Below are 405,641 nucleotides of genomic sequence, written 5' to 3' on the forward strand. Positions count from 1 at the left end.
CGTGTCGTATCGGGATATTTACATCAAGGAACTTCCTTGAGGTGGGCCCTTATACGGCTTCTTCCAGCAATTGTTTCTCGTACAGTTCGAAGTAACTGCCTTGCAGGGCAAGCAATTCTTCATGGGTTCCCTGTTCGATAATGGCGCCTTCATCCAACACGATGATGCGGTCGGCATTTTTGATGGTAGAGACCCTGTGCGCTATGAAAATGGTGCTCTTGCCTTTCATGTCCGTGCTAAGATTGCGCAGGATTTCTTCTTCCGTTTTGGTATCCACGGCAGACAGGCAATCATCGAAAATCAGCATTTGCGGATGCTTGATGAGTGCCCTTGCGATAGACACCCGTTGCTTTTGCCCACCGGATAAGGTAATTCCCCGTTCGCCGATGGTGGTTTCGAATCCCTTTTCAAAGGCGATAATATTCTCGTATACGGCCGCCCGTCTGGCGGCCCTTTCTACCTCATCCAGATCGGCTTTGTCCAGCCCGAAGGCAATATTATTGGCAATGGTATCGGAAAACAGAAAAACATCTTGCGGCACAAAGCCGATTTTGCTTCGGAACGCTTGCAACGGTAATTGGCGGATATCCTCGCCGTCGATGGTGATGTTGCCGGACTCGACGTCATACATGCGCATCAGCAGGTTGGCCAGCGTGGATTTGCCCGATCCGGTCCGGCCAATGATCGCAAGCAACTCACCGGGCCTTACTTCAAACGATACGTTTTTTGCCGCTTGGATACCGGTATCCGGATACGTAAAATTGACCTGTTCAAAACGGATATGCCCCTGCGTTTCGAAATGACCATGAGCAGCGGAGGTTATCGCCGGCTCGGTACGGAGAAATTCGTTGATGCGCTTTTGAGAAGCCGCCGCCCGCTGGATGAGTGAAGTGACCCAGGCTAATGCCATTGCCGGGAACGTCAGCTGGTTTACATAGATGATGAATTCGGCGATGTTGCCTGAAGTAATGGTGCCCTTGGCTACTTCCAAGCCCCCGATATACACCGTGATGACCGTGCTCAGCCCGATAAGCAATAGGATCAGCGGAAAAAAAATGGCTTCTGTCTTTACAAGTGCCAGCGAGGCTTGGCGATACGTGTTGCTTTCGTCCATAAAACGATCCATTTTGTCCACTTCCCGGTTATACGTCTTTATTACACGTATGCCCGAAAAGGTTTCTTGGACAAAAGTCGAAAGTGTTGAAAGCTGCTGTTGTATGTGCTCGCTGCGACGGTTGATAATCTTGTTGACGAATAATAAAATGGCAGACAGCACGGGTATGGGCATCAGCGCATAGAGCGCCAATGTGGAGTTTACGCTGATCATGGCGGCGATGACCATGATGGATAAGACCACGGTATTAATGGAATACATGACGGCCGGCCCGAGGTACGAACGTACCCTATTTACATCCTCCGTTATCCTGTTCATGAGGTCGCCGGTATTGTTCCTTCGGTAAAAAGCCATATCCAACTGTTGGTAATGATGGTAGATCTCATTTTTTAGATCATATTCGATATGCCGTGAGGTGAGGATGATTGTCTGGCGCATCAAGAAAAGAAACACCCCCCGGATAAGCGAGAGCAGCAATACCAATACGCCAAACAACAGCAAGCTATATCCGAAAATCTCATAGACAAGCTGCTGCCGCTCAAACCCATCAAATAAACGGTACATGCTGATGTTTTCTTTGACCAGGTCAAAGGCAATACGGATAACCTGGGCAGGCAGCACGCCGAAATAGTTTGAGACGATCACAAAAATGACGCCGGGAATCATCCGCCAGCGGTATTTGTAGAAATATTTATTGAGGTGTGCGAGGTGTTTCATTTGTGCATCGTTAGCCGCCGGCCAACGGAACCATTCCTGGAAGCATCAGGATTTAGCCCGGCGGAAGATGCAAAAATACGAAATGTTTGACCGCGTAGGTGACATGCATGAATATTTTTGCTAAGTTTGCCCCAAGATTGCAGTTCATCTCATAGCGTATAATGTTGTATGTCCGTACCTGCCAAAGATAATTCGTCCTTTAAATTGATGGCCCAATTCGGCCATCAGAAGCTTGTGTTCTGTAATGACGGTACTGTGGGGTTACAAGCAATCATAGCTATTCACGATACCACGCTCGGCCCTGCAATCGGGGGGGTAAGGATGCTTCCTTATCAAAATACCGACGAAGCCATTGACGACGTGCTGCGGCTTTCACGGGGCATGACCTATAAGGCTGCGGTGGCCGGAGTGAATCTGGGTGGGGGCAATGCGGCGATCATCGGTGATCACCGCACGCAGAAAAATGAAGTGTTGCTGCGCCGGTTCGGACAGTTTGTGGCCGAATTAAGCGGTACGTTTATTGCCTCATTGGATATTGGTACAACGCCCAAGGACATGGAATACCTGCGGATGGAGACGAAGCACGTAGCCGGCTTGCCCAAATCGCTGGGCGGCAGTGGGGATTCTGCCCCGTTTACCGCAAAAGGGGTATATTATGGCATCAAAGCTTCCTTGAAAGAGCTGTATGGCAACGATAGCCTGGCAGGCCGCACTGTAGCCGTACAAGGTGCCGGCAATGTGGGCGAACAGCTGATCGCCTTGCTGCGGGAGGAAAACGCCAAGGTATATGTCAGTGACATTGTTGAAGAGCGTATGGTGGAAATTGCCAATAAGTATAAGGCGGTAGCCGTTGCCAATACCAATATCTATGAATTGGATGTCGATGTCTATTCGCCCTGTGCATTGGGCGGCACGGTCAATAAAGACACCTTGGCCAAGATGCGGTGCCGGATCATCGCAGGCTCCGCTAATAACCAGTTGCGGAATGAGCAGGAGGATGGCCAATTGTTAATGGAAAAGAAAATTTTGTATGCGCCTGATTACCTCATCAATGCCGGAGGATTGATCAGCTGCTATTCAGAAATCGCAGGCTACAGTGTATCACGTACTGCCGCGCTTACTGAAAATATTTATGAAGCTACCCGTTCCGTATTGCGCAAGTCGATAAATGAAAATGTGGCTTCTTACCAAGCGGCAAACCAAATCGCAGAATCACGGATAGCGGATATGCGTAAAATCAAATACTAAAAGCTGTATGTTGGTATTTTTATCCAATCGTTCTTTATATTATTATGCTAAATAGAAGACACTTACGCGTCAAGGTATTACAGACACTGTATGCATACCAACTATCGGAGGACAAACAGGTCAGTAAGTTTGAAAAAGCGCTGTTAAAAAGCGTGGATCAGGTATACGAGATGTATATCTGGACGTTAAACTTATTGGATGAGGTATCGGATTATGTGCGGATTGATGCCGATGAACGCGCAAACAAGTATTTACCGTCAGCAGCAGATCTATCGCCCAATATCCGGTTATATACGAATACATTTATCGAATTATTGCGGCACAACGAAAAGTATAATGCAGGCGTAAAGCAATACAAAGTGTCGTGGAGTTTTGATCCGGAAATCGTGCGCATGGTCTTTTTCCAATTGAAAGACACAGAGGCCTATGCCACTTATTTGAGCCAGGATGATCGCTCCATTGCCGCGGAAAAAGATATTGTCAAGTTCATTTTCAAAAAGATTATCCTTAAAGCACCGGCCATCGAGCAAGTATTTGAGGAAAAATTTATCAACTGGTCGGTAGACAAAGAAGTGTTGCAGGCAATGATCGCCAAAACCTTCAAGAATTTCACGAGCGAAAACCCCAGCCAGAACCAGTTGGCCGAGCTGACACCCAATTGGCAGGAAGACAGGCAATTCATTACGGATTTATTGGGGCATGCCATCCGTTATGCCGATGAATACCAGCAGTTGATCAGCACAAAAACCAAGAACTGGGAAGCGGATAGGATAGCCTTATTGGACAACCTGTTGATGCGTATGGCAATTTGTGAGCTGCTTAATTTTCCCACGATTCCCGTGAAGGTCACGATCAACGAATACATCGAAATATCCAAGGTATTCAGTACGGCCAAAAGCAATACCTTTATCAATGGCATCCTGGATAAGATTTTGAATGAGCTGCAGACCGCAGGAAGAATACGTAAATATGGACGGGGGCTGGTGCAATGACACAAACAAGTCTAACTATCCCTTGTTTTTAAATAACATATAACACTATATTATCAACGTTAATTGCGAGAACCATGAAATGGATATCCTTATTTTTTTTGGGATTGATGTTAATCACATCCTGCAACAGTGGAAAAAACCAAGAACAGGAAGCAGAAGAGATACCTTTGGAGCAGCAGGGCAAACAACCCGTTGGCCAGACGATCATACCTGGAAGCGATTCCATCAATGCGGTATTGGCCGTGGAGAATGATGCCTATGATTTTGGGAAGGTCAAAGAGGGGGAAAAGGTCGAACACGAGTTTAAATTTACCAATACAGGCACCTCGCCGCTAATTATCTCCAATGTGCAGGCATCATGCGGATGCACGACTCCTGAATATTCAAAAAATCCGATAGCCCCAGGTGAAGAAGGCCTGGTGAAAGTCGTGTTTAACAGTGCGGGGCAAGTGGGCAAGCAGCATAAGGTGGTGACGGTCACATCCAATGCAGTCAGCCGCAATACACTGTTACACCTGCGCGGTGAAGTGGTGAAGTAGCCGTATTAAAACCCAAAACAAGTAACAAAAAGCAAACAACCCAATAATTACAAACAAATGATTACATCAACAATTTTATTGCAGGCTGGGGGTGCCGGGGGAATCATGGGATTCCTGCCCATGATTCTGATTATTGTCGTTTTTTATTTTTTCATGATCCGGCCACAAATGAAGAAGGCCAAAGATCATAAGAAATATATTGAAGAACTGAAAGTAAACGACCGGGTAGTAACAACGGCCGGCATACACGGACGTCTTGTTGAAATTTCCGAAACCACGTTTCTTGTCGACGTCGGTGGCGGAGTTAAGATTCGCTTCGATAAATCCGCGATTGCCCTCGACGCGTCGAAGGCACAGAATGCGGCACCGAAAGCCTAATTTTTTTGACACCCTTAAAACCGCAAAGGCGCACACAAAACCGTTGGCGGCTTTGTGGTTTTCTAAACTTGTTTAGTAATGCCGGTTCTGAAATTAAATAAAACACAGCGGCGCAAACTAAGCATTTTTGCTAAATGCATCATTTTTTCCTTTTTGGCGTGGGCGCTCTTTGCCATATCGAACGACTATGTCTTTACCGTAAAATCGAATGTACAGTACGTCAATGTACCCGATAGCAGGGCCTTCCATCCACTGCAATCGGATACGGTAAGTGTGCGGCTGCAAGCCAAGGGGTGGCAATTGCTGTTTACGACATTGCAGGCAACCACGCAGACCATCCAGGTAGACCTGAGCGGCTTGGAACGCCGCAACTGGATTGTCTTTGCTAATCAGCTCGGGTTTATCAACCGCCAGTTCCCCGCTAATCAGCGTGTGATATCGGTGTCGCCCGATACGCTGTATTTTGATTTTTCAAAACAAACTGAACGGAAAGTGCCCGTGAAGGCGTTGTATAACCTGCAATTCAGTAAACAATACGATGTCATCGACGAATTGCGTATTTCTCCGGAATATGTGACCATCACCGGCCCGCTCGAAGATGTCGTGCAAATCGAACATTGGGAAACCGATACCATCCGGTCTGCGGCTGTCAAAAATGATATCCATACCATCGCTTACTTAAAACAAAATCAGCGGGCCAATATCAATGTATATCCCACATCGGTGGAGGTCGATATTCCGGTAGGTGAAATCACCGAAAAGATCCTTGAAGTACCGCTGAAAGCGGAGAATATGCAGCGGTTTAGCTCGGTGAAATTGCTGCCGGGTAAGGTGAAGCTTACGGTCATGGTGTCCCTGCGGGATTACACGAAGGTGACAAGCAATGCGTTTGAGGCGGTCGTCAATATGGACGATTGGGCGGATAATGACATCAGTAGCTTGCCGGTCATCATCACTCAAATGCCCAAATTTTGCAAGCTGGTGAAGATAGAACCGCAGAATGTTGATTTTTTTGTCAGGAGATAAGCTATGCAATCGTTGAAAATCGGCGTGACCGGAGGGATAGGCAGTGGAAAATCCACGATTTGCAGGATATTCAGCGTTTTGGGTATTCCTGTTTTTGATGCAGACCGCGAGGCGCGAAGGTTAATGACAGCGGATGCGGGGCTGGTACGAGCCATTCAGGCTGAATTTGGCAGGGAAGCTTACCAGAAAGACGGTTCCCTAAACCGCGCTTACCTGGCCGCTCAAGTGTTTAACGACAGAACTAAATTGAAACAATTGAATGCATTGGTACATCCCGTAGTTATCCAGGCGGGGGAAGCGTGGGCAGCCGAGCAGGATGCACCCTATACCATAAAAGAGGCAGCATTGCTTTTTGAAAGCGGTTCCTTCAAATTAAATCATTATAACATCTTGGTGAAAGCTCCCGAGGCCATACGTATCGAACGGGTTATCAAACGCGATGGGGTGACCGCCGAACAGGTGCGGTCTCGTATGGCCCAGCAATGGCCCGAAGCAGAAAAGGAGTCGCTGGCAGATGAGGTCATTTTTAATGACGGTGTACAGGCCGTCATTCCGCAAGTCTTGAAGCTCGACCATTTTTTTCGCACACAACGGTTATAATGGTTGCACAAATCTTAGCTGACTTTCTGGTCAAGCGGCCTGAAGGGTATTATTGTAAATATGGCGACTTTTTTGTCGACCCCTTATCGCCGGTAAGCAGGGCACTGGTGTCACACGCGCACGCCGATCATGCAAGCCCGGGGCACGGCGAGATTTATTGCACTCCCCCAACGGCTGCCTTTATGCGGTATCGGTACAGCCGCCAGCCCTTCGGTAGTTTTCGGGAATTTCATTATCACCAACCCTTTCAGGTAGGGGGCGTGACGATCCATTTCATGCCGGCAGGGCATATACTGGGATCGGCCCAGCTTGTCATGGCGTACAATGGCATCCGATACCTGTATACTGGCGATTACAAGTTGCAGGCGGATGATACGTGTGAGCCTTTGGAAGCCGTGCAAGCTGATGTCCTGATTACGGAAAGTACTTTTGCCCATCCGCAAGTCACACATCCGGATCCGGTGGCCGAAATCTCCAAAATAAATGGCAAGCCTCATCACGTGTTGTTAGGCTCCTATGCGTTGGGCAAAGCCCAGCGTCTTACATCGCTGCTCAATAAACATTGTCCGGAAAGGCGGGTACTTGTCCACCATGGCATATTGCCCATCCACCAGCTGTACGCATCAATGGGAATTAAGCACCTGCGCTACGAGCCTTATAACCGCAAGGAAATGAAAACCCAAACGGCGCACCACATCTACCTGGTGCCACCCATGGCATTCAACAGCTATTTCCGGGCTACCAACGTCATCCGTGTATTCGCGTCAGGGTGGAAGCACCTGCAACACCACAACGATATGGAGCTATACATTTCAGACCATGTAGACTGGAAAGACATCCTCCATTATATTGCACAGGTGAATCCGCGCGAAATATGGACCATCCATGGCGATGGCCGCCATTTGGCAGATCATTATAGCGGCCAAATAATGGTGAAAACCCTCGGATAGGACTTACGTGCCCAGCCAGCGGAACAAGAAAGCAGCCAGCAGGGCACCCAGGATCGGCCCCACCACTGGTATCCAAGCGTACGCTGCATCGAACCGTGCTTTGTCTTTTATGGGCAGCAAGGCATGCATGATGCGGGGTCCCAGGTCGCGGGCTGGGTTGATGGCATATCCGGTAGTGCCCCCCAATGCCAGGCCGATCACCCACACGAGAAATGCCACTGGTATGGCACCGATGGAGCCCAGGCCTACCGGCAGGGCATGGTCGCCACCCAATTCGGCATCCGTGAAGTAAAAAATCGTGGTCAGCAGCACGAAGGTGCCGATGATTTCGCTGGCCAGGTTGACCGGATAATTCCGGATAGCGGGCGATGTGCAAAATACAGCTTGTTTAGCTGCGGCATCCGACGTGGCTTTAAAGTGATCCTGATAAATAAGCCAGACGAAAAAAGCACCCCCCATTGCACCAAGGAACTGGGCAATGACGTAAGACAGGGCATCCGCTGCACCGATATTTCCGGTAATCAGCATGGCCAATGTCACTGCGGGATTGAGGTGTGCGCCGCTATAGGGCCCGGCAATGACCACGCCCACGAACACAGCCAGTGCCCAGGCCGTGGTGATGACCATCCAGCCGCTATGATGGCCCTTCGTGCCAGTGAGCACGACGTTGGCCACCACGCCGCCCCCCAATAAAATAAGAAATCCGGTGCCGATGGTTTCTGCGATGAATGGTGTCATAGTTGGTTGTTTTTAAACGTCTTAGCGGTTTCCACCGCGCGGTGCCAGTTTGCAATGGCCGGATTTGCTTGGTAGGTATGGTCCGGTACAAACGTCGTTTCAATCTGCCATTGGTCTTGGATATCGTCCGTACTCTTCCACAGCCCTACCGCAAGGCCGGCTAAATAAGCTGCCCCGATGGCTGTGGTTTCCGTGATCTGGGGCCTTACGACATTCGCTTGCAGGATATCCGCCTGGAATTGGAGCAAGAGGTTGTTTGCCGTAGCTCCGCCATCCACCCGGAGCTCCTTGAGCTGCGTACCGGCATCCGCCTCCATCGCCCGGAGGATATCCAGCGTCTGGAAAGCGATGCTTTCCAGTGCTGCACGTGCGATATGGGCGGCATTGCTACCCCTGGTGAGCCCCACGATGGTGCCTCTTGCATAGGGATCCCAATAGGGGGCTCCTAATCCGGAGAAAGCGGGCACCATGTACACCCCATCGGTGTCCGCCACTTTTGATGCCAATTCCTCGACGTCCGACGACCTGCGGATAATGCCCAGTCCATCACGTAACCATTGTACGACCGCGCCGCCGATAAAAATGCTCCCTTCAAGTGCATAGCTCACCTGATCACCCAGTTTCCAGGCAATGGTGGTCACCAGGTTGTTGGCGGATAGGATAGGTTTGTCCCCGATGTTCATCAGCATGAAACATCCCGTGCCATAGGTATTTTTTACCATGCCTACCTGCGTGCACAACTGGCCGAAAAGTGCAGCCTGCTGATCACCGGCAATACTGGCAATGGGAATTTTGGCGGCCAGGATGTTGGCGGCTGTTTTTCCATAAATTTCCGAAGAGCTCCTCACCTCGGGCAGCAAGCCCATCGGGATGTCGAAGAGCTCAAGCAATTCATCATCCCATTTCAGGGTATGGATATTGTAAAGCATGGTACGCGATGCATTGGATACGTCGGTAAGGTGTTTTTCACCCCCAGTAAGATTCCATATCAACCAGCTATCGACGGTACCGAACGCCAATTGCCCGCGCTTGGCTTTTTCATAAGCGCCTTCGACATGCGTGAGTATCCACTTGATCTTACTGGCGGAGAAATAAGCATCTATCAACAATCCCGTCTTCCGTCTGATCAGATCCCCGTATCCGTTTTCGATGAGTTCGTCACAGTACTCAGCGGTACGCCTGTCTTGCCAAACAATGGCTGGATAAATGGCCTGCCCGCTATGCCGGTCCCAGATGATGGTGGTTTCGCGTTGGTTGGTGATACCTATCGCTGCGATGGATGCCGCTTTTAGCCCTGCATTGGCCACGGCTTCGGTGGCTACGGCGAGCTGGCTCGACCAAATCTCCTTTGGATCGTGTTCTACCCAGCCCGATTTGGGGTAGTACTGCTTGAATTCTTTTTGTGCAAGCGCGACAATGCTGCCCGCTTTGTCGAAAATGATAGCACGCGAACTGGTCGTACCTTGATCTAAAGCTAAAATATATGGGCTCATCCTAATTGGTTATTTTGATTCTTACCTAATAGTAACGGTTAAGCAATGCCCGTTATTTCTTTTGGCAGGTAACCTTTCGCAAGCAGGTTATACTGCTCGATTTGGCTGGTTATCCATTTTTCATCCTTATGCAGCTCGGTAGCCATAATGCGCGCTACTTTCGGTGCCATTTCCATGGATTTTGCAGCATCCAGAAACAATATTCTAAGCCGTCTTGCCAATACGTCTTCTACGGTTCTTGCCATTTCATGTTTCACCATCCATACGACTTCGGCAGTAATATGGCCGAATCCGCCGGGCAATTTTTCCTGCAGTGCCGGATCCATATCGGCCAATGCTTGGATACTCGATGCATCATCGCCGTAATACGCCCAATGGCCCGCTTGTTTTTGTGTACGATGGCCATGGATTTTTACCGTCTTCGTGCGGCAATCCCGGGGTACTAAACCGCCAGCTGCGATCGCTTTATCTACCGTTTCTTCGGCCATTTTGCGGTAGGTGGTCCACTTGCCACCGGTAATGGTAATCAAGCCGGAAGGATTGACCATCAATTTATGGTCACGGGAAATTTCCTTGGTTGATTCGCTGGCTTTACCTGGAGCAGCGAGGGGTCTCAGCCCTGCAAAAACGCTTAAGATATCTTTCCGCTGGGGAGGATTGGTGAGGTATGTTGCCGCAGTTTTGAGGATGAAATCAATTTCAGCATCCAGCGGCCGTGGCTCCAAACTATGAGTGCTTATCGGGACATCGGTGGTGCCCAGCAACAGCTGGCCATGCCAAGGAATACCAAAAAGAACCCGGCCATCGCTTGTTTTGGGAATCATCAACGCATCGCGGTTGCCAAGGAAAGCACGGTCTACGACGACGTGTGTCCCCTGGCTGGGCCTTATCAGCGGCTGGTGCTTGTCGATATCCAATTGCAGGATGTCATCCACGAAGACACCCGTGGCATTGATGACTACTTGGGCATTGATCTCAAATTCCCTGCCCGTTTCTTCGTCTGTAAAACCAATCCCAATTACCTTGCCATGGTCATCTTTGAGCAGTTTAGTTACCCTGCAATAATTGAGTAACGTGCCACCGTATTGGGCAGCAGTTTGCCCAAGATTAATGGCCAGCCGCGCATCGTCGAATTGCCCGTCGAAATAGCGTATCCCGCCCTTTAAACCGTTGGTATTTATGCCGGGGATATGGCTAACGGTTTCCTTTGTCGATACGAACGTTGATTTACCGATGCGGTAACGTCCGGCCAACCAATCATATAATTTGAGCCCGATTAGGTATTTCCATTTATCAAAAAATGAGTAGCAGGGAATAAGGAAAGATTGGATGTGCGCAAGGTGCGGCGCATTGTTGAAAAGGATACCCCGTTCGTGCAAGGCATGAAGGACTAATTTGATATCGCCCATAGCCAGGTAACGCACGCCGCCGTGCACCAGTTTGGTGCTCCTGCTTGATGTGCCTTTAGCAAAATCATGCTGTTCCACCAAGAGGGTTTTATAGCCCCTGGTAGCGGCGTCTACTGCGATCCCCAGCCCTGTTGCCCCGCCACCGATGATGGCAAAGTCCCATGGGGAATGCTTCGCTGCTTGTTGAAGCGCAGCGTTTCTATCGAATACAGGGGTACTCATGAATTGCGGAGAAATTCCAAACCTAAATTGCCTTTGGTATGCAAGTTACAAAAAATGGTATACCAAAAGGCAATTATTTGTCACGGCCGCCTGGTATATAGCCTGCCGAGGTTGTACTGTAAGGAAAATTGCTGCTGGTTGTCTATAGCTCCGCGTGTAAAATGGAAGCTTAATGTAAATTTGCCCTCCAGCCCTTTGTATTGCAATGGTTTCCATCCCAGCTCCAACCGATCGTAAAAATCGGCCGTATAAAATCGATCGCCGTAAGCAATATCCAGTTTCTCCCCTTTATAAAACGTGTTGGCAATAAAGATCTTGCGGTATTCTGCATAGACATCGGCTATAAAACCCTTGGGGGTACGCCATCCATAGATCCCGCGTAGCCGGTCATAGGCAATGATTCCGCCTGCGCTGATGTCCAATGAATCGAGGAATGACAAGCCCGATAGATCGGTTCCCAGCTTGGCCATGGCTGCCCCATTGTCCCTTACAGGCCTTTCGTTTTCATCGGTATTGTTTTTTCGGCCTGCATCATGCCAAAGCGTGACGTTGTGCGACAGGTAAAGAAAATTCATGTCTACACGGCCCGAAAGCCCAACCATGAACTGCTCCCGCGCGGTCTCCGTCTGCCTGCTGGTCCAGTCAATCCATAGCTGCTGATGGAAGGCGCTGTTTTGATACCTCCAGAGCATCCCTTCAATGTTTGGCCGGTAATAGTTCAGCGTGTCATTCAATAACGCCCGGTGATAGCCGTTGAGCAGATCCTTGCGGGGAAACATGCCGATATAAAAATCGTGTCCCTTTTGTTTATAATTGTAGTAGATAGTCGGTATGATGTCTTTTGCCGTGGTTTCGGCGGAGCCGAATTCGTGCAGGAAGTTTACCCCCCCATGCAAAAAATGAATGCTATCCATGGACAAATTGATTTCGGGGGCAATCCGCACGCCGAGGATCGATTGCGAGTACCGGTTGGATTTCGCATACTCCCGGTTATCTGCGAAGCCGTGGAAGTGGACATTCCATCCGATATCCTGTGCATGGGATTTCCCGGTGACAGCCAGTAGGAAGAAGAAAAGAAACAATGGGCGGTAGTGAGCAAACATACTTAGTTGGTTATGATGGATATCGGTATTTTTTTGCTGTTTCGTGATCCCACGAACGGATCGGTTCGTATGGAAAAAACCAATGCGTAGTCGCCGGGGGAATCAGGCATGCGAATGGGCGTGGAAAGCATGGCCGATTCGCCGGGGGCGATACGTAACTGGCGGTAGTCCGTGCTGATTTCTTCAAAAGCTACCTGTTGGAAAAAGTGCTTCGTAAAGCCATATTCGATGAAACAATCCCATTTTTCGCCTTCGTTGGAAAAGGAGATGGTGTCGCTATACGGATTGTATATTTCGAGCGTTACCTGTTGCAGCGTAGCTGTGGTGGCCTGTCTTTCAATGCCTTTTGCGGTAATGGTTATTTTTTGGTATGTCCTTACCGAATCGATGTAAGCAATGTACAGCCGTCCTTTTTCTGTATCCATGGAATCTTGCTTCCCAACGTCAATGGGAGTGGATGAGGCAAAATAGGCTCCGTGGTTCCGGATACTGTCTTCAATGGGCCAGTAATCGTACTGGGTTTTGCGGTAATGGCGTGTATTGTAAGAAAAGCCCTTGGTGGTGTTGTTCGTAAAATTGTAATAGGAAATGTCCTGAAATCCGTTGTCCATGATGAGTGGTTCATCCGTTGCGATGGCATGCAGTTGGCGGGCAAACTGCTCTTTTCCCCAAAATTGTTTAAGGCCCTTTATCTTGGATAATCCAGGAAGTGGATAAACCAACAAAACCCTGGCCAAGAAAATCAATGCAATATTGGCATACAATAGCCGCGTGAACCACGATGGCACCCTGGGCATCCGTGCGAGGTAAATATAGGCCAATAGAAAGAACGGGATGAACGCCAGCAGCGTCCAGTGGGCTTGGACCCGGCTGTTGAATGCACTGATCAAAAAGAAGAGCAAAAATCCAAAGCAGTTGAATTTCAATACCCGCAGAAAGGTATCGGTCGTCTTTTGCTTATATACGTAGTAGTATAAAAAAATGCCGGTCAGCGGCCCAACGATAAGCAGCTGCCCCAAGATGAAGTCGCTGATGAACGAAAAGCGGTAAACTTGCGACGTGCGGTCAAGGAGATGGTAGACCAGGGAAGGGTAGCCGTTGTTGACCTGCCAGCGGATATGTGGCAGGAAAAAGATCGTGGCCAGCAGGGCAATGAGCCAGAAACTTGGGCGCTTGAGGAGTTTCCAATGGGCCATCAGTGTAAATAGGATGACCAGTATCGCGTGGTATTTGCTGTATAGCATGCCCGCTACGATCAAGGCAAGCATGACCGCATATCGGGGCTTATCTTCGTGGAGGTAGCCACGCAGGACATCATAAAACAGCACCGTAAAAAAGAACAGGGGCGTGTCTGGCGTGGTAATAAAACTATACACATGCAGGATAAGCATACCGCTGTACAGCAAGATGAACAGCTTCGCATTGTCCGCATAGGCCTTTGCGATTTTCCACAGCACCCATACCGCGATGGCGTTGGAAATCACGCTGACCAGCCGGGCCCCCAAAGGAGCCTGTGTCCATAGCGTGCCCATTTTGATAAACAAGGCCACCATCGGTGGATGGTCATAGTATCCCCAATCCAAAAACCGGCTATATACCCAATAGTACGCTTCATCATAGTGCAATTCCGAAAAGGCAGATTGCACAAGATTAATGGCCAACCATACCCCTATAAAGTAGCAAATGACCGCGTTAGTGGATTTGGTAGCCATATATCATGATTAAGATTAAGCTGAAAAGGTATACATGTAATTGCCTAAAAAATTCCATACCGATACGATGGCAATGGCAATGAGCTTGGCAAGGTAAAAATTGAGCTTTGACCTCCCATGCAAGATAAACAATACCAGGTTATTGATGAGCAACCCAACCAGCGCGAACCCCACAAACTTTGAAAACTCCAGGAACAGGCCTTGATTGCCAAAGACTTTAAATGTCCAGTACTTGTTTAGGAGGTAGTTGTTTACCGTTGCCACGCAAAAACCGAGCGAATTGGCGAGGTATTTGGGAAAGCGGAATTTCTCCTTGCAAACCCAGGTGACGCCAAAATCAACCACGACACCGGACAAACCCACAACACCAAACCGCAAAAATTTGGCAAAAAACTCGGAATCAAATACCATACGGGCAAAGTTTTGCCAAACTTAGATAAACTTGCATATAAAAGCAAGTTTATTCGCCATGTCACCCCCCCAAAGAAAACTGCGCTACCGGAAAATGGATTCTGGTAGCGCAGCTATGGTTTTTCTGCTTTTGGATATCCGGCAGCCGTCAGATTTCCAGCAAGAGCCTTGCCGGGTCTTCCAGCAACTGCTTAACGCGTACAAGAAAACTGACCGATTCGCGGCCATCGATAATCCGGTGGTCATACGACAAGGCGATGTACATCATCGGCCGGATCACCACCTGCCCATTTTCTGCAACGGGGCGCTCAATGATATTGTGCATGCCCAAGATGGCAGACTGCGGCGCATTGATGATGGGTGTAGACATCATGGAGCCGAAGACCCCACCATTGGTAATGGTAAAGGTACCCCCGGTCATTTCTTCGATGGTCAGTTTGTTGTCCCGTGCTTTCGTCGCCAGGTCGATCACCGCTTTTTCAATTTCATGGAGCGATAGGGAGTCGGCATTGCGGATGACGGGTACGACAAGGCCCTTCGGCGCCGATACGGCAATGGACACATCCACGAAATCGCTGTATACAATTTCATCGCCATCAATACGGGCATTTACGGCGCGCCATTCTTTCAAGGCAGTACACACGGCCTTGGTAAAAAATGACATGAACCCAAGTCCAACGCCATGTTTTTCCTTGAATATTTCTTTGTATTTAGCCCGCAAATCCATGATAGGCTTCATGTTCACCTCGTTGAACGTGGTGAGCATGGCGGTTTCATTTTTCACGGCTACCAATCGTTTGGCAATCGTTTTGCGAAGTGAAGAAAGTTTTTCGCGGCGTTCGTTTCTCGAACCGCTGGGGGCTTTTGGGGCCTCGGCGGTGGTTGCCGGCTTGGCGGGTTCAGCGGGTTTGGCTTTTGGAGCCTCCGTCTTGTCGGCTTTTTCAGCGTCTTCCTTGGTAATGCGTCCGTCCTTGCCTGTACCCTTCAGGGATGCGGGGTCGATATCTTTTTCCCTAAGGATCTTCGCGGCAGCGGGAGAAGCCGTGCCGGTGGCATAATTGCTGCTGCCATCAGCTTGTGCAGATGCTATGGGGGCACTATCTTGCACGTTTTCCGTTGCTTTCGGAGCCTCGGGTTTTTTTTCACTGGCTGCAGCCGATGCTCCACCTTCCTCGATAGTAGCTACCAAAGCCCCGATTTCGAGGGTGTCGCCTTCCTGTGCTACGATCCGAAGTATGCCGGCCTTTTCTGCTGGCAATTCAAATGTGGCTTTGTCTGATTCCAGCTCAGCAATATTCTCGTCCATTTCTACATAATCCCCATCTTGTTTCAGCCATTGGGACAGGGTTACTTCTGAAATGGATTCGCCTACCGTTGGTACTTTTATTTCTACACTCATATATTTGACTATGTTAAATGCTTGGGTCAGTCTACTTTAGCGGCAACTTTTACGTTAGCTTTTATCTTTTCTTTTACTTCTGGTCCGGCCTTGTCTTCAAAAGCCCGACCCACCACGGCAAGCTGCTGCGTGATATGTTGCTTGGCGTACCCTGTGGCTGTGCTGCTGCTTTCCTTGCGGGATATCACCTCTAACGCAATGTTCCGGTTCCTGAATTTACGGCAGATGTAAGGCCATGCACCCATATTTTCAGGTTCTTCCTGCACCCAGAAAAACTCGGTGGCATTTTTGTATTTGTTCCGTATCGCACGAAGTTTGTCCATCGGGGTGGGATAGAGCTGCTCCACGCGTACGACCGCTACATCCGTGCGGGTATCCGTTTGTTGTTTTTCAAGGAGGTCGTAATAGATCTTGCCCGAGCAGAAGAGTACCCGTTTTACATCTGCCAATTTTACATAGCTGTCGTCAATGACCTCCTGAAATTGGGACTTGGCGGTAAATTCAGAGATGTCGCTTACGACCTTTGGATGCCGTAGCAAGCTTTTCGGGGTGAAGACAATGAGCGGCTTCCGATAGTCACGTTTGATTTGCCTGCGAAGCACATGGAAAAAGTTAGCCGGCGTGGTACAATTCACGATTTGCATGTTGTTTTCCGCACAAAGCTCCAGAAAGCGCTCAATGCGTGCCGAAGAGTGTTCGGGTCCTTGGCCTTCCAAGCCATGCGGTAAAAGCATGACCAAGCCATTGGAGCGCCGCCATTTGGTCTCCGCACTTGAAATGTATTGATCTACGATGATTTGCGCACCGTTGTAAAAATCACCGAACTGCGCTTCCCATATGGTCAACGATTGCGGATTGGCCAATGCATAGCCATACTCGAATCCCAGTACGCCGTATTCCGAGAGGTGCGAGTTGTAGATGTTAAAGCGCTCACCACCGCTTAGTTGCTGTAGTGGTGTGTATTCTTCTTCGGAGTCTTCCAATGTGAGCACTGCGTGGCGATGCGAAAAGGTGCCGCGTTTTACGTCTTGTCCGCTTACCCGTACCCGTGCGCCTTCACTGAGCAACGTAGCATAAGCCATCAGTTCACCCATCGCCCAATCGAATGTCTTTTGCTCGACCATTTTGAGCCGTTCGTCAAAGAGGCGTGATATCTTGCGGAAAAACTTCTTGTCTTTCGGCAGCGTACTGATTTCCTTGGCAAGGTTGAGGAACGTTTTTTCCGCGATACCCGTCTTGGCCGGCACAAAAATGTCTTCATATTTTGCTTTACGAAGCCCCTTCCAGGCACCCGAGTACATCGGATTGTCCTGCGTTAAGTTTTCTTCTTCCTTCGACTCATCCAAGCGTGCTTGCAGGAGCTTGCGGAAATCTTTTTCCATTTCCTTGGCCAGGTTGGCGTCCACGCTTCCTTGTTCCAGCAACTTCTTGTTGTATATTTCACGCGGATTGGCGTGTTGTTCAATGGCTTTATAAAGCAATGGCTGGGTAAACTTGGGTTCGTCAGCCTCATTGTGGCCATACCGCCTGTAACACAAGAGATCGATGAATACATCGGTGTGGTACTTTTGGCGGTATTCAACAGCCATATTAATGGCGTAGACCAACGCTTCCACGTCATCCCCATTGACATGGAAGACCGGTGATAAGGTCACCTTGGCTATATCTGTACAATACGTAGATGACCGACCATCTTTGAAATTGGTGGTAAAACCCACTTGGTTGTTGACTACAATATGAATCGTACCCCCCGTGCGGAACCCTTCCAGTTTGGACATCTGGATGACCTCGTACACGATGCCTTGCCCAGCCACGGCGGCATCGCCGTGGATAAGTATCGGTGCGATTTTGGTCGCATCACCTTCATATTTCATGTCAATTTTGGAACGCACGATACCTTCCACGACCGGATCCACAGTTTCCAGGTGGGAAGGATTGGGCACCAGGCTTAAATGCACATTGGCGCCATTGTCCGTTGTGATGTCGGTGGAATACCCCAAGTGGTACTTGACGTCCCCCCCGAAATCTTGTTCGGCTTCCTCGGCGTATGTCTTGCCCTCAAACTCAGAGAAAACGGTTTCATAAGACTTGCGCAAAATATTGGTAAGCACATTGAGCCGCCCACGATGGGCCATGCCGAGGACAAATTCCTGGATACCCAGGTCGGCACCTTTCTCGATGACGGAATCCAACGCGGGAATCAAGCTTTCCGCGCCCTCCAAGGAGAAGCGTTTTTGGCCCAGGAACTTCGTGCCCAGGAAATTTTCGAATACGACAGCTTCATTAAGTTTCTGCAATATCCGCTTTTTCTTTTCCAGTGGGAAATTGGGTGTATTGCGCTCGCCTTCCATGCGGTCCTGCAACCATTTTATTTTTTCCGGGCTCCGGATGTACTTAAATTCTGCCCCGATGGAGCGGCAGTACGTGTCTTCGATTAATTGGCGGATATCGCGCAATTTGGCGGGACCCAAGCCGATTTCCACGCCGGCATTGAATATGGTGTCCATGTCGGCTTCACTCAAGCCGAATGTTTCCAATTCTTTGCCCGGATAATATTTCCGGCGTTGCCGTACGGGATTGGTCTCGGTGAATAAATGACCACGGTCTCGGTAACCGTTAATCATGTTCAGTACATTGATTTCCTTCAGCACATGATCGGGAGTGGTATTGGCGGCGGTAGCGGTACCATTTTGGCCGAAATCAAAACCTTCGAAAAACTTTTGCCAGCCGAAATCAATAGCATTGGGATCTTCTTTATATGCTCTGTATAACGAGTCGATATAGGCCGAATCTGCGTTACTAAGATAAGAAAGCTTGTCCATTTAGTTGTTTATACAATAATGCGTCAAAGTTATAATTATTAAATTGTTTACCATAGCAATATCCCACAATTTTATAGCCAAATTTTAGTCATAATAGGATTTTTACGATTGGCCGTGGGATTCATTACTCAAAAGCGAAAGCCTCCTTGGGATGGAGTTGCGTCGTCAGCTTTTTGATGTTTATCGGTTTGTTGTCTTTCACGCTGCTTCCCACGCCGGCCAAATGCGCCCAACTGCCGTAGTTATTGGCCGGGCAGTAGTCAAGGAGCTTTTCCTCGAACCAGGCGGCGCCCCTGAGCCAGTTGACCTTCAGCTCCTGGATGAGGTAGGCCGCGATAAGGACACGATGGGTGTAGGGTATGTAGCCGGTTTCATTCAGTTGCTGTATCCCGCTATCGACAACGGGATTGCCCGTATGCCCAGTTTGCCATTGATGGAAAGAAGCTTCATCATTTACAAGAATATCAGGCAAATCACCGGTTAGGCCATCGATATGGAAAAACCGGTTGCCGTGTTTCTTAAACATAAATCGATAATAGTCCCGCCAAAGCAACCGCAATATAATTTGATCACCCCGTTTCTTATCCAGTGTGGCATTTTCTGCGGCTTTCGTCGCATGGTATAGCGTGTTGGGCGATAATGCGCCAATGGCAATGTATGGGGATAGGCTCGAATAATCCGACTGCGCAGGGTGGTCATATAAAAAAGTCTGCATTTGTTCCAATGCGACCGATTCGCCGCCCTTGAAGCTCAGGTGAGCGATTTGCTGGATTTCTTCTTCGCCAAAGCCCAGCGCAGTCATATCGGGCAGTCCGCCGGTGTCCATTCCTTCCGGTACGCTTATTGCCTCGGGGCTCCCCAATTGGGGCCTGATGGCGCTTTCACGTTCGGTTTTTTTCTTGAAAACGGTAAATGCATCGGGAATGTCCTTAATTGGAAAGGGAAGATCCTCTTTATGATATAGTGTATGGCCAATGAAATGCCTTAGGTTGATTTGCTGTTTCCACAACGCTTCCTCCACGAGGCCGGAGATATAGGTTTCTTCATAAGCGACTTCCCGGTGGTGGTACACCTCGTCAACATGATACTGCGCTGCAATTTGGGGTAATAATACCTCGGGATAGCCGTGGACGATGATTAGATCGCCGCCCAATTGCCGGAGTGTGTGCTGTAATGCCAGTACATTTTCCCGGAGAAAAGCGGCACGCAATACGCCCGTTTTTTTGGTGCCGTATTTGGTAACGGTAAAATACCGGGGATCGAAGCAATAAACGGGTACAATCTGATGGCTACGCTCGATTGCGCGAAGTAGAATCTCATTGTCGTGAATACGTAAATCATTTCTAAACCAAACCAAAATTGTCCTGTTGTCCATGCCTTACTTAGGAGATTAAATCTTACAAAGATAGGCTTTATTTTACATCAACGCTATAAACTGTGCGAACCGGAATATGAATATTGACAATAAAATCACAATTCGTTTTGTAACTAATGAGAAATGTTAAATTTGCACAAAAAAATCCATTAAGCGGAAACATAATCTGTTTTCGATTGTAATTGCTAGTAAAATAGCCAATCCGCCTGCTTAAATGGTGTAATTTTGCGTATGAAAGTCCTGATAACCGGCCTTAATAACTATTTAGCGAGAAACATAGCGGTATGCCTTGCCGAAGAGGATCATCAAGTGACTTGCTTGGTTAGGAATAAGGCATTTTTTTATAAGAACGTACCCGAAAAGTATGGAATAAACCTCATCGAAGGTGATTTATTCCGTGGTACACTACCTGCCGGATTAGATAAAGAAACGCAGGTAGCCCTCTATTTCAACCAGTCTCCGGTAAATGAAATCGGCATCCGGCTGGAGATGGAGCTTATCGCCGTGCAGAAATACGTCCGCGCACTGAAATACACAGCTTGCCGACACCTTATTTACGTGACAAAACTTGCCGATGAAAGCGTCAGTAAAATCAAATCCTACATCAGTAAGAGCGGGCTGGACTATACCGTGGTGAGGATTAGCAATATTGTTGGCAAAGGTTCAGCATTGATGAATATCCTGTCAAACCTGGCTAAGCAAAAACTGGTCGTCCTTCCAAAGGAATTTGCCACCAGCCGTTGCCAACCCATCCATCTGTTGGATGTATGTGCCTATTTCAATAAAATGCTGCTCGATGCCAATGCCTATGGACAGACATTTGACGTGGGCGGCCCCGAGGTCATGACTTACAAGGAGGCATTCGAACGTTATTTGGATGTCACCAAGCTGAAAAAGAAGGTATGGGCATTGCCGGGTTTAGGAATGCCCATGTCGGTTTTTTTGGGCCGGTATGTTTATAAGTTGGAGCAGGATGCTGCCGCCGCATTTCTTGTGTATATGCGCAGGGATTTGGTGACGGTAAATAATGGGCTGAGCAAGCTGTATCCCGTGAAGTTGGCACCTTTCGGTATGGCTATCCGCTATGCATTGGGCTTGCCTTAAGCCCTGATTATAAGCAATAATTGACGTGCATATGGAAAAACGAGTGTTGGTTACTGGGGCAACGGGTTTGGTGGGGCAAGCATTAATTGATGCATTAGTAAACCGCAGTTACTCGGTCAATGTATTGAGCAGGCGTACGCAGCACACTGATTTGCCGGGTGTACGGTTTTATGGATGGGATGTTTCGGCCGGCAAGGTGGATGCCGATTGTATGGACGGTGTAGGGGCCATTATCCACTTGGCGGGTGAAAACATTGCCGCGCTACCCTGGAGCAATAAACGGAAGCAAGCTATCCTGGAAAGCCGGACACAAACAATTGCCTTGCTTTATGATTTGATACAGCAAAAAAATATGAGCCAGGTCAAGGCGGTCATATCCGCATCCGCATCAGGATACTATGGCGATAGGGGAGATGAATGGATGAGTGAGGATAAAACGCCCGCTACGGGCTTTCTGGGACAAACCTGTTTGGAGTGGGAACGGGCAGTAGCCAAAGGCAGGGACTTGGGGATACGTACCGTTTCATTAAGGAGCGGGGTGGTCTTGTCGGCAGACGGTGGTATCTATCGCAAATTTGCCAATTTTATAAACAAGGGCATAGGTGCTGTGCCCGGCACGGGCAAGCAATGGCTGCCTTGGATACACATCGACGACGTGGTGGCTATGTACATCTTTGCATTGGAGCACCATGGTGTACAAGGCGCATATAATATGGCAGCACCCGAGCCGGTTACGTTTGCCGCCTTTCTCCATGCAATAGCCAAACATTTGGGAAAACCCATGTGGCTGCCAAATGTCCCTGCGTTTATGCTCCGTGCGATTTTAGGGCAAATGAGTGAAATGCTGCTGGACAGCACACGCGTATCGGCTGAGAAGATCCGCAATTCAGGATTCCAGTTTAATTACCCCGAACTTCAGGGGGCGGTAAGCGCGATACGTGGCAAGCTGTAAGCTGCCCGGCCTACAGTCGCCGCCAATTATTCCTTCGCCTTCACCGTGCTCTTTCCGTCTCTGCCCGGAGAACCTGAATATACCCTTCCCTGCGCCAGGCTGCCCAAGGGTCTTCCTGCCGCCCCCATATTGATCAAGCTATAGATGTTATTAAGGTCGTTCTGCGGATTTACACGGTATCCACCTGCGCGGGTATCTATCTGTACGTAGTGGGGTGCTTTTTTGTCGTCGGTCTGCGGCACGATACCGCCACTATCATAGACGAAGTGTACATTTCCGCCATTACCATTTGGATAGGTACGTGACCCGTTGTTATGGGCATCCTGGCCACCGGCTAAGACGTACAATGCCCCGAGTCTTTCCAGCCGCATGTCGATTTCAAAATCAGTTCCGTTGTTTTTGCCATCCGTGCCGAAAAGGTACCCACGCTTGTCTATCTCGGCATGCGCTACGTGCAGTTTGACATCCTTTTTGCCATAAAACACCAATTGACTCCGGTCTTTCATAATCAGCGTGTCGATATGCAGCACCAAGGACGAGTCCCTGCTTGTAAATACTTCTTTTTTCTTTTTGCCGATTTCCAGTTTTTGGATGTGCATGGTCTCACTTTTGCGCGTGGTGTCAGCAGCCCGCTGTGCGAACGCGGCAGCCGAACTGCTGATTAAAATAAAAGCAAGGATCGTTTTCATGGCTATCTTCCCCTCCATTACATTTGTTTTTATTAGACGTTTTTAAGCCAAGAAAGTTTAATTCATGTTACAATCGGTCACATGGGGTACAACATGTATGCATAATTGTTAATTTCGTCCAAACTTTAAATTTCCATGATACGTGCCATTGTCTTTAGCTTTACCCTACTTTCATTACGATCTTTTGCTCAGCCCGTTCAGGACACGACTACCCATTTGGAGGAAGTAACCGTAAGGGCTTACTTCGTCGAGCAACCTTTGTTGCGCCTCACGACTTCAGCTGGGGTAGTTGGCCGCAGTACATTGGAACACCAAAGCGGCCACACATTGTTGCCGGCTTTCAATACCATGCCGGGCGTACGGATGGAGGAGCGCTCACCGGGCAGCTACCGGTTATCACTCCGGGGAAGCCTGCTGCGCTCGCCGTTTGGTGTGCGGAATGTAAAGGTATACCTGGACGAAATCCCACTTACGGATGCGGGGGGGAATACCTACCTGAACCTGTTGGATGCAGACGGCGTGGATCGCATCGCGGTTTTGAAAGGGCCGGATGGAAGCCTTTTCGGTGCCAATTCAGGCGGTGTGGTGCTTATCCGGCCCGTGGGTATGTCCAACGAGGCGGACAATAGCGCATCACTGCGTATGAACGGCGGATCATTCGGCTTGTTCCAAGAACAGCTCACTACCCAATTAAATCCGTCGCCAACTTACCGGTTCGGCTTTAGCCAAGCTTACCAGCGTGCTGATGGATACCGGCAAAACTCGGAGATGAAACGGGCCGCATTCCAGACCGTGCAACGGTGGAATTATACACCGGCCAATGAGCTGCGGTTGATAGCCCTGTATTCCGACCTGCGGTACCGCACACCGGGTGGATTGACCAAGGCACAGTATGTTGACGATCCGAGGCTCGCCCGCCCGGCCACTCCGGCCACCCCGGGGGCATTGGAACAGCAAGCAGGCATTGTCAACAAAACGTTGATAGGTGGATTGGTACATGACGCGCAATTGAACGGCAAGCTTAAGCATGTGGCCAGCGTCTTCGGTACACACACGGATTTCAGTAATCCATTCATCACCAATTATGAAATCAGGGACGAATATAACGTAGGCTTCCGTACTTATGTCGACTACGCCGACGGTGATCCCAATGCCTTTTCATGGCGGTTTAATGCCGGGCTCGAATGGCAGTATGGTGGTACGGATATTTCCAACTATGACAACCATGGTGGGTCACAGGGCGATGAACAGGCCATCGACGCCTTGAAGAGCCTCCAGCATTTTTATTTCGTGCGCCTTAGTGCTGATGTAGCCAGTCGGCTTACGATGGAAGCCGCCTTGAGCCTCAATTATTACCGATACCGGTACAAATCTATCTTTCCGGGAAACGAGTCCGCATTTACCGATAGGGATTTTGACGCGGAGTGGATGCCCAGGGTGGCGCTATCCTACTTATTCATGCCCCAGCTGTCGGGTCGCCTGTCCCTTTCGCGTGGCTATTCGCCACCTACCATCGCCGAGATACGTCCGTCGGATAATATGGTCAATACCGCCTTGGCTGCGGAAACCGGATGGAACTATGAAGCCGGCTTCCGCTGGCAAACCGCCAATAGGCGTGCCTTTGTGGATGGTTCTGTATTTTACTACCGCATGGAAGACGCGATTATCCGGCAATTGCGCGAATCGGGGGCTGAGTTTTTTGACAATGCCGGCGGGGTCAACCAACGGGGGGTAGAGCTTTCCGCAGTTGTATGGGCGGTGGAGCCACGTATGCATGGCGTTTTGCAGGGCCTCCAAGTGGGTAGCAATCTGACACTGAGTAAGTTCCGATTTGGTGATTACCGCGTGGGGGATGACGACTTCACGGGCAATAAACTCACGGGTGTACCTGCCAGTACGGTGGTCAGCAGCCTGTTGGCACAGTTTCCAGGGGGTATCAGTGGCTATATCCTCCATAATTATACAGCGTCAATTCCGCTGGACGACGCCAATACGGCATTTGCCGATTCGTATCATTTGCTGCAAGCCAAAATAAGCTGGGATACGGCATTGAATAAGCAGTTGAAATTGCAGATCTTTGCTGGAGGCGACAACCTGTTGAACCAAAAATATAGTCTTGGCAACGATATCAATGCCTTCGGTGGCCGCTTTTTCAACGCTGCGGCAACGCGGAATTTTTATGGGGGAATCGCATTGCGGTACTGAAGGCAGGAGGCATAGAAAGATAGCAGGAATTACGTATTTCCAAAAATTATCCCTACTTTCGGAGCCATAAAAAATAAATAATACCATGAGTTTGAAAGATTTTAAAGGAGTTGTCACCGGTGATGCCGTACAAGAACTTTTTGAGGTAGCCAAGGCTCATCAGTTTGCGTTGCCAGCTGTCAACGTAATCGGTACCAATTCTATCAACGCCGTGATGGAAACCGCCAAAGCGGTCAATTCTCCGGTAATAATCCAGCTGTCCAATGGCGGGGCCCAGTTTTACGCAGGCAAGACCTTAAACAACGAAGGGTTGAAGGCCTGCATCCTTGGGGCGGTTTCGGCGGCACAGCACGTGCATTTACTGGCTGAGCATTATGGTGTTGCTGTTATTCTTCATACCGATCACGCGGCGAAAAAGCTGCTTCCCTGGATCGACGGATTGCTTGACCACGGTGAGCTTTTTTTCAAGCAACATGGCAAGCCATTGTTTTCCTCACACATGCTTGATTTGTCCGAAGAGCCCATCGAGGAAAACATTGAGCTATCAAAGAAATACCTGGAGCGGATGAAACCACTCGGCATGACCGTGGAAATCGAACTTGGTGTGACGGGTGGGGAAGAAGATGGTGTGGACAATTCAGATGTGGAGAGTTCGAAATTGTATACCCAGCCGGAAGAGGTAGCCTATGCCTATGAGGAATTAAAGAGCGTGAGTGACAAATTTACCGTGGCCGCCGCTTTTGGGAATGTGCACGGGGTCTACAAACCCGGCAATGTGAAGTTGCAGCCGATTATTCTGCACAACTCACAGGAGTATATCCGCAATAAATTTGGCCTGTCAGCCGAAAAGCCGGTCAACTTTGTTTTCCACGGCGGCTCGGGTTCGGCGCCTGAAGAAATCACCGAGGCCATTTCTTACGGAGCCATCAAGATGAACATCGATACCGACATGCAATGGGCATTTTGGGATGGCATACGGGGCTATTACCAGGCTAAGGAAGGCTACCTGCAAAGCCAGATCGGCAATGCAGAAGGACCTGATTCCCCCAATAAAAAATACTATGACCCCCGCGTATGGTTGCGCAAGGGCGAGGAAAGTTTTGTGAAACGCCTTACGCAAGCGTTCGAAGAATTGAATGCATTGGATATAAACAGCAAACTGTAGTTTTTTGTCTTATCTGCATGACAACCCTTGCCTTGCATCATGTGGGGCAAGGGTTTTTTGTATGCATGGAAGCTTGGAGTCAAAAATCTAAAAGCGAAAACTGAAATCCTAAATGGTTTTCCTTACCTTTGGCCCATGCCAGAAAAAATCATTATCCTTGATTTCGGCTCCCAATACACCCAATTGATTGCACGCCGGGTACGGGAGCTGAATGTATATTGTGAGATTCATCCCTATAACCATTTGCCCGATTTTGACGAAAGCGTAAAGGGCGTCATCCTATCCGGAAGCCCCTATTCGGTACGCCAGGCGGATGCACCAGAAGTTGATTTCCGCGCATTGCAGACACGTTTTCCTTTATTGGGTGTATGCTATGGGGCACAATATATTGCCCAGCATTCGGGGGGCGAAGTGGTTGCTTCCACCATTCGGGAATATGGCCGGGCCAATCTCCACTTCGTGGATCATACCAATGTACTGCTGGCGGATATCCCCGCTGACTCCCAAGTATGGATGTCGCATGGCGATACCATTTCGGCTATTCCATCGGATTTCGAAGTGATTGCCAGCACGGACAAAGTGAACGTAGCGGCCTACCACGTCAGGGGAAGCCAAACGTATGGCATACAATTCCACCCCGAGGTGACCCACAGTACCGATGGCACTACATTGCTGAAAAATTTCGTCATCGATATCTGCGGTTGCACACCTTCATGGACTGCCGATGCGTTTGTCGAAACGACGGTAGCAACCCTAAAAGAAAAATTGGGTAACGACCATGTCATCATGGCGTTATCAGGCGGGGTGGATTCTACCGTGGCTGCGGTATTGCTGCATCAAGCCATTGGCAAACACCTGCACTGTATCTTTGTAGACCATGGGTTGCTGCGCAAGAACGAATATGAACAGGTACTGGAGTCCTACCAGCATATGGGCCTCAACATCAAAGGCGTAAACGCGAAAGATCGGTTTTACCAAAAGCTGGCCGGGGTGAGTGAGCCGGAGCAGAAACGCAAGATCATCGGGGCGGCATTCATCGATGAGTTTGACGAAGCTGCCCATGCCGTACAGGCTGAGCTGCCCGAGGGCGCAGCAGTGAAATGGCTGGGCCAGGGAACCATTTACCCCGATGTCATTGAGTCCATATCGGTCAAAGGACCTTCGGCCACCATCAAATCCCACCACAATGTGGGGGGGCTGCCCGATTTTATGAAGCTGAAGGTCGTGGAGCCGCTGAATACGCTTTTTAAGGATGAAGTGCGGCGGGTAGGCAAGGCGCTCGGTGTTGCCCCCAATATCCTGGGCAGGCACCCCTTTCCCGGCCCCGGATTGGCCATACGCATATTGGGTGAAATCACGGCCGAAAAGGTACGTATTTTGCAGGAAGCTGATGACATCTACATTCGCAACCTGCGCGAATCCGGCTGGTACGATCGGGTATGGCAAGCGGGAACCATTTTTCTGCCCGTGCAGTCTGTCGGTGTAATGGGCGATGAGCGTACATATGAGCATGTGGTAGCGCTTCGTGCAGTTGGTTCGCTGGATGGGATGACTGCCGATTGGATACACCTGCCCTATGAATTGCTGGCGAAAATATCAAATGAAATAATCAATCATGTAAAGGGGATAAACAGAGTTGTATATGATATCAGTTCAAAACCTCCGGCTACAATTGAATGGGAGTAAGTACCTTATCGGCATCGCGATAGCGCTGTTCGTCATGGGATGCACGCCCAAAGTGCGTGTGTTGCGTGGTTCAGGAAGCAGCGAGCCGCCTAAGGCCGAGACCCCCGCGGAGAAAGATAAAGCAGAAGAGACCGCCGCTGAGGCGGAGAAAGTGGATGTAAAAAACATCGCTTTATTATTGCCCTTTGAGCTGGACAAGGCTAATCTGCACGCTCCGAGTGCAGAAGATATCAAACGATCAGCCTTGGCACTGGATTTTTACCAGGGCTTCAAGCTGGGTTTGGATGAATTAGCGGCGCAGGGCGTCAACTTCAAAGTCAACGTACTGGATACCCGCGATGACGCGGGCGAAAACGCCCGCATTGCGAAACTGGAAGAAGTACAAAATGCAGCATTGATCGTAGGCCCCGTATATCCGAAAGAGATTCAGGTATTCGGGTTTAACGCGGCATTGTCAGACGCGTTGCAGATTTCGCCGTTGGCAGCCAGTATGCCCTCGGAGTTTAATCTACCCAATTTGGTGACCATCACCGCACCCATTACGGCACATGTACGCGCATTGGCCGCACATATTGCCAGGCAATACCAGACCGGTGATGTTATCCTGCTGTACAATACCCAGGATGCGGCAAGCAGGCAGTTCCTATCGCCCCTTAAGGTCGAAATACAGCGTGTTAAAAAGAATGCCAAGGTGGTAGAAGTGCAGGACGAGGAAAGCCTGGAAAGCAGCATCCACCTTTCGGGAAAGAATTTGGTGGTTTTAGGCACTGCCAATAAATACCAGATTTCGCCGGTTTTAGCACATTTACATAAGTTACAGGATGAACTTTCCTACCGGATTAATTTATTTGGACATCCCAATTGGTCAAAGCTGGCGTTTGAAGAAAACGATGGATTACAGGCCTTTCAAACCGCTATCACGACCTCCTATTACATCAATGCCCAGGAGCCTGATGTGCGCAAATTCGATCAACTATACCGTCAGGAATTTGGGATAGTGCCCACTGAATTTGCTTATAAGGGATATGATGCCGCCCGTTATTTTGGGGGACTATTGGCCAAATATGGTGCCGGATATAAGGAACATATCGTTCAGGAAGAATATGCCGGGCTGCATAACGCCTTTAAATTTGAGTACAACCCTTCTTGGGGATATGTGAATAATGCGATTGCCATCCTGCAATACCGGGGGGGCAATTTCCAGCCAGTGGATTAATACATCGTGCCGTGATACCAACGGAAAAACGGACATACCAACAAATCCGGACAGTTGAGCGTCTCTTATCGGCATACCAACAGGAAGCCCATGGGATACCGTTGGCCCGGTTTCTGGCGGGATTTTATAAGCAAAATCCTCAAATGGGCGCTAAGGATAGACGTATGGCTTCCCGCTTGGCATACCATTATTTCCGGATGGGAAATGCGGCTGGGCAATCGGAGTTCCCCTTGCAACTGGCCATCGCCGAATTTTTATGCAGCGAAGAAAGTACCGTTGCCGAGCTGTTACTGCCAGCCCTTTATCCGGCTATCCACGCCCCGTTGGATGAGAAGGTCGCATTGCTGGAAAAGCATACCCCATTCCGTTTTCTGGAGGTCTTTCCTTTGCTGGATCAGTTATCAGCAGGTATTGACCCGCGCAGGTTCGTCCTCGGTCTGTTTGAACAGCCGGATCTTTTTCTCCGCTTGCGGCCCCGCTATGCAGCCAACGTCATTGCCACACTTGAACGTGCGGGCATCGACTTTCGGCGAGTAGGCGATTTTACCGTTGCGCTACCCAACGGTACCGCATTGGCACGTATTCCAGGCCTTGCTGGCAACTATGAAGTGCAAGATTATTCATCCCAACAGACCGGCAGGTTTTTCCGTGCTTCCAGCGGCGAAAGCTGGTGGGATGCCTGTGCCGGGGCCGGGGGGAAGTCGCTCCTGTTGTTGGACAGCTACCCCGGCGTACAGCTCCTGGTATCCGATATGCGCGGCAGCATCCTGCGTAACCTCGATGAGCGTTTTCAGGCAGCGGGCATCCAATCATACCGACAGAAAATTATCGATTTTACGAAAAAAGATACGGCAGCTGTACTCGGAAGGGAACAGTTTGACGGTATTATCCTCGATGTGCCCTGTTCGGGGTCGGGCACTTGGGGTCGGACACCCGAAATGATTGCCGCTTTTCAGGCCGGGGCTATCCGGCGGTTCGGAGCACTGCAGCGTCAAATTGCCGGGCAAGTGGTCAAACACCTGAAGCCCGGCAAGCCGCTGATTTACATTACCTGCTCGGTATTTGCGGAAGAAAATGAAGGGGTTGTAAGGTATTTACAAGATCACCACCACCTTCACCTTGAACACATGGAAGTGCTGCAGGGCTATCACCACCGGGCAGATAGTATGTTTGCGGCAAGGCTGATAATGAAGCGCCTATAAGGTTTTACACGTTTTCCTTTAACAGCCGTTCCAGCTCCGGAGCAGGAAACACACCCGATTGCCGCCATTTGACCGATCCATTCTTGAATATCATCAGTGTAGGTACACCCCGTATCTGGTACTTGGCGGCAACCGACGGATTTTTATCCACATCAATCTTGATAATGGATGCATCATCGCCGATACGTTGTTTCACCTCTTCCAAAATAGGCGCTTGCACCTTGCATGGGCCGCACCATGTGGCAAAGAAGTCCACCAATACCGGCTTGTCGCCATTGATTAATTCATTAAATGTGCTCATTTTATTTAACCTCCTCGTAATTAACTTTGGTGCTGCGCACACCTTCCACCACAATTAGGATACCAAGAATAAACTTGGTAAGCCGGACAAGGATGCAAATATGCATAATTATCAGTCATACTCCTTATCTTTGGGTGATGAACAAAGACCTGATTTTACGCGAACGGCTAGCTCTCCAACGGACAATATTAGCCAATCAATCCACTTTCTTGTCTTTTCTGCGGACTTCCATGTATTTTGCTGTTGCAGGGATATGTTTATGAATACATCCTTTTCGTTGTCTCCGCTACGGTTTTCGTGGTAGGCGTGGTCAACTACTTCGCCCACAAGAAGAAAATTGCGCGGAGTGAAAAACACATCGGTGACTACAAACTTGATTATGAAGAACAAGATACGTAATGGTTGCATCAATGCGGTAATTGATCCCTGACTTTGCCGTACACCCATGTACCTGCGATAGCACTAAACAGCACTACGGCCACCACGATGGCTCCGGTGCCAATCTGGACAAACAACGGCCCCGGGCATGCCCCCGTAAGGCCCCAGCCCAACCCAAATAACAGTCCGCCATAGATCTGCCCCTTGTTGAATTTTTTTGGCGTGAACGTGATGGGTTCGCCGTAGATGGTCTTGATGTTGAATTTTTTGATCAACCACACCGAGATGATACCCACTACCACGGCTGATCCGATGATGCCATACATGTGGAAGGATTGTAAGCGAAACATTTCCTGGATGCGGAACCAACTGATGATCTCCGCCTTTACGAATATAATGCCGAATAGGATACCAACAATAAGGTACTTGATGTTGTGGTATCCTTTGTGCTGCAAGTGCGATTCATTGACGCACATGGTATCCTGTGTGCGTACCTCGAAATCCGTGTTTTGTAGTGTTGAATTGTTCATCCTAAAATAAAGGGTAGTAATACATTTGCCATTAAAAATCCGCCAACCATGAAGCACACCGTGGCTACCAGCGACGGCCATTGCAACATACTTAGCCCCATGATCGCGTGCCCGCTGGTACAGCCACCTGCATAGCGGGAGCCGAACCCGACAAGGAAGCCGCCGCCGACCATCAGGATAAGGCCTTTTGCGGAAAACAGGTATTCCCAATTGTACAGTTGCGTAGGCACCATGTTGGAATAATCGTTAATACCATATCCGGCAAGTTCATTGACCAATGCTGGATTGACCACCATGGGATCCGGATTGGTCAGCCATAAGCTGGCGATCACACCGCCACCGAAGGCACCGACCACGAAAAAGAGATTCCAGAGCTCCTTGCGGTAGTCATACTTGAAAAATTTGATGTCGGCCGGAAAACATGCGGCGCAAATATGACGGAAATTCGCCGAAATGCCGAAGTGTTTATTTCCAAGTAGCAACAGGGCAGGAACAATTAATCCCACCAGGGGGCCGGCAATGTACCACGGCCAGGGTTGTTTGATAAAATCGATCATATGCTTTTTAGTTATCGAGCATTGAAAGCGCATCTTCAATGCTCGATTTGCTATTTTTGATTTGAACGTACGGTTATAACATCGTATTTGGACAAATGTAGTCGCTTATCGCGAATTTGCCAGATTTCTTGATAGCTTTGAAACCGCCCTGGACATCGATGAGATTTTCATAGCCCCGCGCACGCAGTATGGAAATGAAAATCATGGAGCGATATCCGCCCGCGCAGTGTACATAATACGTTTTGTCTTTGTCCACCTCGCTCAGGTGTTCATTGAGGTAATCCAGCGGTATGTTCTGCGCACCGATCACGTGTTCCGAGTCGTGTTCGCTTTGTTTCCGTACGTCAAGGACGTGCAGGCCGGGGTCGGATTCTTTCAGGAGCGCCAGTTCATTCACGGTGATGGACATCATGGTGTCGATTTCACGACCTTCGGCTTTCCAGGCAGCGAAACTACCTTTGAGGTAGCCGATGGCATGGTCGTAGCCCACACGGGCGAGGCGCGTGACGATTTCTTCCTCCCGGCCTTCCTCGGCAATGACCAGGATCGGTTGCTGGATGTCAGGGATCAACGTGCCTATCCAGGGGGCGAAGTTGCCATCGATGCCGATGTTGATGGAATTGGGGATAAATCCCTTGGCAAATACCTGCGCATCGCGCGTATCCAGCAGGAGGGCATCGGTTTCGTTGGCGATTGCCTCGAAGGCAGCCGGCTCCAGGGCTTGGAGCCCCCTGTCCAGTACGTCATCGATGCTATCGTAGCCTTGGATATTCATCAGCACATTCTTCGGGAAATAGGCAGGGGGAGGCATCAGCCCAGTCAGCACCTGCTTGACAAACTCTTCCTTACTTATAGCTTGCAGGGCGTAGTTGGTCCTCTTCTGGTTGCCCAGTGTATCGGTGGTTTCCTTGCTCATGTTTTTGCCGCAGGCTGATCCCGCACCGTGGGCCGGATAGACGATGATATCATCGGCCAGGGGCATGATTTTATCGCGCAGCGAATCATAGAGGTGACTAGCGAGCACCGCTTCGGTGAGCTCAGCTTTTACCTTTTGGGCGAGGTCAGGGCGTCCTACGTCGCCAATGAAAAGTGTATCGCCCGTAAATAAGCCAATATCTTTCCCTGTTTCATCAGTAAGCAGGTAGCAAGTGCTTTCCATCGTATGCCCCGGAGTATGGATGGTGGTAATGGTCACCTTGCCCAGTTGGAGCTTTTCGCCATCCACAGCCACATGGGCAGGAAATCCCGGCTGAGCGGTAGGCCCGTACACGATGGTTGCCCCGGTCTTTTCGGCGAGATCGATATGGCCGGATACAAAGTCGGCATGGAAATGCGTTTCCAGCACATACTTGATGGTCGCCCCGTCTTTTGCCGCACGCTTCATGTAGGGATCCACTTCCCGCAATGGGTCAATGATGGCTGCTTCCCCATTGCTTTCGATGTAGTAGGCGCCTTGCGCCAGACATCCGGTGTAAATCTGTTCGATTTGCATGATTATGTTCGTTTTATTGTTTGCCATTTCATATTGTTCCTGTCATGATACAAAGGTACGGGCGACAGGTATATTGATTTGGTGACTTTCATCACGCTTATCCCATATTGTTAAAGAAAAAGTTCATTAACCAGGATATAGATGCTCATGACCAGCACAAACCATCCGAATCCCTTTTGCAGTTTGTGGCCGGATACCCTGACGGACATCGCATTACCGATATAAAACCCAAGGATAGCCAATCCGGTAACCGCCAGTAGGAACCCCCATGCGATAGTCGTATTAGCCACATCGCCTGTAAACCCAAGCAGTGATTTGGCGCCAATGATCAGCAGCGAGGTGCCGACCGCCTTTTTCATGGACAATTTGCTCAGCAGGACCAACGCGGGGATGATGAGGAACCCACCACCAGCCCCTACCAGTCCCGTGAGCGTACCCACTACGATGCCCTCCAACAAAATCAGGAGATAGTTATACCGGACATCCCCATCGTCCGGGCAATCCTTGCAGGGTTTTTTGCGGATCATCGAAATGGAAGCCGCAAACATCATGATGGCAAACAGCAGCATGATGGCCATTGGTTTGTCGAAAGCAAAGCCATCCATCCTAAAAATCGGATCGGGGATCGCTGGAACCAAGTACTTGCGGGTGGCATACACTGCAGCGATGGAGGGCATGCCGAATAGGAGGGCAGTCTTGAAATCCACCAATCCTTTGCGGTATTTTGGCCAGGCGCCCAATAAACTTGTAGCCCCCACGATGAACAAGGAATATGCTGTGGCTGTAATAGGAGGGATGCCAAAGAGGTACACCAGTACCGGTACGGTGAGTATGGACCCGCCGCCGCCAATAAGGCCAAGGGCGATACCAATGGATAACGAAGCGAGATAACCGAAAATTTCCATTTGCGATATGTTAGTAACCACCGCAAAGGTCGGTATACGTGTTGCATGCAAACGGTGACGGATGTCACATAGGTTGGCTTAGCTACTGTGGGATCACACCGCAATATACACTGTCGGACAACTGGTCAAGCCACGTATTTCGAAATGCGGCGTAAACATGAATTGGCCCGGTGAATAAATGCAAAGGTTCAATCTCCCATTCATCCTGTTGCGCTTTCCGTTCGGCCCCAAGTTCCCTGAAGACGCGAATAGGTTCCTCGGGATTGTACAACAATATTACCAGCCGGTCAGTGGGACTTTGTTGTGTGCCTATGTAATCCCAGCGAAACGTCAGCCGGTTGCCGTCGCGTTCGACGGTGCAGTTCAATGGTGGGGCCAGCTTGCCTTTTGAAATGAGCACTTTTTCGGGGTTGATGAACGGATTGCCCTGTTCATCTACCTCGATCGCATTTTTTCGAGTATATGATTGCGCCAGTTGGAATGCACCGACGTGGCTGCCTGAGGGCACCTCATGCTGAAATCCAAATTTTATGTATGGTTTGATCGGACCCAAGAATTCTGATACGACCTTCATCTTCGCTTGGTTCAATAATTCGAGTTTAGAAAAGGGTTTCGTACGCCTGCCTATTGCGCGAATGACATTTTTTCCATTGAGTTCGTACCCGACAATTGAGCCTACTTTTCCAATAAAAGCCCCATTTATTCCGTTTTTTGCAGTAGCCATATTCGTATCTCCGTATTACTTGCTCCGTAATTGATTTACCACAAATATAGGAATAATTAAGAATAAATAAAGTATTAATAGTGTGTTAGTAAAGGTTATACCTTTATTAAACCTTTGTCAACCCTTTATCAAATCTCTATTAAACCTTTATTAATAGTAAATAAAGTATGAAGCAGACCCTAATCAGTCACGAAGCAATAAGAAGGGTGGGCCAATTTATGTGAAGAGTTGTATGGTATTCCGACCGAGAACGACTTTGCCGTGCTGTTCCATCTTTTTGAGCAGCCGCGAGATCACCTCCCTTGAAGAACCCAGATCGTTGGCGATTTGTTGGTGGGTGGTGATTATTAGTTTTGAATCCTGTTGTTTACTCAATTTTTGCAGGTAATAATCGAGCCGCTCGTCCATGCCTCTGAATGCGACGTGATCAATCACTTCCAGTAGTTCCTCGAAGCGCGATCGGTAAGTTTCCAACACGAAATAATACCAGGTTTTGTATTTCCGCATCAGGTCATCCATCATCGCGATGGGAATGAGCAGGGCAGTCGTCTCTTCCACGGCAGTAGCCAGGATTTCGCTTTTTTCTTGCTTCGTGGCGCAAATCATGGACAGGGCGCAGGCACTGCCAGGCTCCAGGTGGTAGACGAAAAACTCCCCACCGTCGCCCCCTTCACGATATACCTTGACGAGCCCCTTGACAATGAGCATGGTGGATTTGAAGTATTGGCCGGTCTGCATCAATTGTTCACCTGCAGCGAAATGTTTAATACTGCACTGCTCGGCAAGTATATCTTTTAATTCCCGTTCGAACGAACTGAAATACGTGGTTAAGTAATCCTGTATGGCGGCTTGCAGCGAGGGTGTGTTCATGCGGTTCTTTGGATTCGACGGTATAAAAATAGTAACAATTCATTGGATAGATTGAAAAAAACATTTTGGTAACTTGGACGTGATTCAGCGATTAGGATATGGTATGCGGTAGCAGAAGGGAGAATTATGAATAGTTTTGCGCTAAAATACGGTGTTTATTCGCCAGTGATCGGGCTGGAAGTTCAAGTGAATTTTGAATAAGATAGATATTTCATCCGTCTCGTTGAAGTAAATTTTAATTGAGCTGGAATGGCGCAGTATTTTGTAGATTAAAAAGTTAAAAATGTTAAAATAGGTGATTTTCAGGTTTTTTGATTCTATTTTCGTTGCTAATTAAAAAATTATCAAACGCTAAAACTTCAATTATGAATCTAAAAAATCTTGTCTTGATCGTCCTGTTCTTTTCCCGGATATGGGTGGCAAATGCGCAGACTGCTTCGGATCCAAGGAAGCATAATTTGAGCTTCGGCCCCATGGCCGGATATAACCTTGACACCAAGGGATTGGCATATGGAGGCGGTTTAATGTATGAATACCGACCCTTTCAAAAATTCGGTTTTACGGCTGCGCTCATGTATGAAAGGACAAGGAAAGACGTTTCCGGCGATTTTTGGGGCGATTTGAATGGTGTTCCTATTTATGGTGATGTCCGGGTTCATCAGGAGTATTCGCTCAATGTCGGAGCACGGTATTACATGGGCGGCTTTTACCTCGCTACGGCACTCGGTGTGGGATACGACGATTATTATACCAACTTGTCAGATGGCAGCACTTCGGACGGAGGGCATGCATACGGTTTATATAAAAGTTTGGGTGCCGGATACCAGATACCGTTGAAGAATCGTGATGTGATTGAAGCCGAGGCGGGCTTTTTTGGCACAAGGGACATGAAGATTGGGGGTACGGTAAGGTATAAAATCAGAAAATAAAAAATTACAGGTTACGTGACAACGACGTATGGTTAAAGAATGAAATTTCGACATGAATTTTGCTTGTGTTTTTCATACTTCAGGATTGTTAAGTATATTTGTATATGGCTTCAGTGTTAGAAACCCCATTAAATGAACAGCAATTGCTGATGTTGCGGTTACTAAAAAAACCGCTTCCGGATTCGGAATTCCAAAAAATCCGCCGGTATGTAGTTAGCCTATTGGCAGAACAACTCGACGAAGTAATGGAGGAGTGGGAGAAGGAAAATAACATCACCGAAGAAGAATACATCAAAATGAGCCACGGCCATTTCCGTACACCAAGGCGCTAAAAACTTTGCTTGTCGTTTTAGATTCCAACGTTCTTTTATTAGCAATTGGGGCCCATAGTCCATTGCGGAAAATTTGGACTTCTTTTCTAATGGGTCAATTCAAGATTGCTGTTAATGAGGACATCCTAAAAGAATATGAAGAAATCCTGCAGATACACAGCGCAATTGGAGCTGCCAAAATTGTGATAGATATCTTTGAAGAGAGTCCGGACGTGATATACCAGCGAGTATCCTATCATTGGGATGCTATAAAGAAAGATCGGGACGACAATAAGTTCTTTGATGTGGCTGTTGTATCATCAGTACATTATCTTGTGACCAATGACAAACATTTCGACGAAGCAAAGCGGCTGAAATTCCCGAAAATCCATATCATCAGATCGGAAGAATTTATGGGGATTTTGAATGACAACAACTTCGACAATCCAACTCTAATTGAGGTATCCTAATTCTTTTGTCTCATGTTTCTGAGGGATGAGATTTTTTATTTAAACAAAAAAAGTGCAATTCTACATGAGAATCGCACTTTTCCTTTTTGTGCCCGGAGAGAGACTCGAACTCTCAAGGGACTGCTCCCAACGGCTTCTGAGACCGCAACGTTTACCAATTTCGCCATCCGGGCGAGCACGCCTCGAATCCTTTAATCGGATAGGGGACGCAAATATAGGGTTTTAATTGATAATTGAAAATGAGAAATTAAAATGCATTATTAATTTTTAATTTCCCATTTTCAACTTCCAAACTATTCTTCATCATCATCCGAGTGCAGCAAATCCTGGTGCTCTTCGGGCCTATAGTTCGCTTGAAGTTCCGCTAATTTCTTTTTGCTGTAAGCCACCTTGGTAATCAATACGAATAGGACGGGCACAATGAATATGGCGAACAGTGTAGCGATCAGCATACCACCGAAAACCGTCCAGCCAATGGTTTGGCGGGCGATAGCGCCTGCTCCTGCGGAATACATCAGCGGGACGATACCGAGGATAAAGGCGAATGAAGTCATGATAATGGGCCGCAGCCGCAGTTTGACCGCTTCCAAGGTAGCGGTAAGTATCCCCATACCGATATCTACCCGTTCTTTGGCAAATTCGACGATCAGGATGGCGTTTTTAGCCGCCAAGCCGATAATGGCTACCAACCCGATTTGCGCATAAATGTTGTTATCCAGGCGTGGTAAAAGGGTTAGCACGAGGATCGCGCCGAATACACCGAGCGGAACGGATAGCAATATGGAAAATGGTACGGACCAACTTTCATACAGCGCCGCCAGCAGCAGGAAGACGAAGACAATACACAGGCCAAAGATCATTAGGGTCATGTTGCCCGCTTCTTTTTCCTGTAAGCTTAATCCCGAAAACTCGTACGTAAATCCGGCACCCAGCGTCTCTGCCGCGGTTTGTTCCAGAGCCAGCAACGCATCGCCGCTACTGTATCCCGGGGCAGCGCTACCCGTCACTTCAATGGATCGGAAGATGTTGTGGTGGTTGATGATAGAGGGGCTCTCAATAATCTCGTGGGATACCAAGGCGCTCAAGGGCACGGGATTTCCCTGCTGATTCTTCACATACAGTTTATTGATGTCTCCGATATCCATACGGAACGTGGTGTCTGCCTGGGTGACCACCCGGAAACTTCGGCCATATCGCGTAAAGTCGTTGACATAACTGCTTCCAAGGAACGAGGAGATGGTACTGTAGACGCTCGAGACCTGTACGCCCATGCGCTTTGCCTGTTCGCGATCCACTTTTACCAAGTAGTTGGGTGTACGTGAATTAAACAAGGTATATGCCATGCCGATTTCCGGTCGTTGATTGACGGCCATGAGGAATTTGCCAACCTGTGCCTCGAAATCTTTGATATCGCCGCTCCGTTGATCGATAAGCTGGATACTGAAGCCACCGCTCATACCCAGCCCGGGTATCGCCGGAGGCGATACCGGCAAGATGGTAGCCTGCTGAAAACCCGCGTACTTCCGCTGGATACCGGCGATCACCTCATCTGCAGTGCGGCTCCGCTCTCCCCATGGATGAAGCTGAACGAAGAAGGTACCCCCGTTGGGCTTGAATGAACGGTTCAACAGGTTGATTCCGGCAATACGCATCACGTTTTTAATTTCGGGATTGTCTTTCCGAAGGGAATCCGACAGGGCATCGAGCACATTGCCGGTCCGTTCGGACGATGCACCTTCCGGCAGTGTAACGCCAACCAACATCACACCGGCATCTTCCGTGGGAATAAACCCGGTAGGCTTGGCAGAGAATAATCCAATCGTACCTATGTAAATACAGACCAGCAGGATCATGACCAGCGGAGCGCGTTTGATGGCCACTCGTACACCACCCGAATATCGCTTGGTGACCCGTTCAAACCACGTATTGAATTTATAAAAAAGCCTGTTGATGCCCTTAGACTTTTCGTCGAATTGAGAAGGCTTCAGTAACAAGGAACAAAGCGCTGGAGTAAGGGATAAGGCGACGAATGCAGAAAGCAGTACGGACACGGCGATGGTAATCGCAAACTGCTGGTAAAGTTGGCCGACCATGCCGGGTATAAAGCCTACGGGTACGAAGACCGCTGCCAAGATAAGCGCAATGGCGATAACGGGGGCGGTGATCTCTTTCATCGCACGTCGCGTCGCTTCGGGCGCGGACAGTTTATCATGATCGATGTAGTGCTGCACGGCCTCCACCACCACGATGGCGTCGTCTACCACGATACCGATGGCAAGTACGAAGGCCAGCATTGTGAGGTTGTTGATGGAGAAGCCAAACAGGTTGAAAAAGATGAAGGTGCCGACAATCGAAACCGGGATAGCGAGCACAGGAATCAAGGTAGCTCTCCAGCTTTGCAGGAAAATGAATACAACCAGGGTCACTAATATCAGTGCTTCAACCAACGTGTGGAGTACGTTATTAATGGACTCTTGAACGACTGTCACGGTTTCGTAGTTGACTACGTAGTCCATATCGTTCGGGAAGTCGGCTTTCAGCTGCTCCAGTGCGGCATAGATGCCTTCGGCAGTTTCCACGGCATTTCCACCGGGCATTTGGTTGACCATCATGCCGGTTGCAGTAAGTCCGTTGAGCTTGTTGGTGATGGAATAGGCAAACTCGCCCAACTCTACACGCGCCACATCTTTGAGGTATACAATTGATCCGTCGGTATTGGTCTTGACAATAATTTGCTCAAACTGTTCTTCCAGGTTGAGGTCGCCGTCGAGGATGACATTGTATTCGAAGACCTGCGTATTGACCTGTGGACGGCTACCCACGGCACCACCCGGCATCCGGATATTCTGCTCTTGGATGGCGGCATTGATTTCGGCGGGAGTGAGTCCCAGGTTAGTGAGTTTGGTCGCGTCGAGCCACACGCGCATACTGAACGGTTGGCCGAAGGCCATGACATCTCCCACGCCTTTGACACGCATCAAGGCGTCACGCACATATAAGTTGGCGTAGTTCGCCAAAAATTTCTGATCCCGTGTACCATTGGGTGAGATCAAAGAGATCATCATCAAGGCGTCTGTATTAGCCTTTCGCGTGATGACCCCGAGTCGCCGTACCGTTTCAGGGAGCGACGGCTCGGCAATACCTACGCGGTTTTGTACATCCAGGGTGGCAATATCGATATCGGTGCCCACGTCGAAGGTGACCGTAATGGCCGATCGCCCATCGGAGGTACTGTTCGACTGCATATACGTCATCCCCGGCGTACCGTTGATTTGGCTTTCGATGAGCGTGGTTACCGTCTGTTCCACGGTCTGCGCATCCGCACCCGTATAAGTCGCCTGTACCTGTACAGTGGGCGGCGTAATATTCGGATATTGGCTGATGGGCAAAGTCGTTATGGAAATGACCCCAATCAGCGTAATCAGGATGGAGATGACGATGGCGGTGACGGGTCTTCTTATGAATACTTCTGAAATCATGTTGGTTCTGTCCTAAATAACTTGATAGTCGTTTTTCGGCCTTACTCTATTTGGATTGTGCAGGTTGGTTTACCTGTACCTTGGCCCCCGGCCGCAAGTTGATGAGGCCGTCGGTCACCACTTGTTCGCCCTTGGACACTCCTTCATTGATGACGACACGATCAGCGACTTTCAACCCCAATCGTACACCGCGTTGTTCAACGGTACTGCTGTCTGTCAGTACGTATACCGACGTCTGACCTAATTGTTCCATGATGGCGCGGTAGGGGATAACCAATTGGTTGGATTCCGATTGGTTGCTGACGTGCAAGGTGGTATTCATGCCCGGCAGTAGAGTATTCGCTTCATTCGGGAAGCTTGCCCGTACGGTAATGGTGCCCGTATTGCGGTCTACCGCCCGATCGATGGCGGTGATTGCGCCAGGATAGGGATAAGTTTGGCCACCTGGCAATGTGATATGAATGCTGGAATCGCGGGCTGTACCTGATTGGCGCATGGCATTGAATCGTGGAATGTCGCGCTCGTTCACGGGAAAGTCCACGGCGATAGGGTTTGTAGAGGAAATGCTATTGAGCAAGGTGGTTCCGGCGGATACCAGTGCGCCCATGCGCACTTGGGAGATGCCCACCGTGCCGCTGAACGGTGCGATGATGATCGACCGGCTGAGGTTGGTCTGTGCCGTGGTAAGTGCAGCCCGCGCGGCAATCGTTTGGGCTTTGGCATTATTAAAGTCGGTTTCTGCGTAGTCCAATGTTTGTTTGGCAATGGCATCCTGTTCGGCCAATTTCTGGTAACGTTCTACGTCCCGTTTCAGCCGGGAAAGATTAGCTTCGGCAATCGCCAGGCTGGATTCCGCTTGTTCGACTTCTGCGGCGTACCGCGTACGGTCGATCTCGTAGAGCTTCTGGCCTTTGGCAACCGATGCACCGTCTGCCACGAAGATGCCGGTGATGTAGCCACTCACTTCAGCACGGAGTTCGGTTTCGTTCAAGGCGACCACGGTACCCGGATAGTCGCTTACGCCAACAACGGATTCCTCGGTGACCTCGGCTACGGTCACGGCGATGGCCTGCTGGCCAGGGGCCTGCTGCGGTTGGTTGTTTCGGCAGGAGGCGACGACGCTTGCTCCGATGATAAGTAAGCCGATGATGATGTTATTGCTATTCATGGTTATGGATTTCGACATGTTTTAATTCAAGACAATTAGTTGGTATTCGGTTCGATTTGGCCCAATGCCTGCTGTACATCCAGCTTTCCTGCCAGTACGGCATATAAGGCATTGAGGTAATTGATTTGCGTTGTACGGAGGTCTGTTTCGGCCGTCATCAAATCCAGGTAGGTCTTGATGCCCTCGTCATATTGCAATTTGATGGTATTGTAGACCTCTTCGGAAAGCGCTACGTTCTGCTGTGCCACTTGCCAGTCATTCAGGTTTGCCTGATAGGTGGCCATGGCCATCTCATACTGTGTGCTGATTTGGTTTTTGAGGTTTACAATATCCCATTCGATGCGGGTCTCCTGCAACTGGGATTTGCGGATTTCGTGGATGCGCTTACCGCCTTGGAAAACCGGGATGTTCAGCGTGAGCCCGAATACCGAACGGGGAAATGACTCGTTGAATAATCCGGAAAGCTGTGTATCCCTAAAATCCCATGCATAATTGTAAAAAGCCGACAAGCTTGGCAGGAATGTCCATTTATTGTATTGGGTATTCAACTGCTGGAGTTGTTTGACCGTCTGGAGCTGCCTGAATTCCACCCGTTGCTCATAATTTACCGTCGTGGTGGTATCCAGCAGGATTTCACTTTCCATGGCGGATACGTTGGCGAGCGACAGGGTGAGGGGTTGGGCTGCGGGAAGCCCGATAAGTTCCTTTAAGAATGTATATTTATAGGTGAGCAATTCGGTGACCCGCTTTTGTTCGGCCAGCGTATTGCTCAATGCAATCTGGGCCCGTTTGAAATCGGTATTATCCACAATGCCCGTTTCATACCTTGCCCTGGCATCACTGAGCTGCCGCTCCAAGCGCAGGATATTTTCTTTGATGATGTTGAGCTGCTCTTCACTGGTCAGGATGTCATAGTATGCTTTGCTGACTTCCACTACCGTATTGATGTAGCTGTTTTCCGTATTCAGGGCATTTTGTTGGCGGATGTAACGGGCCGCCTTAGCTGCCTGGATGAGGCTGGGATTGAGGATTTGCTGATCGGCCTGCAATACGGCGGCACTCACATGCTTCTGTCCCAGTTGGATGACATTGCCACCGATGACGTTGGTCGGTATTTTGACATTCCAATTGTAGGTGCCCGTAGCATTGATTTGTGGAAACCAACCAGATAATGCTGAGGCAATTTCCCGTTCGCCGATTTCCTCATCGATCAGTGCCTGGTGCACTGATGGCCGATTTTCGAGTGCGTAGGCTACCACATCTGCCAATGTGGCCTTCGCCGGCAACGGTGGCTGGGTTTCCTGGCCGAACAGGAGCGTGCTCGCCGAGGTAAGTACTACTGTTAAAACTAAGCTGTTTCGCAATTTTCTGTACATTGTTGTTCTGGTCTGAAAAGATTCTATTTTTTAATACCGTCCCATATAATGGCTACCATTTCGTTCATGGATGTTTCGTCAAACGAATAGTGTCCGTTGATATGCCGCTTTGCAGTAGCAGTCACCGTGCCGATGAATGCAGCGCTTAGTATATTGATATCCAATGGTTTGATATGGCTGTCATCTATGCCTTGCTGAAGAAAATTAAACATTTCGTTCTGCATCTGGACGCTGCATCCTCTTTCATAAACGGCTTCTGCATACGGCGAAGAAAAAAACTGTTCCATAAAACTCAGCACTTCCGGATATTGGATATAAAAGTGTACCAAATTTGTCCAAACAGCCACAAAACGTGCTGGATAGGGTAGGTGTCCTTCTGCTATCTTAAACATCGCATTACCTATTTTATATTTGCAATGCTTAAACAGTTCGATGATCAATTCGTCTTTTGAAGAAAAATAATGATAGATAGTACCTGTGGCAACACCTGCCTCCTGGGCGATTTGGCTCATTGGGCTTCCATGGAAGCCCTGCTTCATAACCAATCGGAGTGTGCTTTCAAATATAGCACTTTTCTTTTCTGCGGTATGTTCCAATTGAACGTTCATTCGGTCGGCAAAGGAAAACAATATTTACGATAAATTGCCCCCTTTACGTATTATTAACGTAAATTTGACAATTGTGGTCAGGAGGTCAATTCTTTACTTTCTTCTAATCAATTGAAATTACGTACTTTTGCGTTCATTATTTTAACGGAGATTACTTTGACGTTTAGCGACTTTAATTTTGACAACAGCCTTTTTGAAGGATTAAATAGTATGGGTTTTAAAACGCCCACACCCATTCAAGCCGAAACCATTCCGATTATTCAAAGCAATCATGATTTAATTGCCTGCGCGCAAACGGGAACCGGGAAGACCGCTTCCTACCTGTTGCCTGTCATGGACGCGATATGCCGGATGGAACAACGACCCGTGATCAGTGCTTTGGTCTTGGCCCCGACGCGTGAATTGGCCATGCAAATCGATCAGCAGGTGGAAGGATTGGCTTATTTTACAGGGATTACATCGATGGCCATCTACGGTGGCGGCGATGGCATTGGCTATGAGCAGCAACGCAAAGCACTGCGTGATGGGGTCGATATTGTCATCGCGACGCCCGGGAGGCTCATTGCACACCTGAACTCCGGGGCTGTGCGCCTGGGTGAGATTAAGTTTTTGGTGCTTGATGAAGCCGACCGCATGCTGGATATGGGCTTTAAGGACGATATCAACCGTATTGTGCGCCAGGTGTCCAGCGAACGTCAAACCATGCTCTTTTCTGCGACAATGCCGCCCAAGATACGGACGTTTGCAAAGACGCTGCTTAAACATCCGAAACAGGTCAATATCGCGATATCGAAACCTGCTGAAGGCATTGTGCAGCAGCATTACCAAGTGGCAGACGGACAGAAAACGGCGCTATTAAAGCAAATCTTGCAGTCTGGTACATACAACAGCGTAATCGTTTTTTCATCTACGAAGGAAAAAGTGAAGAACCTGGGACGTGAATTGGACAGGCTGGGATTGACCGTTGAACCCTTCCATTCTGACCTTGCACAGGAGGAGCGCGAGAAAATTCTTCTTCGTTTCAAAAATAAGCAATTGCCGATATTGATTGGTACCGATGTGCTGTCACGGGGGATTGACGTGGAAGGTATCGATTTGGTGGTCAACTATGACGTGCCGCCTGATCCGGAAGATTATATACACCGGATAGGCCGGACGGCACGTGCCGAGCGGACAGGTACAGCCATTACCTTCGTGAATAACCGTGACGTCAGGCGCTTTATTGCTATTGAGCGATTGATGGATAGAAAGGTAGAAGAGGTGCAGCTTCCCGAAGGGATAACTGCTGACCCGGTATCTTCGGTACCGCCTGAAAAAAGAAGAAACAACCAACGAAAGAAAAAACGTAATTTCAGGCCAAAGGATAGGCAAAAGCCACAAAATCCGGGTGATTTAAATCCAGATAGCCAAGCTTCTTAGCTAATTCCAGTTGATTTCTTGGACGTTTGGATCCGCCTGGAGTTCATTAATCAGTATCGCCAATAGCTGCTTATCTATCTCCTTGAATGAAAATGTGATCAGGTAACTGCCGTCCGTTTTGTCTACGGAACACGACGAAATATTCAGTTTTTCGCCCTGAAAGATTTCGTTTATGATTTGGAGTGATTTGGCCTCACTGACCGTTGATATACGCAAGCTCTTTTGTTTAAAGCGATCAGAAAATTTCCGCTCCAAGGGCTGCAATGCCCAAAGAATAATGATAGCTAAGGCGGTTGCCGTTGAAGCAGCGAAATACATGCCGCCCCCCGCTGCCAGGCCGATAGCGGCCACAGTCCACAGCCCCGCTGCCGTTGTAAGGCCGCGGACAATGCCCTGCCGTAAAAACAGAATCGTTCCGGCCCCGATGAAGCCAATCCCGCTGATCACTTGGGCCGCAACCCGGGAGGGATCAAGGGTGATGTTGTCTTTTCCAAGGATGTCCATGAATCCGTAAGCTGAAACCATCATGGCCAATGCGGCACCAACACATACCAGCATGTGGGTTCTCAGCCCTGCCGCCCAGTTTTTCCGTTCTCGTTCAAGCCCAATTGCAGCGCCGAATAGCGCAGCTAATGTTAGCCGAATCAATACGTGTGTCCATACAATCATATTGGTTTAATTTTTTATTTCAATCGTAGATTAGGTGACGGTATACAAAAATACTGAACGGGAGAGACAATGATGAATAAAAGACGGTATAAATTTAAAAAAATGACATCAAATCAAATAGATTGTTAAAATTCTGTAATTAATGATGAAAATTTAGAAATAATCTGATTTCTGTCATTAATTTTGCGGCAACTGAGACATATGGCTAAAAGAAGAAAAAAAACCGCCGAGGAGGTGGATGTCATTCTTATCGGCGCGGGCATCATGAGTGCCACCCTGGGTACATTAATCAACGAACTACACCCCCGTGCAAGCATCGAGATTTTTGAGCGGCTGGATGAGGTTGCTGCTGAGAGTTCTGACGCATGGAACAATGCGGGCACGGGTCATTCGGCGCTTTGTGAACTGAATTATACTCCGCAGCGCCCGGATGGATCGGTGGATATCAGCAAGGCAATAAAAATTGCCGAAGCTTTTGAAATTTCCAAAGAGTTCTGGTCGTATCTGGTTGCCAACGGATTGGTTGATCGGCCGGAAAGTTTCATTCGAAGTGTGCCCCACATGAGTTTTGTGTTTGGCAAAGCAAACGTTTCGTTCCTGCGTAAACGCTATGAGACCATGCAGGAACACCACTTGTTCCAAGGCATGGAGTATACGGAAGACCACGAAGAACTCAAACAGTGGATACCGTTGGTCATGGATGGCCGGAATGCAGATGAAGAGCTGGCGGCCACAAAAATTGATATCGGTACGGATGTCAATTTCGGGGCATTGACGCGCTCGTTATTTCACCATCTTGGACGGAAAAGCAATGTCAAATTGCGGCTGGCGCATGAGGTGCGGGATATTGAACGCTTGCCCAACGGTCGGTGGCAGGTCAAGGTAAAGAACCTGACCACCGATAAAAAACGCACAGTGTCTGCGAAATTTGTATTCATTGGCGCCGGCGGTGGATCGCTGTTGCTGCTCGAAAAATCCGGCATCCCCGAGGCGAAAGGTTTCGGTGGGTTCCCGGTAAGCGGGCAATGGCTGAAATGTACTAATCCGGAAATTATTGCTAAACACCACGCCAAGGTCTACGGTAAAGCAGCCGTCGGGTCTCCCCCGATGTCCGTGCCCCATTTGGATACGCGGGTTATCGACGGGAAGATGGCCTTGTTGTTTGGCCCTTATGCGGGTTTTTCTACTAAATTCCTCAAAAATGGCTCATGGCTGGATTTGCCTGCTTCTATTAAATTCAATAATATCCGGCCCATGCTGGCAGCAGGCATGGACAATATCCCATTGACCAAGTACCTCATCAACCAGGTACGGCAAAGCCCGGACGATCGGTTGGCGGCATTGAAAGAATATGTGCCTACGGCCCGGAAAGAAGACTGGGAACTTGAGGTGGCCGGGCAGCGGGTGCAGGTGATCAAAAAAGATGAAAAACAAGGCGGCATATTGGAGTTCGGTACGGAAGTGGTAAGCAGCGCCGATGGTTCCATCGCTGCTTTGCTGGGGGCTTCGCCGGGTGCATCGACGTCCGTATCCATCATGATTGATTTGCTCGCGCGCTGTTTCCCTGAGCGTGCCAAGACGGCGCAGTATTTGAGTAAACTGCATGAGATGATTCCTTCCTATGGCCGGTCCCTTGCCGCTGATGAACAGCTATGCAAAGAGACGCGCGAACGTTCGGCTGAGGTATTGAAGTTGGCAGGCACGCTGGAATCGGTTTGATCGTGATAGGCGCAGCAGGAGTGGTTGATTGGATAAGGGAATTAGGTATCCAGCTCACGGAAACTCCACTATTACATTGGATAGGCGTGGCATGCGGTGTCATCCAGGTGCTGCTGGCCAAAACCAACAATGTGTTGCTCTATCCGTTCGGTATTGCCAGTATCTTGGTTACCCTTTACGTGCTGAATGAGGCCGGACTATATGCTGAAATTTTGTTGAACTTATACTACCTGATCATGAGCATCTACGGATGGGCATATTGGGTGAAACGCAGCGGCGAGGAACCTGTAAAGGCGTCATATGCTTCAAAAAGAGAGCGGCTCATTACCCTGTCGATCGTCTTCCTTGGTTTTCCGGCATTGCATTATGCACTAGTCCATTTTACCGATTCCTCGGTGCCGGCATGGGATGCATGGGTAAGCGCCACGGCATGGGCAGGTATGTGGTTGCTGGCCAAGCGCAAGATTGAAAATTGGGTCTTGCTTAATATTAGCAATGCGTTTGCTATTCCTTTATTGGTCTACAAAGGACTTCATCTCTACGCACTGCTGACCTTGTTTTTATTTATCGTGGCGATTTTCGGGTATTTTGAATGGAAGCGGATAATCAATCGGGAGCGAGTGCAAGCATGATGGCTGCTGAGGTAGCAGCGTTACTCGGCGATCTATCGGGCCAGGCCGAGGTGGACGGTCGCCTCACGCCCGAGCAATTAGCCATTATTTATGATCGGCGATGGTTTAAATTATTTGTGCCCAAGTGCTACGGTGGGCTGGAGTTGACCGTACCTGAAGGTGTACGGCTCGAAGAGGAACTGGCGCAGATAGATGGCAGCTTGGGCTGGACGGTCACGCTCTGTGCAGGGGCTAACCTGTTTGTCGGGTATATCGAGCAATCCGTGGCGGCGACCCTGTTTACCGAGCCCATGGTATGCTTGGGTGGAAGCGGACACGCATCGGGTAAGGCCGTGGTTGAAAACGGCGGTTTCCGCGTGTCTGGAACGTGGCGTTATGCCACTGGCGCACCGCATCTCACCCATTTCACGGCAAACTGTATCCTTGAACGACACGGCGAAACGTGGGTGGACGAAGAGGGCAATCCCATCATCAAGTCGTTTTTCTTTGCCAAAGAAGATGTCCGGGTCGTTGAAGATTGGAATACGCTTGGGCTGAAAGCCACAGCCAGCCATTCGTTTGAAGTGGACAATGTCTGGGTAGCTAATACCCATGCCTTTATCATTGCACCCGAACAGGCTACATTGGCCCATCCGATATACCACTATCCATTCTTACAATTTGCGGAGGCTACGCTGGCGGCCAACACCCTGGGTATGGCGCGCCATTTCGTGGCGTGCACCGCTGCACAGGGAAAGGCCGCTTTATATGATTTGGCGGAAACCGCACAGCAGCAAATAATGCAGGTGAAGGAATCATTTTACCGGGCGGTGGATGCTTCATGGGATGAATTGCTGAGTATCGGGAGTATATCGCCGGAGACGCTCCTGGCGGTAAGCAATCAAAGCCGCGTCCTGGCCCATGTGTGCCGGGAGCAGGTAATGGCCTTATACCCACATGCAGGATTGGCGGCCGCGGACACGGCCACCGAAATCAACAGGGTATGGCGCGATATCTTCACGGCGAGCCAGCATAGCCTCCTCCGTTAGTCGGCTACACAATCCACGGGCTCGTAGGCCACCGAAAAACCGCTGGTATCCCGTGTGACTTGCCTGCCGGTCTGTGTATCTACCGTCAATGGTTTTTGCATCAGCCTTCCATCCTGGAGGGTAAATACCACCCGAAGTGTATCCTGCATGCCTTCTTGCGTGAATGTCCATACTAAATCGATCGCGCCATTTTCCAATTTGCCCAGTACTGTACCGCGTCTTGCATCTTTTTCGTATGGGATGGTATTATAAATGCCACTCACCGTCGATCCCCTGATGACTAACTGCACATAGGAGGAATCTTGTTGCTGTGTACCTTCCGTACGCAGGAAACAATATTTTTGCTCTTGGTCTTCGGGTAAATTATCCGCTTGCGATAAGGTGTCATTGGCTGCTGCTGTCTCGCTTCGATTGCCGCTTTGGCACGCAGTGCACAAGGCAAAACAAGCTATACATAGGTAAGTATGTGTATTCATCTCGATCTGAACTAACGATTTGAACGATTAACAATTTGCAGGCTTGATTGTTTATGCCGTTATTTGCAACAAAGGTAATTGGCTAACCCCAATGGATCGGAAATCAATCATATTGCAATACTGGCGGTTTGCCGCTGAAACAGAAAGATGGTACCCGCCTTATGCGGATGCACTTATCCTTATCCGGAAGCTTAAAGGGGCATGGCCGTCGCATCGGAGCTTTTTGTAAACAAGTATAAGGATGGTTACGTTTGCCAATGCCAAAATCAATATCGGGCTGCAGGTGCTCAACCGCCGCGACGATGGATACCATAACCTCGAAACGGTTTTTTATCCATTGAAAATCTATGATATACTGGAAGTGGTGGAAGCCTCAGAAACGCGATTTATTGCTTCCGGTTTGCCCATTCCCGGCGATAGTAATAACAACTTATGTCTGAAGGCCTACCAGCTGCTTCAAGCAGCCTATGATTTGCCGCCCGTGGCTATTTATTTGCATAAAACCATCCCCATCGGGGCAGGGCTTGGCGGTGGATCGGCAGATGCTGCTTTTCTATTGAAGCTGCTGAATTCAACTTTCGGACTTGGCCTCGATGAATTACAGTTAATAGCCTATGCGCGTCAGTTGGGGGCCGACTGTGCGTTTTTTATCCGTAATACACCGGTACTGGCCACCGGAATCGGTGATGTCTTTCAAGAGGTAGCGATCGATTTATCCGCCTACCAGTTGGTACTGGTCAAGCCCGACGTGCATGTGTCCACGGGCGAGGCCTACCGAACGGTGACCCTGCATCCGGAGGGCAGGCAACTGGCAGCGTCCATTGTTCGTCCGGTAGCGACGTGGCGGGACACCATCTTCAATGATTTTGAGCCGGGCATCTTTGCTGCGCATCCGGAAATCGGAGTACTTAAAAATCTTTTGTATGAAAAGGGGGCCATGTATGCCTCCATGAGCGGCAGCGGTTCTTCGGTATATGGACTGTTCAGCGAATCGGTGCGGCTGCCGGAGCTGGATGCGTTGGGCCAGGTATTTTACATGGATTGAAAGGAGGTAGGGCGATGGTCGAATTTCAAGCGGAAATCATCCGATCGGAAACCCAGGGAGCAGCCATGGTCGGCTGGGCTTACATCGATGTGCCGCAAGGGATTGCCGACCGACTGAAACCCGGCTACCGACAGGTCTACCGTGTGCGTGGTGAAATAGACGGACATCCCTTCTCGGGACTTTCCTTGATGCCCAAAGGAGCGGGTGACTATATTTTGGCTATCAATAGCGGTATGCGAAAAGTGTTGGAGAAGGGAGTGGGAGATACGTTGTCCCTCCGGCTGGAGGAAGACCACGAATTTGTCATTGAAATACCGGAAGACCTGGAAATTTGCCTGCTGGATGATGCGGAGGACTTGTTGGGGCGCTTCATGGGCCTGCCTAAATCGCACCGTAACTATTTCATCAACCACATCAACGGGGCCAAGACGGAGCCGACACGTACCAAGCGCATCGCCATGACCGTAGAAGCCATGGCGATGGGACTGGATTTCGGTGCCATGATTAGGCTGGATAAAGCGAGGCGTCGCAACGAATGATCTTAGTGATCATGTTCATCTTCATGGTCGTGGTCGCCTTCCACGACGTGGACTTCCACCTTGAGGTCGAGGTCGTTCTCGCCGCCGAATTGCGTATAGTTAGGATTGTTCCAATCGTCAGCCGTAATGTTGGACTTCACACCTTCATTTAGGTGTCGCAGGATAACGTTAAAGACGAAGCTCTCAGAGGTTTTAAGCACATGTAAATAGCCAGTGACACCTACTTGCACGTTATCCGGATCGGCATACTGGTAGTCCAGCACGCCTTCAGGAGCACCCAAGAAAAATAATTGGTGAATATGGGCTTCTTCTATAAATTCCTGCTGGCTTTCCCTGCCTGCAAAATCATAGGCCTTAAGTTCAAGCCGATAGGTTTTGCCAACATCCAGATGTAGGTGGGCACCCACTGGAGGTAAGCCCGCTTCGTCAAATTCAACTTCCACAATTTCGGGATTTTCGATGTCATCGGCGTGGTCGCCATGCCATTCCACTTCGGTGAATGTAAGCTTTGCTCCGCCAATTTCTTCCTGTGGGATTTCGGGATCGGGATCGTCCTTGCTGCAAGAAGATAAAAATGCCAGAAATCCCAGTGATAGGAGGGCGAAGGAGAAATTTTTGAATTGCTTTTTCATACAATAATTAAATTTAGTTAAACAGTTATTCATAGTTATTCATAGCCGAGCTGTTCCGTCAAAATGAATACGACAATCGGATGCCGATCTCGCGGCCTAAATTGTGGCTGTAATAGCGGAACCTATTCATGTATTCCCGGTATGGGGTATTGAGTGCATTATTGACGGAAACACCTACGTCCAGTTGGTGAGCACCCACGGCAAGTTTGCTACCTGCGTATAATGCGAACAGGTGGTAGGCAGGGGGTGGTGGTGCATAGTCGGTATTGGGTTCGTATCGTTTTTGTTGCAATACCCATCGATGCTCGAATGTGATGTATGTCTCCGTAGTGCGTTTGCTGGTCAATGGCACCTGCCAACGCAGGCGGTGGTTGAATCGATCCGCTGGGATGTAGGGCAGGAATACGTCATTGCTGATATCACGCGCCCGGATAATTGACGCACTGAGCTGGTATTCCAGATCATGGGAAAGCTGGTATTTCGTCGAGAGATCTGCGCCGAAGAATGTGGCATCGGTCTGCTCGTACCGGAATACCGGAAAGGTACCCCGGATGGTCTGTAAGAATTCACCGGGCGACGGCTGTGCGTAGATGTAATCCTGTACATACTGGCCATAGAGGTCGAGGTCGATAGCCACTGAACCCCGTGTGTAGGAAGGACTAACCACCCACTTATAGCCGTGTTCGCTATTCAATTGGGCGTCTCCAATTTCGTAGAGTGCCGCACCATGGTGAAGGCCATTGCTGTATAATTCATTGGCATTCGGTGCGCGCCACGCTAAGCCGATGTTGCTGCGCAGTTGCCAAGTGTTACCGGGACGCCAGACACCGCCAAAGGATCCGCTGACATTGTGGAAATCGCGCTGTCCACCATATAGGTTTTGGTATCGGTCAAATCCGGCGGCATCGAACGTTCTAAAGTCGTAACGAATGCCCAATTCCCACTCGTGGGTGTTTTCAATGAGCCGTTGGATAGCAAAAGCCCCGGCGGTGAAACTGTCATAATTCGGAATAAGGGGGGTGTTCAGCGTGCCGGGGACATTGTTGTTGACCTGCAGTGTGAGGTTGGTGCCCGCCTGCGTCCGCCACTTGCCATACAACGGTGTCTGGTACGTAGCGTCAAGCGTCTGTGTGGTGAGTACCATATCCAGCATGGGCAGTGCATCGCGGCCCGCGCGGCGGATATCATATTCCTGGCGATGATTGCGCTGGATGCCATATTGCACATCCAGGCTACCGCCACTTGCCTGATCCCTGTGCCATTTCAGCTTACCCAAATCATGCGTGACGCGCTGGCGTGGGGCATTGATACCATAGGCAAATGGATACGTCTCAAAGGGTTCTCCGGCTTCTATACGAGCTTGTATGTCTGCAATGGTGCCTACGTGGGCGCCGGTGAAAATGCCGAGTGACGTGTGGAAACGGCTGTAATAAGCGTCAAAAGCCGAATGGGTATGGCTATAGCGCACTGCTGCCGACGCGTTATACTCAGCTACTCCCGTATTGCCCAAATAGTAGTCGGCCGTGCTGACATTGCCGCTTCTTTTGGCCGTACCTTGTACCCGCCAAGCCAGGCCGGTGATGCCTTTGACGCCGGATTGCAGCATGCCGGAGAGCACCCCACCCCGCCCATTGGCTTGGTAGATGGCATTCAGTTCGCCCGACAGGTGGGGATCGATAGGCAACGGGGGTGGGGATGTAATAATCACCCCGCCAATCGCGTCGGCACCGTAGCGTACGCCCTCCGCGCCTTTTATCAGCTTGAAATCCTTGGCAATGAACGGATCGATTTCAGGTGCATGCTCGCTGCCCCACTGCTGCCCCTCTTGCCGGACACCATTATTGAGGATGAGGATACGGTTGCCGTGCATGCCATTGATGACAGGCTTGGCGATGGTCGTACCAGTCTGCAGCATGCTCACGCCGGGTAATGTACTGAAAATGTCTGCCAACGTTTTGCCCTGTACTTGCGCGACTTGCTCGCGGGAAACCGTTCTCACGGGATTTGCTGTGCTGACAGTCTGCTGGTGTCCTACTACGTTGACATCGTGCAATACAATATGGCCGTGGTGGAGTGCGAGGGTAAGCGTTTCATCGGTGTCAAGCAGCAGCGGTATGGACAGGCTATCGAAGCCGACGCTTGTGGCTGTCAGGACGTAGTGTATATCTTGGCAAAGCTGGGAAAACCGAAAATAACCGTGGCCATCCGAAATGATTTGGTGTCCGCCGGGATGGGCTTTGATAGTGACTCCGGCTAAAGGAAGTTGTGTGTCGCTGTCGACGACCCTTCCCCTGATAGTTAGTGTGCAATTTTCCGTCTGGGCATATACCGATGATAGGAATAAAGAAAACAATATCGTAGTAAATATTTTTTGTATTCGCATCCGTGTTGCATTATCAACGGGTCAAAAATACAACATTGTTGCTTTAATAAGCAAATTAAATGCAACTTAATTTCGTCTTTGGTGATCGGTGGTGGGTGATTCAAGCCATTGCTCCTCAACTGGATCCGGCGGGCTTCGCTGCCGTCTCCTAGGTTTCGTCCGCAACGGCTTGAGTCAGTGGGTTGTTGGGGGCGACGATAGGTAGTCTCTGACCAGTGGTAGCGGATTACGATCGGGGATGATATTGCGTAATGACGGAATGCAGGTATTCACGGTCGACATGCGTATAAATTTCGGTGGTGGTGATGCTTTCATGACCCAGCATTTCCTGTACAGCGCGGAGATCGGCACCGCCTTCCACCAAATGGCTGGCGAAGGAATGGCGGAAGGTGTGGGGGCTGATTTTCTTATTCAACCCGATGGCTTTGGCCAATTCCTTAATGATGATGAAGATCATAACACGGGTCAGTGGATCGCCCCTTCGGTTGAGGAACACGAAATCGGCACTGCCCGGTTTGATTTTCTGGTGCACCCGTACTTCCTCCAGGTAGATGCGGAGGTATTTGATGGCCTGGCTGCCAATAGGGACGAGGCGTTCTTTGTTTCCCTTGCCGATGACTTTGATAAATTCAACATCGAGAAACAGGTTAGAAACCTTCAGGCCGACCAGCTCGCTGACCCGCAGGCCGCAGCCATAGAGGACTTCCAGCATCGCTTTGTTCCGCATGCCTTCGGGCGTGGATAAGTCGATAGCGGCAATGAGGTTGTCTATCTCCATGATGTTGAGCACATCGGGAATCTTACGCCCGAGCCGTGGAGCCTGGATCAATGCCGTCGGATTTTCGATGAGCCCATGTTCGAGGCTCATGAACAGGTAGAAGGTCTTAATGCCCGACAGGATGCGTGCCTGACTATAGGCAGATAACCCGAAACCGTTGATCCACACTAAGAAATCTTGCAGGTTTTTTGGCGTGATGGTATCCGGTGGAATGTCCTGTGGCTCGGCAAACTGGCGTAGCTTGGTGACGTCGTCGTGGTAAGCCTCCACGGTATTGGCCGACATGGCCCGCTCCAACTGGAGGTAGTGTTTAAAGTCGTTAATGGCGTGTTTCCAGTCCATGATCGCCTGCCTGGAAAGAAGATGCTATTTGTTTAAATAAAGCAAAATGAACCCGAATGTTGCAGCGACTTGTCCAATCCAGAAAATGAACATCCGTTTGATTAATTCTGCTTTTGTACTGGCTATCGCTGTTCGCAAATCGCCTTTCAACTCGGAGAGATCTTCGCGAGTCGCCAATGTTTTCGTCTTATCTTCGACCTCTTCCTTGATCTTTTCCTCAATATATGTTGTTAGGTTTTCAGCTGACTCCTTTCCCAATTTATTGGAAAGCAATGAATATAGCTTTGTAATGGTAATCGTACTCATTCTATAATCAATTTGAACAAATTTCGGGAAAAATCCAGTGATATGCAAATTCATTCTGAATTGATTGTTAATTTTACACCCCATGGAAAAGATAGAACCCGCATTGGAACGCGTCATTGAAACAACATTGGCAAAAGTACCCGGTTTAGTATTGTCCATCGTATTGCTATTTGTGGGCAGCTGGCTAATCGGATTGATTTTAAAGATGCTCCATCGCCGATTTGAACGGCGTAATGTCGACTTATCACTACGTGATTTCGTGGCCAGCATCGTCAAGATCGCGCTTTATATTATGCTTATTCTGTCGGTCGCTTCGATGGTGGGCATACAGACGACGTCGTTCATCGCGGTGTTGGGCGCAGCCAGTCTTTCCATTGGTCTGGCCTTGCAGGGCAGCCTCTCGAATTTCGCGGGCGGGATGCTGATTCTGCTTTTCCGTCCTTTCCGGGTTGGTGATTACGTAAGCAGCGCAGCCGGAGCCTCCGGCACCGTGGAACGGATAGACATCCTTTACACGACATTGCGCACGGCCGAAGGGGTAACGGTATTTGCTCCTAACGGGCCGCTGGCCAACTCGGTGATCACCAACTATTCCAGCATCAGCCAACGGCGCATCGAATATCAAATAGGTATTTCCTACGAGTCGAATATCAAAGAAGCACGGTCGGTCATCCTGAAGGTGTTGGCAGCAGATGAGCGGCTATTGAAAACGCCGGAACCCGAAGTGCATGTAGGTGAACTGGCCGATAGCGCCGTAAATTTGATCATCAGGGCATGGGCACCGAAGGATGTCTATTGGGATGCATATTATGGCAATTTCGAAAGCATTAAGCTGGCATTTGATGCCAACGGCATTACCATCCCGTATCCACAGCAGGAGATGCGGATCGTAAACATGCCGAATGCGGGGAAAGCTGGATAATCGGGCCTTTGTTTCTTACTGCCTCAGTTCCATGATCCGTGCCACATACTTGCCGATGATGTCAAATTCGAGGTTGACCGTATCGCCCGTGTTTACCTGCTTCAGGTTGGTGTGTTCGTAAGTATAGGGGATGATGGCCACAGAAAATTGGTTTGGTTTGGAATTGATGACGGTGAGGCTGATGCCATTGACCGTGATGGAACCCTTTTCCACCGTGATATTACTCAGGGACCCATCGTATTGGAAGGTATATAGCCAGCTTCCTTGCTGTTCTACTACGGATACACACTGTGCGGTCTGGTCGACATGCCCCTGTACGATGTGCCCATCCAGGCGGTCGCCGACCTTGGTGCACCGCTCCAGGTTGACGATACTGCCGACCTGTAATTCCCCCAGGTTGCTCTTTTGAAGCGTTTCCATGATGGCGGTAACGGTGTGTTCGCCTGGTGATAACGCTACCACGGTAAGGCAAACCCCGTTGTGTGATACACTTTGGTCGATTTTCAGCTCATCTGACAGGGAAGAAGCAACGGTGATGTGCAGGTTGCCTGCCTCCTGCCGGAGATGGGATACGGTGCCGATGGTTTCGATGATACCGGTAAACATGTGTGTTTTTTTGCAAAGATAAGCATTAATTGCTACGTTTCCAGCGCGTGGACAAGGCCAAAAGGGCGAACACCAGGCTACCTACACATCCGGCGTAGGCGAGGTAATCTCCAGCGGTTACGTAGAACGTGATTTCTTCGTTGAGGTTGATATCCTGCTTAAGGGCCGCAGGTACCCACCATGTTGTCTGCTGTACCACATCGCCGCGTTGGTTGATGAACGCCGAGATACCCGTATTCGCTGAGCGGGCTACCCATCGCCGGGTTTCGATGGCGCGAAGTTTTGCATAGGCCAGGTGTTGATCTTTGCCGGACGTATTGCCCCACCAACCATCATTCGTGACCACGGCAATGAATTGGGCACCTTGTTTGACGTATTGCGCTACATAATCCCCCCATATCGATTCATAGCAGATCACGGGCGCAGCGCCTATGCCGCTTTGCGAATAGAAGACCGATGGCTTATCCTGGCGGCCGTAGCCACCTGTAGTGCCACCAAATGCCTTGAAGAGGGGTTTCATGAACGCCAAGGCACCGCCGAATGGAAACTGTTCGACCCCTGCGACCAATTTTGATTTGTGGTAGAATTGGAGTTTTGGCGAATTTTCAATGAGCACGGCTGCATTGAATGCATCATAGTATATCCCGTTGTATTCGCGCGCAGTGGGTGTTTCGGGGCTGCTGTATATCAAATAACTTTCTATCCCCGAGAGAATGTTGCCATTTCTATAGGCAGTAAGAAACGCTTGTATGCGGGGAAAAAAGGGGTGCCGTAGAAAGTCTTCCTCATTGTATCCTCCTTGGGCAGCTATAGCCGTTTCCGGCCACACAAAAAATTCGGTATTGGGCTGTGCTACGGATTCTGAAAGACGAATGAGGTTGTCCAGCTGCGCCTCAGGCGTGATGAAACTGAATTTGCCATAAGGGTCTACATTGGGCTGTGCGACCACCACATTGGAAGGATTTTCATACTCTTCATACGTGGCATAGCGATATAACGACCATGCGGAAGGCACAACAATGAGCGCAGCAAGGGCTGCTGATAACTTGCGCCGATGGGCAGGCGCGAAACCATCTTTGGCAGATAGTACGACCAAAAATGCCAAGATATTGGTTGCCCAAATCCACACGGTACCACCATAGACGCCCGTGTATTCATACCACTGGACAAGTTGGTGGGTATCGGCAAATCCATTGCCCAATGTCATCCACGGGAAGGCCAGATCCCAAGTTTGGTGCAGGTATTCGTAGGCTATCCAAAAGCAGACCAGGCCGGCAAATGACCATCCGATGGCATAGCGTTTTCTTAGCTGGTAATACAGCCGAAAGGCGAAGGCCATCAATACGGCCGATAGACCGAAAGGGATGAGGGCTACGAACATCGCTACATACACCGGCATCACGGCATTCATGGCGTTGAATACCCAATAGATGGAGGCGGTATTCCAGAGTAGTCCGGTAAGTCCACTCAGTAAAAACACCTTGGTGCCCTTTTTCCGGTAATCACTCCGCATGATGGTTTCCAAAGCGAGCAGCAGTGGTACGAAGGCCACCCAAAGCAGGGGAGCAGTATAGGGTATAGGAGGCCAAGCCAGCCATAAAAGGAAGGCACTTAGCAAGGCGAGCAGATAATTTTTTTTCACGGTCAAAGTTGGGATAACAGTTCGTTTTTCTTGTTTTCGTATTCGGCCTGCGTAATCAATTGCCGCTCGAACAGGGATTTTAGCTTTTTAAGTTTAAGCGTAAGTTCGTCTTCCTGTTCGTTCGGCGGCATGATTTTCAATGTCGGTTCTTCTTCGGCCTGTTTTTCCAACCGTCGTTGTTTTGCTAGCGCATCACTTCCCCATTGATAGAGTTTACGCACCTGGTTTTTGGGGATGTATCCCATCACTTGGGGTTCGTCCCTCCCTGTAAGTGCCACGATGATCTTAGCGCCCAAGATGCCTTCTTTGAAGGAGAGATCCTGTACATGATTCCAAGGGAAGATCTCGAAGTCAGTGGCCAGGCCCAACTTGGTGGATTTGCAGAAAAAAATGCGTTTGTCGGTCACGGCAATGCTGTCCGGGAATAACGTCACTGCGGGCATTTTTTGCACAGCAACATAATGGATATGCTCGTCAGCGGTAAGCATGTCCTGCAGTTTGAGTAATAGCTTTTCTGCTACCTTGGGATCCTGCCCATCGTTGATGTATCGGTCAATGTTCATTTTGCGGTGCTAAGATACTAAAGTTCCTAAACCAATCCCTGTACACAAATTACAAATTCGCCTTTTAGCGTGTGCGTTTCAAAATGACCAATTAACTCGGCGAGCGTTCCACGGACGGTTTCTTCATAGACTTTGCTGATTTCGCGCGATATGGAGGCCTGCCTTGCCTGTCCGAAGGTATCGGCAAACTCTTGGAGGGTTTTAAGCAGCCGATGGGGCGATTCGTAAAAGATTAGGGTACGGCTTTCGTCAACCAAAGCCTTCAATCGGGTTTGGCGACCTTTTTTCACGGGCAGAAACCCCTCGAAACAAAAGCGGTCGCACGGCAACCCGGAAGCAACCAATGCCGGCACGAAGGCCGTCGCACCGGGCAGGCACTGTACGCCAATCCCTTGTTTGATGGCCTCCCGAACCAGTAGAAAACCGGGATCCGATATCGCGGGGGTGCCCGCATCGGAAATCAACGCCACGGTCTGGCCTTCTTTCAGGAAACGGATGATCTCATTGATAGCCTTGTGCTCGTTGTGCTGGTGGTGGGCATACGCTTTTTTTTCGATGCCGAAATGCTTGAGCAGGGGGGCACTGGTGCGGGTATCTTCTGCAAGGATGACATCGGCCTCTTTTAAAAGGCGTATGGCCCGAAAGGTCATGTCTTCAAGATTACCGATGGGAGTGGGAACGAGGTAAAGCATTTTTATTATTTTTGCCGACACAAATAACGTGAAAATATATGTTGCAAGTTAATTATATCCGTGAAAACCGTGAACAAGTGATGGAACGCTTGGCAGTGCGGAATTTCAAAGCATTGGAACTGGTAGACGAAATCATTTCACTCGATGAGCGGCGCAGGCAGATCCAAACCGAGTCTGACGCACTTGCAGCTGAATCCAATGCTGCCGCACGGCAAATCGGCGAACTGATGCGCCAGGGGAAACGCGATGAAGCGGAAGCTATCAAAGCCCGTTCGGGAGGATATAAAGAACAGCAGAAGAAACTGGCTGATGAGCAGGCCGCCACTGAAGCCGACCTGTATGAAAAGCTGGTACTACTGCCCAACTTGCCGCATCCATCCGTGCCCAAAGGGACAGGCGCGGAAGACAACGAGATTGTGCTGGAGCATGGCCATCGCCCCGAACTGCCGGAAAGTGCCCTGCCGCATTGGGAGCTTGCCGCAAAATATGATATCATTGACTTCGAATTGGGTACCAAGGTTACGGGGGCGGGCTTCCCGGTATATAAAGGTAAAGGCGCGCGCCTACAACGGGCAATGATAAACTTTTTCCTCGACCAGGCCGAAAAAGCTGGATACAAAGAGGTTCAACCGCCTATCTTAATTAACGAAGCGTCCGGATTCGGCACAGGTCAGCTGCCCGACAAAGAAGGGCAGATGTATCATGTGGGCATCGATAATCTTTACCTCATTCCCACGGCTGAGGTGCCGGTGACCAACCTGTACCGCGATACCATTGTCAAGGAAGCGGATTTCCCCATCAAACTTACGGCTTACACGCCCTGTTTCCGACGCGAAGCCGGATCGTATGGTGCGCACGTACGTGGGCTGAACCGCTTGCATCAATTTGACAAGGTAGAAGTCGTGCAGCTCGTGCATCCCGATAAATCATATGAAGTGCTGGAAACGATGAGCGCTTACGTGCAATCCCTGCTCCAGGCATTGAATCTTCCTTATCGCGTACTGCGTCTTTGCGGCGGGGATATGGGATTCACTTCGGCGCTTACCTACGACATGGAGGTATGGAGCGCGGCCCAAAAACGCTGGCTGGAAGTATCTTCCGTATCCAATTTTGAAACCTACCAAAGCAATCGGCTGAAGGTGCGGTTCAAAGGTGAAAATGGCAAAATGCAACTGGCACATACACTCAATGGCAGCGCGTTGGCGCTGCCCAGGATACTGGCTTCCATTTTGGAAGACAATCAAACAGACAGGGGAGTGAAAATTCCTGAAGCGCTGGTGCCGTATACCGGATTTGAGTGGATTGATTAAATCAGCTCAAATCCGTATCGTTTTCCCAGATCTTCCACTTGTTTGATAAAAGCGGGCAAATTTTCCAGATTTTCCCTATTGGCAGCGATGCTGATGTTGACGGTTATTTTTGGTTGTTGACCGAGGTATTTGACCTTCTGCTCTTCGGGCATTTTATCCATAACATTGTCAAATGCGTGATTCGTGAAATCCAAGCCGGAAGCTTCTTTGAAGCTTTGAAGAAATTCGATATCAAATTTTTTTCGCAGATCGATTTGGTTGATCGTTTGTCTTGACACGTTCATTTTCCTGGCAACAACGGAACCTTTAATTCCCCTTTCTTTCATCGTTTCTTTAATGATTTCCCCTAAAGTCCTGTTGTTTACCTTGGCCATGTTGCGAATTTATCTTGCTTTTTGTTAATTATATATTGACAAAAAGATACTTTTTCATAGAAAAATGTTGCTTTATCTTGCTTTTTGTAAAAAATTGATTTACATTTGACGTCGATTGATTGACATTGCGCATGAATGTAGTCATTCCTGCAAATACGAACCGCAAATGACATTTTATGAGAAAAATTTATCAACTATTATTTCAAATCATAACCGCATCAACATTACAAAACCTATAGACATCCGTTTGGGTACTCAGCAAAATCAATTCCATCTACAGGTATAAAAATAATTGAAAAGCTAAGATAAAAAGAAATCCGGTTTCCGGATATGTGATTTATTTATTTACTAATTAACCAAATTCAAAACACATGAAACACAAGGTACATGGCTTTATTTTATTGTGCTGTATGCTTCTATGTTCAGTAGCGTATACACAAGAGAGGAGAATTTCAGGAAGGGTTTCTGGTCCTGACGGTGGCCCGATGGCAGGGGTGACGGTTGTTGCTACAGGCACATCAAGCGGTGTAACGACGGATGATTATGGTCGTTATACGATCAGTATCCCTGCAGGAACTGAAAGTTTGACTTTTCGCTTTATCGGTTATACGCCGAAAGTGATCGCTGTTGGTACATCAAACGTATTGGATGCAGCATTGTCACCGGATCCTACCCAACTTGCGGAAGTGGTGGTGACTGGAGCTTATGGCATAAAGGCAACTTCGCGATCAGCTTCGCACAACGCCCAGGTTGTCAGCCAGGAGCAAATGAATACGATTCGCCAAACGGACATCAATAACGCACTGGCGGGTAAAGTGACCGGTATTCAAGTGCGGAGCCAGTCGCCCGCGGCGCTTGGCCGGGAAACCGAAGTCCGTCTTCGGGGGATGTCCGGTTTTAGTCAAGGTATGGGTGCGATTTATGTAGTAGATGGTACGATTCTGCCGAACATTAATGACATCAACCTCGATGATATCGACAATGTCTCGGTGTTGCAGGGGCCAGCTGCAGCAGCGCAATTTGGATCGCAAGGTGCAAACGGTGCAATCGTTATTACATTGCGAAAAGGACGGCAAACACCAGGTGTGGGTGTAACCGTAAACCTGGGCGCTCAGTTTGATAATGTGTACGTGCTTCCAGCCTATCAAAACCTATATGCCGGCGGAGCCAATGCTAGTTTGACTCAGTATACCTGGCAAGAGGGACACCCCGAAGCGTGGCGAGCACTTGACGGTAAATATTACCACGATATGCAGGACGATGCCAGCTGGGGCCCACGTATGGAAGGGCAGGAGTATATTCCCTGGTATGCTTGGTATGGTGGGCATTCTCGTTCCTACCAAACAGCTTCATTGATGCCTCAACCGAACAATGCACGGGATTTCTTTGAGACAGGGGTTACCTTAAATAACGGGATCACGTTTTCTTCGAGTACCGAAAAGTTGGACTTTAAGACCACGTTTAATAACCAGACCGTAAACGGGCTGTTGCCGGAAAGCTCCATGTCTAAAAACAACTTAAATGTAGTCACCACATATCGTCTGAACGATAAATTGGCGCTTTCCGCCAACATTAATTATATCAACAGGGAACTTAATGGCCTGATCCAGGATTCGTATGGAAGCACGAGTACGGGTTCGTTCAACCAATGGTTCCACCGGGACTTGGACATTGATATTTTGCGTGAATTGCGAGGTTTGAACCATAATGGTATCTATGGAAGCTGGAATAAACGTAATCCAAATGCCTATGATCCAAGTAGTCCGGACGAATGGTATAGGGCCAACTATTGGTATAATCCATATACCCAATATGATTTTAATCCCATTAGTGAACAAAACGACCGTTTGTTCGGGGACGTGTCGTTTACTTATAAAATCATCGATGGGCTGTCTGTAAAAGGAACTTACCGCAAGCAGCAAAATACGTATGTGCGTGAGGCCAGAACGTATACGGAACTGGAGAACAGTGCATATCAAACAGGTGTGTTCGGTGCATACGCTACACAGACGAGTTATCAAAACCGGGAAAACTTGGAGTTCTTGGCTTCTTATGATAAGACGTTCAACGATTTCAGCGTGAATGCCAATCTCGGGACAGACTTTTTTAATGCGGTTTACCGTTCGAACGGCGCAAATACTAATCAAGGACTTACCGTTCCCAATGGATTTTTCATCTCCAACAGTGTACAGTCTCCAACTATCGAAAACACGCGTTGGAATGAAAAATACAACGCGGTATTCGGAACAGCGGTATTGGGTTATAAAGACATGTTGTTCGCAAACGTTACATTGCGGAATGATTGGTTCTCGACCCTGCCATCGGACAACAACGATGTATTGTCGAAGTCGTTTGGCGGATCGTTCGTGTTCACCGAATTGTTGCCTGGGATCTCTTGGTTGAGCTTCGGTAAAGTGCGCTACTCTTGGGGAGAAATCCCACAAGCTCTGGGAGAATCGCGAGGGCGATTCGGGGCCTATCGTTACCCCGGAATGGCGTACTCCATTGGCAATAACCAGTGGAATGGCAATATCCTGATGCCAACACCGGATCAACTCGTGGATCCCAATATCCACGGTGCGGTAAATATGCAACAGGAAATGGGTATAGACCTACGTTTCCTAAGCAACCGGTTAGGAGCGTCATTTACATACTGGAACGGGAAGGATAGGGATTTCCCTTTTTCGTTGACTGTTAACGGCGCAAGTGGATTCACTTCACTGTTGACCAACATTGGCGAGATTAAGAAAGAAGGTGTTGAGATCCAGTTGACAGCCCAACCCGTTGTCAAGCCAGGCTTCCGTTGGGATGTCAATTTTACTTATTCCCACCTGATCAGGAATGATGTTGTGGAGGTGAGCGAAGAATATTTGGTGACGAGATCGAACTCGGTGGCCAACGTCGCTTTTGGGAATTTGCCTCAAGCTTATCACGAAAAAGGAATGCGGTCTGGCCAGCTTATCGGCCGGGGTATCCTGCGCAATGACGATGGTGTGCCTATTCTGAATAGCAACGGAAGTTATCAAGTCGATCCCGAAGTATTTTACGGGAGTGTCCTCCCCGATTTTACCGGTGGTATTCAAAACAGCTTCAATTTCTTGAATGATTTCTACCTGGCATTCAATATTGATTACCAATTCGGTGGAGTATTTGCGTCCCTTTCGGATGGTTTCGGGGCATACAGTGGCCTTAGTGCACGTACCGCTGTAACAAACGATAAGGGAATGAATGTACGTGACGCTGTGGAAGATGGCGGTGGTATCAAAGTCGTTGGGGTGAATGCCAATAACGAGCCGGTAGAGTATTACGTAGACGTTCGCACCCATTACGTCAACATCTTCAATAACGGAACCGTAGATGAATACATTCACCCGCTGGATTTCATTAAATTGAGGGAAGTGTCTCTTGGCTACGATTTGCCCGTAAATAAGTGGAATTTGAGGCGGCTGGGAGTTCAAAACGCTAACTTTTCGATTGTTGGCCGCAACCTTTGGTTAATTCATTCAAAGGCAAACGGGGACTATGATCCTTCAGAGATCAGCAGTTTCGCGGGCGAGACCGCACAATTGCCTGGCACGAGGGGTTGGGGTTTCAATTTACGCGTCGGATTTTAGTTTAGTAGGGAGTTATTTTAATTTGATTAATGATGAAAAGAATATATAAAATGCTAACTGCAACTTGCTTTGTTTTATCAGTTGCGGGGTGTGATAAGCTCGAAGATTTCGGCGACACGAACGTCAATCCAGGTGCGGCGACGGAGCCGGTTATCGGGGGATTGTTGACGAATGTACAAGCGAATATCGGTTCGTATGCCTATGATACGCGAGGAGGGTTGTACGCTCAGATTTTCTCAGAAACGCAATATACGGACGTTTCTTTGTATGGAAGACCTGAATTGGCATTTACCGATTATTACCGATTGTATCTCAATGATTTGCAAAATATTATCAATACAGGGGAAAGTAATAATATGACACAAATCTCGCGGATTCTGCAGCAGTACATCTTTTTTGTTTTAACAAACCTTTGGGGTGATGTACCTTACGGTGAGGCGTTACAGGGCGACGTGAACCTTCAGCCGCGATATGATCGGCAAGAGGATATCTACCGTGGTATATTTCAGACCCTGGGCGAAGCCGTGGATTCGTTCGATGACAGCGCGATTACCGGGGATATCATCTTTGGGGGTGATGTGGATGCGTGGAGGCGCGCTGCCAACTCGTTGAAATTAGTTGCTGCTATACAGCTTTCGAAAGCGGTTCCGACTGCCGATGGGTTTGCCGCAGAAGCTTTCCGTGAAGCGCTTGCAGCAACGGGCGGCGTGATTACCACCAATGCTCAAAATTTCCAAGTGAATTATCCGGGTGGAAATTTCCAAAGCCCGTATTTCACGCGTTATCTCACACGTCAGGATTATGCCGAAAGTGAACCGCTGGTTAGCCTCTTACTTGAATTGGAGGATACACGGCAAAGCGTTTATGGCAGTTCCAATGTGGGTATGCCGTATGGTTTACCACGGACAGGGGCTGAAGGTTCTGAAGCCTTTACGTCAGCTAATCCCAACTGGTCTCGGATATTTAGTGAGGACGCGAGACCGGAAGATGGCAGTGTTTACATCATTACTGCGGCTCAAGTCGCATTGGCTCGGGCCGAAGCCTCGGATTTAGGCTGGACGACAGAGAACTTATCTGATCTCTATACGACGGGTATTGAACTTTCCCACGCACAATGGGGCGTTGATATGTCTGCTGGATATTTAACCGGAGACGGTGTAGCACTTACGGCAGTAGCGGGATCAGGGGCAAATGTAGCGCAGATTTCTATCCAGCGTTATATCGCCAGCTATCCTGATGGTACACAGGCATGGAGCATTTGGCGTAAGTCGGGTTATCCTGTTCTGACACCCACACCGCATGCAACAAGTGAAACCGGAGAAATTCCAAGAAGGTATATCTATGCCACAGCCGAATTCTCAACCAACAGAGCAAGTGTTGAAGAGGCTATTGCCAACTTACCCGGCGGGAATACCGCTGAAGCGCGGGTTTGGTGGGATCAAGAATAAGTTATCATTATTATCTCCTATACCGGCGGTTTCCCGGAATTGTTCCGCTCGTATTTCATGTGTTTGTGAATCCAAAACAGTTCTATCGCGAAAAAAGGGGCTCCCAGCCCCTTTTTTATTGGATAATATTTGGGATTGTTAGCTATATGGTGTGGTAAAATGCTTATTATTCGTGTTTGTGTGATAATAGCGAATGAAATTCATAATTTTTTCGATGAAAATAATATATTATATTAATTTTAATATATATATTAATATATTTTTTGCTGTTTTATTTGTTATTTATGATTTTTGTGTGATTTTTATCTTTTTTTTACAATATAAAATTAACTTATGTTAATTATTTTTTATATTTTAAGTATTTTTTAAAAAAAATTAAAATTTTCTTTGTTTATTCCTAACAATTAATTTACATTTGGCGTTAATGATGGAACATTTTATTGTTTTGTCTTAAAAAAATCTTTTTTTGGTAAGAATGTTTGTTGTTTAGAATGACAAACACAATTAGAACAAACACAAACACACATCAATTTAGAACAAACACAAATCCCATCAATTAGAACAAACAAACACAAAGCAATACACACTTTTGAGGAAAATTTACTAAATTATTCTGAACCATTGAATCAAACAACCGGGCCCGGTAATTGAGATTTTGTTAACGTAGTTTGATCGACCGCAAGAATTAAATACTAGGAAATATTGTAATTGGATTTCCATCTTGTTGATGGAAGAAACTTGTAGTGCCGTATGCAAATAGTTTGTATACAAGGACCTGCAATATCGGATACTATCGTATCCGCAAAGGAATCCGTTTTTCGGATGTATAGTAATTCATTATTAATTAACCAAATTCAAAAACACATGAAACAAAAATTACTTGGGTTTTTCATGTTGGGCATCTTGCTGATCGGATCAGCGTATGCTCAAGACAAGCGGCTCAGCGGCACTGTCGTCAGTGCCGAAGACAATTCGCCACTAAGTGGCGTCAGCGTTCGGGTGGAAGGTTCTTCGATGTCCACGTCAACGGACAACAGCGGCCGGTACACCATCACGGCAAATACCGGGGATGTGCTGGTTTTTACCTACCTTGGCTATGCCGAACAGCGGATTACGGTCGGCACAACCGCTATTATTGATGTTTCCATGTTGACTGATGCGCAACAGTTGGATGAAGTCATCGTATCCGGTGTGGCTGGAGCTACGGATAAAAGGAAAATGACCGTGTCTGTAACTAAAATCGGAGAAGCTCAACTTAATGCAGTACCCGCTACTTCGCTTTCTTCTGCATTGACAGGGAAAGTAGCAGGCTTGAGGACCTCTTCGGTAGGAGGTGCACCCGGCCAACAGGCAGACATTCTGCTTAGGGGTGATAACGTTTTGGGTGTCAGTGCTTCTCCGCTTATTTTGATCGATGGAATCATCATGCAAGGTAGCCTTGCCGACATTAACGTGGACGACGTTGAATCTATGGAAGTAATCAAAGGTGCAGCTGCCTCTGCGCTTTATGGTTCGCGTGCAGGAAGCGGCGTTATTGCTATTACGACCAAAAGAGGCAAAGGTGCCGCTCTAGGACAGACTCAGGTTACTGTCAGAAATGAAGTAGGGTTTCAGAATCTTCAGCATTATATGGAAACGTCGCAGGCACACTTGTATAAACTTGCTGATGATTGGGAACAATATCGGGGCCAATATACTAAATATGCTGGTGTTACGTTTCCTGAAGGCTATACAGGTGGATATAATGCCGGCATTTCGGGATCCCGGGCAATTGATGATGACGGATATATGGATAACCCGTATGGTGTGTATCGTTTTGATCCGGCTGATGTGTTTAAAACAGGGAATACGTTGACTAACTTCGTTGGTGTGTCTAACAGGACAGAGAAAAATAACATTTATTTATCTTTTGAAAATAATGTTCAACAGGGTGTGGTCCAATACCGTGATGGGTATTCAAGGCAGAATTACCGTTTCAATATGGATCAAGAACTAGCTCCTTGGTTAAAAGTGAGTGCCACTAACTTATTTATTAACAGAAATGTACAACAGCCGTCAGGTATATTCTATAATGTGTCTCGTATGGAAAAAGATATTGATTTGTTTGCTCTTAACTCCGACGGTCAGCCTTATAATATAAGGGTGAATCACTTCAACTCAGAAGTAACCAATCCCTTGTACCCTTTATATAAACAGAGCGATAACAGGAATACCCGTCGCTGGATGGGTAACTATTCGGCCAATGTCAAGTTCGCTGAGTGGGCTAACCTTGATGTCAGCCAAACCCTGGAAATTGAAAATTACAGAAGGGAAGTGATCAATCCCAAGGACACATGGAACGCTGCGGCTACTGCTTATACAAATGGTTCGCTTCAACATGAGAGTGAGGAATACGCTACTTACAACACACAAATTACACTTAACCTCAATAAGCAGTTTGGCGACCTGAGGGTAAATTCCAAGTTGTCGTACTTGTACGAGAACCGTAATTATGAACGAACAAATACACAGGCTTCTGCATTCATCGTTTCCGATATCGAGGCTTTCAACAATTTCACCGTCATCAATAGTGCAGCCTCCAGCAAAGAGAAAGAAAGGGCGCAAAACTATTTTGCCATTGTAGGGCTCGATTATAAAGACCGGTATTTGCTTGACGGGATGTTCCGTTATGACGGATCTTCATTGTTTGGCCCCGATGCACGCTGGAATCCGTACTACAGGTTGTCTGGAGCTTATCGGATATCCCAGGATGTAAATATTCAGGGTATAGACGAATTGAAAGTAAGGGCAGCATATGGTACTGCTGGGATACGTCCTGAATTCGCATGGCAATATGAAGTATATACTCTGTCCTCTGGGGTAGCAACGGCAAGCCAAAAAGGCAACACGGAGTTGAGGCCTTCGCAAACTGCAGAACTCGAATTTGGTTTAAATGTTGATTTTCTTAAGAAATTTGCATTTGAAGGCGTGTATGCGCGCTCCAAGACTACGGATCAGTTTCTTAATGTTCCACTTATTGGCTTCCTAAACGACGGATTTACCAGTCAACGGCAAAATGCTGGTACAGTAGAATCGAATACGTTAGAGCTGATGTTGGGGGCCAATTGGGTAAGGAAGAATGACTTTTCTTGGAGCTCTAATATTGTGTTCTCCAGAATTCGCCAAGAAATCACGGAATTACCAATTCCTGCGTATTGGTTAAGTGCGGTTAACGGCGACGTGAATGCATTCCGTATTGCAGAAGGTGAGACGTACGGTGCTATTTATGGTCGCAGAATGGTAAGAACCTTGGACGAAATGGCAAGACAGCTTCCGGCAGGAGCGAGTATTGCTGATTATACAGTGAATAGTGAAGGTTATGTGATCGCTGCTGGAACGGAAGGTACAACAACTGAACGACCGATTGTCTACACTGAAAACGGTGCGCCCTGGCTGGGCAAAATAGGGGATGGAAATGCTAAGTTTAACATGGGTATCGCCAATACGTTTAACTACAAAGGGGTTACGCTCTACGTGCTGCTCGACTGGAAAAACGGTGGCGATGTATATAACAGTAATGAGCAACGCATGGCGTTCAACAACGTCAGTCAACGACAAGACATGACCAACGTGCCGGAAGGGCAAAAGAAAGCCGCCTCATACTGGACTGTTGGTATGTATGATGCCAATAATGCCAATGCCTATTGGGTGGAAGACGCGTCCTATTTAAAACTGAGGGAAGTGGCTATTGGATATACCATTCCTGCAAAAGCGCTTAGCGGCTTTTTACATGGTACGATTAAGGGGCTTACAATCAAAGCCGTAGGCAGAAATCTGTATACCTTTACAAATTATTCGGGTTATGATCCGGAGGTGGGTACCCTAAGACAGCCTCTTGACGGAATTGGAACGAACCCAATCTATAGAAACTTTGCGTTCTCTTTGGGATTCAATTTGTAAAATAAAAAAAATTAAAAACATGAAAAAATCACATAGATTACTTTTTATTGCTTTTGTTTCTGCGGGCCTGGCCGGTTGTGAAGACAACCTTTTGGATATACCGAATGAAAATAACCCGGATTTTGCACGTGTATATGCTACGGGTGCTGACGTAGAAAATGTGGCTTCGGGCCTCTACAATGCAATTTTCATAGGAGAAAATAGCACGAGCGGTGTGCAACCTATGTTAGCTACTGCGGCCGATAACGTAACCTGCTCATTCGGCAACTTCGGTATGCGAGATATGTCTTGGGAACCCCGTAATTTTGCATGGGACAATTCCCCCACCTATGCCAATAGCGGTCAGACAAACTATTCTTATAATCAATGGTACTCAGCTATAGGCACAGCTTCTAATGTGTTGAGAGCACTTGATGGGGGGGTTCAGATTGGCGCTAATGGATCCGGTAACAACCGTACCCGGGCTTTTGCCAAATTTATCTTAGGTCTTGGCTATGGAAATCTGGCACTCGTATTTGACAGGGCCCATGTCGTAGACGAGACTAAAACAGTTGAGGCAGCGCTTGAGACAGCTGTTCCTTACGAGGAGGTTGCATCGGCAGCTATTGCTTATCTGGAAGAGGCGTTAGCTTTATCCAATGAATCTTTCACCATTCCGGCAAGCTGGTTAGGCGCACCCGCAGATGTAAGCAGTGCTGATTTTAGAAAAATCATTAATACTTCTGCGGCCCGTATCCTTGCTTATCTTCCAAGAAATAACGCAGCCCTTGCCAGCGTGGATTGGGCCCAGGTTAGCGCTTACGCGGATAATGGTATTACTGCTGATTGGCTTGTCCTGCAAGATGGTACATCCAGATGGAGCTTTAATTCAGGAGATTATCTAAGACGCGTTGGTTGGGGTAGGACCGACATGTACGTAGTTAACATGATGGAGCCGTCTTTACCTGATTATTGGGAAGACCGTGGTGATTTCCCAACGCCCCCTGAACCGGCAACCTCTTTGGATAACCGTTTAAAAACAGATTTTGAGTATATGCCATCTAACGACTTTATTGCTGACAGGGGGTACTATCACTTCAGTTGCTACAGGTTTAAACGATACGATGCTGTTTTTCAGCCCAATATCGGATCGAAACCAACGGTGGCGTTAGCCGAGAATGATATGTTGAGAGCGGAGGCGAAGGCCTATTCAGGAGATCTTGCAGGCGCAGCAGCTATTATCAATGCGGGCACCCGTGTTACCAGGGGTAGCTTGGCTCCCGTAGCCGCTAACCTTGATGATATCATTGAAGCGATTCACCATGAAAGGCACGTAGAGCTTCATACTACCGGCTTTGGGGTACAGTTCTTTCAAATGAGAAAATTAGACTTTTTACAAATTGGTACTCCCTTGCAATTACCATTGCCGGGTGCCTTACTTCAAAATTTAGGATTAACGGAGTTCTATACCTTTGGAACAGTTGCTGCCGCTGACGGTATCGGCACATCTAATGGCGGTTGGAGGTAATATCCGCATACCGGCGGTTTCCCGGAATTGTTCCGCTCGTATTTCATGTGTTTGTGAATCCAAAACAGTTCTATCGCGAAAAAAGGGGCTCCCAGCCCCTTTTTTATTGAACTATGTTGATAGGGGCGTCATTCGCGCCAAATACTGGTCGGTTTCGTCTTCATACAGTATTTGTACGACCCAGCCTTCGGCGTGGGCAAGTTGGATCAGGGTCTGCTGGTCAATAAATAGCCAGTTAAATGGTTTGCCCCAAATGCCCTTATATCCGTATTGGTACCTTATCTCGCCATAATACCCTGTGGGTTTGTCCACAGTGCCGTCTGCATAGAGGTAAGCAATATCCGAGGAGTCAAACAGCAACTGGCCACCTTTATTCAGCAAGGATTGGCTGTGCCGGAGCAGCTTTTTCAACCCCTCGATGCTACCGGCAATGCCGATGCCATTCATCATAAACAATAACGTGTCGTACTTATGACCTTGGTGCCGGAAGAAATCATCGTGGATCACATCCCGGACACCCCGTTCGCGCATAAGCGTGCACGCCAGCCGTGAATGTTCCAATGCGGTCACCGTGGCGCCTTGCGCTTGGAGGTGCAAGGCGTGGCTGCCTGCACCGGCTCCTACGTCGAGCACATGGCCGTCGCACAATGCCATGGCAATATCTTCCAATTCGGGGAAATCATCCGGCCCGCGAAAGAATACATCTACGGGCATCTCTTCGCTATCGGTGTAGCTAGTATGAAGTAACAGCTTTTTGCTGCGTTTTCCATGGAAATAATCGATTAGGGCATTACCAAGTACGTCGTTGGCCATGTCAGGGAATATGGAGAATTTGTTTGGCGAGGGCAATGGTTGCAGCATCGCCGGTGTGCTTGCCCGGTTCGTCCGAAAGCTTGATGGCAGGGGTCCATTGGGCCTCTTCTGGAAAGGCATCGATCATTTTAATAACGATATTCATGGGTACCAATCCGACATCATTGGTGAAGTTGGTGCCCACGCCGAACGACATGCCGATCCGGCCGTGGCAATGCTCCACGATTCGGGCTACTTTTTCATAATTCAGCCCATCGGAGAAAATGATGGTTTTCGATAGCGGCTCGATGCCTTTTGATTGATAGTGCCGGATAGTGTTGTCTGCAAAGGCCAACGGATCGCCGCTGTCATGGCGTACACCATCAAATAATTTGCTGAGTTTTTTGTCAAACTGCGAAAAAAAGACGGCTGACGTATAGGTGTCGGAAAGTGCAATGCCCAAATCGCCACGGTATACGTCCGACCAATGTTCCAATCCCAAGAGGTTGGCCATTTTAAATCCATATTTGGCAGCATGGAACATAAACCACTCGTGGGCATGAGTACCAATGGGCTTAGTTTGGTAAAGCATGGCCATGTACACATTGCTTGTTCCGATGAATGTCCCTTCACCATATTGTTTGAGCGCCTGCACCACCAGACGGTGTACACCATAGGAATGTCGTCTGCGGGTGCCGAATTCGGCAATGGTGACACCCAATTGTCGATATAATGCGATTTTTTTGTGTGCGGTGGCGGTGACTTCCTCATCCGATTGCCGCTGCCCGTTGGTCATCCCGTAGTACAATTCACAGATAAGTGACATGATGGGTACTTCCCAAAGAATAGTGCGGTACCAATAGCCTTCAACAACTACTTCGATTTCCTCGCCATGCTGGCGGATGTAGACTTCTTCAGGGTCATATCGATAGCCTTGTAGGAAATCGAAATAGGTAGGATCGATATAGGGACAGGTAGCAGCAAAATACTGTTTTTCCTGCGGGGTCAACTGCAACCTCGCCAATTCATCAATGGCCTTCCGCAGTTCCTCGGCAAATCCAGCAGGAAATTTATGCCCCCCGCGATTGATAAACTCGTACCTCGCTTTGGCTTTGGGAAATAGCTTCACCACGGCGTTTTGCATGGTGAATTTGTAAAAGTCGTTGTCCAGTAGGGAATTGATCATGGCTATTAAGAATCAGTAGTCCGCCGCTGGCTATCAACTATTTTACCACAGATAGCCATGCTTCGGCCATCAGCTGGGCACCCGCCAACGTCGTATGCACGCCATCACCGGTCCAATATTCGGGCGAAACCCGTTTGGAGGCTTCATCAAATACCCGTTGGTAGGGGATGAATGCGGCTTTGTATTCGCTGGCTATTTCCTGCGCGGCTTGGCGGTATTTGTCAAATGCCGGAAACCAGGCATCTGTCACGGCTTTTACGTTATTGACGGCAAAAGGTTCGCCGACGATGAGTTTTACATTGGGGAGAGCCTCCAATGTACGGTCGAGCAGCTTACGGTAATCATCGCGATATACCTGTATCGTGCCATCATACCCGCTCGACAAAGTATGCCAGTAATCGTTGACACCGATGAGGATGCTTAAGACATTCGGCTTGATGTTGAGGCAATCTTCTTCCCAACGTTCGGCCAGTTGGTGCACCTTGTTGCCGCTGATTCCTTTGTTGTATATGGTCAATTGCTGTGAAGCGTGCCCGTGTAGCAGGCGGGCCGTCGCTAAGAACGCGTAACCATTGCCCAGGGCTTGGTTGTTATTGGGTGCCTTGTTGTTCTTGTCGCGCCCTGCATCGGTAATGGAATCCCCTTGAAACAGGATGATGTCGTTTTGTTGAATTTGGACTTTAGGTGCTGCATGCGAAGATGTTGCTGCAGCTTTGACGATTTCAGGGAGGTTGACAGCCAATGCAGCTCCCATTAGTGAAGTTCCGATAAATGTTCTTCTGCTTTTATCCATGGTTAATATAATGGTTTGACGATTTCAAAGGTAGGTATTTAAAAGGAAAAAGGAGGTTATTCCTCCTTTTTCCTTTTGAAAAACCATGGCTATCCTCTGCCGCGTCCCGATGAACTTCCCCGCTCGGACGACCTGCTTTGTGTAGCGCTGCTGCTATTTCGTCCTGTACTTCGTCCTGTGGATACGCTTGGCCTCGACGTCGTGCGGGATGATACAGAACCGCTGCGACTGGGTGCATTGCTTTGCGAACGGGAAACAGCGTTGCTTCCACTACTACGCGAAGGGGCCGCAGTTTGTGACCGGGCTGGTTGTGACCGGGTTGAAGCTTGGCCGTTTGTGCTGGCAGAAGGACGGACAGCTGAACGGGCGCTTGTCGTTGTTCCGCGTTGGCTGGTACCCGTCGCAGCCCGATTGCTCGTGCTGCTTGTGCGTTCAGCTGATCGTGTTGGTGCGGCTACAGCATTGCTGCTTGCGGCACTGCCGGATGGCCTGACGGCATCGGTATTCCTGCTGCTCCTTGTGGTCGATGAAGTGCGCGAAGTGGATGAAACACGCGGCGCTGAAACCTCGCTTCGGCTGCTACCGCTGCGGGTACTGGCACTGGCCGACCGCACGGTTGCTGCATCCGCTATCCGAGATGGTTTTGCCGAGGTACGTGTGCTGCGGTCTACATCCGGACGGTAAATGCTCACCGAACGGCTGCTCACCGTTGTCCTTCCTGGGCGCGAGGCATTGCTAATTTCCCTTACGGCCACCCTGCTGCGGGTTACCCGTTCGATTTCACTGCGTCCAGGGCCGCTCACATATGTACGATTATTGTATACATAGGTATTGTTGATGATCGTCGTGCGATTGTAAATGGTCACACGATTCCGATACGGCACGTAGTAGCTGTAAATTCGTGGGCTGCATATATATCGCTGGGGTACAAACACCCAATGGCTATGTGGAATGCCGATATGGACATTGATGCTCATACGGGGGGCTAATGGTGCCCAGCCATAGTAGCCACCGCCGCTTCGCCAACTCACCCAGGCGGGGCCCCACTCATAGCCAGGCACCCATGCCCAACCGTAATAATCGGTATATTGCCAACGTCCGTAATGAAATGGTGCCCATCCCCAAGCATAATCGGATACCCAAGTGTTCCCATAGGAGGTCATTACCCAATGGCCATTGGTGGCATAGGGCTGAAAACCGGGATCGGCATTTGGTAGCCAGATATAGCCATATTCAGGGTCGTTTATCCACTCTCCATATGGTGCTAATTCGTCATAGAATAATTGGAATGAAACGCTCATACCGGGCTGAGCCTTCACGGTGTTCGATACTGCTATGGCCATGAAGGCGAATGCAGCGAGTAATGATAGTCCGGTTTTCTTTAACGTTTTCATGGCATGCTGAATTAAATGTACAACACTTTTGTTCGTTTCTGGTGGTATGACTGCGCGGAATGGCCAATGGTTTAACGGCTCCATGCCACCCGTGAAATTGTTACGATTGGCTTTTAAACGAACATTTTCCCGAAATACATGTTAATATAAGGAAATTAACGGCATTTTAGCTAAGTTTGCAGCCTTAACTGCGAAAGCTCCCGATGATAAAAAATATACAACGCACACTGATCGAGCTGGCCAATATCCACCGGTTTGTCATGCGTTTTTACCGGGAAGTATTTATGCCTCCCTATGAGTTTAAGGAAATCATCCGGCAATGTTATGTTGTGGGGTGGAAGTCATTGCCGCTGATATCGCTTACGGGCTTCATTACCGGTGTGGTGTTTACCAACCAATCCCGGCCATCATTAGCTGAATTTGGCGCAACATCCTGGTTGCCAGCGTTGATTTCCATTGCGATTATCCGTGCATTGGCACCGTTGGTGACGGCACTTATCGCATCGGGCAAGGTGGGTTCGCAAATCGGGGCCGAGTTGGGTTCGATGAAGGTGACGGAACAGATTGATGCGATGGAAGTATCAGGCACGAATCCCTTTAAGTTCTTGGTGGTCAGTAGGGTGCTGGCTACGACCATTAGCATACCCATTCTTTCCTTTTATACGGCGGCTGTAGGATTGTTTGGTGCTTTTTTGAGCGTCAATCAAAATGAGAACACCAGCTTCCGGGTGTATTTCGATCAAGTATTTGATGCAGTTACTTTTCTGGATATGTTTTCTTTAGTGCTTAAGGCAGTCGTATTCGGATTTACCATCGGTATTGTGGGATGCTATCAAGGCTACCATTCCTCCAAAGGTACAGAAGGGGTAGGGCGGGCTGCCAATTGGGCGGTGGTGATGTCCATGTTTTTGGTATTTGTGGAAGAAATATTGATTGTGCAGATTATTCAAGCAATGCGGGCTTAACGATGTTAAAGACAGGCGGCCATATCGACTATCAGACGGAAGTGATTACCGTTCGCGACGTGAGCAAATCATTTGGTGAAAACCATGTGCTCCGTGGCGTTGATTTGAAACTGTACAATGGCGAAAATTTGGTGGTGCTCGGCCGGTCGGGTACGGGTAAATCCGTTTTAATCAAATTGATATCCGGATTATTGCGGCCGGATATGGGTACTATCGAAGTCCTTGGGGAGCATGTGGACGAGCTGAATGAGAAAGAATTGCAACAGCTTCGGCTGAAGATTGGCTTTTCGTTCCAGAATAGTGCGTTGTATGACAGCATGACTGTCCGGGAAAACCTGGAATTTCCATTGGTACGGAATAAGCGGCATCTTTCGAGGGCCGAGATTGACCATGAGGTGGAAGACGTGCTGGATGCGGTGGGATTGCTGCATACCATCAACCAAATGCCTTCAGAATTGTCTGGTGGGCAGCGGAAGCGTGTCGGCATTGCACGTACGCTGATACTCCGGCCCGAGATCATGCTCTACGACGAACCTACTGCTGGGCTCGACCCGATTACGTGTATCGAAATCAACGGACTGATAAACGAAGTGCAGGAAAAATATAAAACGTCGTCTATCATCATCACGCACGATTTGGCGTGTGCAAAAAGCGTGGGCGATCGCATCGTGATGCTGCTTGACGGTAAATTTGAGCGGCAGGGAAGTTTTGACGAAATTTTTGATACGAACGACGAACGGGTGAAGCCGTTTTATGATTATAATTTTATCACATAATTTATGAGTGCTACAGAGAATAGACGTTCAATCATTGTGGGATTGTTTGTGGCGTTAGGCTTAATTATATTGGTGGCGGGTATATTGGTGCTCGGCGGACAACAAAACCGCTTTTCGAAGACGGTTACCGTGACTACCGTATTCGGTGATGTGAGTGGGCTGAAAGCAGGGAATAATGTGTGGTTTTCGGGCGTGAAAATCGGAACGATCAAGAGCATCCAGTTTAAAAACCTCAACGAAGTGGAAATTGCAATGGTCATTGAGGAAGCTTCGCGCCAATATATTCGCAAAGATGCGTTGGCGGAAATCGGATCCGAGAGTTTCATCGGAAACAAATTGATCGTGATAAAAGGGGGCAGCAGCGATGCGCCGGCTATTGAGGATGGTGATGTGTTGCAGACGGCCCCGGTAGGCGGCCTGGATGCTATGCTGGCCACCTTGCAGGTAAATAACGAAAACTTGGTGGAAATTACCAAGAATTTCGGTGAATTGAGTGCGCGTATTGCGCGTGGCGAAGGTACCGTCGGTACCTTGCTCACGGATTCGCTGATGGCCATCCATGTTAAACAAATGATTGCTAACCTTAATCAGACCACGGCTAACACGGCAAAGGCGTCTCTGGCGCTCAACCAGCTGACGACTAAGCTTAATCAAGAAGGAACATTGATCAACGATTTGCTTACCGATACGGTTGTTTACGGCACGTTGCAATCAGCAGTGGCCCAATTGGAGGGAATCACCCAAACCGCTTCGGCCTTGGTGACCAACTTGAACCAAACCGCTGGTAAGCTGGACGATCAAAACAATGCAGTAGGTGTACTGCTCAACGATCCCGAGGCGGCAGAAACCATCCGGCAGACCTTGCAGAATTTGGAGCAGAGTACCGAGAAATTGGATCAGAACATGGAAGCCTTGCAGCATAACTTTTTGTTCAGGGGATTTTTCCGCAGGCAGGAACGCGAAGCGGCAAAAGAAGCTAAGCAGCGAGGACAATAGACGTTAGACAACAGGCGTTGATACGAATTAATTAGTGGGTAAGCAACGCTGGTATTTCCGTAGCCTCTACATCTCCGTTATCCGTAATTTTCGAAAACTTCACGGGCACCAGTTCATTAACCAATAAGGGGTCATAGGGCGCCCTTACCTTGACGTAATTGCGGCTGAAACCGTGCATATAACCGTCTTTGACATCGCCCTCGAATAAGACTTCACCTTCTTTGTCCAATTGGGTTTGATAAAATGCGCGGCGTTTTTTCTCCGACAGGATATGCAGCATTTTGCTGCGTTCGCCCCGTTGTGCACCCGGCACGGCACCCTGCATCTGTGAAGCGATGGTATTTTCGCGCTCTGAATAAGTGAATACATGCAGGTAAGAAATGGCCAAATCGTTGAGAAAGTTGTACGTGTCCAGAAAATCCTCCCGTGTCTCTCCCGGAAAGCCGACGATGACGTCCACGCCGATGCAGCAATCGGGCATCAATTCCTTGATTTTGGCTACCCTGCTGGCATATAACTCCCTACGGTAGCGTCTGCGCATCAATCCCAATACCTTGTTGGATCCGGATTGCAACGGGATGTGGAAGTGGGGGACGAAACGCTCGGATTGCGCTACATATTCGATAATCTCATCGCTAAGCAGGTTGGGCTCGATGGAAGAGATGCGGAACCGGTCTATTCCTTCCACGGTATCCAATGCTTTGACGAGATCAAAGAAGCGATCTTCGCGGCTGCCATTCCGTATGCCGAAGTCGCCAATGTTGACACCGGTCAATACAATTTCCCTTACACCGGACGCGGCAATTTCTTTTGCTTGTTTTACGATGTCTGCAATCGTGCCACTACGACTGGCGCCCCTGGCCAACGGAATGGTACAGAATGTACAAGAATAATCGCATCCATCCTGTACCTTAAGGAAGGTGCGCGTACGATCGCCAATCGAAAATGCGGGGACAAACTGGTTAGTATCTGCTATCGGGGCATTGTGTATGATTACTTTTGGTTGCTTGGTTAAATCATTGATATGCTCGATGATATTGAACTTTTCTGCGGCACCCAACACCATATCCACTCCCGGTATTTCACTAATCTCGCGCGGCTTCAGCTGTGCATAACAGCCTACCACTACGATGTAAGCATTCGGTGAATGATTGAGCGCTTCCTTGACCACCTTACGGCATTTCCGGTCGGCATTTTCGGTGACCGAACAGGTATTGATGACATAGACATCTGCCGCACTGTTGAATGGGGTGGTTTCATAGCCAGCCTGTTGGAAAATACGACCAATGGAGGAAGTTTCTGAAAAATTCAGCTTGCATCCCAACGTATAGAAAGCGACTCTTCTGCTCATTTCGAGGGGCAAAGGTAGGGATAAATAGGGATATAAAAAAACTCGGCTGGGTACCGAGTAAAGTGGTGGGAAATACAGGGCTCGAACCTGTGACCCCTACCTTGTCGAGGTAGTGCTCTGAACCAACTGAGCTAATTTCCCTGAATGTGCCACAAAAATAGCTTTTTTTATCAAGGATGCAAATCATTTGTATAAAAGCGCATAAATGAGGGGGCCTGTTATTCACTTTCAAGTGCTAACAACATTTGCATCTGTTTGTTGTTGTCTTTTCGGAAGCACCAATAAGAAGATGATATGGCACTGACCGAATATAAACGTAAGCGGGCTTTTGGGGAGACACTTGAGCCAACAGGAGGTAAGGCGGCAACGAAAGGGTTGCTCCGTTTTGTCATTCAAAAGCATGAAGCTTCCCGGCTTCACTATGATTTCAGGCTGGAACTGCGTGGGGTCCTTAAGAGTTGGGCCGTGCCCAAAGGACCATCCCTGAATCCCGCAGACAAACGGCTGGCCATGGAGGTCGAAGACCATCCATATGACTACAAGGATTTTGAAGGCATCATTCCCAAGGGCAACTATGGTGCCGGAACGGTAATGATTTGGGATGAAGGGACTTATGAGCCTATCGGGCAGTTCAAAAATAAAACGGCACAAGAAAACGCCTTATTGAAACAACTCAAAGCGGGTTCCATGAAATTTACCCTTCACGGAAAAAAGCTAAACGGCGAATTTGCATTGGTACGAACGAAAGGAATGGCGGACAATTCGTGGCTGCTTATCAAGCATAAGGATCAGTATGCAGCGATTGGGGATATCACCACAAATGACACGTCGGTGAAGTCTGGGAAAACGTTGGAAAAGATTGCCAAAACGCCTGCGGCGATAGTATCCATGTTGAGGAAAGCGAAAAAAGCCAGCTTCCCGACATCGCTTTCGCCCATGTTGGCCACCCTCGTAGATGTGCCTTTTGATGACGCAGGGTGGGAGTATGAAATCAAATGGGATGGCTATCGTGCTTTGGCGTTTATGAACAAGGGCAAAGTGACATTAAAGTCCCGCAAGGGCAATTCATTTGATGAACGGTTCTACCCGGTTTTGGATGCGGTAAAAGCGTGGGGTATCCAGGCGGTAGTCGATGGGGAAATTGTCGTGGTCAGTGAAGAAGGGCTTTCCAGTTTTAATAGGCTGCAAAACTGGCGAAATGAGGCCGATGGCGATTTATTTTTCTATGTGTTTGACTTGCTTTGGTACCAAGGGAAAGACCTCACCGTGCTCCCGCTCAAGGAACGTAAAGCCATCCTGGCAACCCTCATCCCCAGCCACAACCTCATCCGTAGCGGCTACAGTATTGCGGCCAAAGGCACGGAATTTTTTGATGCCGCCCACAAACTGGGCCTGGAAGGTGTTATCGCCAAACGTTCGGATAGCCTGTATTATCCCGGCGAACGGTCCAAAGATTGGTTGAAAATCAAGATACAAAAACGCCAGGAAGTCATTATCTGCGGATATACCAAAAACGAGGGGACATCCAAACCGTTCAGCGCGCTGTTGCTGGGTGTTTACGAGCATGGAACACTGCGCTATGCCGGCAAGGTGGGAACTGGTTTTAAGCATAGCGATCAAAAAGAAATGCTCCACTTATTTAAACCGTTGATCCGGAAAGAAAGTCCCTTCAGCAGTACACCGAATTACAATAAGCCTATCCGTTTTCGGCCCAATCCGCTGCATGCCGCTGCAACATGGCTCAAGCCTATGCTGGTGTGCGAAATCCACTTTACGGAAGTCACCGAAGATGGTGTATTCCGCCATCCGGCTTTTGTAGCGATGCGTGAGGATAAAGATGCAAAGGAAGTCGTGCGGGAAAAGGAATTGCCAGCCGCTAAGGTCTTGAAACGTGAAGGTAAGGATTTCCTTAGTCCTTCAGGCAAAACACAGGTAAAAAAAGTAGATGGCATCGAACTTCACTTTACGAATCTCGATAAAGTCTTCTGGCCGGAAGAAGGCTACACCAAACGGGATATGCTTAATTACTACCATCAGGTGGCAAAATATATATTGCCATACCTGAAAAATCGGCCACAATCGCTGAATCGCTTTCCAAATGGCATCAAGGGAGGGAGTTTCTACCAGAAAGACGTGACGGGAAAGGTGCCGGAATGGGTCGAAAAATATCCCTATAAAGCCGAGGGTGATGCGCGCAAGAAACACTATATGCTGTGCAATACCAAAGCGGCGCTATTGTATATGGCTAATCTTGGTGCCATCGAGATGAATCCATGGAGCAGTACGGTACGTAAACCTGATTATCCCGATTGGTGCATATTGGATTTGGATCCCGATAAGGGAAATACATTCGACCAGGTTGTCGAGGTCGCCCGTACCATTCATCGGTTGTTGGATGATTTGGGGGTACCCGCCCATTGCAAGACATCAGGTGCCACAGGCATGCATATTTACCTTCCGTTGGGCGCAAAATACACCTATGAGCAATCCCAAACCTTCGCCAAGTGGGTCGCCGCTCGGGCGAATGAGGAATTGGATTTTACTAGCATTGAACGGATGACGGATAAGCGTAAGGGCAGGATATATATCGATTATCTTCAGAATAGGCCATCGGCTACACTGGCGGCACCTTACTCCGTCCGCCCCAAGCCCGGGGCTACCGTATCCATGCCCCTGGATTGGGACGAAGTAAAGCAGGGACTGAGCCCGAAAGACTTTACCATTGAAAATGCAATCGATCGGTTAATGGCAAAAGGTGATATCTTTAAGCCGGTACTTGGCAGAGGCATCGATCTCAAAAAGCTACTTAAACAGCTGTGAATATAATCGGCTATCAAATTGAATAGGCAAAATGGTGCTTGATTTCCTTCAGTACAAAGCCGCTGTTCAGCGTGCCGATATTGTGGATTTGCGATAATTTGTACTTCACGAAATCGTGGTATTCATCCAGGCTGCCCACGTTGATTTTCAGCAGGAAATCAATCGGGCCACCCATGTGGTAGCACTCCTGTACTTCATTCATGCCTTGGATGTCCCGTTCAAACTGCTCAATGAACGTCTCGTCATGATACCGCATGGAAACCTGGCAAATCGCAGTGACACCCCGTCCAAGCAGTTTTTTGTCCAGCACGGCGACATATTGCTTGATATACCCCCGTTCTTCTAAACGCTTGATGCGCTCATAGATCGGGGAGATCGTAAGTCCCAGATCCGCAGCCAGTTCTTTAGTGGTGGCTTTGGCATTTAGTTGCAATTTTCTTAATAATTCCCGGTCGATGTGATCGAGTTCTTCCATGGCTTCCACGATTATATGATACAGCTGGTAAATTTAATGGTTGTATTTGGTTGTGTCAAAAAAAAAGTTTGCCTATTTGTGGTTTGTTGATAAAAATTTCTTTATTCCTCAGCGCTACGTTTGCTTTAACCGTAATCTTTACTGGTGTGTTACGGAGCGGGCAAGAATTGGGTAGATTTGTATGAAACCAACTATAGATGAAAACGTACGGAAATCCGGTGCTGGAACAATTGCCGCTGCATTTGCAGCAATACATCGTGGATCAGCAATACGAACGGTATACGCCGGTGGACCAAGCGGTTTGGCGCTACGTCATGCGGCAAAATCACGCATACCTAAAAGATGTGGCTTACTATCCCTACATCCCCGGCCTGAAGAAGGCGGGGCTTTCCATCGAACGGATACCCGATTTGCAAACCATGAACGATAGCCTGCGACAGTTGGGCTGGGGAGCAGCTACGGTGGATGGGTTTATCCCGCCTGCGGCATTCATGGAGTTTCAGGCACACCGGGTGTTGGTCATCGCTGCCGATATCCGGCAGGCCGAACACATTGCCTATACACCCGCGCCGGACATCATCCACGAATCGGCGGGTCATGCACCTATCATTGCCGAGCCGGCATATGCGGCGTACCTCCGCTATTTTGGTGAAATCGGAACCAAAGCGATGTTTTCTTATCGGGATTTCGAGCTTTACGAAGCCATCAGGCATCTTTCTATCGTGAAAGAACAGCATGGTGCCTCAAAGCGGGATATTGAAGCTGCCGAATGGCGCTTGCAGGAAATACAGGGAGATATGGGCGAACCATCCGAAATGGCACTCCTCAGCCGTCTGCATTGGTGGACGGTGGAATATGGCCTCATCGGGACGATTGACCAACCGAAAATATACGGCGCTGGGTTGCTATCGTCCATAGGCGAAAGTGCGGCCTGCATGCGTGCCGACGTGCCGAAGCTGCCTTACTCGCTGGACGCCGTGCATTACCCCTATGATATCACGAAGCCCCAGCCGCAATTGTTCGTCACACCGGATTTCCAGCGATTGCTTGATGTGCTGGAGGCGTTTGCCGATACGATGGCCTTCCGCATGGGAGGAGTCGAGGGACTGGCTAAAGCGGTGGAATGCCGTAATGTGTGCACTGTGGAATACAGCGCTGGCCTGCAAGTGTCCGGTGTGTTTGTGCCGTATGGCAATGGCCGTGTCCGGTACGTCAAGACAGCGGGGCCTACCGCATTAGCCTACGGTGGCAGACAATTGCAGGGCCACAGCAAGGAATATCACGCCAATGGATTCGGATCACCGATAGGACGGCTGTTGGGCAGCTCCCGACCGCTGGAAGCGTATGACGACGTGACGTTAGCGACGGTGGGGATAACGGTTGGACGGCACGCTGACCTGTTGTTTGAGTCGGGCATCCACGTGGAAGGAACGGTCGTATCGATCTTACGCAAAGATGGCAACCTGCTATTGATTTCGTTCAACGATTGCAGGGTGACCGATGAACGTGATGGAACGGTCTTGTTTAAACCCGATTGGGGTACTTACGATATGGCCGTTGGCACAGGAATAGCCTCGGTTTGGTGCGGTGCTGCTGACAAAGATGCTTTTGAGCAAGCAGCCTTGGTGGCCAAGGAACATGCCGAGCCTCCCGTATTCGGCCCACGTCAGCTCCGGCTACATGAAATCTATGCTTCCATCCGGGAAATCCGTGAATACCGGAGGGGAGATGAAGAGCGACTAACCCGGTTATATGAAGAACTAGCCGAAGCCTATCCCGAAGATTGGCTGGCTTCGTTGGAATTGCTGGAACTCGCCCACCAACGGGGCTATTCATCATTAGCTGGCGGCATTGCGACACGCTTGCTGGCCAAGTCGCGCAACAATCCCGAACTGGAAAAATTGGTTGCCGATGGTTTACGGCTGGTTGCCAATCCCGCTAAAGATTGGCTAATGCCCCAATAGTAGCACCTGCCACGCGCCTGCCATATCGCCGGCATCCAGTAGCGCTGCGGCCTTACGGTGAATGAGGTCCCTGGTGGTGGACGTATCGTCCTCCAATGTCGCCACCCGATCGGGAATCCGTGGCACATTAGCCAATTGGGCCAGGTGATTGCCAGTAAGTACTGTGGACAGCCGGATGTCTTCCGGCAGTTGATCTACGCCGATACCCAGGTTGCGCAACGGCTTGGGGACTTCAAACAGGTTGGCTTCTATCACGCGGCAATACCAATCGCCACCTAAACGGGCTACCAGATCAAGCTTACTCTGATTTAACTTATCGGGGCCGTCCAACAGATCTTCACGTACATGCATACGCAGTACCTCTGCCAATACCAAACTCCCAGCCCCGGGCGTATCACCAAGGGAAACCACGTTTTGCACGCGGCATTCCAGCTGCACGGGCGACTCACCCACGCGGGGCGGAGCGATCAACTCTGATGGGAGGGCGGTCACCCCTGATTTTATAAACTCATCCACACCTTCGGGGTATTCTGTGCTCGCGAGTGATTGCTGTTGCACCATGGCATAATCCACGATATTAATAACCACCTCGGGCACTTCACGGATGTTGTTAAGTGTATGCTTTGTCGATCCATCCCGCATCCGCCTTACGGGAGAAAACACGCAAATGGCCGGGTGGTGGGATATGAGGTTGAAATAGCTGAAGGGACTTAGGTTTACCTGGCCTTGCTTGCTGATGGTGCTTGCAAAACAGATAGGGCGGGGTGCAACGGCATATTTAATGAGATTGTCCAGCATCGGATCGTCTCCATGATAGGTTTTCAAACGGTATTTTATCATGTTTGGTCATCGTTTACGATTGAATTAATGAGTTTGCCCAGTCCGGTCACTTCAAGCTCCACCGTGTCGCCTGGTCGCAACCAACGGTCTTTATATAACGGATGGGTAAGCCGCGCTGTGCTATTCAATTCCAAAAAGCAGCCCGTACCGACGGTGCCCGATCCGATGATATCACCGGGATACAGTGTGGCCCCATAGCTCGCCCGCTCGATGATCTCCGCAAACGTCCAAGCCATGTCGGCTAGCCGACCCTCGGAGACTTTTTCGCCATTGACTACGCAACGCATGGCCAGATCATGGGTATGGCCTATATGTCCTTTGGGTGGCGGTACCCGATAAGGCTCCAGTTCATCGGGGGTGACCAGCCATGGGCCGAAGGCCGTGGCAAAATCTTTCCCCTTAGCAGGGCCGAGGTTGAGTTTCATCTCTTCCATCTGAAGTTTACGGGCACTGAAGTCGTTCATAATCATATAACCTCCAATATAGCTATCCGCCTCGGCGGCGGGAATGTTGCGGCCTTTACGGTTCAATACCACGGCCACTTCCAGTTCGAAATCCAATTGGTCGAGCTGCAACGGCATGCAGGGAATATCGCCGGGCCCGTAAACCGCTTGGTGGTTGGAGAAATAAAACACGGGGAACAGGTCAAATTCGGGAATCATCTCCAAGCCACGGTTTCGTCGTGAAGTTGCTACATGTTGCCTGAAGGCGTAGGCATCGCGGCAGGATGCCGGCCGTGGCACAGGCGCTAAAAGCTGGGCACCCGAAAGCGGCACCACATGGGGGCTGCCATCTGCCAGCTTATTAGATGCCGCTTTTACATCGTCCATAGCCGTGTGCCCCTTTTCCAGCAGTGTGGCCATACGGGTGGGCAAGTGGTTGCCCAATCGCTCCAACGGGAAAATTCCCGTTCCAAGCACGATGCCGCAGCCTTCTTTTCCTTCCGTTAGGTATGAAACCAGTTTCATTTGGGAATATTTCCTTGTTTGGAGTGCTATTTTGTTTTTTAATTACTGCAAATCTAATTTTTTATAGCAATATTTATGGTTTGTTGCGCCGATTTATTATGTTTGTACTGATGTAAAAAAGCATCAGGGACGCGCTAGCGGACTTGGTGTAAAGATAACCGATTATGCCGATTTATCATCAGTTGGGTAATATTCCCCCCAAGCGACATACCGTATTTCGTAAGGCGGATGGCAGTCTTTATGCGGAAGAACTGGTATCCACGCATGGATTTTCGAGCACTTATTCGCTGGTGTACCACTGTCATCCACCCACGTTAGTCAAGCAGGTGGGCGACCCGTATTCAGTGGAACCCCGGATAGGCCGTGAACGGCACCTTCGGCATACCAGCCTTAACGGTTTTCATATTGCTCCTGCCGATGACTACCTCCATAGCCGCATACCGGTATTGGTAAATAGCGATTTGCACATCTCGTTGGCTGCGCCGCGGCAGTCCATGGTTACCTATTTCTATAAAAACAGTCAGGCAGACGAGATCATCTTTGTGCATGAGGGAAGTGGTACCTTGAAGACGGGTTATGGGCAGATCCGCTTCGGATATGGCGATTACTTGGTCATACCACGGGGTGTCATTTACCAGTTGCATTTTGACGGACCGGATAACCGCTTGTTTATCGTGGAATCATTTGCACCTGTCCGCACACCCAAACGGTACCGCAATGAATTTGGTCAATTGATGGAGCATGCCCCGTTTTGTGAGCGGGATATCAAACGCCCGGGTAACCTGGAGACGTTGGATACCAAAGGTAACTTCGATATCCGCATCAAGAAACAAGGGCTCATCTATCCATACGTGTATGGTAGCCATCCTTTTGATTTTGTAGGTTGGGATGGCTACCATTATCCATGGGGCTTTTCCATCCACGATTTTGAACCCATTACGGGGCGACTACATCAACCACCGCCGGTGCATCAGACGTTTGAGACAGATGCATTTGTACTGTGCAGTTTTTGCCCGCGGATGTATGATTATCATCCGCAGGCAATTCCTGCACCGTACAATCACAGCAACGTCGACTCCGACGAAGTGCTCTATTATGTGGATGGCGACTTCATGAGCCGAAAAAGTGTAGCACGGGGCCAGATAACCTTGCATCCCGGCGGCATCCCGCACGGGCCGCATCCGGGTACGGTGGAAAAGAGTATTGGCCAGGCAGGTACCAATGAACTTGCCGTGATGATTGATCCGTTCCGGCCGCTCATGCTTACCGTGGAAGCGCTGGCCATTGAAGATCCGGCATACTACCGCTCGTGGATGGGATAATGGTTTTTTTGATATGAACTTACAAAGCAGGACTATGCAACCGACTTTTGCAGAAAAAATCGCCGGGGCGAAGGACTTCCTTCCCATCAACGGAACCGATCACATCGAGTTCTACGTGGGCAATGCCAAACAAGCTGCCCATTATTATAAAACCGCCTTCGGATTCCAATCGGAGGCTTATGCGGGCCCTGAGACGGGTGTGCGCGACCGGGCATCCTATGTGCTGCGGCAGCATAAGATCCGGCTGGTGCTCACCACCGCACTTCATTCGGACCATCCCATCGCCGAACATGTGCGCAAACATGGGGACGGCGTGAAGGTGTTGGCGTTATGGGTCGATGATGCCACCCGGGCTTTTGCTGAAACGACTAAACGGGGAGCCAAACCTTACCAGGAGCCGCGTGTTATGGCGGATGCCCGCGGCAGGGTGGTTACGTCCGGGATTTACACCTATGGGGAGACGGTACACCTTTTTGTGGAGCGTAAGGATTATCACGGTGCTTTCATGCCGGGGTATGAACCGTGGGAGAGCAATTACCAACCATCGGAGACCGGACTGCTGTACATTGACCACTGTGTGGGCAATGTTGGCTGGAACCGCATGGACGAAACGGTGCAATGGTACCAAGATGTCATGGGTTTTGTGAATATCCTGTCGTTCGATGATAAGCAGATCAATACCGAATACTCGGCATTGATGAGCAAAGTGATGAGCAATGGCAATGGTTATGTGAAATTTCCCATCAATGAGCCTGCTGAAGGCCGTAAGAAATCGCAGATTGAAGAGTACCTCGAATATTACGAGGGCGAGGGGGTGCAACATGCCGCCTTGACGACAACTAACATCTTGGAGACGGTAAAGGCACTGAAGGACAGGGGTGTGGAGTTCCTGGGTGCACCGCCTGATGCCTATTACGACATGCTGCCCGAACGGGTAGGGGATATCGATGAAGAACTTGCAGCCATCCGTCGGCTGGGCATCCTCGTAGATCGTGATGAAGAAGGCTACCTCCTGCAAATCTTCACCAAGCCGGTTGAAGACCGACCGACATTGTTTTTTGAGATTATCCAGCGGAAAGGCGCGCAAAGCTTTGGTGCCGGCAATTTTAAGGCACTTTTCGAGGCTATTGAACGGGAGCAGGAACGACGGGGCAACCTCTAATCGGTGCCATGACGATCTACATGAACACTACACCAGCTGTTTGAGGGCCAGCTCATAGGCCCTCGATGCCATACCGGTATACTCGGCAGAAGTCTCGTAGATATTGCGGATGGCACGGTGGATGACATCAGATACATCCGTAAAAATGGCCAAATCGCTGATTTCCGCGCCAGGCTGCATGAGATAAGCAAATACGCGGGCCATGCCACAGTTAGCGATGAAATCCGGGATGACCGATACCTTTGCATCGGCGAATGCCATGGTGGGGCCATAGAAAATCTCGCGATCGGCAAACGGCACATTTGCTCCTGAGGCGATGACCTCCAGCCCCCCCGATACCAATCGTTCCACATGGTTTTTAGTCAGCAAGCGCGACGCTGCAGCGGGAATGAGTATTTCGGCATTAAGATCCCAAATGCATTTGTCAATCACCTCGAAAGGCAGCAGATGGGGAGCCGTCAGGCTATTTCCTTGACGGCTGACGAACAGCTCGGTGATTTCGTGTGGGGTAAAGCCTTCCGGTTTTATTAATCCGCCGTTTCGGTCGATAATGCCTACGATTTGCACCCCCTGTTGGGCGAGGTAATAGGCAGCGGCCCCGGCCACGTTACCCCATCCTTGGATGATGGCACGCTTACCGTTGCAACCATTGTGATAATGGGCATAATAATGCCTGATGGATTCGGCTACGCCATAGCCGGTAATCAAATCGGCCACGCGATAGCGACGTTTCAAGTCGGGCGTGAAATCCGGATCTTCCATCACCTTAGATACCCCTTGGCGAAGTTGCCCGATTTGGTGAATGCGCTCATGTTCGCGGACATTGAAATGCCCGGCGAGGATGCCTTCCTGCGGGTGCCAGAGCCCATACCGCTCCGTAAGCGGGATGACCTCATGAATTTCATCAACGTTGAGATCGCCGCCGGTACCATAGTAGTTTTTCAACAGCGGTGTCACCACACGATACCAGCGATCCAATACGCCTGCTTTGCGTGGATCGCCGGGATCGAAGTTGATGCCTGATTTGGCACCTCCAATGGCAGGCCCGGATACCGTGAACTTGACCTCCATGGTTTTGGCAAGCGACTCTACTTCGTGGCGGTCGAGCCCCAACCGCATACGGGTGCCGCCGCCGGCAGCGCCACCCCGGAGTGAATTGATAACCACCCAGCCCTCTGCCTCAGTCTCGCTGTCCTTCCATTCGAAGACGATCTCGGGCCGCTTGGCCTCGAAACGGTGTAATAGATCTTTCATTTTGTTTAGAAAAATATGTCACAATATTACGTGTATTTAATAGTATATATTGTTATTTGTTTATTTTGTAGTATATTTTACTTTTAAAATAGTCTTTTGGTTTTATTTTTCTTTTTTAGATCGTGTGAAGATTTTTTAAATATTTTTTCGGAATTTGGGGCCTTTAGGTTCCACGAATGGAGGCAATAAAAAAAAGCCTCGAATATTCGAGGCTTTCTGTGGTGCCAGCTGGAATCGAACCAGCGACGCAAGGATTTTCAGTCCTTTGCTCTACCAACTGAGCTATGGCACCCTTTCCGTAAACAACAGATATCGTTGTTTTGGGACTGCAAATGTAGCGCCTTTTTTCATTTATGAAAACTTTTTTTGAAAATTGTTCGGTGAATATTGGCAAGGGACTGATTGTGTTGAGGATAAAATGACAAGGCCAAAACATATCATAAGGAAAATAGCCCTATCTTTGCATTTTTAATTAACAAAAATGAGCAAAAGAGGAAGAGTATTGGTTGCCATGAGTGGGGGAGTGGATAGCTCGGTAGCCGCTGTGATGCTTCACGAACAAGGATACGAGGTCATCGGATTGACGATGAAAACGTGGGATTACGCTTCTTCCGGCGGCTCATCGAAAGAGACGGGCTGCTGCAGCTTAGACAGCATCAATGATGCCCGGGCATTGGCCGTGTCTTATGGTTTTCCACACTATATATTGGATATCCGGGGAGAGTTTGGCGATTTTGTCATTGATAATTTTGTCGAGGAGTACCTGGCTGGCCGTACCCCAAATCCCTGTGTGCTTTGCAATACCCACATCAAGTGGGAGGCACTGCTCAAGCGTGCTGATAAATTGGATTGCGAATTCATTGCCACGGGCCATTACGCCAACATTCGGCTACAGGACAACGGCCGTTACGTGATTTCTAAAGGAAGGGACACCCACAAAGATCAGTCTTATGTCCTATGGGGTGTATCGCAGGAAAATCTTGCCCGTACCCAGTTCCCATTGGGTAGTTATACGAAGGCAGAAATCAGACAGATGGCTGCCGAAATGGGGCAATTGGAGTTGGCTAACAAGTCTGAGAGCTATGAAATCTGTTTTGTGCCGGACAATGACTACCGCGCTTTCCTGCGCCACAGGGTGGAAGATATCGATGACCGCATCGGTCCCGGAAATTTTGTGCTGACCGATGGTACCATCGTGGGTAAGCACCAAGGGTATCCGTATTATACCGTGGGCCAACGGAAGGGCTTGGGCATTGCATTGGGACGGCCGGTCTTCGTGACGCAAATCCTGCCAGCGAGCAACACGGTGGTATTGGGCGATGAAGTGGATTTGCAACGCGGTGAGGCGTACGTGAAAAATGTCAACCTGGTAAAATATGCATCGATTGAGCAACCGATGGAGGCCGTAACAAAGATACGCTATAAAGATGCTGGAATGACCAGCACCATTGTACAGGAAGACGGAAAAATGAATGTACAATTCCACCACATGGTGAAAGGTATTGCACCCGGCCAATCGGCGGTATTTTATGAGGGGGACGATTTGCTTGGCGGTGGCTTCCTGGTATAAAGATTGATGGTGTGAAAAATGAAAAAGGCTCCTGCTTTACGCATGGAGCCTTTTTATTACGTTGTTGTATCGAAGTCGGGAATTAGATTTTAGCCGCCAACTCAACCAAATCGACTAACTTGTTTGAATAACCCCATTCATTGTCATACCACGATACCACTTTAACGAAGTGTTCGTTAAGTGAAATTCCTGCCTTTGCATCAAAGATGGAGGTACGCGCATCGCCACGGAAATCTTCGGATACCACGTCGTCTTCCGTATATCCGAGGATACCTTTCAGTTCGCCTTCGGCAGCCTCCTTGAATGCTTGTTTGATTTCTTCGTAAGTAGCTGGTTTTTCCAAACGGGCTGTAAGGTCTACCACCGATACATCAGGCACCGGTACGCGGAAGGACATACCGGTAAGCTTGCCTTTCAGCGCTGGCAATACCAATCCAACCGCTTTGGCTGCGCCGGTTGAGGATGGGATGATATTTTGATAAGCACCCCGTCCGCCGCGCCAATCCTTTACGGATGGGCCATCTACGGTTTTTTGGGTAGCTGTGACCGCGTGGATAGTGCTCATCAATCCTTCAACGATGCCGAATTTGTCATGAAGTACTTTAGCAAGCGGAGCCAAACAGTTGGTGGTGCATGATGCGTTGGACACGATGGTCTGATCGGCTTTGAGCTCCTTGTCATTCACGCCCATAACAAATGTAGGGGTATCATCTTTCGCTGGAGCAGACATCACTACTTTCTTGGCGCCGGCATCGATATGCTTTTGTGCAGTCTCCTGCGTAAGGAACAACCCGGTGGATTCGATGATGACTTCGGCACCCACTTCACCCCATTTGAGATTAGCCGGGTCTTTTTCGGCCGTTACGCGGATGGTTTTACCATTCACAATCAAATTACCATCTTTTGCTTCCACGGTGCCGTCAAATTTTCCGTGGGTTGAGTCATATTTCAGCATGTAAGCCATGTAATCGGGATCTACCAGATCATTGATTCCAACAATTTCAACGCCTGGTCGGTTTACTGCTGCTCTGAATGCTAAACGGCCTATCCGGCCGAATCCATTGATTCCAATTTTCATTTTTATATTAGTTTTTATTTAAATAGTATTTCAATAAATTATGTATAGGCTCCTTAATGACCGTGCCAATCGTTATGCCATATTGATTGGCCACATCCCGTAGCCAATCCTCGTATCCGGCAGCCACACTCCCTGTAAAATTAACGGCCATATTGGGGTATTGTTTTGTCAATGGCAGTAAGTACGTTTCAATATATAATTTAAAACCGTGATAGATCATTTTTCTGATAAACCGATGGGTGTTGTTTTCCATCACGAAATCAGCAAATGAAGTCAGAAATAAGGTTGGGTTTGCCTGATTATATACCTTATCCAAAATAATTTTGCGATCGATAGGGTACCGTTCGAGGAATTTCTCCCGCAAATCATCAGGCATTGTTTCGTTTAGGAAACTTTTCAGGAGCATGCGGCCGACCCAATTGGCAGAACCTTCATCCGCCAGGATATACCCTAAACCAAAATTGTTGTCTGCTGTCCGTTTGCCATTAAAATAAGCTGCATTAGAGCCACTTCCTAATATACCTACAAGCCCCTTCTCGTCACCAAATGTGGAAAGGGCGGATGCTTTGACATCATGATCTACGGTTATTTTTGCGTTGACGAAAAATTGTTTGAAAACAGTAGCAATCTTTTCCTTGCGCTCCGGGGAAGACGAACCGGCACCAAAAAAATAAATCCGCTTGATTTGTTCTGCGTAGTTGATGAGGTTGTTGTTTTTGTTCAGCAGTTGGAAGATAAACCGTTCGTCATGAAGGTAGGGATTGATACCCATCATCCGAAACCCGGTGATAATTTTTCGTTTATCTGCCAGCCTCCAATCTGAAAACCTTGAACCGCTGAATACAACCGCTATCATATCGATAACACTTCCATCATTTCGAGCATGTCCTCACTCAGTTTGAACACTTTCTTGTTTAATACTTCCTCAAGGGGGGTGGCTGCTACCTCATTGCCGCGTATACCTACCATTACGCGTGTTTCACCGGCAAGCAAACGCCGTACAGCGGCAAAACCCAGTCGGCTGGCCAATACCCTATCAAAACTGCTTGGCGATCCGCCGCGCTGAAGGTGGCCCAGTATCGTTACTTTGGTGTCGTAAAAATTGAACCGGGCTTTTACCTCTTTCGCCACGTTGTATGCCCCGCCGTTTTCTTCACCCTCCGCCACAATAACAATCGTAGACGACTTTTTGCTTTTGGCCGCACCCTCCAGTTGGGTGCAGAGCTCTTCGATCCCTGTGGTCTTCTCGGGTAGCAATATCGCTTCGGCTCCACCGGCAATGCCTGCATTCAAAGCAATGCAGCCCGAATCGCGTCCCATCACTTCCACAAAAAACAACCGGTCATGGGAAGCCGCCGTATCGCGTATTTTGTCAATGGCTTCAATGACTGTATTGGTGGCTGTATCGTAGCCAAGCGTAAAATCCGAACCGTATAAATCATTGTCGATGGTTCCGGGTATACAGACTACGGGAATATTGTGTTCGCGTGAAAAAATCTCGGCTCCGGTAAATGTGCCATCCCCGCCAATTGCGATGAGGCCATCAATACCTGCGGCCTTAATATTATCATATGCTTGCTGCCTGCCTTCGACCGTACGGAAAGCCTTGCACCTGGCGGTCTTGAGAATAGTGCCGCCCAATTGGATGATGTTGCTTACCGAGCGGCTGCTCATCTCCAGAAAATTGGCGTCAATCATCCCTTGGTAACCTTGGTATATGCCTACTACGGACTTGCCAGCATGCAGGGCCGTGCGAACCGCTGCACGTATACAAGCGTTCATGCCCGGGGCATCACCACCCGATGTAAATATTCCTACTTTCGTTATGCTTTGCACTTTTCTAATAATCTTTATAAATTAGCAGCACGAATATAGTGTGTATTTGTTACACTATTAAATTTTTCAAGAATTATTTTTTTACTTGAATGGTTTAAGTGAGCAAACTTAGGAAATAAAAATCAATTAATAAACAAATAGTCAAAGCTTTGCAATCAAATTTACCACATTTACAATCCATATTTACAACAGACTGCGTGATTTTCGGCTTCCGGGAAGGCGAGCTGAAAGTGCTGCTTATCGAACGTAATGAATATCCCTTTAAAGGGTGGTGGGCGCTTCCGGGCTTCTTCGTAGAACATAATGAAACGATAGATGATGCGGTCAAGCGGATTTTATACGAGCATACGGGTTTGCGTGGAATCTTTATGGAACAATTGTATACGTTTGGTGACTTGAAGCGGCATCCCCAGGGGCGTATTATCACCGTGGCTTATTATGCCCTCTTGCGGTTGGACGATTTGAAAAGCCAACCCGAACCGGTGACGGACTATGCCCGGCAGGCTGTATGGCATCCCCTGAATAATTTGCCGGATTTGGCTTTCGACCACCGACATATCATTGATAAAAGTATTTTAAAGGTAAGGCGGAAAATCAGCTATAGTCCCATCGCTTTTGAATTGTTGCCGGAAAAATTCACCCTCACGCAATTGCAACAGCTGTACGAAGCTATTTGGGGTCGCAAATTGGATAAACGTAATTTTCGGAAGAAAATGCTGAATTATAATATCTTAAAGGAATTACCCGAATTTCAACGAGGTGTTTCATACCGTGCCGCTCGACTATACAAACTCGATAAACGCAAGTATGCGAAAGTGTTTCAGAATGAGCTGACGTTCTCCAAGGATTAGGAAATCCAACTCCCTTTCTTCGGCCTGCCATAGGGTTGTCACTACAACAAATTTCTTTGCTGTCGTAAACGCTTTGTAACCGTTTTGTCATAAGATGATGCGGAGTGGGGCGTATATAATTTTCTTTTTGCGAAATACCATTAAAGTTGTACTTTTGACCATTATTTAAAAATAGTCAAACAGTAAAATGGTAAAATATACATGTTAGATGACAAAAGGAATCAGATTATTGCTGCAGCGCTAAGGCGCTTTTCGCATTTTGGCATTGTAAAGACGTCAATGAGTGAAATAGCGGAGGATATAAAACTTTCGAAAGCCAACTTATACTATTATTTCCAGGATAAGTTTGCCCTGATTGAAGCCATTGCTTACCAGATTATGGACGAAAGCGATGTGGCGATCAAGCAGGCATTGGATGAAATACCTAATACGCTGGATACCCTTGTCCGGATGTTGGACATCAAAAAAGAATACCTTGAAAAGTATTATATGCTGATCATCAACCTTCAGGAAATGAACATGAACGAAGAACGATGGATAGCCTTGTCAAAAAAAATGTTTCAGCGTGAAATGGACACCATTTCGAAAATATTTGAAAGGGGGATAAAACGTAACGAACTTGTAACATTTGATGTTTCATCCACGTCTGAATTGTACGTCGCCCTGATGCGGGGCTTGGCTATGTTTTGTGACCACACGATACCACATGCATTGGTAGATAGAGACGAGCTGGATAAAATTATTGAAAAACAAAAGCAAGCAGCAGCCATCTTCATTAATGGCATAAAAAAATCGACAAATAGCTGAAAAACAATATGAACATAGTTAAAATGAATATACGGTTAATCATCGCAATGGTATTCGTAGGGTTGTGGAGTGCAAACACGGCCTCGGCACAGGAAGTACTCACCCTTAACGATGCGCTGCAATATGCGTTGAAAAACAACGAGTCAGTAAAAAAGGCTTATCTCGATATCGAAGGAGGAAAGCATCAGGTAGCTGAGGTGCGGGCAGGTGCGCTGCCGCAGGTGGAAGGTTCGGCAGGGCTCAACTATAACCCCATCATCGGTAAATTGGTATTTGCCGGCCAGTCCGTCACCATTGGCCAGCCTTGGGATTCGCAATTTGGTGCGCAATTGAACCAACAGGTATTCAATCAGCAGGTTTTCACAGGGCTCAAGGCTGCTCAGGCCACGAGTGATTACTATGTCCTTGCAGCCAATATGACGGAAGAGCAGGTCATTGAAACGGTTGCTTCCAATTATTATCAAGTGTTGGTCAATAAGGAGCAACTCAGCGTGATTGACACTAACCTGAAAAATATCCGTATCATCAATGATGTGGTGGCCAACCAATATCAAAACGGCTTGGCCAAGAAAATAGATGTCGATCGGATTAAAGTAAATATCACCAACCTGGAAACGCAACGGGAAGAATTGGTCAATGGGATCGTTTTGTTGGAAAACCGATTGAAATTCTCCATGGGAATGCCCATTGAGGCGCCAATAACCTTGGCTGAGGAGGAGTTGAAGGAAGTGCCTGCATTGACCGATTTCGACGAGGATGACGGCAGATTGGATCGGTTAGTGGAACTGCAAGTACTGAATAAACAGCTGGAGCTGCTGGATTTACAATACAAAGCAAATAAGGCAGAATATTACCCTTCGCTTTCCTTAATTAGCAATTATAGCTATACGGCAATGGCCAGCAAGTTCAACTATTTGTATCGTAATTCCGAAAATCCGGTTGCTGCAAAATTCGGGTCGATGCTCGTGGGCCTCAGCCTCCGTGTTCCGATATTCAACGGATTTGCGACACGTGCACGTATCGGGAAGGCAAAAGTTGATTATTTAAAAGCCGAACAGGATTTGTACAACATGAGACAGTCGCTCGATTTGGCCAATGAAAATGCCAAGATTCAATTGAAAAACGCGGTGAATACCATCCATTCCCAACGGCAGAATATGCAATTGGCTCAGGAAGTATACGAGAGTACGCAGAATAACTACAATAATGGCCTAGCTGCGCTGACCGATTTACTGGATACAGAAAATGCGCTGACCCAAGCTCAAAACAGTTATACCCAAGCGCTGCTTAATTACAAAATAGCGGAAATCCAACTGAAGAAATCAAACGGACAAATCAAAACATTAGTAAACGAATAAATCATCATCAATTACTGTTAATATATGAAACGAGTCATCATCACCATCATTGTCGTCGTAGGAGTGCTTGCTCTTATCGGATGGGTATTAAGCAATAACAAGAAAGAAAACGAGGCGAAAACGGCCGTGGTGGCCGAAACAGGTGGTGCGATTGTGGTAAAAGCGGCTAAAGTAAGCAGGCAGCCCATCGTGCTTGACTTTTCGGCCAATGGTACTTTTGCGGCAAACCAAGATCTGACACTGCTTTCTGAACTAAGCGGGCGAGTCACCCGTATTTTGGTGAAAGAAGGGTCAAGGGTAAGCAGGGGACAGGTGCTGGCAGTCGTCGATCCAGAAATTCTCAGCTTGGACAAGCAAGCCGCTGAAGACGCACTCCAAAAGCTAAAGACCGACTATGAGCGCTATAAAAGCTCTTTCGAAACAGGCGGTGTCACTAAGGCACAATTGGATGATATCGAATTGCAATTGCGCAATGCCGAGACCAGGCTGCAACAAGCCAACCGTCGCGTACAGGACGCAAACATCAAATCGCCAATCAATGGCATTGTCAATCGCCGCGATATCGAAGTAGGCGCTTATCTATCAGCCGGTACCGAGCTATTTGAAATCGTCGATTTATCCCAATTAAAGTTGAAGGTTACCGCCAATGAAAATCAGGTGGTGAACCTTAAGGTGGGGGATAAAGTCGCCATTATAAGCTCGGTCTTTCCGGATAAGGAATTTAATGGCACGGTAAGCTTCATCGCAGCAAAGGCTGACAATACACTGAATTATCCGGTCGAAATCACGGTTGATAATACTGCCGCCACTCAACTGAAAGCAGGCATGTACGGTACGGCACACTTTAAATTTCCACAACAAGAGCCGACGATTTTAATACCACGGGGCGCTTTTGTCGGCGGAGTCAATAGCAACCGTATTTATGTGCTTGATGCAGATAGCACCGCGAAGACACGTGACGTGGTTGCCGGAAGGATTTTCGGTGAGCAGGTGGAAATATTGAGAGGCCTTGAAGAAGGTGAAACCGTCATTACCAGCGGACAGATTAATTTGGTAGACGGTGCGAAGGTCGAAACGCAAGTCGATTCGACGGCGAATAGCCAGTCTTAAGGTCTCAACTTTCAAATTAAAACGTCTCATATCTTAAATCATGAAGATAGCAGAAATATCGATTAAACGCCCATCTATCGTCATTGTGGTTTATACCGCACTGACCTTGATGGGTATCTTGAGCTATTTCTCGTTGAACTACGAGTTGCTCCCCAAGTTTTCCCCCAATGTGGTGTCTATCACCACCGTTTATCCCGGTGCATCGCCAAGTGAGGTGGAAAACACGGTCACCAAGAAAATAGAAGATGCGGTGGCCTCGCTGGAAAACATCAAGAAGTTGGACGCGACATCATTTGAAAGCTTATCGATGGTGGTCATCGAACTCCATAGCGGAGCGGATGTGGACTACTCCCTGAATGATGCACAACGGAAGGTTAATGCGATCCTTTCGGATTTGCCGGACGACGCCGAAACGCCCTCACTGGCCAAATTCTCATTGGATGACCTGCCTATCCTCACGCTTGCTGCTACGGGTAATCTGGATGACGCCGCTTTTTATGATCTGATAGATAAGCGTGTGCAACCGGTGCTTTCACGCGTACCGGGTGTAGCTCAAGTAAACCTCATTGGCGGACAGGAACGGGAAATTCAGGTGAGCATAGATGCGTCCAAGCTGCAAGGTTATGGCATGTCCATCTTGCAGGTACAGCAAGCTATTCTTACCTCCAACCTCGACTTCCCGACCGGTAGTGTGAAAACGCAAAACCAGGATATTCTTATCCGTTTGGCGGGGAAATACAAAACGGTGGATGAACTCCGTAACCTGGTCATCGCCACAACAGCTACCGGGGCACAAGTACGTATGCGGGATATCGCTGATGTGCAGGACAGCCAGAAGGACGTAGAAAAAATTGCACGTGTGAACGAACGGAGTGCATTGGTGCTCCAGGTGCTGAAGCAGTCGGACGCCAATGCCGTGGAAGTAAGCCGCGGTTCGCAGGAGGCCATTGCTAGTTTAACTCAAACGTATGCGAAAGAAGCATTGAAAATTGATGTCGCAAACGACAGTTCAACATACACATTGGAGTCAGCCGATGCGGTAATCCATGACTTGTTTCTGGCTATTGTGCTGGTAGCGGTCGTGATGCTGTTCTTTTTGCACAGCCTCCGGAATGCAGTGATTGTCATGGTGGCTATCCCGGCATCGTTGATTGCTACATTCATCGGTGTGAATCTCCTGGGCTATACGCTCAACCTCATGTCGCTGCTGGGGCTGTCGCTGGTGGTGGGTATTTTGGTGGACGATGCCATCGTCGTCATCGAAAACATCTACCGGCATATGGAGATGGGCAAGAATAGGGTAAGGGCATCTTACGATGGCGCCAAGGAAATCGGTTTTACAGTCGTATCCATCACGATGGTTATTGTGGTGGTATTCCTCCCCATTGCGCTCAGCACGGGTATGGTATCCGACATATTACGCGAGTTTTGCGTAGTCGTGGTTATTGCCACATTGCTCAGTTTGGTGGCGTCGTTTACGATCGTGCCCTTGCTTACTTCCCGTTTCGGTAAATTGGAAAGGGTCTCCAACAACAACATTTTTGGACGATTCATCCTTTGGTTTGAGAAACAGTTGCATCGTTTTACCCGTTGGATGACGGGTATATTGAAATGGTCGCTTAACCATAAATTCATTACCCTGGCATTGGTTGTCATCCTGTTTTTCGGCTCTTTCGTCCTGCCGGCGGGTGGTTTCATCGGGTTTGAATTTTTTGCTTCGGGTGATAGGGGTGAGTTTTTGGTGCAGATTGAAATGCCCAAGGATGCTTCTATCGAGCAAACCAACCAGATGACCAGAAAGGCAGAGGAATACCTGAACAAAAAACCCGAGATTGTATCGATGATTACGACCGTGGGCCAATCGAGCGATGCGGTGACGGGAGCATTGACGACAATGTACAAATCCGAAATCACCGTCAAGCTTGTGGAAAAGAAAGAACGTGAGGATGAGAGCAGCATCTATGCCGCCAAGGTAAAACGTGAGCTGGAGAAAATATTGGTGGGCGCAAAAGTAAAGACCGTTCCCATCAGTATCGTCGGCTTTGCCGAGCAGGCGCCTGTGGAAATGGTGGTCATGGGCTCGGATTTGGATAGTGTGCTTACCTATGCAAACGACGCGCTGGCCATCCTCAACAAAATCCCCGGCACCGTGGAAAGCAAGTTGTCCGTAGAAAGCGGTACACCGGAAATCACGGTAGAAGTAGATAGGGACAAGATGGCCGCATTGGGCTTGAATTTGCAGACCGTAGGTGGCACCATGCAGACGGCATTCAACGGCAATACGGATGGTAAGTTCCGGGCGGGTGAATACGAATATGACATCAACATCCGCTTTGATGATTATAACCGGAAGAATGTGGACGACGTGAGTAACCTCCTGTTTGCGAATGATAGGGGGCAACTCATCCGCTTATCGCAGTTTGCAACCATTAAAGAAGGATCAGGACCGAGCCAATTGGAGCGTCGAGATAAGAGCACGTCGGTAAAAGTACAATCCCAAGTGGTTGGTCGAACCGCCAGTGCCGTGGTAGCTGATTGGATGGACCAACTGGACCAAGTACGTACGCCCGGTGGCGTGAGCTATGTTTGGGGTGGTGATATGGAGCAGCAGTCGGAAGGTTTCGGTACATTGGGTATCGCGTTGCTTGCATCGGTATTATTGGTGTATTTCATCATGGTCGCTTTGTACGACAGCTTTGTATATCCCTTCGTGGTCATGTTTTCCATACCGCTGGCGGTAATCGGTGCGTTTTTGGCACTGGCATTGACCAACAACACATTGAGTATCTTTACGATTCTCGGGCTTATTATGCTGATTGGCTTGGTGGCCAAAAATGCTATCATTCTTGTGGATTTTACCAACCACCTCAAAGCAGAAGGCAAATCCACAAGAGAAGCCCTAATTCTGGCTAACCAAGCTCGTTTGCGGCCTATCCTGATGACGACCATCGCCATGGTATTCGGGATGATACCCATTGCCATTGCATCGGGTGCCGGTGCGGAATGGAAAAATGGCTTGGCATGGGTAATTATCGGTGGTTTGATCAGTTCACTGTTTCTTACCCTTATTGTAGTACCTGTAGTTTATCAGATTGCAGACAATATCCTGCACCGCCTCGGGCTCGACAAAAAAGGACAGCCCATCGAAGAATTGATGGTGGAAGATTATGTGCATACCGAGGTGAAGGAATATGAAGATGAACCTGTTTAGTTTCTATTGAGATTAGGTTAATATGTTTACAGGCCTGCTGGAGATTTCTTCCAGCAGGTTTTTTGTCATTTAATCTCCTTATCTTTACTCCCGCAAAGCAATACGTTACCATGAAGCAATACCTCGATTTAATGCGCCATGTTTATGAGAATGGCGTGGATAAGCACGACCGTACGGGCACGGGTACGCGCAGCGTTTTTGGCTATCAGATGCGTTTTGATCTCAAAGCAGGATTTCCGTTGGTCACCACAAAAAAGGTACACCTGCGGTCGATCATCCATGAGCTGATTTGGTTTCTACGGGGCGACACCAATACCCATTACTTGAAAGAAAACGGGGTGAGCATCTGGGACGAGTGGGCAGACGAACAGGGCAACCTTGGGCCTGTTTATGGTTCGCAATGGCGCTCATGGCCGACACCTGACGGGGGCCATATTGATCAAATCAAAAAGGTCATCCACCAACTGAAGACCAATCCTGATTCGCGCCGTATTATCGTATCTGCCTGGAACGTAGCTGAAATCGAACACATGGCCCTGCCGCCATGCCATGCCTTTTTCCAATTTTACGTGACATCGGCAAACCCCGGGGAAGGACGGCATAAGCCGCAGCTTTCCTGTCAATTGTATCAGCGCAGTGCGGATATTTTCCTTGGCGTCCCGTTTAACATTGCTTCGTATGCGCTCCTGACCCAGATGGTGGCACAGGTCTGTGATATGGAGGCTGCGGAGTTTGTCCATACCTTTGGCGATGCCCATCTTTATAGCAATCATTTTGAACAAGTGGCCTTGCAATTGAGCCGGGATCCGAGGCCATTGCCTACGATGGAACTTAACCCGGAAGTCACTGATATTTTTGCTTTTAAATACGATGATTTCCAATTGACGAACTACAATCCTTATCCGCATATCAAAGCACCGGTGGCGGTGTAAGCTTAGTCAGTCACTACGGACATGGATAAACCCATTATTTCAGCTATTGTAGCGGCCGCAGAAAACAATGCTATCGGCAAAGGCAACGAATTGCTTTGGCATTTGCCCAATGACCTACGTTTTTTCAAGCAAACGACCTCCGGGCATACCGTGATCATGGGTCGCAAGACCTACGAATCGGTGGGGAAGCCCTTGCCAAACCGCCGCAATATTGTCATCACGCGTCAGCCGGAATATGTCCTCAAGGGAGCAGAAGTAGTCCATTCGCTTGACGAAGCACTGCAGCGGTGTACAGGTGACGGGGAAGTTTTTATTGTGGGCGGTGCTGAAATATACAGACAGGCCTTGCCCGTCACGGACCGTATCTACCTTACCCGTGTACATGCTACGCTGGCAGGGGATGCGTACTTCCCGGAGTTGGATAAGCCCGATTGGGCGTTGGTATCCGCGGAAAGGCATGAGCCTGACGAGCGCCACGCTTATGGTTATACCTTCATGTACTATGAAAGGACATCGTCTGTTTGATAAGAATTCTTTATTTTTATGGCCATGGCTGCGGCAACTGACATCATGAAACAACGGGCCATCAGGGATCGGCTCTTTTTTCTTTTCAAGGTCGTGCTATGGGTCGTGATTGCCTATTCATTTGCCACAGCAGAAGCATGGTACGGCGACCATCCGCGTGTACGCCAATTTGCTTATGGCCTCAATACCTTTCTCACAGGCAGCGTGCTCATTTCCATTGGTCGGTTTATTTTTATCGCGCTGTACAAACGGCGCAACATCAAAAACGATCGGATAAGGGGTAACTATGTGCTGGGAATCAACCAAATTGCGACGTTGCTGAACGTTGCATTTGTCATTATCGGATTGATGCTGGTGTTTGGCATCAACCCAAGGGAGTTTTTGACCAGTATCACGATTGTCGCCATGGCCATTGCGCTGTTGTTCAGGGATTACATCACGAATATGATTAGCGGATTGCTGATTATGTTTTCCGACCAGTTTACCGTTGGGGATAATGTGCGGATAGGGGAGCATAAAGGAAAGATTGTAGACATCACACTGGCCAATATCATGGTGAAAAACGAGGATGATGATGTCGTCTTAATACCCAACAATACGGCTTTTACGGCCAATATCATTAACCAGTCTTTGCAAAACTCCAAAAAGCTGACCGTGGATTTTGAGTTGCCATTGGCGCATTCCTATGATCAGGAAGCATTGAAAAACAGCCTTGAAACGGTAGTGAAACAGTATGGTGGCGCTATTGTAACGGGGAGCTTCCAGTTTAAAGTCGTCGGTGTAGGGAAAGACGTGGTTAAATATAAGCTGCAATTTTTTACGACCAAACGGGACGCTGACGTCAGGAGGAGGGTACGCAATGATGTCTATCAACGCTTGATTGCGTACGATGCCGAACAAGCATCAAAGCCAAAAAATTGAGATTACACTTTCCTGATTTTTACGCTTTTCACAAAGTGGTGGTTGCCTTTTTCCAGGATGAGATCTGCCCGAAGCCGGGTAGGCAGGATGTTTTTCAGGAGGTTTGGCTTATTGATTTCATTCCAAATATTAGCCGCTACGGTGATGCATTGTTCCTCGCTTAAATCCGCATAGCGGTGAAAGTAAGAATCCGGGTTTTGAAATGCAGTTTTGCGTAGCCATTTAAACCGTTGGATATACCATTCCAGCAAATCATCCGAATCGGCATCTACATAAATGGCATAGTCAAAAAAATCCGACACGAAGACCCGTGGACCACGGCGTTTGCCTTTTACATTGACCTGAAGCACATTGATTCCTTCCACAATCAACACATCGGGTTGGGCTATCCATTGCTGTTCATCCGGCAGGATGTCATAGGCTAGGTGGGAATATACAGGAGCCGACACCAATTCTTTGCCGGATTTGATGTCAGATAAGAAACCGAGCAACCGCCTGGTGTCATAGCTTTCGGGGAATCCTTTGCGATTAAGTATGCCTTTGGACTCCAAATAACGATTGGGATGCAGGAATCCATCCGTGGTGACCAGATCGACCTTTGGATTCCCTGAAGAAAGCGACAACACCTTTTGTAATACCCTTGCTGTGGTACTTTTGCCTGCTGCCACACTTCCCGCGATTCCGATAATAAAGGGCAGTCGTTTGCTGTAGTTATTAAAAAACGACGTGGCTTTTTGGTGCAAAAGCCGGTAACTATCGATATGTATCTGCAATAAATGGCTTAACGGGAAATAAACATCTTCGATTTCCTGCATGGTCAATGGCTCATTCAACGCGTTGAGCTTGCGGATATCCGCATCGACAATGGAATAAGCTGGATGGCCATTAAGTTCTTTCCATTCCTCACGCGTAATGTGGCGGAAAGGGGAATATGCAATGCCATTATCCGTTTTTACCATACCAATTGGGTTGATGGAAGCTGCAAACTTAGTTAAAAAGCACGGAATTTTAAAGTATCCCCTTTAGAATCAGTTCACCTGTCGCGGGGTTGGTTGCCAGCGGTACGTTGTATACGTCGCACACCCGCATCAGCATTTGGATGTCTGGTTCGTGGGCATGCTTTCCCAGCGGGTCGCGAAAGAAGATGATGGCATCGACTTTGCCTTCAGCAGCCAGCGCGGCAATTTGCGCATCGCCGCCTTTCGGGCCGCTGAGTTTCAGCTCGACGTCCAATCCGGTCTGCCTGATATAGGATCCCGTGGTGCCCGTAGCCACCAGTTTTGCACTACGCAACAACGCAATATGGTCTTTTACAAATCCGACCATTTCCGGTTTTTTGCCGTCGTGTGCGATGAGTGCTATTGTTTTTTGTTCCATCGGTTGTGATTTTAGATTTTAGACTTCAGCTTTTGACAGACAAAAACCGCCAGGGGCTTTTAGGTTGTGAATGCGCTCTTTCGTTGACCAATTGCGCGGCTAACGTGTTGAGTAAATCGTCATTTTCACTGACCATCCTATCACCCAAAGCGATTAACTTCTGGATATTGCTATGGCTTGCAGCATCCAGTTCCTCGCGTATGCTATGCAGGTTGGCGGGTTCTATCCGGATATATTGATTGGCCTTGCCCGCAGATTTATACAATTGCTGTAAGAAAAAGTCGCTGCTTTCGGCAGCGCCGCTCATCATGATGTCAATCAAGGCCGGTCCGATGGCTATCGCACGGCTTTTTTTGAAGTGTTCATAATCATACGCTTTCCTTGACCGTCCGGTACCCAACGACAAAATCGAGATGTCATTGATTTTGGTTTCGTTGAATGCCTGCGTTACTTCCACCAGCGCACTCATCGAAGGGTTGGGGGCAAACACTCCGCCATCCAGCAACGGGTAGCGCGTGCCACTCATTGAATAGGTCTCAGCTACGCTGAAATAAGTGGGCGCAGCGGAAGTTGCCCTGCAAACATCACGCAAGTAGAAATCGCGTGGATCGCCACGTACAATGGCGGTCTGCTGCCTGAAAAAGTGTGTTTTACGGAGTTCGATGTTGTAAGCCGTGACGATGCAAGGTTTGAGAAGCTCGCTCAGTTTGGTGTCGCCGAAATAGGCTTCCAGGACATGCTCCAATGCCGTGCTTGGATACCGCTCACTCAACAACCCAAATCGGGCCATCAGCCGACGGAAAAACCCGGCCTTGAAAATATCGCTGCCGTGAGTCACATAAATATCTAATGCCTCTTTCGCAGAGAATTTTGGGCGGGAAGGATTTTGATCATCCGGGCATAATAGCAAACAGATAAGGATGCCACCCGTGCTGGTACCCGCAAAAAAATCAAAAAAATCTACGATCGCTGCATCAGGATTATCGCTTATCCGTTTCAATCTCCGTTCTAAAGCGGCCAACAACATACCCGGAATAATTCCGCGGATTCCGCCGCCGTCTATTGAAAGGATTCGCTTCATTGTTTATGCTTTGCGCGTAAAAATAGGACTTTTCTCATAATCTTCCCACTTATGGGCATCATCTGTGACAGGCGGTCTTCCATCTCCTATCCCACATCTCAAATCTTATCCTTATTTTTGTGGAAAATATATAGTGCTTATCATTTAATCATTCATCTTGGAAACACAAGAATTGACCACCGTAGAAACAGCAATCGAATTGGGCCTTTTGCCCGAAGAGTTTGACCGGATAACCGAAATTTTAGGACGGACACCCAATTTCACTGAATTGTCGATTTTTTCGGTGATGTGGAGCGAACACTGCTCGTATAAAAATTCCATCGTTTGGCTGAAAACGTTGCCTAAAGAAGGGCCGCACATGCTGGCGAAGGCCGGTGAAGAAAATGCTGGCTTGGTAGACATTGGTGACGGTCTTGGCTGTGCCTTCAAAATTGAATCGCACAATCACCCTTCCGCTTTGGAACCTTATCAAGGCGCGGCGACCGGTGTCGGCGGTATCAATAGGGATATCTTCACCATGGGAGCCCGCCCGATTGCGCAACTCAATTCCCTGCGTTTTGGGAACATCAACCATCCACGTACACAATGGTTAATAAAAGGAGTCGTCAAGGGTATCGGCGATTACGGCAATGCGTTTGGTATCCCTACAGTTGGGGGTGAAGTTTTTTTTGATGAATGCTACCAGGTAAACCCACTGGTGAATGCCATGTCGGCTGGCATCGTAAAAGCCGGGGAAACGGTATCAGCAACCTCCTATGGTGTGGGCAATCCGGTTTATATCGTCGGATCAGCCACTGGCAAGGACGGTATCCATGGAGCTGCTTTTGCGTCCAAAGATATCACCGAAGATTCCGTGAACGATTTGCCTGCGGTACAGGTAGGCGATCCGTTCCAGGAAAAATTACTATTGGAGGCCACGCTTGAGGTCATCCAGACCGGCGCCGTCATCGGCATGCAAGATATGGGCGCAGCCGGAATCATTTGTTCCAATTCGGAAATGTCTGCCAAAGGTGAGCATGGCATGCGCATCGATTTGGACAAAGTGCCCACCCGGCAGGCCCATATGAAACCCTATGAAATCCTGTTGTCTGAGTCGCAAGAACGCATGCTTATTGTGGTACAAAAAGGGCGGGAAGCGGATGTGGAGGCTGTATTCGATAAGTGGGATTTGAATTGCGCCATTATCGGCGAAGTGACCGATACGCAACGATTGGAATATTACATGCACGGTGAGTTGGTAGCGGATGTGCCCGCCAACGATCTGGTACTGGGTGGTGGCGCTCCCGTCTACCACCGGGAATATAAGGAACCCGCCTATTTTGCCGAGTACCAGCAATTCAAGATGGAAACCATTGCCGAGCCGGAAGATCTCCGGGAGGTAGCACAACACTTACTGTCGCATCCCAATATTGCTTCCAAGCGGTGGGTTACTAAGCAGTACGACTCCATGGTAGGTACAGCAACGATGACAACCAACCGGCCGAGTGACGCAGCTGTGGTATCCATAAAAGGTACCAGTAAAGCGATAGCGCTGACTGTTGATTGCAACTCACGCTATGTCAATGCCGATCCGCAGAAGGGGTGTGCCATTGCCGTTGCCGAGGCTGCGCGCAACATCACCTGTGCCGGGGGCGAACCTTCGGCCATTACCAACTGCCTCAATTTTGGCAATCCATACATTCCCGAAGTATACTGGCAGTTTGTGCACGCAATCAAGGGAATGGGGGAAGCCTGCCTCAAATTCCAAACGCCAGTGACCGGCGGAAATGTAAGCTTCTACAACCAATCGCCCGATGGCGGCTCGGTGTTCCCTACGCCTACTATCGGGATGCTCGGGGTGTTGGCCGATGCAGCCAATCTGATGACGCTGGATTTCAAGGCAGAAGGGGATTATATTTACTTAATTGGTGAATCGAGGAATGATATCGCTTCATCACAGTACTTGGCATCGTTCCATGGTGTGAAAGCTTCACCAGCCCCTTATTTTGATTTGGATGAGGAGTATGCAACACATCAGATCATTAAGCACCTTATCCATGAACAGCTCATTGTATCGGCACATGACGTATCAGACGGCGGATTGTACGTGGCCTTAGCCGAGTCTGCGATGGCTGGCGATGTGGGGTTCGCCATTGACACCGATAGTGAAATACGTAAGGATGCGTTTCTGTTTGGTGAAGCCCAGGGAAGAATCGTGGTCTCTGTGAAGCCGGAAGCCCAGGAAGCCTTTGTGGAATTACTGGCAGCAAGCGGAACGGAATTTTCATTATTGGGCGCAGTAACGAAAAATGGCTTTGTGGTGGATGGGGAATTGTATGACACCGTTGCCCACGCCCAACAGGTTTATGAGGATACAATAGGAGCTATTTTAGGCGAATAATCAATCTGTTTTTAATTATTTTTTGAAGCCCGGTAATTTAATTGCCGGGCTTTTTTTATGTTTAAACAGTGTTTATATTTTAGTTTTTGTGTTAATATCCGATAAACAATGGTTAATTTATGTCTGATTTGGATAAAAAGCATGCTTACTTTCGTTTTTTGCATATAAAAAATAGAAAAACGTCAAAAAAAAATTTATTTTTTGAAAAAAAACTAATTTGAGACTTGTTTTAATGAAAAATTTGTACATATTTGTGATATAAGTTAATTGTTTTGTAATCTTAACCGTATTTTCTGAACTAATTTTAAAACATTATGGAGATTTTTATGACAAATTTATCCTGCTTAAGTGATGTGTTCAGTGCAGGAATGGCATTTCCGTTGTTGTCTGTAATGCAGGAGGCAACTGTGGAAGGGCCATCAGTTACCGATGTATTGTTAACCGCAAACAATATTTGGATGATGTTAGCAGCAGCGTTGGTATTTATCATGCATTTGGGCTTTGCGAGTGTGGAGGCTGGCTTCACTCAGGCAAAGAACACAGTCAATATTTTATTCAAAAATACCTTAACCCCTGTTCTCGGTATTGTCACTTACGCACTTGTCGGTTTTGCATTAATGTATCCGGGAGATTTCAATGGTTTCCTTGGTTTTAGTATGGAGAGTTGGAATATTATCTGGTTTGCACCAGGTTCTGCTGATGTGAGCGCTGGATATGCCGATGGCGGTTATACGTTCTGGACCGATTTTGTTTTTCAGGCCATGTTTGCAGCTACTTGTGCGACGATTGTTTCCGGTGCTGTGGCTGAGCGGATTAAATTAAGTGCGTACCTTACATTCACACTGATTTTTGTGAGTCTTGTATATCCAATCATAGGAAGTTGGAAATGGGGCGGTGGGTTTTTAGATGAATTGGGCTTTGTTGATTTTGCGGGATCCACATTGGTGCATTCCGTTGGTGGCTGGGGCGCGTTGATTGGTATTTGGTTGCTAGGCCCCCGTATCGGAAAATATGAAAATGGCAAAACCAGTGAGATTGCAGGGTCATCCGTTCCGTTGGCAACCATTGGGGTATTTTTACTCTGGTTAGGGTGGTTTGGGTTTAATGGTGGTTCGGTATTGTCTGCGGATCCGGGATTGGTTTCATTGGTGTTGACGACGACGACGCTGGGTGCATGCGGAGGTGCGATAGGTGGGCATTTTACCAGCATGATTGTGATGAAGCGCATCGATTTCGGAATGGTGCTGAATGGTATATTGGCAGGCTTAGTGGGGATTACGGCGAGTGCCGACATCATTACCCCGTTTGAAGCACTGATTATTGGTGGTGTTGCCGGCATTTTAGTGGTGTTTTCTGTGCTTACCCTTGACAAGCTCAAACTTGATGATTGTGTGGGCGCAGTTTCTGTCCACTTGGTGTGCGGTGTATGGGGTACGTTGGCAACAGGCATATTTGGAGAGGGCGCATCCTTTATGCCCCAGCTTTACGGCGTGTTGGCTTGTGGCGCCGCGGCTGCCGTTGGTGCATTTATTATCTTTTCCATCCTCAAAGTTACAATGGGTCTTCGAGTAAGCCCTGAAATGGAAAAACACGGTCTTGACAGTGAAGAACACGGTATCCGTGGCTACACCATTTTGATGGAAGACTAATATTAATAAACCAGTAAATAAACTTCTTCTACAACGCTATCGTAGATTACTTTTTTAACTAACAGGTTCGGGAATAACGTGGTGTGTTACAGCACCACGTTACCCCAAGCCAATTGTTTCACCGCTTTCTTAAGTTGGCCTGGAAAACTATGCTTAAGAACAAGCAAAACCATTACAAAAATGAAAAAATTTTTTATCGTAGGAAGCATGTCTTTGTGTTATTTTATTGCATCAGCACAAGATGAATCGTTGACCATCTCTGGATCTGTGGATGCCTATTACAAATATGACTTTTCGGGATACCGAAATGACGATGGATTGGGCAATATTCCCACCTCGTTTGCCAATGAACAAAACTCTGTTTCTTTGGGTATGGTCAACGTCATATTAGGCAAGACCGTAGGAAAGGCATCGTTTGTCGGTGATGTGTCTTTTGGGCCACGTGGGCAGTATCAATCCATCGTTCCTTCCGGTGACGGCAATTCATTCCACATCCAAAACCTTTACATGAGCTATGCCTTCAGTGAAAAATTTTCCATGACTGCGGGATACATGGGTACTTTTGTTGGCTATGAGATTATTTCGCCCACGGGGAATTTCAACTATTCTACATCCTACCTGTTTTCAGCAGGTCCGTTCCAAAACGCCGGAATCAAGGCCCAATATGCCTTTTCGGATAAAGTGGGGTTGATGGTGGGATTATTCAATGATTGGAATGCTTACCAGGATTTTGACGGCGTATCCGATTTTGGTGCCCAATTATCACTGTCGCCCGTAGATGGCTGGGATGCTTACATCAATTTTCTCACGGGCAGTACCGGGACGATTATCGATCTTACTACGGCCTATCAAGTTACCGATGCCTTCAAGGTAGGGTTGAATGCCGCTGACTTTTCTGATTTTGGCGATTCCGATGGGGGATACTCGGGCGGAGCGCTCTATGTGCAATACGGATTTTCGGATGCATTTGCCCTTGGAGCGAGGGGTGAATATTACAAGGAGAAAGAGACGGGGTGGGCCTTTACGCCGGGAGATGAATCGGTACTTGGATTGACGCTGTCTGCTAACGTGAAGGCAGGCCCATTAACCGTGATCCCGGAGTTCCGGCTTGACAATGGCTCTACGGAAATGTTTTATAAGAGCATGGATTTAGATCTTACAAAAAGTGCGTCGCAATTTTCCCTTGCGTTGGTATACGCATTTTAGCAACTCATTACATTAATACGATAGAATGGCAAGGCCTAACAGGTGTCACATCCCGTTAGGCCTTGTTGTTGGCAAACAGGTGTGTTAGCACGTAGGTTTTGGAACGGCGTTTGTTAAAAAAATTACCAAAAGAAGATTCAATTGCTTATCTTAGAAACGGTAGGGTGTCTTGGGAGGTCATCTTGCCAGTTATTCATTTTATTAGTTTACTTATTTATTAAATTGGAGGAGTTATGGTTAATTTAATTGTAATGTTTATTGCCGGTGCCGCCATAGGCCATGGCAATCCATTGAAAGATGATGTGGGGCGCAGTAATGGCCAATTTGCCGTTGACCAACGCGGGAAGTTTGTCGTTTATCATTCCGAAACATTGCCCGGCGAGGTAAGTTTTTCTGCCGTTCAGGCACATTTATCGGCATTTCTGGAAGCAAAAGGCAATAAGGTAATAGTCCGGAGTGCGACCCGTCTGGAAAGTGAGGGCAGTGCACCCATGAAAAAGCATGCAGGGATTGGCAACTACGTGGCTGGGACGGTCAATTATAAGTTGGTTGTGGAAGACAACGACGGTGAACTGAACTATTGGTTTACTGACCTGACGTACCAACCGTACCGCAATGATCGTTATGGAAAACGCATCAAAGCGACAACAGCACCTATTCCATTAGAAAGCCAGCTGAGCAAACTGAATGAAGAAGTATGGAAAAAACAGCGGAATCATGCTTATGAGGCTATTAGCGAGGTAGCTAATCAAGTAGCCAAGCAGCTGGCCACCGTGGACAAACCGAAAGTAATTACGACCAGCATGTAACGCAGATCAACGGTTTTTGCCACAGTATAGGGGGTGTTTGCAATCAAACACCCTTTTTTGTTGTCATGTTGTCCTGTCATCCTGACTGTATTGTATTATTGGAACACATATTGTTTAAAAGAGGCAAACGAACGAATAGTCAAAATGAACGAAAAGGGCAACATTTCTATCCACACCGAGAATATCTTTCCGGTGATCAAAAAGTTTCTGTATTCAGACAATGAGATTTTCCTTCGGGAACTCGTGTCAAACGCAGTGGACGCCACGCAGAAAATCAAACGATTGGCTTCCCTAGGGCAGTATAACGGGGAGCTTGGCGATACCACCATAGATATCGCGTTTGATGAAAAAGCCAAGACGATTACCATTTCCGACAATGGCATCGGTATGACTGCCGAAGAAGTGAAAAAGTATATTAACCAAATTGCTTTTTCAGGTGCCACGGAGTTTGTGGAAAAATTTAAGGAAGCCAAGGATGCCAACGAAATTATCGGGCGTTTTGGGCTTGGCTTTTATTCGGCCTTCATGGTGGCGGACAAGGTGGAGATTCAGACCTTATCTTATCAGGAAGGGGCTGAGCCTGCACGTTGGGTTTGTGACGGCTCCACCTCTTATGAGATTTCGGAAGGAAGCCGTACGAAACGGGGTACTGATATCGTCCTGTATATCAATAAAGATTCCGAAGAATTTTTAGACAAGGGTAAGCTCCAGGAGATATTGGAGAAATATGGCAAGTTTTTGCCAGTCCCAATTCGTTTCGGCACCCGCACCAGCAGCGAGCCCGATGGCGAAGACGAGGAAGGCAAAACGAAGTATAAATCGGTGGAGGTAGACAACATCATCAACAATCCCCAACCAGCCTGGACGAAATCGCCATCGGAATTAAAGGACGAAGACTATTTGGCGTTTTACCGCGAGCTTTATCCTTACTCCTTCGACGAGCCACTTTTTTGGATTCACCTGAACGTAGATTACCCGTTTAACCTCACCGGCATCCTCTACTTTCCAAAAATCAAAAACGATTTTGAATTCCAGAAAAATAAGATCAAGCTTTATTCCCGCCAGGTGTTCATTACGGATGAAGTAAAAGATATTGTTCCGGAATTTCTGATGCTGCTGCACGGTGTTATCGACTCACCGGATATTCCATTGAACGTATCCAGAAGCTTTTTGCAGGCCGATAGCAACGTCAAAAAGATAAATGCCCACATTACCAAGAAAGTCGCCGATAAGTTGGCTGAGTTGTTCAAAACAGACCGGAAAGGGTTTGAGGAAAAATGGAAGGACATTAGCCTTTTCGTCAAATATGGAATGCTCAGTGATGAAAAATTTGCCGAAAAAGCCAACGATTTCTGTTTACTGAAAAATACCGAAGGCGAAATCTACACCCTCAAGGAATACGCCGAGAAGGTGAAGGATATCCAGCAAGACAAAGATGGCAATGTGGTGTACCTCTATACGCATGATACCGCACAGCAGGACAGCTATATCGCTACGGCTAAGGACAGCGGATATGATGTGTTGGTATTGGATTCGCCAATAGATAGCCATTTCGTGGCATATTTAGAGCAGAAAAACGAAAAGACCCAGCTGAAGCGTGTGGATGCAGACGTCATTGACAAGCTCATCCAAAAAGCGGAATCCAAGACATTACAACTGACTGAAGAAGAAAGCAAGGCGGTAACGGCGCTGTTTGAGCAGGCTATCAGTAAGGACAATATGAACGTACATGTGGAAGCACTCAACGAGCAAGAGCTGCCGGTGACGGTCACCCTTGACGAATTTATGCGCCGGATGAAGGATATGGCACAGACGGGTGGCGGCATGAACTTCTATGGCTCAATGCCCGACAATTACAAAGTGACCGTCAATGGCAATCACCCCTTGATTAAACGCATCCTTTCCAACGAAGATGAAGAGGCACGTCGGCAATTAGCCAAGCAAGCGTTTGATTTGGCATTGCTTTCACGCGGCTTGCTCACTGGAAATGAGCTTACTAACTTCGTGAAACGGAGCGTCAGTCTAATTGGTTAAGGTTTTTTTTAAAATTGTTGTTGGATTGTGAGGCGATTATTATCTTTGCAATCCATTAACACGGTGGGTATAGCTCAGTTGGTTAGAGCACTAGATTGTGGTTCTAGGGGTCGTCGGTTCGAGCCCGATTATCCACCCCGATGGCAAAAGGCACTTACGTTTGTAGGTGCCTTTTTTGTGTCGTTCGGGTGTCTGCGTTTTTTGATGTGCGCTTGTCAATCTACTATATTCAGTTTTATTTTTAGTTTTTTGCTGATTTCAACCCCTTTGTAATGTCCGTTTACCATTCTGGTAAGTATCTCTCGGCTTACACCGATTTTTTCGGCAACCTCTTTGATGGTTCGCCGAGACTTTACGATTTCAAGTTTAAACTGGAGGTTTTCAGGATACTTTGATTCTTTCATTTTATTACGTTTGTGAAATACAGGAAACCAATGGGAGTGGGCAATCTGTTTTTCGGTTCATGTTTATTCATAGATATAAGACCGTTTTTATACTCAAGTTGGAGAAGGTATCTGATTTCGGTCAATCCATGAGGGTTGTAATCCCTTCCCTGGAGACAAAATAGATATCAATCCCTACCTTTTTGATTATCGGAGATATTTTTTAGCGCAATTGCGTACATTTACAAACACAAAGAAAGTGAGGGAAATGATGTTAAAGACAGCTTCATTTTTTAAGGTAGAAAAAGATCTTTTTTATAAGCAAGGCGAGGAAAAGGGAGCCGAACAAAAAAGCTATGAGGTTGTAAGCAATCTTATTTTAGATTTCGGTTTCAATGATGAGCAGGCTGCTCGTGCGTCCCAAACCTCCATCGATTTTGTCAAGAAAGTCCGCGCTGATCTGGACAAGAAAAAGAAATAGCGATAATTGCTGCTATCGTATATTGGTATTGATCATCCGTCAATCGGCGGATGTTTTTTATTTGCAGTCACAGAGTTTTTCAACGGTTTGTTGAAAGCAGATTGCATATTGTCCCATTATAACCCCACTATTTTGCCAGCAATTTCCCTGCAATGCTCAATATCGCCTAACAGGCCCATCCTTCCCGTTTCAATCTTGAAAAGGGTAGAGGCAATGACTTCTGCATCCGCTCCATGTATTTTTAGGCTGAATATCTGAGGAACATAACTATGGTATTCATCTCTTGCTTCTTCGTATACATTCACGCCAATCGGATCCCATTCAGTCCATAGGATCTCGTCAATTTTTTGATAAAGAATCTTCTGTTCAATGGTCATTACCATATTATTTTTTCTTCGAATACAAATTTGTTCTGCCTTTCGAGGGGTGGGGTTGGATGATTCTCTTAGAAGATGGCGGAAGGATGCCGTTTGGTATGAAATACAGATAATACGACAACTTTTACATTCGATTCGTCTATCCAATACACAATCAAATAAGGAAACACTTTCAGCGGTACCGCCCGTATCTCGTCGGGAAAACGGACTTGGAATAGTTTAGGATTTTTACTTATGGTGGTAAGGTATTTATTGACTTCTTTGAGTAGTCTGGCACCTAGTCCAGTTAACTGCTCTTCATACCATTCAAGGCTTCATCCAGTTCCAGCAACGCTTTTGGCGAAAGCTGGATTTCATAAAAGCCCATAGTGCTCTTTGATGGTTTCCCAAGCGACGGGTTTGTCTTTGCCGGACTGATAGTCGATTTTCCGTTGCCTAAACTCCGCAACATCGGAATCCGTTAGCCCGTACGATTTCATGAAATCAGTGGTTGGGATATCGGATGTATCTTCATTTAACAAAACATCAACACTATCCAATGTGACATTTTCGGAAGATAAATCGGTGGTAACCTTAAAATTGAGCGCCTTAGCCATGGACAGCAGCCATTGGTAATCGCGCTTACTTACATTGTCCAAAATCAACCGCATAATTTACGCTATCTTTATAGCAAAGATAAACCTTAACAGGCTTAGTTCCAAATTCACCCTTATTTTTTACCTTTCTCTGCATCCCGCTTGGCTTTGGCTGCGGCTAATTTTGCTTTGTACCTATGACAATAACAATAATTTGGCAAGGGCTGCCGCATCGGCCGTCTTTTGGGTGTACATCGCAATACGGTCGCTGCTTTTATAAAGGATAGCGGATCTATACATTAATAAAGGTCTACATTTATAAAAAAGACAATAAAACTAAATATTTTAGTTTTATTGTCTTTTTTGTTTTATATTTGCACATGACCAAATCAAAACAACCTACCATTGGAAAATTCATCGATCCATTGACGGATTGGGGTTTTCGTCATCTTTTCGGACAGGAACCCAATAAGGAGATACTGATAGAGTTTCTGAATGACCTGTTTCAGGGGGAGAAGCATATTGCTGAACTCGAATATGCTCCTAATGAACATGACGGAGATGATGGTACGGACAAACGCGTCATTTTCGATTTGCATTGTCGTGGGGATAACGGCGAATACTTCATTGTGGAAATGCAGCGCATTCGGCAGGATTTCTTCAAGGACAGGGCGTTGTTCTATGTATCCCGGCTTATTCAGCGGCTATTGCAGAAGGGGCAGGAATCAAACGATTATGAACTGCCGGAGGTTTACCTTATTGGCATTTTGGAATTTAGTATGGATGCAAATGAGCAAGATAGGTGCTTCCATGACATCGCATTGATGGAAAAAAACTCAGGAAAATTATTTTACAATAAGTTGGGTTTTAAGTTCTTGGAATTGCCTAATTTTGTAAGAAGTGGCGGCGATTTGCTTAACGACATGGACAAATGGATGTACCTGTTGAAGCACATGAGTACCCTGAAAAAAATTCCGACATTTTTGGATAAGCGGATTTTTCAGCTTATTTTTAAGATATCAGAAGTAGCAAAACTAAGAAAGGAGGAACGTATGGCATACGAAGCAAGTTTAAAGGCTAAGTGGGATACGCAGAATGCGTTTGAGTCGGTAAGACGAGATGGTATAAATGAAGGTAAGTCTGAAGTAGTGAGGAATTTACTCAATAACACCGATTTTCCCGTAGAGAAAATCGCATCCCTCGCCTCTGTTCCGGTTGAATTTGTTTTAAAGATTAAAGCGAAGCTGAAATATCGTGCGTAACTTTCTCACTGTCAACTGTAATTTCAGGGATGATGATAGGTTCTTGTCTGCGTAGTATTTTTTAGCCTCCAAAGTTTCTGAATGAGACATTGTTTAACTTTATCTGCCTCCTTTCAAGCCCACCCCTTCAAACAATACCTTAAACAACTCACCCGGCTCCTTATCCGCCGCCATTTCAATCAGTGCCAGCTCATAGGTTTCGATTCTATCAATGCCAAGTTTGGTAAGCCTCTGTAGCCGATCGCGCTTGATTCCGGTACGGTGAGCGAGAATATCAAGGTTATAGTCTTCCAGCGAAAAAATCAACTTGCCTGTAGGCGAGGTGTCAGGCTTGATATTTTTTGATATTGGTTTATCCGTATTTTTTAGCGTCAAGTCCGGGTAGACCTCTTTTAAATAAACTTCAATTGGGTCTCCGACAAAAAGCGCTATTTTGAAAGATTCAATAGCAAGAATTGACTTTACAGTGCCATTTCGCATATTTCTGATGCCCGCGATAGCAATGCCAGTAGCATCACTGATATCAGTACTGTCTAGGTCTTTGTTTTTTAATCTTTTAGCGAGATATGGGCCTAAATTATTATCTGGAGCTTCTACTTTCAAGGGTGACTATTTTCCCTTAAAAGTATTGCTAATAATAGTTAGAGCCAATTTCTTAATAAATACATCAATTTATTTAAATAATTTTTGAAATAAATTGATTTTTACCTATGTTTGCTATGTGAATTAGTATTGTATATGTTAAGAGATAAATGGATGGAATAATATATTTGTAGCGTCATTCGAAAAATATTGAGATGATGCTCGCTTAAAGAGCCTCGCAACCGCACGAACGTAGGAAATTCAAAACGGTAAGGTAGAGGGTAAGTGAGCGTCTGGTGATACCCCTATGAGCAATCATAGGGTACCAGGCCACTTGCGATTTACCTTCCCGGTACTTCCTTCGGGATTTTCCCTTAGGATAGTAGCAATATCAATAGGAAACTATTGTGAGCGCCGACCTACGCGGTCCGTCGTGCGGAAATCAAGAGTGGTCTGGCTCCTTCGGGGGCTGAAACCTACCTAAAAAAGTGAGGCTTTGATAAACGTCAAAGCCAATGAAAACAAAAAGAACCATCGCATCTAAACCCATCCAGCCTATCCATGATAGGAGGGATGATGGTCATTTGGTGTCCAAAGCGTGGAAGATTTCCACGTCTAATCTTTTTAAAAGTATCGCGAAAAATCCCGTTTGAATTGGTATCGAGAATGAATTAACACAATTTCTTACACCCAAATCAAACATTAAATGAAGCAAAAATTACGCTTAGGGGATAGCTATGCCCTTATACGATACATCAGCCTCTTGGCTATAACGATTACTATGTGTGCAGAAGCCCGCTCACAGCGCCCCGAGCCCTCGGGGCCTGTGCTGTCGGGCATTGTGGTTGACACGGCTGGCCTGCCGATAGCAGGTGCCACCATTACCACCAAAGGCACGTCAGACAAAACAATCAGTGCCGCCAACGGTCGGTTTACTTTTTATTCAAAGGTGCCATCCGGCACGCTTATGGTGAGCTACCTCGGTCACCGAACCGCCGACGAGAAATTTGGTGAAGGGAATATCGGGCCATTTCACATTGTGCTTATCCCGAATGAAAATATGCTCGATGAGGTGGAGGTATCCACGGGCTACCAAAAGCTATCGCCGGAACGGTCTACGGGAAGCTTTGTACATGTCGATAACGAATTGCTCAATCGAAGTTTTTCTTCGGATCTGTTGAGCAGATTGGAAGGCGTCACCAATGGGTTGCTTTTCAACCGATCGACATCGGGTACTCCGGTAGCATTGAGTGTCCGTGGGCCAAGTACTATCCACGCAGATGGTCAGCCGCTGATTATTCTGGACAATTTTGAATACAACGGCGACTTGCGAAACATCAATCCGAACGACATAGCAAGTGTCACCGTGCTGAAAGATGCCGGTGCTTCCTCCATTTGGGGGGCAAAGGCGGGGAATGGGGTGATCGTAATCACGTCCAAAAACGGCAGGTACAACGCAGCCCCGAGGGTCACGGTCGGTACCAACGTCTCTACCACAGCAAAGCCCGATCTATTTAGCCAAATGCAGGTAAGCAGTGGCGATTTCATCGATTTAGAGTTATTCCTTTTCAATCGGGGTTATTACAACAACACGCTTACCAACAATAGTAAACCCGCTGTGTCACCGCTAGTATGGCTATTGGCCCAAAGACGGGCAGGGCTGCTGTCTTCACAGGATTCGGCGGGTATGATAGATGCACTGCGGGGTTTGGATGTTAGAAACGATATTTCCAACTATTTGGACCGCACAGCTGTGGCACAGCAGTACACCGCTGCTATCAGCGGAGGAAGCCAACACCATAGCTACCATGCATCCGCAGGATGGGATAAGAACCTGACCAATAAGGTCGGCAATGGGTATGACAGGCTTACGCTGAATTTCAACAACACGTTTTTGTTGCTGCGCGATAAACTGGAAATCACCACAGGAGTAATCTATACGCAGGCCAAAGATGAGGAAAACGATCCGTTCGTTCCGATCAGTTACCCATACGCGCAATTGGCGGACGCTGGCGGGCGCAGCTTGCCGATAGCCCGGTATAACCAAGGGTTTCTGGACACGGTGGGCCAGGGCCGATTGCTGGATTGGACATATCGCCCGCTGGATGAATTGCGTCTCATGGACAATACGGTCAAAACAACTGACCTGAAATTCAACGTGGCGACCCAATATCGGCTCACTTCGTTCCTGAAAGCCAGCCTGCGCTATCAGTACGGACGGGGTATATCCAATAGGAGGGACCACCGAAGCCAGGCTTCTTTTTTTACGCGTGATCTGATCAACCAGTTTTCATCCATAGCGTCGAATGGCCAAGTGGCAAGGTCTGTCCCATTGGGCGGGATACTGGATTTGCGTTCAAACGAATACACCGCCCATCACCTACGGGGGCAATTGGATGTAGACAAGGCGTGGGGCATTCATTCCGTGAGCGGCATCATCGGCGGTGAGTTGAGCGACGTGGTCACACAATCGGCTGCCAATCGATTCTACGGCTACAACGAGGAGCGGGAGACGGTGGGTATCGTAGACCCCGTAAATTCATACACTAGCATGGTGACGGGGAGGTCAAACATCCGCATACCTGCTCCGCAGAATCTGGCTTACCTGACCGATAGGTTTGTGTCTTACTACGCGAATGCCAGCTATAGCTATGACAACCGCTATATCCTGTCTGCAAGCTTCCGTAGAGATGCGTCCAATCTTTTCGGGGTAGCTACTAACCAGAAATGGACGCCGCTGTGGTCTGCCGGGCTTGCTTGGAAAATCAGTGATGAGCGCTTCTATGGTGTGGATTGGCTGCCTTCCGTAAAGCTTCGTGCTACCTATGGCAAAAGCGGCAATATAGACCGGAATGTGACGGCATTTCTCACGGCAATGGCTTTTCCCGTAAATGAATATGGCCAGCCAACGATGACCATCACCAACCCACCGAATCCCGACCTCAAATGGGAAACCATCACAATGGTCAATACCGCCCTGGATTTTGCGCTTTTGAAATCCCATCGTGTCACCGGAAGCGTCGAATATTATTGGAAGATAGGCAAAGATTTAATGGGTGATGCCGAAATACCCTCTTCATCGGGCAGGAGCACATACCGTGGCAATACGGCAGCGATGGCTGGGCACGGATTGGATTTGACGCTCAATACGCAAAACCTTATGGGCAAACTCAGGTGGCGTACGGATGCAATGTACAGCTATACGTGGAATAAAGTAACCGAGTACTTGGTAAAGCCAGTAAATTTGAATAGCTATATGGGTGGGGCCTTCTTGGAAGGCAAGCCGATCCGGTCTTTATTCGCTTATAGGTGGGCGGGGCTGGATCCTTCAAATGGCAATCCGCGCGGGTATATCGGGGAGGATGTGTCAGCCGATTATTCTGCATTGGTCAATTCCACCGATTTGGGCGAACTGCTATTCGTGGGATCTGTTGTGCCAACGCATTTTGGCAGTCTGCGCAATACGTTTGACTGGAAATCTTTTTCTTTTTCGTTCAATATTGTTTACAAATTCGGCTACTTCTTCAGGAGAAATTCACTCGACTACGCTTCGCTGTTTTCGGGTTCCTATCAGGGCAATCCGGATTTTGTGACGCGCTGGCAGCAGCCGGGGGATGAAGCCACCACTGATGTGCCGTCGCTGGTTTACCCAGCAAATACGATGCGTGACAATTTTTACCGGAATAGCGAAATACTTGCCATCAGCGGGAGCCATATCCGGTTGCAGGATGTACGGCTGGCATATCACATCGCCAATCGGCAAAATGGAAAATTGCCATTTGAAGGTATTCAGGTATTTGCGATGGCCAGCAATTTAGGCTTGCTATGGCGATCAAACACGTACGGAATCGATCCCGATTCGCAGAATATTAGCCAATCCCACACCATTTCGGGAGGAATAAGGCTTGAATTTTAATGATAGAAAAATGATGAAAACAACATTAGTAATACGATACATCGCGGTCGTTTGTGTGGCTTTCACTGCCTCATGCAGCGACTATCTTGATGCCGTGCCCGACCGCTCACTGTCGGTATTGACCAAAATCAGCGAATACCAACAACTATTGGATAATGCGCAGATTTATATCAATGCGCCGGGCATTGCTGAAATAGGGACGGACGACCTCTACCTGACCAATGATATGTGGCTGGCAACTTGGGTATTGCCGAGGAATGCATACGTATGGGCAGCTGATTTTTACGAGGGTAATACTGCGGTAGGCTATACGTCCGACTGGACGTATCCATACGAAACCATTTACTACACCAATGTCGTGTTGGATGGATTGCGACGGCTGGAAGTAAGCAGCGCCGAATCGGACGAATACAATGAAGTGAAAGGACATGCCCTCTTTCTCAGGGCACTGCACCATTATTTTCTCCAGGAAATATTTGGACAGCCGTACCGTCCTGAATCGGCATCAGCTGATCTGGGAATCCCGCTTAAGCTGTCGTCTGAGCTATCCCAAACTCTTTATAGGGCTACGGTGCAGGAGACCTTTGGCCAAATCGTACGTGATTTGCAAGAAGCACTTGCCTTGCTGCCCGAAAACTACCAAACTGCAAATATGTTCCGTGCGTCGAAGGCGGCAACCCACGCATTATTAAGCCGGGTATACCTGACCCTGCAGGATTACGAAAAGTCGCTCGACCATGCCGACGCTTGCTTAGGCATGTACGATGTATTGCTTGACTTCAATGATTTAGCTCCGTCGTATAATCTGCCGTCACCGCATAATGCCGAGGTGTTGTTTAAGATAAGGCAGGTCGGACATTTGCCCGGATTGAATCCCATTATCGATCCGGGGCTTTATGCATCCTACAGTGATGACGACCTTCGCAAAAACACGTTCTTTCAACTACAAGAATCGTCCGGTACGCCAAGAATCAAGACCTTATATTCTGGAGGTACCACCCCGATGTCCGGACTCGCAACGGACGAGGTGTACCTCAATAGCGCCGAATGCCGTGCGCGGATGGGCGATAGCGATGGCGCGATGCGGGATCTCAACAAGTTGCTTGAACATCGGTATGCCGCCGGGAGTTTCGACCCCGTTGCGGCCGTCTCTCCCGATGAGGTACTTCGCAAGGTACTGCTCGAACGTAGAAAAGAATTGGTCTTCCGAGGAACCCGGTGGACGGACCTGCGCAGGTTGAACCAAGACCCTGCCTACGCCGTGACGTTGACAAGAACGCTGGACGGCACGGAATATCGACTGCCGCCCAATAGTTCCAACTATACCTATCCGATTCCCCTTAATGAGATTGTGATGAATGGTTTTCCTCAAAACGAACGCAATGAGACGTCTAATTAACAATAGGTTACATACTTGGATGCTGCTGTCTTTGGTCATCATCACCTGTCAGGCAATGGCATCAGAAAGCGTGCGTGAGCCGATAACCATTGAATTGAAATTTGCTGATAGTGCTTTTGGCAATGAACGGTTCGTGTTGAAATATTGGCATCAGCTTGTAGGTGTTTCTACTTCTTCTTTTGTGGTGCATGATGAAGTTGTAGGGGTCAGAACGGATGCAGGCAATTTTCGGTTCAGGGTATATCCAAGCAGTGATCAGGGGTATTTTAGCCTGGGTAAAGAAAAGGATGGATATTTCGAGCACTTACTGTATCACTATCTGGTCGAATCAGGAGATAGCGTCCTCGTTGTAATGAATGAAAGCAACGCCTTCGATGAGGTCTACATACAGAAGCAATGGAGTACATATTATGATGGATTTCGGAATTTCAAGTCTTATCGGCCATCTTTTTTTGGCAACGGGTCAGCAAAATACCAATGCAGATACAGTACCGATAGTTTGTCGTTGCGCTTGAGCGACGGCAAAGAAGATAAGAGCCGGGACGAGTCTTTAGCCATTCTCGCTGGATATGCGGATAAGATTGCACCGCATACTTATGAACGATTAAGGGCGGATATCGTGGGGAAAAATTTGCTGGAAAAATACCGGATGTTTAGTTGGGACGTTTTATCGCTGGCTAAAAAAAAGAATGGTTACGCAACCATAAAACAAATCCACGAAATGGGTTTCACCAAAAACAGTCAAGATAGCGCCTGGATAAACGTTGCCGTAAATTCGCCATTTTACTTGGAAAGCATGCTGGTGGGATTGCCCTACGCGATGATTACGGATAGTATGCCGACCCCTGAACGGATGCTTAAACAAATAGACGGCGGGTATAGCGGTTTGATAAAAGATAGATTACTCTGCCTATTGCTACTGACGTACCGGGATAGATTTGAAAGCCAAGCCACGGTCTACCGTCAGATTCAGCGTGTGGTGAGGAATGAAGGGTTGCAGAAGATGTTGCATAGTTATTCACAAAAATTCCTTCAGGGCGCTCCGGCCTTCCCTTTTGAATTGGAAGATGCCGACGGCAAATTAATAAAGCTGGCGGACTTGGAAGGCAAATTGCTTTTGCTGGATTTTTGGTTTACCGGCTGCTCCGGTTGCAGTCATTTTTTTATGGAAACATTGTCAACTATCGAAGAAGAGTTTCGGGGAGACAACCGCTTTGAAGTGATTTCGATTTCCATTGACCAGGACAGAAAACGGTGGCTTAACAGCGTCGATAGTAAACGTTATACATCGGAAGAAGCAATCAACGTGTATACGAATGGCGATGGCTCAGCTCATGAATTGATTAAATTTTACAACATCGAAAGTTATCCTACTATCGTCATCATTGACAATAAGGGAAGGTTGTATGGCATCTATCATCAAGGACAGGTATCAAATGCCACAATTCGGGCGATGTTGGATCCCGTGTAATTGGATATAATAAAAGAGGGGAGTCCAATCAAGTGGAGTCCCCATCTTTTGCAGAAGACCAAAATAAGCAACGTTTGAATAGACTACCTGGCGGGAGGCGTGTAAGGCCCGAGGCCACTCGTGGTTGCGTTTTCTTTGAGCACAAACAACTCGCCTCCTTCTTCAATGATGTCGTCTGAATCAAACGTAGCGGTGCAGGGCGGTGCGGTCGGGTTGCCGCCGCAGCTATGCCCTGTTTCTGCTTCATCATTTGACAACCGCCACCTTCCATTCGCTTGGTCATCCTGCTCAATGGGATAAGTGACCATCACCTTGCTTTTTTGCTTTGGGGTAAAGGCGTAGGTCAGGAAAGCAATCGTTAATACACCAACCAACGCAAATAGGTTCCATTTTTTTAATAACTTAACCATAATCGTGTTTGATTTCTGGAAGCAAGCGCTTCCTGGTTTTCCTCCGTTCGGACCTGGGGGTCATATCCTACTTGGAACGTTTTCTTTTTTTCTAATGGCAGGGGAGACCCTTGGCCCTGCATGATGATGGTATCCTGTTTTCTATTTACTAGTTGTGTTTTGCACAAAAATAGGCCATCATTGGGCTCGTAAATGGAGCATATCCGAACCAACGATGTAATGGAAAACCGAATAGGAGGGGTCATAAAGCCTTGGTCTCGCGCGGATAGCATTTGAAAAACTTTTTGTACTGTTTATTGAAATCGTGCAGCGCGCTGAAACCGACGGCATACGCTACTTGAGTGTACGTGTACCTGCCTGTAAGAATCAAATCCCGGGCGTGCCGCAATCGTATTGCCATGATGAATGCTTGGGGAGAGGTGCCATAATACCGACGGTGTATCCGTAGCAGGTACGACTCCGAGACGCCGCTGCGCTCTACGACTTCGTCCACCCGAGGGATGGAGCCTTTCTTGATTTCATTGATGATATATGCTCGTACGTTATGCAACAAGTTAAGCGTCTTTGTACTGCCTTGCGGCTGCTCGCGTAGCGCATCCATGCAGCAATCGATCAGCGCGGCCACCGCTTCATAAAGCCGGAGATCCATCGTGAGCGGCCGAAGGAGGGGAAGCCGAAGCAATTTTTGCCAAAGGATGCGTGGAACATGGCCAAAGGGCAGGACGCGGGTAGGATAGGGGCTTGGGCCTTGGCTTTTTAGTTGGAGAAGGAGGGGGCGGATAGGGATAAATGCCGCGTCGCTGATATAGCGCAGGAGCATCCGCTTATTGGTGGTCCAAAGGTATATGATGGTGATACCGCGGGGCACAGATACCATGTATACACCGCGGGGTGCGTATATGAGTGTGTACGTTTCGGCGTGCAGCGAAAGTGCAGTGACATCGTCGTCCTGCTCGCGGAGGGTAAATCGACCTTCGCTCACGTAGCATCCATGCAAGTCAGCATGGGTGCATGTGATGGGAAATGACAGGGGGAGATGAGCATGGATTTCATGCACGGCGATGAACATATCCTTGGCATCGTGAAAGCTATATGCAAGATCAAACGCTTCACCTGAAAGGTAATGCCGATCATGCGCACAACGCAGCGTTGCAGAAGGCACAAAAGGGGGCTCGGCAGTAGTGGCGGTGGCCGGGTATGCATGCCGGATATGGTACCTGACCGGTTCATGCATCTGCACTTTGGTTTGTATCCGCGTGATCTGCCGGGGCAGGGGTTTCACGGCCTGAGGCAGATACGCGGAGGGGTTTGACCATAGGAGATGTACTGGTTTGCTGATTGTTCACAGGAAGATAGGGGTAGTGGAAAGCCACCACGTTGAGCAGTATCATCAACGCAGAGAAGAAATGTAAGCCCATCGCCAATGCGATGCCGGTATGGAGCGCCACAGTGGCCCACAGGCACAGCCTGCGGGTACGGGGTAGCCAAATGAGTACGGGGTAGCAGAGTTCCAATAGTACCACCAGCCAACCGGCCGCCACCCACCAGGGAGTAGGAATACCTTTGGCCAGTTCGGTGGCAATGACGGGCAGATAACCCGGCTGCATGATGGCTTTCCACAACGCTTCGCCCGTCCACCAGGTAGTGCCGAAGGCCTTGTTGATGCCGGCAACGGCGTATACTACGCAGAGATGCAGTTGGATTGTCCGCAAGAGCAGGCTATGCCATGGGATTAGGGTTCTCTCCGATGGGGCAATCGCGGCATAAAACAGGGCACTGCAAGCGAGGTAGTCAAACCCGTAGCTGAATAGCGGATTGCTTAGAAATGTCAGTTGATGAAGGAGCAGGAGCAGCACCACCGCGATACGTGGGTAAAAACCGATGATAACCGCAACACAGAGCAGTATATAAGCCAGGGGTGCTACATCTTGCGATCCCGACCCGAGTGGCAATAGCGCCTTGCCTTGTTTCAACGCCAGCAACGGTGCATCCACGAAACGGTCTGCACCGTAAAGTATGGCAAAATCAGGCCATAATAATAGTTGTGCAGCAAGCAGGAGCGCACTTATTCCAATACGCAATATCGGTACCCAATGGTGCGATCCGGAAAAGCCAAATAAGAAACGATCAGGGTGCGTCATGGCAGCGGTGCTTTCCGTATGGTATCGGTGAGCAGCGTGTATAGCGAAAGGAGCGGCTCATTAGATGACGCACCCAACGACCGTATGGCATACGCGCTGACCCGTAGGGTACGCGTATGGCAACAGGTATCTGGAAGGAGTGTGGACGCCATGTTTCGAGCCACGGCCCGGGCAAAACGTTTGTCGGGGTGGTCGTCCGGTGTATTGGGGAGCAGCTCTTGGAAAAGCTCCAAGAAATTTTGGTAACGGAGGTAACCTTCCACACCGGAAATCGGTGGATGATATACCATGCTGCGTTCGCCACCGTCACTATCTGCACAGGCTACTTCATAGCGGTAAAAGCTGCCTACCTGCGGAGCGAAGAAAGTATAGCCGGTGTTCAATCCGGTGAGGCGGGCATATTTATGGATAGTTGGATAAAGGGCTACCTGCCTCGTGGCTTGCAAAAGGGGGGCAGCCCACCGGCTATCGCCATTGGTAGCTACACCCCGATACCACCCCTCAAGCGATGCCCATGCATTATACACACCCATCACGCTAAGATGAAAGGCAATACAAAGGATGTAAATCCGCTGGTACCAACCAAGATGTCTACTCACCATACCGGCTCAGGATTTGTTGGTACTCGATGAACGTCGTTTCCTCGGGCAATGGCCCCCACGCAATACGGCGATCAAAGATGCGCTTAGGTTCTTTGGGTTTGTCTTCATCGGCTACGGATGATCTGGTTGCTACGTAAGGCATTGCGGGTGCCCCGGCCATGACAGCTGCAGACACCAATAAAACAACCAGCACGATGGGCAGAAATAATGCAGTCTTTTTCATTTTACTATGTGTTGATAGTCTGCTAAAATTGGCCAATGCCATCCGGCTGGGCAACAAGCTCGTGACATAGGATATACTTCACTGGAAATTTGGCAGGATTTGCTTGACATGCATTTTACGGTATTAGGAAAATTGGTATCTTTAGCCGTCATTCAACAACCCATTCTGCCCATGATTTACCGTGCTATCGCTATCGATGACGAACGTTTTGCGCTTGACGACCTCAGGCTTGCACTCAACTATGTGCCCAATGTGACGCTCGTCGCCACATTCCTTACCTTCGAAGAAGCTCTGGCGTTTTTATGTGTTGATGGGCCAATGGATATCATTTTCTGCGATCTGGATCTGGATGGCACCGGCAATGTGGATGCCTTGCGTGGCATTGCAGTGGCCCGGGAACTCAAGGCTTGGTGTACCTTATTTTATTTCTTTACCGGCCATCCGGAATACCGCATCCCTGCTATCGATACGTCTGCGGCTGGGCATTTGCTCAAGCCGGTAGATCCGGCAAAAATCATGGATGGGGTGGCCTGGTTGGAGCGCATCCGCTTTCGGCAGCCTGCTTTGCCGAAGCAGTTGCTTGTGCGCGAAAGGGGATCCGGCGTACTGCGATTCGTCGATATGGAAGACATCTGTTGCCTATGTACGCATATCCACGAAAAAAACTACGTGGAGGTAATCTGCCATTCGGGGGCACAAATCGTCACGCTTGCCAGCTTGAAAGCTATGCATGCCCGGGTGGCACCTTCCGGCCTGTTCATCCAGCTCAACCAAGGGGCTGTAGTCGCCAAACAGGCAATCGTATCGGAGTCTGAAGGCATCGTCCTGCTGGCCTCAGGCCATCGGTTTGCTGTCGGAAAGAGTCACGCCAAAGCGTTTGCCCATTACCTCAGGCAGCTTTCATGAGCAGCATGCATAAACGTATACGCATTTGGTGCAAGCGACTCAAGCGACGGCATCCCCTGCCCTGGTGGGGGCATGTATGCTTCGTCGCAGCCTATGTGCCGGGGTACCTGTTTTTTCTTGAGCTGGATGAAATGGCAGCGCCAGACGCAACATCAAAGCTGGTCATCGCCGCGTTGCAATTGTTTTTTTTCTACACGGCTATTCTATTGCTGTTACCTCTGGCTTTCCGGTATCGTCGTGGGCCTATGGCCACGGCGGCATGGATGATGATTTACCTGGTACTGGATTTTCTGGTAGTGGCTGTTTTTCTTTTTGCAATTAGCGTGGGTTCGGGCGCCATTCAGCTTTATTGGGACGAAGGAGGTGACTGGCTGTATGACGTCATCAACTTTCCGGCAGTGGCTGTGGCCACCTGCTACCTCGCTGGACTGGCCAGCGTGATCTATCAACTGATCGCTCAGGGCCTGATCTTCTACCATCATCGGGCTAACCTGACGGTGCTTGTAGACCGCAAGCAGGCGGCCATTCGTGCGTTGGAATTGGAGTGGCGTCGTCTACAGTTGGATCCCCATCTGATGGCGGGGTTGCTGTCTCGCATCCGGCTCATGGCTCATCGAGATCCTATGTACACCTGGAAGGCGCTGAATAAGACCATCGCCATCATGCAATACTATTGTTCCATTTCGCCCGCTACGCCGGTCATCCCGCTGGCAGAGGAAGTGAAGCAAGTGAGGAATTTCCTCGCCATGGAAACGCTGGGGCATCCAGATAGTTACTTCCGGTTGCAGGTGGCCGACGAGGCATTGCCCTGCACCATCATCCCCATGCTGTTGCTTATGCTCGTAAAAAACCAGATCAAACACGGTGTATTACATGATCGCCAAACACCTGCTGTGCTGTGCGTATCCACCTGCCACGGGGGCAATTGCCTACACATCATTACACTTAACGGTATCAATCGCAGCCCACGCACGGAATTTCAAGACACCGGGATAGGACAGAAAAACATCAGATACCGATTGGCGCACTACTATCCCGGTCGCTACATTTTCCGCAGCGGCGAAGATGCTGATGGGCGCTACCGCGTGGAAATCTGCATCGGGGCTGGTGAACAAACGTAATTTTTAATTAAGTTTGAGGTAACGATTGTTTAACATTCGCCATCCACGTGGCATACGGCGGTTGGCGGGTTGCAATATACTGGTCTGATTGGCTCAATTTGGAGATAGCATCCCTCACCGCGTTGCTGGGTTTCTGTCATGCCGATGGCGCTTCAACCCAAAGTGCCATGATTCTACAATTTTTATCTCGTATTATCGAACTATTCAGCGAAGCCGTGGAGCTGCTTCGCGAGATTGCGGGCTTTCTTCGCCAAAACCACCAATCCGAACCCGTGACACCGGAGTTACTCCGTGATGCCAAGTATGCAGCTGAACGCATTGGCGTGGTGGATAGAACGTTGCGCCGCCTCACCAGAAAGGGCATGCTGCCCATACATTCCTATGTCAACCGTAGACGCCGGTTCCGTGAGAACGATATCGAGCGCTGCCGCAGGTTTTACCGTGGGGAATAGGCTCCGCATTGGCTTCGGAGCTTCCACCATCCCTGCGCATGGCTTGCGACTGGAAGCCCTGGCTCTCGTAGCCACTGAGGTGCTGCAAGGGTAGGGCGAGGGTGCAGTAAATCCCGGCGGAGCTCCGAAGCCAACCCCAAGCCGTCTCTGGGCTAACCCCGTTACATACTCTTGTCGTAGACGGACAGCAAACGGACACTTAACGGACAATTTCCGGCTTTGGGCGGACAGTTGCCGGACTATCGCATCCCCGCAGCAGTTTTTTCTTTTTCAGTGGTTTATGTTTGTCTCCGTCGTCGTTAGGCTGTCTCCGGACAGGACGGCGGCGAATGAATAATAAATCATTAAAAAAGAAAACAATATGGCAAAGTTTATAAACGGTGCGATAGGCACCTTTTCAGGAAAAGTAGGGAGTATCATCGGCAGTAGCTGGCGCAGTGTCCCTTATATGCGCGGGCTGAGCAAGAAGCGCACGAAGCCTTTTACCGAGGCGCAATTGGCCCAGCAGCAGCGGTTTGGTTTGATGGGGCAGTTCCTGCTGCCGCTGAAAGGCCTGCTGGAAATCGGACTTGCGAACCTGGACGACTCCACGGCGACGCTCTTCAACCAGGCGATGGCGCTCAATCTTCCGGCCGTCACGGGCACTTATCCCGATTTCGGTATTGACTACGCGGGGATACAGTTCAGCAAAGGCGGTCTGGAACCGCTCCGCGGTGTGACGATCACCCACGAGGGGGAAACAGCCACGGTGTCCTGGAATCCGGTGGCCAACCGCTTCAGCGGCAATGGGGATGACGAGGTATATGTGCTGTTGTATGACCGCGAGTTGAACCTGTTTTATACCTCTGATGAGATAGCCGCACGTTCTGCCGGGCAGGCAGACATTCCGCTGGATGCGGATACTGCTGGCCACATGGCCGATACCTGGCTGTTTGCTGTGGCACGTGATGGCAGTCGTGTATCCAACACCGTATACGGGGGATCGCTCATGCTTGGCTAACGGGTAATGGTTGTATAATCCGGGCCGGGGGTTCGAATCCCCCGGCCCATTTAAAACAGGCACTTATGGCAAAAATGATTGATTTATTTACGTTTTCGGGTAGGCTGGGGGATATGGTGGGCTGCATGGGTCCCTCGGGATTTTATGTGCGGAGCCGGCCACGAAAATCCACAAAACCCCCGACGATCCGCCAGTTGGAAACGCGGGCGCGGATGGCGTTGGTAGCGAAATTTCTGAATCCGATCCGTGAACTTATCTCTCTGGGCTTTGCTTCCCAGCAGGATCGCAGGTCTAAGGCGGGGGCTTTCGGAAGGGCTACGGCACATGCCCTACGGAAGGCAGTGGCGGGCACGTATCCCGACCTATCCATCGATCCGGGGGAGGTGCTGCTGAGCAGGGGCGGTTTGGCGGGATTGGGCAAACCGGCCCTTGCTGTGGCAGAGCCATCGCTGACCGTCACGTGGGTACCGTATACGGATCGGATGCGCGCTTTTGCGGACGATACGGTCTATGCTGTGGCCTACCATGCAGATGCCGGTGCACTGGCTACCGGTATAGCCACCCGCGGTAGCGGTACAGTGAACATCGACATTTCAGGCGAGCGAGCGGGAAGTGAATTGCTGGTGTATGTCTGTGTGGCCGAACGTGACCATCGGGAGTTTTCCAACAGTCAGTTCCTGGGTATAGCCTACACTTGAAACAAAAATTAAAAAGAATAAAAAAACAATAATGAACGAGATAAAGATTATCCGCGTGGCGCAGGGAAAAAACAGTACCCTCAGCCACCTCTATATCGGAGGCCTCTTCGCCTGCTACTTGCTGGAAGACAGCGTACGTAAGGAGAAGATACAGGGACTTACTTGCATCCCTGAGGGGGAATACCTTCTGTCGCTCAATTCCTGGGCGGGGATGAATGCCAAGTACGCTCCGAAGTACCCGAAGCTTCATCAGGGCATGATAGAAATCACTGAAATACCCAATTACCAGTTGGTCTTCATCCACATTGGCAACTACCATACGCAGACAGCGGGTTGTCCGCTCACCGGGTCGTACTGGCAGTTGCTGGATGGCGATTATCAGGTGATGCACTCTACGGCTGCTTATAAGTATGTGTACCCGCTATTAGTGGGGGAGATCGGGAAGGGGAATAATAGGATTGAGGTTTTAAACCAGTGCTCCACGTCTGGATCTCCGTCGCTTCGCTAGGATCTCCTAGGTCGTGGATCGCTGGTTTAAAACCGGAATGGGGAGGGCAGGGGTTTTTAATTCCCACTCAAGCAGGCGTAAAACTAAAGATGAATTTTTAATAAAACAAAAATCATGAAAACAGAAGTAGATAAAATAAATGACAAAGTCATTGGACAGGCCGAAGCGGGCAAGCCGACGGTATATAACCGGATAAGGGAGGGCTTGGCGCTGGCCAGCCAGTTGATCATCGCTTCGCCGCTGGGGCTCCCCGCCAAGGTAGTGGCCGTGGCCAAGTATGTGGCTCTGGCAATGGGCATACTGGACGCCGTGGAAAGCGCAGGCCGGAAAGGAGCGGATACCGATGAGAAACAATCTGAATAAAAGGCGTAAGCGATAGTGTCAGTTAGCCACCGCTGCGGTTATATCTCCGAGCGGTGGTTGGTTTTTTCTGTGGTTATTATCAGTGTTTTAAGCTTCTATTTCTTAGCTGTAAGTTGCTAATTAATCGGATCGCAGAGACGAGAATTTACCGTCCAATAAACACCGGTATTTTGGCCTGCATGACTATTTCTTTGGATAAACTCTTGTCAAGCAATCGATCGAATAGGTTGCGTTCAGCCATGGTAATTGCAAGGATATCACCGCTTAATGTGTCTATGACTTTTTGAACAATGGTGATGTTTTCTTTGCCATGCACTAATTTCCAGTCGATATTTACGATAGGGGTGTTGGCCTGCAATTCCATGGTATACGCGGCCAACTTTTTAAAATCTTCATCCTTTGGTTGCTGCTCTTTTTCATGGATATGCACTACCCAATAATTGATTTGTTCGCTACCAAATAGTGAATACAAGGAGGTGATAGTTTGGTGGTCTTCTGGACGATAGTCTGTAAAGAACGCGATATTAGCGAGATCAATGTGCTCTGCACCGATAGGTACCGCCAGCAGGGGAATAGACAGCGATTCGGCTACATCATACGTATTGGTGCCGATAAACTGGTATTTTAAGCCTGTAGCTCCTCCGGTGCTCATTACGATCAAGTCTACAGAAATTTCCTTGGTCAGTTCGCGTATCAGGCCAACAATGTTTCCTCTTTGGCAAATGGTTTTTATCGTTACATCGAAGAAAAAGCCCGAAACATCTTTCAGGAAAGAAGCCATGCCGTGTTCGGCCTCTTCCAAAGCACGTTGCTCGTCCCGCTCATTGTCATTTTCACTTTGGAAGCCTGACTGAAATGCCGTATAGGCATGAAATAAATAAACAGTAGCGTTTGATTGCTGAGCCAAACGCAGCGCGCTTTCGGCAGATTTTAGCGCATATTCAGAAAAATCAGTGGGTACTAATATGTTGTTCATCCGCTTTTAGGCTCGTGGATTCTTGGTGGACGTTGTTTTTTTGACGCTTGGCAATTACGGTAAGGACTAAAGCGCCGGATATTCCAGACAATAGGGAAGCCGATAGAATAGCAAATTTGGCTTGGGCCAGCAAAGTCTGGTTGCCGAAAAATGACAGTACAGCAATGAAAATGGACATGGTAAATCCGATGCCTGCCAACATTCCCACACCCCATAAGTGCTTCCATTGCGCTTTATGCGGTTTGGAGCATATCCCCAGCTTTACCGATAACCAGGATACAGAAAAGATTCCCAAAGGCTTGCCGAGAAACAATCCCAATACGATCCCCAAGCCTAAGGGTGTGACCAGCCCGCTTACCATGCCTTCTTCGAAAGTAATGTTCGTATTTGCCAATGCGAAAATAGGCATAATGATCAAGTTTACAGGTTTGGAAAGCGCATGGGCCAAGGTTTCCAGTGGAGGATGCTTTGCTTTTCCCGGTTTTGCAGGTATGGCAAAGGCTGTGAGCACACCAGCGATAGTCGCATGTATCCCCGAATGATGGATAAAATACCATATGACCAAACCGGGGATTAGATAAAAAGCCAAGTGCTTGATGCCGATTTTATTGAATACCAGCAACAGCGAGAATACCAATCCGGCATATAACAAGTAATTATAGTGCAACTCGGTAGCATAAAAAAGGGCAATTACCACGATGGCCATTAAATCATCCACAATGGCCAATGCCGCCAAAAATACTTTAAGCGATAAGGGTACACGGTCGCCCAGCAATGTCACGATGGCCAATGCGAATGCGATATCCGTTGCCATGGGAGTGGCCCAGCCCGCTGCGGTTTCCCGGTTGAAATTGAAGATCGTAAAAATGAGGGCAGGAGCAAGAACACCACCTAATGCGCCGATAATCGGGAGTGCGGCTTGTTTTGGAGACGCCAGTTCCCCATCGATCAGTTCTCGCTTGATTTCCAAGCCAACCAACAAAAAGAAAATGGCCATGAGCCCATCGTTTATCCACAGCAACAACGGGTACTTGAGCTGTATCCCAAGGATTTGATAGCCCATTTCGTGATTTAACAACGTCTCAAAGTTGCCGCTCAACGATGAGTTTGCGATGATGAGCGAAAAAACCACACATCCAATTAAGATGATTCCGGGTCCGGTGCTGGAATGAATAAAATTCTTAATCTTGCTTAATACCATATCCATCGACATAACACAAATGTAGTGTTTGTCTGGTTACATAAGTAATGATTTTTTATATTATTTCGTGTTTTGTTGATAAATTGTTGGCGATTTACACGATTTGTTTGTTGAAATGTAATAATTGTGATGCACCTGAACTTCATGTCATCAACTTACTCTTCTTGTTTATGCCAGTGTTCCGTTCCCGTGATGCCCAGATCTTCCGCACGAAACACCGGATCAATCCCCGCTTTCTTTTGCCGCCGATAGTCTTTCAATGCCTTCAATGCCGGTTTGCGCAACAACAGGATTGCGATGAGATTGAGCCAAGCCATCAGACCTACGCCGATGTCTCCCAATGTCCACGCTGTCTCGGCCGTTTTAATCGTGCCATAATAGGTGGCGGCCAAAATAAGTATGCGCAATACCCATACTGCCCATTTATGCCTCCCTTTGTTGTCCAGGTAGCTTAAGTTGGTTTCGGCCATGTAATAATAAGCCATGATGGTGGTGAAGGCAAAAAACAATAGGGCGATGGCAACAGCTGGACCCCCTATCGTGGGGAAATGCTGGGCTATGGCATGTTGCGTATATTCCGGGCCGATTGCCGCTCCGGGAATGTTTTCCACGAGGTACCCTCCATCGGGATTTTGCACGTTATATTTTCCCGTAAACAAGATCATGAATGCCGTGGCGGTGCAGACAAATAATGTATCGACATATACGGAAAAAGCCTGCACTAATCCCTGCTTAGCCGGATGGCTCACCTCGGCGGCCGCTGCTGCATGAGGGGCTGTGCCTTGGCCAGCTTCATTGGAATAGATGCCGCGTTTGACACCCCATGCCACTGCCATGCCAATAACGCCAGCGAAAGCAGGCTCAAAATTGAAGGCAGAACGGAAGATTAGCATAAATACGTCAGGTATCTCGCTGAAATGGAATGCGATAATCACAATAGCCAATAAAATATAACCACCGGCCATGAAGGGTACCACCACCTCGGCTACCTTTGCAATCCGTTTCACGCCGCCGATGATGATCAGACCCAATAATACCACTAATCCAATACCGGTATATTCCACAGGGATGGAAAATGCGCTTTGGCTGCTTAAAGCGATACTGTTGCTCTGTACGCCGGGCAGGAACAATGCCGTGCTTAATATGGTGGCTACAGCAAACACTATCGCATACCATTTGATACCTAATCCCTTTTCGATATAAAAGGCAGGGCCGCCACGGTACTGGCCATCCTTTACCTCCTTATAGATCTGTCCTAATGTGGCTTCGATATAGGCAGATGCGCTGCCGAGAAATGCGATCAGCCACATCCAGAACACGGCACCGGGACCACCCATGGCAATGGCCGTAGCTACCCCGGCAATATTGCCGGTACCTATCCGTCCGGATAGCGCAATGGCAAAAGCCTGGAAGGAAGACACGCCTTTCGCCGACGAAGTGCCACCAAATAACAACCTGACCATATCTTTTAAATACCTTACTTGCAAGAATCCGGTAGCAAAAGAAAAGTAAACGCCGGTTGCGAGGCATAAAATGATTAACGCATTACTCCAAATAATGTTGTCGATGGTATTGATTGCTTGCTCCATGTTGCTAAGATAAAAATTCTCCGTTGCGCACAAAAGATTTTCTCTTTAACACGGGCGTGGCCACAAACAGTTCGCTACAATACCGGTTCGATATATACTTTTACAGAATCTTTGGTCAACCGGGACTTGAACCAATCTTCAATCCGCCTGCGTTGCTCGCTGGTCTTCCCAAGATCGCTGGTACCCACGAAAAGGCTGGGATAACTTGTCATACGTAATGAATCATCAAAGACGACCTGTTCGGCCGTTCCGCAACTCACTACCTCCGGGAATAAGGGTTTGAGTTCATTGAGCAACTGCCGTCCGAGTTCCTGTTGTGTCCGTAGGCTATCCTGCATGCGCAGGCTTTTTTCCAAATCCTGCCGGAGCCGACTGATTTCCGTCTGCTGGCGATCCATCACCAGTACCTGATCGTCTGAATCATCCACGGAAAATCCCTGCTGAATGGTCACGCTAGCACCCGTCAACCTGTAGTAGCGTATTTTGGCGGCTACATCTTCTTTTAGCGATTCGGGAATGAGCCGTCCGCCATAAATCAGCCGGATCGTTTTTTTAGCCGGGTCGACTTCGGATTTCAGCAAGTAATCCCCTTCGATATAGGTGTCGTTCCTGATGTAAGCGTTGGCTTCCTGCGTGAACCGCTCCTGCCGAACCAGCATGTAGCCAAAGTAGATGCTGGGTACCATGGTTACCGTAACGATGACGCTTACCCAACGGTTTGCCACTTTCCGGGTGCCTTCTTCAGCATAATGCCATACCGGATACTTCAGGAAACGGGCCGCGATAAGCGTGGCCACGCCAATGAATACCGTATTGATTGTGAACAGGTAAAACGCACCGAAGAAGTATGTCCATGCGCCGTTTGCCAATCCGTAACCGGCGGTGCACAGCGGCGGCATCAATGCCGTTGCGATGGCCACACCGGGAATCACGTTCCCTTTCTGTTTGCTGGACAGCGCTACGATGCCGGCAAGCCCGCCCACCAAAGCGATGATGACGTCGTATATATTGGGGCTGGTACGTGCCAGCAATTCGGAATGGGCTTCGGATATGGGAGTTACGAGGAAGTATAACGTGGAAGCGGAAAGCCCGGCAAATACGGCAAACCCAAAATTGGTCAATGCCTTACGGAACAACCCGAAATCGTAGGTTGCCAGGCTATATCCCATGCCCAGAATGGGCCCCATCAAAGGTGAAATCAACATAGCCCCGATAATTACGGCGGTGGAATTAACGTTGAGACCGACACACGCGATAAGGATGGCAAAAATCAATATCCACAGATTCGTGCCCTTGAAATAAATCCCTTTTTCTACGGTATCATGGATGACATCGTGCGGCTCCTGTTCGGATTTAATGTTAAATTTTTTGGCAATATCACGGAATTTCATGGGCCATTTATGTGTTTCAACGTAACAAACATCGTGAAACACTTTTGGTTTTGCAACCCGCACGGCACGCCAATAACACTAATTTTCACTTCACCCGTTTCAGTCTTTCTTTTTTTGGTTGCGCGGGAACCATCAATGGAACCCTTTCCACCGTTACGAAGCTGGAATCCAAACCGAATCCTTTTTCTTCCGATAAGCTGAATGTCCGTAACATACCATACACATCCAGTACAATCCGTTCGGGAAAGCTGAACTCCCGAGAGCCGGAGAGCACCCGTTCGAGTACCACGAACCGGAAATCCCCGTCCAGATTGTGGCGCCGCAGCGTCTCAAAATTGCTCTTGATATCCACTTCGCCGTTTGCAACAAGATTCCCCACGACTTCACGGAATAGTATGCTGATGCGCTGTTCGTCGCGGAAACCCAGCCGGAAATCGATCCGAATTACCTTACCCGGAACCAAGTGGGTCACTTCATATTCACCCGTGTAGGGCGAATCCGTCACATCGACATGCACCAGCCAGTACACATCCGCCCGTTTGGGCTTTTTCCTGATGATGGAATAGATGATGCTTTCCTCGATCTCCGACTCGAAATTTGCGCTGGTGAGGTAGACCAGTTGCGAGGCGTACAGCGGGATGGACTTATCCCCGCCGATTTCGGAGATGATTGGGAGGTATTTCCCGATATCCACGAACCGGGTATGCCGGTTCTTGATCCTGCGGGCCCACCACCAGCACAGCATCACGGAGAATACAATGACCGTGATCAACAGCGTAAGCCATCCGCCGTGCGAGAATTTGGAGACATTGCCGACGAAAAACGTAATTTCGATGATCAGGTATATGACGAAAAACGACAGTGCAAGCGCTTTCGGAATACGTTTCTGCAACAGGAATACAGTCATCAACGTCGTGGTGACGATGAAACTGATGTTGATGGCCAATCCGTACGCAGCCTCCATCCGGGCGGATTCGCGGAATACCAGGATGACCAGCACGCAGCCAATCAGCAGAATCCAATTTGCAGACGGTACATAAAGCTGACCCTTCAGCATATTGGGATGTACGATGCGGACCTTTGGCCATAGATTCAGCCGTACGGCTTCGGAAACCAGCGTGAATGCGCCGGAAACCATGGCCTGGCTGGCGATGATGGCGGCAATCGTTGCAACTGAAATTCCGTAGGGCAGGAACCATCCGGGCATCACCGCATAGAACGGATTGCCGCCGTCAAGCGTAGCACCTTCGTGGCCGAGCAACCAGGCACCCTGCCCAAAATAGTTCAATAGCAGGCAGGCTTTCACGAATATCCACGAAATCCGGATGTTTTTTAGGCCGCAATGCCCGAGGTCGGAATACAGCGCCTCCGCGCCGGTGGTGCAAAGGAAAACCGCGCCGATAATCAAAAGCGCGTTGGGATGCGAAACGATGGTCTGGATGGCGTAATGCGGGCTTACGGCTTTTAAGACCGCCGCTTCATCAAAGAGGTGGACGAACCCAAGCACCGCCAGCATCGAGAACCAAAGAAACATAACAGGGCCGAATAGCCTGCCGACAATGGCAGTGCCAAACCGTTGCACGGAAAAAAGGACGACGACGATCACCAATACGATGGGAACGGTCTGTAGACCTGGATAAAAGATGTCCAACCCCTCAATGGCCGAGGAGATGGTGATGGCCGGCGTGATCATCCCATCGGCCAGCAGGGCAGCACCTCCAAGCATGGCAGGAAACACGACCCATAAGCCCCGTTTCCGCACCAGTGAAAACAGCGACAGAATGCCGCCTTCACCCTTGTTATCCGCGCGGAGGGTAATGATGACGTATTTGATAGTGGTCTGCAACGTTAATGTCCAGAAAATACAGGACAAACCTCCATATATCAGATCCGCGCTGATGGCATCCTGCCCGACGATTGCCTTAAAAACGTAAAGCGGGGAGGTGCCGATATCGCCGTAGATGATGCCGAGAGCAATGAGTAGGCCTGCTGCCGTGAGTGGATGGCTGTTTGTGTGAGAATGTTGTTTCATTATTCCTTATAACAATCCTTACATAGTTTATTGAAACCGATAGCCAACACCGCTTTCGGTAATGATGTGGACTGGACGGTTCGGGTCGTCTTCGATCTTTTTCCGGATCTGAGCGATGAATACCCGTAGGTATTGCGTTTCCGACTGGAAACTGATGCCCCATACCTCTTTCAGCAGGAACTGGTGCGTAAGCACCCGTCCCTCGTTGCGGGCAAGCAGCGCCAGCAGGTTGTATTCCGTTGAAGTAAGTTTCTGGATTTCACCCGCCCGCCTGACCACCCTTGCCATGAGGTCGATTTCCAGCTGTCCCGTCTCGACGGTCTGGACAACGGTACTTGCGTCGCTGTGGCGGATGGCGGAACGCAGCCTGGCCAGCAGTTCCCCCACACGGAATGGCTTGGTCAGGTAGTCGTTGGCACCGTTTTCCAGCGCGTTGACAATATCGGCCTCCCCGTTTTGTACCGACAGGATCACAATGGCCCTGCTGTACCATTCGCGGAGCTGCCGGAGCACCTCATGGCCGCTCATGTCCGGCAACCCCAGATCCAACAGGATCGCATCCGGAAAGTGGCTGGAAGCCAGCAGTAACCCTTCTTTCCCGGATTCGGCGTGCCTGACGGCATACCCCTTGCTGGAAAGATTAATCTCCAGCAACTTCCGTATCTGGGGTTCATCATCGATAATCAATACCGTCGGTTTGTTCATTTTTCTTATACGTGCAACCTGGAGATTTCGACCGGAAGGACAATACGGAACAATGCACCGCCTTGGGCCTGATTGGCCACACAAACCGTGCCGCCGTGGGCTTCCACGAAACCTTTGGCGATGGATAGCCCCAATCCGGAGCCACCGGTTCCGGAGTTGGGAAGTCGGTAAAACTTCTCGAATACGTGGCTTATTTCCGTTTCGGGGATGCCCAGCCCGCTATCCAGCACATCGATCAACAGGTTATTTTCCTTATTATAAGTGGTCACTATTTCAATTGGCGTCTGTTTCGGGGTGTATCGGGTAGCATTGTGCACCAATGCATACACGGCCGTTTCGATCAGGCCCCCGTCCAGCTTGACCAACGGCAGGGATTCGTCCGGTTCAAAACGGATACGGATGGTATCTGTGGCCGGGAGCTTCTGGATGACCAAAAAAATCAGCTCGTTGACATCGCACCAGTCTCGCTTCAGTTTCAGCGTGCCCGTCTCCAGCCTGCTCATGTTCATCAGGTTTTCCACCTGTTTATTGAGGCGGTTACCCGCTATTTCCATTTCCGCTAAGAGTTCCATCCGCTGCTGGGAACCGATTTCTGGATCGATTTCCTTCAGGGTATCGATGCTACCGATGATCGTTGCGATCGGAGTTTTCAGTTCATGGGACAGTGAGTTGAGCAGCGTATTGTAGAGTTTGATGGTCTTTTCCTTTTCTTCCCGGTCACGTATCTTTTTTTCCTGTTTCCGCAGACGGTTCGTGAGTACGGCATTGACCAGCGCGATAAACAGGTAGATGAAAAACAACAGCGCGCTTTCTGTATCACGGATTTTATAATCCGGGATCGGATCGATGAAAAAGATGTTGAGCAACAGGGCACTAAGCAACGCGGCTGCCAGTACAGGTATGATATCGAACAATACGGCCAGCACGGATACGGCAGCCAGCAGAATCAGCGCCACCGCCCACTGATCCATGGAGTCACCAAGCGCGTAGCACACCATTGCCAGCAGGGCGATCGATGCTGTTCCGATCAGGAACTGCCAAAAGGGATGAAGTTTCACTGCGGCCAAATCAGGGGTTATTTTTCCGCAAAGTTAGAAACTGAGGTATAAAGATTTTATAAAGAAATTAGTGCGATGCCGCTTTTGCCTATGCGATTTGGTAATTTAGCCCCATGAACCACATCATCAATTTACGGCCGTTCCGTGAATTCCTCAGATCCGGATCTGCCGGTGGGATAATCTTGCTATTTTGTGTCATTATTTCGCTCTTGGTAGCCAATTCCCCATTGGGTGCCCACTTCGAACGTTTTCTGGCGAGTGAATGGGGCGTACATACCGAACAACTCCACCTACGGTATTCTGTGCTGCTATGGATCAACGACGGGCTGATGGCCATCTTTTTCCTGATGGTGGGCCTGGAAATCAAGCGGGAATTGGTAGAGGGCGAACTGTCTTCGCCCAAAAAGGCGGCACTGCCCATCCTGGCGGCAATAGGTGGCGTATTAGTTCCCGCTACGATTTACACGCTGTTCAATTCCGGCATGCCGACAGCGGCCGGTTGGGGCATACCCATGGCGACCGATATCGCCTTTGCCCTGGCAATCATCACCATGCTCGGAAAGAACGTGCCGGCTTCCTTAAAGGTTTTTCTGGCGGCCCTGGCCATCGTGGATGATCTGGTGGCGATACTGGTCATTGCGATTTTCTATACCTCCGAATTACATTTTACCTACCTGATGTATGCCCTGGGCTTATTCGCTTTATTGCTGCTGTTCAATCGGTTCGGTGTGAAACGTATCTATCTATACCTGATACCGGGTCTTTTCATTTGGTATTTCGTCCACCAGTCCGGCATACATGCCACGATAGCGGGCGTACTGGTCGCGATGACGCTCCCTACAACGCCCGATGCAAAAGAATCACCCCTTGAAAAACTCGAACACCTACTGGTTAAGCCCGTGAATTTCATTATCATGCCCATTTTCGCCCTTGCAAACACGAATATCAGGTTTCAGGAAGAAATGTTTTATGGATTGTTTACACCCCTTGGATTGGGCATCATACTGGGACTTGTTATTGGTAAGCCCGTTGGCATAACGGTTATTTCCTGGCTGGCGGTCAAACTGCGGCTGTGCACCATGCCCGACGACGCAACGTGGTTCCATATCATCGGCGTCGGGTTTCTGGCAGGTATCGGCTTTACGATGTCCATCTTCATCGCGCTCCTTTCCTTCACCGGACAGGAATTGTTGATGGCCGAGGCGAAATTTTCGGTGCTGGTTGCCTCGGTGCTGTCCGGGACATTGGGCGCATTGCTGCTGTCACGGATAGCACGAAAAGCGAACGGTAAAAGCAGATGAAAAACTTCGGTAAGCAATACCTCGAAACGGATAAAGGGAGCGTGGAATAAACGCGTTATGGAAGCTGCCAGCCTGTACTGTTTTTCCATGGAGGGCACTCCAACGCACTGGACTGGCATAGCTTATACCACTTGAAAATTCGTGGGGTATGATCTGGTTTGACGATTGTTGCCGTGAGATTAAAAAAAGTTAAAGGAATTCTTTGTTGATTAAAAAGCATGACATGGAAAAAATAATATTGGTACCTACGGATTTCTCGTCTAATGCATTGAAAGCAACAAAATACGCCCTAAAATTGGGCGAAAACATGGATTGCAAGGTTCATCTGTTGCATGCTTATATGGCGTTTCATTCGGCTTTTCAAAGTGAACTGGCCAACCGGACCGATGAACAGCGTGCGGAACTGGGTGCACAGAAAGGCATGAACGGTTTCCTTGAAACGCTCGGATTGAATAATGGCAGTACCGGAATCTCCACCAGCATCGAGAAAGCCGACCTCGCCGATGCCGTTAAACGCTTTATCGCCGGGAATGACACCGCATTGATAGTCATGGGAACACATGGTGCATCCGGCTTAAAAATGGGCTTGCTGGGCAGCAATACCTATGATGTGGCAAAGGTGGCGAGTGTGCCGATGCTGATTATGCCCCTGAATGCGGCTGACGTCAAGCCCGAAAAAGTCATTTTCTTTACGGATTACCGCGAAGCTGATCAATACACCCTTTCGAGCCTGGTCGATCTGTTTGGCCATCTGGTACGGCAATGCTCGCTTGTGCATATCCACGAGGAAAGTGCGCCGCCCACAGCGGAAGACGAACAAAAACTGACAACGTGGAAAGAACGATTGCAAGGGGTGGTGCCACACGCTCGGTTGGACAGTGAACTGGTTTACGGAAAGGAAAGTGTAGCCCTGGTGGATGATATACTGGATAATTACGATGCCTCGCTGACCGTTCTGACACTGGTCGGGGGGCGTAGTTTTTTCGAGAAACTGATACACAAGAGCCTGGCGAAGGCAATCGTCCACCAGCCGAAGACACCGGTACTGCTGTTGGCAGACGAAAGCCTTTAGCGCCGGAAATTACGTTACCTTTGTAAAAATATATGAAACGGCTTTTATTGATCGACGATGAAGAAAAACTACGGAACCTGCTGGCCAGGGTGATCGGTGTGCAGGGCGAAGGTTTTCAGGTCGATCAGGCAGGTACCCTGAAAGCCGCTCGGCAGAAATTAACGAGGGCGCAATTTGATGTGGTATTATGCGATGTCAGATTGCCCGATGGAAGCGGTGTGGAATTCGTCCATGAGGTGAGGCAGATCCAACCGCTTACCGAGATTATCCTGCTTACCGCTTACGGTAATATTCCGGATGGGGTGCAGGCCATCAAAAATGGTGCATTCGACTACATTACCAAAGGAGACGACAATAACCGGATTATTCCGCTGATCAACCGGGCTTACGAAAAGGTGCTGCTCGCCAAACGCGTGCAGCAATTGGAACGGCGGGTTGGGCAACGGTACTCCTTTGACAACATCATCGGGAACTCGAGGCAGATTCAGGAAGCAGTCGGCCTTGGGAAAAAAGTGGCCCAAACGGACACTACCGTGCTGTTGCTCGGAGAGACCGGCACCGGGAAAGAGGTGTTCGCACAGGCAATCCATCACGCCGGAACCCGAAGCAGACAGCCGTTTGTCGCAGTTAATTGTTCTGCATTCAGCCGCGAACTGTTGGAAAGCGAGCTGTTCGGGCACCGTGAAGGCGCTTTTACCGGGGCATCGAAAGATAAGAAAGGATTATTCTCGGAAGCGGACGGGGGGACGATTTTTCTGGATGAAATCGGCGAGATGTCCTATGATTTGCAAGCGAAGCTGCTGCGTGTGCTTGAAATCGGCGAGTTCCTGATGGTGGGAGATACCGTGCCCACGCGGGTAGACGTACGCATAGTTGCAGCGACGAACAGAAACCTTGAAACGGAAATCGATCAGGGCCATTTCAGGAGCGACCTGTATTACCGGTTATCCATTTTCACGATTACCCTGCCCCCTTTGCGGGAACGCCCCCAGGACATCAAAATATTGGCAGCGCATTTTGCTCAGACCTTTGCCTTGAAAATGAACAAGCAAAAGAGCGTTCTATCCGACAACTACGTGGAATTACTCGAATCACATCCCTGGAAAGGAAATATCCGTGAATTGAAAAATGTTATCGAACGAAGCGTTATCCTGAGCGAAGGGAACACATTGAACGCGGATACCTTGCCTTATGAGTTTTTCCAGTCCAATGCATCTCCGTTAAAACCTTCCCTATCTGCGTTCTCGCTGGTCGGGGCAGAAAAACTGCAAATCCAGAAAGTCCTCAATCACACCGGGGGCAACAAAGCAGAAGCCGCCCGGCTACTTGAAATCGGGGTCGCGACACTTTATCGAAAAATAGCCGAATATCAAATCGGCTAATGCGCTTCCTTACAGTTTCTAAGAATAGTTTTTCGGTATTATAGTTGGAATAAAACGTAAATCCTGTTAGTTTTGAAGAAACAATAGATTCTTTAAACGTTAAAAACCATCGTAATTATGCAGGCAAATAACATAAGAGACATTGGGGATCATTGGAATCGGCTTATCGCCTCGGCAGTAGAGTGGGCGCCAAGAATCATAACGGCGGTGATCACGGCCGCCTTGGTTTACGTGATTGGCTTGTGGCTGATTCGAGTGATTAAGCGGGTGCTTCATGGTACTTTTGAACGCAGACAAATGGAACCCTCCCTTCGCCTCTTCGTGAGTAATTTAGTGAGCTGGGTACTCAATATCTTGCTGTTCATTGTTGTGGTGACGCAGTTGGGTGTGCAGACGTCTGCTTTTGTAGCCATCATCGGGGCGGCAGGCCTGGCAATCGGCTTAGCATTGCAAGGCTCTCTGTCCAACTTTGCAGGTGGTGTCCTGATCTTATTGCTGAAACCCTTCCGTGTAGGCGATTATATTTCCTCAAGCAACGGTGAATCTGGAACAGTCAAGGAAATTGATATCTTCAATACGAAGCTGAACACCCCGCAAAATCAAATACTCGTTGTACCCAACGGAACACTTTCCAATAGCAGCATTACAAATTTCAGTCAGTTGCCGGTAAGACGCACCTGGTTTGACATTGGTGTTAGTTACGATGCTGACTTGAAAAAAGCCAAGGAAATCCTTTTGGAGGTTATTAGCAACAACGAATTCGCCCACAAGATCCAGCCCCACAGGTGGTCGTTACCGAATTGGGAGATAGTGCGGTCAACTTATCGATACGTGTAACCGCGGACAACACTAATTTTTGGACGATGCAGGAACAATTGATCATCGATTGCAAGGCCGCACTCGACCGCGAAGGTATTTCGATTCCGTTCCCACAACGGGACGTACACCTATACCAGAAATCATAAAAAGTTTTGCCCAATCAGGGGTTACCTTATCAAAATGAAATAATCCTTTTCATTTTGATAAGGTTTTTTTTGCTGTAACTCATGTCATTATAAATTAATCACTGATAATAAGTCACTTGTGTAGATTTCCGTGAAATTGGTATGTCGTTGGCACTCCCCCTGCCAAACAATACACAATATAATGGAAACGATCAGACAAGAAGAATTTTCCTTGATTATTGTCAGCGAACTTCCGGAAGTGAAGAACGATGTGGTCAGCCTTTGCCGCAAGGGCAATATCGCCGGGGTCATGCAGATAGTTGTCAACTACATGCGTGACATGGTCAGGGGGAAGCAGCTTGACAAGGTACTACGGTGCATGAACCTCGTTGGGTGGATGTATGGCCGGGGCGATAGCGCGGTAAGGGAAATCATCGCCAATGTTTTTGTGCGCTCTTTCAATGGCCTTCACAACCAATGTACCAACTGGGAGTGGGAGCGAATACGTGAAGACATGCCCGCCAACCTGTACTCGGTATACACCGTACAGAACCGGGCGTTAATGGGACGGGTGTAATGGAAAGGAAGAAGACCATTGCGGAACTCAGGAAGACGGTCAGGGCATACCAGAAAATCAGACCATTTGACTGCCTCATGTACTTCTTCCTTGCTTTCATCGCCGTTGGGATAGCCATCAGAATCATGATTCATCATTCAATCAATATTATGCCAGCATTACTAATCACATTGGGGGGGCTTGTATGCTTTCTCCTGTTTTACAAAGCCATCGGCTTTTTCAAAAATAGTTGATACCATGGAAATTGAAACAAAAATTACAAGAACGCTGCGGCAGTGGATACCCGCAGCGCTTACCGGCAGGAGTCCGGCAGACGATTATGAAGCGCTCCGTGAAGCCGCGAATTTGTTCCTGAGGAAAATCAAGGGGACTGATACTGAGCGGGCGGATGCGCTGGAGGTCTTGAAAGTGGTGAACCTGCTGTATATCAACGGTGGCCTCCATGACCGCAACGCCATAGAAAACGAATTCCTGTTCCTGCTCGCGGCAGAGGAGGCACCGGGCAGCCTGAAAGCACATGTGGAACTGTTGCCCAGGGAGCTTCGGCAGGCCTATTTAAAAACCATTCTGGAGTATTGAAATGAATAAAAATCAGGAAACATCACAAATTTGACACCACATATGATACTCTTATTCCTATTGGCAATTGCCGTTTTCGCGTACATGATGTATGTCCTGCTCAGGCCGGAGAAATTCTGATCGAACCCCATCATCCTGTTCGCAATCTCGTTGCTTATCCTGGCCTACTATAAAGTCCGGTATGCACATTAATCATTCAATTAAAAATAGAAAGAAATGAATACAGAAATCCTTGGAGTCATTTTCATGTACCTTGCCGTGGTCGTGCTGGCTATTCCGCTGGGCCGCTATATCGGTAAGGTATTCAATTACGAAAGCACGTGGCTCGATAAACTGTTCAATCCGCTGGACAGGTTGTTCTACAAATTCGGCGGTATAGACCCGTCTGTCGGAATGAACTGGAAAGAACACCTGGTGGCCCTGCTGACCATTAACGCCTTTTGGTTTATTTATTCCATGTTCATCCTGACGAACATGGGTTGGCTGCCGCTTAATCCCGACGGCAACCCCTCCATGGGCTGGGACCTGGCCTTCAATACCGCCGTGAGCTTCGTGACCAACACGAACCTGCAGCACTACTCGGGTGAAACCGGCTTGTCGTACCTCGGCCAGTTAACGCTGATGCTCTGGCAGTTTGTCAGCGCAGGGACGGGTATTGCCATCTGTGCCGTGGTATTCATTGCCATGAAGGAACGGACAATGGAAAAGCTCGGGAACTTCTACGGTTATTTCGTGCGTTCCTGCACCCGCATCCTTTTGCCCATCGCATTTATCGGGGCCGTGGTTCTCGTGTTCAACGGTACGCCCATGACCTTTGAGGGGAAGGATACCGTCACTACGCTCGAAGGGGCCGAGCAGCAGGTCAGCCGGGGACCGGTGGCCGCCTTTGTATCCATCAAACAACTGGGAACCAACGGTGGCGGGTTTTACGGCCCGAACTCCACCAATCCGATGGAAAATCCGAATTACCTGACCAATATCCTGGAAACGGTTTACATTGTTCTTATACCGATGGCCATGGTATTTGCATTGGGGCATGTGCTCCGGCGCAGGAAACTGGCTTGGATGGTATTCGGCGTGATGACCTTTGGTTTTTTATGCCTGCTTCTCCCCACTATCTATTATGAAATGAACGGGAACCCTGCCATCACGGATATGGGGGTTCAGCAGCAGCTTGGAAGCATGGAGGGCAAGGAAGTGCGCTTCGGCCCGGCGGCTTCGGCTTACTGGGCCATCAATACCACGGCCACCAGCAACGGTTCGGTGAATGCCATGCACGACAGCATGACACCCCTTGCCGGCATGTTTACCCTGCTGGGCATGATGGTCAACTGCTTCTACGGTGGTGTTGGCGTTGGTTTCATCAACTTCTATGTGTTCATCATCCTCGCGGTGTTCATCGGTGGGCTGATGGTGGGACGTACGCCGGAGTTCCTGGGCAAAAAAGTGGAGGCACGGGAAGTGAAGATCGCCATGATTATAGCCCTGTTGCATCCTTTCCTGATTCTCGGGGGAACGGCCCTGGCCACTTACCTGTACAACGGCGATCCGGAAAGCTACGCGGGTTGGCTCGCCAATCCGGGGTACCACGGTTTCAGCGAGATGCTGTATGAGTTCACCTCGTCCAGTGCCAACAATGGCAGCGGCTTTGAGGGGCTGGGCGACAATACCCCTTTCTGGAATGTCGCCTGTGGTGTGGTGATGCTGTTTGCGCGTTACCTGCCCATTGTAGGCCCCGTGGCCATCGCCGGTTCACTGGCGGCAAAAAAGTACATCCCCGAAAGCGCCGGGACGCTAAAGGCCGATACGTCCACATTCGGTATGATGGTGTTTGCCGTGATTGCCATCGTGGCCGCGCTGGCATTCTTCCCTTCGTTAACGCTTGGACCCATTGCTGAGTACTTCTCATTGTATTAAATCACTACCATTCAGAAAAAAATGGACACAAATAAATCATTGTTCACGAAAGACATGGTGCAGGAAGCACTCAGGCAGTCTTTCATCAAGCTGGATCCCCGGGTCATGTTTAGGAACCCGGTGATGTTTACGGTAGAGATCGGCACATTGGTGATGCTGATTGTGACCGTGATGACCTTGACCGGCGATCAGTCGCAGGGGAGTTTCGGCTATAATTTCACCATCTTTTTGGTGTTGTTGCTCACTGTGTTGTTTGCCAACTTTGCCGAGGCCATCGCCGAGGCACGTGGCAAGGCACAGGCGGAAAGCCTGCGCAGAACACGGGAAGAAACGGCGGCCACCCTTCAGGATGGACGGATGGTCTCCTCATCGTACCTCCAAAAAGGGGACGTGTTCATCTGCAAAGCGGGCGACGTGATCCCGGCCGACGGCGAAATCATCGAGGGACTTGCAACCATAGACGAAAGCGCCATCACCGGCGAATCCGCACCGGTGATCCGTGAGTCCGGGGGTGACAAGAGTTCGGTGACCGGGGGCACCAAGGTGCTTTCCGACCGCATCAAGGTGCGTGTAACCGCCCAACCCGGGGAAAGTTTCCTCGACAAGATGATCGCCCTGGTGGAAGGTGCCAGCAGGCAAAAAACACCCAACGAGATCGCGCTGACGATTCTGTTGGCCGGTTTTACCCTGGTGTTCATCATCGTATGCGTGACCTTGAAGCCATTCGGGGATTATGCCCATACGCCGATCACCATTGCCGCATTTATTTCCCTGTTTGTGTGCCTGATACCCACCACCATCGGCGGGCTGCTATCCGCCATCGGCATCGCCGGGATGGACCGTGCGCTGCGGGCCAATGTGATCACAAAGTCGGGCAAGGCCGTGGAAACCGCCGGGGACATCGATGTATTGCTGCTTGACAAAACCGGTACGATTACCATCGGCAACCGGAAAGCTACGGCGTTCCACCCGGCACCGGGTGTTGCGAATGAGGTATTGGTCCGGGCGGCCGTGCTGGCATCCATGGCCGACGGTACGCCCGAGGGTAAATCCATCATCGAGCTGGCGGGTGTAAATCCTGATTCCTACGACGTGGCCAGCCCCCGTTTTATTCCGTTTACGGCAGAAACCCGCAGTTCGGGTATCGATGCAGACGGCATCCGGATACGGAAGGGAGCTACGGACGCTATCCGGCAACTGGTTGAAAAGGCCGGCAATGCGTTCCCGCAGCAAACCAAAGAAACCGTGCGTGTGATTGCCAGCAACGGCGGGACACCGCTGGTGGTATCGGAGAACGATAAGGCCATCGGTGTCATCGAGCTTCAGGACATCGTCAAACCGGGCATCCGGGAACGGTTTGAGCGGTTGCGGAAGATGGGCATCAAGACCGTGATGGTGACCGGCGACAATCCGCTGACTGCCAAATATATTGCCGAAAAGGCAGGCGTGGACGATTTCATCGCCGAGGCGAAGCCCGAAGACAAGATGAATTACATCAAAAAGGAACAGGCCGGGGGGCGGCTGGTGGCCATGATGGGCGACGGTACGAACGACGCTCCTGCGCTGGCACAGGCCGACGTGGGCGTGGCCATGAACAGCGGCACGCAGGCAGCCAAGGAAGCGGGCAACATGGTGGATCTGGACAATGATCCCACCAAGCTCATCGAGGTGGTCGAAATCGGCAAACAGCTGCTCATGACCCGCGGAACGCTCACCACGTTCTCCATTGCCAACGACATGGCCAAATACTTTGCCATCATCCCGGCGCTGTTCATTGCGGCCATCCCCGCCCTGCAGGGGCTGAACATCATGGGGCTGCACAGCCCGGAAAGCGCCATCCTCTCGGCGGTCATCTTCAACGCCATTATTATCCCGCTCCTGATTCCGCTGGCGCTGAAAGGCGTAGCCTACAAGCCCATCGGGGCCAGTGCCCTCCTGCGCCGTAACCTGTTTATATATGGCCTGGGAGGTATCCTTGTCCCATTCGCAGGCATCAAGCTCATTGATATGTTGGTTTCTCTATTTAGTTAACTTCAAAAAATTACAATCATGAAGAAGCATATTATTCCTGCTATCCGGCTCACTGTTGTTTGTATCGTTTTCTTCTGCGGTATCTATACGCTCGCAATTTGGACAATAGCGCAGCTTGCACCCGGAAAGGGAGAAGGACTGACCATCTCGGACAGTGGCAAAACATACCACGTCAATGTGGGGCAGGCTTTTACCTCGGATCGGTATTTCTGGTCGCGTCCCTCCGCAGTGGATTACAATGCCGCCGGTTCCGGAGGTAGCAATAAAGGCCCGTCCAATCCGGAATACCTCGCCACTATAGCCGCCCGGATCGATACGTTCCTCGCACATAACCCCGGAATTGAACGTGCTCAAATTCCCTCCGACCTGGTGACCGCCAGCGGCAGCGGACTGGATCCGCACATTTCCGTACAGGCCGCTGAAGTACAAGTGGCCCGGATAGCCAACGAACGCAACTTTACCGAGGATGCCATCTCGCAATTGGTTGCTTCCAATACCGAAAAGCCGCTCTTTGGGCTGTTTGGCACCGAGCGCATCAATGTTTTAAAACTCAATCTGGCCCTGGATAAACTTAGATAAAGCTGTTTTATCATGCAATTATTAAAAGACAGCTTTATCGATCTCTTCGCTGCCATTGAGAAGAAAATTGTACAGAGAAACTTATCAGAATAATCAGCATATCAAACAATGAACAAAACACTATTGGCTACTTGCCTTGGATTTTCAGCAGTTACTTCCGTTTACGCGCAAACCGGCGATGTAAGCAATCCATTGACGATCAGTGGATATATCGAAACCTATTACGTCTATGACTTTGGTAACCCCGGTGATCACAACCGGCCCGGTTTCCTGTATTCGTACAATCGCCACAACGAGGTGAATCTCAATTTCGGCTTTGCCCAGGCCGCTTACGATAACGGCGCGGTGCGGGGCAAACTTGCACTCATGGCAGGTACCTATGCCAATGCCAACCTTGCCGCCGAGCCGGGCGTGCTCAAAAATGTCTACGAAGCCAATGCGGGAGTGAAAATCTCAAAAAGCAAAAACCTGTGGGTCGATGCCGGCATTTTCGCTTCGCACATTGGCTTTGAAAGCGCCATCGGCGCAAACTGCTGGAACATGACCCGCAGCATATTGGCGGAAAATTCACCTTACTACCTGTCGGGAGCCAAGGTTTCCTACACCAGCGACAACGGCGAGTGGTTCCTCAGCGGGTTGGTCACAAACGGCTGGCAACGCATCCATCGGGTGGACGGCAACAATATGCCCGGTTTTGGCCATCAGCTTACTTGGATGCCCAACGAAAAGGTAACCCTGAACAGCAGTTCGTTCGTCGGGAGCGATGATCCGGACAGCACACGCCGGATGCGGTACTTCCACAACTTGCACGGACAGTTCCAATTTAACGATCAATGGGGATTGATCGCCGGATTCGATATGGGCATGCAGCAACAGGCAAAAGGTAGCAGTGATTACCATACCTGGTATTCGCCCGTGCTGATTGCCCGCTATGCCCCCACCGGATCGCTTGCTTTCGCGGCACGTGCCGAATACTACATGGATAAAAGCCAGGTCATCATTGCCACGGACACACCTAACGGCTTCCAGACGTTCGGCTATTCGTTGAACATGGACGTCAAGGTGCTGGACAACGTCCTATGGCGGTTGGAAGGACGCTCCTTCAATAGCCGTGAAGATCGTGTTTTTACGGATTCCGACGGATTACCGATTAAAACTAATTTTTTCTTAGGGACATCCTTAAGCATCAGTTTCTGAATAGTAGCAATCGCTTCGGCATCCAGTCGGAGCGATTTGCTTGTGTTATATTTGTACAGCTAAAAAGGGAAGGAATCAATGCTTATGGAGGAGCGGAAATCAGCGGAACACTTCCTCAACCTCATCAAAAAATCGAGGCTGGGGAAATTCAAGATCTACATCGGCATGAGCGCAGGTGTGGGAAAGACCTACCGCATGCTGCAGGAAGCGCATACCCTAATGCGTAACGGCATTGATGTAAAAATCGCTTACGTTGAGACGCACAACCGCACGGAAACGTCGGCATTGGTGGAAGGGCTGCCGGTTATTCCGCGACGCCAGCTGTTTTATAAAGGCCGCCAATTGGAGGAACTTGATGTCCAGGCAGTCCTTAACCTCCGTCCGGAGGTGGTTATCGTGGACGAACTGGCCCACACCAACATCGTGGGCAGCAAAAACGAAAAGCGCTGGCAGGACGTGGTGGAAATCCTGGAGGCGGGTATCAATGTCATCAGCGCGGTCAATATCCAGCACATCGAAAGCCTGAATGAAGAAGTGAAGGAGATCACCGGCATCGAAGTCAGGGAACGTGTGCCCGACAGGGTCATTGCCATGGCCGACGAGCTGGTGAATATTGACCTTGCGGTGGAGGATTTGATAACCCGGCTGAAGGAAGGGAAAATTTATGGTGCCGACAAGGTAGCGGCGGCGCTGGCTAATTTTTTCAAAAGCGACCATATTCTCCAACTCCGTGAACTGGCCCTCAAGGAAGTGGCTGGCCATGTCGTACGGAAGGTAGACACGCAGGTGCATAAAGGCACCGCATTGAAGCATGAACGATTCATGGCCTGCATCGGCAGCGACGCCGGGCGGGCAAAGGCCGTCATCCGCAAAACAGCGCGGCTGGCTGGATACTACAGCGGGCAATGGTACGTGCTGTATGTGCAGACGCCTCGGGAACGGATGGATAAAATTGCGTTGGATAAGCAGCGGATGCTCATCAACAACTTCAAGCTGGCAACCCAATTGGGCGGCGAGGTGATACAGGTCCGGCATAAAAGTGTGCCGACGGCCATCACGGAACAGGCCCTGAAAATGGATATCACGACGGTGTGTATCGGCAATCCCCGGATGAGCCTGCTGCGGATCATCCGCTCTACGAGCATATTCAACCAGCTGTTGAAAAAAATGGGAGAAACGGACATTGATTTAATCATCCTGTCATGAAGACAAAGACAAAACTCACAATAGGCGTAGGGACGCTTTTCGCACTGATCATCCTGCTGGCTGCTGTCAGTACCTATTCGGTGAACAGCCTGAAAGACGATACCAATAACATCCTCACGGCCAACTACAACACATTGGAATATTCCCGAAATATGCTGATGGCATTGGACGAGGCGCATACAGACAAAACCGCCTTTTCCCGCTTTGAAACCAACCTAAGGCAGCAGCGCGCCAATGTCACGGAAATGGGCGAATGGGAAGTCACGCAGCGCATTGCCGACCATTTTGAACGGCTCAGGGGCAATCCGGGTGATAGTGCCGCATACGCCGATGTGCGTGCGGATATAGCCGAGCTGATGCGGCTCAATATGGACGCCATCGTACGCAAAAGCGAAACAGCTCGTGAAACGGCGGACTCCGCAACGATATGGATATCGGTCACCGGGGCGGGATGTTTCCTCATCGCGTTCATCCTGCTGGTGAACCTTCCGGGAAACATTGCCAATCCGATAAAGGAGCTCACCGAAAGTATCAAACAGATTGCCGCGCAGCGTTATGGCGAGCGGGTACATTTCGAGGGGCACAGCGAATTCGGTGAACTGGCCCGGTCATTCAACACCATGGCGCAGAAACTGGAGGAATATGCCAATAGCAAGCTGGATAAGCTGCTGATGGAAAAGAAACGCATCGATACGTTGATTGAAAACATGCACGACCCCGTGATCGGAATAGACGAGCACGGAAAGGTATTGTTTGCCAACAGCGAGGCGGTGGCCGTAACCGGATTGGATAAACAGGGATTGGTTGGAAACACGATAACGGAACTGGCCATTGAGAATGACCTGCTACGGATACTGGCCAGAAAACCGGCAGGAGTTGATGACCGGGAAGATACCAAGCCCATCAAGGTGTTTGCGGATGGGAAGGAAAGTTATTTTGAACGGGAAACCATCGATATCGACATTACCCCCACCGGAGAACGGGAAATCCGGCGGATCGGTTCGGTCATCCTGCTGCGGAATATCACCCCGTTCAAGGAGCTCGATTCGGCGAAGACGAATTTCATAGCGACGGTATCCCATGAGCTGAAGACACCGATATCGTCGATAAAGATGAGCCTCGACCTGTTGGAACACCAGACAACCGGGGGGCTCAATGAAGATCAACGCCAGTTGATCGAAAGTATACGCGACGACAGCGAACGTCTGCTCCGGATCACCGGCGAACTGGTCGATATGTCGCGTCTCGAAAGCGGCCATATCCAACTGAATAAGCAGCCGAGCGATCCCATGGCAATACTCGATTATACATTGGGCGCTGTGGGTAACCAGGCTGTACAGCGGGGAATTGAGCTCGTCACCGAAGTGGATGCGGACTTACCCGTGATTGACATGGATGCGGAGAAGACCGCATGGGTGCTCACCAATTTCATGACCAATGCCATCCGCTACTCACCGGACAAAGGCCGCGTCATTATCGCTATCCGGAAAAGTGGCCGCGTCGTTCGGTTTTCAGTCCGGGACTTTGGCCAGGGTATCGAACAACGTTATCGCGAACGTATCTTCGACCGTTACTTCCAGGTTCCGGGGAGCAACAAGTCCGGAACCGGGCTTGGCTTGGCCATCAGCAAGGATTTTATCGAAAATCAGGGCGGCAGGATTGGCGTAGAAAGCGAGCCGGGGTTGGGTAGTACGTTCTTTTTTGAGCTGCCGTGTTGATGGAATTGCTTGTCGGATATCTTAAAAACGGCCAGTATGATGCCTTGCAGGGATCAAGCGTGACCTATATTACATCACACAGTTTTTGAATTATACATTGATTGTTCATCTTCTTCCATTTTTATAGTTCATCCACCAGCGGAAAATCGATGGAGACATCCAATACCTTGCCCGTGAAATTGGTGATGAAACTATCCCCGACCACGTGAAGCAAATCAACGAGGTTTTCAAGGGTGTAACCTTCGTTGAAAAAATTTTCAAGCAATATGGGGGTGACCTTTTCCTTTTCTTCCACGATGCCCTTGGCCAATTGAACTAACGCATCCAACCGTCCGTCAAAGGGCGCTCTGCCTCTGCGCAACTGGATAATCTCTCCGTCGCTGAAGCCGTTCAGCTTACCAATCATGGTGTGTGCGCTGAGGCAGTACATCGCCCTGTGGTGTTGGGAGACCGCCAATGTGATGGTCTCGCTTTCCCGTTTTGACAAAGAGCTGCCACGGACATGGAAGGGGTAATATTACTACCGTAAGGTCTGGAAGGGCTGAAGGCAACATGCTATAGTTTTCTGAATGCCGAAACATTGGTGCCTGAATACAGCTTGAAGAACCTGCTGAAGTGGGTAGGACTTTCGAACCCCAATTCATAGGCGATTTCTTTTGCTGACTTATCTGTATAATGGAGGTAGCGCTTGGCCTCTAAGATGATCCTGTTTTGTATCAGCTTGGATGGAGCGGGTTGCTTGAGCAGCGCAAACATGTTGCTCAGTGTTTTGGGCGACTTATTCAATGCTGCCGCATAGAAACCTACACCGTGTTCTTTTTTAAAGTTGATTTCCACCATTAGCGAAAATTTACGCACGATATCCATCCGTTCGTCTGGGAATTGCTGGTAGCTGCTATTTTGCCGTTTAGCGATACGGGTAATCTTGATTATGAGGTGTTTCAGCAGGGTACGCAGCATCTCGCCCTGGAAGCTGTCCCGCGACTGCCACTCATCGGAAAACATCTTTTCCAACTGAAAAAAAACTTCCTTTTCCGCTTCGTCAAGGGTGATGAATATCGGGTGCTGCACCCCGTAGAACAGGAAGCCCACACAACCTACTTCAGCATCGTGGTCTACAATACAATAGAACTCGCGGTTGAACTGCCAGGCAATGAGCTGTTCGGGATGCGCAAAGACGAAATGCTGGTTGGAAACCACAGGCAATATGGAAGCCGCTGGCATGGTGTAGGCAATTTCGTCAATGATGACCTGTTGAGCCGCACCCTTGTTGATGACAAACGTATTGATGGAGTCAGGTACTGCACTGCTGAACCCCTGTCCCTTCAACGTACGATTGTTGACATGCATGGTGAAATGGGCTGCCGTCGATTCCTCGTGGTATTCCCTAATGTTATTTTCGCTTTTGACCATTGTCTGTATCGTTTCTGTCGTATCAAAGATACCGAAAGTTTGATCTATTGCTTTGCCAATGCCTGCTGCCCAATTTCAACCAGTTTCTTGCCGTCTACGTACCCAACCTGCTTCAATACCATCTTTCCCTCGGGGGTAAAGAAAAGCAACGCAGGATAGGCGGTGACATTCCACTTTTCAGCAAGTCCTATCCCTTCACCTTGCTCCATATCGGCTGTATAGTTGATAAAATGACTGTTGAAATACGCTACAGCATCCTTGTCCTTGAATGTGGTAGCTTTCAGTAGCTTGCAGGGGCCACACCAGCTGGTGTAGGCATCCACAAAAATGTACTGGCCACTTTTCTTTGCTTCGGCTGCGACAGCCGCCCACTTCGTGGTCTTAAACACGATCTCCTGCGCGGAGTTGTTCTTAGCTGTTTCCCGTTTTTGGGCAACAACGGTGCCCGCCATGGTGAGGAGGAAAAACAGGACGATTGTTCTCATAATTTTATGTAATTAATGGTCTTTTTTGATGCTTGCGGCCACAGCCGTCAGCAATTCCGGACTGAGCCGTTGTTTGAAGTCGGGATTGATGTACTCGAATTGAATAACGCCCTTTGTGTCCAGAATGAATACCGACGGAACCGGAAGCAATAGATCTACATTCTTCCCGTCGGTGGTCTTGGGCAACATTTCCCAATACCCCTTCGGTGCCTTGAACGCGATGCCGAATTGTTTGGACACGGCGAGGTCAGCATCTGACAACAACGTGTAACTCAGTTTTTCCTTTGTGGCCGACTGCATAAGACCTTCAGGAGCATCCGTGCTCACCGCAACCAGCTGATAACCCTGTTGCTCCAGCTCCGGCGCGATATCCTGCAAGCCGGAAAGCTGCTTGGAGCAGAATGGGCACCAGCCTCCCCGGTAGAAGATGAGGATGGTTGGTTTTGCCGCAACTAACTTGTTTAAATCGATGGCCCTGCCAGCAGCGTCCTGCAAGGTGGCCATAGGGATGTTTTCCCCGATGAGCAACGGGCTGATATCTTCCGGTTTTTGCGGAAATAGCGGCTTTTCTTCCATCATGTTGGCTTGCTGTGCCTTCAATACCGATGGAAGGATCAGCATCGCCAAACAACAAAAAGCAACCAATGATGCGATGTTAACCTTTTTCATTAAACTATTCATCTGACCTATTATTACTATTCTTCTTATGTATTACTTGGTAATGAGCTCCTTGGCAAGCGGAAAGTCCACCGGAACGTTCGTCACGGCATGCAGCAGGTTCGTGATGGTTTTATCGCCGATAAGGACGATGGTATCCACGAGGTTTTCCTTGGTATAGCCGACTTCAAAAAACACATCGAGCGTGGCGGCATTCACCTCGCCACGGTTTGTAGTAATGCTTCTCGTCAATTTTGCCAAGGCATCCAGTTTCTCGTCGAACGTTACGGAAGCTTCACGGATTTCCAAGGTTTCTGCTTCGGAAAACCCCGCAAGTTGGGCAAGGTAGGTATGCGCACTTAGGCAATAGATGCAATTATTGACTTGGCTGACCACCAGGTTGACCACTTCGGTTTCTTTTTTTGAAAGGGACCGCGGATTGCCCTGAAATTGTAGATAAGCACCCAATGCATGGTTTGAATACGCCATTGTGGCATAAAGGTTGGGCACTTTTCCCAATCCGGATTCCAATTGGTCAAACAATTGCTGGTTGTGTGTAGAAACTTCTCCCCGTTGGGGTACACGGAATACTGTTTTCATTTACTGATCGTTTTATTGAAGGGTCACTTTCAGGATACCCGAAATGTCTGGCAAGGTGGTGAATGCATTGGGGTTGGGAACGGCTTGTATCGGCTTGCTTTCCATGAGCGGCGTGCCTGCCAGGTTAAATTGGGTAATGCCCGCACCGGGGAACTGGTCGATGGCTGTACCGTTGTCATATAGTTCGATGGATGAAGAAATGTCGCCCTTTTGCATGGCGTCTACCCCATTGTCTTTGGAAGCAAAAAACCAATCGTTGGAAAAACCGTACATGGTAGCAATGGCCAAGCGGTCTCCTGCAGCTACCTCCAACTGTTGGGAGGCACTGCCACCCGGTTGCCCCTCGATTTTGGGCAATAGGACCGTTGTGTTTGCTTCTGCCAAAACATATACTTCCTTGACACCGGACAGGGTTTTCAAGTGTGCGGCCAATCCGGTGGCATCTCCCTTTTGGGCCAGTTCCTTCAATCCCTCTCCGCGGTCATTTTCTCCCGTTTTGTAAATTGGATTCTCGATGCCGCTATATACGACCACCAATACCGGAGAAAGCGGTGTGAAAATGCCGGTCTGCCCTTCGAGGTATTCCCCCAAGGCAGTATTGTCACCCATTTCGGCAATGGCTGTAAGCCCGTTTGCCGTGGGTTGCTCCGCTTCGTATAGGGGCATCGGATTTAGCAAGTCGCCCCCTGCAATATAGGAAATTGCCCATACACCGGGACTGAAGGGCGTCGGGTTGGCCGTGGCACCCGAGGTATTGGTAATTGTCAATGTAAACATGGAATTGCCGTTGTATTCCAGTGCCAGTTTCATCAGTGATGGGGCAGGGGCATAGGCATTGCCCTGAGCATCCGTGCCGTTTACTTCGGTGATGTTTTTGAGGGTAGCTTCTGCGGTGCCGGGATGCGCAATCGATGCCCCAGGGGGTTGATTGATGCGTGTGCCATTGTCCCACAGCTTGATTTGTGCCGATACATCGCCTGTGATCGGGGTACCGTCTTCTTCATAAAGCAGGATGCCGGGATTGGCGGGCGCAAAAAACAAGTCGTTGGACCAACCATACATGCTGGCGAAGGTGATGGCCTGGCCCTTCGCAGCTGAAAAGCTGAAAGATATGGACTCCCCGGGCAACACAACCGGTGATGACTCCGAATGCTGAAATTTGCCCGACTGCACAAGTGGCCGTGAATCCAATACATTTTCGATGGTAATTGTCGCTGCAGTTGTTGTTGGTTTTTTGTCATTATCTTTATCACAAGCGGTAATGAGCAAGGGCAATACTGCCAACGATAACCAGGATGATTTTTTTTGTCTCATAACAATATGTTTGATGTTACCATTTTATTGTGACACAAAGGTAGGCCCACCCAGTTGTGACTGCGGCATCTGTATTTCCCGATATGTTGACGATATTTCCCGAAGGGTGTATTTAGACACCACGGCACGATGACGTCCGTTGTCTTCCGCTAAAGTATTTTCCTGTTATGATGACTACGATCATTTTTCTCCCTAAAGGGGATCATTGTTAACACATTAACTTTCTTATAAATTGCATACTGTTATGAAACGGCTACGTCTTTTTGCAATTTTTTTGCTTATTTTCAATGGCCTTTCAGCGATAGCTGGAGGTGGGATTTTAATCATCGATCCCCAGGGATATGCCATCCGGATACCCGTAAGCATCCTTCAATATAGCCCGTTTTCCAACTTTCTGATCCCCGGTATACTTTTGTTCATCTTCAACGGACTTTCAAGCCTGCTGATAGCGTGGGCGGTCATAAACCGGATCCAAGGGTATCTGTGGCTGGTCATATTCCAGGGCGTAGCGTCTATTACATGGATAGTGACCCAGGTGGTCATGATCCGTGAGATCGTATTGCTCCACTACATCTACGGGGGGATTGGGCTACTTTTTCTCGTCGCAGGCATTTTACTTGAAAGGTATGCTGACTAAACCGCTTGATGTATTCTGTAAATAAATGCCCATCAGTTTTCAAGACCGCTGCAAGAGCTCCGTTGGTGCATAGCCATACCGTTTTTTAAAGGCGAAGGAAAAATGCGATAGGTTTTCAAAACCGACTTCGTAGCAGACATCGGTTGGCTTTGCTTTCCTTTCTACCAAATGGTAATGCGCCAGTTCTAATCGTTTCTGCGTCAGCCAGCGCTGCGGCGTCATGTTGAATGCTTTTTGAAAGTCCCGCTTGAAGGTCGTCAGGCTGCGGCCGGTGAGGTAACAAAATTTTTCAAGTGGTAGATTGAACATGAAATTCTTCAGCATGTAGCTGGCAAGATCTATCTTTCCCGGTTCCTCAAAATTGGCCAGTACATTGTCTACCGTTTTGTCAATCGTCCTTAGGATACTTATTGCTTCCGTTATTTTAAGGGAAGCGATAGCTTCGGGCAGATCGCTCAGCTCAAAATAGGGTACCAGCGAAGAAAGGCAACTTTCCAGCAATGGGTGATTGCTATAGGAAAGTATTTTTTGGCTCGCAGACGCTTTTAGTGTTACATCCAATTTTGCGTAATATTCCCTTAGCTTTGCCGTTGAAAGGTGCATAACCACGGTTTTATGCGGCTGTCCATCCTTGGGGTAGTTGATGATTGTGGCCAATTGGTTTCTTGGAATCAAAAAAATATCGCCCTTTTTGAAAAAATAGGTTGCATCAGCTTGCACAATCTTCGTTTCCCCGGAGATAAACCAGATCAGCATGTGATGATCGAACATGATGTCCGATTTAAAAAACTTATCCTCATAACAGGACAATTTTATATCACTTGTTATATATTTTGCTTTATACTCCATGGTCTTGCTTTTTGGTGGCTCCCATCACAGAAGCCAACCATACAAAAATAACTAATATCATGCATTTGAACGTATACCGAGTGCTTAACCAATGTTGAATTTTATGCCTGTCATCTCTTCGGTAAGTGCCCACAAGCGCTTTGCACTGGCCTCATCAAGTGCATATTGCTGTACACCACTTTGATGAAGCCTTGCATGGGTCTGCACGGAGGGATCAGCGGATAGCAGTTCGGCGATATCAGCGTCTTCGCAGTATACCCCGCCGATGTCACTGAGCAACGGACTGGTTGCAGCCCATACGGTGGTTGCAGCGCCCTGGGGTATGGTCTTCAGGGATGCCAAAACTTCGGGGCGCAGGTTGCCGTCTCCATCCAGGAATCCCATTTGCTGAAACAACTTGGCAGATGCCTCCCTGGCCAGTTCCGTACCGGCGATTGATCCCGGGTGTACCGAATATGCTCTTACGTTGTAGCTTTTCGCACGGTTGTCCAGCTCCAAGGCAAACAGGTTGCTGGCTGTTTTGGATTGGCCATAAGCCTGCAATGTTTCATACGCGCGATGTTCAAAGTTCGGGTCGTCAAAATTGAAGGACGCCATGTGGTGCCCCAGCGAAGAAACGTTGATCACCCTTGCTCCATTTGCCTGTTTTAACGCAGGCCATAATTTTGCAGCCAAATGGAATTGGCCAATGTAGTTGGTGGCAAGCTGTGATTCGATGCCACGCTGGTCTTTGCGTAGTGGTACCCACATGATACCTGCGTTATTGATCAACAGGTGCAGGGGCCTGTTTGATGCAAGGAATTTTTCAGCGAATGCGTCTATGGAAGCAGGCTCCATGAAGTCCATTGGTGCGATTTCTACGTTGGCGATGCCTTCCAGGTTTTTGCGGGCTTTTTCCACGTCTCTTGCTGGAACGACTACGGCCGCACCGGCGGCCGCCAATGTGCGCACTGTCTCAAGGCCGATGCCTGTATTGCCTCCTGTTACGATTGCGATCTTGCCCGTGAGGTCGATGCCTTTGATCACGTCTGCTGTTGTCGATTGGGCGCTGAAGCCTGTGCCGAGTGGGTGCTGAAGCGCTCCCTGATTGTTGTGCTGTATCATCATGTTTAATTTTGTTGATACAAAAATAGTGCGCTTGCTCTTGGATGTCTTTGTTCAAACGTCCGAATGTGTTTTGTTCAAACGTCCAGGTAATGGCAAGCCCTGCGTCTGTATACCCGCTGGAATAGCCGGGTATGCAGACGCAGGAAGCTCGCTGATGCTCCCTGCTTATTTCTGCGCTTCCAAATAAGCGACCAACGACGCCAGCTCCTGATAACTTAAGGCATTGGCCAGCCCCTCAGGCATCATGGAATATTCGAGTTCTTGCCGGGCAGCGATGTCCGACTTTGCGATGGTTGTTGCCGCTCCCGCAATATTGCGGATGGTTAATTTATCCGCCGATTCCGCCGTTACAAAACCTACATACGCATCTCCGCCCTTGGTCTGGATTTGGGCGGTTGAAAAACCTTGCGATATCGAGGCATTGGGCTTCAGGATGGATTCGGCGATTTGCTGGCGGTTCATGATCGATCCGATCTGACCCATGAATGGTCCCTTCATCACTTCGCTTCGGTCGATGCTGTGGCAGGTCTTGCAGCCCTGGCTTACGAAAAGCGCAGCCCCTTCCTTTGGATCGCCCTTGATTTTGTCCAGCGCAAGCATTACATCTTCGATGGAAGATTCGCCCACCTGTCCTTTCTTGTTTTTGATCTTCTCCAAATCTACCTGCGGTGCATCCTCTTTGGGCGCTTGTATTTCGATGATTCCGAATTGGTCAATCCCCAGCCGATACCGGGTATTGAGCGCTTTAAAGAAATCTTTATCCGGATGTTGGTCTTTTTTCCACTGTTCCAACAAAAATGCCCGGATGGTCGGCGTAGCATCCCATGCTATCGCTTTGTAGTACGGCCCGTGTGTATCCGGCCGGGTACTCCACCACCACGAGGCATCATACGGGGCTTCTTGGTGGTAGATACGTGCAAGTGTATTGATAAGCTTGGCTTTGAAAGCTTCGTCGCTCGTGTTTTCGTATGCCGCCATCAATGCTTGTACCACGCGATCATCGTGCATATAGCGCATTGCCCATAAGGCCAGATCGCTGTTTGCGGAATTCAGCGCTTGAATGCATTCCTCCTTGGCATCCAAGGCCACCAACGCCTTCACTGCCAGGTGGGGGATGACGATCTCGGCGTTGGGTGTAGCATGTGGGCCTTCAGTGCCCAGCGCCGGTGCTTTGAAAGATGATGGCACCTTGAATGCCAACAGCGCATTCACCGCTTCCTTATTCCCCAATCGGCCAAGGCCAATAATCGCCGCGGCCTGTACCCGTGGGGAAGGCGACTGCAGTCCCGTAAGGAACGGTGCTAAAGGAACTGCTTTCACCCAAGCTTTGCGATCTGCCAATGCCCTTAGTGCAAATTCCTGTAGAGTCGTATCCGCTGCGGCTTCAACCAACTGTGGGATGCCATCGCTTCCCGCTAGCTGTGCATAGGTAAACAGTGCTGCCACGCGTGATTCCATATCCAGGGAAGCATCTTTCGCCAATTTCCATACCGATGAAGCAGCTTGCTCATTATCCGTTTTGGCCAGCAGTTCGTATTGGGCGGCCAGCCGGGTTTTTGCATTTTTAGCCTTCAGTAGCGCCACCAGTTTCCGCTCGGACAACCCCTGTACGCCAGCAAATGGCTCGCGATCAAATCCCTTTGGAACGGCGCGTATGACATAGCCGATATCCGGGCTTCCGGAATACCCTGCACCATCCCAGGCCGATAAATATAGGATGCCGGAAGCATCTACGTCCACATCAGTGATTTGTGGCAGCTGGATGAATTTTTCTTCGCGTTGGGTAAATGTTGCTTTATCTGGTGCTACGGGATGCCTGTAAAGGTAGCTCCGGCCCCAATCCGCCATCAGTGGGGTGTTGTTGTATTCTTCCGGCCAACGCTCGTCATTAAGGTACAATGCGCCGGTTCCCGAGCCACCGCCCAGATCTATCAAAGCCGGAATGATTTCTTCCGTAAAATGCTGGAACAAGATGGGATAACCGTATTCTCCCGATTGGATTTGATGGGAGAAGCGGATATTCCAGCCCCCGCCGTCGTTGGTATTGTCCCGTGTAAAGATATTCATGAACGGATCGATGGCCACATCGTAGATATTCCGTAGCCCATGTGAATATATCTCCATCTCCGTGCCGTCTGGCCGCACGCGCACAATACCGCCCCCAAGCATGGTCAGTTTCGTTCCATTGCGGTCCGTGGCATTGTGGAAGCCAAAATCGCCCACGGCGATGTAGATCCAGCCATCGATACCCATCTGGATGCCATTGGTGGCGTGGTCGGTACCACGCTCGGCAAGGTAAGTCGGATTACTGATGTCTGTAATCAATGGGTGCGGTTCGCCATCTGCGACACCGTCGTTATCCCGGTCTTCGTAGACGACGAGGTCCATATTGGCAGCTTTTTTGGTTTCTTCCGAGAAGCGGGTGTGCAATACAAATACGTGGTCGCCCAATGCCAGTATTCCCCTGGGGTTGTCCATATGGGCAAATTCAGTGAGGGTATCCAGCAGGCCATCGCCATTGCAGTCGACCAGTTTGATTACCGCGCCGTGTCCCATTTCTTTTCCGAGCGATCCCATCTTGTCGACACCTACAAAGACAGCGCCGGAAGCGGACACGGCGAGGCAGGATGGACTGGGTACCAAATCAGCACCTGCGAATACCTTGATATCCAGATTTTCCGGCCATTCCAGGTTGGCAGTCAACGAGTCGGTCATCGCGGTATAGCGATCTTCCGTTGCAACCGTGCAATTACAGTCTTCCGAACCGCATGACCACGTCAATGCGATGGCAGCCATTATCATTATTGCTCCAAAAAAACCTTTCATTTGCTTATAACAGTTTTAAGTGCCGTAAAGATAATCATGTTCCGGAAAAGTCAAAATGTGTGATGAATAGGTTACACACGACCGAGCATCGGACAATTTTTTATAATTTTACCGACTGGTCTTTTAAATCCATAAATTCATGATAGTTGGTTATCCAAAATTGCTAAGTGCTTGGTTGGTGTTGTATTGCCTGGTTTTTCACGTGTCTTTGAGTAACGGCCAAGGAAAAGCCACTATTCCGGGCGACTTTCCGGATCCTACGGTGATTGGTGTTGACGGGCGCTATTACGCCATTGGTACGTCCAGCGAGTGGGGTCCGCATTTTCCCATTTATGCCTCTAATGACCTGAAAAGCTGGAAACAACAGGGATTTGTTTTTGACGAGCTACCGGCTTGGACGGCATCTGCATTTTGGGCACCCGAGTATTTTTATCATGATGGGTTGTACTATGTATATTATTCCGCCAAACGAAAAGGAGACGGCGTATCGTGCATCGGTGTCGCCACATCGCGCTATCCGGATAGGGGCTTTGTCGATAAAGGCGTGGTCGTGGCTTACGGGACCGAATCCATTGACGCCTTTGTCGTCAAAGAAGGAACGGATTTATACATCACCTGGAAAGCGTATGGGCTTGATAAACGTCCTATTGAACTGTTGGGGAGTAAATTATCGTCCGATGGCCTGCAATTGGAAGGCGAGCCTTTTTCGCTTTTGATGGATACCGCGCGGGTAGGCATCGAGGGACAAAGTTTCCTTCGTCATGACGGTTATTATTATATGTTCTATTCCGCTGGCAATTGTTGCGGCGTGCGCTGCGACTATCACGTGCAGGCCGCGCGTTCGCGCTCCATCCGAGGACCTTATGAGCGAGTAGGGGCCGCGGTGCTGCTGGGCGAAAATGCCGATTGGAAATGCATGGGGCATGGTACGTTTGTAGCCAATGGCGACAAGATCTATTATTTGTTTCATGGCTACAATAAAGTAGGTACGACCTACACAGGCAGGCAAGGTCTACTGGCGGAATTGGCTTGGTCGCCATCCGGTGAGCCCGTATTTACCTTCATTCCTGCTGGGGATGAACGGCCGGAAGCCTTGGCTGCGGATTTTTTGTCTGATAACAGGGACATGCCGTTCTGGCAATGGGACTATCGCCATTCCAAGCCGGCATTCCAGCAGACGCGTTATGGCCTGGAGCTTGGCGGATCTGTTTTTCCGGAAAATCCTACCGGCATTGCCTTGTCGGTGAGGCCGACCGCTACAGCATATGAGATGGGCACCACGATAGATCTGGCACGAAGTAACGCAGACGCCCAAAAAGGGCTTGTTATCTACGGCGATCAGGACGGCGCTATTGGCGTGGGTATAACGCAGCATACGTTGCAATTCTGGACGGTCAGACAGGGAAAAAAAGAAACGCTCGGTGGGGCGGATCTTCCCGACGACCTATCCACTGTCTCACTCAAGCTTACGGTAGGACCTGATTTTACGTATCGGGCATTTTATAACGTCAATGGACAGTGGACGGAATTGGAGGCCAATGATCGCCAGGGATCCAGCCTACAAGGAATTATCCAATGGGATCGAAGCCCCCGACCCGGCCTTCATTTTTCAGGAGATAAAGAGGCGAAGGCGGTCTTTCAACGTTTTTATATCCAAGATATCCTTTAGCTGGATATTTATGGTTGTAACAAAAGAGATACGTTTTCGGTGATTCCGGCATAACGTTTCGGATTAAGGATTTTTTAAGCGTTTATTAATTGGTTGGTCATTCTTTTGGCCTTTGGTAATCGGGCGTGTCCCAATTGCTGTTTAAACCAATTTTATGAATCTTTTTTATCGGCGCTCAGCTAAATTAGCATTTTCCTTTTTCTTTGCCGTGATGGCTGTTGGTGTGTGGCCGCTTGCTGCCCAGACACCAAAACTCACGTCGTTTGTAGATCCCTTGATCGGCTCTGGCGATCACGGCCATGTTTTCGTGGGTGCTAGTGTTCCCTTCGGCGCCGTCCAGTTGGGGCCTGATAATTTCTATAAAGGTTGGGACTGGTGCTCGGGCTACAACTATCAGGATAGCGTGATCCGGGGATTTGCACATACGCACCTCAGCGGTACCGGCATTGGCGATCTTTCGGACATCCTCTTCATGCCCTATACGGGCGAGGTTAAGCTCGATAAGGGAGAGGAAACATCACCCGGCAGCGGCTATGCATCGCTCTTTTCGCATCAAAACGAGGTGGTGAAACCCGGCTATTACGCCGTCAAGCTGGCCAACGGTGTTGCCGTTGAGCTTGCGGCGACTGAGCGGGTCGGATTTCACCGTTACCAATTTCCTGCCAGTGAAGACGCGCGCGTCATCATCGATCTCAAGGAGGGGATAAATGACCAATCCACCGATACCTACCTGGAGCAGGTAGACGACTATACGCTAAAAGGTTACCGCTCGTCATCCGGCTGGGCAAAAACGCAACTCATTTATTTCGCCGTGAAATCCTCGGTGCCCATCAGTGATTTCACGCTTTATCATGACACAAATCCCGTGGAAGGAAAGCGCGCTAAAGATAAGGCCGTTAAGGGCCTTATTTCACTGGGTAAATCTCCCGGCGTCGTCCAATTCAAAGTCGGCATTTCGCCCGTGAGCGCGGACAATGCCCTGGCGAATATCGCCGCCGAAGCACCCGACTGGAATTTCGAAAAACTGGTGCAGGCAGCCGACGACAAGTGGAACCAAGCGCTTTCCAAACTGACCATTGAGACCAAAAACCCAGTGGATAAACGGATTTTTTATACCGCGATGTACCACACGATGATCAACCCTGCCTTGTTCAACGATCACAACGGCGACTATCGCGGTACTGATCAACAGGTTTATGAAAAAGCACCTTTTGCAAACTACAGTATCTTCTCCACGTGGGATACCTATCGATCGGCCCACCCGCTTTTTGTGCTTACCCAGCCCGACCGTGTAAGCGATATGGTCAATGCGATGCTGGCCATCTATGACCAACAGGGGAGTTTGCCTGTCTGGCACCTCATGGGCTACGAGACCGGTACGATGGTGGGGATAAGCAGCCAGCAGATCATTGCCGAAGCTTACCTGAAAGGCATCGGCGGCTTTGATCCCGAGCGCGCGTTCAGTGCGATGAAAGCTACAGCGATGTCTGATCTTCGCGGGCAAAACTATCTTCGCGAGCTCAAACCGATTCCCTCGGACGTGCGCGTGGCGCGGCCGGTAGCCCAAGCCCTGGAACTGGGCATTGGCGATGGCAGCATTGCGCTGATGGCCAATGCAATGGGCAAAGCCAATGACTATGCGTACTTCGAAAAACGGGCCAGGAACTACCGGCATTATTTCGATGCCAGCGTCGGCTTCCTGCGCGGCAAAATGAGTGACGGGAGCTGGAATCCCAATTTCGATCCGCTTAAGTCCGTACGGCCTTATGGCAATGATTTCGCAGAAGGTAATTCTTGGCAGTACCTGTGGCTAGTCCCACAGGACGTCTATGGCCTCATTGACCTGCTGGGAGGCGAGGCGTCCTTCCGTGCCAAACTCGACACGTTCTTTACCATTCCATTGGCAGGCGATTTGGTGGATCTCACCGGTGGCATCGGTCAATATGCGCATGGCAACGAACCGAGCCACCACATTACGTACCTGTATGCCCACGCGGGTGAGCAATGGAAAACTGCGGAAAAAGTGCGGTATATCATGAACGAATTTTACCACGACAAACCGGCGGGTATTATTGGCAATGAAGACTGCGGGGCCATGTCGGCTTGGTATATCTTTTCGGCAATGGGATTTTATCCGGTATTTCCAGCCTCCGGGACGTATGTGATCGGCAGTCCGGCGGTCGACAAAGCGACCATCAACCTTCCGGCAGGGAAAAAATTTGTGGTGACAGCCATCAACAATAGCCCGGAGAATATTTACGTCCAAAGCATCAGGCTCAATGGGAAAGATTATCCACATTCATACCTGCTGCACAGCGACATCACGAAGGGCGGGACGCTCGAAATGACGATGGGAAACAAACCGAATAGGCAATTTGGCAGCCTGAAAGCAAATAGGCCGCGCTAATCTTTATAACTATCAAACAGATGAACAGCAAGAAATACACCATGGTATTGCTCAGCGCGATGTTGGTGAGCATAGCAGGCTTTGCACAGCGCAAACATAGTAAAACTTCCCGATTCACGAGTTACAAAGGGTTCATTATGGCGGGCTATCAAGGATGGCACAATACACCAGAAGACGCCGCAGGCAAGGGATGGGGGCATTACCTCCAGCGTGGTACCTTCGGACCGGGCAACATGATTATTACCTGTACCTTACGGGCTATGCGGGGGATATCCTGAAGAAGAAACAGCCATTGCCAGCTCGTATCCCGCTGCCGAAGAACAGCGAATCGGCTAATTAGGCGCTACCGTATCCGATTCCAACTTCATTTCAGTATCTTGCGCGAAATTGCCTTCCCACAAAAATGGAGCGACTATGAACATCTTGGTCATCGAGGATGAATTGTCATTGCAGGAAACTATCCGGGAGTCATTGGAGAAAGAAAATTTCCACGTCGAGACAGCCAATGCATTTGACGAAGCCATCAATAAAGTAAGTTTTTTCGACTACGACTGTATTTTGTTGGACATCATGCTGCCCGGTGGCAGCGGGCTGAATATACTGCGGCACCTGCGGAGCATTGAAAAAGGGGATAATGTCATCATTATTTCTGCGAAGGACTCCGTGCACGATAAGATTACGGGTCTTGACCTTGGTGCTGACGACTACCTGACCAAGCCTTTCCACTTGGCCGAGTTGAATGCTCGTGTCAAATCGCTGCTGCGCAGGCGGTCTTTTGGCCGGAAAAACACGGTATCATTCCAGAACATACACGTGGATATGGACAATTTTTCCGCCAGTATCGACGAAACGCCACTCACACTGAACCGCAAGGAGTTCGATATTTTAGTCTATTTCATCCTGAATAAAAATCGGATTGTCAGCAAACCGTCCCTTGCCGAAAAAGTATGGGGAGACTACATGGAAGATGCCGATGACTACGACTTCATCTATTCGCAGATCAAAAACCTCCGGAAGAAGTTGCGTGATGGGGGTGCCAAAATCAGGATCCAGCCTGTATATGGAATGGGATACCGGCTGGAAGCATTATGAAGCTGTTAAATCACACACTGGGGTATTTGGCAGTGGCCCTCCTCTTGGTCGTGGGGCTATGGGGATGGCTTTTCTTTTTGTACCTCCGTGGTCAGATCAACGCCGATCTGGATCACAACCTTAATAATTATAAACTGGATATTATCGAAGAAGCGCAGCGTGATTCTACGGTATTGGCGCGCCATGGGTTTTGGGGCAAATCCTTTGAAATCCGTAAAGCCACCCGGGAAGAGGCATTTGCCGTCAGCGACACCTACGAGGATGGCTACGTCATAATGCCGCAGGGATCCGAGGAAGTTCCCGCGCGCGTACTCCACACCGCATTCGAGCTGAACGGCAATTACTACTTGCTGAGCACCTCGTTGGCGACGGATGAGATAGACCACCTGATGTCCTCACTGGCCCTGTCTGTAGGCGGGCTCTATCTTGCGTTGCTGGTGAGCATCCTGCTGCTGAATAACGTCATCCTTCAACGGGTTTGGACCCCATTTTACCAGTTGGTCGCCCAACTGAGCCATTTTCAAATCGACAAAAACCAACGCTTGGACCTACCCATTACCCAGGTGAAAGAATTTAATGAACTGAACGAAGCCGTCGGTCAACTGGTTCAACGCACGGAAGAAACCTATCGCAGCCAAGAAGAATTTACCGCAAATGTTGCCCACGAATTGCAGACGCCATTGGCCGTGAGCCTGAATAAGCTGGAGCTTTTGCTGGAGAAGGAGGAGATGACGGCTCCCATAGCCAAGGAAATCATCCGGGTGAGCGATATGCTTCGCCGCCTCACGCGGCTGAATAAAACACTGCTCATGCTTGTCAAGATTGAAAACCACCAATTTGCCGATAGTGTTCCCTACGCATTTGACCGCCTTGCTGAAGATCTGGCCGGTGAGCTGGAAGTCCTTGCTACGCGGCGGCATATACAGCTTACATTCCGCAGAAACGGTGTTTGGGAGACTACCATCAACAGGGATTTGGCAGCCCTGCTGATTACCAATTTATTGAAAAATGCCATTTTCCATAATCACACAGGTGGCAGTATTGACCTAACGGTAGGCCCCGGCCGTGTGGAGGTGCGTAATACCGGCTTACCGCAAGCACTCGACCAGCGGCTGGTGTTTGAGCGTTTTCATAAAGGGGATTCAAGCACCCAATCCTCAGGGCTGGGACTGGCGATCGTTAGTGCCATCGGCAAGCTATACCACTTGGAAATCACCTATTCATATGACGGCGGGTACCATGTTTTTGAAGTAAGGGCATGAATCCAACTTCATTTCAACATTCTGGCGTAGCCTTGTGCTATGAAACGAATGCTGTACCTTTTCTTGATTATGAAGCTGCCGGTAGCTGCGCTTTCGCAGACCAGCGAAAAACCGTATAAAATAAAACATGCCGAGCCCCTCTATATTGATCTCATGCGCGATCTGGGCGCACATCGTGGCGAAAAAGAAATCAATGTCGGGATGAGCTATCAGGAGATGGGTGAATATAACACGGTGCAGGGCTTTGCCGAGTACGAGTTTGCTGTGGCCGACCGTTTAGGACTGGAAGTGGAGATGCCCTTCTCGTTATATAACACGCCGGACGTGGCGATGGATGCTTCCGCAATGCCGCACAGCAAGGTGGAAGGATTGAAACTGGCAGGGCAGTATACGTTTCTCGTATCTAAGCGCGCGCAGACTTCAATGGCCATCGCGTTTATCCACGAGTTCCGCTTCCATTCGGCCTATTCGGTGCGGCAGGGCAAAGACTTCTTTTATGCCAACTCGGAAAACCCTATTTTTGTCGCGGCAAAGCGCTGGGGTCGGCATGTCCATACCCTGTTGTATACCGGTCCGGAGTGGGTGTTTTCAGCCGAACCGGGAGCACGGCAATTTGTATACCAATTGAATTACAGCCTCCACTACATGGTGGAGGGTAATCATTTCGTGGGCATGGAAGTCAACCAGGAGTGGACACCGCATGGTTGGGAGACGGTGTTGCATCCGCAGGTTAAGGTTGCATTGAGCCATCGCGTAGCACTTGGGCTTGTGACTGGTCTGGCAACGGGGCACCATGGCGGAAGTCCCCAATTGATGACCAGGCTTATCGTGGAGCCGTGATGGATCATTGAGGAATTGTTTGATTGAGATAATTAAACGCGTTAGATAAAGAAAGATGAGTGAATTGAAAAAATGGGTAATACTGACTACTGGGCTGTTGCTTTGTTCGTATACTTGGGCCAGTGCGCAAGAACTAAGGAGAAACCAGGTGCCTTCGGTGATTTTGAACCGTTTTGAGACGGAATTCCGTAATGCACGTGATGTAGAATGGGAGCGTAAGCTGGGCCTGTACGAGGTCGAATTTGAAATAGGCCCATGGGAGCATGAAGTGCATTATGACCGGGATGGTACAAAAGTATATCACGAACAGGAAATCGGCGAAGACAAGCTCCCACAGCCTGTCAAGGACGCTATCCGGCAAAAATATCCCGACTGCCGCTTAAGTGACATGAAGCGCATCGACCGAAAAGGCCAGATCACGTACGAATTGGAAGTCAAGACTGCTGAGGGACGCGAGCGCGAGCTGATTCTTGATGAAAAAGGCACGATTCGCTCAGACAAGCGAGATTAACGATTGGCATCGGGGGTATCCTCCATTTTTTCGATGCTGACAATCCCTATCTGTTCCCGTTTGCCCTTGAGGCTTATTTGTCCGATGGATTGGGTCTTGAAATGCTTGGCTAAGCCGGTTCTTTCCGCCAGGTATTCCGATACCAACAATTCCTTATGGTATTGATTACAAACGCTCTGTATCCGCGCTGTGGTGTTGATGGTATCGCCGTGGTAGGCGATGTCCCGTTTGATATCGCCTATTTCTACGGCCGTCACCATACCCATGTGGAGGCTTGCTTTAAATTCCGGAAAGAATCCATATTTTTCCTTGTAATAAGCAAGGCGTTTTAAAAACTGGCGTTGGCAAGCGAAAAAAAACAGCACACAACGCTCATACCGCATATCATTGTTCACACGCCATGTAAGCACCATTTCGTCGCCCACATATTGATATATCTCCACATTGTAGCTCGATAGCAATTGGTTGATGTCATAGAAAGCGTCCCTAATGAACGCACTATACCTGAGGTGGCCCAGTAGCTCTGCAATCGTTGTAGAAGATTTTAAATCCATAAACATGAATACCCGTTCTTCCTCTATTGGGTTTTTATACTTGCCAAACCATAAAGGTACCAGTACACCTGGGCCGTACTTCTTGTTTACCAGATTGATAAAACTTATCAGCAGCGTCATCAATAGATAAAAAATAACGAAAAAATATACAATATACCGCCAGGATTGCTGCTTTACCAGAATAAGCGCATGATCGGCAGACACCAGGTAAGGAATGATACGTTCGAAAGAAATAGCCGTCAGGATGGCAAGGATAAGCAACGTCATCGTGAACGAAATCAGCGCTTTTGCGAGCATGACCCTGCCCAGGCTCATTTTCCTGAAAGTATACTTGTCCAGGTAGTAATCCGTCGTGCCAAGCACAGCACCGTACAGTATGCCTAATAGCGTCAACAGCACGAACACCCAAGTCAGTTCATACTGCGCATGCAAGGAGAAAACCGCACTGATAAAGTTTGAATAGAGGTAAATAAGAAGCGCCATCAGGTTATTGACGATCACCCAAAACGTGATTTGTATACCCACGTGGCTTAGCGCGGGAAATCGAGCAGCGAATCGACGTACGGTCGCCGTATAGTTAAAATCGAATAACATCTGATTTAAATGTGGGATTAAATATAGTAACTATTTCCCATAGCTGCTTTCGCTGGCGGATAGCCTGAACGATTTTGAACGGTTTTGAACAGGATTGCATTTCGTTTTTTCAGCCATAAGCCCATCCTTTGTTGCTGCAACAACAAAAGATAGCTCAATTATGATACGTAATCTCTTCAAAACCATTTGGCGTCAATTGTCACAAAGCAAGCCTTTCGGAATTATTAATACCGTTGGCCTTGCGCTGGCTATGACGTGTTGTTTGCTTATTTTCCTTTGGATACAACATGAGCGGCGTGTTGATAACTTCTTTTATCATGGCGATCGGCTTTTTGTGGCCTACCAAACGCTTTCCGATGGGAATCGTGTGGAGGGCAATTACCGTACACCTCTTCAATACATTAGTACGCCCGAGAAAAGCGAACGTATTTTTCTGCTTGAAGATGCAAAAGACGCCGTGCCCGAAATCCAGTCGGTGGTCTTCTATGCCACAGGATACGAGCTGCCTTGGGGGCATCCCGAAACCCTCGAAGCAAACGGCAAGAAAAATAAGCTCAATGGCGCCCGAGCCAGCCGGGACTTTTTCAAGGTACTGGACTATCCACTTTTGGAAGGCGATGCGGAAAACGCTTTGAAGGAGCCTCACCATATGGCCATCTCCCGCGCGGTGGCCACCAGTTATTTCGGCTCGGTGCATCAGGCTATGGGGCAGACGTTGCGTTATGAAAACCGGCTGGATTTTATGGTGTCAGCTGTATTTGAAGATATCCCTTCCAGCAGTTCGCTTGATTTTGATTTCCTGCTCAATTGGGACGCACACAATACCATACTGGAGTGGGCATCGCCCGAGTTTACCACCTATGTATTGTTGGCCGACAATGCCCATGTGCCATCGGTCGAAACGAAAATCAACCAATACATCAAGCCACGTTTGAAGGAAGAAAAAGGCGTTGTCACCCAGATCGGATTACAGCCCTTAAAAGACCGCCATCTATACGGCAATTTCGTAAAGGGCAAGCCAGAGACCGGCCGCATCACCTATGTCCGTATTTTCAGTGGCGCTGCCCTGTTTATCCTGATTATCGCCTGCATTAACTTTGCGCTGATTGCCACGGCGCGCTCCATTAAAAGAAGCAAAGAAATCGGCATCCGAAAAGTGTTGGGTACCTCCCGGTTGATGCTGATCGTCCAGTTTTACCTGGAGGCCTTGTTGTTGTCCGTTTTTGCATTGTTCATCACGCTGTTCCTCATCAGCATAATCTTACCCTTTTTTGCCCTGCTTAGTGGTGCCGAAATCGTACAGCCGTTTGGTCAGGCGCAATTTTGGGGCACCGCAGCTATGCTCATGGTGGTCACCGCCTTGCTGGCGGGCACGTATCCGGCAGTCTTCCTGTCCGGCCTGCAGCCTACAAAAGCTTTAAAGCAGCGGCAGCTATTTTCCATGAAGCGGGGAGGGCTGCGCAGGCTACTGATCGTCTTTCAATTCAGCCTTTCCGTATTATTTCTGATTGCTACTATTGTCGTTTCGAGGCAAACGCGATACACCCAGGCGTTGCAATTGGGGTATGACCGCGAGAACCTATTGTATACGCGTATTGAAGGGGAACTGATGGAACAAAGCAATTATAACCTGTTTAAGACACTGGCACTGGATGTGCCGGGTGTTGTGATGGTAGATAGAGCCAGTGAGACTCCCCATGCTATGCGTTTCGTGGTTGACGTGGCAGACGGTGTTTCCAACACGTCGGATGGTGCCGATGCCATCAATTGGGAAGGTAAGCAGAAAAGTACCACGGTAGGTTTCAAGCCGGTGTCCGTAGGATATGATTTTGTAACGCTGATGGGACTGGATATTGTCGAAGGTCGCGACTTTTCGAGGATGAATGCCACAGATTCCGCAAGCGCTTTTCTGGTGAATGAAGAGGCCGTCCGGCAGATGGGCATGGAAGAACCCCTTGGCAAATGGGTTTCCGCGTGGCAAAAGAAAGGATACATCATTGGCGTATTGAAGGACTATCACACCTACTCGTTGCACGAGCCGATTAAACCCCTCGTTGTTGATGTAAAAGAATACGAATACTTCGGCGTGATACTGATACGCATTGACGGTGGTAAAACCCAACAGGCGCTGGAAGGACTCGGGCATATCTACAGCACGATAAACCCTGATTTTCCGTTCGATTATCAATTTGTCGACGCGGAATACCAAAACTTCTATACCAATGAACAGGTGATGGCCCGGCTTGTCACTGCATTTACTTCGTTGGCCATCGTAATTTCCTGTTTGGGATTACTGGGTTTAGTTGTCTTTTCCGTGGAGCAGCGTACGAAAGAAATCGGCATCCGCAAAGTTTTGGGGGCTTCAGTGGCCAGCATTGTCGGTATGTTGTCTAAAGATTTTGTCAAGCTTGTCCTGATTGCCGCATGCATTGCTTCGCCCATCGCCTGGTGGGCGATGGATCACTGGTTAGCAAATTTTGCCTACCACATTGCTGTCGAATGGTGGATGTTTGCCGTAGCAGGGCTGACGGTGGTCATCATTGCACTGGTTACATTGAGCTGGCAGGCCATTCGCGTGGCAGTGGCCAATCCGGTCCGTTCACTACAGGAGGAGTAACGTCTCATTTGGCATGGAGGTAGATTGCTCGGACGCGTTCATGCACTGCGCGGCCATCGCGAACCAACTGACCCAAGTACTGCGGGTCGTGGACACGCCGGTTCTGAAGGCGATTTCTGATGATATTCAGGTACGCGATTTTACCCATCGAGGTTTTATCAAGACCCAATAGTCGGCAGGAATGTCTTCCTAATAGAAAATGGTTGTAATACAAGTGGATTTCGCGCATTAGGCGGCGGCCAAGCCACGATGGTGGATAGTGAGATTTTAAGGGTTCTTCCTGGAGGGCTTTGGCCATCGCCTTTGAATCGTTATCGCCATCCGGCTGCGTCATTGTCCAATAAAAAAGCGCTTCAATTGCTGTTTTTTCGTCTTCTGGTAACAAATCGATAGGTATGCCTAACAAGTATCCCACGTATTTCCATAGGTGAAACAAGCCTTTTACTTCCCGTTCCAATGCAACGATACCCATTTGCCGGAGTCCGGTAAGGTATACCAGGGAAAAACCCAGGTTGGTCGCCAGCATATCCCAGGCATTTAATGGGAGTCCCCATTTTGTACTATCCCAATCTGTCGATGCGAGGATGCTGATTCGGGCAAATGAATGGATTATCCGGGTTTTCATTACTCCCGCGAAGCCTACGTTTCCATAGCCGAGCGCATTGTTTCCAGTGATATCCACCCAAAATTCCACCGTTTCAGCCAGCCGTTTTACGGCGCCCTTCTTGAGGGCTCCGGTATACACCAGGGGCTTGTTTATCGCAGCCGATTCATAACCACCCATTAAGCAGTAATCGCGCAATACCACCAATCCGGATAGGCCGCTGCGCTGGCTGAAGGTGACTCCGGCGGACAGCAGTTCGTTGTCTAGCCACGCAGGTGAGGTATCCACTTGCGAAAAAAAGCGATCCAGCACGTTGCGTTTGTCCAGCGGCACATTTCCTAGCTCGCGTAGGTAGGTTTCTAGTACCCGGAGGGTATTGGGAAAGCTTGAATTTACTAAAAGGTCTTTTACCAATGCATCTCCCCTGTCGTCAGCCTGGAAAAGGTACGGTACAAATGCGTCAGCATTTTTCATGTCAGGCGTGTTTGCCAGTTTTTTCAGTAGGTCGATGCCCACGTCATTTGCCCAATAGTGCGCAAAAGACGATGTGTTGGGCCGGTATCTTGAAGGGGCTTTCATTAGGCGACTTTAGCTCCTGTGGTCGCTCTTTCCATGGCGCCGCTATTCCTCACGTCGCGTATGCTCTTGCGGTTGCCAACGAACCAAACAATGTCACCAGCTTCAAAAACCAGGGATGCCTCGGGGTTGAGCATACGGACGCCGTCGCGTTCCACACCCACCACCTGTACTTGGCCACTCGTATCTTCGCGCAGTCCGGAGTGGGCAATACTTTTGCCTACCAGCGGGTGTTGCATTTGTAGCAACACCTGTTCGAGGGCGATGTCCTCGATTTCCATATCGTTATATTGGACATCCTCTTCCGATTCGAATGAGGTTTTCAAAAGCTGCATTTGTTCGTCCGTGCCTAATATTCCCACTTGATCATGCGGAAGTAGGCGGTGATCCCCACCAGGAAGATGTATCATATTTTCTCCACGCCTAATATAAACTACTTGGATTCCATAAGTATCTTTCCATCTCAAATCTTTCAAACAGGTTCCCGCATAGGTAGCCAGCGGGGGCACTTCCATTTCCACGATATGCGCATTCCACGCCTGCAAACCACTTTGTACTTCTTCATTCTTTTGATCGAGCCGTCCCCTGTTGGTCGCACGGGCGAGGCTGTTTTCCCGCTCATTCAAATTGCTAATAAAGCGCTCTTCGATGCGTTGGTACAGCCGTTGTATACGTCTTGAAAATAATAAGATAACGGGTAAAATGACCGGTAGTGTTATCCAGAGCGCTATGCTCGTAGACGTGAGCTGGTCGACGAATAGCCCGATCAATAAGACTCCGATGATCACACGGACGATTTCGATGGCTATAAGCGGGCTCTTGTTTGTCGTGGTGTCCATCCACATTTCTTGGTAAGCGTAGCACCGGGGTTTCTGAAAGACGATCGCCCATAAGAAAGGGGCGGCAACCAGTGTGGCGGTTCCTACGATGACAGCGTATTGTACATAAGTATTGGCAATTCTTCCATCAATGAGGGGTAATACCGCATACCTGAATAGCAACAGTATGGCAACCAACACAATGCTATTAATGACGATAATCCGAATATATTCCTTAAACAACACTTTCCAAGCCGGATTGGCCCGAAGTTTTTCCGTGCCGGTAGCATATTGTTCAATCCTGTCTTTCCAACGAGCCAGCGGCACACGGGCCAGCCACTTGTAAAACGGCTCGGAATATTTGATCATGTAGGGGGTGGTAAATGTAGTGATTGCCGACACGCCCACGGCAATGGGAAATAGAAACTCCGAGATTACACCGAGTGACATACCCAATGCAGCGACGATAAAAGCAAACTCCCCGATTTGTGCCATGCTCATGCCCACCTGTACAGCCTGCTTCAAAGGCTGGCCGGAAAGCAGGGCGCCCAAGCCGCTGAATAGGAACTTACCGCCGATGGTCAGCATCGTCACAATAGCTATCGGAAAACCGTATTGGAGCATGGCTCCCGGATCTATCATCATACCCACTGAAACGAAAAATACCGTCCCGAATAATTCTTTGACCGGTTTGGTCAAGTGCTCTACCTTTTCCGCCAGGGTAGTCTCGGCCAGAATAGATCCCATCACGAAAGCCCCCAATTCGGCAGAAAAACCAACCTGTGTCGCCAGAATCACCATACCCAGGCACAAGCCAATGGAAAAAATAAGCAGCGTCTCCTCATCCATCCATTTCCGCGCCTTTTTCAGAAAGGAGGGAAGCAAATAAATACCCAGCAAAAACCAAAGAGCCAGGAAAAAGGCGAGTTTAAACACGGTAAACAAGATCTCGCCCCCTTCAAACTGCTCGGTGACGGCTACAGTAGAGAGCAAGACCATCAGTAGGATGACAATGATATCTTCCACGACCAATACGCCGAATACTACCCGTGCAAACTGCATGGTTTTGACGCCCAGTTCATCAAATGCCCTGAGGATAATGGTCGTCGAAGAGCTGGCCAGCATACCCGCAAGAAACAGGCTATCCATCTGGCTCCACCCCAGCAGGTGCCCCGTAAAGTAACCCAGCAAGCTTATAAATACGATTTCGACCACTGCCGTGATGGATGCATAGCCACCTACACGCAGTAGTTTTTTAAAACTGAATTCCAGTCCCAAGCTGAATAACAGAAAGATGACGCCCAGCTCGGCAAAAGTCTCAATATTCTCTGTATCTACGATGGTGGGTACCAAGTGGAAATGCGGGCCGACAAAAAAGCCGGCGATGATATAACCAAGTACCAGCGGTTGCTTGATGCGCTTGAAAATGATGGTCACAAAGGCCCCGACCAGTAGGATCAGCGCCAAGTCCTGTATGAGTTCCGGAAGGTGGGCCATGTGATTATTCAATTTACGTGTTGCAAGTTACTAAATTATTGTCGCATATACCCCTCCATATTGGCGTGTTACACCAGTACGATTTTAGGTATGTGACGCTAACTTTGTTTGGTAATAAATGTTATAATCCTATAAAATGAATGATAATGGAAAAGATGCAATTCAAAAAGGCCATCAATGCGTCTGCAATGAAGGTATATGAGACGATGATTGGCAAAGAGACATTCAAGCAATGGACCGCTGTATTCAATCCCTCCTCTGACGTCGAAGGAGGTGGCATCGAAGGAAATTGGGAGAAAGATTCAAAGATTCTATTTATCGGGATAAGCAAAGAAGGCAAACGCGAAGGGATGGTGGGCTACATCCGGGAAAATATCCCGAATGAGTATGTCTCCATCGAATACATTGGTATCTTGGACGGGGATGACGAACTAACTAAGGGGCCGATTGCGGAAGCATGGCAAGGCTTTGAAAACTATACGTTTGAAAGCCATGACGGGGTGACTACAGTAATCGTAGACATCGATGTGAATGACGAGATGGTTGACTACTTTCGTGAAACCTATCCGAAAGCGCTGGACAAGCTGAAAGAGATTTGCGAAGATGTAGAGCGAGTAACTACTCCTCTGTAGTCACTCGCTCGACTTTGTCACAGTTGGGTTTGTCCTCCGTCTGCCACAAGGTCTATCCCGGTACTGAATGAACTTTCATCCGAAGCCAAGAATAGTGCTGCTGCTGCCAGTTCTTCCGGATTACCGATGCGTCCCATAGGAATCCATTGTGCGTATGCGTCTTTGAGTGCCTGTACTTCTTCTCTAGTTGTCGCTTGGCCGTCAAAAATAGGTGTATCCACTGGACCTGGGCTAAGATTATTGACCCGGATTTTTAGGTCTTTCAATTCAGCGGCCAATGTCCTGCTGAATGAGCGCAATGCAGCTTTAGAAGCACTGTAGACACTATGCTCCGGTACACCGATGAGGTGGGCGGTTGAGGAAACCAATACAATGGACGAACCTTCCCGCAACAGCGGCAATATTTTTTGGATAAGAAAATAGGGAGCCTTTACATTCACATCGAATATCCTGTCGAAATGTTCTGGTGTGGCATGCTCCATCAATACCCTTTCTATTATGCCAGCACTGGCAACGAGCACATCTAACGAATTCTTTTCTTTTTTAATAGTTTGGAAAATCGTGTTCAGGTCTTCCGCTTTTGTTACGTCCGCCTGAATAGTTGTTACGCTATGACCGATATAATTTCTGGCCTTCTCCAATTCATCCTGACGTCGACCCGCAATGAATACATAAGCTCCTTCATCGACAAACCGTTTTGCTGTCGATAAGCCGATACCGCTATGGCCACCGGTAATCAGTGCAATTTTGTTTTCTAATTTTTTTGACATCGCTTTATCGTTTAGTTATATATCCACCAATGCATTAAGCATAGCACCACCATCGATTATGTAATCGCCTCCAGTAATGTTAGCCGCGCCTTCACTAGCCAAAAACATGGCAAGCTTCGCTACTTCCGCCGCTTGGCCCACTCGTCTCAGGGGCATTTGCGCGGCAATCTTTTCATAAGTTTCAGCCACCTGTTCCCCAGTCATTCCGAACTTGCCGAAAATGGGCGTAGCAATGGCTCCGCAAGAAATGGAGTTAACTCGGATGCCCTTTGGCCCCAGTTCAGTGGCCGCCACCCTTACGAGCGCGTTCAGCGCTGCTTTGCTGCTACTATATACAGCAGCCCCTGGTGCGGCAGCCGTAGCATGAATCGACGCAAGGAAGGCAATTGAGCTACCCCTCCTCATAAGTGGCAAAAGCTGTTGCAGCGTAAAGAGCGCTCCCTTATGATTGATGTTCATCACGCTGTCGTAATGTGCTTCCGTTATTTGGCCCAGTGGAAGCATCTCTGCGATGCCAGCATTAATGAATAGGAAGTCTATCGTATCCGTATGAGCCTTTATTTGTGTTGACAAAGCGACTACATCGGCAATTTTACCTTGGTCGACAACGATGCCAATAGCCCCCAATCGCAGTGCCGCTTCTTCTACCCGTTGTTGGTTCCTGCCTGTGATGATTACATTGCTGCCTTGCGCAATGAATTCTTCAGCTGCGGCATATCCTATGCCGCTGTTTCCTCCGGTGATGACAATTGTTTTGTTTCTGAATTCTCCCATTTTTTTAAATTACTTATAATATTTATCCATCAGATCGACTCACTGGCTTTACTTTATTCGTATATCGCTGTCGACCATGCAAAAATGGTTCAGGTAGCTCTGAATAAAAATCTACTGGATTAAGAAAGGAAGTGAAACTGGATTAACTTCTTGCTTTAAGCTTTCGAATTCTTGAAAGGAATTGCGTCGTCATTCCCAAATAAGAGGCGATAACATATTGCGGAAACCGTTGTAGGAATTGAGGGTTACGGTTTATTAATTCATCGTAGCGTTCTTCGGCCGTTTTACTAAGGCTTGATAACATTCTTTTCTGGATGCTTACACCCGAACGTTCCACCTGAAGACGGAAAAACCGTTCAAATTTCGGTATCAATTTATAAAGCTCCTGCTCATCTTTATGGCTTAGCTGTATGAGTGTAGCGTCTTCAGTGGCTTCAACAAATAAGGTAGCTGGTTCCTGCGTGATATAACTTGCAAAATCCGATGTCCACCAATCTTCTATGGAAAGTGCTATCGTATGCTCCTGGCCATCATTCGCCAGCAAGTAGGTTCGCAATGCACCCTTCAGCACATAACTGCGGTATTGGCATACGAATCCGGGCTGCACAATAAACTGTTTCTTTTTGGCTATGACAATACGCAGATGCGAAATAAAAATCTGTGTCTCTTCGGCGGTCAAGTCGATAAACCGGGAAACATTGCTGATTATCGGTGCGAATTCATTCATTGTACAAAGATAGCACACGACAGACAATCTCATTCAATCGTCTTCAAATACATTTCCGTAAGTGTTCACGCTTTACCAGCTATGTGCTGAGTTCAATAATATTCGTACGTTTGGAAAGAAATCAAACGCTATGGAAATTAAATGGGGTATTATTGGAGTAGGCGATGTCACTGAGGTGAAAAGCGGTCCTGCTTTTCAGCTTATCGAACATTCGCATCTGGTGGCCGTTATGCGTAGGGATGCTGCAAAAGCGAAAAGCTATGCCGAAAGGCATGGAGTACCCAAATGGTATTCTGATGCTCAGCAACTCATTGATGACCCTGAGGTAAATGCTGTTTATGTAGCTACGCCGCCGGATTCACATGCATTTTACGCCACCGCTGCCATGCGGGCAGGAAAGCCTGTATATCTTGAAAAACCAATGGTGATCAACGAATTACAGGCAAAAGAACTTCTTGAAACGCAACAAGCCCTGGGTGGTAAAATCAGCATCGCCCATTACCGGAGGGAGCAACCTTATTTCAAAAAGGTAAAGGAATTGATTGCTGCCCATATCGGCACACCAAGGATTGCCAACCTCAGGTACTACCAACGGCCGCTTGCTGCCGAAATCCTGCAGTCCTCCGGTATGCAATGGCGGCTGGATCCGAAGCAATCCGGTGGAGGTTTATTTCACGATCTGGCTCCGCACCAAATCGATCTGATGTGTCATTTTTTTGGCAACATGACTTACAGTAAAGGTATTGCCCATAATCAAGCGAAGTTTTACGATGCAACTGATGCCGTATCCGGGCAGATCTTATTTGATAATGACGTACTTTTCACGGGGCAATGGGCATTTAATGTAAGCCAGGATTTAGATGTATGCGAGGTAGTGGGATCCGAGGGGCGGGTTGCTTTCTCCGTATTCAGCTATCAACCGATTGAGCTGGTCAATAAGCAAGGCAGTCAGCAGTTCCGGTTCGAACCGCTTCCACATGTGCAGCAACCTATGATTTCGGCAGTCGTTTCCTACTTTAGGAACATCGGATCTAATCCTTGCAGTGCCCAGGAGGGTTATAAAGTGATGAGTGTGCTGGATAGTTTTGCCAGCAACTATAGTTAGAGAAACCGTAACCACCGTATATTTCCTTGATTATGAGCCTTATATCTCCCGTACCACTTACATATTGGATAAAGCACCAGAACCACCCCGATCCACACCAAGTAGATCACCCAAAGCTTAAGTCCGTTGTCGCCTTGGGGCCTGCCAAACCGGGATCCGAATTCAAATTCGGAAGGGGAGTATCCTTGTAAAAATAATACGATGAATAATATCGTGTGAATGATGTAAAAGTGTAACAAAAAGTAAAAAAGAGGTACCCTGCCGTATGTGGTGAACACCGAAGATACACGCCCTTCCAAGCGTTCAGCGGCAAATAAAAATAAGAACATCAGCCCGAGAAACAACAAATCAAAAAGCAACGATGGGGGGTATTTCGTCACATTGATGAAGGATAGGAAGGTGAATAAACCCGTTGCTTGTGGTGTCCAGGGTTGCGGATCACCGTATAAGTTAATCCAACGTAGCAAGGTGAAAACAGCCAAGCAGGCCACCCCGATGAAAAGAAACCATCGTTTCCGATCGGACAGGCTTTGCATGAAAAACCCGCCGCAGCAATATCCCGTGAGTAAGAGCGCTATCCAGGGTATGGGCGGGTAGCCAATCACCAATGTCGTGCCTTGCCCGATGGGAATCACTCCCGGAGCGGACAGCGGGAAAAACGGATAAAGATTATGCAGGCAGATGACCGCGATGCCGATGATGCCCAGTGTGGCCGGCCGTACGGAAAGTAATAATCCCAGAACGATGAAGCCGAGGCCAATGGCGGCGATCACCTCGAAGAGCAGGATACTGAAACGCATATCGAACCAGATTCCGAAATTGACAACCGTAAATTCCAAAACCAACAGCCAGATGCCTCTACTGATGAGGAACCTGCGGCCTGCCCGAATATCCTGATTTCGCTGCAAGGAAAGGTATGCCGAAGCACCGGATAGAAACACAAATGTAGGGGCGCATATATGCGTAACCCATCGGGTCAGAAATAGTGCGGCAGTGGTGGTATCCAGATTGGTTGGGTCATCGGTAAGTGACCCGACGTGCAGGAGATCGCGCACGTGGTCCAGCGCCATAATCACCATCACCATGCCCCGTACGGCATCCAATGAATTGATTCTGGGAAAAGCCGGTTTTTGTGTTTCCATAAACGTAGTCGGTTAGTTGTCATAAAGATATACAATTTACCAACGATAACCGGTTTACAAACAACCTTTATTATGGGGCTGCCGGCAATACGCTTAATCATTTAACAAAATTTTAACATTTTCCTTGTAATTATTGAAGGAGTTTATGCGTTTAATATTCGACAAGGATCAGTAATAAAATTTGTCTTTTCATAATTTAGGTTTATAATTGGTTAGTTAGAAAGTCCCGATTCTCCCCGTTTCGGGGCTTTTCGTTGTATTTCTTTAATGTTTCATGAAGAACCTTCACAGCCTGGTGAGTAAGGGTTTGAATATCTTTTGCTGAAAGCTGGTAACCCGCAGTATCATTTCGCTGCGGTTTGGGATCCTGAGGCAGGAGATCGGCAATATGCATGTCAAGAAGTGCTGCAGGAACTTTTCCCATTCGTTTTGCCAGTTCGTTGCCGAGCTTTGCGTTGGGCCCGGCAGCGCCGCCGCTGATGGATATGAATGCGTAGGGTCCAGTCCGCTTCTTGAGCAGCTTGAAACATTTCCGCAGTGGCGTAGCTACGCCACCTACCCATACAGGCGATAGGAAAATAAGGAAGTCATCGGGATGTATGCCCGCAGGCGTGAAAACGACTTGTGGCGTTCGGTGGAACAGGATGTCCATGAAGATAGCTGCCGTTGTCCGGCGCTTGGACTCGGTGATACGGATACGCTTAGCATCCAATGCGACGGCAATACTGCTCGCAAGCGCATCATTGTTGCCTGTAAAGGAGTATGAGATGATGATGGTTTTCATGGGTGGAAATTACCATTTTGCGTAATGGTAGGGTATGACACGAATCATACTTTGCGGTGATAGTAACTATAATCCGTGCTGGACGATGAAACCTAAGCTTTCAAAAACAAATTAAAAAGATTTTAGCCCGTAACATTTGCTTGTATGGGCGGCATTGGTTATGTTTGGGTGTAAAAAGCCTTTGAATCAATGCCTAGCTAGTTATGAGATTTATTAAATGTTTCTGGCCGCTATTCGTCTTGTTGGCGTTTGTTTATGTATTTGACCGTTCGTGGGGCGTGATACCACCACTGGGCAAGATGTTTAGCCCATTCAGTGGGTTTTTGCAAAATGGAGCGGCTGAATCCAGTACAAAAGATCAGGAATTTCTGTTGCGTGGCCTTAAAGATGAAGTGACCGTATGCTATGACGGTAATGCCGTGCCGCACATCTTTGCGCAAAACGACGAAGATCTATACTTCGCGCAAGGCTACGTGATCGCCCGTGACCGCTTGTGGCAGATGCAGTTTTATACGCTTGCGGCGTCGGGAAGGCTCACGGAAGTAGTGGGCGAAGCGGCCCTTGCGTATGACCGCTTTAACCGCCGCATTGGCATGGCCCGGTCAGCTGCAGCCGTTGCAACGAAGTTGAAGACCGATACCATGGTAAATCGGATGTTGGAGGCCTATGCGGCGGGTGTAAATGCTTATATCGAACAGCTCGATTACCGTGATCTGCCAGTGGAATATAAATTGCTGAATTACCATCCTGAACGGTGGTCGGTTTATAAATCCATCTTGATGTTGATGAATATGCGCAATACCTTGAATGGGGGTAGCAATGACTACCGCTTGACCAAGGTGTTGGCGAAATATGGCAAAGACGTGGTGGCCGACCTTTTCCCGGGTTATCCGGCGATGGAATCGCCCGTGATACCGGAAGGTACGGAATGGGGATTTTTGCCACTGACGGTACCCGCTGTGCCCAATCAAGTGGCGGCGCTACCGGATAGCAACTTAATGGATCTGTACATGCCGGAGCCACGCCCAGAAATTGGGAGCAACAATTGGGCGCTGGGCAGCGCTAAATCGGCCACAGGTCTGCCCTTGCTGGCCAATGATCCGCATTTGCACTTGACTCTGCCTTCCATCTGGTACCAGATGCAACTGGCCGCGCCGGGTGTAAACGTCTATGGCGTGGCCTTGCCGGGTACGCCGGCTATTATCATCGGATTCAATAAAAACATTGCTTGGGGCGTCACGAATGTAGGATCGGATGTGATGGATTTTTACCGTATTGCGTTCAAGGATACAACCCGTAGCGAGTACTGGCATGATGGACAATGGAAGTCGACAACGATGCATATCGAAACCTTCAAGCTGAAAGGGGGCAAAATGGTTTACGACACGTTGTACTACACACATCATGGACCGATTGTATACCATAAGGCTGAGTCGGTTAATGAGCGGAGGGGTGTACCGGTGGGATATGCCATGCGATGGGTAACAAATGAGACGGATGATTCGGACATGCGTGCTTTTTATGATCTCAACCGAGCGGCAAATTATGGCGATTACCGGAAGGCGCTTACGTATTTTACGGCACCTGCCCTGCATTTTGTCTTTTCAAGCAATGAGGGCGACATCGCCATCACTTCAGGTGGGAAATTGCCCCTGAAATGGGAAGGGCAGGGTAAGTATTTGCTCGATGGCACGTTAGCGGCGCACGATTGGCAGGGCTGGATACCGAAGGAGCAGAACCCCACGGTGAAAAACTCGCCACGCGGCTTCGTAAGTTCGGCCAACCAATCACCCACAGATACGACCTATCCGTATTATCTCGACTGGAGTTTTACCCATCCGGCCAGGGCCATCCGAATCAATGAACGCCTGGAGGTGATGACCGGTGCGACGGCCGATAGTTTGCGCCAGTTGCAGAACGATACGTATAACGTGAATGCGCGGCGGGTGCTGCCACGTTTGCTGGCACTATTGGCTAAGGATGATTCCATCCGCCAGTCGGCCGAGTTTGATGCCCTCGAACGCTGGAACTATCGCAATGACGCGGATGCCGTAGGGGCGGCGATTTTTGAAAATTGGTTGGACAACTTGATGGTGGGCATATGGGGCGATGAGTTCCCAAGGGAAGACCAGTTCTTGTATCCCAGCCTCGATCGTACGTTTGAGCTTATCAATAAGGAGCCAGATGCACGCTGGTTTGATAAGGTGAGTACGCCGGATACGGTGGAAACCATCGACGACGTGATACGCGAAAGCTTTGAGAAGACGATAGGGGAAATGCGCAGGCGCCTGGGCGATATTTCGGCACGCACATGGGCGCTTGGTAAAGTCAAAGATACACGCATCATGCACCTCGTGCCTAATTTTGCATCTTTCGGCCGTGTAAACATTAACAATGGCGGTGGCAACAGCGTCATCAATGCGACGTCAAGTACGGACGGCCCTTCATGGCGAATGGTGGTGCAACTGGATAAGGAATGGCCCGTAGCTTATGGACTGTATCCGGGCGGTCAGTCAGGCAATCCCGGCAGCCCCTATTATGACAACATGATAGATCGCTGGGCGCGGGGAGATCTGGATACGCTACTGTTTATGAAACGTGCGGATGAGGCATCGGAAAGGCTGCAACGTCACATGGTATTACAACCCAAAAAATGAAACAGATATGTTGTATGCATTAATTATACTTATTGGCGGGTTGTTGTCCTATTTCGGCCCGTGGTGGATAATCGCTCCGGTTTGCTTCGCTCTCTGCTGGTGGAAAGCGACGAGCGGTCGGCAGGCTTTCTGGACATCTGCTCTGGCGAGCACGACATTATGGGTGGGATATGGTGGATATTTGTATGCCATTTCCGGCGTGAACCTAGCGGATAAGGTGATGGGTATCTTCACGACAGGCGCCCCTGCATTGGCTGCCGTGCCTGGCATTGTGCTGGCACTCACTGTCGCTACGTTGATAGTAGTCCTCGTGGGTGGCGTTGCCGGGCTGGCGGGGCTGTCTATTCGGCGGTTTTTTGATACGGTGGCTTACTGATTTTCCGGTAAACATTACCCGGGAAGTCTTGTTTTAACCTAATAAAAGACAAAACACGATGAGCACATCCAGATCCATGACCCCGATAACTGTCGTAATGGAACGCCTCCAAGAGAAAGGCTATGGCAGGGAACTTACTATTGCAAAAGACGGAGCTTATTTTGAGGGCGAACCAAAAATGTATACACCATCCCAACTAACCATCGTCAAGGTGTATCGGTTTGAAGGGGAATCTGACCCCGCTGATATGGCTGTCATTTATGCAATACAGGCTGATGATGGACAGGTAGGTTACCTCTTGAATGCTTACGGTACCTATTCAGATCAGGATAATCCTTACTATGATGGTTTTATTCGCAATGTTCCAATGGAGGAACGGGAAGATTTGTAAGCAACTATTATTAATAATAAAAATTTTATAAAAAAATTAGGAGATTGTTCTAAATCTATTAATTTTGTAGTCATTCATGTGTGCAGCCATTTGCGTAGTGCCCTGCGTCCCCTGCGGGGCCTCGCATTTGGTAATGAGTAATTAAACAATTCCCTTCTTGTTAGCATCAAATTTGAGCATAATAAAGAGCAAGATCGTAAAACTCCAGAGCGACGAGCCGCCATAGCTGATAAATGGCAAAGGAATGCCGATGATTGGAACGATGCCGATCGTCATGCCGATGTTGATTGCAAAGTGGAAAAACAGGATAGACGCGACGCCATAGGCGTAGATGCGGGCAAATGCTGTACGCTGACGCTCGGCGATATTGACGATGCGCAGCAATAATGTCACATATAAGCTGATCACCACCATCGAGCCGACGAACCCCCATTCTTCGCCAATGGTGCAGAAAATGAAGTCCGTACTCTGTTCGGGGACAAAATTGTACTTGGTCTGCGTACCCTGCAGGTAGCCCTTGCCCCAAAACTGTCCGGATCCGATGGCAATCATTGATTGATTGAGGTTGTACCCCTGGCCACGCGGATCATCTATCTTGCCGAGTATCACATCAATACGGTTGCGTTGATGGGGTTGAAGCACATTTTCGTATACGAAGTCTACGCAAAAGACGTAAGCAGAAGAAATGACGAACAGGGCAATCAGGCTGGTAATGGCTTTTCGACGTCGCCGGAAATAGTAGATACCCAGCCCGCAGATGGCGGCAATCACGGCAATAACCAGCCACTGATGAAAGGCCAACGTGAGTACAAATAACAAGATACAGAGGGCTCCAAAAAGCATCCATGGGCCAGATATATAGCCCTCCCTGTAAAAAACAAATACCAGCGCGAAAAAGGCTAAAGCGGATCCGGTGTCGGGCTGGAGCAAGACTAGAATGACGGGTAGCAAAACGATAGCGGAACCGGCAAACAAGGTCTTGAGATTGGGGGTTCTGTTGCTTTGCGTGCTAAGGTACCTGCCCAGCAACAGACAGGTCGCGAGCTTAGCAAACTCTGATGGTTGCAGCCTGAAGCTACCAATGGGTATCCAAGCTTGGTTGCCCCCTACGTTGCGTCCAATAATGAGTACGACAATAAGCAATAGGATAGTAATGGCGTACAAAATTGGGGATATGGAACTGTAAAACTTGGCATCCACAATGAGTATCGCGATAGCTAACAGCATGGCGGAAAAGATGTAGATGGACTGCTTGCCGTAGTTGGTGGCCATGCTGAATAGCCCAGGATTCTCCGGATCGAATACCGCTGCGTGGATGTTAAACCAGCCAATGATGCACAGCAATAGCCAAAGGATGATGGTAAACCAATCTACTTCACCACCGAATAGTCGATGCCGGTGGGGGTTATTCATATCTTCTTGCTAAAGCGCTGTGATGGACAAATAGCACTTCCTCGTCGGGTTCTTTGTGCGGTGATGATGGTTTGTTAGGGCCCGTCTTAACTATTTTTTCCTGCGGCTTTGCCGTCTTTGGCTTCGGCAACAGATCGGCATTGTAAATGCGGTCTTGTATATATTGGGGGAGGGTAACGGTATCTTTCAGGTATTTTTCGACCAACATGCTGACGATGGGGCCTGCCCAGGTACCACCAAACCCCGCATTTTCTACGACTACGGCAATGGCAATTTTGGGATTTTCACGGGGAGCGAAAGCAAAAAATACGGCATGGTCCTGTCCGTGTGGGTTTTGGGCAGTACCTGTCTTTCCACACATCTCAATGTCTGCAATCCTCACGGAATATCCAGTGCCGCCCGGTATGTTTACTACCCGGCTCATGCCCTCAATCACGGGCTCATAATATTGTTCGTCTACTCCGGCAAATATTTTTTCGGTGAACTCGGGCTTTACGATTTTCTGCTCACCAATGGCTTTGATAAGGTGCGGGCGATAGTAGAATCCCCTATTGGCTACGATAGCCATGACGTTGGCCATCTGCAAGGGGGTGATACCCATTTCGCCCTGGCCGATAGATAGCGATATGTTGTAGCTGGATCCCCATTTCGCATTGCCATACCGCTTGGTATAGAACTCAGAAGTGGGCAATAAGCCGCTTTTTTCGCCGGGCAAATCGATACCCAATGAATGCCCGATGCCAAATTTCATCACGGCCTCCCGCCAAAGGTCATAAGATTCCGCAGATGGCATGCCCCGTTGGTCAATCATCCGGGCATAAGTATAACCATAGTAAGTATTGCAGGAATGCTGGATGGATTTAATGAGTTGTGTAGGTCCGTCTACGTGCATGCAACGCATGATGCGCCCGCCGCCGTAGCGGTATCCTCCGGGGCAGTTGAATACTGTGTGCTCATCAATCATGCCCGCCTGCTGGGCAGTAAGTGCGCTCACCACTTTGAATACCGAGCCCGGTGGGTATTGGGCCTGAATGGGCCGGATAAACATGGGCTTATAAGGATCCTGCAGCAGCGTTGCATAATTATTGCCCCGTTCCCGGCCTACCATCATATTCGGATCATAGCCGGGGCTACTTACAAACGTGAGTATTTCACCAGTAGCGGGCTCGATGGCTACCACGCTGCCGATCTTGTTGCGCATCAGCTTTTCAGCGAGGAGTTGCAGATCCTTGTCTAGTGATGAAATAAGCCCGTCACCAGCGACAGCCAACGTATCGTACCGACCTTCCGCGAATGCACCTTGCGGCCTATTGAAGGCATCGACCATTACATTTTTGACGCCTCGCTGGCCCCGTAACAAATCTTCATAAGCGCTTTCGACTCCACTGGCTCCAATGTAATCGCCTGGCCGGTAGAAACCGTTCGACCGCTCGATATCGCGGTCGTTGACCTCCTGGATATAACCGAGAAACTGGGCTGCGACACTGTCGGGATAGCTACGTACTGTCCGGTTTTGGATATAAAAACCCCTGAACTTGTACAGGTGCTCCTGCAGCTTGGCATATGCGGTGGCCGGGAGCTGCTTTTCAAACTGCGAAGCCTTGTAAGGCGAATAGCTTCTTGCAGTCGCCATCCGCCGCTGGAAGCCCTCTTTATCAATGCCGACCAGCTCACAGAGCAATGCAGTATCCAGATCTTTTACTTCCCGAGGGGTCACGAGAAGGTCGTAAACCGGCTCATTTTGAACCAACACCTCGCCATTTCGATCGAGGATGACACCCCGTGCAGGATAGATAACCATCTTACGCAACACATTATTGTTGGCCGATAGCAGGTATGATTTATCGATCAGTTGAAGATAAGATAACCGAGCAGCGATGATAGCTGCCACGGCTATAAATATGCCCTGAATGATGTATTTTCTTTCAAAAAGACCGTTCATTGACGTATTTTGGATGTATTACAGGCAGCTTAACGCTGCTTTTTTCGATAAAACAGTAGACTGAACAACAAAATGATAATGACGGTAAAGATACAACTTAATAAGATACGGATAAAGGTGTAATGGAATTGATGGAAAGTAAAAGCTTCCAAGGAAAACAACACCGTGTGATGGAACAAGGCGAGTACCAGTACATAAAGGAAATACCACCTAAAGGGCACGGTACCCCAGATGGGGGTCATGTAATTTTCGTAATGGTCGGTCTGGATGGTAATGCGGACAAACATAATACGGCTCCAAGCAAGCGCTACACATGCTGCGGCATTGACACCAAGAGTGTCGTAAAAAGCGTCTACGGAAACGCCCATGATAAAGGCTAAGCAATACAGAATAAAATTGGGGATCCCCACGGGAAGCAATAGGATAAACAGGATGTAGGGAAATGGCGTGGCCAGGTTGTAGTAACCAATGTTTTTGAACAAAAATACCTGCATCAACAGCAGCACAACAAAACGGGCAATATTGTATAACAATACTTTAGCCATTGTCGTCGTTTTGAGATTCCAATGCCGCTTTTTCCGCTGCTAACACATTTTTTACCACATACACTTGCTGTAGGTTATGGAATTGGGTGCTGAGCTCAATTTTGATATCCAAGAAGCTATCCCCACCTGAAATTCCGGTTTGGACGACTTTGCCGGCCAATATGCCGGGGGGAAAGAGCGAAAAACCCGACGTGTATATCAATTCACCCTCTCGAACCTTCACATGGTTGGGAATATCTTTGAGCGTGCCAATGCGTGGGTCATAATTGTCTCCCCAGACCAATGAACCGAATGCCTGGCTATCCTCCAATGCTGCGCTGATACGGGTTTCGCTATGTAATAGCGATTGCACTGTGCAAAAATGCTCAGAGACATGGAGGACGATACCGACAATGCCGCTGCTGGAGATGACGCCCATACCTCTTTCGATACCGTGTTTGCGGCCTTTGTCCAGTGTAATGTAGTTGTTTTGTTGGTGGATACTATTGTTGGTGACCTTGGCTACAATATATTGATATTGTACATGGTGTACCGTATCGTTGACAACTCCCTGTATCATAGTATCGGGCATGGTAAAGCGCTGCAACTGTTCCCGTAGGGCCGCGTTTTCTTCGGCCAGCGACGCATTTTCTTCGCTCAGGTAAAGGTAACTTTTCCAGGCATTGATTTTCTCGTAAGCCGAACCAACGAGATGGTTTGACGAATTGACGACCAATGCCCGCTGAAAGGTGTTGTTTCGTACAACCAAATAAAAAGCCAATCCAAAAAATACAATGAACAAAAAAAATGCATTATACTTCGTGAAAATTAGCCAAAGGTTCTTCATGCCTCGGATATTTATGCTTTGTATCGTAGGCCATCAGCTTAATGCCTATGGCTTACAGCCGATCTATTGCATCAAAAACTTGAACGTGCCGATGTTTTTCAAGGCGATGCCTGTGCCACGCACCACGGCACGCAACGGATCTTCAGCTACGTGTACGGGCAGCTTGGTCTTGGCTTGAATACGTTTATCCAGGCCACGCAACAATGCGCCCCCGCCTGTCAAATAGATGCCTGTCTGATAGATGTCTGCTGAAAGTTCAGGTGGTGTGATTTCTAATGCTTTTAAAATTGCTTCTTCTATTTTTGAAATGGATTTGTCCAAGCAATGGGCAATTTCAGTATAGGATACCGTGATCTGCTTGGGCACGCCAGTCATCAAATCCCGGCCTTGCACCGCAAAATCATCGGGTGGATCCTGTAGTTCCGGCAATGCCGATCCGACTTCAATTTTGATTTTTTCTGCCGTGCGATCGCCTATCATGATGTTGTGCTGCCTGCGGATATATTGCACAATGTCGGAATCAAAATTATCTCCGGCTACGCGGATAGACTGGTCACATACAATACCCGACAGGGCGATAACGGCGATCTCTGTGGTACCGCCGCCGATATCGATAACCATATTGCCCATGGGCTCTTCTACATCTATGCCAATTCCAACGGCAGCTGCCATGGGCTCATGTACTAAATATACTTCCTTGGCTCCGGCTATCTCAGCCGAGTCACGTACAGCACGTTTTTCTACTTCGGTGATGCCGGACGGAATGCAGATGACCATGCGAAGCGATGGAAAAAACCAGCCTTTGCCGTTGTTGACCATCTTTATCATGCCGCGAATCATATGCTCAGCGGCGTTGAAGTCGGCGATGACACCGTCTTTCAAGGGCCGTACTGTACGGATATTGTCATGCGTCTTGCCTTCCATCTGCATGGCTTGCCGGCCAATTGCAATGACTTTATTGGTAGTACGATCAAAGGCAACGATGGAGGGTTCATCTACGACTACCTTGTCATTGTGGATAATGAGCGTATTGGCAGTTCCTAAATCTATCGCAACTTCTTGTGTAAACCAGTTAAACAAACCCATTCGGTGAATTTTATGAGTATTTTAAATAATGTGCAAACCTACCAAAAAAACTGATAACTTTAATCAGCAATAATTTTTTATATTGCCGCCTAAATTTATTTGTTTCAACGAAGATGAAAACCTACTTGACCTTGGCCTATCTTGCCTTTTTTCCCTACTACTTGGTTGCGCAAGACTTTGCTTTTGGCTCCCTTAGCCCGGAAGATATTAAACTCGCCAAAAACGACTTGGACAGCTTCTCCAATGCAGCCGTACTTAACGAGTACGGTAAAGCTTTCATGCTGTATAACGATACGAAAGGTATCACTGAGTTGTACGTGGACTACCACGTTCGCATTAAAATCTTTAATAGAGACGGCTATAAGCATGCAGATATTGTGTTGCCTGCTTATAAAGATGACACAGGTGAGCGGGTTGATGTCCTGTCTGATATTACGGCAGCCACCATTAATATTGTCGATGGGCGCGTGGTGTCTACACCGTTGGATAAAGGTCAGCTATTTAAGGAAGAAGTAAGCAAATATTTGACCCATACCAAATTTACCTTCCCGGATTTGCAGGATGGCAGTATCGTGGAATATAGCTATCGGTTGGTTTCTCCACATATCTTTAATTTCAGGACTTGGTACCTGCAGGAAGACATCCCCAAAATCAACAGCACTTTTGAAGCGGTCATTCCCGGGCTTTATACCTATAACGTCGTTTTACGGGGGCCATATCCGCTCACTACGCAAGATGCCAAGTTGCATAAGGGCGGTTTCCGGATTGCTGGCCGCGACATTGATTGCTCACGGATGATCTACGGGATGCGTAATATCCCAGCTTTTGTATCGGAAGATTATATGACAGCTGCAAGCAATTTTAAGTCAGCTATTTATTTTGAACTGTCCGACATCTATCAGTTGAGTGGGGCGAATTTGAAAATCACTAAAGAATGGCGAGACGTCGATCGCGAATTGGTGAGCAGTCCGGACTTCGGTGGCCAAATGAAACGGGATAATGTGTTTAAACCCTTGCTGGCGAATATATTGAAAGACGCGTCGGATGATATGGATAAGGCCAAAGCTGTGTATCGGTACGTCCAGCAAAACATCAAGTGGAACCGCTACCTCGGGAAATATGCCGAAAGCAATGTCAAGGCTGCGCTGGAAAGTCGATCGGGTAATATTGGCGATATCAATCTCGCCTTGATAGCCGGATTGACTGCCGCTGGATTGGATGCCGAAGCGGTGCTGGTCTCGACCCGGGATAACGGCGTGGTCAATGAAGTGCATCCGGTGTTGAGTGATTTCAATTATGTGGTGGCCAAGGTGAATATTGATGGCGCATACCACCTGCTTGATGCCTCGGATCCACTGCTCCCGTTCGGGTTACTCCCCTTACATTGTGTCAATGGTAAGGGACGCGTCATCAATTTGAAAAAACCTTCCTATTGGGTCACATTGCAATCGTCTCAAAAATCCACAACCCAATATACATTCAATGCAATGCTGCATACCGATGGAATGTTAAAAGGAAAACTGGTGACACAAAGCAAAGGCTATGCGGCGTACCGTAAGCGGCAAGAGCTGGCCAACTACAACACGGTGGAGGAGTACATCGAACACGTAGACGAGACGCTGGCCAGCGTGGATATCCTCAATGGCGAAATCAGCGGATTGGAAAATCTGGAAGCACCTTTGGTAGAAAGTTATGAGGTGGAATTAAAATTGCATGCGGATAGCCTTGGCCAGGAAATGTCCTTTAATCCTTTCTTCATTAATCGGTTAAACAAAAATCCATTTAACCTGGATGAACGGACGTATCCCGTGGACATGGGGGCTGCCAGCGAAGAGCGCGTGCTGCTCACCATTAAATTACCGGGGAATTATGAAGTAACGGCCAAGCCCGATGATTATAACCTGGCGCTGGCAGATCAGGGTGGCAGGTACCTGACACAAACGGAGCTGCTGGAGGATACGTTTTCTTTTTCGCAACTGCTGGCGCTCAACCACGCCACTTACCCGCCCGAAAGTTATTTTGCGCTGAAGGAACTTTTCAGCCGTATCATCCAACAGGAAAAAATCGATGTGGTGCTACGTAAATTGACGGAAGAATGAGGGTAGCGATAATGTTGATGATGCTGTGGATGGTGATACGTGATGGCTATGCACAACAGGGGTATGCTGTATCGGCAATACCTGCGATGCTGAAGAGCCGGGCTGATGCAGTAGTACGCCAGGAGACCATCGTTGCAGACATGCTGGCGGCTACCAAGGTTCGCTACCAAGTGAAACAGGCTGTCACGGTATTCAACCGATCGGGGGAAAATAAGGCCCGGCTGGTGATCTATTACGATAAAAATGTCGCGATTAAGCGCATCGCCGGAAAGGTATTTGACGCAGACGGTCTTCAGGTGGGTAAATTTACACAGCGGGATTTTACGGATGAAAGCGCAGTAAGCAGCTTTTCGTTATATGAAGACACCCGCGTGAAGCATTTCCTGCCTGCGATGACGTCCTATCCATATACCGTGGAATATGAATATGAGTTGGAACTTAAACAAAACTTGATCATCCCAGCTTGGCGACCCGATGCCTACCGGGATGTGGCTGTGGTGCACAGCCAATATACATTTATCTGTGATCCGGCGGATGACGTGCGCGTGAAAGCGACTAATTATAAGGGGGATCCGGAGGTAAGTAATGCGGATGGCCGAAAAGCCCTGACATGGACGGCAATCCATATTCCGGCGCAGCGGTACGAGCCTTTCAGCCCTGATCCGGAAACCTACCAAACCATGGTGAAAGTAGCGCCGGTCAACTTCAGCTACTATAAACACAATGGACATTATTCGGACTGGGGAGAGCTGGGCAAATGGACGTATGATGCACTGTTGGCTGATGGTTTGGAACTACCCGAACGGACGGTACAGGAGGTGAAACAACTCGTAACGGGTTTGGCATCTGATAAGGAAAAAGCGAAGGTATTGTACACGTATATGCAACGTAAAACACGATATATCAGCGTGCAAATCGGTATTGGAGGGTTTAAACCCATGGCAGCCAGCGATGTGGATAGGCTGGGGTATGGCGATTGTAAAGGTTTGGTCAATTACATGCAGGCATTGCTGAATGTAGCAGGTATTCCTTCTTATTATTGTGTGGTAGAGGCTGGAGCTACCAAACGTGATCTCCAGCCTGATTTTGCCGGCATGGAGCAAGGCAATCATGTCATTTTGTGTTTGCCATTTGAGCGGGATACGACGTGGTTGGAGTGTACCGACCAACGTATCCCGTTTGGCTTTTTGGGATCTTTTACGGACGACCGCACAGTATGGGCCTGTACGCCGGAAGGCGGACTGCTGCTGCGCACGCCACACTATGCGGTGACGGCAAGCACACAACGTAGAACTGCGGAGTTGGCGCTTGATGTTAAGGGGACAGTTTCCGGCCGCGTGGAAACGGTATTTACTGCCGGGCAATATGACAACCACTTGGAAATTGCTGAAAGCAATGGGTCGGAGCAGGTGAAGCTGTTGAAGGATGCATATGATATCGACCAGATTTCTTTTAGCCAACTTAAGTATCAAAAACGTGATGAAGCGGTGCCTACGCTGGTTGAGGCTTTCCAAGTGGCATTGGCAGCTTATGTGCCGGAGAACAATGGGCAGGTATTCCTTATTCCGAATGCTTTTAATCGGCGGAGTACAATTCCTGCCGTGAAAAACCGAGTATTGCCACTTTATATCAACCGGGGTTATACCGATGAGGATAGCATCAGCTATGCATTGCCTGAGGGTTATCACCTGTCGCAACCGGTGGAGGAAGAAATTGATAGTGCATTCGGCTATTATTATAGCGTAATCAAACAAGAAGGGAACAAAATTTCATATTATCGCAAGTTCACACTTAACGAGGGCACGTTTCCGGCCGAACAATATGCTGATTTTTGCAGTTTCATCAACCGGGTGAGTTCTCTTGATAACTATAAGGCGGTATTAGCTAAGCGCTAAGTTTTACTCATTGATCAATATGCCGATGTAGAAATTGAAGGTGTCTACCTGAAGATTACCGGGTGCAAGCCCTGCAATGTCAATGGGGGTGAGGCGCCGTGTAGGTTGGATAAAGCGGTATTCATCCCCCTTAATGCGTATCCGCACAGGCATGTTGAAATCCGGTTCGTCCGCAATCCAGCGGCAGAAAGCCTTGCCATCGGGATTGAAGAAAAATTCCAGCGTTGGAATGGTTGCATGACGCACATATTGTGCATAGACGCTGGATAGATCCTTGCCGGATTGCTTGCTGATGTAATCCACAATATCCGCATAATCAACCGTGCGGTGGTAAAACTGCTTATTAAGCCCGCGTAGGATTTGCCGCCATTTTTCATCGTCATTGATGAGGATGCGTACCATGTTGTGCAACACCCCCCCCTTGTTATACATGTCGCCGGACCCTTCGTTATTAACGTGGTAGGCACCGATTATGGGGGAAAGGTTCTGGATACCCCGGCGATTGCCATGGACATATTCCTGGCTGGCCCGCTTGCCGTAATGGTAGTCAATATAAAGCGATTCGGAATAGTTGGTGAAGCTCTCGTGTATCCACATATCAGCGAGATCCTTGGAGGTGATGTTGTTGCCAAACCATTCATGTCCTGACTCGTGGATGATGATGAAATCCCACTTGTTGCCCCAGCCGGTACCGGATCCGTCGCGGCCTAGGTAACCGTTTTGGTATTTATTGCCATAGGCCACGGCGCTTTGGTGTTCCATGCCGAGGTGGGCGGTTTCAACCAGTTTATAGCCGTCTTCATAAAATGGATAAGGGCCAAACCAGTATTCAAAGGCACGGAGCATCGGTTTGACGTTGGCATCAAAATGCGGCTTGGCCTTTACTTCGTTTTCACGGAGCACCCAATAATCGAGATCGAGCACCCCCTGCTCACCGTGGAAGGTATCTGCGAAGTGGACATAATCCCCGATGTTGGCGGCTACATTATAATTGTTGATGGGATTGCTGACAAACCAATTGAAACGAGTATAACCATCGCCGAGATCCTGACGGCCACGGAATCGGCCGTTTGACACATTGGTGAGTCCCTGTGGGACGCTGATGCTGATGAGCATGCTGTCTACCTCGTCAGATTGGTGGTCTTTATTAGGCCACCATACACTCGCTCCCAACCCCTGGCAGGCCGTGGCTATCCAATGCTTGCCATTGCTGTCTTTCTTGAAATCAAAGCCCCCGTCCCAAGGCGCGCGCTTGGCCTGTATAGGATTGCCGGAATAGTATACGGCGAACGAGTCTAACTGCCCTTTGGCCACCTGCGCGGGAAAGTCGATAAATACGGCGTTGTATTCCCGCTGGAAGGGTAGTTCCCGTCCATGGTATACCACGCGGTCAATGCGTAGGTTGTCAAACAAATCGAATTGCAAACGGGAGAAATCTTCGACGGCTGTGAAGCGGAATAGGTTGGATCCGCTGATATAGCGCGCATCCGGATCGACCTTGACATCAAGATGGTAGTAATTAATGTCATAGCAGGTGCGCAACGGCGTGAGCTGCCCACGTAGGGAGTCGGCCCGGCTAAATAATTGGCTTGCCGGAACAAACAGTTGGGCATTGGCCTGTGCGGATACCGCTAATAAACAAATGAGGATGAATGAATAGTTCATGTTTTGTTGTCTTACCGTCCACCTGGCGGGCAATGTTGTCTGAGGAAATTAGTGTACAGGGTGGAGAGGTGGTGGGATGTTCCTTCTCCTTCGCTGATGCTGTGGCTCCTGTTGGGGTAGGCCATGAGCGAGAATTGCTTATTATAGCTGATCAGTTCGTTGATGAGCAATTCGGCATTCTGGTAGTGCACATTGTCATCCCCGGTACCATGGATATACAACAGGTGGCCCCGGAGATGCCGCGCGTGGGTCACCGGTGAACCCTCGACAAACGGCTTGCGGTCTTCTTGGGGAATACCCATGTAGCGTTCTTGATAGATGTTGTCATACATCAGTTGGTTGCCTACGGCGGCTATGGCAATGCCGGTTTGGTAAATTTCGGGATATTGAAAGAGGAGGTTGAGTGTGGATGAGCCACCGCCGCTCCATCCCCACACAGCAACCCTGGTGGAATCCACAAAGGGCCAGTTCAGGATTTCCCTGGCGGCCATGGCCTGGTCACGGACATTCAGGATGCCAATATTTTTATAGATGGCCTTGCGCCACGCTCGACCCTTTGGCGCAGGAGTACCACGGTTTTCTACGGAGATGTAGAGGTAGCCATCGCCTGCCATATCCCCTTGATAGAGTCGGTTGGCGCTGGTGCCATAGCTGTCTACAACCGTCTGCCCTGCGGGCTCACCATAGACATAAAAAACTACGGGATATTTTTTGCTGGGATCAAAGGCTGTGGGTTTTACCATCCAGCCATCCATCTCGATACCATCTGTGGTAGTCACCTTGAAAAACTCCACGCGGCGCTCCTCCGCAGGCACTTCATGGTACTGTCCGTCAACATACGTCTTGTGATCCGGCAGGCTTACCACGTGCCCACGGCTGATGGCCGTATGGCTGCTGTATTGGTGCAAGGCAATCATACCATTGGGGGAGATGGTGTAGTCGTGGGTGCCTTCTTGCCCTTCGGGAGTGATTCGTTCGGCTGTGCCGCCCGCCAGCGCTACGCGATATAAGTACCGCTGCGTGGCGTTTTCGGGTGAGGCTGAAAAGTAGACATAGCCCTTTGCTTCATCAATGCGGGCAATATTAATAACATCGTAATCGCCGGGGGTGAGGAGCTTTTCATTGCCTTGGCGGTCGATGCGGTACAGGTGCCGCCAACCGTCCTTTTCACTTACCCAGATAAATGCCTTTCCGCCATCTATCCATTCCCATCCAGCGGGATCGTCATCGTTCCACCGCCCTTTGACGTCAATCCAAGCTTCATCCGTTTCTTGGTAAATCCGCGTACATTGGCCATCCACCACATTGGCAAGGTACACGTTGCTCTCCTGTTGCTTGCGATCGAGCTGCTGAATAATCAGTTGGTCGCCGTTGGCCGCCCATTCCATCCGGGGTAGGTAATGTTGCACGGGGTCACCGGGTATACTCATCTTGACTATCCGTTCATTGGCGATATCTACAACGGAAATAAAAGCGCCGCTGGGTGTTTCGCCCACTTTAGGGTATTCTACAGGGATGGTGTAGGAATATGCTGAATCGGTATTGTTGATCAATAGAAAATTACGGATGGTACGTGCATCAATGGTCCAAAAAGCAATTTTTCGGCCGTCGGGCGACCAACGGAATCCATCGCGGCAACCGAATTCTTCCTCATAAGCCCAGTCAAACGTGCCATGGATAATGCGATCGGTGCCATCCTGTGTCAGGGCTGTAACGGTTCCGCTGTCGAGATCTTCCACATACAAGTTGTGATCGCTCACATAGGCTACTTTGCTACCATCGGGTGAGAGCTTGGCATACATCAGGGATGATGATGGAAAACGTGTGCCTACTTGTTTGAGTGTATTGGCCCGGCGGTTGTATACCCAGTAGTCGCCCCGGGTGTCATACCGCCATACACGCATGGTATTGGTACTGATGAGGATGTTATTTCGGTCTTGCGACAGGGAAAAGCGCCTCACGGCTAATGGGGCTGTGCCGTCAGCAGGAGTAAGCGCAGCTTTTGAAGCCAATACGGTATGCTGTTGGGGATTGATCACGGATGCTTCGATAATCTCATCCTGTTCCAGTGTAATGATCGCCCGGCCGTCAACCGACCACTGTGTCTGCTGGCCGAATTGGGCATTCACTACGTGGTTTATCCCCAAAGTGCATACCGTGAATACAAAAAGTACATACCATGTACTAAAAATGGCTCTACGGATATTATTCATATACATCGTTCAAATCCATGTTTGTTGAGTTTCATCAAAACGCTTCGCTCCGTATGGACTCAATCGCGGAGACAGTTTTGGCGAGCGGTTTTCCCAATATGAGGTGTCCTGTCTCGGTAATGACAACATTATCCTCAATGCGGATACCGCCAAAGTTTTTGAATGCTTCTACTTTATCATAGTGAATAAACTGGGGGAGTTTGTTTGCTGCCTTCCATTGTTCAATCAATTCGGGAATGAAATACAGTCCCGGCTCTACGGTAAGCACATAACCAGGTTGCAGCGCCTTGCCCAGCCGTAGGGATTTCAATCCGAATGTGGTGGTATCTTTTGGAAGTGTATCGGTATAACCCACATATTGCTCACCCAGGTCTTCCATATCGTGTACGTCGAGCCCTATCATATGGCCCGTACCACATTGGAAAAACAATGTGTGGGCACCTGCCGCCACAGCTTCGTCTGTGTCGCCATGCATCAACCCCAGCATTTTCAACCCTTCAACAAGCATCCGGCATGATAGGAAATGGATATCCAGGTAGCGCGTGCCGGGCTTGAGCGCCTCGGTAGCCGCCTGAAGTGCATGGAGGACGACTTCGTAAGCCTCTTTTTGTACCATAGTGAACCGTTTGCCAACGGGGAATGTGCGTGTGAGGTCACCGGCATACCCCATGGCAGTCTCTGCACCGGAATCGTTGAGCAGCAGCTGTCCCTCAGCCATTACGTTGCCATGGTAATGGTTGTGCAATATTTCGCCACGAACAGTAAGGATGGTAGGGTAGGCGAGGGTACCGCCAGTCTGCTGGGCAATATGGTTTACTGCCGCAGCGAGTTGATATTCAGCCATACCAGGACGAGCGAGCCGCATGGCCTCCAAGTGCATGGCAACGCTGGTATCTACGGCCTTTTCGATTTCGGCGATTTCGTCCACGGACTTGATGGATCGCTGTGCGACAACGGCCTTGATGAGTTGCACGGAGGCCGCATGTGCGACATCAAGAAGTGGTATTGTTAATAGTTGAGCAAGCGTGATGCGGTTGGAAGCTCGGTAAGGCGGAAGGAAATGGATAGGCCTGCGTTGTTGCTGGACGGCTTGTATGGCCTGTGCCAGTGCGTTGGATGGCAGGGTATCGACGACGCCCGATTTGGCAGCTTTTTCTTTCAACGTTTCCTGCCTGCCCATCCAAACGATGGCATCCATGCTCAATTCATCGCCGAAAATCGTGGTATGGCCCTTGTCAATATCAATGATGGCTGCCAGATCGGACGATTGGATGCCAAAGTAATAGAGAAAGGTACTGTCTTGCCGGAATGGATAGGCATTGTCCCTAAAATTGATGGGACTTTCACTATTGCCCAACAGCAGGATGATGCCAGCGGAAACCTGTTTTGACAGTGTTTCCCTGCGCGTGGTGTATGTTTGTTCAGTAAACATGGGACTTTCAAAGCTAATAAAAGATAGTGGATAAAAAGTAACGGATGTTAACCGAAATTTGGTTTCCGTTGTTCAAAATACCGGGTGATTTGGGTTAATGAAAACGTGTTCAGGCAGTTCGAGGCAGCCACGCCGCCTTTGCGGGCTACATACACACCATACTGCATGTCATGGAAGCCGCCGTTGCGATGGGCATCGGGATTGACGGAGAGTAGTGCACCCCTTTCGACAGCATACCGATGCCAACGCCAATCGAGGTCGAGCCGTAGGGGATTGGCGTTGATTTCGATGACAACCCGATTGGCGGCACAAGCATCAATAATGCGTGCATAATCGATAGGATATCCGGAACGGCTCAGTAGTAGGCGGCCCGTGGGATGTCCCAGGATGGTTGTGAAAGGATTTTCAATGGCCCGAAGGAGCCGATTGGTGGCTTTTTCAACATCCATATTAAGATTGGAATGGACGGAAGCCACCACAAAATCAAAACCCGCGAGGACTTCATCGGGGTAATCCAGCGAACCGTCCCCGAGGATATCGGATTCGATGCCCTTGAAGACACGGAATGGTGCAAGGCGTGCGTTCAGGGCATCGATTTCAGCCCATTGTTCCTGCACCCGTTCGATGGTCAGCCCCTTGGCGTAGACTGCTGTTCTGGAATGGTCACAGATGCCCAAGTATTCCAGGCGAAGCTTATCGCGGCAATACAGGGCCATCTCTTCCAGTGTATGGACGCCATCGCTGTAGGTACTGTGATTGTGCAGGGCACCACGAAGGTCTGTATAAGTAATGAGCACCGGAAGCGTGTCCGTACGAGACAATGCAATTTCGTTGGTGCCTTCACGGAGCTCGGGCTCGATGTATTGCAGGCCGAGGGATTGGTAGATGGTTTCTTCCGACTCAAATTCGGGAAGCTGCCCCTCGACCAGCAGCTCGTCCAATTGCCGAAGGTGTTCGTCAGATCCCGTTGTAATGAGCAACTGGCGGGAGAATGAAACTGAATCTACAGGGATAAAACGGAACGTCATGCCAATATTGTTTCGGGCTTCAAGCAGGGTAGGGGGTTCAAACGCTTTGATAGCCAATGTATCTACTTTGGCGACAGCTTCTGTTAGCTCACTCATGGGTGCCTCAACAAGGATATCTATGGTTTTCAAAACTTCGCATTTCCTGCGAAAATCGCCGGTATAGGCGATTTTACGGTCATTGGGCAACCAAGCACGCAGCGCTGCGAGGACATCATCGGCAAGCTTCTCGACGTTGGCATACAAAAACCATCCCTGGTTGGCGATGGAAAACTCGATGGCCCGCTTGATTTCCTCTTGCGTTTTCAAACCGAAGCCTTTGGCTGTTATCAAGCGATTTTCGTTGCACGCGTAATATAATTCGCCAACGGTCTCAATACCCAACGTCTGCCAAATGATCTGAATCTTCTTGGGGCCAAGGCCTTTGATGGTAAGTAGCTCCAGGATACCCGCTGGTGTAGCTGCCAGCAAGCTATCCAACTCGGGAAACGTACCGGTATCTAGCAATGATGCGATTTTCTGGGCCGTACTTTTACCAATACCAGGCACTTCACTAAGGCGGTCAATGGATTGTGGGGTGATGAGAAAAGGTAGCTTATCCAGTTTGAAGGCCGCAGCGGCAATGGTTTTGATACGGAAAGCATTTTCTTCATGCAGCTCCATGAGCTGTGCATACCGTTTGATGGTCTTTGCAATTTGCTTATTGTCCATTGCCGCAAATTAGCGATTTCGTACGAAGGCGGCAACGTTTTCCTGGAAAAACTACCGATGTGATTCGCTCATTTCGCTCGGCTCCTCCGTGCGCTTTGGTGGACGCCTGTATTTATGGATAATGAGTCGGATGCCCGCATTGAATGTAAGGTAGTTTATCGCCCAGTTGATGAAGGTAACCACCCTGTTGCGGAAGCCTACAAGCGACATGAGGTGTACAAACATCCATATCCACCATGCGAAGAAACCCTGAAAGCGGACTTTACCTATGTCGACCACGGCTTTATTGCGTCCGATGGTGGCCATGGAGCCTTTGTCAAAGTATTTGAATTTTTCGGTGGGCTGATTGTTCAACAACCGTACGATGTTTTTGGCAACGAACCGTCCTTGCTGCTGGGCGACGGGTGCTACGCCGGGATGCCCACGGGGCAGTTCTTCGGTGATCATTGCAGCGACATCACCAATGGCAAATACGTCATTCATACCGACAACCCGGCATTCCTCATCGATGCGTATGCGGTTGCCCCGTACGACGATGTCCGGATTGATGCCTACCGGAAATTGGCCCATGACGCCTGCAGACCAAAGTACCGTCTTGGTAGGGATGCTTTTGCCGTCGGCAAATGTAATGATCTCGCCATTGTACCCGGTCACTTGCACATTCAGCAACACTTTTACCCCGAGCTCTTTGAGGTATAACTCAGCTTTTGCAGAGGCTTGTGGGGATAAGTTGGCCAGTATTTTGGGAAGTCCTTCCACTAAGTAGACATTCATATCTTCCCTTTTAAGCTCGGGATAATCTTTTGAAAGGATGTGATTGCGGATTTCGGCAATGGCTCCGGAGAGTTCCACGCCGGTGGGGCCACCGCCTACAACCACAAAGTTGAGGAAAGGAGTCCGCGCTGTTTCGGTAAACGCTAATAGTGACTCTTCGATGTTTTGAAGCAGGAAACTGCGGATGTTTACCGCTTCCCGCACATTTTTCATTGGCATGGCATAGTATTCCAAATCTTTGTTGCCAAAGAAATTGGTGGTAGCTCCCGTGGCAATGACAAGATAATCATAAGCAATGTCGCCAATATCGGTATGGAGTGTTTTTTGGATCCCATCGATGCCGTGTACGTCGGCGATGCGGAAGGTGAAATTTTCCTGTTTCCTGAACATCTTGCGTAGCGGAAAGGCAATAGACGGTGCATCCAACGTGCCGGTAGCCACCTGATACAGTAAAGGCTGGAAGGTATGGTGGTTGTTGCGATCCAGCAACAGGACCTCAACTTCCTTGTTTTTGAGTTTCTTAGCCACCTCTATTCCACCAAAGCCGCCGCCTACGACCACGACCCTTGGAAATTTATTGTCGGTATATTGCGTCTTCATTTTTATGTGTTTTTAATCAACCCATCTATTGATGATGAACGGATGGTAACCTTAATTGTTTCCAGACACACGGATTTTTAGTCCATCTATTGATGGAGTGAGCCGGATCTGGCAAGCCAAGCGGCTGTACTCGTCGGCATCGGGAAGGGTATCCAGCATGTCCAGTTCGGCATCTGTGTGCGGTTCGAGGTTTTCCAAGCCCTCAAGCACATGAATATGGCAGGTGGCACATAATGCCATACCGCCACAGGTGGCGAGGATAGGATAATCGGAAGCCTTAAGCACCTCCATCAAACTGAGGTTGATACCCTCAGGTATCTCCAGTTGCCGGATTTCGCCATTTTGGCCTTCTACGGTAATGTGAATGTTCGCTTCCATGTCGGGATGAATTAAAAAGCATTTACACCGTTGACGGTGGTATATTTGAAACTCAACTTTTCTGCGGGATGTACATATTTGAATGCGCTTTGGGCCATCAATGCAGCCTCGTGAAAACCGCAGAGGATGAGCTTCAGTTTGCCGGGATACGTGTTGATATCCCCTATGGCATAAATGCGTTCCACACGGGTGGAGTAATCGACCGTATCCACAGCAATGGCCGATTTATCAATGGTAAGGCCCCAATGGGCTATTGGCCCCAGTTTGGGGCTTAAACCAAAAAGCGGGATTAACGCATCGGCCTCCAGTATAATTTCCTTTTTCGCTTTATCCAAGATCGCTACATGGCTCAATGCACCATTGCCTTCGACGCGATGGAGGTTGCTTTGTAATAAAAGCTTTATTTTTCCGTGCTTGGCGAGGCTGAAAACTTTTTCCGCGGAGTCGGGAGCTCCCCGGAAACTATCGCTGCGATGTACTAATGTCACTTCTTTGGCAATGCCGCTTAGAAAGACTGTCCAATCCAATGCTGAGTCTCCACCCCCCGCTATAATCACCCGCTTGTCACGGTAATGCTCGGGATTTTTGACCATATAGGCTACCCCCCTGCCCTCAAACTCGACCAAGCGGGGAACCTCGGGCCTGCGGGGCTCAAAGGAGCCGAGCCCTCCCGCGATGACCACGACCTGTGTATGGATCTCCGTGTGTGCATTGCCAATGATATGGTAAGAACCATCGGCTTGCCGCTCCAGCGCTTCCACACGTTCGCCAAAGGTGAATGTAGGATTGAACGGCTTTATCTGCTCCAGTAGGTTGTCAATGAGCACCTGAGCATTGATAGAAGGGTAGCCAGGGATGTCATATATGGGTTTATGGGGATAAATCTCGGACAATTGACCGCCAATTTGTGGTAATGCATCGATGAGGTGGCACCGCATTTTGAGCAGCCCCGCTTCAAATACGGCAAACAGTCCTACTGGCCCGGCACCGATGATGCATAGATCTGTCGTTATAAGCTTATTGGCGTTTGGCTTTTGGTGTTTAGCCATCGATGCTTGTGTTTCCATTATCAAGTTCCAAGTTGGTGTATATGGTATTTAATATGCGTTTCAAATGTTCGAAATCCGCTTCATTCAGGTTTTGCCAGGCCTGCATACGAATTTCATTGACACTGTTGGAGAGTGCCTCAATTTTTTGATCGCCTGCTGCAGTGAGGTGCACAATGAAACTTCGCCTGTCCGTTGGGTGTATCCTGCGTTCGACCAGCTTCTTGCCGACCAATAGATCGACAATACGGGTAAGGGTGGGCTGATCCTTGCCACAGTACTCGGCAAGCTCCTTTTGAGATAGATCTGCATATTGTTTGAGGTTTTTCAGTATCGCCCATTGATCTACGGTGATGCCAAATTCCCTGCAATTAAATTGGTACTGTGCATATTGTTTCACGCGGCGGGCTGTGCGATCCAATAAGAACGAATAGGCATTATATTGCTCCATTAGTATAATAATAATTAGTATGACAAATATATGGAATAACTACAAAAAAAGCAAGTCAACGGATGGTCAACTTGCTTGATGATGAAGCACGGATTGAGAACTGTAGCGATAGATGCTTACTCTTCTTTATACAGTCTGCCCGCCTTTTCTTCTACGTGTTGGATATAGGCTGCTGCGGTGATGTCGCCATTGACATTAAGCGTGGTGCGCGACATATCCAGGATGCGGTCAACGCCATAGATGAGTGCTATGGCCTCGCCAGGTACGCCGATAGACACCAGGATGGTAACAATAACGGGCAAGGAGCCGCCGGGCACACCAGCTGTACCGACACCCGCCAATATGCAGAGCAATACCACTGTAATCTGAGAACCCAACGTCAACTCTACATTGAAAACCTGAGCAAGGAATAATACGGTAATACCTTCAAATAAGGCAGTGCCGTTTTGGTTGCCCGTACTACCGATAGTGAGCACAAAATGAGCGATGGATTTGGGGATTTTAAGCTTTTCTACACTTACCCGTATCGCCGTGGGCAAGGTGGCGTTGCTTGAGCTGGTGGAAAAAGCGGTGAGCGTCACTTCGCCCATGTCCTTCATAAACTGTACGGGATTGCGGTTGGCGAAATATTTCAGGATAATGGAGTATACCACAAACTGGTGTATGGCCAATGCCCCTAATACGATAAGTACATACCACAGCAAGGACAATAGAAAATCTGCACCAACGTTCAGTACCATATTGAAGAGGAGTGCCGCTACGCCATACGGTGCAAGGGCCATGGCATAGCCGATCACTTTAATGACGACTTCATAAAGCCCTTCGAGGAAATGTTTTAATGTGGCAGTCTTCTCTTCACCTACGGCTGCCATGGCTACCCCGAAAATCAAGGCAAAGAACATCACGGACAGTAAGCCGCCTCCTGTATGGTTTGAATTGAAGGCGTTTACCATTTCATCAAATGGATTGCGCGGTACAATTTGGGCCAGGATATCGCCCACCGTACGTTCGTCTGCTTCGATGGCCGCTGCCTGCGCTTTTGCTTTGGCCGCTTCGGCACCAAATTCACCGATGAGGTATTCCCGGGTATCTGCTGATATCGTTTGGCCCGGATTGAATACATTGACCATCGTCACGCCAATGAGCACGGCAATGAAACTGACCACTATCGTATAAATCAAGAGTTTTATTCCCATGCGGCCAAGCTTCTTCACATCGCCAATTTCGGCTATGCCTAAAATCAGGGCGGATAGAATGAGCGGGATGACCATCATGAAAATAAGATTCATAAATATTTTCCCTACGGGTTCAACCCATTTGATAATGGTGTTTAGCGTATCCTGAGGCAACCCCAAGCTTTTAACAATTAATCCGGCTACAATGCCGAATATCATACCAATAAAAATCTTAGTGTGTAACTTCATTAATTGTTTGTTGAAAATATATGTAATTTAAAGCGAATGCAGCGACAAATGGCTTTATATCATTGTTTTTGCCTGGCGTGTTTACCATCGTATGGGTCCAAGTATTCCAAAATGGCACATGTGTAACCGCAATTCCTATTTTTTGGTTAGTGATTTGCCGGGTCAAAGTTAAAAAAATGTGTCAAATGGTCTTGTTATTTAGCCAAGTAATTCGCCATGATGATGAAAATTCGTTAAAAGCGTTACATTGGCCGTAAAATAATTGATATCGCTGATCCAACCGGAAGGGCGTTAAATCAAAACAGGCTGCCGGGATTTCCGGCAGCCTGTTTTGGTATCGTTATGTGTATCACGCTGCTATACTTTTGCGGTCTTTACTGCAGCTTTCTGCGTAGGTTGCGCGTCAGCAGCATCGGAAGTGTCCGTTTTTTTCTGTAGGTCTACAATCAACGGTGCAGCCAGGCAGATGGAAGAATAAGTAGCGACGATAATACCTACCAAGATGGCGAATGAAAAGCCTCTGATGACTTCACCACCAAAGATAAACAAGATGGCCATTACAAAAATAACGGTCAGCGATGTAACAATCGTACGGCTGAGCGTTCTGTTGATTGCCAAGTTTACGGTCTCGCCGATATCCTCGTTTTTCCGCTTTGACATACCAAGGTATTCCCGTAATCGGTCGAATACGACGACCGTATCGTTGACCGAGTAAGCAATAACAGTCAGTATCGCTGCCACAAAATGCTGGTCGATATCCAACGAAAATGGAACGATGCCATCCAATATGGAGAACAAGATGAGGATGACCAATGCGTCATGTATCGTCGGAATCGCAGCGGCCAAGCTGTATTGCCACTTGTGGAATCGGATAAGAATGTATAATGCAACGACTATGACCGAGAAGATGCCCGCATAGATAGCTCTGGATTTGATATCATTGGCAATCGTTGGCCCCACTTTTTGTGAGCTCAGGATTTCATAGTTGTTTCCATCAATTTTCGAAAGCCCTTCGTTCAATTTGGCCAATACTTCTTGATCGGCCTCATCATTGGTCTCTTCGATATGGTACGTCGTTGTGACACGTACCTGATTATCCGCCCCGTAGATTTTTACCTCTGTAGTCAGCCCGAAGGTTTCGTTCAAATTGTCCCGTACTTCTTCCAGGTTAACCGGGCTTTCATAGCGCACCGTATAGGTTCTTCCGCCTTGAAAGTCTACCCCCAGACTAAATCCTTTTGTGAAGATAAAGATAAAACCGATAACGATGAATAATCCAGAAACGAGGTATATTTTCTTGCGGTTTTGGACGAATGCAAAGTTTGCGTTCTTTAAAGTATTGGCACTCCACGGATAAGACACCTTGATTTCCCAGCCCTTATTCAACATCCAGTCAAAAATGATGCGGGTGATGAATATTGCGGTAAAGAGGGAGGTGATGATACCTATCATTAAGGTCGTGGCAAAGCCAAGAATTGGCCCACTGCCGAAAAAGAAGAGGATCACACCCACGAGGAATGTCGTGATCTGCGAGTCAAGTATCGATGGCATTGCGTGCTTGTAGCCGTCCGCGATGGCCTGCCGGATAGATTTTCCGATAGCCAGTTCTTCACGAATCCGCTCATATATCAGTACGTTGGCATCTACGGCCGTGCCCAATGTCAAAACGATACCTGCAATGCCAGGAAGCGTCAATACCGCATTTAGGGAAGCCATGACCCCCATGAGGAAAAATACGTTGAATATTACGGCAATATTGGCAACCCATCCACCACGGTTGTAGTACAGGATCATGAATACTAATACGATCAGCAGCCCGATGATAGCCGAGTTGATACCGGCATCAATTGCTGCCTGGCCTAATGTAGGGCCAACGACGGCTTCTTCTACGATTTTCGCTGTCGTTGGAAGCCGACCAGCTTTCAACACGTTGGCCAAGTCTTTGGTATCTTCGATGGTGAAATTACCGGTGATCTGCGACACACCATTAGGAATTTCGCCCTGAACAGTAGGGGCGGAATATACTACGCCATCCAGTACGATGGCAATAGCTTGCTTATTGTTCGGATCGGCAGAAGCAGCAGCGGTTACCCGTCGCCATTCGCGTGCACCTTCACTGTTCATATACATCGTGACCATCGGACTATTGGACTGCGGGTCGAAATCGTCCTTAGCATCGGTAATGACATTACCACTCAATATCGGGCCAGCATCTGCCCCGCTTGGTTTGATGGCATAAAGTTCCAACTGTTCGGGAGTACGCGGACTGGGTTTTACACCCCATAACAATTTGACATTGCCGGGTATAATCTGTTTTACCACCTGATTTTCCAGGTAACGGTTTACTTTCGCTGTATCCCGGAGTTGGGCGTAGCCTACAATGGGGCCAGGAGCCAAGACAACTTGATTGTCGGGAGCCATGGCTGTGGCGGGCCTCAACAGGTTGAATAATGGGTTTTGCGCAGCCAATTGGCTGGTGGACGAGTCAGTAGCCAACGAATCCTGGTTGGCCCCAAGGGCGGCCAGCAGTCCTGCGTCTGTGCTATCTGCTTTGGCGGTGTCAACAGCACCACTTTGAGTTGCTTTTTCGGCATCTTTAAGTGTAGTTGCCAGTGCGCTATTTACATTTTCCAACATGGGGTAAATCTCCATGTTGTCATAGGTTTGCCAGAATTCCAATCGGGCAGAGCCTTGCAAAAGCTTGCGCACACGATCTTCATCGGTAACGCCAGGCAGTTCAATAAGGATGCGATTGGTTCCTTGCTGCAACTGGATGTTGGGAGAAGTAACACCAAATTTATCGATACGCGTACGTAATACTTTAAATGAGTTGTCAATAGCGTTGGTTGCTTCACGTTCGAGGAAACTTTCTACCTGTGCATCGGTGCTATTGGGCTTTACATAAGCCGTATTGTCCTTCGTGGCAAAGAAACTGGCTAACGATGTATTGGGGCTGAGTTTTTTAAATTCTTCTACAAATAGACTGACATATCCATTTTGGCTGTTTTTGCTCCGAACGTTGGCATTTTCCAATGCCTTGTTAAAATTGTCGTCCTTCGGACTATTGGCCAGGTTACGCACCAACTCCTGCAACGACACTTCCATGGTCACATTCATACCGCCCTTCAAGTCCAGTCCCAACGCAATTTCATTTCCTTTGGCTTCGCGGTAGGTATAGTTGGCAATGCCCAAATTGTATACCACTTCTCCAGCCATGGAATCTAAATACGCCTTCTCTTTTGCCATGTCACCTTTGGCGTACGCCACGGCATCCCGTTCCACCTTGCGGGTTACAAATGTGAACGATAGGGAATAGAGACACGCAATGGTGACCACTACTACCAAAAATTTAATCAGCCCTTTACCTTGCATTTTCTTTCGTTAACTTGTGTCAATCTGTTCTTTATATACAAAATTTTGTTAAGAACGGCAAAGGTATAAAATTTTTGTATAAAGAAAGGGTAATTTTATAGTTTATTGTGCGCGTATCCTGTTTTTGCTAACTGGTTATGTGCTTGATTTTTGTCGTCAGCATGACGATGATGATACCCATGGAGGCGATGACCCCATAGGCGGCTTGAAGTCCGGTAAATTCGGCTATAAAACCGATAAGCGGTGGCCCTACCAGAAAGCCACAAAAACCAATTGTGCTCACCGCAGCAAGGGCTGATCCAGCAGACAGCTTTCCTGACCGTCCAGCAAGGCTGTATACTAGGGGGATGATGGCTGAAGATCCGATACCGACCATCAAAAAGGCAAAGATGACAACCCCGAAATTGGGAAAAGCAACGGCAAGGAGTAATCCGGTGGAACTCAAGACACCGCTCAGTACCAATGTCGTTTTTGCTCCGAAACGCCTTACGGTCCAATCGGATAGAAACCTGCCGCCGGCCATACTGAAGAGAAACGCGCTTAAGCCATAGCCTACCAACTGCTTTTCCGCATGCACGACTTGTTCCATGTAAATGCCACTCCAGTCATATAAGGTTCCTTCTCCAATCATGGCACAGAAGGCGATGGCACCCAATACGGCCAAGGGTTTGTCCGGTACGGCAAACAACGGTTCTTTTTTTTGCTGATGCGCCCGATCGTGAGAAATTAGGTAGGCTGTGATGCCGATGACCGCCAGCACGGCGGCTGATGTGATCACGGCAAAATGGTGAAGCGGTACGATATGGCGATCAATCATCAATGCACCAATACCGGCACCGACGAACCCGGCGATGCTCCACATGCCATGAAACGCACCCATGATGGGTTTTTCATAATGCTTGCTAAGTGTCACCGCCTGTGTATTGACTGCAATGTTGAGCAAATTGCCGGATGCTCCAAAAAGGATAAGGTTAGCCATCAGGCCATACATATGGGGCCAATAACCAATACCTGTCAGGAATAACGCATATAATGTAGCTGCCGTAAAGACTACGCGTTTGCTTCCCAGGCGGCCAATAATCCAACCTGAAATGGGCAACGACACCAACGTGCCGATAGGCAACGCAAATAACACTACACCTAATTGCCCTTCTGATAACCCCAGCATGTTTTTGATGTCTGGAATCCGGGAGGCCCATGATGCAAAGCATAGTCCATAAATAAAAAAGGCGATGCCAATGGCAATACGGTGGAGGCGAGGGGGACGGTTCAGTGCAGGGAGTTCCATGGTGCTGTCTGAAGAAAACGGTACAAAAATACAACAAAAAAACCGCAAATGCGGGGTTTGTAAAAATGTAAAGGCCAATCCAAGTTTGGCAAACTATTTGTTTACTTTCTGCAAAAGTATTTTAACTATGAAAACAGTTGCACTATCATTATTAGTCGCTTCAATCCTCGTATTGGGCGTACAGGAAGTCAACGCACAGACTCGTTACAGAACGGCGTTAGGTGTGGGAATCGACGTGGGTGACGGGCCGACGTTGGGGGGGCCACAGATCAAGCATTTTTTTGATGGCACCAATGCCGGAAATGCGCAAGTGTTATTTGGTAATGACGTTACGGTATTGGGTGTGGATTATTCATACAACCAGACTATCCGCGGAACAAACGGATTGAACTGGTACATCGGTGTAGGCCCGCAATTAGCCTTTGTCGACAACGGCCGGTGGTGGGGTGGCGACGACGAAACCTATATTGCCATTCGCCCTGCGGTAGGTTTAGAGTTCAAGATTCCATCCGCGCCTTTGGCTTTCCATTTCGATTGGAAACCTTGGTGGAACCTGTCCAACAATACCTTTTTTGAACCCGCGAGGTTCACTTTGGGATTTAAGTTTACACTTTAAGTAAAAAAGCAAAAATCCAAGCGGCCCCGGTGATTCGCATGAAGCGGAATCACCGGGGCCACTGGAATTGTCAAACAAATGACACGATTATAGCACGGGTTGGTCATGATGGTCATTTTCTTTGCATAAGACACAAAAAAGTAGTAATTTTGCCCGGCAAATAGTAATTCCAATACATATTTGCCATGCATTTAGATCCTGAAAAATTCGTAGCAGAAGGCCTTACCTACGATGACGTGCTTTTAATTCCCGCTTATTCTGAGGTATTGCCCCGTGACGTGGATACTGCCACGTACCTTACCCGAAATACCCGACTAAACATCCCCTTGGTATCCGCCGCCATGGATACGGTAACGGGGGCAGATCTAGCCATTGCACTTGCGCAGGCAGGTGGGTTGGGCATGTTGCATAAAAACATGACGATAGCCGCCCAAGCGGCAGAGGTACGCAAGGTCAAACGTTCGGAGAGCGGGATGATACAAGATCCCGTGACGCTCGGTGAAAAAGCAACCGTTGGGGATGCATTCCAAATCATGAAGGAGCATAAGATCGGCGGAATCCCGATCATTGACAGCAACGATAAATTGGTGGGCATTGTAACGAACCGCGACCTTCGTTTTCAGAAGGATATGAGGCGTCCTATTACGGAGATGATGACCAAAGAGGGGTTGGTAGTGGCACCGATAGGTACGGATTTGCTCAAAGCGGAGGCTATCCTGCAAAACCATAAAATAGAAAAACTGCCGGTAGTGGACGACAATCATGTGCTGGTAGGCCTCATCACCTTTAAAGACATCCAAAAGTACAGGCATTTTCCCAACGCGGCTAAAGACAGCCATGGCAGGCTGCTTGTGGGAGCGGCTGTAGGTGTGACTGGGGACACCATGGAGCGTGTGGAGGCTTTGGTGAAGGCGGGTGTCGATGTAGTGACGATTGATACGGCACATGGGCATTCCAAGGGGGTCATTGACAAGCTGAAAGAAGTCAAAGCAGCATTTCCGAACCTTGAAGTCATCGTTGGCAATATCGCTACGGCTGAAGCGGCGATTGCGTTGGCGGATGCCGGCGCGGACGCCGTAAAGGTGGGCATCGGACCGGGTTCTATCTGTACGACGCGTATCATTGCCGGCGTGGGTGTGCCCCAGTTATATGCCGTTTACGAAGTAGCTAAGGCCCTCCGTGGGCGCAATATTCCGGTAATCGCCGATGGGGGTATCAAGCAGACGGGCGATATCGCCAAAGCCATAGCCGCTGGGGCAGATACCGTCATGGCGGGATCGTTGTTTGCCGGTGTGGAAGAGGCTCCAGGTGAAACCATCATTTACGAAGGGCGGAAATTCAAATCCTACCGTGGCATGGGGTCTGTGGAGGCGATGGAGCAAGGTTCGAAGGATCGCTATTTCCAAGACGTGGAAGACGATATCAAAAAACTCGTGCCGGAAGGCATCGTAGGACGCGTGGCATACAAAGGTACATTGGCAGAAGTGGTATACCAATATGTAGGCGGGTTGCGGGCAAGTATGGGGTATTGCGGTGCGCCGACCATCAGGGCATTGCAGGGTGCGCGGTTTGTAAAAATCACGGGGGCTGGACTGCGTGAGAGCCATCCGCACAACATTACCATCACAAAGGAAGCCCCCAATTACCACAGCAGACCTTAGTGCCAGGTTATTTTTGAGATCTAGAAAAAGGCCATAAAAAGGGTAATGCAACTGTATTGCCCTTTTTATGGCTAGCTGATATGGATGCCCAGGAGCTTATAAAATTCACTCAGGATGGCAGGATGACCGGGCCAGGCCGGGGAGGTTACCAGATTCCCGTCTACAATGGCCTCGGTCGCCGCAATGTTTTTCCATGTGCCTCCGGCCAGCTCGATATCGGGACCGACGGCAACATAAGCGGTGAGCGTACGTCCGGAAAGCACCCGTGCTGCTGTAAGGATTTGAATGGCATGGCATATCGCTGCCACAGGTTTGTTTGTGTCAAAAAAATGTCGCGTAATGTCCAACACCCGCTGATTTAAGCGGATATATTCCGGTGCCCGCCCACCCGCGATGTACAACCCATCATAGGTGCTTGCATCCACCGTGTCAAAATCGGCTGTAATGGCGAAACGGTGCCCCTGTGTTTCTTTATACGTTTGATCACCTACAAAGTCATGGATCGCTGTTGGGACGGTATCACCTTTTTTGCGTTCGGGCGCGATGGTGTCTACCGATAATCCTACCGATAGCATGGCTTGATAAGGCACCATTGCTTCGTAATCTTCTACATAATCACCTACTAATAACAAAATTCGCTTTGCCATAATAATTGTTTTTGAGGATGTGTACAATTCGATTTGTGCGTTCAAATTACTAAATACTTGACAAAACATCGGCAGCAATTGCCATTCCTTTGTCAATATCTGACGTTTGCATAATCAATGCCGGCCTGAACCGGATAGAACGCTGGCCACAGCCGAGAAATAACGCACCTTGCTCCATACTTGCTTTCAAAAAAGCGTCACGAGACCATTTTTCTGGAAAGTCAAAGGCACACAGCAGCCCTTGGCCACGTACGTTAGATAGCAAGGGGTATGCTGCAGCTAGTTCGTGCAGCTGTTGTTGCAGATAGCCGCCTGTATTCTCCACATGTGCCAGCAGTAGGTCTTCTTCGATAATTTCAAGTATTTTCGTTGCTCGTACCATATCCGCCAAATTACCACCCCATGTAGAGTTGATACGGGAGGGTACACGGAATACATTGTTCTCAATCTGGTCTATGCGGGTACTGGCAAGGATTCCACATACCTGCATTTTCTTACCAAAGGCAATAATATCCGGGCGGGCCCGCTCGCCAAAATGCTCGTGGCACCAGAATTTGCCGGTCAGCCCAACACCGGTCTGTATCTCGTCATAGATCAGTAATGCGTCGTTCTCGTCAGCCAATACACGGAGTTGTTCCATGAAGGCACGCCGGAAATGGTTGTCGCCTCCCTCAGCTTGTATCGGTTCAATGATGATTGCGCAGATATCGTCCTTATGTAGGGTAAATGCCTGTTTTATCTGATCGATTGCTTGTTGTTCCCGTTTTTGGGCGTCCTCTAGGTTTTCGGCTGTCAACGGGAAGGCCAATTTGGGATTGCTTACTCTCGGCCAATCAAATTTGGCAAACCACTTGGTCTTATCGGGCTGCGTGTTGGTAAGGCTTAGGGTATAACCTGAGCGACCGTGAAACGCTTGTTCGAAATGGAGTACTTTGGTGCCCTTTTCGATCGTATACCCTTTTTCGAAGTTTTTCTGTACTTTCCAATCCATGGCCGCTTTCAGCGCATTTTCAATGGCTAAAGCCCCGCCGGAAACAAAGAATGCATGGGGTAGGTAAGATGGAATGGCCACCCGTGCGAATGTGGCAACAAACTGGGCATATTCTACAGTATAGATATCCGAGTTTGACGGATTGGTCAGCGCAGCACGGAGGAGGCTTCTGCAAAACGCTTCGTCACCCGTCATCTTGGTATGGTTATACCCCAAGGGAACAGAAGCGAAACATGTAAAGAAATCAATTAGTTCGCGTTGATGCATGGAGTCGTAAATGGTGACCCCATGGCTGCGCTCCATGTCAAAGGTGAGATCATACCCATCCGCCAAGATATGCTTGGCCAGTATATCGCGCACTTCACCCGGTGTTAAGGTTATTTTATACATGGCTATAACGGATTGGTTATGTCCAAATATACCGTTTTGGGAGACGGTTCACAAACTTTTTTGGAGCAAAATGCATCTTTTGATTTAGGTTTCCGGCGTGTCAAACTGCTCATGCATGCCTAATATGCCGGTGAGACCTCCAGTATGGATAAGGAGGATGGATTGGCCGGGCTGGAAATAGTTGCAGGCTGCTAAATCAAAAACAGCATAACACAGCTTGCCTGTATAAACGGGCTCAATCAGGATGCCGGTTTGTCTAGCAAACATTTTTATAAACGTGTTTAGCACAGGTGTGGTTTTGGCATATCCTCCAAAATGGTAAGCTGTGTGAAGGATGATGGCGTTTGCTTGCTGGGCATTATAGAGCTTAGCAACGGCCTCCTTGATGAATGTACCACCAGCCAATACCGGCACGCCATGGAGCTGGGTATGTGAACCGTGCAGGGTCTTTGCCATGGAAAGCCCCGCCAAGGTGGTACCTGTGCCGCAAGCGCAGAAAATATGGTCATAAGTTTGGCTCAGTCCATCGAGAATTTCGGCGCATCCTTGTGCGCCTTCTAGACTATACCCGCCTTCGTCTATGAAATAAGCTTGGTCATCCTGCCCGTAATATTGCCTGAAGAGCTCGTGCTTGTCTTTATAGGCTGCACGGGTGACAAACTGCAATTCCATGCCGAAGATGTTGCACAAGGACAGGTTGGGATTCGATACCGGCTCTCCGCGGACAAAAGCGGTAGTTTTGAAGCCGAATTTGGCACCTGCACAGGCCGCTGCCAATAAGTGGTTGGACCACGGTCCACCGAACGTGACCAAGTGCTTTTTGCCTTGGTCATATGCGGTCTGCAACACGTACTTCAGCTTACGCCATTTATTGCCGGAGATAAACGGATGAATCCTATCATCACGTTTCATATGAACGGTGATCCCCTTTTCTTTAAACAGTGGGAAATCGAGCGGTTCAACCGGGCTATGAAAGTCAAAGGGCAACATGTTGTTTTGCAAAATTAGCCAAAATGCGCGGCATTTTAGCTAATTTTGCGCCATGTCGGACGATTTGGAATTGCAGGAATCAGATGAGCAGGATTTATTTGAGCACCTGCGTATTGTCGTAGATAAGGGGCAGGCGTTGCTGCGCATTGATAAGTTCTTGATGAATAGGGTAGAAAACGCATCCCGCAACCGTATCCAAAATGCCATTATCGCTGGAACGGTACTTGTCAATGGGCAGCAGATAAAGGCCAGCTATAAAGTAAAACCGTCGGACATTATTTCGGTAGTACTGCCGCACCCACCACGTGATACGGAAGTCTATCCCGAAAACATTCCGTTGGACATCTTATATGAAGACGATGACCTGCTCGTTGTCAATAAACCCGCAGGTATGGTGGTGCATCCGGGTTATAATAATTATACAGGTACGTTGGTCAATGCGTTGGTGTACCATTTTTCCAGTTTCCCGCAATTGCCGGGCAATGATGGCCGTCCGGGGCTGGTGCACCGGATTGACAAGGATACCAGCGGCCTGCTCGTCGTTGGTAAAAACGAATGGGCGCTGACTTACTTGGCGAAACAGTTTTTTGACCATAGCATATCCCGTAAATACCTCGCATTGGCTTGGGGAGATATCACAGAAGACGGCACTGTGACAGGATATATTGGACGCAGTGTAAAAGATCGAAAGGTCATGGCTGTATATGACGATCCAGATAAAGGGAAATGGTCGGTAACCCACTACCATGTGTTGGAGCGGCTTGGCTATGTGACATTGATTGAGTGCCAATTGGAAACAGGGCGAACACATCAGATACGTGCGCATATGCAATCCATCGGTCATCCGTTGTTTAACGATGTAATATATGGGGGCGACCGTATCTTGAAAGGTACTGTATTTACTAAATATAAACAGTTTGTCGAGAATTGCTTTGCGTTGCTGCCCCGGCAGGCTCTTCATGCCCAAAGTCTCGGATTCATACACCCCACATCCCGGAAATCAATGGCATTCAGCACACCATTGCCCGATGATTTTCGTTTATGCCTGGAAAAGTGGCGTGGATATGTGAGTTCCGATCTTAATTTTTCAATTTGATAATAATGCCAGTACACTATATTGATTTTAATAATAAGCATGTACCTGAAAAGGAGAATGTCCTGACAGCAGACAACCGGGCATTTCGATATGGCGATGGACTGTTTGAGACGATGCGATGGATGGATGGGGACATCCGTTTTTTGCATCACCATGTCGATCGGCTACAGGAAGGTATGCGCATGCTCCAACTGGAGCATGCGCATACTTTTGATGCGCATTTTATCCGATCCCGAGCTACCGCATTGGTTAACAAGAATGGGCTGAGCAGCAAGCACGTGCGCGTGAGGCTTCAGGTATATCGGGATGGCGAAGGTCTTTATAGCCCACAGCAAAACAAAGCAGCTTATGTCATGAGCGTGGCTCCACTTGATGCCGATGATGTGAAGCACCGCAAACTCGGGTTGATTGTGGATGTTTACTCCGAATATCGGAAACCCTACAGCGAATTGTCGAAACTTAAATCTGCAAATGCGCTGATATATGTCATGGCCGGATTATACCGTAAAAAGAAAGGATTGGATGACGTGCTGATATTGAACCAAGAAGGGTTTCTCTGTGAGTCGCTGAGCGCTAATATTTTCGTATGGTATGGTAAAAAGCTTTACACACCGGCGATTAGTGAAGGTTGTGTAGACGGTGTAATGCGAAAAGCAATCATAGACATTGCCTTGGACAGTGGACTGGAAGTGATTGAAGCCCAAATAAGCCCCGACATTATGAATGAGGCAGAGGAAATTTTTCATACAAATGCTATCCATGGTGTACAATGGGTAATGGGATACAAGCAAAAACGTTATTTCAACCGGATATCGCGCATGCTGCAGGAACGGCTTGCCATGGTCAATTGCTGACTTCTTCGGCATACCCGACAAGCTCATCCCATGTGGTGCCTGGTCGTCGATTGTATACGAGAATCTGATAGGTATTGCCGGTTTCAAAGTGATTCCCATTGGAAAAAGAGGGATCCACTTTGCCCTCGGGATTTACGTATACATATTCATAGTCATACAAACCCTGCTTAAGTAGGATCGTGCATTGCCATTTCTGCTGCTGCGCATGGTAGACCATCTCATTGGAACCGTCGCGGACATAACCATTGAACCCACCCACAACGTATACGGAGCCATCCGTTACGGCATCGTCTTCAAGGGTAAAAGTGACCTTCACGTAATCGGATTCGGTATCAGCATCAGCTTTGTCCTGGTTACGGATAAAAAAAGATCCATTTTCATCGAACACATTGGCATATGATGCCTCGCCATAATTTTTGTCAGGAGTGAGTTCTACACTGACGGCGCTGTCTAACTGGATATTGGCCACCCGTTCTGACGCTAAGCGCAGGCTGCGCAAATCAATGTACCTAAATTCATTGCCGCCACCAAAATCCAAGGTCTTATTGTCATTATAGGTGAGTTCGTTATTACCGACAAAAAGGGGGCTGGTCAACCACTGTTGTACATCAGGGCGTTGGTTTTGCATCACCAAGATCTTGATATCCTGGTAGGGATTATTGACGGTGAGTCCACCTGTGTTGACCTTCAAGTTCAACTTTTGGTTGGTGCTACGCTTGGTGACATCAACGGAGGGTGCCAATTGTGGAACGATGGCCATTAACGGTGCCAGTACATAGAAGCGCCTGCTGATGATGAGGCGGCTTTTATCAGCATCCTCGTATACTTTCAACAGGTAGTTACCTGCTAATTTGGGCCTTATATTGCTGGTTGGGAAATCAACGCGGTAATGCGTGTAGGGCAGGATCGTATTTACCGATGGTTGGTATTCCCGGATGCGTTCCTCATTAAATCCTTCGGCATATTCCAGGGGAGAAAGTTTGCTCGGGTTCCAATGGGCATCGCAATGCTCGATGCTGAAATAGTAGTTGCGAACATCAGCCCTCAGGTCGTCAAAGGCCAGCATGAGTTGACCATCGCCATGCAGCTCGATTACGGGCAGGGCATTTTCCTGTTCTACAGGAAAAAATTGGACGCTTTTGATGGCAGCTAAGTAATTCGTATTGTCGTATAACAATTCCTGTTGTGGGCTGCGCTCACGAGATACCCGTTTTTTCTTCGGTTTTTGTGCCATTAAACCGAGGCCAACATGGATGAGAATTAAGACTATGCCGAAATTTCTTATCATAAATAGCTATCCCTCCAACATCATGATTTCCTCAGCCAGTTTTTCCCACTGGCCTTGTAGCAAAACCAACTCTTTCTTCAAACTGTCGTAGTGTAGGGACGTTTCACTTAATTTTGCTTGGTTTGTATAGATACTTTCGTCAGCTATCAAAGCTTCAGCGGCCTTGGAAGCTTTTTCGAGTTCGTTAATGCGCTGTTCGATGCCTTCCAGTTCCTTATTCAGCTTTTTAGCTTGTCGATCCTTGTCTTCATTTTTTGGCGCAGGCGCAGGCTTAGGCGTTGTTTTGGCTGGCTTTGCACCACCTTTTTCTACGCTGGCTTTCGGAATCCGTTTAGCCTGCCATTCCTCATATTCCTGATATGTGCCGGGATACTCCTTGATTTTTCGGTCTTCGATGTACCAGATCTTATTAGCAACATTATCCAGTAAATAGCGGTCGTGGGACACCACGATAAACGTGCCTTCAAACTGCGTGAGTGCTTGGATGAGGATATTGACCGATTGGATGTCTAAGTGATTGGTCGGTTCGTCCAGCACAAGGAAATTGGCATCGGCCGTGAGCGCTTTAGCCAACGCCACCCTGGATTTTTCGCCACCCGAAAGCACCCGTATTTTTTTGAATGCATCGTCACCTGTAAACAGGAAACACCCAAGGATGGAGCGAAGTTCCGTCTCTGTATGCTTGGGAGCAAATGCCTGCAGCTCTTGCAGGATCTCATGGTCAAGGTGCAGAGCCTCCAGTTGGTGCTGTGCAAAAAACGTCTGCGTGACATTGTGCCCAGTTTCACATGTTCCGGAAAAATTGTTGTCAGCGTTGGCTACGATGCGCAGCAACGTTGATTTGCCCTTTCCATTGGCTCCGATAAGTGCAATTTTATCGCCTTTTTCAATGATAGCATCCGCGTGTTCGAGGATAGGCACTCCGGGGTATGACTTGCTTACATCTTCCAGTCGTACGACATGCCTGCCAGATTGCCTGCTAAACTTAAATCGGAAATTGACAGAAGGGTTGTAGTCTTCCACATCTTCCACTTTTTCCATGCGTTCGAGTGCCTTGATACGTGATTGCACCATTTTTGCCTTGCTGGCCTTGGCACGAAACCGCTCGATGAGCCGTTCTTCTTGTTTGATTTTGGCTTGTTGATTTTTATATTGATTACCCTGTATCTCTTCGCGCAATGCCTTTTCTTCCAGATAGAAACTGTAATTTCCGGCATATTGGATCAACTTTCCCCGTTTGGACTCCACGATGGAGTCTACCACTCGGTCAAGAAAATACCGATCGTGTGAGACAATAACAATTGCCCCTTCGAATGCTTGCAAATAGCTTTCGAGCCACTTGATAGAAGGAAGATCCAGGTGGTTCGTCGGCTCGTCGAGCAGCAAGATATCGGGTGTCTGGAGCAGTATCCTCGCCAGCATCACCCGCATGCGCCAGCCACCAGAAAATTCAGCGAGCTGCCTTTGTTGGTCACTTTCGCTGAAGCCTAGGCCAGCAAGGATCTCATGTGCGCGGTATTCAATGTTATACCCATCCAAGGCTTCGAACTCCATTTGCTTATCACTTAATTTCTGAATGAGGTCGTCCGAATAGTCCGTCTCTAATCTTTTGAGCAACCGCTCGATTTCCGTATGCAGCTGGTTTTGGCGTTCAAAAGCTTCCATGGCCACATGCAAGATGCTCTTATCGGATTGATAGGAGAGCAAATCTTGATTGAGGTAACCGATTTTGATGTCTTTAGCCATGGAGATAGTTCCCGAAGTGGGGGCATAATCACCAACAATGAGCTTCAGTAAAGTGGTTTTTCCCGTTCCGTTGGCTCCGATGAGCCCGGTTTTATCCCCGGGCTTGATGTGCCAGTTGGCCTCGTCATATAACGCACGCGCGCCTATTTCAAATGTAAGGTTATTTATCGCAATCATTTCGTGTGCAAAGGTACGAAAAAGTGGGAAGTTGGAAGACCGACGTTGGGAGCCCGATGTCTCAAATCTCAAATCCCAAATCTCAAATCTAAAGCCTACCTTTGCAACCATGTATAAACTCGTAAAACCATTCCTTTTTTCACTTGACCCTGAATCTGCGCACCGGCTTGTTTCCGGTGGTCTAAGGTCAGTTAGCAAGCTATGGGGCAGCAAACGATTGCTGAAATCGATTTACGGTTATCACCATCCCGCGCTTGAGCGCGAGGTGTTTGGCCTGAAATTCAAAAATCCTGTAGGACTTGCGGCGGGCTTTGACAAAAACGCCGAATATGTGGAAGAAATGGCCGCTTTGGGGTTTGGATTTATTGAAATCGGTACAGTGACACCCCGCCCGCAGCCTGGAAACGATAAACCCCGCTTGTTCCGGTTGGTTGAAGACCAGGCGTTGATCAATCGCATGGGCTTCAACAACCAAGGCGTAGATGTGGCAGCTACTCGGTTGAGGCATCTGAAAAACCGCCAGCATATTATTATCGGGGGGAATATCGGAAAAAATAAAACAACACCGAATGAAGAAGCGGTAAGTGATTACATCAAGTGCTTTGACGCATTATTCGATGTGGTAGACTATTTTGTGGTCAATGTGAGCTCTCCGAATACACCGGGCCTCCGCGCATTGCAAGATAAGGAGCCCTTGACCCACATTTTGAATACATTGCAACAACGTAACCTTAAAGGAGGTGTTGCTAAGCCGTTGTTGCTTAAAATAGCGCCAGATCTCACAGACCTGCAATTGGATGACATCATAACCATTGTACAGGATACAGGCATTGCTGGCGTCATCGCGACCAATACCACTATTGACCGCCATGGGCTGAGGGACGAACAGCGCTGGCGGGCTGAGATGGGGGGGCTGAGCGGTCTACCATTAGCCAGGCGCGCTACAGAAGTCATCCGGTATTTGGCCACAAAATCCAACCACGCATTTCCAATAGTCGGCGTAGGCGGAATACATTCGCCGCAAGATGCCCTTGAAAAATTGGAAGCCGGGGCCTCGTTGGTGCAATTATACACGGGGTTTATTTACGAAGGGCCGGGTTTGATAAAGCGTATATGCAAAAAAATAGCCCATGGATAAGTGTCCATGGGCTTGTAAATAAAAACTTAAATCCGATAGCCTATTGTAGCGCGTCGATACGAGCCTGTAATTCATCAATCTTGGCCTGATCTTCTTTAATCTCGTAGTATTTCTTCAGGTTGGTCAGTGCCAGGTAAGACTTGCCATCCACTTCAACTGCCTTTTGTAAAAAAGGCAATGCAGAATCAAAGATCTCATAAGCATTTTTAATCTCGGTGTCGTATTCCGATTGGGCAAGATTTGCATTGTTTGTTTTATTGAAATGGTCGATACCCTTGTTCAGGATCAACCCGCCAAGATTGATGTTTGCATCCAGGTAGCTTGGATCAATTTCCAATGCTTTCCGATAGGCAGCTTCTGCTTTTTCCAAATCACCGGTTTCGCTGTATGCTATTCCCAGGTAATAGTGCAGGTTCTTGTTGCCCGGTTCTTTAGCCACTTGCTCGTTAATGGTGTTGATGATCTTTTCCTGGTTGCCGGCCATGAGGTTCAATTCGATGTTTTGCGTAGCCAGCTCACTATCCCCAGGGTATTTGCTGGATCCAATTTCAGCATATTTGATCGCATTGGTGGTATCGCCTTGCATCAGGTACAGTCTGGAAACGTCCAATATGATTTGCCGGTTATTTGAAAAACTGTCAATAGGCACCAGTTCGACATATTTAGCCAATGCTTTGTCGTAATTTTGGGAGTTTACAGCAGCCAGTCCCGAATAATACAATAAAGTGGTATCACCAGGAAGGTAGTTCAGCCCTTTATCAAAGGCTGTGTATGCAGTCTCGAAATCTTGGCTATCCCACGCTTTTACGCCTTTATTCAGTTCATGCTGCGCTAGAATAGAATTAAGGATGCTCAAATTTTGCTCATTTTGCTTTTCCGAATCTAAGCCAACAGCTTTTTCTCGTGCTTCCACAGCTTTTTGGATGTAACCTTCCGATGCCTCGGTCGAATCCAACAAAGCCAAATCAGCATTTACCAACGCGTAATATGTCCACGTTTCAGCGAGCTCTTTTGTTTTTTCATTTTCTAAGGCTTTTTCCAATGCCTCGTTGGCGGCGTTCAAGTCACTTACGCCCAATGTGGCATTTCCAATAGATTTTACTTCATTGAACTTATCATAGCTGGCTTTCGCCTTTCTCAGGTTACTGGTTTGCGAAAAAGCCACTGATGTGGAAAAAACCAGTGCACCTAACAAAATGGATTTCACTTTCATGATCTTAGTTTATTGTGAGTTGATTTAATATATTGTTTACTCGTTCCAATTGAATGATATCCCCCGACTGGTCGTATAGTACCGCAAGGGATTTTAGCGTATTTACTTCAGAAGGCTTGATTTGGTTTGCCCTCAACAGGTATTCCTGTGCTTTGCTTTGTTTTTCTTCGTCGGCAGGGTTGGCAACGTACTCTTTTAAATATAACAGCCCCAGCTCAAGATTGCCGTCAAAATTATTGTTGTCCAGGCTTATGACCTTCTCATAATGTTTTTTGGCGTTGGCATAGTTGCCTTCCATCTCATTCGCGTAGCCTGCGATATAGTTTAAATTTACATTCTCTGGTTCGTGTGCAATAGCTTCGTCTACAATGGGTACGATAGCCGAATAGGCTTCATTGGCCACATACGTATTGATAAGCGCAAATAATATTTCCTTGTCTTCAGGAAATTGCTCCCTACCAGTGAGTAAAGTGTTCAACACATCTTTGTTGCTTCCTTTCTTTTTGTAAAGGGCGGTCAACTCAAGGATGTAGGCGGGGGAGGAGGTCTCCCGTTGGCTGATAAATGTTTGATAGCGCTGGATGGCGTCATCCACTCCGCCGATTTTGGTGCCCAATACGGCAAGGTTGTGTTTCACGTCAATAGCAGAACCGCTGATCGAATCTACTTTGCGGTATTGGAGGAAAGCTTCTTCGTAATTAGCAGCGGTCACCGCCCGATTAGCTTTGATCAAGTATGCATTGGCCACTGAACGCCTAATGTAGTTGATTTCAGGGCCATGATCATATCCTTGCTGCTTATTGTTTGTCAATCGCCTGAGTGCGGCGGCCGCCACATCGATGGGATCGGCCGTGTATTTTTGGGTGCGATTGGAATCAACTACCGCCAATGTGCTATACACCAAGCCCCGCAGCAAAATATTACGGAAGCTTACCGAATCACGTTTTGTCTTAAAGGCATCATCCGCAAATTTTCGGGCTGCCTCCAAGTATTTGAAATCTTTGGATTTGGTATATAATGCAAAATTGTTGTTACCCTCTTTTAAGTTGGATTGTGCAACTGCCGGTAGGGTGATCACTGCAGACAAGGCAGCGACAAAAACTGCTTTAGTCATCCAATTCCGTTTGCGGCGACTCGTTGTTGTTTTCATCGGTATTTTCACTGCTTGCTTGATTTTCTCCATTAATTTCTTCGTCCTCATGTTCCACCTTGGCCACAGAGGCGATTTCATCATCGCCTTTAAGGCTAATCAGGCGTACTCCCTGCGTAGCTCTTCCCATCACCCGCAATTCGCTGACAGCTATGCGGATAACAATGCCCGACTTATTGATAATCATCAGGTCATCATTATCTGTCACATCTTTGATGGCCACCAATTTACCAGTTTTTTCAGTTACATTGATGGTTTTGACGCCTTTGCCACCGCGATTGGTCACCCGGTAGTCCTCGATATCCGTCCGTTTTCCATAACCTTTTTCGGATACGACCAACACGGTAGTTTCGAAATTATTCACACTAATCATGCCAACTACTTCGTCGTTTGACCCCGCCAACGTCACGCCGCGTACGCCGGTAGCCGTACGTCCCATAGGGCGTACCGTGGATTCATTGAAGCGGATAGCCCTGCCAGACCGCAGGGCCATAACGATTTCGCTATTGCCGTCAGTAAGGCAGGCTTCCAACAGTTGGTCCCCATCGGCGATATTGATGGCGTTGATGCCATTGGCACGTGGTCGCGAATAAGCCTCCAGGGATGTTTTCTTGATGGTGCCGCGTTTCGTACACATGATGATGAAATTGTTCTCAAGGTATTCCTGATCCTTGAGGTTTTTCACCTTGATATAGGCCTTGATCTTTTCTTCCTTGGGGATATTGATGATATTTTGGATAGCACGGCCTCGCGAGGTGCGGCTACCTTCGGGAATTTCAAACGCCCGCAACCAAAAACAACGTCCCGTTTCCGTGAAAAACAGCATGTAATTGTGTGCCGAAGCTGTAATGATGTGCTCCGTGAAGTCCTCTTCACGGGTGTTGGTACCCAAAGAGCCCTTGCCACCACGGCTTTGCCTGCGGTATTCGCTCAATGGTGTACGTTTAACGTAGCTTTCATGTGAGATGGTAATAACGACGTCTTCATCTTCGATGAAATCTTCCATCCGCATATCCTCGGCTGAGTGCACAATGATCGAGCGGCGTTCATCACCGTATTTATCTTTTACTTCCAGCAATTCATCCTTGATGATGCTCATCCGGAGTCCCTCGTCTTCCAAGATGGATTTCAAGTATTCGATGGTTTTCATCAATTCGGCGTACTCCTCTTTGATTTTGTCGCGTTCTAGTCCAGTAAGACGACGCAGCGTCATATCCAGTATAGCACGCGCCTGGATATCGGAAAGGCCGAATTTTTCCATCAAGCCTACCCGTGCATCATCCGGAGTCTCCGACGAACGGATAAGCTGGATGACTTCATCAAGGTGGTCGAGCGCAATGAGCAACCCTTCCAAAATATGCGCCCTTTTTTCGGCCTCTGCAAGTTCGAACTTTGTACGACGTACCACCACTTCATGGCGATGCTCTACAAAATGGACGATCATGTCCTTCAGGTTGAGCAGCATAGGCCGCCCATGCACTAAAGCAATGTTATTGACACTGAATGAGGTCTGTAGCGCCGTATATTTATATAGATTGTTTAATACGATGGATGCATTTGCATCGCGTTTGATGTCGTATACGACACGCAGGCCATGCCTATCAGACTCGTCGCGGATTTCGGAAATTCCCTCCAGCTTTTTTTCGTTGACCAAATCGGCTGTGCGCTTGATCATGTCCGATTTGTTTACTTGGTAAGGGATCTCCGTTACGATGATCTGTTCACGGCCACTTTTTGTACTTTCAATTTCCGCTTTGGCCCGCATTACAATGCGACCCCGGCCGGTATGGAAAGCTTCTTGCACACCTACATGGCCGTAAATAATGGCACCTGTTGGGAAATCAGGCCCCTTGATATGCTGCATCAGTTCGGATATCTCGATATCCCGATTGTCAATGAAGGCGATAATGCCATCGACGACCTCGGAGAGGTTGTGGGGAGCCATGTTAGTAGCCATACCCACGGCGATACCCGATGCGCCATTAACCAATAAATTGGGGATACGGGTGGGAAGCACTGTAGGCTCTTCAAGCGAATCATCAAAATTGAGCTGGTAATCAATGGTATCTTTATTGATGTCGGAGAGCAATTCCTCAGCTATTTTCTTCAGCCGTGCTTCTGTATAACGCATGGCCGCTGGCGGATCACCGTCAACTGATCCATAATTTCCTTGTCCGTCAATCAGCGGGTACCGCAAACTCCAGTCCTGCGCCATACGAACCATGGTGTCATATACCGACGAATCGCCATGAGGGTGGTATTTACCCAACACATCACCTACGATACGTGCTGATTTTTTATAAGGTTTGCCGCTGGTTACGCCCAAGTCGAGCATGCCGTACAGTACGCGGCGGTGTACAGGCTTTAATCCATCCCGCACATCGGGTAGTGCGCGGGAAACGATGACGGACATTGAATAGTCAATGTAAGCCGACTTCATTTGATCTTCAATATTGATGGGGATGATCCGGTCATCTGCCGGAAGGAGGTTGTTGTCGTTTTCTGTTTCTTCAGCCATTATTCGTTTTCAATCTTGAATCACTAAGCACAACAAAATATAAGCTGGTTAGCTTATTGCGCATGCGAAATTAAGAATTTTTTGGTGAAACTATAATTGTTTTTTGTGGTGTACAGCAGGTCGGGTCGGTAACCTACCGAGCAGTAAAAGGACGTGGATTTTTGAAATCTATGAAAGATCTGTAACTTTGCCCCATATTATTCTTCTTTATTTGCAATTCCGCAGATTTATTGCCTTGTCATGCTGATTATGGAAATGGATACAGTAGCCAATTCGTCAAATTTTATTTATCAATGGAGCTATAATAAGCTCATTGCATGGGGGATTCCCGAAACAGAAGCCAACCTTATTAATCTATTTGTATTATTAGGGTTATTGCTTGTTTTTTTGCTTATTGTTGATTTCGTTGTTCGCAAGGTATTAGTAAATGCCCTAACCGCGGCAGCACGTAAATCCCCCATAAAATTTGATGACTATCTGGTACGCAATAAGGCGTTAGTACACTTTGCGCGGCTCATACCCCTCATTGTCTCCATCAACTTCATCCCAGTGGTTTTTTTCGGCTTTCCTGCTTGGATTGAACCCGTAAGGAAGTTTATTGATGTCTTGCTTGTGTTTGGCTGGGTGATGCTTTTGCGTGCATTGTTCCGTTCGGTACGCGACCACCTCCGGACAAAAAAGGGTTTTCAGGACAAGCCATTGGATAGTTATCTGCAAGTTGTCAACATTTTTATGTTTTTCATTGCCGGTGTAATCGTCTTTTCTATGATCACAGGTAAGTCTCCTTGGGCCTTTCTCGGTGCCTTGGGTGCAGCCTCGGCGATTCTAATGTTGGTTTTCAAAGATACGATTCTTGGCTTCGTGGCCAGTATACAAGTATCTACCAATGACATGGTGCGCGTGGGCGATTGGATTGAAATGCCTAAATACGGCGCTGATGGCGACGTCATCGAAATCAACCTGAATACGGTAAAGATACAGAATTGGGATAAAACCATCACCACCGTACCAACTTATTACCTAATCACTGATTCATTCAAAAACTGGCGGGGAATGCAAAATGCAGGAGGAAGACGTATCAAACGGGCTATTCATGTCAAGATGTCGTCTGTCCGGTACTTGACCACAGAAGAAATTGAACGGTTGAAGAAAATCCAACTATTAAAATCCTATATTGAGGATCGACAAGCTGAAATCAATCAATACAACGAACAAACCCATGCCGATCGTTCAATGCCAGTAAACGGGCGGAATATGACCAACGTAGGATTATTTCGGCAATACATCAATCGCTATGCGCAAAATCATCCACAGATACGTCAAGACATGACCTTATTAGTACGTCAATTACAGCCTACAGCGCATGGTTTACCCATTGAATTGTATATGTTTACGGCAGATACCCGTTGGGCGATTTATGAAGGCATTATGTCCGACATCTTTGACCACCTATTGGCAGCTATTAAGTATTTTGAACTGGAAATATTTGAAGCGCCGGCATCGGATGATATCCGAAGTTTGCGGCTATCCGCATTGGCCCCGGATAAAAACCGTCATCCTGCTTAGCGGTCGCGGGCATCGTTGATTACACGTATCACCTCGTCGACTACCGATTTGGCTGCTTCCAGCATTTTTGGATTGCCACCAAAATCAGCGTCAAGGGTTACTGTTTTACGCTTTTCCTTATAGTTAAATTGGAGGTAAAAACGTGGGGTAGCCCTTACCGTGCCGCTTGCCGGGGATTGTGTAGTGTCTGCTGAAGTCATGTCATCAGGGAGGTTCCAAAATCCCAGCTGGGCCGCTTTGCCATGAAGATGGCGAAGATCGTCTTCCCGCAGCAGTATAGTATCCGTTACCAAGGAATCATTTCTGTTGAGGTATTGATAAATTCCTGTTTTGGAGTTGAAGTGGTTGACCAAGCTGTCGCCTTCGCCATATTTCAATACAATGGATTCAAAATCGGAAAACCGGTAAGGAGCATTCCGGATCAATTGGCTATAATAGACATAGCAGTATAATGCGAAAGGAACGATGATGCATATGGCAAGAAAGATCTTTTTATTTTGTTCGCTCATGACGGAATTGAAATGTGGCAGCAAAAGTACATAAAAATCCGAAGCTGGTCAGACCTTATTCAAGCTACCAATCCTGCCCGCTTGAGCAACGCCTGCGGCTCCGGCCTGCGGCCTCTAAACCGAATGAAAAGTTCCATCGGATCTATGGTACCGCCACTGCTGAGCAGCGCCTTGAATTTGGCGGCTGTCTCAGGATTGAAGATGCCGGTTTCTTTGAAATATGAGAAAGCATCGGCATCAAGCACCTCCGCCCATTTGTAGGAATAATACCCCGCGGAATAACCACCCGCAAAGATGTGGGAGAAGGAGGTGCTCTGTGCCGTACCGGACACATCGGGGTATAGCTGCGTGTCGCGCACCGTATCTTTTTCAAACTGTTCGACGGATATGTCAGGGGATAGCTTGCCGGTATGGTAAGCCATGTCAAGCAAGCCGAAACCGAGTTGGCGTACGGTTTGGTAGCCCTCCATGAAGTTGGCCGCAGCTACGATTTTATCAATTTCTTCTTCGGGCAATGGTTCGCCAGTTTGGTGGTGCCGAGCGAAGGAGCGCAGGAAATCTTTTTCGTAGCAATAGTTTTCCATAAACTGGGAGGGGAGCTCTACGAAATCCCAATAGACATTAGTGCCAGACAGGCTTTCGAACGTGGTGTCGGCCAGCATGCCATGCAGGGCGTGCCCAAATTCATGGAATAGGGTGGTCACCTCATTGAACGTGAGCAGCGAGGGCACCTCGCCCACGGGGCGAGCAAAGTTACATACGATGGAGATGTGGGGGCGCACTTGCTGGTCGTTTTCTTTCCATTGTCCGCGATAGGCCGTCATCCAAGCCCCGGCCCGCTTACCTTCACGCGGATGCCAATCGGTATACAACAGGGCTTTATGCTGGCCATTTTCCAACACTTCGTATACAACCACCTCGGGGTGATAGGTAGGAATGTCCGTACGGAGTTCAAAGATCAGTCCGTACAGCCTGCTTGCGGCATCAAAGGCCGCTTCGAGCACCTGGGGAAGGGGGAAATATGGCTTTAGTGCTTCTTCCGACAAGTTAAACGTGGTCTCCCGCAATTTTTCTGCATAATAGGCATGGTCGTAAGGCATGGTGGTCGAGATGCCATCGGCTTCAGCCAATGCCTGCAACTTAGTTACCTCCTGTATAGCATGAGGTTTGGCCTTTTGCAGCAGATCGTGCAGGAAGTCCAGCACGATGGCAGGAGAAGAAGCCATGCGCTCTTGAAGCACAAAATCAGCGTGGGTGCCGAATCCAAGCAATTTGGCCCTGCGGTCACGTAGCGCCACGATATCACGCACGATACCCTCATTGTTGTATTCATTGGCCTTCAGCGCACGGGTGGCCGACGCCAGGTAAAGCTCCTTGCGCAGATCGCGGTTGGCCGCATATTTCATGAATGGCACGAAGCTGGGGAAATGCAGGGTGAACACCCAGCCTTCGAGCTGACGCTTTTCTGCTTCGGCTTTTGCAGCCGCCAGGATGGAGTCCGGTAAACCCGCCAATTGTTTTTTATCCAGTATATGCAGGTGGTATGCATTGGTTTCTTGCAATACGTTTTGGGAAAACTTCATCGTCAATGTTGCCAATTGTTTGTCGATTTCACGTAGTTTTTCCTTGTCTTCAGCTGATAACAATGCACCATTACGGGCAAAGCCCTTATACGTTTTATCCAGCAGCCGAGCTTCTTCACCTGTCAGTGCAGACTCATTTACCGCATCATGTACTTGCTTTATCCGCTGGAACAGCCCTTCGTTGAGCATAATGTCATTGCTGTATTCAGCGAGGACGGGTGATAATTCCTGTGCAAGCTGCTGGATTTCGTCATTGGTTTCCGCAGCATCAAGGTTGAAGAAAGCAGCAGAGACGATGTTAAGTTGCTTCCCTGCATAGTCCATCGCAGCTATGGTGTTGGCGAAGTCCGGCGTGCTTGGATTGCTGACAATGGCGTTGATTTCCTGCTTGGCCTCTTCGATGAGTTGGAGGATAGCCGGTTTGAAATGTGCTGGTTTGAGGGCTTGAAAAGGGATACTATCGAAGGGTGTGCCAAAAGGCTTCAACAAAGGATTGTCCATGGATAAAAAATTGAGCCATCCGTTTTACTGGCGGCAGTTAACTGGTCAAACTTAGATAAACTTGCTTTTATATGCAAGTTGGCGCGCAGTTTTCTAATCTGCTGCGTCTTTTGGAACCCATGGTTTTTTGGATATGCCCCGTATGGCCTGTGCCTTTAGGGGGTCTTCAGGCCATGCGTGCTTCGGATACCGCCTTTTAAGTTCCTTGCGTATTTCGAAATAGGCAGTCTGCCAGAAGCTACGCAAATCGGCGGTCACTTGTACGGGTTTGAAGCCCGGGGACAGGAGGTGTAGCACGATAGGCATTTGGCCATCGTTTACGCGAGGCGTATCTATGAGCCCGAATACCTCTTGCAGGCGCACGGCCAATACCGGTGATTCGCCTTGGGGCGAGTAATGTAGCTTGATGGTGGAGCCACTTGGAACATCGAGGGTCGCAGGAGCTAAGTGGTCTAATGCCCGTTGCTGGTTGTAATCCAAGCTGTGGTGAAGCATGTTATGTAAATCCAATTTTTTCAATTCCTCTGCCTTGCGGATGCCCCGGAGGTAGGGTATGAGCCATTGTTCGGGATGCTGGAGTAAGGTAGCTGTCGTTACGTCGGGCCATCCTTCCTTAGTGCGCCACTGCCGGAGGCTAAGCACACGGTTTTGCCACTGCGCTATTGCACCGTTGAAAGGGAGTAATTGTGCCCCTTCCCTGCGGATGGCTTCACAGATCACTTCGATGGCCACGTCTTCATCCAGCGAGGGTAGCGGAGACGATGAGAGAACGATGTTGCCAATGCGGCGATCTTGCGTGGCTACAATGCCTCCTTTTTGAGTGTCCCAGATGATACGCTGGGTTTCTTGGACAAAGGGAGATAGGTCGTTAGGGTTGACTACGGACGTCAAAAACGCCTTGCCCAATCCGTCACGGGCATCTAAAAGCGCGATGACCAGCCACGGTTCATGGGCGAGATCGTCTTCGGGCGGGACGACCGCCCGTTTGCCATTAGCCAGTTGGTAGGTGCCGTTGGCATTTCCCCTGGCTTTTGCGATACGCTCCGGATAAGCATGTGCCAGCAGTAAGCCAGCATGATACGGATCGATTGCCTCGTTTTCCGCTTGTGTATGGAGTAATTTACGATAAGAACGGGCAATTTTCTCTATATTGTCAAAGCGTTTGCCTTGGTTCCCGAAAACCCTATGCTTGCGCAACGCTTCGATGCGGAGGTTGATATCCGTGCCGGCCTCGCGGCCAAGCGGATCACGCTCTTCAAGCAGCGCGGCGATGTCCGTAGCGAGGCTAGCCATACCGAGGCGTTTGCCCTCCAGCAACATCTGGGCGATGCGGGGGTGGCATGGCAGGGCATGAATGGCTTTACCCAGTGGTGTAATTTTTCCTTCTTCGAGTGCTCCCAGCCCATGGAGCAAGTCGCGGGCCTGCGCCGCCGTAGTGGATGGTGGGTTAGTAAGCCAGTTCAGTTGCTTAATATCTTGTATGCCCCATTGGGCGGCATCGAGTAAGAGCGAGGTCAAATCGGCTTCCAGAACCTCCGGTGTCCGGTAGGCAGCCATCCGCTGCTCGGTGGCTGCCGACCACATGCGGTAGCAGGTGCCTGGCCCGAGCCTGCCAGCACGTCCGGTACGTTGGTCTGCTGCATCTCGTGAAATGCGCGAAGTTTTTAGGCGAGATAAGCCCGAAGGAGGGTCGAATACCAGCGTTCGGGTGTAGCCACAGTCGATCACTACGGCAATGCCTGTTATGGTGAGGCTGGTCTCCGCGATGGACGTAGCCAACACGATTTTCCGCTGTCCATTGCGGTTAGGCTGGATGGCCGCATGTTGTTCGGCCAATGACAACTGCCCGTAAAGCGGATGGATAGCTGCACCTGCTGGATTGGCACGGAGCAACTGCTCACAGGCGCGGATTTCTGCCTCGCCCGGTAGAAAGGCAAGGATATCACCTTGTTTTTCGCGGCAGGCGCGGATGATGATACGGGCGCACGCTTCAGGCAATTGGCGTGGATCTGGTTCGTCCGTATAGATGACCTCCACGGGATACATTCGTCCTTGGCTTTCTACGGTTGGTGCACCAAGCAGGGCAGCGAGCTGGCGGGTATCCAATGTGGCCGACATGACCAGCAGCCGGAGATCGGGACGCAACACTTGTTGGCTCTCACGGCATAGTACCATGGACAGATCGGTGTGCAGTCGCCGTTCATGGAATTCATCGAAAATAACAATGCCTACGTCTTCCAGCGCGTTGTCCTGATGGAGCATGCGGGTGAGGATGCCTTCTGTGACTACCTCAATGCGCGTGCGTGCGGAAGTCTGGTTTTCGAAGCGTACACGATACCCCACGGTCTCGCCAGCTTTTTCGCCCAGCAAGGATGCCATACGATGGGCAATGCTGCTTGCAGCCAGCCGACGCGGTTCGAGCATGATGATTTTCCTGCCGTGCAGCCAGGGCTCGTCCAGCAGTGCCAGCGGCACGATGGTACTTTTTCCAGCCCCTGGTGGAGTACTGAGGATAAGGGTGTTAGATTCAGTAAGATATTGCCTTACTTGAGGTATAGCCTCAATGATAGGAAGATCGGTATGAGCTGGATCAAAACGTGTAGCCATGGGTTGACAAAGATAGGAAAAGGATATATTTGCAGCATGCTTGAATTCCAGGGATCCCATAGCTTTATTTTCCGCAATGCGGTAGTAGACCAGCTTTCCGAGCAAACTTTCGACATGGCGGGCGAAGGCGGGTTATTGGAAGATATCCCAGTTGTGCTTTCCACACAACCGGTAACGCTGGACGTGGATGCTGGGGTGTTTACCTGCCGCTTGAAAGACGGCAGGCAGGCAGCAGTAGGGATCGTGCAGGAAAATGGACAGGTCACGTTGTCCAGTGATCTGCCCGGCTTGCCAGGTATATTGAACCCGGTGGAAGCGACGGTGCTTACCGCCATTTTGCGGCGGGAGGAGCTGGGCGTATTTTTCCGTCCTTCGCTGCGTAGCCGAAGGCTTCGGCAGGCGGCCATAGCCTACGGATTAGAACACGAGCCGGATCTTGATCGTTACCTGATGCCGGTATTTGCAGAAGGGCGGCTGACCATCCAGCCTCGCTTGGCAGGTTTGCTGCCAATCAACTCGCCCAAGCTACGCGAACTGGGTGAACAGGCGGGCCGCCAACAACACCGAGGGCTTGCAGGCACACCGCTGACCGAGCGAACCATTGCCGTCATCAGCCGACATAAATATTATCGGAATCCGGTAGTGGAACTCATTGATTCCGATCGAACCAAGTCGAACAGTCTGAAGGCGCCTTTTACGCGCGTCGATCCACTTAAACTGCTTACATCGGCCGCGAGCGTTGATGAAGCCAAGTTTTATGCTGCTATTGCCAGACTCCAGCAAGTACGCGAAGGTGATCGCACAGCATCCGATTTGGAGGCGTTGGAAACTATTCTTAAAAATGACCGTGGTTATCCATTTTACTACCATGACGACCAATGGGGCGAGAACTTTTCTTCCAAATCGCTCGTGCCGGTGAAAGCCACCCTGCTACCGGATAAGGTACGTTTGTCGGTCAGGGCGGAGGGAGCATTCTATGCTATAATGGGCGAGATTACCCTAGCGGGGAAATTGCACGCCCTGCATGAACTATCCCTCAAATTCAATTATTTTTTTCTGCTGAAGGACACGTTATACCTTGTGGATAACGTCTTGATACTTTCCGTGGCGGCGCTGTTGAAAGAAAGCGGCGGTAAATTGCTCATCCATGCCAGCAAGTACCGGGATTTTCAACGGCAGCTATTGGATAAACTGGCTGACAGCATTCGCGTGGAATACCCCGACGTCAAATCAGGGACGGTACAGCAACTCATCGAAATGGGCTTTACGGCCCCTCTTGAGCGGCTGATTTACCTGTCGGACTTTGGCAACCACGTGATGATTATTCCCGTCGTACGTTATGGAGAGGCAGAGGTGGCCATCCGTACCGAAAAACAGGTCAAGGCAGTGGATGGGAAAGGGAATGATTTTCTGGTGCCGAGGGATGACGATTTTGAGCAGGCGTTTATGGCGTTATTAATCAAGCAACACCCTCATTTGCCTGAGCAACTGGATAATCAGCTGTACTACTTCTACTTGCATAAGAAGTATTTCCTCGACGAAGAATGGTTTTTATCTGCATTTGATGTATGGCATGAAGCTAAAATTGAAGTGTTTGGTTTCAACGAACTGACAAGTAATAAACTAAATCCAAATAGGGTAACTGTTGATATCAAAGTCATCAGTGGATTGAACTGGTTCAATGCCACACATGAGGTGCGTTTCGGGAAGAAAAAAGCATCGTTAAAAAAAATCCAGGCAGCCCTGCGCAATAAGCGCAGGTATGTAGCTTTGGATGACGGTACGATGGGTATTCTCCCACAAGAGTGGCTCGAAAAGTTTGCACAGTATTTCGAGGCGGGGGAAGTGGTAGACGATGAAACCATCCGCTTTGCCAAAGTTAATTTCGATACAGTAACTACACTTTACGATGCAGCGATGCTGGATGAAACCGCAACTGCTGAGATAGGGGTGCTACGTGAACGGATTGCTAATTTCGAATCCATACAGCCGGTGGCCGAGCCCCGTGAATTGACCGTACGGCTCCGTCCGTACCAACGGCAGGGGCTGGATTGGCTCGGTTTTCTGGATAGCTTTAATTTCGGTGGAATATTAGCGGATGAAATGGGCTTGGGAAAAACCGTGCAAATCATTGCCTTCATGCTGTCGCAACGGGAGAACGGGCGCACAGGTACTGATCTGGTGGTTGTGCCTGCTACGTTGATTTTCAATTGGCAGCGGGAGTTGGCTACATTGGCTCCTTCGCTGACATTGCTCACCTTGTATGGAGTTGGCCGCACGAAGTCTGTCGAAACCATCAGCCGGCATGACGTGGTGCTGACTTCTTACGCTACATTGCTGGCTGATATCCGCTTTTTGAAAAACGTCGCTTTTAACTATGTATACCTCGATGAATCCCAGAATATTAAGAATCCCGATTCGCAGCGGTATAAGTCGGCCAAGCTCTTGCAGGCACGCAACCGGATAGCCATCAGCGGGACACCTTTTGAAAACAGCTCGTTTGATTTATATGGACAGCTATCGTTTGCGTGTCCCGGCCTGTTGGGCGACAAGCGGTATTTTCGTGACGTATATGCCAAACCCATCGACCAGTTCAAGAACCAGAAGCGACGTAAGGAGCTTCAGCAAAAAATACAGCCGTTCATCTTGCGGCGCACCAAGCAAGACGTGGCTGCGGACCTGCCTGAAAAGGTTTCGATGGTATTGTACAGCGAGATGGGCGACCGGCAACGCAAGATATATGATGCCTACGAAAAGGAATTCCGTGATTTCATCTCCGCCCTGTCGGGTGAAGAACTGGACAATAGCCCAATGCATATGCTCCGTGGCCTGACCCGCCTCCGGCAAATCTGCAATTCGCCCGCCCTGCTGCCCGATGGAATGCTAAACACCCCTGTGTCTGCCAAAATCGAGCTGCTGAAAGAGCAAATTCAGGACAAATCCCCATACCACAAAGTGGTGATCTTTTCGCAGTTTGTATCGATGCTTCACTTAGTTGGTCATATGCTGGATGGCATCGGTGTCCGATACGTAAGCCTCACCGGTAGCACGCGTGCACGGGAACAGGTGGTCAACACCTTTCAGGAAGATCCCGAGGTTCGTGTCTTCCTCGTAAGCCTTAAGGCGGGTGGCACAGGACTGAACCTCACTGCAGCAGAGATCGTGTATTTGGTGGATCCGTGGTGGAATCCCGCTGTGGAAAACCAAGCAATAGACCGTGTGCACCGCATCGGCCAGGAAAAGAAGGTAATGGCGTACCGCTTGGTGACCCCCAACACGGTGGAAGAAAAAGTATTGCAATTGCAAGCTGCCAAAGACGCATTGGCGGATGGGCTGGTGCGTAATGATAGTTCGTTTTTCCGGACGCTGGACAAGGAGCGGTTATTGGGATTATTGTAGGTGGCTTTACCGTACCGCTATCCGTTTGTCCCTGAACACCAAGAGAAATAACACAGCTAATGCCAGCGCATAACCTGAAAAGGTAAACCAGATGCTGGGCCAATCCCGTATACCTTCTGTGCTGGTAAAATGGTCGACAACCCAGCCACTGCCATAACCGCCGATGATGGCACCAAAACCGTTGGTCATGACCATAAACAGCCCCTGTGCGCTGGATCGGATTTTACGATCGGCAACTTTTTCGACATATAATGAGCCGGAAATATTAAAGAAATCAAATGCCATCCCGTAAATAATCATCGATAATACCAGCAAGTAGAGTTTATCATCTGGATTGCCCATCCCGAAAAGTCCAAACCGGAGCACCCATGCGAGGATACTGAATAGGATAACATTGCGAATACCGAATCGGGTAAGGAAAAATGGAATCAGCAAAATAAAAAACGTTTCAGAAATCTGGGAAATAGACAGCAAGAGGTTGGGGTGCTGTACGCCGAAGGAATCGGGATAGATGGCCTTGAAATCATCCAAAAACGGCCCACCGAAGGCGTTGGTGATTTGCAGTGCGGCACCAAGCATCAACGAAAAAATAAAAAACAGGGCTGTATCCTTGTGCTTGAATAGGATAAACGCATCGAGCCCCAGTGAAGATGCCAGCGACTTTTGGCGGGTCTCATCGAGGAAAGGGGGAGAGGGCGGTACCGTAAAGGCGTAGCATCCGAGAAAAATCCCGGCACCGGCGGCCTGGTATAGCTGGTGGGTGCTTTTGGTCCATCCCATGAAATCGACAGCCCACATTGCAACGATGAATCCGACAGTGCCCCAGACACGGATGGGAGGGAAAGCTTTGACCACATCGTATCCCTTACGTGTCAATACATTGTAGCATACGGAGTTGGACAGTGCTAATGTAGGCATGTAAAACAACGAATTGATGAGCATGAGGATATAGAAGGTCTGAAAATCGGTCACGCGCGTAGCTGCAATCAGTGCGCTGGCGCCGATGAAGTGTGATACCGCAAATACGCGCTCGGCATTGATCCACCGATCGGCCACGATGCCCAATAGGCCGGGCATGAATACCGAGGCAATGCCCATGGTAGAATAAACGGAGCCAATTTGCAATCCTGAAAAGCCCAGCTGAGCTCCCATATATCCGCCCAGGGAAATGAGCCATGAACCCCAGACGAAGAATTGCAAGAAATTCATGACCGTGAGTCGGATTTTTATTGACATCGTTGGTGAGGTCTCTTCAGTTATGATGATTTTCTGCGGGTGATTTCATCACGGATTCGGGCTGCCTTCTCATACATTTCTTCCGCTAATGCTTTGGACAACGTTTCCTGCAATTGTTCATCGGTCATGGACGAGAAGGAGGAAGTTTCTTTTGGAACGATAGCCTCTGGATCGTTAGCACCCGATGACTCTATATTTTCAAGAAATACAAAATCATTGCCCTCGATGACAATACCCGCGGAGGCTAATATAAACTCATACGTGTATACCGGAGCTTTAAAGCGCACGGCCAAGGCGATGGCGTCCGAAGTACGTGCATCTATTTCGGTTTGTTTATGGCCATCATTAAAGATGATTTTGGCATAGAAAATACCATCTACCAAATTATAGATAACCACTTCGTCGATCCGGATGTGATAAGTTTCAGCAAATGTCTTGAATAAATCGTGGGTCAATGGCCGACTGGGTGTCATCTTTTCAATTTCAATGGCAATGGCTTGTGCTTCAAATCCACCGATGATGATGGGGAGACGACGACGTCCGGACACTTCTCCTAAGACTAGTGCATAAGCCCCGGATTGGGTTTGGCTATAGGATAAACCGACGATATCTAATTTAATCTTTTTCATGCCTGATTGGGTGCACGATCACAAAGATGCGAATTGTTATTGAAAAAAGCCGCTACATTTATTCATTTATGCCATAAAAATAGCGGTATTCCGAGGGGAAACAAACAATTAATCGCCTTTATACGCTTTAATAGCAGCTGTCAGCTTAGGTACCACTTCAAATGCATCTCCTACAATGCCATAATCAGCCACTTTGAAAAATGGTGCCTCGGGATCTTTGTTGATAACGACGATGGTTTTTGACGAACTGACTCCTGCTAAATGTTGGATAGCGCCTGATATACCTATGGCAATGTACAATTTAGGGCTTACCGTAATGCCTGTTTGGCCGACATGTTCTGAATGTGGGCGCCATCCGGCATCGGATACCGGTTTTGAGCAAGCTGTGGCTGCACCCAGTACCTCGGCTAATTCTTCAATCATTCCCCAATGTTCAGGCCCTTTGAGACCCCGGCCACCGGAAACTACGATTTCAGCATCCGGCAGTGATACGCTGTCCGTGGTACGTACAATATCTTGGATGACAGTCGTGAGATCGTTAGCCGCTACTTGCGGATTGAACGCTTCTACCCGTGCATTTCCGCCGATTTCCCGCACTTCAAAGGTATTTACATTAAGTGAGATGACTTTCCTGTCAGAAACCAGTTCGGCCATTGCAAAAGCTTTGCCCGAGAAGGCTGTTTTCTTCACGGTAAGTTTGCCGGATTCGAACACGGGCAGTTCTACGGCACCGTCGGCCAATCCGCCTTTGAGTTTCGCGGCCACGCGGGGAGCCAAACCCTTTCCGCTGAATGAATTGGAGATAATCACCAAGGGAGCATCGACATGGTCGGCCGCTGCCGCAATGACTGATGCGTATGCCTGATTAATAAATTGTTTAAGCTCATTGGCAGCCACATGTAATACGGTAGTCGCCCCATACTTGCCAAGGGAGATGAGCTCGGATTCGTCCACGGGGCCGATGGATATCGCTGTGACGGAAGTATCCAAGGTATCGGCAATGGCCTTTGCGTAAGAGACTGCTTCGTATGCGGGCTTTCTGAATGAGCCGGCTGTATGTTCGGCATATACTAAGACTGACATGTTCGTTATATTCGTTTTTCCTTAATTTTTTGGACCTGACGGCATGCGGATTAAATTACTTTTGCTTTGTTGTGGAGCAAATCGACCAATTTGCCGACGTCATTGGCATTTACCAAGGCAACGGTACCCCGTGGCTCTGGAGTTTCGTATCGGACGATACGCGACAGCACGGGCACATCTATGGGATCGATGACCACCAGTGGTTTTGTGCGGGCACTCATGATGCCACGCATATTGGGAATGCGGGGTTCGGCGACTCCTTCGGCCGTACCGGCAACCAACGGTAAGGGAATCGACAATACTTCTTCTCCTCCTTCGATTTCACGTGCTATCGTGGCCATGTTGCTGTCTATTTCGATTTTCTTGGCTGTAGATACCGATGGGATGCTTAGCAGTTCGCCTACCAAGGCCGCCATTTGGGCACCGTTATAATCAATGGATTCCCGGCCGGTGAGGATGACGTCGAAATGTTTGCTTTTTGCATAATTGGCTATTTGATGGGCTACGAACCACGCGTCACGCGGTGTCGCATTGACGCGCACGGCGTCGTCTGCACCTGTGGCCAGAGCTTTTCTGATGGTTGATTCGGTAGTGGACTCGCCGACGTTGATGACGGTAACGGTGCCTTTCCCTCCTTCGGCTAAACCAATAGCTTTTGATAACGCGATTTCGTCATACGGATTGACAATATATTGAAGCCCAGCTGTGTTGAGCGAAGTGTTGTCATTGGAAAATGTGATCTTTGAAGTAGTATCCGGGACATTACTGATGCAGACTAATATGTTCATATCAACTGGTTTTGCACAAAAATCGACAAACTTTTGTTTTTATACAAATCGGAAGTCCAAAGCCCACCACGAGAAGTACCGGAAAAGTAGTATGTTTGCGATTCTTAATTGACATGACTATGGGCGATAGGCTACAGCAGTTAATTGGTTTTCTCGCAGAAAGTCCCCAAGATCCTTTCCTAACGTATGCATTGGCGACCGAATATTTAAAATTAGGCCAATCCGACAAAGCAGTTCAGTATTTCGAGGAGTTGCTGGTTCGCCATCCGGATTACGTAGGGACCTACTATCATTTAGGAAAACTATACGAGGCACTGGACAGGAGAGAAGAAGCCATAGCCATTTACGAAAAAGGCATGCGTGCCGCGACCAAGAAGCGCGACATGCATGCTTTATCCGAATTGCAAGCCGTCTATCGCATTGCAACCGGCATGGATGAAGATGATAATGAATAACTATACCGTGCCGGGGTTGCTGATGTCGGCAGGGGAATCATGTCTCCTTTTATGATTGCGATCGGCAAAGCTTTCCTTGTCTATGTCCGTGACATGCTCCGCTTCGGCTACGATGTCATTTTCATCTTTCCGCTCTTTGGTTAGCGGTTTACTGTTCCTACTATCCTTGGGGACAGTTGTTAATTGATTTTTCCTTTCCATGACTGCTCTCCTTTCTGTTTTTGCTTATAGAGAAAACAGCCAGCAACATCCATTGTTTGGATAAATTGGGATTTGTATGCCGAAGGGGATTGGTGCTATGCTTTTTCTAAGCAAAGTTCCCGTAATTTGCCAACCACGAAATCAATCTCCTCGCGTGTGTTGTTTTTGCAAAACGAAAAACGGACACAAGGCCGCTTGGTGTCTGCTCCGATTGCGCTTAATACGTGCGACCCGATGTCCGATCCCGAACTACAGGCGCTTCCACCGGAGGCTGAGATGCCAGCAATATCCAGGTTGAATAACATCATATCCGCAATATCGGTGCACGGAAACGAAACATTAAGCACCGTATATAAACTGTTTTCAGGCGCAATATCGCCATTGAATCGAATGTCTTGGATCTGCCCCTTCAATTGCGCCGTCATGTACTCCTTCAATCCTTGGATATACTGGCGGTGCTCGTCCATATGGGTATAAGCAAGTTCAAGCGCCTTGGCTAATCCTACGATGCCATATACATTCTCGGTGCCACCCCGCATGTTGCGTTCCTGTGCACCGCCGTAAATAAAAGGTTTGATTTTCGTGTTATGATTCACGTAAAGGAACCCGATGCCTTTCGGGCCATGGAATTTATGTGCTGCGCCGGTTACAAAATCGATCTGCAATTTAGCCAAATCATGTGCGTAATGCCCCATGGTCTGCACGGTATCCGAGTGGAAGAGCGCATTGTATTGCTTACTTAATGCCGATACATATTCAATGTCGGTCAACGTGCCGATTTCATTATTAGCATGCATCAGCGATACAAACGAACGGGGATGGTCGTTCAATAACTTTTCCAGTTGAAGGAGATCGATATGCCCTTGGGCATCCACATCGAGTAAGCTGAGTTGGATGGTGCCGTTTTTTTGCAATTCTTCAAGTGTATGCAGTACCGCGTGATGTTCCAAAGGTGAAGTAATGGCATGCGTGATGCCGTTATCGATAATCCCCCGGACGATTGCGGTGTTATCCGCTTCGGTACCACCCGATGTAAAGAAAATCTCGGCGGGTGCCGCATTCAACAGGCCCGCTATGGTTTTGCGAGCTTTTTCTACGATGGTCTTTACCTGCCTTCCATGTGCATGGATGGATGACGGGTTGCCATAGTGCGTTTCCATGGTTTCTACCATGGCCTTGAGTACTTGGGGATCAAGTGCCGTGGTGGCTGCATTATCTAAATAAACTTGCATGGTGCAAAGGTAAGCAACAAAAGTAAAATTTTTTGAAATGTTTTCATGGGCTATTCGTCTATAAGAGGGAGGGATGATATAACGGGTTAACGACGTTGAAAAAATGACGCACGAAAAGCAAAGCAACATCACGGTGACGATAACGTCCTATGGAAAGGGATTGCTTGGCTTCATTCGCAAACACGTAAATAACGATGCTGATGCTGAGGATATCTTGCAAGATGTATGGTACCAGTTGAGCACGGTAATCAATACACGGCCTGTGGAGCAAGTTGGTGCTTGGCTTTATCGGGTAGCGCGGAATCGGATCATAGACAAACGGCGGAAGAAAACAGAAGAACTGTTGCCGTATAAAGTCAATGACGATGGCGATACCGTGCTGGCGGTGGCCTCCATGATTACCAATGATAATCCGGAAACCGCTTATCGGGAGCGTGTCGTTTGGCAGCGGTTTTATGCGGCCTTGGATAAACTGCCCCAAGCACAGCGCGATGTATTTGTCTGGCATGAACTGGAGCGCATACCTTTTGCGGAAATTGCCGCTTTTACGGGAGAACCCATCAGCAAATTGGTATCCAGGAAGCACCACGCCGTGTTGTTTTTAAGAAAGCAATTGAAAGTTTTTTATGATGAATTGATGGATTGATAATTTGTAATAGGCATGAAAAAGTTATTTAAAAGTAAAATTAGGTTTGTAGTTATTCCCATTGTCGCACTGGCGTTTGTTTTTTTGGTGGGCTATGTGGTGATGACTCTTTGGAACTACACATTGCCCGCATTGCTTGGTGTAAAAACCATCACACTTTGGCAGGCTATGGCGTTGTTTTTCCTGTGTAAAATTTTGTTTGGCTTTGGCGGTAGCGGCCCCAAAAAGGGGCGATCTCATTGGAAAGGAGGCAGGGCGATGCATGGCGCATTCGACCAAATGGACGAAGCAGATAAAAGCCGATTCGGGGCCTACATGCGCTGGAAGTCCTGTGGCTGGAATGACACGGCCGATACCTCGGAAGAAAAAGAAGATCGTTAGAAAAACGCAAACGAAAAAAAATGAGTGAAATTTTAATATTTAAAACCAGTGTAGCTACTGTGACACACGTACAGCAGGTGGCGTCGTTATTCAAATCGATTGAATCCATTAAGCACTGGAGCTTTGATTTGGAAGATTGCGATCGGATTCTGCGGGTAGTCGCATCGGATCTCCAGCCTGAAATCATTGTGCGGTCGCTAATCGTTGCAGGCATAAGCTGTGAACACCTGGATTACGAATTGTAAACGAGTAAAGATAAGTACGTCAATAGCCAGCCGAATAGCTATTTATCAAAATGAATGCTTACCTTTGCACGGCAATGGAAGCTAAACAACCAGATAAAGAAGATTATAGTTTTTGGACACGTTATAAGCGTTTTGCCGGAAATGAAATTCTGCTATATGTGATTATGGTGGTTGGTATTCTATTGGGAATTATTATATTTAGTTGATTTTCAATTAGTAGTTTATCTATACCTAAAGCACTCCGCAAAACAAATGTAGCATGAATCTCAAATTAAACCGTCCCTTGGCGTTTTTTGACTTGGAGACAACAGGCGTGAATGTTTCTGTCGATCGCATTGTGGAAATTTCCATCCTCAAGGTTTCTCCGGATGGCCGTGAAGCGGTGAAAACGTTGCGAATAAATCCCGGAATCCCCATACCGGTGGAATCATCGCTATTTCATGGCATTTATGACGAAGATATCAAGGAAGCACCAGTCTTCAAAGATGTAGCGCGTGAACTGGCGGATTTCATTGGTAATGCAGATTTGGCGGGATACAACTCCAATAAATTTGACATTCCCATGTTGATGGAGGAATTTATCCGTGCAGGTGTAGATTTTTCATTGGATGGCCGGCACTTCGTCGATGTACAAAATATCTTCCACCAGATGGAACAACGTACATTGAAAGCTGCCTATCGCTTCTATTGCGACAGTAATCTGGACAATGCCCACAGCGCGGAAAGCGATGTAAGAGCAACATATGAAGTGTTGAAATCGCAATTGGATCGTTATCAAGGCACAGAATGGGAAGACAAACTCGGCAATAGAAGCGTACCGGTAGTCAATGATGTGGAAGCTTTACACCGCTTTACCAACTTAAGCCGTCCGGTGGATTTTGCGGGAAGAATGGTGTTCAACGAACAAGGTGACGAAGTATTCAATTTCGGAAAACACAAAGGCCGGTCCGTAGAAGAAGTTTTTACCATTGAACCCAGTTACTATTCATGGATGATGCAAGGCGATTTCCCATTGTATACAAAAAAATGCTTGGACAAAATATGGCAACGGTTTCGAGCAAAACAGAAGGAGCAGCGCGTCATCGCCAATAAGTCGGATACAGCGGTGAAGTCGGCACCTATGGTTGCTTCACCCAATCAGGAAAAACGTGATTACAAGCAACAGCACCAACGCCCTAAACCAAAAACGGGACCGATAACTGCGGACATGCTGAAGAGCTTACAGGAGAAGTTTGGGAAATGACAAACGCATGTTGAATTAGCCAAAGGAAAGCCGTATTTTTGCATGTTAAATAAATAACTTATGTCACAAGAGAACGAACATGTAAAATGTTTAATCATAGGCTCCGGCCCGGCAGGTTATACAGCAGCCATTTATGCCGCCCGGGCTGATCTTAGGCCTGTCCTCTATACAGGTATTGTGCCAGGTGGCCAGCTTACCCAAACGACAGATGTGGAGAATTTTCCCGGTTATCCTGACGGTGTGCAAGGCCAGCAGATGATGGAGGATTTCAGAAAGCAGGCAGAGCGATTTGGCACCGATATACGTTTTGGCTACATCACTTCCGTAGATTTTTCAGGTGACGTCCACAAAGTAGTGGTAGATGGCGAAAAAACAGTGACGGCCGAAACTGTCATCATTGCCACCGGGGCCACAGCGAAATGGCTGGGGCTTGAAAGCGAGCAAAAATACAATGGTTTTGGTGTATCTGCTTGCGCGGTTTGCGATGGTTTCTTTTTCAGGAAGCAAGATGTAGCTATCGTGGGAGCAGGGGATACCGCCGCAGAAGAGGCAACATATTTGGCCAAGCTCGCCAATAAAGTGCATATGCTTGTACGCAGGGATGACTTTCGTGCTTCCAAGGCCATGCAGCACCGTGTGTTGAATACGCCGAACATTGAAATACATTACAGTACGGAAGCGAAAGAAATCGTCGGCGACGGGCAGAATGTCACCGGTGTATTGGTGTATAATAATCAGACCCTTGAAGAAAAATTAATTCCGGTGACAGGGTTTTTCGTTGCCATCGGACATAAGCCCAATACCGAGCTTTTCCAGGACATCTTGGATATGGATACCAACGGTTACCTGATCACCAAATCAGGCAGTACGCGGACGAATATCGATGGTGTATTTGCGTGTGGTGATGTACAAGATCATATTTACCGCCAAGCGGTGACCGCAGCTGGCTCAGGTTGCATGGCTGCACTGGAAGCTGAGCGATACCTTGCAGCCAAGGAACACGCGATCGCATAGCATTGGCATTTTACCACTTTAATTGTCGTACCTCCGCGATCCGTTTTGAAGCCATCGCGCCCAGCTGACGTCATAGACATGGATTTCAGTGGTCTGTATGTTGCTGGCGTTGTACACAGGATTGTATTGGTTTATCCATTCATAAATGCCGCCAAATAGGTTGTACACGTGCTGATAACCCGCTTTTTGCAATTTTTCGCCAATACGTTCGCTGCGGTTGCCAATAGCGCAATAGACAACGATGGTATCAGTCTTGGGAATATCGTAGACTTTGCGCATATCAAACCACACATAGCCGACATGCCGGGCATGCTTCATGTGGCTTATATCAAATTCCGTTTGTTCCCGTGTATCGAGTATAACGACACCCTGTTTCATCATTGTTTTCAGATCGGTTGTAGTAATTGTTGGCACAGTGTGCCGATAGGCACGATTTAGCCAAGTGGCAAATTCGGGGTTAAGGGTCGTGTCTTGCTGTCCATTCCCCAAGGCCAGCCCCATCAATGTAACGAACAGCCGCATCATGTCGTAGGGACAAAATCCAGAATGGCCGTACTCATGTCCTGTACCTCGGCATCGGCTAGTGCAGCCGCGACGATACTCGAACCGATAGCCGATCGGTATCCGCCTGCACAATGCACGGCAATCGGCCGAACGGTGGAAATTAAGTGCGCTTGTCCACGAAGTTCAGGCAAGGGGATGTTGATGGACGATTTAAAAATCGGATTGGTTTCCGCTTCATCACGGTTCCGGATATCCACGATGGTATAATCTTCCTGATGGTTTTTAAAATACTCAGCATCAAACGGAACCGTCTGTATCGGCCCTCCAGCGATTACAAATTGGCCTTTCACTTGCTGCTCGTAGCCAATTTTGGCTGCCTTTTCAAGGAGTGTCCGTAGTTGCCTGATATCCTCAGCAAATAGATAGAACGATTCACCGGGATGAACGACCGTCCCCAGCCACGTTTCAAACCGCAGCCCGTCAGGTATATTGATGCTGCCGGGTAAATGCCCTGCTCTGAATTGTATCTGTGGCCTGCCATCAATGATAAGGGTACCTATGCTTATTTCAGCTAAATCATGGAGTAGGGGAATTGCATCGATACTTGCTTGGAATGCGCTTGCACCCTTCTTATTGAGCAATACATCAAATTCAAAATAACTGGGAATAAACGGCTGTCTTTCGATGGCTAACGCTACAAACTCGTCCTCACTCATCGGCTGCAAAGCGTAATTGTCATGAAGTTCTTTTCCAATGGTACTATAACGGTCACTTCCCATGTTTTTTCCGCAAAGTGATCCCGGACCATGGGCAGGATAGACCAAGACATGTGCGGGAAGTGTCACCAGTTTCTCGCGTAAGGAATGATACAGTTGCTTAGCTAATGCGATGGCTTTAGTGGTAATGTTTCCTACATTCTCCCTTAAATCGGGTCGGCCCACATCCCCGACGAAAAGTGTGTCGCCGGTAAATACCGCATAAGGATTGCCATGAACATCCAACAATAAAATGCAGATGCTATCGGGTGAATGCCCGGGTGTATTGATGGCGCTTAGCGTATATTCACCCAAGGCAATCTCGTCGCCATCGTCGAATGGCACGTGGGGGTATTCGGCACCCACTAACTTACTGGCATAGATGGTTGCTCCAGTAAGCCGATGCAATTCCAAGTGCGAGCTGGCAAAATCGGCATGGGGGTGCGTTTCAATGACAACAGTAATTGCCACATGGTGTTGTGCTGCATAATCCAAATAAGGCTGTGGATCACGTGCCGGATCTATTACAGCCATCTGGCCATCGCTGACGATGGCGTAAGAGGCATGGGACAACCCGTTGTCGTAAAACTGATGTACATGCATAGGGCATAAATTTGGACACAAAGATAGGGAAAATGTTTTGGCCGGAAATTAATTCGTACTTTGGCCTTCATGCGGACAGACTATTTGATTTGTGCATTGGTATTGGCCAGTATGCTGGTTAATTGCGCATTTGGGCAAAGTGAAACGGCATTTGGCGAACGGCAAGCTGTTGGTAAAATCACAAATGGCAGCATCAATGAGGCATCTGGGTTAGTTGCTTCCGGAGAAAACCCAAGGTATTTTTGGACACATAATGACAGCGGCGATAAAGCACGAATATTTCTCATCGATGATTCGGCTAACCATAAAAAGACCTACTACCTACAAGGGATTGTAGCCCATGATTGGGAAGATATCGGGATGATGGAGCGACAGGGGACACATTATTTGATAGTTGGAGATATTGGCGACAACGGGGCGAAACGTCGTTCCATAACCATACATGTTTTTGAGGAACCCAAGCTAGTTGATCATTCGCCAACGGTGGATACAATTCCCAAGAATAAGATAGCCTCTTTTACATTGAAATACGAAGATGGTCCGCGAGATGCCGAATCGCTGTTTTTCGATCCCCTGGATGGACGGCTTTATCTTATTAGCAAGCGGGAACCAGCCGTGGGGGTGTATTGGACAGATCTGCCGGATGTTCCCAGAGACACCTTAATCCTTCGGAAAACGGCGAGCTTGCCACTTACGTTCATTACCGCAGCGGATATCAGTGTGGATGGTAGGGAATTGTTGATGAAAAATTTGCTGGGTGTGTTTTATTGGACGCGAAGACCTGGCGAATCCGTGCCGCAGATGCTGAGCAGGCCCGGAATAAGGTTGCCTTACCTCCCGGAGCCGCAGGGGGAGGCGATTGCCTTTTCCCGTGATGGGAAAAGTTATTACACATTGAGTGAAAAAGCCTTCGGCATGGACGTAATTTTATATTTTTACAAACGATTATAACACACGGGTTATACCAACATTATTCGATATGCAAACAAAAGTTTCCTTGTTCATTGCAATGCTCATGTTGGGCATCACAAACGCCCATGCCGCTAAAGTAGATACCGTATCCGTACCCAGTAAGGTCATGGATAAAACGATTAAGGCTGTGATTATTACACCGGATGGGTATACCATTAAAGACACATTGCCGGTGGTGTATGTATTGCATGGTTATGGCGGCAACTATTCCGATTGGGTAAACAATGTCCCGGAATTAAAAAATACCGTCGACCTTCATCGCTTTATCATCGTATGCCCGGATGGTGGCTTCAGCAGTTGGTATTGGGATAGCCCGGTAGATCAATCGTTTCGATATGAAACCTTCGTGTCCAACGAATTGGTTGCATGGGTGGATGCCCAATATCATACCATCAGAAGTCCGAAAGGCCGTGCCATCACCGGCTTAAGCATGGGGGGACACGGCGCGCTTTATTTAGCTATGAGGCATTTGGACGTTTACGGTGCCGCCGGCAGTACGGCCGGTGGGGTAGATATCCGGCCTTTTCCGCTCAATTGGGATATGGCCAAACGATTGGGAAGCTATGCCCAATACCCAGACCGCTGGGAAGAATATACGGTCATTAATATGACACATCGCCTTACCCCGAATGCTTTGGCATTAATAATTGATTGTGGAACAGAGGATTTCTTCTATGGTGTAAACGAACGCTTGCATCGGAAATTGTTGGACAGGAACATTCCGCATATGTATATCACGGGACCGGGGGCGCATAACTGGGCCTATTGGAAACAGTCGATAGGGTATCAATTGTTGTATTTCACTCGATTTTTTACGACCACTAAATAAGTATTGTATTTATTTGATTTTCAATTAATTGTGTTGTTTTTGTAAAAAAATATGACTTTTTTGAATAAATTAGTTGGAAATGTCACCTAATTTTCCATATTTTTATTGCGCAAACCGACTAATTATAAACTTAAAAGGTCCTGATTGTTGAGCAATCGGGACTTTTATTTTTTATACACGACCCTAACGGGTGAGTGGCCCGTTAGGCAATAATGGCGATCAGGTGTTTCGGTTACCGGATAATTCTTGTTGCAACCTTAGTTGGTCGACATTATGTTTTGCGGCAAAGGTCTCGGCTTTCTCCGCGAAACCACTCAACAGTTCGGTAATGGCATCCGAATTTTCGGCTGTGCGCTGATAGATATCAGGCAATACATTTTCCAGCCGACTGTCTCCCAGTTCAATATTGTCTACTTCCACCTTGCCTATTTTTTCCAATACCGCCTGTTGGCTCCGCTTTAAATCTTCCAGCTCTCGGACGATTTTCTCCATCAATTCGAATTTTTTCAATGTGTCCATAATATGCCTTTTATTTTAATGAAAACAGGAAAAAGCAAAAAAGGTTTTGTTTTAACTAACACATTAGTTATATTGCGAATACTTTAGTTATTAATGCGTCGTTTGACAGGATTTGCTTAACAACAAACGTATTCGATTATGAAAGACATCACTTATGTTACCATTGGACTTTGCACTTGGCTGTCGGCCGTAGTAGGGATAGCCCAAAGTCAGGAGTTGGATAATGGCCGATTAGTTGAGCTTTATCAGAACCAGCAGTATCATGAGGCCGCCGAGTACCTCCGGAGTTTTTATCCAGACACCATAGCCGAACCTACAATACTGAGCCGCCTGGGCTACAGTTACCGCATGGCGGGTGACTACGGCAAGGCCACATTATATTATATGCGCCTGTATGACCAGGACAGCTCGAACGTTTCCACACTGTTGAATTTGGCTGCTATCAACATCCAACGGGGTCAATATCCGGCTGCAATAAACTATTACCAGCGTATCGTTGCGATAGATAGCAACCGCGCGGATGTATACGATGCCCTTTCTGGACTGATGCGAAGGCGTGGGGATTTGGAAATAGCGTATGGGTATCTGAAAAGGGCAAACCACATACAACCAACAAATAGCGATATTGCTTATGACTTTGCCCGACTGTGTATGGATCTGGAGCGCTACACCGAGGCGGACACCGTTTTGCAACTAGCATTGGCTGCTGATCCCCAGCATGGCATGCTGTTGCTCGGAAAATTGCAAGTAGCTGATAAACTGAAACAATATCCGGAGATGGTGGCGTTGGGGGAGCGCCTGGTGGAATTGGCCGATGAAAGCCAGCAGGTACTGGCCTTGCTGGCCAAGGGGTATTTCCATACGGACGATTTTATTAAATGCGAGCAAACTTACGAACGGCTGCTGGAACTTCATGGTCGGATGGGCGAGATTGATTATTACTACCTTGCCATGGCTTATAAGGCAACGAAGCAATATGAGGAAGCGCTGGAATCTATGGACAAGGTGCTGGAATTAGCGATTTCGCCCAACACTGCCTTTTATTATGGGCGCAAGGCCGATTTGCATGACTTGGCCAACCAACCGTCGGCCTCGGCTTCAAATTACCTGCGCAGTTTCCAATTTGAAGTGATACCCATGCACTATTACAGCCTTGCCGTGTTGTATGATCGCAAGCTCAGCGATACACGCAATGCCCTGCGGTATTACCGTCTATACCTCAAACAGAATCCTCCCCGGGAAGAAAGTCGGTATGTAGACTATGTAACGCAACGGATTGAAGAATTAGTACAGAAAAATACACGATAGCCCTATGTTAAAAGCAATTAAACAACTTACCGCCAATCAAGGCAATGCAGGTTGAGGCGCAATCCCAAGCGTAACAATAAAGTCACCGGTTTGCATAAATTCTCCGTTACTGTTATATTTGATACCATGTATCAATAGGGAAAAGGTCTCACGTTTAAACTCCTGATTATGAAACTTCACATAAATGGCCATGTTTATGACATTGATGTGCCGGAGACTACCAGTTTATTGGACACACTGCGGATTTACCTGAAACTCACGGGCAGCAAATATGGTTGTGGGGAAGGTGTCTGCGGTGCCTGCCGGGTGCTCGTTGATGGGCATGCCACACCATCGTGTATCACACCGGTCGCCAGTGTGCAGCATAAGGAAGTGGTTACCATTGAAGGGTTGGCGAAAGACGGTCGGCTTCATCCCATACAACAGGCGTTTTTGGACGAAGACGCCTTTCAATGTGCTTATTGTACATCGGGCATGGTCATTTCTGCGGTTGCACTGAAAAATAGAAACCCAAGACCAAGTCGGCAAGAAATTATTGACGCCATGCAAGTCAATATCTGCCGATGCTGTGCCTACCCGCGTATCATGAAAGCGATAAGTAACGCACAATCTTAATAAAATAAGGCCATGGACAAATCGACCACAGCAACATTGGAAAATACGGCTACCATCACCAGACGGAATTTTTTCAGGTTGCTTGGCGGTGGCGTCGCCGTTGTGGTGTCCCAGTCATGCATATACGGTTGGGCAGATTCGCCTGCTGTTGGAAAGGATTTGACGGTTGACGACGATTCGATCGCAGCTTGGATTCACATCCATGAAGACGGAAAAGTATCGGTATTTACCGGTAAAGTAGAGGTCGGACAGAATATCCGGACGTCGTTGGCGCAGGTGGTAGCCGAGGAGCTTTTCGTGTCCATACAGCGCATCACCATGATAATGGGAGATACATTGATGACCCCGTACGATGCGGGCACGTTTGGGAGCCGTAGCATACCTTATATGGGGCCGCAGTTGCGGAAGGCAGCGGCTTCTCTCCGAAAAGCATTGTTGGAGAAAGCTGCGAAGGCGTTAAAGGTGCCTGTGGAATCCCTTCGGACCGAAGCAGGGGAGATTGTCCACGATGCGTCAAACAGCACGTTGCCATACGGTTCTCTTACCCGTGGTGAGAAGCTATTGCTTCCCATAGACGAAGAGGTGGCCCTAATCGCTGCCGATAGCTGGACGGTGGCCGGTACGTCGGTGCCTAAAGTAAACGGGCATGATTTCGTCACGGGCAAACACCAGTATACGTCGGACATGGCATTGCCCGATATGGTCTACGGAAAAATACTCCGTGCCCCGGCCTACGGAATGACGTTGGTTGCTGCCGATATCGAAAAAGCAAGGACTATTCCTGGTGTGACCGTTGTGGAAGCGGGCGATTTCATTGGCGTAGTCGCGCCCGATCCACAAATGGCAACCAATGCGCTGGCCGCGATATCGGTACAGTGGGATGCATCCCCGCAACCGTCGAAGGCGGATATTTTTTCCTACTTGAAGGAAAATGCCCAGCAGGGCAGGGAAGATGACGGTACACAGCGGGAGACCCGCCGCGTGTTTGATGCATCGGAAAACCGTTTGGAACACCGAGTGGAAGTCCAATATATCGCGCATGTCCCCTTGGAGCCGCGAGCGGCGGTTGCCCAATGGGATGGCAGCCAGCTGACCGTATGGACGGGCACTCAACGGCCTTTCGGTGTGCAAGAGGAACTCGCCGGGGCATTTTCCGTGGCTAAAGAACAGGTGCGGGTGATCATGCCCGATACAGGGTCGGCCTATGGGGGCAAGCACAGCGGTGAAGCAGCTGTAGAGGCTGCGCGGCTGGCTAAAGCGGTAGGCAAAGCGGTGAAAGTCGTATGGACGCGCGAAGAAGAATTTAAGTGGGCGTACTTCCGGCCTGCAGGGCTTATTGAAGTCGCCGCAGCGTTGGATAGCGACGGTTCGATCGCCTCTTGGGAGTTTCATAATTACAATTCGGGCAATGCAGGTATCGACTTCCCTTACCGGGCGAGGACGAAGCACATCCAATATCATCCTTCCCGGACACCGCTGAAGCAGGGGTCGTACCGGGGGCTTGCTGCTACGGCTAACGTATTTGCCATCGAATGCATGATGGACGACTTAGCGAGGCAACTGCGGGTTGATCCCTTGGATTTCCGATTGCGCCAATTGACAGACGAACGTATGCAGGCCGTATTGGAAACTGCGGCAGAGCGGTTTGGCTGGAAAGAAGCGAAGGCGGCCGGGCATGGATTCGGCATTGCCTGTGGTTTCGTAAAGAATTCCTATATCGCCACTTGCGCAGAAGTGGCCTATGACCGCTCGGATGAACAACTGCATGTAATCCGGTTGGTGGCTGCCTATGATTGCGGGGCAATTGTCAACCCCAAACATTTAGAGAATCAGGTGCTTGGCGCCATTTTGCAAGGGCTTGGTGGCGCATTATTCGAAGAAATCGACTTCCGGGATGGCCGTATCTTGAATCCCACGTTATCCAGCTACCGGGTACCCCGCTTTTCTGATATTCCGCCACTGGACATTGTATTAATAGGTAGAAAAGATGTCCCTTCGGCTGGAGCCGGTGAAACGCCGATTGTAGGTACTGCTCCCGCTATACGTAATGCGATTGCTGATGCGACGGGTATCAAGTTGCATAAACTGCCCATGATTCCTCAAGGATTAAAAAACAACTAACTAACTAAATAATTATGGCAACATTAAAGCTAACCGTCAACAGAAAGGAATACGAGGTAGATGCTGACCCACAGATGCCGTTGCTGTGGGTACTTCGTGATTTCATTGGCCTCACGGGCACAAAGTTTGGATGCGGCATTGCCCAGTGCGGCGCATGTACTGTACATGTAGGAGACGCTGCGGTGCGGTCGTGCTCCATTCCGGTGGAAAGTGTCGTCAACCAGCCCATCACCACGATCGAAGGGCTTTCCGACGATGGCAGCCACCCCGTACAGCAGGCATGGGAGACGATCGATGTACCTCAATGCGGCTATTGCCAGGCGGGACAAATCATGACAGCTGTGGCACTCCTAAAACAAAATCCGAATCCAACGGATGAAGATATCAATGCGTCCATGACCAACATTTGCCGTTGCGGTACATACAACCGCATCAAAAAAGCCATTAGGCTGGCTGCCGAAGAGGTTTAGCGAGTAGGCTGATTGCCGTGCAATTAGTGGATTGACAATTTTAAAAAAGCAAAATAATGAACACGCAACAACATACCGTAAGCAGAAGGGATTTTATCCGCATCAGCGCTTTCGCCGGGGGAGGTCTCGTATTGGGCTTCAACCTTTTTTCTTCGTGCAGCCCGCAACAAGGAGAAGGCGTGATATATGATCTGAATGCATTTGTTAAAATAGATACCAATGGAGCAATCACCCTGATGAATCCCAATCCGGAAATCGGGCAGGGAGTAAAGACTGCCTTGCCCATGCTGGTAGCCGAAGAGCTCGACGTGGATTGGAAGGCTGTGAAGGTGGAACAGGCTGGATTGGATACTGAAAAATATAGACGCCAAATTGCTGGAGGCAGTGGCTCCATCCGCGACAGTTGGGAGTCTTTCCGCAAAGCGGGCGCTACCGCGCGGCAGATGCTCATCAATGCGGCGGCAGCCACGTGGGGTGTGGCACCGGAAAGCTGCACGACGGAAAAGGGACAAGTAGTGCATGCTGATTCGGGCAAGAAACTTGGCTATGGCAAACTGGTTGAACAGGCCGCGACTATGGAAGTTCCGGCTGACGCAGCCGTGAAATCCATTACGTCTTTTGCCATTATTGGCCAATGGATCCCGAATGTAGACAACCGGGCCATTGTGACGGGGCAATACAAATACGGTATAGATACCAAGCGTGAGGGAATGAAGTATGCTGCCCTCGTGCGCCCTCCTGCCTTTGGCCAGACATTAAAATCTTATGACGACACCGAAGCGATGCAACAGCAGGGCGTTGAAAAAGTACTCCGTATCGATAACAAAATTGCCGTATTGGGCCGATCGACCTGGGAAGTGATGCAGGGAGCAAAAAAAATTAAGGCCGAATGGGAAGATGGCCCTACTATGGAAAGCACAGCCGATTACCTACGCAATTTCCGTGAAACCGTGGCGAAGCGTCCCGCAGGTAATCCGCAACGCAAGGATGGCGACGTACAACGGGCATATCAAAGTGGCGGGACCAAGGTTTTCGAGGCAGTATATGAAGCTCCTTTCTTGGCACACAATACCATGGAGCCGATGAACTTTTTTGCCGACGTACGTGCCGATGGAGTGGAGCTCTATGGCCCGATACAGACACCGGAACGCACACGGACCACGGTAGCAAAGCTCGTGGATATGCCGGAAGAAAAGGTAACAGTGATGATGACCCGCATGGGCGGCGGCTTCGGGCGGCGCCTCATGTCTGATTTTGTTGAAGAAGCGACATTGGTTTCCAAGGCGGCGGGAGTGCCTGTAAACTTAATCTGGTCTCGCGAAGATGATATGGGCGGCGGCTATTACCGGCCAATGTGTACTTACCGGTATAAGGCAGCGGTGGATGCCGACGGACGGCTTACGGCATGGCAACATCAATCCGTTGGCACGACGGGCAGTCCCGCACGGGCGGGCAGTTTCCCCGCAGGCGCCGTACCCAATTTGCAGGTAGATGCGCAGGAATACAAAACACCGGTGACCACCGCTCCGTGGCGCGGGCCTATCCACAATTTTATTGCCTTTTCCGAACAATCATTTTTTGATGAAGTTGCCCACGCCGTCGGAAAAGATCCGGTAGCTTTCCGGTTGGAAGTACTCGATCAAGCGAAGCAGCAACCCACAGGCGAATTGGAATACGATCCCGATCGCTTTGCTGGCGTTATTAAGAAAGCTGCGGAGATGGCCGGATGGGGTGCATCCAAAGGTCCGAACATTTTCCAGGGCATCGCGGCCCAATATTCGTTCAACTCCTACGTCGCGCAGGTAGCCGAGGTGGAGAAGCGCGACGATGGGAAACTGAAAATCAAGAAAATTTATTGTGCGGTCGACTGTGGGATTGTGGTCAATAAAAGTGGTGCCGAAAATGTCGTGGAAGGCGGTATCATCGATGGCATCGGCCATGCGATGTACCCCGAATTGACCCTCACGCGAGGTAAGCCGGATCAGGTGAATTTCAATACCTACCGCATGATTCGTATGGCGGAAGTGCCCGAGATTGACATCCAATTTATCGAAAATGATATTGCCCCCACCGGATTGGGTGAGCCAGGGCTACCGCCTGCGGGTCCTGCGGTGGCCAACGCGGCATTTGCCGCTACGGGCGTACGGTTGCGGACACAGCCCTTTATCAAGAGTGGACTATTTGCCTAAAATGAAGCGACAGCCCATCTATTTAGATTATAACGCGACAACCCCATGCGATCCTCGGGTGGTGAATGCTATGCTGCCCTATTTTACTCAGCAATACGGCAATGCTGCGAGCGCCGATCATGGCTATGGCTGGTACGCCCGGGAAGCGGTGGAAGACGCACGCGAGCAGGTGGCCCGGCTGGTGGGTGCCCGTGCCAATCAGGTGGTCTTTACCTCGGGCGCTACCGAATCCATCAACTTGGCACTGAAGGGGATTGCCGAAGCAAGGGCAGGACAAGGCAAGCATATCATTACCTGCAAGACGGAGCATAAAGCGGTGCTGGATACTTGTGCTTATTTAGAAAGACGGGGCTACCGGGTAACTTATCTCGATGTTGATAGACAAGGCAGACTTTTATTGGAAGCTTTGGAGCCCTCAATTGGTGAGGACACCATCTGCATTGCGCTGATGTATGCCAACAATGAAACCGGGGTCATTCATCCGGTCAGGGCTATTGGTGCCATCGCCCGGAATCATGGAATACCTTTTCTTTGTGATGCTACGCAAGCTGTCGGCAAGATACCTGTGCATGTAGCAGCTGATGCCATTGATCTCTTAGCTTGCTCAGCACATAAGCTGTATGGTCCAAAAGGTGTTGGAGCGCTTGTGATCCATGACCCGAAGTTGCGAGCCACCTTATCGCCTCAGCAGCACGGAGGCAACCATGAAGGAGGACTGCGGAGCGGTACATTAAATACAGCCGGTATCGTTGGATTTGGGAAAGCTGCGGAACTGTGTTATAGCCAGATGGCGACAGATGCGGAACGGATGGAACAATTCCGGGACAGACTGGAGCATGATGTGCTGAAGAATATCCCGGACGTCATCATCAATGGGAAGATTGAGCGGTTGCCCCACGTGAGCAATTTGCTCTTGCCCCACGGCAATGCCGAACACGTGTTGCTGGCCTTGTCGCCGTATCTCGCGCTAAGCCGTGGTAGTGCCTGTTCTGGACTCGTGCAACGACCGTCGCACGTGTTGAAAGCGATGGGGTTGGACGATGCGGAGGCCGATCGCACCATCCGTATCAGCTTAGGGCGGTTTACGCATTCGGAAGAAATAGACGAAGTGGTGGATCGGCTCACGCAGGTTGTTTTAGCGACAGTGTTGGCCAATTAAGTTGGAATACCGGTAGTTAGATGAAGGAAATCAAGCAAATTATTGCGGCATATGAAAGTGCCCATTTGCAACGGCAGCGATCGGCACTGGCCACCGTTGTGCACATCGATGGCTCTTCTTATCGAAGTCCAGGCGCGCGTATGTTGATTACGGAAGACGGCAGGCTCACCGGAGCGATTAGTGGCGGTTGCCTCGAAGGGGATGCCCTGCGTAAAGCCCTACTGGTCATGATGGAGGGTACCCCCATGCTGGTCACTTATGACACGTCGGAAGAAGGCGGTTCGGTGCTGGGCATTGGGCTTGGCTGCAACGGTATCATCCGTGTATTGATAGAACCTATAGCTGACGACATGGAAGAAACACCTATTTCGTTGTTGAAACGTATCGTGGGAAAGCGTGATCCATCGATATTGGTGACGTTTTTCACCCCTGGCAATAAAAAGAGCAGTGCTCAGGGTACTTATATTGCTGTGGTTGCAGGACACGCTCATACAACGGACGCTGCACTTCCCATCCCTTATGAGCATATAAATCAGGATATTCAGCGCGTAATGGTGGGGCAGCATACCGCTTTCATCGCCTATGAATCGGTACATGAGGAAGGGGGTATAATCGCCTGCATAGCCTATGTAGCCCCTGCGCCTGCTTTAATTGTGGCCGGAGCAGGCAACGATGTGTTGCCATTGGCACAACTGGCAGCATTGCTGGGGTGGGACATTACCTTGATTGACGGTCGGCCAGCCTATGCCACTGCCGGACGTTTTCCCGACTGCCAGGTGATCATATCGGAACCCGATGCCGCCTTGAAACAAGTGGTCATTGATGACCGGACGGCCATCGTCTTGATGTCGCACAACTATGCTTACGACAAAGCCATGTTGAAAGCCGTGCTCGGCAGCCGTGCACGTTATATTGGCATATTGGGCCCCATAGCAAAACGCCAGCGGATGCTGCAGGAGTTAACAGAAGAAAGCACCGCTATTCCGCATACGGGCTACGCATCGATCTACGGCCCTGTCGGTCTGGATATCGGTGCGGAGACGTCCGAAGAAATTGCGTTGGCTATCATGGCGGAGATACAGGCCGTCTTCGCCGGGCGACACGGCGGCCACCTGCGGGGTTTAACCGGCAAGATACACCAGCGGCAGACGCTCATTACGCCTTCCTTACACGCATATGGCATCCTGCTACTGGCCGCCGGCGAGTCAAAACGAATGGGTACACCCAAGCAGCAGTTGCCCTATCAAGGGCGTACATTATTGCAACATGCTGTCCAAGCAGCATTGGGTGTGGGGACTGAACATACGGTGGTGGTGTTGGGGGCAGCAGCAGCAACAATGGCACAGCAGCTGGAAGGCGCTGACGTAACTATCGTTGCGAATGGTGATTATGCATCGGGTATGGCGACCTCCATTGTAAGTGGCTTAACGCATATTATGATGCATCACCCAAATGTATCCTACCTGCTTGTCATGTTATGCGACCAACCGCATGTCAATACCGCGCACCTACAGGCGCTGATTCATAAGCAGCAGTTGACGGGAGCATCGGTTACTGCCAGCTACTATGCTGGAAGAAAGGGGGTGCCTGCACTTTTTCATCGGTCGGTCTTTTCCAAATTACTGACCTTGACAGGCGATACCGGGGCAAAACATGTGATAGAAAGCTTTGGGGATGAAGTCGCTACTGTGGCATTCCCCCAAGGGGCGGTAGACGTGGATACCCGTGAGGCCTATCAACAAACTGTTAGCGGAAATATTGTTAACTTGCGCTGATCATGATGCTGGATACTTACCATAGAAAACATACTTACCTGCGCATTTCGCTTACCGATGTGTGTAATCTCCGATGTTTCTATTGTATGCCGGATGAAAGCTACGATTTCATGCCCATGAAGCATCTGATGCAACCACCTGAGATCGAAATGATTGCCAAGGTATTTGTTGAGCTTGGTGTGACCAAAATCCGTCTTACAGGAGGCGAGCCCTTGGCCCGGCGGGATTTTGATGATATCGTGTTGCGGCTTTCCGCATTGCCCGTGGAGCTGACGCTGACCACCAATGCTACCTTGCTGCATCAGCACGTTGGCGCATTGCAACTGGCCGGTATACGCAACCTCAATATCAGTCTGGATACACTTTCTCCAGAACGATTTCAGCAGCTTACCCGTAGGGATAAATTTAGTCTTACCATGCGCAATATCCGGATGGCTATCGATCGCGGATTTCAGGTAAAAATCAACATGGTGGTGATGAAGGGGGTTAATGTCGATGAAGTGCTTGACTTCGTGGCATGGACGAAGGACGAGCCTATCGATGTGCGGTTCATCGAATTTATGCCATTTGCGGGCAATCGGTGGACAGGCGAGCAAGTGTTTGCCAAGCAGGATATCATGGATCTGATCACCGCGCGATATGCCGCTATTCCGTTACACCAAGATCCACATGCGACGAGCCAACCTTATGCAATACCGGGCCATCGGGGTACGTTCGCGGTCATTAGTACGATGAGTGCTCCCTTCTGTGCCGGTTGTAACCGCATGCGGCTCACGGCCGATGGCAAGATGAAAAACTGCCTGTTTTCGAAGACCGAAAGCGACTTACTTTCGGCAGTGCGTGGCGGTAAGCCACTTGAGCACCTTATCAGGGAAAATATTTTAGGAAAAGCGGAGAAGCTCGGCGGACAGTTCGGGGATGTGCCTTTTGAGAATATCATTGGCGATCAGCTTGTGAATCGGAGTATGATCAGTATTGGGGGATAATAGTTTAATCGACATGCGATTGATATCAAAATTTCTAATGGCCACAGCGGTTGTCATCACCGGGATGTCGGTCGCTTCAGCCCAAGATGCTAAACCCGCCATGGAAATCAGCGGGAATGTAGCGGCTCCTTTGCAACTTACGGCGACGGATCTGCAAGGAATGGTTCGCAGTTCGGTCAGCATCCCCAATAGAAGCGGCGATGGTATACGGCGTTATGAGGGTGTAGCCCTATGGCGACTCCTCGACAGTGTAGGTGTTTCTACTGAAAAACTGAATGCCAAAGACATTGCCAAACGCTATTTAACGGTACGGGGGGCTGATGGGTTCGAGGTGGTTTTTTCGTTGGCTGAATTAGGCCGTGCATATGCAGAAGACGAAGTGATACTGGCAGACCGGATGGATGGGCAACCGTTGCCAGCGAGCCGCGGGTCTTTCCAAATCATTGTGCCGGGGGATTTGCGACCGACCCGCAACTGCTATCAGGTAATTGCGCTGACGGTACACGAAACAAACAAGGGCCAATAATGTCAAACGGGAAATATCAAAGCAGTCAAATCATTTCAGTTGCCGAAGCTAAGGCTATTTTGAATGCGCAAGCTTTCGAGCGGAAGACCGTTCGCAAAAGCTTGCCGGAGGCGGTGGGTCAGGTGTTGGCAGAAGATGTCTGTGCTCAAGTGGATGTTCCGGCCTTTGATCAATCATCGATGGACGGCTATGCATTCACGTTTGCCGATTGGAAGCCCGGCGTTACACTGGCTGTTGTCGGCAAGATCCCCGCCGGAGCAAGTGGCCAACTGGCCGTAGGAATGGGGGAGGCCGCGCGTATTTTCACGGGGGCGCCACTGCCGGAAGGCACGGACACGGTGGTCATGCAAGAACGGACTGAGGAGATTAGCGGTCAACTGCGTATCGATCAGGTAGATTTGAAGCAAGGCGATCACACACGGACACGTGGCGCTGAAATTAATAGGGGGGAAGTCGCGTTGGTGCAGGGTATGCCCCTTACCGCTGCGGCAATCGGTTTCCTTGCCGGCGTGGGGTGTGATCAGGTGGTTGTCTATGCACTACCGACGGTGGCATTGGTCATCACCGGTGACGAACTACAGCAACCCGGGAAACCACTATTGCACGGTGAGGTGTATGAAGCTTCTTCATCCATGCTACGGGCAGCGCTGGCTCAGATGGGCATTGCTGACGTACAGGTCTATTATGCGGAAGATACGTTGGAAGGAACCATCAAAGTGCTGGACACAGCATTGCAAGTTTCGGATGTGGTGCTGCTTACCGGAGGTGTCAGCGTAGGTGAATATGATTTTGTAGTGCAGGCTGCAAGCCGCTGTGGCGTGCAACAACTGTTCCACCGCGTGAGACAACGGCCCGGAAAGCCGCTTTATGCAGGGCGAAAAGCTAATCAGCCGATATTCGGATTGCCTGGCAACCCATCTTCCGTATTGACCTGTTTCTACCAGTATGTATGGCCCCAGCTGCGTAAGCTTACTGGACATAATGACACACTCACTGCTTTGCGGGTGCCTTTGGCGGCGGCATATGATAAACACAACCAGCTCACTCATTTTTTGAAGGGGGTATACCGGGATGGTTATGCCACGATTCTCCCTGCTCAGGAGTCCTATCGTATGCGTACCTTTGCCGTTGCCAATTGCCTCGTGGTACTCGATGAAGCTATGCGCCATTATGATGCGAACGAATTAGTTGATATTCATTTATTGCCCAGCTATGGATAGTGTACTTTGGTTTTATGTATTGCTGTTTGCCGTAGCGTTCTTGTATTCATCGGTTGGCCATGGCGGGGCCAGCGGTTATTTGGCGCTGATGGCACTGTTTGGCGTCACACCGGATGTCATGAAGCCCACGGCGCTGCTGCTCAACCTGTTTGTTTCGCTGACGTCGTTTACTTTTTATTACCGTGGGCATTACTTCAATCGTAAACTGTTCGTTCCGCTGGCGGTAGCCTCGGTACCCATGGCGTTTGTAGGAGGGATGATGGCTATCCAATCAGATATTTATAAAAGGATGCTGGGGATTTTCTTGCTAATACCCGTTATTCGCTTTCTGTTTTTCAGTGATATTCAGGTCAATCGGACGATAAATCCTAAGACCGGGTGGTTGTTGTTCATCGGTGCTGCGATTGGTCTGCTCTCAGGAATGCTGGGTATCGGTGGTGGCGTCATCCTATCGCCTGTGTTGCTATTGCTGGCATGGACAGACCAGAAACAAGCAGCGGCCATCAGCGCACTGTTCATTTTTGTCAATTCCCTATCTGGCTTGGTGGGCCAACTTACCCAAGGTATCCAATTCAGCACGGATATGGTCGCCTATGTGGTCGTTGCCTTTTCCGGAGGACTATTAGGATCTTATTTTGGTGCTATGCGTTTTCCGCAGCGGACCATCAAATTTTTGCTGGCCGGGGTGCTGGCTGTGGCTTCATTTAAATTATTTTTGCCGAACATATGGTGAATGGCACATTATCGCTGCAATTTTTTGGACGGCTGATGGATCTCACAGGCTGTTCAACGGTTTCCGTGCCTATGGTAGGCGACACGGACGAGCTCCGCCAGAGGCTCTTTGAGCAGTATCCTGCACTTCGGGAGGCCACGTATGTGGTAGCGGTCGACCGGAAAATTGTCCGCCAAAATACGCCGCTTACCGAGGCGGCTGAAATTGCTTTATTGCCACCCTTTTCGGGGGGATAAGTTAACATCACATGGAAACAACAATGCAGACGATTTTCATTCAGGGCGCTATTTCGACGACCATGGTCGCCCAAAGCATCCAACGATATGCTACGGATATGGCCATCGGTGCACATTCTTGTTTTATTGGTCAGGTACGGGCGGACCTTGTTGAAGGGAAGGAAGTGGTTGCCATAGAATATACGGCATATCAGGCCATGGCTGATGAGCAACTGCAAATCCTGGCTGCCGACATTTATAAGCGTTATACACTGAATGGAATCATCGTGAAGCATAGCTTGGGCATGGTAGCAGCGGGCGAAATTTGCCTCCTAGTGCTTGCGGTTGCCGGACATCGCCGGGCCGCCATGGACGCTTGTGGTGAACTTGTAGATCGGATAAAAAACGAACTGCCTATTTGGGGCAAGGAATATTTTGCTGGAGACGGATACCAATGGAAGATCAATCAATGACATGGTAGACATTACACATAAAACGGTGACCCTCCGCCAGGCCGTTGCATTGGCATCGGTAGAAGCTTCAAGTGAGGAAACGATACAGGCGATAGTAGCGCGAAGGGTACCAAAGGGTGACGTATTTGAATTTTCGCGGGCGGCGGGTCTATTAGCCATCAAGAAGACCAGTGATGTGGTTCCCGATTGCCATCCATTGCCCATTGAATATGCAGCCATCACCTATGGCGTGGAAGGCCTGCGTATCAATATCCGTGTCGAAGTGCAGACGATTTACAAGACAGGAGTGGAAGTGGAAGCCATGCATGGTGCAATGATTGCAGCACTTACCCTCTATGATATGCTCAAGCCTATTGATAAGCATTTGGAAATCAATTCAGTGAAGCTTGAAAGCAAAAAAGGAGGCAAGTCGGATAATAAGCCTACGGTGGTACCCGGTTTTAAATGTGCGGTGGTGGTCTGTTCGGATCGTGTTTCGGCGGGTATTCAGGCAGATGTATCAGGGAGGTTATTGGTCGATATGCTGGAGCAGCGGGGGATAAACCCCAACGAATTTACCATTGTGCCGGACGAGGTCGCTAAAATTCAGGAAAAGGCAAAAGCCCTGCATGGGCAGGGATATGATTTGGTGCTTTTCAGTGGGGGGACAGGGCTATCCATTCGTGATGTCACTCCTGAAGCTATTAAGCCTTTGCTTGATCAAGAGATACTCGGCGTGATGGAGGCGGCGCGGGCGTACGGCCAGCAGCGTACACCAATGGCCATGCTATCCCGGGGAGTGGCCGGATTCATGGGAAACACCTTGATCATAACATTACCCGGTTCTCCGAACGGCGTGCGAGAAACGATGGATGTCCTATTTCCGGCAATCCTGCATGTGTTCAACATACGGGGTGGAGCGGGGCACTAAAATATCTCACCATTCCTTGTTGCGATATAAGGAAAAACTTTTATTTTTGCAGCCCCAATAGCATAGCACGGAGAGGTGTCAGAGTGGTCGAACGAGCACGCCTGGAAAGTGTGTATACGTGTTGAGCGTATCGAGGGTTCGAATCCCTCCCTCTCCGCCACCCAAAATGAAGCCCGACGGAAGTCGGGTTTTGTTGTTTTTAAGGCATGCCAACGAGACCAGAGTTAATCATCAGCCTGCTCATTGTTGGCGCCCGGAGGGGTTGTAAACGGCATATACAGCACCTCCCGGTTTCCACAATGGCCTGCAGGCGATCATTAACTTCCGCATTATGCTTTTAGCACTTTTTGTTTGCTTATTTTGACCAAACAGCAAGTTCATAGCCGTCCAAATCTGTGAATTGAAAGCGTTTCCCTCCGGGAAAATTGAAGGTATCTTTTACAATAGTACCTCCAGCGCTTATCACTTTATCTTTGCTCGCTTCAATATCTTCTGAATAGAGAATGACTAAGATACTTCCATTAATCGGTTCCCCATAGGTAAAGCCTCCATCAACATAGTCGCCTTCAAATGCAGTGTATTCTTGTCCATAATCTGTAAACTTCCAACTAAAACATTTCGCATAAAAATCCTTGGCTCGGACAATGTCCTTTGAAAGAAATTCAATGTATTGCACTTGTTCATGTTTTAGCTTTTTTTGCTGGTCAATTGTAGCCATGATATCATTTATTTTTTTACAAATTTACAGGTCTACCATCAATCCGACTTTGGAAAAATGCGACAAAATCAAAAAAGGGAAGGAGAGGTTCCCGTATATCGTTTTATAGCATTGGTCAGGTGGGCGTGATCGTAATAACCGCAGTCAACAGCGATGTCCAGTAGGCTTTGCTGTTGTTTATTGCGTTTAATTTTTGAAAGAGCTGTTTTGAAACGCACGATGTTAACAAACTCTTTTGGACTCACGCCAATATATTGTTTGAAACTTCTTTCCAGTTGCCTTACGGTGGTATGATTTCTTTTTGCCAATGAATCAATACTGATTTGGCCGCCAGCTGTTTGAACGTCCCTTATCACGTTGGATAGGTTATGTCTGGTGTCACTCAGCCTGTTCAGAAAATAAGCGTTGAGATAGGGAATGGGGTGCCGTTTTATTTTATGAATGTCAGGCGAAATGGATTGCGTAAATTCGATGGTCTTGTCGGTGATTTCATCCATGGAGACATAATTGCCATAAAATGACGAAAAGGCCGCAGGTTTGAAGCGGATTCCCAAAAGTCTATTCGATGTGCTCACAAAGGTTTCTTTAAAGGTGGTCATTGTCCCGACCAAATAAGCTTTTTCTGGATGCATGGTTACGATTCCATCATCCGCCTTGTATTCTTCCCCTAAGTTAACAATCAAATCAACGCAACCGTCTGGCAATATGATTTCTTTATCACATTGCTTCCCGACACCTTCTACCGTCCAAAAAGCATCGATGAAGTCTAGCAAATCGGGATGAGGTTTTACTTGGTTATAAATCATTGCTTTTCTTTAGTCAGTTGTTTTCTGCAAGAAACGATACTGGTCGCTTGCAGAACAAAAATACGTATTTAATTCAGTGCTGCCTAAACGTTTTCCGCCGATTTAGGAGCGCTGTTGGGCAGATAAAATAATGAAGTAACGGTATTAACAAAAAATCGGCTAAAAGGAATGGCAGTAAAAGAGTAAATTTAACCACGAATAGCCATAAAAATAGATCGTATGAAAAATTCGCAAACCCCGGCAAATAGGCAGCGGAAAAGCTCGCGGCTGAAGAAAATTTTTATCCGAACAGGTATAGCGGCAATTGGTATATTTCTTTTGGTTTTTCTGGCATTTAAGTTCTCGCCTTGGCCATCAAGCCTATTGATTCGGTATGCCTTTACAAAAGGGGCGGTCAAAGCAAGTGACGCCCTGGCAAAACATGTCCCTGACGGAATTTCGCAAATCCTTGAGCAGCAATATGACGCAAAAGACAAGGATGCTTTTCTGGACGTATATTATCCATCGGCAATAGCAAATACCGAGCGGCAATTGCCAGTTATTGTATGGATACATGGCGGAGGCTGGGTGTCAGGGCGTAAAGAAGATATAGCGAATTACTGCAAAATATTAGCCGGCAAAGGCTACACCACTGTATCTGTAGATTATTCCATTGCTCCCGAAAAACAATACCCAACACCGCTTAAACAAATCAATATCGCACTGGCTTATATGGTAGCGAATGCAAAACGCCTGCATATTGATACAACACATTTTTTCCTTGCTGGCGATTCGGGAGGTGCGCATATTGCCGCGCAGACAGGCAGTATAATAAGCAACAGCGATTATGCGCGATTACTGAATATCATGCCCGGCATTAAGCTTTCCCAGCTTTCGGGACTCATTTTGTACTGCGGGCCCTATGATGCGGAGCATATCAATTTGAATGGCGGTTTTGGGTCGTTCCTTAGGAGTATATTGTGGGCTTATATGGGTAAGAAAGATTTTACCAAAACTCCGCTCTTTAAAACTTTTTCCGTGATCAATTATATTGACAGTAATTTTCCGCCCTCTTTTATTTCAGCAGGCAACGGTGATCCGCTGCACACGCAATCGGAAACATTGGCGAGAAAGCTGGCCTTATTAAATGTTCAGGTAGATACGCTCTTTTTTGCTCCGGATTACGTACCTTCTTTACCGCATGAGTATCAGTTTAATATGGATATAGATGCTGGTAAGGAGGCATTGTCTCAATCACTTGTGTTTCTTGACAAGGTATTGTATAACCAATAAGGGAACGGGAAACAAACGGACAATAAGGGGAAAGTGTTGCGTTTTCGTAAAGATTCTCAACAAGCCGCCAAACAAGCAAATTTAAACTCCCTTTTGATGAATTCGTTGCTTATCTAAATAATATTCAAAAACTTTGTATCATGGCTTTATTAACCATCAAGGTTCCGCAAAATGCTAAATCCCGCATCACTGAGTTCGTGAAGGAACTTGGTGGTGAGGTTCTTTCCGTAAAAAGGGAGTCATCAGACGCCAAGAAGGAAGTGCTGTTGAAGGGAATTGAACAAGGCCTTAGCGAGGTAAGGCAGATACGTGCGGGAAAAACCAAATTCTAAACCATGGCTGACCTACTACGTGAAGAGCAATAAAATACACCTAACGCCCTACTTTTACAAAAAAGCAAAACGGCTGCTGAAAAAATACAAGACGCAAGAGGAATTTGCATTTTTGATAGGGCGGGATGTAGCAGAACCTGGCTTGCCTGGCGCGGGAGAAAGGTGGACCTGCCAGTCCGCTTGAGGATTGACCTGCCCAATAAGGAAATAAATGTGTGCCGCATTTAACAAATCGACCTGCAAATTTGGATTTTTCCATACCTTTACGTTCCTAAAACGGCTGAAAATCATGGAAACGCTGAAAAACCTAACGGATCAGGAGTTGGTTGGTTTGCTAAACCAGAACAGCGAGCCTGCGTATACCGAACTGTACCACCGGTATTGGTCCAGCTTGTATAGCAGTGTTTACAACCGCATCCGTGACCGCGAAATCTGCCAAGATATCGTACAGGAAGTGTTTTTGGATGTCTGGCGGCGTCGGGATGAACTCCGTGCGGATAGCCTGTCAGCTTACCTGCATACCTCGGCCCGTTTTCTGGCTTACAGGCGCTTGGCGAGGCAGTCGCATCGGGCACCCTATTACGAAACGTTCGAGCAGACGCTCCTATCCAGCCTGTTTGCGGACAACACCTTACTTGAGGGCGAACTTCGGCAATTATTGGATCGGTGGATTGCCGCCCTTCCCGATAAACGCCGCCGTATCTTTTTGCTTCACTTTGCCGATAACCTACCTACCGACAAGATCGCCGAGCAGCTCGGATTATCGCGCAAGACCGTGCAAAACCAGCTGACTACAGCCTATGCTGAACTCCGCGCTAAGTATGCCCATTACCTTGCCCTGCTTTGCACGCTGACGCTGTGGAAAGGATGGTGAAATTTTTTTTTGGTTTCTTTTGGGATTTTTTTCGGGTTGTGTCACATACACCATAGCGGCGCGGTATAAGCCCCATTAATGGATGGAAAGACTCAACATTGGTAAACAACTAAGGCGAATGGTCAGACGGTATGTCAAGGGCCGGGCTACGCCGCAGGAAAGTGACTTCCTGGATGCCTGGGACCATTACCTCGATACCCACCACGATGCGTTCGCGCGTCTGCCCCAACAAGAGCGTGATGCTATCCAAGATACCATATTGGATGAACTGAAATCAGTGATCCACACTTCCAAGCCCCGTCAAACCACTATTTATCGCTGGGCTCCGTATGCCGCCGCCATGCTCATCGCCGTGACTGCCGCTACATGGATTTTCTTCGGTGACGCTATTGTCCACTATAAAGCGACCATCGTCAACGCGGAAGATATCGTGCCAGGCACGAACCGTGCTACGCTCACACTGGCCGATGGCCGGACGATTGATTTGAGCGAAACGCAAACAGGAATTATCATCGACGAAGGGATTACTTATGCGGATGGCACGGATTTGACTTCTGGGGATGGAAAATCTGCAGAAATCGCAAAGCTATCGGCTGAAATCGTAAATGAGCTCGTACTTACTACCCCAAAGGGAGGTACGTATCAAGTCACCCTTCCCGATGGCAGTCGCGTCTGGCTCAACGCCAGTAGTGCGCTCAAATACCCATCCCGATTCTCGGGAAAGGAAAGGGTGGTGTTTTTGGAGGGCGAAGCTTACTTCGATATTAAGTCTATGCCGCTCCCGGCAGGATTGCCCGCGCCGATTGGTCGGGAGGGCATAGGGAGGTTGCCATTTAAAGTAATTACGAATAACCAAACAATCGAAGTCCTTGGCACCGAGTTCAACATTTCCGCTTACGCTGAAGACGCTGATACGAAGACAACCCTTGTAGAAGGATCGGTGCAGCTATCCCCACTTGGCGGGGGCAGGGTAGTGACCCTCTCTCCAGGCCAACAAGCCATTACTCGCGGATCGGCTATCGAAACCAAACGAGTGGATACCGAACCCTACACCGCCTGGAAAGACGGATTTTTCTATTTCGATCGGTTGCCCACGCAGGCTGCTATTGCACAATTGGCGCGATGGTATGATCTTGATGTCATATATGAGGGAAAACTGGCAGACGTGAATATGTTTGCCTATATCGAACGGAACAAGCCGTTAAGTGCCGTGCTCAAAGCGCTGGAAAAAAGCGGGTTGAAATTTAGGGTGAGCCAGTCCGGCAAACGGAACCAATTAATTGTTTTGGGAGAACAATAAGCTATTGAACCAAATTTTGATAACCAATATTGTAAACACTAAAGAGGAACAAGAATGATGAAAACGTAACGACTTACCAAACACAGTTAATGCTATCCACGCAAAAAAACGGATGATGCTGATCACATCACCCGCTTAGTTTGTCTGGATCTGATATCCGGCAGTTGTTTGAAAGCGAGCCGAAAACCAATTAGTTAACCATCCAAACAGGACAAATATATGATATTTACACGATGTGTAAAGGCCCGTTATTGGCCTTCTGACCAATTATTACTGATTATGAAGTTAGCGATTTTCTTAACTTTTGCATTTGCATTCCATGCCATAGCGGAAAGCAAAGCGCAAAAGATTACGCTTAGCGCAAGAAACATCAGCCTTCGCGAGGCGATGAAAGAAATTCAGAAACAACAAGGGTATTCTTTTTTATTTCGGGGCGATGATATTGCGGACACACGCGTTGATGTCCAATTGATCGAGGTGGATTTTGCCGATGCAATGCGCCAGATCTTGGATAAACGGGGTCTTGACTGGTCATTGGAGGACGGGATTGTCACCATCATGGCAAAGTCTTTACCTCGATCTGATCAGTTTGCCTCGCCCCATTCATTGCCGCAATTACAACGTACCATTACTGGCCAGGTTACAGACGAACAGGGTAGTTTGCTGGCTGGGGTGACTGTGACAGTGAAGGGGACACCAGTGGCTGTTACGACAGACGATTCCGGTCATTACCAAGTAGCTATTCCAACCAACGGAAATACGCTGGTATTTACCATGGTAGGCTTCGAGACTTTGGAGCGGTCAATAGTGGATCAAACCGTGATTGATGTTTCAATGAGCGCATCAATAAGTGACTTGGATGAAGTGGTGGTGGTGGGCTATGGTACGCAACGTAAAGGTGATCTTACAGGTTCGATTTCCTCCGTAACCGCCAAGGAACTGGGCGATAGGGTAGCGACCGATTTGGGTTCGCTGCTGCAAGGGAAAGTGCCGGGGCTGGATGTGTCGCAGGGTGCCATCCGGGTCCGTGGCGTTACCACGCTCAACAATAGTAATCCGCTTATTATTGTAGACGGCATTTGGGGTGGGGCCTATAATCCGAATAATGTTGAACGCATAGAAGTATTGAAAGATGCATCATCAACTGCTATATATGGCGCCAGGGGTGCCAATGGTGTTATCCTTATCACAACTAAAAGTGGCCATCCGGGTCAGTTAAACGTGACAGCAAATGTATTTAACGGACTTAACTTTTTCCCCAAGAAATGGGATTTGTTAAATGCAAGCCAATACGTCGATTTTGCCTCCGATGCTGTGCTGAATTCAGGGGGAACATTACCGGAGAACCTAACGAATCCTGAATCGCGGATTGACGTGACAGACTGGCAAGATGAAATGTATAAAACCGGTCATCAGGTCGAAGTCAATCTGGGATTCTCCGGAGGGACAGAGAAAGGCATATATGCGTTATTTGCCGGCTATCGGCACAACGATGGAATCATGCTTGGAAGCGAAGCTTCCAACAATTTTTTCCTGCAAGGCAAAAACGAGTTCAGATTGACCAAGTGGTTTAAAGGCGGACTGAATTTGTCCATTGATTATGGAAGGTTTAAGTCCGGTTGGGTCTTTGGTAGCGAGATATATCAAGGGTTACCTTATATTCCGGTGTATGATCCCGACAATTCGAACGGGTTGGGATACGGTGATTCCAACACACAGCTTGATGGGACGAACAGCTCCAATGCTGTTGCCTTCGCCAATTTTCATCAAAACGACCGCAACTACATCAATGTACAGCCCGCATTATGGGCCGAAGTTTCGCCTATTAAAGGATTGGTTTATCGGTTTCAAGCCTCGGCAGGTATCAACTATGGTGAAGGCTCGCAGTGGAACCCCGATTATGTAATGGGTGGTGGGGTGCAGTCATTTACCAGTAAACTAATCAAAGGTAGCTCATACGCACTTTCCCCACTGATCGAAAATACCTTAACGTACGCTACGGTATTGCAAAACCACGAGTTTTCCATTATGGCTGGCAATACTTGGCAGAATTTGGGATCAAACGGTGGTTTGGAAGCAGTTGGGTCATTATACGACAATTACAATGTCAAAAATCTATTGTATGCCACGACTGCCCAAATTACACAGCATACCTACAACAAATGGGCTTACCTGTCTTACTTTGGCCGTCTTAACTATCAATTGAACAACAAATACCTATTTACGGTCAATATGCGTGCGGACGGCTCCCCGAAATTTGCCCCTGTAAACCGCTGGGGCTATTTCCCTTCCGTAGCTGTTGGCTGGAAAATGCACGAGGAGGAATGGTTTAAACAGCTTGCCATATTTGATCAGTTTAAACTTCGGGCCAGCTGGGGCCGTTCGGGTAATGATGCAATCGGTGATTTCATGTACCTTTCCAAGGTGTGGAATAACAATGTCGTCTACCCGCTTGGGGTCAATGGCGACCGGGCTACGGGTGCAACCGTTATTACCAATTCAGCAGGGGACATCAAATGGGAAACTACAGAATCAGTTTCGGCAGGTCTGGATGTTGTACTACTGAAGGGAAAGCTGAGTGCTACTGCCGAATATTTTGACAAGGATACGCGTGATATCCTGTTCAGTGTACCACGTCCCCCGTCAATGGGTTACGGTGGCAATAACGATTCCGGAGACCCGGTTGTTAATGCAGCCAGTGTCAATAATACCGGTCTTGAGTTTAATGTCGGCTATCAGGACCAAGTCAATGCCTTTAGGTATGACATTAGCGCCAATTATACCTACGTACATAATAAAGTAGTTTCATTGGGTGCTGGCCAACCCTATATGTATAGTTCAGATTATGCCGGTGGGGGAAGCCAAGCTTATGCGCGAACCGATATCGGCTATTCCATCGGTTATTTTTATGGTTTTCAGGCCGATGGCATCTTTATGAATCAAGAAGAATTGGACGTGGCTAACCAGCTCGCACAATCAAAAGGCCAGGCTTATTTCCAGGGGTCAGAGACAAGGCCCGGAGATGTACGGTATAAAGACCTGGACGGGGACGGCGTGATCTCATGAGACAATGACCGCACGCATTTGGGAAATTCCATCCCGGCGCATTACTTTGGCCTTAATCTCCAGGTTAGTTACGGTGCTTTTGACTTCAGCGCCAATCTGCAGGGAATAGCCGGAGCTTACCTATTTAATGGCTTTTACCGCTTACGCACCGGCTCGGGGCTGGGCAACAAAGATGCGTATATACTGAATCGTTGGCGAAGCGAGGCCGAACCGGGTAATGGAATACAGCCAAGGGCTGTGATCGGAGATCCTGCACAAAATAACCGGCCTTCCACACTGATGCTGGAAAAAAGCGACTACCTCAAAGTGCGACAGCTGTCTGTGGGCTATTTATTCCCCGAAAAACTCACGGCTAAATGGGGCATTCCAACGTTGCGGATATATTGTAGTACAAACAACTTGTTTACGTTTACCAAATACAGCCAGGGGTTCGATCCCGATATTGCCGGTTATAACAACAACAACTTAGCCAGGGGCATAGACGACCTGGCCACCACGCCCAACCCCCGATCAGTGGTGCTTGGACTTAAATTGAATCTATAACGCTATACATTAAGAAGATGAAACGCTTTGCAAACAGCATTATCATAGGGGTACTTATCACCATTGTCGTTCAATCGTGTTCCAACAGTATATTGGACTACAACGATCCGAATAATTACGATACGAATTCCTATTTCAACACGCCGTCACAGATCAGGGAGGCATCTACGGCTATCTATTCTGGGTTGTTCTTCGATCGGATGATGGGGTGGCGGTGGCCGGAAATGTTTGACGTATTGGCCAACGAGGCCAATGCCCAACCGCCGGCACGTACGAACGAGGCCAATATCATCGCTTTCCTGCAATACCAGTTCAATGGCAACAACGATTGTATATCTGGATACTGGAAGATGCTATACCGCATAATTTTACGGGCTAACCTTACCATCTATAAGGGCAATGAGTACCTTGAAAAACATCAGGATGACAATGCCATGGTAAAAGAGTCGATTGGCGAGGCCTATTTTCTGCGGGGATGGGCCTATACACAGTTGGCATTCTATTGGGGAAGGGTTCCCTTGCGGACAAGCTATGATCAGACAGGTAATGAAGATGCCAAACGGACAGACACGGAGGAAGAAGTCTGGGCCGTGGCTGAAGCCGATTTTAAACAAGCTCAAAACCTGTTGCCTCCTTCATGGGATGATAATAACCGCGGACGGGCTACTTCCGGAGCTGCTACGGGATTTTTAGGCAAACTTTATCTGTACACAAAAAAATATGAGGAGGCAGAAGCTGAATTTAGTAAGATGAACAACTACGCCCTTGTTCCGGCAGACAAATGGTCGGGAATGTTCGGTGAAACCGAAGAAAATGGTCCCGAAAGCATTTTCGAAATACAGTTCCAGTTTTGGAAAGGCGTTTCCAATACGACGGGAACATTTAACAACCCCGAAGGCAACCCACTGTACGGCAGGGAAAATTGCCATCAACAGCTGTACGGATGGAATGATTGGAACAACTGGTATTTTCCCGAAAGGCGGGTTATTGACTTCAGGTACAACGATGAATCAGATGCTGCTTACGTAGACCCAAGGGCAAAACTCACCTTTTACGGTGGAGGTATAGGCGACGATGTTTGGTGCGAAAACTGCACATCGGGGCCCAAGCCATTCACCCTGGCTGACGCATATTACAGAAAGTACCTTAATAAGGAATTTAAAGAGACGGAAAATACGGCGGAGAGTTCCAATAACCTTATCCTAATGCGCTATGCCGATGTGCTGCTAATGCGTGCGGAATGCGCGTTGAAAGGTGCCGCGCCAAACGTACAAAAAGCAATCGCCTTTATCAATGAGGTAAGAATCAGGATTGGGGCATTCCCCTATGAAAAAAACTATACTGTCGATCAGGCATTCGAGTTGTTGAAAAGAGAGCGCCAGCTTGAATTCATGGGGGAAGCTCAACGTTTTAACGATTTAAAACGATGGGGGATACTCAAAGAAACGATGGATCCGGAAATGGCGGCACTCGGAGTTTCTCCAATCGATCCCAAGTATTATTACTTTCCGATTCCCCAGGTGGAGATTGATAATAATTTCAAATTGGGAACAGTTGATAATGATTGGAATTAGACTCGAAATATGAAGAATATCGCTAATTTTTTAGTTGCTTTATTCCTCTTGTCTATAACGTGGAATAAAGCTCAATCGCAAGAAATACCACGGAGGGTGACTCCTGCGGTTGGAACAAAGCCGCCTTCGGATGCCATAGTTTTGTTCGATGGACGTGATTTTTCACAGTGGGAAAGCGAAAATTCAGGCAACATCACCTGGGATCTGCGCAGGAGAACGATGGTCGTCAAAGAAGGGGCGGGCAACATTCAAACCAAGGCTGCCTTCGGCGATTGTCAATTGCACATTGAATGGCGCACTCCAACCAAGGTGGAAGGCGAGGGGCAGGGCCGGGGAAACAGCGGTATTTTTTTTCAATCGCGCTATGAGCTTCAGGTCTTAGATAGCTATGACAACCCTACGTACTCAGACGGACAGGCCGGAAGTATCTATACCCAATCTCCTCCATGGGTCAATGCCTCGCGTAAGCCCGGGGAATGGCAATGTTATGATGTCGTATTTATCGCACCAAGATTTAATGATGAAGGTCTGTTGGAGTCGCCGGCGCGTATAACCGTTTTCCATAATGGCATCGTGGTGCAGCATGATTTTGAAATAAAAGGCAGCACATACGATAGAGACGCCCATTATGAAGTGCATGGTAAAGCGCCATTAACCCTTCAGGATCATGGAAACCCAGTAAGTTATCGAAACATATGGATAAGAACATTAGAGTAATACGTGTGATAGTAAGTTTGCTTTTGGTTGGAATGGGCGTTTCCCAAGTCACATATGCTCAAAATCAGATTAAGAAAGAGCGATTGAAGGTTTCTCCAAATGGACGGTTTTTAGTGTATCAGGACGGTTCTCCCTTTTTCTGGTTGGGCGATACTGCTTGGGAATTGATCCACCGGCTGGATAGTGCCGAAGTAATCCAATATTTGGATAACCGGAAGGCTAAAGGCTTCAACGTCATCCAGGCGGTGATCCTTGCAGAGCTGGACGGGCTGCATACCCCGAATGCAAACGGAGACCTGCCGCTTGTGGAAGATGATCCGTCGCAGCCCAATGAGGCTTATTTTGGGTATGTAGACTGGATTGTCGATCAAGCAGGCAGCAGGGGCATTTACATGGCCTTGCTGCCCACCTGGGGGGATAAACTCATGAAATTGGGGTGGGGTATCGGGCCGGAGATTTTTAATGAGCAGCTTGCCGAAGTATATGGGGAATATCTTGGCAGGCGTTATCGGAAAAAATGGAATGTCATTTGGATCAACGGTGGCGACCGCAATCCTTCCAGTGCGGCGCACGAAAATGTATGGCGATCACTGGCTATGGGTATCGTGAAGGGGGCAGGTGGGTATGACGATGCATTGATAAGTTTTCATCCACAACCGGCAGATCCGGGAGGCTCTTCCAATTGGTTCCATAATGACGATTGGCTTGACTTCAACATGCACCAAACCGGCCATTGCAACGACGGGACACCATACCTTAAAATAGCCTATGACTATGGGTTGACACCCATCAAACCCACGCTTGATGGAGAACCGCTTTATGAAGAACACCCGCTATGCGGCGATCCCGAGAAATATGGTTTTTCAGGCGCCTATCAAATCCGGAAGAAGGCCTATTGGGATGTTTTTTATGGCGCATTTGGTCATACATACGGCTGCCATGCCATTTGGCAGATGTATGACCAGGGACGCCAGCCGATTAATTCACCCCAGCACAATTGGAAGGAGTCGCTGGATTTAGAAGGGGCGGGGCAGATGATTCACTTAAAAAAGCTGATGCTTTCCAGGCCTTTTTTGGAACGTATCCCCGACCAAACACTGGTGATAACGCCCAATGCTTTTGATGGCCTGCACGTAAGCGCAACCCGTAGCAAGGATGGAAGTTATGCCATGCTCTATTTCCCGGGCAAAAGGACTGTTGCTGTCAATACCCGATTGCTAAGCGGTACAACGCTTAAGGTATGGTGGTACAATCCACGGACAGGGCAGTGTTTGGCAACCGAGACCATTCCAAGGCACGAGGAATTTATAGCCACGCCGCCAAGTCAACAACCGGACGAAGATTGGGTGCTCATATTGGACGACAGCGATATGAAGTTTAAAGAACCGGGAACTTAGCAATGGCGTGAATACCAAGAACCGTTCTATTCCGCTGACGAAGGAAGAACCCAGGGCAGCACCGGAGAAGTAAGCTGCCTGGTTCTTGGCACAATCGCCCTTTTTCCGTGGTTTCCGTCACGGTACGCGTGTTTCCTGTTGCTGTACGGTATGCGCGCTAAAATAACCCAGCGCCCCGCCTTGAAGGTTGCTCACCGGATTAGCTGGTGCGGCTCCGTTTGGATTGCCCGTGGCGCTGCTCGATAAGCTATAGAAATATTTATATACGGCAGCATCGGTACAAAGCATTTGCACGCGCACGAGATCACCGGATTTAATCTTGTCGTTGCGCGGATCGTCATCCTCTTCGCCATCTCCAAGGTAAAACAAACTGATGGATTGCGAGTTGCCGTCAATCATGTCGTCATCATAGGCAAAGATGTCGCGTTTTTTGATGTCGTTCACGTACAGTACAAAACGGTAGTAATTGCGTTCTCCGGCTGGATCAGAGAAATCAATAGTGGGCAGGTTTTCCATTTCGTCAAATAAAAACTCCTGACGGGTATAGAGGCTATCCATGGAGACTTTTTGCGGCATGTTGGAGCTGGCGCTGAATTGCTCCGTGCCGATTCGCACGGATAGGTGATAGGTGGTGCCGGAGGTGCCTATCAATGCCGGGGCTGTGTAATGTCCGTTTTCGTCCTCCTGTAGGGTATAAGACGTATTGCCATCGCTTATTTCGACGATGGCTCCGCTTACACCAGTCCGGCTATTATCCTCGGCAAAATCCTTGGTGCGGCTCACCCATACCTGGCTGCCACCTTCCTGATCAGTGACCGTGCCTTCGATGACGTATTTTTTCTCGACACCGTCCAACTGGATGTCGATCTCCTTTTCACAGGATACAACCAGCAGGACCAGGCATAGTAAACTTGAACTTCTTTTTAAAAATGGGTAGGTATTCATCAGGTGTTGCTTTTTAGTTAAACTTGAAATTGTAGGATATGGAAGGCACAAAACGGAATAAGGAGATTTGATTGGCGATGGTACGGTTGCCGTCGGCACTGTCTTCAAAGGAGATGACATAGGCATTTTCCCTTCCATAGGCATTATACAGGCTAAAGCTAAGCTCCGAACTCCAGCGTTTTTTCTGCCTGAGCTGCATGGTGGCACCCAAGTCCAGCCGGTGGTAGTCGGGCATGCGATATCCATTGCGTTCGGTATAATAGTAGGCTGTCTCGCCGTCAATGAGGTATTTGCCCGCAGGGAAGGTGACGGCATCGCCGGTATAAAATACCCAGTTTGCCGAAAATGACCATTTTTTGTTGAGCTGGTACATCGCAACTACTGCTACGTCATGCGTACGATCTTGCCGGGCATTGTACCACTGATCATTGTTGATGCCATTGATTTGCCGCTCCGTTTTGGATAGTGTATAGCTGATCCAGCCGGTCAGTTTACCGCTATTTTTCCTCAACAGCCATTCCAGTCCGTATGCCCTGCCTTTGCCAAATAGCAGCTCGCTTTCAACGGCGTTGTTTGACGTAAAGACGTTGGCACCGTCGCGATAGTCGATTTGGTGCTGCAGATCTTTATAATAGGTTTCGACATTGAGTTCATAGCGGCCACCGAATAGATTGCGGTAATAGCCCAGTGCATACTGATCGGCTATTTCGGGCTTGATTACATTCGTGCTTGCCAGCCATTTGTCGGTAGGACTTGCTGTGCTGCTGTTGCTGAGCATATGCAGGTTTTGCACATTGCGTACATAGGATGCTTTGACCGATGACAGTGGGGTAAGCTGGTAGCTGACAGCAAGACGCGGTTCAACATTGAGATAGGTTTTTACAAACTCGTTTTTTTCGTAGGATAAGGTATCCGTCACGTTTCCATTGGCGTCCAGTTGATAGAAATCCCCTTCGCCCAAGATACCGAATGCGCTGAGCCGGACGCCATAAGTCAGCTGCAACCGATCAGTGGCTTTCCAGGTGTTGCTTGCATAAAGCGCGTTGTCCCACGAATAGCGTTGCTGGAGTCTCGTATCATTGAAGCTTGACCCGCCAATGGCGGTTACCTCTCCCGGACGGATACGGTGATAGGCGGATTGGAGGCCAAAGCGCACATTGTTCCGGTTATTCGCAAACCACTGAAACTCCTGCTTGACCTGGTAATCCGTGATGTTGGAGAAAATCTCAAACTCGTCGGCTCCGGTTTTAATGCCGATTTTGTAATCATAGTTGCTGTAAATGAGGGAGGTGTTGGAAAACAGGCGACTGCTAAAAATATGGTTCCAACGCAAGGTCCCGGTTTTATTACCCCAGTCCAGGTTGAATAAATCGCCGGCACCCATGCGATCTTGCCCCAGGTATCCGGATAGGTAAAGCCGATCGTTATTGCCCAGTTGAAAATTAAGCTTGGCATTCAGATCGTAAAAATATAGGGTGTTGTTGTTTATCGAGGAGTCGTTTGACAACTTCAGAAACATATCGGCATAGGTTCTGCGGCCTGATACCAAAAAAGACGATTTACCTTCCTGTATGGGCCCTTCTACATTCAATTTAGCTGATATCAACCCGACGCCACCGCTGATATTGACGTCCTGGTTGTTGCCATCGTTCATCTTGATGTCCAGCACAGACGATAGGCGACCGCCATACTGGGCGGGCATTCCTCCTTTATACACGGTGAGATCCTTAATGGCATCGGCGTTAAACGTAGAAAAGAAACCCAGCAAATGGGACGCGTTATAGACGGTGGCTTCGTCCAGTAAAATCATGTTCTGGTCGGCGCTGCCGCCACGGACAAATAAGCCACTGCCACCATCACCGGCAGATTTGATGCCGGGAAGCAACTGGATGACCTTCAGGGCATCGCGTTCGCCAAGCAGAACGGGCACTTGTTTGACGGTCTGCATGCTCACGCGTTCCGCACCCATTTGAGGGCTCGCTAAATCTTGTTTGCCGGGGTTGGCTGTAATGACCACTTCGTCCAACGATTGAGCGCTTTGTTCGAGGCTGATGTTGATCGTACTGTCCTTGAAAACGGAGATCTTGGCAGTATATGGGCTGAAAGACATGAAATTGACCTGAAAGCGGTGGGAGCCCGCTGGAATACGTAGGGCATAAAACCCATATTCATTGGTACTGGTAGTATAGGTACCATCCACGGAAACGGTTGCACCGATGACGGTTTCGCCATTAACCTTAGATTTTACCGTTCCACTGATGACGACTTGCTGCTGCGCATGGGCACCCGCTGTTTGCAGCAGCAGTAAAGAAAGGAAGAAAGCAATGAATTTCATATTATCTACTGTTTTTTAAGCAGACAACTCAAAGCGGGGTTCCCCTTATTTTGGTGTTTTTTTTATTTTTACACCATGGAACCACTTAAAGAAATGTTCAACCGCGAGTTTTATGTGAATTTTGCACATACGTTTGGTCATGTCGATAAAAACTTTCATGTGGATGCCTTTATCGATGATGTCACCCGCGATATGGATACACTTTCGTTGAATGGCCGGCTGCGCAACACATCGCTGGTACTTAAGCGGCATCTTCCGGAGGATTATAAGCGGGCCATCGCCATCCTTTATGCTGCTGCGCCGTCTTTGCCCACGGGCTACACTGCGCTGGTATTGCCCGATTATGTGGCTTTATATGGAAAACAACATTTCGATTTGTCCATGGAAGCCCTTCAGTATTTTACGACATTGGGGTCGGCAGAATTCGCTATTCGCGAATTTCTCAAAACGGATTTGATTAAAACACTGGATGTCATGCACAAATGGGCCGACGATAGCAACGTCCATGTAAGACGATTAGCCTCCGAAGGGAGTCGACCAAGGCTCCCTTGGTCCTTTAAGTTGGCAGAAATTATTAAACAACCCACGCTTACCCAGGGTATCCTTGAAAAGTTGAACGCCGACGAAGCGCTTTATGTACGGAAATCCGTTGCCAATCACCTGAATGACCATGCGAAGGACAATGCTTCCTATATGCTCAACCTCGTTAATAGTTGGGACAAAACAAACAAACACACGTCATGGATCATCAAACATGCCATTCGGTCGCTTATCAAACGGGGCGACAAAGATGCACTAAAGATCTTCGGTTTTGAACATGAAACATCGGTGAAGCTGCATAGCCTAACAACGGATAAGACCTCCCTGCAATTGGGCGATTCGCTGCATTTCAACTTCGGATTAGGGAGCGAAAGCAAGCAAGCGCAGAAATTAGTCGTTGATTATGCGATTCACTATGTCAAAGCATCCGGCTCCCGTACAAAAAAAGTATATAAGTTGAAGGAAGTAACGCTTGCACCCGGACAAACGCTTCAATTCAACAAAAAACAACAGTTCCAAGACCTGACCACCCGTAAGCATTACGCGGGAGCGCATCTGCTGGAAATCCTTGTCAACGGAAAAGTGATGGGCTGTATAGAATTCGAGTTGAGGGCCTGATCAAGTTTTCACGCTTTTTCGTATGCAGCCTTAAGTGGTGCAATATTGAATGGCTTATTCCGCCAATTTTGGAATCCCTGAAAATTGACGTATCGTTCCTTTGGTGCTTTGCAAAAAAAATAGCATATTTAGTTCCGTTTTCGGATCACGTGTAATTCGGCAATAGGCTGTATCGCGTATTGATCATTTTTTGACCATTATAGATTACAACACATTGTTTTGAAATTAGCTATTGTTAAAGAAACCAAAACCGCCGAAAGCCGGGTGGCCATTACGCCGGACGTGGTGAAATCACTGGTTAAGGCAGGATTCACCTGTCTGATAGAAAGCAGCGCAGGTATGGCCTCAGGCTTTGGCGACCATGCGTATGAACAAGCGGGTGGCGCCATCGTTGCAGATAAGGCCACATTGCTCCAGCAGGCAGACGCATTGCTCAAAGTCAACGCCCCTACATTCGAAGAGCTGGAAGCGCTACGCGAAGAAAGCGTGACCATCTCTTTCCTGTATGCTTATACCGTGCCTGATCTGGTGAATCACTGTCTCCGCAGACGGATATCGGCTTTTGCCATGGATGCAGTACCCCGTATATCGAGGGCGCAAAAAATGGATGCGCTGAGTTCACAGGCCAATCTTGCAGGTTATAAGACGGTCATCCTCGGGGCCAATGCTTTGGGAAAGATTTTTCCACTGATGATGACCGCCGCGGGAACGATTACTCCCGCAAAAGTACTGATTTTTGGGGCGGGGGTGGCCGGATTGCAGGCTGTTGCCACAGCCAAGCGGCTTGGTGCCGTTGTGGAAGTGACTGATGTGCGTCCCGAAACCAAGGAACAGGTCGAGTCTTTGGGCGGTAGGTTTATCCAAGTGGAAGATGGTGGTGTACAGACCGAAGGCGGCTATGCCAAAGCGGTTTCCGACGAGTATCTCCAGAAACAAAAAGACTTGGTGGCCAAACATGTGGCCGAAGCCGATCTGGTCATTGCCACGGCGCTCGTCATCGGCAAAAAAGCACCCATATTGGTCACCGAAGAAATGGTCAAAACCATGAAAGCCGGATCGGTGATCGTGGACATGGCTGTTGAGTCAGGGGGCAACTGTGCATTGAGCGAATATGGTAGCACGGTGGTTAAACACGGTGTCACCATCATCGGGGAAGCAAATCTACCGGCCCTGCTGCCCGTCAATGCCAGTGAATTGTATGCCAGGAATATCAGCACACTTTTACTCCATTTGGCCGATAAAGAGGGATTCAAGTGGGAACTGGATGAGGAAATCACGAAAGGTGCGCTGATCATCCACCGGGGAACATTGGTGCATGCATTTACCAAGGAATTACTAAACAAATCGTCATGACAGCAGACACCCTTATCATTTTGCTTTACATCGTTGTATTGTCCGGCTTCATCGGCTTCGAGCTGATTTCTAAAATCCCACCCACATTGCATACCCCGCTGCTTTCTGCCACCAATGCCATTGCGGGAGTTACCATCGTAGGTGCATTACTGGCTTCCGGAGCCATGGGGTGGTCCGTCAGCAAAATGCTGGGCATCGCGGCCTTATTCTTGGCTACGATCAATGTCGTCAGTGGCTATGTTGTCACGGATAGGATGTTGCAAATGTTCAAAAAGAAAAAATAACCGTCATGGAAGCCACCTTGATTATATTCATACATATCGCATATTTGGTGGCCGCCATCTTATTTATTGTGGGGATCAAATTGCTCGGTAAGGCACCCACGGCGCGCAAAGGTAACGGATTGTCCATGCTCGCCATGCTCATTGCCATAGTGGCTACCTTAGCGTATCAGCAGGTCCTGAGTTACACGGAAATCGCCATCACCGTCCTTTTGGCCTCATCCATCGGCGTGTTTGCCGGCCGTAAGGTGGCGATGACAGCCATGCCCGAAATGATCGCCCTGCTCAATGGTTTTGGTGGTCTTGCTTCGGCTTTCGTATCCATGTCCCAATATTGGCGTTTGACACAGGAAACCAATCAGGGAATCCCGGCAGTGATGGGTATTACCGTAGCACTAAGCGTGCTCATAGGAGCGGTCACCTTTTCCGGGTCGATGGTTGCATTCGGGAAGCTTAGAGGAATTATCAACGGCCGCGCAGTGGTCTTCGCCGGACAGCATTTAATGAATGGCTTGTTACTTATCGGTGCAGTTGTCCTTTCGGTGTTCATGATTGTTGATGCAGCTTCCAGTGTATGGGTTATCAGTATGCTCGCACTCGCACTGCTGTTGGGCATTTTGGCTGTCATCCCCATCGGTGGCGCAGACATGCCCGTGGTCATCGCGCTGCTCAACTCCTACACCGGTGTTGCGGCAGCAGCGACGGGCTTCGTACTGGAAAATCAGGTGCTGATCATCACGGGTGCACTGGTAGGGACCGCAGGGCTTATACTTACGCAGATCATGTGCAAAGCGATGAACCGGTCGTTGAAAAACGTGGTGCTGGGAGGATTTGGTCAAACGGCTTCCACTGCGGAGGATGAATCAGGTGATATCGTGATTAAAGAAGTAGGCGTTGAAGAAAGTGCCATGCTGTTTGACGCGGTATCATCCGTGATCATTGTACCGGGATACGGTATGGCCGTAGCACAGGCGCAGCACATCGTCAGGGAATTGAGTGAGCAGCTTGAGAAGCGCGGCATATCCGTCAAATTTGCCATACATCCAGTGGCGGGGCGGATGCCCGGCCACATGAACGTATTACTGGCTGAAGCCAATATTCCGTATGACAAACTCGTGGAAATGGAGCGGATCAATGACGAGTTTGCGCAGACCGATATCGCACTGATCATCGGTGCGAATGACGTCGTCAATCCAGCCGCTAAAACCAATCCCAGCAGCCCAATATTTGGGATGCCCGTGCTCGATGTGGAAAAAGCACAGACTGTCATCGTTTGCAAACGCAGTATGAATGCAGGCTATGCCGGTATCGAAAATGAGCTCTTTGGCTATCCCAATTGTTTGATGCTCTTTGGCGATGCCAAGGCGACCATTACCGAGGTGGTAGGTGAACTCAAAGGAATGGATTAGGCTTTTTTGAAATAAGAAATACCATGTCATACGCACTCTATTTGCCAAAAAAACGGAACATGGACATCCAAGGACAGCAGATCCTCGCCGCCGATATCGGTGGTACTAAGACCAGCTTGGGGCTGTTTGAGGTACAGGGGGAGGCGCTTTTGCTGCTACGCGAGGCCACCTTTCCGTCCAAGGCGCATGCCACATTTGAAGAAATTGTCAAAACGTTCAGCAAGGACCTGCCTGTTCCCCCTATACTGTCTATCGGAGTTGCCGGGCCCGTTTTGGACAATGCTGTGAAGTTGACCAATTTATCCTGGGCACTTGACGGCAAGCTTTTGGAACGCGATCTTGGCATCAACCGTGTTGTCCTCATCAATGATTTGGAGGCAACAGCCTATGGCTTGGCAGGCTTGGCGCAGGAGGATGTAGCCACGGTGTTTGACAATGGCGGGACCCGGCGGGGCAATATGGCCATCTTAGCTCCCGGTACGGGGTTGGGTGAAGCTGGCATTTTCTGGGACGGCGAGGCTTATCGGCCATTTGCTACCGAAGGCGGGCATAGTGATTTTGCACCCCGGACAGCACTTGATCTGGAATTATGGGACTACTTAAGGAGGATGAGCGATATGGTGAGCTGGGAACACGTGGTATCCGGTCCAGGCATTTACAGCATTTACTGTTTCCTACGTGATGCGAAGGGGCATAAAGAGCCCGCTTGGCTAACGGAAAATTTTAAGAATGACAGCAATCCGGCTGCAGTGATCAGCCATGCTGCGATGCGCGAGCTGGATGCTACGTGCATCATGTCGATGGAATTGTTCGTGAGCTACATGGCCCGCGAGGCTACGAGCTTAGTACTGAAACATAAGGCCACGGGTGGTTTGTTGTTAGGAGGTGGTATACCGCCCAGGATTTTTCCGCTATTGCGCAAAGACTTGTTTCGCCAACAGTTTATCCAAAATTCCCGCATGACCGGACTGTTGCAGCGCGTACCGATAGAAGTGATATTGAACAGCAAAGCCGCACTCATTGGAGCTGCCTATTACGGGGCCTATGGGCAGTATTAATTTTTGTCCGGCCAGGTTTGACTAGATCACCGCAGGCGTTATCTCCTCTTTGCGTTCGCCAATCTGTTGCCTCCACATGGCATAGTATAACCCTTTTGTCTCGAGCAATTCGTCGTGGCTACCCGATTCCGCGATTTTCCCTTTTTCCAATACAACGATGCGGTCGGCATGCATGATGGTCGATAGGCGATGGGCAATCATGATGGTGATGTGTTGCCGCTCAGCCGTGATATGGCGGATCGTATTGGCGATCTCTTCCTCCGTGATAGAGTCTAATGCCGAGGTGGCTTCATCAAAAATCATCAGGTGAGGTTGCCGTAGTAAGGCCCGAGCGATGGAAAGCCGCTGCCTTTCACCCCCCGATAGCTTCAGTCCACCCTCGCCAATCACCGTGTCCAGCCCCTTGTCCGCCCGAACAAGGATGTTTTGTCCGGCTGCTTTGCGTATTACGTCCATTATCTGTTCATCCGTCGCATCCGGATTTACAAAGAGTAGGTTTTCACGGATTGTGCCCGAAAATAACTGTGTATCCTGTGTCACAAAGCCAATCTGGTGACGGAACCCATCAAAGTCTATGCGGTCGCCCCGAAAATCGTTATAGAAAATATGTCCTTCACTGGGGTGATATAGACCTACGAGCAACTTCACCAGTGTCGTCTTACCCGCACCGGAGGGGCCTACAAAAGCGACTGTTTCCCCGCGCTTTACCTCGAAAGAAATCCCTTCCAGTGCCGGTCTGGTGGCCGATTGGTGCTGAAAGCGTACGTCTTCAAACCGTAAGCTGGTCACCGCATTTATCTTTTCGGGATTGGCTGGCTGAAACTCGGGCTTCCGGTTGAATAGATCCTGCAGGTTATTTAAGGAAGCTTCTGCTTCGCGATATGATAGGATGATGTTGCCCAGTTCCTGTAAGGGGCCAAAGATGAAAAACGAATAGAACTGCATCATCATCATTTGCCCTACAGTGATCTGATTCCTGAACACGAAAAACAACAATGCAAACATGATGCATTGTTGCAGGAAGTTGACGAATGTACCCTGCACAAAGCTTACTGCCCGTATGCTTTTCACCTTGCGCAGCTCCAAATTCAGGATTTTCATGGTCGTGGTATTCAGCCGCTGTACCTCCTGTTGGGTAAGCCCCAGGCTCTTTACCAATTCGATATTGCGGAGCGATTCGGTGGTGGAACCGGCCAATGCATTCGTTTCTTTGAGGATATTTTTCTGGATAAACTTGATTTTCCTGCTCAGGTAGCTGGTCAAAAAAGCCAGTGTCACCGCGCCAATCAAGTAGATCAACGGCAGCGAAGGGCTTAGTCGAAACGATACAACTACTACGAAAACGATACCCACAATCGTGGCAAACAGCACATTGACAAAATTGGTGATGAATTTTTCGCAATCTGCCCGTACCTTCTGCAGCACGGACAGGGTTTCACCGCTGCGCTGATCTTCAAAATCCTGAAAGGGTAGCCGCAGCGCATGCCGTAGACCGTCCGTATACAGGCGGGCGCCGAATTTCTGAATGACGACATTTACGACATAATCCTGAAAGGCCTTGGCAATGCGGGATACCATGGCTACGCCAATGATCAGCAGCAGACCGATTATTATGCCCTTAAAGAAAACGGTGTCAGCACCCTGCGCTCGGAAATCGGCAGCCCTGTTGGCATAGGGGTCAATGATCAGGTTGCCCAGAATGTATGGGTTCAGTAGGGAGAAAATCTGGTTAATGGCGGCCAGCAACAGGGCTACGAAGATGAGGCCCTTATGCCTGCTCAAGTACGATAATAGTAATTTCATTGTTTAATGTAGTCTGCGTATAACAAGAAGCAATCGACGATAAAAAAAGGAGGCAATTTTGCGGCCATTTTCCAGTATGTCAGCTAAAATAGAAATGAACGGCCGTTTTGTCATCCCATCCTATTCCGTTTTGTTCCAATAGATCTTCAGGTTGTTGGTTGAGCGGCCAAATGCGATGATATCAGGTTTTCCGTCGCCGTCCATGTCTGCAATTTGGAGGCCCTCACAAGCGATACCTCCACGATCTATCCAATAGACATCCATCGCTTCCCAGTATGGGTTAAACGGCACATACAACTTGATGCCGAAGTGACCATCCTTATTTGGTTTTCGCCACCCAGCCACAATCTGGTCGCGTCCTAAATCCAACAGATCGGCCATTCCCAACCCATGCCCTTCACTCATCTTCCGTTCGAGCACTACCCGCCCGATTTTGTCGTACACCAGCAGACTGTCGGTAAGTCCCGGTGTATAGACCGTCACCATATTACCATGGAACGGTTCAATAGCAGCAAAAACATGAGCATTTCGGCTTGCTACGCGGCCCATGCGAGCTTCACTGATCTGCCTTCCCCGCGCCAGCCAGTCAGCAGTGTTACGCACCCAATGCCCGTCTTTAAAGAAGAAACCCATCACGCCGCCATCGCCATTGACATAAAAGACCTCCCTATCGCCATAGTCGTACACATCCAGATGATATACTTTTGGCATGGGCTGCGAGATAACCCGATGTTGCCATGGCATAGCTGGATCTGTCGGTTTTTCGTACGCCAATATGTTTGCGGCCTGTCTTTGACCTTCCCCGTTTCTCCCGGGATCCAGTGGCACTACAATCAACTGGCAGCTGCTGTGATTTACTTTCACCCAATGCATCCGGTACACCGCCGGGCTGTGGCGAAGTACTAGCGGTGTCCACAATTGGGTCGGATCATTCGGACGGATGAGGTAATATACGGATTCCGATCCCACAGCGATTTCTACCTTCCCATCGCCGTCTATGTCACGGGCGGCTATACAGAAATGGTCGTATTCGGTCAGATTATCTACCATGATGAAGCGCTTCCAATCTCCATTGCGATACCAGACAAGCTGGGATTTATCAGCGAGCAAGATGTCCGGTTTGCCGTCACCATCCACATCGCCGATCGCCAGATCATGCCCAATGCTGACTTGATCATCAATGATTTCAGCAGCGAAACGAGGTTCTTTGCCAAGCAGGGAAGTGACGCCAAAAAAAGCAATCAAAGACTGGTAAAACATAATCGAGTAAATACAAAGATAAAACTTAATGGCATCGATTTGTTGACGAAGTTTTGCTGGATACAGGAACATCCTTTAATCGCTGATTACGTGTAGCGTTTGCATGGTTTTCGACGTTTTAGAAGAAATACTTGTCTATTCACTAATCCATTTAAACTCAATCCATCATTATGAGCACTAAAGCGCTGGTTTCTCTTTTTGTTTTCATATTTATTTCCGTCAGTTGTTTTGCCCAAGTAAAATGGGATGTCAAAGCTGGGCTGAATTATTCCAACATAACAGCCAAAGACCGGGATGGAAATAAAGCAAACACATCATCACAGCCGGGGATTTATCTCGGGCTGGGAGCAGGTGTTCGCTTATCAAGCCAGTTTTCTATTCAACCTTCATTCATCTATGCAAGGCGCGGATTTAAGCAGGAGGGATCATCCCATATTGGTTGGGGAGAAGATTTCCAGGCCAACGTATCTTACCTGGAATTGCCCGTGGATCTGCTATATAGCCCAAAAATTGGTCCCGGCAACTTGTTGTTGGCCGTGGGGCCTTACTTGGGATATGGAACTGGGGGTAAATGGAAGACGAAAGGGACGGTATTGATCGGCGATATCGTGATAGACGGAAATGGAGAAGTAGCTTTTCAAAATGATAATTCTTATGGAGGCATGAATACCTATGTTTATGCCAGACCTTGGGATTATGGAGCACATTTCAGAATTGGGTATTCGATTTTTAACCAATACACCCTGTCGTTTGACATACAACAAGGTATAGCCGATCTGCAACCAAGATGGGCAGATTACCAGCCCAGTAGCACAGTAAGGAATCGGTCTATGGGCGTATCCGTCGGCTATAGCTTTTAGCAGATTTTGCTACTCCTTATTTTCTCACTATTTTAGCCGTTAAGAATAGTCGAAGATTGAATTTTGTAATTAAAAAAATAAGGATATGCGAAGTGGTTTGTTAGCCATTGTATGTACGGTTTTGTTCGTTTGGGACGCCTCTGGGCAAGATGAGGCGGATCAGGCCAAGTATGAGTTAATTCGGGAAACAATTAATTTTCTGGCAACAGATAAAGCGGTTTCGCAGGACACCGCATTTAGGATATCCTGTGAAACGCTGGATTATGACTGCTTCAAACAACAGTTGTCCAGTAAACCCATAGCGGGAATCGATCGGTGGTACGACAGCTGGCGTTCCATGGCAGCCACAGACGAGGCAGCGTTGGTTGCTCTGCGGAACCAAGTATTTGCGGATATCTTCGAACGGCCGGGAAAAGGCTATCGAAAGCAACTGGCTGGTTACGAAGGGTACATCTCCCGCATCGAAGGCTTGCTGCATCCGCCTGTGGATGAACCAATGGAACAAATCGCTACAGATACAGTTCCGGATTCACTCCTTAACTTGGCGGAATCTCAGTCAACCTATCCTGAACAACTTACCGATCAAAACGACAACCCTGAAAAAGAAGATACCATGATTGCTTATCTCGCCCTCGCCATTGGCATCATTGCATTAATCATTGCTGCCCGGCCCATCTTGAAGAAAAAAGAGCAGCAGACGCCTGTTCATTTTGGATTACCTGAGCAGCTGGACGAATTAGCTGTTCGAATGAAACGCTTGGAACAGAAAATAGCGGATAGCCAAATAAAAGATGAAGCTATCGCCAGTTTGACGGAGATCATGGAGTCGGTGGAAAAACGGGTGGTGGAATTGGAAAATAGTTCCAAGGTTTGAGCGCATGCGTTAAGTATCCGATATGCAGCAATAAAGCACTGTCGTAAAGAGTCGTCAGGAACGGCCCAGAATGGGAAACACGCATCGAAGTGGATGTGGTTTGTGAGTTCCAATACCAGGGAAATACCTATCGCATATTGGCAAAATCACAACAGATACATGAAACTTCCTAAGGTAGCTGTATCTCGTCACTAAGTAGCCTGTGGTGCTTCAACCAACTCCAGCAAGGCAATTTCGGGCGGTATGCCCAGTCGGCCCTGGTAGCCGAGGAAACCAAAGCCCCGATTGACGTACAACGACTGGCGACCCCGGCGATACAGGCCTGCCCATTGCCTATATAGGTATTGTGCAGGGCTCCACCGGAACCACCGGGATTCGATACCAAACTGCATGCCATGCGTGTGCCCACTTAAGGTAAGTGCGACCTGCGGATGGGCGTCTACCACTTCGGCTTCCCAATGGGAGGGATCGTGACTGAGTAGGATGATTGGCCGGTCGGCCACCGTGTCAGATAGGGCTTTGGTCAGGTTGCCATAGCGCGAAAACCCGGCCCGCCCGCTCCAGTTTTCTACTCCGGCGAGGGTAATGGCCTCGCCACCTTTCTGCAACGTCACCGCTTCATTGATGAGCAGGCGCCATCCCATCTGCTGCTGATAGGCCTTCAGGCGGTGCAGGTTTTCCCGTTTGGCCTCCGGCGTTGGCCACGATAGGTAGTCGCCATAGTCATGATTGCCCAGGATAGAGTAGACACCCAGTGGTGCACTAAGTTTGGCAAAGGTATCCAGGTAGGGCAGGACTTCGTCTGCCCGGTTGTTGACGAGGTCACCGGAGAATACGATAAGGTCGGGCTGTTGGGCCATGGCCAAATCTACCCCTTTAGCTACCGCCGCCGAATCATCAAAACTCCCTGCATGAATGTCCGTAAGGTGAAGAATCCGTAATCCGTGGAACGCTTTGGGAAGCCCTGCTATCGGTATGGTCACGTTCAAAACTTGATACCGGTAACGGCGTGTGACGCCATATAGCAAACCGCCGGTGATAGTGCCACCGAGTAACATTGCCAACTGCCCCACGAAGGCACTTCGCGATACCGTGTTGCCGGATCCAGCAGGAGGTGGTGGAAACCAGGCATCGTGTGCCCACAACAGCACGGCCTTGCCGCCAACGAATAGGTCGCCTAGAAACATGACCGATGCCATTACTATTTGCCCAAGGAAGAGCCCGACGAACACGTGTACGGTGTGCATCGCCACGTTACTGGGCCAACCACTGGACGCCCACCGGACAAACAGCACAGGGCTGACTAAAGCAGCCACGCTGGCCAGTATGTATAGCAGCAGTACCGTTCGCCTTACCGAAGGGGCCAAGCCCTGGATGCCGTAGCGCACTGCAACAAAGCTATAGTACGACAACCAGGCGACGAAAAATAGAGTTAAAAAAAGTGTTCTCATCCGCAATGCTGATAGGAAACGGCAAATATCGGATGTTGTCCTTACACGATGCTAATTTTTAGCAAAAAATGGCATTTAGAACAGATTCTTGGTAAACTCGGTCTGTAGCGGCAATACTTGACGTTCTTCCTCATTTTTCCTGCCATTCTTCTGCCGTAATGTGGGGTTTATCCGTATGGGATGCGGTGCGGATCTTACTTTTTCCTGGATACGCCCCGGATCGGCCCCGCATCCTGCACGGAAGAAGGCAAAAGAAAGACAAAAGTTTATAGGACGCCGGGGGGGCTAGATCGCGGAAACTATGCGATCGAAAACAGCCCGCTGCGCCCGCATGGATCCGACTTTATCTGTGGGGTCGGTATGGCATTCCAGTAAAATCCAACCGCCATAATCCATTGCGGCTAGGTTTTCAAGTAGTGCGGTGTAAGGGTAATCGGTACGATCGAGCTCACGTACGTGGATGGTATCGCCGAAACGGTGTTTAACCAGGTCGAAATTATATTGGAACCCCTTCCCATGGAGATCCTGCGGATTGCAATTCCAGCAAAGTGTCGCATTGGGATGGTCGGCGTAATCCATGATGGCCTTGATGTTGGGCAATTCTTGGGTCTCTTCACCATGAACCTCCAGGCGGAGCTGCTGCCCGAAATCAGCCGCATAAGCGGCAAGTTCGTTTAATGAGGCACCGATTTGCGCCATGGTCTTTTCCCGGGGTACGTCGCGGTGGAAGGCATTGGGCTTGACCTTCACACCACTGCCGCCGATATCCGCGCTGAGTTTGATGAATTCCTTTGTACGTACGATGGATGCCTTGAGGGCATTTTGGTCTGGAAAATCATATTGCTGGTTGGTGCCCATACCAACGATCGCTACGGGGCTGTCGGCGAATTGCTTCCTAATGGCTAGCCTCGCTTGTTTGCTCATTTCTGGTGTGACGTTATGAGCGTGGTCTACACGTAATTCCACACCCTGCAAGTCGGTATCCGTGCAGTGCTTGATAAGTGTGGGCACATTCCAGTCTTTGCCCCACAGGTAGGTGACAAATCCCAACTTCATCTTTTTGGCGTCCTTTCTGGGGATATTCGCCATTGCCGAACCGGCGAACAAAGGAATACTGGCCAACAGGGAAGCGGTCTTCAGGAATGTTTTTCTACTGATGCTGCGCATGACGAGTTATAATTGGATGGATTACCAAATGTACTAAAAATTCGGGAATTGCATTCGCTGTATACGAACCGCATTGCCAATGGCCAATAAGGCTACGCCTACGTCGGCAAAGACGGCCTCCCACATATTGGCCAGCCCCCCGGCACCGAGGATGAGTACGATGGCTTTCACGGCAAAAGCCAGGACGATGTTTTGCCAGACGATGCGCCGGGTGGCTTTGCCAACGTTGATGGCTACGGGAATCTTGCTGGGTTGGTCGTCCTGAATGACCACGTCGGCAGTCTCGATGGTGGCATCACTACCGAGCCCGCCCATGGCAATGCCTACATCGCTCAATGCAATGACGGGCGCATCATTTACGCCATCACCAACAAAAGCGATAATGGATCCGGAAGCTTTCATTTCTTTGATTTTGTTGGCTTTATCTTCGGGTAATAAATCGCCATAGGCATCCGTGATCCCTAACGTATCGGCTACGGCCCGGACTACAATAGCCCGATCGCCGCTGAGCATCGTGGGTGTAATGCCAAGTGCTTTCATTTGGTTGATGGCAGCCGCTGCGTCGGGTTTTACCTCGTCGGCAATGGTGAGATGGCCTGCATACCGGCCGTCATAACCTATCGCAATGACAGTATATGGAATGTCGCCCGTATCTACATTATTATGCATTATCTCGAATTGGTCGAGCAATTTAAAGTTGCCCACCAGCAGTACTTTGCCTGCCACCAACGCTTTCAATCCGTGGCCGGGTATTTCTTCGACTTGATCCAACCGGATAGCCTGATCTACCTGCCCTACATAGTCATGGATGGCTGTTGCCACGGGATGGGTGCTATTGCTTTCCAACGCATTGACCATGGCGAGGATTTCCGCAGGATCCAATCCATCGCGGATGATGACGTCCTGCACGCGGAATACCCCTTTGGTAAGCGTACCAGTCTTGTCCATCACAACGTGCTTCACGTTGGCCAATGCATCAAGGAAATTGCCACCTTTGAATAAGATGCCTCGCCTGCTTGCTGCGCCGATGCCGCCAAAGTAGCCGAGGGGTATCGAAACGACTAATGCGCAGGGACAAGAAATAACCAGAAACACCAATGCACGATATAGCCAGTCGTTGAACACGTAATTGGCCACGAAGAAATAAGGCACTACGGTGATCAATAGCGATAGGATGACAACAATTGGCGTGTACACCTTGGCAAACTTGCGGATGAATAGTTCCGTAGGAGCCTTCTGAGCGGTTGCATCTTGCACCAGGGAGATAATCTTGCTGAGTTTGCTATCTGTGTAGGCAGTGGTGATGCGTACCTGGGCTGGCGTATTCAGGTTGATCATGCCAGCCAATACGGTGTCGCCTTTTGCTTTTGTATCGGGCTTGCTTTCGCCGGTAAGTGCGGCGGTATTGAACGAGGCACTTGCTGACAGGAGCTCACCATCCAGCGCCAGCTTCTCGCCCGGTTTGAGCTGCACCGTCTGCCCAATGGTGGCTTGCTCGGCCCTGATGGTGCGCGGACGGCCATTATCCATGATGGTCACCTCATCCGGTCGTTGATCGAGCAGGGCCTTGATGTTTCCTTTGGCCCGCCGTACGGCCAGACTTTGGAGGTTTTCACCAACGGTATAAAACAGCATGACGGCTACGCCTTCTGGGTATTCCCCAATGAAAAAGGCCCCGACCGTAGCCAAGGTCATCAGGGTAAATTCGGAAAAAAACTCCTTTTTGGCAAAGGCACGGAACATTTCACCGATGACTGGGAGACCGACAGGCAGGTAGGCGACAATGTACCAGCCCAACCGTGCCCACCCCTCAAAGAAGGTAGGTGCCGGGATCCAGCTATTGTCAAAGGCAAGCCCAAACAGCAACAATACCAAACTGACGATGGCGGGAAGAAATAGCTTTAACACATCAGCGTCGTGAGCGTGGACCTCGTGTGTGGCTTCCGGGCCTTGTTTCAACAGATCTGAAGCACCGGCTTTTTCATACACCTTGTCCTCCAATGTGCAGCAGGTCATATGGCCATGCTCATCATAGGTATGTACGTGGTTCGGATCGGTATTAATCATTGTTTACTTTTTCAAATGGACGCACGGTACCACCCAAAGATACGGAAAAACCCGACATCATGCCAGTAATTGTACGATGGTTTCATATCCCATCCAGGTCATCAGGACAACGACGGCTACCCCGGCAATGCTGAGCCATAGCGGCTGCCTGTACGTGCCTACAATTCCGGGATGGTAAGCCGCAATGAGCATGATGGCCAATGAAAGGGGTAAAATCAGTCCGTTGAATGCACCGGCCACGATGAGGGTTTTCACGGGTTGGCCGACGATGAGGTATATCATGCAACAAGTCAGGATAAAACCAACAATAATGGAATTATTCCATTGTGCGATGCGCGCGTGGAAACTGCGGATAAACGACACCGAAGTATAGGCGGCTCCTACCACGGAAGTAATAGCGGCGGACCACATGACCAACCCGAACAATTTATACCCGATTTCGCCGCTGGCCAACTTAAACACGGATGCAGGTGGGTTGGCCGCATCCAGCACGTGGCCAGCGCTAACGACTCCCAATGCGGCCAGAAATAAGAGGATACGCATCAACGACGCAATACCAATGGCGCTTAGTGCTCCCCGGTTTACGGCCGGTAGATGACGCTGCCCTGCGACTCCAGCGTCCAGCAGCCGATGTGCGCCAGCAAATGTAATATAACCACCCACGGTGCCACCAACGATGGTCAGTAAGGCGGTAAAACTAAATGTTTTGGGGGCTATTGTTTGAATCAACGCTTCACCAACAGGCGGCTTGCTTTGATAAGCGATATAAAGGGTAAGGGCGATCATCAGCACCCCAAGTACTTTGGCAAACCAGTCCATCGCTTTCCCGGCTTCTTTATAGATAAATATCGCGATGGCAATGCCTGCACTGATGATAGCGCCATGCGCTACATCCAATCCGAGGAGCACATTCAATCCCAGGCCTGCCCCAGCGATATTGCCGATGTTGAAGGCCATGCCGCCAAGAAATACCAATGCAGCAATTGCATAGCCCAAACCGGGCAATACCCGGTTGGCGACCTGCTGGGCAGGTTGATTGGATACGGTGACGATCCGCCAGATATTTAGCTGGGCAACGGCGTCAATCAAGATGGACAGCAGGATGACAAAGGCGAAACTTGCACCGAGCTGCGCAGTGAAAACGGCGGTCTGCGTAAGGAATCCGGGACCGATAGCTGATGTGGCCATCAGGAAGGCCGCTCCTAATAACACGTTCCAATTGTGTTTATTCATCATGAAAATGGGGCTTTAATAGCGATACCGGCCTGCAGGAATGCGTCATGTACGGCTTTGGCAAATGCCGTGGCATGGGGAGAATCGCCATGGATACAGAGGGTATCTACTTTTTCAAGTAATATAAATGATTGGTTAATAGCTTGCTGCATATCGGTAATTAATGCATTGGGACGGGATCGGGGAGTGAGCGATCCGTCTGCTTCATACCGCCTATCGATAAAGCCTTCGGCAGCTACGCGTATGCCCTTTGCTTGTGCAGCTTTCACCAGGGCACTGCCAGCAAGGGCATAAAGTACTAAGTTGCTATCAAAGTCGTGCACGGCCGCCACCAAAGCCTCGGCTAAGTGTATATCCCGCGCTGCCATGTTGTACAGTGCACCATGTGGCTTTACGTGGTGAAGGATGCCTCCGGCGGCCTTTGCAAAAGCGGCTAAAGCACCGATTTGGTACAGGGTGATTTGATACGCTTCACTCGGCGAAATGGGGCGTTCCTGCCTGCCAAACCCTTCCAAATCCGGCAGCCCGGGATGGGCACCGATGGCTACACCTTGTTGGAGTGCCTGCTGTACGGTTAGCTCCATCCGCAATGGATCCCCGGCATGGAAGCCACAGGCAATATTGGCTGATGATGCATAGGCAAACAATACGTCGTCCATGGATCCGGGTTGATTGCCCGGTGTTTCACCCATATCGCAATTCAAATCGATAGTAATCATCAACGTGCGGTTAGTAGGTTGGTTGCTAAAGCAATTGCCAACTTGCTCAACTGATTTTCGTGGTGAATATATAATTTTTCAGCTTCGATTCGGCTGATTTCCTTGAAATAAATTATATCGCCCGGTTTAAACTGGGCGCATAATGGCATATCCACCGCTGCGACCTGCGCAATACGGGGATAGCCACCGGTGGTCTGGCAATCTGCCATCAGCAAGACCAAGCTACCGTTGCCCGTCACCTGGATGGTTCCGGGAGCCACTGCGGTGGAAAGCAGTTCGCGGCTGACAAACCGATGCGTTGGTGGCCCATCCAGCTGATAGCCCATGCGGTTGCTGGTAGTACTCACCGTAAAAGGGGACGACAGGAAGTTGACAACGGATTCGCCCCTGAACCAGGTGAACTCATGGGCAGGAACTATGCGCACGGTGTTGCGCTTTTTGGATAAGAACAGCCAACGGGCGATACCCCAAGGGGGGTAATTGATCGTTTGCCGTTGCAGACGGCGGAACAATTCCACAGTGATGTCGGTGAGGCTGCTGCATGCCTGCAACATATCGCCCCCTTGCAGTGCTCTTCCTTGCAGTCCACCAATGGCCGCCGTGGTATAGGTGCTTCTGCTGCCCAGTGCCTCAGGGACATCCCACCCGCCAGCCACGGCAAGGTAGCTGCGGCATCCGGATGGGTTGGTGGCCAAATGGATGTAGGTGCCAGTAGGGATGAACAGTGGCCTGTCTGGTGGCAAGGGCGTTGAATTGGCTTCCAGGATAGCACCATCGCCCGAATAAGCCAGCAGGATGTCGGTCTCCGCCTGAAACGCGGCATTGCCATAGGTAAACTCGATAACAGCCTGTTCCCCGGTATTGCCTACCGCGAGGTTGGCAATGCGGGCAGCCAGCCGATCCATCGCACCGGAAATGGGAACTCCCTGCGATAGGTATCCCCAACGGCCCATATCCTGTATGGTGCTCATCATGCCTGCTTTATGAATACGGATACGCATCATGTTTGTAATCAGATTCGAATTGATGGGGAGTGATAGCTTGGAAAACAACGGTATCACCGGCTTTCAACAACGTGGGCTGCGCACGGTGGGGATCAAAAAGTCGAAGTGGGGTACGGCCAATAATTTGCCATCCGCCCGGTGTTTCCAGTGAGTAAATACCGGTCTGTTTTCCGGCAATGCCCACGGACCCGGCAGGCACAGCGCTACGGGGACTGGCTCTGCGCGGCGTTGCCAAACGATCAGGCAATCCACCTAAATAGGCAAATCCCGGTGTAAAGCCGATGAGATGTACTCGATAAATGGCTGTACGGTGCAACTGGATAAGCTCATCGGGGGTCATGCCGTGTTCCTGCGCTACTTCTTCCAAATCGGGGCCAAATCGATCGCCATAGCAGACAGGGATCATAATGGGCATTGCTTCGGCCGCGACAATACCTGTCTCCTTGTACTTAAGCGTATTCAGGTAATTGAAAATCCGCTCAAAACAATGGATACCTGTGAGGGTGCTGGCTTGGATGACCACCATGGGGTCAAAAAACAGGGTCAATGTGGTGTAGGCGGGTACGGATGCGCGAAATCCGTCGAACGGGTTGTCGTGCAGCAAGGTGTTGAAGCGGCTAATCTGCTGCAAGTGATCGGCACGCAATTCTTCGCCGAAATCAAGCGTAACCGCATATTCGCTCAACGCATAGATGACGAATGTATCGGCTTTTTTTCGATATGAATCCATCCTTCCCGTATAAATTAATCAATGATAGGAAAAATTCATAAGCGGTCAAAGCGCTGTGGCGGCTAAATCAATAAAACAAGCGTGGCGACCACCGTCAAGGCAATCATAAGTGTTCTGAATCGTTGTTCTGGTAGAATCTTGACCAGTTGGATACCGATGGTGCCGCCAAGGATGATGAAAGGCAGTGCGGTCAAATCAAGCAGAAAGCCTGAGACCGTGAGGTTATCCCATACGAAGGCTTGCAGCGGAATTTTTAAGTAATTTAACGTCATGATAAACCAGGCTCCAGTGGCGACGAAGGCAAATTTTGGCAAGCGCATGGCGAGTAGGTATACGGTCAGGATGGGGCCGGCGGCATTGCCAATCATGGTGGAGAACCCCAGCGCTAACCCAATAAATGGAGCGAACCAGCGCGATGCGGTGATATCTTCGAGTTTGTCGGTCCGGCTGGTGACATACATGGCTCCTATCCCTAATAAAATGCATCCAGCCATCATCACCCGGAAACCGGACTCGGGAACCTGATGTCCCAGTACCAGCGCGATCACCAAACCCAACAGCGCCCAGGGCATGGGCTTAAAGACGAGTGCGCGATGGAATTTCTTGCGGTAGTAGATAACGGCCAACAGATCGGCCATGCACAGCATCGGGAGCACAATGCCCGTGGAGTTCTTGGCACCAAACAGCAGTGCGAAAACAGGCACCGTGAGTGTGCCAATATTGGGGATGCCCGTCTTGGACATGCCGATAAGCGTCGCACAAAAGAAAAATAACGCCCAATCCGAAGTACTGTGAAGCAAATGGGACAGATCAGGCATGGCGCAGCGTTAGGAGCTGTTTTACCCGTTGGATGTCCACATCATAGTAATCGTTGATATAGTGCTGGCAAGGTGGAAGCTGCTCCCTGGTATGTGAGGTGAGCACCCCAACTACTTTGGCACCGGCGTTGATGGCGGCCGATACGCCCGAAAATGAATCTTCAAAAATAACGCAGTTTTCCGGCCGCACGCCGAGGTTGCTGGCTGACTTGAGGTATATCTGCGGATCGGGCTTATGCGCCGTCACGTCTTCGCTGGCCAAGATCGACTCCATTTGCGATTCAAAGCCCAATCCACCCATGATCAAATCAAGGTTGGCGCGCGGTGCCGATGTAGCCACCCCGGTATGGAACCCTTCAGCCTTAAGTGCGGCAAGAAATTCCAGAAATCCATTTATCGGTTTGACCTGCGTTTTGTAGATTTCGCGGAAAAGCCCTTCTTTCTCATTCTCCAGGCGGGTGAATTCATCGTCGGTAATGATACGTTTGAAGAAGTAGTTCATGATGTAGCTGTTGTGCTTGCCATACATGTGGTCTTCAAATTCCTGCTCGGTATAGGAAACGTTGTACTTATCGAAAAACTGTTTAAATGCTTCTGTGTGATAAGGGTTGGTATGGGCGATGACTCCATCCATGTCAAAAATGACTGCGTATTTTTCCATGGTGCAAAGATAGCGCTTTTATCGTGGTTCAATACATAAATGTAAGCCCGCCACCCCAGCCCATATCGCTGTCATAATGGCTGGAAAGCGCAAGGTATTTAGTGAGGATGTATTTGGCTCCAACTGTGTATTCCCGGTCGCTGTTATACATGCCGCGCAGCCTCAACCGTGCGGTGACGGGGATATCGTCGCGCTGGATTTGCAGGCGTACATAGCCATTGTGGTTTACGCGTAGGTCGGCCACGATAAACCACGGAAGGGTGTATTGCACACCGATGTGGAATGCGTCGCGGTCATCCTTCGTGTTGACTTGTCCAAACCAGTTATGGTCTGCATGCCCACCTTCGCGATACCGCCATTCCCATCCGGCAAAGGCTATCAGGAATTGGTTGCGATCGATATACCTGCCGAAGCGGGTATCTACCTCATAACCTCGGCGGTTGTTAGGGCCCAGGTGCCAATCAGTCTGCCAAGCCCACCGGGTGTTTTCCAACGCAACGTCGCCGTCGCTGGCATTACTTTCGATACTGATCTCCGCACCCAGGTAAAAGCGCCGATCATCGGCGTACACGATACGCAGTGCCCGCTCGGGATTGGGGATTTGCGGATTCGGGGGCGAATCTTCATAGCTGAAAATCCGCCCCATGCCACTCATCATATGATAAAGGATATGACAGTGGAAAAACCAGTCGCCATACGCCTCATCGGCATGTAATTCGAGCGTATCGGTCTCCATGGGCATGATGTCCAGTACGTTTTTCAGCGGGGCATGGTCGCCCTGACCATTGACGACACGGAAGAAATGGCCATGTAGGTGCATTGGATGGCGCATCATGGAATTGTTGGTCAGGACGATGCGGATATTTTCCCCTTTTCGGATAAGGATTTTGTCACTTTCGGAGACGGTCTTGTTGTCCATGGTCCACACGTACCGATTCATGTTGCCGGTAAGTTCAAAGTGGAGCGTACGAAATGGCTTGTTGGGCAATGTGGTCGGAGAAGGGGATCGCAGCATGGCATAGTTTAGCGTCAGTGGTTGCGTACCTTCGGGGTACATCACGGCATTCATGTCCATTTGCTGCAGGCTCATGTTCATGCCCATGTCCTTCATGTTGCCGCCCACGGTCATCATGCCGTTCATCATCTTCATTCCTTCGAAATAGTCTAACCGGCCAAGGGGCTGCTTGAGTTGCTTCACGCCGTCGCCCAACCATAGGGAAGCTTGGCCCATACGGTCTTCGGACGTGGCCACCAATTCGTAGGCGGTACCATCTGCGGGAACGGAAACCTCCACGTCATAGGTTTCAGACACACCGATGATAAGTCGGTCTACGGTGACGGGTTCGACATCCGCACCATCCGAAGCCACCACCGTTATCGGCCCGCCCGCATAGGTAAGCCAGAAATAGGTGGACGAACTGCCATTGATGATTCTTACCCGTACCTTGTCGCCTTTGCGGTACTTGGCCTGCTGTGCAGTCCGGCCGTTCACGAGGAAACGTTCGTAGTAGACATCGCTCACGTCCATGGCATGCATCCGTTTCCATTCGTTAGCCAGTTTGGTGCCGAAATGCCCGGATAGCAATCCTTCGCCGTAGTTTTGAGTGGCTCGTTTCTGGATACCATACCAATCCGTGGCGCGGTGCAGTGATCGCTCAATCTGGTGTGGATTTTCATCGCTCCAGTCACTCAGCAGCATCACTTCCTCGTTTGCCGTTTGCTCTCCCCGTTTATGAATGATGAAAGCACCATACATACCCACTTGTTCCTGTAGCATCGTGTGTGAATGGTACCAGTAAGTGCCGCTCTGGCGGATGGGAAACCGATAGATGTGTGTGCTCATTGGCAGAATAGGGGCGGTGGTGAGATACGGCACACCATCCTGTTCGTTGGGGAGAAGCAACCCATGCCAGTGGATGGATGTCTCGTGGTGCATGTGGTTGTGCACATGGATTTCGGCAGTGTCCCCTTCGGTAAAATGGAGGGCAGGGGCAGGCAGTTGCCCATTGATGGCAATCGCCTTTCGGGGTTTGCCGGTATAGTTGACCACCGTATCCGTAATACTCAAGTCATACCGCACCGTGCGTTGCGCAAATGCGGTAGAAGCGCTTGCCAGCAGTAGCGTTAGGTAACCGATATGGCGGAGTACCTTCATTCGTGCTGGTGACTTTCCGAAGCGCCTGCGCCGATGGTTTCCACGACGCTACCGCAGGTAAGCATCATGTCGCCATAATACGGGTTGCGGATGGCTTTTTCAGGGCTCAACCAGTTGGCGCCTTTCCCTTGGTTGTACATGGGGCAGTGCTGATAATATACGCTATCGGATGGGAGATTGGCTTTGGTCAGCGTATACATGCTCTCGGAGAGCGTAGCGAACTTCGCCCGCTGGTCCGCAATGGATTTTGCCTTGCCGACCTCCGCCGTCAAGGACGATGTCTTCTTTGCTTCAGGGGTGGAAATACCTTCCAATTGCTTTGCCAACGCCTTGGTAAGCGCAGGCACCTCGCTAGGTTTGTTTGCCACCAGCGCATCCTTCAAGGCAAAATAGGCTTGAAGCACCCCATCTATGGGCTTTGCCATGCCGGTAGACCCGTGTGCATGTGATTCAGTCGAAGGTTGGTTGCCTGCGAGCGCTGCGGCCTGTGGCGCGCGTGCATACTGGCAGCAGGTTTCCAGCTCTGCGTAGGCTTCCGCTGGAGCAAGGTAGCGTTCATTGTCATAACCGGCATAGGCCACCCGCTTCAGTACGTCATCAGGCGTGGTAACGGCCGGATCGTAGGTGATAGTGGCCATCTGGGTATCGCCATCCCAGGATACGGCCGCTTCGCCTTTTTTGGAACCGCTGTTTTCGATGGTTTTTTTGCACAGACCACAGTTGCCGGCGATGCGGACACTCACGGTCTGTGTAGGAGATACCTGCGCTGCCTGTACCAGTACGCTTGCAAAAAGCAATACCGTTGATAATCCAATTTTATTCATGATAGCCAACGATTTATACAGTTAACGATTCCGCTTTGAATCCGGCTTTGCCGACCGCCGCGATGATGGTTTCTTTGGTAGCGGCATTAGCGTCTACGGTCAGTATCTTATTGGGGTTGTCGATGTCTACCTGCCATTTCCCTTCGCCGACGGCTTGATTGAGTGATGGCGTCACAGCTGCCAGGCAGCCTCCACAATGGATGGTCGTTTTGAATTTGAGTTGCTCGTTCATTTTGTTATGTATTTTGTGTTTTTATTTCCATTTGAGCCGCAGGCTGTTGCCCACCACGCTTACGCTGCTGAGTGCCATGGCAGCCCCGGCAATCATCGGATCCAGTAGAAAGCCATTGATTGGATAAAGCAATCCCGCAGCTATGGGGATGCCGATGATATTATAGATAAACGCCCAGAAAAGATTTTGTTTGATAGCAGCCACCGTTTTCCGCGAAAGCTGGATCGCTTGCGATACCTTGGTCAGATCGCTGGAAATAATGGTCATCTTGGCCACATCCATGGCAATGTCGCTTCCCTTGCCCATGGCAATGCTTACATCGGACTGGGCAAGGGCATTGCTGTCGTTGATGCCATCGCCTACCATGCCAACTACCTTGCCCTGGGTTTGCAAATCCTTGATGAAATCTGCTTTTTGTGCGGGTAAGACATTTGCCCGATAATGCAAAATGCCGGTTTGTTTGGCCACGGCCTGTGCGGTTTGTTCATTATCACCGGTCAGCATATATACGTCCACGCCTGCGGATTGCAGGCGACTGATGGCTTCCACAGACGTGGGTTTTATTTTGTCGGCGATGGCAATGGCGGCTAATAACGCCGTTTCGTCCGCGAAATGGATAACGGTATGGGCCAGTTCCAACTGTTTCCCTATCCATAGCTTGGCTTCTTCGCCAATGGCTATTCCTCGGTCTTGCAGCAGTACCGCATTGCCAATGAGGTAATTTTTTCCGGCATAGGTACCCTGTATCCCTTGTCCGGAGATGTTTGTTATCTCCAAGCCTTGGAGGAATATGGAGTCACCATGCAGTGCATTCACCACAGCGTCAGCCAGGGGATGTTCAGATGATTTTTCGATACTGTATAGGATATTGCGCAGTTCGTCAGTTTCCAAGGTAAACCAATGCTGTGCCACTACTTCCGGTTTGCCCTCGGTAATGGTGCCGGTCTTATCAAGGATGATGGTATTAAGTTTTTTTGCCCGTTCGAGGCTTTCGGCATCCTTGATGAGGATGCCCTGCTCGGCGCCTTTGCCAATACCGACCATGATCGCCGTAGGCGTGGCCAGTCCCAATGCGCAGGGGCAGGCGATGACCAGCACGGTAACCAGGGCCAACAGGCCATGCGTGAAACCTTCCTGACCATCAAATACCAGCCACAGTACCAGACTTAGGATGGCAATGCCGATAACGATGGGTACGAATATACCAGCAATCTTGTCGACCAACTTCTGCACGGGTGCCTTGCTGCCTTGTGCATCCTGCACCAACTTGATGATTTGCCCAAGGAGCGTTTCGCTACCTATTTTCTCGGCCTTGAACTGAAAGCTGCCTTTTTGGTTGATGGTGCCAGCAAAAACAGGAGAACCCGTTTGCTTCGCTACAGGGACAGGCTCACCACTGATCATGCTTTCATCTACGTAGGAACTGCCGGAGACCAACATACCGTCTACGGCTACTTTTTCACCGGGCTTCACCAACAAGATGTCGCCCACCTTTACCTTGGCAACAGGCATTTCCACCTGATGACCGCCGTGGTGCACCACCGTCACGGTTTTGGGCTGCAGTCCCATCAGCTTCTTGATGGCCGATGAGGTGTTGCCCTTTGCCCGTTCTTCCAATAGCTTGCCCAAGAGGATAAAAGCGATGACGACACCCGCCGTTTCAAAATACGTGTGGGCATGCAAACCACGGCTGTGCCAGAAATCGGGAAACAGGGTGTTGAACACACTAAAGAGGTAAGCCACCCCTGTACTCAGTGCAACCAAGGTATCCATGTTTGCCGAGCGGTGTCTGGCCTGTTTGTAAGCTCCGATGAAAAACTGGCGGCCAAAGACGAAGATAATGGGTGCAGCAAGCAAACCCATGGCGTAATTGGCCCATCCTTGGCTCATCAAACCGGGTATCATACCTATGATGACCAAAGGAATAGCCAGCGCGATGGCGCTGACGGTGCGCCGCTTAAGGGATTTAAAATGTGACTGTCGCATCGCATCCAATGAGTCTGCTGCTTCCTCGGTTTCTTCTACCATTAGATCGTAGCCGATGGACTGCACGGCTGCCTTTAGCTGCTGGGCGTCGGTAATGCCGGGTATGTACTCCACTTGCGCGGTGGCATTGGCGTAGTTTACCGCGGCGGCAATCACGCCGGGCTGGGCTACAAGGATAGTTTCGGTGCTGTTGGCACAGGAAGCGCATGACAAATTGAGTACGGGAAACGATTTTTTCACCGTGGGCACGCCGTATCCAAGATCGCGGATCTTCTTTACCGCCTGCGGTACGGTGGTGGTTGCATCGGCGGCAGTGATGGCCGCGCGTTTATTGTTGAGCTCCACATGGTGGTGACCAATCCCCGGCAGTTCGGCCAAGCCCTTGTCTACGATTAGCGCACAATGCTCGCTATCTACGTTTTCAAGCGGTAAATATATGATATCGTCTGAGCGTTCCATGATGCTATGCTTTACAAGGACAAATATCGGTATAACGGGAAAGGGAATGTTTACACAATGGTGGGAAATGTTTATACTTTATGGGTATCATTGCCAATCATTGAAACCCTTACGGCAAACGATTAACACTATTTAACAAACAACGCAGCAAAAAATAATGTTACATTTGACCGCTGGCCCTGTTGTATCAAGCAGGTACAGCATCCGTTACACTAAATATTAACTTATGTTATTCAACCAACGATTTACCTATGCAATGGTTGCTTCATTGCTTTTTTTATCATTATCTCAAGCATCAGCCAGGTATCGGGATTTGCTCCCGGATAGCTTACGACTGACCGATACGCTGCCCATGGACAGCGGCGTAGTCCGCGGAAAGCTTCCCAATGGCCTGGTATATTATATACGGCATAATGAGGAACCGAAAGACCGTGTGGTCATGTATTTGGCCACCAAGGTGGGATCAATACTGGAAAATGAAAACGAAAAGGGCTTGGCCCACTTTCTGGAGCATATGCAATTCAACGGAACCAAGCATTTTCCCAAGAACGAATTGGTGGACTACCTACAGCGGGCGGGGGTGCGGTTCGGATCGGACCTGAATGCGTACACCTCATTTGACGAAACGGTATACCAGCTGCCCATTCCTTCGGATGACCCCGAATTGCTTAAAAATGGCTTACAGGTAATGCGTGATTGGGCGCAGGATGCCCTGCTCGACGGGGAAGAAATAGACAAGGAACGGGGCGTGGTGCTCAATGAAATGCTAGGGGGGAGGGGTGCGCAGCAACGCATGCGCGACCAGTATTTCCCCATGATTCTCAACCACTCGCGCTATGCCGAGCGCCTGCCCATCGGTACGAAGGAAATCATCGAGGGTTTTGACCATGAGACGTTGCGGGCGTTTCACCGTAAATGGTACCGGCCAAACCTACAGGCACTCATCGTTGTAGGAGACATTGATGTATCGGCCATGGAAGCTCAGCTTAAACCACTGTTTGGCGACCTTAAGAATCCCGTTGATGAGCCTGTGCGTGATGAATATAGCGTCCCGCTCCAAGGCGGTAATCAATTCATGGCAGTGACAGATCCGGAAATGCCCCAGACCGTGGTGCAGGTCATCGTCAAACATCCCGAGGCCGAGGTGAAAACGGTGGGTGACTACCGGATGCAACTCGTCAAATCGCTTTTCAACCAGATGGCGGGTGCGCGCTTTGCGGAGCTCACGAGACAGGCCGACCCGCCGTTTATCCAGGGTGGTGGAAGTATCGGCGGATTCCTGCGGGGGTTGGATGCGTTTACGATGTATTTTGCTTCCAAACCGGGTGAGATCAAGCGGGGTTTTGAGGCGGTGGTGACCGAGTTTGAGCGCATCAAGCGGCATGGTTTTACATCTACTGAACTGGAACGGGCCAAAAGCAATTTCCTGACCAGTGTGGAATCGGCTTATGCCGAACGCGATAAACGTAAATCAGAGAGCTATGTGGATAGCTACCTCAATCATTTCCTGGAAGGAGAAAACGTACTAAGCAACGACGATCGGTATCGCCTGGGCAAGCAACTTATCGGCACCATCACCCTGGAAGAAGTGAATGCCTTGGGGACACAATATTACGTAGATAGCAACCGGGATGTGCTTATCATGGCTCCGGATAAAGATAAGGCTGGCCTGCCGGATGAAAATACGGTAAATGGATGGTTTGATGAGCTAAAAGCATTGGATATTACGGCTTACGATGACAATATACAGGATGAGCCACTGTTGGAGCAGCAACCCCAAGCCGGAACCGTGATAAATCGGACAGAACGGCCTGAACTGGGCACCACCGAACTCACACTGAGCAACGGTGTGAAAGTTGTGCTGAAACCGACAGATTTCAAAAATGATGAAATCAATATCGCGGCATTCAGCCCCGGGGGGACAGCTTTGTACAACGATACCGACTTCCTCTCTGCAACCTATGCAGCTACCGTAGTGGGTGGAAGTGGCCTCGGGCCATATGATGCTACGCAACTGACGAAATACCTCAGCGGCAAGAAAGTGTCGGTAAGACCTTATATTTCCGAACGCAACGAAGGCTTCAATGCCTCAAGTGGCAAAAAAGACTTGCAAACCACTTTTGAACTAATCTATGCTTACTTCGTTGCGCCCCGGTTGGATATGGAGGTGTTTCAGGGCTATATGCAACGCATAAAAGCTTCGCTGGCCAACAGGCTGGATGATCCGGATGCCGTATTTGCCGACACGATCAACGCGGTGTTGTACAACAACAATATCCGGCGCACCAGCCTGACCGTGGAGCAGGTTGATCTGATTAATCCTCAGCGGGCCTATGATATTTATAAAGCGCGTTTTGCGGATGCTTCCGACTTCACGGTGACCATCGTAGGTAGCTTTACGGAGCCTGAAATCACCCCTTTGATACTGCAATACCTCGGAGGTTTACCCGCTGCGGGCCGGAAAGAGCAAGCACCTGACTTGGGCATATACCCTCCGGAGAAGGGCCTGCAACGTACGGTTTACCGGGGTAAAGAACAGAAATCGAGCGTAAGGTTGTACTATTTCGGAAATTACGACTACTCCGAGGATGAAAACATGCAAATGGATGCCTTGGAGAGTATCCTCAACATCAAATTGATCGAACGGCTCCGGGAAGCGGAGAGCGGTGTGTACGGTGTTTCTGCCAGTGCTTCTTATGCCAAGTCACCCCGCTATCGGTATTCCTTCGGAATAGCTTATGGTACCAGTCCGGACATGGTGGAACCCCTGATGGTTTCGGCATTCGAAGAAATCAACAAAATCAAGCAACAAGGGCCCGAGCAAACGGATATCGATAAGTTTATTAATGAACAGAAACGTGTATTGGAAGTACAGTTGCGGGAGAATAGTTTTTGGCTGGGACACTTGTCCGGTTCCTATCAGAACAACGAAGACCCGGCTTATATTTTAAATTACCTGGATAAGCTACGCAATGTGACGGTGGAAAGCGTAAAAACCGTGGCCAACAAGTATCTCGCGGAGGATCGCCTGTTTAAGTTTGTGCTGATGCCGGAAGTACAATGATCCGGAGGTATCAAAAAAAAGCGCCTTGTGTTTTCAGGGCGCTTTTCTATGACAATTGATAAAAAATTCAATTAGCCTAAATAGGATTTCAGTATCCGGCTACGGGATGTATGACGGAGACGTTGTAACGCTTTGTCTTTAATTTGACGTACACGTTCGCGTGTGAGGTTAAATTTCTCGCCTATTTCTTCCAATGACAATTGGTGGTTGGAACCGAGGCCGAAGAATAAGACAATGATCTCACGCTCCCGTTCGGTAAGGGTGGCCAATGACCGCTTAATCTCCTCAGAAAGTGATTCGTCAATCAAGGTGCTATCCGTATCCGGATCGGCATTTTCCAAAACATCAAGCAACGTGTTTTCTTCACCCTGGACAAACGGTGCATCCATGGATACATGGCGACCTGAATTACTCAGTGTATCAGAAACCTTATCTACCGTAGTCTCTAAAATATCTGCCAATTCCTCTGGTGATGGCTCCCGTTCATACTCCTGCTCCAGTTTGGAGAAGGCTTTGCTTATTTTGCTTAATGAACCCACCTGATTCAGCGGCAGACGCACGATACGTGATTGCTCTGCGATAGCCTGCAGGATGGATTGCCGAATCCACCAAACAGCATAAGAAATGAATTTAAATCCCTTGGTCTCGTCAAAACGTTTGGCCGCTTTGATCAGGCCGAGATTCCCTTCATTAATTAAATCACCAAGTGTAAGCCCTTGGTTTTGATATTGCTTGGCCACAGAGACCACAAAACGCAAATTCGTTTTCGTCAGTCGCTCCAAAGCCGCTTGATCACCTTCCCTGATTTTCTGAGCGAGAATGACCTCCTCTTCGGCTGTAATTAAGTCTACTTTACCAATTTCGTGCAAGTACTTGTCTAACGACTGCGACTCGCGGTTGGTAATGGATTGTGTAATTTTGAGCTGTCTCATTAACTTATTAAGTACCTTCCTTTCTAAAAAGTTTGCAAAAATACGATTTTTCTAATCATATAAACTGATTTTTTTGGAAAAAGTTGTCTGATTTAGAGGAAATTATCGGATTTTTTTTCACATAGTTAATGCACAAAAAGCGTTCCAATTAAATCATATAAGCGTGCTATGGATAAATACTTGTTTTCAGATAATATATTGAATACTAATTGTTTGTGGTGGGTGCAGTGTGTTTTTTAGACTTGTGTGTGGGTCAATTATGAGACAATTGTGACAGAGGAAGGGCGATATCCACGTAAAAAAGCGACAATATCCATTCTTTTTTTTCCGGCTATTTGAAGCTCCTGAATTGCAATATAGCCGTCAGGACATGCGAATTTCAAGAAGGAAACCCCGTCAGTAAGGTACGTTCCTGGCGTATGGGTGGTTGGTATGTTTTCCTTCATGGCCTTAAAAATCTTCAGCACTTTCCCGTCTAAGCTTGTGTAAGCGGTAGGATAGGGGCTCAGCCCCCGAATCAAGTTGTACACATCGTCAACAGGGCGGCTCCAATCAATCGCGCCATCTTCCTTAAAAATCTTGGGAGCATGTCTGAGCTCGGCATTTACGGGAATGGTATCCTGGGAAATGGGATGAACCTTGCCGCTGGCGATGGCTTTGACCGTCTTGACCAGCAGGTTGGCACCGATGACCATCAGCTTGTCATGGAGATCCCCGGCGGTGTCTTCCGGTGCAATGGATACCTTTTCCTGAAACAGCAGATGACCCGTATCGATTTCATGTTGTAAGCGGAACGTGCTGACTCCGCTTTCTACTTCGCCATTGATGATGGCGTGATTAATCGGGGCTGCCCCCCGGTATTGGGGCAGGAGGGAAGCATGGAGGTTAATGGTACCAAGCGGCGGCATAGCCCACACCGCCTCTGGCAACATCCGGAAGGCTACCACCACCTGTAAATCAGCCTTGAATGCGCTGAGTTCTGCCAGAAAGTCAGCGTCACGGAGCTTCACTGGCTGTAATACCGGTATCCCCCGGGCTACCGCATATTGTTTTACCACTGATTGCTGCAACTGTTGCCCCCTGCCCGCCGGTTTGTCCGGCGCTGTCACAACCGCCACAATGTCTTCTCCGGCTCCAAGCAGTGCTTCCAACGACGCTACGGCAAATTCGGGGGTACCCATAAATATGATGCGCATGGGATTATATTTTTGTAATTGTTTATCTTTGCAAAAGTACAAATTATATCGAGAGCGGTTTGAATTTCCCATATTTTTTAGCAAGGAGGGTTGCGGTCAGTGGCAAGCAGACGTTCTCGAAACTCATTGTACGCGTAGCTATCGGGGCAATCGCCTTGGGGGTCGCTGCCATGATGTTGGCAATAGCCGTGTTGAAAGGTTTTAAGGGCGAAGTGACGGCCAAGCAACGTGGTTTCTTTGGGGATATCTCTTTGAATAAATATGATCTGAATATTTCTTACGAACCGTCGCCATTCCGGCTTACTCATTCCGAGACCGAAGATTTGAAGGCGATACCCGGCGTATCATCTCTTCGATACTATGCCACCAAAGCTGGCATCATCAATGTCAATGATGAAGTGGAAGGCGTGTTGTTCAAAGGCATTGACGGCGCTTATGACCAGCGCTTTTTGATGGGTGTATTGGTGGATGGCTTACCTATTGATTTTGCAGATACCACCAAGGCTACAGGCCAAATCCTGATATCGCAATATACCGCAAATAGACTGCAATTGGCCGTGGGTGATGACTTTATCATGTATTTCATCCAAGAACCCGTCAGGCGGCGTAAATTCCAGATAGCGGGCATCTTTCACACCGGTGTTGAAGAACTGGATAAAACGTATGTGGTGGGTGCACTTTCTTTGATCCGAAGACTGAATGATTGGCAAGCAGATGAAGTAGGCGGCTATGAAGTGTCCATCGATGATTTTGGTAAATTACATGAGCTCACCGATGAAATCCAGGATCACCTGCCCATCCAAGTAGACGCGATTAGCGTGCGGGATCAGTTGCCGGAAATCTTTCAATGGCTGGATTTATTGGATGTCAATACCGTGATTATTTTGATCCTGATGATTGTGGTGGCTGTGGTAAACATGATATCGGCCTTGTTAATCATCATTCTGGAGCGCACGCCAATGATTGGCATTTTAAAGGCCCTGGGGTATACGGATGGTGGCATACGCAAAGTTTTTCTCTACCAAGCCGCTTACTTGGTAGGATTGGGGTTATTGATCGGAAATGTATTGGGTGGAGGTTTATATTTCTTTCAGTTGCAAACCCATTATTTCAAATTGGATGAGGCATCTTATTATGTGTCGTATATCCCCGTAAGCATCAGTTTCCTTGAAGCGCTTTTGCTGAATATTGGCATCATCATCGTTGCACTTGCAATCTTGTTGGTTCCTTCTTACCTCATTGGTAGAATCAGTCCGATAAAGGCCATCCAATTCCAGTAAACACGGATGGAAAGCGTATGCCGACGATGCGATAACGACATTTTTTTGCAACAAAAGCTATTAAATCCCAGAGATTATTCCGTTATTGCCTCGATAACTGAACGAGCCGCGTTTGATGATTTGCGACAGCAATCATCGATAAAATAAAATCGGGCTTTGACCGTTCGATATACGAAGACAAGACATTCAACTTTTTAATCATTTGCTCCATGGCCAATATTTTGTTGGTAGAAGACGATACCACGTTTGCCGCAATACTTGAAAATTTCTTGAAGAAAAAAGGTTTTGACGTAGTGGTAAAATATAGTGTGAAAGGTGGCATCGAAGCGCTTAAGAACAGCACATTTCATTTGATTTTACTGGATTACCGATTGGGGGACGGTATTGGCTTGGACGTGGTGGAGGCGCTCCAAGAACAAGGGAAGGTCATTCCTTCTATTATCATGACCAGTTTTAACGATGTACGGACTGCCGTAAAAGCAATTCGCCAAGGCGTTTTTGATTACATTACCAAACCTGTAAATCCCGATGAATTGCTGATGGTGGTGAATGAAGCACTTGAAGGCAAGTCAAACGAAAAAGAACATGCTTCGGCCCGTAAGCACAACCCCGGAATTGACGACAATACGAAAATGGATTTTGTGGAAGGTACCAGCGCAGCGGCACGAAAACTCCATGAATATATTGCCTTAGTGGCGCCAACGGATATGTCCGTACTCATCCGTGGTGAGAGCGGCACCGGAAAAGAATATGTAGCCCGCTCCGTCCATCGGCTGAGTACAAGGGCCGATAAACCATTTATTTCCATTGATTGTGGCACGCTTTCAAAAGAATTGGCTTCCAGTGAGCTTTTTGGCCATATTAAAGGATCGTTCACCGGAGCGTTGAACGATAAAACCGGCCAATTCGTGGAGGCTTCGGGAGGCACGCTCTTTTTGGATGAAATCGGCAATCTTTCTTATGACGTGCAGGTAAAGTTGCTTCGGGCGTTACAGGAAAAAGTAATACAACCCGTAGGAGCTAACAAAACCATCAATGTAGATGTCCGCGTCATCGCTGCGACAAATGAAGATCTCTTGGGATCAGGTAAGTTCAGGGAAGACTTGTATCACCGTATCAATGAATTTGAAATCATCGTTCCGTCGCTTCGCGATCGACGGGGCGATTTCCAGCAATTTGTCGATTTCTTTATTAAAAAAGCGAATGAAGAGCTCGGCAGGAACGTAGAAGAGCTATCCAGCGAGGTGACGGAAATCTTCCGTAATTATGACTGGCCGGGAAATCTTAGGGAATTGAAAAATGTGATAAAACGCATGGTATTGCTTTCACCGGGTGCTAAAGCTGAAGTAACGGCATTGCCCGAGGAAATGGTATTTGCCATCAAAAACCCTCCTGCCACGATTGAGCAAGCACCCTCTGCGGAAAACCCCGACCTTCGTTTGCACAGCGAAGCACATGAGCGCAAATTGATTCTGGATGTGCTCCAAAAGGCTAAATACAACAAAAGCAAAGCTGCCCAAATGCTTAATATAGACCGCAAAACATTATACAATAAGATGGAAAAATACGGAATCGAATAACCATCCGCTTATTGAATTATTCGCAATTATTCATTGAAATTATTGAATGAATTTCAATGAATAATTATTATTTTTGCAGCCAATTAAATAAGAAACCTTTCAATTTTAATTAAAAATGAAACATAATTTCGGAGCGGGACCGTGCATATTGCCTCAAGAGGTTTTTCAAGAAGCTTCCCAAGCGGTATTAAATTTCAATGGTATCGGATTATCTATTTTGGAAATATCGCACCGCAGTAAAGAATTTGAGGCAGTAATAGCCGAGACGGAACGTTTAGTGCGGGAACTGCTTGCTGTACCTCAGGGTCATTCGATACTTTTCCTGCAAGGGGGGGCAAGCACTCAATTTGCCATGGTGCCTTTAAATCTGCTGCCTGAGGGTGGTAAGGCTGCGTATTTGGATACGGGAACCTGGGCAAATAAAGCCATCAAGGAAGCAAAAAAGGTCGGCGAAACCGTCGTAGTGGCGTCGTCGGCAGATGCCAACTATAGCTACATTCCCAGTGCATATGAAATTCCTGCCGATGCAGCGTATTTTCATTACACTTCCAATAACACCATTTTCGGAACGGAGATTTTCGATACGCCCAAAAGTACAATCCCACTTGTCTCCGATATGTCATCCGATATCCTGAGCCGGAAGATCAATGTGTCCGATTATGGGCTCATTTATGCCGGGGCACAGAAAAACATGGGACCAGCAGGGGTGACCTTAGTCATCGTGAAAGACGAGTTGCTGGGGAAGACTGGTCGTACATTGCCCACTATTTTTGATTACCAATCTCATATCGCAGCAGGGTCGATGTACAATACGCCTCCGGTATTCTCCATCTATGTATCAATGCTCAACCTCCGTTGGTTGAAAAGCAAAGGCGGGGTGGAAGTGATCGAGCAAGAAAACATCATTAAAGCCCGTACGCTTTATGAGGAAATCGATCGCAATCCGTTGTTCAAAGGGACGGCGGCACCAGCAGACCGTTCGCGGATGAATGTTACATTTGTGACGGAAGACAAAGCCCATGAAGCTGCATTCCTGGAACTGGCTAAAGAGCGTGGTTTGATAGGGCTCAAAGGCCATCGGAGTGTAGGCGGTTTCCGCGCATCCATCTACAACGCATTGAGCATTACGGGTGTCAATGCATTGGTAGATGCTATGCAAGAATTTGAAGAAAAAAATAAATAGCGGTTGCAAGCTTCATTGCCGCTAAAAAACAGGTTATTCTAATGAAAATATTAGCAAACGACGGAATAGATCCTTTAGGGAAACAGTTACTTGAAAAGGCTGGGTTTACAGTAGATACAACGCATATACCGCAGGATGATCTTGCTGAAAAACTACAGGCTTATGACGCGATTACGGTGCGCAGTGCCACCAAAGTACGCCAAGCACTGATTGATGCGTGCCCAAACTTGAAATTAATCGGCAGGGGCGGGGTAGGCATGGATAATATTGATGTTGAATATGCGCGCGCTAAGGGGATTGCTGTAGTGAATACGCCGGCGGCTTCTTCATTGTCTGTAGCCGAACTGGTATTTGCGCATTTGCTGGGCGGTGTCCGGTTTCTTTATGATGCACAACGCAAAATGCCTCAAGAGGGAGACACCAATTTCGGTGGGCTCAAGAAAGCATATGCTGCGGGAGTTGAATTGCGCGGGAAAACATTGGGCGTCATTGGTTTCGGGCGAATTGGCAAGGAAACGGCCAAAGTAGGATTGGGATTGGGAATGGACGTAATTATAAGCGACTTGTTTGAAGCTCCCGAGAAGCTTCCTTTGACATTGTCGGGAGGAACCGTTGTAGAGGTGCCAATCCAGCAAGTAGCACTCACCGAACTGCTGCAAAGAGCAGATTTTATTTCATTGCACGTGCCCTTCACGGACAAACCGATTATTGGCAAAGATGAATTTGAATTATTGAAGCCCGGAGTAGGCCTGGTAAACGCTTCGCGCGGCGGTGTCATTGATGAATTGGCACTTATCGATGCGCTTGACAGTGGAAAGGTAGCTTTTGCTGGCTTGGACGTATTCGAGAATGAGCCCACGCCACGCAAAGCATTGCTGACGCACCCGAAGGTATCGCTCACTCCCCATATTGGCGCAGCCACCAATGAAGCACAGGAACGTATCGGAGAGGAGCTGGCCAATTTGATCATCGAATCACTTACAAAATAATTTCAATGCAAAAATGATGGCATGAAGAGCCGTTTGGCTATCTTTGTGCCTTTATTTTTATGGGTGTGTCTTCGGGGCACCACTTATGATAAATACGACTTATCGATATGAAAGTACTAAAATTCGGAGGAACATCCGTAGGGAGTGCTGGACGCATTAAAGCCCTCCTTGACATCATCGATACCAGGGAACGCCAAATTGTTGTGCTATCAGCTGTGGCGGGTACGACCAATGCCTTGGTCGAAATAGCCCAGGCTTTCACGACGGGGGATAAAGACCGAGCCGCTGCATGTATTGACACGCTACGTGACAACTATAACACATTGATTTCCGAGCTTTTTGCTACGGTAGAGGGTCATCAGAACGGCAAAGAACTAATCGATTACCACTTCGGTTTAATCGCTTCGTTTTCCAGTGATCTGTTTACTCCGATTGAGGAAAAAATTATCTTGGCGCAGGGAGAGTTGATCTCCACGACGCTGTTCCATTTTTACCTGACCGAACTCGGTATCCGTTCTAAATTGTTGCCCGCACTGGACTTCATGAAAATCGATGAGGACAACGAACCAAAAATAGATTCCATCCGGGAACAGCTAAATGAATTGTTGCTGCAATCAAATGACCATAACTTCTTTATTACACAGGGTTATATCTGTAGAAATTCGTTTGGTGAGATCGATAATCTCCGTAGGGGAGGGAGCGACTATACGGCATCGCTTATCGGTGCAGCTATTGGTGCCGATGAAATACAAATCTGGACAGATATCGACGGCATGCACAACAATGATCCGCGCATCGTGAAAGGTACAACGCCAATTGCTAACCTGAGTTTTGACGAAGCTGCGGAATTGGCTTACTTTGGGGCGAAGATATTGCACCCACAGAGCGTTTTCCCCGCCCAGCGCTACAATGTGCCGGTACGGCTGCTGAACACCATGGAACCACAAGCGCCCGGAACCCTGATCAATAAAGAAGGAGCGGCAAAAGGAGTGGTTCGTTCGGTGGCGGCCAAAGACGGGATCACGGCCATTCGCATACACTCATCGCGCATGTTGCTTGCTTATGGTTTTTTGCGCAGGGTCTTTGAAGTATTCGAACGTTATAAAACGCCAATCGATATGATCACCACATCGGAAGTGGCGATATCATTGACCATAGACGATACCAGATATTTGCCTGAAATTGAAAGTGAGCTCAAGGATTTCGGATCGGTAGCGATTGACAAAGACCAAACGATTGTATGCGTGGTGGGTGATTTTGCGTTGGATACGCATGGTTATGCATCACGGGTGCTGGACGCTGTAAAGCATATTCCGATACGCATGATTTCATACGGGGGAAGTGATTATAACATTTCGTTATTGCTACAAACGGCACATAAAGTAGAAGCCTTGCGGTCATTACACAACAGACTCTTTTAACTCACCAAACCCATTGATTGATTATGTTTGACGCAGGACGTATAGCCGCATTTTCCCACCAAGAAACCCCGTTTTATTTCTACGATATCACATTATTACAGGAAACCCTGGATACGGCCAAACGGGCCGCAGACGAGTATAATTTCCGCGTGCATTATGCGCTTAAGGCAAACTTTAACGATAGGGTGCTTCATGCGGTTTGCCGTACCGGATTTGGTGCTGACTGCGTGAGTGGAAACGAGGTGAAAAAGGCGGTGGAAATCGGGTTCAAACCCAGCGAGATTGTCTTCGCCGGGGTGGGCAAATCGGATAAAGAAATTACGTACGCCCTGGATCAAAACATCTTTGCCTTCAATGTCGAATCCGTGCAGGAATTGCGGATTATTGATGCCATCGCAGGTGATCGCGGCAAAAAGGCCAACGTAGCCCTCCGCATCAATCCGAATGTGGATGCACAAACGCACCACTACATCACCACGGGATTAGATGAAAATAAATTTGGCATTGCACAGTGGGAATTGGGGGAGGCTATAGAAACGTTAAGGCAATGTCGGCATATCGAACTGATAGGTATACATTTCCATGTCGGCTCGCAAATAACGGATCTCAATGTGTTCAAAAGCCTTTGCATAAAGGTCAATGAGCTGAACAATTGGTTTGACGAACGCGGTTTCCGTTTGCATGTGCTTAATGTGGGCGGTGGATTGGGCGTGGATTACCATCAGCCGGACGCTACACCGATTCCGGATTTCCGGGCTTATTTTGCGATTTTTGCCAATTTTCTTGAACGTAAACCGGGACAGGAAGTTCATTTTGAGTTGGGCAGGGCACTGGTTTCGCAAAGCGGTAGCCTAATCAGCCGGGTATTGTATGTGAAAAATGGCATCAAGAAAAATTTCCTGATTCTCGACGCCGGCATGACCGAGTTGATGCGGCCGGCATTGTATCAGGCTTACCACCAAATTGAACGGCTTGGTCAAATCGAGACAGCTTCAGAGCCCATACATTATGATGTGGTTGGGCCGATTTGCGAAAGCAGCGATTGTTTTGGCAAAGAAGTGCTGCTCCCCAAGTCGGAACGTGGTGATCTCATCGCTATCCGCACAACAGGCGCATACGGAGAAGTGATGGCTTCACGTTACAACCTCCGGAATGAAATACGTTATGTATACAGCGACGAAATATAGAGGCATCGTTGCGGTAGTGGCTACCCGTTAATCAACGCCAACATTTCGGCCGTGTTGCGCACATCCAGTTTATGCAGGATGTTTTTGCGGTGTGTCATCACCGTATGGATAGACAGGAACAAAATATTCGCTATTTCTTGGTTGGTATGGCCGTTGCGTACCAAATCGATGATTTCCAGCTCCCGTTTGGAAAGCCTAAACTTATTCAGGAATTTGTCCCCGAACAGGACGTTCATTTCGTCCGGATTGGGCGTCTGGTCATAGTCATATTTGTTTTCGCCGTGGTAGATGGTTTTTATAGTGTCAATTAAATGCTGGGCATCAGAGTCTTTACGCAGATACCCATTGATGTCCAATTCCCGGCACTTCGCATAAATATGCTCATCTGCATACATGCTTAACACGACAATTTTACTTGGTACTTGGTTTTTTTTCAAGGCACTGATTGTATCCGGCCCGTTTAAAACAGGCATGTTTAAATCAACCAACACCACGTCGACCGTATTGTTTACTAGGTATTCAACAAGTTCTTTGCCATTGGTGCAGATCTTAGTTACCGTTAAAGCGGGATCGGATTGCAAAATAGATGCGATACCTTCTGACATCAGCTTGTGATCATCAGCTATGGCAATTGTTATCATTGCTAAATTACTATGGAATGCAGTTACCCTTGTGGAATACGGAGCGTAATATTGGTTCCATTGCCCAACGATGAAACTACTTGGATATCTCCGCCAATAAGCTTCATCCTGTCATGCATATTCACAAGCCCTGAACCGTTTTGTACGGTGTTGGTTTCAAAGCCTATCCCATCATCAGCAATGGACAATATACAACTACCTTTTTCCGCTGCTAACTTAACAAATATATGTTTAGCTTCAGCATGTTTTATGATATTATTAATGCATTCCTGAAAAATCCGGCTTATCATCACGCGGCTTTGGACATTAACGGGTTCGCAGTGCCCTTCGTTGTCAAAAGCGGTTTTTACGATGCCGGTTTTATGCACCTTATTGAGTTCCTGTGCAATAAAGTCACTGAGGGAATATTGCTCTACGCGGTTGATGTTAAGGTCATGGGATAAGGAGCGAATATCTGTGATGGCTTGGTCGATCAATTGTTTGACATCGGTCTTTTGCTTGGTATCAGGGCGGGAGAGGTAAAGTTTGATTAGCGACAAAAGCTGGCCTACATTATCATGGAGTTCCTGGCCGACATATTTGAGCGTTTCTTCACGTATTTCCACCTTGGCTTTTAATACAGCCTGCTCATATTGGGCAATCAGGCGTTGGCGATCTTCAATGGATTTGATTTTTCTTTTCTGGTAGAATATGACCATCACAAACATGAAGGCACCCACCAACGCAAGCATCAAACTTCCAAAGAGAAAGGCGATGATAATTTCATTACTGGACGTTTCCATGTTTTAGTGGCGAATGCCTTTTACTAAATTATGACACGATTGATTGCTTGTCTTCAGTTTTGTGCACAATAATACCAATGATATACATGGCATACAACAAAAAACCGAATATTCTTGTCATTAAGGGGCCAATAAACTGGTTGCTTATGGCCAAATAGTTCCAGATGATGATGGTCAGTGTTCCGCAAAGGTAAAAGAAAAATATTGCGGTGACAATCCAAAACGTAGCATTGCGAGTAGGATTTATTTCATTTTCAATCGTAGATGAAGTGAGCATTTCATGGAAATAGAGCAAGGAATAAATGACCAATGAAACAGCCATGGCAGTTCGGGAGTAGGTCATCAATACAAAAAAACCTTGTATAAAAGCGAGGTTTATGAAGTAGAATAACAAGTTTATTGCCGTAGTAATGGCAATAAATTTCCGTTTAGCCGGATGATTGATGATGTCGTAAAACAACGCGCTGAAATAGGCGATGTTGACCGGCATGGTAAGGTTAAATATGAAATAGTTGGGTTCATGTTGCGTGAATACAAACGAGTACAACATAGCCGCTAATTGGTAGATAAATTGGAAGAACAGGAAAAAAGAGAAAAACCTTAGAACGGTAGACCCTAAAATTTTTCTCTTATAGAAACTAAGAACTGCTCCCAACAATACTAAAGACAATAAGATAAGTGTAAAGGTATTCATAGGTATTCGGGGACACGCCTTTAAAGCAGCGTGCCTTCTTCGGGGAAAGGAGGTGGGCACATATTCAAATCGTCAGCGGGCAATCCGGCATTCGATGAACTGATGGGCATTATTATTGGCCCGATTTTTCCGTCGGACTTATCGGTAGCTTCGCCTTTTTTCGGGATATTCAAGCAATCCACGCTGTTTTCCATCGTCGGGTCTTCCGGGTTTTTGGACTTGGTAGCAACCATGACGAGCGTATGTGCCAGCTTAAGGTCTGGATTTTTCAGCCGCGAATCGGGGTAATCGTCGGCAATCGCGTAATAAAAACGGACACCGTCTGCTTTATTGATTTCGAGAAGTTCCAGGATGGCTTCCTTGCTTACCCAAACACTGCGGGGTTCCTCCACCTTTTTCCCGAGTATTTTACTTCTTTCCTTGGCAGCAGGCAATCGCCTTTGCACATTATAGGCATCAACCATTTCTTTCGCCAGCTTGATGGGAATAAGTGTAAGTTTGCTTTTTTTCCGGTTGTTTGAATCTTCCATAACAAGGGTTTTTATGTTCTGCTTTAGACTGTTACAAACATCGAAAAAATGACCATCAATGGCAATACACCAAAATGGGTATTTTATTAGCTGTTGCCGGATTCGAATACGCTGTCTATTTTCCAATGTGCGGAATCAAGCGAGGCCTGAACGGCAAGCTGGTCACAGCGTTCATTTTCAACATGGCCGGCATGTCCCTTTACCCATACGAAGCGTACCTTATGCAATTTGTAAACATTGAGGAAGCGCATCCATAAGTCTTTATTTTTTTTGCCCGCAAACCCCTTTTTTACCCAACCATGTACCCATCCTTTTTCTACGGCATCAATGACGTATTTTGAATCGGAAAAGACAACGACCTCTTGGCCGGGCTTTTTAAGGGCCTCCAACCCTGTGATGACCGCCAATAGCTCCATACGGTTGTTGGTGGTCTTCCGGAAGCCCTCAGCCAGTTCTTTGTAGTGGGGGGGCGACCGGAGGATGACCCCGTAGCCGCCAGGTCCCGGATTGCCGCTTGAAGCGCCGTCGGTATATAGCTCAATCATGGGCAGCAAAGGTAAGGGATTCAGGTGGAACACTTGTGAAAAAATAGCAGGTTCGCTAAGTTTGCAAAGATGAAACACGTCGTTGTATTTACGGGAGCTGGCATCTCCGCGGAAAGTGGGCTCAAAACATTTAGGGGCGAAGATGGATTATGGGAAGGCTATCGGATAGAAGATGTCGCTACACCGGCTGCTTGGGTAAAGGATCCTGAAATGGTGCAGCATTTTTATAACATCCGCCGTAAGTCTGTATTGGAGGCACACCCCAACGCAGCACATCGGGCGCTGGTAGCGCTGGAAAAAAAATATCGGGTAAGCATCATTACGCAGAATATCGATGATTTGCACGAGCGCGCTGGGTCAAATACCGTACTGCACCTACATGGGCTCATCACCCGTTCGCAGTCGAGCGTCAATCCCAAGCTGACTTATCCGATTAACGGGAGTGAAATCAGTATGGGCGAACGCTGTGAATTAGGTAGCCAGTTGCGGCCGCATGTGGTCTGGTTCGGCGAGCCGGTTCCGGCAATGGGGGAGGCCATTGGCATGTGCCGAACAGCCGACATTTTCATTATCATCGGCACATCGTTGCAGGTATATCCAGCAGCAGGTTTGCTGGACGAAGCACCGGAAAATGCCGTAAAATATTTTGTCGACCGGCAGGCATCGGCGTTGTCAAGAGACCGGGGCCTCATCTGTATCGATGAAAAGGCTACCGTAGGCGTGCCATGGATTGTGGAACAATTGACAGACAGTCAAATGGATTGAGTTAATATTCATGCCGTTTGTAGGTTTCGATAAACGACTTGCGCATGTCACTAAAACGCTGCGCAACCGTTCGACTGAATTCTTCATCGATGATTTGAAATATGCCGTCGACACCATCGGTCACATCGGCTTCCGCAATTTTATAGATCTGTTCAAGCGTACCTTGTTCAAACTTTATGATGAACTTTTGATTCATAGCAAAAATTGTAATTTTAAAATCAGGATGCGGCAGTTCAGCTATTGTTCTCATGATGGAATCAACAAGGATATGTGAATCCACAAATTTAAACATTTAGGCTAAATAAATTTCCAAGCTTTTTAGGATACGGCCAAATGAATAAATTATTATTTTATAATTGACGTTATGTTAAATATAAATCAACAAAGACCCCTCAAAGTTTATTTTATGACAACTACAAATTCAACTTCATCTTCTGGCAGACAGCTTTCAGCATTACAGGCAGAGAACGAAACTACACCCCTTATTTTCACTTCCTTCTGCTTATCCAATTTTATTTTTTGCTGGAACACAACTTCATTGTCAAAATAAGGCACATCCAAATCGAAAACTTTCTCATATTTCGTCTTGGGCCTGGGTTCCACAGCTTTTCCGATTAACGTATAACCACCATCGGACTCAAAATCAAAAGAGGTTTTTATGGGCCCTCCTTCTGGAACATTAAGGGAATAAATGTGCCAGCCTTTATCCATCGTTGCCTTTAAAAAAACTACGGCTTCTTTGTCATTTACTTTCTTCGAACCAAATTGCCACTTAACCGGCGTTAAGATTTGACATAGGCTTGCAGATGAAATAAATGTCAAAATAAAAAATGTTAATGTTAATCTTTTCATCATACTCCTCAATTTAAAGTCTTTGCCTCTGGCTTAGTCAACTAATTCGGTAATCATCAGTGCTGCCACGGTAAGATTATTTCGCATATCGATGAGAATTGCACCACCGTTGGCCTTGTTAGCGATATAGCTGTCAAACGCTAATGGATCTGCGGATTTAAACTGAATTTTGCCAATGTCATTCAATCCCAAATTCTCAGCCGTCGATTTCTGAAGTGTCTCGACATTGACCCGGTAAACAACGTCCTGTATCTTGACCTTGGTCGTTTTACCATGCTGCTGAAGCAGGTAAAATTGATTGAGATCAAGTGGTTTGGTGTCCATCCAGCAAATCTCTGCTTCATAGCGCTGTGAGACCATGGGTTGCTCGGCCTGCTTAACCAACATGTCTCCCCTGCTGATGTCTATATTATCCGCCAAATGGATAATTACTGATGCTCCATTCTCAGCAGTCTGTAAATCCGCCGCAGCAAATTCGATCCGGCTGATGGTGCTGCTGAACCCGGAAGGTAGGGCCACTATACGGTCGCCGACTTCGAATGTACCACCGACTACCCGCCCCGCATAGCCCCGGTAGTCATGTAGTTCGTCGGTCTGCGGACGGACCACCCATTGCACCGGGAAACGAGCTTGTTGGTTGTCTGTCATATGGCTAATGTTTACGGTTTCAAGAAAACTCAATAGGGACTTGCCGTTATACCAAGGAATATTTGGCGATTCCGTCGCGATATTATCGCCTTTCAAGGCACTGACCGGGATGTAATCGACCTGTTTTATGCGGAGACTATCCGTAAGCCGTTCATAATCTGCCATTATCTTGTCGAATACGGCTTTATCATAGTCTACCATATCCATTTTATTCACACAGACAAGCACATTGGGAATGGCTAAAAGGGATACCAAGAAAGAATGCCGCCGCGTTTGCTCCACCACGCCTTTGCGGGCGTCGATCAGGATAATGGCCAAATCTGCATTCGAAGCACCTGTCACCATGTTGCGGGTATACTGGACGTGACCCGGCGCATCGGCAATGATGAATTTACGTTTCGTTGTCTGGAAATATTTATAGGCAACATCGATGGTAATGCCCTGTTCACGTTCAGCTTTCAATCCGTCAGTCAGGATCGCTAAATCCAAGGTACCATCGTTATTTTTACGGCTGGCCCGTTGTATAGCTTCCAACTGGTCGTCCAATATCGCATTGGTATCGTATAGTAACCGTCCGATAAGGGTACTTTTCCCATCGTCTACGCTACCCGCCGTGATGAATTTAAGTATATCCATGTTTGCTTCTGTTTAAAAATACCCGCTCTTTTTGCGGTCTTCCATGGCCGCCTCAGACACTTTATCGTCCATCCGTGCGCCGCGCTCGCTGATTTTGGATTGACGGATTTCCTCAATAATATCATCGATGTGGTACGCTTCGGATGGCACTGCCGCGGTGCAGGTCATATCGCCCACGGTGCGGAAGCGGACTTTACGGTATTCCACCACATCTTCGTGGTCAATATTCAAAAATTCTGCAGCTGCCATGAGCTGGCCATTGCGCGTAATGACATTGCGCTCATGCGAAAAATAAATGGACGGCAACTGGATATTTTCCCTTCTGATGTAATTCCATACATCCAACTCTGTCCAGTTGCTGATGGGAAATACCCGGACATTTTCGCCTTGCTGGATGCGCCCGTTGTAAATATCCCATAGCTCGGGGCGTTGCCGTTTGGGATCCCATTGGCCAAATTCATCCCGTACAGAGAAAATCCGCTCCTTGGCTCTGGCCTTTTCTTCGTCGCGCCGCGCTCCCCCAATACAGGCGTCAAAGCTGTGTTGTGAGATGGTATCCAGCAGCGTAACGGTTTGGAGCGCATTCCGGCTTGCATGCTTACCTCGCTGCTCGACTACTTTGCCGGCATTAATGCTATCCTGCACGTAACCTACAATCAATTTTTCACCCAACCTAGCTATCAATTCATCACGGAATGCAATGGTTTCCGGAAAATTGTGCCCGGTGTCAATATGCACCAGTGGAAACGGGAATTTACCTGGCCTGAAGGCCTTTTCGGCTAAATGAACCAATGTAATCGAATCCTTTCCACCTGAAAACAATAACGCGGGCTTTTCAAACTGTCCCGCCACTTCCCGAAGGATGTATATGGCTTCTGCTTCTAATTGATCTAAGTAATCCATGTTTGTTGTTTTCTTGTTATTACCAGCCTCCTTCGGCTGTCAATACGCTGCTAATGCCCATCATGTGGCATGCAACCCGCATTCTTTTTTGCTTTTGTCTTCCCACCACCAACGGCCGGCCCTGAAATCCTCCCCTTCCCTTACTGATCGGGTGCATGGTGCGCATCCAATACTCGGGAATCCTTTGTCATGCAACGGGTTGTAAGGAATATGATGTTCTTTTGCGAACTTCCATACCTCGTCAAGCGACCAATTGTAGATGGGATGAACTTTGATCAGTTGGTTAGTTGTGTCCCATTCCACTTGGGACATCCCCTGTCTATTATCAGATTGTTCAGACCGAATCCCCGTAATCCAACATGACGCACCTTCCAACGCCCGTTGCAGCGGTTCGATCTTCCGGATACGGCAACATTCCTTTCGGTTTTCAACAGACTCATAGAAACTCGATGGCCCCTTTTGGCTGATTAATTGTTGCACGGCGTGCGTATCCGGAAAATAGGCTTCGATATCGCCTTTGTAGATTTCTAACGTACGGTTCCATACGTAATAAGTCTCTGGAAACAAACGCCCGGTCTCCAACGTAAAAACCCGGATAGGTAAATTATTGCTGAAAATAAAATGAGTAATCACTTGGTCTTCAATACCGAAGCTAGTTGAAAACACAGCCTTCCCAGGAAACCGCTCAGCCAGCGAAGCCAGGGCTTCAACGACTGGTTTGTCATCCACCAATACCTTTATGTCATTTACTAATGCGTCCATGTTTTCGTTTTGATGTCAGCAACGATGCAGTGTGGGCATTCAATTCCCGCACCTTATCGGTAAAATCTCCTTTCAATAAATCCCGCAATTGGCTCATGTAATGGAGGGTTTCGTCGATTTCCTCCGGTAAAGCTTCATTTAGTAATTCTTTGATTCGTTTTGCGATGGTTGGCGATTTGCCATTCGTAGATATCCCAAGCTTAAGGTTTCCTTTCTTGACAACCGAGCCGAGGTAAAAATCACATAAATCCGGTTTGTCTGCGACATTGATCAGCAAATGCCGCTTACGGCTTTCTTGGCGGATATGAGCGTTCAGGGATGGATTATTTGCTGCCACTACCACCAAATCCACGCCGTCCAAATCGGTATCGTCAAAAGCCCGTTCGTATAGATGCACAGCGGGGTAATCTACAGTGTACGCCCGCACTTCGGGATTTATTTCCTTAGCCACGACCATAATAGTTGCTTGCGGGCTGTTTCCCAGCAATGCATAGAGTTTTTCCAACGCTACATTGCCCCCTCCTACAAGGAGGGTACGCAACTGGTTTAGTTGCAGGAAAACGGGAAATAATTGATTATCCATTCCCTGTGGTATTAGTTATATGGCCACTGCGCGGTGATGATGCAAGGCAAATTGCTCGTGTTTAGCCACGACTTCACCGATTACAATCACCGCAGGGGCTCCGACTTGTTGTTCCTTTGCACGGGCTACGATGGTATCCATGATGCCCAACACTACCTTTTCATTGGGCAATGAGCCATTTTGGATAATCGCGATTGGAAGGTGCCCCCTTCCCTCCTGCTGGTAGATTTGTGCAATTTCCGCCAATTTGTTCAATCCCATCAATACGACTACTGTGGCGTCCGTTTTGGCGGCGGTATAAATATCCTTCGCGATAACACCCATGGTAGTTGAGCCGGTGATCACCCAAAAGCTTTCGCTTACGCCCCGGTAGGTCAGCGGTATACCCTGTAGCCCAGCTAACGCAATGGAACTGGATATACCGGGTACCACGGCCGTGGGTATGGTGTATTTTGCGGCATATTCCAATTCTTCTCCCCCCCTGCCAAAGACAAAAGGGTCACCTCCTTTGAGCCGTACCACATGGCCATGGGCACGGGCATAGGCAACCATCATTTCATTGATTTCCTGTTGGCTGTATGCATGCTGGTTTGCGCGTTTGCCCACAAATACCCGAAGTGCATTTTCGGGTGCGTAAGCTAATAATTCATCGTTGACTAATGCATCGTAAAGTATCACGTTGGCCGTCGCCAGCGCCTTTAAGCCTTTGAGGCTAATCAGATCAGTATCTCCCGGTCCAGCCCCTACCAACGTTATTTTGGGATAAAGTTTCATTGTCGTTGTTTGTTTGTGTATAATACCCGCTTGGTTATCACTAAACATTTACGGTATCTTTGACTTCCCTTTTAGCCTTTGTAGCCTCATAAAAATCAATCGCCGCAGCTAAATATTGCCTGGCAAAAACTTCCGAAGGATCATGCTTGTTGATTTGAAGTACCCGCTCGCCAAACCCACCGGCAATGGCCAGCTCCCCGGTTTCAACGAAGTGGGCATCGAAGTCCTTGAGGATACCATGATGCGAACTGCTGTTGATGCCTTTGTCGAGCAGCAATGCTTTTGCAGCACTGATAAATACGCTATAGGCGTGGTATATGGCATCGGCATACGCCCCCGCTTGATAGCTCGCATTTGCCCAGTCCAATTTCTCTTTAGCCTCCAAAAGCAACGTTGCCACCAAATCGATGACCACCCCCGCACATTCGCCAACGCCAATTGCGGTGTGGAACGTTTCCTCGTGCCCCCAGTCTACAAATTCGTCATCCGTCAACGTCGTCAAATCAGCCAGTGGCTTAAGTAAGCGGTAGAAATAATCTTTTGTCTGGCGATCGTAATAGTCATGGAATAACTCACCTTCCATGCCATGGGCGGCATAATCATCCAAGATGTACCGTAGCACGTCGGTCACCCGTTTGGAAGGCACTTTGACCACACGATCTGCTGCCCTGCCGAGCCCATCACCGAGTGTACCACCACCCAGCATCACTTGTGCGGCCGGTACCACTTTACCGGATGCCTTCAACGAACTGCCATGAAACCCAATATGCGCCAACCCGTGCTGTCCACAAGAGTTCATGCACCCGCTGATTTTTATCTTCAATTCACGGTTGAATACGAGGTCAGCATATTCGTCGTAGATGAGCTGTTCGAGCACCCGAGCCATCTCCGTGCTATTGGAAATGCCCAGGTTGCAGGTATCCGTACCCGGGCAAGTCGTCACATCGGCTACGCTGTCAAAACCCGGCGCAGCAAGCCCAAGCCTATCCAGCACGTTGAAGACATGAGGCAATGACTGTTCCCGCACGAATTTAAGCAGCAACCCCTGATTTTGGGTGATGCGTATTTCATCGGCAATGTGTTGCTGTATACCATCGATAAGTTTACGGGCATTTACTGTAGGAAGATCGCCAGTCGGCACCTTTACATATACGGAATGAAAACCCACCTGCTTCTGAGAATATACGTTGGTTTTTTTCCATATTTCATAGCGAAATTGATCAATCGGTTCTTCGGCAACCTGGAGCACTACGGGGGGCGCCGGCTGTGGTACCGCATCCCAGTCTATGGCAAATGATTTGGTTTTGTTTGCTATTCGCTCTTCGTCGATCAGTCGCAATACCTCTTCGAGTCCCATTTTTTGGATAAGGAACTTGAAGCGGGCTTTATTTCGGTTATTGCGTTCTCCATAGCGATCAAATACGCGGATCACACTTTCAGCATAAGGGATAAGCTGGTTTTCGGGTAAAAAATCATGTACGACATAAGCAATCATTGGTTGCGCGCCTAACCCACCGCCCAGCATCACCTTGAAGCCCCGCTCCTCCTGGCCCTCCACAACACGGATTTTGGGAATGAGGCCCAAATCATGCACATAGCTAAACGCGGTATCCCGTTCGCTGGACGAAAAAGCTACCTTGAATTTGCGTCCCATCTCCTGGCAAATCGGGTTACGGAGAAAATACGAAAATAGCGCATGTGCATAGGGAGACACATCAAAAGGCTCTTCCGGATCAATGCCCGCATTGGGTGATGCGGTCACATTTCGTACCGTATTACCACAAGCCTCCCGTAAGGTAATGTCGTCTTGGGCAAGCTTAGCCCATAACTCAGGCGTTCTATCAAGGCTGACATAATGGATTTGGATGTCCTGCCGTGTGGTCAGGTGCAGGTTATGGCTCGCATATTCATCGGATATGTCGGCTATCCGGAGCAATTGCTTGAAGGTCACTTTGCCAAAAGGCAACTTAATGCGGACCATCTGTACCCCCGGTTGCCGTTGGCCATATACGCCCCTCGCTAATCGCAAGCTACGGAACTTTTCTTCTGCGATCTTCCCTTCTTGGTATTCCCTGATTTTGCGTTCGAGTTCGATAATCTCCTTTTCTACTATCGGATTTTCCAACTCCGTCCTAAAACTTTGCATGGATGTTGTTTAGCTATAATATATCACAAAAAAACCTCCCTAATTAGTGGAGGCTGTTGTTTATTGTTGTGTCAGACACGTTGTTATTAAACAGCCACCATTACCTGTGGGCCATATAACAAGGTGCCATCAACTTATTTGTTTGTTTCATTTGTCCGATTTCTCTCGTCCTTTGCATGCAAATATACGCAAAGTATATAGAAGTAGTAGTGTTAAAGTGAAATAAATTACTGGGATTGGAGGGAAATTTACTTAAATGGCTACTGTTTGCTAAAATTCCTTTGGGATCAGAATGTCTACCTATTTTGTATATATTTGTGCCCTCGACTTTGATGGGCTTAATATGAGGGTTAATAGTGTACGGTATATATCTATAAATTTAATTATAGCACTCTTTTTTATCGATATCCAAACGGGATGCGCCCCTAAAAATTCGTCCAGTTGGGATTCCGAAAAGGGGTTACAAGGGACCATCAGCATCTCGGGTGCTTTTGCGCTTTATCCCCTTGTCGTCATGTGGAGCGAACAGTTCAAAGAAATCCATCCCAATGTCCGCTTCAATATTTCCGCTGGTGGCGCCGGTAAAGGGATTGCTGATGCATTGAGTGGTATGGTAGATATAGGCTTAGTATCCCGGGATATCCATCAGCAGGAATACGATCGCGGTGCTTATGTCATTAGTGTGGCCAAAGATGCTGTGGTCGGAACGCTTAGCACACAAAATCCAAATCTAGCAACCATCTTGGGGCGAGGGATGAAGCAAAAGGAATTGCGGCAGGTGTTTGTAGCGGGCAGCTACTCAAAATGGAACCAACTGGATCCATCATTTTCTGCCGACGACTTGCACGTGTATGTCCGTTCGGACGCAGCTGGAGCTGCAGAGACTTGGGCAGCCTTCCTTGGAAAATCACAGGAAGATCTCAAAGGCGTGGGTATTTTCGGGGATCCTGGCATTGCGCAGGCTATCCAGAAAAATCCATTGGCCGTTGGGTTTAATAACATTAGCTATGTCTATGATCTTAAAACCCGAAAGCAAACCGCCGGCATCCGCGTCATTCCGATAGATTTGAATAATGATGGAACCATTTCCCCAGCGGAAGATTTCTACGGTACCATCGATAGCCTTACACAAGCCGTGGCAAAGGGCGACTATCCATCGCCACCGGCGCGAAATCTTTCCTTTTTGCTAAAGGGTAAACCGGACGATTTCGTATTGGTCGAATTTATAAAATTTGTATTGACCAAAGAGGCCCAGTCCATCTTATTGGAGAATGGATACATCCCACTTAATGAAGAATTGTTGAAGGAAGAACTTACTAAACTGGATTGACATTGAATTGGCGGGTTATTAAAGATAGATTGATTGCAAATGCGATGCTTATCCTATCGATAACATCGGTTTCTTTTGTGTTTTTAATAGGTATCGGTTTATACTGGCGGGCAGCGCCTTTATTTGAAGAGCAGACCCTGCTTTCGCTATTCAGCGGGGACGAATGGGCGCCATCTAAAGGCAAATTTGGATTTTATCCATTTATCATGGGCACGCTGTGGGTGACACTGATTGCCATCGTGGTGGCGCTGCCCCTCTGCCTGCTCACCGCCATCTACCTTGCTGAATATACAAAATCGAGCATCAGAAACATCATCTTGCCATTGGTCAATATCTTAGCAGGTATCCCCCCCGTAATTTACGGGGTATGGGGGATTTTCTTTATCGTACCCATTGTACGAACGTATGTAGCACCCGTATTCGCCGCCCACTCAAGTGGCTACACGGTACTTACAGGCGGTGTGGTCCTTGCGGTTATGATATTCCCCATTTTGGTAAGCATCGTGTCCGAGGTGCTACGCACCATCCCTAAGGAACTTAAGGATGCTTCTTTGTCGCTGGGGGCCACGAAATGGGAAACCATTAAGAAAGTCGTGCTTAAGCAGGCATTGCCCGGCATCGTTGCCGCAACGGTATTGGCGGTATCAAGGGCGTTCGGCGAAACCATTGCCGTGCTGATGGTCTGTGGTAATGTACCGGTTGCACCTGCTTCCATGTTTGATGGCGGGTACCCCCTACCGGCACTTATTGCCAACAATTTTGGCGAAATGATGTCCATACCGCTGTACGACTCGGCATTGATGTTTGCTGCATTGCTATTATTCATTATCATTTTCCTGTTCAATCTCATTTCGCGTATTATCCTCAATCGCATTGAATCCAAATACAGTTCCTAATGAATATCAAAAAGAGAAAAGCTGAAGAGGTTGTTTTTAAGGCATTGATGGTGAGTGCCTGCGTGGTGGTCAGCTCAAGTTTGTTTTTGATTGTCGGTACCATTGTAGCCAAAGGGCTACCCTACCTTTCGTGGGACATGGTTTCCAAAGTACCTCAGGGTGGTTTCTACATTGGTAAGGAGGGCGGTGTGCTCAATGCCATCATCGGGTCGCTTTATTTAGCTGGCGGTGCTACGGTACTCGGACTGCTGCTTAGCATTCCCATTTCCATCTACCTCAATATTTACCTGAAAAGCGGGAGTCCGCTAAGTAAGTCAGCCAAGCTGGCTTATGATGTCCTGTTTGGCATCCCATCAATTGTATATGGCGCTTTTGCATTTAGTATCATGATCTGGTTAGGTGTCCGTGCATCATTGTTCGGGGGTATTATAGCCGTGACGTTATTGATTATCCCGATATTGGTGCGTACCTTGGACGAGGTGATTACGACGGTGCCCAAGGAGCTCAAGCATGCTGCCTTGTCTTTGGGGGCTACCCGTTGGGAAGCGGCAAAAGTTATCCTCCGGCAGATCAAGCCCGGAATTTATACAGCCATACTCTTGGCCTTTGGCCGTGGCATCGGCGATGTGGCTTCCGTACTGTTCACTGCAGGCTTTAGCGACAACATACCGAAATATATTGATGAGCCCGCGGCGACATTGCCGTTAGCGATATTTTTTCAATTGGGCAGCCCCATCCCTGAAGTACAAGGACGGGCATATGCATCTGCGCTTATTCTCACCATCATCATCCTGGCGATTGTAATCGTATCGCACGTCCTTGCTGCTAAACAGACTAAACATAAAATCTAATGACACCACATCCACTCATACGTGTGCGGGATTTGAATGTGCATATTGACGACCATCATATCCTCAAACACATCAACATCAATATTCCCGATAAAAGCGTGACCTCCATTATCGGCCCTTCGGGCTGTGGCAAAACGACTTTACTAAAGACGTTCAATCGGTTGCTGGACGATACGGCTAATGTCAAGGTGACCGGCAGTGTGCTGGTACATGACGAAGATATCTATGCCCCGCATGCTGAAGTGACGCATATCCGCAAAAAAATGGGACTCCTCTCGCAACGACCCTTTCCATTGCCCATGTCCATCTATGACAATGTCGCCTACGGCCCAAGGATACACGGTATACGGAAAAAATCGGAACTGGATAGTATTGTGGAACAACAGCTAAAAGATACCGGTCTTTGGGAAGAAGTGAAGGATCGCTTGCATAGCCCTGCAGCGAAACTTTCTATAGGGCAGCAGCAACGGCTATGCTTGGCGCGGGGGCTGGCCGTTGAGCCTGAAATCATCCTTGGCGATGAATCCACATCGGCGCTCGACCCCCTATCAACGCACAAAATAGAAGACTTGTTTGTACGGCTAAAAGAAAAATATACCATTGTGCTGGTGACACATATCCTGCGGCAGGCCCGGCGGATATCGGATTACATCGTTTTTGTATATATGGGGGAAATCATCGAATTTGGGCCGACAGAAGAAGTACTGCTCGATCCCAAAGAAGAATTAACCAAGCAGTACGTAAAAGGTTTCATTAGCTAAGTGCCGGTGGTCCGCCACGCCACATCACATAAAAACTCATCTTATCGCGGCCCTTAACCGCACCAATTTTTGGAGTAATCCTTCCAGCAAATCCAAATGCAGCATATTTGCGCCATCCGATTTCGCATTGGCCGGGTCGGGGTGCGTTTCGATGAATAATCCGTCTGCTCCTACCGCGACAGCCGCTTTGGCTATGGTCTCGATAAGCGCTGGCTTGCCTCCGGTCACCCCTGATGCTTGGTTAGGTTGCTGCAAGGAATGTGTACAGTCCATGACTACAGGTACACCAAAGTCCCTCATCTCGGGAATGCCTCTGAAATCTACAATAAGGTCTTGGTAGCCAAATGTATTGCCCCTGTCGGTGAGAATTACCTTGTCATTACCCGAATCTTTCACTTTATCCACCGCAAAGCGCATGGCTCCCGCAGACAGGAATTGGCCTTTTTTAATATTAACCGTTTTGCCCGTTTTTGCCGCCGCTATCAGCAATTCGGTTTGCCTGCAAAGAAATGCCGGTATTTGCAAGACATCCACATACTCGGCAGTCATGCTGGCTTCGCCGCTTTCATGGATATCAGTGACCGTTGGTACGCCAAAGGTTTCTCCCACCTTACGTAATATCTTCAGGGCCTTTTCATCGCCAATCCCGGTGAAAGAATCCACACGCGAACGATTAGCCTTGCGGTACGAACCTTTGAAAATATAGGGAATATTCAGTTTGTCGGTGATGGTCACAATGCGTTCTGCAATCCGCAAAGCGATATCCTCCCCCTCAATGGCGCATGGGCCGGCCATTAAGAAAAAATTAGTAGAATCAGCTTGTTTAATGCTGGGTATAATATGGTGTATCATTTTTAGTTAACTAAGATTTGAGACAAGAGACATTAGACAAAAGACCAGCCGCTTTTAATTATTAGCTTCCAACGTCTATTGTCTCATGTCTAAAATCAATTCCCCAATTCGGACATAAACTTAATGCGCATCAGTTGGATTTCTTCATACGTATAGTCATCCGTGCCCAGGTCGCGAAGCGCTTGGTCAATGGAGTCTACCTCTGCGCCACGGAAATAATCAAATACCTCGTCCTGGCGATCTTCATCGATGATTTCGTCCACAAAATATCCCAAATTGAGCTTCGTGCCCGAATTGACGATAGATTCTACCTCTTTTAGCAGGTCCTCATAACTGATGCCCTTCGAATGTGCGATATCCTCCAGCCCTATCTTACGGTCGATATTCTGGATGATGGATACCTTTAATGCCGATTTATTTGCCGTACCCTTAATTACTAAATCCTGCGGGCGGTCTATTTCGTTTTCTTCTACATAGTGCTTGATAAGCTCAACGAATTGGCTGCCAAATTTCATTGCTTTCCCTGCCCCCACGCCATGTATCTGCTTTAGCTCGTCAATGGTAACAGGATAATGGGTACACATTTCATCCAACGATGGATCCTGGAAAACTACAAACGGAGGTAAGCCCTTTTGTTTGGCTATCTTTTTCCGCAGATCCTTCAGCATTTTTAGCAACTGCGTATCCACGGCACCTCCGCCTTGTTGTACAGTCTCATCATTACCATCGTCAGATGCGGCCTCCATGGGTTTGTTCAGGATAAATTTGATGCCATAAGGATTTTCAATATACCGTTTACCCGACTCCGTCAACATTAATAGACCGTAATGGTCAATATCTTTTGCTAAAAAGTTGTTTAACACTGCTTGCCGTATCAACGATTTCCAGTAGATCACGCCGTGTTCCTTTCCGGTGCCAAACATGGGGTGCGCGTCGTGCTTATAGGAAGATATCGGCTGGTTGTTTTGCCCCATGAAAACGTTGGTGATATGGTGGTCATCAAACTTCTCCCCTTGTTCCCGGATAAATTTCAGCACATTCAATAGTGAATCTTCAGCCTCGAAATGGGTTTGATGTGAACTGCAATTATCGCACATGCTATTACAACCCGTTTCGTCAAAATTTTCCCCGAAATAGTGAAGTATTTGTTTGCGGCGGCATACGGAAGACTCGGAATAATCGATAACCTCTTTCAGAATTTGCGTGCCTATCTCGCGTTCGGAGACTGGCTTGTCCTTCATGAATTTGGTCAATTTTTCAATATCCTTTTCAGAATAAAATGCCAGGCAATGCCCTTCACCGCCATCACGGCCGGCACGGCCGGTTTCCTGGTAATAGCCTTCCATGCTTTTGGGAATATCGTGGTGGATGACATAGCGCACATCAGGCTTATCGATACCCATGCCAAAGGCTATAGTCGCTACGATGACCTCTACATCTTCCATCAGGAACTTGTCTTGTGTATCTGCCCGCGTCTTGGCGTCCAATCCTGCATGGTATGGCAGTGCCTTGATACCGTTGATATTCAATACCTCAGCAATCTCCTCAACTTTCTTGCGGCTCAAGCAATATATAATGCCTGATTTCCCTGAATTGTTCTTTATAAACCGGACAATTTCCTTGACCACATTCCGCTTAGGCCGTACCTCATAATAGAGGTTTGGCCTGTTAAATGACGATTTAAATAACGTGGCGTCATTCATTTGAAGGTTTTTGCGGATATCGGATTGCACTTTGGGCGTCGCGGTAGCGGTAAGCGCTATCACCGGGATATTGCTTCCAATGGAGTTGATAACCGAACGGATTTTGCGGTATTCCGGCCTGAAGTCGTGCCCCCATTCCGAAATGCAGTGCGCTTCATCTACGGCCACGAAAGATACCGTAATCAGCTTCAGGAATTCTACGTTCTCGGTCTTGGCAAGCGACTCTGGAGCTACATAAAGCAATTTTGTCTTACCCGCGATGACATCTTGCCTTACACGGGTCACGTCGCTTTTGTTCAGTGACGAGTTCAAAAAATGGGCAATGCTGTCATCACCCCCAAAGGAGCGTAGTTGGTCTACCTGATTTTTCATTAAGGCGATGAGCGGAGAGATGACGATAGCTGTGCCTTCGCTCATTAGTGCCGGTAGTTGATAGCAAATGGATTTCCCCCCTCCGGTAGGCATGATCACGAAGGTGTCCTTTTTTTGCAAAATGTTAGTGATTATTGCTTCCTGATCGCCCTTGAATGTATCAAAACCAAAAAATTCCTGTAAATTGTCAAATAATCTTTTCTCTATTTCCATTGCGCCTCTCGCAAAAATTTAGATAGACTGATAACCAAAGAATGCCCAAAATAACGTATTTTTGCGCATATCAGTATCTAAAATTAGAAAATATATTTGTGAAAAGCAATTCCGAAATCAAAAATATTGCAATAAACGTTTTGACACAAGAGGCAAATGCTTTAAACAAACTGACGGAACGAATTGATAGTGATTTTCTTGCTGTGGTGGCCACTATCCTCAAACTACGGGGAAGGGTGGTACTGACCGGCGTTGGCAAGAGTGCTATCATTGCCCAAAAAATTGTAGCTACCCTAAACTCTACGGGCACACCAGCTATCTTCATGCACGCCGCAGATGCCATACACGGTGATTTGGGCATCATCCAGGAAGACGATCTGATCATTGCCGTTTCAAAAAGTGGCAATACAGCGGAGATAAAAGTGCTTGTCCCCTTATTACGGCAAACACAAAACCAATTGGTGGCTATCGTGGGCAATACCCAATCCTATTTGGCACAGCAAGCGGATTATATCTTGGATACCACTGTAGAAAAGGAGGCCTGCCCGCATAACCTTGCCCCTACGACCAGCACCACGGCTCAATTAGCCATGGGCGATGCACTGGCCATCTGCCTTTTGGAATGCCGCCAATTTAGTGACCGTGATTTTGCACGCTATCATCCCGGCGGTATGTTGGGCAAACGCTTGTACCTCAAAGTGTCTGACTTGTCCGCACACAATACCAAGCCCTGGGTTCAACCGGATGCGCCGGTGCGTGAAGTCATCGTCGCCATCACCAAGCACCGCTTGGGCGCCGTAGCTGTGGTCAAAGAAAGCGATCTTATTGGTATTATCACCGATGGAGACATCAGGCGCATGCTTGAGAACCATGCGCAAATTGATGGGCTGACCGCTAAGGATATTATGGGACGGTCGCCCAAGACCGTCGACCGCAGCGAACTGGCTATTCATGCATTCGATGTGATGCGTGAAAACAACATTACGCAACTTTTGGTGCTGAACGGTAAATCGTATGACGGGATAGTGCATTTGCATGATTTGTTGAAAGAAGGGATTATTTAGCAAGTTGAATTTTAAATGCTAAATTTAATTTTTAGCTTTAGTCGCAAAATGAACACAACGCTGGCAGTCGGCTGCTGACCGCTGATAGCCGAAACAAAACAAGAACCAATGAAGAATTACTATGCCGTAATCATGGCAGGAGGTATCGGAAGCCGATTTTGGCCCGTAAGCCGTACAAAGATGCCTAAGCAATTCATCGATATGCTTGGCACCGGGAAAACGCTTATCCAATCGACATACGACCGCTTTCGGAAAATCGTGCCCCCTGAAAACATTTTTGTAGCTACAAACGAAGCCTACGCGGATGTAGTGCGCGAACAATTGCCGCAGTTGTCCGGCCAGCAATTAATTCTGGAACCCATCATGCGCAATACTGCACCATGTATTGCCTATGCGAGTCACAAAATACAGCAACTAAACCCCAATGCGACCATGGTCATTGCACCGGCAGACCATCTGATTCTCGAAACGGATGTTTTTGTGAGTGACATCACGAAAGGACTCAAATGTGCCGAAAAGAACGATTGGTTGATTACATTGGGTATCAAGCCTTCCCGTGCCGATACGGGATATGGATATATCCAATATGGCAAGGGCGCAACCATACCGGGCTTTAAAAAAGTTAAAACCTTTACGGAAAAACCCAACCTCGATTTGGCCAAGACGTTCTTGCAAAGCGGTGATTTCTTATGGAATGCCGGTATATTCATCTGGTCTGCCAAATCCATCATCAGTGCATTCCAAAAATACCAGACGGAGATGAATGAAGTGTTCAAAGAAGGAACTGATGTCTACAATTCCGACCACGAGGCCAAATTTATTTCCGGAGCCTTTGTGCGCTGCGTCAATATTTCCATTGATTTTGCTATTATGGAAAAAGCCGACAACGTTTTTGTGCTTCCCGCTGATTTCGGCTGGTCTGATTTGGGTACCTGGGCATCTATTTACGAGTTGGCCGAAAAAGACTACTTAGGCAACGTAGCCTCTTCTTCTGAAAATGTCATCGTATACGATTCTTCCAACTGCATGATCCACGCGCCAAAGGACAAACTTGTCATTGTCAAAGGATTGCATAATTTTATCGTGGTGCAATCTGACGATACCTTGATGATTTGCCCGAAAGATCAAGAGCAGGGCGTAAAACAAGTCGTCGTCGATGTAAAAGAAAAATTCGGCAATAAATTCATTTAACGGTGATGGGTACTGTTATGGGCGCTGGATTCGTGAAAACGGAGATGTATACCCCGGGGTTAGCCGCGATTACGTTTGACCATCCCGTCCATAATTCGCTGCCATCGGCATTGCTTACCCAACTCTGCGATCAAATTCAGGCTGCAAGTGCCAATGAGGCTACTCGATTAATCTTGTTGCAAAGCGGCGGCAATGGGACGTTCTGTGCAGGCGCGAGTTTTGACGAGTTGTTGGCTTTAGCGGATCAGCAGGCTGGGATTGCATTTTTCGCCCGGGTGGCCGATGTCATAAACGCCATCCGGAAGTCGGCCAAGCTGATCATTGGAAGGGTACAGGGCAAAGCCGTAGGCGGCGGCGTGGGCATTATCGCGGCGTGTGACTATTGTTTTGCGGTGGAAAAGGCTGCCGTTAAGCTCAGTGAAATCAGCATCAATATTGGCCCGTTTGTCATCGCTCCGGCTTTGATACGCAAAATCGGTACCTCGGCGTTTACCGTACTTTCGCTTAATCCTACGTTGTTTTTCGATGCGCAGTGGGCGCAGCAATGCGGGCTTTTCCATGCCGTACAACCTACTGTTTCCAAACTCGATGAAGCCATTCACCAATTTTGTTCCGCACTGCTCGATAAAAACCAGGAAGCGCTAATGGCGCTTAAACAGACGCTTTGGTACGACACAGACCACTGGGACAAATTCCTTTACGAACAAGCAGCTATCAGCGGCCGCCTTGCACTTAGTCCGGAAACCAAGCAGCTGCTAAGTGCAATTAAAAAAGGCAATCAGCACGAAAAATAAACAGGAAAAACACGTATCTTAGCATAGGAAATATATTCCGTCTGATGCGAAAACCATTATACGCCTTATCATTGTGCACTATGTTGTTTTTCCTCCATGGATATGCACAGGAGCGATCGGGCAACAAGAAAGCCCAGCAGGCGTTTGATAAAGCAGGGAATCAACTAAAAAATAGGCAGTACGGATTGGCCATTGCGTCGTTGGAGTCTGCCGTCGAGCTGGATCCGGCATTTGCCATTGCGCACCAGCAATTGGGCGATATTTATCGCAGGCAGCATGATTATGACGAAGCGGCACAGCATTATTCCCGTGTCATCCAACTGGATTCTACCTTGACTTCGCTTACTTGGTTCGGGCTTGGCGAAAGTTTGCTACATACAGGCAACTACCGGGAAGCATTGGTTGCACTACAGAAATATGCAGCCACACCGGGGTTGGATGAAGCAGGCAAGCGCCTCACCGATAAATATATCACCGATTGCGAGTTTAGCTTATCCGCTGTGATGCATCCTGTAGCCTTTCATCCGCAAAACCCAGGGCCGGCAATAAACAGCGAACACGACGAATATTTTCCCAAGCTCACAGCGGATCATCGAACCATCATTTTTACACGTAAGGTAAATGGTCAGGAGAATTTTTATGAAAGTTCAAAGGACGGTACTGGAGCATGGCAAACCGCACAGTTTCTACAGGGGGATATCAATTCGGAATTATACAATGAAGGAGCTCATTGCATCTCGCCCGATGGCAAATACCTGTTTTTCACAGGATGCAATCGTCCAAATGGATTGGGCAGTTGTGATATTTACGTATCTCGGCGTGAGGGCGACCGTTGGAGCGAGCCCCACAACCTTGGCACTCCCGTCAATAGCCAAGGCTGGGAGGCCCAGCCCGCATTGGGGGCGGATGGTCGGACGCTTTATTTTGTGAGCAACCGAAGCGGCGGCCAAGGCGGCTACGATATCTGGGTGTCTACGCTTCAGGACGATGACCAGTGGGGTGAGCCGCAGAATCTTGGCCCTACCATTAACACACCCTTCAATGAAAGTTCGCCATATATTCACGCAGATAACCATACGCTTTATTTCGTGTCCAACGGATGGCCGGGATTTGGCGACAAGGATATCTTTAAAAGCCAAAGGGATAGTGACGGCAACTGGCAACAGCCTGCCAACCTCGGCTTCCCCATCAATGACCACCACGAGCAAAGCGCACTGACCGTAAGCATGAATGGCAAGCATGCCTTTTTCTCGGCCCGAAGGCCCGATGCACTGGGCGGGCTGGATATTTATACGTTTGAATTGCCCGAGGTAAACCAGCCAGACCCCGTTGCTTATCTCAAGGGTATCATCGTAGACGCTGAAAGTAAGACACCTATACAGGCAGAGGTAACCGTGACAGACATCCTAGCCAATCAAATCCTCTACCATGAATCGGCAGACTATGAAGACGGCACATTCCTTGCCCCCCTGCCATTTGGCAAGACATATGCATTGCACATCAAGCAACCCGGTTACCTCTTTTTCTCAGAAAATTATCCGCTGGATGACAGTACCAAAATCAATGATGCCTACGAAATACAGATCAGTTTATCCCCCATAAAAATAGGCAGCACGGAAACACTTAATAACATTTTTTTCGACACCGATAAATACGAATTGCTTCCCCAATCAAAAAGTGACCTAGACAATCTGGTGGAGTTCCTTCAGCTAAACAAAACCATACGGATAGAAATTAGTGGGCATACAGACAATACGGGAAACGAAACTTACAACCAGACACTTTCGGAAAACCGGGCAAGAGCCGTGCATGACTACTTGGTAAGCGCTGGTATCGCTGATGTCCGCTTGACGTATAAAGGATATGGGCAATCGCAACCCATCGCTGGCAATGAGACCGAAGAAGGACGCCAACTCAATCGCCGCACTGCTTTTAAAATCATTAAATAAATCCGCTAATCAATGAATCGAAAAATTTATCTCCTTGTTTTGTTATTATGGGCATACGGATCCGGATGTATTGCCCAGGTGGTGGCACCCAATGCCCAGTTGCAGCTCGTAGCCGACGGCTTCGGCTTCACCGAAGGTCCTGCTGCTGACGCGGAAGGAAACGTGTTTTTTACCGATCAGCCCAACGACCGGATATGGAAATACAGCACCGATGGGAAGTTGTCCATTTTCATGGAGCCCGCTGGCCGCGCTAATGGCATGTATTTCGATAAGGAGGGCAACCTCATTGCCTGTGCCGACCAACACTACGAATTGTGGCGTATCAGCATGGATAAACAGGTTGAAAAGCTCGTTGTAAGTTATAGTGATTCGCTGTTCAACGGCCCCAATGATGTGTGGGTATCCCCATCGGGTTCTATCTATTTTACTGACCCCTATTATCAACGGGATTATTGGGATCGCACTGAGCCAGATATGCCGACACAGGCCCTCTACCGATACCAGAACGGGCAGGTCGATCGCTTGGACGACCAGTTTAAAAAGCCCAATGGCATTGTTGGTACACCCGACGGCAAAATGTTGTATGTAGCGGATATTGGCGACAGTAAGATATATCGGTATCGCATCCATAGCGATGGTTCGCTCACCGACAAGGAATTCTTTGCACCGCAGGGCTCCGATGGTATGACCATCGACGAACGTGGAAATATCTACCTTACGGGCAAAGGCGTAGATGTCTACAATCCCAATGGCGAAAAAATCGAACACATCGATGTCCCGGCCAATTGGACGGCTAACGTGTGTTTCGGTGGCCACAACCGTGATGTGCTTTTCATCACCGCCAGCGACAAGGTGTTCATATTGAACATGCAAGTAAAAGGGGTCGACTAAACGACCCCTTGTCTACCCCTTATGCATGCTGTCCGGCATGCTTGCCTTCGGCAAACTCTTCGATGACCTTTTCATTGAAATCTGGTAGGTCGTCTGGCGTGCGGCTGGTCACCAGGCCTTGATCAACCACCACGGCGCTGTCTTCCCATAGCGCCCCGGCGTTAATCAAGTCCTTGCTGATGTTTTTCACCGACGTCATCCGGCGCCCTTCCACCACTTCCGCGTCAATCAACACCTGCGGGCCATGGCATATTGCCGCCACGGGCTTCCCGGCATCAAAAAACGCTTTCACGAAGTCCAAGGCCTTTTCGTTTACCCGGAGTTTGTCTGGATTTATCACGCCGCCGGGTATCAACAATGCATCATAATCATCCGCATTGGCCTGATCCAGCGGTACATCCACATCAAAATCAAGGCTCCAGTCGTTGCCTTTTTTAGCGCGTACCACGTCCTTTTTGGGCGATACGATATGAGTGGTTGCACCTTCCAGTTGCAGCGCGTCCCTCGGGCTGGTCAGCTCAACTTCTTCAAATCCGTCAGCGGTCAGGATAGCCACTTTTCGATCTTTCAATTCTTCAGCCATAATGTCATCCTCCTTTTTTTGTCATTACTATTTATAATAAGTTACAGGAGAATAGCTGTCTTTGTTTTTGAAAAATTGGATTGACTGGCCTATCAGCTTTCCAGCGGTTTCCATTCCAAGACTTCATTGCCGGCTACGGGGTAGATATGTGCGCCGCGGATCGGCTGGAGCAGGTATAATCCTGTGAGCGCGCCAAAAGCCGGTAGCAACAGCGTCCGCTGATGGCGGTAGAAACAAGGCAATCGGTAAGATTGTCGCCCTTTCGCCGGGATGAGACATCCCGGATGCACATGGCCCGCAATGTTGAATTGGCTGGCCATTACCTGTTCCATCGGATGGTGGGTACAAACGATATAGGGTGTTACCGGATAAGACGCACGTACTTCCACGCTGTTTTTCTCTAATAAATCATCCGGCAAAACATCGTGATTGCCACGGGTAAGGACAAAGTGGGTGGTCGGGTTTGCCCTGCGGAATCGTTCAAACGCCAGCCATTCGCTGTTCAGATCGCTATGGAATAGGTCGCCCAGCAACACAACGGTACGAATAGGATGGTTGTCCAGCAACGATTGCAAGCGCATCGTGTCCTTATCCGTAGGCAAAGCAGGCATGAAAATTCCGGCCTTACGGAAGTGGGCAGCTTTACCCAAATGCCAGTCGGCAATGATCAGGGTATCCTGATCGGGCAGCAGCAGCGCCCTTTCGGGAAGCATGACGAGGGAAGTGCCCAGAATCTGAATGGTTTTCCCCATACGGCTAAGCCTCCAATTGTGTTTTCAACTTTTCCAAACGTGCCTGCCAATCTTCGTTGCTATACCGCTCGCGGAATGACTCGGCAAATACAGGAAACGCAAAGGGCGTAAGCCGATCCGGCCGCCGCAGCACGATGCGATGCGTGCTGATCCGTTCGAACGCTTTATACATGCGCGATGCTTCCAGTTGGAAATCATAGACTTCATCATATGCCTGCCGCAGGAGCAGGTTGTCCGGATCGTATTCTTCAAATACAGAAAAGAATAGGCCTGAATTGGCTTGCAGGTACTTGGTTTTCATGGGTTTACCCGGGTAGCCTTGGAATACCAGGCCAGCTATGCCGGCGATATCCCTGAATTTGCGCCGCGCCATTTCGCGGATGTTGATGCCGTTCCGGATATCGTCAAACAGCCGCTCGGTTGAAAATAACCCGTTTTGCAAGGCTTCTTCCAAAGGCAGCGGATCGTCGCAAAGCAGTTCAAAGCCGTATTCATTACTGGCAATGCTGAACGAAGCCTTCCGGATGCTGCTGATCCGATAGGCGACCACCGCGGCCATGCCTTCATGCACCAGCTTTCCCTCAAACGGAAAGACAAACAGATGATGGCCGTACTGCGTATGGATATACTCTACCAGCAACTCGTCCTCCGCAGGCAGTTCGGATACCCTGCGCTGCTCATCGAACAGGGGCTGGAGGAAACGCAATTCCACCGGATAGGTGGGCAATTTACGGTGGAGCTCCGTAAAGGTATGCCGCAAGGCCGCTCCAAAATTGTCCGAGATGGGAAACCGGCCGCCCATCCAGGATGGCACTGCCCCTTTCTTTCCCGTTGCGGGGCGTACAATGGCCTGGATATCTTTCACGCGTACGAGCTCCAGTAGCCGGCCTGAAAACCAGAAGGTGTCGCCAGGTTGCAGGCGGGAGATAAACCACTCCTCGATGGTGCCGAGGTATTTGCCACTCAGGAATTTCACGCGCATCATCGTATCGGACACGATGGCACCGATGCTCAGGCGGTGGCGCATCGCCACCCGCTTGCTGGTGACGCGGTAGGTGCCGTTTTCCAGCACCACTTTATGGAATTCCTCATACGTATCCAGCGTGCGGCCGCCTTTCGTGACCATGAGCAGGCATTCGTCAAACTCCGCGCGGCTGATGGAAGCAAAACAATGCGTGCGCCTCACCTCTGCGTACAGCTCATCGGCATGGAATCCATCAGACACCGCCAGGGTAACCATGTACTGTACCAGTACGTCAAAAGACCGCACATAAGGCAGACGTTGCTCCAGCAATCCGTTGTGCACAGCATAGCGGATGGCGGCCCCTTCCATGATTTCGAGCGAATGGGTGGGCAGGAAATAGATTTTGCTGGTCTCACCGGGACGATGACCGCTCCGTCCGGCACGCTGGATAAACCGGGCTACCCCTTTGGGCGATCCGATTTGCACCACACAATCCACGGGTCGGAAGTCTACGCCCAGATCGAGGCTACTGGTGCACACTACGGCTTTCAGGATGCCACGGTGCAATGCATCCTCCACCCACAGGCGGAGCTCTTCGCTCAGCGATCCGTGGTGGATGGCTATCGCACCTGCCAGTTCCGGTGCTGCCGCCAGCAGCTGATGGTACCAGATCTCGGCTTGCGACCGTGTATTCGTAAAGAGCAATGTAGACCGATGCATATTGATAATGGGCAGTACCTTGTAAATCATTTTGGTGCCCAAATGGCCCGCCCAGGGAAACCGATCCAGCTCATCGGGAAACAAGGTCTCCATGTAAATGTCTTTTTTCAGTTCGGCTTTTACCAGGCGCCCCCTTTCATTGGTGCCCAGCAGGATATCCATCGCTTCGCCAAGGTTGCCGATGGTTGCCGAGATGCCCCACACCCGAAGGCCGGGGCAAATTGTACGCAGGCGGCTGAGCGCTAGCTCCACAAGCACGCCCCTTTTGCTGCCCACCAGCTCATGCCATTCATCCACCACCACAAATTCCAGTTGATCGAAATAATCCTGGTAACCTTTTGAAGCCAGTAATAGATGGATGCTTTCCGGGGTGGTGATGAGTGCTTGTGGTGGCATTGTCCGCTGTCGCTGGCGTTCGTTGGTGTCTGTATCACCCGTCCGCAGCCCGATACGGTAGTCCAGATCCAGTTCCTCACTGACTGAGCGGGTCGCTAGGAGTATTTCTGCCGAAAGTGCCCGTAAGGGCGTAATCCAAAGGCAATGGAGGTTTTTTTTCTTTCGTTCCTTGCGGTAGTACTGCTGCAATACACCAAACCACACCGCAAAAGTCTTTCCGTACCCCGTGGGGGCATTCAATAATCCCGATTGGCCGTCAGCGATGGCTTTCCAGGTGTCCTGCTGGAAATGGTGGGGCTGCCAACCCTTATTGAAAAACCAAGCATCGGCAAATGCGTTCATCTCTTCACGCTCCATTTGCTATTCGATTTCCTCATTTGCCCTCAAAACTGATGTATGCCTCCTGTTTTCAAAGTTACAATTTTGCGCGAAATCAATACATACCTTATTGGGATGCCGCAATCAATTGCAGCAAATCCGTCTTAGTGTTCGCTTCACCAGCTTTCTTGTCGCGACGCCAACGCAGGATACGCGGAAAACGCAACGCCACGCCCGATTTGTGCCTGCTACTTGCCTGAATGCCTTCGAAAGCAATCTCAAACACATGGTATGGCTCCACACTGCGCACGGGTCCAAAGCGTTCCAGGGTATGACGTTTTATCCACCCGTCCAGTTCGGTGATTTCCTTGTCGGTAAGTCCCGAATACGCTTTTGCAAAAGGTACGAGCGTGTCGCCATCCCATATGGCAAACGTATAGTCGGTATAAAGGTTAGCCCGGCGCCCATGCCCGCTCTGGGCATAAATCAGTACCCCGTCTACCGTCAGCGGGTCGGTCTTCCATTTCCACCAGTTGCCCCTTCTGCGTCCGCTGCCATATATGCTGTCTTTGCGCTTGACCATCACACCCTCGCAATGGAAATCCCTTGCATGCTGGCGGAAAACTGCCACTTCCCCCCAATTGTTGAAAGGCATCAAGTCCGACAGCAGCAGTACACCTTGCAAGCTGGGTGACGACAGCAATGTTTCCAATAGGTTTCTACGGTACAGCATGTGCATATTCCGGATATCCTTCCCTTCCCATTCCAATAGGTCGAAACATACCATCACCAGCGGTGCTTCCCGAAGCACTTTCGGCGAAAGTGTTTTCCGTCCGATACGTGTTTGCATCACCTGGAAAGGTAGCGGCCGTCCATCTTGCCAGGGGATGATTTCACCATCAACGACCGTGCCGTCCGGCAATAAATCGTCCAGCGACCCAAATTCAGGAAATTTGTCGGTCAGGAGATCTTCCCCTCTACTCCACACGAAAAGTTGGCCATTGCGCACCACTACCTGACCGCGTATACCGTCCAGTTTTTTTTCGATATACCAGTCGCCAATGTCGCCAAGTGATTCCGGCGTGCTGTCCAGTTGGTAAGCGAGGTAAAACGGATAAGGCTGGAAGTCCCGCGTGCCCTGTCCGGGTTCGGCAAACAGTGATGCCATGGTCTCTTTCGCAGGCGACCATTTACCCATCAGGCGGTGGGCTACCGCTGCCTCATCAATGCCTAGGTAAACGGCAAGTGCCTTGATGACCAACTGGCGGGATACGCCCACCCGGAAATTGCCGGTAATCAATTTAGTAAATACAAACCGCTGATCTTTGTCTAAATCCCGCCAGTAGCTGGTGATGAGGTCCTTTTTTCGTTCATCGGCCAGATCAGGAAGCGTAGCGAGTTGTGTGATGACTTCCGGCAACTGATAATCCCTTGTAGGGGCATGTGGGGGCAGCATCAAAGCAATCGCTTCGGCGAGGTCACCCACGATGTGATACGATTCTTCAAATAGCCAGTATGGGATTTCGCTCATATCAGCAGCCCAAAGTTTAAGATCCGCCGTCTTCACTGGTCGCTTGGGCCGGTTGCCTATCAGCAGTGCGATGGCATACAGGCTGCTTCGATCATCGCTGTGCCGCAGATAGTCGACGATGGCCGCCACCTTATCATTTGTCTTTGTTGTCTGGTCAATGGTTACAAATAGTTGGGTAAATAGCTTCATGGTTCGTCCTCCTCAATCGCGGCACCCTGCAAGTGTACCTCAGATGCCCGGAGCCCATATCGTTCACGAAGCCACTGCGCAAATTGCCCTTCGTAGCCATGAGTGACATACACGTGCTCCGCACCTGTGGCGATCACAGCACGGTTGAGCTGCTGCCAGTCGCTATGATCGGACAATACAAACCCGCGGTCTACCCCTTTGCGACGCCGGGTGCCACGCAATTGCATCCATCCGCTGCACAACGCAATACGGTAAGGGGCCAGTTTTTTCAGCCATGGCGAGCCGAAGGCTGACGGCGGAGCAACGATTGCAGCTCCCTTCAAAGTATGCCTATCCATGTCTGCGGCGAGGTATGCTCCAGGGAAATCGTATCCGATGGTGGCCAGTGCCGCGTTTACATTGGCGACCGCACCGTGCAGGAATATTGGGCCGACGGATGTATCCAAGTGATGGAGGATGGTTTGCGATTTTCCGAGGGCATAGCCCAGCAATACCGTATTCATTCCCGTTGTTGCGTTTTGCGACCACCAAGTGTTGATGTCGGAGAAGACAGCTGCCGGATCCGGAAATCGGTAAATCGGGAGCCCGAATGTGGATTCCGTAACAAAATGATGGCACGGTACAGGCTCATAGGGCGTACTTACGCCGTCATCCGTCCACTTATAATCACCGGATACCACCCAGACTTCCCCCCGATATTCCAGACGTACCTGCGCTGACCCAATGATGTGCCCTGCCGGATGCAAGCTTATCCGCAAGCCATTGATGGCGATGACTTCTTCGTAATCCAACGTCTGGATAGTAATGTCCGGCCCCAGCCGAAGCCGTAGGATGGGTGCTGTATGCCGGTGGCACAGGTAATACTGCATTCCCCACCGGGCATGATCGCTATGCCCATGCGTGATGATGGCCCGTTCCACGGGCTCCCAAGGGTCGATGTATACATCGGCTTGCGGACAGTAAATGCCCTGTTTGGTGAATTTCAGCATCGTTGGAAATTAAACAAAAATAGCGCGCCATGGTTTATGCGAATTATTGCTATGTTTGGATTATGGAGAACGTATGCTATGAAGGGCAGGTTATATGGGCCCAGATTGATGCCAACAGGCATTTACGGCATTCGGCCTATGCCGATTTTTGCGCACAGGCCCGGAGCAATATGTTGGAAAAAATAGGACTTTCGCTTGACAAGATTGCGGAAACGAACATCGGCCCGGTTTTATTCCGGGAGGAACTGGTATATTTACGAGAAATCCATTTGAATGATTGGGTACAAGTAACTGTGGTCATGACAAAATACAACACCGCGAATTCGCGGTTTTCATTTCGTCACGAGATTTACCGTTCGGATGGCACCAAATGCGCGGTAGTGACGGTGGACGGTGCATGGATGGATTTGGTAAAACGGAAGCTTACCGTTTTGTCGCCCGAATGGCAAGCCATCGTGGAGCAGTTGCCGAAAAGCGAAGATTACCAGGAATTATCAGCATGACGCGCCAAAAGAGAAAACCCGCGGGACACCTTGATCCTGCGGGCTTTCCATTTGTTACCCACTGATTATCCTACGCACAAATTCTTCTACTTCACTTCAATCAACCGTGAAGCTAATTTTGCTTCTTCCTTTTTGGCAATAGCTACTTTCAGCACGCCATCCTTGTAATTTGCATCGATACTGTTATGGTCGATGCTATCGGGCAAAGTAAAGGACCTGGCAAATGATGTATAGCTGTATTCGCGTTTGCTGTACTTCTTGCTTTCGGCTGTAGTTTCGGCCTTCTTTTCAGCGGAGATAGTCAATACATCACCGTCCACATTGATTTTGAAATCACCTTTTTCCAACCCGGGAGCAGCCAGTTCAATGTGATAGGCATCACTTGTCTCAGCCACATTTACCGCAGGTACGCGCGAGATAAAGCGGTCAGACAAAAATGAATCGTTGAATATTGGGTTGAAGAAATCATTTACCCAATTGTCTACTCCCCTGTTTTTGTTTCCTTGAAATTTTACCAATGTCATTGTTCAATCCTCCTATAAATTTTGTTTGTTTTCTAACTTTGGTAAGGTGCGTCCAAAATATATACCAAGGAAGAAATGAAATTGTTTTAATGACTTTTTGACATCATATTGGGAAAAAATCAAGACATTTTGTCTTGTTCCCACGTTAAAGACACTGCAGCTTTTGCATGGTCCCCGCCAAAGGGCGGATGGTTTTTGCAAATACTTACTTCAATTTCAGACACCACAGGAAAGTCCTTCCGGATGCGGCCCAACATCGCTTCGGCTACGGTTTCCAGCAGTTTCCGTGATTGCTGCATTTCCGTTTTGGCGATGGTATAGAGTGTTTCGTAGTTGACTGTATTTTGCAGGTCCTCTTGACCATCATGCTGCTTGTCAAATTTTACCCGGATAGCTACCGTAAATTCATTGCCGAGCACCTGTTCTTCCGGATAGTAGCCGTGATAGGCATAAAACCTCAAGGCCGTAAGTGCGACTGTTTGCTGGATATTTCCCATGTATGCAAACCTACGATATTTACTGTTAATGTATAAAAGGGATATACGAATCCATAAACGCACAGCAGTGTGTTTGCCGTTGGCATAAATCAACTTTTATCACTATACTTGTACGCCAATACACAGATATGAGCCAATACAACGCGCCAGATTATTACTTATTGGATGAACTCATCGGTGAGGAGCATTTGCTCATCCGCGATAGCGTGCGGCAATGGGTCAACCAACAGTTGCTGCCTGTCATTGAGGATTATGCCCAACGGGCAGAATTTCCAAGCCAATTGTTGCCCGGCATGGCGCAGCTTGGGTTGTTCGGTCCTACTATTCCAGAAGAATATGGTGGCGCTGGGTTGGATTACCTTGCCTATGGCATCATGATGCAGGAACTCGAACGTGGTGATTCCGGTATCCGATCCACGGCATCCGTCCAAGGCTCATTGGTGATGTATCCGATATATGCCTATGGAAGTGAAGAGCAAAAGCGGCATTACCTGCCCAAGTTGGCCAATGGTGAGCTGATGGGGTGCTTTGGCCTCACGGAACCCAACCATGGATCCAATCCGGCAGGCATGCTCACCCGTTTTGAAGACGACGGTGATCAGGTGGTGCTCAATGGATCCAAGATGTGGATATCCAACGCACCCTTTGCAGATATTGCCATCGTGTGGGCAAAAAACCCGGAAGGAAAAGTACAGGGGCTTATTGTGGAACGCGGCATGGAAGGGTTTAGCACGCCCGAGACGCACAACAAGTGGAGCCTTAGGGCCTCGGCTACCGGCGAACTGGTGTTTGATCACATGCGTGTACCCAAAAACCATATCTTGCCCGGCGTCACCGGTATGCGCGGCCCGCTTAGCTGCCTCAATCAGGCCCGCTACGGCATTGCGTGGGGTGCCTTGGGAGCTGCGATGGATTGTTACGACACGGCCGTACGCTACGCGATAGAACGCGAGCAGTTTGGCAAACCGATCGGCGGGTTTCAGTTGCAGCAAAAGAAACTGGCGGAAATGCTCACCGAAATCACCAAAGGACAACTGTTGGTATGGCGCCTGGCCACATTAAAAAATGAAGATCGCGCCACGCCCGCACAGATATCCATGGCCAAGCGCAACAGTGTGGCTACGGCATTGCAGGTGGCCCGCGAGGCGCGTCAGGTGCTTGGGGCCATGGGCATTACGGGCGAGTATCCCATCATGCGGCACATGATGAACCTGGAATCGGTAGTGACCTATGAAGGTACGCACGATATCCACCTGCTGATTACCGGCATGGATATCACCGGAATAAATGCATTTGGTTAGGCTTTAAGCCGGGAAGTCTGGGGTCAGGAGAAGTTACAAGTGAAAAATCGAAAGTCGTAAGTTAACATAAACAACATGAAAATGAAGTCGTTTATTTCTGCTGGAATGGCCGCATTGCTGGCGATTCCGGCCTTAGCACAACAGCAAACAATGAAACCAGAAGAAACCGAAGTATGGGAACCGGAACCCCGCGTGGTGACGACTTACCCGAATCGTGCACCGTCGGATGCTATCACCCTGTTTGATGGCACATCGCTTGATCAATGGGTGAGCAAGAAAGACGGCTCTTCGCCCGCTGAATGGGAAGTATCCGATGGTTTTTTTACCGTCGCACGTGGCAAGGGCGATATTCAAACGAAACAAGAATTTTCGGATTATCAACTGCATGTGGAATGGCGCAGTCCTACAGAAATCGTCGGGGAAAGTCAGGGCCGCGGCAATAGCGGGATTTTCATGCAGGGCCTTTATGAAGTACAGGTGCTGGACAGCTACAACAACCGTACATATTCCAACGGACAAGCAGCAAGCCTCTATAAACAACGCATTCCACTGGTGAACGCTACCAAGGCGCCCGGCGAATGGCAGACTTATGACATCATCTGGACCGCTCCGCGCTTCAATGCAGACGGCATCCTTATCAGTAAGGCCCGGGTGACCATCCTCCATAACGGGGTGTTGGTGCAGAATAATGTTGAGTTGGATGGCGCTACTGAATATATTGGTATACCCAAATACAAGGCCCATGGCGCAGGCCCCATTGTTTTACAAGACCACGGGAATCCGGTAAGTTTCCGGAATATCTGGATAAGGCCCCTTTAGCTGGTAATTAGCTTAATAGATTAGATGAAAAATAAAAGGTCGGATATCGAAAGACATCCGACCTTTGCTTTTTTTATAAAATTCCTTAACCAGGTAATATACCTGGCGCTAAAAACTTCTAATCCTACAGCGCTTCAGCAGCTACCTTGGTCTTTTCCTTCTCGTAGCTTTCATTGTGAACGCTGGCGACTGCTCGGCCAGAGGGATCGTTCAGGTTCTGGAATGAAGCATCCCAGGCCAACGCTTCAGGGGTACTGCATGCCACGGATTTGACAGATGGCACGGTAAGTGCTGCTGTATCTGAGGGAAAGTGTTCCGCAAAGATAGACCGATACAAGTATTCTTCTTTATTTTGGGGTGGGTTGATAGGAAAACGCCCAGCTGCCCCAGCAAGCTCTTCGTCACTGACACGTTCGGCCGCCTGTGCCTTCAATGTATCAATCCAGCTATAGCCCACGCCATCTGAAAACTGTTCCTTTTGCCGCCAAGCGATGCTTTCAGGCAAATAATCTTCAAATGCTTTGCGTACCACCCACTTCTCCATGCGGCCTTCCCTGATCATTTTATCTTCGGGGTTCAACCGCATAGCGACGTCCATAAACTCTTTATCCAAAAAAGGCACGCGGCCTTCTACACCCCAAGCCGCTAATGACTTGTTGGCCCTTAGGCAATCATAAAGGTGAAGCTTACTGAGTTTGCGTACGGTTTCTTCGTGAAATTCCTTTGCATTGGGTGCCTTGTGGAAATACAGGTACCCGCCGAACAACTCATCCGAACCTTCACCCGAAAGCACCATCTTGATGCCCATTGATTTGATTACACGTGCCAGTAAATACATTGGTGTGGATGCACGGATGGTCGTCACGTCATACGTTTCCAAATGATAGATGACATCCCGGATCGCATCCAGTCCTTCCTGAATGGTAAAATTGATCTCGTGGTGGATGGTACCGATATGGTCAGCAGCTTTCTTGGCCGCTATCAGATCCGGCGATCCTTTCAGCCCCACGGCAAACGAATGCAAACGGGGATACCACGCCTTCTCCTGATCGTTGGACTCGACACGGCGAGACGCAAACTTTTTCGTGACAGCTGCAATAACCGAAGAATCCAGCCCGCCTGAAAGCAATACTCCGTAAGGCACGTCCGACATCAACTGGCGATGTACCGCATCCTCCAACGCCTTACGCAACGTATCTATATCAGTGACATTGTCTTTTACATTATCATATTGCTCCCAATCACGGGTGTACCATTTGCGGGGTTCATTGCCTTCCTTACTGTATAAGTAGTGTCCCGGAGGAAAAGTCTCGATACGGCTGCAATAACCTTCCAACGCCTTCAATTCAGAGGATACGAAAAAAGTCCCTTGTGTATCCCACCCGATATACAACGGAATAACACCAATGTGATCCCTCGCGATCAAATAAGCGTCTTTTTCTACGTCGTAAAGCGCGAATGCAAAAATGCCATTCAAGTCCTCAATGAAATCCGGCCCTTTTTCTTGATATAACGCCAAGATGACTTCACAATCAGATTGTGTGGAAAATGCGTAATCGGGCAGCTGATTTCGCAATTGCTGATGATTGTAAATCTCTCCATTCACCGCCAACACAATATTACCATTCGCACTAAACAACGGTTGTTGGCCAGATTTTGGATCAACAATTGCTAAACGCTCATGCGCTAAAATAGCCCGCTCCGAGCTATATATCCCCGACCAATCCGGCCCACGATGGCGAATCTTTTTCGACATCTTCAACACTTGGGGGCGCAATTCTTCCGACTTTATTTTCAGGTCAAAAGCACCAATGATTCCACACATAAATTAATCAATTAAAATTTGATAGCTATATAGGACTACAAAGTAACGAATAAAAACATTAACATTTGCAACAAATTATATATTTTTTAATGATTTTTTCAATGAAACGACATTTTTTACAAAATAATATCAATGAATACAAGATTACACTGTCACAATATTAATATAAAGAAGCCTTAAATATTGCCATGAAGATGAGTCCTGCTTTGGTCAACTGCTACATAAAGGTTACTTTTGTATCCACAAGATGGTGCTGTCGCCGGCATGCTTCCCCGGCAGCACAGCGTATGAAGTTTGTTTTAATTGACAAACTTTTTTAAGTTTGAATGCAATCGACAAGGAAACACACCACCAATCGTTCAAAACGTGAAGAAACGAATCGCTATTTTTGCTTCTGGCTCCGGATCCAATGCCCAAAAGATTATGGAGAATTTCAAATACCACGATCAAGTCGAGGTAGCACTTGTATTGAGCAATAATCCAGATGCTTATGTGTTGCAGCGCGCGGACAACTTTGAAGTCCCTACGCATATTTTTGACCGTCATGCATTTTATGAAACCGATGAAATTGTCAACCTGTTGGACAAGCTTAAAATAGATTTGATTGTACTGGCTGGATTCCTGTGGTTGGTGCCACAAAACTTGTTGCGCCATTACCCCAATAAAATCATCAACATCCATCCCGCGCTGCTCCCGGCATATGGTGGCAAGGGCATGTATGGCGATCGCGTGCACAAAGCCATTCTGGAGGCCGGAGACGAAGAATCCGGCATTACCATCCATTTCGTCAATGAAAACTTTGATGAAGGTGAAATCATATACCAGGGCCGGTTCCGTATTGAACCCGGAGACAGTTTGGATATCATTAAGTTCAAAGGGCAGCAATTGGAGCACCTCCATTATCCAAAAATTATCGAAAATCTCTTGAAGAAGATGTGACGATCACCGGTAAAATAGGATGTTTCCGTAGCGGCTTATATTTTCGGCAAAAATAGCTAAGTTTGCCGCTCGAAAACTAAATAGCGATATAAGCATGAGCCATCCGGTCAAAATAAAAAACGCACTCATATCCGTATACTACAAAGACGGCCTTGATCCTTTAATCCATCTCCTGCAACACCACGGTGTTACCTTTTATTCCACCGGGGGCACGGAAACGTTTATTCGCGATTTGGGCTATGACGTCGTGCCTGTGGAAGATCTCACCGGATACCCTTCTATATTGGGCGGACGGGTGAAAACGCTTCATCCTAAGGTATTCGGAGGTATCCTATCCCGTCGCCCGCTGGAATCCGATAAGCAGCAATTGCAGGAATATGAGATACCCGAAATCGATCTGGTTATTGTAGACCTCTACCCCTTTGAGGAAACGGTGGCGTCCGGTGCTCCGGAACAGGCCATTATCGAAAAAATCGATATTGGTGGCATATCGCTCATCCGGGCTGCTGCCAAAAACCACAACGATGTGGTCATCGTTGCATCCAAGGATGATTATCAATTTTTGGCGGATATCCTCACGGAAAACGAAGGGTATACCTTTTTGCAGCACCGCAGGGAATTTGCCAAGCGGGCATTCAACGTGTCATCCCACTACGATTCGGCTATTTTCAATTATTTCAACCAGGAACAGCCTTTGCAGGTCTTCAAACGGAGCGAACAGCGTGCACAGGTGCTACGGTATGGCGAAAATCCCCATCAACAGGGTGTGTTTTACGGCAACTTGGACGATTTGTTTGACAAATTGAACGGAAAAGAACTGTCCTATAACAACCTCGTGGATGTCGATGCCGCCTTGTCGCTGATCGATGAATTTGACACGCCTACATTTGCCATCCTGAAACATACCAATGCTTGCGGAGTGGCCTCACGGGCCAATTTGCTGGCTGCTTGGCAGGATGCATTGGCCTGCGACCCGGTTTCTGCCTTCGGCGGCGTCATTATCTGCAATGGCGAAATCGATGAGGTTACCGCGATGGAAATCAATAAACTTTTCTTCGAGGTACTTATCGCCCCGGCATACACCGATAGTGCGTTGCGCGTGCTCAGCAGCAAAAAAAATCGGATCGTCCTAAAAAGGAAGGATGTGCCGCTGCCTGCCAAACAAGTTAAGACCTTGCTAAACGGCATCATCGAGCAAGATAAAGATGCCATCATCGAAGGGGCGTCGCAAATGCAGGTGGTGACCACCAGCACACCTTCCGACGAAGCGCTTGAAGACCTCCTATTTGCCAATAAGGTGGTGAAACATACCAAGTCGAATGCCATTGTTTTGGCAAAAAACGGGCAGTTGTCTGCCAGTGGTGTCGGGCAAACCTCGCGGGTAGACGCATTGCGGCAAGCTATCCAAAAGGCAACATCTTTCGGTTTTGATCTCCATGGTGCTGTACTGGCGTCCGATGCATTCTTCCCGTTCTCGGATTGTGTGGAGATAGCTGCAGAAGCGGGTATCACCGCCATTACCCAGCCCGGGGGATCCATCCGCGATCAGGAATCCATCGATATGGCCAACAAGAAAGGGGTGGCGATGGTCTTCACCGGAGTAAGGCATTTTAAACATTAGCAGCAGGCTGATAGCCCAAAGCGTAAAGCAAAAAAAATGAAATTCGGAAGCGTAGACAACCCAGCGACGGTAGATTTTACCCTACCTCCTACACATTCAGACACCTTTGCTCTGCTGGCTCAGCATAAAGCCGGTGCCGATTTGGAAGTGTATGTGGGCTGTGCCAAGTGGAATAAGCAGGATCTGAAGGGATTTTATCCACGCGGCACCAAAGATGAGCTTACCTATTATGCCACCCAATTCAATAGCATTGAACTGAACGGTACATTTTACAATGCTCCGGATAAGGGACAGGTGGAAACATGGAAAGCCAAAACGCCTGCCGACTTCAAGTTTTTCCCTAAAGTACCGCAAACCATAAGCCATTATGGCCGCTTACTGAATGTGGATGAAAAAATGGCTGCATTCTGCGATGCTATCGTGCTGTTTGAAGAAAAATTGGGTGTCAGCTTTCTCCAATTGCACGACAATTTCAAGCCAAAGGATTTTGATCGGCTGGCGGCATTTGTCAAGAAGTTTGCCAAATCGGTTCCGCTGGCGGTAGAAGTTCGCAATGCGGAATGGTTTGCTGATGCCACGGTCAGCCAAAAACTATACCACCTGCTGGAGACGGAAAACGCAGCAAATGTCATTGTCGATACCGCTGGTCGGCGGGATATGCTGCATATGCGCCTCACTACACCCACAGCTTTTGTGCGCTACGTGGGTGCCAACCACCCCACAGACAAAAAACGGTTGGATGATTGGGTGGCTCGCATTCAGGAATGGCGAGACGCGGGGTTGCGATCCCTCTACTTTTTTGTACACCAGAATGTGGAAGTCGAATCTCCGCTGCTATCTACTTATTTTATTGCCGAGTTGAATAAAACGCTGGGCCTTGAGGTAAGGGGGCCGCATGGTCAACTATTTTAGTGTGCTTCCGCATAAGCCGAATGCAGCAATACATCTTTAAATACATGTACATGCAGGGCCGCCACGCGGCTCCACACCGTCGGTGCCATCAATTTTAGGGAGTTGTCCCGCATTTGCTGCATCAGCGATGGCGATTTTAGCAGTGTTATCGTTGCATCCGCAAGTTGCTTAGGTTGCTCGAAATCCACCATCCGCCCTACATTGGCGGCCAACAGTTCCTTCGCATGGGGTATGGGAGTGGATACCACGGGGCAACCGCAGCTCAATGCATAGACAAACGTGCCGCTCACCGCCTGATTGGGATCTTTGGAAGTAAACAAGTACAGATCCGTCAGCGTGAGGTATTCCAGCAGCTCGGCAAGCGAGACATATTCGTCGATGAACTGCACATAGTCAGCGATGTGCAAAGCCGCTATCCGTGCTTTCAGGAAATCACGGTAAGCTTCACCTTCGTGCTTCAAAACCTCGGGGTGGGTCTTTCCGATAATAAGGTACAGCGTGTCGGGAAATTCTCGCACAATATCGGGCAGGGCATCTAGGGCCGTTTCGATGTTCTTGCCTCTACCCAATAACCCAAAGGTGGCGAGTATACGGCTTGTTGGCGGTACCTTATACCATGTCCTGAGCTTTTCTTTGGGTACAAGCGGGGCCGGATGCGTACCATGTGGAATAATGGTGAGCAGCTCCGCGGGCAGTTGGTAATCCGTTAGCAGGATGTTGAAAGCATGCCTCGTCATCACGATAATCCGTGCCGAAACGCTGGCAATTGCCCTTACGGTTTCCCGTATTTCGGCATTAGGGCTGGGTAGCACGGTGTGAAAAGTAACCACTACGGGTTTTTGGATGTTGTATAGCAAAAGCAGCAAATAGTTGCCATAGCTGCCACCAAACAATCCAAACTCATGCTGGACAAATACAGCCTTCACATGAGAAGCGTGACTGATTTCCCGGGCTACCCGGATGTAATCTTCCGGTTCAGCCGTGCAAAGCGTATAGTGCACAGGGGATCCGTACGTATGGTGCGTATTCGATTCCAGTGCGCAGACCACCGGATCGAACGAATTGCCGCAGGCACCCTTCAATGCGTGTATCAAATCCTTGCTATAGGTAGCAATTCCACATTCACGTGGTGGATATGAGGTAATGAAAACAAGCTTACTGGACATAACCTATTTTTTTAAGCGCTGGCATGCGGTGCTGAAAGTGCAGCCAACAGTTGCTGTATGTTTACCGAGGCCACGGCTACCCGGCAATCGGCCGCGCCATAATAGATGTAGAGCCTGTCACCAAAAAGTGCCGTACCTGTCGGAAAAACGACGTTATTGACCACCCCTACCCTTTCCCATTCAAATTCAGGCGAAAAAAGGGGGCGGCTAAGCCGCGCCAACTCCTTTTTTGGGTTTTCTTTATCCAATAGCGCCGCGCATGCATGATAGCGGTACCCATCGGGGCTATCTTCTACGCCGTGGTAAATGAGTAGCCACCCCCTATCGGTAGCAATAGGCGGACAACCCGCACCGATGTAGCTGGACTCATGGGCATATCGTGGTTCCATGACAATATGGTCGGAAAAACACAAAAGATAATCCACCCAAAATTCATGGGTGAGCGTTGCTGGCACCTCATCGGCAAATACAATTTGTATACCTGGCCGGATGCGGTGCAAGAAGGCAAGCTTACCGTTGATGCGATCCGGAAAAAAAACGATGTTTTTGTCCCACATCCGGAGATTCGGCCGCATCAAACCGCGTATGGCATAATCTTGGTGTTCCCTGAAATATTTCGGGTTGACGACGCAACCACATTCCACCAAATCCCTGAACCGTTTAAAGTCGATTTCCGGGACGATGATACCCATTTTATGGAATTTCACCAAATCCGTGGACGTAGCCAGCGCCCCCAGTGCATTGGCACCATCGTATGCCGTGTAGGTAAGGTAGTACGTTCCGTCGATGTTTACTATCCGTGGGTCTTCCATACCCTGCGATTCATAGGGATGTTGTGGGATGAGGATCGGCATCGTGTTGCGCTGGGCAATTTGAAGCGGCCCGTCCAAACGGCAATAACCAATGGTAGAGAAATTTCCCTCCCTTACCGCTCTATAAAATAAATGTACATCCGATCCAACCCGGATAGCTGCTGGGTTGAATACGCCTAAACTTTCAAAACCCAAGATGGTGCTTTCTAATAGAATGCCTTCTTTTTTTACATCCACCAGCCTGGAAGTGTCCTCAAAAAGCGTCTTTATGGCAGCGAAGTTGTCCATCAGCTGTTTACGTGCGAGGTAGGCAGACCGTTATCCGGTTGAAAACACCTTTCACCTTTTTGATACCGTTCACGGCGTTGAATGCTGCCACTTTATGGCATTGTTCCTTGACCTCACCTTCCAAGGTCACCCACGCATTGTCTACAATCGCCCGGATAGGTTCAGCACACAAGGTGGGATGCCAAGCAAATTGGTCGGCTATTTCAACGGCTATTTCCGTATCGCTGTCATACAATGGGCATAGTACATGGAGATTAAGGGCAATGGCCTTGACTCCGCTTACATCCTTTGCCACACGCTCTACCGTCTTCTTTTGAGCAAGACTATGCACATAGCCACTAAGCGTCACCACGCCCTGTGCCACATCCACGATAATGTCCTTGGCATCCAAATCCGGTTCGGATTGAAGCCTTTCGACTACCTCGTCACGAATTTTATTGATAGTGTTCATCACTGAATCCCATTTGGTTATTCCCAAAGATGGGACAGATAATGGGCAACCGAAACGACCAAAGTCTTGTGCGGCGATGATTTTTGTCATGCATACGCTATTGGGATAGCCATACCTTAGCTGAAAATAAAAATTCAAATCGCCATGAGTATGACATTAAGAAAACGGGATCGTTTGCCATCACGGATGGCAGACTGGTTGAATCCGATTTCATCGATTTGGGATCGTGATTTCTTTGATACCAATCTAGACTTTTTCACCAGGCGGGTCGTAAGCGTTCCTTCCGTAAACATTACCGAAACACCCAATGACTATGTACTTGAAGTGGCTGCACCCGGATTGAAACGGGAAGATTTCAAGTTGGCGGTAGAAGACCATGCGCTTTCCATCAGCGCGGAGAACACGGATGAAAAGAAGGAAGAAAAGGATGGGTATTGCAGGCAAGAATATACATTTAATTCTTTCCAGCGATCCTTTGCCTTGCCAGATCAGGTAAAAGAAGGTGAAATCAGTGCCACGTATACGGATGGCATCCTGAAAATAACTGTCCCGAAAACCACCGAATCCGTTGCGCAACCGGCACATACGATACCGGTTTCCTGACGTGCCCAAGAGGCAGGCGGGTAGCCTGGGAGCTACCCGCCTCGTTACACGGCCGGATCAAGGAGTCAATGGCTTATCCGTTCCAGTTTTTCCGGGGCGATGATTCTGATGCCACCATCCGTGATCGCAATCAGCTGTTCGTCCCTGAAATCAGCGAGTGTGCGGTTCAGGGATTCAAGAGCCGTCCCTACAAAGCTAGCCATATCTTTGCGAGACACTTTCATCAGGGAAGTGTCTTCTTTGTCGCGTTGGTATTCGAAGAAGTAAATCAATGCCGAAGCCACACGTTGGCGAACCGATTGGTAAGCCACGCCAAGCAGCCGCTTTTCGGTTTCGAAGAGATTGTGAGACAAGATGTCGATAATGCCGGAGGCAATTTTTCGATTGGTCTGGGTCAGCCGTTGGAAATCCGACTTCGGAATGATCCCTACTTCGGTATCCGTAAGGGCCACGGCACTTTCCGTATAAACGGTGTCATTGAGTAAGGGTAAATATCCAATAAATTGCCCCTCACGATGCATGCCGGTGAGGAGTTCTTTGCCGTCAAAATTTAGGCGCATGGTCTTTACCCGACCCCGGAGAATATGGTAGAGTTCCTGGGGTGATTGCCCTTCCCTGAAGATATGGTCGTTTTTGCGATACCATTTACGGGATTTGTTGTCGGAAATGCGCTGAAATTCATTGGTCTCTGCCATGCTATCGCTGAACATGGTTTTTAGGTGCTCATTCTTCTTCAATCTTACCTCTACGGCCTCTAGAAGTTCCATGCCATCAAAAGGCTTCATGAGGTAATCATCGGCCCCCATGCTCATTCCTTTCCGGAAATCCGTCCTTTCGGATTTCGCTGTGAGAAAAATAAAAGGTGTATTGGCCGTATCCGGATGTTTCCGCAACACAAGGAGTACGCCATATCCGTCAAGTTCGGGCATCATGATGTCGCACAGTACCAAGTCCGGTTTATGCTTCAGGGCTAGCGCTATCCCGGCTTTCCCATGGGGAGCCGTAAGCACTCGATAGCCGTCTATACGTAATATATCGGCAATGTCCTCCCTTATTTCATCATTGTCCTCAATAACTAATAGGATTGCATTCATAGCCATACCCGTTGAAGTACCAATTTTGAAGGCTGCTTTTTCCAGTGGAAATTTATGCAAGAAGCACAGAATAGCCAATGACACCACGCACGCGATAAAGTAACAACGATCACCTTTTTAATGGGAGTGCCCTGCGGTACCTGTTAGCACGGCATTGATGAAAAATGCACCCGTTGTCACGATCTTCGCTTCTTTGGGAATTTGGTTGACCAACGTAATGGCCGTATACCCCATTTCCGAAGGTCCCCTTACCACCTCTATTTTTTCGAAATTTAAGACATCCTCCGCATGTGCATGAGATGCTGTTTCATGTTCATGGTCGTGTTCATGTTCAGCATGATCGTGGGATTCTTCTTCGTGGTTATGCTCATCTTCATGTGCCTCGGGTTGTTTGTCCGTCACCACAAAGATGTAGCTCTTGCCCTCGGCATCCACGATGGCCCCGTTGGGTACGGCCGTAGACGACACTTCACCCAGGCTGATTGCCGCGGTAATATTCATGCCGTCTATCAGTCCGGTTTTATCTCCGCTCACGGCACAATGCACCGGTATGGTTTTACTTTCGTCTTCAAATGATGCACCGATACCAAATATATTGGCATCATAGGTTTTATTCGGATTGTTGGTCAGCATAAAATGGATACGCTGCCCGATGCTCAGGAGCGGGAGGTCCTTTTCAAAGACATTTAAATCCAGATGGAGCTGATTGTTTTGTACAACTTCCGCCACTGGAGACGATGCATCTACATAGCTGCCCAGCTGCGCATACACATGGCTGACAATGCCTCCCACCGGGCTAGTGACTGCCAACTCCGTTTGAAGGTTGTCATGGCTCACCTTATCCGGCTCGATTCCCATCAGCCGAAGCTGCTGGAAGAGCGACGCCTTGCGTGTGCGTTGCACATTAAGCTCCGTCTCGGCATTTTGGAGGTTCTTCAAGGCCCCCACATTGCCTGCATTTAATGCTTGCTGCCGTTCCTGCTCCTGTTCCGCGAGAGCGATCTTGCTGCTGATGGCAAGGTATTCTTCTTGAAGCTGGATGAATTGCGGGTGCACAATGGTTGCGATGATCGCACCCTGCCGCACGGAAGTGCCCACATCTACCCTTAATGTTTTGATTACCCCCCCATATAAGGCGGTGATATTCGCCTTGTTGCTGTTTGGTACTTTCAGGCGGCCGCTGGCTTTGATGACAGCCGTCAATTCTTTCTGTTCAAGCTGTCCCAGCGTCAGATTGATGGACTGTATCTGCGCTTTGGTGAGTGTTGTGATGCTACCCCCCTGCCCTTCACCATGCTCATGGCCGTGTTCGTCGCCATGAGCATGCCCGTCATCGGTTCCACGACCGCTACAAGCCCCGATCAGGAAGGCCAAAAGCAGGAAGAACAAGGCCCTTGTGTATGGATGATTACCAACTATAAAATTAATGGTGTTCATTTCTTTATTAATTATTGATTAAAAAGTGAATGGTTATTACGGACTGGTTGAGCGCTTGGACGGCGGCAAGGTAGGCCAGTTCCACGTCTGTGGACGTCTGTAGCGCATACAGGTATTCCACATAGCTGATTTCGCCGGTGCGGTAACCTAATTGTGCCGCTTGGATAATATGCTCAGCGTTGGGCAATGCTTGCTGCACGAAATATTCATGCCGTCTTACGCGGAGTTCATATTGTTCCTGAGCATTCAGGAGTTGCGCCCCCATGGCACGTGTGGCCTGCTGCGCCGTTGCCTCAGCGGCTTGCCGCTGGTATTCCAACGCCCGTATGCGTCCTTTTGTGGCACCGAATGTGAGTGGGATGGCGATACCTGCATTCATGAAACTGAACCGCCTGTCACGACCGACGAATTGTTCGCGGCCATCTATCAGGTAGGTACCCACCAACGATTGGTTGGTATATCCAACCGTTAAGTCGGGCAGCGCTTGGGCCACTTCTACTTTTCTGTTTTGTTCGGCGATAAGGGCATCCTGCTGCAATCCCCGGATGAGCGGGTGTTTTTTGATAGCAGCGCTGTCAACAAGGTCGGTCAGCTTAAGTGGCTCGTAGGTAACCCCATGGGCCACGGCGAGGGCGCTATCCGTATTCAATAGTGCCTTAAAATCGTTATAAGCATTTTGTAATTGACCTTCGTTTTCCTCCCACAGTAGCTTGATTTCCCCTCTTTTGGTAATAGCCGTGTTCACCTCCAGCAGGCTACCCTCTCCGGTTTGATGGCGCAAGGAAGCCGCTCTGGTGGCATCGGCATACAAGCTGTCCAAATAGGCAAGTTTACCTTGCCTGTGCAGTAGGTATTGGATTTGATAAAATGATGTCTGCACCTGACTTTTAAGCGCATTGACGGTGATCTCCCGTTTTATCTGGCTCGCTTCCGCTTCCGCATGGTATAGCTTGCGGCGGGCACCGAAAACGGTCGGGAAGGGAATCGTTTGGGACAGTTGAAAAGCGTTGTCACGTTCTAAGCTGTTGAAGCTTCCAAACTGCCCGCTCACCTCCGTCTTGGGCAGTTCCATCGCGGCCGCAAGCTTACTCGCCGAAGCCTTGGCATACAATTCGTCTGCCAGGACATCCTTGTTGTTGGTAAGGGCGATGGAGATGGCCTGCTCAATGGTTATCCCGTCGGTACTATCAGCGACTTGCGCTTGGGAAACCTGCGGTATCCCGGTGAGTAACGCTATGAAGATAAGGAGCGGCGCTCCAGTAACGATACCTGCTGCATGGGACCGTGGGCGAGCTTTGCCATTGAACACCACGTAAAGTAGCGGCAAGATGAACAAGGTCAGGAACGTAGCCGTCACCAACCCACCAATGACCACTGTTGCAAGCGGGCGTTGCACTTCTGCCCCAGCCGTGTTGCTCAACGCCATGGGCAAGAATCCCAGGCTGGCCACGGCGGCAGTCATCAGTACAGGCCGTAGCCGGATTTTTGTACCTTCCATCACACGTGCGACTACATCCGTCCATCCATCTTTTTCAAGTTGGTTAAACGTGCCGATCAGGACAATGCCATTCAATACCGCGACGCCAAATAGCGCAATGAAACCGATGCCTGCCGAGATGCTGAATGGCATCCCGCGCAATAACAAGGCAAAGACGCCGCCAATGGCGCTCATGGGGATGGCGGTGAAGATCAATGTCGCATGTTTGAATGTATGGAAGGTGAAAAAGAGCAGCATGAAGATAAGCGCCAGGGATACCGGTACAGCTATCAGAAGGCGTTTTGAGGCCTCCTGAAGATTCTCGAACATTCCCCCGTACGTATAATAATACCCGGCAGGCAATTTGACCTGTTGTTGGAGTTTTGTCTGTATTTCAGCTACCGCACTGGCTACATCGCGGCCATCCAGGTTAAACCCGATGACAATGCGCCTTTTCCCGTCTTCGCGGCTGATTTGTGCGGGGCCCATTTTGAAGGATACCTGTGCAAGCTGCGATAGTGGTACCTGCTCGCCTGTAGGCAAAGGCACCCATAGGTTTCCGACATCTTCAATGGAGCTCCGGTGCGCACTGTCCAGCCGGACAACGAGTTCAAACCTCCGTTCATTCTCAAACACCAGGCCAGCAGCTTTCCCGGCAAATGCGGTGCTTAATATATCGTTCAGCGCGGAAACCGACAGTCCGTAGTTGGCAATCCGTGCACGATCATATTCCACGTTGATCTGTGGCAACCCCGCTATCCGTTCAACCTGTGGTGCAGTAATGCCATCCACACCTTGTATGATCTCGCTCACTTGGTTGGCATACCCCAGCAGGGAATCGAGGTTTTCGCCGAAGATTTTCACCGCTACATCCTGCCGGATACCGGTCATGAGCTCATTGAATCGCATTTGGATAGGCTGGTTTGACTCGAAGAAAACCCCGGGCATTACAGCAAGTTTTTCCATGATTTCATCAGCGAGTTGTTTGTACGTTTTGGTTTCTGCCCATTCATCCCTTGGTTTCAAGATGATCATCATGTCGGTAGCCTCCGGGGGCATGGGATCAGTAGGTACCTCGGCGGCGCCGGTTTTGCCCACGACCATCTTCACTTCATCGAACTGCTTGATGATACGTGACGCTTGCATGGAGGTTTCAATGCTCTGGCTCAAGGAAGTGCCCTGCGGCAGGATACAATGGAAAGCAAAGTCACCTTCCTCCAACTGTGGAATAAACTCGCCTCCCATCCGAGAGAAAATGATGAGGGATAATGCAAATACCGCCACCGTGGTGCCGATAAGCACATACTTTATCCGCAACGCACCCTCCAGCAATGGCCGGTAGATCCGTTGCAGGCGGGCCATCATCCGATCGGAAAAAGAAGCTTTTGCGGCCTTTGTTTTTGGGAGAAACAACGCACACATCATAGGGATATAGGTGAGTGACAGTATCAATGCCCCCAATATGGCAAAACCCACGGTCATGGCCATGGGACGGAACATTTTGCCTTCTATGCCTACCAGTGTAAGGATAGGGATATAGACTATGAGGATGATGATTTCTCCGAATGCCGCGCTCGTGCGTATTTTTGAAGCGGAATGATATACTTCTTCGTCCATTTCCCGTTGAGTAAGCCGCCCGGTCGACTGGCGTAGCCCCAAATGGTGGAGCGTTGCCTCCACGACGATGACGGCGCCATCCACAATAAGCCCGAAGTCAATAGCACCCAAACTCATTAGGTTTGCGCTCACGCCAAAGACATTCATCATGCCCAGCGCGAAGAGCATGGCTAAAGGTATGGAAGAAGCCACGATGAGCCCGGCGCGCAGGTTGCCAAGGAAAACCACCAATACAAAAATCACGATTAACGCTCCCTCGATGAGGTTCCTCTCGACAGTGCTCATGGCTCGTCCCACCAACTCGGTACGATCCAGGTAGGGCTCTATGACCACATCGTCTGGCAAGGATTGCTGTATTGTGGGGATTTTATCTTTTATACGCTGGACGACTTCGTTGCTGTTGTGTCCCTTGAGCATCATTACCACGCCCCCCACGGCATCCACCTCACCGTTGTACGTGAGTGCACCGTACCGTATGGCACCTCCAAACCGTACTTCGGCAACATCCTTGATGAATATCGGTACGCTATTCGGGCGGCTCTTGACGACGATATTGCCCACGTCTTCCAGCGAATTGACCAGCCCAATCCCACGGATGAAATACGCGTTAGGTTTCTTATCGATATAAGCACCTCCCGTGTTTTGGTTGTTTGCCTCCAAGGCGTCGAAAATCTCGGGAATACCGACATCCAATGACTTGAGCCTATCCGGGTTGACGGACACTTCATATTGTTTGAGCTGCCCTCCGAAGCTGTTAATTTCAGCAACACCGGGTGTCCCACGTAGCTGTCGGGCGACGATCCAATCCTGCATCGTGCGTAGGTCCATCGCCGAATAGTTGGCTTCGCTTCCAGCTTTGGGGTGCAAAATGTATTGGTACACCTCCCCTAACCCAGTACTCACCGGGGCCAGTTCGGGTGTGCCGATACCCGCCGGTATCTGTTCGGCGGCTTCTTGCAACCGTTCATGGATAAGCTGCCGGGCAAAATAAACATCGACGTCCTCTTGGAAAACGGCAGTGATGACCGATAAGCCAAATCGTGAAATACTCCTTATTTCGTCGATGTCGGGTACATTGGCTATGCTTTGTTCAATGGGAAAGGTGACCAACTGTTCGACTTCCTGTCCTGCCAAAGTGGGACAGATCGTGATGATTTGAACTTGGTTGTTGGTGATGTCGGGTACAGCATCTATAGGTAGTTTGCTGGCACTCCACACCCCCCATACGATAAGCGTGAAGGTCATCAAACCGATGATGATCTTGTTCTTTATGCTAAAATTTATAATGGAATCTAACATTGTTTGACCGATTAATTCATTGGCAATCAACTCTGATCGCAAGAGCCAACAACGGACAGCTAAGGGCATGCCGATGCAGGCAGCAGCGATTACTTCGTAAAGCTAAAAGGAGATTAAACGGTCGCTTGCGGGGGTTGCCAGATTTTACTTAGAAACAGGTTAGGGATCAGGTTGGTGCCATAAATGGCCGTATCCTTGCTTATCAAGGGAAAATAGCCCGGAGCGTCTACCGGGCCGATGCCGACATGGAGCCCCAATGCCGCACCACAGCAACTACACACGCAGAATGGGCTACATAAATCATGGAAATGATCATCCAAATGATCAGCGGCTGCATACGTCGATGGCTTTTCAAATCCTAACGCAGCGATATCATCATGGCAGGGTACCAATGACAATAGACTGATGTATACGAGCAATATGATGCTGGGCAACTTCACGCACCAAACATAGCCAAAATTGAATGGATATCCAATACCAGCTATTGGTATTATGCAACATATTGGTGATTATTCGTCATATTTTTCCAACTGGCGGAGCAATGTGGCAAAATCTTTCGGGTATGGAGCTTCAAAATGATATGATTTGTCCGAAATGGCCAATCGCAATTCCCGCGCATGGAGGGCAAATCGCTTCATAATGGGTTGTTCTTCCTGATCCTTGCCCAGCGTAAATCCCCGCTTTTTGATTTGTGATAGATAGACCGGCTTGCCCCGGTAGAGCGAATCGCCTACAATAGCTGCATGTTGGGTAGCCAAGTGGACGCGGATTTGGTGCATACGGCCCGTGATGGGACGGCATTCAACCAACGTATAATGCTTGAAATAACGCAGCGACTTGAAATAGGTTTCTGCCCGCTTGCCATTAGCCCGGTCAATGGTGACATTTTTATTGCCCAGGTTAAGAATAGGCAAATCGACCAGTAGGTCTTCAAACACGTGCGTACCTTCGATAATGGCATGGTAGATCTTGGATACTCGACGGCGTTCAAATTCAATGGAAACCAGACGGTAAGTTTCCGGGTTTTTGGCAATCAGTAACAACCCCGAGGTCTCTTTGTCCAGCCGATGGCATATCTGCGCATCAGCATGATATTTTTTTGCCAAACGGATCACACTGAGCTCCCCCCCTTCCCGTTCATCCAAGGACGCCAGAAAAGGCGGTTTGTTGATGACAATGAGGTTGTCATCCTCATGAATGATCAGATCAGCAAATTGCAAGAATTTGGGCGCCCGGCCCTCCAGGGTCTTCATGGATACAAAGGTACGCATTCCCCATGAGAAGCAAAAACGTGGGAGTATGCTTATCCGTATGTGTAAAACCCCTGCCCGCTTTTCCTGCCCAGCTTGCCTGCGGTCACCATATTGACCAACAACGGGCATGGCGCATATTTGGGGTTTCCGAATCCGTCATGCAATACCCGAAGGATAGAAAGGCACACATCCAGCCCGATGAAGTCGGCCAATTGCAGTGGTCCCATGGGATGGGACATACCTAGTTTCATGACCGTATCTATCGCCGCTTCATCGGCGACGCCTTCATAAAGCGCGTAGATGGCTTCGTTGATCATTGGCATCAGGATACGGTTGGCCACAAAACCAGGATAGTCATTTGACTCAATAGGAACTTTATCCAATTTCTTTGAAATAGCTGTAATGGAGTTTGTTGTGATTTCAGATGTGGCATAGCCCTTTATCACTTCGACCAGTTTCATCACCGGTACCGGATTCATGAAATGCATACCAATGACTTTATCGGCCCGTGAAGTCGCTGAAGCGATCTTGGTAATGGATATCGACGAGGTATTGCTGGCCAGGATGGTATGTCTGGGACATAAGCGATCCAATTCAGCAAACAAGCCAAGTTTTATTTCCAGGTTTTCTGTAGTAGCCTCCACTACCAGATCCGCCGTTTGAACCCCATCGATTACACGGGTAAAGGTGGCAATACGCCCAAGGATGGACAACTTGTCTGCCTCGGCAACGATTCCCTTTTTGATTTGGCGATCCAGGTTGTCGGCTATGATGGCCATGGCTTTTTCCAACGCGCCCGGATTGATGTCGACAAGGGCAACATCAAAACCGAATTGGGCGAATGTATGGGCGATTCCATTCCCCATGGTGCCCGACCCGATGACGCTAATACGCTGCATATGGAATACTATTGGTGTGGCACAAACATACTAAAAAACGCCCATCCGCCGAAAGGCGGGATGGACGTTCATCATCAAACTTAACCAAAAAAATATAGAACAATTAAACTACTTCACATTCGGGATTACTTCCGTAGGGGTCGTTTGCGTAGTATCCGCTTTAGCACCCCCTCTTTTATGGAAATTCCGGTGTCCTTTTCTAAACCGTTCGCCTCGAGACTTGCCATCTTTACGTGCTTTCATCGCCGTTTTCATTTTTTCGGCGCGTTCCGCCTGTTGTTGCTTCAAGGTTTCGCGTTGCTCTTCCGTCAGGATATTATCCAACCGCTCCCGGTCGGCTTTCATCTCATCGCGCAGTTCAGCCATCTTGGCTGACCGCTCCTCGCGGGATACCTTCATCTTCTCCGCCTTTTCTAAGTTCAGCGCGTATACTTCTTTTTGTTGTTCGTCACTGAGTCCCAGTCTTTCGGTCAACTGGTCGGTGCGCATTTTGGCAATATCCTCGGCGCTCTGTGGTTGCACCGGACGATGTTGCTGTGCAACCGCGGAGAAAGCCATTCCTGAAATTAAAAGTGTAATCAATGTTGCATTTTTCATGATAATTCCCTTTCGTTATTTTAGCAATTTACTATTTGTCGCTTTTAATCATAAGAGAAAATTCAGACGGAAAAGTTTAATGTTGGGCTTTGTTAAAAAATGTTAAAACCAATAATGTAACAATGGGGGCAGTTGCGTGTCTCACTACATATGAACCAAACACACACATATGCTTGAAGTCAAGAACATCGTAAAACAATATGCCAACCACCGGGCGTTGGATGATGTTTCCACACGGGTAGAAAAGGGAAGCATTTTCGGACTGCTGGGACCCAATGGCGCAGGGAAGACATCGCTGATTCGTATCATCAACCAGATTACGGCGCCGGACAGCGGCGAAGTGTATTTCGATGGAGAGCGGCTCAATCCCAACCATATCGGCCGCATCGGTTACTTGCCGGAAGAACGTGGTCTTTACAAAAAAATGGAAATCGGCGAACAAATGCTTTACCTCGCCCAATTGAAAGGGCTTTCGCGGAAAGACGCCGAGGCCCGTATTAAGCATTGGTTTGAGAAGATGGAAATGCAGAGTTGGTGGAACAAAAAAGTGGAGGATCTCAGCAAAGGGATGCAGCAAAAAGTACAGTTTGTAGCCACCGTGGTCCATCAGCCCGACTTAATCATATTGGATGAACCTTTTTCGGGATTCGATCCGGTCAATGTAAGCATCATTAAAGAAGAAATATTGGCGCTGAATCGTGCCGGTGCCACTATCATCTTTTCTACCCACCGCATGGAGTCTGTGGAAGAACTTTGCGATAGCATCGTATTGATCAATAAATCCAGGAAAATATTGGACGGTAAGGTCAAGGCGATCAGAAATACGTACCGGACCAACACCTACCGTGTAGAATACCTTGCCTATGAGGAGTCCGTGCTTGCGGTGGAAGGCTTATTTTCCATTGAAAATGCTGCACATACGGACGGCAACACCACCCTTACCATCAGAATAGCTGAAGGCAAGACCATCAATGACGTACTGGCCTACCTGATTCCACTGGTACAAATCCACGAACTTAAGGAAGTGATTCCAAGTATTCATGATATTTTCGTTCAACAGGTAACTGCCCAAGCTTCAAACCCATTAATCGCAACACAGGAATGAACAAGATACTACTCATTATTAAACGCGAATACCTTAGCCGCGTAAAGAAAAAGTCTTTTTTGCTGGTGACTTTTCTGGTGCCGCTATTCCTGATTGGGATTTATGCCCTCACGATATACCTTACCGCCAAAAGTTTTGAAAGCAACCAGGCGACGGTGTATGTCATTGATCAAAGCGGCCTCTTTGAAGGCAAATTGGCTAATACGAACAATATTACATTCCGGGATGCATCGGGTGATATCCCGGCAGAAAAAGAACACATCTTAGATGAGGAAGAAAAAACCTTTCTTCTGATTGTCCCTTCCGATATTGCGGCTTCATCTCACGCAGAGCTGTATGCAAAGGAGACCGCCAGCCTGGCTATCCAGAACGAGGTAAGCCGCCAGTTGGAGCAGGTACTACGCGACATTGCCTTTGCCAATGCTGGGATTGACCGGGCTACGGTAGAAAGCATCAGCCCTGAAGTAAACCTTTCTGCGAAGGAAATCACGGCCGATGGTGAAAAAGACAGCAGCGCGGGTGCCGCAATGGGCATAGCGATGTCGCTCTCTGTCCTGGTTTACATCTGTCTGTTTCTTTATGGTGCTCAGGTCATGCGCGGCATTATCGAAGAGAAAAACAGCCGCATTGTGGAGGTCATCATCTCTTCGGTCAAACCATTCCAACTGATGATGGGCAAAATTATCGGTATCGGCTTGGTCGGGCTTACCCAATTTATCCTTTGGATCGTGCTTTCTTCGGCGTTGATGGGTGTGGCAAGCGCCGGAATCACGGACGGTCAGGGCGTTAAAGCACAAATCGAAAACCAGCAGATTGCATCAGGTGATGAAGTGCAGCCAGTGGCCACATCACAAGGGGGCATATTCAGCAAAGCCAAGCAGGAACTGGGCAAGGTCGATTTCCCGACCATCATCATCACCTTCCTGCTCTATTTCTTCGGGGGCTATTTGTTGTATAGCGCATTATTTGCCGCGGTAGGCTCTGCGGTAGACAGCGAGACCGAGACGCAGCAGTTCATGTTTCCGATAACGATTCCATTGTTATTCACCTACATTTTATCCTTCGGGGTATTGGTCAATGATCCGCATGGGCCACTGGCTTTCTGGCTGAGCATGATTCCATTTACCTCACCCATTGCGATGCTGGTTCGTATACCCTTTGGCGTGCCCATGTGGCAGCTTGCATTGTCACTGGCATTGTTGGTCGGCGGCTTCGTTTTCACCACGTGGGTGGCTGGCCGTATTTATCGTGTGGGCATTTTGATGTACGGCAAAAAGGCCAGTTATAAAGAGCTGGTAAAATGGTTTCGCTATAAAGGTTAATTTTTAGATTTAAGTAAGTTGAGTATGATGGAAAAATCCGGCTCTGTTCTTTCAAGGCCGGATTTTCTAATTTCAGGGAAGCGGATCTACTCTTCCAAGCTCGCCCACCGCGCCGAGTAGCTGGATGACTGCCCTGGCGGTAGGTCCTGATGAGAGTGGATTTTGTCCAGTGATGAGCAATCCATCGGTTTCCACATGCGTAGTAAATGGTACGGTCGCCGAATGAAAATCAGCACCAAGTTCTTTCAGGGCAGACTCCAGCTGATAGGGGATATGATCCATACGGCCGGTCAACATTTCCTCGGCATTGGTAAATGCGGTTATCCGTTTGCCCCGCAGCAATCCGGGTTGCAGCGCTGCGGCCTTGAGAAGCGCGGCAGGTCCATGGCACACAGTACCCACAGGTTTGCCAGCCGACAGGAAATCCAAAATCAGCTTTCCGCTGATGGCATTCCTCGCCAAATCCCATAACGGGCCATGTCCACCGGGATAAAATAACGCGTCAAAACTATCCGCCTCCAAGGTATCCAGCATCAATGTATTGCTGAATAGCCGCTGGGCGTCCGGGTCTTCATGAAATCGGCGGTTGGAAGCGGTGATGTGTTCCACCAACTTACTCATCGGATCCACGGGTGGTTCGCCACCCGCAGGGCTCGCTAATACCACGATAAACCCATTGTCCAAAAACGTATAATAAGGTTCGGTAAATTCACCAAGCCACACGCCTGTTTTACTATCCGTATTTTCCAGATGTTGATGCGAAGTGAGCACCATCAATACTTTTTTCATAGCCCTTACTTTTAGCTGTCCTATGTTTCATCCATCATTGGACTAACAGGCAAGTTGCTTGATTGTTCGTTACCTGATGATGTGTCGACGTCAACGAGTCGCTGATGTGCCTTCCTGCTAAATAACTCCATGCAGTGGCCCGCCCATCGCACCCATCGCATCCACCTTTCGCTCCACTGTGGGATCCTTAATTAATTCGGGGGCGTGGTGAGGTTTCTTACGAGCATCGATAATGATCGGTCCACGGCATCCCCAATGCTTGTGCTTGGTAAAGCCCTGTACACCGTGTATGTCATGCGATGGATTGCTACGGGTGAACGCAACCCATACCAAGTTATTGGCGTTGGCTGCGGTAAACGCCGCATCATCGCAGAGCACGAGCAGCATAATACCTGAAAAATCCACTTCGGCCGCGTCTTGGCCCCACCGTTCGATACGGTCGGCTTCGGTCTCATCGTTTGTAAAGGGGGGGGCTTCCACGGCTACCACGCCGGGCAGGGCCAGCTTGCAGGCCTGGAACGGCTGGGGTAACCCGAAACCTCCGGGCAGTTCGATGGCCAGTTCACGCTTTTTGCCCCCCGCAGCGGCAAAGACCACTTTGGATCCGGCATTCAGCCCGTCTCCCGAGTAGTCAAGGGTATCGATGGTCGTCTGGGTGTGGAAATGGAGGTCACGCTCAAGGTCGATCCGCTCAAATATATGTTTCAGGAAGGCCGGCACATCATGAATATCCAACGAAGGGTCATCTTGATAAGCCGATATGAAAAGGTACTTGGCCAAACTCAATTGGTTTTTTCCCAGTATTTGGTTGGCGATGGTCAGGATTTCCTGCGGCCTATCCATATTCAGGTAAGGCGTATACCGTTCGCTGCCAATGGCAAACAGCAATGGGTGCACACCAGCGGCATCCACCGCATGGACGGCATGGAGTCCGTTGATTTCCTGGGGGATGGCCGATCCAGTGATTTCGTGTATCAGCGCGCCGAAGCTGGTGTCTTCCTGCGGGGGGCGACCGACCACGGTAAATGACCAGATGGGATTTTTCCGATGGTATACCTTGTGCACATGCATCAGCGGAAACGGATGCACCAGACTGTAATAGCCCAGGTGGTCGCCGAAAGGCCCCTCGGGCTTGTTTTCTCCCGGATAGACTGTGCCGGTGATGACAAAGTCGGCGTCGGCCGAGATGCAGAAACCTTCATCATCGTAGAAATACCGGAAACGCCTGTTGCCCAGTGCGCCGGCAAATGTCAACTCCGACAAGCCTTCTGGTAATGGCATCACGGCTGATAGCGGATGCGATGGCGGACCGCCCACGAAAATGCTCACCTTCAGCGGGCGTCCCAAGGCATTAGCCTTGGTTTGATGCACGCCGATGCCACGGTGAAGCTGGTAGTGAAGGCCCACCTCGGCATCCTGTATGTAGTCGTTGCCCGCCAGCTGGATACGGTACATACCCAGGTTGGCCTGCATCGGCCCTGGCTTGCCCACATCTTCCGTATACACCTGCGGCATAGTGACAAAAGGACCGCCGTCCATCGACCAGTTGACAATCTGCGGCAGTTGGCTGATGCGGGTGGTGCCGTACAGGATGGGGGCATTGCTCTTTTTTTTCCAAGGCAATGCTGATAGCGCTGTAGACACTACATGCAGGTAGCTGAACGGCCGTTTAATTGCTCGCATGGGATCGGACTTGACATCCACCAGCACCTTAATTTTATCGAGCGTATCCCTGAACATGAAACGCGAACGCTCCAGCGTGCCAAACAGGTTGGAAACCGCGGGAAATGGACTGCCCTTAATGTTTTCGAACAACAAGGCAGGTCCTTGAGCATCGTACACACGCATGTGGATAGCCGCCATTTCCAAATACGGGTCTACTTCTTGCTTGATGCGAATCAAGTGTCCGTTACGTTCCAAATCGTTGATGCATTCGGCGAGGCTACTGTATCCCATACTGATCGTTTTGGGCAAAGATAACGGAATTTCACATTAATTATACCGTTTCAATAAGCCTTCAAATCTTCTTCCTATTGTCGTCGGAATCCCGGTCAATCAATTTGTTATAGGGGTCTATCCCCACTTCAATGGGTTTTTCATCGACAATGATGGATACCTTATTTACGATCCCATCGATGCGGTGTTTGCGTAGGTAAAGCGGATTATCCTTGGCCGCATCCGATGCACCAAAAATACCGATTTCGATGTAATCGCGCAAAGGAAGGGACTGCACTTCACTCCTTCCTATTTTAGCAGCGAGCGTGCTACCTTCCACATCTTCATAGCTGCGTTTTCCTTTTTCGTCGGTACGGTATTTGGATACCCTGAACTCCATGTCCACTTGATAGCGGCCATCGGGTAGCGCCTTAGCGGTGACTTTATCTGCCGCATTATTATAAAGGGTGATCGTCTCAAACAGGTCTTTAATCAGGTATTGCAGGGAATCCGGCGTTGCCCTCCTGATATGGTCAACAAATTCAATCGACGTCGTGTAGGGCGGCTCCTGAAAAGCATATTCAGCCACATAGTCGCGAAGGACGGTATTGAACGAATCCGTACCCAGGTAATCACTCATGGCATAGGCCACCAATGAACCCTTGTTATAGTGAATATACTGTTGGTTCTCGTTCAGCATCAAAGGATTTTCTTTCAATTTTTCGGCGGCCCTGCCGGACAGGTACTTGTCCAGCGCATCCTTCAGAAACTTGCGCATCTGGTTTTGCCCGTACCGTTGCTCCAGCACCTTCAGCGAACTGTATTCGGACAAAGATTCAGACAAGAGCGTAGCCCCCTTTACATTGGCGCCGATAACCTGGTGCGCCCACCATTGATGGGCCACCTCATGCGAGATGACCGCATAGGGATAATCCACGGCATCGGGGTCGGATTCGTCCACATCGGCGATGAAGCCAATACCCTCCGAAAAAGGCACCGTGTTTGCAAACGACTGTGCAAACGTGCCCTGCGTAATGGGAAACTCGATAATCCGCATCTGCTTGAATTGATAAGGGCTGAATGTCTCGGAATAATAACGCAGCGACGCTTTCATGGAAGCCATCATCCGGTCGAGGTTATACTCATGACCCTTGTGATAGTATATTTCCAAGTTGATATCGCCCAGCTTATCACGCATTACTTCGTATCTTGCCGAGTTATATGCATAGAAATTGAGCATGGGCCGGTCCATCTTATAGTGGAAATAGCGCCGTCCGTCTTTGCTCCATTGCCGCTGCAGGTATCCCGGAGCGATGGCGATCTGGTCGTCTGACGTGCTTACCGTTGTCTCAAATGAAACCCAGTCTGCATCTTCGGAAATGTAGGTGTTCTGCAGGGCTGCGCTGTCTGTCGGGTCGGCCATACGGTCGCGCTCGGGCAATCCGTATTTTTTCCGGGCCTCCTGATCGGCCAGCTCCATATTGGCGTGATAACCCAGCGAAGGAAATAACGAGCTTGATAAAAAGGTGCCATTTTCCAATACGGGAGAACGATCGCTTAGAAAGCTATTGGGTTTGTTTTGAATGACGGCCGTGATCAGCAACGTATCGTTTGGTGCCAAGGGTTTGTTCAAGGTGTAAATATCAAAATTGAGCACGGAATCGGTCGATAAGAGGTCGGCACCGCCACCGATAGTGATGGATTGCACGTTGCCGCCGTGATCGAAATAAAGCGTATCGATTGGTACGTCGTGTTTGTTCACCGCTCGGTAATGCACCGTTGCATGGTAGTTCCGTTCTTTGGGAAAAATGTCCATATCCACGCGTACATCCACAATACGCGGATGCGGAGAATCCTTATATTGTTTGTATTTCTTTTCATAATCGACCTGTTGCATCTCACGTTCTTTGGCCGAATAGTATGGCTGCGCCACGTTGTTTTGATAATAAATGGCATATCCGAGTGCAGCAAAAGCCAACAGGCAGAGTGCCGATGGAATGACGATGACCGGTTTTGCGCGCTTCATCGCGGTAGACAGGCGTTCCCGTACGCCCGATAGGATTCCCCGCCGCCAAAACAACAGCGTTGCGCCGAACAATGCCCCGCACAGCAACAGCCAGTACAGCTTGTAGTACACATAATGCCTAATACCACCATACCCATTCATGTCCGAATAGTTGTACCCCGGATCGGTATTGAACTTATACATATCTTGCTCCACTCCGATTTTAGAAAGCAGCGGCATGCCGATGGTTAAGAGCAATAACACAAAAAAACCGACGAAATAATTCTTAAAAAACGAATGGATGAATAATGCAAACAGGATAAGCACTAAGTAATTGAGCATATCCAACACAAAAAGCTCAACGAGGTAATGGCCGATTTCGAAGTTGTAATATTCGGAATAGATCTGCACACCGATCGCCGTAAGCATGCTGATAAGTAGCACCAGGCAAGTCATCTGGAGCAGTGCAAAAAATTTGGATAGCAACAGTGTCCAATTGGTTACTGCAGTGGTGTTAATGAGGTGGTCCATCCGTGCAGTAGCCGCCCGCTGCATAAGCATTCCCGAAAACAAAAAAATCATGATCTGCAGGAAAAAGCTGTAAATGCCGCCCAAAAGCTGTAGCATCATCCATGTGACCGGATAGGTATTCGTGCCATATAGTTGCCCGAATGCCGATATCATCAATAGCACAATCAGCACGGTAAGGATCAGAATGACGACGAATGTCCAGTTTCTGACAATAAACCGGGTATCGTGCCGGGAAAGAAACCAAGCAGTTTTAATGCCCCTGAAAAACGAATAGTCAAACGAAATCTTGGGCAAATCAATCCGGACGATGCTTCCAAAATTGTTTTTGGTCGTCCTTTCGGCTTTTTCCCGTTTCCATTTCACTGCGTAGGCATTGTGCGAAAACGAAAAAGTAATGTACATGCTGAACAGAATTAAAAAACCGACACCCAGCCAAATCAGCCGGTTGTACAGCACCACGCCAAAGAATGGCAGCAAATTGCTGTTCTGTTCTTCCACCGTCCAGTACTTTGTATAATACGAAATCGCTTCCTGTCCAAACGGATCGATCAAGGCGGCAAGGTAACGGTTGTCCATATCCCGCGTAAGGTTTTCCAGTAAGGTCTGCACCAAAAAGAGGAGCAACACAAAGATAAACCCGATGTATACATTGCGGGAAATCGTGACTACGGCAAACACCATGGCTCCAAAAAGGATGATATTGGGGATAACAAACAGCACATAGGCTTCAAAATAAGACCAGATGTGTACCGGCCCAAGGAGGTCTTGATTGACATTGGGCAAATACGCAGCCGTAATAAACCCGAGCCCGATGGACAGCGTAATCAATACCGTCACCACCAGCGCACTCAGGAACTTGGCCGAGAGATAAGAAGCCTTGGTAAGCGGGTACGAAAACAGCACCGTATGCACGTTGTAGCGGAAATCCCGGTATACCGAGCCACCGATGATGGTGGGTAATAGGAAATAGACAAAGGCAGCAAGCCCGTTGATCAGTTCATTGATGGCGATGGGTGAATTGACATACACCGGTGACGAGGTCGTTACGGTGACGCCGTCAAACACGCCAAGGGCGGAAGCCATCATGAGCAGTGCAAGCCCAAAGAATAGGACAAAATAGATGAAAAATGGCCAGTTTTTCACCCATCGTTTTACTTCAAAGTTGAATATGGTACTAAACATCAGGCTTGGTCGTTCTTAAGCGTTACAAAATAAACATCTTCCAGCTGAGGTGTTGCCGGCACAAAAGTTTCATGTGGCTGCGTGTCACTCAGCACACGGATATTCAACGTATTGTCCGGGTTGTAGTTTGAAGAGATCACCTGATAACTGGCATTGAATTCCTCGAAATCAGCCCGTTCAACAATGCGCATCCAGATTCTTCCGAACAGCTGTTGTTCGCCCTGTGCAGCGGTACCTCGATACAATACTTTGCCACCGTTCATGATCGCCAGTTCGTGGCACAGCTCGCGCACGTCGTCCACGATATGTGTGGAAAAGATGACCGTATGGCTGGTTCCGATCTCCCGGAGCACGTTTAAGAACCGCTGGCGCTCTGCTGGATCAAGCCCTGCCGTTGGTTCATCGACAATGATGAGTTTCGGATTGTTCAGCAGCAACTGTGCAATGCCAAACCGCTGTTTCATACCGCCGGAATAGCCGCTTACGCTTTTTTTGCGCACATTCCACAGGTTGGTGATCTCCAGCACTTCATTGACAATCTTTCGGCAATCGGTGGCTGTGGCGATACCTTTGAGCCGTGCAAAATAGTGCAGCAGTTCCTCCGCCGACATATTCGGATATACACCGAACTCTTGCGGGAGATAGCCCAATAATCTGCGTAAAGCCATTTTATCGTTGAGCACGTTGATATCACCGAAGGTGATACTGCCTTCGTCAGGCTGCTGTAAGGTAGCAATGGTACGCATGAGCGATGATTTGCCTGCGCCATTGGGACCAAGAAGGCCAAACATCCCAGATCCAATATGTAAATTCACATCATCCAGCGCTTTCACGCCATTGTTATACGTTTTGGATAGGCCGGTTATTGTCAATTCCATCGTTTTCGTTTGATTATGGTGTAAGTTAATGACTATGGTATAAGCTAATGCCTACAATAGTAGGTCTTTTCCAAGAAAAAAGCAAATATTTGGAACGTAGAAAAGTCAAACCGATTTCTTATTTTCGCCACGGAAACAGGAAAGAGCGACAGGCATAGATGCAACTGACCAAGCTTGACATAAAAGGGTTTAAAAGTTTTGGCGACAAAATTACCATTCATTTCAATGAAGGGGTGACGGCCATTGTAGGCCCCAACGGCTGTGGCAAATCCAATGTTGTGGATGCCATCCGCTGGGTACTTGGCGAGCAGAGCACGCGCATGCTCCGCTCCGAAAAGATGGAAAACATCATCTTCAACGGCACCAAGAATCGCAAGCCGGCAAACCTTGCCGAAGTATCGCTCTCATTTGACAATACCAAGAACATTCTGCCCACCGAATTTTCGCAGGTGACCATCACGCGCAAGCTCTACCGCAACGGGGAAAGCGAATACCGCCTTAATGATGTGAAATGCCGTCTAAAAGATATCACCGACCTGTTTCTGGATACGGGTATCGGAGCCGACTCCTACTCCATCATTGAGCTGAAGATGATCGATGAAATCATCAACAATAAAGAAAACTCGCGCCGCAACCTTTTTGAAGAGGCCTCCGGCATTTCTAAATATAAAGTCCGCAAAAAACAGACACTTAGCAAACTGAAAGATACCGAAGGCGACCTTGACCGCGTGGAAGACCTGCTGTTTGAAATTGAGAAAAACCTCAAAACCTTGGAAAACCAGGCGAAGAAAGCCGAACGTTATTACCGCCTCAAAGAGCAGTATAAAACACTCAGCGTGGCATTGGCTACGTACCGCATCACGCATTTCAGCGAATCACTGGCACGTTTGGACGAGCAGGAATTGACCCAGCGCACCGAACAGGCGCGTATCAGCACGGAAATCGCCAAGTTAGAGTCGCAGCTCCAGCAGCTAAAACAGGAAAGCCTGGCAAAAGAAAAAAACCTGGCTACGCAACAACGGGCAACGAATGAATACGTGGCCAAAATACGGGCTTATGAAAGCGAGAAGAAGGTAAAAAATGAACAGCTCCGCAACCTGCAGGACAAGGAAAAGCGGCTTAGTGAGGAGCTTTCGCAAGATAAACAACAGCTCAACCATGCGCTGTACAACATCAAACGGCTGAATGAAGAACACGCTGTCGAGCAGCAGAAACTTGATGTCATCGTTGCCACACTTGAACGGCAAAAGGTGGAAGTAGACGAATTGCGCGGACAGCAGCAGACATCCAAAAACAAGCTGGACGCGACCGTACGCCAGCACAACGAGCTACAAAACGAAAGCTATAAGATCGAGAAAGAAATCGCCGTGCTGCGCATCCAGCATGATGCACTCGAACAGGAAAGCTTGCGCAATGTAACCGATACGGAGTCAAAGACGGCTGAACTTGACCAGTTCAACGCACTGGTCGCCGAACTTGAGGACAAAACCGACACTTTGCAGCAAGAATACGAATTTGCCGTCCAGTCGGAGGAGGAGTTGCAGCAGCAAATTACCGATACAGAGGCCACTATCCAGTCACTAAAGGACGCACTCATCAAGGATAATAGGCAATTAGATGCCAAACAGAACGAGTATAACCTGACCAAATCCTTGGTAGACAACCTCGAAGGGTTTCCGGAGTCTATCCGCTTCCTGCGCAAAAGCGCCACCTGGAAAAAACAATACCCATTGTTTTCCGACATCCTCTTTTGTAAAGAAGATTATCGTATTGCCATTGAAAACTACCTGGAGCCGTACATGAACCACTATGTGGTACAACACCACGATGAGGCGGTGCACGCCGTACGGCTACTGAGTGATGCCGTGCGCGGACGGGCCAATTTTTTTGTGCTCGACGCTATCAATGGGTTGCCCATATCCGATTCGGTGCCCACGCCGGATCACCGGCTTGTTCCGGCGCTGGATGTGGTCAGCACGGAAGAACAATACCTCCCCTTGTGCAGGATATTGCTGCGCAACGTCTTCCTGATTCAGGCCGACGATGAAGGGGCTTTGGAAGACCGGCTTCCCGACGGAGAAATCACCGTTCTCCATAAAAGCGGTAAGTTCAGCAAAAACAGGCTCGGCTTATCGGGCGGATCGGTAGGTCTCTTTGAAGGGAAACGCATCGGGCGGGCGAAAAACCTTGAAAACCTGTCCAAAGAGATTAAATCTTTGGGCCAGCATATCGCCGCTCAGCAAGATCGCCTCGATGAGGCATCCCGTAACATCACCACGCTGAAAAACAGTTCGCAGAAAGCACGGATGGAAGAACTCCACCAGCAGCTCAACCGGCTCAACAACGAGCTGGTATCCGTAAAAACCAAGCAGGAACAATACCAAGCGTTCATCACCAGCAGCCAGAACCGCAAGCACGACATCGAACAGAAGATGGCAGGCATCACCCGGGAACTCCAGGAAGCCGAGCCACGACTGGAAAAGCTAAAAGCCGAAAAGACACAACGGGATTTAGCCTTGCGGGAGATGCAGGAGGCCTTCCAGGAGCTATCCGAAGTGCTCACGGAAAAGTCATCGGCCTACAACCAGGATAATATCCGTTTCCACCAGCAGCAAAATAAGGTTTCCGGCATCAGCAAAGACCTTGAATACCGCGAAAGCCTGCGGGACACTTACGAAACCCGCATGGCTAAAAACGCAGCTGAATACGAACAGGTACAGGCAGGCATCAAAGATACATTACAGCACGTAGATGAGTCGGATGAAGACCTCATTGCGATGTACGCACAAAAGGAGGCTTTCGAAAAGGGGCTGCAGGAAGTGGAAGAAGAATACTATGCCTCGCGCGGCAAGATCAATGAAACCGAAGAGCAAATCACTCACCTGCGCAGGCAGAAGGAGCAGGTCGATTTCCTATTCGATGAGCTGCGCGATAAGAAGACCAACCTCAAGCTTGATCTCAATGCCCTGAAGGAGCGGCTATCCGTTGAGTTTTCTATTGATATCAATGAACTAATGGCCGCCGTCTCGGAAGGTTCCGTGGATGCCGCAGCCGAGCCGCAGGAAGATGAGGAATCCCTGCGGCAGAAAACCGAAAAACTGCGCAGGCAACTGGATGATTTCGGCAGCATCAATCCGATGGCTATGGAGGCTTACCAAGAGATGAACGAACGCTATACCTTCATCATTAAGGAAAAACAGGACTTGCTGGACGCCAAAAATTCGTTGTTGGAAACCATCCAGGAAATCGACGACACGGCACGAGAGAAATTCATGGAAGCCTTTACCCGCGTCCGTGAAAACTTCATCCATGTGTTCCGCTCGTTATTTAACGAGGAAGATACGTGCGACCTCATCCTGAGCGATCCTAACAATCCACTGGAATCGGACATCGATATCACGGCACGTCCGAAGGGCAAGCGGCCACTATCCATCAATCAGCTCTCCGGTGGGGAAAAAACGCTGACTTCCACGGCCCTGCTGTTTTCCTTGTACCTGCTCAAGCCGGCACCTTTCTGTATCTTTGATGAGGTGGATGCCCCACTGGACGATACCAATATCGATAAGTTCAACAACATCATCCGCAAGTTTTCAGACCAGTCGCAATTTATCATCGTATCACACAACAAGCGCACCATTGCCAGCACGGATATCATCTACGGGGTGACCATGGTGGAGCAGGGCGTATCGCGCGTCGTGGCTGTGGATATGCGTGAAGTGGCGTAGTTCGGTAGCTTGTCGTTTTCACAACTTACGCGGTCGTCGGCCATGCGTCAATTTTGGACAACCATCGGGCTATCCTGTTCCCGTAAGGGGCCAATTTATCCCAAAACCACCGATTGGGGTCTTTCCCTGCCTCGCCGCAATCAATCACTTCACAGGATTGGCGTAAGCGTTTATATAAACCAAAAAATAAGGCAGTCTGCAATAATCTTCTGTATTTCAGCAGTAAATATTCAATATAGAGATGTCCCAAAATCTCTGTAATAAACGAATTATCGCCAATAACAAGCGGCTTTCCATAGCGGGAAACATAATCCTGTTTAATCTGTGTGATCAGCAATACTGTCGACTGACCGGGTTTGGCGATCAAGGCATTCCTGAGTGGTTCACCGTTGATGATATGCACCATGCCTTCTTCAATGTCCACGTTTATTACCCTATCACCTATGAGGTATTCTTTTTCCATTGACACAGTATATAACGACTATATATAATTGGATAATAGTAATTTAAAAATACAAATTAACTTATAGTTAATGCTGGAAATCACCATTTAAACATACTGAAAAAATGGCAGTTCGCCATTGTATTGTTGATTTTCAAAAACCCAATTTCACTATAATTGTATTACTATCGAACAAACTAATCAATTCAATATGGGAAAAGGAGATAAGAAAAGCAAGCGCGGAAAGATTGTCAACGGCTCTTACGGCAAAAAAAGGCCGGGCAAAAAAAAGAAGAAAGCAGCCAATACGGCTTCTGAGGAAAAGAGCAAGTGATCCCGTTAGCTGCTACGCCGCTGCCTGATTACCTCATACAGCGCCACCCCTGCTGATACAGATACATTCAGCGAAGCGATCGTGCCCGCCATGGGTATTTTGGCCAACTGATCTGCGATACGAAGGAGATCATCGGAGATGCCATGCTCTTCAGAACCCAGCACAAGCGCTGTCGGTACGCTGTAGTCAAATTGATATAAATCATTGCCTGTCTTTTCTGTACAAGCCACCAGTTGAATTCCTGATTCCTGTAGTAAGCGGCCCGTTTTAGCTAAGCTATCTTCCCGGCATACGTTGATTTTATACAACGCACCAGCTGAAGTTTTAATGGCATCGGGGTTGATCTCCGCCGAACCTCGCTTTGGTACAATGAGTGCATGCACCCCTGCACATTCCGCTGTGCGTGCAATGGCACCGAGGTTGCGCACGTCGGTGATGCCGTCCAGGATAAGCAGCAGGGGAACCTCCCCTTTTTCGTAAATCATCGGCACAATATCCTCCACCCGCTGATATGTGATAGGTGAAATGACAGCGATGACTCCCTGGTGGTTTTTGCGCGTCATCCGGTTGAGTTTTTCCACAGGCACTTGCTGGTAGCTGATATCGTGCTGCTTCAGTACCTGCTTCAATTCGAGGAACAACGCGCCCCCCAATCCCCGCTGTACAAAAAGCGATTCGATTTCCTTGCCGCTGTCGATGGCTTCGATGACTGCCCGGATCCCGTACACATGTTGGTTGGTTTCGCGTTTCTCCTGGCCGCCGCGCCATTGCTGTTGTTGCATACTCATTGGATTTGAGGGCGAAGTTACGGATATTATACCACAAAAGCGCCTACGATAGCCGCGGGATGCAGTTCCTTATTGTTCAACAGGTGAAACCGGCTTCCCATGTTATACATAAATTCGAGGGACAGTCCCACGAGGATCACAGTTCCAGCCGGTTCGGCAACATCGAAATGCCAATGCTGCTTAAGCACGTCTTTTTCCCGTGTACGCAGCGGGATGATGTACTCCCTACGACCGATCCCGCGTTTTGCCTTGCCCTCGAAATCAAAAGCAACCGCCAAAAGCTGAATGCTACAATGCGTCATATCGCCCGACCATAATAAGTCCCTTTCCGAATGAAAAGCCGGGATAATGACATCCAGATTGCCCGAAGACGTGTATTCGACCACAATATCCACAAACAGGTAGTCCTGCAAATGACACTTTGCATTAAATTGAAAGTCGACCAATCGGTGCAATTTCCCTGCACTAAGTTGCATCGTCCCTGTCTGTTGGCGGCGATTTGCCCGCATAGCCCGCAATACTTGTGCATTCAGCCGGTTGATCATCCCACCATCCTGATAGTCCAAGATCAGTGACCAAAATGCATACCTGATCATCCGCGCGCAGCGGCTCGCCGTGCCGAAATCCGTTCCTGCCGCTTTTGTGGCTTCGGTTTGCTTCACCCGGAATCGGGGAGATCCTTGCAACACATTCAAATTGCCTACCCTGCGGCTAATGGTGGATCCCACCAAGCCCCGGACATAACCATCTTCTATCTTTCCCATTATTTTATTTTTTTAATGAAACATGGGGCTAAGATAAACAACCAATATATTGATTATCAAATATTTGTTTATTTTTATAAAACTAAAAAACAGGCTCCGCTGCTCCCTATGAATTTTGAAATGCATTATCGAAGCATCGTTATGAAAATGGCAATATGTGGTATCCCTCTGAGGCGGTGCGGCCACGAAGTTGGGATTGTTTCGACACTTGTTTGTCCCCGGCTCGCCCCTTCTTCGCTGTGTGTGCGCCCTGCGTGCACGGTAAGTCCACGTTGAGTCCACGTTTTATGTAGCAACAGGTGCTTTCACCATGGAAGTACCGTAGCCGCACCGTGCCGGCATGGCGAAGCAATCACGGACGAGTGGCGAACCCGTGTCACAGCAGCCCTGTAACCTGCCCGAAGCGGTAGCTTAGCCCTATCTCGTGGGTAGTATTGCTGATGTTCCGGTTCAGGACCTCATTCCGTGTGCCGAACTGGTAGCTGTAGCCGAGGCCGAACCGGCCCGCATTCACTTGCGCCATCCCCGCCACGCTCCCGTAGCTACGCACGTTCACCCCCAGCCCCAGCGCACGCTTCACGAAAAACATCGCCGTCACCTCCGCCTGCGAACGCAGGCTCTCCGAATATGTCACCAGCACCGATGGACGGAAACCGAAGTCCACGCCCAGCGGGAACAGTGCCCCCGCCGATAGATGGTACACGTTCCGGAAATTGTACCGGCTGTTTCCCCCCACACCCAGGTTCCCCAGCATCAACCGCGGGAGCGACACCCCCACATAATACCGGTCCGGGCGGTACAGCATCACACCGAAGCCCACCAGCGCATCCGTCTCCCGCACGTCCTCCCGGAAGGCCGGATCCTGCGGATCCAGCTGCGAGAACCGCCCGTCCATGTAGCTCATCCCCGCATTCAGCGAAACACCCACGTACTCCGTCTCCGAGATACGCACCCCCTTGGCGAAGAACACCGAGGCCTCCGTGAGCTTCTCCACCGCTAGGCTCTCGTGCCGGATGTTCACACCCGCCGTGGCACCCAGGCTTTCAAACCCCACATGCCCGCTCCCCCAGAACACCGTGGGCGCACCGTCCAGCCCCACCCACTGCCTCCGGCCGAGGAAGGATACCTCCCCCTGTCCGTGCATCAGGCTCGCCGCCGGGTTGACCGCCGCGCGCAGCTCCCCGTGCTGCGTGTAGGTGAGGGGTTGCTGGCCATGAGCCGTGATCACCGCCACCACCGCGGCTATAACTGTGAATACTGCTTTCTTTTTCATTTTTATTTCATTCTTTTTCAACCAATTAACCATTATTAATACCGCAGCACAAACCATCCCGTCCGGTATTCCCACCTCCCGTTCACCCTTACCTCGGCCGTGTAGAAATACGTCCCTTCAGGCACTCGCTGTTGCCCGGTTCCGACACCTCTGAAAGCTACTGAACCATTGTTGTATCCCAATGCTTCGTAGACCACTGTCCCGTTGCGGTTGAAGATACACACCCGGTTCTCGGGGTAGTCTTTCACTGCCTCAATAATCAGGTATTCGTTGATGCCGTCCCCGTTGGGCGACACTGCCTTGCTCACGCGGATGGGAAAGTCTGACGCCGGGTCGATGACCCGCACCGTCACCGTCACCGGCTCGGCAGGTTCATGATTACCATCGCCCGCCTGCGTGGCCGTGATCCGTGCTGTGCCCAGCCGGTGGATGAGCAGCCTCGTGCCTTCCAGAGAAGCTACCTCCGGATTGTCCACCGCCAGTGTCACCGGCAGGCCGCTGCTGGTTGTCGCCGTAATGGGGATGGTCCCTGCATCACGGCTCACTTCCGATGGAACAGACAGCGTGATGGTTTGCGGAGCTTTGTGTACTACCAGTGTGCGACTTACGTTCGGTTGTTCCGCATAGTTTCCATTTTCCGGAACCGTGGCTGTGATAGTGACTTCCCCGGCACCCACGATGCGGATACGTCCCTCAACAATGACAGCCACCGCAGAATTGTTACTTGTATAGATTACTTGTTCACGCGTGCTGGCTATTGCACCACCATCGAAATCGTCATCGCCATAGGTTTTCTCCCGCAAGGGGGGAAACTCCAGCGTACGCGGAGATGACACAATCCGAAGCGTAAATACTTTGCTCACCGAACGGTAATTGCGTGTCTGCGGCGCACTCGCAGTGATGGTATATGTACCTGTGTCTGTATAACCACGCTTTGGACTGTACGAAAGCGATGCTTCCCCGTGGTTCAGCGTGGCATCCAGTACTTTCTCCGTGCCATCGTACGCGTATTCCTGTGGTTCTGCTCCCGCGATGGAAGCTGCCGCACGCTCAATAGTCAATGCAGCAGTCAATGTTAATGGTTCGTAGTTTGGCCGAATCACTGTCGCCGACACCTCATAGGTTCCCGCGTCTGTGTGATTATTGTTGCTGTAAGTCACCGATGCATCGGTCGCTAAACCTTGCACGGAGAGGCTGTGCCTGCTGCCATCATAGATCACCGCCTGTCCCAAAAGAGTCACAGCCTGTTGCTGCGCTGGCGTGATCGTCAGGTTTGCACCCGTGTGGTCAATCGTGTAATTGCTGCCTGCTGACAGGGTGCCCAGCGTAATGGCGTAGGTGCCCGCGTTTTCGCCCGGTTCGCGGGACAGCGTCCCCGTGATCACCGATTCCGTGTCACCGTTTGCCAGTCCGCTATACGTATAGGTCAGTTCGGGATCTTCCTCCCCGTATGCCTTCGTTTTTGCCTCGGCCGTGACCGTCAACATGGCCGGATCAATCACCAGTTCCCACTTCACATCCACGGCAGGCTCAAATGCCGTACCACCCGCTTGGCTTGCTGTAATTTTTACCGTACCTGCACGGTGAATCGTCACGGTGACACCGTCGTCTCCGATAGACGCTATTTCCCCGTTGTTGCTCACAAATTGTACCGGCAGTTCCGAAGTCGCTTCCGCAGATAGCACAAACGGATTGTCGCCGTACACCTTCCCTCCCAGCCCCTCAAATGCGATGGTTTGCTGAGCTTTCGGTATTTCGCTTACGTCACTGCCCGGCGCACTTTCATTGCCCGCGGCATCCACTGCGCTGATCCGGTAGTAATACATGGTCCCGTTGGTCAGTCCGGTATGGGTGTAGGTGTTGTCCGCCACGGCATCGGCGAGCAGCGTAGTTGGATCGGCCTCGGTGCCCCCGTACACCCTGTAGGAAGCTATATCCATCTCACTGTTCACCTCCCAGTCCAACCGGTTCTGTGTATCGCCGGGGGTCGCCTCCAGCCCTGTGGGCGCAGACGGGGCTATGTTATCCACCTGAGCACCGGTGTCATCGGCCGTCATCGTCTCGTTGCCCGCATCGTCCGTGGCCGTGACGCTGACGTTCAGGTCCGATGCGTCGATGTTTCCTGCTTCAATCGTATACGTGGCCGTCCAGGCATCTCCACCGTTGGTAGCCTCCACCACTGCTTTGCCGCCGAATTCACTGAAATCCACTGTTACCGATTCAATGTCTACATTTCCGTCTCCGGCAGCCGTGTTGTCCCAGGTGACCGTCACTACATCGCCAATTTTATAGGCTCCATCCGTACCCGTAGCCCCGCTGACACCAATATTTACGTCCATTACCACCGGCCTCACGCCATCAACCAGCACACCGGCCAATACCCGTGCGGTGCCATGGGTCAGCACCACGCCATCCGGGACGTCCACATAAGCGATGCTGCCACCATTCAGGTCTATGCTTGCGGCAATCGACACACCATCACTGTCGTCATCGCCTTCGGGAACGGTATAGGTGAACGCGGCAACCTGCCTGTTCCCGGACAATCCGGCATATACCGCTGTCCGCTCCGTCTCACCCACCATTATCGGCAACACAGGTTCCCCTGTCACCGCTACCGGTGCATGGAAATCCAGCGTAAACCGCAGTTCATCCCCTATTTTATAGGTGCCGTCCGCCGGGGGCGTCAGCATAGGGGCATATCCGGGCGACGGACTCTGCGGATTATTCTTCAGGTAAGGATAGGAGAGGCTTGATGTAATCATCCAGGTATCGACAAAATCAAATCCATCAAAAGACGCTGCTTGCCTGAAATCGGCGTCATTCAGCCCGGTTGTCCCGTCTGATGGACCATCGCCTACGCCGCGCTCCTGTCCCGAGGCATCAAGGTTCCAATAACCGGACGTAATCTCACCGCTATTAGATCCCACCAAGCCGCCAGTTTGATTGCTACCCGAAACTTCCCCCGTGGCGTAGCTGGCCGTAATCTTGCCATAAGTCAGTCCCACCAAGCCGCCGGTTTGATTGCTACCCAAAACGTTGGCCGTGGCGTAACTGGCCGTAATCTTGCCGGAACCACTAAATCCCACCAAGCCACCAACGCAATCGCCGCTACCCGAAACCTCGCCCGTGACGTAGCTGGTCGTAATCTCTTGGGAATAATTAACTCCCACCAAGCCGCCGACATAAAACGCCCCTGTAATGTCAGCATCCTCCAGGGCAACGCCGGTGAGCTGGCCTGACGGGGAAATCCAGCCAAACAGGCCGGCATAATTCTGGTCAGGACGGTTTACCACCAAACCCCTTATCTTTTTACCGTTCCCGCTTAGTGAGCCCGTGAATGGATTACTGTCCGTCCCCACCGGTTCAAACCCCGCTCCATCGTTCCACTCGGCAGTCGCCGAAGCATCAATATCCGCCATGAGAATGAAATGACTCGATGGGGACTTCTTCATCGCCTGGAGCTGATCCACATGCTCGATTCGGTAAGGATCCCCTTCTGTGCCATCACCCCCCGCAAAAAGTTGATACTGCAGGTAAGGGTAGGAAGTGCCTTCGTCAATCGTCCAGGTTTTGTCAAAATCAAATCCACCAAAAGACGCTTTTTGCTTGAATTCGTCGTCATTGAGCCCGCTCGCCCCTGTTTGTAAACCCCTGCCTACACCGTTTCCCTGCTTCGAGGTCTCCGTGTTCCAAAAGCTGGCCGTGATGAAGGTAGTGAGATGTTCTCCCACCAAACCGCCGACGAACATGGTACCAGAAACCTCGCCCGTGTTGTAGCTGGACATAATCCTGCCTTCATTACCTCCCACCAAGCCGCCGATGAACATGGTACCCGAAACCCTGGCCGTGGCGTAGCTGGACGTAATCCAGCCATGATTCTTTCCCACCAAGCCGCCGACGATATAGCTACCCGAAACCTCGCCCGTGGCGTAGCTGGACGTAATCTCACCGTAATTAGCTCCCATCAAGCCGCCGACACTAGTCCCCCCTGTAATATCAGCTTCCTCCAGGGCGACGCCGATAAGCCGGCCTGTGTAAACCAAGCCAAACAGGCCGACATAATCCTGACCAGGACGGTTTATCACCAAACCCGTTATCTTTTTGCCGTTCCCGTTTAGCGAGCCGGTAAAATAATTATCGTAATTCCCTACCGGCTCAAACCCACCGTCCCACTCTTCAGTCACCCGAGCATCGATATCCGCGATGAGGATGAAATGAGCCCATAGGTAATCCTTCATCGCCTGGAGCTGATCCACATCTTCGATTCGGTAAGGAACCCCCTCCGTACCGTCACCGCCGGCAAAAGGTGCGGTTGGAACTGTTTCAAAACCGGTGGATTTACTAACGGACGCCGCATGTGCCAACGGGATGGAAGCGGCAAACGCCAACAGCAGGGTCACACACGAGATGCGCTTAAAGGGTATTATGGAGAACATAGGCATTGTTTATTTTTTAATTCGGCACAATATTACCGCATCCGCTGCGAGGGAAGGTAGCCCGATAAGGTAGAAAATGGGATAAAAAACAGCCCGATAAGTTAGTTGGTTATCGTATATTTGCTCCAGCAATAACATTTACCCATGCCTGCCTTAAAATTCAAAAGCTGGTTAAGTCAGTTCAAGCAATATTTCTTCACCTACAGCAAAGGTTTTTATCATTTACCCTATAACGGGAAGTCTCCTCAATCGTTGGTGGACAGTTTTGACCGGCTTCCGTTTGTAAAGCACCGCAGGGAAAGGCAGCAGGTATATGCCAACATCCCGTTTTGTGAGGGCGGGTTTCATTACCATAAACTGGAAGAGGGCTGCTGGATCGTTTATTCCAAAATGAAATATAAGACAAATGTTGCCTACGATTTGGTGTATGACGAGCCGAATACCGATCCGCTGACAGACGACGATTATTACATGCTCAGCCTGAACAACATCAACAACCAGGTAGACGTCGATAAGTCGATCTGTGAAAAGCAGATCTGTTTTCCGAATTATAGCTGGACGTTTTTCAAACCTAAGGTGCGCAACTGCGACCTGAATTTCAAAGGGGCAGACAACAAATACATCACGTTGTATTTCAATCAGCGCTGGTTGCAGCAAAATCTGGCCCAGAATAGCTTGTTTGCGGAAGGTGGCCTGAAAGCGTTTGTCGACTCCGACCAAGAGTTTATTGTTTGGCGCGTGACGGGCGATAAAGAGGTATTGGCAAATTTTGAGCGTTTTGACGAGGCCATGAATGTAAATGGCAGCCGCTTACAGATGGATTTTCTGGGCCTGAAACACTATACCTTAAATCTCATTTTTGACTTCTTTAACCTGTGCAAGGAACAGCAGGTGGTCGCGAACCACGCACCGATCGACTATCAGGACAACTTCAATATCCGCCGGGTTGAACACTACCTGAACCAGCACCTGCTCGGCAAATTTCCGGGCATTGAATTTCTGGCCTCCAAATTCCTTATCTCAGAGAGTAAGCTCAAAACGGAATTCAAGCAGCTCTTCGGCAAGCCGGTATACCAGTATTTCCAGGAGCAGCAGATGCAGTTGGCCAAAGAACTGCTCGTCGAAAACCACTTACTGATCAAAGAAGTGTCATACCGCCTTGGCTATGAAAATACCAGTAAGTTTACCGCCGCCTTTAAGAAATACCACCACGTGCTACCTTCGGATCTGCAAAGATGATCCAAATGCTCGGATGGTAAGCCTTTCTTCCATCACAGGGGGCTGGTGTTCCTCCCAAACCGATAAACTGCAAATATTCGACCTTGTTCGGGAATGCGATAACAGTTGTGTTTTTCAATAGACTATCCAGCGAAGCGTACCATCGGAACGCCTGCTCGTACCGCCGGTTGTCCCAATGCGTCCTAGCGACGACATACGTGGCCCGGGTTTATTCAACAAACCATCGAACAGTCAGTACGCAGACACGTATAAACACATCCATATCGTTGTAATCGTTGCACGCATAGGTTGATCACATGGCTAAAAATAGCTGTTATTCCAATGTTGTCAAGCTGGTTCCGATGATCTGAATGCACTCGTCCAATTGCTCCTCAGTAATAACCAGCGGTGGCGCAAAGCGGATCTTGTCGCCATGCGTCGGCTTAGCCAGCAAGCCGTTATCTTTCAGCACGAGGCAAAGTTCCCACGCTGCGTCCGGATTGTCATGGCTGATAACGATCGCATTCAGCAATCCCTTTCCCCGCACTTGCTTGATATTGGGGTGATTCAGTTCGCTGATCCGCTTGCGGAAATAGTCGCCCAATTCGGCGGACCTTTCGACCAACCGCTCTTCGCGAATGACTTCCAGGGCTGCTATTGCCACCTTGCAGGCCAAAGGATTGCCTCCATAAGTCGAACCATGCTCTCCCGGTTTGATGCAGAGCATCACCTCGTCATCGGCCAACACCGCCGAAACAGGCAGCATGCCACCGCTAAGGGCTTTGCCCAATATGAGGACATCCGGCCGCACGTTTTCATGATCGCACGCCAGCATCTTGCCGGTACGCGCTAAGCCTGTCTGGATTTCATCGCCGATGAAAAGTACATTGGCCTCCCGGCATAGGTCGTAAGCTGCTGCGAGATAGCCGTCATCCGGCACGTATACGCCGGCTTCGCCCTGGATGGGTTCTACCAAAAAGCCGGCCACATGCGGGTCTTTCAGCGCCGCAGCCAACGCTTCCAAATCATTATAGGGAATGACCTCATAGCCCGGCATAAAGGGCCCGAAACCGTCGCGTGAGGAAGGATCGGTACTGAACGATACAACATTGAGTGTGCGGCCATGGAAATTTCCTGCCACGGTGACGATTTTGGCTTGATTGGCCGGTATGCCTTTTTTGTCGTATCCCCAACGCCGGGCAAGTTTCAACGCGGTCTCCACGGCCTCTACGCCGCTATTCATGGGCAGCACTTTGTCATACCCGAAATATGCCGTAATGTATTCGGCATATTCTCCCAGTAAATCACTGTGAAAAGCCCGTGAAGTGAGCGTAAGTTTTTGTGCTTGCTCGATTAATGCACGGATGATTTTCGGATGGCAATGGCCTTGGTTGACCGCCGAATAGCCCGACAGGAAATCATAATACCGCTTGCCGTCTACATCCCAGAGAAAAACGCCTTCCCCTTTTTCCAAAACGACGGGCAAGGGGTGGTAATTATGGGCGCTGTATTGCAACTCTTTTTCAATAAATTGCTGGGTAAGGAAAGATGTATTGGTAATAACTGACATGTGCCAAAGTTAACACACTTTCCCAAAATTGTTGCATTACCTGTCAAACAAATGCACGTATATTTCCTCTATAAATTAAAAACACAAAACAAACCACTCTCTGTACTAAAGAGAGATATAAAAGAATTTCCTCTACGAGCTTAAAGACTCAA

General features: G+C 48.8%; 350 protein-coding genes, 5 tRNA genes and 2 pseudogenes (1 of these 357 only partly in view). 172 read left to right on the plus strand and 185 right to left on the minus strand.

Annotation, left to right across the window (positions count from 1 at the left end; all coding sequences use genetic code 11):
* Positions 1-40 carry the 3' end of a DUF1080 domain-containing protein gene (locus BMW65_RS09490; RefSeq protein ID WP_090604875.1) on the plus strand. 2,738 nt of this gene lie to the left of the window's left edge, so the window shows 40 of its 2,778 coding nt (coding positions 2,739-2,778); its start codon lies off the left edge, out of view; the stop codon is at positions 38-40.
* Between the two features lie 9 nt (positions 41-49).
* Here BMW65_RS09490 and BMW65_RS09495 read toward each other — a convergent pair whose 3' ends face one another.
* Positions 50-1,831 (minus strand): ABC transporter ATP-binding protein, encoded by a 1,782-nt coding sequence (locus tag BMW65_RS09495; RefSeq protein WP_090604877.1) that lies wholly within the window; start codon positions 1,829-1,831, stop codon positions 50-52.
* Positions 1,832-2,038: 207 nt separating this feature from the next.
* On the opposite strand from BMW65_RS09495, the gene BMW65_RS09500 reads away from it, so the two are divergent.
* The 7 genes from BMW65_RS09500 (at position 2,039) to BMW65_RS09530 (ending at position 7,564) form a co-directional block, all read left to right on the plus strand.
* Entirely contained in the window at positions 2,039-3,079 is a 1,041-nt protein-coding gene (locus BMW65_RS09500; RefSeq protein WP_245747584.1) for a Glu/Leu/Phe/Val family dehydrogenase, read from the plus strand.
* A gap of 44 nt (positions 3,080-3,123) precedes the next feature.
* Entirely contained in the window at positions 3,124-4,071 is a 948-nt protein-coding gene (gene nusB / locus BMW65_RS09505; RefSeq protein ID WP_090604880.1) for a transcription antitermination factor NusB, read from the plus strand.
* Between the two features lie 74 nt (positions 4,072-4,145).
* Positions 4,146-4,610 (plus strand): DUF1573 domain-containing protein, encoded by a 465-nt coding sequence (locus BMW65_RS09510; RefSeq protein WP_090604881.1) that lies wholly within the window; start codon positions 4,146-4,148, stop codon positions 4,608-4,610.
* 60 nt (positions 4,611-4,670) lie between these two features.
* Complete coding sequence (gene yajC, locus BMW65_RS09515; protein ID WP_090605413.1) at positions 4,671-4,988, plus strand: preprotein translocase subunit YajC; 318 nt, start codon at positions 4,671-4,673, stop codon at positions 4,986-4,988.
* A 78-nt stretch (positions 4,989-5,066) separates the two neighbouring features.
* The gene (locus BMW65_RS09520; RefSeq protein ID WP_090604883.1) at positions 5,067-6,014 is read left to right on the plus strand and encodes a CdaR family protein; all 948 of its coding nucleotides are present in this window, start codon (positions 5,067-5,069) and stop codon (positions 6,012-6,014) included.
* A gap of 3 nt (positions 6,015-6,017) precedes the next feature.
* Entirely contained in the window at positions 6,018-6,614 is a 597-nt protein-coding gene (gene coaE / locus BMW65_RS09525) for a dephospho-CoA kinase (protein WP_090604884.1), read from the plus strand.
* On the plus strand, positions 6,614-7,564 hold the full coding sequence (locus BMW65_RS09530; RefSeq protein ID WP_090604886.1) for an MBL fold metallo-hydrolase: 951 nt from the start codon (positions 6,614-6,616) through the stop codon (positions 7,562-7,564). The genes coaE and BMW65_RS09530 overlap by 1 nt, the downstream gene beginning before the upstream one ends.
* Positions 7,565-7,567: 3 nt before the next feature.
* Here the strand turns inward: BMW65_RS09530 and BMW65_RS09535 are convergent, their stop codons facing one another.
* From BMW65_RS09535 to BMW65_RS09575, 9 genes are all read right to left on the minus strand, one after another.
* Entirely contained in the window at positions 7,568-8,302 is a 735-nt protein-coding gene (locus tag BMW65_RS09535; RefSeq protein ID WP_090604888.1) for an MIP/aquaporin family protein, read from the minus strand.
* Positions 8,299-9,795, minus strand: coding sequence for a glycerol kinase GlpK (glpK, locus tag BMW65_RS09540; RefSeq protein ID WP_090604889.1), 1,497 nt, complete (start codon positions 9,793-9,795; stop codon positions 8,299-8,301). Before glpK ends, BMW65_RS09535 begins: the two co-directional genes overlap by 4 nt.
* A 38-nt stretch (positions 9,796-9,833) precedes the next feature.
* Positions 9,834-11,426: a glycerol-3-phosphate dehydrogenase/oxidase gene (locus BMW65_RS09545; protein WP_090604891.1), complete on the minus strand. Its 1,593-nt coding sequence runs from the start codon at positions 11,424-11,426 to the stop codon at positions 9,834-9,836.
* Positions 11,427-11,506: 80 nt separating this feature from the next.
* Positions 11,507-12,529: a hypothetical protein gene (locus BMW65_RS09550; protein WP_090604893.1), complete on the minus strand. Its 1,023-nt coding sequence runs from the start codon at positions 12,527-12,529 to the stop codon at positions 11,507-11,509.
* 2 nt (positions 12,530-12,531) lie between these two features.
* Positions 12,532-14,241 carry an ArnT family glycosyltransferase gene (locus BMW65_RS09555; protein WP_090604894.1) on the minus strand — a complete coding sequence of 570 codons (1,710 nt, stop codon included), beginning with the start codon at positions 14,239-14,241 and terminating at the stop codon, positions 12,532-12,534.
* Between the two features lie 15 nt (positions 14,242-14,256).
* The gene (locus BMW65_RS09560; RefSeq protein WP_090604896.1) at positions 14,257-14,652 is read right to left on the minus strand and encodes a GtrA family protein; all 396 of its coding nucleotides are present in this window, start codon (positions 14,650-14,652) and stop codon (positions 14,257-14,259) included.
* Positions 14,653-14,800: 148 nt separating this feature from the next.
* Positions 14,801-16,051, minus strand: a complete 1,251-nt coding sequence (gene odhB / locus BMW65_RS09565; RefSeq protein ID WP_090604897.1) for a 2-oxoglutarate dehydrogenase complex dihydrolipoyllysine-residue succinyltransferase — start codon at positions 16,049-16,051, stop codon at positions 14,801-14,803.
* A 26-nt stretch (positions 16,052-16,077) separates the two neighbouring features.
* A complete protein-coding gene (locus BMW65_RS09570; protein WP_090604899.1) occupies positions 16,078-18,873 on the minus strand; it encodes a 2-oxoglutarate dehydrogenase E1 component in 2,796 nt (931 codons plus the stop codon).
* Positions 18,874-18,997: 124 nt separating this feature from the next.
* Positions 18,998-20,248, minus strand: coding sequence for a DASH family cryptochrome (locus tag BMW65_RS09575; RefSeq protein ID WP_090604900.1), 1,251 nt, complete (start codon positions 20,246-20,248; stop codon positions 18,998-19,000).
* 231 nt (positions 20,249-20,479) lie between these two features.
* Here BMW65_RS09575 and BMW65_RS09580 point away from each other — a divergent pair, with 231 nt between their 5' ends.
* On the plus strand, positions 20,480-21,352 hold the full coding sequence (locus BMW65_RS09580; RefSeq protein WP_090604902.1) for a Rossmann-fold NAD(P)-binding domain-containing protein: 873 nt from the start codon (positions 20,480-20,482) through the stop codon (positions 21,350-21,352).
* A 31-nt stretch (positions 21,353-21,383) separates the two neighbouring features.
* Positions 21,384-22,304, plus strand: coding sequence for a TIGR01777 family oxidoreductase (locus BMW65_RS09585; protein WP_090604903.1), 921 nt, complete (start codon positions 21,384-21,386; stop codon positions 22,302-22,304).
* A 26-nt stretch (positions 22,305-22,330) separates the two neighbouring features.
* Here BMW65_RS09585 and BMW65_RS09590 read toward each other — a convergent pair whose 3' ends face one another.
* Positions 22,331-22,993 carry a hypothetical protein gene (locus BMW65_RS09590; RefSeq protein ID WP_245747585.1) on the minus strand — a complete coding sequence of 221 codons (663 nt, stop codon included), beginning with the start codon at positions 22,991-22,993 and terminating at the stop codon, positions 22,331-22,333.
* Between the two features lie 135 nt (positions 22,994-23,128).
* Between BMW65_RS09590 and BMW65_RS09595 the strand changes: the two genes are divergently transcribed.
* The 5 genes from BMW65_RS09595 (at position 23,129) to BMW65_RS09615 (ending at position 30,467) form a co-directional block, all read left to right on the plus strand.
* On the plus strand, positions 23,129-25,198 hold the full coding sequence (locus BMW65_RS09595; protein WP_218145377.1) for a TonB-dependent receptor: 2,070 nt from the start codon (positions 23,129-23,131) through the stop codon (positions 25,196-25,198).
* 85 nt (positions 25,199-25,283) lie between these two features.
* Positions 25,284-26,363: a class II fructose-bisphosphate aldolase gene (fbaA, locus tag BMW65_RS09600; protein ID WP_090604908.1), complete on the plus strand. Its 1,080-nt coding sequence runs from the start codon at positions 25,284-25,286 to the stop codon at positions 26,361-26,363.
* 135 nt (positions 26,364-26,498) lie between these two features.
* Entirely contained in the window at positions 26,499-28,049 is a 1,551-nt protein-coding gene (guaA, locus tag BMW65_RS09605; RefSeq protein ID WP_090605416.1) for a glutamine-hydrolyzing GMP synthase, read from the plus strand.
* Positions 28,006-29,265, plus strand: a complete 1,260-nt coding sequence (locus BMW65_RS09610) for an ABC transporter substrate-binding protein (RefSeq protein ID WP_143053850.1) — start codon at positions 28,006-28,008, stop codon at positions 29,263-29,265. The genes guaA and BMW65_RS09610 overlap by 44 nt, the downstream gene beginning before the upstream one ends.
* 11 nt (positions 29,266-29,276) lie before the next feature.
* Complete coding sequence (locus BMW65_RS09615; protein ID WP_090604911.1) at positions 29,277-30,467, plus strand: RsmB/NOP family class I SAM-dependent RNA methyltransferase; 1,191 nt, start codon at positions 29,277-29,279, stop codon at positions 30,465-30,467.
* A 4-nt stretch (positions 30,468-30,471) separates the two neighbouring features.
* Here BMW65_RS09615 and trxA read toward each other — a convergent pair whose 3' ends face one another.
* Positions 30,472-30,768, minus strand: coding sequence for a thioredoxin (gene trxA / locus BMW65_RS09620; protein ID WP_090604913.1), 297 nt, complete (start codon positions 30,766-30,768; stop codon positions 30,472-30,474).
* Positions 30,769-31,011: 243 nt separating this feature from the next.
* On the opposite strand from trxA, the gene BMW65_RS24435 reads away from it, so the two are divergent.
* Positions 31,012-31,167, plus strand: coding sequence for a hypothetical protein (locus tag BMW65_RS24435; protein ID WP_218145378.1), 156 nt, complete (start codon positions 31,012-31,014; stop codon positions 31,165-31,167).
* Between the two features lie 8 nt (positions 31,168-31,175).
* Here BMW65_RS24435 and BMW65_RS09630 read toward each other — a convergent pair whose 3' ends face one another.
* The 6 genes from BMW65_RS09630 to BMW65_RS09655 form a co-directional block, all read right to left on the minus strand.
* Complete coding sequence (locus BMW65_RS09630; protein ID WP_090604914.1) at positions 31,176-31,676, minus strand: DUF6691 family protein; 501 nt, start codon at positions 31,674-31,676, stop codon at positions 31,176-31,178.
* Entirely contained in the window at positions 31,673-32,233 is a 561-nt protein-coding gene (locus tag BMW65_RS09635) for a YeeE/YedE family protein (RefSeq protein ID WP_090604916.1), read from the minus strand. The genes BMW65_RS09630 and BMW65_RS09635 overlap by 4 nt, the downstream gene beginning before the upstream one ends.
* A gap of 73 nt (positions 32,234-32,306) precedes the next feature.
* Positions 32,307-33,725: an MBL fold metallo-hydrolase gene (locus tag BMW65_RS09640; protein WP_090605417.1), complete on the minus strand. Its 1,419-nt coding sequence runs from the start codon at positions 33,723-33,725 to the stop codon at positions 32,307-32,309.
* 110 nt (positions 33,726-33,835) lie between these two features.
* A complete protein-coding gene (locus tag BMW65_RS09645) occupies positions 33,836-34,630 on the minus strand; it encodes a sulfite exporter TauE/SafE family protein (protein ID WP_218145379.1) in 795 nt (264 codons plus the stop codon).
* Between the two features lie 82 nt (positions 34,631-34,712).
* Entirely contained in the window at positions 34,713-35,354 is a 642-nt protein-coding gene (locus BMW65_RS09650; RefSeq protein WP_090604917.1) for a DUF6266 family protein, read from the minus strand.
* Positions 35,355-35,570: 216 nt separating this feature from the next.
* Positions 35,571-36,224, minus strand: coding sequence for a Crp/Fnr family transcriptional regulator (locus BMW65_RS09655; RefSeq protein WP_090604918.1), 654 nt, complete (start codon positions 36,222-36,224; stop codon positions 35,571-35,573).
* Positions 36,225-36,589: 365 nt separating this feature from the next.
* Between BMW65_RS09655 and BMW65_RS09660 the strand changes: the two genes are divergently transcribed.
* From BMW65_RS09660 to BMW65_RS09670, 3 genes are all read left to right on the plus strand, one after another.
* Entirely contained in the window at positions 36,590-37,153 is a 564-nt protein-coding gene (locus BMW65_RS09660) for a hypothetical protein (RefSeq protein WP_090604919.1), read from the plus strand.
* Between the two features lie 104 nt (positions 37,154-37,257).
* Entirely contained in the window at positions 37,258-37,485 is a 228-nt protein-coding gene (locus tag BMW65_RS09665) for a hypothetical protein (protein ID WP_090604921.1), read from the plus strand.
* Positions 37,486-37,490: 5 nt separating this feature from the next.
* A complete protein-coding gene (locus tag BMW65_RS09670) occupies positions 37,491-37,934 on the plus strand; it encodes a PIN domain-containing protein (protein WP_177181069.1) in 444 nt (147 codons plus the stop codon).
* Between the two features lie 89 nt (positions 37,935-38,023).
* Here BMW65_RS09670 and BMW65_RS09675 read toward each other — a convergent pair.
* The 5 genes from BMW65_RS09675 to BMW65_RS09695 form a co-directional block, all read right to left on the minus strand.
* Positions 38,024-38,107 (minus strand) — tRNA-Leu (locus BMW65_RS09675).
* 120 nt (positions 38,108-38,227) lie between these two features.
* A complete protein-coding gene (locus BMW65_RS09680) occupies positions 38,228-41,413 on the minus strand; it encodes an efflux RND transporter permease subunit (RefSeq protein WP_090604925.1) in 3,186 nt (1,061 codons plus the stop codon).
* A gap of 46 nt (positions 41,414-41,459) precedes the next feature.
* On the minus strand, positions 41,460-42,581 hold the full coding sequence (locus BMW65_RS09685; RefSeq protein ID WP_090604926.1) for an efflux RND transporter periplasmic adaptor subunit: 1,122 nt from the start codon (positions 42,579-42,581) through the stop codon (positions 41,460-41,462).
* A 35-nt stretch (positions 42,582-42,616) separates the two neighbouring features.
* Positions 42,617-43,957: a TolC family protein gene (locus BMW65_RS09690; RefSeq protein WP_090604928.1), complete on the minus strand. Its 1,341-nt coding sequence runs from the start codon at positions 43,955-43,957 to the stop codon at positions 42,617-42,619.
* A gap of 23 nt (positions 43,958-43,980) precedes the next feature.
* Positions 43,981-44,565: a TetR/AcrR family transcriptional regulator gene (locus tag BMW65_RS09695; RefSeq protein ID WP_090604929.1), complete on the minus strand. Its 585-nt coding sequence runs from the start codon at positions 44,563-44,565 to the stop codon at positions 43,981-43,983.
* 156 nt (positions 44,566-44,721) lie between these two features.
* On the opposite strand from BMW65_RS09695, the gene BMW65_RS09700 reads away from it, so the two are divergent.
* Complete coding sequence (locus BMW65_RS09700) at positions 44,722-45,984, plus strand: DEAD/DEAH box helicase (RefSeq protein WP_177181070.1); 1,263 nt, start codon at positions 44,722-44,724, stop codon at positions 45,982-45,984.
* Here BMW65_RS09700 and BMW65_RS09705 read toward each other — a convergent pair whose 3' ends face one another.
* Positions 45,985-46,653: an MgtC/SapB family protein gene (locus tag BMW65_RS09705; protein ID WP_090604931.1), complete on the minus strand. Its 669-nt coding sequence runs from the start codon at positions 46,651-46,653 to the stop codon at positions 45,985-45,987.
* Positions 46,654-46,836: 183 nt separating this feature from the next.
* Between BMW65_RS09705 and BMW65_RS09710 the strand changes: the two genes are divergently transcribed.
* The 3 genes from BMW65_RS09710 to BMW65_RS09720 are packed head-to-tail and all read left to right on the plus strand — an operon-like array spanning position 46,837 to position 50,032.
* On the plus strand, positions 46,837-48,372 hold the full coding sequence (locus tag BMW65_RS09710) for a malate:quinone oxidoreductase (RefSeq protein ID WP_262497320.1): 1,536 nt from the start codon (positions 46,837-46,839) through the stop codon (positions 48,370-48,372).
* Between the two features lie 2 nt (positions 48,373-48,374).
* Entirely contained in the window at positions 48,375-49,004 is a 630-nt protein-coding gene (gene pnuC, locus BMW65_RS09715; RefSeq protein WP_245747587.1) for a nicotinamide riboside transporter PnuC, read from the plus strand.
* On the plus strand, positions 48,965-50,032 hold the full coding sequence (locus tag BMW65_RS09720; protein WP_090604934.1) for an acyl-CoA dehydrogenase family protein: 1,068 nt from the start codon (positions 48,965-48,967) through the stop codon (positions 50,030-50,032). The genes pnuC and BMW65_RS09720 overlap by 40 nt, the downstream gene beginning before the upstream one ends.
* Here BMW65_RS09720 and BMW65_RS09725 read toward each other — a convergent pair.
* A complete protein-coding gene (locus BMW65_RS09725; RefSeq protein ID WP_143053851.1) occupies positions 50,029-50,508 on the minus strand; it encodes a hypothetical protein in 480 nt (159 codons plus the stop codon). The two genes, BMW65_RS09720 and BMW65_RS09725, sit on opposite strands and share 4 nt — an antisense overlap.
* A 241-nt stretch (positions 50,509-50,749) precedes the next feature.
* On the opposite strand from BMW65_RS09725, the gene ispE reads away from it, so the two are divergent.
* Both ispE and BMW65_RS09735 read left to right on the plus strand, forming a co-directional pair.
* Positions 50,750-51,553, plus strand: coding sequence for a 4-(cytidine 5'-diphospho)-2-C-methyl-D-erythritol kinase (ispE, locus tag BMW65_RS09730; RefSeq protein ID WP_090604937.1), 804 nt, complete (start codon positions 50,750-50,752; stop codon positions 51,551-51,553).
* A 14-nt stretch (positions 51,554-51,567) separates the two neighbouring features.
* Positions 51,568-52,092, plus strand: a complete 525-nt coding sequence (locus tag BMW65_RS09735) for a YdeI/OmpD-associated family protein (RefSeq protein ID WP_090604939.1) — start codon at positions 51,568-51,570, stop codon at positions 52,090-52,092.
* A 2-nt stretch (positions 52,093-52,094) separates the two neighbouring features.
* On the opposite strand, the gene BMW65_RS09740 is transcribed toward BMW65_RS09735, so the two are convergent.
* The 4 genes from BMW65_RS09740 to BMW65_RS09755 all read right to left on the minus strand — a co-directional run bounded on the left by BMW65_RS09740 (position 52,095) and on the right by BMW65_RS09755 (position 56,587).
* Complete coding sequence (locus BMW65_RS09740; protein ID WP_090604940.1) at positions 52,095-52,724, minus strand: hypothetical protein; 630 nt, start codon at positions 52,722-52,724, stop codon at positions 52,095-52,097.
* A 58-nt stretch (positions 52,725-52,782) separates the two neighbouring features.
* On the minus strand, positions 52,783-55,107 hold the full coding sequence (locus BMW65_RS09745) for a TonB-dependent receptor (protein WP_090604942.1): 2,325 nt from the start codon (positions 55,105-55,107) through the stop codon (positions 52,783-52,785).
* Positions 55,108-55,333: 226 nt separating this feature from the next.
* A complete protein-coding gene (gene xerD / locus BMW65_RS09750; RefSeq protein WP_090604943.1) occupies positions 55,334-56,227 on the minus strand; it encodes a site-specific tyrosine recombinase XerD in 894 nt (297 codons plus the stop codon).
* Positions 56,228-56,251: 24 nt separating this feature from the next.
* Positions 56,252-56,587 carry a hypothetical protein gene (locus tag BMW65_RS09755; protein WP_143053852.1) on the minus strand — a complete coding sequence of 112 codons (336 nt, stop codon included), beginning with the start codon at positions 56,585-56,587 and terminating at the stop codon, positions 56,252-56,254.
* Positions 56,588-56,615: 28 nt separating this feature from the next.
* Between BMW65_RS09755 and BMW65_RS09760 the strand changes: the two genes are divergently transcribed.
* Entirely contained in the window at positions 56,616-57,455 is an 840-nt protein-coding gene (locus BMW65_RS09760) for a mechanosensitive ion channel family protein (RefSeq protein ID WP_090604947.1), read from the plus strand.
* A gap of 15 nt (positions 57,456-57,470) precedes the next feature.
* Here BMW65_RS09760 and BMW65_RS09765 read toward each other — a convergent pair whose 3' ends face one another.
* The 4 genes from BMW65_RS09765 to rsmI are packed head-to-tail and all read right to left on the minus strand — an operon-like array spanning position 57,471 to position 60,958.
* Positions 57,471-58,061, minus strand: coding sequence for a riboflavin synthase (locus BMW65_RS09765; protein ID WP_090604948.1), 591 nt, complete (start codon positions 58,059-58,061; stop codon positions 57,471-57,473).
* A 25-nt stretch (positions 58,062-58,086) separates the two neighbouring features.
* Entirely contained in the window at positions 58,087-59,703 is a 1,617-nt protein-coding gene (lnt, locus tag BMW65_RS09770; protein ID WP_090605423.1) for an apolipoprotein N-acyltransferase, read from the minus strand.
* A 2-nt stretch (positions 59,704-59,705) separates the two neighbouring features.
* The gene (locus tag BMW65_RS09775) at positions 59,706-60,266 is read right to left on the minus strand and encodes a PH domain-containing protein (protein WP_090604950.1); all 561 of its coding nucleotides are present in this window, start codon (positions 60,264-60,266) and stop codon (positions 59,706-59,708) included.
* A 26-nt stretch (positions 60,267-60,292) separates the two neighbouring features.
* Positions 60,293-60,958 carry a 16S rRNA (cytidine(1402)-2'-O)-methyltransferase gene (gene rsmI / locus BMW65_RS09780; RefSeq protein ID WP_090604951.1) on the minus strand — a complete coding sequence of 222 codons (666 nt, stop codon included), beginning with the start codon at positions 60,956-60,958 and terminating at the stop codon, positions 60,293-60,295.
* A gap of 38 nt (positions 60,959-60,996) precedes the next feature.
* Between rsmI and serS the strand changes: the two genes are divergently transcribed.
* Positions 60,997-62,268, plus strand: a complete 1,272-nt coding sequence (gene serS, locus BMW65_RS09785) for a serine--tRNA ligase (RefSeq protein ID WP_090604953.1) — start codon at positions 60,997-60,999, stop codon at positions 62,266-62,268.
* On the opposite strand, the gene BMW65_RS09790 is transcribed toward serS, so the two are convergent.
* The gene (locus BMW65_RS09790; protein ID WP_090604954.1) at positions 62,265-62,642 is read right to left on the minus strand and encodes a helix-turn-helix transcriptional regulator; all 378 of its coding nucleotides are present in this window, start codon (positions 62,640-62,642) and stop codon (positions 62,265-62,267) included. The two genes, serS and BMW65_RS09790, sit on opposite strands and share 4 nt — an antisense overlap.
* 371 nt (positions 62,643-63,013) lie before the next feature.
* On the opposite strand from BMW65_RS09790, the gene BMW65_RS09795 reads away from it, so the two are divergent.
* The 4 genes from BMW65_RS09795 (at position 63,014) to BMW65_RS09810 (ending at position 73,150) form a co-directional block, all read left to right on the plus strand.
* Complete coding sequence (locus tag BMW65_RS09795) at positions 63,014-66,256, plus strand: SusC/RagA family TonB-linked outer membrane protein (RefSeq protein ID WP_090604956.1); 3,243 nt, start codon at positions 63,014-63,016, stop codon at positions 66,254-66,256.
* Between the two features lie 50 nt (positions 66,257-66,306).
* On the plus strand, positions 66,307-67,704 hold the full coding sequence (locus BMW65_RS09800; RefSeq protein ID WP_177181071.1) for a SusD/RagB family nutrient-binding outer membrane lipoprotein: 1,398 nt from the start codon (positions 66,307-66,309) through the stop codon (positions 67,702-67,704).
* Positions 67,705-68,568: 864 nt separating this feature from the next.
* Positions 68,569-71,643 carry a SusC/RagA family TonB-linked outer membrane protein gene (locus tag BMW65_RS09805; RefSeq protein WP_177181072.1) on the plus strand — a complete coding sequence of 1,025 codons (3,075 nt, stop codon included), beginning with the start codon at positions 68,569-68,571 and terminating at the stop codon, positions 71,641-71,643.
* Positions 71,644-71,662: 19 nt separating this feature from the next.
* A complete protein-coding gene (locus BMW65_RS09810; RefSeq protein ID WP_090604961.1) occupies positions 71,663-73,150 on the plus strand; it encodes a RagB/SusD family nutrient uptake outer membrane protein in 1,488 nt (495 codons plus the stop codon).
* Between the two features lie 111 nt (positions 73,151-73,261).
* Here the strand turns inward: BMW65_RS09810 and BMW65_RS09815 are convergent, their stop codons facing one another.
* From BMW65_RS09815 to BMW65_RS23890, 4 genes are all read right to left on the minus strand, one after another.
* Positions 73,262-74,011 carry a class I SAM-dependent methyltransferase gene (locus BMW65_RS09815; RefSeq protein ID WP_245747589.1) on the minus strand — a complete coding sequence of 250 codons (750 nt, stop codon included), beginning with the start codon at positions 74,009-74,011 and terminating at the stop codon, positions 73,262-73,264.
* Entirely contained in the window at positions 73,965-75,128 is a 1,164-nt protein-coding gene (gene pncB, locus BMW65_RS09820; protein WP_090604964.1) for a nicotinate phosphoribosyltransferase, read from the minus strand. Before pncB ends, BMW65_RS09815 begins: the two co-directional genes overlap by 47 nt.
* 37 nt (positions 75,129-75,165) lie before the next feature.
* Complete coding sequence (locus BMW65_RS09825; RefSeq protein ID WP_090604965.1) at positions 75,166-75,921, minus strand: SGNH/GDSL hydrolase family protein; 756 nt, start codon at positions 75,919-75,921, stop codon at positions 75,166-75,168.
* Between the two features lie 89 nt (positions 75,922-76,010).
* Entirely contained in the window at positions 76,011-77,315 is a 1,305-nt protein-coding gene (locus BMW65_RS23890; RefSeq protein WP_143053853.1) for a DUF6600 domain-containing protein, read from the minus strand.
* A gap of 203 nt (positions 77,316-77,518) precedes the next feature.
* On the opposite strand from BMW65_RS23890, the gene BMW65_RS09835 reads away from it, so the two are divergent.
* Genes BMW65_RS09835 through BMW65_RS09845 form a run of 3 tightly spaced genes read left to right on the plus strand, consistent with a single transcriptional unit; the run spans position 77,519 to position 80,052 of the window.
* The gene (locus tag BMW65_RS09835; protein ID WP_090604968.1) at positions 77,519-78,280 is read left to right on the plus strand and encodes an MlaE family ABC transporter permease; all 762 of its coding nucleotides are present in this window, start codon (positions 77,519-77,521) and stop codon (positions 78,278-78,280) included.
* Positions 78,281-78,282: 2 nt separating this feature from the next.
* Positions 78,283-79,056: an ABC transporter ATP-binding protein gene (locus BMW65_RS09840; protein WP_090604970.1), complete on the plus strand. Its 774-nt coding sequence runs from the start codon at positions 78,283-78,285 to the stop codon at positions 79,054-79,056.
* Between the two features lie 3 nt (positions 79,057-79,059).
* Entirely contained in the window at positions 79,060-80,052 is a 993-nt protein-coding gene (locus BMW65_RS09845; RefSeq protein WP_090604972.1) for an MlaD family protein, read from the plus strand.
* A 31-nt stretch (positions 80,053-80,083) separates the two neighbouring features.
* Here the strand turns inward: BMW65_RS09845 and mtaB are convergent, their stop codons facing one another.
* Together mtaB and BMW65_RS09855 are read right to left on the minus strand one after the other, a co-directional pair.
* Positions 80,084-81,403: a tRNA (N(6)-L-threonylcarbamoyladenosine(37)-C(2))-methylthiotransferase MtaB gene (mtaB, locus tag BMW65_RS09850; RefSeq protein ID WP_090604973.1), complete on the minus strand. Its 1,320-nt coding sequence runs from the start codon at positions 81,401-81,403 to the stop codon at positions 80,084-80,086.
* Positions 81,404-81,466: 63 nt separating this feature from the next.
* Positions 81,467-81,544, minus strand: a tRNA-Val gene (locus BMW65_RS09855).
* A gap of 153 nt (positions 81,545-81,697) precedes the next feature.
* Between BMW65_RS09855 and ligD the strand changes: the two genes are divergently transcribed.
* On the plus strand, positions 81,698-84,223 hold the full coding sequence (gene ligD / locus BMW65_RS09860) for a DNA ligase D (protein ID WP_090604975.1): 2,526 nt from the start codon (positions 81,698-81,700) through the stop codon (positions 84,221-84,223).
* A gap of 13 nt (positions 84,224-84,236) precedes the next feature.
* On the opposite strand, the gene BMW65_RS09865 is transcribed toward ligD, so the two are convergent.
* Positions 84,237-84,698, minus strand: a complete 462-nt coding sequence (locus tag BMW65_RS09865) for an Lrp/AsnC family transcriptional regulator (protein ID WP_090604976.1) — start codon at positions 84,696-84,698, stop codon at positions 84,237-84,239.
* A 197-nt stretch (positions 84,699-84,895) separates the two neighbouring features.
* Between BMW65_RS09865 and BMW65_RS09870 the strand changes: the two genes are divergently transcribed.
* The gene (locus BMW65_RS09870) at positions 84,896-86,662 is read left to right on the plus strand and encodes an aromatic amino acid hydroxylase (RefSeq protein WP_090604978.1); all 1,767 of its coding nucleotides are present in this window, start codon (positions 84,896-84,898) and stop codon (positions 86,660-86,662) included.
* Here the strand turns inward: BMW65_RS09870 and BMW65_RS09875 are convergent.
* Both BMW65_RS09875 and BMW65_RS09880 read right to left on the minus strand, forming a co-directional pair.
* Positions 86,648-87,502, minus strand: a complete 855-nt coding sequence (locus BMW65_RS09875) for a flavin reductase family protein (protein WP_090604979.1) — start codon at positions 87,500-87,502, stop codon at positions 86,648-86,650. The genes BMW65_RS09870 and BMW65_RS09875 overlap by 15 nt on opposite strands.
* Positions 87,499-88,470 (minus strand): fumarylacetoacetate hydrolase family protein, encoded by a 972-nt coding sequence (locus tag BMW65_RS09880; RefSeq protein ID WP_090604981.1) that lies wholly within the window; start codon positions 88,468-88,470, stop codon positions 87,499-87,501. Before BMW65_RS09880 ends, BMW65_RS09875 begins: the two co-directional genes overlap by 4 nt.
* A gap of 164 nt (positions 88,471-88,634) precedes the next feature.
* On the opposite strand from BMW65_RS09880, the gene BMW65_RS09885 reads away from it, so the two are divergent.
* Together BMW65_RS09885 and hppD are read left to right on the plus strand one after the other, a co-directional pair.
* Positions 88,635-89,792 carry a homogentisate 1,2-dioxygenase gene (locus BMW65_RS09885; protein WP_090604983.1) on the plus strand — a complete coding sequence of 386 codons (1,158 nt, stop codon included), beginning with the start codon at positions 88,635-88,637 and terminating at the stop codon, positions 89,790-89,792.
* A 34-nt stretch (positions 89,793-89,826) separates the two neighbouring features.
* Entirely contained in the window at positions 89,827-90,954 is a 1,128-nt protein-coding gene (gene hppD, locus BMW65_RS09890) for a 4-hydroxyphenylpyruvate dioxygenase (RefSeq protein ID WP_090604984.1), read from the plus strand.
* Positions 90,955-90,981: 27 nt separating this feature from the next.
* On the opposite strand, the gene BMW65_RS09895 is transcribed toward hppD, so the two are convergent.
* Both BMW65_RS09895 and BMW65_RS09900 read right to left on the minus strand, forming a co-directional pair.
* Entirely contained in the window at positions 90,982-92,208 is a 1,227-nt protein-coding gene (locus BMW65_RS09895; protein ID WP_090604985.1) for a Glu/Leu/Phe/Val dehydrogenase dimerization domain-containing protein, read from the minus strand.
* A 219-nt stretch (positions 92,209-92,427) separates the two neighbouring features.
* A tRNA-Phe gene (locus BMW65_RS09900) sits at positions 92,428-92,500 on the minus strand.
* Positions 92,501-92,689: 189 nt separating this feature from the next.
* Here BMW65_RS09900 and mnmA point away from each other — a divergent pair.
* Positions 92,690-93,778: a tRNA 2-thiouridine(34) synthase MnmA gene (mnmA, locus tag BMW65_RS09905; RefSeq protein WP_090604986.1), complete on the plus strand. Its 1,089-nt coding sequence runs from the start codon at positions 92,690-92,692 to the stop codon at positions 93,776-93,778.
* Positions 93,779-93,860: 82 nt separating this feature from the next.
* Here the strand turns inward: mnmA and gap are convergent, their stop codons facing one another.
* The 3 genes from gap to pfkA are packed head-to-tail and all read right to left on the minus strand — an operon-like array spanning position 93,861 to position 96,692.
* A complete protein-coding gene (gap, locus tag BMW65_RS09910) occupies positions 93,861-94,856 on the minus strand; it encodes a type I glyceraldehyde-3-phosphate dehydrogenase (protein WP_090604987.1) in 996 nt (331 codons plus the stop codon).
* Positions 94,857-94,863: 7 nt separating this feature from the next.
* Positions 94,864-95,712, minus strand: coding sequence for a hypothetical protein (locus tag BMW65_RS09915; RefSeq protein ID WP_090604988.1), 849 nt, complete (start codon positions 95,710-95,712; stop codon positions 94,864-94,866).
* Positions 95,709-96,692, minus strand: coding sequence for a 6-phosphofructokinase (gene pfkA, locus BMW65_RS09920; protein WP_090604989.1), 984 nt, complete (start codon positions 96,690-96,692; stop codon positions 95,709-95,711). Before pfkA ends, BMW65_RS09915 begins: the two co-directional genes overlap by 4 nt.
* A 149-nt stretch (positions 96,693-96,841) precedes the next feature.
* Between pfkA and BMW65_RS09925 the strand changes: the two genes are divergently transcribed.
* The 8 genes from BMW65_RS09925 (at position 96,842) to BMW65_RS09960 (ending at position 106,407) form a co-directional block, all read left to right on the plus strand.
* Positions 96,842-97,543 carry an NUDIX hydrolase gene (locus BMW65_RS09925; RefSeq protein ID WP_090604990.1) on the plus strand — a complete coding sequence of 234 codons (702 nt, stop codon included), beginning with the start codon at positions 96,842-96,844 and terminating at the stop codon, positions 97,541-97,543.
* Positions 97,544-97,744: 201 nt separating this feature from the next.
* Positions 97,745-98,350 carry a TetR/AcrR family transcriptional regulator gene (locus tag BMW65_RS09930; RefSeq protein ID WP_090604991.1) on the plus strand — a complete coding sequence of 202 codons (606 nt, stop codon included), beginning with the start codon at positions 97,745-97,747 and terminating at the stop codon, positions 98,348-98,350.
* Between the two features lie 8 nt (positions 98,351-98,358).
* Positions 98,359-99,708 carry a TolC family protein gene (locus BMW65_RS09935; protein WP_090604992.1) on the plus strand — a complete coding sequence of 450 codons (1,350 nt, stop codon included), beginning with the start codon at positions 98,359-98,361 and terminating at the stop codon, positions 99,706-99,708.
* A 24-nt stretch (positions 99,709-99,732) separates the two neighbouring features.
* The gene (locus tag BMW65_RS09940; RefSeq protein WP_090604993.1) at positions 99,733-100,818 is read left to right on the plus strand and encodes an efflux RND transporter periplasmic adaptor subunit; all 1,086 of its coding nucleotides are present in this window, start codon (positions 99,733-99,735) and stop codon (positions 100,816-100,818) included.
* Positions 100,819-100,858: 40 nt separating this feature from the next.
* Positions 100,859-104,029: an efflux RND transporter permease subunit gene (locus BMW65_RS09945; RefSeq protein WP_090604994.1), complete on the plus strand. Its 3,171-nt coding sequence runs from the start codon at positions 100,859-100,861 to the stop codon at positions 104,027-104,029.
* A gap of 110 nt (positions 104,030-104,139) precedes the next feature.
* Positions 104,140-104,961 (plus strand): thymidylate synthase, encoded by an 822-nt coding sequence (locus BMW65_RS09950; protein ID WP_090604996.1) that lies wholly within the window; start codon positions 104,140-104,142, stop codon positions 104,959-104,961.
* Positions 104,962-104,982: 21 nt separating this feature from the next.
* Entirely contained in the window at positions 104,983-105,486 is a 504-nt protein-coding gene (locus BMW65_RS09955; RefSeq protein ID WP_090604997.1) for a dihydrofolate reductase, read from the plus strand.
* Positions 105,487-105,510: 24 nt separating this feature from the next.
* Positions 105,511-106,407: a mechanosensitive ion channel family protein gene (locus BMW65_RS09960; RefSeq protein WP_177181073.1), complete on the plus strand. Its 897-nt coding sequence runs from the start codon at positions 105,511-105,513 to the stop codon at positions 106,405-106,407.
* Positions 106,408-106,409: 2 nt separating this feature from the next.
* On the opposite strand, the gene coaA is transcribed toward BMW65_RS09960, so the two are convergent.
* From coaA to BMW65_RS09975, 3 genes are read right to left on the minus strand one after another with little or no spacing between them, the layout of a single operon-like run.
* Positions 106,410-107,366 (minus strand): type I pantothenate kinase, encoded by a 957-nt coding sequence (coaA, locus tag BMW65_RS09965; RefSeq protein ID WP_090605001.1) that lies wholly within the window; start codon positions 107,364-107,366, stop codon positions 106,410-106,412.
* A gap of 49 nt (positions 107,367-107,415) precedes the next feature.
* Positions 107,416-107,784, minus strand: coding sequence for a methylglyoxal synthase (locus BMW65_RS09970; protein WP_090605002.1), 369 nt, complete (start codon positions 107,782-107,784; stop codon positions 107,416-107,418).
* A 25-nt stretch (positions 107,785-107,809) separates the two neighbouring features.
* Positions 107,810-108,865: a patatin-like phospholipase family protein gene (locus BMW65_RS09975; protein ID WP_090605003.1), complete on the minus strand. Its 1,056-nt coding sequence runs from the start codon at positions 108,863-108,865 to the stop codon at positions 107,810-107,812.
* A 157-nt stretch (positions 108,866-109,022) separates the two neighbouring features.
* Here BMW65_RS09975 and purL point away from each other — a divergent pair, with 157 nt between their 5' ends.
* The 6 genes from purL (at position 109,023) to BMW65_RS10005 (ending at position 117,080) form a co-directional block, all read left to right on the plus strand.
* Complete coding sequence (purL, locus tag BMW65_RS09980) at positions 109,023-111,245, plus strand: phosphoribosylformylglycinamidine synthase subunit PurL (protein ID WP_090605004.1); 2,223 nt, start codon at positions 109,023-109,025, stop codon at positions 111,243-111,245.
* Positions 111,246-111,559: 314 nt separating this feature from the next.
* Positions 111,560-112,894 carry an ammonium transporter gene (locus tag BMW65_RS09985; RefSeq protein ID WP_245747592.1) on the plus strand — a complete coding sequence of 445 codons (1,335 nt, stop codon included), beginning with the start codon at positions 111,560-111,562 and terminating at the stop codon, positions 112,892-112,894.
* 180 nt (positions 112,895-113,074) lie between these two features.
* Complete coding sequence (locus BMW65_RS09990; protein ID WP_090605005.1) at positions 113,075-114,100, plus strand: outer membrane beta-barrel protein; 1,026 nt, start codon at positions 113,075-113,077, stop codon at positions 114,098-114,100.
* A gap of 233 nt (positions 114,101-114,333) precedes the next feature.
* Entirely contained in the window at positions 114,334-114,909 is a 576-nt protein-coding gene (locus BMW65_RS09995; protein WP_143053854.1) for a hypothetical protein, read from the plus strand.
* Between the two features lie 144 nt (positions 114,910-115,053).
* Entirely contained in the window at positions 115,054-116,943 is a 1,890-nt protein-coding gene (htpG, locus tag BMW65_RS10000) for a molecular chaperone HtpG (RefSeq protein ID WP_090605007.1), read from the plus strand.
* Positions 116,944-117,006: 63 nt separating this feature from the next.
* Positions 117,007-117,080: transfer RNA gene (locus BMW65_RS10005), tRNA-His, on the plus strand.
* 78 nt (positions 117,081-117,158) lie between these two features.
* Here BMW65_RS10005 and BMW65_RS10010 read toward each other — a convergent pair.
* The gene (locus tag BMW65_RS10010; RefSeq protein WP_090605008.1) at positions 117,159-117,347 is read right to left on the minus strand and encodes a hypothetical protein; all 189 of its coding nucleotides are present in this window, start codon (positions 117,345-117,347) and stop codon (positions 117,159-117,161) included.
* A 247-nt stretch (positions 117,348-117,594) separates the two neighbouring features.
* On the opposite strand from BMW65_RS10010, the gene BMW65_RS10015 reads away from it, so the two are divergent.
* The gene (locus BMW65_RS10015; protein ID WP_143053855.1) at positions 117,595-117,807 is read left to right on the plus strand and encodes a hypothetical protein; all 213 of its coding nucleotides are present in this window, start codon (positions 117,595-117,597) and stop codon (positions 117,805-117,807) included.
* Positions 117,808-117,923: 116 nt separating this feature from the next.
* Here BMW65_RS10015 and BMW65_RS10020 read toward each other — a convergent pair whose 3' ends face one another.
* The 3 genes and pseudogenes from BMW65_RS10020 to BMW65_RS10030 form a co-directional block, all read right to left on the minus strand.
* Positions 117,924-118,184, minus strand: a complete 261-nt coding sequence (locus BMW65_RS10020; RefSeq protein WP_218145380.1) for a hypothetical protein — start codon at positions 118,182-118,184, stop codon at positions 117,924-117,926.
* A gap of 68 nt (positions 118,185-118,252) precedes the next feature.
* Positions 118,253-118,450, minus strand: a pseudogene (locus BMW65_RS24845) (type II toxin-antitoxin system RelE/ParE family toxin); the annotation flags it as partial.
* Between the two features lie 87 nt (positions 118,451-118,537).
* The gene (locus tag BMW65_RS10030) at positions 118,538-118,834 is read right to left on the minus strand and encodes a hypothetical protein (protein WP_090605012.1); all 297 of its coding nucleotides are present in this window, start codon (positions 118,832-118,834) and stop codon (positions 118,538-118,540) included.
* Positions 118,835-119,139: 305 nt separating this feature from the next.
* Between BMW65_RS10030 and BMW65_RS10035 the strand changes: the two genes are divergently transcribed.
* Positions 119,140-120,021, plus strand: coding sequence for an Rpn family recombination-promoting nuclease/putative transposase (locus tag BMW65_RS10035; protein ID WP_090605013.1), 882 nt, complete (start codon positions 119,140-119,142; stop codon positions 120,019-120,021).
* Positions 120,022-120,120: 99 nt separating this feature from the next.
* On the opposite strand, the gene BMW65_RS10040 is transcribed toward BMW65_RS10035, so the two are convergent.
* Entirely contained in the window at positions 120,121-120,624 is a 504-nt protein-coding gene (locus BMW65_RS10040) for a hypothetical protein (protein WP_090605014.1), read from the minus strand.
* A gap of 494 nt (positions 120,625-121,118) precedes the next feature.
* Between BMW65_RS10040 and BMW65_RS24145 the strand changes: the two genes are divergently transcribed.
* Genes BMW65_RS24145 through BMW65_RS10055 form a run of 4 tightly spaced genes read left to right on the plus strand, consistent with a single transcriptional unit; the run spans position 121,119 to position 127,389 of the window.
* A complete protein-coding gene (locus BMW65_RS24145; protein WP_177181074.1) occupies positions 121,119-121,256 on the plus strand; it encodes a hypothetical protein in 138 nt (45 codons plus the stop codon).
* A gap of 53 nt (positions 121,257-121,309) precedes the next feature.
* Entirely contained in the window at positions 121,310-124,519 is a 3,210-nt protein-coding gene (locus BMW65_RS10045; protein ID WP_090605016.1) for a SusC/RagA family TonB-linked outer membrane protein, read from the plus strand.
* Between the two features lie 10 nt (positions 124,520-124,529).
* On the plus strand, positions 124,530-125,918 hold the full coding sequence (locus BMW65_RS10050; protein WP_090605017.1) for a RagB/SusD family nutrient uptake outer membrane protein: 1,389 nt from the start codon (positions 124,530-124,532) through the stop codon (positions 125,916-125,918).
* Positions 125,902-127,389 (plus strand): TlpA family protein disulfide reductase, encoded by a 1,488-nt coding sequence (locus tag BMW65_RS10055; protein WP_177181075.1) that lies wholly within the window; start codon positions 125,902-125,904, stop codon positions 127,387-127,389. Before BMW65_RS10050 ends, BMW65_RS10055 begins: the two co-directional genes overlap by 17 nt.
* Positions 127,390-127,472: 83 nt before the next feature.
* Here BMW65_RS10055 and BMW65_RS10060 read toward each other — a convergent pair whose 3' ends face one another.
* The 5 genes from BMW65_RS10060 to BMW65_RS10085 all read right to left on the minus strand — a co-directional run bounded on the left by BMW65_RS10060 (position 127,473) and on the right by BMW65_RS10085 (position 130,765).
* Entirely contained in the window at positions 127,473-127,799 is a 327-nt protein-coding gene (locus BMW65_RS10060; RefSeq protein WP_090605020.1) for a hypothetical protein, read from the minus strand.
* Positions 127,800-128,040: 241 nt separating this feature from the next.
* On the minus strand, positions 128,041-129,081 hold the full coding sequence (locus BMW65_RS10070; protein ID WP_177181076.1) for a helix-turn-helix transcriptional regulator: 1,041 nt from the start codon (positions 129,079-129,081) through the stop codon (positions 128,041-128,043).
* Entirely contained in the window at positions 129,026-129,940 is a 915-nt protein-coding gene (locus BMW65_RS10075) for a hypothetical protein (protein ID WP_143053856.1), read from the minus strand. Before BMW65_RS10075 ends, BMW65_RS10070 begins: the two co-directional genes overlap by 56 nt.
* Positions 129,937-130,542, minus strand: coding sequence for a hypothetical protein (locus tag BMW65_RS10080; protein WP_143053857.1), 606 nt, complete (start codon positions 130,540-130,542; stop codon positions 129,937-129,939). The genes BMW65_RS10075 and BMW65_RS10080 overlap by 4 nt, the downstream gene beginning before the upstream one ends.
* Positions 130,532-130,765: a hypothetical protein gene (locus tag BMW65_RS10085; RefSeq protein WP_090605027.1), complete on the minus strand. Its 234-nt coding sequence runs from the start codon at positions 130,763-130,765 to the stop codon at positions 130,532-130,534. The genes BMW65_RS10080 and BMW65_RS10085 overlap by 11 nt, the downstream gene beginning before the upstream one ends.
* Before the next feature lie 108 nt (positions 130,766-130,873).
* On the opposite strand from BMW65_RS10085, the gene BMW65_RS10090 reads away from it, so the two are divergent.
* From BMW65_RS10090 to BMW65_RS10120, 7 genes are all read left to right on the plus strand, one after another.
* Positions 130,874-131,671: a LytR/AlgR family response regulator transcription factor gene (locus BMW65_RS10090; RefSeq protein ID WP_090605029.1), complete on the plus strand. Its 798-nt coding sequence runs from the start codon at positions 130,874-130,876 to the stop codon at positions 131,669-131,671.
* 5 nt (positions 131,672-131,676) lie between these two features.
* Positions 131,677-132,792, plus strand: coding sequence for a histidine kinase (locus BMW65_RS10095; protein ID WP_177181077.1), 1,116 nt, complete (start codon positions 131,677-131,679; stop codon positions 132,790-132,792).
* Positions 132,793-132,890: 98 nt separating this feature from the next.
* Positions 132,891-133,244, plus strand: coding sequence for a helix-turn-helix domain-containing protein (locus BMW65_RS10100; RefSeq protein WP_177181078.1), 354 nt, complete (start codon positions 132,891-132,893; stop codon positions 133,242-133,244).
* Positions 133,245-133,605: 361 nt separating this feature from the next.
* The gene (locus BMW65_RS10105; protein WP_090605033.1) at positions 133,606-134,244 is read left to right on the plus strand and encodes a DUF6266 family protein; all 639 of its coding nucleotides are present in this window, start codon (positions 133,606-133,608) and stop codon (positions 134,242-134,244) included.
* Between the two features lie 65 nt (positions 134,245-134,309).
* A complete protein-coding gene (locus BMW65_RS10110; RefSeq protein ID WP_090605035.1) occupies positions 134,310-134,942 on the plus strand; it encodes a DUF6266 family protein in 633 nt (210 codons plus the stop codon).
* A gap of 31 nt (positions 134,943-134,973) precedes the next feature.
* Positions 134,974-135,450 carry a DUF5675 family protein gene (locus tag BMW65_RS10115; protein WP_090605036.1) on the plus strand — a complete coding sequence of 159 codons (477 nt, stop codon included), beginning with the start codon at positions 134,974-134,976 and terminating at the stop codon, positions 135,448-135,450.
* A 114-nt stretch (positions 135,451-135,564) separates the two neighbouring features.
* Positions 135,565-135,813 carry a hypothetical protein gene (locus BMW65_RS10120; protein ID WP_090605038.1) on the plus strand — a complete coding sequence of 83 codons (249 nt, stop codon included), beginning with the start codon at positions 135,565-135,567 and terminating at the stop codon, positions 135,811-135,813.
* A gap of 145 nt (positions 135,814-135,958) precedes the next feature.
* Here BMW65_RS10120 and BMW65_RS10125 read toward each other — a convergent pair whose 3' ends face one another.
* From BMW65_RS10125 to BMW65_RS10155, 7 genes are all read right to left on the minus strand, one after another.
* Positions 135,959-136,789 carry a universal stress protein gene (locus BMW65_RS10125; RefSeq protein ID WP_090605039.1) on the minus strand — a complete coding sequence of 277 codons (831 nt, stop codon included), beginning with the start codon at positions 136,787-136,789 and terminating at the stop codon, positions 135,959-135,961.
* Positions 136,764-137,996, minus strand: coding sequence for a Na+/H+ antiporter NhaA (gene nhaA, locus BMW65_RS10130; protein ID WP_090605427.1), 1,233 nt, complete (start codon positions 137,994-137,996; stop codon positions 136,764-136,766). The genes BMW65_RS10125 and nhaA (BMW65_RS10130) overlap by 26 nt, the downstream gene beginning before the upstream one ends.
* A gap of 149 nt (positions 137,997-138,145) precedes the next feature.
* Positions 138,146-139,579 carry an alanine/glycine:cation symporter family protein gene (locus BMW65_RS10135; RefSeq protein WP_090605041.1) on the minus strand — a complete coding sequence of 478 codons (1,434 nt, stop codon included), beginning with the start codon at positions 139,577-139,579 and terminating at the stop codon, positions 138,146-138,148.
* Positions 139,580-139,653: 74 nt separating this feature from the next.
* Entirely contained in the window at positions 139,654-140,970 is a 1,317-nt protein-coding gene (locus tag BMW65_RS10140) for a DUF389 domain-containing protein (RefSeq protein ID WP_090605042.1), read from the minus strand.
* 85 nt (positions 140,971-141,055) lie between these two features.
* Positions 141,056-143,002, minus strand: coding sequence for a KUP/HAK/KT family potassium transporter (locus BMW65_RS10145; RefSeq protein ID WP_090605044.1), 1,947 nt, complete (start codon positions 143,000-143,002; stop codon positions 141,056-141,058).
* A gap of 27 nt (positions 143,003-143,029) precedes the next feature.
* Positions 143,030-143,707, minus strand: coding sequence for a response regulator (locus BMW65_RS10150; RefSeq protein ID WP_090605045.1), 678 nt, complete (start codon positions 143,705-143,707; stop codon positions 143,030-143,032).
* Between the two features lie 5 nt (positions 143,708-143,712).
* Positions 143,713-144,765, minus strand: a complete 1,053-nt coding sequence (locus BMW65_RS10155) for a sensor histidine kinase (RefSeq protein WP_218145381.1) — start codon at positions 144,763-144,765, stop codon at positions 143,713-143,715.
* Positions 144,766-144,878: 113 nt separating this feature from the next.
* Here BMW65_RS10155 and nhaA (BMW65_RS10160) point away from each other — a divergent pair, with 113 nt between their 5' ends.
* The 14 genes from nhaA (BMW65_RS10160) (at position 144,879) to BMW65_RS10225 (ending at position 159,268) form a co-directional block, all read left to right on the plus strand.
* Positions 144,879-146,066, plus strand: coding sequence for a Na+/H+ antiporter NhaA (gene nhaA / locus BMW65_RS10160; protein ID WP_090605047.1), 1,188 nt, complete (start codon positions 144,879-144,881; stop codon positions 146,064-146,066).
* Between the two features lie 223 nt (positions 146,067-146,289).
* A complete protein-coding gene (locus BMW65_RS10165; protein ID WP_090605049.1) occupies positions 146,290-147,138 on the plus strand; it encodes a universal stress protein in 849 nt (282 codons plus the stop codon).
* A 32-nt stretch (positions 147,139-147,170) separates the two neighbouring features.
* Positions 147,171-148,520, plus strand: a complete 1,350-nt coding sequence (locus tag BMW65_RS10170) for a sigma-54-dependent transcriptional regulator (RefSeq protein WP_090605050.1) — start codon at positions 147,171-147,173, stop codon at positions 148,518-148,520.
* A gap of 117 nt (positions 148,521-148,637) precedes the next feature.
* Complete coding sequence (locus tag BMW65_RS10175; protein ID WP_218145382.1) at positions 148,638-149,357, plus strand: mechanosensitive ion channel family protein; 720 nt, start codon at positions 148,638-148,640, stop codon at positions 149,355-149,357.
* Positions 149,358-149,666: 309 nt separating this feature from the next.
* Entirely contained in the window at positions 149,667-150,041 is a 375-nt protein-coding gene (locus BMW65_RS10180; protein WP_090605052.1) for a DUF7674 family protein, read from the plus strand.
* A complete protein-coding gene (locus tag BMW65_RS10185; protein WP_090605054.1) occupies positions 150,041-150,274 on the plus strand; it encodes a hypothetical protein in 234 nt (77 codons plus the stop codon). Before BMW65_RS10180 ends, BMW65_RS10185 begins: the two co-directional genes overlap by 1 nt.
* A gap of 4 nt (positions 150,275-150,278) precedes the next feature.
* Positions 150,279-150,620, plus strand: a complete 342-nt coding sequence (locus BMW65_RS10190) for a DUF7674 family protein (protein WP_245747593.1) — start codon at positions 150,279-150,281, stop codon at positions 150,618-150,620.
* 42 nt (positions 150,621-150,662) lie between these two features.
* Positions 150,663-150,740, plus strand: coding sequence for a potassium-transporting ATPase subunit F (locus BMW65_RS24850; RefSeq protein WP_143053865.1), 78 nt, complete (start codon positions 150,663-150,665; stop codon positions 150,738-150,740).
* Between the two features lie 96 nt (positions 150,741-150,836).
* On the plus strand, positions 150,837-152,537 hold the full coding sequence (gene kdpA / locus BMW65_RS10200; protein ID WP_090605057.1) for a potassium-transporting ATPase subunit KdpA: 1,701 nt from the start codon (positions 150,837-150,839) through the stop codon (positions 152,535-152,537).
* Between the two features lie 21 nt (positions 152,538-152,558).
* A complete protein-coding gene (gene kdpB, locus BMW65_RS10205; RefSeq protein ID WP_090605059.1) occupies positions 152,559-154,568 on the plus strand; it encodes a potassium-transporting ATPase subunit KdpB in 2,010 nt (669 codons plus the stop codon).
* A gap of 18 nt (positions 154,569-154,586) precedes the next feature.
* Positions 154,587-155,147: a K(+)-transporting ATPase subunit C gene (locus BMW65_RS10210; RefSeq protein WP_090605060.1), complete on the plus strand. Its 561-nt coding sequence runs from the start codon at positions 154,587-154,589 to the stop codon at positions 155,145-155,147.
* Positions 155,148-155,255: 108 nt separating this feature from the next.
* Positions 155,256-156,344, plus strand: coding sequence for a porin (locus BMW65_RS10215; RefSeq protein ID WP_090605062.1), 1,089 nt, complete (start codon positions 155,256-155,258; stop codon positions 156,342-156,344).
* 84 nt (positions 156,345-156,428) lie between these two features.
* Positions 156,429-157,550 (plus strand): sensor protein KdpD, encoded by a 1,122-nt coding sequence (locus BMW65_RS10220; protein WP_177181079.1) that lies wholly within the window; start codon positions 156,429-156,431, stop codon positions 157,548-157,550.
* Positions 157,547-159,268 (plus strand): sensor histidine kinase, encoded by a 1,722-nt coding sequence (locus BMW65_RS10225; RefSeq protein WP_090605065.1) that lies wholly within the window; start codon positions 157,547-157,549, stop codon positions 159,266-159,268. The genes BMW65_RS10220 and BMW65_RS10225 overlap by 4 nt, the downstream gene beginning before the upstream one ends.
* 121 nt (positions 159,269-159,389) lie before the next feature.
* Here BMW65_RS10225 and BMW65_RS10230 read toward each other — a convergent pair whose 3' ends face one another.
* The 6 genes from BMW65_RS10230 to BMW65_RS10255 form a co-directional block, all read right to left on the minus strand.
* On the minus strand, positions 159,390-159,755 hold the full coding sequence (locus BMW65_RS10230) for a carboxymuconolactone decarboxylase family protein (protein WP_090605066.1): 366 nt from the start codon (positions 159,753-159,755) through the stop codon (positions 159,390-159,392).
* 68 nt (positions 159,756-159,823) lie between these two features.
* Complete coding sequence (locus BMW65_RS10235) at positions 159,824-160,681, minus strand: AraC family transcriptional regulator (RefSeq protein WP_090605067.1); 858 nt, start codon at positions 160,679-160,681, stop codon at positions 159,824-159,826.
* Positions 160,682-160,725: 44 nt separating this feature from the next.
* The gene (locus BMW65_RS10240; protein WP_090605069.1) at positions 160,726-161,166 is read right to left on the minus strand and encodes a thioredoxin family protein; all 441 of its coding nucleotides are present in this window, start codon (positions 161,164-161,166) and stop codon (positions 160,726-160,728) included.
* A 12-nt stretch (positions 161,167-161,178) separates the two neighbouring features.
* On the minus strand, positions 161,179-161,835 hold the full coding sequence (locus BMW65_RS10245) for a peroxiredoxin-like family protein (RefSeq protein WP_245747595.1): 657 nt from the start codon (positions 161,833-161,835) through the stop codon (positions 161,179-161,181).
* A 42-nt stretch (positions 161,836-161,877) separates the two neighbouring features.
* Entirely contained in the window at positions 161,878-162,423 is a 546-nt protein-coding gene (locus BMW65_RS10250) for a carboxymuconolactone decarboxylase family protein (protein ID WP_090605072.1), read from the minus strand.
* Positions 162,424-162,435: 12 nt separating this feature from the next.
* Complete coding sequence (locus BMW65_RS10255) at positions 162,436-163,737, minus strand: spondin domain-containing protein (RefSeq protein ID WP_090605074.1); 1,302 nt, start codon at positions 163,735-163,737, stop codon at positions 162,436-162,438.
* 244 nt (positions 163,738-163,981) lie between these two features.
* On the opposite strand from BMW65_RS10255, the gene BMW65_RS10260 reads away from it, so the two are divergent.
* A complete protein-coding gene (locus BMW65_RS10260) occupies positions 163,982-164,374 on the plus strand; it encodes a hypothetical protein (RefSeq protein ID WP_090605075.1) in 393 nt (130 codons plus the stop codon).
* Positions 164,375-164,413: 39 nt separating this feature from the next.
* On the opposite strand, the gene BMW65_RS10265 is transcribed toward BMW65_RS10260, so the two are convergent.
* The 3 genes from BMW65_RS10265 to BMW65_RS10275 form a co-directional block, all read right to left on the minus strand.
* Positions 164,414-165,145: an AraC family transcriptional regulator gene (locus tag BMW65_RS10265; protein ID WP_245747597.1), complete on the minus strand. Its 732-nt coding sequence runs from the start codon at positions 165,143-165,145 to the stop codon at positions 164,414-164,416.
* 162 nt (positions 165,146-165,307) lie between these two features.
* Positions 165,308-166,330 (minus strand): SDR family NAD(P)-dependent oxidoreductase, encoded by a 1,023-nt coding sequence (locus tag BMW65_RS10270; RefSeq protein ID WP_245747603.1) that lies wholly within the window; start codon positions 166,328-166,330, stop codon positions 165,308-165,310.
* Between the two features lie 165 nt (positions 166,331-166,495).
* Entirely contained in the window at positions 166,496-169,156 is a 2,661-nt protein-coding gene (locus BMW65_RS10275) for a PQQ-dependent sugar dehydrogenase (protein WP_218145384.1), read from the minus strand.
* Between the two features lie 139 nt (positions 169,157-169,295).
* Here BMW65_RS10275 and BMW65_RS10280 point away from each other — a divergent pair, with 139 nt between their 5' ends.
* The 7 genes from BMW65_RS10280 to BMW65_RS10310 all read left to right on the plus strand — a co-directional run bounded on the left by BMW65_RS10280 (position 169,296) and on the right by BMW65_RS10310 (position 176,937).
* Complete coding sequence (locus BMW65_RS10280; protein ID WP_090605078.1) at positions 169,296-170,825, plus strand: glycoside hydrolase family 43 protein; 1,530 nt, start codon at positions 169,296-169,298, stop codon at positions 170,823-170,825.
* A gap of 154 nt (positions 170,826-170,979) precedes the next feature.
* A complete protein-coding gene (locus tag BMW65_RS10285; RefSeq protein WP_090605080.1) occupies positions 170,980-173,232 on the plus strand; it encodes a GH92 family glycosyl hydrolase in 2,253 nt (750 codons plus the stop codon).
* A 20-nt stretch (positions 173,233-173,252) separates the two neighbouring features.
* Positions 173,253-173,510 carry a hypothetical protein gene (locus BMW65_RS10290; protein ID WP_090605081.1) on the plus strand — a complete coding sequence of 86 codons (258 nt, stop codon included), beginning with the start codon at positions 173,253-173,255 and terminating at the stop codon, positions 173,508-173,510.
* 136 nt (positions 173,511-173,646) lie between these two features.
* Positions 173,647-174,324, plus strand: a complete 678-nt coding sequence (locus BMW65_RS10295) for a response regulator transcription factor (protein WP_090605083.1) — start codon at positions 173,647-173,649, stop codon at positions 174,322-174,324.
* Positions 174,321-175,586: a sensor histidine kinase gene (locus tag BMW65_RS10300; protein ID WP_090605085.1), complete on the plus strand. Its 1,266-nt coding sequence runs from the start codon at positions 174,321-174,323 to the stop codon at positions 175,584-175,586. The genes BMW65_RS10295 and BMW65_RS10300 overlap by 4 nt, the downstream gene beginning before the upstream one ends.
* A 39-nt stretch (positions 175,587-175,625) precedes the next feature.
* Entirely contained in the window at positions 175,626-176,426 is an 801-nt protein-coding gene (locus tag BMW65_RS10305) for an HAEPLYID family protein (RefSeq protein WP_143053858.1), read from the plus strand.
* Positions 176,427-176,481: 55 nt separating this feature from the next.
* Complete coding sequence (locus BMW65_RS10310) at positions 176,482-176,937, plus strand: PepSY-like domain-containing protein (protein ID WP_090605088.1); 456 nt, start codon at positions 176,482-176,484, stop codon at positions 176,935-176,937.
* On the opposite strand, the gene BMW65_RS10315 is transcribed toward BMW65_RS10310, so the two are convergent.
* Positions 176,934-178,085: an adenylate/guanylate cyclase domain-containing protein gene (locus tag BMW65_RS10315; protein WP_090605089.1), complete on the minus strand. Its 1,152-nt coding sequence runs from the start codon at positions 178,083-178,085 to the stop codon at positions 176,934-176,936. The two genes, BMW65_RS10310 and BMW65_RS10315, sit on opposite strands and share 4 nt — an antisense overlap.
* A gap of 160 nt (positions 178,086-178,245) precedes the next feature.
* Between BMW65_RS10315 and BMW65_RS10320 the strand changes: the two genes are divergently transcribed.
* The gene (locus tag BMW65_RS10320) at positions 178,246-180,702 is read left to right on the plus strand and encodes an ABC transporter permease (RefSeq protein ID WP_090605091.1); all 2,457 of its coding nucleotides are present in this window, start codon (positions 178,246-178,248) and stop codon (positions 180,700-180,702) included.
* Positions 180,703-180,706: 4 nt separating this feature from the next.
* On the opposite strand, the gene BMW65_RS10325 is transcribed toward BMW65_RS10320, so the two are convergent.
* Together BMW65_RS10325 and BMW65_RS10330 are read right to left on the minus strand one after the other, a co-directional pair.
* Positions 180,707-181,885, minus strand: a complete 1,179-nt coding sequence (locus BMW65_RS10325; RefSeq protein WP_090605092.1) for an oxygenase MpaB family protein — start codon at positions 181,883-181,885, stop codon at positions 180,707-180,709.
* Positions 181,885-184,197, minus strand: a complete 2,313-nt coding sequence (locus BMW65_RS10330; protein WP_090605094.1) for a cation:proton antiporter domain-containing protein — start codon at positions 184,195-184,197, stop codon at positions 181,885-181,887. The genes BMW65_RS10325 and BMW65_RS10330 overlap by 1 nt, the downstream gene beginning before the upstream one ends.
* Before the next feature lie 146 nt (positions 184,198-184,343).
* Between BMW65_RS10330 and BMW65_RS10335 the strand changes: the two genes are divergently transcribed.
* A complete protein-coding gene (locus BMW65_RS10335) occupies positions 184,344-184,829 on the plus strand; it encodes an SRPBCC family protein (protein WP_090605435.1) in 486 nt (161 codons plus the stop codon).
* 17 nt (positions 184,830-184,846) lie between these two features.
* Here the strand turns inward: BMW65_RS10335 and BMW65_RS10340 are convergent, their stop codons facing one another.
* The 3 genes from BMW65_RS10340 to BMW65_RS10350 form a co-directional block, all read right to left on the minus strand.
* Positions 184,847-185,599, minus strand: a complete 753-nt coding sequence (locus BMW65_RS10340; protein WP_090605095.1) for a glucose 1-dehydrogenase — start codon at positions 185,597-185,599, stop codon at positions 184,847-184,849.
* Between the two features lie 15 nt (positions 185,600-185,614).
* A complete protein-coding gene (locus BMW65_RS10345) occupies positions 185,615-186,373 on the minus strand; it encodes an SDR family oxidoreductase (protein ID WP_090605097.1) in 759 nt (252 codons plus the stop codon).
* Positions 186,374-186,515: 142 nt separating this feature from the next.
* Positions 186,516-187,100 carry a Crp/Fnr family transcriptional regulator gene (locus BMW65_RS10350; protein WP_090605098.1) on the minus strand — a complete coding sequence of 195 codons (585 nt, stop codon included), beginning with the start codon at positions 187,098-187,100 and terminating at the stop codon, positions 186,516-186,518.
* 130 nt (positions 187,101-187,230) lie between these two features.
* On the opposite strand from BMW65_RS10350, the gene BMW65_RS10355 reads away from it, so the two are divergent.
* Positions 187,231-188,205, plus strand: a complete 975-nt coding sequence (locus BMW65_RS10355; protein ID WP_090605100.1) for a Gfo/Idh/MocA family protein — start codon at positions 187,231-187,233, stop codon at positions 188,203-188,205.
* On the opposite strand, the gene BMW65_RS10360 is transcribed toward BMW65_RS10355, so the two are convergent.
* Positions 188,202-189,347, minus strand: coding sequence for an acetyltransferase domain-containing protein (locus BMW65_RS10360; RefSeq protein ID WP_090605101.1), 1,146 nt, complete (start codon positions 189,345-189,347; stop codon positions 188,202-188,204). The genes BMW65_RS10355 and BMW65_RS10360 overlap by 4 nt on opposite strands.
* A 202-nt stretch (positions 189,348-189,549) precedes the next feature.
* The gene (locus tag BMW65_RS10365) at positions 189,550-190,131 is read right to left on the minus strand and encodes a hypothetical protein (RefSeq protein WP_090605103.1); all 582 of its coding nucleotides are present in this window, start codon (positions 190,129-190,131) and stop codon (positions 189,550-189,552) included.
* A gap of 203 nt (positions 190,132-190,334) precedes the next feature.
* On the opposite strand from BMW65_RS10365, the gene BMW65_RS10370 reads away from it, so the two are divergent.
* From BMW65_RS10370 to BMW65_RS10380, 3 genes are read left to right on the plus strand one after another with little or no spacing between them, the layout of a single operon-like run.
* Positions 190,335-192,788: a penicillin acylase family protein gene (locus BMW65_RS10370; protein WP_090605105.1), complete on the plus strand. Its 2,454-nt coding sequence runs from the start codon at positions 190,335-190,337 to the stop codon at positions 192,786-192,788.
* A gap of 7 nt (positions 192,789-192,795) precedes the next feature.
* On the plus strand, positions 192,796-193,164 hold the full coding sequence (locus BMW65_RS23895) for a hypothetical protein (RefSeq protein ID WP_143053859.1): 369 nt from the start codon (positions 192,796-192,798) through the stop codon (positions 193,162-193,164).
* 58 nt (positions 193,165-193,222) lie between these two features.
* Entirely contained in the window at positions 193,223-193,555 is a 333-nt protein-coding gene (locus tag BMW65_RS10380; protein WP_143053860.1) for a hypothetical protein, read from the plus strand.
* Between the two features lie 141 nt (positions 193,556-193,696).
* Here BMW65_RS10380 and rodA read toward each other — a convergent pair whose 3' ends face one another.
* The 5 genes from rodA to BMW65_RS10405 all read right to left on the minus strand — a co-directional run bounded on the left by rodA (position 193,697) and on the right by BMW65_RS10405 (position 199,367).
* Positions 193,697-194,968, minus strand: a complete 1,272-nt coding sequence (gene rodA, locus BMW65_RS10385) for a rod shape-determining protein RodA (protein WP_090605109.1) — start codon at positions 194,966-194,968, stop codon at positions 193,697-193,699.
* Positions 194,961-196,910 carry a penicillin-binding protein 2 gene (mrdA, locus tag BMW65_RS10390; protein WP_090605111.1) on the minus strand — a complete coding sequence of 650 codons (1,950 nt, stop codon included), beginning with the start codon at positions 196,908-196,910 and terminating at the stop codon, positions 194,961-194,963. The genes rodA and mrdA overlap by 8 nt, the downstream gene beginning before the upstream one ends.
* A gap of 29 nt (positions 196,911-196,939) precedes the next feature.
* A complete protein-coding gene (locus tag BMW65_RS10395) occupies positions 196,940-197,455 on the minus strand; it encodes a rod shape-determining protein MreD (RefSeq protein WP_090605113.1) in 516 nt (171 codons plus the stop codon).
* The gene (gene mreC, locus BMW65_RS10400) at positions 197,448-198,281 is read right to left on the minus strand and encodes a rod shape-determining protein MreC (RefSeq protein WP_090605114.1); all 834 of its coding nucleotides are present in this window, start codon (positions 198,279-198,281) and stop codon (positions 197,448-197,450) included. Before mreC ends, BMW65_RS10395 begins: the two co-directional genes overlap by 8 nt.
* A 63-nt stretch (positions 198,282-198,344) precedes the next feature.
* The gene (locus tag BMW65_RS10405; RefSeq protein ID WP_079715972.1) at positions 198,345-199,367 is read right to left on the minus strand and encodes a rod shape-determining protein; all 1,023 of its coding nucleotides are present in this window, start codon (positions 199,365-199,367) and stop codon (positions 198,345-198,347) included.
* A gap of 113 nt (positions 199,368-199,480) precedes the next feature.
* Between BMW65_RS10405 and BMW65_RS10410 the strand changes: the two genes are divergently transcribed.
* On the plus strand, positions 199,481-201,466 hold the full coding sequence (locus BMW65_RS10410) for a transglutaminase family protein (RefSeq protein WP_090605116.1): 1,986 nt from the start codon (positions 199,481-199,483) through the stop codon (positions 201,464-201,466).
* Positions 201,463-203,361, plus strand: coding sequence for a DUF3857 domain-containing protein (locus tag BMW65_RS10415; protein ID WP_090605118.1), 1,899 nt, complete (start codon positions 201,463-201,465; stop codon positions 203,359-203,361). Before BMW65_RS10410 ends, BMW65_RS10415 begins: the two co-directional genes overlap by 4 nt.
* Before the next feature lie 3 nt (positions 203,362-203,364).
* Here the strand turns inward: BMW65_RS10415 and BMW65_RS10420 are convergent, their stop codons facing one another.
* The 11 genes from BMW65_RS10420 to BMW65_RS10470 form a co-directional block, all read right to left on the minus strand.
* On the minus strand, positions 203,365-205,026 hold the full coding sequence (locus BMW65_RS10420; protein WP_090605119.1) for a M1 family metallopeptidase: 1,662 nt from the start codon (positions 205,024-205,026) through the stop codon (positions 203,365-203,367).
* 11 nt (positions 205,027-205,037) lie between these two features.
* Complete coding sequence (locus tag BMW65_RS10425; protein ID WP_090605437.1) at positions 205,038-207,239, minus strand: S9 family peptidase; 2,202 nt, start codon at positions 207,237-207,239, stop codon at positions 205,038-205,040.
* 34 nt (positions 207,240-207,273) lie between these two features.
* On the minus strand, positions 207,274-208,671 hold the full coding sequence (locus BMW65_RS10430; RefSeq protein WP_090605121.1) for an aminopeptidase P family protein: 1,398 nt from the start codon (positions 208,669-208,671) through the stop codon (positions 207,274-207,276).
* 47 nt (positions 208,672-208,718) lie between these two features.
* A complete protein-coding gene (locus BMW65_RS10435; RefSeq protein ID WP_090605123.1) occupies positions 208,719-210,407 on the minus strand; it encodes a DNA polymerase/3'-5' exonuclease PolX in 1,689 nt (562 codons plus the stop codon).
* Positions 210,408-210,458: 51 nt separating this feature from the next.
* On the minus strand, positions 210,459-211,781 hold the full coding sequence (locus BMW65_RS10440; RefSeq protein ID WP_090605124.1) for an NAD(P)/FAD-dependent oxidoreductase: 1,323 nt from the start codon (positions 211,779-211,781) through the stop codon (positions 210,459-210,461).
* Between the two features lie 51 nt (positions 211,782-211,832).
* Entirely contained in the window at positions 211,833-212,159 is a 327-nt protein-coding gene (locus tag BMW65_RS10445) for a 2Fe-2S iron-sulfur cluster-binding protein (RefSeq protein ID WP_090605125.1), read from the minus strand.
* Between the two features lie 11 nt (positions 212,160-212,170).
* Positions 212,171-213,226, minus strand: coding sequence for an NAD(P)/FAD-dependent oxidoreductase (locus BMW65_RS10450; protein WP_245747604.1), 1,056 nt, complete (start codon positions 213,224-213,226; stop codon positions 212,171-212,173).
* Positions 213,201-213,656 (minus strand): MarR family winged helix-turn-helix transcriptional regulator, encoded by a 456-nt coding sequence (locus tag BMW65_RS10455; RefSeq protein ID WP_245747605.1) that lies wholly within the window; start codon positions 213,654-213,656, stop codon positions 213,201-213,203. Before BMW65_RS10455 ends, BMW65_RS10450 begins: the two co-directional genes overlap by 26 nt.
* Before the next feature lie 116 nt (positions 213,657-213,772).
* Positions 213,773-215,080 carry a dicarboxylate/amino acid:cation symporter gene (locus tag BMW65_RS10460; protein ID WP_090605130.1) on the minus strand — a complete coding sequence of 436 codons (1,308 nt, stop codon included), beginning with the start codon at positions 215,078-215,080 and terminating at the stop codon, positions 213,773-213,775.
* 357 nt (positions 215,081-215,437) lie between these two features.
* A complete protein-coding gene (gene secDF / locus BMW65_RS10465) occupies positions 215,438-218,452 on the minus strand; it encodes a protein translocase subunit SecDF (protein ID WP_090605131.1) in 3,015 nt (1,004 codons plus the stop codon).
* Between the two features lie 127 nt (positions 218,453-218,579).
* Positions 218,580-219,740 (minus strand): MFS transporter, encoded by a 1,161-nt coding sequence (locus BMW65_RS10470; RefSeq protein ID WP_090605133.1) that lies wholly within the window; start codon positions 219,738-219,740, stop codon positions 218,580-218,582.
* Between the two features lie 127 nt (positions 219,741-219,867).
* Between BMW65_RS10470 and BMW65_RS10475 the strand changes: the two genes are divergently transcribed.
* A complete protein-coding gene (locus tag BMW65_RS10475) occupies positions 219,868-220,356 on the plus strand; it encodes a hypothetical protein (protein ID WP_090605134.1) in 489 nt (162 codons plus the stop codon).
* 185 nt (positions 220,357-220,541) lie between these two features.
* Positions 220,542-222,017: an IMP dehydrogenase gene (guaB, locus tag BMW65_RS10485; protein ID WP_090605138.1), complete on the plus strand. Its 1,476-nt coding sequence runs from the start codon at positions 220,542-220,544 to the stop codon at positions 222,015-222,017.
* A 71-nt stretch (positions 222,018-222,088) separates the two neighbouring features.
* Here the strand turns inward: guaB and BMW65_RS10490 are convergent, their stop codons facing one another.
* From BMW65_RS10490 to BMW65_RS10500, 3 genes are all read right to left on the minus strand, one after another.
* Positions 222,089-222,664: a DJ-1/PfpI family protein gene (locus BMW65_RS10490; protein WP_090605139.1), complete on the minus strand. Its 576-nt coding sequence runs from the start codon at positions 222,662-222,664 to the stop codon at positions 222,089-222,091.
* Positions 222,665-222,713: 49 nt separating this feature from the next.
* Entirely contained in the window at positions 222,714-224,045 is a 1,332-nt protein-coding gene (lat, locus tag BMW65_RS10495) for an L-lysine 6-transaminase (protein WP_090605141.1), read from the minus strand.
* Positions 224,046-224,129: 84 nt separating this feature from the next.
* On the minus strand, positions 224,130-225,035 hold the full coding sequence (locus BMW65_RS10500; RefSeq protein ID WP_090605142.1) for a 1-aminocyclopropane-1-carboxylate deaminase/D-cysteine desulfhydrase: 906 nt from the start codon (positions 225,033-225,035) through the stop codon (positions 224,130-224,132).
* A 52-nt stretch (positions 225,036-225,087) separates the two neighbouring features.
* Here BMW65_RS10500 and BMW65_RS10505 point away from each other — a divergent pair, with 52 nt between their 5' ends.
* Together BMW65_RS10505 and BMW65_RS10510 are read left to right on the plus strand one after the other, a co-directional pair.
* On the plus strand, positions 225,088-226,131 hold the full coding sequence (locus BMW65_RS10505) for an RluA family pseudouridine synthase (RefSeq protein WP_090605144.1): 1,044 nt from the start codon (positions 225,088-225,090) through the stop codon (positions 226,129-226,131).
* 5 nt (positions 226,132-226,136) lie between these two features.
* Positions 226,137-226,985 (plus strand): aminotransferase class IV, encoded by an 849-nt coding sequence (locus tag BMW65_RS10510; RefSeq protein WP_090605145.1) that lies wholly within the window; start codon positions 226,137-226,139, stop codon positions 226,983-226,985.
* On the opposite strand, the gene BMW65_RS10515 is transcribed toward BMW65_RS10510, so the two are convergent.
* Positions 226,975-228,273 carry a type IX secretion system plug protein gene (locus tag BMW65_RS10515; protein ID WP_090605147.1) on the minus strand — a complete coding sequence of 433 codons (1,299 nt, stop codon included), beginning with the start codon at positions 228,271-228,273 and terminating at the stop codon, positions 226,975-226,977. The genes BMW65_RS10510 and BMW65_RS10515 overlap by 11 nt on opposite strands.
* A gap of 6 nt (positions 228,274-228,279) precedes the next feature.
* Complete coding sequence (locus tag BMW65_RS10520) at positions 228,280-230,196, minus strand: ABC-F family ATP-binding cassette domain-containing protein (protein ID WP_090605148.1); 1,917 nt, start codon at positions 230,194-230,196, stop codon at positions 228,280-228,282.
* 109 nt (positions 230,197-230,305) lie between these two features.
* Between BMW65_RS10520 and BMW65_RS10525 the strand changes: the two genes are divergently transcribed.
* Positions 230,306-231,334, plus strand: coding sequence for a quinone-dependent dihydroorotate dehydrogenase (locus BMW65_RS10525; protein ID WP_090605150.1), 1,029 nt, complete (start codon positions 230,306-230,308; stop codon positions 231,332-231,334).
* Between the two features lie 40 nt (positions 231,335-231,374).
* Here BMW65_RS10525 and BMW65_RS10530 read toward each other — a convergent pair whose 3' ends face one another.
* The 3 genes from BMW65_RS10530 to gyrA are packed head-to-tail and all read right to left on the minus strand — an operon-like array spanning position 231,375 to position 236,215.
* Positions 231,375-232,547, minus strand: coding sequence for a tetratricopeptide repeat protein (locus BMW65_RS10530; RefSeq protein ID WP_090605151.1), 1,173 nt, complete (start codon positions 232,545-232,547; stop codon positions 231,375-231,377).
* 4 nt (positions 232,548-232,551) lie between these two features.
* Positions 232,552-233,661: a tetratricopeptide repeat protein gene (locus tag BMW65_RS10535; protein ID WP_143053861.1), complete on the minus strand. Its 1,110-nt coding sequence runs from the start codon at positions 233,659-233,661 to the stop codon at positions 232,552-232,554.
* The gene (gyrA, locus tag BMW65_RS10540; RefSeq protein WP_090605154.1) at positions 233,654-236,215 is read right to left on the minus strand and encodes a DNA gyrase subunit A; all 2,562 of its coding nucleotides are present in this window, start codon (positions 236,213-236,215) and stop codon (positions 233,654-233,656) included. Before gyrA ends, BMW65_RS10535 begins: the two co-directional genes overlap by 8 nt.
* Positions 236,216-236,464: 249 nt before the next feature.
* On the opposite strand from gyrA, the gene BMW65_RS10545 reads away from it, so the two are divergent.
* Positions 236,465-237,781 carry a mechanosensitive ion channel family protein gene (locus tag BMW65_RS10545; RefSeq protein WP_245747606.1) on the plus strand — a complete coding sequence of 439 codons (1,317 nt, stop codon included), beginning with the start codon at positions 236,465-236,467 and terminating at the stop codon, positions 237,779-237,781.
* Here BMW65_RS10545 and BMW65_RS10550 read toward each other — a convergent pair.
* The 3 genes from BMW65_RS10550 to hrpB form a co-directional block, all read right to left on the minus strand.
* Positions 237,778-238,290: a hypothetical protein gene (locus tag BMW65_RS10550; protein WP_245747607.1), complete on the minus strand. Its 513-nt coding sequence runs from the start codon at positions 238,288-238,290 to the stop codon at positions 237,778-237,780. The genes BMW65_RS10545 and BMW65_RS10550 overlap by 4 nt on opposite strands.
* 59 nt (positions 238,291-238,349) lie before the next feature.
* The gene (locus BMW65_RS10555) at positions 238,350-240,374 is read right to left on the minus strand and encodes a M3 family metallopeptidase (protein ID WP_090605156.1); all 2,025 of its coding nucleotides are present in this window, start codon (positions 240,372-240,374) and stop codon (positions 238,350-238,352) included.
* 93 nt (positions 240,375-240,467) lie between these two features.
* The gene (gene hrpB, locus BMW65_RS10560) at positions 240,468-242,981 is read right to left on the minus strand and encodes an ATP-dependent helicase HrpB (protein ID WP_090605157.1); all 2,514 of its coding nucleotides are present in this window, start codon (positions 242,979-242,981) and stop codon (positions 240,468-240,470) included.
* A 36-nt stretch (positions 242,982-243,017) separates the two neighbouring features.
* Here hrpB and BMW65_RS10565 point away from each other — a divergent pair, with 36 nt between their 5' ends.
* Positions 243,018-246,380, plus strand: coding sequence for a DEAD/DEAH box helicase (locus BMW65_RS10565; protein ID WP_177181080.1), 3,363 nt, complete (start codon positions 243,018-243,020; stop codon positions 246,378-246,380).
* Positions 246,381-246,386: 6 nt separating this feature from the next.
* On the opposite strand, the gene BMW65_RS10570 is transcribed toward BMW65_RS10565, so the two are convergent.
* From BMW65_RS10570 to BMW65_RS10585, 4 genes are all read right to left on the minus strand, one after another.
* Entirely contained in the window at positions 246,387-247,616 is a 1,230-nt protein-coding gene (locus tag BMW65_RS10570; protein WP_090605160.1) for a nucleoside permease, read from the minus strand.
* Positions 247,617-247,636: 20 nt separating this feature from the next.
* Complete coding sequence (locus tag BMW65_RS10575) at positions 247,637-248,245, minus strand: bifunctional nuclease family protein (RefSeq protein ID WP_090605162.1); 609 nt, start codon at positions 248,243-248,245, stop codon at positions 247,637-247,639.
* A gap of 108 nt (positions 248,246-248,353) precedes the next feature.
* The gene (locus BMW65_RS10580) at positions 248,354-249,328 is read right to left on the minus strand and encodes an electron transfer flavoprotein subunit alpha/FixB family protein (protein ID WP_090605163.1); all 975 of its coding nucleotides are present in this window, start codon (positions 249,326-249,328) and stop codon (positions 248,354-248,356) included.
* A gap of 50 nt (positions 249,329-249,378) precedes the next feature.
* Complete coding sequence (locus BMW65_RS10585) at positions 249,379-250,116, minus strand: electron transfer flavoprotein subunit beta/FixA family protein (protein WP_090605165.1); 738 nt, start codon at positions 250,114-250,116, stop codon at positions 249,379-249,381.
* 119 nt (positions 250,117-250,235) lie between these two features.
* Between BMW65_RS10585 and BMW65_RS10590 the strand changes: the two genes are divergently transcribed.
* Positions 250,236-250,571 (plus strand): heme biosynthesis protein HemY, encoded by a 336-nt coding sequence (locus BMW65_RS10590; protein ID WP_090605166.1) that lies wholly within the window; start codon positions 250,236-250,238, stop codon positions 250,569-250,571.
* Here the strand turns inward: BMW65_RS10590 and BMW65_RS10595 are convergent, their stop codons facing one another.
* Both BMW65_RS10595 and BMW65_RS10600 read right to left on the minus strand, forming a co-directional pair.
* Entirely contained in the window at positions 250,572-250,772 is a 201-nt protein-coding gene (locus BMW65_RS10595; RefSeq protein WP_090605168.1) for a hypothetical protein, read from the minus strand.
* 95 nt (positions 250,773-250,867) lie between these two features.
* Positions 250,868-252,004 (minus strand): cysteine desulfurase family protein, encoded by a 1,137-nt coding sequence (locus BMW65_RS10600; RefSeq protein ID WP_090605170.1) that lies wholly within the window; start codon positions 252,002-252,004, stop codon positions 250,868-250,870.
* Positions 252,005-252,107: 103 nt separating this feature from the next.
* Here BMW65_RS10600 and BMW65_RS10605 point away from each other — a divergent pair, with 103 nt between their 5' ends.
* Genes BMW65_RS10605 through trxB form a run of 6 tightly spaced genes read left to right on the plus strand, consistent with a single transcriptional unit; the run spans position 252,108 to position 255,533 of the window.
* A complete protein-coding gene (locus tag BMW65_RS10605; RefSeq protein WP_090605171.1) occupies positions 252,108-252,650 on the plus strand; it encodes an RNA polymerase sigma factor in 543 nt (180 codons plus the stop codon).
* Positions 252,651-252,665: 15 nt separating this feature from the next.
* A complete protein-coding gene (locus tag BMW65_RS10610; protein ID WP_090605173.1) occupies positions 252,666-253,031 on the plus strand; it encodes a hypothetical protein in 366 nt (121 codons plus the stop codon).
* 20 nt (positions 253,032-253,051) lie between these two features.
* Entirely contained in the window at positions 253,052-253,276 is a 225-nt protein-coding gene (locus tag BMW65_RS10615; protein ID WP_090605174.1) for a hypothetical protein, read from the plus strand.
* Between the two features lie 50 nt (positions 253,277-253,326).
* Positions 253,327-253,482, plus strand: coding sequence for a hypothetical protein (locus BMW65_RS24150; protein ID WP_177181047.1), 156 nt, complete (start codon positions 253,327-253,329; stop codon positions 253,480-253,482).
* 53 nt (positions 253,483-253,535) lie between these two features.
* Positions 253,536-254,519, plus strand: coding sequence for a 3'-5' exonuclease (locus BMW65_RS10620; RefSeq protein WP_090605175.1), 984 nt, complete (start codon positions 253,536-253,538; stop codon positions 254,517-254,519).
* 60 nt (positions 254,520-254,579) lie between these two features.
* On the plus strand, positions 254,580-255,533 hold the full coding sequence (trxB, locus tag BMW65_RS10625; RefSeq protein ID WP_090605177.1) for a thioredoxin-disulfide reductase: 954 nt from the start codon (positions 254,580-254,582) through the stop codon (positions 255,531-255,533).
* Between the two features lie 18 nt (positions 255,534-255,551).
* Here trxB and BMW65_RS10630 read toward each other — a convergent pair whose 3' ends face one another.
* Both BMW65_RS10630 and BMW65_RS10635 read right to left on the minus strand, forming a co-directional pair.
* Positions 255,552-256,058: a rhodanese-like domain-containing protein gene (locus BMW65_RS10630; protein ID WP_090605179.1), complete on the minus strand. Its 507-nt coding sequence runs from the start codon at positions 256,056-256,058 to the stop codon at positions 255,552-255,554.
* Positions 256,055-257,395 carry an MBL fold metallo-hydrolase gene (locus BMW65_RS10635; RefSeq protein WP_090605180.1) on the minus strand — a complete coding sequence of 447 codons (1,341 nt, stop codon included), beginning with the start codon at positions 257,393-257,395 and terminating at the stop codon, positions 256,055-256,057. The genes BMW65_RS10630 and BMW65_RS10635 overlap by 4 nt, the downstream gene beginning before the upstream one ends.
* A gap of 69 nt (positions 257,396-257,464) precedes the next feature.
* On the opposite strand from BMW65_RS10635, the gene BMW65_RS10640 reads away from it, so the two are divergent.
* Positions 257,465-258,346: a hypothetical protein gene (locus tag BMW65_RS10640; RefSeq protein ID WP_090605182.1), complete on the plus strand. Its 882-nt coding sequence runs from the start codon at positions 257,465-257,467 to the stop codon at positions 258,344-258,346.
* 28 nt (positions 258,347-258,374) lie between these two features.
* Complete coding sequence (locus tag BMW65_RS10645; protein WP_090605184.1) at positions 258,375-259,196, plus strand: alpha/beta hydrolase; 822 nt, start codon at positions 258,375-258,377, stop codon at positions 259,194-259,196.
* Positions 259,197-259,415: 219 nt separating this feature from the next.
* On the opposite strand, the gene BMW65_RS10650 is transcribed toward BMW65_RS10645, so the two are convergent.
* Positions 259,416-259,715, minus strand: coding sequence for a hypothetical protein (locus BMW65_RS10650; RefSeq protein WP_090605185.1), 300 nt, complete (start codon positions 259,713-259,715; stop codon positions 259,416-259,418).
* Positions 259,716-259,853: 138 nt separating this feature from the next.
* On the opposite strand from BMW65_RS10650, the gene BMW65_RS10655 reads away from it, so the two are divergent.
* The 15 genes from BMW65_RS10655 to BMW65_RS10725 all read left to right on the plus strand — a co-directional run bounded on the left by BMW65_RS10655 (position 259,854) and on the right by BMW65_RS10725 (position 274,575).
* The gene (locus BMW65_RS10655; protein ID WP_090605187.1) at positions 259,854-261,023 is read left to right on the plus strand and encodes a tetratricopeptide repeat protein; all 1,170 of its coding nucleotides are present in this window, start codon (positions 259,854-259,856) and stop codon (positions 261,021-261,023) included.
* A 168-nt stretch (positions 261,024-261,191) separates the two neighbouring features.
* Positions 261,192-261,638 (plus strand): (2Fe-2S)-binding protein, encoded by a 447-nt coding sequence (locus BMW65_RS10660; protein ID WP_090605188.1) that lies wholly within the window; start codon positions 261,192-261,194, stop codon positions 261,636-261,638.
* 12 nt (positions 261,639-261,650) lie between these two features.
* Positions 261,651-263,759, plus strand: a complete 2,109-nt coding sequence (locus tag BMW65_RS10665; protein ID WP_090605190.1) for a xanthine dehydrogenase family protein molybdopterin-binding subunit — start codon at positions 261,651-261,653, stop codon at positions 263,757-263,759.
* A 14-nt stretch (positions 263,760-263,773) separates the two neighbouring features.
* Positions 263,774-264,229: a (2Fe-2S)-binding protein gene (locus BMW65_RS10670; RefSeq protein ID WP_090605192.1), complete on the plus strand. Its 456-nt coding sequence runs from the start codon at positions 263,774-263,776 to the stop codon at positions 264,227-264,229.
* A gap of 56 nt (positions 264,230-264,285) precedes the next feature.
* Positions 264,286-266,418, plus strand: coding sequence for a xanthine dehydrogenase family protein molybdopterin-binding subunit (locus BMW65_RS10675; protein WP_090605193.1), 2,133 nt, complete (start codon positions 264,286-264,288; stop codon positions 266,416-266,418).
* Between the two features lies 1 nt (position 266,419).
* Positions 266,420-267,577: a cysteine desulfurase family protein gene (locus BMW65_RS10680; protein ID WP_090605195.1), complete on the plus strand. Its 1,158-nt coding sequence runs from the start codon at positions 266,420-266,422 to the stop codon at positions 267,575-267,577.
* A gap of 20 nt (positions 267,578-267,597) precedes the next feature.
* On the plus strand, positions 267,598-269,352 hold the full coding sequence (locus BMW65_RS10685) for an NTP transferase domain-containing protein (RefSeq protein WP_090605197.1): 1,755 nt from the start codon (positions 267,598-267,600) through the stop codon (positions 269,350-269,352).
* Positions 269,353-269,354: 2 nt separating this feature from the next.
* On the plus strand, positions 269,355-270,338 hold the full coding sequence (gene moaA, locus BMW65_RS10690; protein ID WP_090605198.1) for a GTP 3',8-cyclase MoaA: 984 nt from the start codon (positions 269,355-269,357) through the stop codon (positions 270,336-270,338).
* A 37-nt stretch (positions 270,339-270,375) separates the two neighbouring features.
* Entirely contained in the window at positions 270,376-270,864 is a 489-nt protein-coding gene (locus BMW65_RS10695) for a molybdopterin-dependent oxidoreductase (RefSeq protein WP_177181081.1), read from the plus strand.
* A complete protein-coding gene (locus tag BMW65_RS10700) occupies positions 270,864-272,084 on the plus strand; it encodes a molybdopterin molybdotransferase MoeA (protein ID WP_090605201.1) in 1,221 nt (406 codons plus the stop codon). The genes BMW65_RS10695 and BMW65_RS10700 overlap by 1 nt, the downstream gene beginning before the upstream one ends.
* Positions 272,077-272,817, plus strand: coding sequence for a sulfite exporter TauE/SafE family protein (locus BMW65_RS10705; RefSeq protein WP_090605203.1), 741 nt, complete (start codon positions 272,077-272,079; stop codon positions 272,815-272,817). Before BMW65_RS10700 ends, BMW65_RS10705 begins: the two co-directional genes overlap by 8 nt.
* Positions 272,811-273,053, plus strand: a complete 243-nt coding sequence (locus tag BMW65_RS10710; protein ID WP_090605204.1) for a MoaD/ThiS family protein — start codon at positions 272,811-272,813, stop codon at positions 273,051-273,053. The genes BMW65_RS10705 and BMW65_RS10710 overlap by 7 nt, the downstream gene beginning before the upstream one ends.
* An 11-nt stretch (positions 273,054-273,064) precedes the next feature.
* Entirely contained in the window at positions 273,065-273,505 is a 441-nt protein-coding gene (locus tag BMW65_RS10715) for a molybdenum cofactor biosynthesis protein MoaE (RefSeq protein WP_245747608.1), read from the plus strand.
* Position 273,506: 1 nt separating this feature from the next.
* Positions 273,507-274,415, plus strand: a complete 909-nt coding sequence (gene moaCB / locus BMW65_RS10720; protein WP_090605206.1) for a bifunctional molybdenum cofactor biosynthesis protein MoaC/MoaB — start codon at positions 273,507-273,509, stop codon at positions 274,413-274,415.
* A 69-nt stretch (positions 274,416-274,484) separates the two neighbouring features.
* Positions 274,485-274,575 (plus strand) — tRNA-Ser (locus BMW65_RS10725).
* 195 nt (positions 274,576-274,770) lie between these two features.
* On the opposite strand, the gene BMW65_RS10730 is transcribed toward BMW65_RS10725, so the two are convergent.
* A complete protein-coding gene (locus BMW65_RS10730; RefSeq protein WP_090605207.1) occupies positions 274,771-275,133 on the minus strand; it encodes a VOC family protein in 363 nt (120 codons plus the stop codon).
* Between the two features lie 68 nt (positions 275,134-275,201).
* Positions 275,202-275,939 (minus strand): helix-turn-helix domain-containing protein, encoded by a 738-nt coding sequence (locus BMW65_RS10735; RefSeq protein WP_090605209.1) that lies wholly within the window; start codon positions 275,937-275,939, stop codon positions 275,202-275,204.
* Between the two features lie 219 nt (positions 275,940-276,158).
* Between BMW65_RS10735 and BMW65_RS10740 the strand changes: the two genes are divergently transcribed.
* The 9 genes from BMW65_RS10740 (at position 276,159) to BMW65_RS10785 (ending at position 287,014) form a co-directional block, all read left to right on the plus strand.
* A complete protein-coding gene (locus tag BMW65_RS10740; protein WP_090605210.1) occupies positions 276,159-277,211 on the plus strand; it encodes an alpha/beta hydrolase in 1,053 nt (350 codons plus the stop codon).
* A gap of 140 nt (positions 277,212-277,351) precedes the next feature.
* Positions 277,352-277,543: a hypothetical protein gene (locus tag BMW65_RS10745; RefSeq protein ID WP_090605211.1), complete on the plus strand. Its 192-nt coding sequence runs from the start codon at positions 277,352-277,354 to the stop codon at positions 277,541-277,543.
* A gap of 289 nt (positions 277,544-277,832) precedes the next feature.
* Positions 277,833-278,417, plus strand: coding sequence for an RNA polymerase sigma factor (locus tag BMW65_RS10755; RefSeq protein ID WP_177181082.1), 585 nt, complete (start codon positions 277,833-277,835; stop codon positions 278,415-278,417).
* A gap of 82 nt (positions 278,418-278,499) precedes the next feature.
* The gene (locus BMW65_RS10760) at positions 278,500-279,717 is read left to right on the plus strand and encodes a FecR family protein (RefSeq protein ID WP_090605216.1); all 1,218 of its coding nucleotides are present in this window, start codon (positions 278,500-278,502) and stop codon (positions 279,715-279,717) included.
* A 279-nt stretch (positions 279,718-279,996) separates the two neighbouring features.
* Positions 279,997-282,783, plus strand: a complete 2,787-nt coding sequence (locus BMW65_RS10765; RefSeq protein ID WP_177181083.1) for a SusC/RagA family TonB-linked outer membrane protein — start codon at positions 279,997-279,999, stop codon at positions 282,781-282,783.
* An 18-nt stretch (positions 282,784-282,801) separates the two neighbouring features.
* A complete protein-coding gene (locus tag BMW65_RS10770; protein WP_090605219.1) occupies positions 282,802-283,326 on the plus strand; it encodes a hypothetical protein in 525 nt (174 codons plus the stop codon).
* 17 nt (positions 283,327-283,343) lie between these two features.
* Positions 283,344-284,900 carry a RagB/SusD family nutrient uptake outer membrane protein gene (locus BMW65_RS10775; RefSeq protein ID WP_090605220.1) on the plus strand — a complete coding sequence of 519 codons (1,557 nt, stop codon included), beginning with the start codon at positions 283,344-283,346 and terminating at the stop codon, positions 284,898-284,900.
* Positions 284,901-284,909: 9 nt separating this feature from the next.
* Positions 284,910-285,617 carry a 3-keto-disaccharide hydrolase gene (locus tag BMW65_RS10780; protein ID WP_090605222.1) on the plus strand — a complete coding sequence of 236 codons (708 nt, stop codon included), beginning with the start codon at positions 284,910-284,912 and terminating at the stop codon, positions 285,615-285,617.
* A gap of 5 nt (positions 285,618-285,622) precedes the next feature.
* Positions 285,623-287,014 (plus strand): glycoside hydrolase family 140 protein, encoded by a 1,392-nt coding sequence (locus BMW65_RS10785; RefSeq protein ID WP_218145385.1) that lies wholly within the window; start codon positions 285,623-285,625, stop codon positions 287,012-287,014.
* A 117-nt stretch (positions 287,015-287,131) separates the two neighbouring features.
* Here BMW65_RS10785 and BMW65_RS10790 read toward each other — a convergent pair whose 3' ends face one another.
* Together BMW65_RS10790 and BMW65_RS10795 are read right to left on the minus strand one after the other, a co-directional pair.
* On the minus strand, positions 287,132-287,959 hold the full coding sequence (locus BMW65_RS10790) for a DUF4249 domain-containing protein (RefSeq protein ID WP_177181084.1): 828 nt from the start codon (positions 287,957-287,959) through the stop codon (positions 287,132-287,134).
* 13 nt (positions 287,960-287,972) lie between these two features.
* Entirely contained in the window at positions 287,973-290,294 is a 2,322-nt protein-coding gene (locus BMW65_RS10795; protein ID WP_090605227.1) for a TonB-dependent receptor, read from the minus strand.
* A gap of 75 nt (positions 290,295-290,369) precedes the next feature.
* On the opposite strand from BMW65_RS10795, the gene BMW65_RS10800 reads away from it, so the two are divergent.
* From BMW65_RS10800 to glk, 5 genes are all read left to right on the plus strand, one after another.
* Complete coding sequence (locus tag BMW65_RS10800) at positions 290,370-291,452, plus strand: DNA alkylation repair protein (RefSeq protein ID WP_090605228.1); 1,083 nt, start codon at positions 290,370-290,372, stop codon at positions 291,450-291,452.
* Positions 291,453-291,671: 219 nt separating this feature from the next.
* Positions 291,672-292,805, plus strand: coding sequence for a Re/Si-specific NAD(P)(+) transhydrogenase subunit alpha (locus BMW65_RS10805; RefSeq protein ID WP_090605230.1), 1,134 nt, complete (start codon positions 291,672-291,674; stop codon positions 292,803-292,805).
* Positions 292,802-293,089, plus strand: coding sequence for an NAD(P) transhydrogenase subunit alpha part 2 (locus BMW65_RS10810; RefSeq protein ID WP_090605231.1), 288 nt, complete (start codon positions 292,802-292,804; stop codon positions 293,087-293,089). Before BMW65_RS10805 ends, BMW65_RS10810 begins: the two co-directional genes overlap by 4 nt.
* 5 nt (positions 293,090-293,094) lie before the next feature.
* Positions 293,095-294,495: an NAD(P)(+) transhydrogenase (Re/Si-specific) subunit beta gene (locus tag BMW65_RS10815; RefSeq protein WP_090605233.1), complete on the plus strand. Its 1,401-nt coding sequence runs from the start codon at positions 293,095-293,097 to the stop codon at positions 294,493-294,495.
* Between the two features lie 59 nt (positions 294,496-294,554).
* Entirely contained in the window at positions 294,555-295,553 is a 999-nt protein-coding gene (gene glk, locus BMW65_RS10820; RefSeq protein WP_245747609.1) for a glucokinase, read from the plus strand.
* Between the two features lie 21 nt (positions 295,554-295,574).
* Here glk and BMW65_RS10825 read toward each other — a convergent pair whose 3' ends face one another.
* Entirely contained in the window at positions 295,575-297,356 is a 1,782-nt protein-coding gene (locus BMW65_RS10825) for an ABC transporter ATP-binding protein (protein ID WP_090605236.1), read from the minus strand.
* A gap of 120 nt (positions 297,357-297,476) precedes the next feature.
* Positions 297,477-298,616, minus strand: coding sequence for an FG-GAP repeat domain-containing protein (locus BMW65_RS10830; RefSeq protein ID WP_090605237.1), 1,140 nt, complete (start codon positions 298,614-298,616; stop codon positions 297,477-297,479).
* A gap of 170 nt (positions 298,617-298,786) precedes the next feature.
* Here BMW65_RS10830 and BMW65_RS10835 point away from each other — a divergent pair, with 170 nt between their 5' ends.
* On the plus strand, positions 298,787-299,476 hold the full coding sequence (locus BMW65_RS10835) for a porin family protein (RefSeq protein WP_090605239.1): 690 nt from the start codon (positions 298,787-298,789) through the stop codon (positions 299,474-299,476).
* 85 nt (positions 299,477-299,561) lie between these two features.
* Positions 299,562-300,350: a hypothetical protein gene (locus BMW65_RS10840; RefSeq protein WP_090605240.1), complete on the plus strand. Its 789-nt coding sequence runs from the start codon at positions 299,562-299,564 to the stop codon at positions 300,348-300,350.
* 191 nt (positions 300,351-300,541) lie between these two features.
* Here BMW65_RS10840 and BMW65_RS10845 read toward each other — a convergent pair whose 3' ends face one another.
* From BMW65_RS10845 to BMW65_RS10905, 13 genes are all read right to left on the minus strand, one after another.
* Complete coding sequence (locus tag BMW65_RS10845) at positions 300,542-301,801, minus strand: metallophosphoesterase (RefSeq protein ID WP_090605242.1); 1,260 nt, start codon at positions 301,799-301,801, stop codon at positions 300,542-300,544.
* Between the two features lie 285 nt (positions 301,802-302,086).
* Positions 302,087-302,968, minus strand: coding sequence for a sugar phosphate isomerase/epimerase family protein (locus BMW65_RS10850; RefSeq protein ID WP_090605243.1), 882 nt, complete (start codon positions 302,966-302,968; stop codon positions 302,087-302,089).
* 33 nt (positions 302,969-303,001) lie between these two features.
* Positions 303,002-305,035, minus strand: a complete 2,034-nt coding sequence (locus tag BMW65_RS10855) for a heavy metal translocating P-type ATPase (RefSeq protein ID WP_090605245.1) — start codon at positions 305,033-305,035, stop codon at positions 303,002-303,004.
* A 57-nt stretch (positions 305,036-305,092) separates the two neighbouring features.
* Complete coding sequence (locus tag BMW65_RS10860; RefSeq protein WP_090605246.1) at positions 305,093-306,271, minus strand: NRAMP family divalent metal transporter; 1,179 nt, start codon at positions 306,269-306,271, stop codon at positions 305,093-305,095.
* Positions 306,268-306,987 carry a LamB/YcsF family protein gene (locus BMW65_RS10865; RefSeq protein WP_090605248.1) on the minus strand — a complete coding sequence of 240 codons (720 nt, stop codon included), beginning with the start codon at positions 306,985-306,987 and terminating at the stop codon, positions 306,268-306,270. The genes BMW65_RS10860 and BMW65_RS10865 overlap by 4 nt, the downstream gene beginning before the upstream one ends.
* Positions 306,987-307,991: a 5-oxoprolinase subunit C family protein gene (locus tag BMW65_RS10870; RefSeq protein WP_245747610.1), complete on the minus strand. Its 1,005-nt coding sequence runs from the start codon at positions 307,989-307,991 to the stop codon at positions 306,987-306,989. The genes BMW65_RS10865 and BMW65_RS10870 overlap by 1 nt, the downstream gene beginning before the upstream one ends.
* On the minus strand, positions 307,969-308,721 hold the full coding sequence (gene pxpB / locus BMW65_RS10875) for a 5-oxoprolinase subunit PxpB (protein ID WP_090605250.1): 753 nt from the start codon (positions 308,719-308,721) through the stop codon (positions 307,969-307,971). The genes BMW65_RS10870 and pxpB overlap by 23 nt, the downstream gene beginning before the upstream one ends.
* 62 nt (positions 308,722-308,783) lie before the next feature.
* A complete protein-coding gene (locus tag BMW65_RS10880; protein WP_245747611.1) occupies positions 308,784-309,521 on the minus strand; it encodes a sulfite exporter TauE/SafE family protein in 738 nt (245 codons plus the stop codon).
* Between the two features lie 10 nt (positions 309,522-309,531).
* A complete protein-coding gene (locus BMW65_RS10885; protein WP_090605253.1) occupies positions 309,532-310,200 on the minus strand; it encodes an HAD family hydrolase in 669 nt (222 codons plus the stop codon).
* Positions 310,201-310,228: 28 nt separating this feature from the next.
* Complete coding sequence (locus BMW65_RS10890; protein ID WP_090605254.1) at positions 310,229-312,355, minus strand: multicopper oxidase domain-containing protein; 2,127 nt, start codon at positions 312,353-312,355, stop codon at positions 310,229-310,231.
* Positions 312,352-313,179 carry a DUF3347 domain-containing protein gene (locus BMW65_RS10895; protein ID WP_090605256.1) on the minus strand — a complete coding sequence of 276 codons (828 nt, stop codon included), beginning with the start codon at positions 313,177-313,179 and terminating at the stop codon, positions 312,352-312,354. The genes BMW65_RS10890 and BMW65_RS10895 overlap by 4 nt, the downstream gene beginning before the upstream one ends.
* 13 nt (positions 313,180-313,192) lie before the next feature.
* Positions 313,193-313,411 carry a heavy-metal-associated domain-containing protein gene (locus BMW65_RS10900; protein WP_090605257.1) on the minus strand — a complete coding sequence of 73 codons (219 nt, stop codon included), beginning with the start codon at positions 313,409-313,411 and terminating at the stop codon, positions 313,193-313,195.
* Between the two features lie 21 nt (positions 313,412-313,432).
* Positions 313,433-315,856, minus strand: a complete 2,424-nt coding sequence (locus tag BMW65_RS10905; protein WP_090605259.1) for a heavy metal translocating P-type ATPase — start codon at positions 315,854-315,856, stop codon at positions 313,433-313,435.
* Positions 315,857-316,082: 226 nt separating this feature from the next.
* Between BMW65_RS10905 and BMW65_RS10910 the strand changes: the two genes are divergently transcribed.
* Entirely contained in the window at positions 316,083-318,920 is a 2,838-nt protein-coding gene (locus BMW65_RS10910) for a M16 family metallopeptidase (RefSeq protein WP_245747612.1), read from the plus strand.
* A 71-nt stretch (positions 318,921-318,991) separates the two neighbouring features.
* Here the strand turns inward: BMW65_RS10910 and BMW65_RS10915 are convergent, their stop codons facing one another.
* Both BMW65_RS10915 and fmt read right to left on the minus strand, forming a co-directional pair.
* A complete protein-coding gene (locus tag BMW65_RS10915; protein ID WP_090605261.1) occupies positions 318,992-319,852 on the minus strand; it encodes a sigma-70 family RNA polymerase sigma factor in 861 nt (286 codons plus the stop codon).
* 257 nt (positions 319,853-320,109) lie between these two features.
* On the minus strand, positions 320,110-321,048 hold the full coding sequence (gene fmt, locus BMW65_RS10920; RefSeq protein WP_090605262.1) for a methionyl-tRNA formyltransferase: 939 nt from the start codon (positions 321,046-321,048) through the stop codon (positions 320,110-320,112).
* A gap of 59 nt (positions 321,049-321,107) precedes the next feature.
* Between fmt and BMW65_RS10925 the strand changes: the two genes are divergently transcribed.
* From BMW65_RS10925 to lysA, 6 genes are all read left to right on the plus strand, one after another.
* Positions 321,108-322,328 (plus strand): ABC transporter permease, encoded by a 1,221-nt coding sequence (locus tag BMW65_RS10925; RefSeq protein WP_090605263.1) that lies wholly within the window; start codon positions 321,108-321,110, stop codon positions 322,326-322,328.
* Between the two features lie 209 nt (positions 322,329-322,537).
* Positions 322,538-323,908, plus strand: coding sequence for a sigma-54-dependent transcriptional regulator (locus tag BMW65_RS10930; RefSeq protein WP_090605264.1), 1,371 nt, complete (start codon positions 322,538-322,540; stop codon positions 323,906-323,908).
* Positions 323,909-324,023: 115 nt separating this feature from the next.
* Positions 324,024-325,091 carry a 3-phosphoserine/phosphohydroxythreonine transaminase gene (gene serC, locus BMW65_RS10935; RefSeq protein ID WP_090605265.1) on the plus strand — a complete coding sequence of 356 codons (1,068 nt, stop codon included), beginning with the start codon at positions 324,024-324,026 and terminating at the stop codon, positions 325,089-325,091.
* A gap of 41 nt (positions 325,092-325,132) precedes the next feature.
* Entirely contained in the window at positions 325,133-326,080 is a 948-nt protein-coding gene (locus BMW65_RS10940; protein ID WP_090605267.1) for a D-2-hydroxyacid dehydrogenase, read from the plus strand.
* 107 nt (positions 326,081-326,187) lie between these two features.
* Entirely contained in the window at positions 326,188-327,501 is a 1,314-nt protein-coding gene (locus BMW65_RS10945; RefSeq protein WP_090605268.1) for an aspartate kinase, read from the plus strand.
* A gap of 23 nt (positions 327,502-327,524) precedes the next feature.
* Complete coding sequence (lysA, locus tag BMW65_RS10950; RefSeq protein ID WP_090605270.1) at positions 327,525-328,688, plus strand: diaminopimelate decarboxylase; 1,164 nt, start codon at positions 327,525-327,527, stop codon at positions 328,686-328,688.
* 20 nt (positions 328,689-328,708) lie between these two features.
* Here the strand turns inward: lysA and BMW65_RS10955 are convergent, their stop codons facing one another.
* The 5 genes from BMW65_RS10955 to rnhA form a co-directional block, all read right to left on the minus strand.
* Positions 328,709-329,329 carry a response regulator transcription factor gene (locus BMW65_RS10955; protein ID WP_090605271.1) on the minus strand — a complete coding sequence of 207 codons (621 nt, stop codon included), beginning with the start codon at positions 329,327-329,329 and terminating at the stop codon, positions 328,709-328,711.
* Positions 329,330-329,352: 23 nt separating this feature from the next.
* A complete protein-coding gene (locus BMW65_RS10960; RefSeq protein ID WP_090605273.1) occupies positions 329,353-330,111 on the minus strand; it encodes a sensor histidine kinase in 759 nt (252 codons plus the stop codon).
* A gap of 28 nt (positions 330,112-330,139) precedes the next feature.
* Positions 330,140-330,661 carry a hypothetical protein gene (locus tag BMW65_RS10965; RefSeq protein ID WP_090605274.1) on the minus strand — a complete coding sequence of 174 codons (522 nt, stop codon included), beginning with the start codon at positions 330,659-330,661 and terminating at the stop codon, positions 330,140-330,142.
* A 164-nt stretch (positions 330,662-330,825) separates the two neighbouring features.
* Positions 330,826-331,335 carry a hypothetical protein gene (locus BMW65_RS10970; protein WP_090605276.1) on the minus strand — a complete coding sequence of 170 codons (510 nt, stop codon included), beginning with the start codon at positions 331,333-331,335 and terminating at the stop codon, positions 330,826-330,828.
* A gap of 86 nt (positions 331,336-331,421) precedes the next feature.
* Complete coding sequence (gene rnhA / locus BMW65_RS10975) at positions 331,422-331,880, minus strand: ribonuclease HI (RefSeq protein ID WP_090605277.1); 459 nt, start codon at positions 331,878-331,880, stop codon at positions 331,422-331,424.
* A gap of 69 nt (positions 331,881-331,949) precedes the next feature.
* On the opposite strand from rnhA, the gene BMW65_RS10980 reads away from it, so the two are divergent.
* Complete coding sequence (locus BMW65_RS10980) at positions 331,950-332,645, plus strand: SIR2 family NAD-dependent protein deacylase (protein ID WP_090605279.1); 696 nt, start codon at positions 331,950-331,952, stop codon at positions 332,643-332,645.
* Position 332,646: 1 nt separating this feature from the next.
* On the opposite strand, the gene BMW65_RS10985 is transcribed toward BMW65_RS10980, so the two are convergent.
* From BMW65_RS10985 to BMW65_RS11020, 8 genes and pseudogenes are all read right to left on the minus strand, one after another.
* Positions 332,647-332,841: a hypothetical protein gene (locus BMW65_RS10985; protein ID WP_317040453.1), complete on the minus strand. Its 195-nt coding sequence runs from the start codon at positions 332,839-332,841 to the stop codon at positions 332,647-332,649.
* 203 nt (positions 332,842-333,044) lie between these two features.
* Positions 333,045-333,500: a protein-disulfide reductase DsbD domain-containing protein gene (locus BMW65_RS10990; protein WP_245747613.1), complete on the minus strand. Its 456-nt coding sequence runs from the start codon at positions 333,498-333,500 to the stop codon at positions 333,045-333,047.
* A gap of 30 nt (positions 333,501-333,530) precedes the next feature.
* Positions 333,531-334,781 (minus strand): sulfate adenylyltransferase subunit 1, encoded by a 1,251-nt coding sequence (locus tag BMW65_RS10995; RefSeq protein WP_090605281.1) that lies wholly within the window; start codon positions 334,779-334,781, stop codon positions 333,531-333,533.
* A gap of 12 nt (positions 334,782-334,793) precedes the next feature.
* A pseudogene (gene cysD, locus BMW65_RS11000) lies at positions 334,794-335,696 on the minus strand (sulfate adenylyltransferase subunit CysD); the annotation flags it as partial.
* 48 nt (positions 335,697-335,744) lie between these two features.
* Positions 335,745-336,446, minus strand: a complete 702-nt coding sequence (locus BMW65_RS11005; protein WP_090605284.1) for a phosphoadenylyl-sulfate reductase — start codon at positions 336,444-336,446, stop codon at positions 335,745-335,747.
* A complete protein-coding gene (locus tag BMW65_RS11010; RefSeq protein WP_090605286.1) occupies positions 336,427-337,029 on the minus strand; it encodes a precorrin-2 dehydrogenase/sirohydrochlorin ferrochelatase family protein in 603 nt (200 codons plus the stop codon). The genes BMW65_RS11005 and BMW65_RS11010 overlap by 20 nt, the downstream gene beginning before the upstream one ends.
* Positions 337,030-337,044: 15 nt before the next feature.
* The gene (gene cobA / locus BMW65_RS11015; protein ID WP_090605287.1) at positions 337,045-337,803 is read right to left on the minus strand and encodes a uroporphyrinogen-III C-methyltransferase; all 759 of its coding nucleotides are present in this window, start codon (positions 337,801-337,803) and stop codon (positions 337,045-337,047) included.
* A gap of 40 nt (positions 337,804-337,843) precedes the next feature.
* Positions 337,844-339,949 (minus strand): HEPN domain-containing protein, encoded by a 2,106-nt coding sequence (locus BMW65_RS11020; RefSeq protein ID WP_090605289.1) that lies wholly within the window; start codon positions 339,947-339,949, stop codon positions 337,844-337,846.
* A gap of 343 nt (positions 339,950-340,292) precedes the next feature.
* Between BMW65_RS11020 and BMW65_RS11025 the strand changes: the two genes are divergently transcribed.
* Genes BMW65_RS11025 through BMW65_RS11040 form a run of 4 tightly spaced genes read left to right on the plus strand, consistent with a single transcriptional unit; the run spans position 340,293 to position 343,787 of the window.
* Complete coding sequence (locus BMW65_RS11025) at positions 340,293-341,279, plus strand: PstS family phosphate ABC transporter substrate-binding protein (RefSeq protein ID WP_090605449.1); 987 nt, start codon at positions 340,293-340,295, stop codon at positions 341,277-341,279.
* A gap of 2 nt (positions 341,280-341,281) precedes the next feature.
* The gene (pstC, locus tag BMW65_RS11030; protein WP_245747614.1) at positions 341,282-342,175 is read left to right on the plus strand and encodes a phosphate ABC transporter permease subunit PstC; all 894 of its coding nucleotides are present in this window, start codon (positions 341,282-341,284) and stop codon (positions 342,173-342,175) included.
* Entirely contained in the window at positions 342,175-343,026 is an 852-nt protein-coding gene (locus BMW65_RS11035) for a PstA family ABC transporter permease (RefSeq protein WP_090605291.1), read from the plus strand. Before pstC ends, BMW65_RS11035 begins: the two co-directional genes overlap by 1 nt.
* Positions 343,026-343,787: a phosphate ABC transporter ATP-binding protein gene (locus BMW65_RS11040; protein WP_090605293.1), complete on the plus strand. Its 762-nt coding sequence runs from the start codon at positions 343,026-343,028 to the stop codon at positions 343,785-343,787. The genes BMW65_RS11035 and BMW65_RS11040 overlap by 1 nt, the downstream gene beginning before the upstream one ends.
* A gap of 36 nt (positions 343,788-343,823) precedes the next feature.
* On the opposite strand, the gene kdsA is transcribed toward BMW65_RS11040, so the two are convergent.
* Together kdsA and recQ are read right to left on the minus strand one after the other, a co-directional pair.
* Positions 343,824-344,639, minus strand: a complete 816-nt coding sequence (gene kdsA / locus BMW65_RS11045; protein WP_090605295.1) for a 3-deoxy-8-phosphooctulonate synthase — start codon at positions 344,637-344,639, stop codon at positions 343,824-343,826.
* A 95-nt stretch (positions 344,640-344,734) separates the two neighbouring features.
* Entirely contained in the window at positions 344,735-346,927 is a 2,193-nt protein-coding gene (recQ, locus tag BMW65_RS11050) for a DNA helicase RecQ (protein WP_090605296.1), read from the minus strand.
* Between the two features lie 98 nt (positions 346,928-347,025).
* Between recQ and BMW65_RS11055 the strand changes: the two genes are divergently transcribed.
* The 5 genes from BMW65_RS11055 (at position 347,026) to BMW65_RS11075 (ending at position 352,816) form a co-directional block, all read left to right on the plus strand.
* The gene (locus BMW65_RS11055; protein WP_090605451.1) at positions 347,026-347,991 is read left to right on the plus strand and encodes a KpsF/GutQ family sugar-phosphate isomerase; all 966 of its coding nucleotides are present in this window, start codon (positions 347,026-347,028) and stop codon (positions 347,989-347,991) included.
* A 108-nt stretch (positions 347,992-348,099) separates the two neighbouring features.
* Positions 348,100-349,182: a mannose-1-phosphate guanylyltransferase gene (locus BMW65_RS11060; protein WP_090605298.1), complete on the plus strand. Its 1,083-nt coding sequence runs from the start codon at positions 348,100-348,102 to the stop codon at positions 349,180-349,182.
* A gap of 5 nt (positions 349,183-349,187) precedes the next feature.
* Positions 349,188-349,976, plus strand: coding sequence for an enoyl-CoA hydratase/isomerase family protein (locus BMW65_RS11065; protein ID WP_090605299.1), 789 nt, complete (start codon positions 349,188-349,190; stop codon positions 349,974-349,976).
* A 44-nt stretch (positions 349,977-350,020) separates the two neighbouring features.
* Positions 350,021-351,925, plus strand: coding sequence for an OmpA family protein (locus tag BMW65_RS11070; RefSeq protein ID WP_090605301.1), 1,905 nt, complete (start codon positions 350,021-350,023; stop codon positions 351,923-351,925).
* 12 nt (positions 351,926-351,937) lie between these two features.
* The gene (locus tag BMW65_RS11075) at positions 351,938-352,816 is read left to right on the plus strand and encodes an SMP-30/gluconolactonase/LRE family protein (protein ID WP_090605302.1); all 879 of its coding nucleotides are present in this window, start codon (positions 351,938-351,940) and stop codon (positions 352,814-352,816) included.
* 19 nt (positions 352,817-352,835) lie between these two features.
* On the opposite strand, the gene BMW65_RS11080 is transcribed toward BMW65_RS11075, so the two are convergent.
* The 5 genes from BMW65_RS11080 to BMW65_RS11100 form a co-directional block, all read right to left on the minus strand.
* On the minus strand, positions 352,836-353,399 hold the full coding sequence (locus BMW65_RS11080; RefSeq protein WP_090605304.1) for a type 1 glutamine amidotransferase domain-containing protein: 564 nt from the start codon (positions 353,397-353,399) through the stop codon (positions 352,836-352,838).
* Positions 353,400-353,491: 92 nt separating this feature from the next.
* The gene (gene pdeM / locus BMW65_RS11085; protein ID WP_090605306.1) at positions 353,492-354,151 is read right to left on the minus strand and encodes a ligase-associated DNA damage response endonuclease PdeM; all 660 of its coding nucleotides are present in this window, start codon (positions 354,149-354,151) and stop codon (positions 353,492-353,494) included.
* Between the two features lie 4 nt (positions 354,152-354,155).
* Positions 354,156-356,588, minus strand: coding sequence for a ligase-associated DNA damage response DEXH box helicase (locus BMW65_RS11090; protein ID WP_245747615.1), 2,433 nt, complete (start codon positions 356,586-356,588; stop codon positions 354,156-354,158).
* An 88-nt stretch (positions 356,589-356,676) separates the two neighbouring features.
* Positions 356,677-358,269 (minus strand): ATP-dependent DNA ligase, encoded by a 1,593-nt coding sequence (locus BMW65_RS11095; RefSeq protein ID WP_090605308.1) that lies wholly within the window; start codon positions 358,267-358,269, stop codon positions 356,677-356,679.
* On the minus strand, positions 358,266-359,258 hold the full coding sequence (locus BMW65_RS11100; RefSeq protein ID WP_090605309.1) for a ligase-associated DNA damage response exonuclease: 993 nt from the start codon (positions 359,256-359,258) through the stop codon (positions 358,266-358,268). Before BMW65_RS11100 ends, BMW65_RS11095 begins: the two co-directional genes overlap by 4 nt.
* A gap of 62 nt (positions 359,259-359,320) precedes the next feature.
* Here BMW65_RS11100 and BMW65_RS11105 point away from each other — a divergent pair, with 62 nt between their 5' ends.
* Positions 359,321-359,761 carry an acyl-CoA thioesterase gene (locus BMW65_RS11105; protein ID WP_218145386.1) on the plus strand — a complete coding sequence of 147 codons (441 nt, stop codon included), beginning with the start codon at positions 359,321-359,323 and terminating at the stop codon, positions 359,759-359,761.
* Between the two features lie 86 nt (positions 359,762-359,847).
* On the opposite strand, the gene BMW65_RS11110 is transcribed toward BMW65_RS11105, so the two are convergent.
* A complete protein-coding gene (locus tag BMW65_RS11110; RefSeq protein ID WP_090605311.1) occupies positions 359,848-360,285 on the minus strand; it encodes an Hsp20/alpha crystallin family protein in 438 nt (145 codons plus the stop codon).
* A 119-nt stretch (positions 360,286-360,404) separates the two neighbouring features.
* Positions 360,405-360,782, minus strand: coding sequence for a dihydroneopterin aldolase (gene folB / locus BMW65_RS11115; RefSeq protein ID WP_090605312.1), 378 nt, complete (start codon positions 360,780-360,782; stop codon positions 360,405-360,407).
* A gap of 128 nt (positions 360,783-360,910) precedes the next feature.
* Here folB and BMW65_RS11120 point away from each other — a divergent pair, with 128 nt between their 5' ends.
* Both BMW65_RS11120 and BMW65_RS11125 read left to right on the plus strand, forming a co-directional pair.
* Positions 360,911-362,083: an acyl-CoA dehydrogenase family protein gene (locus BMW65_RS11120; protein ID WP_090605314.1), complete on the plus strand. Its 1,173-nt coding sequence runs from the start codon at positions 360,911-360,913 to the stop codon at positions 362,081-362,083.
* Positions 362,084-362,164: 81 nt separating this feature from the next.
* Positions 362,165-362,902 carry a 3-keto-disaccharide hydrolase gene (locus BMW65_RS11125; protein ID WP_245747616.1) on the plus strand — a complete coding sequence of 246 codons (738 nt, stop codon included), beginning with the start codon at positions 362,165-362,167 and terminating at the stop codon, positions 362,900-362,902.
* 124 nt (positions 362,903-363,026) lie between these two features.
* Here BMW65_RS11125 and asnB read toward each other — a convergent pair whose 3' ends face one another.
* Positions 363,027-364,727 (minus strand): asparagine synthase B, encoded by a 1,701-nt coding sequence (asnB, locus tag BMW65_RS11130; protein ID WP_090605317.1) that lies wholly within the window; start codon positions 364,725-364,727, stop codon positions 363,027-363,029.
* 366 nt (positions 364,728-365,093) lie between these two features.
* Here asnB and purN point away from each other — a divergent pair, with 366 nt between their 5' ends.
* From purN to BMW65_RS11145, 3 genes are all read left to right on the plus strand, one after another.
* Entirely contained in the window at positions 365,094-365,666 is a 573-nt protein-coding gene (gene purN, locus BMW65_RS11135) for a phosphoribosylglycinamide formyltransferase (protein ID WP_090605456.1), read from the plus strand.
* Positions 365,667-365,760: 94 nt separating this feature from the next.
* Positions 365,761-367,287 (plus strand): bifunctional phosphoribosylaminoimidazolecarboxamide formyltransferase/IMP cyclohydrolase, encoded by a 1,527-nt coding sequence (gene purH, locus BMW65_RS11140; RefSeq protein ID WP_090605319.1) that lies wholly within the window; start codon positions 365,761-365,763, stop codon positions 367,285-367,287.
* Between the two features lie 36 nt (positions 367,288-367,323).
* Positions 367,324-368,199: a DUF72 domain-containing protein gene (locus tag BMW65_RS11145; RefSeq protein WP_090605320.1), complete on the plus strand. Its 876-nt coding sequence runs from the start codon at positions 367,324-367,326 to the stop codon at positions 368,197-368,199.
* Here BMW65_RS11145 and BMW65_RS11150 read toward each other — a convergent pair.
* Genes BMW65_RS11150 through BMW65_RS11160 form a run of 3 tightly spaced genes read right to left on the minus strand, consistent with a single transcriptional unit; the run spans position 368,196 to position 371,006 of the window.
* On the minus strand, positions 368,196-369,365 hold the full coding sequence (locus BMW65_RS11150; protein WP_090605322.1) for a glycosyltransferase: 1,170 nt from the start codon (positions 369,363-369,365) through the stop codon (positions 368,196-368,198). The genes BMW65_RS11145 and BMW65_RS11150 overlap by 4 nt on opposite strands.
* Positions 369,366-369,376: 11 nt before the next feature.
* A complete protein-coding gene (locus tag BMW65_RS11155) occupies positions 369,377-370,465 on the minus strand; it encodes a glycoside hydrolase family 130 protein (protein WP_218145387.1) in 1,089 nt (362 codons plus the stop codon).
* A 7-nt stretch (positions 370,466-370,472) separates the two neighbouring features.
* Positions 370,473-371,006: a BON domain-containing protein gene (locus BMW65_RS11160; RefSeq protein WP_143053863.1), complete on the minus strand. Its 534-nt coding sequence runs from the start codon at positions 371,004-371,006 to the stop codon at positions 370,473-370,475.
* A 54-nt stretch (positions 371,007-371,060) separates the two neighbouring features.
* On the opposite strand from BMW65_RS11160, the gene BMW65_RS11165 reads away from it, so the two are divergent.
* On the plus strand, positions 371,061-371,519 hold the full coding sequence (locus BMW65_RS11165; protein ID WP_090605325.1) for an Hsp20/alpha crystallin family protein: 459 nt from the start codon (positions 371,061-371,063) through the stop codon (positions 371,517-371,519).
* 65 nt (positions 371,520-371,584) lie between these two features.
* Here BMW65_RS11165 and BMW65_RS11170 read toward each other — a convergent pair whose 3' ends face one another.
* From BMW65_RS11170 to BMW65_RS11200, 7 genes are all read right to left on the minus strand, one after another.
* Positions 371,585-372,613 carry a response regulator gene (locus tag BMW65_RS11170; protein WP_090605459.1) on the minus strand — a complete coding sequence of 343 codons (1,029 nt, stop codon included), beginning with the start codon at positions 372,611-372,613 and terminating at the stop codon, positions 371,585-371,587.
* A gap of 117 nt (positions 372,614-372,730) precedes the next feature.
* Positions 372,731-374,050, minus strand: a complete 1,320-nt coding sequence (locus tag BMW65_RS11175) for an efflux RND transporter periplasmic adaptor subunit (protein WP_090605327.1) — start codon at positions 374,048-374,050, stop codon at positions 372,731-372,733.
* A 7-nt stretch (positions 374,051-374,057) separates the two neighbouring features.
* On the minus strand, positions 374,058-378,443 hold the full coding sequence (locus BMW65_RS11180; RefSeq protein ID WP_090605328.1) for a CusA/CzcA family heavy metal efflux RND transporter: 4,386 nt from the start codon (positions 378,441-378,443) through the stop codon (positions 374,058-374,060).
* Positions 378,444-378,556: 113 nt separating this feature from the next.
* Positions 378,557-378,877: a DUF6660 family protein gene (locus BMW65_RS11185; protein ID WP_090605329.1), complete on the minus strand. Its 321-nt coding sequence runs from the start codon at positions 378,875-378,877 to the stop codon at positions 378,557-378,559.
* Between the two features lie 75 nt (positions 378,878-378,952).
* Positions 378,953-379,696 carry an RluA family pseudouridine synthase gene (locus BMW65_RS11190; RefSeq protein ID WP_090605460.1) on the minus strand — a complete coding sequence of 248 codons (744 nt, stop codon included), beginning with the start codon at positions 379,694-379,696 and terminating at the stop codon, positions 378,953-378,955.
* A 50-nt stretch (positions 379,697-379,746) separates the two neighbouring features.
* On the minus strand, positions 379,747-380,595 hold the full coding sequence (locus BMW65_RS11195; protein WP_090605331.1) for a 3-hydroxybutyryl-CoA dehydrogenase: 849 nt from the start codon (positions 380,593-380,595) through the stop codon (positions 379,747-379,749).
* 108 nt (positions 380,596-380,703) lie between these two features.
* The gene (locus BMW65_RS11200; protein WP_090605333.1) at positions 380,704-381,192 is read right to left on the minus strand and encodes a hypothetical protein; all 489 of its coding nucleotides are present in this window, start codon (positions 381,190-381,192) and stop codon (positions 380,704-380,706) included.
* A 169-nt stretch (positions 381,193-381,361) separates the two neighbouring features.
* Here BMW65_RS11200 and BMW65_RS11205 point away from each other — a divergent pair, with 169 nt between their 5' ends.
* Both BMW65_RS11205 and BMW65_RS11210 read left to right on the plus strand, forming a co-directional pair.
* Positions 381,362-382,297, plus strand: a complete 936-nt coding sequence (locus tag BMW65_RS11205; RefSeq protein ID WP_090605334.1) for an ABC transporter ATP-binding protein — start codon at positions 381,362-381,364, stop codon at positions 382,295-382,297.
* Entirely contained in the window at positions 382,294-383,619 is a 1,326-nt protein-coding gene (locus BMW65_RS11210; RefSeq protein WP_090605336.1) for an ABC transporter permease, read from the plus strand. The genes BMW65_RS11205 and BMW65_RS11210 overlap by 4 nt, the downstream gene beginning before the upstream one ends.
* 72 nt (positions 383,620-383,691) lie before the next feature.
* On the opposite strand, the gene BMW65_RS11215 is transcribed toward BMW65_RS11210, so the two are convergent.
* From BMW65_RS11215 to BMW65_RS11230, 4 genes are all read right to left on the minus strand, one after another.
* Positions 383,692-384,408, minus strand: a complete 717-nt coding sequence (locus BMW65_RS11215; RefSeq protein ID WP_218145388.1) for a type 1 glutamine amidotransferase domain-containing protein — start codon at positions 384,406-384,408, stop codon at positions 383,692-383,694.
* A 117-nt stretch (positions 384,409-384,525) separates the two neighbouring features.
* Positions 384,526-386,364: a UbiD family decarboxylase gene (locus BMW65_RS11220; RefSeq protein ID WP_090605338.1), complete on the minus strand. Its 1,839-nt coding sequence runs from the start codon at positions 386,362-386,364 to the stop codon at positions 384,526-384,528.
* 61 nt (positions 386,365-386,425) lie between these two features.
* Entirely contained in the window at positions 386,426-390,061 is a 3,636-nt protein-coding gene (locus BMW65_RS11225) for an ABC transporter permease/M1 family aminopeptidase (protein WP_090605339.1), read from the minus strand.
* Complete coding sequence (locus tag BMW65_RS11230) at positions 390,061-390,939, minus strand: ABC transporter ATP-binding protein (RefSeq protein ID WP_090605340.1); 879 nt, start codon at positions 390,937-390,939, stop codon at positions 390,061-390,063. The genes BMW65_RS11225 and BMW65_RS11230 overlap by 1 nt, the downstream gene beginning before the upstream one ends.
* 158 nt (positions 390,940-391,097) lie before the next feature.
* Here BMW65_RS11230 and smc point away from each other — a divergent pair, with 158 nt between their 5' ends.
* On the plus strand, positions 391,098-394,664 hold the full coding sequence (gene smc, locus BMW65_RS11235; RefSeq protein ID WP_090605342.1) for a chromosome segregation protein SMC: 3,567 nt from the start codon (positions 391,098-391,100) through the stop codon (positions 394,662-394,664).
* A 25-nt stretch (positions 394,665-394,689) separates the two neighbouring features.
* Here the strand turns inward: smc and BMW65_RS11240 are convergent, their stop codons facing one another.
* Positions 394,690-395,127, minus strand: coding sequence for a hypothetical protein (locus BMW65_RS11240; protein WP_090605343.1), 438 nt, complete (start codon positions 395,125-395,127; stop codon positions 394,690-394,692).
* 190 nt (positions 395,128-395,317) lie between these two features.
* Between BMW65_RS11240 and BMW65_RS11245 the strand changes: the two genes are divergently transcribed.
* Positions 395,318-395,440, plus strand: a complete 123-nt coding sequence (locus BMW65_RS11245) for a 30S ribosomal protein THX (RefSeq protein WP_090605345.1) — start codon at positions 395,318-395,320, stop codon at positions 395,438-395,440.
* Between the two features lie 5 nt (positions 395,441-395,445).
* On the opposite strand, the gene rlmB is transcribed toward BMW65_RS11245, so the two are convergent.
* From rlmB to BMW65_RS11265, 4 genes are all read right to left on the minus strand, one after another.
* On the minus strand, positions 395,446-396,228 hold the full coding sequence (gene rlmB / locus BMW65_RS11250) for a 23S rRNA (guanosine(2251)-2'-O)-methyltransferase RlmB (protein WP_394332215.1): 783 nt from the start codon (positions 396,226-396,228) through the stop codon (positions 395,446-395,448).
* Positions 396,229-396,254: 26 nt separating this feature from the next.
* Positions 396,255-396,992: a hypothetical protein gene (locus tag BMW65_RS11255; protein WP_090605346.1), complete on the minus strand. Its 738-nt coding sequence runs from the start codon at positions 396,990-396,992 to the stop codon at positions 396,255-396,257.
* Between the two features lie 376 nt (positions 396,993-397,368).
* The gene (locus BMW65_RS11260; protein WP_143053864.1) at positions 397,369-398,322 is read right to left on the minus strand and encodes a PorP/SprF family type IX secretion system membrane protein; all 954 of its coding nucleotides are present in this window, start codon (positions 398,320-398,322) and stop codon (positions 397,369-397,371) included.
* The gene (locus tag BMW65_RS11265) at positions 398,301-402,701 is read right to left on the minus strand and encodes an MBG domain-containing protein (protein ID WP_177181087.1); all 4,401 of its coding nucleotides are present in this window, start codon (positions 402,699-402,701) and stop codon (positions 398,301-398,303) included. The genes BMW65_RS11260 and BMW65_RS11265 overlap by 22 nt, the downstream gene beginning before the upstream one ends.
* A 144-nt stretch (positions 402,702-402,845) precedes the next feature.
* On the opposite strand from BMW65_RS11265, the gene BMW65_RS11270 reads away from it, so the two are divergent.
* Positions 402,846-403,940: a helix-turn-helix domain-containing protein gene (locus BMW65_RS11270; RefSeq protein WP_090605351.1), complete on the plus strand. Its 1,095-nt coding sequence runs from the start codon at positions 402,846-402,848 to the stop codon at positions 403,938-403,940.
* A 313-nt stretch (positions 403,941-404,253) separates the two neighbouring features.
* Here BMW65_RS11270 and rocD read toward each other — a convergent pair whose 3' ends face one another.
* Complete coding sequence (gene rocD, locus BMW65_RS11275; RefSeq protein ID WP_090605353.1) at positions 404,254-405,489, minus strand: ornithine--oxo-acid transaminase; 1,236 nt, start codon at positions 405,487-405,489, stop codon at positions 404,254-404,256.
* Positions 405,490-405,641 lie beyond the last annotated feature (152 nt).

This window comes from Parapedobacter koreensis (genome assembly GCF_900109365.1).
Classification (GTDB): domain Bacteria; phylum Bacteroidota; class Bacteroidia; order Sphingobacteriales; family Sphingobacteriaceae; genus Parapedobacter; species Parapedobacter koreensis.

Excerpts from the sequence above, each read along its gene's own strand:
- BMW65_RS10650 (WP_090605185.1), bottom strand. The coding sequence starts at position 259,715 with ATGGACACATTGAAAAAATTCGAATTGATGGAGAAAATCGTCCGAGAG.
- guaA (WP_090605416.1), top strand. The coding sequence starts at position 26,499 with ATGCCAGAAAAAATCATTATCCTTGATTTCGGCTCCCAATACACCCAA.
- BMW65_RS10235 (WP_090605067.1), bottom strand. The coding sequence starts at position 160,681 with ATGGTCAAAAGCGAAAATAACATTAGGGAATACCACGAGGAATCGACG.
- BMW65_RS10305 (WP_143053858.1), top strand. The coding sequence starts at position 175,626 with ATGAAACGAATGCTGTACCTTTTCTTGATTATGAAGCTGCCGGTAGCT.
- BMW65_RS11035 (WP_090605291.1), top strand. The coding sequence starts at position 342,175 with ATGAATATCAAAAAGAGAAAAGCTGAAGAGGTTGTTTTTAAGGCATTG.
- BMW65_RS11160 (WP_143053863.1), bottom strand. The coding sequence starts at position 371,006 with ATGACAAAAATCATCGCCGCACAAGACTTTGGTCGTTTCGGTTGCCCA.
- BMW65_RS10015 (WP_143053855.1), top strand. The coding sequence starts at position 117,595 with ATGATGTTAAAGACAGCTTCATTTTTTAAGGTAGAAAAAGATCTTTTT.
- lat (WP_090605141.1), bottom strand. The coding sequence starts at position 224,045 with ATGTATAAAATAACCTTAACACCGGGTGAAGTGCGCGATATACTGGCC.
- BMW65_RS10335 (WP_090605435.1), top strand. The coding sequence starts at position 184,344 with ATGGAAAAGATGCAATTCAAAAAGGCCATCAATGCGTCTGCAATGAAG.
- BMW65_RS09870 (WP_090604978.1), top strand. The coding sequence starts at position 84,896 with ATGAAAACGTACGGAAATCCGGTGCTGGAACAATTGCCGCTGCATTTG.
- BMW65_RS09985 (WP_245747592.1), top strand. The coding sequence starts at position 111,560 with ATGGAGATTTTTATGACAAATTTATCCTGCTTAAGTGATGTGTTCAGT.
- BMW65_RS10840 (WP_090605240.1), top strand. The coding sequence starts at position 299,562 with ATGCGAAGTGGTTTGTTAGCCATTGTATGTACGGTTTTGTTCGTTTGG.
- BMW65_RS10415 (WP_090605118.1), top strand. The coding sequence starts at position 201,463 with ATGAGGGTAGCGATAATGTTGATGATGCTGTGGATGGTGATACGTGAT.
- BMW65_RS09690 (WP_090604928.1), bottom strand. The coding sequence starts at position 43,957 with ATGTACAGAAAATTGCGAAACAGCTTAGTTTTAACAGTAGTACTTACC.
- BMW65_RS10350 (WP_090605098.1), bottom strand. The coding sequence starts at position 187,100 with ATGAATGAATTCGCACCGATAATCAGCAATGTTTCCCGGTTTATCGAC.
- BMW65_RS10260 (WP_090605075.1), top strand. The coding sequence starts at position 163,982 with ATGAAACGGCTACGTCTTTTTGCAATTTTTTTGCTTATTTTCAATGGC.
- BMW65_RS10490 (WP_090605139.1), bottom strand. The coding sequence starts at position 222,664 with ATGGCAAAGCGAATTTTGTTATTAGTAGGTGATTATGTAGAAGATTAC.
- BMW65_RS10505 (WP_090605144.1), top strand. The coding sequence starts at position 225,088 with ATGTCGGACGATTTGGAATTGCAGGAATCAGATGAGCAGGATTTATTT.
- BMW65_RS10325 (WP_090605092.1), bottom strand. The coding sequence starts at position 181,885 with ATGAAAGCCCCTTCAAGATACCGGCCCAACACATCGTCTTTTGCGCAC.
- BMW65_RS09665 (WP_090604921.1), top strand. The coding sequence starts at position 37,258 with ATGGCTTCAGTGTTAGAAACCCCATTAAATGAACAGCAATTGCTGATG.
- mrdA (WP_090605111.1), bottom strand. The coding sequence starts at position 196,910 with ATGAACGGTCTTTTTGAAAGAAAATACATCATTCAGGGCATATTTATA.
- BMW65_RS11190 (WP_090605460.1), bottom strand. The coding sequence starts at position 379,696 with ATGAAGACCCTGGAGGGCCGGGCGCCCAAATTCTTGCAATTTGCTGAT.
- BMW65_RS10420 (WP_090605119.1), bottom strand. The coding sequence starts at position 205,026 with ATGAACTATTCATTCATCCTCATTTGTTTATTAGCGGTATCCGCACAG.
- BMW65_RS09790 (WP_090604954.1), bottom strand. The coding sequence starts at position 62,642 with ATGGCCAAGGTAAACAACAGGACTTTAGGGGAAATCATTAAAGAAACG.
- BMW65_RS10685 (WP_090605197.1), top strand. The coding sequence starts at position 267,598 with ATGAAGGAAATCAAGCAAATTATTGCGGCATATGAAAGTGCCCATTTG.
- BMW65_RS10655 (WP_090605187.1), top strand. The coding sequence starts at position 259,854 with ATGAAAGACATCACTTATGTTACCATTGGACTTTGCACTTGGCTGTCG.
- BMW65_RS10535 (WP_143053861.1), bottom strand. The coding sequence starts at position 233,661 with ATGACTAAAGCAGTTTTTGTCGCTGCCTTGTCTGCAGTGATCACCCTA.
- BMW65_RS10475 (WP_090605134.1), top strand. The coding sequence starts at position 219,868 with ATGAAAACAGTTGCACTATCATTATTAGTCGCTTCAATCCTCGTATTG.
- BMW65_RS10790 (WP_177181084.1), bottom strand. The coding sequence starts at position 287,959 with ATGAATACCTACCCATTTTTAAAAAGAAGTTCAAGTTTACTATGCCTG.
- hppD (WP_090604984.1), top strand. The coding sequence starts at position 89,827 with ATGCAACCGACTTTTGCAGAAAAAATCGCCGGGGCGAAGGACTTCCTT.
- BMW65_RS10450 (WP_245747604.1), bottom strand. The coding sequence starts at position 213,226 with ATGGAAACACAAGCATCGATGGCTAAACACCAAAAGCCAAACGCCAAT.
- BMW65_RS10830 (WP_090605237.1), bottom strand. The coding sequence starts at position 298,616 with ATGTTTTACCAGTCTTTGATTGCTTTTTTTGGCGTCACTTCCCTGCTT.
- BMW65_RS10515 (WP_090605147.1), bottom strand. The coding sequence starts at position 228,273 with ATGATAAGAAATTTCGGCATAGTCTTAATTCTCATCCATGTTGGCCTC.
- serS (WP_090604953.1), top strand. The coding sequence starts at position 60,997 with ATGTTGCAAGTTAATTATATCCGTGAAAACCGTGAACAAGTGATGGAA.
- glk (WP_245747609.1), top strand. The coding sequence starts at position 294,555 with ATGGACATCCAAGGACAGCAGATCCTCGCCGCCGATATCGGTGGTACT.
- fmt (WP_090605262.1), bottom strand. The coding sequence starts at position 321,048 with ATGCGCATCATATTTATGGGTACCCCCGAATTTGCCGTAGCGTCGTTG.
- nusB (WP_090604880.1), top strand. The coding sequence starts at position 3,124 with ATGCTAAATAGAAGACACTTACGCGTCAAGGTATTACAGACACTGTAT.
- BMW65_RS10150 (WP_090605045.1), bottom strand. The coding sequence starts at position 143,707 with ATGAACAAACCGACGGTATTGATTATCGATGATGAACCCCAGATACGG.
- BMW65_RS11120 (WP_090605314.1), top strand. The coding sequence starts at position 360,911 with ATGAGCCAATACAACGCGCCAGATTATTACTTATTGGATGAACTCATC.
- BMW65_RS09775 (WP_090604950.1), bottom strand. The coding sequence starts at position 60,266 with ATGAACATTGACCGATACATCAACGATGGGCAGGATCCCAAGGTAGCA.
- BMW65_RS10330 (WP_090605094.1), bottom strand. The coding sequence starts at position 184,197 with ATGGCCCACCTTCCGGAACTCATACAGGACTTGGCGCTGATCCTACTG.
- BMW65_RS10595 (WP_090605168.1), bottom strand. The coding sequence starts at position 250,772 with ATGGAAAGGAAAAATCAATTAACAACTGTCCCCAAGGATAGTAGGAAC.
- BMW65_RS09975 (WP_090605003.1), bottom strand. The coding sequence starts at position 108,865 with ATGAAGCGAATCCTTTCAATAGACGGCGGCGGAATCCGCGGAATTATT.
- BMW65_RS09725 (WP_143053851.1), bottom strand. The coding sequence starts at position 50,508 with ATGAATACACATACTTACCTATGTATAGCTTGTTTTGCCTTGTGCACT.
- BMW65_RS09695 (WP_090604929.1), bottom strand. The coding sequence starts at position 44,565 with ATGAACGTTCAATTGGAACATACCGCAGAAAAGAAAAGTGCTATATTT.
- BMW65_RS10470 (WP_090605133.1), bottom strand. The coding sequence starts at position 219,740 with ATGGAACTCCCTGCACTGAACCGTCCCCCTCGCCTCCACCGTATTGCC.
- pdeM (WP_090605306.1), bottom strand. The coding sequence starts at position 354,151 with ATGGGGAAAACCATTCAGATTCTGGGCACTTCCCTCGTCATGCTTCCC.
- BMW65_RS10825 (WP_090605236.1), bottom strand. The coding sequence starts at position 297,356 with ATGAAATTACTATTATCGTACTTGAGCAGGCATAAGGGCCTCATCTTC.
- BMW65_RS09970 (WP_090605002.1), bottom strand. The coding sequence starts at position 107,784 with ATGGAACAAAAAACAATAGCACTCATCGCACACGACGGCAAAAAACCG.
- BMW65_RS10215 (WP_090605062.1), top strand. The coding sequence starts at position 155,256 with ATGAACAAAACACTATTGGCTACTTGCCTTGGATTTTCAGCAGTTACT.
- BMW65_RS11175 (WP_090605327.1), bottom strand. The coding sequence starts at position 374,050 with ATGAACACCATTAATTTTATAGTTGGTAATCATCCATACACAAGGGCC.
- BMW65_RS10370 (WP_090605105.1), top strand. The coding sequence starts at position 190,335 with ATGAGATTTATTAAATGTTTCTGGCCGCTATTCGTCTTGTTGGCGTTT.
- mtaB (WP_090604973.1), bottom strand. The coding sequence starts at position 81,403 with ATGAGCAGAAGAGTCGCTTTCTATACGTTGGGATGCAAGCTGAATTTT.
- rnhA (WP_090605277.1), bottom strand. The coding sequence starts at position 331,880 with ATGATTGAGCTATATACCGACGGCGCTTCAAGCGGCAATCCGGGACCT.
- BMW65_RS10045 (WP_090605016.1), top strand. The coding sequence starts at position 121,310 with ATGAAGCAAAAATTACGCTTAGGGGATAGCTATGCCCTTATACGATAC.
- BMW65_RS11125 (WP_245747616.1), top strand. The coding sequence starts at position 362,165 with ATGAAGTCGTTTATTTCTGCTGGAATGGCCGCATTGCTGGCGATTCCG.
- BMW65_RS10960 (WP_090605273.1), bottom strand. The coding sequence starts at position 330,111 with ATGGAAACGTCCAGTAATGAAATTATCATCGCCTTTCTCTTTGGAAGT.
- BMW65_RS10285 (WP_090605080.1), top strand. The coding sequence starts at position 170,980 with ATGAATCTTTTTTATCGGCGCTCAGCTAAATTAGCATTTTCCTTTTTC.
- BMW65_RS10365 (WP_090605103.1), bottom strand. The coding sequence starts at position 190,131 with ATGAAAACCATCATCATCTCATACTCCTTTACAGGCAACAATGATGCG.
- BMW65_RS10240 (WP_090605069.1), bottom strand. The coding sequence starts at position 161,166 with ATGAGAACAATCGTCCTGTTTTTCCTCCTCACCATGGCGGGCACCGTT.
- BMW65_RS10705 (WP_090605203.1), top strand. The coding sequence starts at position 272,077 with ATGGATAGTGTACTTTGGTTTTATGTATTGCTGTTTGCCGTAGCGTTC.
- BMW65_RS10695 (WP_177181081.1), top strand. The coding sequence starts at position 270,376 with ATGGCCACAGCGGTTGTCATCACCGGGATGTCGGTCGCTTCAGCCCAA.
- BMW65_RS10810 (WP_090605231.1), top strand. The coding sequence starts at position 292,802 with ATGACAGCAGACACCCTTATCATTTTGCTTTACATCGTTGTATTGTCC.
- BMW65_RS09840 (WP_090604970.1), top strand. The coding sequence starts at position 78,283 with ATGTTAAAGACAGGCGGCCATATCGACTATCAGACGGAAGTGATTACC.
- BMW65_RS11165 (WP_090605325.1), top strand. The coding sequence starts at position 371,061 with ATGAGTATGACATTAAGAAAACGGGATCGTTTGCCATCACGGATGGCA.
- BMW65_RS11255 (WP_090605346.1), bottom strand. The coding sequence starts at position 396,992 with ATGGGAAAGATAGAAGATGGTTATGTCCGGGGCTTGGTGGGATCCACC.
- BMW65_RS11100 (WP_090605309.1), bottom strand. The coding sequence starts at position 359,258 with ATGCTGAAATTCACCAAACAGGGCATTTACTGTCCGCAAGCCGATGTA.
- BMW65_RS10180 (WP_090605052.1), top strand. The coding sequence starts at position 149,667 with ATGGAAACGATCAGACAAGAAGAATTTTCCTTGATTATTGTCAGCGAA.
- BMW65_RS11105 (WP_218145386.1), top strand. The coding sequence starts at position 359,321 with ATGGAGAACGTATGCTATGAAGGGCAGGTTATATGGGCCCAGATTGAT.
- BMW65_RS10605 (WP_090605171.1), top strand. The coding sequence starts at position 252,108 with ATGACGCACGAAAAGCAAAGCAACATCACGGTGACGATAACGTCCTAT.
- BMW65_RS10120 (WP_090605038.1), top strand. The coding sequence starts at position 135,565 with ATGAAAACAGAAGTAGATAAAATAAATGACAAAGTCATTGGACAGGCC.
- BMW65_RS09800 (WP_177181071.1), top strand. The coding sequence starts at position 66,307 with ATGCTAACTGCAACTTGCTTTGTTTTATCAGTTGCGGGGTGTGATAAG.
- BMW65_RS10115 (WP_090605036.1), top strand. The coding sequence starts at position 134,974 with ATGAACGAGATAAAGATTATCCGCGTGGCGCAGGGAAAAAACAGTACC.
- BMW65_RS11075 (WP_090605302.1), top strand. The coding sequence starts at position 351,938 with ATGAATCGAAAAATTTATCTCCTTGTTTTGTTATTATGGGCATACGGA.
- hrpB (WP_090605157.1), bottom strand. The coding sequence starts at position 242,981 with ATGGCTACACGTTTTGATCCAGCTCATACCGATCTTCCTATCATTGAG.
- BMW65_RS10940 (WP_090605267.1), top strand. The coding sequence starts at position 325,133 with ATGAAAATATTAGCAAACGACGGAATAGATCCTTTAGGGAAACAGTTA.
- fbaA (WP_090604908.1), top strand. The coding sequence starts at position 25,284 with ATGAGTTTGAAAGATTTTAAAGGAGTTGTCACCGGTGATGCCGTACAA.
- BMW65_RS09755 (WP_143053852.1), bottom strand. The coding sequence starts at position 56,587 with ATGAATTTGCATATCACTGGATTTTTCCCGAAATTTGTTCAAATTGAT.
- rodA (WP_090605109.1), bottom strand. The coding sequence starts at position 194,968 with ATGAATAACCCCCACCGGCATCGACTATTCGGTGGTGAAGTAGATTGG.
- BMW65_RS09660 (WP_090604919.1), top strand. The coding sequence starts at position 36,590 with ATGAATCTAAAAAATCTTGTCTTGATCGTCCTGTTCTTTTCCCGGATA.
- BMW65_RS11200 (WP_090605333.1), bottom strand. The coding sequence starts at position 381,192 with ATGAAAAATGCAACATTGATTACACTTTTAATTTCAGGAATGGCTTTC.
- BMW65_RS10250 (WP_090605072.1), bottom strand. The coding sequence starts at position 162,423 with ATGAAAACAGTATTCCGTGTACCCCAACGGGGAGAAGTTTCTACACAC.
- BMW65_RS11145 (WP_090605320.1), top strand. The coding sequence starts at position 367,324 with ATGAAATTCGGAAGCGTAGACAACCCAGCGACGGTAGATTTTACCCTA.
- BMW65_RS09765 (WP_090604948.1), bottom strand. The coding sequence starts at position 58,061 with ATGTTTACCGGTATCATCGAAACCATCGGCACCGTATCCCATCTCCGG.
- BMW65_RS09520 (WP_090604883.1), top strand. The coding sequence starts at position 5,067 with ATGCCGGTTCTGAAATTAAATAAAACACAGCGGCGCAAACTAAGCATT.
- htpG (WP_090605007.1), top strand. The coding sequence starts at position 115,054 with ATGAACGAAAAGGGCAACATTTCTATCCACACCGAGAATATCTTTCCG.
- BMW65_RS11065 (WP_090605299.1), top strand. The coding sequence starts at position 349,188 with ATGGGTACTGTTATGGGCGCTGGATTCGTGAAAACGGAGATGTATACC.
- BMW65_RS10095 (WP_177181077.1), top strand. The coding sequence starts at position 131,677 with ATGCATAAACGTATACGCATTTGGTGCAAGCGACTCAAGCGACGGCAT.
- asnB (WP_090605317.1), bottom strand. The coding sequence starts at position 364,727 with ATGTGTGGAATCATTGGTGCTTTTGACCTGAAAATAAAGTCGGAAGAA.
- BMW65_RS24145 (WP_177181074.1), top strand. The coding sequence starts at position 121,119 with ATGAAAACAAAAAGAACCATCGCATCTAAACCCATCCAGCCTATCCAT.
- BMW65_RS11110 (WP_090605311.1), bottom strand. The coding sequence starts at position 360,285 with ATGACATTGGTAAAATTTCAAGGAAACAAAAACAGGGGAGTAGACAAT.
- BMW65_RS10280 (WP_090605078.1), top strand. The coding sequence starts at position 169,296 with ATGATAGTTGGTTATCCAAAATTGCTAAGTGCTTGGTTGGTGTTGTAT.
- BMW65_RS09960 (WP_177181073.1), top strand. The coding sequence starts at position 105,511 with ATGGCTGCGGCAACTGACATCATGAAACAACGGGCCATCAGGGATCGG.
- BMW65_RS10955 (WP_090605271.1), bottom strand. The coding sequence starts at position 329,329 with ATGATAACAATTGCCATAGCTGATGATCACAAGCTGATGTCAGAAGGT.
- BMW65_RS10850 (WP_090605243.1), bottom strand. The coding sequence starts at position 302,968 with ATGCGCAGCATCAGTAGAAAAACATTCCTGAAGACCGCTTCCCTGTTG.
- BMW65_RS10500 (WP_090605142.1), bottom strand. The coding sequence starts at position 225,035 with ATGTTGCCCTTTGACTTTCATAGCCCGGTTGAACCGCTCGATTTCCCA.
- BMW65_RS10590 (WP_090605166.1), top strand. The coding sequence starts at position 250,236 with ATGGGCGATAGGCTACAGCAGTTAATTGGTTTTCTCGCAGAAAGTCCC.
- BMW65_RS10135 (WP_090605041.1), bottom strand. The coding sequence starts at position 139,579 with ATGGAGCAAGCAATCAATACCATCGACAACATTATTTGGAGTAATGCG.
- BMW65_RS10525 (WP_090605150.1), top strand. The coding sequence starts at position 230,306 with ATGTATAAACTCGTAAAACCATTCCTTTTTTCACTTGACCCTGAATCT.
- gap (WP_090604987.1), bottom strand. The coding sequence starts at position 94,856 with ATGAAAATTGGAATCAATGGATTCGGCCGGATAGGCCGTTTAGCATTC.
- guaB (WP_090605138.1), top strand. The coding sequence starts at position 220,542 with ATGCATTTAGATCCTGAAAAATTCGTAGCAGAAGGCCTTACCTACGAT.
- BMW65_RS09865 (WP_090604976.1), bottom strand. The coding sequence starts at position 84,698 with ATGGAAGAACTCGATCACATCGACCGGGAATTATTAAGAAAATTGCAA.
- BMW65_RS11240 (WP_090605343.1), bottom strand. The coding sequence starts at position 395,127 with ATGGAAAAAGAATACCTCATAGGTGATAGGGTAATAAACGTGGACATT.
- BMW65_RS10315 (WP_090605089.1), bottom strand. The coding sequence starts at position 178,085 with ATGTTATTCGATTTTAACTATACGGCGACCGTACGTCGATTCGCTGCT.
- BMW65_RS09995 (WP_143053854.1), top strand. The coding sequence starts at position 114,334 with ATGGTTAATTTAATTGTAATGTTTATTGCCGGTGCCGCCATAGGCCAT.
- BMW65_RS10055 (WP_177181075.1), top strand. The coding sequence starts at position 125,902 with ATGAGACGTCTAATTAACAATAGGTTACATACTTGGATGCTGCTGTCT.
- ligD (WP_090604975.1), top strand. The coding sequence starts at position 81,698 with ATGGCACTGACCGAATATAAACGTAAGCGGGCTTTTGGGGAGACACTT.
- BMW65_RS09735 (WP_090604939.1), top strand. The coding sequence starts at position 51,568 with ATGGTCGAATTTCAAGCGGAAATCATCCGATCGGAAACCCAGGGAGCA.
- BMW65_RS10405 (WP_079715972.1), bottom strand. The coding sequence starts at position 199,367 with ATGGGTTTGTTTAACTGGTTTACACAAGAAGTTGCGATAGATTTAGGA.
- BMW65_RS10430 (WP_090605121.1), bottom strand. The coding sequence starts at position 208,671 with ATGTTTACTGAACAAACATACACCACGCGCAGGGAAACACTGTCAAAA.
- BMW65_RS10635 (WP_090605180.1), bottom strand. The coding sequence starts at position 257,395 with ATGCATGTACATCAGTTTTACGACAACGGGTTGTCCCATGCCTCTTAC.
- BMW65_RS10265 (WP_245747597.1), bottom strand. The coding sequence starts at position 165,145 with ATGTTCGATCATCACATGCTGATCTGGTTTATCTCCGGGGAAACGAAG.
- BMW65_RS10995 (WP_090605281.1), bottom strand. The coding sequence starts at position 334,781 with ATGGATATACTTAAATTCATCACGGCGGGTAGCGTAGACGATGGGAAA.
- BMW65_RS09940 (WP_090604993.1), top strand. The coding sequence starts at position 99,733 with ATGAAACGAGTCATCATCACCATCATTGTCGTCGTAGGAGTGCTTGCT.
- kdpA (WP_090605057.1), top strand. The coding sequence starts at position 150,837 with ATGAATACAGAAATCCTTGGAGTCATTTTCATGTACCTTGCCGTGGTC.
- BMW65_RS11010 (WP_090605286.1), bottom strand. The coding sequence starts at position 337,029 with ATGGATAATCAATTATTTCCCGTTTTCCTGCAACTAAACCAGTTGCGT.
- BMW65_RS10310 (WP_090605088.1), top strand. The coding sequence starts at position 176,482 with ATGAGTGAATTGAAAAAATGGGTAATACTGACTACTGGGCTGTTGCTT.
- BMW65_RS10110 (WP_090605035.1), top strand. The coding sequence starts at position 134,310 with ATGGCAAAAATGATTGATTTATTTACGTTTTCGGGTAGGCTGGGGGAT.
- BMW65_RS10270 (WP_245747603.1), bottom strand. The coding sequence starts at position 166,330 with ATGATGATACAGCACAACAATCAGGGAGCGCTTCAGCACCCACTCGGC.
- moaCB (WP_090605206.1), top strand. The coding sequence starts at position 273,507 with ATGGTAGACATTACACATAAAACGGTGACCCTCCGCCAGGCCGTTGCA.
- BMW65_RS10550 (WP_245747607.1), bottom strand. The coding sequence starts at position 238,290 with ATGAGCGAACAAAATAAAAAGATCTTTCTTGCCATATGCATCATCGTT.
- BMW65_RS09510 (WP_090604881.1), top strand. The coding sequence starts at position 4,146 with ATGAAATGGATATCCTTATTTTTTTTGGGATTGATGTTAATCACATCC.
- BMW65_RS10730 (WP_090605207.1), bottom strand. The coding sequence starts at position 275,133 with ATGGCTACAATTGACCAGCAAAAAAAGCTAAAACATGAACAAGTGCAA.
- BMW65_RS10775 (WP_090605220.1), top strand. The coding sequence starts at position 283,344 with ATGAAACGCTTTGCAAACAGCATTATCATAGGGGTACTTATCACCATT.
- BMW65_RS11155 (WP_218145387.1), bottom strand. The coding sequence starts at position 370,465 with ATGGACAACTTCGCTGCCATAAAGACGCTTTTTGAGGACACTTCCAGG.
- BMW65_RS09590 (WP_245747585.1), bottom strand. The coding sequence starts at position 22,993 with ATGAAAACGATCCTTGCTTTTATTTTAATCAGCAGTTCGGCTGCCGCG.
- BMW65_RS11080 (WP_090605304.1), bottom strand. The coding sequence starts at position 353,399 with ATGGCTGAAGAATTGAAAGATCGAAAAGTGGCTATCCTGACCGCTGAC.
- BMW65_RS10060 (WP_090605020.1), bottom strand. The coding sequence starts at position 127,799 with ATGGTTAAGTTATTAAAAAAATGGAACCTATTTGCGTTGGTTGGTGTA.
- folB (WP_090605312.1), bottom strand. The coding sequence starts at position 360,782 with ATGGGAAATATCCAGCAAACAGTCGCACTTACGGCCTTGAGGTTTTAT.
- BMW65_RS11220 (WP_090605338.1), bottom strand. The coding sequence starts at position 386,364 with ATGGGATACAGTAGCCTCGCCGAATGCATCAACGATTTGGAACGTAAC.
- BMW65_RS10915 (WP_090605261.1), bottom strand. The coding sequence starts at position 319,852 with ATGAGACAGCTCAAAATTACACAATCCATTACCAACCGCGAGTCGCAG.
- BMW65_RS11005 (WP_090605284.1), bottom strand. The coding sequence starts at position 336,446 with ATGGACGCATTAGTAAATGACATAAAGGTATTGGTGGATGACAAACCA.
- BMW65_RS10300 (WP_090605085.1), top strand. The coding sequence starts at position 174,321 with ATGAAGCTGTTAAATCACACACTGGGGTATTTGGCAGTGGCCCTCCTC.
- BMW65_RS10210 (WP_090605060.1), top strand. The coding sequence starts at position 154,587 with ATGAAGAAGCATATTATTCCTGCTATCCGGCTCACTGTTGTTTGTATC.
- BMW65_RS09575 (WP_090604900.1), bottom strand. The coding sequence starts at position 20,248 with ATGGACAACAGGACAATTTTGGTTTGGTTTAGAAATGATTTACGTATT.
- BMW65_RS11210 (WP_090605336.1), top strand. The coding sequence starts at position 382,294 with ATGAACAAGATACTACTCATTATTAAACGCGAATACCTTAGCCGCGTA.
- BMW65_RS10630 (WP_090605179.1), bottom strand. The coding sequence starts at position 256,058 with ATGATGCGGCTGTTCGTTACATTGATGGGGCTGGCCTTGGGGAATGGA.
- BMW65_RS09805 (WP_177181072.1), top strand. The coding sequence starts at position 68,569 with ATGAAACAAAAATTACTTGGGTTTTTCATGTTGGGCATCTTGCTGATC.
- BMW65_RS23895 (WP_143053859.1), top strand. The coding sequence starts at position 192,796 with ATGTTGTATGCATTAATTATACTTATTGGCGGGTTGTTGTCCTATTTC.
- BMW65_RS09640 (WP_090605417.1), bottom strand. The coding sequence starts at position 33,725 with ATGCAAATCGAACAGATTTACACCGGATGTCTGGCGCAAGGCGCCTAC.
- smc (WP_090605342.1), top strand. The coding sequence starts at position 391,098 with ATGCAACTGACCAAGCTTGACATAAAAGGGTTTAAAAGTTTTGGCGAC.
- BMW65_RS10290 (WP_090605081.1), top strand. The coding sequence starts at position 173,253 with ATGAACAGCAAGAAATACACCATGGTATTGCTCAGCGCGATGTTGGTG.
- BMW65_RS11205 (WP_090605334.1), top strand. The coding sequence starts at position 381,362 with ATGCTTGAAGTCAAGAACATCGTAAAACAATATGCCAACCACCGGGCG.
- BMW65_RS10510 (WP_090605145.1), top strand. The coding sequence starts at position 226,137 with ATGCCAGTACACTATATTGATTTTAATAATAAGCATGTACCTGAAAAG.
- BMW65_RS09930 (WP_090604991.1), top strand. The coding sequence starts at position 97,745 with ATGTTAGATGACAAAAGGAATCAGATTATTGCTGCAGCGCTAAGGCGC.
- BMW65_RS10225 (WP_090605065.1), top strand. The coding sequence starts at position 157,547 with ATGAAGACAAAGACAAAACTCACAATAGGCGTAGGGACGCTTTTCGCA.
- BMW65_RS10645 (WP_090605184.1), top strand. The coding sequence starts at position 258,375 with ATGCAAACAAAAGTTTCCTTGTTCATTGCAATGCTCATGTTGGGCATC.
- BMW65_RS11040 (WP_090605293.1), top strand. The coding sequence starts at position 343,026 with ATGACACCACATCCACTCATACGTGTGCGGGATTTGAATGTGCATATT.
- coaA (WP_090605001.1), bottom strand. The coding sequence starts at position 107,366 with ATGGTAAAAACGGATAATGGCATTGCATATTCCCCTTTCCGCCACATT.
- BMW65_RS09875 (WP_090604979.1), bottom strand. The coding sequence starts at position 87,502 with ATGATAAAATACCGTTTGAAAACCTATCATGGAGACGATCCGATGCTG.
- BMW65_RS10170 (WP_090605050.1), top strand. The coding sequence starts at position 147,171 with ATGAAACGGCTTTTATTGATCGACGATGAAGAAAAACTACGGAACCTG.
- BMW65_RS11090 (WP_245747615.1), bottom strand. The coding sequence starts at position 356,588 with ATGGAGCGTGAAGAGATGAACGCATTTGCCGATGCTTGGTTTTTCAAT.
- mnmA (WP_090604986.1), top strand. The coding sequence starts at position 92,690 with ATGAGCAAAAGAGGAAGAGTATTGGTTGCCATGAGTGGGGGAGTGGAT.
- BMW65_RS10640 (WP_090605182.1), top strand. The coding sequence starts at position 257,465 with ATGCGGACAGACTATTTGATTTGTGCATTGGTATTGGCCAGTATGCTG.
- BMW65_RS10965 (WP_090605274.1), bottom strand. The coding sequence starts at position 330,661 with ATGTTGTACTCGTTTGTATTCACGCAACATGAACCCAACTATTTCATA.
- pncB (WP_090604964.1), bottom strand. The coding sequence starts at position 75,128 with ATGATCAATTCCCTACTGGACAACGACTTTTACAAATTCACCATGCAA.
- BMW65_RS10945 (WP_090605268.1), top strand. The coding sequence starts at position 326,188 with ATGAAAGTACTAAAATTCGGAGGAACATCCGTAGGGAGTGCTGGACGC.
- BMW65_RS10890 (WP_090605254.1), bottom strand. The coding sequence starts at position 312,355 with ATGAAGGTACTCCGCCATATCGGTTACCTAACGCTACTGCTGGCAAGC.
- BMW65_RS10445 (WP_090605125.1), bottom strand. The coding sequence starts at position 212,159 with ATGGAAGCGAACATTCACATTACCGTAGAAGGCCAAAATGGCGAAATC.
- BMW65_RS09595 (WP_218145377.1), top strand. The coding sequence starts at position 23,129 with ATGATACGTGCCATTGTCTTTAGCTTTACCCTACTTTCATTACGATCT.
- BMW65_RS10715 (WP_245747608.1), top strand. The coding sequence starts at position 273,065 with ATGGAAACAACAATGCAGACGATTTTCATTCAGGGCGCTATTTCGACG.
- BMW65_RS10860 (WP_090605246.1), bottom strand. The coding sequence starts at position 306,271 with ATGATGAATAAACACAATTGGAACGTGTTATTAGGAGCGGCCTTCCTG.
- BMW65_RS10245 (WP_245747595.1), bottom strand. The coding sequence starts at position 161,835 with ATGAAAAAGGTTAACATCGCATCATTGGTTGCTTTTTGTTGTTTGGCG.
- BMW65_RS11215 (WP_218145388.1), bottom strand. The coding sequence starts at position 384,408 with ATGAAAAAAGTATTGATGGTGCTCACTTCGCATCAACATCTGGAAAAT.
- BMW65_RS09610 (WP_143053850.1), top strand. The coding sequence starts at position 28,006 with ATGATATCAGTTCAAAACCTCCGGCTACAATTGAATGGGAGTAAGTAC.
- BMW65_RS10090 (WP_090605029.1), top strand. The coding sequence starts at position 130,874 with ATGCATTTTACGGTATTAGGAAAATTGGTATCTTTAGCCGTCATTCAA.
- BMW65_RS11025 (WP_090605449.1), top strand. The coding sequence starts at position 340,293 with ATGAGGGTTAATAGTGTACGGTATATATCTATAAATTTAATTATAGCA.
- BMW65_RS09555 (WP_090604894.1), bottom strand. The coding sequence starts at position 14,241 with ATGGCTACCAAATCCACTAACGCGGTCATTTGCTACTTTATAGGGGTA.
- BMW65_RS10815 (WP_090605233.1), top strand. The coding sequence starts at position 293,095 with ATGGAAGCCACCTTGATTATATTCATACATATCGCATATTTGGTGGCC.
- BMW65_RS10140 (WP_090605042.1), bottom strand. The coding sequence starts at position 140,970 with ATGAAATTCCGTGATATTGCCAAAAAATTTAACATTAAATCCGAACAG.
- coaE (WP_090604884.1), top strand. The coding sequence starts at position 6,018 with ATGCAATCGTTGAAAATCGGCGTGACCGGAGGGATAGGCAGTGGAAAA.
- BMW65_RS11270 (WP_090605351.1), top strand. The coding sequence starts at position 402,846 with ATGCCTGCCTTAAAATTCAAAAGCTGGTTAAGTCAGTTCAAGCAATAT.
- trxB (WP_090605177.1), top strand. The coding sequence starts at position 254,580 with ATGTCACAAGAGAACGAACATGTAAAATGTTTAATCATAGGCTCCGGC.
- BMW65_RS10355 (WP_090605100.1), top strand. The coding sequence starts at position 187,231 with ATGGAAATTAAATGGGGTATTATTGGAGTAGGCGATGTCACTGAGGTG.
- BMW65_RS10765 (WP_177181083.1), top strand. The coding sequence starts at position 279,997 with ATGAAGTTAGCGATTTTCTTAACTTTTGCATTTGCATTCCATGCCATA.
- BMW65_RS10760 (WP_090605216.1), top strand. The coding sequence starts at position 278,500 with ATGGAAAGACTCAACATTGGTAAACAACTAAGGCGAATGGTCAGACGG.
- BMW65_RS10125 (WP_090605039.1), bottom strand. The coding sequence starts at position 136,789 with ATGAACAACATATTAGTACCCACTGATTTTTCTGAATATGCGCTAAAA.
- BMW65_RS10545 (WP_245747606.1), top strand. The coding sequence starts at position 236,465 with ATGGAAATGGATACAGTAGCCAATTCGTCAAATTTTATTTATCAATGG.
- BMW65_RS10530 (WP_090605151.1), bottom strand. The coding sequence starts at position 232,547 with ATGAAAGTGAAATCCATTTTGTTAGGTGCACTGGTTTTTTCCACATCA.
- BMW65_RS10345 (WP_090605097.1), bottom strand. The coding sequence starts at position 186,373 with ATGGGAGAATTCAGAAACAAAACAATTGTCATCACCGGAGGAAACAGC.
- BMW65_RS09585 (WP_090604903.1), top strand. The coding sequence starts at position 21,384 with ATGGAAAAACGAGTGTTGGTTACTGGGGCAACGGGTTTGGTGGGGCAA.
- rocD (WP_090605353.1), bottom strand. The coding sequence starts at position 405,489 with ATGTCAGTTATTACCAATACATCTTTCCTTACCCAGCAATTTATTGAA.
- BMW65_RS10575 (WP_090605162.1), bottom strand. The coding sequence starts at position 248,245 with ATGAAAAAGATTAAATTAGATATCGTCGGTTTATCCTATAGCCAAACC.
- BMW65_RS10985 (WP_317040453.1), bottom strand. The coding sequence starts at position 332,841 with ATGAATCAAAAGTTCATCATAAAGTTTGAACAAGGTACGCTTGAACAG.
- BMW65_RS11245 (WP_090605345.1), top strand. The coding sequence starts at position 395,318 with ATGGGAAAAGGAGATAAGAAAAGCAAGCGCGGAAAGATTGTCAACGGC.
- BMW65_RS10035 (WP_090605013.1), top strand. The coding sequence starts at position 119,140 with ATGACCAAATCAAAACAACCTACCATTGGAAAATTCATCGATCCATTG.
- BMW65_RS09740 (WP_090604940.1), bottom strand. The coding sequence starts at position 52,724 with ATGAAAAAGCAATTCAAAAATTTCTCCTTCGCCCTCCTATCACTGGGA.
- BMW65_RS09810 (WP_090604961.1), top strand. The coding sequence starts at position 71,663 with ATGAAAAAATCACATAGATTACTTTTTATTGCTTTTGTTTCTGCGGGC.
- BMW65_RS11150 (WP_090605322.1), bottom strand. The coding sequence starts at position 369,365 with ATGTCCAGTAAGCTTGTTTTCATTACCTCATATCCACCACGTGAATGT.
- BMW65_RS10340 (WP_090605095.1), bottom strand. The coding sequence starts at position 185,599 with ATGTCAAAAAAATTAGAAAACAAAATTGCACTGATTACCGGTGGCCAT.
- ispE (WP_090604937.1), top strand. The coding sequence starts at position 50,750 with ATGGTTACGTTTGCCAATGCCAAAATCAATATCGGGCTGCAGGTGCTC.
- BMW65_RS10360 (WP_090605101.1), bottom strand. The coding sequence starts at position 189,347 with ATGGAAACACAAAAACCGGCTTTTCCCAGAATCAATTCATTGGATGCC.
- BMW65_RS10080 (WP_143053857.1), bottom strand. The coding sequence starts at position 130,542 with ATGGTGAGTAGACATCTTGGTTGGTACCAGCGGATTTACATCCTTTGT.
- BMW65_RS10675 (WP_090605193.1), top strand. The coding sequence starts at position 264,286 with ATGAACACGCAACAACATACCGTAAGCAGAAGGGATTTTATCCGCATC.
- BMW65_RS09685 (WP_090604926.1), bottom strand. The coding sequence starts at position 42,581 with ATGAATAGCAATAACATCATCATCGGCTTACTTATCATCGGAGCAAGC.
- BMW65_RS10710 (WP_090605204.1), top strand. The coding sequence starts at position 272,811 with ATGGTGAATGGCACATTATCGCTGCAATTTTTTGGACGGCTGATGGAT.
- nhaA (WP_090605427.1), bottom strand. The coding sequence starts at position 137,996 with ATGGATATGGTATTAAGCAAGATTAAGAATTTTATTCATTCCAGCACC.
- BMW65_RS09815 (WP_245747589.1), bottom strand. The coding sequence starts at position 74,011 with ATGCTGCAACCATTGCCCTCGCCAAACAAATTCTCCATATTCCCTGAC.
- rlmB (WP_394332215.1), bottom strand. The coding sequence starts at position 396,228 with ATGAGTATGCAACAACAGCAATGGCGCGGCGGCCAGGAGAAACGCGAA.
- BMW65_RS11095 (WP_090605308.1), bottom strand. The coding sequence starts at position 358,269 with ATGAAGCTATTTACCCAACTATTTGTAACCATTGACCAGACAACAAAG.
- BMW65_RS09935 (WP_090604992.1), top strand. The coding sequence starts at position 98,359 with ATGAACATAGTTAAAATGAATATACGGTTAATCATCGCAATGGTATTC.
- BMW65_RS09945 (WP_090604994.1), top strand. The coding sequence starts at position 100,859 with ATGAAGATAGCAGAAATATCGATTAAACGCCCATCTATCGTCATTGTG.
- BMW65_RS10670 (WP_090605192.1), top strand. The coding sequence starts at position 263,774 with ATGGCAACATTAAAGCTAACCGTCAACAGAAAGGAATACGAGGTAGAT.
- BMW65_RS10410 (WP_090605116.1), top strand. The coding sequence starts at position 199,481 with ATGAAAACCTACTTGACCTTGGCCTATCTTGCCTTTTTTCCCTACTAC.
- BMW65_RS11195 (WP_090605331.1), bottom strand. The coding sequence starts at position 380,595 with ATGCAGCGTATTAGCGTCATCGGGTCGGGCACCATGGGGAATGGAATC.
- BMW65_RS10870 (WP_245747610.1), bottom strand. The coding sequence starts at position 307,991 with ATGATGCGTATCCGTATTCATAAAGCAGGCATGATGAGCACCATACAG.
- BMW65_RS09835 (WP_090604968.1), top strand. The coding sequence starts at position 77,519 with ATGATAAAAAATATACAACGCACACTGATCGAGCTGGCCAATATCCAC.
- cobA (WP_090605287.1), bottom strand. The coding sequence starts at position 337,803 with ATGAAACTTTATCCCAAAATAACGTTGGTAGGGGCTGGACCGGGAGAT.
- BMW65_RS10105 (WP_090605033.1), top strand. The coding sequence starts at position 133,606 with ATGGCAAAGTTTATAAACGGTGCGATAGGCACCTTTTCAGGAAAAGTA.
- BMW65_RS10795 (WP_090605227.1), bottom strand. The coding sequence starts at position 290,294 with ATGAAATTCATTGCTTTCTTCCTTTCTTTACTGCTGCTGCAAACAGCG.
- BMW65_RS09550 (WP_090604893.1), bottom strand. The coding sequence starts at position 12,529 with ATGTTTGCTCACTACCGCCCATTGTTTCTTTTCTTCTTCCTACTGGCT.
- BMW65_RS10855 (WP_090605245.1), bottom strand. The coding sequence starts at position 305,035 with ATGATTAATACCGATCCGAACCACGTACATACCTATGATGAGCATGGC.
- BMW65_RS10030 (WP_090605012.1), bottom strand. The coding sequence starts at position 118,834 with ATGCGGTTGATTTTGGACAATGTAAGTAAGCGCGATTACCAATGGCTG.
- BMW65_RS10735 (WP_090605209.1), bottom strand. The coding sequence starts at position 275,939 with ATGATTTATAACCAAGTAAAACCTCATCCCGATTTGCTAGACTTCATC.
- BMW65_RS11180 (WP_090605328.1), bottom strand. The coding sequence starts at position 378,443 with ATGTTAGATTCCATTATAAATTTTAGCATAAAGAACAAGATCATCATC.
- BMW65_RS10745 (WP_090605211.1), top strand. The coding sequence starts at position 277,352 with ATGGCTTTATTAACCATCAAGGTTCCGCAAAATGCTAAATCCCGCATC.
- BMW65_RS10435 (WP_090605123.1), bottom strand. The coding sequence starts at position 210,407 with ATGGACAATAAGCAAATTGCAAAGACCATCAAACGGTATGCACAGCTC.
- xerD (WP_090604943.1), bottom strand. The coding sequence starts at position 56,227 with ATGGACTGGAAACACGCCATTAACGACTTTAAACACTACCTCCAGTTG.
- BMW65_RS10800 (WP_090605228.1), top strand. The coding sequence starts at position 290,370 with ATGGAACCACTTAAAGAAATGTTCAACCGCGAGTTTTATGTGAATTTT.
- BMW65_RS10895 (WP_090605256.1), bottom strand. The coding sequence starts at position 313,179 with ATGAATAAAATTGGATTATCAACGGTATTGCTTTTTGCAAGCGTACTG.
- BMW65_RS10615 (WP_090605174.1), top strand. The coding sequence starts at position 253,052 with ATGAGTGAAATTTTAATATTTAAAACCAGTGTAGCTACTGTGACACAC.
- BMW65_RS10380 (WP_143053860.1), top strand. The coding sequence starts at position 193,223 with ATGAGCACATCCAGATCCATGACCCCGATAACTGTCGTAATGGAACGC.
- BMW65_RS09530 (WP_090604886.1), top strand. The coding sequence starts at position 6,614 with ATGGTTGCACAAATCTTAGCTGACTTTCTGGTCAAGCGGCCTGAAGGG.
- BMW65_RS09880 (WP_090604981.1), bottom strand. The coding sequence starts at position 88,470 with ATGAAACTGGTTTCATACCTAACGGAAGGAAAAGAAGGCTGCGGCATC.
- BMW65_RS10185 (WP_090605054.1), top strand. The coding sequence starts at position 150,041 with ATGGAAAGGAAGAAGACCATTGCGGAACTCAGGAAGACGGTCAGGGCA.
- kdpB (WP_090605059.1), top strand. The coding sequence starts at position 152,559 with ATGGACACAAATAAATCATTGTTCACGAAAGACATGGTGCAGGAAGCA.
- BMW65_RS09760 (WP_090604947.1), top strand. The coding sequence starts at position 56,616 with ATGGAAAAGATAGAACCCGCATTGGAACGCGTCATTGAAACAACATTG.
- BMW65_RS10660 (WP_090605188.1), top strand. The coding sequence starts at position 261,192 with ATGAAACTTCACATAAATGGCCATGTTTATGACATTGATGTGCCGGAG.
- BMW65_RS10075 (WP_143053856.1), bottom strand. The coding sequence starts at position 129,940 with ATGACGCACCCTGATCGTTTCTTATTTGGCTTTTCCGGATCGCACCAT.
- kdsA (WP_090605295.1), bottom strand. The coding sequence starts at position 344,639 with ATGATACACCATATTATACCCAGCATTAAACAAGCTGATTCTACTAAT.
- BMW65_RS10190 (WP_245747593.1), top strand. The coding sequence starts at position 150,279 with ATGGAAATTGAAACAAAAATTACAAGAACGCTGCGGCAGTGGATACCC.
- BMW65_RS09745 (WP_090604942.1), bottom strand. The coding sequence starts at position 55,107 with ATGCGAATACAAAAAATATTTACTACGATATTGTTTTCTTTATTCCTA.
- BMW65_RS10295 (WP_090605083.1), top strand. The coding sequence starts at position 173,647 with ATGAACATCTTGGTCATCGAGGATGAATTGTCATTGCAGGAAACTATC.
- secDF (WP_090605131.1), bottom strand. The coding sequence starts at position 218,452 with ATGCAAGGTAAAGGGCTGATTAAATTTTTGGTAGTAGTGGTCACCATT.
- BMW65_RS10255 (WP_090605074.1), bottom strand. The coding sequence starts at position 163,737 with ATGAGACAAAAAAAATCATCCTGGTTATCGTTGGCAGTATTGCCCTTG.
- BMW65_RS09950 (WP_090604996.1), top strand. The coding sequence starts at position 104,140 with ATGAAGCAATACCTCGATTTAATGCGCCATGTTTATGAGAATGGCGTG.
- BMW65_RS10085 (WP_090605027.1), bottom strand. The coding sequence starts at position 130,765 with ATGAAAAAGACTGCATTATTTCTGCCCATCGTGCTGGTTGTTTTATTG.
- BMW65_RS10440 (WP_090605124.1), bottom strand. The coding sequence starts at position 211,781 with ATGAAGACGCAATATACCGACAATAAATTTCCAAGGGTCGTGGTCGTA.
- odhB (WP_090604897.1), bottom strand. The coding sequence starts at position 16,051 with ATGAGTGTAGAAATAAAAGTACCAACGGTAGGCGAATCCATTTCAGAA.
- BMW65_RS09720 (WP_090604934.1), top strand. The coding sequence starts at position 48,965 with ATGGAAGCGGATAATCAATCGGGAGCGAGTGCAAGCATGATGGCTGCT.
- BMW65_RS11230 (WP_090605340.1), bottom strand. The coding sequence starts at position 390,939 with ATGGAATTGACAATAACCGGCCTATCCAAAACGTATAACAATGGCGTG.
- BMW65_RS09560 (WP_090604896.1), bottom strand. The coding sequence starts at position 14,652 with ATGGTATTTGATTCCGAGTTTTTTGCCAAATTTTTGCGGTTTGGTGTT.
- BMW65_RS10455 (WP_245747605.1), bottom strand. The coding sequence starts at position 213,656 with ATGGAGCAATATAATGCCTATTCGTTCTTATTGGATCGCACAGCCCGC.
- BMW65_RS10425 (WP_090605437.1), bottom strand. The coding sequence starts at position 207,239 with ATGAATAATATCCGTAGAGCCATTTTTAGTACATGGTATGTACTTTTT.
- BMW65_RS09845 (WP_090604972.1), top strand. The coding sequence starts at position 79,060 with ATGAGTGCTACAGAGAATAGACGTTCAATCATTGTGGGATTGTTTGTG.
- BMW65_RS10865 (WP_090605248.1), bottom strand. The coding sequence starts at position 306,987 with ATGATTACTATCGATTTGAATTGCGATATGGGTGAAACACCGGGCAAT.
- BMW65_RS11060 (WP_090605298.1), top strand. The coding sequence starts at position 348,100 with ATGAAGAATTACTATGCCGTAATCATGGCAGGAGGTATCGGAAGCCGA.
- BMW65_RS09580 (WP_090604902.1), top strand. The coding sequence starts at position 20,480 with ATGAAAGTCCTGATAACCGGCCTTAATAACTATTTAGCGAGAAACATA.
- BMW65_RS10905 (WP_090605259.1), bottom strand. The coding sequence starts at position 315,856 with ATGGAACGCTCAGACGATATCATATATTTACCGCTTGAAAACGTAGAT.
- BMW65_RS11170 (WP_090605459.1), bottom strand. The coding sequence starts at position 372,613 with ATGAATGCAATCCTATTAGTTATTGAGGACAATGATGAAATAAGGGAG.
- BMW65_RS24850 (WP_143053865.1), top strand. The coding sequence starts at position 150,663 with ATGATACTCTTATTCCTATTGGCAATTGCCGTTTTCGCGTACATGATG.
- BMW65_RS10665 (WP_090605190.1), top strand. The coding sequence starts at position 261,651 with ATGGACAAATCGACCACAGCAACATTGGAAAATACGGCTACCATCACC.
- BMW65_RS10620 (WP_090605175.1), top strand. The coding sequence starts at position 253,536 with ATGAATCTCAAATTAAACCGTCCCTTGGCGTTTTTTGACTTGGAGACA.
- mreC (WP_090605114.1), bottom strand. The coding sequence starts at position 198,281 with ATGAAGAACCTTTGGCTAATTTTCACGAAGTATAATGCATTTTTTTTG.
- BMW65_RS09535 (WP_090604888.1), bottom strand. The coding sequence starts at position 8,302 with ATGACACCATTCATCGCAGAAACCATCGGCACCGGATTTCTTATTTTA.
- BMW65_RS11260 (WP_143053864.1), bottom strand. The coding sequence starts at position 398,322 with ATGGTTTGTGCTGCGGTATTAATAATGGTTAATTGGTTGAAAAAGAAT.
- BMW65_RS09655 (WP_090604918.1), bottom strand. The coding sequence starts at position 36,224 with ATGAACACACCCTCGCTGCAAGCCGCCATACAGGATTACTTAACCACG.
- BMW65_RS10900 (WP_090605257.1), bottom strand. The coding sequence starts at position 313,411 with ATGAACGAGCAACTCAAATTCAAAACGACCATCCATTGTGGAGGCTGC.
- BMW65_RS10320 (WP_090605091.1), top strand. The coding sequence starts at position 178,246 with ATGATACGTAATCTCTTCAAAACCATTTGGCGTCAATTGTCACAAAGC.
- BMW65_RS10580 (WP_090605163.1), bottom strand. The coding sequence starts at position 249,328 with ATGTCAGTCTTAGTATATGCCGAACATACAGCCGGCTCATTCAGAAAG.
- BMW65_RS10845 (WP_090605242.1), bottom strand. The coding sequence starts at position 301,801 with ATGAGAACACTTTTTTTAACTCTATTTTTCGTCGCCTGGTTGTCGTAC.
- BMW65_RS10780 (WP_090605222.1), top strand. The coding sequence starts at position 284,910 with ATGAAGAATATCGCTAATTTTTTAGTTGCTTTATTCCTCTTGTCTATA.
- BMW65_RS10275 (WP_218145384.1), bottom strand. The coding sequence starts at position 169,156 with ATGAAAGGTTTTTTTGGAGCAATAATGATAATGGCTGCCATCGCATTG.
- BMW65_RS09915 (WP_090604988.1), bottom strand. The coding sequence starts at position 95,712 with ATGATAGCGGTTGTATTCAGCGGTTCAAGGTTTTCAGATTGGAGGCTG.
- lysA (WP_090605270.1), top strand. The coding sequence starts at position 327,525 with ATGTTTGACGCAGGACGTATAGCCGCATTTTCCCACCAAGAAACCCCG.
- rsmI (WP_090604951.1), bottom strand. The coding sequence starts at position 60,958 with ATGCTTTACCTCGTTCCCACTCCCATCGGTAATCTTGAAGACATGACC.
- BMW65_RS10570 (WP_090605160.1), bottom strand. The coding sequence starts at position 247,616 with ATGTCAATAAAAATCCGACTCACGGTCATGAATTTCTTGCAATTCTTC.
- BMW65_RS10910 (WP_245747612.1), top strand. The coding sequence starts at position 316,083 with ATGTTATTCAACCAACGATTTACCTATGCAATGGTTGCTTCATTGCTT.
- BMW65_RS10460 (WP_090605130.1), bottom strand. The coding sequence starts at position 215,080 with ATGAAGTTACACACTAAGATTTTTATTGGTATGATATTCGGCATTGTA.
- BMW65_RS09570 (WP_090604899.1), bottom strand. The coding sequence starts at position 18,873 with ATGGACAAGCTTTCTTATCTTAGTAACGCAGATTCGGCCTATATCGAC.
- pxpB (WP_090605250.1), bottom strand. The coding sequence starts at position 308,721 with ATGGATTCATATCGAAAAAAAGCCGATACATTCGTCATCTATGCGTTG.
- BMW65_RS10970 (WP_090605276.1), bottom strand. The coding sequence starts at position 331,335 with ATGGAAGATTCAAACAACCGGAAAAAAAGCAAACTTACACTTATTCCC.
- BMW65_RS10885 (WP_090605253.1), bottom strand. The coding sequence starts at position 310,200 with ATGGAAAAATACGCAGTCATTTTTGACATGGATGGAGTCATCGCCCAT.
- recQ (WP_090605296.1), bottom strand. The coding sequence starts at position 346,927 with ATGGAAATAGAGAAAAGATTATTTGACAATTTACAGGAATTTTTTGGT.
- BMW65_RS09885 (WP_090604983.1), top strand. The coding sequence starts at position 88,635 with ATGCCGATTTATCATCAGTTGGGTAATATTCCCCCCAAGCGACATACC.
- BMW65_RS11070 (WP_090605301.1), top strand. The coding sequence starts at position 350,021 with ATGCGAAAACCATTATACGCCTTATCATTGTGCACTATGTTGTTTTTC.
- moaA (WP_090605198.1), top strand. The coding sequence starts at position 269,355 with ATGATGCTGGATACTTACCATAGAAAACATACTTACCTGCGCATTTCG.
- BMW65_RS24150 (WP_177181047.1), top strand. The coding sequence starts at position 253,327 with ATGAATGCTTACCTTTGCACGGCAATGGAAGCTAAACAACCAGATAAA.
- BMW65_RS09500 (WP_245747584.1), top strand. The coding sequence starts at position 2,039 with ATGGCCCAATTCGGCCATCAGAAGCTTGTGTTCTGTAATGACGGTACT.
- BMW65_RS10220 (WP_177181079.1), top strand. The coding sequence starts at position 156,429 with ATGGAGGAGCGGAAATCAGCGGAACACTTCCTCAACCTCATCAAAAAA.
- glpK (WP_090604889.1), bottom strand. The coding sequence starts at position 9,795 with ATGAGCCCATATATTTTAGCTTTAGATCAAGGTACGACCAGTTCGCGT.
- BMW65_RS09635 (WP_090604916.1), bottom strand. The coding sequence starts at position 32,233 with ATGATCGATTTTATCAAACAACCCTGGCCGTGGTACATTGCCGGCCCC.
- BMW65_RS10555 (WP_090605156.1), bottom strand. The coding sequence starts at position 240,374 with ATGGACAATCCTTTGTTGAAGCCTTTTGGCACACCCTTCGATAGTATC.
- BMW65_RS09545 (WP_090604891.1), bottom strand. The coding sequence starts at position 11,426 with ATGAGTACCCCTGTATTCGATAGAAACGCTGCGCTTCAACAAGCAGCG.
- BMW65_RS11225 (WP_090605339.1), bottom strand. The coding sequence starts at position 390,061 with ATGTTTAGTACCATATTCAACTTTGAAGTAAAACGATGGGTGAAAAAC.
- BMW65_RS10165 (WP_090605049.1), top strand. The coding sequence starts at position 146,290 with ATGGAAAAAATAATATTGGTACCTACGGATTTCTCGTCTAATGCATTG.
- BMW65_RS10600 (WP_090605170.1), bottom strand. The coding sequence starts at position 252,004 with ATGCAAGTTTATTTAGATAATGCAGCCACCACGGCACTTGATCCCCAA.
- BMW65_RS11020 (WP_090605289.1), bottom strand. The coding sequence starts at position 339,949 with ATGCAAAGTTTTAGGACGGAGTTGGAAAATCCGATAGTAGAAAAGGAG.
- BMW65_RS09990 (WP_090605005.1), top strand. The coding sequence starts at position 113,075 with ATGAAAAAATTTTTTATCGTAGGAAGCATGTCTTTGTGTTATTTTATT.
- BMW65_RS09795 (WP_090604956.1), top strand. The coding sequence starts at position 63,014 with ATGAAACACAAGGTACATGGCTTTATTTTATTGTGCTGTATGCTTCTA.
- BMW65_RS10980 (WP_090605279.1), top strand. The coding sequence starts at position 331,950 with ATGAAACACGTCGTTGTATTTACGGGAGCTGGCATCTCCGCGGAAAGT.
- BMW65_RS09650 (WP_090604917.1), bottom strand. The coding sequence starts at position 35,354 with ATGGCTACTGCAAAAAACGGAATAAATGGGGCTTTTATTGGAAAAGTA.
- BMW65_RS10585 (WP_090605165.1), bottom strand. The coding sequence starts at position 250,116 with ATGAACATATTAGTCTGCATCAGTAATGTCCCGGATACTACTTCAAAG.
- BMW65_RS10395 (WP_090605113.1), bottom strand. The coding sequence starts at position 197,455 with ATGGCTAAAGTATTGTTATACAATATTGCCCGTTTTGTTGTGCTGCTG.
- BMW65_RS10565 (WP_177181080.1), top strand. The coding sequence starts at position 243,018 with ATGCTTGAATTCCAGGGATCCCATAGCTTTATTTTCCGCAATGCGGTA.
- BMW65_RS09630 (WP_090604914.1), bottom strand. The coding sequence starts at position 31,676 with ATGAACAATTCAACACTACAAAACACGGATTTCGAGGTACGCACACAG.
- BMW65_RS10700 (WP_090605201.1), top strand. The coding sequence starts at position 270,864 with ATGTCAAACGGGAAATATCAAAGCAGTCAAATCATTTCAGTTGCCGAA.
- BMW65_RS10990 (WP_245747613.1), bottom strand. The coding sequence starts at position 333,500 with ATGATGAAAAGATTAACATTAACATTTTTTATTTTGACATTTATTTCA.
- BMW65_RS09680 (WP_090604925.1), bottom strand. The coding sequence starts at position 41,413 with ATGATTTCAGAAGTATTCATAAGAAGACCCGTCACCGCCATCGTCATC.
- BMW65_RS10930 (WP_090605264.1), top strand. The coding sequence starts at position 322,538 with ATGGCCAATATTTTGTTGGTAGAAGACGATACCACGTTTGCCGCAATA.
- trxA (WP_090604913.1), bottom strand. The coding sequence starts at position 30,768 with ATGAGCACATTTAATGAATTAATCAATGGCGACAAGCCGGTATTGGTG.
- purH (WP_090605319.1), top strand. The coding sequence starts at position 365,761 with ATGAGCCATCCGGTCAAAATAAAAAACGCACTCATATCCGTATACTAC.
- BMW65_RS10175 (WP_218145382.1), top strand. The coding sequence starts at position 148,638 with ATGCAGGCAAATAACATAAGAGACATTGGGGATCATTGGAATCGGCTT.
- BMW65_RS10520 (WP_090605148.1), bottom strand. The coding sequence starts at position 230,196 with ATGATTGCGATAAATAACCTTACATTTGAAATAGGCGCGCGTGCGTTA.
- serC (WP_090605265.1), top strand. The coding sequence starts at position 324,024 with ATGAAACATAATTTCGGAGCGGGACCGTGCATATTGCCTCAAGAGGTT.
- BMW65_RS09955 (WP_090604997.1), top strand. The coding sequence starts at position 104,983 with ATGGATAAACCCATTATTTCAGCTATTGTAGCGGCCGCAGAAAACAAT.
- gyrA (WP_090605154.1), bottom strand. The coding sequence starts at position 236,215 with ATGGCTGAAGAAACAGAAAACGACAACAACCTCCTTCCGGCAGATGAC.
- BMW65_RS10835 (WP_090605239.1), top strand. The coding sequence starts at position 298,787 with ATGAGCACTAAAGCGCTGGTTTCTCTTTTTGTTTTCATATTTATTTCC.
- BMW65_RS10145 (WP_090605044.1), bottom strand. The coding sequence starts at position 143,002 with ATGAAACAACATTCTCACACAAACAGCCATCCACTCACGGCAGCAGGC.
- nhaA (WP_090605047.1), top strand. The coding sequence starts at position 144,879 with ATGAACCACATCATCAATTTACGGCCGTTCCGTGAATTCCTCAGATCC.
- BMW65_RS09825 (WP_090604965.1), bottom strand. The coding sequence starts at position 75,921 with ATGGATAAAAGCAGAAGAACATTTATCGGAACTTCACTAATGGGAGCT.
- BMW65_RS23890 (WP_143053853.1), bottom strand. The coding sequence starts at position 77,315 with ATGAAAACGTTAAAGAAAACCGGACTATCATTACTCGCTGCATTCGCC.
- BMW65_RS10020 (WP_218145380.1), bottom strand. The coding sequence starts at position 118,184 with ATGACCATTGAACAGAAGATTCTTTATCAAAAAATTGACGAGATCCTA.
- BMW65_RS10050 (WP_090605017.1), top strand. The coding sequence starts at position 124,530 with ATGATGAAAACAACATTAGTAATACGATACATCGCGGTCGTTTGTGTG.
- BMW65_RS10680 (WP_090605195.1), top strand. The coding sequence starts at position 266,420 with ATGAAGCGACAGCCCATCTATTTAGATTATAACGCGACAACCCCATGC.
- BMW65_RS11265 (WP_177181087.1), bottom strand. The coding sequence starts at position 402,701 with ATGTTCTCCATAATACCCTTTAAGCGCATCTCGTGTGTGACCCTGCTG.
- BMW65_RS10755 (WP_177181082.1), top strand. The coding sequence starts at position 277,833 with ATGGAAACGCTGAAAAACCTAACGGATCAGGAGTTGGTTGGTTTGCTA.
- BMW65_RS10610 (WP_090605173.1), top strand. The coding sequence starts at position 252,666 with ATGAAAAAGTTATTTAAAAGTAAAATTAGGTTTGTAGTTATTCCCATT.
- BMW65_RS10740 (WP_090605210.1), top strand. The coding sequence starts at position 276,159 with ATGAAAAATTCGCAAACCCCGGCAAATAGGCAGCGGAAAAGCTCGCGG.
- BMW65_RS10010 (WP_090605008.1), bottom strand. The coding sequence starts at position 117,347 with ATGAAAGAATCAAAGTATCCTGAAAACCTCCAGTTTAAACTTGAAATC.
- BMW65_RS09645 (WP_218145379.1), bottom strand. The coding sequence starts at position 34,630 with ATGGAAATTTTCGGTTATCTCGCTTCGTTATCCATTGGTATCGCCCTT.
- BMW65_RS09705 (WP_090604931.1), bottom strand. The coding sequence starts at position 46,653 with ATGATTGTATGGACACACGTATTGATTCGGCTAACATTAGCTGCGCTA.
- BMW65_RS09895 (WP_090604985.1), bottom strand. The coding sequence starts at position 92,208 with ATGAAAGATCTATTACACCGTTTCGAGGCCAAGCGGCCCGAGATCGTC.
- BMW65_RS09495 (WP_090604877.1), bottom strand. The coding sequence starts at position 1,831 with ATGAAACACCTCGCACACCTCAATAAATATTTCTACAAATACCGCTGG.